Annotated in this window: 374 protein-coding genes, 8 tRNA genes, 3 rRNA genes, 3 pseudogenes and 1 riboswitch (1 of these 389 running past the window's edge); of the genes and pseudogenes, 155 read left to right on the top strand and 233 right to left on the bottom strand. The window is 47.1% G+C overall.

What is annotated here, in order from left to right; genetic code table 11:
• From tamL to rpsA, 5 genes are all read left to right on the top strand, one after another.
• Positions 1-1,265 carry the 3' portion of a translocation and assembly module lipoprotein TamL gene (gene tamL / locus C7Y71_RS02155; RefSeq protein ID WP_111898962.1) on the top strand. It extends 1,222 nt beyond the left edge of the window, so 1,265 of the gene's 2,487 nt are visible here — the last part of the coding sequence; its start codon lies off the left edge, out of view; the stop codon is at positions 1,263-1,265.
• Between the two features lie 117 nt (positions 1,266-1,382).
• Positions 1,383-2,012, top strand: coding sequence for a TetR/AcrR family transcriptional regulator (locus C7Y71_RS02160; RefSeq protein ID WP_111898883.1), 630 nt, complete (start codon positions 1,383-1,385; stop codon positions 2,010-2,012).
• A 111-nt stretch (positions 2,013-2,123) separates the two neighbouring features.
• Entirely contained in the window at positions 2,124-3,272 is a 1,149-nt protein-coding gene (locus tag C7Y71_RS02165; protein ID WP_111898884.1) for a YARHG domain-containing protein, read from the top strand.
• Positions 3,273-3,466: 194 nt separating this feature from the next.
• Positions 3,467-4,363, top strand: coding sequence for a cation diffusion facilitator family transporter (locus C7Y71_RS02170; RefSeq protein WP_111898885.1), 897 nt, complete (start codon positions 3,467-3,469; stop codon positions 4,361-4,363).
• A gap of 162 nt (positions 4,364-4,525) precedes the next feature.
• The gene (gene rpsA, locus C7Y71_RS02175) at positions 4,526-6,292 is read left to right on the top strand and encodes a 30S ribosomal protein S1 (RefSeq protein ID WP_111898886.1); all 1,767 of its coding nucleotides are present in this window, start codon (positions 4,526-4,528) and stop codon (positions 6,290-6,292) included.
• Between the two features lie 206 nt (positions 6,293-6,498).
• Here rpsA and C7Y71_RS02180 read toward each other — a convergent pair whose 3' ends face one another.
• The 13 genes from C7Y71_RS02180 to murB form a co-directional block, all read right to left on the bottom strand.
• Complete coding sequence (locus tag C7Y71_RS02180) at positions 6,499-7,650, bottom strand: RNA-directed DNA polymerase (protein WP_111898887.1); 1,152 nt, start codon at positions 7,648-7,650, stop codon at positions 6,499-6,501.
• A gap of 91 nt (positions 7,651-7,741) precedes the next feature.
• A complete protein-coding gene (locus tag C7Y71_RS02185; RefSeq protein ID WP_111898888.1) occupies positions 7,742-8,029 on the bottom strand; it encodes a hypothetical protein in 288 nt (95 codons plus the stop codon).
• Positions 8,030-8,223: 194 nt separating this feature from the next.
• Complete coding sequence (locus tag C7Y71_RS02190; protein WP_111898889.1) at positions 8,224-8,760, bottom strand: hypothetical protein; 537 nt, start codon at positions 8,758-8,760, stop codon at positions 8,224-8,226.
• Positions 8,761-8,895: 135 nt separating this feature from the next.
• Positions 8,896-9,558, bottom strand: a complete 663-nt coding sequence (locus C7Y71_RS02195) for a fibrobacter succinogenes major paralogous domain-containing protein (RefSeq protein ID WP_146739458.1) — start codon at positions 9,556-9,558, stop codon at positions 8,896-8,898.
• Between the two features lie 448 nt (positions 9,559-10,006).
• The gene (locus C7Y71_RS02200) at positions 10,007-11,785 is read right to left on the bottom strand and encodes a chloride channel protein (protein ID WP_193215943.1); all 1,779 of its coding nucleotides are present in this window, start codon (positions 11,783-11,785) and stop codon (positions 10,007-10,009) included.
• 8 nt (positions 11,786-11,793) lie between these two features.
• Positions 11,794-12,402, bottom strand: a complete 609-nt coding sequence (locus tag C7Y71_RS02205; RefSeq protein ID WP_111898891.1) for an L-threonylcarbamoyladenylate synthase — start codon at positions 12,400-12,402, stop codon at positions 11,794-11,796.
• 18 nt (positions 12,403-12,420) lie between these two features.
• On the bottom strand, positions 12,421-15,177 hold the full coding sequence (locus tag C7Y71_RS02210; protein ID WP_111898892.1) for a DNA gyrase/topoisomerase IV subunit A: 2,757 nt from the start codon (positions 15,175-15,177) through the stop codon (positions 12,421-12,423).
• Between the two features lie 15 nt (positions 15,178-15,192).
• A complete protein-coding gene (locus C7Y71_RS02215) occupies positions 15,193-16,293 on the bottom strand; it encodes an Mrp/NBP35 family ATP-binding protein (RefSeq protein WP_111898893.1) in 1,101 nt (366 codons plus the stop codon).
• A 35-nt stretch (positions 16,294-16,328) separates the two neighbouring features.
• Positions 16,329-17,654 (bottom strand): hypothetical protein, encoded by a 1,326-nt coding sequence (locus tag C7Y71_RS02220; RefSeq protein WP_146739459.1) that lies wholly within the window; start codon positions 17,652-17,654, stop codon positions 16,329-16,331.
• Positions 17,655-17,660: 6 nt separating this feature from the next.
• Positions 17,661-18,164: a DapH/DapD/GlmU-related protein gene (locus C7Y71_RS02225; protein WP_111898895.1), complete on the bottom strand. Its 504-nt coding sequence runs from the start codon at positions 18,162-18,164 to the stop codon at positions 17,661-17,663.
• 123 nt (positions 18,165-18,287) lie between these two features.
• Positions 18,288-20,108, bottom strand: coding sequence for an acyltransferase family protein (locus tag C7Y71_RS02230; protein ID WP_111898896.1), 1,821 nt, complete (start codon positions 20,106-20,108; stop codon positions 18,288-18,290).
• Positions 20,109-20,367: 259 nt separating this feature from the next.
• A complete protein-coding gene (locus C7Y71_RS02235; protein WP_111898897.1) occupies positions 20,368-21,129 on the bottom strand; it encodes an MBL fold metallo-hydrolase in 762 nt (253 codons plus the stop codon).
• Between the two features lie 7 nt (positions 21,130-21,136).
• Positions 21,137-22,162, bottom strand: coding sequence for a UDP-N-acetylmuramate dehydrogenase (gene murB, locus C7Y71_RS02240; protein ID WP_111898898.1), 1,026 nt, complete (start codon positions 22,160-22,162; stop codon positions 21,137-21,139).
• Positions 22,163-22,270: 108 nt separating this feature from the next.
• Here murB and pheS point away from each other — a divergent pair, with 108 nt between their 5' ends.
• A complete protein-coding gene (pheS, locus tag C7Y71_RS02245) occupies positions 22,271-23,290 on the top strand; it encodes a phenylalanine--tRNA ligase subunit alpha (protein ID WP_111898899.1) in 1,020 nt (339 codons plus the stop codon).
• A gap of 228 nt (positions 23,291-23,518) precedes the next feature.
• Positions 23,519-24,250: a nucleotidyltransferase family protein gene (locus C7Y71_RS02250; protein WP_111898900.1), complete on the top strand. Its 732-nt coding sequence runs from the start codon at positions 23,519-23,521 to the stop codon at positions 24,248-24,250.
• Positions 24,251-24,750: 500 nt separating this feature from the next.
• Here C7Y71_RS02250 and C7Y71_RS11955 read toward each other — a convergent pair whose 3' ends face one another.
• From C7Y71_RS11955 to C7Y71_RS02265, 4 genes and pseudogenes are all read right to left on the bottom strand, one after another.
• Positions 24,751-25,683: a discoidin domain-containing protein gene (locus C7Y71_RS11955; RefSeq protein ID WP_226943592.1), complete on the bottom strand. Its 933-nt coding sequence runs from the start codon at positions 25,681-25,683 to the stop codon at positions 24,751-24,753.
• Between the two features lie 138 nt (positions 25,684-25,821).
• Positions 25,822-26,541 (bottom strand): annotated as a pseudogene (locus tag C7Y71_RS12200) (leucine-rich repeat domain-containing protein); the annotation flags it as partial.
• A 60-nt stretch (positions 26,542-26,601) separates the two neighbouring features.
• The gene (locus C7Y71_RS02260) at positions 26,602-27,432 is read right to left on the bottom strand and encodes an SIR2 family protein (protein ID WP_193215944.1); all 831 of its coding nucleotides are present in this window, start codon (positions 27,430-27,432) and stop codon (positions 26,602-26,604) included.
• Between the two features lie 99 nt (positions 27,433-27,531).
• Positions 27,532-27,858, bottom strand: coding sequence for a hypothetical protein (locus tag C7Y71_RS02265; protein WP_111898903.1), 327 nt, complete (start codon positions 27,856-27,858; stop codon positions 27,532-27,534).
• A 1,626-nt stretch (positions 27,859-29,484) separates the two neighbouring features.
• On the opposite strand from C7Y71_RS02265, the gene C7Y71_RS02270 reads away from it, so the two are divergent.
• Positions 29,485-31,311, top strand: coding sequence for a S9 family peptidase (locus C7Y71_RS02270; protein WP_111898904.1), 1,827 nt, complete (start codon positions 29,485-29,487; stop codon positions 31,309-31,311).
• Between the two features lie 79 nt (positions 31,312-31,390).
• Here C7Y71_RS02270 and C7Y71_RS02275 read toward each other — a convergent pair whose 3' ends face one another.
• From C7Y71_RS02275 to C7Y71_RS02325, 11 genes are all read right to left on the bottom strand, one after another.
• On the bottom strand, positions 31,391-32,362 hold the full coding sequence (locus C7Y71_RS02275) for an ROK family protein (protein WP_111898905.1): 972 nt from the start codon (positions 32,360-32,362) through the stop codon (positions 31,391-31,393).
• Between the two features lie 109 nt (positions 32,363-32,471).
• Positions 32,472-33,710: an L-serine ammonia-lyase, iron-sulfur-dependent, subunit alpha gene (locus C7Y71_RS02280; protein ID WP_111898906.1), complete on the bottom strand. Its 1,239-nt coding sequence runs from the start codon at positions 33,708-33,710 to the stop codon at positions 32,472-32,474.
• 29 nt (positions 33,711-33,739) lie between these two features.
• On the bottom strand, positions 33,740-35,698 hold the full coding sequence (locus tag C7Y71_RS02285) for a fructose-1,6-bisphosphatase (RefSeq protein ID WP_111898907.1): 1,959 nt from the start codon (positions 35,696-35,698) through the stop codon (positions 33,740-33,742).
• A 25-nt stretch (positions 35,699-35,723) separates the two neighbouring features.
• Positions 35,724-36,464 carry a tetratricopeptide repeat protein gene (locus tag C7Y71_RS02290; RefSeq protein WP_111898908.1) on the bottom strand — a complete coding sequence of 247 codons (741 nt, stop codon included), beginning with the start codon at positions 36,462-36,464 and terminating at the stop codon, positions 35,724-35,726.
• Positions 36,461-38,344 (bottom strand): BatD family protein, encoded by a 1,884-nt coding sequence (locus C7Y71_RS02295; RefSeq protein ID WP_193215945.1) that lies wholly within the window; start codon positions 38,342-38,344, stop codon positions 36,461-36,463. Before C7Y71_RS02295 ends, C7Y71_RS02290 begins: the two co-directional genes overlap by 4 nt.
• Before the next feature lie 31 nt (positions 38,345-38,375).
• Positions 38,376-39,089, bottom strand: coding sequence for a tetratricopeptide repeat protein (locus tag C7Y71_RS02300; protein WP_193215946.1), 714 nt, complete (start codon positions 39,087-39,089; stop codon positions 38,376-38,378).
• 46 nt (positions 39,090-39,135) lie between these two features.
• Positions 39,136-40,149, bottom strand: coding sequence for a vWA domain-containing protein (locus C7Y71_RS02305; RefSeq protein ID WP_111898911.1), 1,014 nt, complete (start codon positions 40,147-40,149; stop codon positions 39,136-39,138).
• Positions 40,150-40,171: 22 nt separating this feature from the next.
• Positions 40,172-41,167, bottom strand: a complete 996-nt coding sequence (locus tag C7Y71_RS02310; RefSeq protein WP_111898912.1) for a vWA domain-containing protein — start codon at positions 41,165-41,167, stop codon at positions 40,172-40,174.
• A 22-nt stretch (positions 41,168-41,189) separates the two neighbouring features.
• Positions 41,190-42,263 carry a BatD family protein gene (locus tag C7Y71_RS02315; RefSeq protein WP_111898913.1) on the bottom strand — a complete coding sequence of 358 codons (1,074 nt, stop codon included), beginning with the start codon at positions 42,261-42,263 and terminating at the stop codon, positions 41,190-41,192.
• A gap of 2 nt (positions 42,264-42,265) precedes the next feature.
• Complete coding sequence (locus C7Y71_RS02320; protein ID WP_111898914.1) at positions 42,266-43,138, bottom strand: DUF58 domain-containing protein; 873 nt, start codon at positions 43,136-43,138, stop codon at positions 42,266-42,268.
• Positions 43,139-43,146: 8 nt separating this feature from the next.
• Complete coding sequence (locus tag C7Y71_RS02325) at positions 43,147-44,142, bottom strand: AAA family ATPase (protein WP_111898915.1); 996 nt, start codon at positions 44,140-44,142, stop codon at positions 43,147-43,149.
• 1,015 nt (positions 44,143-45,157) lie between these two features.
• On the opposite strand from C7Y71_RS02325, the gene C7Y71_RS02330 reads away from it, so the two are divergent.
• Both C7Y71_RS02330 and C7Y71_RS02335 read left to right on the top strand, forming a co-directional pair.
• Complete coding sequence (locus C7Y71_RS02330; protein ID WP_111898916.1) at positions 45,158-45,754, top strand: beta/alpha barrel domain-containing protein; 597 nt, start codon at positions 45,158-45,160, stop codon at positions 45,752-45,754.
• A 72-nt stretch (positions 45,755-45,826) separates the two neighbouring features.
• Entirely contained in the window at positions 45,827-46,759 is a 933-nt protein-coding gene (locus C7Y71_RS02335) for a ribose-phosphate pyrophosphokinase (RefSeq protein ID WP_111898917.1), read from the top strand.
• 251 nt (positions 46,760-47,010) lie between these two features.
• Here the strand turns inward: C7Y71_RS02335 and C7Y71_RS02340 are convergent, their stop codons facing one another.
• The 6 genes from C7Y71_RS02340 to C7Y71_RS02365 all read right to left on the bottom strand — a co-directional run bounded on the left by C7Y71_RS02340 (position 47,011) and on the right by C7Y71_RS02365 (position 53,704).
• Positions 47,011-48,183 (bottom strand): RtcB family protein, encoded by a 1,173-nt coding sequence (locus C7Y71_RS02340; protein WP_111898918.1) that lies wholly within the window; start codon positions 48,181-48,183, stop codon positions 47,011-47,013.
• A gap of 221 nt (positions 48,184-48,404) precedes the next feature.
• Positions 48,405-49,871, bottom strand: coding sequence for a DUF4270 domain-containing protein (locus C7Y71_RS02345; RefSeq protein ID WP_111898919.1), 1,467 nt, complete (start codon positions 49,869-49,871; stop codon positions 48,405-48,407).
• A 34-nt stretch (positions 49,872-49,905) separates the two neighbouring features.
• Positions 49,906-50,715: a glycogen/starch synthase gene (locus C7Y71_RS02350; protein WP_111898920.1), complete on the bottom strand. Its 810-nt coding sequence runs from the start codon at positions 50,713-50,715 to the stop codon at positions 49,906-49,908.
• A 516-nt stretch (positions 50,716-51,231) separates the two neighbouring features.
• Complete coding sequence (locus tag C7Y71_RS02355) at positions 51,232-52,338, bottom strand: hypothetical protein (protein WP_111898921.1); 1,107 nt, start codon at positions 52,336-52,338, stop codon at positions 51,232-51,234.
• Between the two features lie 15 nt (positions 52,339-52,353).
• The gene (locus C7Y71_RS02360) at positions 52,354-53,148 is read right to left on the bottom strand and encodes a hypothetical protein (protein ID WP_111898922.1); all 795 of its coding nucleotides are present in this window, start codon (positions 53,146-53,148) and stop codon (positions 52,354-52,356) included.
• Positions 53,149-53,158: 10 nt separating this feature from the next.
• A complete protein-coding gene (locus tag C7Y71_RS02365; RefSeq protein ID WP_111898923.1) occupies positions 53,159-53,704 on the bottom strand; it encodes an RNA polymerase sigma factor in 546 nt (181 codons plus the stop codon).
• A gap of 213 nt (positions 53,705-53,917) precedes the next feature.
• On the opposite strand from C7Y71_RS02365, the gene panC reads away from it, so the two are divergent.
• From panC to C7Y71_RS02385, 4 genes are read left to right on the top strand one after another with little or no spacing between them, the layout of a single operon-like run.
• Positions 53,918-54,766, top strand: a complete 849-nt coding sequence (panC, locus tag C7Y71_RS02370; protein WP_111898924.1) for a pantoate--beta-alanine ligase — start codon at positions 53,918-53,920, stop codon at positions 54,764-54,766.
• Between the two features lie 3 nt (positions 54,767-54,769).
• Positions 54,770-55,114, top strand: coding sequence for an aspartate 1-decarboxylase (panD, locus tag C7Y71_RS02375; RefSeq protein ID WP_111898925.1), 345 nt, complete (start codon positions 54,770-54,772; stop codon positions 55,112-55,114).
• A gap of 31 nt (positions 55,115-55,145) precedes the next feature.
• On the top strand, positions 55,146-56,276 hold the full coding sequence (gene hemW / locus C7Y71_RS02380; RefSeq protein ID WP_193215947.1) for a radical SAM family heme chaperone HemW: 1,131 nt from the start codon (positions 55,146-55,148) through the stop codon (positions 56,274-56,276).
• A gap of 29 nt (positions 56,277-56,305) precedes the next feature.
• Entirely contained in the window at positions 56,306-58,099 is a 1,794-nt protein-coding gene (locus tag C7Y71_RS02385) for a M6 family metalloprotease domain-containing protein (protein ID WP_111898927.1), read from the top strand.
• A 73-nt stretch (positions 58,100-58,172) separates the two neighbouring features.
• Here C7Y71_RS02385 and C7Y71_RS02390 read toward each other — a convergent pair whose 3' ends face one another.
• Positions 58,173-58,475 carry a hypothetical protein gene (locus C7Y71_RS02390; RefSeq protein WP_146739460.1) on the bottom strand — a complete coding sequence of 101 codons (303 nt, stop codon included), beginning with the start codon at positions 58,473-58,475 and terminating at the stop codon, positions 58,173-58,175.
• A 276-nt stretch (positions 58,476-58,751) separates the two neighbouring features.
• On the opposite strand from C7Y71_RS02390, the gene C7Y71_RS02395 reads away from it, so the two are divergent.
• Both C7Y71_RS02395 and C7Y71_RS02400 read left to right on the top strand, forming a co-directional pair.
• Positions 58,752-59,516, top strand: coding sequence for a M23 family metallopeptidase (locus C7Y71_RS02395; protein WP_394366610.1), 765 nt, complete (start codon positions 58,752-58,754; stop codon positions 59,514-59,516).
• A 206-nt stretch (positions 59,517-59,722) separates the two neighbouring features.
• Positions 59,723-60,985, top strand: a complete 1,263-nt coding sequence (locus C7Y71_RS02400) for an OmpA family protein (RefSeq protein WP_111898929.1) — start codon at positions 59,723-59,725, stop codon at positions 60,983-60,985.
• 74 nt (positions 60,986-61,059) lie between these two features.
• Here C7Y71_RS02400 and C7Y71_RS02405 read toward each other — a convergent pair whose 3' ends face one another.
• The 8 genes from C7Y71_RS02405 to C7Y71_RS02440 form a co-directional block, all read right to left on the bottom strand.
• Positions 61,060-61,776, bottom strand: a complete 717-nt coding sequence (locus C7Y71_RS02405) for an HAD family hydrolase (RefSeq protein ID WP_111898930.1) — start codon at positions 61,774-61,776, stop codon at positions 61,060-61,062.
• Positions 61,773-62,774, bottom strand: coding sequence for a lysylphosphatidylglycerol synthase transmembrane domain-containing protein (locus C7Y71_RS02410; protein ID WP_111898931.1), 1,002 nt, complete (start codon positions 62,772-62,774; stop codon positions 61,773-61,775). The genes C7Y71_RS02405 and C7Y71_RS02410 overlap by 4 nt, the downstream gene beginning before the upstream one ends.
• Positions 62,758-63,684 carry a CDP-alcohol phosphatidyltransferase family protein gene (locus tag C7Y71_RS02415; protein WP_111898932.1) on the bottom strand — a complete coding sequence of 309 codons (927 nt, stop codon included), beginning with the start codon at positions 63,682-63,684 and terminating at the stop codon, positions 62,758-62,760. The genes C7Y71_RS02410 and C7Y71_RS02415 overlap by 17 nt, the downstream gene beginning before the upstream one ends.
• A complete protein-coding gene (locus tag C7Y71_RS02420) occupies positions 63,681-64,511 on the bottom strand; it encodes an ATP-grasp domain-containing protein (RefSeq protein WP_111898933.1) in 831 nt (276 codons plus the stop codon). Before C7Y71_RS02420 ends, C7Y71_RS02415 begins: the two co-directional genes overlap by 4 nt.
• Complete coding sequence (locus C7Y71_RS02425) at positions 64,508-65,218, bottom strand: nucleotidyltransferase family protein (RefSeq protein WP_111898934.1); 711 nt, start codon at positions 65,216-65,218, stop codon at positions 64,508-64,510. Before C7Y71_RS02425 ends, C7Y71_RS02420 begins: the two co-directional genes overlap by 4 nt.
• The gene (pdxA, locus tag C7Y71_RS02430; protein WP_111898935.1) at positions 65,215-66,366 is read right to left on the bottom strand and encodes a 4-hydroxythreonine-4-phosphate dehydrogenase PdxA; all 1,152 of its coding nucleotides are present in this window, start codon (positions 66,364-66,366) and stop codon (positions 65,215-65,217) included. The genes C7Y71_RS02425 and pdxA overlap by 4 nt, the downstream gene beginning before the upstream one ends.
• 51 nt (positions 66,367-66,417) lie before the next feature.
• Entirely contained in the window at positions 66,418-67,485 is a 1,068-nt protein-coding gene (rlmN, locus tag C7Y71_RS02435) for a 23S rRNA (adenine(2503)-C(2))-methyltransferase RlmN (protein ID WP_111898936.1), read from the bottom strand.
• Between the two features lie 84 nt (positions 67,486-67,569).
• The gene (locus C7Y71_RS02440) at positions 67,570-68,124 is read right to left on the bottom strand and encodes an SPOR domain-containing protein (protein ID WP_111898937.1); all 555 of its coding nucleotides are present in this window, start codon (positions 68,122-68,124) and stop codon (positions 67,570-67,572) included.
• Between the two features lie 246 nt (positions 68,125-68,370).
• On the opposite strand from C7Y71_RS02440, the gene C7Y71_RS02445 reads away from it, so the two are divergent.
• The 3 genes from C7Y71_RS02445 to C7Y71_RS02455 all read left to right on the top strand — a co-directional run bounded on the left by C7Y71_RS02445 (position 68,371) and on the right by C7Y71_RS02455 (position 69,337).
• Positions 68,371-68,571: a YtxH domain-containing protein gene (locus C7Y71_RS02445; RefSeq protein WP_111898938.1), complete on the top strand. Its 201-nt coding sequence runs from the start codon at positions 68,371-68,373 to the stop codon at positions 68,569-68,571.
• 91 nt (positions 68,572-68,662) lie between these two features.
• On the top strand, positions 68,663-69,058 hold the full coding sequence (locus tag C7Y71_RS02450; protein ID WP_111898939.1) for a phage holin family protein: 396 nt from the start codon (positions 68,663-68,665) through the stop codon (positions 69,056-69,058).
• A 12-nt stretch (positions 69,059-69,070) separates the two neighbouring features.
• A complete protein-coding gene (locus C7Y71_RS02455) occupies positions 69,071-69,337 on the top strand; it encodes a hypothetical protein (RefSeq protein WP_111898940.1) in 267 nt (88 codons plus the stop codon).
• Between the two features lie 143 nt (positions 69,338-69,480).
• Here C7Y71_RS02455 and C7Y71_RS02460 read toward each other — a convergent pair whose 3' ends face one another.
• From C7Y71_RS02460 to C7Y71_RS02490, 7 genes are all read right to left on the bottom strand, one after another.
• The gene (locus C7Y71_RS02460) at positions 69,481-71,742 is read right to left on the bottom strand and encodes a hypothetical protein (RefSeq protein WP_146739461.1); all 2,262 of its coding nucleotides are present in this window, start codon (positions 71,740-71,742) and stop codon (positions 69,481-69,483) included.
• Positions 71,743-71,930: 188 nt separating this feature from the next.
• Positions 71,931-74,411 (bottom strand): zinc-dependent metalloprotease, encoded by a 2,481-nt coding sequence (locus C7Y71_RS02465; RefSeq protein WP_226943525.1) that lies wholly within the window; start codon positions 74,409-74,411, stop codon positions 71,931-71,933.
• A 50-nt stretch (positions 74,412-74,461) separates the two neighbouring features.
• Complete coding sequence (locus tag C7Y71_RS02470) at positions 74,462-75,052, bottom strand: hypothetical protein (RefSeq protein WP_111898942.1); 591 nt, start codon at positions 75,050-75,052, stop codon at positions 74,462-74,464.
• Positions 75,027-76,445 (bottom strand): 23S rRNA (uracil(1939)-C(5))-methyltransferase RlmD, encoded by a 1,419-nt coding sequence (gene rlmD, locus C7Y71_RS02475; RefSeq protein ID WP_111898943.1) that lies wholly within the window; start codon positions 76,443-76,445, stop codon positions 75,027-75,029. Before rlmD ends, C7Y71_RS02470 begins: the two co-directional genes overlap by 26 nt.
• A gap of 46 nt (positions 76,446-76,491) precedes the next feature.
• Entirely contained in the window at positions 76,492-77,559 is a 1,068-nt protein-coding gene (mutY, locus tag C7Y71_RS02480) for an A/G-specific adenine glycosylase (protein WP_111898944.1), read from the bottom strand.
• Positions 77,552-78,610, bottom strand: coding sequence for a mannose-1-phosphate guanylyltransferase (locus tag C7Y71_RS02485; RefSeq protein ID WP_226943527.1), 1,059 nt, complete (start codon positions 78,608-78,610; stop codon positions 77,552-77,554). Before C7Y71_RS02485 ends, mutY begins: the two co-directional genes overlap by 8 nt.
• A 297-nt stretch (positions 78,611-78,907) precedes the next feature.
• Positions 78,908-79,282, bottom strand: a complete 375-nt coding sequence (locus C7Y71_RS02490; RefSeq protein WP_111898945.1) for a DUF1573 domain-containing protein — start codon at positions 79,280-79,282, stop codon at positions 78,908-78,910.
• 223 nt (positions 79,283-79,505) lie between these two features.
• Between C7Y71_RS02490 and ruvC the strand changes: the two genes are divergently transcribed.
• Genes ruvC through C7Y71_RS02505 form a run of 3 tightly spaced genes read left to right on the top strand, consistent with a single transcriptional unit; the run spans position 79,506 to position 82,322 of the window.
• Complete coding sequence (gene ruvC, locus C7Y71_RS02495) at positions 79,506-80,159, top strand: crossover junction endodeoxyribonuclease RuvC (RefSeq protein WP_111898946.1); 654 nt, start codon at positions 79,506-79,508, stop codon at positions 80,157-80,159.
• 35 nt (positions 80,160-80,194) lie between these two features.
• Complete coding sequence (locus tag C7Y71_RS02500) at positions 80,195-81,694, top strand: ATP-binding cassette domain-containing protein (protein WP_111898947.1); 1,500 nt, start codon at positions 80,195-80,197, stop codon at positions 81,692-81,694.
• Complete coding sequence (locus C7Y71_RS02505; RefSeq protein WP_111898948.1) at positions 81,687-82,322, top strand: HD domain-containing protein; 636 nt, start codon at positions 81,687-81,689, stop codon at positions 82,320-82,322. Before C7Y71_RS02500 ends, C7Y71_RS02505 begins: the two co-directional genes overlap by 8 nt.
• Here the strand turns inward: C7Y71_RS02505 and C7Y71_RS02510 are convergent.
• The 7 genes from C7Y71_RS02510 to C7Y71_RS02540 all read right to left on the bottom strand — a co-directional run bounded on the left by C7Y71_RS02510 (position 82,312) and on the right by C7Y71_RS02540 (position 93,455).
• Positions 82,312-83,598: a Na+/H+ antiporter NhaC family protein gene (locus tag C7Y71_RS02510; RefSeq protein WP_111898949.1), complete on the bottom strand. Its 1,287-nt coding sequence runs from the start codon at positions 83,596-83,598 to the stop codon at positions 82,312-82,314. The genes C7Y71_RS02505 and C7Y71_RS02510 overlap by 11 nt on opposite strands.
• 1,177 nt (positions 83,599-84,775) lie before the next feature.
• The gene (locus C7Y71_RS02515; RefSeq protein WP_111898950.1) at positions 84,776-87,763 is read right to left on the bottom strand and encodes a carbohydrate-binding domain-containing protein; all 2,988 of its coding nucleotides are present in this window, start codon (positions 87,761-87,763) and stop codon (positions 84,776-84,778) included.
• The gene (locus tag C7Y71_RS02520; protein ID WP_146739462.1) at positions 87,760-88,164 is read right to left on the bottom strand and encodes a hypothetical protein; all 405 of its coding nucleotides are present in this window, start codon (positions 88,162-88,164) and stop codon (positions 87,760-87,762) included. Before C7Y71_RS02520 ends, C7Y71_RS02515 begins: the two co-directional genes overlap by 4 nt.
• Positions 88,165-88,405: 241 nt before the next feature.
• Positions 88,406-90,535, bottom strand: a complete 2,130-nt coding sequence (locus C7Y71_RS02525; protein ID WP_111898952.1) for a S46 family peptidase — start codon at positions 90,533-90,535, stop codon at positions 88,406-88,408.
• A gap of 141 nt (positions 90,536-90,676) precedes the next feature.
• A complete protein-coding gene (gene gloA2, locus C7Y71_RS02530) occupies positions 90,677-91,069 on the bottom strand; it encodes an SMU1112c/YaeR family gloxylase I-like metalloprotein (RefSeq protein ID WP_111898953.1) in 393 nt (130 codons plus the stop codon).
• A 101-nt stretch (positions 91,070-91,170) separates the two neighbouring features.
• Positions 91,171-92,037 carry a DUF3737 family protein gene (locus C7Y71_RS02535; RefSeq protein ID WP_111898954.1) on the bottom strand — a complete coding sequence of 289 codons (867 nt, stop codon included), beginning with the start codon at positions 92,035-92,037 and terminating at the stop codon, positions 91,171-91,173.
• Complete coding sequence (locus tag C7Y71_RS02540) at positions 92,034-93,455, bottom strand: MATE family efflux transporter (protein ID WP_111898955.1); 1,422 nt, start codon at positions 93,453-93,455, stop codon at positions 92,034-92,036. Before C7Y71_RS02540 ends, C7Y71_RS02535 begins: the two co-directional genes overlap by 4 nt.
• Positions 93,456-93,523: 68 nt before the next feature.
• On the opposite strand from C7Y71_RS02540, the gene C7Y71_RS02545 reads away from it, so the two are divergent.
• The 3 genes from C7Y71_RS02545 to C7Y71_RS02555 all read left to right on the top strand — a co-directional run bounded on the left by C7Y71_RS02545 (position 93,524) and on the right by C7Y71_RS02555 (position 96,982).
• Entirely contained in the window at positions 93,524-94,195 is a 672-nt protein-coding gene (locus tag C7Y71_RS02545; protein WP_111898956.1) for an RluA family pseudouridine synthase, read from the top strand.
• A gap of 28 nt (positions 94,196-94,223) precedes the next feature.
• A complete protein-coding gene (locus C7Y71_RS02550; RefSeq protein WP_111898957.1) occupies positions 94,224-95,738 on the top strand; it encodes a sulfatase-like hydrolase/transferase in 1,515 nt (504 codons plus the stop codon).
• A 125-nt stretch (positions 95,739-95,863) separates the two neighbouring features.
• Positions 95,864-96,982: an OmpA family protein gene (locus C7Y71_RS02555; protein WP_146739463.1), complete on the top strand. Its 1,119-nt coding sequence runs from the start codon at positions 95,864-95,866 to the stop codon at positions 96,980-96,982.
• A 344-nt stretch (positions 96,983-97,326) separates the two neighbouring features.
• Here the strand turns inward: C7Y71_RS02555 and C7Y71_RS11965 are convergent, their stop codons facing one another.
• The 3 genes from C7Y71_RS11965 to C7Y71_RS02565 form a co-directional block, all read right to left on the bottom strand.
• Entirely contained in the window at positions 97,327-98,055 is a 729-nt protein-coding gene (locus C7Y71_RS11965; protein ID WP_226943529.1) for an ATP-binding protein, read from the bottom strand.
• A 19-nt stretch (positions 98,056-98,074) separates the two neighbouring features.
• The gene (locus C7Y71_RS11970; protein ID WP_226943531.1) at positions 98,075-98,644 is read right to left on the bottom strand and encodes an ATP-binding protein; all 570 of its coding nucleotides are present in this window, start codon (positions 98,642-98,644) and stop codon (positions 98,075-98,077) included.
• 180 nt (positions 98,645-98,824) lie between these two features.
• On the bottom strand, positions 98,825-103,060 hold the full coding sequence (locus tag C7Y71_RS02565; protein WP_193215948.1) for an Ig-like domain-containing protein: 4,236 nt from the start codon (positions 103,058-103,060) through the stop codon (positions 98,825-98,827).
• A 209-nt stretch (positions 103,061-103,269) separates the two neighbouring features.
• Here C7Y71_RS02565 and C7Y71_RS02570 point away from each other — a divergent pair, with 209 nt between their 5' ends.
• Complete coding sequence (locus tag C7Y71_RS02570) at positions 103,270-103,944, top strand: SprT-like domain-containing protein (protein ID WP_111898960.1); 675 nt, start codon at positions 103,270-103,272, stop codon at positions 103,942-103,944.
• Positions 103,941-104,861 (top strand): DMT family transporter, encoded by a 921-nt coding sequence (locus C7Y71_RS02575; protein WP_111898961.1) that lies wholly within the window; start codon positions 103,941-103,943, stop codon positions 104,859-104,861. The genes C7Y71_RS02570 and C7Y71_RS02575 overlap by 4 nt, the downstream gene beginning before the upstream one ends.
• Positions 104,862-105,009: 148 nt before the next feature.
• On the opposite strand, the gene rrf is transcribed toward C7Y71_RS02575, so the two are convergent.
• The 5 genes from rrf to C7Y71_RS02600 form a co-directional block, all read right to left on the bottom strand.
• Positions 105,010-105,120 (bottom strand): 5S ribosomal RNA (gene rrf / locus C7Y71_RS02580).
• A 99-nt stretch (positions 105,121-105,219) separates the two neighbouring features.
• Positions 105,220-108,112, bottom strand: a 23S ribosomal RNA gene (locus tag C7Y71_RS02585).
• A gap of 188 nt (positions 108,113-108,300) precedes the next feature.
• Positions 108,301-108,374: transfer RNA gene (locus C7Y71_RS02590), tRNA-Ala, on the bottom strand.
• 30 nt (positions 108,375-108,404) lie between these two features.
• Positions 108,405-108,478: transfer RNA gene (locus tag C7Y71_RS02595), tRNA-Ile, on the bottom strand.
• Between the two features lie 216 nt (positions 108,479-108,694).
• Positions 108,695-110,227 (bottom strand): 16S ribosomal RNA (locus C7Y71_RS02600).
• Together the 16S, 23S and 5S rRNA genes with 2 tRNA genes alongside form the textbook arrangement of a ribosomal RNA operon.
• Before the next feature lie 586 nt (positions 110,228-110,813).
• Between C7Y71_RS02600 and C7Y71_RS02605 the strand changes: the two genes are divergently transcribed.
• Positions 110,814-111,245, top strand: a complete 432-nt coding sequence (locus C7Y71_RS02605; RefSeq protein WP_111897695.1) for a LexA family protein — start codon at positions 110,814-110,816, stop codon at positions 111,243-111,245.
• A 220-nt stretch (positions 111,246-111,465) separates the two neighbouring features.
• Here C7Y71_RS02605 and lptB read toward each other — a convergent pair whose 3' ends face one another.
• Positions 111,466-112,242: an LPS export ABC transporter ATP-binding protein gene (lptB, locus tag C7Y71_RS02610; protein WP_111897694.1), complete on the bottom strand. Its 777-nt coding sequence runs from the start codon at positions 112,240-112,242 to the stop codon at positions 111,466-111,468.
• 2 nt (positions 112,243-112,244) lie between these two features.
• Positions 112,245-113,960 carry an AMP-binding protein gene (locus tag C7Y71_RS02615; RefSeq protein ID WP_394366611.1) on the bottom strand — a complete coding sequence of 572 codons (1,716 nt, stop codon included), beginning with the start codon at positions 113,958-113,960 and terminating at the stop codon, positions 112,245-112,247.
• Between the two features lie 306 nt (positions 113,961-114,266).
• Here C7Y71_RS02615 and C7Y71_RS02620 point away from each other — a divergent pair.
• Positions 114,267-114,339 (top strand) — tRNA-Lys (locus tag C7Y71_RS02620).
• 251 nt (positions 114,340-114,590) lie between these two features.
• On the opposite strand, the gene truA is transcribed toward C7Y71_RS02620, so the two are convergent.
• The 8 genes from truA to C7Y71_RS02660 form a co-directional block, all read right to left on the bottom strand.
• Positions 114,591-115,319 carry a tRNA pseudouridine(38-40) synthase TruA gene (gene truA / locus C7Y71_RS02625; protein WP_111897693.1) on the bottom strand — a complete coding sequence of 243 codons (729 nt, stop codon included), beginning with the start codon at positions 115,317-115,319 and terminating at the stop codon, positions 114,591-114,593.
• A gap of 67 nt (positions 115,320-115,386) precedes the next feature.
• Positions 115,387-116,013, bottom strand: coding sequence for a 50S ribosomal protein L9 (gene rplI / locus C7Y71_RS02630; RefSeq protein WP_111897692.1), 627 nt, complete (start codon positions 116,011-116,013; stop codon positions 115,387-115,389).
• 19 nt (positions 116,014-116,032) lie between these two features.
• On the bottom strand, positions 116,033-116,296 hold the full coding sequence (rpsR, locus tag C7Y71_RS02635; RefSeq protein ID WP_111897691.1) for a 30S ribosomal protein S18: 264 nt from the start codon (positions 116,294-116,296) through the stop codon (positions 116,033-116,035).
• Positions 116,297-116,299: 3 nt separating this feature from the next.
• Positions 116,300-116,647: a 30S ribosomal protein S6 gene (gene rpsF, locus C7Y71_RS02640; protein WP_111897690.1), complete on the bottom strand. Its 348-nt coding sequence runs from the start codon at positions 116,645-116,647 to the stop codon at positions 116,300-116,302.
• A 141-nt stretch (positions 116,648-116,788) separates the two neighbouring features.
• A complete protein-coding gene (locus C7Y71_RS02645) occupies positions 116,789-117,736 on the bottom strand; it encodes an IS30 family transposase (RefSeq protein ID WP_151908877.1) in 948 nt (315 codons plus the stop codon).
• A 169-nt stretch (positions 117,737-117,905) separates the two neighbouring features.
• Complete coding sequence (locus C7Y71_RS02650) at positions 117,906-119,090, bottom strand: class I SAM-dependent rRNA methyltransferase (RefSeq protein ID WP_111899336.1); 1,185 nt, start codon at positions 119,088-119,090, stop codon at positions 117,906-117,908.
• On the bottom strand, positions 119,087-119,728 hold the full coding sequence (locus C7Y71_RS02655; protein WP_111899337.1) for a 3'-5' exonuclease: 642 nt from the start codon (positions 119,726-119,728) through the stop codon (positions 119,087-119,089). The genes C7Y71_RS02650 and C7Y71_RS02655 overlap by 4 nt, the downstream gene beginning before the upstream one ends.
• The gene (locus C7Y71_RS02660) at positions 119,725-120,249 is read right to left on the bottom strand and encodes a DUF5063 domain-containing protein (RefSeq protein WP_111899338.1); all 525 of its coding nucleotides are present in this window, start codon (positions 120,247-120,249) and stop codon (positions 119,725-119,727) included. Before C7Y71_RS02660 ends, C7Y71_RS02655 begins: the two co-directional genes overlap by 4 nt.
• 249 nt (positions 120,250-120,498) lie before the next feature.
• Between C7Y71_RS02660 and map the strand changes: the two genes are divergently transcribed.
• The 12 genes from map to C7Y71_RS02725 all read left to right on the top strand — a co-directional run bounded on the left by map (position 120,499) and on the right by C7Y71_RS02725 (position 130,437).
• Positions 120,499-121,356: a type I methionyl aminopeptidase gene (gene map, locus C7Y71_RS02665; RefSeq protein ID WP_111899339.1), complete on the top strand. Its 858-nt coding sequence runs from the start codon at positions 120,499-120,501 to the stop codon at positions 121,354-121,356.
• 43 nt (positions 121,357-121,399) lie between these two features.
• Entirely contained in the window at positions 121,400-122,419 is a 1,020-nt protein-coding gene (gene tsaD / locus C7Y71_RS02670) for a tRNA (adenosine(37)-N6)-threonylcarbamoyltransferase complex transferase subunit TsaD (RefSeq protein ID WP_111899340.1), read from the top strand.
• Between the two features lie 35 nt (positions 122,420-122,454).
• Entirely contained in the window at positions 122,455-122,982 is a 528-nt protein-coding gene (locus C7Y71_RS02675; RefSeq protein ID WP_193215949.1) for a CinA family protein, read from the top strand.
• Between the two features lie 150 nt (positions 122,983-123,132).
• The gene (rpmB, locus tag C7Y71_RS02680) at positions 123,133-123,390 is read left to right on the top strand and encodes a 50S ribosomal protein L28 (protein WP_111899371.1); all 258 of its coding nucleotides are present in this window, start codon (positions 123,133-123,135) and stop codon (positions 123,388-123,390) included.
• Positions 123,391-123,398: 8 nt separating this feature from the next.
• The gene (gene rpmG / locus C7Y71_RS02685) at positions 123,399-123,587 is read left to right on the top strand and encodes a 50S ribosomal protein L33 (protein ID WP_111899342.1); all 189 of its coding nucleotides are present in this window, start codon (positions 123,399-123,401) and stop codon (positions 123,585-123,587) included.
• Positions 123,588-123,599: 12 nt separating this feature from the next.
• Positions 123,600-123,758: a DUF4295 domain-containing protein gene (locus tag C7Y71_RS02690; protein WP_111899343.1), complete on the top strand. Its 159-nt coding sequence runs from the start codon at positions 123,600-123,602 to the stop codon at positions 123,756-123,758.
• Positions 123,759-124,146: 388 nt separating this feature from the next.
• Entirely contained in the window at positions 124,147-125,109 is a 963-nt protein-coding gene (ftsY, locus tag C7Y71_RS02700) for a signal recognition particle-docking protein FtsY (RefSeq protein WP_111899345.1), read from the top strand.
• A 26-nt stretch (positions 125,110-125,135) separates the two neighbouring features.
• Positions 125,136-126,428, top strand: a complete 1,293-nt coding sequence (rimO, locus tag C7Y71_RS02705; RefSeq protein ID WP_111899346.1) for a 30S ribosomal protein S12 methylthiotransferase RimO — start codon at positions 125,136-125,138, stop codon at positions 126,426-126,428.
• A gap of 55 nt (positions 126,429-126,483) precedes the next feature.
• Positions 126,484-126,762, top strand: coding sequence for an HU family DNA-binding protein (locus C7Y71_RS02710; RefSeq protein ID WP_111899347.1), 279 nt, complete (start codon positions 126,484-126,486; stop codon positions 126,760-126,762).
• Positions 126,763-126,852: 90 nt separating this feature from the next.
• Positions 126,853-128,004, top strand: a complete 1,152-nt coding sequence (locus C7Y71_RS02715) for an HU family DNA-binding protein (RefSeq protein WP_111899348.1) — start codon at positions 126,853-126,855, stop codon at positions 128,002-128,004.
• Between the two features lie 200 nt (positions 128,005-128,204).
• A complete protein-coding gene (locus C7Y71_RS02720) occupies positions 128,205-129,221 on the top strand; it encodes an HU domain-containing protein (protein ID WP_111899349.1) in 1,017 nt (338 codons plus the stop codon).
• Positions 129,222-129,339: 118 nt separating this feature from the next.
• Positions 129,340-130,437, top strand: coding sequence for a hypothetical protein (locus C7Y71_RS02725; RefSeq protein WP_146739502.1), 1,098 nt, complete (start codon positions 129,340-129,342; stop codon positions 130,435-130,437).
• A 180-nt stretch (positions 130,438-130,617) separates the two neighbouring features.
• Here the strand turns inward: C7Y71_RS02725 and C7Y71_RS02730 are convergent, their stop codons facing one another.
• Positions 130,618-131,361, bottom strand: a complete 744-nt coding sequence (locus C7Y71_RS02730; RefSeq protein ID WP_111899351.1) for an ABC transporter ATP-binding protein — start codon at positions 131,359-131,361, stop codon at positions 130,618-130,620.
• 30 nt (positions 131,362-131,391) lie between these two features.
• Positions 131,392-132,135, bottom strand: a complete 744-nt coding sequence (locus tag C7Y71_RS02735) for an MlaE family ABC transporter permease (RefSeq protein ID WP_111899352.1) — start codon at positions 132,133-132,135, stop codon at positions 131,392-131,394.
• A 212-nt stretch (positions 132,136-132,347) separates the two neighbouring features.
• Between C7Y71_RS02735 and C7Y71_RS02740 the strand changes: the two genes are divergently transcribed.
• From C7Y71_RS02740 to C7Y71_RS02795, 13 genes are all read left to right on the top strand, one after another.
• Positions 132,348-133,796, top strand: coding sequence for a sensor histidine kinase (locus C7Y71_RS02740; RefSeq protein WP_111899353.1), 1,449 nt, complete (start codon positions 132,348-132,350; stop codon positions 133,794-133,796).
• Between the two features lie 14 nt (positions 133,797-133,810).
• Positions 133,811-134,500 (top strand): response regulator transcription factor RprY, encoded by a 690-nt coding sequence (gene rprY, locus C7Y71_RS02745; RefSeq protein ID WP_394366613.1) that lies wholly within the window; start codon positions 133,811-133,813, stop codon positions 134,498-134,500.
• Between the two features lie 775 nt (positions 134,501-135,275).
• On the top strand, positions 135,276-135,404 hold the full coding sequence (locus C7Y71_RS12110) for a hypothetical protein (protein ID WP_262883957.1): 129 nt from the start codon (positions 135,276-135,278) through the stop codon (positions 135,402-135,404).
• A 31-nt stretch (positions 135,405-135,435) separates the two neighbouring features.
• Positions 135,436-139,758 (top strand): leucine-rich repeat domain-containing protein, encoded by a 4,323-nt coding sequence (locus tag C7Y71_RS02750; protein ID WP_111899354.1) that lies wholly within the window; start codon positions 135,436-135,438, stop codon positions 139,756-139,758.
• Between the two features lie 72 nt (positions 139,759-139,830).
• Complete coding sequence (locus tag C7Y71_RS02755; RefSeq protein ID WP_193215950.1) at positions 139,831-140,592, top strand: LamG domain-containing protein; 762 nt, start codon at positions 139,831-139,833, stop codon at positions 140,590-140,592.
• Positions 140,593-141,216: 624 nt separating this feature from the next.
• Positions 141,217-141,702 carry a YceD family protein gene (locus C7Y71_RS02760; protein WP_111899356.1) on the top strand — a complete coding sequence of 162 codons (486 nt, stop codon included), beginning with the start codon at positions 141,217-141,219 and terminating at the stop codon, positions 141,700-141,702.
• A gap of 27 nt (positions 141,703-141,729) precedes the next feature.
• Complete coding sequence (gene rpmF / locus C7Y71_RS02765) at positions 141,730-141,915, top strand: 50S ribosomal protein L32 (protein ID WP_111899357.1); 186 nt, start codon at positions 141,730-141,732, stop codon at positions 141,913-141,915.
• 59 nt (positions 141,916-141,974) lie between these two features.
• Positions 141,975-142,985: a beta-ketoacyl-ACP synthase III gene (locus C7Y71_RS02770; RefSeq protein WP_111899358.1), complete on the top strand. Its 1,011-nt coding sequence runs from the start codon at positions 141,975-141,977 to the stop codon at positions 142,983-142,985.
• Positions 142,986-143,121: 136 nt separating this feature from the next.
• Entirely contained in the window at positions 143,122-144,009 is an 888-nt protein-coding gene (era, locus tag C7Y71_RS02775; protein WP_111899359.1) for a GTPase Era, read from the top strand.
• A complete protein-coding gene (der, locus tag C7Y71_RS02780) occupies positions 144,006-145,319 on the top strand; it encodes a ribosome biogenesis GTPase Der (RefSeq protein WP_111899360.1) in 1,314 nt (437 codons plus the stop codon). The genes era and der overlap by 4 nt, the downstream gene beginning before the upstream one ends.
• Positions 145,320-145,439: 120 nt before the next feature.
• Complete coding sequence (gene ligA, locus C7Y71_RS02785) at positions 145,440-147,446, top strand: NAD-dependent DNA ligase LigA (RefSeq protein WP_111899373.1); 2,007 nt, start codon at positions 145,440-145,442, stop codon at positions 147,444-147,446.
• Positions 147,447-147,515: 69 nt separating this feature from the next.
• On the top strand, positions 147,516-148,394 hold the full coding sequence (gene dapA / locus C7Y71_RS02790) for a 4-hydroxy-tetrahydrodipicolinate synthase (protein WP_111899361.1): 879 nt from the start codon (positions 147,516-147,518) through the stop codon (positions 148,392-148,394).
• Positions 148,395-148,412: 18 nt separating this feature from the next.
• Positions 148,413-148,880: a DIP1984 family protein gene (locus C7Y71_RS02795; protein WP_111899362.1), complete on the top strand. Its 468-nt coding sequence runs from the start codon at positions 148,413-148,415 to the stop codon at positions 148,878-148,880.
• 230 nt (positions 148,881-149,110) lie between these two features.
• Here the strand turns inward: C7Y71_RS02795 and C7Y71_RS02800 are convergent, their stop codons facing one another.
• From C7Y71_RS02800 to rplM, 14 genes are all read right to left on the bottom strand, one after another.
• Entirely contained in the window at positions 149,111-149,656 is a 546-nt protein-coding gene (locus C7Y71_RS02800; protein ID WP_111899363.1) for a 5-formyltetrahydrofolate cyclo-ligase, read from the bottom strand.
• Positions 149,649-151,391, bottom strand: a complete 1,743-nt coding sequence (locus C7Y71_RS02805; protein WP_111899364.1) for a S41 family peptidase — start codon at positions 151,389-151,391, stop codon at positions 149,649-149,651. The genes C7Y71_RS02800 and C7Y71_RS02805 overlap by 8 nt, the downstream gene beginning before the upstream one ends.
• Before the next feature lie 16 nt (positions 151,392-151,407).
• Positions 151,408-151,833, bottom strand: a complete 426-nt coding sequence (locus tag C7Y71_RS02810; protein ID WP_111899365.1) for a deoxycytidylate deaminase — start codon at positions 151,831-151,833, stop codon at positions 151,408-151,410.
• Positions 151,834-151,836: 3 nt separating this feature from the next.
• Positions 151,837-153,870, bottom strand: coding sequence for a M3 family metallopeptidase (locus tag C7Y71_RS02815; protein ID WP_111899366.1), 2,034 nt, complete (start codon positions 153,868-153,870; stop codon positions 151,837-151,839).
• Positions 153,871-153,899: 29 nt separating this feature from the next.
• Positions 153,900-155,129 carry a tetratricopeptide repeat protein gene (locus tag C7Y71_RS02820; protein ID WP_111899367.1) on the bottom strand — a complete coding sequence of 410 codons (1,230 nt, stop codon included), beginning with the start codon at positions 155,127-155,129 and terminating at the stop codon, positions 153,900-153,902.
• Positions 155,130-155,227: 98 nt separating this feature from the next.
• On the bottom strand, positions 155,228-156,523 hold the full coding sequence (locus C7Y71_RS02825) for a tetratricopeptide repeat protein (protein ID WP_111899368.1): 1,296 nt from the start codon (positions 156,521-156,523) through the stop codon (positions 155,228-155,230).
• 66 nt (positions 156,524-156,589) lie between these two features.
• A complete protein-coding gene (gene gyrA / locus C7Y71_RS02830) occupies positions 156,590-159,145 on the bottom strand; it encodes a DNA gyrase subunit A (RefSeq protein ID WP_111899369.1) in 2,556 nt (851 codons plus the stop codon).
• 273 nt (positions 159,146-159,418) lie between these two features.
• Positions 159,419-160,513, bottom strand: coding sequence for a sensor histidine kinase (locus C7Y71_RS02835; protein ID WP_111899370.1), 1,095 nt, complete (start codon positions 160,511-160,513; stop codon positions 159,419-159,421).
• Between the two features lie 1,265 nt (positions 160,514-161,778).
• The gene (locus tag C7Y71_RS11775; protein WP_193215951.1) at positions 161,779-161,955 is read right to left on the bottom strand and encodes a hypothetical protein; all 177 of its coding nucleotides are present in this window, start codon (positions 161,953-161,955) and stop codon (positions 161,779-161,781) included.
• Complete coding sequence (locus tag C7Y71_RS02840) at positions 161,952-164,936, bottom strand: leucine-rich repeat domain-containing protein (protein WP_151908879.1); 2,985 nt, start codon at positions 164,934-164,936, stop codon at positions 161,952-161,954. The genes C7Y71_RS11775 and C7Y71_RS02840 overlap by 4 nt, the downstream gene beginning before the upstream one ends.
• A gap of 1,272 nt (positions 164,937-166,208) precedes the next feature.
• Positions 166,209-167,201, bottom strand: coding sequence for a translation elongation factor Ts (tsf, locus tag C7Y71_RS02845; protein ID WP_111898659.1), 993 nt, complete (start codon positions 167,199-167,201; stop codon positions 166,209-166,211).
• Between the two features lie 34 nt (positions 167,202-167,235).
• Positions 167,236-168,132: a 30S ribosomal protein S2 gene (gene rpsB, locus C7Y71_RS02850; protein ID WP_111898658.1), complete on the bottom strand. Its 897-nt coding sequence runs from the start codon at positions 168,130-168,132 to the stop codon at positions 167,236-167,238.
• Positions 168,133-168,292: 160 nt separating this feature from the next.
• Positions 168,293-168,679, bottom strand: a complete 387-nt coding sequence (gene rpsI / locus C7Y71_RS02855) for a 30S ribosomal protein S9 (protein WP_111898657.1) — start codon at positions 168,677-168,679, stop codon at positions 168,293-168,295.
• An 11-nt stretch (positions 168,680-168,690) separates the two neighbouring features.
• Positions 168,691-169,152, bottom strand: a complete 462-nt coding sequence (gene rplM / locus C7Y71_RS02860; RefSeq protein ID WP_111898656.1) for a 50S ribosomal protein L13 — start codon at positions 169,150-169,152, stop codon at positions 168,691-168,693.
• A 271-nt stretch (positions 169,153-169,423) separates the two neighbouring features.
• On the opposite strand from rplM, the gene C7Y71_RS02865 reads away from it, so the two are divergent.
• The 6 genes from C7Y71_RS02865 to C7Y71_RS02890 all read left to right on the top strand — a co-directional run bounded on the left by C7Y71_RS02865 (position 169,424) and on the right by C7Y71_RS02890 (position 176,032).
• Entirely contained in the window at positions 169,424-170,149 is a 726-nt protein-coding gene (locus C7Y71_RS02865) for a LytR/AlgR family response regulator transcription factor (RefSeq protein WP_111898655.1), read from the top strand.
• 90 nt (positions 170,150-170,239) lie between these two features.
• Entirely contained in the window at positions 170,240-170,851 is a 612-nt protein-coding gene (locus tag C7Y71_RS02870) for a DUF4468 domain-containing protein (protein WP_111898654.1), read from the top strand.
• A gap of 167 nt (positions 170,852-171,018) precedes the next feature.
• Positions 171,019-171,918, top strand: a complete 900-nt coding sequence (gene fabD, locus C7Y71_RS02875; protein WP_111898653.1) for an ACP S-malonyltransferase — start codon at positions 171,019-171,021, stop codon at positions 171,916-171,918.
• A 73-nt stretch (positions 171,919-171,991) separates the two neighbouring features.
• Entirely contained in the window at positions 171,992-173,650 is a 1,659-nt protein-coding gene (locus C7Y71_RS02880; RefSeq protein WP_111898652.1) for an alpha-amylase family glycosyl hydrolase, read from the top strand.
• 87 nt (positions 173,651-173,737) lie between these two features.
• Complete coding sequence (locus C7Y71_RS02885) at positions 173,738-175,267, top strand: amino acid ABC transporter substrate-binding protein (RefSeq protein ID WP_146739440.1); 1,530 nt, start codon at positions 173,738-173,740, stop codon at positions 175,265-175,267.
• Positions 175,268-175,312: 45 nt separating this feature from the next.
• Entirely contained in the window at positions 175,313-176,032 is a 720-nt protein-coding gene (locus tag C7Y71_RS02890; protein ID WP_111898674.1) for a porin family protein, read from the top strand.
• A gap of 71 nt (positions 176,033-176,103) precedes the next feature.
• Here C7Y71_RS02890 and folD read toward each other — a convergent pair whose 3' ends face one another.
• Positions 176,104-176,982 carry a bifunctional methylenetetrahydrofolate dehydrogenase/methenyltetrahydrofolate cyclohydrolase FolD gene (gene folD / locus C7Y71_RS02895; RefSeq protein ID WP_111898650.1) on the bottom strand — a complete coding sequence of 293 codons (879 nt, stop codon included), beginning with the start codon at positions 176,980-176,982 and terminating at the stop codon, positions 176,104-176,106.
• A gap of 194 nt (positions 176,983-177,176) precedes the next feature.
• Positions 177,177-178,547 carry a signal recognition particle protein gene (ffh, locus tag C7Y71_RS02900; RefSeq protein WP_111898649.1) on the bottom strand — a complete coding sequence of 457 codons (1,371 nt, stop codon included), beginning with the start codon at positions 178,545-178,547 and terminating at the stop codon, positions 177,177-177,179.
• 304 nt (positions 178,548-178,851) lie between these two features.
• Between ffh and C7Y71_RS02905 the strand changes: the two genes are divergently transcribed.
• On the top strand, positions 178,852-180,369 hold the full coding sequence (locus C7Y71_RS02905) for an OmpP1/FadL family transporter (RefSeq protein WP_111898648.1): 1,518 nt from the start codon (positions 178,852-178,854) through the stop codon (positions 180,367-180,369).
• Between the two features lie 272 nt (positions 180,370-180,641).
• On the opposite strand, the pseudogene C7Y71_RS02910 reads toward C7Y71_RS02905, so the two are convergent.
• Positions 180,642-180,725: pseudogene (locus C7Y71_RS02910) on the bottom strand (hypothetical protein); the annotation flags it as partial.
• Between C7Y71_RS02910 and C7Y71_RS02915 the strand changes: the two are divergent.
• From C7Y71_RS02915 to lysA, 20 genes and pseudogenes are all read left to right on the top strand, one after another.
• Positions 180,726-181,031, top strand: a pseudogene (locus C7Y71_RS02915) (Lrp/AsnC family transcriptional regulator); the annotation flags it as partial.
• A 239-nt stretch (positions 181,032-181,270) separates the two neighbouring features.
• Positions 181,271-183,640 (top strand): alpha-L-fucosidase, encoded by a 2,370-nt coding sequence (locus C7Y71_RS11975; protein WP_226943534.1) that lies wholly within the window; start codon positions 181,271-181,273, stop codon positions 183,638-183,640.
• A gap of 27 nt (positions 183,641-183,667) precedes the next feature.
• Positions 183,668-185,740, top strand: coding sequence for a GEVED domain-containing protein (locus C7Y71_RS02925; protein WP_146739439.1), 2,073 nt, complete (start codon positions 183,668-183,670; stop codon positions 185,738-185,740).
• 159 nt (positions 185,741-185,899) lie between these two features.
• Positions 185,900-186,406 (top strand): histidine phosphatase family protein, encoded by a 507-nt coding sequence (locus C7Y71_RS02930; protein ID WP_111898645.1) that lies wholly within the window; start codon positions 185,900-185,902, stop codon positions 186,404-186,406.
• 27 nt (positions 186,407-186,433) lie between these two features.
• Positions 186,434-187,186 (top strand): caspase family protein, encoded by a 753-nt coding sequence (locus C7Y71_RS02935; protein ID WP_146739438.1) that lies wholly within the window; start codon positions 186,434-186,436, stop codon positions 187,184-187,186.
• A gap of 35 nt (positions 187,187-187,221) precedes the next feature.
• Positions 187,222-187,623 (top strand): hypothetical protein, encoded by a 402-nt coding sequence (locus C7Y71_RS02940; RefSeq protein ID WP_111898643.1) that lies wholly within the window; start codon positions 187,222-187,224, stop codon positions 187,621-187,623.
• Positions 187,624-187,631: 8 nt separating this feature from the next.
• Positions 187,632-189,470 carry an ABC transporter ATP-binding protein gene (locus tag C7Y71_RS02945; protein ID WP_226943536.1) on the top strand — a complete coding sequence of 613 codons (1,839 nt, stop codon included), beginning with the start codon at positions 187,632-187,634 and terminating at the stop codon, positions 189,468-189,470.
• 110 nt (positions 189,471-189,580) lie between these two features.
• Complete coding sequence (locus C7Y71_RS02950) at positions 189,581-190,162, top strand: DUF308 domain-containing protein (protein ID WP_111898642.1); 582 nt, start codon at positions 189,581-189,583, stop codon at positions 190,160-190,162.
• Between the two features lie 437 nt (positions 190,163-190,599).
• On the top strand, positions 190,600-193,140 hold the full coding sequence (locus C7Y71_RS02955) for an ATP-dependent Clp protease ATP-binding subunit (protein WP_226943538.1): 2,541 nt from the start codon (positions 190,600-190,602) through the stop codon (positions 193,138-193,140).
• Positions 193,141-193,173: 33 nt separating this feature from the next.
• On the top strand, positions 193,174-193,722 hold the full coding sequence (rfbC, locus tag C7Y71_RS02960; protein WP_111898641.1) for a dTDP-4-dehydrorhamnose 3,5-epimerase: 549 nt from the start codon (positions 193,174-193,176) through the stop codon (positions 193,720-193,722).
• A 74-nt stretch (positions 193,723-193,796) separates the two neighbouring features.
• A complete protein-coding gene (gene lepA, locus C7Y71_RS02965; RefSeq protein WP_111898640.1) occupies positions 193,797-195,578 on the top strand; it encodes a translation elongation factor 4 in 1,782 nt (593 codons plus the stop codon).
• A 33-nt stretch (positions 195,579-195,611) separates the two neighbouring features.
• A complete protein-coding gene (gene hisH, locus C7Y71_RS02970; protein ID WP_111898639.1) occupies positions 195,612-196,217 on the top strand; it encodes an imidazole glycerol phosphate synthase subunit HisH in 606 nt (201 codons plus the stop codon).
• Between the two features lie 15 nt (positions 196,218-196,232).
• Positions 196,233-196,958 carry a 1-(5-phosphoribosyl)-5-[(5-phosphoribosylamino)methylideneamino]imidazole-4-carboxamide isomerase gene (gene hisA / locus C7Y71_RS02975; protein WP_111898638.1) on the top strand — a complete coding sequence of 242 codons (726 nt, stop codon included), beginning with the start codon at positions 196,233-196,235 and terminating at the stop codon, positions 196,956-196,958.
• A gap of 20 nt (positions 196,959-196,978) precedes the next feature.
• Positions 196,979-197,743 (top strand): imidazole glycerol phosphate synthase subunit HisF, encoded by a 765-nt coding sequence (gene hisF, locus C7Y71_RS02980; protein WP_111898637.1) that lies wholly within the window; start codon positions 196,979-196,981, stop codon positions 197,741-197,743.
• A 204-nt stretch (positions 197,744-197,947) separates the two neighbouring features.
• Positions 197,948-204,085: a WG repeat-containing protein gene (locus C7Y71_RS02985; RefSeq protein WP_111898636.1), complete on the top strand. Its 6,138-nt coding sequence runs from the start codon at positions 197,948-197,950 to the stop codon at positions 204,083-204,085.
• 158 nt (positions 204,086-204,243) lie between these two features.
• Positions 204,244-204,540, top strand: coding sequence for a DUF6804 family protein (locus C7Y71_RS02990; protein ID WP_111898635.1), 297 nt, complete (start codon positions 204,244-204,246; stop codon positions 204,538-204,540).
• Positions 204,541-204,663: 123 nt separating this feature from the next.
• Positions 204,664-205,074: a hypothetical protein gene (locus tag C7Y71_RS02995; RefSeq protein WP_111898634.1), complete on the top strand. Its 411-nt coding sequence runs from the start codon at positions 204,664-204,666 to the stop codon at positions 205,072-205,074.
• Between the two features lie 259 nt (positions 205,075-205,333).
• Positions 205,334-205,948, top strand: coding sequence for a bifunctional phosphoribosyl-AMP cyclohydrolase/phosphoribosyl-ATP diphosphatase HisIE (hisIE, locus tag C7Y71_RS03000; RefSeq protein ID WP_111898633.1), 615 nt, complete (start codon positions 205,334-205,336; stop codon positions 205,946-205,948).
• 62 nt (positions 205,949-206,010) lie between these two features.
• Entirely contained in the window at positions 206,011-207,333 is a 1,323-nt protein-coding gene (locus C7Y71_RS03005; RefSeq protein WP_111898632.1) for an aspartate kinase, read from the top strand.
• Positions 207,330-208,445 (top strand): diaminopimelate decarboxylase, encoded by a 1,116-nt coding sequence (gene lysA / locus C7Y71_RS03010; protein WP_111898631.1) that lies wholly within the window; start codon positions 207,330-207,332, stop codon positions 208,443-208,445. Before C7Y71_RS03005 ends, lysA begins: the two co-directional genes overlap by 4 nt.
• 74 nt (positions 208,446-208,519) lie before the next feature.
• On the opposite strand, the gene C7Y71_RS03015 is transcribed toward lysA, so the two are convergent.
• Genes C7Y71_RS03015 through recF form a run of 3 tightly spaced genes read right to left on the bottom strand, consistent with a single transcriptional unit; the run spans position 208,520 to position 210,315 of the window.
• A complete protein-coding gene (locus C7Y71_RS03015) occupies positions 208,520-208,879 on the bottom strand; it encodes a hypothetical protein (protein WP_111898630.1) in 360 nt (119 codons plus the stop codon).
• 36 nt (positions 208,880-208,915) lie between these two features.
• Entirely contained in the window at positions 208,916-209,206 is a 291-nt protein-coding gene (locus C7Y71_RS03020; protein ID WP_111898629.1) for a DUF721 domain-containing protein, read from the bottom strand.
• Positions 209,203-210,315: a DNA replication/repair protein RecF gene (gene recF / locus C7Y71_RS03025; RefSeq protein WP_111898628.1), complete on the bottom strand. Its 1,113-nt coding sequence runs from the start codon at positions 210,313-210,315 to the stop codon at positions 209,203-209,205. The genes C7Y71_RS03020 and recF overlap by 4 nt, the downstream gene beginning before the upstream one ends.
• Positions 210,316-210,541: 226 nt before the next feature.
• Between recF and C7Y71_RS03030 the strand changes: the two genes are divergently transcribed.
• The 3 genes from C7Y71_RS03030 to C7Y71_RS03040 all read left to right on the top strand — a co-directional run bounded on the left by C7Y71_RS03030 (position 210,542) and on the right by C7Y71_RS03040 (position 212,056).
• Entirely contained in the window at positions 210,542-211,369 is an 828-nt protein-coding gene (locus C7Y71_RS03030; protein WP_111898669.1) for a tetratricopeptide repeat protein, read from the top strand.
• Positions 211,370-211,455: 86 nt separating this feature from the next.
• On the top strand, positions 211,456-211,956 hold the full coding sequence (gene ribH, locus C7Y71_RS03035) for a 6,7-dimethyl-8-ribityllumazine synthase (RefSeq protein ID WP_111898627.1): 501 nt from the start codon (positions 211,456-211,458) through the stop codon (positions 211,954-211,956).
• A gap of 17 nt (positions 211,957-211,973) precedes the next feature.
• A tRNA-Tyr gene (locus C7Y71_RS03040) sits at positions 211,974-212,056 on the top strand.
• Positions 212,057-212,139: 83 nt separating this feature from the next.
• On the opposite strand, the gene C7Y71_RS03045 is transcribed toward C7Y71_RS03040, so the two are convergent.
• The 29 genes from C7Y71_RS03045 to htpG all read right to left on the bottom strand — a co-directional run bounded on the left by C7Y71_RS03045 (position 212,140) and on the right by htpG (position 251,195).
• A complete protein-coding gene (locus C7Y71_RS03045; RefSeq protein WP_111898626.1) occupies positions 212,140-213,249 on the bottom strand; it encodes an SGNH/GDSL hydrolase family protein in 1,110 nt (369 codons plus the stop codon).
• Positions 213,250-213,283: 34 nt separating this feature from the next.
• Positions 213,284-214,813, bottom strand: coding sequence for an MBOAT family O-acyltransferase (locus C7Y71_RS03050; RefSeq protein WP_111898625.1), 1,530 nt, complete (start codon positions 214,811-214,813; stop codon positions 213,284-213,286).
• Between the two features lie 22 nt (positions 214,814-214,835).
• Entirely contained in the window at positions 214,836-215,609 is a 774-nt protein-coding gene (locus tag C7Y71_RS03055) for an SGNH/GDSL hydrolase family protein (RefSeq protein WP_111898624.1), read from the bottom strand.
• A 126-nt stretch (positions 215,610-215,735) separates the two neighbouring features.
• Positions 215,736-216,083: a 50S ribosomal protein L20 gene (gene rplT / locus C7Y71_RS03060; protein ID WP_111898623.1), complete on the bottom strand. Its 348-nt coding sequence runs from the start codon at positions 216,081-216,083 to the stop codon at positions 215,736-215,738.
• A 129-nt stretch (positions 216,084-216,212) separates the two neighbouring features.
• Positions 216,213-216,410 carry a 50S ribosomal protein L35 gene (gene rpmI / locus C7Y71_RS03065; protein WP_111898622.1) on the bottom strand — a complete coding sequence of 66 codons (198 nt, stop codon included), beginning with the start codon at positions 216,408-216,410 and terminating at the stop codon, positions 216,213-216,215.
• Between the two features lie 82 nt (positions 216,411-216,492).
• Positions 216,493-217,134, bottom strand: coding sequence for a translation initiation factor IF-3 (gene infC / locus C7Y71_RS03070; protein WP_111898621.1), 642 nt, complete (start codon positions 217,132-217,134; stop codon positions 216,493-216,495).
• 66 nt (positions 217,135-217,200) lie between these two features.
• Positions 217,201-219,144 (bottom strand): threonine--tRNA ligase, encoded by a 1,944-nt coding sequence (gene thrS / locus C7Y71_RS03075; RefSeq protein ID WP_111898620.1) that lies wholly within the window; start codon positions 219,142-219,144, stop codon positions 217,201-217,203.
• A 371-nt stretch (positions 219,145-219,515) separates the two neighbouring features.
• A complete protein-coding gene (locus C7Y71_RS03080) occupies positions 219,516-220,070 on the bottom strand; it encodes a 30S ribosomal protein S16 (protein WP_111898619.1) in 555 nt (184 codons plus the stop codon).
• Positions 220,071-220,275: 205 nt separating this feature from the next.
• Positions 220,276-220,914 carry a hypothetical protein gene (locus tag C7Y71_RS03085; RefSeq protein WP_146739437.1) on the bottom strand — a complete coding sequence of 213 codons (639 nt, stop codon included), beginning with the start codon at positions 220,912-220,914 and terminating at the stop codon, positions 220,276-220,278.
• A gap of 258 nt (positions 220,915-221,172) precedes the next feature.
• On the bottom strand, positions 221,173-222,195 hold the full coding sequence (locus tag C7Y71_RS03090; protein WP_111898617.1) for a virulence RhuM family protein: 1,023 nt from the start codon (positions 222,193-222,195) through the stop codon (positions 221,173-221,175).
• A 166-nt stretch (positions 222,196-222,361) separates the two neighbouring features.
• On the bottom strand, positions 222,362-222,928 hold the full coding sequence (locus C7Y71_RS03095; protein WP_111898616.1) for a hypothetical protein: 567 nt from the start codon (positions 222,926-222,928) through the stop codon (positions 222,362-222,364).
• A gap of 44 nt (positions 222,929-222,972) precedes the next feature.
• Positions 222,973-223,833: a hypothetical protein gene (locus C7Y71_RS03100; protein WP_111898615.1), complete on the bottom strand. Its 861-nt coding sequence runs from the start codon at positions 223,831-223,833 to the stop codon at positions 222,973-222,975.
• Positions 223,834-223,881: 48 nt separating this feature from the next.
• The gene (locus C7Y71_RS03105) at positions 223,882-225,984 is read right to left on the bottom strand and encodes a tetratricopeptide repeat protein (RefSeq protein WP_111898614.1); all 2,103 of its coding nucleotides are present in this window, start codon (positions 225,982-225,984) and stop codon (positions 223,882-223,884) included.
• A 423-nt stretch (positions 225,985-226,407) separates the two neighbouring features.
• Positions 226,408-227,226 (bottom strand): hypothetical protein, encoded by an 819-nt coding sequence (locus C7Y71_RS03110; RefSeq protein ID WP_111898613.1) that lies wholly within the window; start codon positions 227,224-227,226, stop codon positions 226,408-226,410.
• 461 nt (positions 227,227-227,687) lie between these two features.
• On the bottom strand, positions 227,688-228,278 hold the full coding sequence (locus C7Y71_RS03115) for a hypothetical protein (protein ID WP_111898612.1): 591 nt from the start codon (positions 228,276-228,278) through the stop codon (positions 227,688-227,690).
• The gene (locus C7Y71_RS03120) at positions 228,275-228,595 is read right to left on the bottom strand and encodes a hypothetical protein (protein WP_226943541.1); all 321 of its coding nucleotides are present in this window, start codon (positions 228,593-228,595) and stop codon (positions 228,275-228,277) included. Before C7Y71_RS03120 ends, C7Y71_RS03115 begins: the two co-directional genes overlap by 4 nt.
• Positions 228,596-228,669: 74 nt before the next feature.
• On the bottom strand, positions 228,670-229,626 hold the full coding sequence (locus C7Y71_RS03125; protein ID WP_146739436.1) for an ABC transporter substrate-binding protein: 957 nt from the start codon (positions 229,624-229,626) through the stop codon (positions 228,670-228,672).
• Between the two features lie 62 nt (positions 229,627-229,688).
• The gene (locus tag C7Y71_RS03130) at positions 229,689-230,936 is read right to left on the bottom strand and encodes a phosphoglycerate kinase (protein ID WP_111898610.1); all 1,248 of its coding nucleotides are present in this window, start codon (positions 230,934-230,936) and stop codon (positions 229,689-229,691) included.
• A gap of 82 nt (positions 230,937-231,018) precedes the next feature.
• Entirely contained in the window at positions 231,019-231,675 is a 657-nt protein-coding gene (nth, locus tag C7Y71_RS03135; RefSeq protein ID WP_111898609.1) for an endonuclease III, read from the bottom strand.
• A gap of 34 nt (positions 231,676-231,709) precedes the next feature.
• Positions 231,710-232,315, bottom strand: a complete 606-nt coding sequence (locus C7Y71_RS03140) for a riboflavin synthase (protein WP_111898608.1) — start codon at positions 232,313-232,315, stop codon at positions 231,710-231,712.
• Between the two features lie 35 nt (positions 232,316-232,350).
• A complete protein-coding gene (locus C7Y71_RS03145) occupies positions 232,351-233,007 on the bottom strand; it encodes a hypothetical protein (RefSeq protein WP_111898607.1) in 657 nt (218 codons plus the stop codon).
• Positions 233,008-233,073: 66 nt separating this feature from the next.
• Positions 233,074-235,107 (bottom strand): alpha amylase C-terminal domain-containing protein, encoded by a 2,034-nt coding sequence (locus C7Y71_RS03150; RefSeq protein ID WP_111898666.1) that lies wholly within the window; start codon positions 235,105-235,107, stop codon positions 233,074-233,076.
• A 264-nt stretch (positions 235,108-235,371) separates the two neighbouring features.
• Positions 235,372-236,481: an MORN repeat-containing protein gene (locus C7Y71_RS03155; protein ID WP_111898606.1), complete on the bottom strand. Its 1,110-nt coding sequence runs from the start codon at positions 236,479-236,481 to the stop codon at positions 235,372-235,374.
• A complete protein-coding gene (kdsB, locus tag C7Y71_RS03160; protein ID WP_111898605.1) occupies positions 236,481-237,233 on the bottom strand; it encodes a 3-deoxy-manno-octulosonate cytidylyltransferase in 753 nt (250 codons plus the stop codon). The genes C7Y71_RS03155 and kdsB overlap by 1 nt, the downstream gene beginning before the upstream one ends.
• 18 nt (positions 237,234-237,251) lie before the next feature.
• The gene (locus tag C7Y71_RS03165) at positions 237,252-239,801 is read right to left on the bottom strand and encodes a transglycosylase domain-containing protein (RefSeq protein ID WP_111898604.1); all 2,550 of its coding nucleotides are present in this window, start codon (positions 239,799-239,801) and stop codon (positions 237,252-237,254) included.
• A gap of 56 nt (positions 239,802-239,857) precedes the next feature.
• A complete protein-coding gene (locus C7Y71_RS03170; RefSeq protein ID WP_111898603.1) occupies positions 239,858-240,754 on the bottom strand; it encodes an N-acetylmuramoyl-L-alanine amidase-like domain-containing protein in 897 nt (298 codons plus the stop codon).
• 509 nt (positions 240,755-241,263) lie between these two features.
• Positions 241,264-241,434, bottom strand: coding sequence for a hypothetical protein (locus C7Y71_RS11780; RefSeq protein ID WP_193215952.1), 171 nt, complete (start codon positions 241,432-241,434; stop codon positions 241,264-241,266).
• Between the two features lie 98 nt (positions 241,435-241,532).
• A complete protein-coding gene (locus C7Y71_RS03175; protein WP_111898602.1) occupies positions 241,533-248,456 on the bottom strand; it encodes a hypothetical protein in 6,924 nt (2,307 codons plus the stop codon).
• A gap of 693 nt (positions 248,457-249,149) precedes the next feature.
• A complete protein-coding gene (gene htpG / locus C7Y71_RS03180) occupies positions 249,150-251,195 on the bottom strand; it encodes a molecular chaperone HtpG (RefSeq protein ID WP_111898601.1) in 2,046 nt (681 codons plus the stop codon).
• 352 nt (positions 251,196-251,547) lie between these two features.
• Here htpG and C7Y71_RS03185 point away from each other — a divergent pair, with 352 nt between their 5' ends.
• From C7Y71_RS03185 to rfbD, 3 genes are read left to right on the top strand one after another with little or no spacing between them, the layout of a single operon-like run.
• Positions 251,548-252,243 carry a LysE family translocator gene (locus C7Y71_RS03185; RefSeq protein WP_111898600.1) on the top strand — a complete coding sequence of 232 codons (696 nt, stop codon included), beginning with the start codon at positions 251,548-251,550 and terminating at the stop codon, positions 252,241-252,243.
• A 39-nt stretch (positions 252,244-252,282) separates the two neighbouring features.
• The gene (locus tag C7Y71_RS03190) at positions 252,283-252,828 is read left to right on the top strand and encodes a DUF4924 family protein (RefSeq protein ID WP_111898599.1); all 546 of its coding nucleotides are present in this window, start codon (positions 252,283-252,285) and stop codon (positions 252,826-252,828) included.
• 2 nt (positions 252,829-252,830) lie between these two features.
• A complete protein-coding gene (rfbD, locus tag C7Y71_RS03195) occupies positions 252,831-253,688 on the top strand; it encodes a dTDP-4-dehydrorhamnose reductase (RefSeq protein ID WP_111898598.1) in 858 nt (285 codons plus the stop codon).
• Positions 253,689-253,805: 117 nt separating this feature from the next.
• Here rfbD and C7Y71_RS03200 read toward each other — a convergent pair whose 3' ends face one another.
• The 19 genes from C7Y71_RS03200 to yihA all read right to left on the bottom strand — a co-directional run bounded on the left by C7Y71_RS03200 (position 253,806) and on the right by yihA (position 268,408).
• Positions 253,806-254,084: a hypothetical protein gene (locus C7Y71_RS03200; RefSeq protein ID WP_146739435.1), complete on the bottom strand. Its 279-nt coding sequence runs from the start codon at positions 254,082-254,084 to the stop codon at positions 253,806-253,808.
• Positions 254,056-254,526 (bottom strand): hypothetical protein, encoded by a 471-nt coding sequence (locus C7Y71_RS03205; protein WP_111898596.1) that lies wholly within the window; start codon positions 254,524-254,526, stop codon positions 254,056-254,058. The genes C7Y71_RS03200 and C7Y71_RS03205 overlap by 29 nt, the downstream gene beginning before the upstream one ends.
• A 404-nt stretch (positions 254,527-254,930) precedes the next feature.
• On the bottom strand, positions 254,931-255,272 hold the full coding sequence (locus C7Y71_RS03210; RefSeq protein ID WP_111898595.1) for a helix-turn-helix transcriptional regulator: 342 nt from the start codon (positions 255,270-255,272) through the stop codon (positions 254,931-254,933).
• A 2-nt stretch (positions 255,273-255,274) separates the two neighbouring features.
• On the bottom strand, positions 255,275-255,619 hold the full coding sequence (locus C7Y71_RS03215; protein ID WP_111898594.1) for a type II toxin-antitoxin system RelE/ParE family toxin: 345 nt from the start codon (positions 255,617-255,619) through the stop codon (positions 255,275-255,277).
• 167 nt (positions 255,620-255,786) lie between these two features.
• The gene (locus C7Y71_RS03220) at positions 255,787-256,557 is read right to left on the bottom strand and encodes a zinc ribbon domain-containing protein (RefSeq protein ID WP_111898593.1); all 771 of its coding nucleotides are present in this window, start codon (positions 256,555-256,557) and stop codon (positions 255,787-255,789) included.
• Between the two features lie 277 nt (positions 256,558-256,834).
• Positions 256,835-256,922: transfer RNA gene (locus C7Y71_RS03225), tRNA-Ser, on the bottom strand.
• A gap of 71 nt (positions 256,923-256,993) precedes the next feature.
• Positions 256,994-257,656, bottom strand: a complete 663-nt coding sequence (locus C7Y71_RS03230) for a DedA family protein (RefSeq protein WP_111898592.1) — start codon at positions 257,654-257,656, stop codon at positions 256,994-256,996.
• Positions 257,657-258,075: 419 nt separating this feature from the next.
• On the bottom strand, positions 258,076-258,708 hold the full coding sequence (locus tag C7Y71_RS03235; RefSeq protein ID WP_226943543.1) for a thiamine diphosphokinase: 633 nt from the start codon (positions 258,706-258,708) through the stop codon (positions 258,076-258,078).
• Positions 258,709-258,724: 16 nt separating this feature from the next.
• Positions 258,725-259,324, bottom strand: a complete 600-nt coding sequence (pnuC, locus tag C7Y71_RS03240) for a nicotinamide riboside transporter PnuC (RefSeq protein WP_111898590.1) — start codon at positions 259,322-259,324, stop codon at positions 258,725-258,727.
• A gap of 13 nt (positions 259,325-259,337) precedes the next feature.
• Complete coding sequence (locus C7Y71_RS03245) at positions 259,338-261,590, bottom strand: TonB-dependent receptor (RefSeq protein WP_111898589.1); 2,253 nt, start codon at positions 261,588-261,590, stop codon at positions 259,338-259,340.
• Positions 261,590-261,683: riboswitch (TPP riboswitch) on the bottom strand. Its footprint overlaps the gene before it by 1 nt.
• A gap of 98 nt (positions 261,684-261,781) precedes the next feature.
• Positions 261,782-262,309 (bottom strand): hypothetical protein, encoded by a 528-nt coding sequence (locus C7Y71_RS03250; protein WP_151908881.1) that lies wholly within the window; start codon positions 262,307-262,309, stop codon positions 261,782-261,784.
• On the bottom strand, positions 262,302-262,658 hold the full coding sequence (locus C7Y71_RS03255; RefSeq protein ID WP_111898587.1) for a hypothetical protein: 357 nt from the start codon (positions 262,656-262,658) through the stop codon (positions 262,302-262,304). Before C7Y71_RS03255 ends, C7Y71_RS03250 begins: the two co-directional genes overlap by 8 nt.
• Positions 262,659-262,725: 67 nt before the next feature.
• Complete coding sequence (locus C7Y71_RS03260; protein WP_111898665.1) at positions 262,726-263,247, bottom strand: RNA polymerase sigma factor; 522 nt, start codon at positions 263,245-263,247, stop codon at positions 262,726-262,728.
• A gap of 88 nt (positions 263,248-263,335) precedes the next feature.
• Entirely contained in the window at positions 263,336-263,656 is a 321-nt protein-coding gene (locus tag C7Y71_RS03265; protein WP_111898586.1) for a T9SS type A sorting domain-containing protein, read from the bottom strand.
• A gap of 134 nt (positions 263,657-263,790) precedes the next feature.
• The gene (locus tag C7Y71_RS03270; protein WP_394366614.1) at positions 263,791-264,915 is read right to left on the bottom strand and encodes a glycoside hydrolase family 43 protein; all 1,125 of its coding nucleotides are present in this window, start codon (positions 264,913-264,915) and stop codon (positions 263,791-263,793) included.
• Between the two features lie 25 nt (positions 264,916-264,940).
• Positions 264,941-265,951, bottom strand: a complete 1,011-nt coding sequence (locus C7Y71_RS03275; protein ID WP_111898584.1) for a ComEA family DNA-binding protein — start codon at positions 265,949-265,951, stop codon at positions 264,941-264,943.
• A 10-nt stretch (positions 265,952-265,961) separates the two neighbouring features.
• Positions 265,962-266,552, bottom strand: coding sequence for a 5'-methylthioadenosine/S-adenosylhomocysteine nucleosidase family protein (locus C7Y71_RS03280; protein WP_111898583.1), 591 nt, complete (start codon positions 266,550-266,552; stop codon positions 265,962-265,964).
• 15 nt (positions 266,553-266,567) lie between these two features.
• The gene (locus C7Y71_RS03285) at positions 266,568-267,758 is read right to left on the bottom strand and encodes a sensor histidine kinase (RefSeq protein WP_111898582.1); all 1,191 of its coding nucleotides are present in this window, start codon (positions 267,756-267,758) and stop codon (positions 266,568-266,570) included.
• 50 nt (positions 267,759-267,808) lie between these two features.
• On the bottom strand, positions 267,809-268,408 hold the full coding sequence (gene yihA, locus C7Y71_RS03290; protein WP_111898581.1) for a ribosome biogenesis GTP-binding protein YihA/YsxC: 600 nt from the start codon (positions 268,406-268,408) through the stop codon (positions 267,809-267,811).
• A gap of 79 nt (positions 268,409-268,487) precedes the next feature.
• On the opposite strand from yihA, the gene recR reads away from it, so the two are divergent.
• The 4 genes from recR to C7Y71_RS03310 are packed head-to-tail and all read left to right on the top strand — an operon-like array spanning position 268,488 to position 271,318.
• Positions 268,488-269,096, top strand: a complete 609-nt coding sequence (recR, locus tag C7Y71_RS03295) for a recombination mediator RecR (RefSeq protein ID WP_193215953.1) — start codon at positions 268,488-268,490, stop codon at positions 269,094-269,096.
• A gap of 35 nt (positions 269,097-269,131) precedes the next feature.
• Positions 269,132-269,542: a hypothetical protein gene (locus C7Y71_RS03300; protein WP_111898580.1), complete on the top strand. Its 411-nt coding sequence runs from the start codon at positions 269,132-269,134 to the stop codon at positions 269,540-269,542.
• 44 nt (positions 269,543-269,586) lie between these two features.
• Positions 269,587-270,771, top strand: a complete 1,185-nt coding sequence (locus C7Y71_RS03305) for a glycosyltransferase family 2 protein (RefSeq protein WP_111898579.1) — start codon at positions 269,587-269,589, stop codon at positions 270,769-270,771.
• 28 nt (positions 270,772-270,799) lie between these two features.
• A complete protein-coding gene (locus C7Y71_RS03310; RefSeq protein ID WP_111898578.1) occupies positions 270,800-271,318 on the top strand; it encodes a GNAT family N-acetyltransferase in 519 nt (172 codons plus the stop codon).
• An 80-nt stretch (positions 271,319-271,398) separates the two neighbouring features.
• On the opposite strand, the gene C7Y71_RS03315 is transcribed toward C7Y71_RS03310, so the two are convergent.
• From C7Y71_RS03315 to C7Y71_RS03430, 23 genes are all read right to left on the bottom strand, one after another.
• Positions 271,399-271,890, bottom strand: a complete 492-nt coding sequence (locus C7Y71_RS03315) for a hypothetical protein (protein ID WP_146739433.1) — start codon at positions 271,888-271,890, stop codon at positions 271,399-271,401.
• Between the two features lie 86 nt (positions 271,891-271,976).
• On the bottom strand, positions 271,977-272,690 hold the full coding sequence (mtgA, locus tag C7Y71_RS03320) for a monofunctional biosynthetic peptidoglycan transglycosylase (protein WP_111898576.1): 714 nt from the start codon (positions 272,688-272,690) through the stop codon (positions 271,977-271,979).
• A gap of 78 nt (positions 272,691-272,768) precedes the next feature.
• Positions 272,769-273,152, bottom strand: a complete 384-nt coding sequence (locus C7Y71_RS03325; protein ID WP_111898575.1) for a DUF3127 domain-containing protein — start codon at positions 273,150-273,152, stop codon at positions 272,769-272,771.
• Positions 273,153-273,184: 32 nt separating this feature from the next.
• Positions 273,185-273,454 (bottom strand): PqqD family protein, encoded by a 270-nt coding sequence (locus C7Y71_RS03330; RefSeq protein ID WP_111898574.1) that lies wholly within the window; start codon positions 273,452-273,454, stop codon positions 273,185-273,187.
• A gap of 4 nt (positions 273,455-273,458) precedes the next feature.
• The gene (locus C7Y71_RS03335) at positions 273,459-274,004 is read right to left on the bottom strand and encodes a peptidase S41 (protein WP_111898573.1); all 546 of its coding nucleotides are present in this window, start codon (positions 274,002-274,004) and stop codon (positions 273,459-273,461) included.
• Complete coding sequence (locus C7Y71_RS03340) at positions 274,001-274,906, bottom strand: hypothetical protein (protein WP_111898572.1); 906 nt, start codon at positions 274,904-274,906, stop codon at positions 274,001-274,003. Before C7Y71_RS03340 ends, C7Y71_RS03335 begins: the two co-directional genes overlap by 4 nt.
• Entirely contained in the window at positions 274,903-275,457 is a 555-nt protein-coding gene (locus C7Y71_RS03345; protein ID WP_111898571.1) for a hypothetical protein, read from the bottom strand. The genes C7Y71_RS03340 and C7Y71_RS03345 overlap by 4 nt, the downstream gene beginning before the upstream one ends.
• Positions 275,458-275,532: 75 nt before the next feature.
• Complete coding sequence (locus C7Y71_RS03350; RefSeq protein ID WP_193215954.1) at positions 275,533-277,212, bottom strand: tetratricopeptide repeat-containing S1 family peptidase; 1,680 nt, start codon at positions 277,210-277,212, stop codon at positions 275,533-275,535.
• A 222-nt stretch (positions 277,213-277,434) separates the two neighbouring features.
• Positions 277,435-279,093, bottom strand: a complete 1,659-nt coding sequence (recN, locus tag C7Y71_RS03355; protein WP_111898569.1) for a DNA repair protein RecN — start codon at positions 279,091-279,093, stop codon at positions 277,435-277,437.
• Positions 279,094-279,123: 30 nt separating this feature from the next.
• Positions 279,124-280,038, bottom strand: a complete 915-nt coding sequence (gene porD, locus C7Y71_RS03360; protein ID WP_111898568.1) for a type IX secretion system protein PorD — start codon at positions 280,036-280,038, stop codon at positions 279,124-279,126.
• Positions 280,020-281,201 (bottom strand): bifunctional phosphopantothenoylcysteine decarboxylase/phosphopantothenate--cysteine ligase CoaBC, encoded by a 1,182-nt coding sequence (gene coaBC / locus C7Y71_RS03365; protein ID WP_111898567.1) that lies wholly within the window; start codon positions 281,199-281,201, stop codon positions 280,020-280,022. The genes porD and coaBC overlap by 19 nt, the downstream gene beginning before the upstream one ends.
• A 156-nt stretch (positions 281,202-281,357) precedes the next feature.
• Positions 281,358-282,125 (bottom strand): 3'-5' exonuclease, encoded by a 768-nt coding sequence (locus C7Y71_RS03370; protein WP_111898566.1) that lies wholly within the window; start codon positions 282,123-282,125, stop codon positions 281,358-281,360.
• Between the two features lie 308 nt (positions 282,126-282,433).
• Positions 282,434-283,558, bottom strand: a complete 1,125-nt coding sequence (gene dnaN / locus C7Y71_RS03375; RefSeq protein WP_111898565.1) for a DNA polymerase III subunit beta — start codon at positions 283,556-283,558, stop codon at positions 282,434-282,436.
• A gap of 283 nt (positions 283,559-283,841) precedes the next feature.
• Positions 283,842-285,731, bottom strand: a complete 1,890-nt coding sequence (gene mutL / locus C7Y71_RS03380; RefSeq protein ID WP_111898564.1) for a DNA mismatch repair endonuclease MutL — start codon at positions 285,729-285,731, stop codon at positions 283,842-283,844.
• Positions 285,732-286,236: 505 nt separating this feature from the next.
• A complete protein-coding gene (locus tag C7Y71_RS03385) occupies positions 286,237-288,645 on the bottom strand; it encodes an OstA-like protein (protein WP_146739432.1) in 2,409 nt (802 codons plus the stop codon).
• A 10-nt stretch (positions 288,646-288,655) separates the two neighbouring features.
• Positions 288,656-290,008: a peptidylprolyl isomerase gene (locus tag C7Y71_RS03390; protein WP_111898562.1), complete on the bottom strand. Its 1,353-nt coding sequence runs from the start codon at positions 290,006-290,008 to the stop codon at positions 288,656-288,658.
• A gap of 290 nt (positions 290,009-290,298) precedes the next feature.
• The gene (locus tag C7Y71_RS03395; protein ID WP_111898561.1) at positions 290,299-291,729 is read right to left on the bottom strand and encodes a peptidylprolyl isomerase; all 1,431 of its coding nucleotides are present in this window, start codon (positions 291,727-291,729) and stop codon (positions 290,299-290,301) included.
• A 64-nt stretch (positions 291,730-291,793) separates the two neighbouring features.
• Complete coding sequence (gene guaB / locus C7Y71_RS03400) at positions 291,794-293,275, bottom strand: IMP dehydrogenase (RefSeq protein WP_111898663.1); 1,482 nt, start codon at positions 293,273-293,275, stop codon at positions 291,794-291,796.
• A 189-nt stretch (positions 293,276-293,464) separates the two neighbouring features.
• The gene (locus C7Y71_RS03405) at positions 293,465-294,316 is read right to left on the bottom strand and encodes a M15 family metallopeptidase (protein ID WP_193215955.1); all 852 of its coding nucleotides are present in this window, start codon (positions 294,314-294,316) and stop codon (positions 293,465-293,467) included.
• A gap of 127 nt (positions 294,317-294,443) precedes the next feature.
• The gene (locus tag C7Y71_RS03410) at positions 294,444-294,629 is read right to left on the bottom strand and encodes a hypothetical protein (RefSeq protein WP_111898559.1); all 186 of its coding nucleotides are present in this window, start codon (positions 294,627-294,629) and stop codon (positions 294,444-294,446) included.
• Between the two features lie 109 nt (positions 294,630-294,738).
• On the bottom strand, positions 294,739-296,940 hold the full coding sequence (locus C7Y71_RS03415; RefSeq protein ID WP_111898558.1) for a RelA/SpoT family protein: 2,202 nt from the start codon (positions 296,938-296,940) through the stop codon (positions 294,739-294,741).
• Positions 296,941-297,276: 336 nt separating this feature from the next.
• On the bottom strand, positions 297,277-298,047 hold the full coding sequence (gene nudC / locus C7Y71_RS03425) for an NAD(+) diphosphatase (RefSeq protein ID WP_111898556.1): 771 nt from the start codon (positions 298,045-298,047) through the stop codon (positions 297,277-297,279).
• A gap of 80 nt (positions 298,048-298,127) precedes the next feature.
• Positions 298,128-299,882: a phospho-sugar mutase gene (locus C7Y71_RS03430; protein ID WP_111898555.1), complete on the bottom strand. Its 1,755-nt coding sequence runs from the start codon at positions 299,880-299,882 to the stop codon at positions 298,128-298,130.
• A 134-nt stretch (positions 299,883-300,016) separates the two neighbouring features.
• Here C7Y71_RS03430 and C7Y71_RS03435 point away from each other — a divergent pair, with 134 nt between their 5' ends.
• A complete protein-coding gene (locus tag C7Y71_RS03435; RefSeq protein WP_111898662.1) occupies positions 300,017-300,655 on the top strand; it encodes an HAD family hydrolase in 639 nt (212 codons plus the stop codon).
• 173 nt (positions 300,656-300,828) lie between these two features.
• Here C7Y71_RS03435 and C7Y71_RS03440 read toward each other — a convergent pair whose 3' ends face one another.
• The 3 genes from C7Y71_RS03440 to C7Y71_RS03450 form a co-directional block, all read right to left on the bottom strand.
• Positions 300,829-301,272: a helix-turn-helix domain-containing protein gene (locus C7Y71_RS03440; RefSeq protein ID WP_111898554.1), complete on the bottom strand. Its 444-nt coding sequence runs from the start codon at positions 301,270-301,272 to the stop codon at positions 300,829-300,831.
• 1,078 nt (positions 301,273-302,350) lie between these two features.
• Complete coding sequence (gene holA, locus C7Y71_RS03445; RefSeq protein WP_111898552.1) at positions 302,351-303,388, bottom strand: DNA polymerase III subunit delta; 1,038 nt, start codon at positions 303,386-303,388, stop codon at positions 302,351-302,353.
• 15 nt (positions 303,389-303,403) lie between these two features.
• A complete protein-coding gene (locus C7Y71_RS03450; protein ID WP_111898551.1) occupies positions 303,404-304,180 on the bottom strand; it encodes an AMP nucleosidase in 777 nt (258 codons plus the stop codon).
• A 39-nt stretch (positions 304,181-304,219) separates the two neighbouring features.
• Between C7Y71_RS03450 and C7Y71_RS03455 the strand changes: the two genes are divergently transcribed.
• The 10 genes from C7Y71_RS03455 (at position 304,220) to C7Y71_RS03500 (ending at position 315,051) form a co-directional block, all read left to right on the top strand.
• A complete protein-coding gene (locus C7Y71_RS03455) occupies positions 304,220-304,675 on the top strand; it encodes a type I restriction enzyme HsdR N-terminal domain-containing protein (protein WP_111898550.1) in 456 nt (151 codons plus the stop codon).
• Positions 304,676-304,721: 46 nt separating this feature from the next.
• On the top strand, positions 304,722-305,033 hold the full coding sequence (locus C7Y71_RS03460; RefSeq protein WP_111898549.1) for a helix-turn-helix domain-containing protein: 312 nt from the start codon (positions 304,722-304,724) through the stop codon (positions 305,031-305,033).
• A gap of 338 nt (positions 305,034-305,371) precedes the next feature.
• The gene (locus tag C7Y71_RS03465) at positions 305,372-305,698 is read left to right on the top strand and encodes a hypothetical protein (protein ID WP_111898548.1); all 327 of its coding nucleotides are present in this window, start codon (positions 305,372-305,374) and stop codon (positions 305,696-305,698) included.
• A gap of 223 nt (positions 305,699-305,921) precedes the next feature.
• Positions 305,922-306,443 (top strand): KdsC family phosphatase, encoded by a 522-nt coding sequence (locus C7Y71_RS03470; RefSeq protein WP_111898547.1) that lies wholly within the window; start codon positions 305,922-305,924, stop codon positions 306,441-306,443.
• A gap of 74 nt (positions 306,444-306,517) precedes the next feature.
• A complete protein-coding gene (locus tag C7Y71_RS03475; protein ID WP_111898546.1) occupies positions 306,518-307,099 on the top strand; it encodes a Maf family nucleotide pyrophosphatase in 582 nt (193 codons plus the stop codon).
• Between the two features lie 50 nt (positions 307,100-307,149).
• Positions 307,150-307,755 (top strand): L-threonylcarbamoyladenylate synthase, encoded by a 606-nt coding sequence (locus C7Y71_RS03480; RefSeq protein ID WP_111898545.1) that lies wholly within the window; start codon positions 307,150-307,152, stop codon positions 307,753-307,755.
• Positions 307,756-307,858: 103 nt separating this feature from the next.
• Positions 307,859-310,198 carry a T9SS type A sorting domain-containing protein gene (locus tag C7Y71_RS03485; protein WP_146739431.1) on the top strand — a complete coding sequence of 780 codons (2,340 nt, stop codon included), beginning with the start codon at positions 307,859-307,861 and terminating at the stop codon, positions 310,196-310,198.
• A gap of 32 nt (positions 310,199-310,230) precedes the next feature.
• The gene (locus C7Y71_RS03490; RefSeq protein ID WP_111898543.1) at positions 310,231-311,739 is read left to right on the top strand and encodes an arylsulfatase; all 1,509 of its coding nucleotides are present in this window, start codon (positions 310,231-310,233) and stop codon (positions 311,737-311,739) included.
• Positions 311,740-311,891: 152 nt separating this feature from the next.
• Positions 311,892-313,340, top strand: coding sequence for an NAD-dependent dihydropyrimidine dehydrogenase subunit PreA (preA, locus tag C7Y71_RS03495; protein ID WP_111898542.1), 1,449 nt, complete (start codon positions 311,892-311,894; stop codon positions 313,338-313,340).
• Positions 313,341-313,482: 142 nt separating this feature from the next.
• Positions 313,483-315,051, top strand: coding sequence for a helicase HerA-like domain-containing protein (locus C7Y71_RS03500; RefSeq protein WP_111898541.1), 1,569 nt, complete (start codon positions 313,483-313,485; stop codon positions 315,049-315,051).
• 88 nt (positions 315,052-315,139) lie between these two features.
• Here C7Y71_RS03500 and C7Y71_RS03505 read toward each other — a convergent pair whose 3' ends face one another.
• The 9 genes from C7Y71_RS03505 to C7Y71_RS03545 all read right to left on the bottom strand — a co-directional run bounded on the left by C7Y71_RS03505 (position 315,140) and on the right by C7Y71_RS03545 (position 321,313).
• A complete protein-coding gene (locus C7Y71_RS03505; RefSeq protein WP_111898540.1) occupies positions 315,140-315,568 on the bottom strand; it encodes a copper resistance protein NlpE in 429 nt (142 codons plus the stop codon).
• Positions 315,569-315,690: 122 nt separating this feature from the next.
• The gene (locus tag C7Y71_RS03510; RefSeq protein ID WP_111898539.1) at positions 315,691-316,140 is read right to left on the bottom strand and encodes a PepSY-like domain-containing protein; all 450 of its coding nucleotides are present in this window, start codon (positions 316,138-316,140) and stop codon (positions 315,691-315,693) included.
• A gap of 26 nt (positions 316,141-316,166) precedes the next feature.
• Positions 316,167-316,634 carry a PepSY-like domain-containing protein gene (locus C7Y71_RS03515; protein WP_111898538.1) on the bottom strand — a complete coding sequence of 156 codons (468 nt, stop codon included), beginning with the start codon at positions 316,632-316,634 and terminating at the stop codon, positions 316,167-316,169.
• Positions 316,635-316,843: 209 nt separating this feature from the next.
• Entirely contained in the window at positions 316,844-317,014 is a 171-nt protein-coding gene (locus C7Y71_RS03520; protein ID WP_111898537.1) for a transcriptional regulator, read from the bottom strand.
• Positions 317,015-317,228: 214 nt separating this feature from the next.
• Entirely contained in the window at positions 317,229-317,528 is a 300-nt protein-coding gene (locus tag C7Y71_RS03525) for a type II toxin-antitoxin system YafQ family toxin (RefSeq protein WP_111898536.1), read from the bottom strand.
• On the bottom strand, positions 317,525-317,749 hold the full coding sequence (locus C7Y71_RS03530; RefSeq protein WP_111898535.1) for a hypothetical protein: 225 nt from the start codon (positions 317,747-317,749) through the stop codon (positions 317,525-317,527). Before C7Y71_RS03530 ends, C7Y71_RS03525 begins: the two co-directional genes overlap by 4 nt.
• A gap of 261 nt (positions 317,750-318,010) precedes the next feature.
• The gene (locus C7Y71_RS03535; RefSeq protein WP_111898534.1) at positions 318,011-319,060 is read right to left on the bottom strand and encodes a PDDEXK nuclease domain-containing protein; all 1,050 of its coding nucleotides are present in this window, start codon (positions 319,058-319,060) and stop codon (positions 318,011-318,013) included.
• A gap of 81 nt (positions 319,061-319,141) precedes the next feature.
• Entirely contained in the window at positions 319,142-320,602 is a 1,461-nt protein-coding gene (gene rmuC, locus C7Y71_RS03540; protein ID WP_111898533.1) for a DNA recombination protein RmuC, read from the bottom strand.
• A gap of 51 nt (positions 320,603-320,653) precedes the next feature.
• Complete coding sequence (locus C7Y71_RS03545) at positions 320,654-321,313, bottom strand: BACON domain-containing protein (protein ID WP_193215956.1); 660 nt, start codon at positions 321,311-321,313, stop codon at positions 320,654-320,656.
• A gap of 322 nt (positions 321,314-321,635) precedes the next feature.
• Here C7Y71_RS03545 and dnaK point away from each other — a divergent pair, with 322 nt between their 5' ends.
• From dnaK to C7Y71_RS03585, 8 genes are all read left to right on the top strand, one after another.
• Positions 321,636-323,549, top strand: a complete 1,914-nt coding sequence (gene dnaK / locus C7Y71_RS03550) for a molecular chaperone DnaK (protein ID WP_111898531.1) — start codon at positions 321,636-321,638, stop codon at positions 323,547-323,549.
• A gap of 438 nt (positions 323,550-323,987) precedes the next feature.
• Complete coding sequence (locus C7Y71_RS03555) at positions 323,988-325,331, top strand: tellurite resistance TerB family protein (RefSeq protein WP_146739430.1); 1,344 nt, start codon at positions 323,988-323,990, stop codon at positions 325,329-325,331.
• Positions 325,318-326,136 (top strand): dual OB domain-containing protein, encoded by an 819-nt coding sequence (locus C7Y71_RS03560; RefSeq protein WP_146739429.1) that lies wholly within the window; start codon positions 325,318-325,320, stop codon positions 326,134-326,136. Before C7Y71_RS03555 ends, C7Y71_RS03560 begins: the two co-directional genes overlap by 14 nt.
• 6 nt (positions 326,137-326,142) lie before the next feature.
• A complete protein-coding gene (locus tag C7Y71_RS03565; protein WP_111898528.1) occupies positions 326,143-326,820 on the top strand; it encodes a DUF488 domain-containing protein in 678 nt (225 codons plus the stop codon).
• Positions 326,821-326,830: 10 nt separating this feature from the next.
• A complete protein-coding gene (locus C7Y71_RS03570; protein ID WP_226943548.1) occupies positions 326,831-327,310 on the top strand; it encodes a DUF488 domain-containing protein in 480 nt (159 codons plus the stop codon).
• A 12-nt stretch (positions 327,311-327,322) separates the two neighbouring features.
• The gene (locus tag C7Y71_RS03575; protein ID WP_111898527.1) at positions 327,323-328,330 is read left to right on the top strand and encodes a dual OB domain-containing protein; all 1,008 of its coding nucleotides are present in this window, start codon (positions 327,323-327,325) and stop codon (positions 328,328-328,330) included.
• 278 nt (positions 328,331-328,608) lie between these two features.
• Positions 328,609-330,204, top strand: coding sequence for an RNA-directed DNA polymerase (locus C7Y71_RS03580; protein WP_226943550.1), 1,596 nt, complete (start codon positions 328,609-328,611; stop codon positions 330,202-330,204).
• A 35-nt stretch (positions 330,205-330,239) separates the two neighbouring features.
• A complete protein-coding gene (locus C7Y71_RS03585; RefSeq protein WP_111898526.1) occupies positions 330,240-332,276 on the top strand; it encodes a phospholipase D-like domain-containing protein in 2,037 nt (678 codons plus the stop codon).
• Positions 332,277-332,858: 582 nt separating this feature from the next.
• On the opposite strand, the gene C7Y71_RS03590 is transcribed toward C7Y71_RS03585, so the two are convergent.
• Positions 332,859-333,887, bottom strand: a complete 1,029-nt coding sequence (locus tag C7Y71_RS03590) for an IS110 family RNA-guided transposase (RefSeq protein WP_151908873.1) — start codon at positions 333,885-333,887, stop codon at positions 332,859-332,861.
• A 297-nt stretch (positions 333,888-334,184) separates the two neighbouring features.
• Here C7Y71_RS03590 and C7Y71_RS03595 point away from each other — a divergent pair, with 297 nt between their 5' ends.
• Complete coding sequence (locus tag C7Y71_RS03595; protein ID WP_146739488.1) at positions 334,185-334,574, top strand: hypothetical protein; 390 nt, start codon at positions 334,185-334,187, stop codon at positions 334,572-334,574.
• 168 nt (positions 334,575-334,742) lie between these two features.
• Here the strand turns inward: C7Y71_RS03595 and C7Y71_RS03600 are convergent, their stop codons facing one another.
• The 13 genes from C7Y71_RS03600 to C7Y71_RS03660 form a co-directional block, all read right to left on the bottom strand.
• The gene (locus C7Y71_RS03600) at positions 334,743-335,048 is read right to left on the bottom strand and encodes a tellurite resistance TerB family protein (protein ID WP_111899254.1); all 306 of its coding nucleotides are present in this window, start codon (positions 335,046-335,048) and stop codon (positions 334,743-334,745) included.
• Complete coding sequence (locus C7Y71_RS03605) at positions 335,045-337,693, bottom strand: AAA family ATPase (protein WP_193215957.1); 2,649 nt, start codon at positions 337,691-337,693, stop codon at positions 335,045-335,047. The genes C7Y71_RS03600 and C7Y71_RS03605 overlap by 4 nt, the downstream gene beginning before the upstream one ends.
• A 2-nt stretch (positions 337,694-337,695) precedes the next feature.
• Entirely contained in the window at positions 337,696-338,760 is a 1,065-nt protein-coding gene (locus tag C7Y71_RS03610) for a DUF1848 domain-containing protein (RefSeq protein ID WP_111899256.1), read from the bottom strand.
• 31 nt (positions 338,761-338,791) lie between these two features.
• The gene (locus C7Y71_RS03615; protein ID WP_111899257.1) at positions 338,792-340,624 is read right to left on the bottom strand and encodes a DUF262 domain-containing protein; all 1,833 of its coding nucleotides are present in this window, start codon (positions 340,622-340,624) and stop codon (positions 338,792-338,794) included.
• 25 nt (positions 340,625-340,649) lie between these two features.
• Entirely contained in the window at positions 340,650-344,534 is a 3,885-nt protein-coding gene (locus tag C7Y71_RS03620) for a type I restriction endonuclease subunit R (RefSeq protein ID WP_111899258.1), read from the bottom strand.
• 44 nt (positions 344,535-344,578) lie between these two features.
• A complete protein-coding gene (locus C7Y71_RS03625) occupies positions 344,579-347,110 on the bottom strand; it encodes an AAA family ATPase (RefSeq protein WP_111899259.1) in 2,532 nt (843 codons plus the stop codon).
• A gap of 15 nt (positions 347,111-347,125) precedes the next feature.
• Positions 347,126-348,229, bottom strand: coding sequence for a restriction endonuclease subunit S (locus C7Y71_RS03630; RefSeq protein ID WP_111899260.1), 1,104 nt, complete (start codon positions 348,227-348,229; stop codon positions 347,126-347,128).
• A 3-nt stretch (positions 348,230-348,232) separates the two neighbouring features.
• A complete protein-coding gene (locus tag C7Y71_RS03635) occupies positions 348,233-349,381 on the bottom strand; it encodes a PDDEXK nuclease domain-containing protein (RefSeq protein WP_111899261.1) in 1,149 nt (382 codons plus the stop codon).
• Positions 349,382-349,383: 2 nt separating this feature from the next.
• Positions 349,384-351,003: an HsdM family class I SAM-dependent methyltransferase gene (locus tag C7Y71_RS03640; protein ID WP_111899262.1), complete on the bottom strand. Its 1,620-nt coding sequence runs from the start codon at positions 351,001-351,003 to the stop codon at positions 349,384-349,386.
• A gap of 4 nt (positions 351,004-351,007) precedes the next feature.
• The gene (locus C7Y71_RS03645) at positions 351,008-352,129 is read right to left on the bottom strand and encodes a hypothetical protein (RefSeq protein ID WP_111899263.1); all 1,122 of its coding nucleotides are present in this window, start codon (positions 352,127-352,129) and stop codon (positions 351,008-351,010) included.
• Positions 352,122-354,602 carry an N-6 DNA methylase gene (locus C7Y71_RS03650; RefSeq protein ID WP_193215958.1) on the bottom strand — a complete coding sequence of 827 codons (2,481 nt, stop codon included), beginning with the start codon at positions 354,600-354,602 and terminating at the stop codon, positions 352,122-352,124. Before C7Y71_RS03650 ends, C7Y71_RS03645 begins: the two co-directional genes overlap by 8 nt.
• 102 nt (positions 354,603-354,704) lie before the next feature.
• The gene (locus tag C7Y71_RS03655) at positions 354,705-355,700 is read right to left on the bottom strand and encodes a helix-turn-helix transcriptional regulator (RefSeq protein ID WP_111899265.1); all 996 of its coding nucleotides are present in this window, start codon (positions 355,698-355,700) and stop codon (positions 354,705-354,707) included.
• Positions 355,700-355,906, bottom strand: coding sequence for a helix-turn-helix transcriptional regulator (locus C7Y71_RS03660; RefSeq protein ID WP_111899266.1), 207 nt, complete (start codon positions 355,904-355,906; stop codon positions 355,700-355,702). The genes C7Y71_RS03655 and C7Y71_RS03660 overlap by 1 nt, the downstream gene beginning before the upstream one ends.
• Positions 355,907-356,194: 288 nt before the next feature.
• On the opposite strand from C7Y71_RS03660, the gene C7Y71_RS03665 reads away from it, so the two are divergent.
• The 6 genes from C7Y71_RS03665 (at position 356,195) to C7Y71_RS03690 (ending at position 362,645) form a co-directional block, all read left to right on the top strand.
• On the top strand, positions 356,195-357,946 hold the full coding sequence (locus C7Y71_RS03665) for a hypothetical protein (protein WP_111899267.1): 1,752 nt from the start codon (positions 356,195-356,197) through the stop codon (positions 357,944-357,946).
• Between the two features lie 299 nt (positions 357,947-358,245).
• Entirely contained in the window at positions 358,246-358,539 is a 294-nt protein-coding gene (locus C7Y71_RS03670; RefSeq protein WP_111899268.1) for a four helix bundle protein, read from the top strand.
• 165 nt (positions 358,540-358,704) lie between these two features.
• On the top strand, positions 358,705-358,998 hold the full coding sequence (locus C7Y71_RS03675) for a four helix bundle suffix domain-containing protein (protein ID WP_146739491.1): 294 nt from the start codon (positions 358,705-358,707) through the stop codon (positions 358,996-358,998).
• Between the two features lie 118 nt (positions 358,999-359,116).
• Complete coding sequence (locus C7Y71_RS03680) at positions 359,117-360,052, top strand: class I SAM-dependent methyltransferase (RefSeq protein ID WP_111899270.1); 936 nt, start codon at positions 359,117-359,119, stop codon at positions 360,050-360,052.
• Positions 360,053-360,555: 503 nt separating this feature from the next.
• Positions 360,556-361,929, top strand: a complete 1,374-nt coding sequence (locus tag C7Y71_RS03685) for a sodium-dependent transporter (protein WP_111899271.1) — start codon at positions 360,556-360,558, stop codon at positions 361,927-361,929.
• Positions 361,930-361,940: 11 nt separating this feature from the next.
• Positions 361,941-362,645 (top strand): SAM-dependent methyltransferase, encoded by a 705-nt coding sequence (locus C7Y71_RS03690; protein WP_111899272.1) that lies wholly within the window; start codon positions 361,941-361,943, stop codon positions 362,643-362,645.
• 90 nt (positions 362,646-362,735) lie between these two features.
• On the opposite strand, the gene C7Y71_RS11785 is transcribed toward C7Y71_RS03690, so the two are convergent.
• Positions 362,736-363,461 carry a zinc-ribbon domain-containing protein gene (locus tag C7Y71_RS11785; protein WP_193215959.1) on the bottom strand — a complete coding sequence of 242 codons (726 nt, stop codon included), beginning with the start codon at positions 363,459-363,461 and terminating at the stop codon, positions 362,736-362,738.
• Positions 363,462-364,445: 984 nt separating this feature from the next.
• Between C7Y71_RS11785 and C7Y71_RS03705 the strand changes: the two genes are divergently transcribed.
• Positions 364,446-365,135 (top strand): hypothetical protein, encoded by a 690-nt coding sequence (locus C7Y71_RS03705; protein ID WP_146739492.1) that lies wholly within the window; start codon positions 364,446-364,448, stop codon positions 365,133-365,135.
• An 86-nt stretch (positions 365,136-365,221) separates the two neighbouring features.
• Here the strand turns inward: C7Y71_RS03705 and C7Y71_RS03710 are convergent, their stop codons facing one another.
• The 11 genes from C7Y71_RS03710 to C7Y71_RS11790 all read right to left on the bottom strand — a co-directional run bounded on the left by C7Y71_RS03710 (position 365,222) and on the right by C7Y71_RS11790 (position 374,807).
• Positions 365,222-365,680: a hypothetical protein gene (locus C7Y71_RS03710; RefSeq protein ID WP_146739493.1), complete on the bottom strand. Its 459-nt coding sequence runs from the start codon at positions 365,678-365,680 to the stop codon at positions 365,222-365,224.
• A 161-nt stretch (positions 365,681-365,841) separates the two neighbouring features.
• Complete coding sequence (locus C7Y71_RS03715) at positions 365,842-366,513, bottom strand: hypothetical protein (RefSeq protein WP_111899276.1); 672 nt, start codon at positions 366,511-366,513, stop codon at positions 365,842-365,844.
• A 78-nt stretch (positions 366,514-366,591) separates the two neighbouring features.
• On the bottom strand, positions 366,592-366,804 hold the full coding sequence (locus tag C7Y71_RS03720) for a hypothetical protein (protein ID WP_111899277.1): 213 nt from the start codon (positions 366,802-366,804) through the stop codon (positions 366,592-366,594).
• A gap of 90 nt (positions 366,805-366,894) precedes the next feature.
• Entirely contained in the window at positions 366,895-367,467 is a 573-nt protein-coding gene (locus tag C7Y71_RS03725; RefSeq protein WP_111899297.1) for an N-acetylmuramoyl-L-alanine amidase, read from the bottom strand.
• Positions 367,451-367,753 (bottom strand): hypothetical protein, encoded by a 303-nt coding sequence (locus C7Y71_RS03730; protein WP_146739494.1) that lies wholly within the window; start codon positions 367,751-367,753, stop codon positions 367,451-367,453. Before C7Y71_RS03730 ends, C7Y71_RS03725 begins: the two co-directional genes overlap by 17 nt.
• 675 nt (positions 367,754-368,428) lie before the next feature.
• The gene (locus C7Y71_RS03735) at positions 368,429-370,423 is read right to left on the bottom strand and encodes a hypothetical protein (RefSeq protein WP_146739495.1); all 1,995 of its coding nucleotides are present in this window, start codon (positions 370,421-370,423) and stop codon (positions 368,429-368,431) included.
• A 541-nt stretch (positions 370,424-370,964) separates the two neighbouring features.
• Positions 370,965-371,597, bottom strand: coding sequence for a hypothetical protein (locus tag C7Y71_RS03740; RefSeq protein WP_111899280.1), 633 nt, complete (start codon positions 371,595-371,597; stop codon positions 370,965-370,967).
• Entirely contained in the window at positions 371,584-372,135 is a 552-nt protein-coding gene (locus tag C7Y71_RS03745; protein ID WP_111899281.1) for a hypothetical protein, read from the bottom strand. The genes C7Y71_RS03740 and C7Y71_RS03745 overlap by 14 nt, the downstream gene beginning before the upstream one ends.
• A gap of 103 nt (positions 372,136-372,238) precedes the next feature.
• Positions 372,239-373,735 carry a hypothetical protein gene (locus tag C7Y71_RS03750; protein ID WP_111899282.1) on the bottom strand — a complete coding sequence of 499 codons (1,497 nt, stop codon included), beginning with the start codon at positions 373,733-373,735 and terminating at the stop codon, positions 372,239-372,241.
• A 62-nt stretch (positions 373,736-373,797) separates the two neighbouring features.
• Positions 373,798-374,418 (bottom strand): collagen-like triple helix repeat-containing protein, encoded by a 621-nt coding sequence (locus C7Y71_RS03755; RefSeq protein WP_111899283.1) that lies wholly within the window; start codon positions 374,416-374,418, stop codon positions 373,798-373,800.
• Between the two features lie 224 nt (positions 374,419-374,642).
• Positions 374,643-374,807 carry a hypothetical protein gene (locus C7Y71_RS11790; protein WP_193215960.1) on the bottom strand — a complete coding sequence of 55 codons (165 nt, stop codon included), beginning with the start codon at positions 374,805-374,807 and terminating at the stop codon, positions 374,643-374,645.
• A gap of 297 nt (positions 374,808-375,104) precedes the next feature.
• Here C7Y71_RS11790 and C7Y71_RS03760 point away from each other — a divergent pair, with 297 nt between their 5' ends.
• The 3 genes from C7Y71_RS03760 to C7Y71_RS03770 all read left to right on the top strand — a co-directional run bounded on the left by C7Y71_RS03760 (position 375,105) and on the right by C7Y71_RS03770 (position 377,562).
• Positions 375,105-375,818, top strand: a complete 714-nt coding sequence (locus C7Y71_RS03760) for a hypothetical protein (RefSeq protein WP_111899284.1) — start codon at positions 375,105-375,107, stop codon at positions 375,816-375,818.
• A gap of 194 nt (positions 375,819-376,012) precedes the next feature.
• The gene (locus tag C7Y71_RS03765) at positions 376,013-376,702 is read left to right on the top strand and encodes a hypothetical protein (protein WP_111899285.1); all 690 of its coding nucleotides are present in this window, start codon (positions 376,013-376,015) and stop codon (positions 376,700-376,702) included.
• A gap of 167 nt (positions 376,703-376,869) precedes the next feature.
• On the top strand, positions 376,870-377,562 hold the full coding sequence (locus tag C7Y71_RS03770; protein WP_193215961.1) for a DUF4369 domain-containing protein: 693 nt from the start codon (positions 376,870-376,872) through the stop codon (positions 377,560-377,562).
• A gap of 664 nt (positions 377,563-378,226) precedes the next feature.
• Here the strand turns inward: C7Y71_RS03770 and C7Y71_RS03775 are convergent.
• From C7Y71_RS03775 to C7Y71_RS03785, 3 genes are all read right to left on the bottom strand, one after another.
• Positions 378,227-379,801 (bottom strand): portal protein, encoded by a 1,575-nt coding sequence (locus tag C7Y71_RS03775; RefSeq protein WP_111899287.1) that lies wholly within the window; start codon positions 379,799-379,801, stop codon positions 378,227-378,229.
• A 101-nt stretch (positions 379,802-379,902) separates the two neighbouring features.
• The gene (locus tag C7Y71_RS03780) at positions 379,903-381,957 is read right to left on the bottom strand and encodes a terminase (protein ID WP_111899288.1); all 2,055 of its coding nucleotides are present in this window, start codon (positions 381,955-381,957) and stop codon (positions 379,903-379,905) included.
• 126 nt (positions 381,958-382,083) lie between these two features.
• Entirely contained in the window at positions 382,084-382,524 is a 441-nt protein-coding gene (locus C7Y71_RS03785; RefSeq protein WP_111899289.1) for a hypothetical protein, read from the bottom strand.
• A 172-nt stretch (positions 382,525-382,696) separates the two neighbouring features.
• Here C7Y71_RS03785 and C7Y71_RS03790 point away from each other — a divergent pair, with 172 nt between their 5' ends.
• From C7Y71_RS03790 to C7Y71_RS03805, 4 genes are read left to right on the top strand one after another with little or no spacing between them, the layout of a single operon-like run.
• A complete protein-coding gene (locus tag C7Y71_RS03790) occupies positions 382,697-383,611 on the top strand; it encodes a dihydrodipicolinate synthase family protein (RefSeq protein WP_111899290.1) in 915 nt (304 codons plus the stop codon).
• Between the two features lie 52 nt (positions 383,612-383,663).
• Positions 383,664-386,300 carry a cyclically-permuted mutarotase family protein gene (locus C7Y71_RS03795; RefSeq protein ID WP_111899291.1) on the top strand — a complete coding sequence of 879 codons (2,637 nt, stop codon included), beginning with the start codon at positions 383,664-383,666 and terminating at the stop codon, positions 386,298-386,300.
• Positions 386,301-386,360: 60 nt separating this feature from the next.
• Positions 386,361-387,524 carry an AGE family epimerase/isomerase gene (locus tag C7Y71_RS03800; protein WP_111899292.1) on the top strand — a complete coding sequence of 388 codons (1,164 nt, stop codon included), beginning with the start codon at positions 386,361-386,363 and terminating at the stop codon, positions 387,522-387,524.
• 15 nt (positions 387,525-387,539) lie between these two features.
• Positions 387,540-387,986 carry a YhcH/YjgK/YiaL family protein gene (locus C7Y71_RS03805; protein WP_111899293.1) on the top strand — a complete coding sequence of 149 codons (447 nt, stop codon included), beginning with the start codon at positions 387,540-387,542 and terminating at the stop codon, positions 387,984-387,986.
• A gap of 88 nt (positions 387,987-388,074) precedes the next feature.
• Here C7Y71_RS03805 and C7Y71_RS03810 read toward each other — a convergent pair.
• The 3 genes from C7Y71_RS03810 to C7Y71_RS03820 form a co-directional block, all read right to left on the bottom strand.
• Positions 388,075-388,151, bottom strand: a tRNA-Arg gene (locus C7Y71_RS03810).
• Positions 388,152-388,189: 38 nt separating this feature from the next.
• Positions 388,190-388,263, bottom strand: a tRNA-Arg gene (locus tag C7Y71_RS03815).
• Between the two features lie 25 nt (positions 388,264-388,288).
• A tRNA-His gene (locus C7Y71_RS03820) sits at positions 388,289-388,365 on the bottom strand.
• A gap of 182 nt (positions 388,366-388,547) precedes the next feature.
• On the opposite strand from C7Y71_RS03820, the gene C7Y71_RS03825 reads away from it, so the two are divergent.
• The 5 genes from C7Y71_RS03825 to C7Y71_RS03845 all read left to right on the top strand — a co-directional run bounded on the left by C7Y71_RS03825 (position 388,548) and on the right by C7Y71_RS03845 (position 398,056).
• The gene (locus C7Y71_RS03825; protein WP_146739496.1) at positions 388,548-389,360 is read left to right on the top strand and encodes a DNA/RNA non-specific endonuclease; all 813 of its coding nucleotides are present in this window, start codon (positions 388,548-388,550) and stop codon (positions 389,358-389,360) included.
• Between the two features lie 443 nt (positions 389,361-389,803).
• Complete coding sequence (locus C7Y71_RS03830; RefSeq protein WP_111899296.1) at positions 389,804-392,971, top strand: hypothetical protein; 3,168 nt, start codon at positions 389,804-389,806, stop codon at positions 392,969-392,971.
• Positions 392,972-393,543: 572 nt separating this feature from the next.
• Positions 393,544-394,491, top strand: a complete 948-nt coding sequence (locus C7Y71_RS03835; RefSeq protein ID WP_151908877.1) for an IS30 family transposase — start codon at positions 393,544-393,546, stop codon at positions 394,489-394,491.
• A gap of 177 nt (positions 394,492-394,668) precedes the next feature.
• On the top strand, positions 394,669-397,794 hold the full coding sequence (locus C7Y71_RS03840) for a hypothetical protein (RefSeq protein ID WP_146739409.1): 3,126 nt from the start codon (positions 394,669-394,671) through the stop codon (positions 397,792-397,794).
• 79 nt (positions 397,795-397,873) lie between these two features.
• Positions 397,874-398,056, top strand: coding sequence for a hypothetical protein (locus tag C7Y71_RS03845; protein ID WP_111898405.1), 183 nt, complete (start codon positions 397,874-397,876; stop codon positions 398,054-398,056).
• A 95-nt stretch (positions 398,057-398,151) separates the two neighbouring features.
• Here C7Y71_RS03845 and C7Y71_RS03850 read toward each other — a convergent pair whose 3' ends face one another.
• The 15 genes from C7Y71_RS03850 to C7Y71_RS03925 form a co-directional block, all read right to left on the bottom strand.
• Positions 398,152-400,977: a PD-(D/E)XK nuclease family protein gene (locus C7Y71_RS03850; protein WP_111898406.1), complete on the bottom strand. Its 2,826-nt coding sequence runs from the start codon at positions 400,975-400,977 to the stop codon at positions 398,152-398,154.
• A 15-nt stretch (positions 400,978-400,992) separates the two neighbouring features.
• On the bottom strand, positions 400,993-401,628 hold the full coding sequence (locus tag C7Y71_RS03855; protein ID WP_111898407.1) for a four helix bundle suffix domain-containing protein: 636 nt from the start codon (positions 401,626-401,628) through the stop codon (positions 400,993-400,995).
• Positions 401,629-401,871: 243 nt separating this feature from the next.
• Positions 401,872-405,255, bottom strand: coding sequence for a UvrD-helicase domain-containing protein (locus C7Y71_RS03860; protein WP_111898408.1), 3,384 nt, complete (start codon positions 405,253-405,255; stop codon positions 401,872-401,874).
• A gap of 201 nt (positions 405,256-405,456) precedes the next feature.
• On the bottom strand, positions 405,457-406,008 hold the full coding sequence (locus C7Y71_RS03865; protein WP_146739410.1) for a hypothetical protein: 552 nt from the start codon (positions 406,006-406,008) through the stop codon (positions 405,457-405,459).
• A 102-nt stretch (positions 406,009-406,110) separates the two neighbouring features.
• On the bottom strand, positions 406,111-407,280 hold the full coding sequence (locus C7Y71_RS11795; protein ID WP_193215962.1) for a hypothetical protein: 1,170 nt from the start codon (positions 407,278-407,280) through the stop codon (positions 406,111-406,113).
• Between the two features lie 80 nt (positions 407,281-407,360).
• Complete coding sequence (locus C7Y71_RS03880) at positions 407,361-407,546, bottom strand: hypothetical protein (protein WP_111898412.1); 186 nt, start codon at positions 407,544-407,546, stop codon at positions 407,361-407,363.
• Positions 407,547-407,585: 39 nt separating this feature from the next.
• Positions 407,586-407,768, bottom strand: a complete 183-nt coding sequence (locus tag C7Y71_RS03885; RefSeq protein ID WP_146739411.1) for a hypothetical protein — start codon at positions 407,766-407,768, stop codon at positions 407,586-407,588.
• Positions 407,769-407,855: 87 nt separating this feature from the next.
• Entirely contained in the window at positions 407,856-411,131 is a 3,276-nt protein-coding gene (locus tag C7Y71_RS03890) for a hypothetical protein (protein ID WP_146739412.1), read from the bottom strand.
• Between the two features lie 69 nt (positions 411,132-411,200).
• Complete coding sequence (locus C7Y71_RS03895) at positions 411,201-411,446, bottom strand: hypothetical protein (protein ID WP_111898414.1); 246 nt, start codon at positions 411,444-411,446, stop codon at positions 411,201-411,203.
• 658 nt (positions 411,447-412,104) lie between these two features.
• Positions 412,105-413,739: an alkaline phosphatase PafA gene (gene pafA / locus C7Y71_RS03900; protein WP_111898510.1), complete on the bottom strand. Its 1,635-nt coding sequence runs from the start codon at positions 413,737-413,739 to the stop codon at positions 412,105-412,107.
• A gap of 185 nt (positions 413,740-413,924) precedes the next feature.
• Positions 413,925-414,380, bottom strand: coding sequence for a transposase (locus C7Y71_RS03905; RefSeq protein WP_111898415.1), 456 nt, complete (start codon positions 414,378-414,380; stop codon positions 413,925-413,927).
• 741 nt (positions 414,381-415,121) lie between these two features.
• On the bottom strand, positions 415,122-415,520 hold the full coding sequence (locus C7Y71_RS03910; RefSeq protein ID WP_111898416.1) for an RNA-binding S4 domain-containing protein: 399 nt from the start codon (positions 415,518-415,520) through the stop codon (positions 415,122-415,124).
• A gap of 7 nt (positions 415,521-415,527) precedes the next feature.
• Positions 415,528-416,091, bottom strand: coding sequence for an aminoacyl-tRNA hydrolase (gene pth, locus C7Y71_RS03915; protein ID WP_111898417.1), 564 nt, complete (start codon positions 416,089-416,091; stop codon positions 415,528-415,530).
• Positions 416,092-416,231: 140 nt separating this feature from the next.
• Positions 416,232-416,840 (bottom strand): 50S ribosomal protein L25/general stress protein Ctc, encoded by a 609-nt coding sequence (locus C7Y71_RS03920; RefSeq protein WP_111898418.1) that lies wholly within the window; start codon positions 416,838-416,840, stop codon positions 416,232-416,234.
• Between the two features lie 213 nt (positions 416,841-417,053).
• Positions 417,054-417,473, bottom strand: a complete 420-nt coding sequence (locus tag C7Y71_RS03925; protein WP_146739414.1) for a DUF3276 family protein — start codon at positions 417,471-417,473, stop codon at positions 417,054-417,056.
• Between the two features lie 242 nt (positions 417,474-417,715).
• On the opposite strand from C7Y71_RS03925, the gene nusB reads away from it, so the two are divergent.
• The 18 genes from nusB (at position 417,716) to C7Y71_RS04015 (ending at position 441,204) form a co-directional block, all read left to right on the top strand.
• On the top strand, positions 417,716-418,645 hold the full coding sequence (gene nusB, locus C7Y71_RS03930) for a transcription antitermination factor NusB (RefSeq protein WP_111898420.1): 930 nt from the start codon (positions 417,716-417,718) through the stop codon (positions 418,643-418,645).
• Positions 418,646-418,971: 326 nt separating this feature from the next.
• Positions 418,972-419,277, top strand: coding sequence for a preprotein translocase subunit YajC (gene yajC / locus C7Y71_RS03935; RefSeq protein WP_111898511.1), 306 nt, complete (start codon positions 418,972-418,974; stop codon positions 419,275-419,277).
• Positions 419,278-419,350: 73 nt separating this feature from the next.
• Positions 419,351-420,355 (top strand): YbbR-like domain-containing protein, encoded by a 1,005-nt coding sequence (locus tag C7Y71_RS03940; protein WP_111898421.1) that lies wholly within the window; start codon positions 419,351-419,353, stop codon positions 420,353-420,355.
• Between the two features lie 38 nt (positions 420,356-420,393).
• Positions 420,394-420,978 carry a dephospho-CoA kinase gene (coaE, locus tag C7Y71_RS03945; RefSeq protein WP_111898422.1) on the top strand — a complete coding sequence of 195 codons (585 nt, stop codon included), beginning with the start codon at positions 420,394-420,396 and terminating at the stop codon, positions 420,976-420,978.
• A gap of 133 nt (positions 420,979-421,111) precedes the next feature.
• Positions 421,112-421,534, top strand: a complete 423-nt coding sequence (locus C7Y71_RS03950; protein WP_111898423.1) for a DUF5606 family protein — start codon at positions 421,112-421,114, stop codon at positions 421,532-421,534.
• 535 nt (positions 421,535-422,069) lie between these two features.
• Complete coding sequence (locus C7Y71_RS03955; RefSeq protein ID WP_111898424.1) at positions 422,070-423,266, top strand: saccharopine dehydrogenase family protein; 1,197 nt, start codon at positions 422,070-422,072, stop codon at positions 423,264-423,266.
• A gap of 208 nt (positions 423,267-423,474) precedes the next feature.
• A complete protein-coding gene (locus C7Y71_RS03960) occupies positions 423,475-424,410 on the top strand; it encodes a GSCFA domain-containing protein (RefSeq protein WP_111898426.1) in 936 nt (311 codons plus the stop codon).
• Between the two features lie 260 nt (positions 424,411-424,670).
• Positions 424,671-425,126: a transposase gene (locus tag C7Y71_RS03965; protein ID WP_111898427.1), complete on the top strand. Its 456-nt coding sequence runs from the start codon at positions 424,671-424,673 to the stop codon at positions 425,124-425,126.
• 243 nt (positions 425,127-425,369) lie between these two features.
• Positions 425,370-427,841 carry a bifunctional UDP-N-acetylmuramoyl-tripeptide:D-alanyl-D-alanine ligase/alanine racemase gene (locus C7Y71_RS03970; RefSeq protein ID WP_111898428.1) on the top strand — a complete coding sequence of 824 codons (2,472 nt, stop codon included), beginning with the start codon at positions 425,370-425,372 and terminating at the stop codon, positions 427,839-427,841.
• On the top strand, positions 427,838-428,569 hold the full coding sequence (locus tag C7Y71_RS03975) for a phosphatase PAP2 family protein (RefSeq protein ID WP_111898429.1): 732 nt from the start codon (positions 427,838-427,840) through the stop codon (positions 428,567-428,569). Before C7Y71_RS03970 ends, C7Y71_RS03975 begins: the two co-directional genes overlap by 4 nt.
• An 89-nt stretch (positions 428,570-428,658) precedes the next feature.
• Positions 428,659-429,273 (top strand): DUF4738 domain-containing protein, encoded by a 615-nt coding sequence (locus tag C7Y71_RS03980; RefSeq protein WP_111898430.1) that lies wholly within the window; start codon positions 428,659-428,661, stop codon positions 429,271-429,273.
• A 120-nt stretch (positions 429,274-429,393) separates the two neighbouring features.
• Positions 429,394-431,589, top strand: a complete 2,196-nt coding sequence (locus C7Y71_RS03985; protein WP_111898431.1) for a glycoside hydrolase family 5 protein — start codon at positions 429,394-429,396, stop codon at positions 431,587-431,589.
• Positions 431,590-432,311: 722 nt separating this feature from the next.
• Positions 432,312-433,385 (top strand): glycosyltransferase family 2 protein, encoded by a 1,074-nt coding sequence (locus C7Y71_RS03990; protein WP_111898432.1) that lies wholly within the window; start codon positions 432,312-432,314, stop codon positions 433,383-433,385.
• Between the two features lie 444 nt (positions 433,386-433,829).
• A complete protein-coding gene (gene recA, locus C7Y71_RS03995) occupies positions 433,830-434,903 on the top strand; it encodes a recombinase RecA (protein ID WP_111898433.1) in 1,074 nt (357 codons plus the stop codon).
• Between the two features lie 614 nt (positions 434,904-435,517).
• Positions 435,518-435,943: a GxxExxY protein gene (locus C7Y71_RS04000; RefSeq protein ID WP_111898512.1), complete on the top strand. Its 426-nt coding sequence runs from the start codon at positions 435,518-435,520 to the stop codon at positions 435,941-435,943.
• Between the two features lie 285 nt (positions 435,944-436,228).
• Positions 436,229-437,263, top strand: a complete 1,035-nt coding sequence (locus C7Y71_RS04005) for an SEL1-like repeat protein (RefSeq protein WP_111898434.1) — start codon at positions 436,229-436,231, stop codon at positions 437,261-437,263.
• 217 nt (positions 437,264-437,480) lie between these two features.
• Positions 437,481-439,625, top strand: a complete 2,145-nt coding sequence (locus C7Y71_RS12150; RefSeq protein WP_317162429.1) for a DUF6020 family protein — start codon at positions 437,481-437,483, stop codon at positions 439,623-439,625.
• A 16-nt stretch (positions 439,626-439,641) separates the two neighbouring features.
• Complete coding sequence (locus C7Y71_RS04015) at positions 439,642-441,204, top strand: endonuclease/exonuclease/phosphatase family protein (RefSeq protein ID WP_111898435.1); 1,563 nt, start codon at positions 439,642-439,644, stop codon at positions 441,202-441,204.
• 554 nt (positions 441,205-441,758) lie between these two features.
• Here the strand turns inward: C7Y71_RS04015 and C7Y71_RS04020 are convergent.
• On the bottom strand, positions 441,759-442,421 hold the full coding sequence (locus C7Y71_RS04020) for a transposase (protein ID WP_146739415.1): 663 nt from the start codon (positions 442,419-442,421) through the stop codon (positions 441,759-441,761).
• An 11-nt stretch (positions 442,422-442,432) separates the two neighbouring features.
• Complete coding sequence (locus C7Y71_RS04025; RefSeq protein ID WP_146739416.1) at positions 442,433-443,047, bottom strand: hypothetical protein; 615 nt, start codon at positions 443,045-443,047, stop codon at positions 442,433-442,435.
• 143 nt (positions 443,048-443,190) lie between these two features.
• On the opposite strand from C7Y71_RS04025, the gene pepT reads away from it, so the two are divergent.
• The 3 genes from pepT (at position 443,191) to C7Y71_RS04040 (ending at position 448,482) form a co-directional block, all read left to right on the top strand.
• Positions 443,191-444,423, top strand: coding sequence for a peptidase T (gene pepT / locus C7Y71_RS04030; protein ID WP_111898438.1), 1,233 nt, complete (start codon positions 443,191-443,193; stop codon positions 444,421-444,423).
• Positions 444,424-444,448: 25 nt separating this feature from the next.
• Complete coding sequence (locus C7Y71_RS04035) at positions 444,449-445,714, top strand: M64 family metallopeptidase (protein WP_111898439.1); 1,266 nt, start codon at positions 444,449-444,451, stop codon at positions 445,712-445,714.
• A gap of 512 nt (positions 445,715-446,226) precedes the next feature.
• Positions 446,227-448,482 carry a cation:proton antiporter gene (locus C7Y71_RS04040; RefSeq protein ID WP_111898441.1) on the top strand — a complete coding sequence of 752 codons (2,256 nt, stop codon included), beginning with the start codon at positions 446,227-446,229 and terminating at the stop codon, positions 448,480-448,482.
• Positions 448,483-448,485: 3 nt separating this feature from the next.
• On the opposite strand, the gene C7Y71_RS04045 is transcribed toward C7Y71_RS04040, so the two are convergent.
• Positions 448,486-449,607 carry an ATP-binding protein gene (locus C7Y71_RS04045; protein ID WP_111898514.1) on the bottom strand — a complete coding sequence of 374 codons (1,122 nt, stop codon included), beginning with the start codon at positions 449,605-449,607 and terminating at the stop codon, positions 448,486-448,488.
• 828 nt (positions 449,608-450,435) lie between these two features.
• Between C7Y71_RS04045 and C7Y71_RS04050 the strand changes: the two genes are divergently transcribed.
• The 4 genes from C7Y71_RS04050 (at position 450,436) to C7Y71_RS04065 (ending at position 457,280) form a co-directional block, all read left to right on the top strand.
• Positions 450,436-454,179: an endo-beta-N-acetylglucosaminidase gene (locus C7Y71_RS04050; protein WP_111898515.1), complete on the top strand. Its 3,744-nt coding sequence runs from the start codon at positions 450,436-450,438 to the stop codon at positions 454,177-454,179.
• 406 nt (positions 454,180-454,585) lie between these two features.
• Complete coding sequence (locus C7Y71_RS04055; RefSeq protein ID WP_146739417.1) at positions 454,586-455,230, top strand: hypothetical protein; 645 nt, start codon at positions 454,586-454,588, stop codon at positions 455,228-455,230.
• Positions 455,231-455,309: 79 nt separating this feature from the next.
• Positions 455,310-456,518 (top strand): aminotransferase class V-fold PLP-dependent enzyme, encoded by a 1,209-nt coding sequence (locus C7Y71_RS04060; protein WP_111898444.1) that lies wholly within the window; start codon positions 455,310-455,312, stop codon positions 456,516-456,518.
• A gap of 102 nt (positions 456,519-456,620) precedes the next feature.
• Positions 456,621-457,280 (top strand): transposase, encoded by a 660-nt coding sequence (locus tag C7Y71_RS04065; protein ID WP_193215963.1) that lies wholly within the window; start codon positions 456,621-456,623, stop codon positions 457,278-457,280.
• A 96-nt stretch (positions 457,281-457,376) separates the two neighbouring features.
• Here C7Y71_RS04065 and C7Y71_RS04070 read toward each other — a convergent pair whose 3' ends face one another.
• From C7Y71_RS04070 to C7Y71_RS04080, 3 genes are all read right to left on the bottom strand, one after another.
• Complete coding sequence (locus tag C7Y71_RS04070; protein ID WP_111898516.1) at positions 457,377-458,264, bottom strand: OmpA/MotB family protein; 888 nt, start codon at positions 458,262-458,264, stop codon at positions 457,377-457,379.
• A 470-nt stretch (positions 458,265-458,734) separates the two neighbouring features.
• Complete coding sequence (locus C7Y71_RS04075) at positions 458,735-460,000, bottom strand: ABC transporter permease (RefSeq protein ID WP_226943551.1); 1,266 nt, start codon at positions 459,998-460,000, stop codon at positions 458,735-458,737.
• Positions 460,001-460,018: 18 nt separating this feature from the next.
• A complete protein-coding gene (locus C7Y71_RS04080; RefSeq protein WP_111898446.1) occupies positions 460,019-461,206 on the bottom strand; it encodes an ABC transporter permease in 1,188 nt (395 codons plus the stop codon).
• Positions 461,207-461,373 lie beyond the last annotated feature (167 nt).

Below are 461,373 nucleotides of genomic sequence, written 5' to 3' on the forward strand. Positions count from 1 at the left end.
CACTCGACATGTACGTCAACGCCGTGATGGACAAATTATACGACCGCTCTCTCGAAATGAATGCTACCATTAAGAGCAATTCCCAAATTGGTCCAGGCTTTTCCTACTCCCTTTCCAAACGCAATGCATTTGGTGGTGGCGAGAAAGTGGCATTCAAGATTTTTGGTTCATACGAATGGCAGACGAAAATCGGGTCCAAAGGAAGCAATTCATTGCTGAACAGTTATGAACTTGGTACCAACCTGAGTTTTGAGTTTCCCCGTTTCGTCATGCCTATTCTAAACCGTAAATTTCTCCGTTTTCCTGCTACGACCACCTTCGATTTTCAAGTTGACTGGCTCAATCGCTCTGGCTTTTATCAGATGCTGACATACAGTCTGGGAGCGAATTATGCTTGGTGGAAAAAGCGAACACTTAAACATGAATTAGATTTCCGCATGGATTTTGACAAGCGTTTGTCTTCTACCACGTCTTTCGACTCCATCCTCCAAGCCAATCCTATCCTTGACGTAAGTATGCGCGACCACTTTGTTCCGTCAATATCATATACTGCGACTTACAATGCGTCTCGCAAACACCGCAATCCGCTGTGGCTTCAATTTACCATTAAAGAGTCCGGCAATCTGATGTCGTGCGCCTATGCTGCTGCAGGTAAGAAATTTTCTGAACCAGACAAGCGGCTCTTTAACAATCCATTTGCTCAATTTGTCAAACTGACAGGCGAAGCCCACCACAGTGTCAAAATAAATAATAATCTTAAGTTGGCATCACGCTTTTTTGGAGGTGTGATATTCAACTATGGCAACACCCTGCGTGCGCCATACGCTGAACTATTCTATGTAGGAGGAGCCAACAGTGTCAGAGGTTTTGTTATAAGAAGCGTCGGGCCAGGAGGATTCAAGACTGCGGAATCCAAGTATTCGTATGTGGATCAGACAGGCGACGTCAAACTTGAAGCCAATCTGGAACTACGCTCTCATTTGTTCGGAAGTCTTCATGGTGCCGTATTCCTCGACGCTGGCAATGTTTGGCTCACACGTACAGACGAATCGCGTCCTGATTCAAAGTTCAACCTGAAGAATCTTGGCAAGATTGCAGTAGGCACAGGCGTCGGTTTGCGCTACGACCTTGAGTTCCTGATTCTCCGTCTTGATCTCGGTGTTGCACTTCATGCTCCATACAAGACGAGCAAATCGGGTTGGTTCAACATCGACAAGTTCAAGGATGCCATGACTTTACATTTCGCCATAGGCTACCCATTCTGAACCTGCCCCACAAATAAAGTTTTATTCTAAAGAGTTCAACTTGTCAAACAAAACTATTTGATTGATAAAAGTTTTTTCATATTTTTGCAACATACATAAAAAAGACTGAACGCTATCATGCCAAAATCGACTCAGCAAGACTCGCATAATAAAGAACGTATCATAGCAGAAGCCATATCCGAATTCAAAAAGAACGGCATACGTTCCACCACGATGAATCAGATTTCTCAGAATTTGAGGATTTCGAAGCGCACGTTGTATGAAATATATGACAGCAAGGAAGAACTCCTTCTCGATTGCCTGAAGGCCGCTCATAATCTGAAACTAAAAAAGATAGAAGAGATCGCAGAGCATTCCTGTAATGTGCTCGAATTCATCATTGCCTTCTATTCTGTTTCAAGGGAAGAAGCCAAAGAAAACAATCCGAACTTTGTAACTGATTTATTCCATTATCCCCGTGCATTGGATTTTTTCCGCAAGATGCGAGAGGACGTTCTTAACGAAGCAGTTTCTTTCCTGAAAAAAGGTGTGGAAGAAGGCGTGTTTGAGCTTTACTTCAATTACGAAATTTTTTATACACTACTTTCGAGGTTTCCAGAGTTTATATTACGCGAGAAAGCATTCGCTGCATTTACTCCAGACGAAACATCGATAAACACCACCCTTATATACTTACGTGGTTGTACTACGAAAAAGGGGCGTGAGATGATAGACAACTACATCAAGGGGCTTGTTGAGAAGGGATGATGTAACAAGAGAAACTTTCCCCAGGCCAGCAATCGGTTGCCTTTTCCGCCTTTTCTTTAAGATAATTTCATTATTTACGAAACAACAACAAACTTATTACATTCAAGAGTCATGAAAAGAATTTTATTTCTATTGATTTCCCTTTTGGCATTGAGTGTCTATGCCAATGACGGTGTTTTCACTACTAATGGCAGCCAATTGGTGCCAATCGAAGAGACTGATATTCAACTAAAGAAAGAGGTGCTAACCATTTCACTTCTCGACAACGGCAAGGCTGAAATTGATGTTCAGTACACACTCTACAACCCTGGACAGGCAAAGACGCTCTGTGTTGGTTTCGAGTCGGAGACAGGCTACAACATTGACGTGCGTTACGACGGTGTTAATCCCAGCATATCAAAGTTTAATGTAGTGATGAACGGCAAGAAACTGCCTTACAAGAATGCCATGACTAAACGCTACAGTGTGAACAAAGGTGAGGGGCTTCACATCGAACGCGTAAATTCAAAGATGGTTCCTAAGGATGAAGAAGATTACCTCTTTCTCAGCGACTATAGTTACACCTACTATTTCGACGCCACATTCGTGCCCGGCACGAACACCATTCACCACACCTACATTTACGACATGAGTTACTCTGTTTGCGCCAGTTATGAATTGGCATACAGTCTCACTCCTGCCAAGCGTTGGGCTGGAGGTTCGATAGGCGACTTTACGCTCATTATCAAAGCCGAGAACACAGTAAAGCATTTCCTCATGGACGAGGCTGCGTTCAGCGGTGCCCCGAGGATGACCGTAACGAGCGGAATGGGCAAATATCGCGGCAACACATTTGTTACTCCACCCGACAACGATGACCCGGAGAGCGGCAGTTCTTTTACCGAGATCTGCATTCGCAATGGTGCAATAGAATATCATAGTGCAAACTTTAAGCCCGAGGATGAACTTTTCCTTGTTTGCGACCCATGCAAAGTGTCGTACGATGAAAAATTCGAGATGAAAGACAACCTTGGCTACTTCTATGACCCCAGAGTGTACTCAATAGACTATATGTCAACTATCGAAGAGGATGAAAAGCCTGCTATATACAAAGACGTCATGCGCAACCTGCCCTTTGCTGCAAGAGGATATGTATTCAAGCGTCAGGACCTTCGCAATTATTTCTCGAAACAGTGGTGGTACATGCCAGATCCGAATTACAAGGCAGACGTCAAATCGCTCACCAAGCAGGAACGTGAACGGATAGAAGCCTATAAGTAAGTCTGACCGCTATATATAACACGCATTTATAGATAAGATAATAACGACAGCAGTTCTTCTCAGGAGGGACTGCTACTTTATTTACCCAAATCTTTATCACAATTATCTCTACCTAATTCTTTTTTCAGTCAGGCGCGATGTTTTGATATTTCGCAAAATTTGGTTTTCTTTGCATTTGAATTTTATTCAGTGAAATGGAGGAAAGGGCCAAAAACATACAACACATAACGCTATGGGGTGCAGTTTGCAACATTATGCTCACCATAGTTAAATTCGTTGCAGGTATTTTGGGCAGCAGTTCTGCTATGATTGCAGACGCTGTTCATTCTGCATCGGATCTCATCAGTGATATTGTTGTCATAGTTTTTGCCCGCATCTCAAACAAAGGCATGGACAAGTCGCATGATTATGGGCATGGTAAGTTTGAGACGTTGGCTGCCTTTTTTGTTAGCCTTATTCTTCTGTTGGTAGGTGTTGATATGTTGCAGTCTTCCTGTCGCCAGATTATCGACAGCATAAAGGGGCGTCCTAGCGCTGCTCCTGAGATGATAGCGCTATGGGCTGCCATTGTTTCGATTCTGACCAAAGAGGTGCTTTATCAATGGACAGTCCGCATAGGGAGGAAATTTTCAAGTCCTGTCGTGATTGCCAATGCCTGGCATCACCGCACGGATGCTCTTTCTTCGGTCGCATCGCTCTTGGGTATTGGTGGCGCAATTATTTTGGGTGGACAGTGGACGATTCTCGATCCTATTGCGGGCGGCATTATCAGTGTCGTTATCATTGTAGTCGCTATAAAGATGTCCATCCCTACCCTTTCCGAACTCACGGAAGCCTCGCTGCCCGAAGAGACAGAGCAGAAGATGCTTGACATTGCCCGTTCCGTGAAAGGCGTGAGGGGTGTGCACGAACTCAAATCTCGCCATAGCGGACGCTATATTATTGTAGATTTTCACATAGTTGTTGATCCAAACACAACCATTTACGATGCGCATGAAACGACAGTAGTCATTGAGCAAAAATTGCGTGAGGAGTTCGGTGAAGAAACACAAATAAACATCCATATCGAACCATCTGACGATTCGTTGTAGTCCCGCCTTTATATTCTGAGGTTTCCTGTCTGTTTACTTTTTGCTGCACTTTGTTCAGAATTTCAGTAGAAATATTTGATTGTTAGCCGAATTGTTTGTAATTTTGCGGCGTTTTAATTCACATATTGTCTAACTTTTTAACAAAAACTCATTTATTATTAAATGGAGAACTTAAAGAACATTGCTCCTCTGTCTGATTTTGACTGGGATGCATTCGAAAACGGCACCACCGAAAGCGGTGCAAATTCCACTGCTGATGAGCAGAAATATGATACCACTCTTGGCCGCGTTCAGGAGAATGAGGTAGTAGAGGGTAAAGTAGTTGCCATCAACAAGCGCGAAGTAACCGTAAGCATTCAGTCAAAGAGCGATGGCATTATCGCTGCTTCCGAATTCCGCTACAATCCTGAGCTCAAAGTTGGTGATACTGTAGAGGTATATGTAGAGAACCAGGAAGACAAAAAAGGACAGTTGGTTCTCTCCCACAAGAAGGCACGTGCTGCCAAGTCTTGGGAACGTGTAAACGCAGCATTAGAAAACAAAGAAATCGTTAAAGGCTTCATCAAGTGCCGCACTAAGGGTGGTATGATTGTCGATGTATTTGGCATCGAGGCATTCTTGCCCGGTTCACAGATTGACGTTAAGCCTATCCGCGATTACGATGTATTTGTAGAAAAGACTATGGAATTCCAGATTGTTAAAATCAATCAGGAATATCGCAACATAGTTGTATCTCACAAGGCTTTGATTGAGGCTGAACTCGAAGCCCAGAAGCAGGAGATTATGTCGAAACTTCAGAAGGGTCAGGTACTCGAAGGAACAGTCAAGAACATCACGTCTTATGGTGTCTTTATCGACCTTGGCGGTGTAGATGGCCTTATCCACATTACCGACCTGAGTTGGAGCCGCGTGAACGATCCTCATGAAATCGTTGAACTCGACCAGAAACTGAACGTAGTTATTCTCGACTTCGATGAAGAAAAGAAGCGCATCGCACTTGGTCTGAAACAACTTCAGCCGCATCCATGGGAAGCCCTTGATGCTGACCTGAAGGTAGGCGACAAGGTTCAGGGCAAAGTAGTCGTTCTGACAGATTACGGTGCATTTGTAGAAATCGCTCCCGGTGTAGAAGGCTTGATTCATGTAAGCGAGATGAGTTGGAGCCAACACCTCCGCAGTGCTCAGGACTTCCTGAAAGTAGGCGACGACGTAGAAGCCGTTATCCTTACTCTCGATCGCGAAGACCGCAAGATGTCGCTTGGCATGAAGCAACTGAAGGATGATCCCTGGAAAGAAATCGAAGCAAGATACCCCATCGGTTCGAAGCACACTGCAAAGGTTCGCAACTTCACCAATTTCGGTGTGTTTGTAGAACTTGAAGAAGGTGTTGACGGACTGGTACACATCAGCGACCTTTCTTGGACAAGAAAGATTAAGCACCCCAGCGAATTCACAAAGGTTGGCGAGCCTCTTGAAGTTATCGTTCTTGAAATCGACATCGACAACCGTCGCTTGAGCCTCGGTCACAAACAGTTGGAAGAAAATCCTTGGGATCAGTTTGAAAACGTATTTACAGAAGGTAGCGTTCATGAAGGTACCATCACCGAACTGATGGACAAGGGTGCTGTCGTACAACTTGAATACGGTGTTGAAGGCTTCGCTACTCCCAAGCATCTCGTAAAAGAAGATGGCAGCAAGGCTCAACTTGAAGAGAAACTTCCTTTCAAGGTATTGGAATTCAACAAGGACAGCAAGCGCATCATCCTCTCTCACAGCCGCACTTACGAAGAGCCTGCACGTGCTGCACGCACACGCAAGCCCGCACCAAAGAAGGATGCACCCGCAGTTCAGAACCAAACTGCCGCTCAATCTCTTGGCGACAATGATGCTTTGGCAGAATTGAAAGCGCAAATGGAAAAGGGAGAATAAAAATCCCCCATCCTATTAGTTAAAGAATTAAGGAGATAAGTTTTCTATGGGAACTTATCTCCTTTCTTTTGTGCTTGTATATGTTAATCGGCTATTCAGACTTTAAAAGGTGAATGGTTTACCTGAGTAAATAAGACTGTTGGTATTCGCTAAACCTTTTTCCTTACTTTGTCAATAGTTTTAACTTGAAAAAATGAGATTTTCAGTTAGGCTTCTTTCAACACATATTTCAACTTGCTCCGTTTTTCAACAAAGCGTCCATATTGCCATGGGGTACGCATAGGGAGGAAAAGCTTTCTTTGCAGGTGTGTGCTACTATAATGCCCCATGATGCCGAGCCAACTGTTTAGTCGTGCTTGAATGTGTTTTGGACAGGTTTCGTGCTCTACCAAAGGGAGTTTTTTCTTTATGCGATGCAAAGTTGGGTTATTTACATAGCGTCGATAGGGTTTTAGGTAGGCACCAAGAAAATCTACACCGAAAGACGCGTTATATATCCTCACTTTTCCTTCATGAAGATAAAGATTCAAATTTTGCAAGAGAAAATAGCGCACACGGGGTATCAGACTTCTCAGAAAATCTCTATCGCAAGACACCACGTAGAAGTCATCTACATAGCGACCATAATGCTTACATTTCAGTTCTCGCTTCATGTATTGGTCTAATTCATTCAGAAAAACATTACTGAAAAGTTGACTGGTAAGATTGCCAATGGGCAGTCCGCAACCAAGAGGACTACAGAAAAGGCTTTTCTCTTTGGGCAGATGTAGCCACTCTGCCCTATTACCTTTCATAATGCATCCATCCGTTGGATTGAGCAAAATAATCTCACGAGAGAGGTATTCAAGAAAGTCGAGAAGTGAACTACCAAAATTTTGGCGCAGTCTTCTTAGTTGACGAAGTGTGATATCCAATAGTCGCTGCCGATTGATGTGCATAAAGTAGCCTTTGATGTCCATCTTTAGTACATAGCAACGTTGGGAGTAGTTTTGGCTTTCGCATAGGATGTGGTGCTCCAAACGGTCTATACCAAAATGCGTGCCTCGCCCTTTTATGCACGAATAACTGTCGTAGATAAATGTACGTTCAAGCCACTCGTGTGTATAATTGTAGTAAAGATGGTGCACGATGCGGTCGCGAAAGTTGGCAGCAAAGACTTCTCGGAGTTTGGGATCGTTAATCAAGAAGCATGTGCTGGGGAGAGGTTTGTAGGTGCGGTTAATCAGTTCGTCGCAAAGTGCTTCTAAATTCTTATCCAATCTGGCGGCGAACAAGCGTTGATAGGGTTTATTGCGTTTATGGCGACTGGCATCATAGAAAGCACGGGTTAGGTCGGACAACAATTGTTCGCGATTCATAGTAGAGATTTTTATAACTTAGCAGGTCCTTTTAGTCGCTTCGCGAGAAATCTTTCAAATCTTACAAAATTTTACAAAATCTTGTTTCTATTTATGAGATTTGTATGATTTCTGCCTCGTCAGAGGCACTTATATTTTGATAGTATAAATAAAAGGGATGCACACCCTTCTTGTGAAGAGGTAAGTGCTTAGAACGCACGGGCCGTACAGTGTGTCCGTTGTTGCGGTTGTTGTTGACGTTCACATCGTCCGAGTTGAAGTTCAGGTTGTACGCGTTGTTCGGGTTGTCTGCGTTAAGCGTACGCGACCAATATTTGGCGTTAGAACCTGCGTTGTTGAGCGACGTGCCGTTGCGGTTGCCCGCAGCGGGAAGGAACAAACCTTTTCGGCAGCCATCTGGAAAGATGCAATGCGGAACTATCCTATCTTGATTTATTTATACTCAATCATTATAGGCATGAGCCGCGTTGCATCACTTAGTTTTTCTCAGAAGCTATTGAAGCCCCAAAGACAGGCTGCCTATGAACTGACCAGCTCCAATTTGCTGGGGTGCATCCTTATAAATTATTTATATCAAATCAAGCGAGCAAGATGTGCCTTGATTTCTGCAAGGAACATCATGCAGTCGATGGGCGATTTGCTCTCTACGGGAAAGGACATGATGGTGTGCATCACTTCTGAAATAGAAGAGGGAGAAATAGCTTCCGATTGTCGTGACGTTGATTTTTCTTTTTGTTGCGATGTACTGAGAGGCTGTTTCTCCACCCATTGTGCATATTCTGCACGCATGGTTTCTAATACATCATTTGTTACATCAATAGGCAAGTCGATGACCGTGTGCTTGTCCTCCACGTCTTTTGGCACACAACCATCAGGAACAAATTTCTGCAGGCTCGTCTTTGGAAAACCGATGTAAACCACAGGAGCATCGATATCCTTGAATTGACGTTTTGTAGCCTTGAACTCATGAACAAAACGACACATGAGCCATGCGCTCCAGTCGTAGGCGCGCATAAAACTTCCCTCGTGCCACAAGTGGACACGATGACATTGTGTCGCGTCCTTTGTGCGCTCTCTCTCAAATTGAACAACTTCTTTAATACTTGCCATTATTTTTTCTTTGAAGATTTGAGCCTATTCTTCTCCGTTGGGGCGCGAGGCTAAAGCCTCTGGGGTGCGCCCCACAAAGAAGAACAGTCTCAAATCTGTGTGTTGTGGGGCATTGGGAAGGATGCACTTCAGTTCTTAGAACGCACGGGCCGTACAGTGTGTCCGTAGTTGCGGTAAATGGGTGACGTACACACCGTCCGAGTAGAAGTACAGGCAGTACGCGTAGTCCGGGCTGTCTGCGTTAAGCGTACGCGACCAATAATTGGCGCCAGAACCTGCGTCGTATAGCGACGTGCCGTAGCGGTGGCCCGCAGCGGGAAGGAAGATGGAATGACCATTACGTCCTGTGAAGAGCATACCTTTCACACCATTGATTTTGGTCCATCTGTGCTTGGTGTGTTCGATGAGTTCTTCGAATTGTTCATCGGATGGTATCCGCCATTTACCGCCCCAGAGTTTACGAGCTACGTCATCTGAAAGGTCTAACTCTTCCTTATCATCTGTGAAGCCATCTTCACCATAGTCTGAATCTGTACAATATTTTGTAAGTTTATCACTGCCAAACTTATAGCTATCCCAATCGTATTTAGTTTTTCTTGATGTTTCGCCCCAAGCATAATAATAGCCATAATTCGTCCTTGTTTTCGCACCAATGTTGCAATCTGCCCATTTTGTGCCACTGGGCAAGCCGAGGTCGATATAACGGTGACCATGATCCATACCGTTTTGTGCTGAAAGCGTAAGAGGCAAGAAGGAAGTCGTTATAGCGACCATTAAGAAAAATACTATCTTTTTCATATCATTGATTTTTAATTGTTTATAATCGGAAATAGTTGATATTGTATTTGGCAAATATAGAATTTTTGTTGATATCGACCAATATTTAATGCGAGTTTTTATTTCATCCATTTTGTCCATTTATCCGCCAGGTTATTTTTTTGACCGCGAATGACGCGTAACCGAGCTCTGCTCGCTTGCTACTGCAAGAATTACGCTAATTGCGCGAAGCCTTATGGGATTTATCATCGCGTGATAAGAAATTTCGCGAATTTTATAATTGCTTCGCTCGATGGATTACGCGAACCTTTCGGCATTTTAGCTACGTCAATGTCTTCCTTTAGTCGTGCTTCGCACGAGAAATCATGCAAATCACACAAATCATCCAAATCTTTTTCTATAAATAATTATTGGTGTCCGCACAAACTTTTTGAGCATTGAAAAAATTAGCGAACACCAATAAATAGATTTATTCTTCCGAGAAGTCTTTCATCAGCTTTCTGTAGGATGCATATAGGTTGTTTTTGGAGATAAAACCTACGAAGTTGTTTTCAGCGTTCACCACAGGGAGTTTTGTTGCTCCTGTATCATCGAAGGTGTCCATCACATTTGCAACGGTGGTGTCGGTATGCAACACTGCTACGGGTTGTTCCATGAGTTGCTCTACGATATATTGACGGTAAAGCTCACTGCGATACATGAGGTGTCGCAGGTTGTTTATATTGATGATACCATGCAGTGTTCCTGCTCTGTCGGTAACGGCGAACATATATTCCGTTGAACGTGAGATGACCTGTACCATCTGCTGCATCGGCATGTCAGGTGTCAATCTGGGTGCAGTCTTGTCGATGACTGCGTCGAGCGACATCAAGGTCAGAATGGAGTTGTCCTTGTTGTGGGTAATCAGTTGTCCTTTTCTTGCCAGACGCATGGCATAAATGCTATGTGGTTCGAACGAGATGATTGTGAGATATGAGGCTACGCTGACAATCATCAGCGGTATAAAAAGTTCATAGCCTCCCGTTAGTTCAGCAATCAGGAACACGCCTGTCAGAGGTGCGTGGAACACGCCGCTCATAACGCCAGACATACCCAGCAACGCATAATAGGTTACGGGTGTCGGTGCATCGAGAATATTGTATTTATTCCAAAGACTTGCGAAAAAGAATCCTCCGATACATCCCAAGAAAAGACTTGGCGCGAAAGTACCGCCACATCCACCTCCGCCGTTCGTTGCAGTTGAGGCAAAGACTTTCAGAAGGAGAATCATCCCGAGGTAAAGCAAGAGGTATTCTGAATGTCCGTATAAAAATGAATTATTGAGCACCTTGTCTGCTTCACCTTGCAAGAGCAATCCTATTGTATTGTATCCTTCTCCATACAATGACGGAAAGAAATATATCATGACCGACAGCAAACAACCTCCGACAGCAATTCGCAGATACATATTTTTCAGTTTGGCAAATTTCTGCTCAAACCAATTCATCATCCTCGTAAAATAGAGGGAAATGAGTCCGCAGAAGATGCCGAGCAGAATAATAGACACGAGATCTATCATTTCGAAGTCAAGATGTGCCTCAAAAGTAAACATCGTGCCTGTTGTAAGACTTCCGGAGAGCGCATACGTAACGCATGTAGCGGTCAGGCATGATACCAGCAACGGCAGCAATGATGCCATAGTGAGATCGACCATGAGCACTTCAAGGGTAAAGACCAGCCCTGCTATGGGTGCTTTGAAAATGGCTGCCACAGCCCCGCTTGCTCCGCATCCCACAAGAAGCATTGTCGTCTTGTGGTCCATCTTGAACGCGCTGCCGAGGTTGCTTCCTATGGCAGATCCTGTCAGTGCTATTGGCGACTCTGCACCGACAGATCCTCCGAAACCGATAGTCAGTGCCGATGCTATCAGGCTTGACCATGTGTTGTGCCGCTTGAGATGTCCTTGCCTTCTTGAGATGGCGTGCAGGATTTTTGTTACTCCGTGGCTGATGTCATCGCGAACGATATACTTTATGAACAATGCCGAGAGTGCTATACCTATGATGGGGTAAATCAAGAATAGCCAATTAGATTTTGTTACGTCAAACTCCGAAGTCAGAAAATGCTGTATCAATTCGATGAGACTTTTCAGTGCCCACGCAGCCAAGGCAGAAAGTATGCCTGCAAAAAAGCTGAGCATCATAACGTATTGCCGTGACGACAGGTGTTTTTCGCACCACTCAGCAAATCTGTTCGAGGTTTTCTGCATTTTCTGTTCTATCTTATGATTTTTACTTCTCCACCCGATCCCAATTTGATAATGCCCGACGGCTGACATCTACGTTTTTCATTGCGACGAGACGCGCAAACATAATCTACAGCAGAAAGGATATCATCGCTTATTTCTGAAAAGCATTGAGGTGCGGGCATGCCACTGATATTCGCTGAAGTAGAGACTATAGCACGCTTCATTCTGAAACACAGTTGTTTGCTGAACAATTCTCTTGTTATCCGAAGCGCAACAGATCCATCTTCTGCAACGACATTCGGAGCCAGATTTCTTGCGCCATCAAAGATAATTGTCAATGGTTTGTCAGCCACATCGAGCAGTTCCCATGCCACTTCCGGCACTTGATTCAGATAGAATTGCAGTTTGGCGTCAGAGTCGATCAGGCAAATCAGCGACTTGGCATCACTTCTTCGCTTTATTTCAAACACCCGCTTTACCGCTTCTGCGTTTGCGGCGTCGCATCCTATGCCCCAGATGGTGTCTGTGGGATAGAGTATGACACCTCCTGCGTTCATCACTTCTACGGCCTTGGATATGTCCTCACGATAAGAAGCGAGCAATGCTTTTTCCTTGTCTGAATATATGGAACGACTCATGTTGGTGATGTCTTATTTTTAGAAATCAAAGGTACCTTGTCCGGTCAATTCGTCTTCTATTTCAGTACGGCTTCTGTTGTCTTCCAACTCAACGACTTCCTGCTCTTGTTCTTGTTCTGTTTCTTCGGGTTCTGATTCGGGATCTGGGAAACGAAGAGGTTCTAACTCTTCGACTTTGGATATTTCACATGTAGTAACACGTTTGCCCTTTGCCTTGAAGCCCTTGACAGCAATAAAACTGTCCACGTCTATTTCAAGTGGTTCACGGAAATCGTCTGCCCCACCGTAAGTTATCAAGAAACGAGGATACACTTGTTCTGAAAGTAGCAACAATCTTGACTCTTCATTCTCTCCAAGGAGGTTCTGATGGCGTGTTGCAGCCGCCTTCTCAAAACAGAAACGTTTGATATAGAGATAATTGCTCTGGGAAGCGTCGTACAATGCGGCACTGAAAACCTGAGCATCATCAAATTTTCTTATCATCAAGATGTTTTGCTCGTAATGATTGTTCGGGTCGAAATTGGTGGTATAGAAATCCCCATTTTTGAGAACGACGAGGATGAGGTCATCGCTCTGGAATTCTCCAAGATATTGTCCATGCTCATCGAAATTAAGTCGTTGCACATCATGGTCGAACCACACTTTCCTTCCTCCGAGCGTACTTCCTCCGTGTGCCTTCAACTGTATGCGATAGACGGGGTTTTTGGTCAGGAGATTTCCTCTTACTCCCCTGCCCTTTACCATCAGTTTGCTGAAATCCTGGTCGAAGAAGATTTTTCTCAGTTTTGGTTGTGGTTTTAGCGTTACCTTTATTACTTCTGCTTCGCCATTAGGATTTGCCGTGAAATAGACGATTTTACTTCCGGGCTTGCCTTGTGTGACGTCATATTCACGATCTTGGGTGATACTTGTTACGTTGAAGCGCTTCATGTAATATGGCCCGTTCTTGCCATCCTGGTACACCACATTGTAGATTGTTCGTGTGTCGGATTTCTTAAAAACGGCAATATGCAGGATTTCTGTTTTCTTCTTCTCGTTTTTTGAACGTTCTGTTTCTCCCACAAACACTTTGTCTGCCACCCTAACCACCTTGTAGGTACCATCCTTATAGAAGATAATGACATTGTCGATGCTACTGCAATTTTCTACAAATTCGTCTTTTTTGAGTCCTGTACCTATAAAACCTTCTTCTCTGTTGATATATAGTTTTTGGTTGGCTTCAATGACCTTCGTTGCTATGATGGTATCGAACGACCTTATTTCAGTGCGCCGGGGATGGTCTGCAGCATATTTTTCCTTAATCAGGCGGAACCAGTTTCCGGTTACCTCTACCATATTCTTGAGGTCCTTGTCTATGCGCGCAATTTCGTCCTTCATTCGCATGATAGCCTCTTCTGCCTTGTCTTTGTTGAAGCGCAGGATTCTTGCCATCTTAATTTCCATGAGCCGCAGGATGTCATCTTTTGTAACTTCGCGCACCATGTCCGGATAGAACGGCGTTAATCTTTCGTCCACATATTCGCATGCAGCATCCATATTCTTTGCTTCTTCGAAAGGACGGCCTTTATAGATTCGTTCTTCAATAAATATTCTTTCGAGCGATGCATAATGCAGACTTTCGATCAATTCACCTCTGCGTATCAGCAATTCTTTCCTGAGCAATTCCTTAGTCCTGTCAACACTTGCCTTCAGGACATCGCTCACAGTCATGAATTTTGGCTTCTTGTCGTCGATGACGCAGCAATTAGGCGAGATTGATATTTCGCAGTCGGTGAATGCGTAGAGGGCATCGATGGTCTTGTCAGAACTCGTTCCCGGTGCAAGTTGAATCTGTATTTCAACATCTGCCGCAGTGTTATCATCCACCTTTCTGATTTTTATCTTACCTTTCTCGTTGGCTTTCAGTATAGAGTCGATGACGGTTGTGGTTGTTTTTCCGAAAGGTATTTCATTTATAACCAATGTTTTAGCATCGAGTTTTTCGATTTTGGCACGTACTTTTACTTGCCCTCCTCGCAGTCCGTCATTATAATTTCTTACATCAATACTTCCTCCGGTCAGGAAGTCCGGGTAGATTTGAAAATCTTCTCCGTTAAGATACTGAATTGCCGCATCGCATATTTCTCCCAAATTGTGCGGCAGTATTTTTGCCGAAAGTCCTACTGCGATGCCTTCTGCTCCCTGCGCCAACAATAACGGGAACTTAACCGGCAACGTGATGGGTTCTTTATTTCTGCCGTCGTAGGAGAGTTTCCATTCTGTCGTTTTTGGGTTGAAAAGCACATCGAGTGCAAATTTTGAGAGTCGCGCTTCGATGTATCGCGGTGCTGCTGCAGAATCACCTGTCAGTATGTTTCCCCAGTTTCCCTGACAATCAACGAGCAGGTCTTTTTGTCCCATCTGAACCAGGGCATCGCCTATTGAGGCATCTCCGTGCGGATGGAACTGCATCGTATGGCCTACAATGTTTGCCACTTTATTATATCTGCCGTCGTCCAAACGCTTCATTGAGTGCATGATGCGCCTCTGAACAGGCTTGAAACCATCGCTCAGGTGTGGCACAGCGCGTTCCAGAATGACGTAGGAGGCATAGTCCAGAAACCAATCTTGATACATGCCTGTGAGTTGATGCCGCACACCATCGGCAGAATCACCCGGACGAAATGAGGGTCTGCGTTGGTTAGTATTTACCTCATCAAGGTTTTCCTGCAATTTTTCCTCTCCATTCAGGCCCTGCGCCTCTTCCAATGGTTTATCTTTATTTTCGTCGCTCATAGCAATATGACTGGATTATTGTGTTTTGACTGCAACAGTAGGTGGTTGTTGCAGATTTCTTTTTTCTATTTGTTTTACTACTTGTTCTGCCAAATTGCGGAAAGCAATGCCTGTCATTGTCTGGGGATTTGCTGCAACGGGTTCTCCGTTGTCTCCGCTATCGCAAATGCTCTGTACTATCGGAATTTGTCCTAATAGAGGTACGTTCATTTCTTCTGCCAGTTGTTTCACTCCTTCACGTCCGAAAAGGTAGTATTTATTCTGTGGCAGTTCTGCCGGTGTAAACCATGCCATGTTCTCAACAAGTCCGAGTATAGGCACATTGACCTTTTCGTTTCGGTACATGTCAATCCCTTTTCTTGCATCAGCCAGAGCAACTTGCTGAGGCGTTGAAACAATGACAGTACCTGTGATTGCAAGTGTTTGCAGAAGTGTCAGGTGTATGTCGCTCGTGCCGGGGGGCGTGTCTATGATAAAATAATCGAGTTCTCCCCATTTCACTTCCTCGATGAGTTGCTTCAAGGCATTTGATGCCATAGCACCACGCCACAGTGCAGCCGCTTCTGTCTTTATAAAGAACCCGATGCTTAACAGTTCCACACCGTATTTCAGAGCGGGAATCATCATTTGCTTTCCATCAATTTCTTCAGCGTAGATGGGCTCTCCTTCCAAGTGGAACATCTTTGGCACGCTTGGCCCGAAGATATCAGCGTCAAGGAGACCGACCTTGTAGCCAAGACCTGCGAGTGCTACTGCCAGATTGCTGGCAACGGTACTCTTACCTACTCCCCCCTTACCGCTACTAACTGCTATGATATTTTTCACGCCGGGCAGTGCTTTTTCTTCTTCTTGTACCTTTTGGGGATGCTTAATCTTCGTGTTTATCGTAACGTTGACTTCTTTGTTTATATATGCGTGAATTGCAGCCTCTGCCGCTTTTACGGTTGACTTGAGAAACGGGTCTGTACTTCTTTCGAAAATCAGTGAAAAACTGACATTCATGCCATCAATACGAATGTCGTCCTCAAGCATTTCCGACTCTATAATGCTTTTCTTGGTGCCCGGGTATCTAACCTTTGACAAAGTATCTATGATGAGTTGTGGGTATAATGTCATTTTGATATGAATGAGAAAACTATTATCAAAGTTGTTTATGAATTCAAGAATATTGCTCCGAAAATCTGCAAGGACACGAACAAAACTACCGCAATCATATTATATTGATGACGCAATTTTGAGTTCATCTGTGAATATATGGCGAATGCCAGGACATAATACAAACAATAATATCCCATGAGTCGCCTTTGCGTCATGACGGTCGATTGCATATACAGGAAGAGTACGCCTATGATGACTTGCATCTTAACCGAAAAACGGATGTCTGACTTAAAAAATGCAGATAGTTTACGATTGAATGCCAATCCGCTCAATATTACAACAGTCCAGACGTTGAAGAACGCGGAGAACACTCTTGGGAATGCCATGATGTTACGCGCTTCTGCTCCATACTTAACTGTTACCACAGGTTGCAAAACGCTCCAAAACGGAAGAGGTTGACACGCATTGTAAAAAATGGACAAGAAATTTCCTATCACGGGAATACTGTTAAGCCTGTTGACGATGCCGGAACTTGTCTCTACTTCAACAAGATACACCTCGTGGTTGGTATCGTATATTTCTTGTATCTGACTGAAATAATTAAAGAAATAGCCTACAATAAAAAGTCCCGCAAAGGCACTTATGGCAATCTGATATTTGTTTTTAAGTTTTGTGGCGAAAAGATAGACCGGTATGCACAATGCCAGGAACAATCCGGATTCCACACGGAACAATATGGTGATGACTATAGTAATTATCAATAGAATGAGCCGTATGTAATTCTGCTTCTCTGATAACGATATATTTATAGCAATAAGATACAGCAGAAGTATATGGAAGTCTCGAAGGATAATAGATGAATAATAGAAAACAATGGAGAAGAGACAAATCAGCAGTGTGTATTTCAACGCTTTTTTATGGATATTGAAGCGCTGAAACAACTTGAAAATCATGATACCCACAAAGGGGTACAGGAACAGTATTGATACCTGTATGCTGAAATATATGTCTGCGCCTACCGATTGCCCTAACATTGCCCAGGGTACTGTGTAGAGCCAATAGGCAGGTATGTCCTGACTCAGGATTTCATAGTCTGTAAAGATATCCTTGAATACCTTAGATATGCTTCCATTGGAATACCTGACGAACTCTTCCACGTATGGCACATAGTAGTTTATGGAGTCGAACGAGAAAAGCCATTTGAAACCGTTCAGTTCCATATATGTATAGCATGCCAATAAATACGCAGCGCCTGCAAAAAAGAGTACGCAGAATAATTTACGCATGTCTGCCCTGCCTTCACTTCTGAAACTTAAAAGTTCAAAGATGACAAAACCTATGACAAATGCTAAAAGTAATATTATGAGATTTCCTAACATGCTACTTCAATTTCTTTTTTTTATCACACGACATGGATTTCCTACCGCCACAGAATATTCGGGCACATCCTTAGTTACCACGGATCCTGCTCCTATGACCACTCCTCTGCCTATGGTAACACCATCAAGTACAACGCAATTTGCACCAATCCAGACATCATCTGAGATAGTGATGCCTTTGTTGGTAACGCCCTGTTGCTTTATGGGGATGTTTATGTCAGAAAAATTATGGTTGGCACCGATTATCATGCAATTTGGCGCTATTGCAACGTTGTTTCCTATGCTGAATTTGCCCCTCAGCACAGAATTCCTGTTTATTGAAACATTATTGCCTATTGTGGAGACAGAATCTGTCAGGTTCCGGACTTCTACGTTATTGTCGAGGCTAATTATCTTACCAAACTCAACATGCCCTCTGATGCTGACGTTCTTGCCAAAATGGACATGTTGATTCTTTCCAAAATGTATGATATTTTTAATATAATCGCGCAGTCTGCCTATTATGCTCATTTAATGCTTCTGTTATTCCTTTTCAGTTGTTGAAAGTACACAAAAATACATCGTACAAAGATAGTACAAAATCGCTAAATATGGTGCATAGAGAAAAACACTCTTAATTGTATTCGTAAAAACTTACTTGAAAATGGTTTTAAAGTCAATCTTTTTTGCAAAATATTTAGCGCCTCCTTCAGAAAGATGCCGAGTGTCTTGACTCATAAATTTATGGTCATCTGAGAAAACTACAACTCTACCATCATCCACAACAGACAAACTTAGTAAATCAATATATTTGTCTCCCCATTCTTTTTTCATAAGATTATTTATCAAGAAGTAAGTCGGTTTTATCTTAATGGTCTGTTTGAAATAGTCAGGACGATAACGATTCTTATACATAATACCATTGCTCTCACCAAAATTCTTTGTACCAATTCCCCACACATCAGCATTGGGCTTTATGTTGTCCCAAATATACTTAGGAACATTATGCTTCCAATCAAAGATAAAAATATAATCAGCATGACTAATGCGTGGAATATATATGCTGTCAATCTTATATATGTAAGACAAATTTATCTTATCTGCCATTTCTGATTCGAGCAAAATGTTTCCCCAATCACGAGCAAAACTGTGCCCAATAACAACGACGTTCGTCTTGCCGTTGTTTAATGGAAAATCTTTGTCATAAGCATATATACGGTCTACGTAATCTGCATGCATATTACGATGTACGTTGTTCATTTGAACATTTAATTCTGGAACATCACGAACGACTCCTGCGTGCATAAATATCGCAAAAGCAACGCCATTAATAATCGTGAATGCAAAAATGGCGATGACTCTACTTCTCTTATTTATTTTTACTTTCTTTTCCACGAAACGGTAACTGATATACGATATGACAAACACTACAACAAGGAATACGATAATAAAGAATGTTGTAAAGTCATTAGAAATAGAATATCGATAGAATGCTAATAGTGGCTGATGCCAAATGAAAATGCTATAACTCATTATACCCAACTTGCAAAAGATCTTCATATTGATTAATGAAGAAATAAGTTGACTTCTGATGTTGTTACAAATAACAAATAAGATAGTTAATAGTACTGTTGAAAGCAGGAGAATTTCCTGAGGTATTAAGCTTTTATTATTCGTTATAATTCCCATTACAGGGCTATACTCGCTTGTTTGTCCTTCAACATAAATAATGCTCACAAACATTAATAGTGCTAAAAATATAAAAATTAATGCACTCAATATTCTATTTTCATAAATAGTTCCTTTTCGCTGACGAGCAATCCAAATACCAGCTAATCCTCCAGACGCAAGTTCGTAGAAACGATAATGAAGTAAGTAGAACTTTTCGCCCACTTTAGCTGATGGATTACAATATAGTAGTAAGGAGATAAAGGACAGAATTACAATAGCGATGATGAAATATTTGTAAAAGTCAATGTGAAGTTTTTTGCACAACCATTTAATAAACAGCGCAATAAGTGGTAATGTTAAATAGAATTCAAATAGGATACCTATGTACCATGTATGCATCAGAGGTTTGTAGTCATTACTAACATCCCAATAATTTTTAGTTGTTATCGATGCAAGTATATTATTTGAAAACAAGTTGGTTCCTATAACAGATTCACTTAGATTCTCGTAATCGTCGGGCAACATGCTCCAATAACCCACAAGAAGTGATAGACCTGTGGCAAGAAGGATTAATGGGAGCAAACGCATTATTCGTTTCTCCATAAAGGAAAAGTAATGGAACTTTCCATCTGCCACATCTTTAGTAACTCTTGGCATTATAAAGAAACCATTAATCACAAAGAATGCATCAACACCAAGATAACCACTGCGGGAAATTCCCATGTGATATAAAACAACTGCAATAATAGCGATTCCCTTTAGCAAATCAAGGTCGTTCCTATGATTAAGCCTAAAACTTTCCATGACGTATTATTTCTGTAAGTTATTCAAAAAACCGAGTTAAAACCATAAAATAAAGTGAGTTCGACATAAGAAAATGTCGAGAATAAATTACAGAATTGAGATTATAATTATATCTTTATTTCTAAAAATCAAATACTAATAATCCCAACTCCCTTAACAACTGCAAATTTAGTGGAAATTTATTGTATTGTTGACAAATTCAATAAAAATTTCAATCAATCATAGGCATTTCTGGAATAATCCAGGCATTCCCTTGCACTCAGCATAAGATAGTTTGTCCGTCGTAGGCAAGAAGTATGTTTTCCGGGAGGTGGTTTGATTGGTCGGCATGCAGGCAGGCATCATGGTTGAGGTGGGTAATGTAGGCATGTTCTACACTTAGTTCTTGCGCGATTCTGACCGCTTCCTGTATGGTATGGTGCGTTGGGTGCGGTGTGAATCGCAGACCGTTGATAATGAGTGTTTTTATGCCTTGCAATAGAGCGAGATTGTCGGGCGAGATGGACTTCATGTCGGTGATGTATGCCATGGTGCCGATTCTATAGCCGAGGATGGGCAGTTTGCCGTGCATGACTTCTATGGGCAAGACTTCAACCCCTTTGATATTTAGCGGTTGCCCCGCCATAGCCCGTTTGACGGAGATATGCGGAATGCCTTGTCGCAAAGGATCTTCAAAGCAATAGGGGTACATTCTTCGGAGTGCCCCTTCGGTGGTTTTGTCGCAATAGATTTGTGTCGTTCCGAATTTATTGAACGGCCGCAGGTCGTCGATGCCTGCTATGTGGTCGTAGTGCAGGTGCGTGAGCAGGATGGCATCTATAGGCTTGAAAGGTAAAGACAGCATTTGCTCGCGAAAGTCAGGTCCGCAGTCGATAAGTATGCGTATATCCTGTTCTGTTTCGATGATGGCAGAAGAGCGCAGTCGTTTGTCATGCGGATCGGCTGAAGTGCATACAGGACATTTGCATCCTATCACGGGCACTCCTGTGCTCGTGCCTGTTCCGAGAAAAGTGAGTTTCATATACTGCCTATCCGATGAAATTGACTTCGGGGTGTATGTCTGTTCCGAAGCGTTCCTTGACGTCTTTTTGTATGGTTTGACAAAGCCGGACGATGTCTTCTCCTTTCGCTCCGCCATGATTGACAAGCACGAGTGCCTGCTTTTCATACACGCCTGCAGGTCCAAGTCGTTTTCCTTTCCATCCGCATTGCTGAATCATCCAACCTGCGGGAATTTTCACACCGTTTGGTGCAGGATAATGAGGCATTTCCGGATATTGGGACAAGAGTTCTTCGAACTTTTCCTGCGGCACGACAGGATTCATAAAAAACGATCCTGCATTGCCAAGCACTTCGGGTTCCGGGAGTTTGCCTTGTCGTATGTCGATTATGGTCTGACGAAGGGTTTGTGCATCCACATTGTCTGCAATACCCCTTTTTTCGAGTTCGTGCCGTATTGATCCATAGTCGAGATTTGGACGGAAAGATTTTGACAAACGAAAATCTACGGAATAGACCGCGAATCGCCCTTTGAGTTCGTTCTTGAAAATACTCTGCCGGTAGGCATAATGGCATTGGTCATTCGTCAGCGAAGTTTCTTCTGCCGTTTTGAGATTGACGAGGTTTACCCTGACAATAAAATCCTTTACTTCGCTGCCGTATGCGCCGATATTCTGCACTGCCGCTGCGCCCACTTCACCTGGTATGAGCGACAGATTTTCTAATCCATAATAGCCCGCTTTCGTACAATATGCCACAAAATCGTCCCAAGTGATTCCCCCTTCCGCTCTTACGATGACTTCATCGCCTTGTTCGGAAATGACATCCACTTTTTTTGCTGCGCTGTGAAGTATGCAGCCTTTGAAATCATTGACAAATAGCAAGTTACTTCCTTTGCCTATATGTAGCAACGGGAGTTCAGGATGATTATCTGCGAGCCGGCTTATGGCATCTTTGAGTTCTTGCAACGAGGCATATTCAATGAAAAGAGCAGATTTTGCTTCAATTCCGAACGTATTGTGCTTCAATAGTGATGCGTTTTCTTCAATTGTCATACCTTTATAGAAATATTTGAAGCAAAATTAAGGTTTTTTGTTGAGTGGCACGGCTATTTGGCGATATTTCTTTACCTTTGTGCGTTCAAAAAAGAACTACAGCATATTATGTTAGAAAAAATACAAGAAGTACTCAATAGTCTTTCCGACTTGAAGGCATCGAATGCACAGGAACTTGAGGCCATCCGCATCAAATACCTGAGCAAAAAGGGCATCATCAACGACCTGATGTCTGAATTCCGCAACGTGGCAGCCGACCAGAAACGCGAGGTGGGCATGAAAATCAATGAGTTGAAGACGGCTGTACAGGACAAGATCAATGGACTGAAACAGTCTGTATCGACACAAGAGGCTGACCAGAGCGACCTCGACCTGACACGCACACCCTACCCCATTCGCCTGGGCACTCGTCATCCCATCTCTTTGGTTCGCAACGAAATTATCGACATTTTCTCGCGTCTGGGTTTCTCCATAGCCGACGGTCCCGAAGTGGAAGATGACTGGCACGTCTTTTCGTCACTCAACTTTGCGCCTGACCATCCTGCCCGCGACATGCAGGACACATTCTTCGTGGAGCAACAGCCTGACATCGTTCTCCGCACACACACAAGTTCGGTGCAGAGCCGCGTGATGGAGACGACCGAGCCGCCCATCCGCGTAATCTGCCCGGGCCGCGTTTACCGCAACGAAGCCATCTCGGCACGCGCACACTGTTTCTTCCATCAGATTGAAGGCCTGTACATCGACAAGGACGTGTCTTTCACCGACCTCAAGCAGGTGCTTCTGACATTTGCGCGCGAGATGTTCGGTGCTGACACGAAAATCAGGCTTCGCCCGTCCTATTTCCCCTTCACGGAGCCAAGCGCAGAGATGGACATCAGTTGCAACATCTGCGGCGGCACAGGATGCGGTTTCTGCAAGCACACCGGTTGGGTGGAAATTCTGGGTTGCGGCATGGTGGATCCCAACGTGCTTGAAGCAAACGGCATCGACAGTAATGTTTACAAAGGCTACGCCTTCGGATTGGGCGTGGAGCGCATCACGAACCTGAAGTATCAGGTGAGCGACCTCCGCCTGTTCTCCGAAAACGACGTGCGTTTCCTCGACGAGTTCACTGCGGCACATTAGCCTCTGCTACGCTTAATACATATACGCCCAACGTAAATACACTTTGCGGGTGTGTCAAAATTAAAGAAGTCGCCTAAAGGCGAGAAATCCTGCAAATCTTTACAAATTATACAAATAAAATAATTGTCTGATAATCAATTTGTAAGATTTGATGAGATTTGTAAGATTTCTGCGCGACAGCGCACTCAATTCTTTTTGACACGCCCTCATTTTTAAAATTGACATCTTATGCAAGCCATGATATTTGCAGCGGGGCTTGGTACCCGCCTGAAACCACTTACCGACCGTATGCCGAAGGCGCTCGTACCCGTGTGCGGCAAGCCCTTGCTGGCTCATACCATTGAACGATTGAAAGGTGCCGGCGCAGACGAGATAGTGGTGAATGTTCATCATTTCTCACAGCAGATTGTGGATTATCTGGCGACACATGACTTTGGCATTCGCATAAAAATCTCGGACGAAAGCGACCGGTTGCTCGACACGGGTGGCGGCCTGCGAAAGGCTCTGCCGCTGTTCAGCCGTCAGGACAAACCTGTACTTATCCATAACGTGGACATCTTGAGCAACATACCGCTCGAGGACTTCTATGCTTCACATCAGGAGAACGATGCCACTCTGCTCGTTAGCGAACGGCAGACATCGCGCTACCTGCTCTTCGATGACAAAGACCGCCTTGTGGGGTGGACCAACATCAGCACAGGCGAAGTGAAGACGCCTTACAAAGACTTGGACGTGGCAAGTTGCCGCAGATATGCCTTTTCCGGCATTCACTGCTTCTCACCTCGCCTGGGCAGACTGATGACGGACTTACCTGACAAATTTTCCATCATCGACTTTTACCTCTCTGTATGCGACAAAGCCGTTATCAAAGGGCATTTTCAGAAAGACTTGCGGCTGCTTGACGTGGGGAAACTTGACAGTCTTGAGCAGGCGGAGGCGTTCTTGGAAGGAATAATCTAACCACAAATTACACGAACAACACGAATTTTTAGGCTTAAAACGAATTGAGTGCGCTGTCGCGCAGAAATCACACAAATCTAATCAAATCTAACAAATTGATTTTCAGATAATTATTTTTTTGTATGATTTGTAATGATTTGCAAGATTTCTCGCCTTTTAGGCGACTCCTTCATTTTTGATTCCTTTACGTAGCTATTTGGAACGCGGAGGACGCGGTAATCGAGTTTACTCGCTTGCAAAGCAAGAATTACGCCAACCTTGTCGCCGGATATTGAATTTTTGCCTTCGCTTCGCTGGGCGATGACACGAAAGTTCCGACAAAAAAATTATCCACTATCGACTGCTAACAGTTCTCCACGTATGCCCATGTAATTGCCCATGAATTTTCTTTAAAAACGAAATCGAGCAGGAGGATTTCGGTTTCCTTCTACTCGATTTTCATTAGTGTTCAGATTTTTGTCTGAAGGAGCCGTTGATTATGGGTTCGATGCTTATGTCCTTTATTTTACCCACACTTTCTTGCCATTATGTATGTATATGCCGGAGGTCTGTGGTTTTGCGATGCGTCTGCCTTGTAAATCGAACCAGACATCGACAGATGGAGTTATCTGAACACGCTCTATGTCTGTGCTTTCGTTCAGATAGCCCAGGAAAGTATTATAAGCGCTAAGGAGTGCATCGTATGTGGATTGCGTAGCGACATTCGAATAGATTTCTGAGTTCGCTGCATTGATGCAATTTTGCAGGTTTTCTACAACTTCCTTAGGCACCTGTGGTTTTTCATCGTTCCCTTGCGGGTCTGTTCCAGTTCCTTCTTGCGAGTCCGTTCCTAAATTGTATATGCGCAGTTCTCCCAAGCACCAATAGGCATGGCCGTTAATGTCATGGCCGTTACTATAACTTCCCAAAGTGCTGTTTTGCACACTGATGCGTATATAACGATATTTTCCGCCCAGGTCTATCGAAAGCAAGCCTTTACCATTACTATCATACGTTAATGTCGCCGTCGTTATTTGTTCCCAACTTCCATTAACATTGTTTGTTGCATAAATCGTTATATCTTTGGGATTAACATAACCTGAAGTGCTACCGCGTGCACCATATTTCAAAGCGATGCGTTCCACCTCCACTTGTAAGTCGATTTGCAGATAATGGTCTTCATCAGGGGCATCCCCATTACCAGATCTCCATGTCGTATGGAAGAATGTGGTTTGTTTGCCATCCAAAAGTGCTTCATACGACCCTTCATTTGTGGCTTTGGCATTAGAAGAGAGTTGCGATGCCGATGTCAGAAGCCCTGTTGGCGGAGTAGTGAATGCAGCCTTTGATAAACTATCCACGTTATTGGTTATTGTACCACCTGAAGTTGAACCGCCATTGTTTGAATTGTAAGATGTAATAAGCGAGTCGGACTTTATTCTTAATTCAAGCATATCTTTTAGAAGCGGATCTTCTGGTAAAGCAGTAAAACTGTAGAATTTCTTCCATTCACTCGCAGATTGATATGCGCTTATACTATTTTTAGGCACATAGAGTTTGCATTCCTCCTTATTTATATCTTGAAAAACATTTGAAGCGCAATTAGGGGGGAATGTTGCATAACACTCTATACGTCTTATTGCATTGCAAGAATAAAATGCTCCTGTACCTATATAGCCAACGGAGTTTCCAAAAGTTACAGATGTCAAACTTGAGCAAGCTCTAAAAGCTTGAGCTCCTATCGTCGTTACTGAGTTGGGGATTGCGATTGATGTTAAACTTTTACACCCGTAGAAAGCATGATAATCTATAGTTTTGACGGAGTTTCCTAAAGTGACAGATTTCAGATTACCGCAACTATAAAATGCATTCTCTCCTATACTCGTGACTGAGTCTCCAATGTTGGCAGATATCAAACCTGAGCAATTAGAAAAGACACTTTGACCCATGGTCGTAACAGAATTGGGTATTATAATGGAAGTAAGGCTTTTGCATAATGCGAAAGCTCTATCTCCTATACTCTTTACAGAGTTTGGAATAGTTACAGATGTTAAACCTCGGCAATCTTTGAAAGCATCAGAACGTATGCCTGTAACCTTTACAGTCTTGCTCCCTATTATAATTCCTTCGGGGATAACTACTTCACCTGAATATTCATGATATTCATCATAAGAACTTCCTCTATAAGTTACTATTAATTCTGTTTGATTATTGCTAAAATTATAGTAAATGCCATCGACTTCTATGTCGTGAGCAGAAATAGGTATGCCGCAGAGGATGGACGGCAATAGCAGTAAAAGTAATCGTTTCATAATCGTTTGATATTTGTTTATTAGTTGTTATTGATTATCTTATTTTGAGTTTTGGTTTATTTATTTGGAACTTTCAAAATCTGAGCCGTCTATTTCAGAAACTGTCTTCTCGATTATTTGGGCATTTATTCTATTGGCAAAGTTCATGAGCGTCTCGCTTGGTTTTGGATCAACAATAAATACAGGTTTATGTTCGTAATCAAAATTATCTACTATATATTTATTGATTTCTTTGTCTTTCCCTCCATAGCCTATAATTATCAGTTTCTCTGCATTTTTAAGATTACACTTGAAATTGCAAAATAACTCTTGAAAAAAGAAATCATTATATCTAATCGCCTTTGTTGTTCCTGTAAGAAAATCATAATGTCTTTCTGATTCAGAATAGATAAATTCTCCTTTATTTTCATCCTCCATATAAAGTTGAGTGATGTTTATGCCTTTATTTGATTTAAGATAAGCAATTTTACGAGATATCCCATCAACACCCTTTTTATAAAAGGGAACATAATTTACACTTCCATGAAGTTTGTATAAATTGATGGATGCCTGATTATAGTTATCAGTGGTATATGCTTGTAGTCTGCATGTATACTCAAAACCGTTACAGCAAAATACTCCATAATACTTAGATCCATACTCTTTAAAACCATCATTGACTTCTGTATTGAGTATGTTAGAGAATGACTCAAAAAGCAAGTCGTGATTCAATGTGTGTACATCGACAATGTAATCTTTAACAAGTGATGTAATAAAATCTATAAAACAGTTATAGTTTTGCTGAAATTCACAACGAACAGAATCTACGTTTTCATAATATTGCCTACCCTTCCTATCTCTAATAAGGTCCTGCACAATTTGGTTATAGATATTCAATAAATAATCTACCAAGGTTTCTTTCTCGATATTTTGATTGAGGTCTTTTTTGAGGGTGTTTGTGTATAATTCCCCATCAAAATAACAGCCTGAAGATAAATAATCGTAAAATTTCTAATAGTCAAATTTTTCTTTGCTTTTAAGATATTCATTCATCAAGGGCAATAAAAATTCAAAACATTTTTGATGGTCATCTCTATGTGACGAATTAGGATTCGCATAATGAAGAATACCATTAGTAAAAGCAATAGTCTTATTACAAATAGACTGTTGAACCTTACAACTTAGACAACTGCCCATAGGGTAACCTAAAGGTACAGAAAATCCTGCACCTAATAGCATGGATATACGCTTTCTACCTTTTATAGGTTTTTGTTTTGAGAAATCTTCAACATCAACGTCATTGATTGTTTGTACTTTATTATTTAAAAAATGTTCCATTGTCTTTGTATATTATTAGTGTATGACAAATATAGTTTTATTGGAAAAGATTAGGTACCATGGAAACAATGAAAGGTACGAATGTTGTTGTGCAGTGTATGAAATGTCATATTTTACTTTCATTTCTGTTTGTATCTCTGTTTTTACTATGATGCGATTATTCTTTGAAGGGTCTTGAAATGTACGGATACAAGAAAAGCGTGAAGATTTGTTTGTTCATTCTCTCTTGGTATCGCCAAACACCTTACCGAAATGAACTAAGTTACAACTTCCTCACGCTGTAAGTATATAATTCTTCGTAGCACGAGGATGCGCCATGAAAACATATACTACAGATGAGCGTTAATAAACTTGATCCCTCGGTTGTTGAAATTGGCGATTTCAGAGAGAGGATAAATCAAAAAACGCTTCCTTGTTCGCAGTTTTCTCCCTGCGATGTGGCAAAGTTAATAAAAAAGAACCATGAATTATTGATTATTTAACCACGAATTTCACGAATGACGCGAATTTATATGACAATTCTCCATATCTTAATGGATTAGGAAGTTTACATGAATTACCATGAATTATCATGAATTCTTACATGGGCAAGCGAGCAGAGCTCGAGTGACCATGAATTTTCTTTAATTTTGAATCTATTTTCTTTAATTTCTGCCCTTCAGGGCACTCTCTTAGTCGTGCTGCGCACGAGAAATGGCCGGAAAATTGTTTTAGAATTATTCAAAATTTTATTTTCCATTTGTCTGAATGTGAATCATATTGAGTGCGCTGTCGCGCAGAAATCTTACAAATCTGTCCAAATCTAACAAATTGAATTTCAAACGATTACCTTGTTTGTGTAATTTGTAAAGATTTGCAGGATTTCTCGCCTTTAGGCAACTCTTTCAATTTTGACACCATAAATTAATTAATAACTCAAGTTTCTCTACGTATGCAGCGAGATTAAATAAAATGCTTATATTTGCAAACAAAAGTTCCATATGCCCTAAGTAGCGATGCTTAGTGGAAGATGCGAGTGTCCCACGTGGAGGCTGGTGTTTTTTAAGAACTTTCGGGTGCGCTAAACGCACCCGTTTTCATTTATATCGGGATTTCTTTCGTAGCTTATATTGGAACGCGGAGGACACTGTAGTCGAGTTTACTCGCTTGCAAAGCAAGAATTACACGAACATTGTCGTTGAATATTGAATTTCAGCCGTCGCTTCGCTGGGCGATTACACGGATTTTTATGACAGTTATCTATGTCTTAATGTATTGGGAAGCTTACATGAATTACCATGAATTATCATGAATTCTTACATGGGCAAGCGAGCAGAGCTCGAGTGACCATGAATTTTCTTTAATTTTGAATCTATTTTCTTTAATTTCTGCCCGTCAGGGCACTCCCTTAGTGAAAGTAAATCATAATGAAATGAGTGTGCTGTCGCGCAGAAATCACACAAATCTATTCAAATCTAACAAATTGATTTTCAGATAATTATTTTTGTATGATTTATGAAGATTTGCACGATTTCTCGCCTTTAGGCGACTTCTTCATTTTTTGATTTATTTTTTCGCAATAGTATTTTGGAACGCTTAGTTTGGCAAATTATTTGCATAATGTAAGTTGATTAACCTATTACATATATGAGACAGATACCTTTAGAAGATTTTTTCAGGAACAGTGAGCGCACGGGGTTTCAACTTTCGCCTGACGGGGTGCATATTGCGTACGCAGCACCGTATAAGGACCGCATGAATATCTTTGTGGAGCGGACGGACGGTACGGGTGCGGCGTTCCGGCTTACTTCTGAGACAGAGCGCAGTGTGGGTGGCTATATGTGGGCTGACAACGAGCGCATACTTTTTGTGAAAGATGACGGTGGCGATGAGAATTTCCATTTGTATGGCGTGAACCTTGACGGCAGCGACCTGCGTTGCTATACGCCTTTCGATGGTGTGAGGGTTTTCATCGTGGATGAACTGGAGGACGTTCCTGACGAGATACTGATTCAGATGAACAAGCGTATTCCCGAGATTTTCGACGTTTACCGCCTCAACCTGCGCACTGGCGAGATTGAGATGGTGGCAGAGAACCCGGGTAACATTCAGGGCTGGATGACGGACCACGACGGGAAACTTCGCGTGGCACTCGCCATCGTTGACGGGGTGAATACGCAGTTACTCTATCGTGATACTGAGGCAGAAGGTTTCCGTCCCGTGCTTACCACGAACTTTAAGGAAAGCGTGAGTTTCCTCGGTTTTACGGCAGATAACCGTGATGTGTATGCCGCTACAAACTTAGGCAGAGATAAAACAGTTTTAGTTCTGATGAATCCTTCCACCTGTGAAGAAAAAGAAGTGCTTTATCAGAACGACCGCTACGACATCTCCAGCATGGCATATTCCCGGCGCCACAAAAAACTGCTTTCTGCCTCCTACTATGGACACGACCGTCCTTACAGACACTATTTCGACGAGAACGAACGCAAATTCCGCGAACATATCGAAAGCCATTTCCCAGGCTACCGCGTAGGTGTGGCAGGTTGCGACAAGACTGAAGAGAAGTATTTACTCTTAGTAGGTAGCGACCGAACACGCGGTACTTATTACTTTTACGATTCTCTGAAAGACGAGTTCAGGAAGATTGCCGACACTGCACCTTGGATAAAGGAAGAGGAGATGGTGGCGATGCATCCCGTGAGTTATACATCGCGCGACGGCTGGACGATAGAGGCTTACCTTTCACTACCGCATGGCTACACACTTGAAAATGCGAAGAATCTGCCAGTTGTGGTTCACCCTCACGGCGGACCTTGGACGCGCGACCATTGGGGATTCTCGTCAGAGGTACAGTTCCTTTGCAATCGTGGCTATGCCGTGTTTGAGATGAATTTCAGGAGTTCTTCGGGCTACGGACGTAAATTCATGGAAGCGGGCTATAAGCAATGGGGGCAGGACATTCAGAACGACATCACAGACGGTGTGGAATGGCTGAAGTCGGAAGGCATAGCCGACCCGAAGCGCATTGCCATATATGGCGGTAGTTTTGGCGGTTACGCAGCTTTGGCGGGTGTGACATTCACGCCTGACCTTTACTGTTGCGCGGTAGATTACGTCGGTGTTTCAAACCTGTTTACGTTTATGCAGACGATACCACCCTACTGGAAGCCCATGCTCGAGATGATGTACGAACAAGTTGGCGACCCAGTGAAGGACAAGGAGATGATGGCAGCCTATAGTCCTGCGCTCCATGCAGACAAGATTAAAGTGCCACTATTGGTGGCTCAAGGCGCTAATGATCCCCGTGTAAACAAGGCTGAAAGCGACCAGATGGTAGCCGCCTTGCGTGAGCGTGGTATAGAGGTGGAATACATGGTAAAAGACAATGAAGGACACGGCTTCTCCAATCAGGAAAACCGCTTCGACTTCTATCGTGCCATGGAACGGTTCTTCAGCAAGCACCTTGGGTAAAGGGTAAATAAAGGCTTAGAGACAGAAAAAAGTAGAGCCTAACAGACTCTACTTTTTTCGTTATAATTTTCAGTCAGGTTTATTCCCATCCGAGTGCGCTTGCACCAAGCACTCCGGCTTCACTGCCCTTGAGCGTGCTGACCAGGAGTTTTGCCTGTCCTTTGTAGATATTAAGGATGTCATCGTCATAAGCCTTTGCGATGGGATCCATAATCCAATGTCCTGCCTTTGTAAGTCCACCGAAGAACACGAAAGCCTCTGGCGCATTGAACAGAGCATAGTTAGCACAAGCTTTTCCGAGTATTGTTCCAGTATATTCAAAGATTTCCTTTGCAATTTCACAACCTTGCTCTGCAGCATTGTAAACGTCGAGAGATGTGATCTTCTCCGGGTCGATGTCGCGCAACGGGCTTGGTTTATCGCTCTTTTCGAGCATAATTCTTGCAGTTCTTGCCACACCTGTTGCAGAACAGTACGTTTCAAGACATCCTGCACGTCCGCAGCCACAAGAGCGTGCTTCTGCAGAACGGTCCACTATGGCATGTCCGAGTTCTCCTGCAAAGCCATCACTGCCGTAAACAACTTTTCCATCTACAACGATACCGCTTCCTACACCGGTGCCGAGCGTAATCATGATGAAGTTTTTCATACCTCTTGCCACGCCGTATGTCATTTCGCCGAGCGCTGCTGCATTAGCATCGTTCGTTACACGACAAGGAACGCCGAGCGCTTCTTCAAATAGTTTACCGATGGGCACTACACCTTCCCAAATCAGGTTTGCTGCATATTCGATATTGCCGGTATAATAGTTGCCGTTTGGCGCTCCGATACCCATACCTTTTATTTTGTCTATGCCGCCTACCTCTTCAATGCATGGCTGTAAAGCCTCCACTGCCGCTTTTACGTAGTCATTTACATCGGGATATGCTTTTGTTGAGATAACTGTTTGTGCCACGATGGTTCCTCTTTGGTCGACGATGCCGAAGACGGAGTTTGTTCCACCCATGTCGAGACCTATTACATAAGGCTTTTCGATAGTTTGTTGGTGCATGCTTTTTGTTTTTTATGGTTTTCGATTTATTCTTTCTTTTGAATGTTCAAAATTACACAATTCTGTTTTATTAGAGTTGATTGTCGCTAAAAAGTTTAGGAAATTTCTTTCAGAGTGTGATTTTTCCGAAATCCTTGTCGAGGATAGACATTTCTTTGGCAAGCCCTCCTTCAGATGTCTCACGATAGAGCGACGGTATGTCCTTGCCTGTATTCTTCATCACGGCTACCGTTTTGTCGAAAGAAACGCGATGCACTCCCTCTGCGAGTGTGGCATAGATATTGGCATCGAGCGCTCGCGCTGCAGCATGAGCATTTCGTTCGATGCAAGGAATCTGCACAAGTCCGCATACGGGGTCGCATGTCATGCCGAGGTGGTGTTCAAGTCCCATTTCTGCTGCATATTCCGTTGCAGCGAGCGATCCTCCGAACACATAGTTTGCTGCCGCCGCCGCCATGGCGCAAGCCACTCCCACTTCAGCCTGACATCCCGCCTCTGCACCGCTGATGCTACCGCGTGTTTTTGCTACATTACCGACGAGACCGGCTGTGGCAAGGGCGTGAATCATTCGTGCGTCCGAAAAGTTGCGACTGGTCTGTATGTGATAAAGCACTCCGGGCACTACTCCGGAACTACCGCAAGTTGGTGCCGTTACCACTTTCCCACCTGATGCGTTTTCTTCGCTTACTGCGAGTGCGTAGGCAAAGACGAGTCCCCGCGTTTGCAGGTTGGGGCTGTACCCCATGGCTTTTACATAATAGTGTGGTGCCTTTCGCTTGAGATGCAGGTCGCCAGGCAGCACCCCTTCGTGGTGAAGACCTCTGTCAACACACGACTTCATAACCTCCCACACCTCGGTAAGATAGTCCCATATTTCGGGCCCCTCGCTGTAGTTGACGTACTCCCAGTAGGACATTCCTCTTTCGTCGCACCATCTTGCTATTTCTGACATACTGTCCAGTTCATAGACATCAGGAGTCTCGACATGTTCCAGATAGTTTGTGCCTTCTTCTTGAAGTGCACCGCCTCCAACACTGTAGACTTTCCACTGGTCGTATGCTGTTCCATCGTCGCGTACCGCCTCGAAGAGCATTCCGTTGGGATGGAATTCGGGGACTATTTCCGATTTCCATACTATTGTGGTGCGTTCTTCTCCAAGCGTATCGATGATGGCTTGATCCGTTAAGTGTCCTTTTCCTGTTGCAGCGAGTGAACCATAGAGTGTAACTTGAAACCTGCTACATTCAGGGTGTTTTGAGCGGAAAATTTCCGCGGCTTTTCTGGGGCCCATGGTGTGTGAACTGCTGGGACCGTATCCTATTCTGAAGAGTTCTTTTAATGATTTCATTGTCGGTGTCCGTGTTTTGAATTGTTGGGTTATTTTCCCTTTATAATGCCCTTGCGGTAAGCATCGAGGAGTTGTTTGAGATCTTGTATCTGAAGTCTTAGTTCTGCGCCTTTATCAGTATCAGCCACCATTTTCCTGTGCCCTGTCATTTCTACAATCTGTGTGGTTGATCTGATGTCTATTCCACGTTCTATGGCATCGGCTGTTGATGAGAAAGGCTCGTGTTGTACGAGTTCGAATCCGCGGCTATGGTAAACGAGCGTGTATCCTGCGATACCTGTTGTTTCGTGGAATGGCGCGGCAAATCCGCCATCAATGACCATTAGTTTTCCGTTAGCCTTGATTGGATTTTCGCCTTGACTGACATGAACCGGAACATGCCCGTTAATGATATGCTTATGTTCGCCCACGACTCCGAAATTATCTAGGATTCTGTCGCAGACTGTTTCATCGTTCCGCAATTTGTAATAGTTTCCCTTTATTTCTTCGTGTGGTTGCTTTTCTGCTATGAAATACCTTTCGAAGGTAGCCATTTTTGATTTATCGAACAGCGGACTATCAGGTCCACACCACAGATACCAGATGTAGTCAGCACCTTTTTTTCTTTCCTGTTTAGTTGCCTGATGGTCAAAAGCCAATCTTACCATCTGTTCCACTCGCTGCATAAGCGTTTTCCCCGCAACTTTTTCTCCATCCACAACCACTTGTTTCAGCGTTCCGTCTTCGTTGAGCGGCACTGATGCATGGAAGAGCAAATTTGAATTGTAGATACCATACATTGCACCTTTTCTGAGAAGGTAACTGATGTGTTTTCTGAGTCTGTCGCTCATTTCGAAACTATGCCTCAGCCGTCGCATCATCATAGCCTCTCCGTCAGAGAGTTGGCAGGGATTATCAGGATTTACCGTTGGAAGGAAAGTGTCCGTCAGTTGATAAGAAATGCCATCGACTTCTACCGTATTGTTTTGGAAATTGATTTTCTCAAGTAGGTTTCTGTTTTGCATACCCCATTCCGGATGTGCCTTGTAGAGTTGCCCTTCAAGTTTGAAACCGATGACAGAAATAGCCTTGTGCATCTGTGAGAGAAGGCGAAGGTCCTTCTCGGAGAGTTTTCTTCCTATGGATTCAGTTCTTGGAATGAAGGCTTCGCAGGGGTCGTCTGCATAAGTTTCCATGGCGAATGTAGCCAGCGACATGAGGCTGATGCCGTATCCGTCTTCGAGTGTACGTGTGTTGGCATACCTGAGTGACAGTCGCAACACTGTGGCTATGCAAGCCAGATTTCCGGCGGCTGCACCCATCCAGAGCATATCGTGGTTTCCCCACTGTATGTCGATGTGGCGGTAGTTGGACAGGTTATCAAGAATGAGATGTGCACCCGGTCCTCTGTCAAAGATGTCGCCAAGAATGTGGAGTTGGTCGAATGCAAGTCGCTGAATGAGATAGCACATTGCTGTGATGAATTGGTCAGCACACCTTGTTTCTATGATTGTCTTGACGATACCGTTGTAATAGTGCTGTTTGTTGTGGCTATCGCTGCTTTCGTGTAGTAATTCCTCTATTATATATGCAAAATCCTCCGGCAGACTTTTTCTTACCTTTGACCTCGTATATTTCGAAGACATATCCCGACAAAGCGGTATCAGCCTGTTGAGCGTCAGTTCATAGAATTCATCAAGATTATCCTCTTTCTGCTTGATTATTTCAAGTTTTTCTTCCGGATAGTAAATAAGTGTGCAGAGTTCTTTTATCTCTTCTTCTTTCAATTCATTCTGAAAGCGTTCCTTCACCTTCCTTTTGATGTTTCCCGACGCATTTCTGAGCACATGCTGGAATGCCGCATTCGCTCCATGCAGGTCTGCCATGAAATGCTCTGTCGGTTTTGGAAGCCGCAAGATGGCCTCCAGATTGATGATTTCGCTTGTAACTGATGATATCGTAGGAAATTGACTCGCCAGGAGTCGGAGATACCTCAAATTATCTTTCATGGTTATATCAGTTGATGTTGTGAGTTCATACTTTTTCGATGGCTTCAGCGTGCAACCACCCTTCCTTTTCATCCGGGAGACGTACAAGGATAAAGCCTTCTTTGTTTTTTTCTGTCAGCAAGATGACAGTAACCCCTTCGTGAAGATTATTCTGCACCTTTGCTTGGGTTGACGGACTGTCGTACACTTTCTCATCCTTCATCAGGACAGCCTTTTGCGTATTTGAAGCCTCGTGCGCCTGCATTGCAGCGAATACGTTGAATGTCAGCAGCATTATTGTAAAGAAAATCATGGAAAAGAACGCAGTTTTTCTCCATCTGACGCTTGATAATAATCTGTAACCTGCAAAGGATATCAGCATAAGCACCAGTGCTACTATAGCCCATCCTCCCCATGCCCTGGAACTCTTTGACGAGATAACTTCAGACAGCCACGTGATAAAGAAAAGCCCCTCCGGTTCACCAAATCTGTCCTGCAATTTTGCATTGCACACCCGAAGATTGAAGTCTGCCACATCGTTTGACGCATCGACTTTCAACGCTCGCTGATAATTGAGTATGGCTTTGGGCATATTTTTGTTACGATAGTATGCATTGCCCAGATTAGTGTATGCAGCCGTAGTTGGTGCTGTTTTCAGCACTTTCTCGTAGATTTCTATTGCTTTTTCATAATTCTTTGCTGCAAGTGCGGAATCACCCGTTTCTTTGGTTTGTGCTACTGCCACAACTGCAGTTATAAACGCTAATATAGTGAGTAGTTTTTTCATTGCTTACCGTTTTTATTTGCGTTTATCAATTTGTTCATGATGTCATTCGCCTTCAGGAGCATTTCATCCTTCGTGATGTTCGAAATAACACCCGAAAAGCGCACTTGTTCACATTCATCGAGCATACCCAGCAACTCGCTTCTGAGCGCTGGTTCCACGTTGTCTTCAGTCAGAAGGTCTTCTATTTTCTGCTTACTGATTTCGCCCACGCCAATGTTGTAGTGTTCTGCAATATACACTTTGAATGCTTTGAGAATTTCAGCGCAGAAGATATCGTCTTTTTCGTTTAGTAATTGCTCGGCTTTTCTTAGTCTGACAGACGCTTTCTTCCCCGATTTCCGTCTTCTCCAGCCTTCTGCATCACTACGTATTTCCAGATTCTTGCCAAGCCATTTATAGACCCATACGAATGCTGCGATGATTGCCAGAAGAAGGAAGATGTAGAGCGGTGAGCCCCATTTTGGCAGCAGGTGCTTAGGCTCGTCCTGCGGTTCTGATATGATGTCGCTACGCATCAGTTCCAACTCCTTATCCACCTCGCTTGCCGAACGTTCTCCCTGCTTGATATTGAGCGGGATAGCCTGCAAAGCAATAGTGTGGTAGGTCTTGTCTGCGGGGTCGAAATAGACAAAGGGCGTTTCAGGTATGGTAAAATTCCCCACTTCTCTGGGCACGAACCGGTATTCAAATACCACGTTTCCTGTGCAGCCCGCATCATCTGCCTTAGAGTTGTCCGTGATGCGCGGTTCGTATGTCTCGAAGGATTTCGGGAAATTGATTTTTGGCGGTGTAATCAGTTTCAGATTGCCAACACCGGATATAGTTAACCGATAGGTGCCAAGTTCATTTGTCTTTGGGGGACCACCTACAATTTCAGCCTTTGCCTGAAGTTGTCCGACAGCCCCTCCGAAAGCAACAGGACGTTGTGGCAGGGGTTGCACATTGATTTGTATGTCCTTTACTTTTCGCTCCAGCACACTTGGTGTTGAGAAGAATGCTCCGAACGGATCTGCCGGTTGCACTTGGCATTGGAATGTGATACCCGGTATGGTTATGGTGCCTGTCTTTTGAGGGAAGATAAGTGTTCTCTTTACTATGCCTGTCTTGAATGGTCTGCCTCCGATATTTTCTTGTGTAACATCCGGGGTTTTGCTTTCATTTTCTATATCGATGGTAACCATATCCTTGAAGTCGGGCGTTTGTCCGGTACCCACACTCAGCCCCAGATTCTTTCCGCAATAGAACCGGTAAGTGAGTAACACCGCCTGCTGTTCATAAACAGTCGTTTGGCTCGCCGTTACAGTGAAATAGAGATCTCGCTCCGTCACTTCCGAACTTAAGGAAGAAGACGGTGGCATTGCCGAAGGCGGGAACATGCCCTGCTGCATAGAATGTGGTGTCTGCGCCGGACTTTGATTTGCAGCCGAGTTGTCCACTTTTATGGACAGACTTTTGGTCTGCACGAGGTGTCCCTGTATATTGAAATTTGCCGGTGGTATGTTATAGGTCCCTGCAGCAGTGGCAACGAGATAGATTATATATGACACTGAGCGACTACTACTTACATTACCATTGATGATACTCGTGCTCGATTCCTCTTGTCGGGAAGGACCACCTACGACAGTCAATCCTGCCGGCACATGCGGCGCAGAGAAACTTTCCACGTTAGCATTCCTCACCGTATAGACTATGGAAAAATCTTGATTTTTCCCCACCCTCTCCGGTGCCTGAACACTTATGGACTGGGTATATGAAGAGAGTGGTGTCAATAGAGTCAACAGGACTAAGAGAAGCCTTCTGACACTCATCGGCACAGACCGCGTTATTGCATTGCTATGCGTTTCTGCTGTAGTGTATATCGTTATCAGTTTGTTCGGCATAATCATCAGTTTGTAGTACCACCATTTCGTGTTACCAATTCTTTTCGAGCCCTGTCCTTCCGCGTGGTATTTTGTTAAGTTTGTCGCGTGTTTTCTGCTCCTCCTGCCTCGACAGGTTCATCATTTGCTGCGTTTGTGGGCTGACAGGTTGCTTTTCCGGATTATTCCTTTGTTCGTTTTGGTTTTGTTGCTGGTCCTGTTTCTGGTCTTGCTTGTCTTTATCTTGATCTTTATTTTCGTTCTTGTTTTGCTGATTTTGCTGCTCCTGTTGGTTCTGCTGATTCTGCTGTTCCTTTTTCAACTGATACTGACAAAGTGCAAGGTTATAACGTGTGTCTTCATCTGAAGGATTGTTTCTCAGCGCCTCTTTGTAATACTCTATGGCTTGTTGTAACTCTTCTTGCTTCTTGTCCTTTTCCTTTCCTGCCTGCATTTGATGGATTACCCCCAGATTGTGGTTAGCGTATGCCTTCAGAAGTTGAGTTTTTTCAGTTGAAGGCTGCTTATTGCTTTTTGCAGCATTTTGCAAATATCTTTGCGCATCCTCGGTGTTGTTTTTTGAGAAATTTACATTTCCCAGATTGTAAAGGATATATGGGTTTGCCGTATCTTTTGCGAGTGCCTGATGATATATTTTTTCCGCCTTGTCGAAATCTCCTGACCTGAAAGCCCTGTTGCCCTGTCTGACGGATTTCCAGAAAGCAGTTTGTGCAGATGCTGAAACAGACAGCAATCCAAGCACCATACAAAGACATATATTTTTGACAGCGAATTTCATTATATCTTGTGTTTTATTTCGTAAACAATCTGAATTTTCTGTAGAATGGATTTTTTGTCTCAAAGATGAGAAATTCTGCAACGATGAAGAAAAGTGCCAGAATTGCGAAGGCGATGAACTGCTCGTTGTAGGTGTCGTATGCAGTTATTGCCGTATCGTGCTGCAACTTATCTATTTCGTTTTGCAACTGTTGAAGGGCGTTGTTTGAGTTGTCCACGTGTATGTACTTTCCGTTGCCTTCCTTTGCCACTTGCTTACAGATTTCCTCGTTTAATGCCGTGACCACGACCTGTCCGTTGTTGTCGGTCATTGGGCCGTCACCTTGCGGTATGGGTGAACCTTCTGTGCTTCCTATTCCGAGGACATAGACGTTACGGTTATCGTCTGCGGCTTCCTTTGCTGCTTCTAATGCATTTTCCTCATGGTTTTCTCCATCGGTAATGACAACTATTGCTTTTCCTACTCTTTTGTTTGCAGTAAAACTATTGTTTGCCAACGATATAGCCGCAGCGAGATTCGTACCCTGTATGCTCACCATGTCTGTGGTTATGGCATCGAGGAACATCCTTGCCGAAACGAGGTCGTTCGTTATAGGCAGTTGCGGATAGGCTTCTCCTGCAAACACGATTAGTCCTACTTTGTCGTTCTGCATTCTGTCAATGATGGTTGTTGCAAGAATCTTAGCCTTTTCGAGCCTTGAAGGCTGTACATCACGCGCCAGCATTGAGTTGGAAACGTCCACCACGAAAATGGCTTCTATTCCTTTTTTTGTATCCTTTGTTGTCTGCATTCCGAACTGTGGCCTCGCCATCATGAGAACTATCATGGCTAATGCCGACGTCATGAGTGCAAACTTGGTGATGTATCTTTTTCTTGAATATTCCTCCACGAGTCCGTGCACGAGTTTGCGCTCTCCGAATCGTTTCATGCGTTTACGATAGGCGAAGAGTGTAAGCAGCCATACCACGATGAAGGCGGGTATCAGCAGGAGTGCGTAGAGGTATTCCGGATTTGCAAATCTAAACATATTATCTGTTGAGAATAGTCTGTTATGGAAGTCTTCTGAGCCACGTCAGCCTCAAGAGCATTTCGAGCGTAAAGATGATGAGTGCCACGAGCCCGAAGAGTTGATAGGCTTCGTATCGCTTGTTGTAGTTCGTTGTTGTCAGTTTCGACTTTTCCAGTTGGTCTATATCTTTATATATTTCACTCAATTCATCAGTGCTTTGAGCTGAATAATACAGTCCTCCCGTCTGTGCAGCGATTTCTTCAAGCGTGTTTGTATTGTTCACCCCATTGGCTGTTGTGTCATTGTCGAGAGGTTCTGTATTTGACTGGTTTTCGTATCCCGGCACACCTACCGAAATGACATATATTCTTATTCCGAGGTTTTTCGCCATTTCCGTAGCCGTGAGTGGTGAGATGTTGCCGGTATTGTTTTCCCCGTCGGTCAGCAGTATGACCACTTTGCTTTTCGTATGGCTTCTTTCGAGATGAGTAACGGCATTGGCTATTCCCATGCCTATTGCCGTGCCCGGCGCGATGACACCTTGGCGCTGCAGGTTGCAATTCACCCTGACGAGAAGACTGAGCAAGGCTGCATGGTCGGTGGTCAGCGGGCATTGTGTGAACGCCTCGCCTCCGAAGAGAGTCAGACCGATGTTGTCGTTTGGCCTGTTTGAGATAAATTCTGTTGCCACATTCTTTGCCGCCGTTATTCTGTCGGGCGTAAGGTCTTGGTGCAACATACTGACAGAGATGTCCATTGCCAACATAATATCAATGCCTTCCTGCTCGTTTTTCGATATAGCATTTCTCGTTTGTGGTCGTGCCAGGACTATGACGATGAGTATGAAGACAAGCATTCTCAGGAAGAAAGGCAGATGCACGAGCATGGTTTTCATCGTTACCGGAAGTTTCCTGAATGGCGCGGTTGTTGCCATTTTTATGGTCGGCTCATGCTTCCTGAGACGTGAGAAGTGCCACCACACCATAGGGATGAGGAGCAGTAACAATAACAGATATATAGGATTGGCGAGTGTCACTATTTATGCACTTTTTACGGTTTTATAACATTTCGTAGATTTCGATGCAGAGGTATATGCAGAGCACTATTGCCATGATTGAGAGGAGCGTGATGAGTGTCCACCGCAGGGTGCGCCTGCGCCTCATGGCATCTTCTTCGAGTACGATTTCCTTGACGACAGGTTTTTCAGGTTCTGGCGCCTCCGCCTTCGTGTTGTTCACATAGTCGAGTGCTTGCATGAAGTTGCGGTCTTTTTCAGAGAGCGACGTGGAGAGGTCAGCAAACTTCACGAGGTCGGCAGTGGAAAGTATTTCCCTGAGTTCTGCCAGAGCGGTCTCATCATTCACCTGTTCCATCGCCTGTATGATTTCTGAAGAAGTTTTTTCTTCCGTATCCACCCCGAAACGCTCTTTTATGTATCGGCGCAGTGTGTCGGTGAGTTTTACGTAGTATGTTTTCTCTTCTTCTTTCGTAACAAATTCCGTTTGCTTTATGGCATTGATTTCATCAATTGCCTTGCTGTGCGGTTGTTGTTTTGGCTGCACCACCACTTTTTTCCTGATGGGTTTGTTTCGCTTCGCTCTTCGCAGGAGCCAGACATCTGCCACGACGAGAAGTGGCAAAAGCAGAACTAATGCCCAAAATAGTGGCGACCATTCGAAGTCCGCATCCACCACGTCTTTCTCGGAGAAGAACTTCTGGAGATGTGTCGTGTCCACAGGTACGGATACCACTTTCAGGTTCATCGGTTTTGCAGACTGATATCGTTTTCCTGAGACTTCTACTTCAAATGGGGGTATCTGATAGTTTGCTGAATCAAAAGAAGTGAGTATGTATTCTCTTTTCAGTTTTAAGCCATTGTCCGCAGCGAGAGTGTCGATTTTTCCCACAGCCACCACTTCTATACCCGGAACTATTTGTGCGCTTTCTTCGATTTGAGGAAAATTAACAACTTGGTTATTTGGCGCTGCGATGTTTGCGGTCAGGGTTGTCTGCTGTCCGATGTGTATGAGTGCTGAATCGAGCGCGGCTTCAACTTTTACCTGTGCCTGCACTGCGATAGTAGATAGCACAGCCAGAATCAGCATCTGTATTTTTATTGCATAAGATTTCATTTTCAGATTCGTTTTGAAAACAATTTCATCAATGCCTTGACGTAATCGCCATCGGTTACTACATCGACGTTATCCACACCACTTTTGGTAAAAACTTCTGCCAATTTTTTCGAGGACTCTATCCACCATTTCCGCTGTGCTTCGCGCACTGTCTTGCTCGATGTGTCGATGTATTGTGTCTGTCCTGTTTCGCTGTCCTGCACCTTCATCAGTCCTACGTCGGGCAGTGCTATCATTCGCTTGTCGTACACCCGGAGTGCCACGACATCGTGTTTTCTGTTGGCTATGGTGAGTGGTCGGCTGAAATCGGCATCATCGATGAAGTCGCTCATGATGAACGCAATACATTTTCTCTTGATTGCTCCCATAAGGAATTCGAGAGGCACACTGATATTTGTCCGCCTGTTGGCTGTAGGGAAAGCGAGGAGTTCGCGAATAATATAGAGAATGTGCTTGCGTCCTTTTTTAGGGGGTATGAATTTTTCTATGCGGTCGCTGAAGAAAATTACTCCTATCTTGTCATTGTTTTGTGTTGCACTGAATGCCAATGTGGCAGCCATTTCTGCCACGAGTTCGCGCTGTGTCCGTCGGTGCGTGCCGAAATCGAGGCTTGAGGAGATGTCCACAAGCAGCATCACGGTAAGTTCGCGCTCTTCTTCATACACTTTGACGAAAGGCCGGTTGAAACGTGCCGTAACGTTCCAGTCTATGTCGCGCACATCGTCGCCCGGCTGATATTCCCGCACTTCTGCAAATGACATACCCCTGCCCTTGAACGCGGAATGATATTCGCCGGCAAAGATATTGTTGGTCAGCGCCTTCGTCTTGAATTCTACGCGCCTTACTTTCTTCAGGAGTTCAACGGTATCTTGCATCGTTGGTATTAAGGCACTTGTACCTTGTTGAGTATCTCTTTGATTATTGTGTCGGCTGTAATGTTTTCGGCTTCGGCTTCGTAGGTCAGGCCTATGCGGTGGCGCAGAACGTCGAATGCCACATCGCGAATGTCTTCTGGGATGACATAACCACGGTGCTTCATGTAAGCACATGTGCGCCCTGCAATGGCGAGGTTGATGCTTGCACGGGGTGAGCCACCGAAACTGATATAGTTCTTCAGCGCAGGCAGTCCGTACTTTTCAGGGTTGCGCGATGCAAAGACAATGTCGGTGATGTATTGCTCTATTCTTTCGTCCACATACACCTTCTTGACGACTTCGCGTGCTTCGAGAATTTTCCCGATGCTGATGACCGGCTGAACTTCGGGCTGTTCTGCAGCAATCTGTGAACGGATGATTTGCTTCTCTTCTTCAAGCGATGGATAGGACACCACCACCTTCATCATGAAGCGGTCCACCTGTGCTTCGGGGAGCGAATAGGTTCCTTCCTGTTCGATGGGGTTTTGTGTGGCAAGAACGAGGAAGGGTTCCGGCAGCGGGAATGTTTCTTCGCCAATCGTTACCTGACGTTCCTGCATGGCTTCGAGGAGCGCACTCTGCACCTTTGCCGGAGCGCGGTTGATTTCGTCTGCCAACAGGAAATTGGCAAAGACGGGACCTTTCTTCACGCTGAACGTCTCTTGTTTCTGACTATAGACGAGTGTGCCTATGACGTCGGCAGGGAGAAGGTCGGGTGTGAACTGAATTCTGCTGAATTTCGCATCAATCAGTTGCGCCAGAGTCTTTATTGCCAGTGTTTTTGCCAGTCCGGGCACACCTTCAAGCAGGATGTGTCCGTTGCTGATAAGTCCTATGAGGAGTGCATCGATAAGATGCTTCTGTCCTACGATGGTTCTGTGCATACCATCAGAGAGTTCTGAAAGGAATGCCGACTGGTTTTCTATTTCAGCATTCAATGCCTGAATATCTACATTTGTAGCCATATTATGAACTTGTTTTTTATTTCGTATTCTTGGATTTTCTAAAAACAAGCAAAAATAATATAAAAAATCCGAAGAGCGCCACAAATTGGTACGACTTTTTGCTTCCGTATTGTCTTATCCGTATAAGGGTGTTCACGGCGTTCACAGCGTTCACGGCGTTCACGGTGTTCAGGTGTTCACGGTGTTCACATTCCTATAGCGTGAACGCGTGAACACTTTCGCTTAAATCATCAAGTAACAAAATGAATATCAAGTATTTGTATAATACAAACTGGTGTTCACGGTATTTTCTGATATAATACAAAAATTATCAAGACTTAAAGAATTAAAGAATTATTCTCTTATTTATTGATTTTATTGATTCATATAAATTATCATTGACAGTTCAGAGTTGGCGTCAGCGATAAAGTCGGTATGTGATACTACGGTTTTAAGGATAAACTTCAACGGAGCGATACAGAATTGTGCAAATTTTGGTGATGACAATATACTGTGCCGCCCATACTGGGCTCATGAAACGTTACTTTATATAACAGGGGTTCCAGTCGCTTCGCTCCTTTCACGCCAGCCTATGTTGTTGCGTCCCTCCGGGACTGCCATAGCGGCAACTGTTGGGAAACGTCCAGACTACCGAATTTATCCGTAGAATCTATAGTTGCTGTTCGGCAGTTGTTCACGCTTCAGGTGTATTTGAACACCCAATGTTATATAAAAATAATTGATATTCAGTTTGTTAAGTATCTGTTTTTGTTCAAGTGTTCACGCGTTCACGCTATAGGAATGTGAACACCGTGAACACCTGAACACCGTGAACACCGTGAACGCTATGAACACCGTGAACGCCATGAACACCTTGAATGCCCCTTAAGTCATTTTTTTTGTAAACAGGTTGTCAAAATTGTCAGTCGGTTTTACAAATTGGGCAGTAATGTTAAAAATCATTGGTTTGTGATTTGATTTTAAAGCACTAATTCGTGATAAATCATTATCTTTGCAGTTGTAAACTTTTCTCTGTATGAAACTCATTTTAATGACGACTCCTAATTTCTTCATTGAAGAGCATCAGATTCTTACTGCGCTTTTTGATGAGGGTTTGGATATTCTTCATATTCGGAAGCCTCATACGGAGCCTGTTTATTCCGAGCGTTTGCTGTCGTTGATTCCTGAAGAGTTTCGCAAGCGCATCATGGTTCACGACCATTATTATCTTAAGAACGAATACAAACTCAAGGGCATCCACCTTAATCCTCGCAACAATCCTCCTGAAAAGTTCAAGGGCACTACGAGTTGTTCCGTTACTACGCTTGATGATGCGCGTCAGTTGCGCAAGAGTGTGGATTACATGATACTGAGTCCTGCCACTCCCGAGACAGGCACTATTCAGTCGGGTGTTGACGAAGCGCTTTTTGAGCAATATAGTAAGGAGAAGGTGGTTGACAGCAAGTTGATGTATATGGGTGGTGCTTCACTGGAGAACATTGGCGCCATAAAGAGCGCAGGTTTTGGAGGTGCCGTGCTTTATGGGTGCATCTGGAACCGTTTCGACCTGCATTCGAGCGACGATTTCAAGGACGTTACCGGCTATTTCCGCAAAATCAGAAAGAACTGCTGACACCACCCGAGCCCCATTATGGCTCGGGATTTTTAAATGTAAAAATTTATAACTAAACATAAACACAAAGCAATGAATTCCAATTTCATCGTATTTTCAGGCACTAATTCGAGGTATCTTGCCGAAAAGATCTGTAAGGAACTTGATTGTCCTATGGGCAAGATGCAGACCACTTTTTTTGCAGATGGCGAGTTTGAAGTTTGCTACGAAGAGATTGTCCGTGGTCGCGACGTGTTCCTTGTCCAGAGCACATTTGCTCCAGCCGACAATTTCATGGAACTTCTACTGATGATTGACGCTGCCAAGCGTGCTTCTGCAAAGAGTATCAATGCCGTCATTCCCTATTTCGGCTGGGCGCGTCAGGACCGCAAGGACAAGCCACGTGTATCGATTGGTGCGAAACTTGTTGCAGACATTCTGGGTGTTACGGGCATTGACCGCCTGATTACATTAGACCTCCATGCAGACCAGGAACAGGGTTTCTTCAATGTTCCCGTTGACCATCTTTACGCTTCTTCGATTTTCCTGCCCTACGTTAAATCGCTGAATTTGGAAAATCTCTGCATTGCTACGCCAGACGTTGGCGGTTCCAAGCGTGCCAACACCTACGCCAAGTATCTGGACTGCCCGCTGGTGCTCTGCAACAAACAGCGCAAGAAGGCGAACGAGGTGGCTACCATGCAGATTATTGGTGAAGTTGAGGGCATGGACGTGGTCCTTGTGGATGACATGGTGGACACCGCTGGCACGATAGCCAAGGCTGCGAACCTGATGCTGGAGAATGGTGCTAACACTGTACGTGCCATTGCCACTCACTGCATCATGTCGGGTCCTGCCGACGAACGCATTGAGAACAGCGCCCTGACCGAGATGGTATTTACAGACACTATTCCATACAAGGGTACTTGCAGCAAAGTAAAACAGATTTCATGCTCTAAACTTGTGGCAGATACCATCCGCTGCGTAATGGAAAACCGCAGTATTTCGGACCAATACCTGATATAGTAGATTTAGGTATTAAGTTCCGCAAGTTCCACTTGCTTGAAGTTAAAGAAGTTAGCGACGAAACTTTAGACCGATAAATAATAAAATACAGAAAGGCATCAGCATAAGGTAATGCCGTTAACTACGAGCGAAGCGATAACTTCGATAACTTCAATAACTTCAGAAAGTTTGGTTAAGTAGAAATAAGAATCGGTCATTAGGATTTCTCTGTTTGATTATCCTAATGACCGATTTGCTGTCATTGTGCCTTATTAGCCCTTGATCACGGCAACTGGCAGGAGTCGGGTTTTCACCTTTACCAAGTCTGCCTCGTTTGCTATGACCGTTTCGATATCCTTGTAGGCACCGGACGCTTCCTGCATATCATCCTGGTTACGAATAGCGTGCACGATACCCTTGGCTTCGAGTTGGGCGATTTCTTTGTTCATGTCAAGTTTCTGAATTGCCATCTTGCGCGACAACGCACGCCCGGCACCATGTGAACATGAACAGAAGGAATCAGGATTGCCCAGTCCTTCTACTATATATGACGCCGTGCCCTGCGAACCTGGTATGATACCAATGACCCCTTCCCTTGCCAGTGTAGCCCCCTTACGGTGTACTATGACATCACAGCCGAAGTGGTGCTCAATGGCGGCATAGTTGTGAGCGATATTGATCATGGGCTCAAATTCTATACCTTCCAGGGTGTCTGCCAATACTTCTTCTATGCGCTCCATCATGAGTTTCCGGTTGCAGAAGGCGAAGTCGATGCAATAGTTCATTTCACTCCAGTACATACCAAACTCCTTTGTTTCACGCGCGAGGAAAGGCAGTTTGAGTTCCGGAGATACCACAGAATACCATCGCTCATTCAGTTCGGCAGCGACTTTGTTGTAGTAATCTCCCACCTGCTTTCCAAGGTTGCGTGAGCCGGAGTGTATCATTATCCAAAGCGTTCCCTCTTCATCCTTCTGCAGTTCGATGAAGTGGTTGCCCCCGCCCAAGGTGCCTACTTCAAAGCGTATGGCATGCTGACGTCCCTTCACCTCTTTGAGTTTGTCGATGTCATGTCCCTGGGGCAGGTATTTTTCATCCTGTGCTTCAGCGTGGTGGTTCATTCCCAGTGGTATGCGCTCACGTATTCCCTTCATAATTTCCTTTCGCAGTACCACGGTTGGAATTTCGTCCACTTTCCAATTGGTCTTTACAGCACACATTCCACATCCGATGTCCACCCCAACGGCGTTGGGTATAACAGCGTTCTTACATGCGAGCACCCCACCGATAGGCATCCCCATGCCTGCATGCACGTCGGGCATGATGGCGAGGTGGTGGAAGAGGAAAGGTAGTGTCGTGAGGTTTTCTATCTGACGCATTGCCGACTCTTCCACTTCATCCGTCCAAATTTTGACGGGCCTGTTGTTGATTAACTTTACATTCATTTTTCCTTCTTTTTTTAGATTTCGGTGCAAAGGTAGAGAGGATGTGCGCAGTCTTTCTGCGTAGTAGAGTTTTTTTTGAGTTTTTTTAGGAAAATTTAGGTTTTTTCCGGGTTTTCCGGGTTTTCCAGAATTCTTCGGCTTAAGAGGCTGATTCTAATAAGAATTAAGGCAGGACCACTGGCCCTGCCTTTAATTCTTATACAATTCTGTACTTTTCTTTCTTACTTATTATTGAAGTTGCTGTAAACGACAGTCATTGTTGGTGCGTTAGTCAGTCCCCCTTCAATTTTCACGCTGGAGAGTCCGAGTTCGTTTCTCATTCGTGTTAGCACTTTATTTGTTTGGTAGTAGGCAGTAACTGTGGTGTATTCCGCCTTCACTGGCATCAATACCACCTTGTTCCAATCGGGATTTGCGCTTTCCCATGCCTGATATTTAGCGTTTCTCTTCGATTCCGTGTCGGTTGGTAACACGCCTGCGCCATTGTCTCGCGTCTGCTTCATGTTTTGTATGAGGCGTGCGATGTTGGTGAAACTGTATGCGTTGTTGGAGAAATCAGCATAGAATGAATTGATGTTATCAGGCAGTTTCCCTTCTTCGAAGAAGTTGTACATCTCCGCCTTTTTGAGCATGACGAGCGTTGTGGGTGGCTCTAATGAATAAAGGCTGTATGATTCGCTGTTGTAGCGGCGGAACACGAGTGTAGCATTATTGATAGTGTCGTTGTAGTGCTCTCCCGCCACGATGTCGGAGACGGGGAGTTCCACTTCGGTGTATATTCCGGCGGGCGACTTAATCATTGTGTAATCATTGTCGGGATTGACAAGTGAGAGCGGAATATCGTTGTCGATGACCGTATTCTGTATGACTTCCTCTGTTGCAGCCATACGCTGATAGCCTGCTACGAGATTTCTTTCGGCGTTATTGTTTTCATAATACCTGAAATAGATGCTCAGCGTCGTTACCGGGGAGCAGACGAGTGCCCCTACTCCACCTACTGTTTCAAAATAGAAGCCCGGGCATACGTTGTGTATGAACTGGTATGCATTTTCGAAGTATTGCGGGTTTTCATAATACTTCTCTACAATATATCTGCCATACTCCACTGGAAGTTTCACCCTGATGTTCCGATATGATGTGGAAGTGGCTTGTGTGGTATTATCTCCGAGGTCGCAAATGGCGTATGCAATGGTTTTGTCCACTGCCGGATTTTCTCCGAGGTAGTCTTGCGGTTTGAAGTCAGTATAGTAATTGCAGCCTTCTTCCATTATTTTGTTACGGTCGAGTTCTCTTATTCTCATCTTCATAGTTGAGAGCGAGTCGCCGTAGTATTGCGACATGAATATGCGTATTTCACAAGAGTCGATAATCGGCCTTCCGTTTTCATCGCAGTTCATCAGTTGCTTGTCAGGGAATCTGAAGTCCTCCTGTATGTTGAACTGCGCCATATAACTGCACTGCGTCATGGCATGTGTTTCCGGGTCGATTATTGCTCCGAGGTATGCGTTGCTGGTGTTCGCCAACACGGAGTCAGCCATTACAGAACGTGAGATGACTTGGTAGGTGGCATTAGTTGTTTCCACCTTATCGATTTCCGGCAGGACGCTGGCGCCTATGTCTTCCGTAGTATCATCGCAGGCAACGAGTCCTAATAGGACTACTGCCAACAGAAATACTTTGCTTTTCATTGTTTTTATTTGAGCGGTGAGTCTGGTATGATAATTAACCCAATGCGTTGAAGAAGTTTCCATACGATTCTCCCATGTTTTCTGCCGCAGGTTTCATGAGAATGGGCAGATTCTTTTCTTGCGCCATTTTGATGAGTTCTTCGTTTACGCCTTCTTCACCAACGATGAGTGCGTCGGCATACTCTACTGCTAATTTCCAAAGTGCATCCGGCTCATCGAGTTTTATTCCTTTTTTCTCCACATCCTTGCTTGTAGCGGTTTTGAAATTCAGGCAGTTAGGGAAATTAGGTTGTGGCTGAAGTTTGGGAAAATCTTCGTATGCAGCGAACACCACCTTAGCATTTGCAAAAGCGGGGTCGTCCTTATATGCTGTTTTGAGCAGGTAAGGTGCTATTGCAGCCATCCATCCCTGACAATAGACCACATCAGGCACCCAGCAGAGTTTTTTTGTAGTTTCTATGACACCCCTTGCGTAGAACACGGCTCTCTCAAGGTTGTCCGGACATTCCTTTCCGTCTGCTTCAGCAATCATGCCTCTTTTTCTGAAGTATTCATCGTTGTCGATGAAATACACCTGCATTCTCGCTGCAGAAATGGATGCTACTTTGATGATGAGTGGGTGATCTGTGTCGTCTATGATAATATTCATTCCACTTAGTCGTATCACCTCGTGCAACTGATTTCTTCTTTCGTTGATACATCCCCATTTTGGCATGAATGTACGTATTTCACATCCTGATTGCTGTATGGCTTGGGGTAAGTATCTACCTGTATCGGACATCAGAGACGATGGTAGATAAGGCGACATTTCCTGGTTGATGAATAAAACTTTCTTTACGTCCATCTGAAAAATTTAGTAGTTTATAGCGGGCGGATTTAGACAAATCACCTCGTACATTTTATTATTTATGGTTTATAGACGACTTCACACACTGCCTCGTGTGTTCACATACTATATTTGGAAATGCAAAGTTAATATTTTTTTTTTAAAAATTCGGAACAAATACAGAGAAAGGGATCTTTTCTTATCTTTGCAAAGTATATTTGAACCAACTATCAAAATATGCTAACCCGTTGGCGGAATTAAATCAGTGCGATGACCGTATTACAGTACATCATTTCATCAACAACAATCCCATAGGAAGAATTAAATACGCACTGATTTAATTCCGCCAATGGGTTAAGTATAAACTTCAATAAAATGTATTGTTACTGATATAAAACAAAAGCCGAGATGCCCTCACGGGTTATCTGGCTTCATTCATGTTTATTATTTATTATAACCAAATCTTATTTATTCATACCTATTGGTAAAACCTAAAAAGTGAATAGTTTATTTTACAACTAGTTCGCGCATTTGCTACTTGAATCTACCACTTCTCGCCGATTGTAATAATTTCTGAGCCAATAAAAGATAATTGCAAGCGGTTTCATTTTCATCATCACCATGAACAAGCATTGAAGCGAGCTGATTGGTTACAAATTCCATTTCATCTTTATTGAGTAGATCTGCTTCAACGGCATCTTTTATAATCGTGTATATACTTACAGGTAGTGTAGAATTGGTTTGGTAGTCTCCTTTCATCCAACTATCAGTCAAAGCATTGAAAGATTGAAAAAATTGTTTTGTTCGTTGTGCCCTACTTGCCTTGTGGTAGGGTAACAAAATAGTGGAAAGCACTTTTCCTTCTCCATTATCTACACCCATTTTTTTAGCGAAAAAAACATCTAAACTATCCAAAGGAATAGGTTTATCACCATTTAATGAAAAAATAGTTACACCACTTTCATCAATTTTCATGTCTCTAAAAAAGGGTTCTAAATATCCATATTCTTCCAAGATTTTTTTATCAAAGGAATTTTGGTCGTATGAAACTTTACCATTATATGAGACTTTACCTTCATTATTTGCTTCGGTTGGCATCTTAGCATAGAGTCGCATAAATTTACAAAAAATATCTTTTCCAAATTCATATTCATACCATTCTAAGGCATAACACGTACGATAGCCAGGATTTTTTTCGTCAATAATACAGGCGAAAATATAGTTTTTTCCCCTGTTTTCTCCTATTGTTATATATTGGGAAGCATCATCTCCATAGAGTAGATTCCATTGCCGGGGTGCGCCACGATCTCCAATATTATAGGATGCAACACGATAGCATAGGGGGTTAGTCGCTTCAGCCTGTATAGCTGCGGCAAGATCTGTAACATATTGTCTGCCATACTCTGCATATCTATAGCGGTTTTTCTTATCGGGTTTATGAATTCCGAAACTATTGATTTCACACATGGAAGTTTTACCCGTTACATCTGCGCCAGGTTTGCGATCCACTTGTATGCTCGTGTGTACGGCTATTTTTGGGTCGGAAGCAATACGTTGATAGAGTTTTTCGATATTTGTTTGTGCGTTGAGCGAGGCAATGGCTGTAATGGCACACATTGCAGTTAAGATAAACTTTTTCATAATTTTGCGTTTTGATTAAATATTAACAATAATAGGTTTTTCTTCTTGTGTTTGCTTATGTCTTGAACGTGCGGAATTTTGTAGTTGAGAAGCTATGATGTTTTCTTGCGTAATTTCTGCAGCATACAAAAGCGCTTGAAGGCGAACTTGCTCTGCGTGCCTCATAAGCTGTATTTCTTCAGGAGTGTAGCCTGGTTGCGAGCCCTTTATTTTATTTATTGAACTTTCAGATACAGAAGGGGGTGTAGCAGGACTATTCACAATGGTTTCTGCATGCACCATGAGATGCTTTTCTGCGTTTATAGTCTCTTGTGATGTAAATTCCGCAACTTGTGGTGTATCTGCCGATAAAATAACGTCTTTAACCGTTTCTGTTGTAGAATTACTTGTCCATTGCACTGCATTTTCAACGGCTCTAAGCATTTTCACTTTAGGAGCCTTTACGCTTTTGCTATTTTTTACCGACTTCATTGCTTCTGGTTGCTCGTAAGCATGCTCGCAAGCAATCTGTGAGGGTAAGGTTACATGTTGAGGCTCTTTCGTAATTAGGGCGATGCGAACTTCACCCTGTTGCTCCGTTGGGATTTTTTTTGTTGGTAAAAGAACGACAAAACAGATAGCGGCAGCGGCAGCAACCAATGAGGGTAACGCAATCCATAGCATCACATTGCGTTTCTTCTGAAATGTCTTCGTGATGTATTTTTCTTTGCGAAGTCTTTCCATGAATCGCTCAGTCATGCCTTCGGGCGGTGCGGCAAGTGTGCGGCGCAATGCCTCGGTGATATCGTTATTAAACTTATCGCGTTCCATTGTTCTAATTTTAGAGTGTTGATGCTAATTGTTTTTTTAGTCTTTGTCTGATGCGCGATAAACGCATAGCTAAAGTTGTGGAATCAGTTGAAGTGATGAAAGCAATTTCTTTCAAGGGCAGGTCATCAATATAAAACAGATGCAACAATGTTCGGTCTTTTTCAGGAAGATTTGCGATAGCTTGCATAAGTTGCTCGATTTTCAACTCAGAAACATTCACATTTTCTTCATTCTCAACACTTAATTGAAAGCCCGGCACATCATCGATCGAAATCGTATTAGGGCGTGTCCGACGCAGATGGTCAATAGCTTTGTTATAGGCTATACGCCTAATCCACGCAGCGAAACCTACTCCTTGCTGTTGATAGTGCTGTAATGTACCAAAGAGTTTAAGAAAAACATCCTGAGTTAGTTCTTCTGCATCTGCAGTATCTCCCACCATGCGGCTTATAAGCGAAAACACAATGCCACCAAACTCAGAGAAGAGTTTTCGGTAGCCCTCTTCTCTACCTGCGGCTGCAGTGTCTATGACTTTTTTCAGTTCGTTTGCGTTCATTCCGCTTAATGCTTTCTACTTATATAACGCAGAAAACTAAAAAACATAACACACCTACTCCATATTTTTTTATTCTAAAAAAGCAATTATGTCTTATTAAGTTGTCAAAACAAGCATTATACAACGCTAAAATTCAAAAAGTTAATTGATAGATTTTGCCTTTCGGGTTCAATGCATTAACTTTGCGGCAAATAGCGACTATCAAGAAAAAAGATGGAAGTTGTAACAACAGTTCGTGCGCTCCGCCGGTATATTTCCGGCGCTCGCCAGGAAGGCAAGACGATAGGTCTTGTACCAACGATGGGTGCGCTTCATGAGGGTCATGCTTCACTTGTTCGCACAAGTGTTAAAGAAAACGATTGCACGGTTGTCAGCGTGTTTGTGAACCCCACTCAATTCAACAATAAGAACGATTTGCGCACATATCCCCGTACACTTGATGCGGACTGTGCTCTTTTAGAAAGTCTTCATGCCGATTGTGTCTTTGCACCGAGTGTGGAGGAAGTATATCCCGAGCCAGACACGCGAGTATTCAGTTATCCTCCCACCGATGTGGTAATGGAGGGCAGCCGTCGTCCCGGTCATTTCAACGGTGTTTGTCAGGTAGTGAGCAAACTGTTTTATTTTGTTGAGCCTGACCGCGCCTATTTAGGTGAGAAGGACTATCAGCAGATTGCAGTGGTTCGCGCTATGGTGAACGACCTGAAATTAAATATTGAGATTCGTCCCTGCCCCATTGTGAGAGAAGCGTCCGGCCTTGCTATGAGCAGTCGTAACACATTGCTTACAGAAACTGAGCGCAAGACTGCCTGCAATATATATAAGGAGTTGCATTCAAGCCTGAGATATGCCAAGAATCACAGCGTTGACGAAACCCGCCAGCGCGTCATCGACCGCCTCAACAGCATCGAAGGACTGGAAGTGGAATACTACGAGATTGTTGACGGCGACACACTTCAAAGCATATCAGACTGGGCCGACGCTTTGCATGTGGTGGGTTGCATCACGGTGTATTGCGGCAGCATACCTGTTCGACTTATAGACAATATCAAGTACAAATGAGCCATGACCATAAAATTGCTGAAATCGAAGATTCACTGCGCCACAGTTACTGAGGCGAATTTGCAGTATATGGGCAGCATCACCATCGACAGTTTGCTGATGGAGGCTTGCGGCCTTGTGGCTCACGAGCATGTCCATGTGGTAAACAACAACAATGGGGAGCGCATAGAGACCTACGTTATCCCCGGCGATCGGGGCAGTGGTTGCATTTGCCTGAACGGTGCTGCAGCCCGGCGTTTCCAACCCGGTGATGTCGTCATCATCATGAGTTATGCCGACATGACACCCGAAGAGGCAGCGCAGTGGAAACCACGCGTAATATTCCCCGACGAAAACAACCGCGTTTAAGCGTTGATACCGGAACTACATCGCGATTGGTTTGACTGCACTATACCTCCATATCCCTTTCTGTGAGTCGCGATGCATCTATTGCGATTTCTTTTCGAGCACTCAAGGTGATGCAGTAAAAGAGCGTTTCACTACGGCACTATGCAGCGAATTGGCAGCGAGGAGTAATGAGGCTTGCGGCAACAGCATAAGCACGATATACTTTGGCGGCGGCACCCCCTCTCAACTTCCGACCCGCCAACTTCTGCGCATTTTCGACACGATACATGCCAACTACGCTGTAGAGACCGATGCCGAGATAACACTTGAAGCCAATCCGGAGGACGTGAGCACGGCCTTTGTGAAAGCATTGATGGGCATGGGGGTGAACAGGATGAGTATGGGTGTGCAGAGTTTCGATGATAAGATATTATCGTTTCTTCACCGGCGACACAACTCCGATAAAGCCAGGGCTGCTGTTCGCGAGATTTCCGACTGCGGCATAGGCAACATCAGCATCGATCTGATATATGGTCTTCCGGGTCAGAGTATTGATGGTTGGCAGAAAGACCTCAACTGCGCTTTTGGGTTACCCATTTCGCATCTTTCTGCTTATTCTCTTACATTTGAGAGGGAGACTGCACTATGGCGGATGCACGAAGAAGGGTTTGTGGAAGAAACTGACGATGAGATTTCACTCAGGATGTACGACTTGCTCTGTTCGCGATGTGAAGCAGAGGGTTTTGGGCACTATGAGATTTCCAATTTCAGCAAGCCAGGCTACCATTCACGTCATAATTCGTCGTATTGGAACGATACGCCTTACATTGGAGTTGGTCCCAGCGCTCATTCCTACGACGGCAAGGATGTTCGCCGCCGGAATGCTTCAGACCTGGAGGGATACATTGCTTCGGAAGGACTAACCGGGCACACTCTTGAGGTGCTTAACGAGAAAGATAAGTACAATGACTTCGTTTTCACGGCACTGCGCACGCGCGAGGGGCTTGACCTGAAGAGTCTGGAAGAACGCTTTGGCAGGAACAGGACACGCTTCGTGAACGAGGTTGCGAAAAGACACTTGAGGATTGGGTTAGTTGAGAAAAACGGTTCTATACTGCGCCTGACGCGACGTGCGCTCTTTACTTCCGATGACGTCATTTCCGACTACATCATTATCGATTAGAAAATAATAACTAAACTTATACATATCCGATGAAGAAATTACTCATTATCACCATCAGTATTCTCCTGACAACGGCAGGTTACTCAACTCCCCCACTCCGCCGCACATTCCAATACAGGCAGAGCGACGGCACCATGATTACTGCTACCAAGAGCGGAAACTCTGACATAGGCTTCTACGAGACAACTGATGGTATGGCTATAGGCCGCAAGGACGGCAGTTTCTACTACCTTATTAACGTTGATGGCGATGCTATCGTGTCTGACTTTCTGGCTCACGACCCTTCGAGCCGCGATGCGGCAGAAGTTGCTTTCGTCAGCCAGAATGGTTTGCGCGGATCTGACCTCATTCAGCAATCCATAGCCAAGCGCAGTCCGTCGCTCAAGTCTGCAGCCCTTAATGCAGATGGTCTTGGCACCTACGGAAAGAGCGCTCCCGGCACAGTATGCAGTCAGGGTCAGGTGGCATTTCCCGTCATTATGGTGGGATTTGCAGACAAACAGTTTCAGAAGACAACAACGCGCGAAAAGATTCAACGCCTGTATAGCGAAGAAGGCTACAACGACGAGCCTAACGCCATAGGCAGTGTTCGCGACTATTTTATTGGCCAGTCGAATGGTATGTTTGTTCCTGAATTCCAAGTGGTTGATTCCATTACTCTTTCAAGAGGCTATGCCTACTATGGTGCCAATGGCTCGGGTACGGGTAAAGACGCAAACGTGGACACTGCCGTCAGGGAGGCTATAGACAGTGCCATATCCCATGGCGTAAATTTCAGGGACTTTGTGGTGGCTCGAAGTGGTGCCACTACGGGTGTGCCATGTGTGATCATCTATTACGCCGGTCCCGGTGAACATTCTTCCTACGAAGAAGGTTGCGATGACTACCTCTGGGCACAGTGGAAAGCCTTAGGTTACTCTGCCACAAACATCCGCTTCAATTCCTACTTCATAGGTAACGAGCTGTTACAGTCGTATAAGCTTGATTCTCTGAAGAACATCATTCCCGTCAGTCAGGAAATTGACGGTATCGGTGTATGCTGCCATGAGTTGGGCCATTCTCTGGGCTTGCCCGACTTTTACAACACTAACAACCAGAATGCGAGTGTCTGCATGGACTATTGGTCTCCTATGGACTATGGGCACTACATCAACAACGGCTACTCCCCCATTGGCTACACCGCCTACGAGAAGGGCTTCTTAGGTTGGATTGCAGTAGAGAAACTCGAAGGCGATGCCCGTGTGTGCCAGTTGTATCCGACGACTTCCGGGGACGGCACTGTGGCATATAAAGTACCAAATAAGAATTCTTCCAGCAACACGACATACCCCGAATACTATCTTTTAGAAAACAGACAACCCGGCAAATGGTATCCTGAAGCGATGGGTAGCGGCATGCTTGCCATTCATGTGGACTATCTTGCAGCGTCCTGGACTGCCAATACGCTCAACAACACGACTTCTCACCTGCGCATGACCTACCTTCCTGCTGACGGCACAAAACAGGCATGGCGCAACAGTCACAATTATTCGGACTTTGCCGGCGATTTGTATGGCAATGAAGTGACAGAGATTACTAATTGGCCCGTTTATACCGGCGCCACTTTGGATGCTCCTATCTATAATATAAAAAACGAAGGCGGCATTGTTTCATTCTGCTATCTTGATGAGACCGTAGGTATCAGCGACATTAAAACGTCTTTGGGCGATGCAGAAGTCTTTACGATTGATGGCAGGAAAGTACTTAATGGCAGAAACGGCCTGACGCGTGGCATCTATATCATCAGGGAGAATGGTGTCAGAAAGCGCGTATTTGTGAGATAGGATTCTGCTCTCGTTTTTCAACACAAACAAAATCCCCAACCGGTCATTGACTGATTGGGGATTTTCTATTCTATCAATATCTTACTCTCGGACGTCCGTAATAATAACGGCGTTGTGGTCCTTGATATGCTCTGTGGCGCGGTGGCAGAGGCCTGCGATAACGTGGAGGAGGTGGAGGTGCATGCCTGCGGTAGCGCGGCGGGACAGGTCTGCGATAACGTGGCGGATAGCGACGCGGATAATAACGACGTGGCGCATAGCGGCGCGGTGGCTGCTGAACTTCTGTTGCTTCGTTTACCTCATTGGTTTCTGCCAAGACAGAAACGGGCAAACCGACCAACATCAACGCCAGAAAAGCAAAAAACAGTCTTCTCATAATTGTAATTGGTTTTTTAGGTTAGTAAATTAGGTCTAATTGCATCATTATTACATAACGATGCCACAAATATAGCAAGAAAATAAATAATTTCAGCCATTATTTCCATTTTTTTTTACAATTTCACTATAGGGGTGTTATACAGAGATTACTTTCTTTTGCATTAAATGTAAAAAAAGTTTAAAACCGTTTAAAAGATGTTAAGGTGCGCAAGGAAAAGTTGCATATAACAACAATTTGTCGTACTTTTGCAACGCGAATTAAGAAAATCAACTTATGAAGTTTAACAAAATTATTTGTACAACCCTTGCAGCCACAGCGCTGCTTTTTACAACAAGCACAACTCTTTCCGCACAAGACGAAGTATTAAAACAAACCGGTCGTGATTTCATATTGTCAGACGACGCTGAGATGGTATCTCTTGACAATTTCATGAACGACAACGGAAAGATTAAGAATCAAAAGAGCATCAACCTGAACAACGGCGTTACCGCAGAACACTTATATGCCGGCCTTTGGAACACAACATTGGCTCACCCATATAAGAATGTAGCAAAACCCGATAGTTTCCATATCGACATGACAGGTTTCCACATGCCTACTCCGAGCCGCAAAGTGACGAGTAACTTTGGTTATCGTCCCAAGTTCAAGCGTTATCACAAAGGTCTTGACATCAAGGTAAACACAGGCGACACGATTTACGCCGCTTTCGATGGCGTTGCCCGCGTGGTACGTTATGATGCCAATGGCTATGGCAATTACGTTGTATTGCGTCATGAGAATGGTCTTGAGACTATTTACGGTCACATGTCGAAGCACCTTTGCAAGACAGACGACGTGGTAAAGGCAGGCGATCCTATCGGTTTGGGCGGTAATACCGGTCGCAGTTTCGGTAGCCACCTCCACTTTGAGACACGCTTCCTTGGTGAAGCCATCGATCCTGCTTTGCTGTTTGACTTCCCCAACCAAACGAATGTCGTTGATGATTTCGTTTACAAGAAGAGCGATTCACACGACGGCATGGTTACGGCACGCAAGTAAACATACGTAAGATATACACTTTGAGAGGGCTTATATAATATATAGGTTCTCTTTTTTTCATCGCATATTGTCCTGCACTTACATGATTATTACATGATTATTACATAATTACGTAAATATTTTTTAACAAAACCTTGTAATTTTCCATTTTAGTTCTACCTTTGTATTAAATTTTGAAAATATCCAACCAAATAAATTTAAACAACATGAAAAAATTATTGATTCTTTTGGCAGTAGCAGCCTCATTCCAGACTGTATCTGCACAAACAGTTGTTGACAGCAAGACCACCGACAACTGGTACTTAGGCATTAAGTTGGGCGGTGAGGTTAAGACTCGTCACACAGCATTCTTCCAACACATCAACCCGACAGCCGGTGTTCGCGTAGGTCGCAATTTCACTCCGGTATTCGGCTTGGCAGCAGAAGGTATTGTAACCACAGGTAACCAGCCCTGGCACACAACAGGTACTTTCCTGCAGCGCCTGAACGTGAACGCTCTTGCTACAGTAAACTTCACGAACTGGATTTTGGGTTACAAAGGCAAGCCCCGTGCATTTGAAGTAATCGGTATTGCAGGTTTCGGCTGGGCACACCGCTTTGGCAACCACGCAGCAGTTAACTGGGAGAACGACATGCCTCGCTATAACGTATATGTTCCCGCAGGCGACGGCCATTGGGACGCTTTCAAGAAAGTTGACCGCGACTTCGTATCAAACAAGGTAGGTTTGGACCTTGCTTACAACTTCGGCAGCGACAAGCAGTTCCAGGTATATCTTGAGCCTGCTTACAACTGGGCACTTAACGATGGCAACGGCAAAATCAAATGGCACAACAACCATGCTTACATGTCGCTCGAAGTTGGTTTTAACTACCGCTTTGCCAACAGCAACGGCACGCACAACTTCAAACTGGCTGAAGGTCGCGACCAGAGCGAGATTGACGCCCTCAATGCACGCATCAACAGACTCCGCGCTCAACTTGACGACGAGGCACAAGCCAACAGCCGTCTGAAGGGCGAGATTTCTGTTCTCAAGGCTAAACTCGAAGACTGCCTGAACCGTGCACCGGAAATCAAGTACATCGAGAAGCCTTCTACTAACACTACAACTACAACTAAGAAGAACTCTCTGGTTAACAACGTACACTTCCGCATCGGCAAGACTGTTATTGATGCCTCTCAGGTGCCCAACGTAGAACGCGTTGCTGCATACCTGAAGAAGCACCCGAAAGCCACTGTTGAAGTATTGGGTTATGCATCAAAGGATGGTAACTACGAAAGCAATGTTAAATTGGCAGAAGGTCGTGCACAGGCTGTGAAGACTATGCTTGTAAACAAATACAACATTGCTGCCAGCCGCATCGACGCAAAGGGCAAGGGCATCAGCGAAGCATACGAAGAGCCAGAATGGAACCGCGTGAGCGAATGCACCATCATCACCGACGATGTAACTACGACTACTACTCGCTAATTAGCGACAGTAAATAGAAATTAAAACCGGAGCCCTTTTGGGGTTCCGGTTTTTAATTATAGGTGTTTTGATTATTATAGATATTTCTCTATATCCTTGAAACTGGTTATGATGGCGTTTGGTATGCTTTCGTCGTTGTTTTCAGGTTGCCATGTTTCTCCTTTGAGCCAGATGGTGTTACAGCCGAGTTGGTTTGCCGGGAGGATGTCTTTCTTGAATGCGTCTCCTATGGCTATGGTTTGTTTGGGCTGACACTGCGCGCGGACTACTCCGAGTTGCCAGATTGCTGGGTCCGGTTTTCTGACACCTACTACTGCGCTTTCTACGATGGCATCGAAGAAGTCGAGTTCGTAGGCACGGAGTACTGCGGAAATATTTCCGTAGAAATTTGTTACGAGTACGAGTTTGTATTTTTCTTTGAGATTCTGTAGTACAGGACGTGTGATTTGAAGGTTCTTGCGCACAATATCGTCGCAATACACAGCGATTTTCTCATTCAGTTCTTTTCTTTTGGTTTCTGTGGTCTGCCAATACTTGAGCCTGACGAGTTGCTGCGTCTCAATGTCTGTTTTTTTACGCAGAAGCGTCAAGAAGTCGTCGTTTGGAAGGATGATGGGTGTTTTAGCGAGTTCTCTTTCGGTAAAGACATAGGTTTCTCTGAACTGTTCTTCTGTTACGGGCACTTGTGCATGGCAGAATCCTTCGAACAGTACGTTAGCCCAATGTCGTCCGTTTGTATCGAGTGTTCCTCCATAGTCGAAAAGGAGTGCCTTTATGTCTGAGAATTTCATTTTTGTTTCAGTTTATTTCCGAACTTTACGAAAGCCACTCCGACGGCTATCCAGAAGAGTTCTCTGATTCGTGTAAAAATACTTGTATAAATACCCACTCCTCCGGATGCTTTCCCGATAATGCCGAGCACTGCGGCAAGTCCTCCTTCGCGTGCTCCGAGTTGCATCGGAAAAAAGAACAGCATATTTCCTATGAGCGAACTAAATGCCAAGACAAAAAGCCCATCCCAGAATGACACGTCCACTCCAAGTGCGAGGAGTATGAAATAGAATTCGAGTGAATTGATTACGCGCGCCAGATATTCGCTTCCGAGTGAGGAATAGAATGCTTTTGGGCGCTCATGGAGATAGGCTATGTTACGGTCGATTTGCTCCATATTCTCTTGATTCTTCTCAAAGAAGTTTCGCACGGCATTTCTCAGGAAGGGTATTTTCATGAGTAAGCGGGAGCACTTCACTATCATACCGTTCTTATAGCCTCGATAGAAGAAGTATGCCACGAGAGCTGACACAGCGAGCAGGATGGCGATGAATGCCCAGATGAGTATGGTGGTTCTTTCGAAATAGATGATTGGGAAGAGTATGGCAGCCGTAACCCATAGGCAGAAATGCGAGAAGATGTGCATCATGGAATAGAGCACTGTGCTCGACATGGCTCTGTTCATTCCTATGTAGGAACTGAGTTCCATTATACGATATGGCGCTCCTCCGGAACCGAATGGTGTGGTATAAGAGAAAGCAAATCCCGACACGGTTAGTCTGAATGCCTGCAGAAATGACAGCCTGTTGCCTTCTGCACCTGTGTTGACAATGATCTGGTAAGCCAGGGCATTAAACGCATAAACAAACACCCATACTCCTATGACTGCCAACAGGTAAAATCCACCCCTATTGAGCGCATTGACAAATCCTTCCCACGTTACGTCGAAGGAATATATCATCACCGCTATTGCGATGAGCCCGAAGAGAAAAAACAGGTTTCTATACCTTGCTTTCATATTTGTCGATATTGTCCGTGAGATGTTTGCAGAGTTTCTCGTGGCGGTTACGCATATAGATACAAAGTGCAGACATCACAGTTATTTCGAAAACCGGATAAATCCACGGTTCTCTCACGAGTATGGCGATGTAGAGCGTTATTGCCCTAACATTGAATGTCAGTATGTTTGCATATTTCATCAGTGGCAGGCTACCTTTCCGGAAATCGTCGCGGAGCGTTTGCGGCAATTCTTTTGGGAAGCGCTGTGCCAGGACCTGTTTGAACATTTGGAAAGCCGGTGTCATCGCCTCTTGTGAGCGCGTATAGTTGCCATAGAAATAGAGGTAGGTTTTCCATAGCGGGTTGTCGCTCCATTTCAGGTTGCTATACTCTTCTTCAAGTGCTTTTGAGTTGTCGAGTTCACTTCCGCTTTCTCCCTTAAGAAAGAAAAGGTGGATGTTTCGGTAGTAGTCAGCGAGTTGGCATTGTTTTGAATGGCAGATCAGTCCTGCGAGAGCACATAGGAGCCATATCCAGATGCCCCATGTGGGTGTAAGCCTCAGACACATGAAGAAATAGATGGACACGAACCACGCATCACCTGCAAATCCGTCGAGAGCACGTCCTATGCGCGACTTCTTCCCTGTCATTCGTGCGAGTTGTCCGTCGGCACTGTCGTAGAGGTTTGCCCAGATGAGCAGGAGAATTCCTACGATATTTATCAGCAGGTCGTCGAAATAGAAACACACACCTGCAGCCACTCCGAGGAAGATGGACAGGATGGTTATGACGTTGGGGTGCGTACCGAACAGATTGAAGAAGCGCGCCCAGAGGAGTCCGAGCGGGCGTGTGAAATATATGTCGAGCCATTCTTCCGTGTCTTGCGACTTGAAGGTTGACTGCAGGTCGGTTTTCGCCTTTTCTTTCATTGTTTGTTGAATATTTGCAGGATTTTCTGTGCTATGTGCGTTGCTGCCTCGTCCTTACAGGCGGAGAAACTTGGCCAGTCGTTGAAATCGATGATAACGAATGTGCCGTCAGGTCGTACGATGGCATCTCCGCCGTAGATGGCAATATTTGTCAGTGTTGCCGCTTTGTTCGCTGCTTTTTGCAGTTCGGAGCGTGAAAAGTCGTATTTTCTGAGGGGTGAATTATGCACTTCGTGTCCGAACTTCGAGAAATTGCCGTTTTCCGCTGGAAATGAGCATGAAAAGAATTCTGTTCCTTCCACTCCATAGAATTTTACGAGATCGCCCTCCTCATGTTTCACTTGCAGGATGATGTCTTGAGTATTGCCTGCTCTTAACTCTGCAATTCGTTCGCGATACGTCTCTTCATTATGCACGAAACAAACGTCATTTGCTTGCTGTGCACTTGCCGCAGACTTGAGCCAGAATGGATAAGCCATTTCCCGCCCTTTACCATTGTCGATTTTAGTTTCAGGTATCGGCACACCTGCTGCCTTGAAGATTTCTGCTTGTTGCGCTCGGTTATTATCCTGGAGCGCAGAAGGTGAATTGATAATTGGTATGCCTTCCTCTTCCATTTTCAGGAGTTTCCGGAGCAAGTTTTCCGAACGCCCCATGGAAAACACGGCATCATATCCGCTTTTTATTTCAAATGCGTCCTCTCCTATCGTTTCGACTGAGTGGTTTGCTTGTCGCAGCCGTTCCGTCACAGCGGAAAAGACAGCCCTGTCCCGTTCTACAGAATTTGGCGAGAAACGTTCCGCTCTGCTTATTCCAAGTATTTTCATAAGCGGTTAAATTCGTTGAGAAACCGTTCAGCCTTCTCAATGTCGCTGGCATGATCTACATCGAGTATTTTAGAGAAAGGTACTGCACGCAGTTGCCAGCCATCTTCTATAAGTGTCCTCTGGAAATTTCTCATTCTGCTTTTGCCTTCATCAATACAGCGACGTAGTGTGGACAAGGTGTGCGGTTTCAGGCAATAGATGCCTCCTGATATGTATTTGTCACCTTGATCTGCATCATGGAAGCCGGTGATGCCCAGTTGACTATTCGTTGCCACATACAGCGGCTTTTCGTCGTCGATAAAATCCGTAACAGCCATCATGCCATCCGCTTCTGATGCTTTGAATTGGTTGATGTAGTCCGCGAATTCATCTTCCCTGAATATGGTATCGACGGTTGTCAGGCAGAAGGGTACATCTTCGAGATATTTGCTTATCTCATAGAAACTGTGCATCGAACTTGGTGTAGATTTGACGATGAGCCGAATGTTGTTCTGCTTTTCAGCCATCATTTTCCGCACGAATGTCTCGGTCTGTGGGTGAAGTTGGTTGACTATGATGACCACCTCTTCGGCTCCGTTATCGGCGAAGATTCGTATGAGCCTCTCAAGCATAGGCTCTCCGTTGATGGTGACAAGCGGTTTGGGGAGTTGCACACCTTCTTGCGCCAACCTTGACCCTTCTCCTGCTGCAATTATTGCAAACTTCATTCTTTGCTTTCTTCGTTTTTCGGATTTTCCGGTGCTCGTCTTCTCGAAGCATCGTCCTCCCTTCTGTCGTTGAATAGTTTTGGCAAAGGGTTTGTCTTAGCGTTCTCGTCTGCCACTCTGTTCCGAGTTATGTCGATGGCTGCATATATTGCTTCTCTCATGGACTGTGGCGAAGCAAGATTCTTTCCTGCTATGTCGTATGCCGTGCCATGGTCGGGCGATGTTCGCACGATAGACAGACCTGCTGTGAAATTCACACCGTCGTCCATCGACAAAGCCTTAAAAGGCGTAAGTCCCTGGTCGTGATACATTGCCAAGATTCCATCGAAGTGTGTGTACATCGCAGCCCCGAAGAAGCCATCTGCAGGATATGGTCCGAAGCAAGGTATTCCTTTCTCTTTCATGGCCTGTACTGCAGGTTTTACGATATTTTCTTCTTCATCGCCCATCAGCCCGTTGTCTCCATTGTGGGGATTCAGGCCAAGCACTGCTATTCTTGGTGCAGGCAAGAGGAAATCAGTTCTCAGCGCGTTATAGAACAGTTGTATTTTTTTCTCCACGACTTCCTGTGTGATGTGCTTTGCCACGTCTGCGATGGAGAGATGTGTCGTGACGAGTGCCACTCGCATAAGCCGGTTCATCAAAATCATGAGCGCCTCGCCCTGCGCTTTTGATTCGAGATACTCGGTGTGTCCTGCAAAATGGAAATCATCACTTTGTATGTCCGCCTTGTTGATTGGTGCTGTGATGAGTGCGTCAACTCTGCCAGCCACACAGTCGTCCACGGCTCTCTCGAGTGCAGAGAATGCTGCTCGCCCTGCTTCCGGCGATGGATTTCCAAAGTTGATTTTCACTTCTTCATCACCACAATTCAGGAGGTTGAGACATCCCTCTTTTGCATCTGCCACATTCTTTATTTCATTGAAATTAACAGGCAGTTCGAGTGTTTTCTTGTGGAAGAGTGCTGCTTTGGGCCATCCGTACACCACCGGTATGCATATTTCGAACATGGCGTTGGTTTCGAAGGCCTTGAAGATGACTTCATACCCCACTCCATTGGTATCGCCCTGCGTTATGGCTATGATTGGTAATTTTGCAGCAGGTTTGCTTATTTGCTGCTGTATCTCAGTGTTTTGATTGTTTTCCATTTTTGCTTTGGTTTAGTTTTTATATGATGCCATGCATCGCACGGCTTTACTTCACTTTTTGTTTGCCATCTCGCCTGCCTTTTCTGTAGTCAGCAGTCCACACGCAGCAAAGATGTCCTGTCCTCGTGATGCTCTGATTGTGGTGAACACACCATGCGACGTGAGATAATCGCGAAAACGTACCATGACATTATCTGATGCGCCTTCAAGATTGGTTTCAGGTATGGTATGAAATCGGATAAGGTTGACACGGCAGTCGAGCCCACGAAGCAGATACACGAGTGCTTCTGCATGACGCAGCGTGTCGTTCACTCCCTTGAATATTATGTATTCGAATGTCAGTCGCCTCTGTTTGGGTGCGTCAGACTTGGTTTTTCTGCAGAAGTCATACTGCCTCAGGACGTCAACTACATCCTGTATAGAAAAAGCCTTTTCTGCCGGCATCAGTTCTGCCCTTTGCTGTGGCAGCGGATGATGGAGGCTTATGGCTATGTTGCACTTACTCTCGTCGAGGAAGCGTTTGAGACCTTTGCGGAGCCCCACACTCGATACTGTGATACGTTTCGGACTCCACTTAAAACCCCAGTCTGCCGTGAGCACTTCAGTCGCTCTTAATACATTGTCGAGGTTATCGAAAGGTTCTCCCTGCCCCATAAACACGACGTTAGTGAGTTTTTCTCTTTCCGGCAGTGAATAGATTTGGTTGAGAATGTCGGCTTCACTGAGCGATGCCACGAATCCCTGACGTCCTGTCATGCAGAAAGCACAATTCATCTTACACCCCACCTGGCATGACACGCAGAGTGTAGCCCGTTTGCCATCAGGAATGTAAACAGTTTCCACAAAGTGCCCTTCGTGTGTACGAAAGAGATACTTCTTCGTGCCGTCCTTTGATTCCTGTGCCATTACAGGCGGTGAGCAGCCGATGGTAAAATGCTCGTCCAGTTTGGCACGTGCAATTTTAGAAACGTTCTGCATTTGGTCGGTGGAGGTGATGCACTTGCTGTATATCCAATCAGCCATTTGCTTGCCCACAAATGCAGGTAAGCCAAGACCTTTTGCAGCAGCCTTGAGTTCATCAAGGGTAGCACCGAGTAGTGTATGTTTTCCCTCCTCCATATCATGCAGAGAAGGAGATGAGGCATTGCCATCATTCATTGGCAATAGCCTTATCTCCTTATCGTTTATTCCTTTGATATTCTATTAGCGACGGAGAATCCAAGCGCCTTTGTAGAGTCCTCTGAGTTGGTCGCGTGAACGTCCTGCAGCAGCCTTGCTGTCGGATGAAGTTGCTACGACACGATACCAGTTTGTCAGTCCGTTGATGGTTTCGTTGGTGAATACGACTCTTGAGTCATAGCCGTCTTTTTGCAGTTTGTTCTTCAGTGCTTCAGCGTTGGTTTTCGACTGGAAACTTCCTACAACTACGCTGTACATTTTAAGTGCATCACCACTTATTACGTCTATATTAGCGTCGATTGTGCGTGTTTCCACGTTAGCATACTTTGCTTCGTCTGCGTCAACAGCAGGTGTTGTCGTTGTTGTCGGCACTGTAACAGTTTGCTGTGGCTGCTGATAAGAATCGTAGTCAGCATCTACCACTTGTGTTGCAACGGTGGTCGTAGTTGTTGTTACGCCCTCTGTGTTGTTATCCTTGGCTGCAGCGTATGCCTTCTGGAAAGCAGATTCTCTTGACTTGCAACCAGTGAACACAACTGCGGCTGCCAAACCTAACACTAAAAAGAATGATTTTCTCATTTTAATATTGATTTATGATGATTTTTAGTATTTATAACGACTTATGCATGCTCCATACATAGTCTGTTTACCTTTTTCGTGTGCAAAGTTAGTATTTTATTTGAAAGTATTGTGCTAAATAACGTTAAAGGTTTTGCAAAATGCGTAAATGAATGTAAAAAAACTCTCGAAAAACAATTTGGTTTTGAAAAAAGACGTATATTTGAAGCGTGAAAATTATCATCAACCATTAAAAGAATAAAGAACATGAAGAATTACAGCGTATTAGCAGCCTTTTTGGGCGGAGCCCTGATTGGTGCTGCATCCGGTTTACTTTTTGCCCCTGAAAAGGGCGTTGACACTCGTTCACGTATTGCCGAAGCGCTTCGCAAGCGTGGCATCAAACTGAGCACAGCAGATCTCGACAGCCTTGCAGACGACATTGCAGAGGAACTGGATGACAAATGATTTCAGTTGAGAGTTGACAGTTGAGAGTTGAAAGCCATACTATTATGAATCTCTGCTGTCAACTCTCATCTCTCAAATTTATTTTTTAAAGATGTTTTCATCCGACCATAACGTAAGTTCTTTGAAAGAGTTGCTTTCCGAGACGAAAGAGTACGTAGAGTTACAAGCAGATTATGCGCGTGTCGATCTGACGGGCAGACTGACAAAATTGTTTTCTGCCATAATACTTTTCGCAGTGCTTCTTCTTTTAGCGCTCATCGTGGTGCTTGCCCTGACGTGCTGTCTTGCTTTCTGGCTGGCTCCCCACATGGGTGGTCTGACGGCTACGTTTGCAATTATTGCAGGCATTTACTTCATAGTTATGGTTTGGATTTTTGCCTGCCGCAGGAAAATCATCACGCTTCGTGTATCCCGCTTTATTGGCAAGATTTTGCTAAGCAAGGATATTAGCCTGTCTAAGAAGACATCTGACAACACGAATAAATAAATCCACCTGACGATGCCACTTATCGACTATACGCCCGAATCCATTGAAGCCAGAAAAGCCGAACTGCGCCAGCAAATCAAGGAAAAGCAGGAGGCACTGTTCAAGAAAGCCAACGGACTGACACAGTCTGAGGCAGCAGAGACTACGTCGCAGAAGTGGATAAACAACATCGGCAAAGCCATCGCCATATACGACGGCTTGATGACAGGTTACAAGATTTATCGCGGTGTACGCGCCTTCTCTTTCCTGCCCTGGAAGAAACGCAGAAAGAAAAGGTAATACTTTCTTCTTAAATTGATTTGATGCGGCGTCGTACTTTTGAAGTACGGCGTTGTTCGTTTTTGGGTATTATCACTCGTGTAGAAAAAATGTGGGCATGCCCCGAGACATGTCCACATTTTTGAAATTATTTTCTCCTTTTACTATTTGAGAAATTTCTTGCCACCTTGGATAACTATACCCTTGTAATTGGTATTAACGCGGCGACCTTGCAGGTCGTATATTTCAGACTTATCTGTTACGAAACCGGTCTGCATTGCGTCAATACCTGTCGTGAGGTCTCCTGTAGTGAAATGGATCCGGATGTGTGAGCCATTTGTGGGGAAGTGTGCACGTCCGTAATCGCCAGGATTGGTATTGAAAGAAATTACAAGTGAATATGTAGTATTACTGTCGAGACCTGCCAAGACATTGATTGGGGTGCTTGCCGTCCATGTTCCATCACCATTTGCTGTAGCATACATTTGTTTCCATTGATTCTGCCGGCCATCCAATCCATCTTCAAAGATGTCATAATCCATAAAAACTTCCGTAACGTCGCCAGTTGTTGCTGCCGTGAAACTATTAAGCACGAACGATGTTATGCCATTGAATGCATCATCATTGACTTCTTCGCCTGCATTGGGAATAGCCTGTGTTTTTGTTGTACCATTCACCGTGTAAACAGTGCTTACGCTGACTATGGCAGGATCAGAAGGCACATAAGGCTCGTCGTTCAGGTAAATGACGAATGCCGCACTGTTATTTTTCTTATAGTCGTACCATGTGCGCGCAATGTCTTCCAAATATGTATAGACAGTGAGACCTCCTGCAGTGGGTTCGACAACACCATCGCCGAGTGTAAGGTCTCCGCCCACAAAGCAGACGAGTTTTTTAATACCATAATTTTCTGCGTCTATTTGAGCAAAAAGCCCATTGGGAATGTTGTAGTCTCCTTCTGCGTTTATCGATACTTCTTTCATGGCATCGCAATAGTCCACGAACTGGTTAGGAAGGAGAGCCACATCATTAACGATGAGTTTCTTGATGTTGTTCCTTGCGAGCATTTCAAAGCCAGCCAAAGCCAATGTATAGCGACTGAAGAGCGGTTCCCAATAGTTTTCATCTACTATATCTGCCAGGGTTACGGCAGCAGGTTTGGTTGGATCAATTCTGTCGAGAGTCAGGCGGAACTTGATTCCGTCGTCTTGATATGTGTCAAGCGTGTAGCGGTAGTTGTTTGCTGCATTTGTGCCCACGAACTTGATGTAGGACGGGTCACTTCCGTTCATTTCAATAACAGGTTCATCCATCACGAAATTGGATGGCATTTCCCCTGTAGTAAACGTGATGCGGATGTGAGAGCCATCAGTGGGATAATGTGCACGGTCGCCCTTATCAGATGGGTTTGTATTAAACGCGCATTCAAACACATACGTCGTATTGCTTGCAAGACCAGCCATGAGATTAACGTTACTGTTAGCCGTCCATGTGCCATCGCCGTTCGCTGTGGCATGGATTTGAGTCCATGAGTGCTGTTCTCCACCATGACCTTCGGGATAGACGGCATAATCCATGAATACTTCCGTAACGTTGCCTGTTGTTGTAGCCGTGAAACTATTAAGCACGAAAGATGAAGCAGTGCCATATTGAGTGGTCGAAACCGAGATACCCATATTAGGGATGCTTATATTTGAGGCAGTTTCATTGATGGTGTATGTTGCATTTACTCCTGTAATGGCAGGGGCATTAGCATCATATCCGCCTTCATAGGCTTCGTTGTTGAGCAAGAGCGCAAATGCTGCATTGTTGCTCGTTTTATAGTCGTACCAGACTTGTGCTACTGCTGCTTTGGAAGTAGAGACGGTTAATCCTCCTGCATTTGCATCAACCACATTGTTGCCAAGGGTTAGAGTGCCTTCCACATTGCAAATAATCTGCTTTATGGAATAGTTTTTTGCTGTTCCTTTCGCAAAGCACCCGTCAGGTATTTCGTAATTTCCAGATGCGTTTATTTCCACATACTTCAACGCATCACAATAGCCAGCAAACTGATTGTCTAATAATGCCACACCATTCACATAAATCTGTTTGATGTTGTTCTGTGCCAACATTTCCTCTCCTGCAAGTTGCTTCGTGTATTGACGGAACATCGGTTCCCAATAGTTTTCATCGTTAAGGTCATCGAGTGTGAAATAAGCCGGAGACTTTTCGTTGATGCGGTCGAGTGTGAGTCTGAATTTAAGACCATCGTCTTGATACGTATCGAGGGTAAATCGATAGTTGTTCTCTGAATTTGTACCTACAAACTTCAGATACTGCGGCTCACTACCATTCATTTGAATTACAGGTTCATCAAGCACGATGCCTGCAAAACTAACATGGCCCAATAATAGCCAAAGCAATGGGAGTATAAATCGTTTCATAAGCAATTAGTTAAGTAATAATTTTATAATCTTTATATAAGTATGTGGGCAAAGATATATATATATCAGAATTTATGCAAATAAATCCTGTGCTTTTTTAATATAATTTGGTCATTCTGCGGAAAAAGTACAATGCCCTGAGAGAAAAATTGATTCTCAGGGCATTGTTAAGACTCTTTATGCTGTGTTTAGCGCGTTGCCGGACGGCTGGGCTGCGCTGTTGCTGCGGGAACAGAAGAACTATAGTCGAGTACACGCTCTATATAGTCAGCCAGAGATGCATAATGGTCATTGTTTGGCTGTGCTTTGAACATCTTTGAGAGTTTTCTGAGCATGCTGTAGGTTGCAGGACGCGCCTTTGACGTTACTTGCATTTGTTTGAAACTATTGCAAAGTGTTGAAACGTATGTTGACTGCAACATTCTTATGTATTCCGTGTCTTGTCCTTCCTTTTCTGTAATAAGCAGTCGTGTCATGTCGTCGAGGAAGTCTTTTGCAGGATATGCGCTGTTTAGGATTTCGAGCCTTGACATAAGGCTGTTAACCACACCATTTCCCACGTTTATTGTAAGTGTGTGGGGATTGTTCGTAAAACGGTTTACATAATCCTCTTCTATCATCCATGTGGGTTCACTGAACACTTGTTCTGCCACAAAGTTAAGCGCTGCGCGCTGCTTCTCAGCGGGCGTATTCTGGTAAACATCTCCTGATTCGTCCACTGTCTTGAAATCGTAGTAAACTCCTCCGATATTACCCATTACGTGTCCCATATATCTGTTGAACTGTGAGATAATGGTGTTGTAGACCTCTCTTGCGTTGGTATTGTAGATATCCGTTGCATCGTAACTCCATTCCGGTACATTCTTCATTTGGCGTTTCAGATTGAGTATACCATAGTGGCTGGCGAGGATGGCATCGTCGCCGAGGTCTTCTGTCTGGCACCGCGGGTCTCCTCTTCGCATTTCACCGTCTCCGAACCACAATCTGCGGTCTTTAGCGAGATTGTCCTGAACGAGTTTTTCGAGTTCTCGATGGTCGCTCTCGTCATCAAAAGCATCCCACATGGGTGAATATCCCCACTTGATAGCCCACTTATCGTAGTCGCCGATGCGCGGGAAGATACCCACACGTTCGATACCGTCTTCAGGCTGCGCCACATAGTTGAAACGCGCATAGTCCATGATGCTCGGTGTGTGTCCATGCTCTTCCACCCATGCCTTGTCGCGCAGTTTTTCCACTGGTACGGTGCTCGACGAACCGAAGTTGTGGCGCAGGCCCAGCGTATGTCCCACCTCGTGCGAAGAGACGAAACGTATGAGTTGCCCCATCAGTTCTTCGTCGAATTTCATTTTTTGTGCTGCTTCATCGAGCGTTCCAGCTTGAACCATGTACCAATCGTGCACGAGTTTCATCACGTTGTGATACCAGCAGATGTGGCTTTCAAGGATTTCTCCTGTGCGCGGATCGTGCACTTGTGGTCCGTATGCGTTAGGAATGTCGGATGCGAGGTATCGTATAACGGAATAACGTGCGTCTTCCATCGACATGGTTTTATCACTATCTGGCCATTCTTTTGCCACTATTGCATTTTTAAAGCCTGCTTGTTCAAATGCTTCTTGCCAATCTTCAACTCCTGCAATGAGATATTTACGCCACTGTTTAGGTGTTGCTGGGTCGATGTAATATACGATTTGTTTCTTTGGTTCCACGAGTTCTCCACGTTTCATGCGTTCAGCGTCTTCTTCGTTTTTCGGTTCAAGGCGCCAGCGTGTGATGAAACGTTTATTAGCCACTCTCTGTTGGTCGTCTGAATAGAGTGTAAACCCATCTGTAAAATAGCCCACGCGTGGGTCAAAAAGACGACGTTGCATAGGTTTGTCTGGCAATTGCACGAATGAGACATTGAGTCTGAATGTCAGCTTTCCTGTCATTGACGCAGATGGAGTTCGTCCGCTTGGTGCCATCCAAGTGGTAACCATTTTTACTTCCGTGTTGAGTGGGAATGTGTTAATTTCTTCTATATATGACTGTTGGGGCATGAGACTGGCGGCACCGGTGTTTGTCTTAGTATTCTTGCTAAGTGTTAGTGCTCCATTATCGCTAAGGAGGAACTGCGTTACTTTGATGCGTGATGCACCTTTGCCTGCCCCTTGTTCAATTTTAAATGAACCAATAATGGGGTTTTCATTGCTTGTTGTAACAGCCTTGTTTATTTCATCATATTTGTCTGCCATCGTTACGTAGGGGTCGGACCGTAGCGCGAGATGGTTGTTTGGTGTTTTTTCCCAATAAACTGTTTGCTGGTTGACGAGTTCTCCTCCATAAAGTTTTAGGTCGGCAGGAGTTGAAATAAATCTCACTGTGGCTAGTATGCGTTTACCGAGAATTGTATCTGGGATGTCAAAGAAATAGTCGTCGCCTTGCTTAGCAACTCCGAATAGTCCACTCTTTGCCTGCGCTGGAGGCGGTGTAGATGGCTTTGCCGCTTGCGTAGGTTGCCCTTTTTTCGGCTGTGCACTCTTCTTTTCTTTCTTCTTCTCTACTTTTTTTGCAGCTTTTGGTGCTGCTGGTGCTTCAGTTTTCTTTTCAACTGGTTTTTCGTTTTGCGCAAAAGCCGCTGTAGGCATCATTATGAGCAGCGAAAGCACCAATAGGGATAGTTTCTTCATGACTATTAAAATGATATTGATAATAATTTACTTTAATTGAACTTACGATATTATGTTACAAAGTTTATGAAATTTTCGTATGAATTTTCAACGCGATGCAATTGATATGGCTTTAATTTGAGCATAACTCTTTTTGGGACATCTTGTAGTCCGAAATAGTCTGCCACAAGTGCTGCAAGTTGGTGGGAACGCACATCGTCCTTTTGATTGAGTGCTATGCAAGCCTTTCTCGACAGGTTTCTGTCGCCTTCCACGAGGCGTAGTTGCTGAAAGATGAGGTAGCAACATGGCAGTGTAGCCGCTTTCATCATGGCGTTTATTCTCGCCTCTGGTGTATCTTCTGCCAAAAGGTTTATGAGTTTTTCTGCCTCTTCGTGCGTTTTGGCAAGTGGCAGGAAGGCTTCCAATGTTTTGCGGCGGTCGATGGCTGTCGTCGTTTCCAGTTGGGCAAAGGTTTGGAGTTCCGGTGCATCAAGACTGAGCATACCTTTCTTAAATAAGCGCTTTGCTTCAATGAGGTACATACCGAGGTAGCCCTTGCTGAATGTGGGCACCACCTTTAAGAAACTCGTCCAGAACTGTTCTGATGACGAGAATGCTCCTATGACTTTGCTACTATCTTTTTTCGAGGCGTACGACATTTTCTACATGATGTGTTTGCGGGAACATATCGACCGGTTGCACAGCCGTCACTTTGTAGTGCACGTCTAGCATTGCGAGGTCGCGTGCCTGTGTTGCCGGGTTGCAACTTACATATACGATTCGCTTTGGCCCGGCAGCAATGATAGTATTGACCACATCCGGGTGCATTCCTGCGCGGGGCGGATCAGTGATAATCACGTCGGGGTGTCCGTGCTCTTCGAGGAAGGCTTCTGTGAGGATATCCTTCATGTCGCCTGCAAAAAACGAAGTATTCGTTATACCGTTAATTTCAGAATTCACTTTTGCATCTTCTATTGCCTCTGGCACATATTCTATTCCCACAACGTGTCTTGCCTGACGGGCAACGAAATTGGCTATGGTGCCAGTGCCGGTGTATAGGTCGTACACCAACTGACTGCCATCGAGTGCTGCCAACTGGCGTGCTACCTTATAAAGTTCATAGGCTTGCTCCGTGTTGGTCTGGTAGAAACTTTTGGGTCCCACCTTAAACCGCAACCCTTCCATTTCTTCATAGATGAATGAGGAACCACTGAATGTAAGGATGTCGAGGTCGCCGATGGTGTCATTGCATTTCAGGTTGTTCACATAAAGCAACGAGGTGATTTCAGGGAAACTGTCGCGCATGAAGCAGAGCACGTCCTCTGCCTGTTTATGTTCATCTTCGGATGTGCAATGGAACTGCATGACCACCATGAGTTCGCCTGTATCGGATGAGCGAAGCATCATGTTTCTCAGCACTCCCTCCTGACGCCGCAAATCGTAGAATGATATGCTACGTTCTTTGGCAAAACTCCTTACACCATTACGGATTTTATTGTTTATTTCAGGCATGAGGAAGCACTCCTCTATGTCAAGAATTTTATCGAAGGCTCCAGGTATATGGAAACCCAGCGCGTCCATATCAGTAAACGTTTCGTTGCTGTTGATTTGTTCGAATGTAAGCCACTTCTTGTTCGAGAAGCCAAACTCGAGTTTATTACGATACGCCTGTGTATGTTTGCTGCCAAGAATAGGAGAAATTTCCGGTAGTTCCACTTTCCCTATGCGTGTCAATGCGTCTGTTACTTGCTTTTGTTTGTAGTGCAACTGCTGTTCGTAGGAGAGGCATTGCCATTTGCATCCTCCGCACACTCCAAAATGCTTGCAGAAGGGTTCTACCCGCATTGGCGAATACTCATGGAACTTCACTGCCTCTGCTTCGGCGTAACTATGTTTTTTTCTCCGCACCTGAAGGTCCACCACGTCTCCCGGGACAACGTATGGTGCAAACACCACGAGGTTGTCCACACGGGCAAGCGCCTTTCCTTCGGCAGCCACGTCTTCTATCGTAATACGCTCCAACAGCGGTAGGGGTTTCTTTTTTCTTGCCACTTCACTTATGTTTTTTACTTATCTCATCAGGTAATCTCCATACCTGTTAGTTGTTGTTTATCCGCTCGAAGATGATTTCCACGAGTCTTGAAACGGGATATTCATCGCGATTTGCTTCATCTACCCAACAGTAACCATCCGGTGTAAGTTTTGGCTCATCAATGCTGACCAAGTATGCTTCCACATTCAGGCGTTGATGTGTCAGCATGTGTGTGTATCTGCTGAGGATATTTCTGAAAACGGCTTTTTCTCCCAGCCATACAGTCCTTTTGTCGTTTGCTACGTCGTGCAGAGCAGCAGGTTGTTCATATTCCATGAGGAACGGTTCGTAGAGTCCTTGCCAAATGTCTCCCTGCTGTCTTTGTCGGAGTAGGATTTTGCCTTTACTTCTGACGTACAGATAGACAAGATGGCGGTCCTTTACCTTTGTGCGTTTCTGCTTCACCGGGAGAGTGTCAACGCATTTTGAAGCGAATGCCGCGCATTTTGCGATTAACGGGCATTTCGTGCAGTCGGGCGACTTTGGACGACACTGCAATGCTCCGAAATCCATGAGTGCCTGATTGTACAGCGCCGGTCGTTTTTTGTCGAGAAGTTGTTGCGCGAGTTGTGCGAACTGCTTTTTTCCTGCTGTGGTGTCGATGGGTGTATCGATGGCGAACACTCTTGCCAAAACACGATACACGTTCCCATCCACTGTTGCATAGGGCAATCCGTATGCGAAAGAACTGATTGCTGCTGCGGTATAGTCGCCCACTCCTTTGAGCGCCCTGATGTTCTTGTAATCCTTGGGAAATCCGCCCAGATTGACAATTTGTCTTGCTGCCTGATGCAGGTTTCTGGCACGGCTATAATAGCCTAATCCTTGCCAGAGTTGCAGCACTTCGTCCAGGTTGGCAGAAGAAAGCGTTTCTACAGTCGGAAACCGACGTATGAAACGCAGAAAATAATCGTATCCTTGTGCCACTTGGGTTTGTTGCAGTATGATTTCAGAAATCCAGATGCGATAAGGATCAGTGATGTCCCGCCAAGGCAGTTCGCGTCTGTTCTTGTCATACCACTCCTCTATGGTTTTGGCAAAGAACAGGTCGCCATTATTATGCTTCTCATTCATGGAACAAGCCTATACGCTGTTCTTCGGAAAGTTTGCAGATGAGCAGTGCGCCATCTTTCTCCACCACAACGTATCCATCGAGCCCCTGCACTACAACTTCACGCAAATGGGTTGTATGAACAACACTGTTTCTTGTTTCAAACACTCGTATGTTATCTCCTATGAGTGCATTGCCGTACACATCCTTGTCGCTGAGCATGAGGAGTGATGTCCACGTTCCGAGATCGCTCCACCCTATATCAGCGGGTCGCACGAAGATGTCCTCCGCCTTTTCCATGATGGCATAGTCCACGGATATGCTCTTGCAGTTTTCATATACTTCGTTCACCGCCTTCTGTTCTTTGGGTGTATCAAACTGCGGCATCAGTGCCTCAAAACTCTTCCACATTTGCGATTCGTACACTCTGAAAGCATTGACAATGGTGTTTACGCTCCAAACAAATATACCGGCATTCCAGAAGTATTCCGGCAATGCAATGTATTGCTTTGCCGTGTCGATATCTGGTTTTTCCTTGAAGGCATCCACTCTGTAGAGGTTTTTCATTCGTGCTGATGAAAATCCGAGGTCTGCCTTGATGTAGCCATAGCCTGTTTCCGGTCGGTTAGGTTTTATTCCGAGCGTTACTATTGCATCCGTTTCAGACGTATATTCTAAAGACTCGTTGATGGCTTCCTTGAATGCCGGCACATCGAGGATGACATGGTCGCTTGGTGTTACAACCACAACGGCTTTTGGATTGCGTTTTTTTATTTTCGTGCTGACATAGCAGATACATGGTGCGGTGTTTCTGCGACATGGTTCGAGCAGGACATTCTTTTTGGGAACATCGGGCAGTTGCTCGTAAACAAGGTCTTTATATCGTTCACCCGTAACCACCCACACATTCTCCGCCGGCACGATATCCTGGAAGCGTTGCATGGTGAGTTGTATCAGCGTTTTACCGCAACCAAGTATGTCGAGGAACTGCTTAGGTAATTCCTCGTTGCTCATGGGCCAAAAGCGGCTACCTATTCCGCCTGCCATTATTACCAGATGGTTGTTAGGATTCATTTAATTGTCGTTTTTTAATAATTACAAATGCCGCTATTATAAATCAAGCGGCTAAATAAAGGGGTATTCTATAAATCAGGGGTTATTACTTATGAATAGTCTTGATGATTATTGGCTCTTTTAGGCATCTTTCGGCTTAACTTCTTGGTACATAGTCCGCTATGCACCTGCGAACTTAAATCAAAATCCACACCCAAATAACTCAAAAATCATTCAATCCTAATTTACACCCCCCAAAAATCAATAGTGCCGCCACATGTGCGGCACTTATCAATGATGGTCTGAAAAGAGACTATATCAGTCCTTTTCGAGTATTCCCTCTACATAAATTCGCACAAGTGAATTTGATGCATTTGAGCGCACTGTTACCACCTTGCGGAATTGTCCCGGGAACTTATTCTTTCCGTCGTAAGAAACAGTTATTGTTCCTTTTTCTCCTGGTTGTATGGGAGTTTTCGTGTAATTAGCCACTGTGCATCCGCACGATGTGAATGCTTGCTGAATGATGAGCGGCTTATTACCCGTATTTGTCACTGTGAAAGTTGTTTTCTGCACTTTGCTTTCCTTGAACGTTCCGAAATTGTGGGAAGTACGGTCAAGACTTAATACTGCCTGAGCGGAAATACCGACTGTGCAGATGAATGCAACGAGGAGCAATAATATCTTTTTCATTCTACTGAGAATTTAAAATGTTTCTATTCAATGTGCCTATTAGATATCTTTTCCTTTGCAAAGTTAAAAACAACTGCGTCAACAACAAAATAAAACTGTAATTTTTGTGCTAAATTATGGTTAAATTCCCCTTTGTTTGCTATTTTTGCATTTAATCTGACAACATGAGAAGTGGGATTAGATAACACAGTTTTTTTTCATTTCTCTTGAAGTATATATCCACATGGCACAAAAGACGACTTCTGCTCAATCTCTTAAGGAGCGCATCATACTTGGCATTGACCCCGGTACAAACGTTTTGGGTTATGGTGTGCTGAAGGTTGTCGGGAACAAGGCAGAGATGGTAACGATGGGTGTGATAGACCTTCGTAAGGTGAGCGACATCTATTTGAAACTTGGCAGGATTTATGAGCGCGTGATGGGAATCATAGACAGTTACCTTCCGGACGAGATGGCTGTTGAGGCACCTTTTTTCGGCAAGAACGTTCAGAGCATGCTCAAGTTGGGGCGTGCCGAAGGTGTGGCTATCGCAGCAGCCATCAGTCGCCAGGTGCCTATTTGTGAGTATGCTCCTCTGAAGGTCAAGATGTCCATAACAGGGAAAGGCAGTTCGAGCAAGCAACAAGTGGCAGTTTTCATGCAGAAGATGCTCAATATACCCGAGAGCAGCATGCTACCCTATTTAGATGCCACAGATGCACTCGCCGTGGCATATTGTCATTTCCTTCACAGCAACCGCCCCGACCTGACAGGTTCCGGCGGTGGCACAAAATCGTGGAAGGCATACGCACAGCAACATGGAAAAAGCGTGAGCGACACCACGACCGGTCCTCAGAAAAAACTGGCACAACTGCTAAAGACCTCAAAGAAAAAGTAACAATCCCATTTTCTATAGTTTATAAGTTTATAAAGATGACATCATCCACTTCCTCATCGAGATTAGCATCACCGCTCATCAGTGTGATTAAAGCAGTGCCCCGTCATCCGGATTTTCCGGTGGCTGCACCTGTGGATTTTGAGATGAACGAAGGAGAAATAATTGCCATCTGTGGTGAAAATGGCGCGGGAAAGACTTTACTTGTCAACATCATCACCGGCGCACTCCCCCTGCGCGAAGGCAGTGTAAAATACAACATTCCGCTAAAAGACGGTGAGCATTTTTACGACCAACTGCGTGTGATGGCATTTCATGATGCATTCGGAGACCTGACACCGGAATACCACCAGCAACGCTGGAACCATGGCGACGAGAAGACCTACCCCACCGTGGGCGAAGTGCTGAATGCGGATATAGAAGGGCTGAAAAATCTTGCGGACAGAAACGATGCAAAGTCCTTTCTGAAATGGCTTTGTAATACATCGGAACTTGAGAAACCCATCAACTGGCTGTCGAGCGGTGAACTTCGCAAGTTCCAGATAGCCAAGGAGATGCGGCATGTACCCCGTGTCCTGATTATAGATTCTCCTTTCATCGGGCTTGATGCCCAGACACGCGAACAATTCTGCGAAGTACTTGCCACACTTGCCCGCACCACAGGATTGATTCTTGTCATGGCACGCGATGAAGACATTCCCGAGTTCGTAACGCACGTGGTCAGAGTGGATGGCAGGCGTGTTGGGTCAAAGGTTCGGCGCTGCGACTATATTGCAGATGTAGCGGCAAATGTGTCGCACCTTAGCGAAGCAGAGCGCAATCTTGTTCGCGACCTGGCTGCCCGCACTCCCGCGCCGGATGTTGACAGTCTTCTTAAATTTAATGACATCACCATTTCCTACTTCGGCAGAACCATTCTCAGCCACGTCAGTTGGGAAGTGCTTCGCGGTGAGCGTTGGGCGCTGAAAGGTCCCAATGGTTCGGGTAAATCCACCTTACTGTCGCTCGTATGTGCAGACAACCCTATGGCATACGCCTGCGACATTACGCTCTTTGGGCATCGTCGCGGCACGGGCGAGAGCATTTGGGACATCAAGCGTCACATCGGCTATGTGTCGCCCGAACTTTACCGCAGTTATTGCAAGCCGGAACGTGTGATTGACATCGTTGGCAGCGGTTTGCGCGACACAAATGGTTTACATCGCCTGCCCGACGACAGCGAGAAGGCCTACTGCCGCCAATGGCTTGATTTGTTCGAGTTAACTAATCTCGCCGACCGCAGTTTTCTGAAGATTTCAGAAGGTGAGCAGCGTCTGGTGCTTTTGGCACGCGCTTTCGTGAAAAGTCCTTCCTTAATAATTCTTGACGAGCCTTTCCACGGCTTGGACAGCCGTCGTCGCCAACGTGCATTGGAAATTATCGAAACCTACGTTGAGAACCGAGACAAAAGCATTATCATGGTCTCGCATTACGATGTGGATTTCCCTGAAATAATAGACAAAAATCTTACATTATCAAAACAAAAAGACTATGACTGAACAAGAAATACAAGAGAACAAGACGCGCTTTATCGCGCTTTGCCGAGAGAAAATAAGCAGGAAGGGGCTTGACGGTTTGCTCGACTACTTGGAAAAAACAGATTTCTACATTGCTCCCACTTCCACGAAATTCCACCTGAACGAGGCAGGCGGTCTTTGCAAACATTCTATCAATGTTTATGAAACGGCCGTCGCAATAAACGATTCTGTTATTAAGCCTGCCATTGAGAGCGGCGAGAGTCCATTTTCAGAAGCGCCATCGGACGAGAGCATTGCTGTTGCGGCTTTGTTTCACGATGTTTGCAAGGTAAATTTATATCATAAAGAGGAAAAATGGAAGAAAGATAGTTCAGGTCGTTGGGTGTCGTATGAAGGCTATACGAGCAATGATACTTTCCCTTTTGGCCATGGTGAGAAGTCGTGCTTTTTCATAGAGCGTTTCATACGTCTCCGACCTGAAGAACTTCTTGCTATCCGCTGGCACATGGGCATGTTCGATATGGGCGAAAATGGTACGGCCATGCGCAAAGCCTTCTATAGTGCCATGGATCTATATCCGCTCGTATCACTTTTACAATCAGCCGATACTATTGCTTCCAAATGCCGGGAGAAGACAACTATATACTAGAGTATTTTCCCGGATATCGGAATTGTATCGCCAGCATGGCGCAGACTCCCATGATAAACGGATAGAAGAGGAAAGGAATGATTTCCACCGGGCTAATGGCAGCCAATCCGGCTGCCATTAGTAGTTGTGCGCCATAAGGTATCAGGCTCTGTACAAAACATGAGAAAGTGTCGAGCACACTTGCGCTTTTGCGTTTGTCAACGCCATATTTCTCGGCTATATCACGCGATAGTTTCCCCACGGAGAGTATTGCCACGGTATTGTTTGCCGTACAGAGATTAGTGATGCTTACAAGTGCGGCGATGCTCCATTCTGCTCCTCGCCCCGTACTTACTCGTTTGGTGAGCGACCGGATGATGTAGTCAATACCTCCGTTTTGCTTGATGAGTGCGAGCAACCCTCCCGCGAGCATAGAAATCATGATGAGTTCTGCCATACCGCTGATACCAGTCTGTATTGCGGCGAACCAGCCTTCTATGTCGAACGCTCCCGTTGATATTCCGATAATTCCCGTAAACAAGTTACCGATGAGCAGCACAAGAAGCACATTCATTCCTGTCAGTGCGAGGCCTATAACCACTATGTAGGGCAACATTTTCAGCCAGTTGACTTCTCCGAGTTCCGGCGAACCGGTTTGCCCAAGTCCGAGTACGACATAGACAGCCATCGTGATGAGTGCAGCAGGGAGAACGATTCGGAAGTTTACTCTGAATTTGTCATTGAGTTTGCACCCCTGCGACTGCGTTGCAACAATGGTTGTATCGGAGATGAAAGAGAGGTTGTCGCCGAAGAAAGCCCCACCTACGGCTGATGCCGTTGCCATAGGCACTGAGATGTCCGTTTTAGCAGCGACTCCCACTGCCACTGGTACGAGTGCAACGATTGTCCCGACAGATGTACCTATTGAAAGCGAAACGAAGCATGCTGCAATGAAGATGCCAGCCAAAATCATTTCATCGGGCAACACACTGAGCGTGGCATTCACCGTTGCATCGATACATCCTGCAGTTTTTGCCGAAGCAGCAAAGGCTCCTGCCAACATAAAAATCCACACCATCATCAGCAAGTCGGGCGCGCCTGCTCCTTTCGAAAAGCATTTCAGGCGTTCCTTCAGCGGCAGTTCCCGGGTGATACAGAGCGCATAAACTGCAGTGAGAATAAACACGATGAGAAGAGGCACCTTTGAGAAGTCTCCTAACGCTGCGCTGAGCGCAAGGAAGGACAGTGCCAGGACGAAAAGCGGAGTAATGGCTATTATGCCTTTATAGTGTTTCATTTGTTGGATACTTGTATAGAAAGATGCGCAAAATTACAAAAAAACGAAAGCTGCGATGAGTCTTCGTTATAAATGTGAGAAAAACTTTTGTTTCATTATAGTTGTTTCAGCATGTCTTGAGCGATAACTGAAGTTGACTGTCAAGTTTCTGTAAATGTACCGAAAAATGATTATATTTGTATTTAACAGTGCATAATTGCAATGTTAAAAAGAAATGTATAGAGAAAGTGTAAGTATTTTGCAGAAACAACAGACATTTACTGATTAGTTTTTTAGAGACTCTGCAAGTATATTGAGTTTTTCGGCATCATTTTTCCTGATTTATCGTTAAAATTTGCCAATTAGTCTATTTTATTTGGCAAGAAAAGTCGTCTTGGTCTATCTTTGCAATGCAAAAAAAAAAAGATCTCTTCAATCTATAGTTTAAATAGTTTTTTAAGGTACCATCCCGTTAGTCGTGAGACTCGCGGGATGTGATTTTTTATAGTAAGTTGAACTTTGGAACAGAATAGTTCTATATTGCTCCGCTGGGGCTCATGCAAAAAAAACTGTAGTATCACCACTCTACTTTATCCGCTGCCCCATCATTTCACTGCTGCTTATTTTCTGACTTCGGCATTTTTTCTGTCATCAGGGGCGTTGATGAAAATCAAAAAATTGACCATAAAAATGGGTAACTCAGGGTGAGGAAAACCGAAAAGTTCCTGATTTATCGATAGAATTTGCCAATTAGTCTATTTTGTTTGGCAAGAAAAGTCGGCTTGGTCTATCTTTGCAGTGCAATAAAAAAAATAAGGATCTCTTCAATCTATAGTTTAAATAGTTTTTTTAAGGTACCATCCCGTTAGTCGTGAGACTCGCGGGATGTGATTTTTTATAGTAAGATGTTAGTTTGGAGCAGAATTGTTCTATATTGCACCGCTGGGGCTAATGCATAAAAACTGTAGTATCACCCCCCTACTTTATCCACTGGGCACCATTTCACTGCCACATATTTTTTTAGCGAACATCAATATAAATTTATTGGTGTCCGGTAAAAGTTTTAAGAGAACTGTCTTCTCCTAAAAAAGGATAACCTACGGCAGTTGCCATAGGTTATCTATTGTAAAGCGACATGAGCGTCACTTATTTTATTAAGGCGTTACATTCAAGCCTGATTTATAGAGTAGCCCAATATTTATTTGGCTTGGGCACTGAGTACAGAATTGTTGCTCTTTGCCTTGGAACTGCCGAGGTAAATGCCGTGCCATGCGGTTGTAGCATCTGTGGGTGCACTCGTGTCGTAGGTTACGGAGAAAGTCTGTCCGCTGGTCATACCTTTTGCTGTGAAGAGAGAGAGCATGCTGTTCACGCCATTCTCGAAACTATAAGTAACAAGATTGTTGCCACTTGCATCGGACAGTGTGTAGTAACGTCCGGTAGTATAACTTATGGAACTTGTGCTGAAATAGTAGCCTTGTGTTGCACCGCTGATGCTGGAACTGCTGCTACCTCCTCCTTGTGCGCCACCTGCACTAAGACCGATGCCACTGCCTGTGATGCGGATGTAGGAGTTGTTGTCGCAATCGAGACCTTCTTCAGGGCTACCTGCTGAAGTGTATGCCAGGACAGTCCCGTTGCCAATGGTAATGGCTCCTGCTGTGCCGGCATTGCTATCTACAGCGTCGTTGCCGTTAGAGTAACATACTGTTACGCCGCCATTGAAAAATATCTTGCCGGAAGAGTTGATACAGTCGTCATAACACTTGAAGTAATGATTTCCGCCTTCGATGTATACGGCTGTTTTGCTCTCCAGACCTTCTGCACCATTGGTTGAAGTGTTTACTACTGTTTGCCCACCATACAAATAGATATTTCCGAGCACCTTTATCGCCTTTGCGGAACTACCGCTGCTTTGCTGACCAGGACCGCCACCGCCGCCCCACATGCCACCGCCTCCGGTGGTAGTGCTGCTGCCGTAGCTGCTGCCAGTAGTTGTGACTGTGAGTGTAGGACCTGTTCCACCGCTTACACCTTGTGTGTATGTGCCGCTTGACTTGACACCCTTGCCGCCATTGCCGGACATTGTGATGGTTATGGTGCCGGCATTGAAGGCGATTTTTGTATCTGCTTTAATACCCTTGGCTGTATAACTGTCAGAACTTCCTGTCTGACCGCCGCTACTGCTGGTAATCTTGAGTGTACCACCATCGGTTTGTACGTTGGTTGCAGAGATACCGCGTGTTGCAGCGCCTGTGGAACTGTTGATGGTTACAGTGCCATCGGTCTGCACATAGTTTACGGTCTTGATACCTGCACAGTAGGATGCATCGCTGTTTATGACTTGCATACCACCTGTGGGTGTGAGTGTTATTGTTCCACCATTTACGGCTACTGTGGCTTTCGACTTGATGCCTTTACTCATTGTGCCGCTGTTGCTTACCTTGACAGTACCTGCTGCTATGGTTACATTGCCGTCAGCCTTAATACCCGCAGCGTTGTAGCCCGTTCCTTCGTCTTCGCTCACATCGCTCGTACCGCTGTAGGTGCTGGTAACATTGGTCAAAGAATATGTGCGCGTTGAGCCACTTGTGCTATAACTATTAGTGATGGAATAGTAAATATCCTCGCCGCTGGTTGGTGCGCTGAACGATGCACTTTGGATGGTATAGGACGTACTGCCTCCCCAAGCGCTGGTATAATTGTCGCTCTTGAAGTAGTAAGTTCCACTGGTTGCAGATCCGAAGTCGTAGTAGTAGAACGTTACCGTGCTGTATCCGTTCGACTTGCTGACCGTGCTTGTAAGTTGTTGTACGAGTGTGCCGTCGCTCTTGTAGAGATACACTGTTTTCCAGGCACTGTTGCCTTGCTGTCCGCCGCCGGGGAAGCCGCCTCCGCCCTGTCCACTGGTGGGCACACTGACATAGACGCGATAGGAAGCCGTTGTTGTACTGCCGCTACTGCTGCCTACATTTTCTGCTGTGCCACCTGCACCGTTTGCCGTGATATCTATGTTTGTAGTGGCATTACTTTCGTTAATATTGATTGCTCCATCAGCATTCAATCCACGTCCGCCATCTGCAGTACTCTTGATTGTTACGTTACCACCTGTTATATTGATATTGCCTTCACTTCTTACTGCGGCAGAATAACTGATATCATCTGTTCCTACCACAATGCTACCAGATTGTGTAACATTGACTGTTCCGCCACTGATATTCACGTCGCCCTCTGCCTTGATGCCTTTTGCTGCATCAGCGGATGTCGTAATGGTCAATGTGCCATCGGCGATAATTGCTTTTCCTGTATTTTCTTCATCGTTTTCGATGTTGCCGGCATCATCAACAGCGTAATCTACCTGTATGGCATCATCACCAGTGCCACTTATGTTCACTGTTCCGGCACGTTGTTCGAAATACTGGTCAACGTGTAAGCCGTCGCTGACAGCCCCTGCAATGATCAGTTTACCTGTAAAGGTCTTCTTGAGCAAAACATATTCGTTTCCTTTGAAAGCGTGGTCTGTCAATCCCTTAATGGTCAGTGTACCATCGCCCTTCACCTCGGTGTGTCCCTTGATGTGGAGAGTTGCTTTGTGCGTACCATTTGCAGCATCGCAAAGGGTGTTCGTGCCATTAACCACGAGGTCTATGCGTTTGCCGTCCTTGATGTGTACCGCCGGACCGCTGGTGCTTGTCAGAGTCAGGCTGTTGAGTTCAACCGTTGCTTTGTATTCTCCGGTCATTACAAACTGACCATTGCTGCTCGAGCCGCTAAGTGCGTATGTTATTTCGCCTGCTGAAGCATCCAGCAAGGAGTTCTGTATGATGTTCACACGCGCTCCGTCCATGGTTACATCGACATACTTTGCCACGTTTCCTGCCACCTTCACACTTGCAGACGTGCCATTATAAGCCACACTGACAAGGTTATCGGTTACCTCGCTGTCGTCCACATACATTTCGCTGACATCTGCAAGAGTGTAAGTTCTGTCCTGTATGGTAACTTCTGTACCACCACTAAATGTCATTTCGCCGGCCTGCGAGACAGGATACTGATAAATCACGTTGCCTATTCGCACGTTGAGTGTTGTATTATTGGACGTTGCCACATTTGCTTTTAATGTGTTTTGAGCAAAAACTGTCAACACAGAGCACACGGCTATCAGGATGGTTGCTATTCTTTTCATTTCAATGCGATTTTAACAGTTTTACCATTTGCCTTTACTATATACACTCCTTTTGGCAGGCGGTCTGCTGCATCTTTCAATGAATCGTAGCGTCCTAAGTTGCGTCCGTCTGCAGCAACGATTTCCACACTTACGGGCTGTCCCTGAGCATCGATGGTTGCAATGCCGGTTGCCGTGTCGGTGAAATACATCAGACTCATATTAGACGTTTCGAAAGAACGTGTTTCGCCCACAGAGTTTTGAGCGGTCAATACGCCTTCAGCATACGATATCTTCAGTCCTGTAGTACTGACAGTGGCTACCGAGCCATCCACAGTCTGAAAAGCCAGATAGGGATATTCATCTGCATTCGCCACAAACACATTGACAACGAATGCGAGGAATAACAAAATCTTTTTCATTGTTTTGTTCATAAAATATGTAATAAATATATTGTTTCTTTCAAAAATATATATTTTGCAGTCTTTATCTTACAATAATCAATTTCGGGCTCAAAATTATTGGTTTTTTTAAATAGGAATGCACATTGTTATATATAAAATTAAAAAAAATCGACCAATTGCCCCATTTTCCAAACGAATACAAAAACAAGCGAACCGCAAATGCAGTTCGCTTGTTTTATGGTCTGTTTTTGTTTGAATGTTAGTTCCTTATGTCGAGTTCGTCGAGTATGTATGTTGAACCTCCGAGTTTGTCGATTGCCCAGAGTACATAGCGTATATCCACACTGATGCAACGCTGGAGATTTTTGTTGTATTCGAGATCGGACGAGAGAGACTCGATGTTACCGTCGAATGCGATGCCGATGAGTTCACCTTTTGCGTTCATAACCGGCGAACCGCTGTTTCCTCCTGTGATATCGTTGTCGGTGATGAAGCAAGCGGGGAGTTTGCCGTCGGGGCGTGCATAGCGTCCATAGTCGCCTGCTTCATAAAGACGGCGCACGTCTTCGTTGATGACATAATCCGGGTCGTTGGGGTTTTCTTTCTCAAACATACCGTCGATTACGGTCTGGTAGTCGTATGTTACACCATCGCGCGGTTTGAGGTCGCACACATGTCCGTATGTCATTCTCAGTGTCATGTTAGCATCGGGTGCAGTTGAGAATCCGTTGCGTTCGAGTTGTGCGCCTACATAGACTTTGTCGTATTCTGCAAGCATTGATTCATACACCATTGTATTTGCAGCCAAAGACATCAGATAATCCTGATATTCTGTCTTGAATTTGTAAATGGGGTCTGCTTCGAGCGTCTTCATGTTTGGTTTCTTCAGGAAAGACTCAAGACGCATGCTGTCGATGAAGACAGAGTTATCGTACATATTATTTACGAAAGCATCCACATCTGTTGTTGTGCTTAGATTGCAGAATGTGGCGTCGAGCAATTTGTTGTCCACCCATGTGCGGAGTATTTTCTTCATCAGATTGCGGTCGCGCTGCATTTCGGCTGGTGTCAGGAACTTCATGCTCGACATAATACCTTCGCGTGCCGTTACGCCTGATTCGCCTTTAAGTTCCTTGTAGCCTTCCACGTATGACTTCACCATTGGTGCCGGTATTTTCACAGCCATCTGTCGCATACCGAAGTTTGCGAGATACAAATCGTGAAGAGTATCTCCATATTCTGCTGTAATTCTGTCGATGGCATCAATGGCTTCATTATATTCAGGCTTACCTTGTTCTTCTGCCCACTGACGGAAGCCCGCTTCTTTCACTCTTGTACGTTCCACAAGTTTGAGTTTGCGCACAGCGTCAATTTCTCCGCCAAAATTCTTCACTGTATTTCCTATCATGAAGTAATCGCTTGCCATGGAGAGGTTAAGTTCCTTGTCGTTGTCCATGAGGTTCTTCATGTGGTCGAGTATCACCGTGCCCATCGTATTGATGGGTTTATCGAATTTCTGCGTATGCGACTGTATTTCAGAAGCAGTCATGTATCTTGTTGTTTGTCCGGGGAATCCCATTACCATAGCAAAGTCGCCGTTCTCTATACCCTTCATTGATATGGGGAGATATTTGTCGCACTTGAGGGGCACGTTGTCCTCGCTGTATTCTGCCGGTTCGCCATTTTTGTCGGCATAGATTCTGAATACGGCGAAGTCGGCGTTATGGCGCGGCCACATCCAGTTGTCCTGATTTTCTCCGAACTGCCCGAAGTTTTGCGGTACGTTAACCACGAGCCTTACGTCGTTGTAAGCCTGCTCATAGAACACATAGAATTGGTTGCCTCCGAAGTAAGGCACCACTCTTGCGCGCATACCTTTTTTGTTAGCCCATTTGCTGTTTTTAAGGAGTTCGCTTCCGATAGGTTCGAGCACATACTCGCTCTGACGCATATATTCGTTCATACCTTCTGTCGCTTCGATTACTTGCTTCGTTACGTCTTCAATGGCGCGTACAAAGACGAAGTCGAGTTTCGGTGTGGGCAATTCCTCTGCACGCGAATGTGCATAGAAGCCTTCCTGCAGATAGTTGTTCTCCATGGTTGACATGGCATGTACGAAATCGAAGCCGCAGTGGTTGTTGGTGAGAATAAGTCCGTCCGGACTTACCACTTCGCCTGTGCATCCTGCACCGAAGATTCCTACTACATCCTTGAGCGAAGGTCCGTCCTCGCTGTATAGTTCGGAGGGGTCAATTTCAAGGCCTGCCTTTTTAAGGGAGTCGGCAAGGTGTTGCTGCTCCATGAGTTTGAGTAGCCACATGCCACCGTCTGCCTTTACTGTTCCGCTCACGCCAAAGACTAACGCGAGGGCAATTAGAAGTTTTTTCATGCTTGTTTATTTAATTGGTTTTTGTATTTCGGCTGCAAATTTACTGATATTTGGTTGATTGTAATAATTTATGACACAATCATTGTTTTCGGATGTTGTGTGCCATCTTGTAGCAACTTCAGCAATTAGAACAATCAGAGATTATAGGTGTGAATAGAGTTCTATGGGCTGTCCGTCGGGGTCGGTGAGAAAAACGAAGTCCTTTTCTGTGTATTCGTCTCTTCTAATATCTTCGTGGCAAATCCCCATTGCGTCGAGTTCGGCTACGGCTTGCTTGACATCATCCACCTCAAATGCCAGATGTCGCAATCCTATGGCTTCGGGGTGTGTGAGTCGTTTTGGCGGCGAAGGGAACGAGAAAAGTTCTACCACATATTCTCCATTCAAAGCCAAGTCGGTTTTATAAGACAGCCTTTCGGCACGATAGTGCTCTGCCACAACTTGCAGCCCCAACACGTTTGTATAGAATTCGAGTGAGCGTCTGTAGTCCGCACAGATAATGGCAATGTGGTGTACTTTTCTTAATTTGAGCATAGAGATATAGGCATGGCATTATGAATAGAATAAAAGTGCGCAAAAGTTAGCCCTAAATTAGGACTATCCGCTTAACCCAATACCGAATGACCGACTTTAGGTTAAACGCACTTTTTGTCATTTTTCACGATGACTTTGCAGTCTGCTGGTGCTTTGATGTTATTATCAATGATGATTTCTCCAACACTGTCGATGGCGATATTTCCTGTTCGTGGATTTTTTATGCTGACGATGTGTCCTTTTATATTGCCTTGCACACTACTATATTCGAGCGCGAGGTCAGCGTCTGCTCCGAAGGTGCAGTCCTCGAGGATAAGTCCATCGCAGTAGCAGAGCGGTTGTGTGCCTGTGATGTGGCAGCGAACCAATCGGAGGTTACGGGAGTTCCATGCGAGGTATTCTCCATTGATTTCGCTATCATAGACGGTGCAATTGTCCGTTTCCCAGAAAGCATCCTTCGTGTTGAGTATAGAATTACGGATGACAATGTTTTTAGAATATTGGAAAGAATAGTTGCCATTGAGCACGAGGTTGTCTATCTCGATGTCTGCACAGTGCATCATGATGTAGTCTGCATTATCAGCCGTAACATTCTCAAGACGTATGCCCTGACAGTTCCAGAGTGTTTCCTGTGCATTGGTCAACTTCACCCTGTTGAGGTGCAGGTTCTTCATGTCGCGAAACATTTTAGGAGCCTCCACGATTGTGTCGGTCATTTCAAGATTTTCAGAATACCACAATGCTGCCCTACTGCCTTCGGTAAAAAGGCAATTATGAACTTTGAAGTTAATGGTATTCCAAAGCGGATATTTCCCTTCGAATCTGCAGTTTTCACAGACTATATTGCTACACTCTTTCAGCGCGCTCTCTCCTGCGTGTATTGTAACATTATTGAGGTGGAGACCGTGCATTGCATAGAGCGGCCTTTCTCCCTCAAATTCCTTATTTTCGATATTATTCTTTGTCATTTCTTATGTATCCATTCCTTTTTGTGATTGAAGCACCAAGCGAGTCGAATGAGGAAGATCAGTCCCCTAAAAGTAAGTTCGGCACACATTGCCATCCATACACCCTGTAAGCCATATATAGGTGCGAGGAATGCAGCAAGGGTAAGTCTTACCGCCCACATACTTGCAAGATTCATGCCACTGGGGACTATTGTGTCGCCTGCACCGACAAAAACGCCATACGCTACGATAGATGCAGCGAACATCGGTTCTGCCCACGCTTCTATGCGTAAACATTCTATTCCCAAAACCTGTATTTGTTCTACTGGCGAGAGCACTTCCATCATCAGCGGTGCCGCCATGTACATCACCAATCCCATGAGAGCCATAACAACCATTCCAAGTCCTATTGTCATTATGGCAAAGCGTCGCATCAGTTCGGGCCTGCCTGCTCCGAGACTTTGTCCTACGAGTGTGGTTGCCGCATCGCTTACACCATATCCGGGCATATAGCAAAGACTTTCTGCCGTTATGGCAAAAGAGTTGGCTGCTATGGCGAATGTTCCAAGTGGTGCCACGATGACCGTCGTCAGGATTTGTGCTGAACACATCACGGCATGCTGCACCATCATGGGCGCTCCAATTTTCACGGCACGTTGCAGTGTGCGTCGTTCGGGTTTGAAGTTTCCATGTTCATGCAACAGATTGAGTTCTTTGGAACGCAGCGCAAGAAAACCAAACATTGCAACAGCACTTATAACAAAAGCCACCAACGTGCCTAATGCTGCGCCAACTACTCCCAGTCCGAATCCTGGCAACATGATGTCCAGTCCGAGAACAGTTATCGTCCGAGTAGGAAAAATAAAAAATGCATTCATTATCACGTCGAGCGTACAGGCTCCGACCCCCAACAGGCTTGGCACCAGCATATTCCCGCTACAACGCAACATTGCTGCAGAGAGGAAATAGATTTGCATGACAGGGATGCTGATGGCATATATCATAAAATAAGCCGATGCATCTGCGTGGATGCTTTCTGATCCGCCGAGCCACGTGGGTAAGGCATCGCTTATCAACACCCCCACTACAGCCACCGCAAGACTGAAAATGAAAGCGCTGACGAGGCCTTGACGTAACACAGCCCTCGCCCCCACTTCATCGTGCGCCCCTATCCTGTGCGCCACCTGCACGCTGAAACCGGCAGAGACGCCCGAACACAGTCCTCCGAAGAGCCACGTGGTAGTAGCCACAAGCCCTATGCTTGCCGACGCATTTGCACCGAGACTTCCCACCATCGCTGCATCGATATACTGCATGATGATGACCGATATCTGAGCAAGAATGGCAGGCACACTGAGCGAAACCGCCAACATGATTTGCTGCCGGAACGTGAGGTGTTTGCCTGTTCTCACCATTTTTAATAGCCCGTCTTTGGTCATAGTTTTTTGATATAGCGTGCAAAAATAAGAACTTTTGCGTAATTTTGTAGTGCAAAACATGACATTATATGGACGTACTTTACGAAGATAACCATATCATCATCGTGAACAAACAGCCTGGCGAAATCGTTCAGGGCGACAAGACTGGCGATGTTCCATTAAGCGAAACGGTGAAAGCCTACCTGAAGACGAAATACGATAAGCCTGGTAACGTGTTTCTGGGTGTTACTCATCGTTTGGACCGTCCTACGAGCGGTATTGTGCTTTTTGCCAAGACGAGCAAGGCGTTGTCCCGCCTTAATGCCATGTTTTCAAAAGGCGAGATCAGCAAGACTTACCACGCCATTGTGCCTCGTATGGCTGATACAGAAGATACAACTCTTACTCATTGGCTTACACGCAACGAGCGACAGAACAAATCGTACGCCCATGACAAAGAAACAAAGGATAGCAAGAAAGCCATTCTCACTTTTCGCACGATAAGCCATGGCGACCGCTACACGCTCGTCGAAGTACAACTCCACACAGGCCGCCACCACCAGATTCGCTGTCAACTGGCTGCTATAGGCCACGTGATAAAAGGTGACCTGAAATATGGTGCTCCTCGTTCCAATCCAGACGGAAGCATTTCGCTCCATGCACGACAGATAGCCTTTGAACATCCTGTGTCGCACGAACAAATAGATGTAAAGGCACCTTACCCTGCTGGCATTTGGGATAGTCTTGCTGGCGAAAAATGACAAAACTTAGATTGTTATCAATACCATTATGCGACCATATTTTCTCTTATCGCTTCTTCCTGCCGTTGCTACGGCGCAGGAGCGTCCTAACGTGATTGTGATACTTGCCGATGATTTGGGCTACGGCGATATGTCCTGCTATGGCGCCCAACGAGTACAGACGCCCTGTGTTGACGCACTTGCTGAAAGCGGTATCCGCTTCACCAATGCCCACGCTATAGCATCTACGAGTACTCCTTCGAGATATAGCCTTCTGACCGGCGAATATGCCTGGCGCAAACCCGGCACAGACGTTGCTGCCGGTGATGCAGGCATGATTATCCGACCAGAGCAATTTACCATGGCAGATGCGTTTAAGAGCGCAGGTTATGCCACGGGTGCCATCGGCAAATGGCATCTGGGACTCGGCGACAAGTCAGGTGAACAGGACTGGAATGCCCCCTTGAGTGCATCGCTAGGGGATTTGGGGTTCGACTATCACTATATCATGGCGGCTACTGCCGACCGTGTGCCATGCGTGTTCATAGAGAACGGCATGGTTGCCAACTATGATGCCACATCACCTATTGAGGTGAGTTATAAACGTAACTTTGAGGGAGAGCCTACAGGCGCCAAGAATCCAGAACTACTCTACAACCTGAAACACAGCCATGGTCACGACATGTCCATCGTCAACGGCATAGGTCGCATCGGTTTTATGAAAGGTGGCGGCAAGGCGCTCTGGAAAGACGAGAACATTGCTGACAGCATAGCACAACATGCCATCAACTTCATCTGCAACAACCGCGAAAAGCCCTTCTTCCTCTACCTCGCCACTAATGACATCCATGTGCCACGCTTCCCGCATGACCGCTTCCGCGGCAAGAATGCGATGGGGCTGCGCGGTGATGCTATTGCGCAATTCGATTGGACTGTAGGTCGCGTTACACGAACATTGGACAGCCTCGGTATCCGCGAGAACACACTCATCATTCTCTCGAGCGACAATGGTCCTGTGGTGGATGATGGTTACGATGACAAGGCAGAAGACCTGCTTGGCAGTCATAAACCAGCCGGACCTTATCGCGGGATGAAATACAGTGCCTTCGAAGGTGGATCTATCGTACCTTGTATTGTTAACTGGAAAGGACACGTTGAAGCAGGACAGACATCAGATGCCCTGATTTCACAAATAGACTGGCTGACTTCACTCGCTAAATTGACAGGCACACGCATTCCACGCGGTGCTGCACCAGATAGTGAAGACCATATCTCTACCCTGCTCGGCTACGACCGCGCCGACAGAGACTATGTCATAGAATTTGCAGCCAACCATACGCTTTCCATTCGCGACAAGCGCTGGAAATATATCACGCCCAACAACGGGTCGAAAATGATTACGTGGGGGCCGAAAATCGAGACCGGCAACGACCCCGAGCCCCAACTCTACGACATGACAGCCGCTTACGAAAGCGACAACCAGGCTTGCAATTATCCAGACATCGTGGAAAGGCTGAAAAAACAGTTAGAGGCAGAAAAGACAAAAACTCCTCAAGGGAAATAAAGCAAGATTGTCTGTATTTCACATTTTTTTCAAAAAAAAGCGACAATTACAGATTTTTTAAATAAGAAATTTTAACTTTGCGAAAGATTGTGAAAAGAAATAAAACAAAACCAATCATAAACGCCATGAAGATAAAATTCTATGCGGCAGCATTAGCCGCTATGTTTGGAGCAACGATTGCTTCAGCACAAGAGTATGAGCCTTATCCCTACGGATTTGTAGGTGTTCAGGGCGGCGCACAACTGACATTCACCAACTACGACCACGGTAAACTCATTACTCCTGTTGGTGCAGTGCAACTCGGTGCGATGTTTACCCCCGAAATTGGTGCACGTCTGCACGTAGGTGGCTGGATGAACAAGACCGCTGCCGGTCACAACACAGGCTACGGTACAACCAAGTTCAACTACCTTACAGCCGACGCAGACCTTCTCGTGAACCTGACAAACGTGTTCAGCAAGAAAAAAGTACATCCATTAGATGTATATCTTGTTGCAGGTATAGGTTTGAGCAAGGCATGGAATCTTGATGATATTGATGCTGTTCAAAGCAAATACATCACCAAGCCAGACGACAAGTTTGCACACAACCTGCGCATCGGTGGTATGCTGGAGTACAACTTTGCGAAACACTGGTCAGCAAACCTTGAAGTGGACCTCAACAACCTCGGCGACCGTTTCAATTCTAAACTGAACGGCCACGACGACATGCAACTGACTGCCATGTTGGGACTTACTTATAAGTTCGGCTTCAAGAAGAAGGTGCTTCCTCCACCTCCACCCAAACCTGAGCCCAAGCCTGAGCCCAAACCGGAACCAAAACCGGAACCCAAGCCCGAGCCCAAGCCGGTACCTCCTCCCCCTGCGCCCAAACCTGCTCCTAAACCTGTAGAGCCGAAGTTTGTGCCAGAGGATACACAGATTGACCTTTTCTTCAATGAATCGAAGGTTGTCATCACAGACGAGAATGACGACAAGATTCGCCAACTGGCAGACTGGGTGAAGAAGCACGACAACTGCCGCGTGAACGTAAGCGGCTATGCTGACAAGGGTACAGGTAAGGCTGCACGCAATCAGGTTCTTTCAGAACAACGCGCCGAAAACGTGAAGAAAGCACTCATTGAACAATACGGCATCAGTGCCGACAAGATTACGACCAACGCATTCGGCGACACTGTTCAGCCATACGCAGAAAACAACAAGAACAGGTTGGCTCGAATCACGGCGAAGACCTATAAGAAATAATCGTGGTCAGCACGATTGAATAAAAGGAATGCTCCGAGCGGGGCATTCCTTTTATTATTTGAGTAAATAGTACACATATTTGCAACACCTTGGATAAGGTTGGGACTTTTGGGAAAAAGTCGTATGCACAGTGGCTATTCTGACGACTGGGTGGGAACAACAAAAGCGCACTCAAATGAGTACGCTATGCGTTAAGGATTACTTGCCACTTTATTCGTACTAGCCTTCGCCGCACTTCGCGCGGCTGGCTGACTACGGGCAAGTGACGCGTAAAATGTAGCCTTTTGGTCGAGACCTTAGGCTCGATTTATGAAAGCCTGACCCGTTAGGGGAACGCTCAAGATTTATATTTTTTCAATATCAACTTCTCCTAAAAGAAATTGTATTACCCCAACATAAGTTATGCCATCATCATCTGTCCAAGGCTTACGGTTGCCATCAAGCAAAACAATTTTCCGGAAAGAATCTCCTGTATTCTTCATTGAAAAAGTCTCCTGCTCCTTCTTTTCTGGGGTATCGACATTAAGGGCTGACTGGACATATATTTTTTGCCGCGTAGTATTTATAACGAAGTCAATTTCATACTGCGAGGCTATTCTTTTCCCGTCAACCAACTTTCTGACTTCTACAATTCCCACGTCCACACTATAGCCAAGACGAAGTAGCTCTAAGAATATTAAGTTTTCCATCAGATGCGACCTTTCCTGCTGCCTGAGATTCAGTTTGGCATTTCTAAGCCCTAAGTCCATCGCATAGTATTTCTGTATGTTGTCAAAATACCGCCTGCCTTTAATGTTATACCTGCTTGCAGAGACGAATAAGAAGGCATCTTCCAAAAAGTCCAAATAGTTCTTGACCGTGTGGTTAGAAGTATTCATTCCCATAAGCGAACTTGCCGTATTAGCAAGTTTGGTTGGATTGGTCAAAGAACCGACAGCGGAAGACAATGCGTTCACCAAAGCGTCAAGCACGATGTCGTCTTTAAGATTATAACGCTCCACGATGTCTTTTAGATATACATTATTGAAAAGGCTGATAAGATATTTCCGCTTTTCCGCTTCATCCTTTTCCAAGACAGCCAGCGGCATTCCACTATACTAAAGTTATTCTTTCAGCCTTCAATTTCACCCTACCATAAAACTCCCTGAATGAAAGCGGAAACACTTTCACTTCCGAGCCACGGTCTCGGAAGTTGGTAACGATGTCCTTCGACAGCATCTTGGAGTTGGAACCTGTCACATAGATGTCCAGGTTGTCCTGCATCCGCAAATCATTTAGGACATCATAGAAAGTCGTATAAAGCAGTTCCCTGTCTTCTTCAGGCACAGAACTCTCATCCAAATCGGTGTTCTTGACTTTATACGACAACTGGATTTCGTCAATAAAGACATAATACTTCTGACTATGATCGTTCGTCTTTTCTTTGACATAGGAAGAAAGCACACGAGGATTGCGATAAGGAGAATGTTCATCCTTATCCAATGCGATTTCAATGATATTATCTTCTGAGGCACCCTCTTTCAACAGATAATTCTTATACAAGGTAGAAAGCAGGAAAGATTTACCGGACCTCCTTTTGCCGGTTATGATTTTCACCTTTCCATTCCACCGTTTACTGATGAGTTCTTTAAGCAGTTGTTTACGTTCAATTATAATAGCCATACTTTTTGCATTACTTCCATTTTAGTAGCCAAACGCCACCATTTTGGAAGTACAAAGATAAATTCGTTTATATAAAAGAAGAAAATGATACTCAAAAATCCAATAAAAAAGGAATGTCCGGTATGAACATTCCTTTTATAATCAATATGACAGACCTTTCAATTTGTACTGTCCTTGGATTTATCTCACAATCTTCTTGCCGTTGACGATGTAAACTCCTTTGGCAGGTTTGCTTACCTTGCGGCCCTGAAGGTCGTAGATGGCGTTTTTATTGCTATTCATCTGAACAATATTGACGGCAGTTGGGTCGCCTACGACTAGAGTTGCATCTGTGATGCTACCGCCATTGCCGAGAATGGTATTGCCTGCCACGGTGCTTCCTGCGGGGTCGAGACTGTTCCAGTCCACCTTGAAACGTATGCGGTAGGTGCCATCGGCTGTTGGTGCTTTGAATGACGGCGGGTTGAGCACATTGCGTGCACTGCCTGTGAGGTTTGTGCCCTCGCTGTTATAGCCGTTAGTATCGTTGCTGTCGTCAAAGCTGTAGAACGCGTATGTTTTCACATCGCCGGTAGCCGTGTGTGCTGAGGCATTTATATTCACATTGAACACACCGTCGTTGTTTTCGTCGACGAATACGTAGCCATGCATCCAAGAGCCGTTGTAGTTGAAGGTTACGGTGAGTTTTTCACCCTTCTCCACCTTTATGACATTCGAAGTGAGGTCCTGATAAGGCTTGTGGTTCGTATTTAATGTGAGTGTCGTCGTTTCACTCGTTTCGGGCTTGATGATAATGCTGTTGAGGTAGCGACTGCTGTTCGTAGGGTCGGCGTCGCGGTCGAAATTCACGTTGTATGGCGGGACAGCATCCACTGTTACCATAACAGTCTTAGTTACAGAGGGATTGGCAGCTGAGGTAGCGGTAATGACGGCAGAACCTTCTGCAATACCTGTTACCACGCCATCTGCAACCGTAGCGACAGATTCATCAGACGATTCCCATACGAGTTCTTTGTTGCTTGCATCGGCAGGAAGAACCGTTGCCGTAATCGTTACGTTTTCGCCTACATATACATTGTATTCTGTGGCATTGAACGAAATGCTTTCTGTGGGGATATTACCTACGATGACTTCAAACTGCGCCACGGCACCACCGTCGTCTGCTGCAGTAGCAGTGATGGTTACGGTCCCCTCACTTACACCCGTAATTGCCCCGTCAGCAACTGTAGCGATGCTTGGGTCGCTCGATGTCCAAACTATGCTCTTGTCGCTTGCATCGAGTGGCATTACTACATAATCCGGACGGATGGCACTTCCGGCTCCCACTCTGTAAGAGTCAGCAGAGAAGCAGATACTGTCAACAGATACGAGGTTGCCACTACCATCTATGCCGTTGAATACATAGACTGAACTGGCTGGTATTGACAGGGTGAGTTCTGTGTCGATATTGATGGCTGAACCTTCGGTGAGACCGGAAAGTCTTATTTGGTCAGCGAAAGCCTTTTTGAGCGTGATAGTGGTGTTGATGCTTTGCGGTATGTCGAGTGCTTTGCGAAGCGTTGTCTTGAAAGTCTGTCGGGTGTTGGAACCATTACGCAGTGTGAGTACAGCCTTACGACCATTCCATCCTGCCCAACCATAGATATTACATTTCGAGCCGTCCCAGGGATTGCCTCCTACCCAGTGGATATCGGGCAACACATCAGCGTTTTGACGTTGCCACTTGATACAGTCGGCAAGGTCGCTCCAAAGTTTTCCGCTGTTGATGGAGTTCATCAGGCTATAGTCGTTGTAGAGTTCCACCATACCGCTACCACATGCAAAAGCACAACGGAGTTCGCGAAGCACTGCGTCATAATCGCGTGTGCAATTTGCCGGGCTACTATATTTTGTTAAAATGAAGCCGTGTGTCATCAATGTGTTGATAGGACAGATGGGGCTGTTCTGCACAAAATTCTGATAAACGAGGCGGTCGCGATAGGTAATCCAGTTCTCACGACTAATGGAGTTGTTGCCGATTGTTCCGAAGTCGTTTTCCTGACGCCATACGGCATCTGTTATCTTGAACCAGAATGGGCTTGCCCATGTTCCTACCGTAGTGTTGAAGAAGATGTCTTCCTTGTAGTTCTTGCGGATATCTCTTTCGGCATAGATAATGGCTTCTGCATTTTCTTCGCCAGTGGTGCCAGCATCAGGTCCTACTGAAGAGAACTGTGCGCTGATGCCATCAAACTTGAAGAAACGGAAATCGTAATCCGTCAGGAGCGTCTTACATGCCTTGGTAAACACATCATAATATGCTGTATTGGAGAGTTGCATACCGCCCTTACCATTCCAGTAGCCGCGACGATAGTTACCGCTTGTGCCATAGCCGCCAACCGGACCGAGCCAAGCACCGATGCCAGAACACATTTTGCGTGTAACCTGATCCACTTCCGTGAATCCGTTGGGGAAGTTGGGGTTGAAGGTCCATGTGCCGTATTCATCCCAGCCATCGTCCCAGACGAAGGAGTTGATGCTCACACCATATTTATCGAAAAGATTTGTTTTCCACTGGTTCACTACGTCAACGCATTGGTTGATGTTCATGTTCGTGGTGTATGAAGCATCGTTGTTTCGGTCGATGTTGAGTTCATACCAACTGATGTATGCCGGCATACAACGCCATGGCACAGCACGCTCTCTTTCAGAATATGCCAAGAACGAACGGCGCTGCTGTCCTGGAGCCACAAGTCCTACGACAGCACTGACGTTCCATTCGGTACCTGCCTTGAGCGTAGTATTTCTGCTCCAAAGACCTTGGATGGACACAGTGGCTTCGCTCGGTAAGTGGATGATTTCTTCTGTTTTAAGTGTTATTGTGATATTTCCGCTTGAGGTAAGCGCTTCTGAGTTCTCAACCATGTAGCGCAGTTTGTATGTACCACTGAAAGGAATGGTCATACTATATACATTTTCGCTTTTGGCTGTGCCTGTATATCCTATATGATAATCGTATGCTACGATGTCGCCACCGCTGTCGAGAAGGTCAACACCCACGATATTGAGTCGATTGTTGCCTGACGAATAGTTGAACTCAACCTGGAACTTTCCAGAACCTTGAATTGCCAAATCCTGACTTACACCATAAACATTTGGTGCGCTATATCCTAATTCGCCCATACGTAAAGGTATTTCACTCTGTTGCAGTTGTGTCCATGACGAGGGTGTCCAACTGTCAGAAAGTGAACCGTTCTCCTCTATTGACGTTCCGGAAAGTGCCTTTAAGTCTGTTGATTTCTCTGCCTTTGGTGTTGCACTCGCGCCATCGAATACCACTACAGGTGCAATAACTTTTTCTGAATATGTAATAGTACCGCTGGATGTTACGGATTCCGTTTTTATCTCCACGAAGTAACGAACGAGATAAGTGCCCACTGCTGGAATATTGAGTGTATAAACATTGTTCGATTTCTGCCCACCTGTATAACCATAGTGATAGTCGCTTGCCACAACATTACCATCCATGTCCAGCGCATCAACGCCAACAATATTCAGACGATGGCTACCGGACGAATAGAGGAAAGTAACAGTTTGCGAGCCTGCAGTCTTAAAGGACAGGTAGCCTTGCGTTGCCACAATCTGGTCTGCGGTGTAACCCATCGATGTTATGGCTGATGGCGTTGCTGAACCCGGTGCATAATTGAAAGATGCCGAAGTCCAAGAATCGTATTGGAACTGTACGGGTATATTGTTGGACGAGCCAGATACACTATTTATGCCCATTGGTGTTTCAAGACCTGCAAAGATCTTGTCGCTCATCAAAACTGCTCCGCGCGTATTGCCCACAACTGTTGGTGTGCTTCCTGCAGCAGCCACGTCCACATCGTAAAGCAATGGAATGACGTTAAAGAGTTTCACGTCGGCAGAGCCCCTCAGTGTAATGTCCGTACGCAGATAATGGCTTCCGTCACGCAAATCTGCCTGCCAGAACACATTGACCACAGAGCCCTGATAAGTGTAAGTGAACCGAGCCTTGAGTGCTTTCCCAGAGAAATGTTCAGAACCTTTTACCGCAGTATTACTACCAGTAAGATCTATCATTTCAACACTTCGCAGGTTCATTTCAGAGGCTTTTACCTCTGTACTGCCATCGCCAAAAGCCACAGTAAAGAGTTCAGTGCCTGCCTTGAGATTCATTGCTTCGCAGCCGTCAAACTTTAATGTATTATTAGTCTTGACAAACGAAGCACTGAGCACGTTATTCGACAACGTATATATTGTTTCATTGCCTTGTGTTGACACCGTACTTTTTGCAGTACCCACTTCGTCCTGCTGCAAGGGATAGACGCGTGCCATTTCGTAAGTACTGTTCTGTGCCAAAATGGGTAACACAGCAAGAATAAGGGAGAGTAAACTCAGAAAGATTTTCTTCATCTGCATGGTTAGTTATTATTTGCAAAAATTTAACATTCAACGTTGTCTAAAAGAAAGTGGATTTGCACACATTTCTTCAAAATTACTGCAAATTTAGAAAAAACTCTGCTCCGAGTCAGACAATAAACGTTAAATTTGCATTTCAAAATGAAAATACATCTGAAAAATCGCTCTTTCCATCTTTTTTGGGAGATAATCGCAATTACTGAATGAGACCTTCACCAGAATACATAGAGCACAAGTTTAATGCATTTAACCTGCTTATTTTCAACGGAAAATTACCTCTTCCACCGATAAAGATGAGCCGCGCGCGTACGTTTATGGGGCGTCTGGAATACAAGCGGGAGAAGACATTTCTCGGAAAATACAGGTACTCAGATTTCGTGATTCGTATCAGCACATTCTACGATTTACCTGAAGAAGAAATAGAAGACACATTGATTCATGAAATGATTCATTACCACATCTGTTTCCATCAAATGCAGGACACGTCTGCCCACGGCAAACTCTTCCGCCGAATGATGAACGATATCAATAACAGTTTTGGTCGGCATATCACCATCAGTCATAAGCGCAGCGAACAAGAAATGAATCAGGATACGCGCACACGGTCGCACTTCATCTGCATAGTATGGCTAAACAGCGGGAAAGTGGGCATTGTTATCCCTACCAAGACCCGGATTTTCAATATGTGGAAAATCATCCCTCAATTTCGCGAAGTCATCAGATACAAATGGGTGCACTCTTCAGATGCTTTTTTCAACCGCTTCCCACGAGCAATGACCCCTAAATTCTACATTGTAGAAGAATGTCTGTTGGAAGAGCATCTGAAAGATGCCGTAGAACTAGAGAACACTGGTCACATTATCCGTCCGAAGAAATGAGCAACAAACAGAATATCAGCATTTTTCAGCGACCAGCATGGGTAGTGGCTTTCGCCCTTACTGCTGCATTTTTATGGGGTTGGGCATTTCCTCTTGTCAAACTCGGCTTCAGAGAGTTTGCCATAACTCCTGAAATGACAGGAAGTAAGATGCTTTTTGCCGGCATACGTTTTTTCTTTGCAGGATTGCTCATCTTACTCGTTGCAAAACAAAGCGGACGTCCTTTCAAAATTCACCGACGAAGCGACTGGTGGTTTATCATAGCGCTTGCATTAGTTGGTACAACATTACATTATGCTTTTTTCTATTTCGGTATGTCGCATGCCACGGGGTCGCGTGCTGCTATCCTTAATTCGCTTAGCGTCTTTCTTGTTGTGATTCTTGCTTGTATGTTTTTCAAGAGCGACAAGATGAGTACTAAAAAAATGTTGGGTTGTATAATCGGTTTTGCTGGTATTATGGCCCTAAACATTGGTGGGAAAGATAGCGGCTCGTTCACTTGGCTTGGCGACGGAATGATTATCATCAACACTATTTGTTCTGCTGTTGCAGCACTGATGACAAGGGGTCTAAAGAAACGCATAAATGTTATAGTAGGCACAGGTTATAGTCTTACCATAGGCGGGGTCTTTCTTATTATTGCAGGTTTTTTAGTAGATGGTACATTGCCGTGCGTTACAGGTTATGGCTTATTGATATTGCTGATGCTGACAGCAATCTCGGCAATAGGCTTTACGCTCTACAACAAACTCCTTTCATGCAATCCAATCGGGAAAGTCGGTATTTACAACTCAATTATCCCCATCGTAGGCGCTATCAGTTCATGTATTTGTTTGAATGAGCCTTTCTTGTGGAATTACCTTTTGGCAGGAATTCTTGCGGCTATAGGTATTTATATTATTAACAAAAGCCGCTAACACTTGTGCGGTTATATTGGTCATTATCACTAACTACGAGACGGCAAGCATTGCATCGCGCTTTGCTTGCCGTTTCTTGTGTGCCCGCTAAGTGAAACCCTATAACATATAGGCACAAAAAAAGGTCCGCACTTGGCGGACCAGAATAAAATGGCGGCGACCTACTTTCCCGCAGTTATGCAGTATCATCGGCGCGACCGGGCTTAACTGCTCTGTTCGGAATGGGAAGAGGTGGAACCCCGGCGCTATAACCACCGTAAATAACAGTGACATGTCAAAACCGAAAACAATCTGATAAAAAACAATTCTCAGACCAATCTTCATGTATCATACAGCGCTTAGTATCTGCGCCATAATAAACAGTAAGTTTCGGGCAATTAGTACTGCTCGGCTTTGCCGTCGCCGACTTTACACCTGCAGCCTATCAACGTCATCGTCTATGACGACCCTCATAAGGAAATCTAATCTTGGGGCCGGCTTCGCACTTAGATGCTTTCAGCGCTTATCCGATCCCGACATGGCTACCCGGCAGTGCACCTGGCGGCACAACCGGCAGACCAGAGGTCAGTCCGACACGGTCCTCTCGTACTAGTGTCAGAGCCCCGCAAATTTCCTGCGCCCACGATAGATAGAGACCGAACTGTCTCACGACGTTCTGAACCCAGCTCGCGTGCCACTTTAATGGGCGAACAGCCCAACCCTTGGGACCTTCTCCAGCCCCAGGATGTGACGAGCCGACATCGAGGTGCCAAACCACTCCGTCGATATGAGCTCTTGGGAGGGATCAGCCTGTTATCCCCGGAGTACCTTTTATCCTTTGAGCGATGGCCCTTCCATACGGAACCACCGGATCACTATGCTCTAGTTTCCTACCTGTGCGGCCTGTCGGCCTCCCAGTCAAGCGCCCTTATGCCATTACACTCTGCGGCCGGTTACCAATCGGCCTGAGGGCACCTTTAGAAGCCTCCGTTACGCTTTTGGAGGCGACCACCCCAGTCAAACTACCCACCAAACGCTGTCCGCGCAACAAGCGCGTTAGAAACCAAACAGCGGAAGGGCCGTATTTCAACGGCGGCTCCATAAATACTGGCGTACCTACTTCATAGCCTCCGGCCTATCCTACACATCCACGGCCCGGTCACAACGTTAAGCTGTAGTAAAGGTTCACGGGGTCTTTTCGTCCCATCGCGGGTAATCGGCATCTTCACCGATACTACAATTTCACTGGAATCACGGTTGAGACAGTGTCCGGATCATTACACCATTCGTGCAGGTCGGAACTTACCCGACAAGGAATTTCGCTACCTTAGGACCGTTATAGTTACGGCCGCCGTTTACTGGGGCTTCAATTCAAGGCTGCACCCGAAGGATGACCTCTCCTCTTAACCTTCCAGCACCGGGCAGGTGTCAGGCTGTATACGTCTTCTCTGTAATTTGCACAGCCCTGTGTTTTTGGTAAACAGTTGCCTGGACCTATTCTCTGCGCCTCACTAAAATGTGAGGACCCTTTTTCCCGAAGTTACAGGGTCAATTTGCCTAGTTCCTTAACCGTGAATCTTCCAAGCGCCTTAGTATATTCTACCCGACCACGTGTGTCCGTTTACGGTACGGGTGCCGCAACGGTTAAGCTTAGCGGATTTTCTAGGAAGCATGATTACCTCCACTCGCGCAGCCCGAAGGCCTTGCGTACTTTCAGAGTTCAGCTCAGGGGGTGGATTTGCCTGCCCCCATCAACACCTACATCCTTAAACGCGCTATTCCGTCAGCGCGCGGGAGTGTCACTTCTCCGTCTCCACATCGCCCGTTGCGGCAGTAACGGAATATTAACCGTTTCTGCCATCGGCCTCGCCATTCGGCTTATCCTTAGGACCCGACTAACCCCGGGACGATTAGCGTTGCCCGGGAAACCTTGGTCTTTCGGCGGGAGGGCATCTCACCCTCCTTATCGTTACTTATACCTACATTTGCTTTTCCCAACGCTCCAGCGCACATCACCATGCGCCTTCAAGGCAGAAGGGAATGCTCCCCTACCGATACACAATAAATATGCATCCCGCGGCTTCGGCAAATGGTTTAATACCCGATTATTATCCATGCACGGTCCCTCGACTAGTGAGCTGTTACGCACTCTTTGAATGAATGGCTGCTTCCAAGCCAACATCCTAGCTGTCACCGGAACCACACCTCGTTAGTCTAACTTAACCATTATTTCGGGGCCTTAGCCGGCGGTCTGGATTCTTCTCCTCTCGGGCGTGGACCTTAGCACCCGCGCCCTCACTCCCAATCTTAACCTGCACGCATTCGGAGTTTGTCCGGACTTGATAGGCGGTGAAGCCCTCGCATCCGATCAGTCGCTCTACCTCATGCAGGAAACAATCGGGGCTGCACCTAAATGCATTTCGGGGAGTACGAGCTATCTCCAAGTTTGATTGGCCTTTCACTCCTACCCTCACCTCATCCAGAAGCTTTTCAACGCTTATTGGTGCGGGCCTCCATCCCGTGTTACCGGGACTTCACCCTGGACAAGGGTAGATCACTTGGTTTCGCGTCTGCCGCACGTGACTAGCCGCCCTTTTAAGACTCGCTTTCGCTTCGGCTGCGCGCATCATTGCGCTTAACCTCGCCGCGTACGACAACTCGTAGGTTCATTATGCAAAAGGCACGCCGTCACCATAAAAAATATGGCTCCGACCGCTTGTAGGCGTACGGTTTCAGGAACTATTTCACTCCCCTGCACGGGGTGCTTTTCACCTTTCCCTCACGGTACTGGTACACTATCGGTCTCTTACGAGTATTTAGCCTTGGCGGATGGGCCCGCCGGATTCACACAGGATTTCTCGTGTCCCGCGCTACTCAGGATACAGCTATGTCACAGATAACTTCGCGTACGGGCCTGTCACCCTCTACGGACGCACTTTCCAATACGTTCCGCTCGCCATCTGATGTACAATAACGCTGTCCTACAACCCCACAAGGGCCGGAACCCCCGTGGTTTGGGCTAATCCCCGTTCGCTCGCCACTACTTGGGGAATCACTTTTGTTTTCTCTTCCTCCGGCTACTAAGATGTTTCAGTTCGCCGGGTTCGCCTCCCAAAAAAGGGATGACAGTACTTCATACTGCCGGGTTGTCCCATTCGGAAATCCGCGGGTCAAAGGCTATTTGCGCCTAACCGCGGCTTATCGCAGCTTGTCACGTCCTTCATCGCCTGTAAGAGCCTAGGCATCCACCGTACGCCCTTTCGTACTTACTTGTCTATATCACATCATACGGAAATGAAAAAAAACATTCCGTAAAACGCAAGACGCATATACTAAAAGCTGTACTTCTTTTCAGATCACCTTAATGAAATTGTTTTCTTACGATTGTTTACGGTTTGTACAACATGTCATGGATCGCTTCGGACTACCACTATCAATAAAGTGGATTTAAGTCCGGGTGTGGAGAATATCGGATTCGAACCGATGACCCCCTGCTTGCAAAGCAGGTGCTCTAGCCAGCTGAGCTAATCCCCCTTCGGCGGTGCTAATCGATATTAGCATTCGTAGTCCCAGGCAGACTTGAACTGCCGACCTCCACATTATCAGTGTGGCGCTCTAACCAACTGAGCTATAGGACTGGCAACGCCCGGGCCGCAACGGGGCGGCGGGCTTAAAGGGATGACCAATCTGCATTTCAGTATCTTCATGCGAATCTGCATCTTCATACGAAAACATGGCTCCATCCCGCCGTTATATCCAATAAATCCAATTACCGAAAGAGACAGCACAGGAAAGATGGGAAAAAACATCTCCTGAAAAAATAACTATATCAACTATATCACCAAAGCCTCCAGAAAGGAGGTGTTCCAGCCGCACCTTCCGGTACGGCTACCTTGTTACGACTTAGCCCCAATCACCAGTTTTACCCTAGGCCGATCCTTGCGGTCACAGCTTTCAGGCACCCCCAGCTTTCATGGCTTGACGGGCGGTGTGTACAAGGCCCGGGAACGTATTCACCGCGCCATGGCTGATGCGCGATTACTAGCGAATCCAGCTTCGTGGAGTCGGGTTGCAGACTCCAGTCCGAACTGAGGAGGATTTTAACGGATTAGCGTCCTGTCACCAGGTAGCAGCCCTCTGTAACCTCCATTGTAACACGTGTGTAGCCCCGGACGTAAGGGCCGTGCTGATTTGACGTCATCCCCACCTTCCTCACATCTTGCGATGGCAGTATCTGCGGAGTGCCCAGCATAACCTGATGGCAAACGCAGAAAAGGGTTGCGCTCGTTATGGCACTTAAGCCGACACCTCACGGCACGAGCTGACGACAACCATGCAGCACCTCTATGGCGGTCCCGAAGGAAATCAGGCGTCTCTGCCCAACGGCCACCACAGTTCAAGCCCGGGTAAGGTTCCTCGCGTATCATCGAATTAAACCACATGTTCCTCCGCTTGTGCGGGCCCCCGTCAATTCCTTTGAGTTTCACCGTTGCCGGCGTACTCCCCAGGTGGGATACTTAATACTTTCGCTCAGCGGCATACAGTATATCGCATACCGCGAGTATCCATCGTTTACTGTGTGGACTACCAGGGTATCTAATCCTGTTTGATACCCACACTTTCGAGCCTCAGCGTCAGTTGCGCCCCCGGCACCTGCCTTCGCGATCGGAGTTCTTCGTGATATCTAAGCATTTCACCGCTACACCACGAATTCCAGCGCCGCTGTGCGCACTCAAGATATCCAGTTTCAACTGCAGGTGCGACGTTGAGCGACGCAATTTCACAGCTGACTTAGATACCCGCCTACGCTCCCTTTAAACCCAATAAATCCGGATAACGCCCGGACCTTCCGTATTACCGCGGCTGCTGGCACGGAATTAGCCGGTCCTTATTCATGCGATACTTGCAATATGCCACACGTGGCACACTTTACCCTCGCATAAAAGCAGTTTACAACCTGTAAGGCCGTCATCCTGCACGCTACTTGGCTGGTTCAGTCTTGCGACCATTGACCAATATTCCTCACTGCTGCCTCCCGTAGGAGTTTGGACCGTGTCTCAGTTCCAATGTGGGGGACCTTCCTCTCAGAACCCCTACCCATCGTAGGTTAGGTGGGCCGTTACCCCGCCTACTGCCTAATGGGACGCATCCTCATCCTGTACCGATAAATCTTTGCTTTCTCTGTCATGCAACAAAAAAAGAACATCGGGCATTAATCCTACTTTCGCAGGGCTATTCCCGTGTGCAGGGTAGATTGGATACGCGTTACGCACCCGTGCGCCGGTCGCCATCACAGAAAGCAAGCTTCCTGCATGCTGCCCCTCGACTTGCATGTGTTAAGCCTGTAGCTAGCGTTCATCCTGAGCCAGGATCAAACTCTTCATTGTAAAAAAATATAATAAATTGTTTCCTTGGCTCGGTGACTAATTATAAAGTCTTGGATCAAATGGAGTATCGAATACTTCAATTGACGGAGATGTAAAAAAACTTTTTTACCCTTTCTCGCTCATGTACAAAATAATATGAACAATAAGCAAGAATCTCTCTTGTACTTCTCTTTTCAGTAATGGAAAAATTTCAAAGAACTATGCTCAAGACAATTATGGGATGTTCCCAAAAATTTGTCGAAAGCGGATGCAAAGATAGAAAGAGTTTTCTTAACTTCCAAAACATTTCAGAAAGTTTTTTTCAAAAAAAATCACCACATCTGATTATCAGCGCTTTATATTTTCAAAATTTCTCGTTTTTCAAAGTTGAGTTGACAAAATTGAACGAAAAGCAATCCGGTTTTGCAAATTTATTGTTGTTTTTTAGAGACTCAAAATAATACTGATTATATAAACTAAAATAAAAGGTGAGTACATTTATATTTTGTTGTATTTTTGCATGGATAAAAGGCATTTTGCTTGCAATCGGAAGGTTTTGGATATTCCAGAATATTTCTAAAACAATGATAAAAGAGATATAGAAGTTATGAAACTTGAGATATTTTCTGCTTTTTCGCAGTCGGATTTGTCGTTGCCTTACGTTGATGGCGGTGTTTATGCGGGTTTTCCTTCTCCTGCTCAGGATTTCATGGAGAATTCGATTGATTTGAACCGCGACCTTGTTTCTCATCCCGAGAGTACGTTTTACGCTCGTGTTGTGGGTGATTCGATGATTGAGGCTGACGTGAATGAGGGTGATATTCTGGTTGTTGACAAGTCGCTTGAGGTGAAGGATGGCATTATGGCTGTTTGTATTCTCAATGGTGAGTTTACGGTGAAGTACCTTCACGTTTTTGAGGATCACATAGAACTTGTCCCCGCTAATTCTTCTTATAAGACGATCAGAGTTGGCGCGGATGATGATTTCGAAGTTTGGGGGACTGTTACCTTTGTAATTAAGCGTATGTCCCGGAGTTGAGGATTTTTAGACGCTATAGACGCTATAGAAGCTATAGAAGCTATAGAAGCTATAGAAGCTATAGAAGCTATAGAAGTTATAGAAGTTATAGAAGTTATAGAAGTTATAGAAGTTATAGAAGTTATAGAAGTTATAGAAGCTATAGAAGCTATAGAAGCTATAGAGGTTATAGTTTCTACTTATATAATAATTAGGAGGGGTAAGATTGCTGTTTTTTGGCTTAGTCCATTATTTCTCTTTCCTTGCCCATCAATTGGAAGTCCTTTTTTCTTAATTTGAAACTGTTTGTAAGGTATTTGTCTCTTACGACCTGGTTTGCTGCGAGTTCTTCGGGCGTTCCCTGAAAGAGTATTTTTCCTTCGAAGAGGAGGTATGCGCGTTCTGTAATGCAGAGTGTTTCTTCTACGTTATGGTCTGTGATGAGTATGCCTATGTTTCTGTCTTTGAGTTTCCATACGATGTATTGTATGTCTTCCACGGCTATAGGGTCGACTCCTGCGAATGGTTCATCGAGCATGATGAATTTAGGGTCGATGGCGAGGCATCTTGCTATCTCCGTTCTTCTTCTTTCTCCTCCCGATAGTTGGTCGCCAAGGTTTTTTCTTACTTTCTGCAACCGGAATTCTGCTATGAGACTTTCGAGTTTTTCTTTTTGGTACTCTTTTGATTTACCTGTCATTTCGAGGACAGATGCGATGTTGTCTTCTACGGACATTTTCCTGAAGACTGATGCTTCCTGTGCGAGATAGCCTATTCCCGCCTGTGCTCTTTTATATACCGGGTAGTTGGTTATTTCTTCGTCGTTGAGGTATATATGCCCTGCATTAGGTACGACGAGTCCTGTTGTCATATAGAAGGATGTTGTTTTTCCTGCTCCGTTAGGTCCGAGCAGTCCTACTATTTCTCCTTGTTTCACATCGAAGGCCACTTGATTGACTACGGTTCTTTTCCCGTATTTTTTCACGAGTCCTTCTGTTCTAAGCACCATTTGGGTCATACTCAGTCTATCTTTGCGTCGAGATACAGATATCGTTTTATGCTCTTTTTAGGCGTTTTTTCGAATTCGTCTTTCCAGATGACTACTCCTTTTATTCTTTCGTAGGCAGGTATCTGCAGGTTGAGGTCTTCTTTGTTTTGTTCCATCTGCCTGCGTAATGCAGCAGCATCTACCCCGTCTTTTTCCGCCTCATCGAAATCGGGATGAACGAGTGCGTAGAGTTCGTTGCCTTTTTGTATGACTACACTTTCGCTGACGTATGGCAGTGTGTTGAGTTTGTCTTCTATTTCTTCCGGATAGATGTTTTGTCCGTTAGCCCCAAGCAGCATGTTTTTGCTCCTACCCCGTATGCTTAGGTTTCCGTCCTTGTCGATTACCCCGAGGTCGCCTGTGTGATACCATCCTTCGCTGTCGAGTGCTTCTTTTGTTGCATCTTCATTTTTGTAGTATCCGAGCATGACGTTTTCTCCTCTTGCGAGTATTTCTCCTACTATTCTTTGCGGGTCTTTGCTGTCGATTTTAACCTCCATTCTTGGCACCGCCTTGCCGCAAGATCCGGGCTTGAAATCTTTCCAGTCAGCATAGGTAATGATGGGTGCACATTCTGTTGCTCCATATCCTACTGTGAAATTAAATCCTATCTTTGTGAGGAATTCTTCCACTTCGCTATTGAACGCTGCTCCTCCTATTATTATTTGGTAGAAGTTTCCTCCGAATGCTTTCTGCAGTTGTTCTCTTACTCTGTCTCTTATTCTTTGATTGATGATTGGCAGAGAGAGCAAGAGTTTCATGCTTGGTGTCTGCAATTTGGGAAGAATCATCTTCTTGATGACCTTTTCTATAATAAGAGGTACACTAATGATGACATCAGGTTTGATTTCTCCAAATGCCTTGAAAATAATTTTTGGCGAGGGCACTCTTGTAAGGAAAAAGACGTGTGCACCCTTGATAAACTCGTATATGAATTCGAATGCCATACCGTACATGTGCGCCATAGGCAGTATGCTTACGATATTGCTGTTTTCCGTGATGACATGATCCATGACTTGGCATGCAAACTTATAGTTTGACCATATCGCCCTGAACGGTATGATTACTCCTTTTGACCGGCTTGTTGTACCGCTTGTATAGTTGATGAGCGCCATATCGTCAGGGTTGGCTCTTCTGTAATGCACGTGTTGCTGCCTGAAGAATTTGGGATATTTTGCTCCATACAGTGCATTGAGTGTTTCTCTTGCGTTGGTAAGCAATTCTGATCTACTGATGAGCAAGGAATAGTCGGCTATACAGACAATACCTTCGAGTCGCGGCATTTCCTGCGGGTCGATATATTTTGCCATGTGATCGCCCACGAAAAGTAATTTTGCATCGCTATGGTTAACGAGGTCGTGCACCTGCTCCGGTTTGAATTCGTGAAGAATAGGTACGGCCACTGCGCCATAGGTTAATGTAGCAAGGAATGCCACAGCCCAATGTGCACAATTTCTTCCGCATAGTGCTATTTTATCACCTTCCTTTACACCTGCATTTTCGAAGAGGATGTGAAGTTTTTCGATTTTTCTTGCCACATCCTTATATTGCAAGGTTTCTCCCTGATAGTCGGTAAGAGCGTCTCTGTTCCAATGGTTTACAATGCTTTCCTCTATATGCCCAATGAAATCTCTCTCTCCTACGATATGTTGGTTCTGGAGTTCTTCGTTCATTTTATCTGAATCCATAATGACTTTCTATTCCTTTTATGTTTACAGCATTCTTAAAAAGGCTGAATTTTTTGCACGTTTTGCAAACTTTTGCGCAAAAATACATATAAAAATCAAAATACAAACATATTGCACAAAAAAATGATTGTGTAATGCAACTTTATGGTTATTTTTCGTAGTTCTCTGCAATGTGGTGTTTGATTAAAGTAGTGTTTTTTGCAACAATTTTCGGAAAAATATAATAAGGCAAAAAAAGTTATTAAAAAAATTTGCTGTAATAAATAAAAGTTCTACCTTTGCACCGCGTTTGCAAAAAGCAGCGATGCACCGTTAGCTCAGTTGGTAGAGCAACTGACTCTTAATCAGTGGGTCCAGGGTTCGAGCCCCTGACGGTGTACAAAGAATTTTGTCAATAGTTTGATAATCAATTTGTTATCTCACTTTTGGCAATTTTTTTATGCTATTTTTGGCGATTTTTTTGGCGAAAGCATCATACAAATAAAAAAGCCAAGCATTTAACTTGGCTGGAATGAGAGCGGGTCTCTGAAGGTTAACCCATCCCTCACGCTGCAAAGGTACAAAAAAATCCTAATCTCCAAACAAAATGAAAAAAAGACAAAAAAAAAGAACAAACGAAACTAGAAATCTTTAATATTGAATGTCAGCGAGGGAGAGACCTTTTGCGGGGACTGATTCTCCGGCGGCACATCTGTCTTTTTTTTCGATGATATTGCTTACTTCTTCGGGGGTGAGCCTTCCTTTTCCTACTTGTATGAGTGTTCCGACGATTGCCCTGACCATATTCCTGAGGAAGCGGTCGGCTGATATTTCGAATCGCCAGTAGCCTGGTTCCAATTCTGTCCAGCAGGCTCGGGTTATGGTACAGATATTTGTTTTTGTATCTGTTCCTGTTTTGCTAAAACTGGTGAAGTCCTTAGTTCCGATTAGCATTTTTGCTGCCTGGTTCATTTTCCCGAAATCGAGTTGGAAATAGAGCCTTGTTGCATAATGCCGTTTGAATGGGTTCTTTACGAGCATTATGTCGTAGTGATAGGTTCGGAGTTTTGCATCGAACCTGGCATGTGCTTCGTTTTCCACTCTTTTGATGTGTTGTATTGCGATATCATGTGGCAGCAGGCGGTTCAATTTGTCGGTGAGTTGGTTTTCATCCACTTCGTTTCCGACGTCGAAATGCGCCACCATCATTTTTGCATTCACTCCGGTATCAGTTCTCCCCGCCCCCGTTGTTGCGATAGGTTGGCGCAGTATGGTAGAGAGAGCCTCGTTGAGTGTCTGCTGCACGGATGTGGCATTGGGTTGTACTTGCCATCCGTGATAGTTCGTTCCGTCGTAGGACAGTTGGATAAAATAGCGCATGTTTTATTTTGAAACAAAGAATGCCGCAGCGTTTGCCACGGCACTCTATGATAATTTCTGTTTAGAATTATTCTTCTGTTTTTTCTTCTTCAGCAGGTGCTTCTTCTGCTACGGGAGTTTCTTCTGCGGCAGGTTCTTCCACTACGGGTGCTTCTTCTGCTACAGGAGCATCTTCTACTGCGGGAGCCTCTTCTACTGCGGGAGCCTCTTCTACTGCGGGAGCCTCTTCTACTGCAGGAGCCTCGGGCTGACCTTCTGCTACAACCTTGAAGGGAACTTCAACTTCAACTTCCTTATGGAGGTGTACTTTAGCAGTGTATTCGCCAACTTCCTTTACGTCCTTTACAACGATTTTCTTGCGTTCCACTTCAATGCCTTGTGCCTTGAGTTCTTCGCAGATGTGGAGGTTGTTTACGCTTCCATAGATAACACCTGTGGCGCTAACCTTAGTCTCGATAACGATAGGTTTGATATTAGCGATTCTGTCTGCAACAGCCTGTGCGTCTGCCTTGATTTTTTCAAGTTTGTTAGCCTGCTGTTTGAGGTTTTCAGCGAGCACTTTGCGAGCAGAAGCGCTTGCTATGACAGCCTTTCCTGTGGGGATAAGGTAGTTACGGCCGTAGCCGTTTTTTACGGTAACGATATCGTTCTTATATCCCAAACCCGTAATATCTTCTTTCAGTATAATTTCCATTGCTTATCCTCCTATTTTATTATTTCAACAAGTCAGTTACGAACGGCAGCAATGCGATGTGGCGTGCGCGTTTCACGGCCTTAGCCACACGGCGCTGGTATTTGAGTGATGTTCCTGTGATTCGACGAGGAAGTATTTTTCCCTGTTCGTTGAGGAACTTCTTGAGGAAGTCTGCGTCTTTGTAGTCAATGTACTTGATACCGCTTTTCTTGAAACGGCAGTACTTTTTCTTCTTTGTGTCCACTGAGGGCGGATTCAAATATCTGATTTCTGTCTGTGCCATGGTTTAGTCCTCCTTTTTAGATGCGTATTTCTGACGACGTTTTTCAGCCCATTCCTGAGCGTACTTGTCGAGTTTAACAGTAAGGAAACGAATTATTCGCTCATCGCGACGGAAGTTTGTTTCCAGTTTGGTCACTGCCACGGGCTCTGCCTTGAATTCTATCAGCACGTAGAATCCCGATGACTTTTTCTCGATGGGGTATGCTAATTTTTTCATGCCCCAATGCTCCTCAGAGGTAATTTCTGCGCCATTTTCAGCGAGAATTCCCTTGAATTTTTCGACCGTTTCCTTCATCTGATCTTCAGACAAAACGGGAGTAAGTATGAAAACGGTCTCGTAAGTGTTGGTCATTACGTTAGTTTTTTTGTTAATAAATTGATTTATGCAAAATTGCGGGTGCAAAATTAGTATTTTTTTATACACCGGCAAAGATTTTTCGTCAAAATCGTCATTTTTTCTGTTCGATCGTAGATTCAAGTAGCAAGTGCAATATTAGTCTAAAAGTTTGTAAAATTCGTTTTTTGGGTTATTAAAGTTGAGTTTTTTTCTTGGTCTGCTGTTAATTTGCTTTTGTACTTCCATAAGATATTTGTCTGTGTATTGTTCTAAATTCGTTCCCTTAGGTATATATTGTCTGACGAGTTTGTTGTAGTTTTCTACACCTCCCTTTTCCCATGAGCTATAAGGGTGTGCAAAAAAGATTTTCGTGGAGAGTTTCTTTGCCAATTGACTATGCCTGGCGAACTCTGTTCCATTATCTGTAGTAATAGTGAGTACTTGTTTCTTGTAAGGAATCAACATTCTGTATACTGCTTCTTCCACGCCTTTTGCCTCTTTTCCATCAGGCAGCCTTTTGACCATCCCATATCCAGTACGTCTCTCGTAGAGTGTAACTAGCGCTCCTTTCCCATCCTTACCGACTATGGTGTCCATTTCCCAATCTCCGAAACGCGTGCCGTCTGCCTCTTCCGGCCTAAGGTCTATACTCACGCGGTCTTTTATGGGAATCCGTTTTCCCTTGTCTGTCTTCCGTCGCTTCTTCATTGCGTGACGGCAGAGTTTCCAAAGCATCCCTCCGCACTTCCTGTCGGTTCTGATGAATGCGTATATTGTTTCATGGGAGACGCATTCGCGCCCTTGTCTCTTTATATACCCGCATATCTGTTCGGGCGACCATTTCTTTTGCAGCAGACTTATGACTTCCCGCTTAAGGGCGTGTGTGAATCTTCGCGGTTTCTGAAGACGCGTCTTGCGGCGGTCTGCTTCGCGCTGTGCCTTTTCTGCATTATAAACCTTGGCACCGCCATTTCGATGGATTTCCCTGTAAAGGGTGCTTTCGTTCACCTCTATGAGGGCGGCGATCATCTTTTTGGTCAATCCTTGCTTTAATCCGTTCTGGATTGTGTACCTTTGCTGCGAGGTTAGCTGTTTATATTTCATATGCAACACAAAAGTAGTTAATCTCAGGGAGATGAAAATCTCCCTTTTGCTTTTATGTTGCTACTTGATGTCTCTGACTTACCTTTCAATCAGTGAATCCCACAGGACGAGTCTTGCACTTCTTATTTGAATTTAAGGATGGGCTTTATGGCGCATTTCGTCCCCTACTCTATTCCACTTGTATGACGAGTCCTTTGAGATATTCTCCTTCGGGATGGTAGATGTTTATGGGGTGATCGGCGGGTTGGTGCAACTGATGTAGTATTCTCACGTTTCTTCCCGTCCTTGCTGCAGCGGTGAATACGGCGAGTCGGAACTGGTCTTTATTTACTGCCTGCGAGCAACTGAATGTGAAGATGATGCCTCCTTTTTTTATTTTTCTTATTGCCGTTTCATTGAGCCGTGTATATCCTTTTATCGCGTTTCGCAGTGCGTCTTTATGCTTTGCGAAGGCTGGCGGGTCGAGGATGATGAGGTCGTATTCTCCTGCCATTTTTTCGAGGTACCGGAAGGCATCCTCTGCAAAGGCTTCGTGTTTGTCCGTTTCGGGGAAATTCAGTTCAACGTTTTCTCTTGTCAGGTCGATGGCCTTGGCGCTGCTGTCCACTGAATGTACGAGTTGCGCTCCTCCTCTGAGTGCATAGACGGAGAATCCTCCTGTGTAGCAGAACATGTTGAGTACTTTTCTGTCTTTCGCCATTTTTTCGAGGAGCAGACGGTTTTCCCTTTGGTCGATAAAGAATCCCGTTTTTTGCCCTTTGGTCCAGTCGATATGGAATTTCAGCCCATACTCGATTGCTACGTTAACATCGGTTCCTCCTCTTATAAATCCGTCCTGCGGGTTGAGTGCCGCCTTGTAAGGTAGCGTTCCTTCGGATTTGTAATACACATTTTTGAGTTCGCCTCCATAGATGTCGATCAGTACATCTGCGATGATTTCTCTTGCATAGTGCATTCCTACGGCGTGAGCCTGCATGACAGCCGTGTCGTTATATATATCAATAATGAGCCCCGGGAGGGTGTCGCCTTCGCCGTGTACCAACCGGTAGGTGGTGTTCTGAGCATTTTCTGCGAGTTGCAGTTTTCGCCGCACATCGAGTGCTGCTTCGAGTTTTCTTTTCCAGAATACGGTGTTAATTTCTTCGTTTTGGAAAGAAAGGATTCTGACTGCGATTGACCCAATCTGGTAGAATCCCACTGCGAGGAAATCTCCGTTTTCGTCAGTAACGCTTACGAGGTCGCCTTCTTTCAGATTATCCGGCAAGGATTGTATCGCGCCAGAGAAAATCCATGGGTGAAACCGCTTCACACTGTCGGATTTTCCTCTGCGTAGTTTTATTTCGGGATAGGTCATGGTTTTGTCTTTATATTGTCTTCTTGCGGAAGTTCTATGATTTCGTAGTCTTTTGTCTGTTGCAGTTTTTTTATTTCCTCATATAGAAGCAAGCATGCATAGGCATCTGTTGCGGCATATACCTGTTGTGCCTCTGTCAGGACATCAGCCTCCCAGTTTGAGCGCTGTTTTGCCTTTGAGATTCTCATGTGGAAGAGGTTTGCAAAGAGGCGTTGCAGTCCCTGATCCTTCACTCCTATTCTTTTTACCTCGTCCTGCAGGTCAATCCATCCTTTAGGCTCAAAGTTGTTGATTCTGTTTAATGCTGCGATGTCGTCTTTCAGAGAGAGTCCCACTTTGATGATATCCGGATCTGCCATCACCTTAATAAGACTTGGGTGTAGCGGTTTCTTGTTTATACGGAAGAGGAAACAAATATTGTGCGTTGCAACTTGCAGCAATGCCGGTTTGTTCATTGGCCCCTTTGTAAATTTTGGCCTTGTTTCGGTATCTATACCTATTATTTTCTGCCTTTCGAGCAGCCGGCATGCCCTGCTTGTTTCGTAGGGCGACAAGACGAGCACTATTCTCCCCTCGAATGTAAACCTTGGGAGGTTTTCGGGAAACGATTTTGGTGTTTGTTCGAAAAGTTGTTTCACAGATAGTCGTTGCTTTGTCCTACGTTGTATCTGACATCATGAAGTGCTCTCAGTGCGTTGAGCAGTGCCTGCCCCCACGTCAACCGAAATTCTGTGCTTGCCTCATGCAGTGCCACCTGCATGGCTTCGTCGTATCCTTCTCTGAAGATTTCCACGAGGTCGCGCAGAGACTGATAGATGTCTGCCAGATTTTCGCTGACGGTACACAGAATGGGTTGTTCTGAGAATTTAAAGTCGGCAACATGCACTTCGAGGAAGTCGTCCATTTCCTGCATTATTGCTGCCACATTGTTTCTGACGAAATTATAGTCTTCTTCTGTCACTTTGGGGTCGTTATACCCCTCTTCCTCGGGCACATCTCCGAGCATTGACATCTTGAGATATATCATCGGCAGTATATTACACATCACGTCTACAAACTCATCGCGACTGATACCCTGACTCTGCTCAAGACACCTGCAATACTCCGTAGATATAGTGATCAGGTCGATTACCTTCTGTGAATACAAATTTTCGCTCATTACGGATGAATTATTCTGAATTTCGTTGCAAAGTTACGTTTTCATGTTGAAGTTTGCAAATGTGGAACTTGGGTATCAGGAGTGCTTGCTGTGTTAAATGGTTTCATTTGAAACGAACCGCCAAGAAGTGCATTATCAGCGGTTTTACGAGATTTTGAATAGTAATAGTTCATTGTTTTGAAGGTCAAACATGTTGAAAAAGTTTCATTTCAAATAGTTTTCTCTATTTTTGCACCCAATTTGAAAAGAATGATCAGAAAAATCAAGCGTAACTGGTTTGTGCCAAAAGACCGTGAACTGACGGAATTTGACAAGCGCATTCTGAGATACCAGAATCGCGGAAAGTTGGTTCCTACCCCCCACCTTATTAAAAATAAGGAGCAAATAGAGGGTATTCGTCGTAGCGGTGTCGTAAACACAGGAGTGTTAGATCTCATTGAGGCGGAAATTCATGCCGGCATGAGTACAGCAGAGATAGACAAACTGGTTTACGACTACACGACTTCGCATGGTGCCATACCTGCCCCACTTAACTATGAGGGTTTTCCTAAGAGTGTATGTACGAGCGTGAACGAAGTGGTATGTCATGGCATCCCGAGCGAAGAAGAAATTCTCGAGGAGGGCGACATCATCAACGTTGACGTTTCAACCATACTGGATGGTTTTTTCAGCGATGCCTCGCGCATGTACATCATTGGGAAGACCAGTCCTAAGAAGGAGAAACTGGTGCGTGTGGCTAAGGAATGTCTTGAGATTGGTGCCCGTGCCATCAAGCCATGGGGCTTTATTGGTAACATCGGCAAAGCCATTCAAAAACATGCGCACAAGAATGGTTTCAGTGTGGTACGCGACTTGTGCGGTCATGGTGTAGGGCTTGAATTCCACGAAGACCCGGAAGTGGTGCACTACAATGACCACCACGATGGTATGCTCATTGTTCCCGGTATGGTATTTACCATTGAACCCATGATAAACATGGGTACCTGGGAAGTGTTCATCGATGAAGAAGACGGTTGGACTGTGGTTACTGACGACGAATTGCCGAGTGCTCAATGGGAACACACGTTCCTGGTTACTGAAAACGGCTATGAGATTTTGACGCACTGATTTCTTATTTTTCAAGTAAATATAAATCAAGATAACAGCACTTATGCACTATACAATATTAGCGATTGAATCTTCTTGCGACGACACTTCTGCCGCCGTGATGCGCGATGGCTTGCTGCTGAGCAATGTTACAGCCAGCCAGAGCATTCACGAGGCATACGGGGGTGTAGTTCCCGAACTGGCTTCGCGTGCCCACGAGCAAAACATAGTTCCAGTGGTTGACGCAGCGCTTAAGGAGGCAGACATAGCCAAGGAAGAATTGTCAGCCATTGCCGTAACATTGGGGCCGGGTCTGATGGGCTCGCTGCTCGTTGGTGTGTCGTTTGCCAAAGGCATGGCATCTGCTCTTGGCATCCCATTGATCGAGGTCAATCATCTTCAAGGCCACATAATGGCTCATTTCATCAAGGTACCGGATGAAGACAAGGCTTTACCGCCCTTTCCCTTCCTTTGCCTGATGGTCAGCGGCGGCAATTCTCAGATTGTTCGTGTTGAAGCCTACAACAAGATGGAAATCCTGGGTCAGACCATTGACGACGCCGCAGGTGAAGCGATTGACAAATGCTCTAAAGTAATGGGTTTCGGCTATCCCGGTGGTCCCATCATCGATCGCCTCGCCCGTCAGGGCAATCCGAATGCGTTTTCATTCAGCAAGCCTAACATCAAAGGGCTGGACTACAGTTTCAGCGGTCTGAAAACATCGTTTCTCTATTTTCTTCGCGACAGACTGGCGGAAGACCCGGACTTCATCGCGCACCACAAGGAAGACCTCTGTGCATCGCTTGAGAAGACCATCGTAGACATTCTGATGAAGAAACTCGTGATGGCTTCAAAAGAGACAGGCATCCGCCATGTGGCGCTCTCCGGTGGAGTGTCTGCCAACACTGCACTTCGCCGTGCCTTTGAGGAGATGGGCGAGAAAGGAAAATGGAAGATTTACATTCCTAAGTTCAGTTACACCACAGACAATGCAGCAATGATAGCCATGGTGGGACACTACAAGTTGCTCGACCGCGATTTTTGTCCGCTTGACAAGCCTGTATTTACACGCACAACAATATAAAGGAAATAACGGAATAACGATAAAAAATATAAATTATGGAGTTTGATCTCAAATTAATCAGTAAGGAAATCAACGAAAAGATGTGGAATGCTCACAAGACGCTTTCCACGGCAGAGAGTTGCACAGCCGGTCGTGTATCGAGTCTGATAACTGCCGTTCCAGGTAGTTCTAACTACTTCCGCGGTGGCTTGGTCTGCTATCAGAACGACATCAAGGAAGACCTGTTGAAAGTAAAGCCAGAAACCATAGAGAACCATACGGTTGTGAGTGAGGAAGTAGTTCGCGAGATGGTTCTCGGTGCGAATGCACTCTTCAAGACCGACTATGCGGTAGCAATTACGGGCTTTGCCGGTCCTGGCGGTGCAGACAATGCTCAGAGCAGTGTAACTATAGGTACTATCTGGGTGGCAGTCGGCAACAAGGACCGCATGGTTTGCCAGGTTCTCACAGAGGACTGCGGCAGAGAGCGCAATGTTTCGAGCGCCGTCAGCCTTGCCATGCACATGCTGCGCGACTATCTGAAGGAAGAATTTCCTGAGGTAGTGGAGGAAGAGGAAGCATAAGCGTCTGATTTCTTTAAATTTCACTCAACAAAGAAGTGCATCGTTTTATTTTTTTGAAATAAAATTTTGCGAAAAAGAAAATTAGCACTATCTTTGCACCCCGTATTGAGAAATACGCCTTTTATAGAACGTAAAAAAAAGAAGATAGAAATGTCTAAAATTTGTCAAATCACAGGAAAGAGAGCCCAGAACGGCAACAACGTTTCCCACTCTAAGCGCCGTACAAAGCGCACATTTGAAGTAAACTTGTTCACAAAGAAGTTCTACTATGTAGAAGAGGACTGCTGGATCAGCCTACGCGTCAGCGCTGCCGGTCTTCGTCTGATAAATAAGATTGGCCTTGATGCCGCTTTGCGACAGGCAGCCGAGAAGGGTTATTGCACAGAAGTAAGAATATTGGATAAATAAATAAAACGATGGCTAAGAAAGCAAAAGGAAACAGAGTTCAGGTCATTTTGGAATGCACCGAAATGAAGAACAGCGGTCTGCCCGGCGCATCACGATACATCACGACGAAGAACCGCAAGAATACACCGGAGCGTCTGGAGTTGAAGAAGTACAACCCCATCCTTCGCAAGATGACTATTCACAAAGAAATCAAATAAGATTATTGAGATATGGCAAAGAAAACAGTCGCAACACTGCAGACGGGCAAGAACGACGGTCGTTCTTACTCTAAGGTTATCAAGATGGTAAAGAGCCCCAAGACTGGTGCTTATATCTTCAATGAGGAGATGGTTCCTAACGAAGCCGTTAAGGACTTCTTTAAGAACTGATACCGCTCTCGAGGAAGAGAACCATCAAGTTTTAGACACTACAACATAGACGGACGGGCATTGTGCCTTTCCGTCTCTTTGTGCGTTCAGGGGGGCGAAGATTCATGCACTATTCAAAGAAAGGATCAATGCAACTGCTATAGAGGCTATAGAGGCTATAGAGGCTATAGAGGCTATAGAGGCTATAGAGGCTATAGAGGCTATAGAGTATATAGAAGCAAAAGACAAGAGCACTTTTCCCCTCTTTTTTTGCAGAATTTAATGTAGAGTTTTCATTTTCTGACTATTGTGGCAGGAGAGTTGCATTTATGTTTCAAAAACGTTTTTTGTGATATCTTTTCCGTCATTTTTGATTAAATTTGCACAAAATTCATGACTATTTAAGAGTATGGGCATATTCAGTTTTTTCTCCAAGAAAGAAAAGAAAGAAGTTCTTGACACTGGTCTTCAGAAAACGAAGAAGAGCGTCATAGACAAGATTACCCACGCCATAGCCGGCAAGTCGAGAGTTGACGATGAAGTTCTCGACAATGTTGAGGGTGCGTTAATCAGTTCTGACGTCGGCATAGACACTACATTGGAAATCATCAGCCGCATTGAGGCACGCGTTGCTAAGGAAAAATATGTAAACACTTCTGAATTGACATCAATTCTGAAGGAAGAAATTTCAGCCTTGTTTGCCGGAGATCCCACAGAGACCGAGGGTTTCGTATTTCCAGACGACCACAAGCCATTTGTTATCATGGTAGTAGGCGTGAACGGTGTGGGCAAGACCACGACCATCGGCAAGTTGGCTTATCAGTTCAAGCAAGCAGGATTGAAGGTAGTCCTTGGTGCTGCCGACACATTCCGCGCCGCTGCCGTTGACCAACTTTGCATCTGGGGCGAGCGCGCCGGTGTGCCAGTGATTAAGCAGCAGATGGGCAGCGACCCTGCTAGCGTTGCTTTCGACACGGTAAGCCATGCCGTAGCGAGCGGTGCCGATGTTGTCATCATCGACACAGCGGGCCGCCTGCACAACAAGGTTGGCTTGATGAACGAGTTGACAAAGATAAAGAATGTGATGAAGAAAGTAGTTGCTACTGCGCCTGACGAGATTCTGCTCGTTCTGGATGGTTCTACCGGCCAGAATGCTTTTGAGCAAGCCAAGCAGTTCATAAAGGCTACCGATGTTACGTCGCTCGCCATTACCAAACTCGACGGAACGGCCAAGGGCGGTGCTGTCATCGGCATATCCCATGAACTGAACGTTCCCGTGCGCTACATCGGCCTGGGCGAACAGATAAACGACCTGCAGCCTTTCAACAACCGCGAGTTTGTTGAGAGCCTGTTCGAAGGCATCAACCTTTAGTTTCATGTCTTGAAATACTGACGACGATGCCTACTGTGGATGTCATTACGATGGGTTGTTCAAAGAACTTGGTGGATTCCGAGCGTCTTATGAGCCTCTTTTCCCGTCATGGGTACAAAGTTTACCATGATCCCGAAACACTTCACGGCGACATTGTAGTCATCAACACCTGCGGTTTCATTCAGGATGCCAAGCAGGAGAGTATCGACATGATACTTGAACTTTGTGAAATGAAAGACGCAGGCATGTTGCGTCGTATTTTCGTGATGGGTTGCCTATCTGAGCGCTATCGCAAGGAACTGGCCGAAGAAATCCCGCAGGTTGACAAGTTTTACGGCAAGTTTGACTGGCAAGGCCTGATAGCGGATCTTCCCGGCACCACCATTCGCGAAGGCGGCGAGACGCGCCATCTGACTACTCCGGGCCATTATGCCTATCTGAAGATTTCCGAAGGTTGCGACCGCCATTGTGCCTATTGTGCCATCCCAATCATCACAGGCAGACACGTAAGCCGGCCTATGGAAGAAATACTCGATGAGGTGCGCGAACTTGTAAGTCGTGGTGTAAAGGAATTTCAGGTTATTGCCCAGGAACTCACGTACTACGGCATCGACCTCTATGGCGAACAGTGTCTTCCTGCTTTAGTGGAGGCTATGGCAAAGATTGAAGGCGTGGAATGGATTCGGCTGCACTACGCCTATCCCAACAGGTTCCCAATGGACCTTCTTCGTGTGATGCGCGAGAACGACAATGTTTGCAAATACCTTGACATTGCCCTGCAGCACGTGAGCGACAGCGTCTTGACGCGTATGCAGCGACACACCACCAAGCGCGAGACGGAGGCGTTGCTCCGCAAGATTCGTGAGGAAGTTCCGGGCATTACGCTTCGCACCACGCTGATGGTGGGTTTCTGCGGCGAAACGGAGGAAGAGTTTGAGGAACTGAAGTCGTTCGTGCGCGAACAGCGTTTTGAGCGTATGGGTGCTTTCGCCTACAGCGAAGAAGACGGTACATACGCCGCCTTGAACTACGAAGACGATGTTCCGGAAGAGGTAAAACAGTCGCGTTTAGACGAACTGATGTCCATTCAGGAAGAAATTTCCGCCTCAACAGGCGCCTCGCGTGTTGGCAGCACAGTCCGCACGATTATCGACCGCACCGAAGGTGATTATTACATTGGCAGGACCGAGTTCGACTCACCGGAAGTGGACGGAGAAGTTCTCATCAAGGCTTCGGACAAGACTTTGGAGACAGGGCAATTCTACAATGTCCGTATTACAGGGTCCGACGAGTTCGACCTCTACGGGGAAGTTAAATAAGGTGATTTCCCTTCTTTTTTTCAAGACATAAATAAGATAAGACAATACATGTACCATGAACAATAAAGAATTTTTAGAAAAGTTAAGCAATGCAACAGAATTGCCGGCAAAGGAGATGCAGCACCTCTCGGGCATGTTTTCATCTCTGATTGCAGACACGTTGGAAGACGGCGATGTGCTCACCGTTCAGAATTTCGGCAATTTCGAGGTCAAGAAAAAACTGGAACGCATCGTGGTAAACCCCTCTACCAAACAGCGCATGCTCGTCCCCCCAAAACTCGCGATGAGTTTCAAGCCTGGGGCTGCCATCAAGGAGAAATTCAAAAACAAATGATGCCTGCGCCCACCTTATTTTATTTCCATTTTAACACCTTAGAGTTAAAGGCAAATATACTTGCATCCTTACTTTTTTATCAGTTAAAGAATGAGATACACACTTAAAGACATAACCGACTTGTTCGCCAAGAAGAGCAAGTTGCCCCAGAAGAAAGCAGAGGCTTTTGCAAAGGCATTCTTCAGGACCATTGTGGAAGGTCTTGAACAGGACAACATGACGAAGGTAAAGAACTTCGGCACGTTCAAGATAGTGGCAGTGAGCGACCGCCAGAGTGTTGACGTCAACACGGGTCAGCCGGTACTTATCAGTGGGCACAACAAGGTTTCATTCACTCCCGATGAGAAGTTTAAGTCCATTGTCAATCGTCCGTTCTCTCAATTTGAAACCATCATCCTCAACGAAGAGACTGACACAGATGAGATTGAGCGTGTGAAAACACCTGTTCTGCCCGAGCCTGCAGCCAAAGAGGAGACACCAAGCCCTGATGCGCCTTCGATGCAACAAACGGAAACGGACACACACACCAAAGAAGTTTTACAGCACACTGAAGAAACAGCAGAGAAGCCAGACACCCGAGTTTCTGCAAATGAGGAGGCAATAACTGAAGAGGCACATTCTTCTCCATCAGCACCTGTAGCGTCTGAAAATGCTACACCCCGCTATGCTGCCGGCATCATGCAAGTGCAGGAAAAACCAGAAAAGGCAATAGAACCGACAGAAGAAGTTTCGGATGCCCCCCCACCTGCAGAGGAGACAGAGCAGACTATTTCAGAAAAGCCATCCCTTGATAAAGGCAAATGGAAAATTGCTGCCGCCATATTGGGGCTGCTGTTGCTTGCCGGTATCTTTTTCTGGGTTGTCAACCGTAGTGGCAATGCCACTCCCGAGTCTGACACGACCGTTGCAGCGACCGACAGCGCACAACAAGTCAAGAATGATTCACTTGCGGGTGCTGCCCAAACAGAAGTTTCAGATGGCATCACTATTGGCAAGAACGGCGAGAAACTTCAACTTTTCGGCACGAAGGACTCCCGAGACATCGTCAACAACTTTGAAATTGTCGGCGACCTTGAGGAGTACGAGTTCAAATATGGCGACATCATAGAACTCATAGCCAAGGAACGCTATGGCGACAACTTCTTCGTGACATACATCTACAAACACAACAACATGAAGCCCTACAGCCACGTTTCTGCGGGTACCAGGCTTAAACTGCCAAAGTTGAAACGCAAAGAATAGGCATATCTTCTATTTCTATGAATTTCAGCGGTTTTTCAATCAGTCTTTAAACTAAGACTACAACGAAAAGCCGCTTCTTTGTTCATTTATAACACACCTCGAAATCACTCAAGATTAACGAAGAAAAAAACTTAAAAATCAGGTGTTTTTTTTCGCTACGTTACTGCAAATTTTTAACAAGAAAATTATACTTTTGCAGTATGAATGAGATATCGAGACACCTCGTCAAATTATTGCTTGACCACAACTGCGTGATTATCCCCGACTTAGGCGGATTTATTGCCCAGTATATCCCCGCCGAGTACAGAGAAGACGACTACACATACCAACCTCCCCAGCGCATTGTCTCCTTCAATCAGGAACTGACACTTAATGATGGTTTGCTGATTCAGTCGCTCATGCAGACTTACGACACGACTTTCCCCGAGACACTCAAGATGCTCGAGGATGCCGTGATTGATATGAAGGAAGAACTGTACGAGAAAGGTGAGTTGGACCTTGTAGGTGTTGGTGTGCTGAGGCTGAACCTTGAAGGCAACTACGAGTTTGAGCCTCATCAGCATGGTATCGTGTCGCCCGAGACGTATGGTCTGACGCATGTATCGATGAAGGCATTCGCAGAGGGTGCCGTTTCATATAACCGACAGAGCGACAAATACACCTTCAGCATCAGCAAGAAGGTTGTAAACTATGCTGCCGCTGCTGTAGTATCTGCTTTCTTCTTTCTCGGTTGGGCAGTCCCCATGCAGAAGGGCGATGTCAATGTAGGGCATCAGCAGGCACAGGTTTTGGGCAGCGGCTTCAACTGGGGTAACACAGATGATCATACGCGCACTGCAAAAGTGAACGTAAAAGTTCCGGAGAAAGCAAAAAAATCAGCACAAGTTGCGGCTTCTGCACCTGTATCCTCTCCTGTTCCGGCGTCTGCTGCACCAAAGCCAGCAGTTACTGCCCAAGACACACCTACAGCGCAAGAAGCAAATGCCGAAAAAGGTGGATTCACCATCGTTGTGTCATGCGGTTTGCCACAGAAATATGCCGACCTCCTCATCAGCAACCTGCAGAAAGACGGGCTAAACGAAGCCAAGACAGAGGCTGAGGGTAAATACATGAACGTTGTTTACGGCAATTACGCAAGCCGTGCAGAAGCAGAGGCCTTCCTGAAACAAGTGGCAGGCAACAAGCGTTTCAAGCATGCACAGGTAAAGGAGCAATAGTTCATCACTCTGAATATTAGTAAACAAAAGGACTTGCCTTATTGTCAGAAGACGAACGAGCAAGTCCTTTATCATTTATAAACAGAACGATTTTCCAATTTTTATAAACAACTTCGAAATGAGAAGAATATTTTCCATCTGCGTCTTAGCCGTAATTCTGTTTTCATCGGACATAATGGCTCAAAAACTTGTAGTAAGAGACAACGAAGGTATTGGCATTCCACTGGCTTCTGTACTGACAGAGGACGGTATCCTGATCGGTACTACCGACCTAGACGGTGTGCTGCCCGATGTGAATGGTGCGAAGCGCGTGAGAATTACCCATATCGCTTACAAGCCGCAGATGGTTACTGTTGCATCGCTAAAGGATGGCATAGTGGTTATGGAAGATTATTACCGCGATGTCAAAGTGGCAATTGTCAGACCTAAGCCCTACATCTACATGGAGTATTACTTCCGCGCATTCAGTTACATTAACGATTCGCTGCGCGCTTATGCAGCAGGTATCCTGCCTATAGCCCACGATATAAAAAACAAGTACGAAGGAAAGGCTCACGGTCACTTCTGGGCATTCGGAGGCGCAGCCAACAAGGCTCTTACCTGGAACACACAGGACTTGCAGGACCGAGCACAGCGAACGGTTTCAGGTGCTTTGTCGCCAATAGAAAAAAGTTTACATGACGGAACTAAATTCAAGAACTATTATAAGACAACGGTTGAGACTGATGAGGAAAATCGATGGCTGGTACGTAACCCCGAAGGAATAGTAGGCAACATCGTTCATTCTGACGGCTATTCCTATACCACGCTCAATGGCAGCAAAATGCAAATTTATGCCAATAAGATGAATAACGAGAGTAAGATAGCAAAAATACGTGAAGAGCGCAATTACGACTATCAGTACATGCAGATCTACAAAATAGATGCCGACGGAACTATACCAAGAGAAAACTTTGTAATGGAATCCAATCATTGGGAATACAACGCAAAGGCGGGACGGAAAACAATTATTGTATATCTCTATGCCGTAGATAATGCCTATATGGACAAAGACGAGTACACCGCCCATGCAAAAGGCATCAGCAAGCCATACAGCGGCAACATGTCTCTTGAAGCATTGGCTGAATATGAAAAAAAGCATAACATCCCCGCGCTACCGCCTGAACAGATGAACACCATCATGCAACTGAAGAAGCAAACCGGCAGGAAAAACTGAAGGCACTGATTGGCGTCAGAAAAAATAAGGGACTATATAGGATTTGAGCCAATATAGCAAAAATGCAGCCATAGAAGGCTGCATTTTTGTTTGTATATCTACTTTTGCGCTTTCAGCGCGTTTTACCGAACGCTATTAAAATAAAAAATGTGTCAACTGTCCTCTATCAACTATCAACTGTCATTTGTTCCGCTTCATGAAATCGGAGGCGAAGATAAAGTCGTTGAGTCGTTGGTTTCCTGAGCCGATTACTTCGTCTTTCGTTCCCTCCCATTCCTTGTTTCCCTGGTAGATAAAGAGGATGTGCTCCCCTATTCCCATCACGCTGTTCATGTCGTGTGTATTGATGATGGTGGTAGTGCCGAGTTCTTTCGTAATGCCATGTATGAGTTCGTCGATGACGAGCGATGTCTTGGGGTCGAGTCCTGAGTTGGGTTCGTCGCAGAAAAGGTATTGCGGCTCCATGACGATGGCTCTGGCTATAGCCACGCGTTTCTGCATACCTCCGGATATTTCTCCCGGGTATTTTCCTGCTGCTTCGAGCAGGTTCACCCTGTCGAGACAAAATTCCGCACGGCGTTTCCTTTCTTTGTAAGACTTATCAGAGAACATATCGAGCGGAAACATCACGTTCTCAAGCACAGAGAGCGAGTCGAAGAGTGCAGCACTCTGGAAAATCATGCCCATCTCACGTCTGAGCATGGTGCGCTGTTTTTTGTTCATTTTGACGAAATCGCGGTTGTCGTAAAGCACTTCGCCAGCCGTGGGGTCGAAAAGTCCTACAAGGCATTTCATCAGTACGGTCTTTCCACTACCGCTCTGACCGATGATAAGACTTGTTTTGCCGTTTTCAAAACGGAAGTCGATGCCCTTGAGCACCTCCTTGTCTTCAAATTCTTTTCTTAATTGCTTTATTTCTATCACGACGTTACTGGTTCTTTTTTTGATTTTGTTTTAACTAAGCATCTGTGTTAGGAATAGGTCGCTGAAAAGTATGAGCATACTCGACGAGACAACCGCATTGGTGCTTGCCTTTCCTACTTCTACTGAACCGCCTTCCACTGTATATCCGAAGAAACTCGAAACACTTGCAATGATGAATGCGAAAAAGAGCGACTTGATTACGCCCATCCACAGGAACCACAGTTGGAAGTCGTGTTGCAGTCCCTGCGTAAGGTCGCTTGGTGTGATGATATGTCCGATGTATGCCGTTGCATAAGCACCAAGAAATCCGCTGACTGTACTGAAGGTAACGAGTAGCGGTATGACGGTTACAAGTCCCAGAATTTTAGGCAGAATAAGATAGTTGGCACTATTTACTCCCATGATTTCGAGCGCATCTATCTGCTGGCTCGTCCTCATGGTACCAAGTTCTGAGGCGATGTTCGACCCCACCTTTCCTGCAAGTATGAGACACATGATGCTGCTTGAGAATTCGAGCAACAGGATTTCGCGTGTAACGTATCCGCTCACCCACAGCGGCATCCATGCACTTTGTATATTGAGTTTAATCTGTATGCAGATGACAGCACCTATGAAGAAAGAAATGAGCAACACTATTCCTATACTGTCCACCCCAAGTTGTGCCATTTCCTTAACATACTGCTTGAAGAACATTCTCCACCGCTCCGGTTTTCCGAACGTTCTGCCCATCAGCATCAAGTATCTGCCAAATGATGTTAGAAACTTTATTATCATTTCATTATCATATTTCTAATTGTGTGCAAAATTACTAAGAAGCAGGCAAAGAGCGTGAAAGAGGAGCGCTTAATTAACAATTTACACAATTTATTTTATTTTATGCATTATATTAACGTCTTATTTGTTTATTTTTGTTAATTTTTGAAAATTTTTAATCTTTTTAAATTTATTTTCCTCATAGCAATATCAATGATATTACTTTTGCGTTGATGAAAAAGGGTACGATCATAGCGATAGCCATAGTAATGGGCTTCAGTTTCATAATCCTTCTGTTTCTGGAGGCTAACTACATCCGTGAGATGCACTCTCTGCGTGTTTCACAGGTGAACACTTGTGTAAACAAGGCACTTCGCGAGACTGTGCAGAGCATAGAGTTGGACGAGACGCGCCGTGTGCTGGAGTTCACATTGAAGAACGACAAGAGCGACTCGCTGTTCATCAGGCAGTTTCAGGCAGATTCGGCACGTATAGCAAAAAAATATCCGGCAAGGCGTCGCATCTACGAGCAGCAGTTGCTGCGCCAGCGTATTCGTGAGAGGTTCAAGAACAAAAACGAGTTGCTCGAGAAAGTGATGCACGAGATTATAGCCGAAAGCGACAACCGCGTGATAGAAGAACGCATCAACTTCAACACACTCACCGAGACTTTCGCTGAGGCACTGAAGAACAATGGTCTGAAGGGCGTTGAGTTCCATTACGTCATCACCCACAACGGCGACACTGTTTACGATTGCCACAAGAACATCGTTGACAAAGGTTCGCACAGGTTCCGCACAAGTCTGTTCAACGACGATTTGTCGCCAGAGCGTGTGGAAATGGTGGTTTTTATTCCAAACTTAAGCCATTATATCAACGACAGCCTTCAGTTCCTGATACCTGCCATAGTGTTCACGGTGGTGCTTCTCCTGATGTTCTGCTACACGGTTTACATCATCTTCCGCCAGAAACGTCTCACGGAAATCAAGAACGACTTCATCAACAACATGACACACGAGTTCAAGACACCGATATCGACTATTTCTTTGGCTTCTCAGATGCTTCAGGACACGAGTGTAACGAAGAGCGAGCACATGCTGAAGCACCTATGCAGCATCATAGCCGACGAGACGAACCGTCTGCGCTTTCAGGTGGAAAAGATTTTGCAGATTTCGATGTTTGAACGTAACGGCGGTGTTTATCAGCGTAAGGACATTGATGTGGTGCCCATCCTGGAAAAAGTGGTGAGCACATTCAGACTGAAGGTGGAAAGTGCGGGCGGCACCCTGACGACCAACATTACCGCCGACGACACGCACATTTTCGGCGACTCGATGCACATCACGAACGTACTGTTCAACCTGCTCGACAATGCCATCAAGTACAAGAGCGGCGATCGGCGTCTGCTTCTCGACATCTCCTTAGAGAACGACGACGACCGTCTGGTTATCAAGATAACAGACAACGGCATCGGCATCAAGCGCGATGACCTGAAACGTGTGTTCGACCGTTTCTACCGCGTTTCGACAGGCAACAAGCACGATGTTAAAGGTTTCGGCTTAGGACTGGCATACGTGAAAAATGTGGTAAACTTCCACAAAGGAACCATACACATTGACAGCACATTCGGTAAAGGCACAAAATTTACAATCAGCATACCAATTTTAAAACAGAAATTATGAATATCGACAAGAAAATGAAAGTTCTCCTTTGTGAGGACGACGAGAATCTGGGCATGTTGCTCCGCGAATATCTTCAGGCAAAGAACTATGACACAGTGTTATGCCCTGATGGTGAAATTGGATACAAAACGTTTATGAGCGACAGTTTCGACATTTGTGTGCTCGATGTGATGATGCCCAAGAAGGATGGTTTCTCTTTGGCAAAAGATATCCGCAGAGTGAACGAGGTGGTGCCTATCATTTTCCTTACCGCACGCACACTGAAGGAAGACATTCTGGAGGGTTTCAAGATAGGTGCCGACGACTATCTGACCAAGCCTTTCTCCATGGAGGAACTGACCTACCGCATTGAAGCCGTTTTGCGCAGGATGAATGCCAAGAACGACATGAACAAGACCGACTTCACGATAGGCAGTTTCAAGTTCGACCGCACGAAACAGACGCTTGAGCGCAATGGGGAAGTAACACGCCTGACCACTAAGGAGTGCGACCTTCTGCAGTTGCTCTGCCTCCATGCAAACGAAGTGCTTCAGCGCGATTTTGCCCTGAAGACCGTCTGGATTGACGACAACTACTTCAACGCCCGCTCGATGGACGTTTACATCACCAAACTGCGCAAAAAACTGAAGGAAGACGATTCCGTTGAGATTATCAACATCCACGGCAAGGGGTATAAACTCATTACGCCCAACCAGGACGTATAAGTGCGGAGTTGCACTGCCGCCATGAATCATAAAGGGATGTTCTATAATTTAGGAAACTATTTATAGAACACCTCATAAAGGACACCGTCGCAAAGGCGGTGTCCTTTATGCTTGGGGGGAGGTGGTATTTATCCGTGCTTTGCAGCCAAGGGTTTTGGAGCGCACAAGACGCTGATTCCGCGAAGACATTGCCGCTCTAATCTTCCATATAATTTCTGCCCTCAGGGCACTTTTCTTGATCGTGCCTTGCACGAGAAATTGTCGAAAAATTGAATCATAATTATTTGAAAAATTTACTTGTCATTTTCATCCTTATAATTATCCATGTAATTGCCGTGTAATTAATCATATAATTTTATAAGCCCAGCCAATTCATGAATAATTCATGGATAATTATACGGAAATTACATGGAGGACAACAAGCCAGGCGCAGCGAAGAGAATGCAGCACGATACATCGCTGAAAGCGATGAACATGGTCGAGAGCCTTGCTACTTCCACGTGAACAATCGCAATTTTTGATACGTTTGCGTGATTTTTTTCACAAAATTGTTTTGTTTTAATAAAAAAAACTATTTTTGCAATGCATTCCCATTTTTCCTTACGAGGCAGGAGCCTGCTGTGGGATGGTGGGACGGCAGATATACATAAAGGCGTTTACTTTGGCGCTTTGTTCTTGACGTGTAAGAATCTCGCAAATTCCAAATCTCAGTCAAGTCCAAAGCAACGGTAGATGTCCATCTGTGGTATGATACCCATTGCGCCATATTATTTTTATGGAACAGGTACATCATATCGGCGTGGGCTTCTGCGTTGCTCGTTTGACTGAGATGGGCGATGCGAGAGCCTTTACACGTGGAACGGGCAACAAGACGAGTTCCACGCTTTTTTGTATAGAGACGTGAACAACAATAACTAAACTCTATACTTAACTTTATGAAACAGAAATTACTTGCTTTGCTGATGCCGTTCATGCTCTGCGGCATCCCGGCTCTTGCCCACGACATCGAAGTCGGTGGCATTTACTATGTTTTTACCAACAATGGAACAAAATTAAGCGTGTCTTACAGAGGGAACTCTTCTTCTGATTATTCAAACGAGTATTCAGGCAATGTGGTAATTCCAGAGTCCGTTACCTATAACGGAACGACTTATCCCGTTACAAGCATAAGAGAGCGAGCTTTCTATAATTGCTCAGGCCTGACCTCCGTAACGATCCCCAACTCCGTCACGAGTATTGGAGAATATGCTTTCTATAATTGCTCTGGTCTGACCTCCGTAACGATCCCCAACTCCGTCAAGTATATAGGAAGTAATGCTTTCCGTAATTGCTCTGGCCTGACCTCCGTAACCATCCCCAGCACCGTTACGAGCATAGGAAGTTCTGCTTTCAGTGGTACAAATTTGACAGAAGTAACAATTAACTCTGATGCAATATTAGCCTCTTCAAGAAACTTGTCAGGTATATTTGGAAGTAAAGTGGGTAACCTCGTGATAGGTAATGATGTTAAATCTATTGGAGATTATGCTTTCAATGGTTGCTCGGGTCTGACCTCCGTAACCATCCCCAGCTCCGTTATGAGCATAGGGGAAGATGCTTTCTCTGGTTGCTCAAATTTGAAAGAAATAGCAATATATTCCAATGTTATTATGAGTAAAAGTTTTGATTATGAAGAAAGTTTACGAGGAAATAATTTTTCAAAAATTTTTGGAAAACAAGTTGAGAAATTGATTGTAGGTGAAAGTGTAAAATCTATCGGAAATTATGCTTTTTATCGTTGTACAAATTTGTCATCGATAATAATTCCAAATTCTGTTACAAGCATAGGAGCATATGCTTTTCATGATACAAAATGGTATGAAAATCAACCTGATGGTGTAATATATGCAGGACATGTCGCATATAATTATAAAGGTATAATGCCATCAGGAAGCAGTATCACACTAAAAGAAGGAACTGTTGGAATCTCGGCATATGCATTCCGTAGTTGCGCCGGTCTGACCTCGGTAACCATTCCCAACTCTGTTACGAGCATAGGAGAAGACGCATTCAATGGGTGCTCAAACTTGATTTCTGCAACCATCCCCAATTCCGTCACAAGCATAGAACGTAATACTTTCCAAAATTGCACTAGCTTAACCTCCGTATATATCCCCAACTCTGTTACGACAATAGGGAAAGATGCTTTCTCTGGTTGCTCTGGTCTGACATCGGTAACCATCCCCAACTCCGTCACGTACATAGGACAGTGGGCTTTCCGTAAATGCACCGGACTTACATCGGTAACCATCCCCTACTCTGTTACATGCATAGGAGTAAGTGCGTTTTATGGCTGCTCCAGCATTGAAAGTATAATTGTAGAAGAAGGTAACCCAGTTTACGATTCACGCAATTATTGCAATGCAATTATAGAAACAGCTTCAAACAAACTCGTACAAGGATGTAAGAATACCATTATTCCCAATGATATAGTAGAAATAGGTTACGAAGCATTATCAAACATAGGAACCTACGCTAATATTACAATACCAGCATCTGTTTCTGTCATAGGTTCCTATGCGTTTTATGGTTATGACAGATTGAATGTAACATTCAACCAATCTACACCGCCCACGCTTGCGGACAAGGCTTTCAGCGACCTGTCAAAGGTTTATGCAATAGTGCCAAAAGGATGTACGTCTTCTTATTCATCAATAGGCTTTAAACAGATTACAGAAAAAAACGAAGACTACCCATTGGTAACGATTAATCTTACTGATGCCGGAACGCTGCAAGAAATGGCACTGGACATTGAGGAAACAGACATACGCAATTTAAAACTTGTCGGTCCTATTAACAGTGTTGATATTAACTATCTGAGAACTTCTGCACGTTTTACGAACATCAGTTATCTTGACATGTCCGATGTCGTGTTAATTGCTGATAATAATTCATATTGTTCTTCTAAGGATTTTGGAAATTTTTATCTGTCAGATGTTAATTATTCATACGACATTGTTTATGATTCAGGATTGGGCTTTTCTTCAGTTGTAAATCAATTCTATGGAAACAGTTTTGCAGGTGTGTTTATTGGCATGAAAGTGAAAGAAGTAATCTTACCAAGCCATCTTACTCGTATTGGTGCTTATTGCTTCGCCAACTGTACGGAACTTCAAAAAATAGTAATCCCTGATGGTGTTACTACTATAGAGGAAGGTGCATTCCGCGGCTGCAATTCCTTAACAGAAATAAAACTTCCAAGCTCTGTTACAAAAATTTCTAAATACGCTTTTTATCAGTGTGTCGCTTTGCAAATCGCATCTTTGGATAATGTAACACAAATAGGCTCCAGTGCGTTTTCTCGATGTGAGTCCTTGCGATACGTAGGTAGTCTTGCTAAAGTAAAAAATATAGAAGAAGCTTCATTTGCAGACTGCAGTAGTCTTGTAGGGGAAATAGACCTTAGTGGTGTTCCTGTAATTTCTAAAAAAGCATTTGCACGATGTGCTTCTTTAAGTAATGTAATATTTTCAGAAAACTTGCAATCAATTGGAGAGTCAGCCTTTGCCAAATGTACAAACCTTCGTTCTGTTAATTTGCCGGAAAGTACTAAAGCTGTTATGCCGGAAGCTTTCTATGGTTGTACCAGGCTAAGTGTCGTCAGCTATTCAAGAAATCTATTGCAAGTTGCCAAATCAACATTCACGGACACTCCTTTCTTTGCAAGTCTGGAGTGCGTAGATGGTATAAAATATATGGGACACATCGCTATGTGCATAGAGGGGAGTCCTGTTTCTCGCATAAGTTTTCGAGAAGGAACACTAAGTGTTGCAGATGATTTCATATATTCAACTTCTAATGAGGACTATACAACGATATGTAGTGAACTCATACTGCCTAATTCTTTATTACGAATTGGAAACAGTGCCTTCACTAAAGGTTATAAAGGATTGGGAATAACCAAACTGACACTTCCTGACAACCTGCTTGAGATAGGTGATAATGCTTTCAGAAACAGCAAGTCCATTTCACAAATCACTCTCCCCGAAAGTCTGACATATATCGGAAATGCTGCTTTTTACGGTTGCGAAGGGTTGGTGCGTGTTATATATAATGCAAACTCCTTAATGTCGAATATCACATCTACTGGCTATGGAAATGGTAGCAGCGTTGATGGAATCTTTGAAGGTACAGGAATTGAGAAAGTAACAATAGGCCCTAAAGTTCGTATCCTGCCTTCTGCTGTATTTATGGAATGTGAAAAACTGATGAAAGTAGAATTTGCAGACCGCACTTCAGATGATCATCTATATGTGGGACCGTACAGTTTCTATTCTTGCAAGGCTCTTACGAATATAGTATTGCCTGAATCTACTGATAGCATAGGAATCTATGCTTTTCGGTATTGCAGAGCTCTTTCAAACGTAACACTACCAGATTCAATTCAACGTGTTGGCAAAGGTGCCTTTGAAGATTGTCCTTGGTTAGACACTTATCTAAATAATCAACCCGACGGTGTCGTGTATGTGGGTTTGGTTGCTTTTGGATATAAGGGAAATATGCCTGAGGGGACAACTATTTCTTTACGAGAAGGCACGAAAAGCATTGCTTATATGGCTTTCTATCATTGCGATGGAATGGAGCATTTAATTATTCCGAATACAGTTGAAATAATAGGAGATTATGCTTTCTCTGCTTGTAATAAACTCAAGAGTATAAAGATGGGAAATGGTATTATAAGCATTGGGAATGATGCTTTCCGTGAATGTAACGCATTGTCCAGCATTGAACTTCCTGAATATGTAAAAACAATAGGTGCCAGTGCATTTAGCACCTGTAGGAATTTGAAAACAATTACTATTGGAAGTAACGTTACAGAAATAGGGGATGTTGCTTTTTACGGATTAGAAAATATAAGCGACGTTACTGTCTTACGAGAAAATCCTGAAGACTATAATTGCAGCAATGCTGTTTTTGAATCTCATGGTGTGGGAGTAATTTATATTGGTACAACATACTATTCTCACCCTGAAAATGCAACCCTTCATGTCCCTGAGGGATGTGTTGAGGCTTATAAGAATTGTTACCCTTGGTGTCGTTTTGGCACAATCGTGGATGATGCTGTTACAAGTGTCTTGCAACCAACAATAGAAATAATGCCGTTAAATGAAAGTAGAACCTATGATAAAACATTCATCTACGACCTGCAGGGCCGCCGCGTAACTAATCCGCAGAAGGGTGGTGTGTATATCATAGGCGGGAAGAAAGTGATTAAATAGAGAAAATCATAATACATTAACTACTAACTCAATTAAAAATCAAACATGATGAAACAGTTAAGATTTTGGTCAATGGTGACTATATCTGCCATGACCTTGGGATTCTTGTTTTGCAGCGAATCGCATGCCGCAATCCCCACCGGAAACGGCGATGCCGTAGCACCTGTCAATGAGAGTGGAGAAAGGACGTGCGGCGTGGATAATAAAAATGACGTAAATGAGGACGTTACGCGCGGACTGATAGCCTACTATAATTTTGACGACTGTTCTGCCAACAATTCTGCTGGTATGCAGAACAACGGTGTTATCAATGGTAAGACCCGTTTTATCGACGATACGCCCAACGGAAGAGGCAAAGCATTGTATCTTGACCAAGAGGCGTTTGTCAATGTGGCAAGGAACCCGATAAAAGGGAAAGAGTCATATACCATAAGCATGTGGGTAAAGGACTTCGGTGCCGGCTATTTGTTTAGTACAGGAGCAAATCATTCATATTCAGTGCCCAGTATATATATCACTCCTGAAGGAAAGGTGAATTTTTCTAAATCTTTTGAATCCTTTAGCTACTATGCCGAATCACTTCAATCTTCCGGATGGCACATGATAACTCTTGTGCAGACAGGGGAAGGCTTTGAACTTTATGTTGATGGTGCATTGGTAGATAATAATAATAATCGTGAGGCAGTAGTAGGCAACAAAATGCAATTTGGAGGTCGTAATGATATTTCTTATGATGCCTGGGCAGACCCCTTCAAGGTGGACAATGTCCGCATTTATGGCGTGGCATTGACAGAGGCAGAAGTTGGTCAGCTTTATAACTACGAAAGGAAATAACAGTCTGGCAAAGAGCGATTATTGTTCATAGAATTGTTTTTATAATAATTGAAAAGGCGGTGGATGACATGCGAAATCTGCCGCTTTTTTTACGGACTGGCTTACTCTGCGTCCCGACAGTGGCAACAAGCACATAGACGGGGTATCGCCCTTGGAGTAAAGAGTGCGCTCCAATTTCACTTCTTAAATACCCAAGTCGATGCCTTGGACTATGAGCTAATTGGACTTTCAGCCCAATTTAGCGGACAGCAATAAAAAGCAGTATTCTAATGCCGTTCTACCCAACCCTTTATATGTTCATCCAGTTTTCTTTACGCTTTTGCGCCTACAGCGCGATGTTTTCACCGTTGTGTTCACCCAAGGCGTTGCCTTGGGCTATGAGCTAATTGGACTTTCAGCCCAATTTAGCGGACAGCAATAAATAATTTTTTATTCTGCAGTTGCTATTGTCATAGCGTTCTTAGCGTTCATGCGTTCACGGTTTGTCATGAATTATAGGAAAAGGAATTTATGATGATTTTGTGTTACAGGAATGACAAAAACGCTGTGTTAGATTAAAAAAATGAACAAAATAGGTGGTATAGGGTTTTCAATCCAAAAAAAAGTAATAAATTTGCAGCCGCTATGAATGTAAGTGATTCATTACGCATTGATTTACGGTCGGTGTCACAAGCGGACGACCTGCTGAAATTCCATCTTTCCAAGGACTATTTCGATGCTTTGGATGCAGAAGATATCAGCGATGGTTCTTTGGATGTTTCGCTTGCCGTTCGCCGTGCAAGCGGCGACACGTATGACCTGACTTTCGGCATCAATGGCTACGTCGTAGTAAAGTGTGACCGCTGTTTAGACGACCTGGCAGTTGCTGTTGATGTAGAAGAGAAAATCAAGGTAGCATCTTTCGACTGTATTTTTCCGAGTGATGACATCAACACAGCCGAGAGCAATGACAGTTACGACATAGCATGGGACATCTACGAGTTTGTGGAGTTATCGCTTCCCCTGAAGAAGATTCACCCCGACGGCGAATGCAATTCAGAGATGGTTCAATTGCTTGAAAGCATGAGCGTCAGCGAAATTCACGACGACAGTTCCCCAGAAGAAGAATAAAAACAACAATAAAAATAACATTCAAAAATGGCACATCCTAAAAGAAGACAATCCAAGACGAGAACCGCAAAGCGTAGGACTCACGACAAGGCAGTTGCTCCTACATTGGCTATCTGCCCCAACTGCGGCGGCTGGCACATCTACCACACCGTATGCCCCACATGCGGTCAGTATCGCGGCAAGCAGGCAATAGAGAAAGAGGTTATCGAATAATTGATCGACAGCCGATGAGCAACACTGCACATCGGCTTTTTAACTTTTTTAGAACAGCAATGGAAAAGATAAATGCAGCCATCACTGGTATTGGTGGTTTCATCCCTGAATATGTACTGACAAACGACGAGTTGTCGCGCATGGTCGATACTAACGACGAGTGGATTACCTCTCGCGTAGGCATCAAGGAGCGTCGCATTCTGAACGAAGAAGGGCTTGGTGCAAGTTATATGGCGCGCAAGGCTGTTAAGCAACTTCTTGCCCGCACAAAGACCGACCCGTCTGAAGTGGAATGTCTGATACTTTCGACAACGACTTCCGACTACACTTTCCCTAACACGGCTTCGATTGTTATCGGTCGTTTGGGTATGGTCAATGCCTACGGTTTCGACCTTTGGGGTGCTTGCAGCGGTTTCCTTTATGCCATGGATCAGGCCACGAGCATGATTCAGAGCGGCAGATACAAAAAGATTGTGGTATGCTGCGCAGAGAAACTCTCGAGCATAGTAGATTATTCCGACCGCGCCACCTGCCCACTGTTCGGCGATGGTGCCGCAGCAGTACTCGTAGAGCCTACAACCGAAGACATCGGTTGGAAAGACAGCATTCTGCGCACGGACGGCAAAGGTCTGCCTTTCCTGTGCATGAAAGCCGGTGGCTCGGTATGTCCCCCATCCCACTTCACCATCGACCACAAGATGCACTACATCCATCAGGAAGGTCGCACAGTGTTTAAGTTTGCCGTAACCTACATGAGCGACACGACTACAGCAGTGGCTGAACGGAACGGCTTGACTAAGGAAAACCTCACTTGGGTTCTTCCTCATCAGGCTAATATCCGCATCATTCAAGCCGTGGCTAATCGTCTGGAACTCCCGATGGAGAAAGTGATGATGAACATCGAGCACATGGGCAACACCTCTTGCGCTTCTATTCCTTTGGCACTATGGGAGAACGAGAAGCGCCTGAAGAAAGGCGACAACTTGCTTCTGACTGCTTTCGGCGCGGGCTTCACATACGGTGCTGCCTATCTGAAGTGGTGCTACGACGGCGACAGAGAACAAGTCTAAAAAAATAGAACGTCAAGGAAAATCTGAGTTTAGAAGTTTAGTGTCAGGGCATGGTCGTTCGCTCGCATTGCCTTCATGCACACTAAATTTCTAAACTCTCTTTATAAGAATACCATCAACAGAAAAGAATCTTCCGATGCATAAAGCAGGTTTTGTAAATATCGTCGGCAATCCTAACGTAGGGAAGTCCACACTGATGAACAGGCTTGTCGGTGAGCGGATTTCGATTGCCACCTTCAAGGCCCAGACCACGCGCCACCGCATTATGGGCATCGTGAACACCGACGAGGCTCAGATTGTGTTTTCTGACACCCCCGGTGTGCTGAAGCCCAACTACAAACTTCAGGAGAGCATGCTTGCCTTCTCTGAGTCGGCACTGCAAGACGCAGACGTGCTGATCTACGTGACGGACGTTGTGGAGAAGGCAGGAAAGAACAGCGAATTCCTTGAGAAGGTCAGCAAGATGGATATTCCTGTTCTGTTGGTTATCAATAAGATAGACCTCTCAAACCAGGAAGACGTTGTATCTCTCATCGCCCATTGGAAGGAAGTGCTCCCTCAGGCAGAGATTTTTCCTATTTCAGCCAAAGCCAATTTCGGTACAGATGGTCTGATGGAGCGCATCAAGTCGCTGCTGCCCGACAGTCCGCCCTATTTCGACAAAGACCAATGGACCGACAAGCCTGCGCGTTTCTTCGTGACTGAGATTATCCGCGAAAAGATACTACTCTACTACTCGAAGGAAGTGCCCTACTCCACCGAGGTGGTTGTAGAACAGTTCAAGGAGTCAGACAAGAGCATCCACATCAATGCCATTATCTATGTGGAACGTGAGAGTCAGAAAGGCATCATCATCGGTCATCGCGGTGTTGCGCTGAAGAAAGTAAGCACCGAGGCTCGCAAGACATTGGAGAAATTCTTTCAGAAAAATATTTACTTGGAAGTGTTCGTGAAAGTGGACAAGAATTGGCGCAATTCCGACCGTTCGCTTCGCAACTTCGGTTATAATTTAGACAAGTCATGAATTTAGTAGCAATAGTAGGCCGGCCCAATGTCGGCAAATCAACACTTTTCAATCGCCTCACCGGCACGCGTCAGGCGATAGTGAGCGACGAGGCAGGTACCACGCGCGACCGCCAGTATGGCAAGGCAGAATGGACAGGCAGGGAGTTTTCCGTGGTAGATACCGGCGGTTGGGTAGTGAACTCCGACGACATATTCGAAGAAGAAATCCGCAAGCAGGTGATGCTTGCCACCGAGGAGGCTGACGTCATTCTCTTCATGGTTGACGTGAAGACCGGCGTTACGGACCTCGACGAGCAAGTGGCTAAGATACTTCGCAGCACAAAGGTGCCTGTGATACTCTGCGCGAACAAGTGCGACGACAACGTGAGCCAGTACGAAGCCGCAGAGTTCTACAGCCTTGGACTTGGCGACCCTTACTGCATATCATCTGCCACGGGCAGCGGCACGGGCGACTTGCTTGATCTGCTTGTGTCGAAATTCAAGACGGGCGCCAAGAATGAAGAGGAAGGCGAGGATATTCCCCGCATAGCGGTTGTCGGCCGTCCCAATGCCGGCAAGAGCAGCATCATCAATGCTTTCATTGGAGAAGACCGCAACATCGTTACCGACATTGCAGGCACCACTCGCGATAGTATTCTGACACGCTACAACAAGTTTGGTTTCGACTTCTACATCGTTGACACGGCAGGCATCCGCCGTAAGAACAAGGTTACGGAAGACCTGGAGTTCTACTCCGTGATGCGCGCCATCCGCGCCATAGAGAACTCTGATGTCTGCATCCTGATGATTGATGCCACCCGCGGCATAGAGGCTCAGGACATGAACATTTTCCAGATTATCCAACGCAACAGCAAAGGTCTTGTGGTTGCCATCAACAAATGGGACATTGCCGAAGACAAGAGCCCGCAGAGTATCAAGCACTTCGAGGCGTCCATCCGTGAACGCATGGCACCTTTCAGCGACTTCCCCATCATTTTCACGTCAGCGATTACCAAGCAGCGCATCTTCAAGGTGCTTGACACGGCTAAACACGTCTATGACAACCGTCGCAGAAAAATTTCCACCCACAAACTCAACGAAGAACTGCTTCCCGTGATTGAGGCATATCCCCCACCCTCGCTCAAGGGCAAGTATATCAAGATAAAGTATTGCTCGCAGGTGCCGGACACGAAGATACCCACTTTCATCTTCTATGCCAACCTTCCTCAATACGTAAAGGAATCGTATCGCCGGTTCCTCGAAAACCAGATACGGCAGCGCTGGGACTTCTCAGGTACGCCCATCAATATCTTTATACGGCAGAAGTGAGGAGGCTTTTAGTTGCGACAGAGTCGCAACTTACTTGACGAGGGAACTGAGTTGTTTTTAGGTTGGTTTTCTGTGCACGGAATGGAAGAAATGGTTAACTTTGCTGAAAAGACCAAGAATATGAACGATACTGAACGGATATTATATTTGCGGAGCGAGTTGCACCGGCACAACTACAACTATTACGTCAAGAACAGCCCTGAGATCAGCGACATGGAATTTGACGGGCTGATGCGTGAGTTGCAGGATCTTGAAGCGGCTCATCCTGAGATGTACGACGCCAATTCTCCCTCCGTGAGAGTAGGCAGTGACATCAGCAATGACTTCAAACAGATTGTTCATGCTTACCCCATGCTTTCGCTGGGCAACACCTACGACAGAGACGAAGTCCGCGATTTCTACAACCGCGTGAAGTCAGGTCTCGACGGTGAGGATTTTGAGATTTGCTGCGAGTTGAAATTTGACGGTCTTAGCATATCGCTCATCTACGAAGACGGCCGGCTTGCCCACGCTGTTACACGCGGTGACGGCGTGAAAGGCGATGATGTTACAGCCAATGTGCGTACCATCAAGTCTATTCCCTTAGTTCTTGCCCCAGATGGCAATTATCCTTCACATTTCGAGATACGCGGCGAGGTACTCATGCCGTGGGAGAGTTTTGAAGATCTCAACCGCAAGCGCGAACTTCGCGAGGAAGCCCTTTTTGCCAACCCGCGCAATGCTGCCTCGGGCACTCTGAAGAGCAAGAATTCGAGTGTTGTTGCAGAGCGCCATTTAGACGCATATCTCTACTATCTTCTCGGCGATGACATTCCTACGGACAGTCATTACGACAACTTGCAGCGCGCCAAATCGTGGGGCTTCAAGGTATCGGACGCAACGAGTCTTGCCCGTACACTTGACGACATCTACAAATACATCGACTACTGGGACGTTGAGCGCAGAAATCTTCCTGTTGCTACCGACGGCATCGTGCTGAAGGTAAACGACATCCGTCAACAGGAGAGATTGGGTTACACAGCCAAGACACCACGCTGGGCAATAGCCTACAAGTTCAAGGCAGAGAGGGCTTGCACCCGTCTGAACGAGGTTACGTTCCAGGTGGGGCGTACTGGCGCTGTCACACCCGTTGCCAACATGGATCCGGTGCAGTTGGCAGGCACTATCGTGAAACGTGCTTCGCTCCATAATGAGGACATCATCAAGCAACTCGACCTCTACATCGGCGACATGGTTTATGTGGAAAAAGCCGGCGAGATTATTCCGCAGATAGTTGGTGTAAACTTTGATGAGCGCAGCCTGCTGCTGGGTGAGAAAGTGGAATTTATCAAGCACTGCCCCGAGTGCGGTACTCCGCTTGTGCGCTACGAAGGTGAAGCGGCGCACTATTGCCCCAACGACAGCAGTTGTCCACCACAGATTAAGGGGCGCATAGAACACTACATCAGCCGTGAGGCGATGAACATAGACTCTTTAGGACCTGAGACGGTGGATGCTTATTTCGAGCAGGGACTCTTGAAGGACGTATCGGACCTGTACAGGATAAAAATCACGGACATCTGCGGTTACGACAGGAGCAGAGAGAAATCGGCAAGAAAAATCATCAATGCCATAGAAGCCAGTAAGGAAGTGCCTTTCGACAGGGTGCTGTATGCCCTTGGCATCAGGTTCGTGGGCAGAGTGGCAGCCCGCCAGATAGCACAGCATTTCCGTTCGATGGAAAGGCTTAAGACTGCCAGCGCGGAAGATTTGCTTGAGGTGGAAGGTATTGGCGCAGTAATTGCCAACAGTATCGTTTCTTTCCTGAGCAATTCGAACAATGCGGCACTTATCGACCGTCTGGCAGAAGCCGGTGTGAAGATGGAACTGCCCGAAACGGTCAAGGCTTCCGACAAACTTGCAGGCAAAAGCATCGTTATCAGCGGCACCTTTGCCCGCCACAGTCGCGAGGAATATAAATCCATCATCGAACAGCACGGCGGCAAAAACGTGAGCAGTATCTCGAAGAAGACCTCCTTCGTCTTTGCCGGCGACAACATGGGGCCATCAAAACTCGAGAAAGCCAACAAACTCGGCATTCCCATCGTCAACGAGGAGGAGTTCCTGTCGATGATAGGCGAAGCGTAATACGTTTTGCCGATTATTCTTGCACAAAATCGGTAAAACACCTAATTTTGCAATGAAAATAGAAACGACATGAAAAAGAATATATTTCGCGGTCTTGGCATCGCCGAAATCACGCCTTTCCAGGAGAACGGCGAAGTGGATTACGAGGCACTGACTGCCCTGACACAATCGTTCATGGACTGCGTTGATTTCATTTGTGTGCTTGGCACTACAGCAGAGACACCATGCCTCACAGCAGACGAGAAACAGAAAATCATCGACACTATTCAGGCAGTTAACCAAGGTCGCCTGCCCATCCTTCTCGGTGCCGGCGGCAACAACACGCGCGAAGTGTGCAACAACGTCAAGAATTGCCCAGAAGGCATTGACGGTGTTCTGATTGTTTGTCCCTATTACAACAAACCGACCCAAGAGGGGCTTTACCAACACTTCAAGGCTGTGGCTGAGAGTACGCCGCTGCCCGTGGTGCTTTATAACGTGCCCGGACGCACGGGGGTGAACCTCTCTTCTGCGACCACACTCCGCCTGGCTAACGATGTGGAAAACATCGTGGCTATCAAGGAGGCTTCAGGCATGATAGACCAGATTGAGGAAATCATTGATAAATCTCCTGAAGGATTTGAAGTTATCAGCGGCGATGACGGCATTACTTTCGAACTGCTCACGCTTGGTGCCGTTGGTGTAATTTCAGTGCTTGGCAATGCATATCCTTCTGAATTTGGCGAGATGGTACATAGTGTGCTTAACAATGAATATGACACAGCGCTTCGCCGCCAACAACAATTCCGCCCACTTTACAAGATGCTGTTTGCCGACGGCAATCCAGCAGGTGTAAAAGCATTGCTGAACATTCAGGGAAAAGCGGAAAACGTGCTCCGTCTGCCGCTCGTTCCAGCCACAGATAAGACCGTTTCTGCACTGAAAGATTTTGACGCGCAGATGCGATAAGAAAAAAATAATAAATGTATGAAATTATCTGAGGCATTAAGCCTACGTAAAGACCTGCAGACTCGTATTACCCAGTTAGCGTCACGCTTGGATAACAATGTGGTTTCTCAAGAAGGCGATGAGCCTGCGGAGAATCCGAAAGAGTTGTTAGCAGAACTAAAAAGTTGCATAGAGCAATTCGAATATTACATCTATTGCATAAACGCCACAAATATGCAAGTGACCAACGACAAGGGCGTACCACTGACCAAATTGTTAGCCAAACGAGAAGCATTAAGCAGGCACATTCAAGTTCTGCAAGGTGTTTTCAACACTGCATCTTCAGTCGGCAGCAATAACAGATACAGTCGTACGGAGATTAAGAGCGTTGCAAATATTGACATTAAGCCGCTACGCAAACAGGTTGATGAACTATCGCAACAGTACAGGCTACTTGATATTGAGATTCAGACGATGAACTTCAAGTATGACCTTATAGAAGAGTAGATTCAGATTATCGGAGAGTGGCATACACGACAAGGTGAGTTAAAAAACTTTTTTGCTTAAGTGCCAGTTAAGGACAACTGAAATTTACGGAGCATAACGTCCACCCCGCACAAAGCATTTCGCACATCAGAATGGTGCATTCAGCATTACCTCTTAACTAATTGTTGAGTATTGCTACTCTCTTTCTATTTATTAACCCAAACCGGCATTTCCTGCCGATTTGGGTTAATCTATTGAAAAATGACTTCGTCCATTTTGAAATCGTGCGGTTCTGCGGGGACGCGTTGAACTATCTGGAACGGAAAACAACAGCCCATCTTATAGGCTTTGATATCAGGATGCGAGAGAAGCCTGTCGTAATACCCTTTTCCCCTGCCTAAACGATTGAGTTCCTGATCAAAAGCCACACCCGGGATAATAGCCAGATCTATTGAAAGGTAGTCATTGAAATCTTTTCCTTGCGGCTCTTTTATCCCAAATGCACCCGTTTTCATCAAGTTTTCTCCTTCATACACTTTCAGCACGAGTTCTTCTCCGACTACCACAGGGAGGAGAATTTTTTTTGTGTCGTGCCATCGGTTTATCAGTTTCTTTGTTTCCGGCTCATCGGGCAATGCGCTGTAGAGCAATACAGTTTTTGCAGACTTAAATCGTGGATGGTTTTCTATTCTCTTCTGCAACTGAAGGGAGAATTGCGTGCGCTGCATCTCTGACATTTGTTTTTTCAGGATGCTAATTTCTTTTCTGATGCGTTTTTTCTGCTCTGCGTCACCCATTGTTCCAATGTCTGTTTGCTGCGGAAACGAAATGCAGGGCGAGCGTCCGAGGCGCATATACCATGGGGAAAGCAATATGGCTGACTTTGGCTACCGCTTTCTTGCCCAACGCCTTTGTTTCCTGTTCAGGATACGTTTTGTTGGTCTTTATCAGTTCCAGTGCCTTCAGCACAAACTCGTCCGTCCTATTCAGGTATTCCACGGCGCCCTGTGTGTCCAACTGATCGATGAGAATGTTAGTGAGGAGATACTCCTTGAGCAGTTTTGCCGACTTTTTCAGTTGGTCGTCTTTTCTGGGCAGTTCGTTCTTTGCTGCATACTGTGCAAACTGCTCCACGATGTCGATGCTGTTGAGATAGTTCTCCAGCGCGGTTTCTGTCTTGAAATTGTCGAGTCTGGAGCGGTTATTGTCCACAAAAGAGAATGAGAACTTATTTATCAGTCCCTTAAGGATTGCATCTCTGAGATATTCCGTTGCTCCGATGGTGTCTTTCGGTATGAAAATATCGGCTGTTATTCCGCCTCCTCCATATACAGTTCTTCCGATTGATGTCCTGTATTTCTCATCCGAGTGCTTGATGCTGTCCTGCGAGAAATATTCTCCGCTCTCTGCCCTTTGCAGGAGGTCGCTTTCGTATTCTTCCTCGTCGCCCGGACTATACGGTTTTTGCAAGCAGCGCCCCGAGGGTGTGTAATATCTTGCCTTTGTGAGCCTCAGCATGCTTCCGTCAGCGAATTCTATAGGTACTTGCACGAGTCCTTTTCCGAATGTTCTTCTTCCTACAATCATTGCACGGTCGTTGTCCTGGAATGCTCCTGCCATGATTTCGCTGGCGGACGCACTGGTTTCATCCACGAGGACAACGAACGGCATTTTCTGGAAGCGCCCTTTTCCGTTACTTCTTCTCTCCTCTCTGGGCGATTTCCTGCCTTGTGTATAGACTATAAGTTTATTGTCTTCGAGGAACTCGTTGGCGATACTCACAGCCGTTTCCATATACCCTCCAAGATTTCCGCGGAGGTCGATGATGAGCGACTTCATACCTTTAGCCGAGAGGTCGTCCATAGCCATCATGAATTCGTCGTATGTGGTGCTTCCGAAGGTTGTTATCCGCACGTAAGCCGCTGTTTTGTCGAGCATATAGGCTGCATCGACGCTTGGCAGCGGCACATCGTCTCTGACGATTGTCTTCGTGAAAGGCTTCTGCCCTCTCCGGAGAAGGGTGAGACTGACAGACGTGCCTTTAGGTCCTTTGAGCAATTTCATGGTTGTGTCGTTGCTGACGACATCCTTTCCTATATATGGTTTTCCGTTGATTGCCAGAATTCTGTCCCCCGCCTTGAGGCCTACCTTGTCGGACGGTCCACCCTCTATGACCCTTACAACACAGACTGTGTCGTCATAGATGGTGAAGCGCACACCTATGCCGGAAAAACTGCCATTCAGTTCCTGCATTGATGCCTCCACGTCGGCTGCAGAGATATACTTGGAGTGTGGGTCGAGTTCTCTGAGAATGCTCGGCAGCGCCCTCTCTGTGAGGTTTTCCATGTCAACGGTGTCAACGTAATAATCATCAATCAGGTGCAGCATGTCGCTGATTTTGCTGCTTGATGAGTTGATGATGCTGACCCTCTTCCCGCCAAGATGGTTAGCGAGAAAAGAACCTATGAAAATACCAAACACCACACCTATGGCTACGAAAATCGGTGTGTATTTGGATGCTTGTTTCGCCATAAGTATTTTCGTTTCTTTATTCTTCCTCTGTGGGAATGTATTTCACTTCTATATGAGCCCTCTGGAGCAGTTCTATGCCGTCCTTGAGGCGGTATTCCTTTGCATAGACCACACGTTTTATGCCCGCCTGTATGATAAGTTTTGCACATTCTATGCAGGGCGAGTCGGTTACATAGAGCGTTGCTCCATCGGAATTGTTTCCTGAGCGCGCTATTTTAGTTATGGCATTGGCCTCTGCGTGCAGCACGTATGGCTTTGTTACGTTGTTATCGTCTTCGCAGACGTTTTCAAACCCTGAAGGCGTTCCGTTGTATCCGTCGCTGATAATCATTTTGTCCTTCACTATCAGTGCGCCAACCTGCCTTCGCTGGCAATATGAGTTTTCTGCCCATATTTTTGCCATTCTGAGGTATCGTCTGTCGAGTAGTTCCTGCTTATTCATTATTTATTCTTTAATACCATTTCGCTTGAGGAGTGCATCGATAGTCGGTTTCCTGCCACGGAAGTCTTCATAGAGTTTCATGGGGTGGCTTGTTGCACCCTTTGAGAGGATACATGTTCTGAATTTCTGTGCCGTATCCCTGTCGAAGATGCCGCTTTCCTTGAATAGTCCGAAGGCATCAGCATCCAGCACCTCTGCCCACTTGTAACTGTAATACCCTGCAGCATATCCTCCCGACATGATGTGTCCGAACTGCACTGACATGCATGCCTCGTCCACTTGTGGCAAAATCTGCACTTTGCTCCATGCCTGGTGTTCGAACGTCCTTACGTCTTCGCAGAAAGGCTCCTTTCGGTCGTAATATGCCATGTCGAGCACACCAAAGGAGAGTTGCCTCATGCAGGCATACGCCACGTTGAAGTTTCTGCTGTCGATGATTTTCTTGACGAGTTCGTCGGGCAGCGGTTCATGCGTTTCGTAATGTTCTGCAAATGTGTTTAGGAAATCCTTCTCTATGGCATAATTCTCCATAAACTGCGAGGGCAGTTCCACAAAATCCCAGTAAACATTAGTTCCGCTGAGCGTCTGCCTTTTCGTTTTTGAGAAGATGCCGTGCAGTGCATGTCCGAACTCGTGGAGGAAGGTTTCCACTTCTCCGAGTGTAAGCAGGGAGGGGCGCTCGGCTGCAGGCGGTGTAAAATTGGTTACTATAGACACGATGGGCCTGTGGTCTTTTCCCTCGTCGTCCACCCACTGCTCTGCATAGTTGGTCATCCATGCCCCACTCTGCTTTCCTTTTCTTGGGAAAAAGTCGGCATAGAACACTGCGAGGAACGTTCCGTCGGCATCGAACACTTCGTATGCCACAACATCCTTGTGATAGACTTCTATGTCGGGGTTTTCCCTGAATGTGATGCCATAGAGTCGGTTTGCGAGTTGGAAAATACCCTTCTTTACTTTTTCGAGCGGGAAATAGGGGCGCAGCATTTCGGCATCGAGGTCATATTTCTTGAGTTGGAGTTTGTGGCTGTAGTATGCGAAGTCCCAGGGCATTAGTTGAAAGTCGTTACCTTCCATCTCTTTTGCCATGGCTTCGACGGCTTCCACCTCCTTAAGTGCGGGCTGGTGATAGTTCTGCTCGAGTTGTCTGAAGAGGTTGTAAACATTCTCGGGCTTTTCTGCCATTCTTCTTTGCAACACATGCTCTGCATAGGTGTTGTGTCCGAGCAGTTGCGCAAGTTCTCTTCTGAGGTTAACTATTTTTGCAACAGTTTCGTAATTGTTGTATTCATTCCGATGAGTACATTGCGTGTTATACGCCATGTACATCTGTTTTCTCAACTCCCTGTTTTTGGCATACTGCATGAATGGCGCGTAACTGGGTGCCTTGAGCGTGAACACCCATCCTGTCATGCCTTTTTCGTTTGCACATTGAGCGGCTTGTTCGAGTTGGCTTTCCGGAAGACCATCCACATCTTTAGCATCTGTCAGATGCAGTTCGTATGCATTAGTTTCTTTTAGATGATTCTGCGAGAACTTGAGCGTTGTCTTCGAGAGTTCTTCTCTTAATTCTCTAAATCTTGCCTTGTCTTTCTCTTCGAGATTTGCGCCATTCTGTTCGAAGGCTTCGTATGTTTTTTCGAGAAGCATGGCATCTTCTTCCGACAAGTCGGGCTTTGCATCGTAAACAGCCTTTACACGCTTGAAGATTCTTTCGTTGAGTATAAAGTCGGAGTTGTGCTGGGAGATTATCGGCGTCATTTTCTGCGCGAGTTCGTCCAATTCGTCGCACGTTTCAGCACTCATCAGGTTGTACATCACTGCGAGCACTCTTGAGAGCATTTCTCCTTTTCTGTCGATGGCGAGTATGGTGTTCTCGAACGTAGGCTGTTCGGGATTATTTGCGATGTTGTCCTCTTCCTCTTTTTCTTTCTTAATACCTTCGAGTACGGCTGGCTCAAAATGCTGCATTTTGATTTTTCCGAAGGGGATGGTTTCGTGCAAAGTGTTGTATTTTTCGGAGAAAGGGTTGTTCATTTTTCTGTGTTGGATATAGTTATGGATTATTATTTCCTTGCATTATTGAGCAGAGTTTCTATTTCCCCAAATTCTCTGCCATAGTTGAGATTCAGATAGATATTGTAGAGCAATGGTGCCCATCTGTCCTGCCTGTCCGGTGCCATCTTGCGATAATGTTCAACGTATGGTTTTGCGAGGGAATAATAATTGCTTTGCTGTTTTTTCGCGTTTTTGTATTCTTTACTCTTGACGTTGGTAGGAAAATTCACTTTTGTTGCGAGGTTTGAATATGCGGCGCCTATATAGAAATAGGCTTCTATCATTGTGCTATCTATCGCCAAACATTTTTTTGCCACGTCCACTGCTTCTTCATATTTCTCCATCTTAATGAGACAGAGGCTTTTACATTCGAGATAGTAGATATTCATACTATCTTTCTGCAACAAGGATTCGGCTAATTCGTACGCGGAGTGATAGTCATTTCTTTCGTTATAATAGTCTGCCAATTCTGTGAAATAAAACGGCTGGTCAGGATTTTCGAATGCTCCTATTCTCAGGAGTTCCACATAGTGCGTGTAATCGCCTTTTGCTTCTGCCGCAAGTGTGTAATACTCCAATGCATATTTTCTCACATTTGAGTCGGCAAGTAGTGTTTCTTCGTATTGCATCATTTCATCGTACTTCTTCTGCTCATAGAGGCTGCACATATTGAAATAGATGTTGTCGAAATAGGTTTTTCTGCTTATGGTGGTTGTATCGTTACCCCAAATAGGTTTTTTGGGTATCGCCAGGTACATTTTGAAGAAGGGGTCAGCCTCCTTGTATTTCCCTTTTGAGAAATAATAACGTCCTCCCGAACTGATGTTGTTTGCGCACTTCCTCAAGAGTTCGCAATTTGATTTTCTATATTTGAATTCTTTATACAGTTTCTCTTCCGACTTAATTTTCAGTTGCTCCAACGAGTCGCAAATTAGGATATTCTCGCAGAGACTGTAGTTTGTGGTAAAGAACTGTGCCGTGTCGTATTTCTGCTTAAGATAAATGGTTTGGTTGAGCGCTTCGTATTTTTGTGTGTAAGCCGCTACTGCAAACTGATACAGTTTAGGGTCGGACATGTGTGCAGAGTCCTTCCTGAGTGTCTGGAAGGATTTAAGTGCATCGTCCGGTTTTTTGTTCTTGAGACTTGTCCTGATGGCTTTATATGCCTTCTGCGCATGGACAGGGTGATTACCCAAGACGACGGCGATGATGAGTATGAGGATTAGTTTTATTCTCAAATTGAAGTATTTGTATTATTTTTATTAAAATTTCCCTCTCCGGCTGTTTTATGGCCGGAGAGAGATTATTAAGGTCTGTTCTAAAAACAGGGGTTGGCTTACTCTTCGAGTTCGTTGATCAATCCTTGCAGTTTAGCCACTTCATCCTTTTGGTTGCAGGTCTGATACATCGTTCCGAGCAGAGAATAGATGGAGCGCAGGCGTCTGTTGGCTTCGGGTGCTTGCACGGGGTCTATCTCCTTTGCTTTGTTAAGATAATCGATGGCCTTATCAAAATCGGGACGTATGGTTGCCACTTCTTTTTTGTAGAATTCCATAGCCACTTCGTCCGGTTTGAAGTTGAGTTTGTTGATGAAGTTGAATTCATCGCTCATACGGCGCTTAACCGCATCTGAATAATAGGTTACACCGATATTGATGTATGCAATAGCGAGGTTGGGGTCTATTTCTGTTGCTTTGAGGAAATTTTCCCTTGCCACCGCATTGTTTTCCTTGATGCTGAGTTCTACGTATCCTTTCAAGTACCATGTGAGCGCATTGCCGGGATTGTTTGCCACCATATCGTTCACGAGAGCCTCTGCTTCATCAGTTTTTCCGGAACGGATATAATAGGACACAATTTCCTCGAGGAATGACACTTCGTTGAGGTCAGTAGCAGCCTCCTTGAGCACGTTTACCCACTGTGCGGTGTCTTGCATTGCGAGGTATGCGTCGCGCTTCATGTAATAGAGGTTCTTTTTTTCAAAATCATTTTTGAGCGCTTTGTCCACATTTGGAATCATGTTGTTCCAGTCCTTGAGGTTGTAGTAGAGGAACGCCACGTTGAACTGTGTTCTTACATCAGCCTCCTTATGGGCGGCGATGAGTGAATCGCGTTCTGCGGGTGTGAATGCCGGATTGTTAGACATATCAAGATACTTCTGGAAGTATTTGAGTGCGCCGAGCGTATCACCTTGATTGAGGAGGAACATGGCAGAATAGGAAGGATAAGAATAGATGGACATGAGCCTTGCCTTTGTATCTTCTTCTACCTTTGGATCCACTTTGGGCAGTTTACCCTTTTCATTGGGTGTTACAGTGAAATTGTGGCTCTTGGTGTAGAGGTCGATAGCATCGTCGATGTGCTTAACGAATGCCAGAGTATCGAAGGGTACACCCTGCCCTTGCTTATTTGCTTCTTCTTGCAGGAGGATGAGTTTGATAAGTCCTGCCTTGTTGTACATGAGTTGCAAATTCTTGGTTTTGGGACTGGCAAGTGTCAACTGCATGAGCGAGTCTGCACTATATGCCTTGTTCTTTACCATGAGTTCCTGAATCTTCTCGAGGTTTGCGTCCTGCGCAAATGAAAATGCAGAGATGGCGAGAAGCGCAAATGAAATCAGTATTTTTTTCATGATGTTGTGGTTTTTATGGGTAGCCTTTTCAGGGCATTCCCTGTAGATGGTTGTTTTTTTATTTAATTATACGTTTTCTTCGTTGATGTTTGGCTCCTGCTGTGTTTCAGTCTGTACTGCCGGCTGTGCAGATGCTTCATTTCCGGGTATTGCTTCAGTTTCCTCTTCTTCTTCGCTTCTGCTAACGGCGCATACAGAACTGATGACGTCGTTGCGTTTTGAGAGGTTGATGACGCGCACGCCCTGTGTGGCACGTCCGGTTACGCGTATGTCGTCCACGCGCATCCTGATGGTTATACCGCTCTTGTTGATGATCATGAGGTCGATATCTTCGGTTACCACTCTGAGCGAGATGACTTTGCCGGTCTTTTCCGTTACGTTGAGCGTCTTCACGCCCTTTCCGCCACGTCCTGTAACGCGGTAGTCGGCTACTTGGCTTCGTTTTCCGTATCCCTGCTCACTCACCACGAGTATGGTTTCTTTGTCTTCGTGGTTGATGGCAATCATTCCGACGATGGCGTCTTCTCCGTCGTTGTCGAGCCTCATTCCGATTACTCCGGTTGCGTTACGTCCCATAGTCCTTACCTTGCTTTCATGGAAGCGTATGGCTCGTCCGTTTCTGTTCGCCAGAACGAGTTCGTTGTCGCCGTTGGTGAGTATGACGTTCACTACCTTGTCGTCCTCGCGTGTGTTGATGGCTATTACGCCATTTGCACGCGGTCGGCTGTACTCTGTGAGGCACGTTTTCTTCACGATACCGTTTTTCGTTGCGAATACCACATAATGTGACTCGCAGAACTCCTTATCGTTTAATTTTCTGATTTGCAGACATGCATTGACAGAGTCATCGCTATCGATATTCAGCACATTCTGTATGGCGCGTCCCTTTGAGTTTTTCGCCCCTTCGGGTATGTCGTACACCTTGAGCCAGTAGCAGCGTCCCTTCTCTGTAAAGAAGAGCATAGTGTTGTGCATAGTGGCGTGGTAGAGGTGTTCTATGAAATCTGAATCGCGTGTGGTACTTCCGCGGCTTCCCACTCCTCCTCTCGACTGCTGCCTGTACTCTGTGAGGGGTGTTCGCTTGATGTATCCGAGGTGGCTTAGCGTGATAACCACTTCGTCGTCTGCATAGAAGTCTTCTGGATTGAATTCTTCGGCAGAGAGACGGATTTCTGTGCGACGTGCGTCTCCATACTTCTCCTTTACTTCCTCGAGTTCAGTTTTCATGAGTTTCTTGCACTCGCCGTCGTCGGTCAGCACGAGGTTATAGTACTCTATCTTCTTCATGAGGCCGTCGTACTCAGCGTGCAGTTTCTCCTGCTGTATGTTGGTGAGTTGTGCGAGGCGCATATCGACGATAGCCTTTGCCTGAATGTCGTCGAATCCGAATCTTTCCTTCAGTCGTTCTATGGCTTCCTGAGGTGTTTTGGACGAGCGTATGATGTGCACTACTTCGTCGATGTTGTCGCTTGCGAGGATGAGTCCTTCGAGGATGTGTGCACGTTCCTGTGCCTTCCGGAGTTCGAACTGTGTCCTTCGTATGGTTACATCGTGTCTGTGCTCCACGAAATACTTGATGCAGTCCTTGAGTGTCAGCAATTTAGGCTGTCCGTGCACGAGTGCTATACAGTTTACGGAGAAACTGCTTTGCAGCGCTGTCATCTTGAAGAGTTTGTTGAGCACTACGTTAGCATTAGCGTCGCGCTTCACATCGATGACGATGCGCATGCCTTCGCGGTCGGTTTCGTCATTGACATTTGATATGCCTTCGATTTTCTTTTCGTTGACGAGGCTGGCTATATTCTTGATGAGTTCTGCCTTGTTTACGCCGTAAGGTATTTCGTTGACGATGATCTTGTCGTGTGTGGGTGTTGTTTCTATGTCGGTTTTCGCACGTATTACCACACGTCCCTTACCTGTTTCGTAGGCGTCTCTTACTCCCTGCATACCCATGATGTAGCCCCCTGTCGGGAAGTCGGGAGCCTTGACATGCTGCATGAGTTCTTCTGTTTCGATATCAGGGTTGTCGATGTATGCCACACATCCGTCGATGACCTCTCCGAGATTGTGTGTAGGTATGTTAGTTGCCATACCTACTGCTATACCGCTTGCTCCGTTGACGAGGAGGTTTGGTATTCTGGTTGGCATGACTGTCGGCTCCTTGAGTGTATCGTCGAAGTTGTTTGTCATGTCAACAGTTTCCTTTTCGAGGTCCTGCATCATGGCTTCTCCGAGGAGCGAGAGACGTGCTTCCGTGTAACGCATTGCTGCAGCAGAGTCTCCGTCCATTGATCCGAAGTTACCTTGTCCTTCGACGAGTGTGTAGCGCATGTTCCAGTCCTGCGCCATTCTCACGAGCGCGCCATATACAGAACTGTCGCCGTGTGGGTGGTACTTACCGAGCACTTCACCTACGATACGTGCGCATTTCTTTGTTGCCTTGTCGTGTGTGTTTCCGATTTGCTGCATACCGTATAGTATGCGTCTGTGTACTGGTTTGAAGCCATCGCGCACATCGGGCAAAGCGCGTGCCACGATAACTGACATTGAGTAGTCGATATACGACGAGCGCATTTCCTGCTCAATGTTTACTTTAATGATTCTGTCGTCTAATGATGCCATTAGTGTTATTTATTTTATGTGAGCAAATTTACTTAGAAGTTGTCTATTATGGCGAAAACGAGCATTACTTTAACATCTTTTTGCGTTCGCTCTTCATTCACCGAATTACACTGCAAATTTACGAAATTTCTCTTGAAAAACAAGGTCGTTTTTAACAAAGATTCAATATTTATACATTTTCAGGCGTTCTGAGACATTTAAAGACCCATATCGACAGTCTGTCGGTATGGGTCGCGGCTCTTCTCTATAAGTAAAAATAGTATTCAAACAGACTTATTCTATTTTTATAAGATTGATGTCTATAGTCGTAGTGAATACTTTTCCGTCCTCAGAGATATTCGTCTGATAGGCGAAGTTGTCAGGATAAGACAGTTCTAATCGTCTGACCATGAGTTTGAGTCCTACACCATTAGGAGTCTTGTCGTCGCCTGTTTTTGGGAAATTGCTGTTGCTGCAAGTGATGTGCAATTTATTGTGTCGCGCTTTAATGTTAATATGTATAAAACTATCCTCCACAGAACTAATGCCATGCTTAAATGCGTTTTCGACGAGCGAAATGAGAATCATGGGCGCTATTTCCATACTGTTATCTGCGGGTACGTCCACATTAAACTTCAGGTCCACGTTTTTCGTGATTCTGATACGCATGAGATTGACATAAGTTTCGATAAACTCCATCTCATGGTTCAGCGGTATGGTGGGGGTCTCAAAATTAGAAAGGAGATACCTCATCATTTTGCTCAGTTGCACAATGGCGGCTTGCGCCTTCTCCTGATCAATGGCTACGAGAGCATATATATTGTTGAGTACATTGAGAAGGAAGTGTGGATTGATCTGGTACTTGAGATTCTTTATTTCCGCCTCTGTCATCTGCAATTTTGCTATATGCAAGTCTTGCTCCACGTCCTGCCACTTTCTTGCTACACGCGCGTATGTGGCTGCTAATGCAGAAAGGACGTACATGATGGAATCATGCATCAGTATTTTCAGCACTGACAACGTGTTGCTTTCAGTATAGGTATGGACATGCCTGCCCTCTATGGGTGGTGGCGGCGGAGAGAACAGTTCCGGAAAAGACAACTCCAAGAGCGGCTCCACCATCAGCAGGATTGAGAGCATGAGAATTGTAAAAAGCGCAAACCTGACGTATTTTTTCTTTTGGAAATAGTGGGGCACCAACCAGAAATAATTCGCATAAAATACGATGAACCAGAAGAAAGGAAGTATGAACTGTCCTGCATCATGAATCAGGTCGAAGGGCCTGTCGTTGGGCTTGAATATTACTGGCGAGAGAAAGATATAGAGCCATACAGCGACATGTATAATCGTTGTAGATCTACGGCGTAATATAAATGCAAATCCAGACATTTCTTGCTTTATTTATTGCAAAAGTACAAAAACTTTGTTTTCGTTGTACATAAATTACATTTTTTACGGCATAGAATAGACAAAATGTTCCATTGTGTGTATAAACACACAAATGTATCGTTCAAAATGGCATTTTGAATCGATAAATGACTTTTTTAGGACGGAGTAATGAGAATTATTGGTGTCCGGTAAAATTTTTAAGAAAACAGCATCAAACCCCGTTTACATCGTTGTTTTAGAACGCAAAGGACGTGGATTGCCGATGGTTTTCTACACGAATTACCATGTATTTCCATGATTTTCTAAGATTTTGAATCTATTATATTTAATTTCTGCCCGCAGGGCACTACTTGTATCCAAACGAACGGAGTGCGCTGTCGCGCAGAAATCACACAAATCTGCCCAAATCTAACAAGTTGATTTTCAAACGATTATTTTGTATGATTTGAAAAGATTTGCAGGATTTCTCGCCTTTAGGCGATTTCTTTAATGGGGTGTTCTATAATTTTGAATCTATTATATTTAATTTCTGCCCGCAGGGCACTACTTGTATGCAAACAAACGGAGTGCGCTGTCGCGCAGAAATCACACAAATCTGCCCAAATCTAACAAGTTGATTTTCAAACAATTATTTTGTATGATTTGAAAAGATTTGCAGGATTTCTCGCCTTTAGGCGATTTCTTTAATGGGGTGTTCTATAATTTTGAATCTATTATATTTAATTTCTGCCCGCAGGGCACTACTTGTATCCAAACGAACGGAGTGCGCTGTCGCGCAGAAATCACACAAATCTGCCCAAATCTAACAAGTTGATTTTCATACGATTATATTTGTATGATTTGAAAAGATTTGCAGGATTTCTCGCCTTTAGGCGATTTCTTTAATGGGGTGTTCTATAATTTTGAATCTATTATATTTAATTTCTGCCCGCAGGGCGCTACTTGTATCCAAACGAACGGAGTGCGCTGTCGCGCAGAAATCACACAGATCTGCCCAAATCTAACAAGTTGATTTTCAAACGATTATTTTGTATGATTTGAAAAGATTTGCAGGATTTCTCGCTTTTAGGCGATTTCTTTAATATCTGATTATTGGTTCTGACTGTCCGCTTTCAACTCAAAAAGAACAGCGCTTCACAGCGCCGTTCTTCCTGACGGGAATCCTCTGAATAATTCCCGGAAAAAAACATAACTCTAAAAAATATTTATATAGTAATTGTCATTTATGAGAAATACTCGTTTCCTGTGAAAGGACTTTCCTGTTGTCAGTCCCAATAGCCGAAGCGGTTGGGTGTTTCATCTTCCTCTTGCCAATCTGCTGTGTCGAGTTCTTTCTTACGACTGAAGAAGTCGCCTGTGTCAACACTGAAATTCATCAATGGTTCGCCCGGAAGTATAGGAATGATACGCATTGACGGACGTTGATATACACGTTTTTTCATCGGATTACCTCCTTTCTGCCATTATGAATGTAAATACCTTTTTCTGTGGGACGACCGTTCAGACGGACACCATTGATGGTGTACCAGCCTTCGTTATTGTTTATCACTGCGGAACGGATGCCGGTCGTCGTGTTTTCGTCGATGTCGTTAATGAATGAGAAGAGCAGACCCGGGCTATTGTTGTTTACACCCGCGTTTTCAAGTTCACCTATCGGAATGAACACACGGTGGGCAGGGATTGTCGTGCCGCTGAAGGGCCAGAAGCCTATGCGCGACTCAGTGGTATAGCCATTGTCATCACTGCCTTTGGGGCGACCGCGACCGAGAGAAAGCACACTGTATTTAGTGATGGCAGAGTCTGTGAGTACACCTCTGAGGATATTGTCCTTTGTCAAGTGGCTGCCATCCTGTGCATAGCCCAAGGCTTGCTCTATACCGCCGTGATTGTTGCGGTCGAAAGAGAAGAGACCGAATTCTGTGTCGCTCTTTACATATACCGGCGTGTAGGCAGGGATGACTACCTCTGAAGCACCTTCGCCTGCCACGAGGGGAACCAACTGCAGTTGGTCGGCTGTTACCTTCTCATGACCGCCGCCTGCCGTGCTGTAGATCAGTTCCTTATTGATGTTTATTTTCTTGGCGATGTATGCCGTGGCACCGGCAGGTACTATGGCGTCATAGTCCAGGTAGATGGTGCCGGAGTAGAAGGGTTCTTTTCCTTGCTGTGTAACCTCTTCCGAGTGGATGTCCTTGCTCAGAGGGTTCACGTACATCACGTAGGGGTAGATTGTTACCGTTACGTTATCCGTCTTCTTGCCATTGGCAAGGCTGCCGCCGAGTGTTTCATCCCAGTTATCGCCGAAGAGCGCGTATTGGTATTTCATTTGTTTGCCGTAGAAATCCACATCCGCCTTGGTCTGTGCGCCGCCGCGGGCATCGTCGCTGATGTCGTGCAGTACCAGATAGGTCTTGCCGCCGCGCTTGATGACTTTATTGCGTGTCTTGTCGAAACCACTGCCGGTCCATGTGCCGAAGTAGTTGTCCATATCGGCATTGCTGATTGTGCTATTGTCTGTTATCGCTGGTGTTACACCATTGGGCAGTTCGATGCAGACTTTGTTGCGGTCGAACACTTTTACGTCCTTTACGGCACGCTGCATATAGGCTTTCACGCCGCTGGGCGTAAGTCTTGTGCAAGTGCTCAAATTCAAGGATGTCAAGGCATTGTTCTGACATTCGAGGGTTGTAAGAGCAGTACAGCCTGTGAGATTGAGTGTGTCGAGCAGACGGACGTTGTCACCACCTTGCGCGTTGCAGAGCAATTTCTTAACGCTTGAACATCCCGACATGTCAAGATTTGTCATCTTGTTGCGCGAGAGTTGGGCTTCCTGCAAATAGGTCAGGTTTGAGCAGTCAAGCGTGGTCAGGAGATTGTTGTTGGCATAGATTTCCTTTAACTTCCTGTTATTGGTCAAATCCAATGACTTTACCTTGTTGTTCGACATACGCAGACGCCACAGGTTCGTGCTTGCGGAAAGGTCGAGCGACGGAATTTTGTTGTTCCAGCAGTAGAGTTGCTTAAGTTCGTTTGCGTAAGGCAGTTCCAGATTAGTAATGATATTTTTTGAGCAATCAAGATAATTGAGAGACCGGATATTGTTGGTGCTGTTGTACGAAAGCGACGTGAGGTTGTTATTTTGACATTCTACACGTTCTAGACGTGAATAACTCGTATTCGAGTCGAATGTCAGGGTCTCCAACATATTATCGTTACAATATAGTTCTCTAAGAAGCGAACATCCCGTAAGGTCAAGTTCTGTGAGATTGCCACTATCGCAATTTAAGACTCTCAAATTCGAACAGTTCGTTACAAGCACGGCATCCAACTCCGGACAGCCTTTCGCTTCAAGAGTCTCTAACGTACGACTGCCTGTGGCATCTATTTCCTTTAAATTCGGGTTGCCTGTGCCATTCAACAGTAAAGTTTGAACAACATTGGAATTTCTTAAATACAAATATTCCAATGATGATGGCAAAGTAGGCATTTCTGTAGGTCTAAAGTGAACATAGGTTTCTCTATAATAATTGTTATCAAATGAACCATTGATTCCTGACAAATCCAAAACCTTGAGTTTGGAAAAAGGGGTAAAATCCGGATAAAAAGAAGCAGTTCCATGATCGTTGTCTGTATAATAATAATACATCATAGCAAAATGTCTGTTGTTTGCTAATATGAGTTCTTCTAAATTCTGAAATATTTCAAGTCCGCGTATATTGCGGATACCAACGTAACTTGATGAAATTCCATATTCCTGAGGATCAAAATTGAGTGTTTTGGTGTTCAATACTTCGTCCTCAGTAAGAACAATCTTGTACAAATACCTGATTCTTTGCTGCAAAGTAACTGCATCCAGCGTACTAAAATACTCATGTTCTCTATTACGTCCGTAACTCGAAATTCTTATTCTCGAAGAACAACTGAGTGCTGTTCTCATACTACCACCGTACGTGATGCGCAGATAATTATAGCCATAAATCCTCTCTGCAAGTCTCAAGCGGAGAGCATCATTATCAAAGTTTGGTATAATTATTAATCTGTTATATAAAGGAGTCAAATTCGGGTCACCAAAATCATAAGGACCATAAGAATAACCAGTATAAGTATTAATGTCTTTTATAGTACCTGAAAGAGAAGCATACATAGTAAAAACATGTTCATCACTGCTCCAAGCATTGACGTAAGGTTCATTTTCTAAAATTACTACTTGCTCATAGTTTGAATATCTATCCCTTTTAAGGCCACACATAATGCGCACAAACTTCGTTCCTGCAGGAATACGGACGGAGTCGTTGGGGTCACTTGGGTTGTTGGGATTGATGCGGTACTGCGTGCCGTCTGAGACCTCCCATTGCACGGCTTGCACACGTTTCGGCACAAAGAATAATGCTGAAAGCATTAATAGAGTAATGATTTTTTTCATATTGCTTTATTTTTTATTTGTTAATTTCTTCTATTTTTTTTCGCGCAGTTATGGCTGTCGGAGCAGTTTGATTACTCCGAATTCCTGCAAATTATTAAGCGTTATGATGCTTTTACCACATACAAACAGCGTTCTCTAATCCCTTGCGGAACAACAGAGAACGGCGTGGCGGCAAGGGTAGCAGAGAATGCAACCTTGCAGGCGTTTTTATATCGCTGATAATCAGCGAGTTGTGTAAATTGGGGGGGGGGTAAATTTTGACCTTACCGGTTCAAAATAAACGCCGGAAACTTCAAAAGTGTCTTGATTTTGAAGCCTTTGTGCGCACAACTGTGGCGCAGCGGTCTGGTGGATGTAATTTGCGCGGGTCATAAGTATCTGCGGGGGTTGTAAGATGTCTGTTCAAGTCGTTGACGCATGGTGCAGTTTTCTAGAATGTGCAGCGGCTTCGTCTTGCAGCTCTCGTAAACCTTGTGGCTCTCGTATTTTTTTAGTTAATAATTATTCTGAATTCTCTTAAATCCTTTGATTTGTTTTACTGTTTGTTTTTTAAGTCTTTTTGTAACTATTTTGTTAAATTTTGGATTTCAAGCTGCAAAATTACAGTTACTTTTCAAAACAAACAATTTTTTTAGACATTTTTTGAAGAAACAACGAATTATACACAGGTTTTCTTGCATAACCACCAATTACACAATTTGCTTCGCGACTGGAGTTTTATAAAACCACAAATTCTTGCTTTGGCAAGCGAGCATGCTCGAGCGACACAAATTACACAAGATTGTTTTTTATTGTTGTCCGCTAAAACGGGCTGAAAGTCCGTAAAGCCCATAGCCCAGGGCAACGCCCTGGGGGATAAGGTCAATGGCAATGGCGCACTGTAAGTGCAAAAGCAGAAACGAGATTAGCATTTATTTAATAATATGGCTTTTGTCCTTTCAGGACGCAAATACTCATACGTCCATATACCCAAGGCGTTGCCTTGGGCTATGAGCAGTAAGGCTTTCAGCCTTATTCAGAGCACTAAAACGGACGCAACAAAGTCAAAGAGTAAGCCCCCATAGATTACACCACCCATAAAACACCCAAACAGAAAGGCTTATGACTATGTCCATAAAACTTTTACCGGACACCAATAATTGTTTTTTTACATCTCCACTCATTCCCATAGAATTATCCATATAATTTTCGCTGTGTTCCGGTGTAGGTGCAATAAAAAAGAGAGGACCTAAATCCTCTCTTTTGGTAGGTATGATTATTAAAATCGTTTTCTTATTCTGCGCGGAGCGTGAAACGAAGGAAGGCTGTAGCCTTACATTCTTTATCAGCCTGCTTTAGGTATTCTGCCACGGTGATGTTTCCATCCATGATGTAAGCCTGCTGGTCGAGACAGTTCTCGCGGAAGAACTTTGCCATACGTCCGTTAGCGATGTTCTGAATCATCTGCTCGGGGAGGTTGTTGGCTTTTTCTTCAGCCACACGTGCCTTGAGTTCGCGGATTTCGTCGGCTTGCTCAGCCGTGATGCTACCCTTGCGGATACCTTCTTCGAGGTGTTCTTCGCTCTCTGCGATGTAGAGGTTGAATCCTGCCTTCTTGAGTGCTGCTTCAACAGCCTTTTCAATCTGCTGATCTTTTGTCTTAGCAATTGCCTCTTTGAGTTCCTGTGCCTTAACTTCTTCTGGTACTTCTGCCTCTGTTACTGCGATAGGTTTCATGGCTGCTACCTGCATAGCCACGCTGTGTCCGTACTCTTCAGCCACCGGCATATTGAGTGCTACGATGGTGCAGAGTTGGTTCCTGCCCTGATGGTTATACATTGAGAGGCTTTCACCTGTGATGGTGAGATAGTCGTCGAGCTGCATTTTTTCTCCGGTTACACCACTTCTTGCCGTAACGAGTTCGGAAACCGTTTCGCCGTTGATAACGAGGTTTCTTACTTCTTCCACGTTAGTGCATTTTGCGGCAACTGCTGCATCGAGAATCTGCTGTGTGAGTGCCACGAAGTCAGCATTCTGTGCAACGAAGTCTGTCTCGCACTTGAGCGCTACGATAGCACCGAAGTTGCCGTCGATTTTGCAGAGCACGCATCCTTCGCTTGCTTCACGGTCGCTACGCTTAGCAGCGATGGCGAGTCCGCGTTCGCGAATAAGTTCGTTCGCCTTGTCGAAATCTCCATCAGCCTCCATGAGTGCCTTCTTGCAGTCGGAGAGTCCGGCATTGGTCAGTGCGCGCAATTTCTTGATATCTTCTATTGATACTGCCATTTGTTGTTCGTTGTTAGAATTGTTTTATAAAAGTTTATGCTTCGGCGGGTGCTTCAGTAGGTTCTGCTGCAGGTGCTTCTTCAGTTGCAGGAGCAGTTTTTTCCTCTGCTGCGGGAACTTCGGGAGCAGGAGCTGCTTCAGCCTTTTCTACTCTTGCACGTGTTGAGCGGCGGCGTGATGCGCGTGCCGGTGCTGCATCTTCTTCATTCTGAGATGCTGCAGCAGCCTCGTCAGCCTTTTCAGCCTTACGCTCTTCCTGTCCTTCCACGATTGCTGCACAGCAAGCGTCGAGTATTGTTTCAATGCTGCTGCTTGCGTCGTCGTTGGCTGGTATTACGAAGTCAACGTTGCTTGGGTTAGAGTTTGTGTCTACGATGCCGAAGACGGGTATGCCGAGACGGTTAGCCTCTTTTACTGCGATGTGCTCTTTCATCACGTCGATGACGAAGAGAGCAGCGGGGAGGCGGTTGAGGTCAGCGATAGAACCGAGGTTCTTTTCCAACTTAGCACGTTGGCGTGAAATCTGGAGAATTTCGCGCTTTGAGAGGTTGGAGAATGTTCCGTCGGCAGTCATTTTGTCGATATTGGCCATTTTCTTGACAGCCTTGCGAATAGTTGGGAAGTTGGTGAGCATACCGCCCGGCCAGCGTTCCGTAACGTAAGGCATGTTTACCGATGTAGCCTTGTCAGCAACGATTTGCTTGGCTTGTTTCTTAGTAGCAACGAAGAGGATGCGTTTTCCTGACTTAGCGATTTGCTTGAGTGCATCTGCAGCCTCGTCAATTTTCACGACTGTCTTGTGGAGGTCGATGATATGTATGCCATTGCGCTCCATGTAGATGTATGGTGCCATGGCAGGGTTCCATTTGCGTTTGAGGTGGCCGAAGTGGCAGCCTGCCTCGAGGAGTTGGTCAAAGTTTGTTCTTGACATTTGTTTGATTTTTTGTTTGTTTACTTTCTTTTTAGTTGCCGACAGTCGTTGGTTTTATTTTTCGACTGTCTCCTTTATTAGTCAACCAGCCCTTTGGTAGTCTTTCCTGTGATAGAATCCTAAGGGTTTAGATGCTAAACTCTCGTTGTTCTGCCGTGCATTAACGCTTGCTGAACTGGAAGCGGCGGCGTGCCTTTGGACGTCCCGGCTTTTTGCGTTCCACTTCGCGCGGGTCGCGTGTCATGAAACCTTCAGCGCGGAGCGCCTTTTTGTCTTCAGCATTGATTTTTACGAGTGCACGTGCAATGGCGAGGCGCAGGGCTTGTGATTGTCCTGTGTAGCCACCACCTGTGAGGTTCACCTTGATGTCATACTTTTCAGCGGCATCGAGCAGCGTAAGGGGTTGCTTTACCACATACTGCAGGATGGGTGAAGGGAAGTATTCAGCAAGGTCTCTTTTGTTTATTGTAATTTTGCCAGTACCTTCAGTTACGAAGATGCGAGCGATGGCGCTTTTGCGGCGACCTAATGCATTAATCATTTCCATTGCTGCTGCGATTATTTAAGTAGGTTGATGTCAATTGCTTTTGGGCTTTGTGCTTCGTGCTTGTGTTCGCCACCTTCATATACATAGAGGTTGGAGAGCAACTTGGCGCCGAGGCGGTTCTTGGGCAACATGCCTTTCACAACACGACGGAGGAGGATTTCTGCTCCGTTCTTCTTTGCGAGGATTTGCGCAGGTGTTGTTTCGCGCTGTCCGCCGGGATAGCCTGTATAGCTGTAATAAACTCTGTCTGTCATCTTCTTGCCGGTGATTTTGATTTTTTCGGCATTGAGGATGATAACGTTGTCGCCACAATCTACGTGCGGTGTGAAGTTTGGTTTGTACTTACCGCGGAGCAATTTGGCAACCTTTGTGCAAAGACGGCCGAGCACCTGGTCGGTAGCATCTACTACCACCCACTCTTTGTTGGCTGTCTCTTTGTTTGCAGAAATGGTCTTGTAACTTAAAGTGTCCACTTTCTTTTTACTTTTTTTTGTTTTGTTACTACTAATTAAAATACTTTTCCTGCGATTCCCAAACCACTGCAGCCGGCCAATGGCTGCCGCTATTTACACGCAGTTAAGGCGACTTTTACGGCGCCTTGATAATAATCGGCGTGCAAAATTACGACATTTTTCAAAACCTGCAAAGACATTTTGCAAAGTTTTTCTTTTTGTTTGTATTTTCAAAAGATTTTCTTATTTTTGTATGCTTTTACATTAGTTTTGAGAAAAAAGAATATGAGTTATGACTATCAGATGTGCAATAATAGACGATGAGCCTTTAGCACTTGAGTTGCTTGAGAGTTACGTATCGCGCACGCCCTTTCTTGAGTTGCGCGGGAAATATTCGAGTGCCATAGAGGCTCTGGGCGAAATAAAGGAAAGTCCTGTTGACCTGGTGTTTGTTGACATACAGATGCCCAACCTGAGTGGTCTGGAGTTTTCCAAACTACTGCCGGACGAGACGAAGATAGTGTTCACCACTGCCTTCGACAAATACGCGCTCGACGGTTATCGTGTCCAGGCTTTGGACTACCTGCTGAAGCCTATCAGTTACACTGATTTCTTAGCGGCAGCAAACAAGGCGCTGAAATGGCTTGACGGACATGGTGAAGCAGCGGTTCACGAGGAAGACAATCAGGTGGACTCCATGTTTGTGAAGAGCGACTACAAACTGGTGCGTATTTTCTTCAAGGACATAACTTATGTTGAAGGCCTGAAAGACTACGTGAAGATATATCTCGACACGAGCCGCAGTCCTATTCTGTCCCTTACTTCGATGCACACGATAGAGAGTTACCTTCCCCACCCCAAGTTTCTGCGTACTCACAGGTCGTATATAGTAAACATGGAGAAGGTCAACGTGATGGAGCGCGGCCAGATAGTGTTCGGCGACAAATATATTCCTATTTCCGATACTCATCGCGCTCAGGTACATGAATACATAGAGCAGCGCACTCTGGGTCGCTGATTCACATTTTTTAGATTTATTTGTTTCCGTATTTTCAGATAATAGTTTAACTTCGCGTTTGAAAGTAACTATAAAAATAAAGAAAAGATTATGAAAAGAGTTCTCCTTATATTAAGTATGGTGCTTCCATTGTGCCTCTTTGGCCAGAACAACGAAGCCAAATACCTGGCGGGCGCTGTGCCGGTAGAGAATGGTTTTGTAACATTCAAGAAAGACTTCACTGCAACAGGCAAGTCGAAGGCAGAGATTTTTGCAGCCATTCGCGACTACACGCTGAGCCAGATTGTTGAAGGCGACAACCACCTGCCCCAGTCGCGCTTCACGGCATTGGACGAAGAAGAAGGCATCATTGCAGCCAGCATTGAAGAGACGCTTTACTTCCGCCGCTCCGCACTTGTTACTCACAGCACCCGCTTCTTCTACCAACTGGTGTATCAGATAGCCGACGGCAAGTTCAGTGTTGAGATGCGCCGTCTGCACTACCTCTACGATGAAGCCACAGCCGCAGGCATTCCCGAACAGGAGATGCCGGCAGAAAAGTGGATTGTGGACAGCGAAGCACTGAACAAGTCAAAGACAAAACTGACCCGCATTGCAGGCAAGTTCCGCCGCTACACCATCGACCGTAAGGACGAGATATTCCTTGGTGTGGCTCAGGCTGTCGGTGCTGACAAGAAGGTAGAAATCCGCGAGAGTTACTAACAGTTAATGTTACACTTTATAACAAATTTAGATCAGGAGGACGTATGTAAATGCGTTTTCCTTTTTTTTTACCGTCGCATAAATATATTTTGACAAATTGCTTCCAATTAGTATAAAATTTGTATTTTCGCAGGCTAATTGAAAATAAAAATAATAAAAGATAATAAATGAAAGCATTCGTATTCCCTGGCCAAGGTGCCCAGTTTGTGGGCATGGGCAAAGACCTTTATGAGAAGCACCCTATTGCCCGCCAATACTTTGATTCAGCAAACGACATTCTCGGTTTCGACATCACGGACATCATGTTCGACGGCACTGACGAAGAACTCAAGCAGACAAAGGTTACCCAGCCGGCAGTGTTCCTCCACAGTGTAATTAACGCACTTTGTCTTGGCGACGATTTCACCCCCGACATGGTGGCAGGTCATTCTCTTGGTGAACTTTCTGCGCTCACGGCAGCAGGTTGCCTGAGTTTTGAGAGCGGCCTGATGTTGGTTTCTGCCCGCGCAAAGGCTATGCAGAAGGCTTGCGAGTTGCGTCCCTCGACGATGGCTGCCATCATAGCGCTCGACGACGATGTGATAGAAGGCATCTGCAGCGAGGTGAGCAACGGCGACGAGATTGTTGTTCCTGCCAACTACAACTGCCCCGGACAACTCGTTATCAGCGGCACCGTGGATGCCGTGAACACTGCCTGCACCATGCTGAAAGAAGCGGGTGCCAAGCGTGCCTTGATTTTGAACGTGAGCGGTGGTTTCCACTCACCCATGATGCAGCCTGCCAAGGAAGAACTTGAAGCCGCCATTGCTGCCACCACATTCAGTGCTCCCCGCTGTCCTGTTTATCAGAACGTTGACGGTGAGGCTCATACTGACGCAGAAGAAATCAAAGCCAACCTCATCCAGCAGTTAACTTCTCCTGTCCGCTGGACGAAAGAAGTGAATGCCATGGTTGCTGCCGGTGCCACAGATTTCATTGAATGCGGTCCGGGCAAGGCTCTTCAAGGCATGATTGCCAAGATTTGCAAAGGCAATGCCGACATCAGCATCAGAGGCATAGGCGAATAAGCACATTATTAACCAACATACGAGTGTTCGGAACGTAGTATTATCCTTCTCTGGACACTCATTTTTTATTTATATGAGCATACACGCGATATATCAGTTGCTCCCACGCCTGTTTGGCAATATAGGCGGCAAGAACACCCCTTCGGGTAGCATTGAAGACAATGGCTGCGGCAAGATGGACAGTATTACGCCGCAGGTGCTACGCCGCATCAAGTCGTTCGGCTACAGCCACGTTTGGTACACAGGTCTTCTGGAGCATGCCACAAAGACAGACTACAGCCGTTACGGCATTGCGACGGACCATCCGGCAGTGGTAAAAGGCACTGCAGGCTCTCCATACGCCATCAAGGACTACTACGACATCGACCCCGACCTTGCCACTGACCCTGCGCAGCGGATGGCAGAGTTTGAAAATCTTGTTGCACGCACACACCAAGCCGGTCTGAAAGTGATTATCGACTTCGTTCCTAACCACGTGGCACGTCAGTACCACAGCGACGCTCACCCTGCAGGTGTTGCCGATTTGGGTGCCGATGACGACATGACCCGTGCTTTCAGTGCTGACAATAATTTCTATTATATTCCAAACGAGCGTCTGCATTGCGATAATTTCTGCCCTGGCGCTGACTACATGGAGTCGCCTGCCAAGGCTACAGGCAACGACCGCTTCGATGCCTGGCCCGACCGCAACGACTGGTACGAAACCATAAAACTGAACTATGGTGTGGACTATGTTGGTGGACGTGTGCATCACTTCAACCCCATTCCCAACACATGGAAGAAGATGACCGACATCCTGCTATTCTGGTGTGGTAAGGGCATAGATGCTTTCCGCTGCGACATGGCAGAGATGGTGCCTGTTGACTTCTGGCATTATGCCACGGCTGCAGTAAAAGAGCAGTATCCGCACATCGAATTCGTGGCAGAAGTTTACGATCCCAATCAATATAGGAACTACATCCATTATGGCGGTTTCGACTATTTATATAATAAGGTAGGGCTTTACGACACTCTCCGTGCCGTAATGCGCCATGAGGCTTCAGCATCTGCCATTACCAGCGAATGGCAAAAGGTGGACGACATCCGCTCTCACATGCTCAACTTCCTTGAGAACCACGACGAGCAGCGCATTGCCTCCGACTTTTTCTCGGGCACTGCACAGGCAGGCTTTCCTGCTTTCATCGTCTGTGCCCTACTCGACCGCGCTCCGGTGATGCTCTATGCCGGCCAGGAACTCGGCGAGCGCGGCATGGACGCAGAAGGCTTCAGCGGCCGCGACGGCAGAACCACTATTTTTGACTATTGGTGTGTCGATTCACTCCGAAAGTTGTGTAAAGGGAAGAAGAGTTTCACAAAATCCGAACGCGCGCTCTATGACACCTACGAACGCATTGTCAGCATGAGCGGACGAGACATCGTGACGCAGGGCGAGAATTACGACCTGATGTATGCCAACTATGGCGACACGTGCGTTTTCGACTATCATCACCTATTTGCTTTCATCAGGCGTCATGGCAGCGAGACACTGCTTGTGGTAGTGAATTTCGACGAGAAAGAGCACCAGACGCGTCTGACGATTCCTGCCCACGCCTTCGATTTCCTGAAAATGAAGGAAGGCAAATACACGGCAAAAGATCTGCTTACTGACACAGACGTACAAATTACACTTAAGCGCTACGGGATAACAGAGATAACTGTTCCGGCGCAGAGCGGGGTTGTGTTGGAGTTTTAGTTAAATTCAATTGAAAAAGGCATTTGCCCTTTGGTGTTTCCGATAGTTTTTCTTAACTTCGCCAACGGAAAAGTTAAAGGTAATATCATGAAAAATGTTCGCACGCTACTCGGTTCCTGTCTTGTAATACTGTTCTTGGCTGTGGGGATAGTCCCTGTTCTTGCTCAGAGCGGAGTAATACAGTACAGGGTTCAGGAACACGAGACTTTATACGGCATATCCAGACAACACGGCACGACTATCGAGAAGATTATCAGCGTCAACCCGGGTCTTCAGCCTGAGAACCTGAAGGCCGGGCAGACCATCAAGATTCCCACCGAAGCGCGTAATTCTACGCAAGTGGCGAAGGAAGGCGGTCAGCATGAGGTTATGGAAGGTGAGACCATCTGGGGTATCTCTCACAAATATGGTCTTACCATCAGCGAACTTATTTCCGCCAATCCGGAAATGAATAACAGCGACTACGTTTTGCGTGCAGGCAGCACACTCAACATACCTTCCCGTAATAAATCTTCTGCTCGCCCTTCGGCTTCTTCGAAGCCCGAGCAAAAAGCCGTTGCATCGTCCCAAGGCAAATCCAAAGAGATTAAAATTGCTATCGTGATGCCTATGTCAGGCGACAAGCCCGAAGTGGGTCGTTGCGCCGAGTTCTACCGCGGTCTGTTGATGGCTGCAGAAACGATGAAACAGCGCGGCAAGACCATTACGATATATCCCTACGAAGAGAGTTCGGACGGCGACGTCCTGTCCATTTTGGGGCAGATAGAAAAGAATGGTGTGGACATCATCTACGGTCCGCTCTATCCCAGTCATTTTGCCACTATGGGTGTATTCACCAACCGGACGGGCATCAAGGCGATTGTACCCTTCTCCTCGAAGGTGGAATCGGTGAACAGTTGCAGGAACATGTACATTGTCAACACCCCTGCGAAGGTGCAGAACACCAATGCCTGCACGCTGTTCAAGAAACATTTCCCGGGCTCGCACGTTGTATTTCTGAGGACTTCGCAGACTCAGGACGACTTTGTTGCAGCCATGAAATCGAACTTGCGGCAGGACCAATACAGCGAGTTACCGATGGGTTTCTCCAACAATGACATACTGTCCATAGCATCGGGCAAGAGAGAACTGGTGCTCATTCCTACGGACAAGAGCGAAGGCACGCTGAAAGAGACACTGACGCGTCTGGAACGTCTGCGCAGCGAAATGCCTAAGATAAAGACTGTGCTCTTCGGTTATCCTGAGTGGGAGAAATTCCAGGAGACCTACGTTCACCGTCTGTGCGCTGCCGATGCCTACGTGTTCGCTTCGTTCTACTACAACCCCTACGATGCTTCCACCACCTCGAAGATGGAGGCATACAAGAAGCGCTATGGTGCCCCTATGCTGAATTTCTATCCCCGCTATGGTCTGCTCGGCTATGACGTGGGGCTTCAGACGATGTCGAACTACTTCAACTATGGCAAGTCGTTCACCACACAGGTCAGCAGCGAAGCATACTTACAGAGTCTGCTGAAGTTCCAGTCGGCGAACAAAGACGGTGGCTACGTGAACGGCAACGTCTGGTTCATGCATTTCAGGACAGACAACACAATAGAACGCATTTCTTCAAGATAGTTTTTCCGACGTATGTTCAGGCAATCGGTCAACATGTCATTATCCATGCTAAATAAAATCAAGTTTTCGGCAGTCTTCCTGTTTTTCCTGGTGTGCGTTACGGCATTTTCCCAAGTCGGGGAATACCGCAATACGTTGTCGCTCGGCGCTAATGGCGGCATGACGTTCAACACGATTTCTTTTGACCCTCACATCAAGCAGAATTCGCACATCGGCCCTACTTTCGGCGTGACGATGCGCTATACTTGCGAAAAATACTTCAAGACGCTCTGCGCCCTGCAGTTGGAGTTGAACTATACTCGCCTCGGCTGGACTGAGCATGTGCTGGACCATAATTCAGAAGAACTGCCTGACGAATACAGCCGTTATCTCGACTACATACAACTTCCCATGCTTGCTCGCTTGAGTTGGGGGCGCGAGAACAATGGTGTGATGTTCAGCATTATGGCAGGTCCGCAACTGGGTTATTGCTTTGGCGAGACATCAAAACGCAGCGAGGTCTGGACTGTAACTGCCGATGGTCTGCCCGACCGCCCCAACATGCTTTCTGTACAATACGACATGGACATTGACCACAAATTAGACTATGGCATAACAGGAGGCTTGGGCATTGACGTCAACACTAAAATCGGGCGTTTCTCGATTGAAGGGCGCTACTACTATGGTTTGGCGGACATCTTTGCCAGTGCCAAGAAGGACGTATTCTCGAAGTCGAATCACCAGACCATCAGTGCCAAGATATCCTATCTGATTGATATCAAGTAAAAAACTACGAAAAATCCCAAATCAGTCAAAGCGCCGATTTGGGATTTTTTTGTTTATCTTCCTTGTACTTCTTATGGATAGTATTTTCTCTCGCCTGCAGCGAGGGTGTTGAGCATGAGCATGCAGATGGTCATGGGCCCTACTCCACCCGGAACAGGGGTTATGGCGTTGCATATTTTTGACACTTCGTCAAACTTCACATCACCGGAGAGGCGAAATCCGCTCTTTCGTGATGCGTCGGGCACCCGCGTGGTGCCTACATCGATGACCACGGCTCCTGGCTTTACCATGTCGGCTGTTACAAATTCCGGACTGCCGATGGCTGCTATGACGATGTCGGCTTGGCGGCATTCTTCCTTGAGGTTCTGACTGTGCGAATGTAGCACTACGACCGTTGCGTCGCCGTATTGCTTTTGCATCATGAGTTGCGCCATAGGTTTGCCTACGATGTTTGAGCGTCCGAGAATGGCGCATTTTTTTCCGCTTGTTTCCACATTGTAACGGCGCAGTAGTTCAAGAATGCCTTTTGGTGTGGCAGAAATGTAGCACGGCAGACCTATTGCCATACGCCCTACGTTGATGGGATGGAAGCCGTCAACGTCTTTTTTGTAGTCGATGGCCTCGATGATTTTCTGTTCGTTGATGTGTTTTGGCAATGGCAGTTGCACGATGAATCCATCAACGTCCTTGTCGTTATTGAGTTTTTCCACACACTGGAGGAGTTCTTCCTCTGTGATGTCGTCTTCATATCTGACGAGTGTGCTTTCAAATCCGCATGCCTGGCAAGCGAGCACTTTGTTCCTGACGTATGTTTCGCTACCTCCGTCGTGCCCCACGAGCACCGCTGCAAGGTGTGGGCGCTTGCCTCCTGCAGCTACGATGTCCTTTACTCTCTGTGCTATTTCTTCCTTTATTTTTGCTGCGGTGGCTTTTCCGTCGATAATGGTCATGGTGTGGTTGGTTTTTATATTTGTCAGTTGGTCGATGAAAATTTTGTGGCACCCCTACGGGGTTCGTTTATAAATTGTCAGTTTACAGGGGTTTCATTTCGCTTCGCTCCATTTCACCCCTGCCTATACTGTTTCGTCCCTACGGGACTACCATGCAGATGGGTTAAGTCCTTTACTTCGCTTTGGGGGTTATCTTAGATTTTCGGACCGTTCTGCTGCATTTGCTGCATCTGCCTCATGGCTTTCATTTTTCCCATCATGCCTTTTTTATCCATGGCATTCATCTGCTTCATCATCTTTCTCATGTCGTCGAACTGCTTGATGAGCCGGTTTACTTCCTGAATGGTTGTTCCGCTACCTTTTGCTATTCTGATTTTTCTGCTTTGGTTGGCAAGGAGTGATGGTTCTTTGCGTTCTTTCGGCGTCATTGAGCGGATGATTGCCTCCACGCTCTTGAAAGCATTGTCGTCAATGTCCACATCCTTGACAGCCTTTCCCACCCCAGGAATCATTGATACGAGATCCTTGATGTTACCCATCTTCTTGATGGTCTGAATTTGATTGAGGAAGTCTTCGAAGTCGAATTTATTTTTTCTGAGTTTTCTCTCGAGTTCTTCTGCCTCTTTTTCGTCTATTGCTTGCTGTGCGCGTTCCACGAGGCTGACCACGTCGCCCATTCCGAGGATGCGGTCTGCCATGCGCTGCGGGTGGAACACGTTGAGTGCATCCATTTTTTCTCCTATTCCGACGAATTTGATGGGTTTGTCCACCACTGTCCTTATAGAGAGGGCTGCACCGCCACGCGTGTCGCCATCGAGTTTTGTGAGTACCACGCCATCAAAGTCAATGCGTTCATTGAATTCCTTGGCTGTGTTGACAGCGTCCTGTCCCGTCATGGCGTCTACCACAAAGAGGGTTTCCGAAGGGTTGAGCGACTTTTTGAGGTTTTCTATTTCGTCCATCATCTCCTCATCCACAGCGAGTCGTCCTGCGGTATCGACGATGACGATGTCGTTTCCTTTCGCCTTAGCGTGCTGCACCGCGTTTAGTGCTATTTCCACAGGGTTCTTGTTGCCTTCTTCGCTATAAACAGGTACTTCGAGTTGGTCTCCGAGCACTTTGAGTTGGTCGATGGCGGCAGGTCTGTACACGTCGCACGCCACGAGGAGAGGCTTATGTTGCTTCTTATCCTTTTTCAGCATATACGCCAGTTTGCCCGACATGGTGGTTTTACCCGAGCCCTGCAGACCTGACATGAGAATGATTGCCGGACGTCCTTGCAGGTTGATGGGCTGCGCTTCGCCTCCCATGAGTATGGCGAGTTCGTCGTGCACCACCTTTATCATCATTTCCTTGGGTCTGACGGCAGTGAGCACGTTCATACCCATTGCCTTCTGCTTGACGGAGTCGATGAAGGTTTTTGCCACTTTATAGTTGACGTCGGCTGCAATGAGCGCTTTTCTTACGTCCTTAAGGGCATCTGCCACGTTCACTTCCGTGATTTTTCCTTCACCCTTGAGTATTTTGAACGATCTTTCGAGTCTTTCGCTTAAACTTTCAAACATATCAATTACACCTTATTTTATAATTGGTCGCAAAATTACAAAATTTTGCTTAGAAAGGGTGTTGTGTTCGATGAGTTTTTGACCTGCGGGAGCTAAAAAACTCGATTTGGCTTATTATTTGACCAATAATACCATCAAATCGTCACTTCGACTTTGCATTATAGCCTATTAAAATAACAAAATTAACAAAGTTAAAAAAATTGCACACTTACAGAATTAAGTGTGCAAAAATAATTGTAATTTTGCGGCGTTTTAGAACTGGAAAAAGAATCAGAAAAGAAAAATTGAACAAACTCATACAATTATGAAGAAAAAACTACTTCTCTCCGCTTTGTGTGCATTTGCTACAATGACTATGAATGCCGGCGGTTTCCTGACCAACACGAATCATGGTGCGCATTTCCTTCGCTTTCCGGCTATGGAAGGTGTGATTACGGTTGAAGGTGCTTTATACAACCCCGCAGGAATTGGTTTCCTTACTCCAGGTTGGCACATTGCCGTGAATAACCAGACGGCATTACAGACCCGTACGATTCAATCGTTCTACGAACCTTTCCGCTATGGTGCAGGAAATAACGGAATGTCGCTAAAGAAATTCGAAGGCAAGTCAACTGCTCCTATCATTCCAAGTTTCGACATTGCCTACGTCAAGGATCGTTGGTTCGGCTCATTCCACTTCGGTGTGATTGGCGGTGGCGGCAAATGTGAGTTTGACAATGGGCTCGGCTCCTTCGAGAGTGTTGTTTCGATGCTTCCCGGTGTGGTTAATGCCTTGGCGCCGATGGACATTGTTTCGGGCTACTCTGCCGAGTCATTCATGCGTGGCAAGCAGTACTATTTTGGCGGTCAGATTGGTTTGGGTTACAAAGTTGACGACCATCTGTCGGTGAGTCTCGGCGGCCGTTTGATTTATGCTTCGTGTAACTATTATGGCTATGTTCGCAACATATCTCTGACCACTGCTGTTGACATGCCCACCGCAGCAGGCACCATACCTGCCGGCACGACAGTACCCGCCGCCAATTTGTTCAATGCTGTAGGCATGAATTCCATGGCGGCACTCGTGGGCGATGTCAATGTGAACTGCGACCAGAGCGGTTGGGGCTTTTCTCCGATTATCGGTGTGAACTACAACAACGGCAGATGGAACGTTGGTCTTCGCTATGAGGCAAAGGCACGTCTTCGTCTGAAGAACCGTTCCTCAACTGAAGCTTCAAGCATGATGAGCAATCTTGAAGAGTTTCAGGACGGCAAGAAGGTTGCCGGCGACATGCCCGCATTCTTCGGTATCGGTGCGCAATACAAAGCCACAGACAAATTCCGTGTAGGTTTGGGCTACCACTACTATTTTGACGACAACGCTCATCAACACAACCATAAGCAAGATAAGCTCGATGCTAATACCTGGGAGTTGCTCGGTGGTTTGGAATACGACCTCACAGACCGTCTGACAGCCAGTGTGGGCGGACAGATGACCAACTATGGTCTTGGCAAGAAAAAAGATTACATCAGCGACATGAGTTTCACAACAAGCTCCTACAGCCTTGGTGCCGGCGTAAAGGTGAAACTCTCTGAAAAGGTTGACCTCAACGTGTCATACTTCAAGACATTCTATTACAGCACTCGCAAGAATCAGGAAGACTACAATGGTGTAGGCGCTATGTACAACGGCATTGTTCAGAGAGTGGCTGCATCAGGAGCCCTCACTCCCGAGCAGATTGACAAGGTTAACACCACCTTCCAGAATGTCGATTTCTCCGGCAACGACCTGTTCGACCGTACGAACGACGTGATTGGTGTGGGTGTGAATATCAAGTTCTGATTCATAAGAAATATTACATAAAAATCTATCCGCAGTGCCGATAAAAAAGCATTGCGGATTTGTTTTTTTATAATAAGCCCACTTTAAGGATTCTCATTTACATTCTTTTTTGAACGCGCGCTCGAGCTCTGCTCGCTTGCTACTGCAAGAATTACGCTAATTGCGCGAAGCTTTGCAGGACGCTACACTCGAAAAATTCGCAAATTATGCCAACGCTTCGCGCGGCGATTTCGCTAAGGCTTGCAGGACGCTACAAACTCACGTTATTTTTCTTAAATTTTCTCTAATGCTTGGGTAAGGTCATCAATAATGTCATCTATATGTTCGGTGCCTATTGATAAGCGTATAGTTGATGGTATGTTGCGGTGTTAGATCCAGAGAAGTTGAATCAAAAACTCCTGGTGTTTTGTAATGTAAAACTCAAGCAAATAAACCGAGAGATAGCAGAGGCATTCGTGCGCCAAATCAACTTCTTTCCAGAGGTCATTGAGTGCTACAACACGAGTGGCACATACGACTATCTATTAAAAATCGGTGTTCGCGACATGAAGCAATATCAAGAATTCATACTTACCAAATTGGGCAACATCGACTCTGTAAGTTCCATTGAGAGCACTTTCGTTATGAACGAAGTGAAGAACAAACATGGCATCAATTTCTAATTAACGTGAGCTCGGATTGTTAATTATCCCACATAAAAACGCACTTTATTGAAGTTTTTTTTCTTCAATTGAACTTTTTTTTTTTTTTTGCAGTTTGTACATTGACTCCTTGTCAATAGTTATTCAGTGCGCAAAAAGCTATACAATACATCAACCACATTAACAACAAGTCTATAGGCAGAGTAAAAATACGCACTGGTTTTATTCTGCAAATGGGCTATTAAACTTAGAATGTAAGAATGATGAAGAAAACCCTTACTCTTCTCGTCCTGCTGTGCATAAGCACGGTGGGTTGGGCACAGACCGCCAGCGCTTTGGAGGGCTATGGCGAGCCACTTACTTTGGAACAGTTCAAGGCGCTGGCAGGCACTGGCAAGCGTTTCGGCTTTGTTGCCACGAGCAACACGGCTACCGACACACAGCCTCGATGCGACCATTGGATGAGGTTCACTACTGTTCATAACGGCACTCTTGACGAAACGGCGCTGTTCTATCTTGAAGAAAGCACCACAGAGGGCTGCTACAAAGTGAAGCGTGCCAGTGACGGCCTTTACGTCAGCACATCAGCGGAGAGCACCTCATTTGAAAGTGAAGGTTCGGACTTCCGCCTTGTAAATCGCGACCCCAATGACCCGACGAAGATTGTCACGGGCGCACAGAGCATCAGCTTCGAGGATCCGACAGACTCCACACTTCACTATAATGCCAACGCAGTGAAGTACAACGGGGGAGCTGGTTCATGGACAACCTACGCCATTTACGGTGCCATCTACAAGGTTACCTTGAACTGCGTAGATACGAATAGCGAAAGCCTAAATTCTCAAACCTACTACGTCATTGACGGAACGACAATCGAAGCCCCGACAATCGCAGGAAAGACTCCACAGGGTGCCTCGAGCGTCACCGTGAACGGAGCGGATGCCGAACTCACTGTGGTTTATGCTGAAAGCACCTACGATTATTCACTCGTCGTAAACGGTGTTGTACCAGGCATGACAATGACCATTAAAGGCGAAAGCATCGAAGAAGGCTCAAGCAACGTAAGCTGCTCGAGCACAGTGACAGCAGAGGACGTCATCGTCACGTTCCCCGATGAGTATAGCTACATGACCTACTTTGTAAGCGTAAACAACTCCACCATTACAGTGGACTGCTACGATTCTCGTGTGGATGACATTTTCGTGCCCGTTACCGATGCTTACAACAGCGCCGACAACGAGCCCGCACCTGTACATCCCGTTCCGAGCCAACGTCAGTTGCTCTGGCAGGAGACGGAGTTCTACGCATTCTTCCACTTCGGCATGAACACCTTCACAAACTCTGAGTGGGGAAATGGCGGAGAGGCCGAATCTCAGTTTGCTCCTAAAAAGTTGCCCAACCCCAAGCAGTGGCTCACTGCTGTTAAGGCAGCAGGAATGAAGGGCGGTATCGCCGTAGTGAAACACCACGACGGCTTCTGCCTCTGGCCAACGGCAACGACGACGCACAGTGTTGTGAATGCTGGAAACGAAAACGGACGCAACACGAACATCCCAGAAGCTTTTGCTTCTGCCGCTCGCGAACTTGGCATGAAGTATGGCTTCTACGTATCGCCGTGGGACCTCAATAGCAAATACTGGGGCGATGGCACGAGCGACTACGTAAACAAGGTATTCCTCCCACAGTGCCTTGAGTTGGCACAATACGGTAGCGACCAATTTGAGATGTGGTTCGACGGTGCTACAGGTGGTGACCACGCAGGTTACTACGGCGGCGCCAACAAAACACGCACCATCCCCAATGCTGCTACATACTACGACATCCCTAACCTGCGCGACACCGTGCACGCCATCGCACCAAACTGCGTGATGTGGGGTGTGGGCGACGAAGCTCGCTGGATTGGCAATGAAGCTGGATGGGCAGGAGAAACGAACTGGTCTATGGGCTCAGGCGAGAGTGGAAACATGAACGCTTGGAAATGGAAGGCTGGCGAGAGCGATGCCAAAGCCACTGACAAGGGATGGTTCTGGCATAGCGGTGAGAGTCCAAAGACGGCAAATACCCTCTTCAAGATTTACCTTGAGACAGTAGGCCGCAACGCCACCCTCATCCTCAACTTCCCACCAGACCAAAACGGCGAATTGCCCTCTGCCGACGTGACAGTTCTTCAACAACTCGGCACACTCATCAACAACCGTCTAACGAACGACAAAGCCAAGACTGCCAAGAGCATCACGGCATCGACCACACGTACTGCAGGAGCATCGCGCAATTACAGCATTGACAACGTAACGGACGACAACAAAGACACCTACTGGGCAACGGACGACAACACCCTCTCAGCCAGCATCACGCTGGAATGGGATGAGGAACAGTCACTGTACTATGTCATGCTGATGGAATACATCAAATTAGGTCAGCGCGTGAAAAGCTTCACCATAGAGACAAGCCTCGACGGCGACACATGGACAAAGCGCGCCTCTGGATCGACAACGACCATCGGCTACAAGCGCATCGTTCCACTTGGCGGAAGCACATCTTCTTATACGGCTGTGAAGGCAAAATACCTCCGCATCACCATCAACGATGCAAGAGGTTGCCCGACGCTTCATACACTCTCTGTTTTCTAACCCCACAAACATAATATTTTCTGAATTATGAAATTAACAAAATATATAGCTATGGCAGCCCTTGCCGTTGCGCTGCCTGCCTCAGCACAGACCATAGACTTTGAGACGGCGAAAGGATATAGCAGTCTTGGGGTTTACGATACATGGGAGCAATCGCCATTCCGTACAGGAGCAATAGCATCCCCTGAGCGTTATGTAGGCGTTACGAAAAACCCTGACGCATCCGTCAACGAGGAGTTTGGCATACAAATCAATCCCAGCGCGAAGGTGCTTGCCGTGCAGCGTTCTCGCTTCGGTAGCAACACGTTCGGTGCACGCATTGACCTTGCCGACACACTGCACATGGGCAAAGCCACACGCTACGTCCACGTCATGGCGCTGAAACCACAAGGCGAAACATCAAACATCATGGTAATAGGTCTCGGCAAACGTCGCGACTGGGAAGGACAAAGCCCCGAAACGGAGCAGTTTTGGGTTACGTCCTCCATATCTCTCAAAGAAGGTACATGGACAGACCTCGTGTTCCCCATCAGCACTAATGAATACGTGGATATTCACAGCCTCGTCCTCGTTCCCGACCTCGCTTCACCACACCTACGGACAAGCGACTTCATAGCATACTTCGACGACATTGAGGTCAATGACAACCCCAAAGCCCGTGTCATGACATCGTTCTACCCTGTGAACTTCGATGTTGACCAGAAACCCACACGCTCAGACCGCTCACTCAATAGCGCAAGCTTCACCGTCTCAGGCGAATCAGCGCAGAACGTCAGCGTTAACAAGACGAAGGTATATAACAACCAAACAGAAACGGCTACCATCACGGCACGTCCTGGCAGTACCGTCAGTGTCAAGATGTCGTACACGGGAGGTTGGATGAGTGGCTATGCCTACGTCGATTGGGACAACGATGGACAGTTCAAGCCCGTCATCGAAGACCACAAGCCCGCTGCAGGTAGCGAGTTGGTAAGCTACACCTACCTCGAAGGCTACAACAGTCTCGGACAGAGTCAGGCAAACGGCAACAGCGTATCGGGCGGCTACATCACATGCCCCACATTCACGATTCCCGAAGACACGCCATTCGGCATCTACCGTATGCGTCTGAAGGTGGACTGGAATAGCGATGATTCAGGCGGCAATGCTGATCCCAACAACCTGATTGTAAACAATGGCGGAGCAATACTTGACGTTCTCCTCAACGTACATGCCGATGAAGTGGACATCTCTGCCAACCAACTTAACGGCGACGTTCTTGCCGATGACGGCACCGTGCTCAGCGAAAAGCGCATCCCATTCGGACAGACATTCAAGATAAAGATGGAGCCTGCTCCTGACTTTACCTACACGGGTGCAGTCATTACTCATGGCTACAACCTCGACGGCCCCGAATATGTGCACGAAAACCGCCAGTACAAGTCTATTACTGTTCCCGCCTCAGCTTTCGACAGCGAAACGCATGAGTACACCATCCCTGCCTCATACATCGATGGCGAAGTACGAATCGAAGGCCTTTTTACCCCTGGTGAAACCCCTAACCCAGACACCACGACTACAACATATACAGTTACCTACAAGAAGGATGTCGAAGGTACGTTTTACCAAAATGGGAGCGAAGTAGGAACTGGATCAGGATGGGCAGCTTCAGAGTGGGTATCCGCTGCGGAGCCTGTCGTGACCATTAAAGCCGACCACAACAATGGATTTAACACCTCCAACTTCAACTTGGGGCGCGACTTCAAATTCACCATCAGCGTGGAAGGTGACTACGCTATCACTGGCTACAAAATTTCAACATCTAACGGATGGGGTACGACGGTTGTTACGGAAGGCAACCAATCGGAAGTGCTCAGCGGTGTTATGGAATTGACCGTTGCCGACTTGAATACAACTTCCACATGGTTCACAACAGCTGATGCCAACCTGAATGCCCCCGTAATTGACGTTTACCTCGTGGATGCCACTCCTACAGGTTTGACCAACGCCACCATCAACGATGCCAACGACGGTTATATTTACTCCCTCGACGGACGCCGTGTAAAGAATCCGTCAAAGGGTATATATATCGTAAACGGCAAAAAACTGATAATAAAATAGGGCAACTCTGAAACCGCTTATAGCGGTGTAGGTAACGCAAATTATTACATCATAGACATAACGAACTACTGGATTTGCTGGTAGTTCGTTTTGCGTTAATGATGATGGTCTGCCCATTTTATGCTACATTTTGTCTATCTTTGCAAAAAATAGGTACTCATGACGACATTATACCTATCGCGGCATGGCGAGACAGAAGAAAATCTCGCCCGTATATTTCAGGGTTGCCTGCCAGGGCGGCTCACTGAAAGGGGACGCGAGCAAGCCATCGAGATGGGGAAGTCACTTCTTGGCGTGCCTATTGACTGCATTGTGAGCAGTGACTTGCAACGCGCCACAGACACTGTGGATTTAATAAACAACACTCTTCATCTGCCTGTTTTCACTACTCCCCTACTTCGCGAGCGCGATTGGGGAGAGATAACAGGGCTTAAGATAGGCAGTGTCAATGTGGACGATTATGAGAGTGTTGAAACAGTGGCGGCCATGACGCAGCGCGCAGCCGAAGCACTCCACTTCTTTCGCACTGAATTTGCAGGCAAGCGAGTGCTTGTGGTCAGTCATGGTCTATTCATGCGCTGTTTGCGCGGTGTGGCAGAAGGCAAAAGCATTCAGGAAGTGGAACGATGGCAGAATTGCCAGGTTGTGCGGTTAGACTTATGCTGAGTGATATACATCAAGTGGTATCAAATAATGACGATTAAAAGAATTATCTTTGCGTTGCTTGCTGCTTTCATTTGCCTATTGGTTCATGGCAGAACTTACGTGGTCTGTATTGGCATTTCAGACTATCCGGGCTATCGCAACGACTTGACCTACAGCGACCATGATGCGCGTGCCATGAACGCCCTTTTCAAGAAGGGTGGCGCGAACACAGTTTTGCTGACGAATGGCAATGCCACCGTTGAGCACGTGATGCGCGCTATGCATATATTCCGTGAGGCGGAGGCAGACGATGCCATATTGTTCTATTTCAGCGGTCACGGGTTGCCTGGTCTGTTCTGCTGCTACGATGGCAGTCTTCATTACAACATCATCTACGAAGCCATGCACCGCAGCAAGGCTTCCAAGAAGATGATTATAGCAGATGCCTGCCATTCGGGACAGATACGCCGCAACAGTGAGCGTGCCGCCGACAGTACGCAAACGAGTGTGATGTTTTTCCTCTCCTCGCGCAGCAATGAGCGTTCGATTGAGCCCATGAGTTACGGCAGGAATGCCTACGAGTGGCGGAACAGCCTTTTCACCACCTTCGTGCTTCAGGCTCTCCGCGGACGTGCCGACATGGATGCTGACGGCTTTGTCTCCGCCATAGAACTGTTCGAATATGTCCATTCTAACGTCTCAGCCATTTCACGCGGTATGCAACACCCTGTGATGTGGGGTAAATTCGACAGAGACATGCCAATTTCAATGGTCAGCGCCTCGCAACACCAAGCGCCATAATTATTGACACCTACGACAAAAAACCATACACAATCATGTCTAAAAAACATACCATTAAGTGCAGCAACTGTCAAAGGGAACTAAAAATCCCCAACGACCCCGACCATATAATATTCAACCTGAAATGTCCTGCCTGCGGTGAGATAATGGATATGGATTATGAACATCAGGATGACACTCACCCAACCCATCGCCCCATAAAGAAGAAAATCAAGATTCTTCTCACAGTGTGTCTGCTGGCTATAGGTGCGTTTGCCTGTCTCTATATCCTGAACAATTTCATTTTCTCAACAGGTTTCAAAAAGGAAAAGGACCGTCTGAACAGGGACACAGAAACCATCGTAGAAACAAAAGTCCCCACACCCGACACCACTGCTTCTGCAGGCGGACAAAAACCTGCGATGTCGGATGACGACAAAGCGATTTCGTCTCATTGACGGATGCCATGAAAACAGAGAAGATGAACATATTCGGTCTGCTGAAGAACCTTTGGCCCTTCGTAAAGCCTTACAGGTTGCTCATTGCGTGTACCATTACGCTGACTTTCATCGGGTCGCTGATGGCGCAGGTCAATGCCATAGTGCTGGACAAGGCGGTGGATGCCATCAATGCTTTGATACAGAACGTAAGTTTTGACTGGAGCAAGGCCACCAAGATATTGCTGATTATCAGTATCGTCCTTCTGGGCAAGGAACTCATTGCAGCCTTCATCACCTTCTTCCAACGCTATTTCGGACAGAAACTTCGCATTTTCGTGAGCCGCGACCTTTCACTGCAAGTGATTGACAGAATTCTGACATTCCGCATGTCTTTTTTCTCTGCCGAAGACAATGACACGGGTAAATTGCAGTCGCGCATAGACCGTGGCGTGATGAGCCTGAGCAATACGGTAAACAACTTTTTCATCGATATTCTCCCCCTCTTCACCAGTGCCATTCTTGCTCTGATACTGATGTTTGCCGCTAACTTCTACGTCGGTTTGGTGGCTTTGTGCATTGTACCCGTGTATTTCTACATCACATACAGACAGGCAAAGCGCATGAAGGGTGGCAGGAGGAGCATCTTCAGCAGTCATCAGGCAGTAAGTCAGGGCATCCTGAACATATTGGAAAGCATCAGCGTCATCAAGTCGTTCAACCGCGAGCAGGTGGAGGCAGAGAAGCAACAGGCTGTGCAACAAACCATGACAGACCGGCAGATGAGTACCCGGCGCTGGAGTTACCTCTATGACGGTCTGAAGAGTTTCTTTGAACAGATTGGCACGGTACTGATTATCATTCTCACTGCCTATCTGGTATTGACAGACTATCCGGGCATGAGCATCGGAAAGATTATGTACCACGTCATGCTGTTCAGCAACGTGAGTGCCCCCATCCGGCAGTTGCACCGCATCTACGACGACATGAACGATGCACTGATTTATGCTGAAGGCTTCTTTGGCATCCTGCATGCTCACGACGAGGTGGAGGATACAGGTGAGTACCATCCCGACACTGTGAGAGGCGAGTTCGAACTAAACGGAGTGGACTTCACTTACGGAAACGGCACAAAGGCATTGACGGACGTGAGCATGCGCATCCAACGTGGAAAGATTACCGCCTTGGTGGGTCTGAGCGGCGCGGGCAAGACGACTATCGTCAACCTCCTGGACAAATTCTATCATCCCGACTCGGGGAGCATCAAACTCGATAGCACAGAACTGCGGGATTGGGACACGCGCTGGCTACGTGAAAACATAGGATTGGTGTTGCAGAAGAACCATATCTTCAACGGTACCATCGAGGAGAACATCAGGTATGGCAACCCGAAAGCCACTCACGAAGACGTGGTGGAGGCAGCCCGGCAGGCTTATATCTACGACCAGATTATGCAGTTGCCCAAACAATTTGATGCACCAGCCCTACAACTTAGCGGTGGACAGCAACAGCGCATTGCTATAGCCCGCATGTTTATCAAGAACCCTCCCATCATATTCCTTGACGAGCCAACAGCCAGCCTCGATGCCGTGGCAACAGAACAGATCAAGTCGAGCATTGATGCCATCAAGGCGGGGCGAACGGTCATCATCATATCTCACAACATCGGTCAGATCGTTGATGCTGACCAGATTTATGTCCTTCAGAAAGGACGTGTCGTACAGAGCGGTACACCGGACGAGGTATATCGTCAAGGCGGTCTCTACAAGGAAATCTTCGACGCGAGCGCCCGCAGCATGAATGTGGATAAGATTGCTGACAGAGTTAAGGGAGTTGAGAGAGTTGCGACTCAGTCGCAACTTACTTGACAAAACTTACTTGACAAAACTTACTTGACGAAACTTACTTGACGAAACTTACTTGACAAAACTTACTTGACAAATAAAAGAGTTTTCACTGATTAATAATAAGCATTTCTATGAAAAAATTTCTTCAAAGCGCCCTGCAGCGTAGTTTGTTCCTATTGGCTCTGGGTGTGCTCATCGTTTTGGTGTCGCACGATGCCACGCGCTGGCTTGTCATCGGCAGTGGTATTCTTTTCGTACTCATAGGCGGTCTGACCATTATCAGCAACTTTCGCGAAGAAACGCCATCAGAACTGGCACCCATCGCCAGCGGTGGCAGCATACTGTTCGGTGTGCTACTGATCTGCAAATCCGAGATGTTCATCCAAATTATGATGTACGTGCTTGCCGGACTTCTCATATTAGTCAGTCTGACACAGTTCAACACACTGTTCACTGCCCACAAGCGCGGTGTGAAGATACATACAGGCTTGTACATCCTTCCTGCCGTACTGTTCACGTTCGGTGTGCTGTGCATGTTTTTCTGGCACGAAGCGCTCGCGCTCATCGTTACGCTCATCGGTTGCGGCTTCATTGTCTATGCGCTGTTGGAACTCTGCATTATCTTTTTCGTGCACCGTCTCGACAAGAAATCAGTAAAGGAGGATAAAGCGAAAGAAGATGTGGTTGAGATTAAGGCAGAAGAAGTGGAATAGGAATAAATTCACGTTTTTCGAGTGCATTATCAAAAATTTTCACAGTCGAGTTTACAAATAACTTGCTTAATCATAAAAAAATCCAAACAAACCGATGTTTTTTCCGGAAAAACTTGCAACATGTCGGTTAGCCCTGTACTTTTGCAATGTTTTTCATGGTATTAGATTAAGGTTAGTGAAAAGTTGGTTGTCGTGAGACAATCAATTTTTTTTGTTTATAGCCCATTTCTGCATTGTTTCCGTTTTTTTTAGTATCTTCGCAGAATAAATAGGTCATTTCTGGGGCAGGCGACGTAATTCGGCACAAATTTTGCTGAAATATACAGGAAAACGCTTCATTCAACAATGACGATATATATAGGAATCATTATTCTATAATAAATAGTTGATTGGGGATATATTAAAATGAATTACAAAAACTGAAAAGAGAAAGGATTATGGAATTAGGTATGGAATTTGGGTTACCAACGACTTTGACCCGCATATTACAATATAGTCGCGACGAGGCTCACCGCTTGCATTGTGAAGCGGTGGAACCTCAGCACCTGCTATTGGGCATCATTCGCGACAGCGACAACTCCGCCACACTTGCCCTGACGAGTTCTGGCGTGAACCTTGATGAACTGCGTACTCGTCTGGAGGCATTGAAACAGGGCAGTGTTGTATTTTTTGAAAATCTGACAGAAACCATCATCCTGAACGATGCCAGCAAGCGGATTTTCAAATTGGCTATTCTGGAAACACGTTTCTCTCACGATAAATCGACCGATGCTCACCATTTGCTGCTTGCCATGCTGCGCGACAAGGATAATGAGGCTAAGCACGTCCTGAACGGATTTGGCGTAACTTACGAGAGTATTTCCAAGATTCTCAATCCCACACAGCCTAACGTGAGCAATGCTTATGGTTTTCCTGCGGGCGAAGACACAGAAGAATACCCTCAGGGCGATGACAATTCCGGTGCTTCGGGCACTACAAGGGTGAGCGACGCAAGTCAGTCGGACACCCCCATCATCGACCAGTATGGCATCGACCTCACGCAATCCGCACGCGACGATAAACTGGACCCCGTTGTGGGTCGTACCAAAGAGATAGAGCGCATTGCCCAGATTTTGTCACGCCGCAAGAAGAACAATCCTATCATCATCGGCGACCCTGGTGTGGGCAAGAGTGCCATTGTGGAAGGTCTGGCTCAACTGATAGCAAAGAATCAGGCCGCTCCTTCGCTGAAGGACAAGCGCATTGTTTCTCTCAATATGGCAAACATCGTTGCCGGCACACAGTATCGTGGTCAGTTTGAGGAGCGTTTGCGTCGCCTGATCATGGAGTTGTCAACACACAAGGAGATAATTCTCTTCATCGATGAAATTCACACCATCATAGGTGCCGGTTCTGCGCCTGGCAGCCTCGATGCGGCAAACATTCTCAAGCCAGCCTTGGCTCGCGGCGAGGTGCAGTGTATCGGTGCTACGACCATAGATGAATATCGCAAGACGATAGAAAAGGACGGTGCCCTCGAGCGTCGTTTCCAGAAAGTGATGGTGAATGCCACGACCAAGGAAGAGACACTTCAGATACTGCATAACATCAAGGACCGCTACGAGCAGCACCACAACGTTACTTATAGCGACGATGCTCTCGATGCTTGCGTTCGTCTGACCGACCGCTACATCAGCGACCGCTCTCTGCCCGACAAGGCCATCGACGCCATGGACGAGGCTGGTAGCCGCACCCATCTTGTCAACGTCAGCGTACCGGGCGACATCGTTGCACTGGAGAAAGAGATTTCCGACCTGCGTGAACAGAAGATGCAAGCAGCCCGCGAACAGCAATATGAACTTGCTGCCAACCTGCGGGACGAGGCTCAGCAGAAGCAGAAAGAACTCGATGTGCGCAACAAGGAATGGCAGGAATCACTGAAATCGGAGAAATTGCTTGTGGACACAGAAGACATAGCCAGCGTGGTATCGATGATGAGCGGTGTTCCGGTACACCAGATGGCAAGCACGGAGAATGTCCGCCTGAAAGGCATGAAGGAAGCGCTGTCGGCGAAGGTCATTGCCCAGGATGAAGCCATCAGCCAGGTAACGCGCTCCATCACCCGCAACAGGATAGGTCTGAAAGACCCCAATCGCCCTATTGGCACCTTCATGTTCATAGGTCCTACAGGTGTGGGTAAGACTTACCTTGTCCAGACACTGGCAGAATTCATGTTCGGCAGTAAAGATGCGCTCATCCGCATCGATATGTCAGAATTTCATGACAGATACACCGTGAGTCGGCTTGTGGGTTCCACTCCCGGATATGTAGGCTACGAAGAGGGCGGTCAACTCACGGAACGCGTTCGCCGTAAGCCCTACTCTATCATTCTTTTCGACGAGATAGAAAAGGCGCATCCCGATGTGTTCAACACGCTCCTGCAGGTGATGGATGAAGGTCGTCTGACAGACGGCAGTGGCAAGACTGTTGATTTCAAGAACACAGTGATTATCATGACTTCAAACAGCGGCACACGCCAACTGAAGGACTTCGGCAGCGGCATAGGTTTTGAAAAGACGGGTCTGGCTGGCAACAGCAAGAATGCAGAACGCATTGTCCGCAAGGCATTGTCTAAGCAATTTGCCCCGGAATTCCTCAACCGCCTTGATGACATCATCATGTTCCAGCCGCTCAATGAAGAAAGCGGGCGCAAGATAGCCCTGCTTGAGATAGATGCTCTTCGCAAGCGCATGCAAGGCATTGGTTGTGAACTGACGCTTACAGATGCAGCAGTTGACTTCATCGTGAAGAAAGGTTTCGACCCACTTTACGGTGCACGTTCGCTGAAGCGGGCAATACAGCAGTACATAGAAGACGTGATATGTGAAGACATCATGGATAATTCGGAGAACAAGACGTTCTTGATGGACGTGTCCGATGACGACTCACTCAAAGTGGTCAAGGAATCCTCCCTACCCTCCGAAAGCACTACCGAATAGGACATTTATCAGTATCATACAACAAATTATAATATGAACTTCATCAAGACCGACATCAATGATGTATGGATATTAGAGCCGCGGGTGTTCGAGGATGCCCGAGGCTATTTTATGGAAACATGGCGTGAATCGGACTTTAATGCCGGCATTGGCAAGGCTGTCCACTTTGTTCAGGACAACGAGTCGAAGTCGAGCAAAGGCGTGCTCCGCGGCCTGCACTATCAGAAAGGTGAGTTTTCGCAAGCGAAACTTGTCAGGGTGCTTCAAGGCAGAGTGGTTGACGTTGCTGTTGACCTGCGCCAGGACTCGTCCACTTACGGCAAGTATGTGGCAGTGGAACTGAGCGATGAAAACAAGCGCCAACTGTTCATACCCCGCGGTTTTGCCCACGGTTTCCAGGTACTTTCCGACACGGCAGTGTTTACATATAAGGTGGACAACGTGTATGCTCCGCAGGCAGAATGCAGCATTCGCTACGACGACCCCACCATCGGTATCGACTGGCCGCTGAAGGAAGGCGTGCTGCTTTCGGAAAAAGACCTCAATCACGCTGTAAGTTTTGACATTGCAGAGAAGTTCTGATTATATATTATATAGTCTAATCCTTCTCCTGCTGCTATCATTGAGCCAACAATAACCCATACATCCACACCGACTTGAAAAAAATACGCAATTTCTGCATCATAGCCCATATTGACCACGGCAAGAGCACCCTTGCCGACCGCTTGCTTGAGCGCACGGGCACCATCCAGATTACCGAAGGTCAGATGCTCGACGACATGGACTTGGAAAAAGAGCGCGGTATCACCATCAAGAGCCACGCCATCCAGATGGAGTATCAGCACGGCGGCGAGACCTACACACTCAACCTTATAGACACCCCGGGTCACGTAGACTTCTCCTATGAGGTATCGCGATCCATTGCAGCCTGCGAAGGTTGTCTTTTGGTGGTCGATGCCACCCAAGGTGTTCAGGCACAGACCATTTCAAACCTCTACATGGCCATCGAGCACGACCTTGAGATAATCCCCGTACTGAACAAGTGCGACATGATCAATGCCATGCCCGAGGAAGTGGAGGACGAAATTGTTGAACTCTTAGGCTGCGACCATTCCGACATACTCCGCGCTTCTGCCAAGACCGGCGAGGGCGTGGACGAGATATTGGAAGCCATCGTTGAGCGCATTCCCTGTCCTACGGGCGACGAGGACGCGCCGCTGCAGGCACTCATCTTCGACAGTGTGTTCAACCCCTTCCGCGGCATTATCGCCTATTTCAAGATTGTGAATGGACACATCAGCACCAACGAGCAGGTGCTCTTCGTCAACACCAAAAAGCAATATCAGGCAGACGAGATAGGCGTGCTGAAGATGGACCTGTCGCCCCGCAAGGAGTTGCATTGCGGTGATGTGGGCTACATCGTGAGCGGTATCAAGACAGCCACAGAGGTAAAAGTTGGTGATACGATTACTTCCGTTTCAAATCAGTGTAAGGAAGCCATTTCCGGTTTTGAGGAAGTCAAGCCAATGGTTTTTGCCGGAGTCTATCCTATTGAGACAGAAGATTTCGAACAACTCAGGGCAAGTCTTGAGAAATTGCAGTTGAACGATGCTTCGCTGACGTTCTCGCCCGAATCGAGTGTGGCACTCGGTTTTGGTTTCCGCTGCGGTTTTCTTGGTCTGCTCCACATGGAAATCATTCAGGAGCGACTGGACCGCGAATTCAACATGAATGTCATCACTACGGTGCCAAACGTGAGTTACCACATCTTCAACAAGCACGGCGAGATGGCAGAAGTACACAACCCTGCGGGGATGCCCGACGCCATCGAGATAGAGCACATCGAAGAACCTTATATCCGTGCTTCTATCATTACTCAGACGGACTATATCGGTGCCATCATGAAGTTGTGCCTCTCCAAACGAGGCGAACTCGTAAAACAGGAATATGTCAGCGGCAATCGTGTTGAACTCCACTATGACATGCCTTTGGCAGAGATTGTCATCGACTTCTATGACAAGTTGAAGAGTATATCGAAGGGTTATGCCAGTTTCGACTACCACCCTATCGGTTTCCGCCCCTCAAAACTGATAAAACTTGACATATTGCTCAACGGAGAACCTGTTGACGCCCTTTCCACACTGACGCACGTTGACAATTCCGTCTATTTTGGCAGGCGCATGTGTGAGCGTTTGAAAGAACTGCTACCCCGCCAACAGTTCGACATAGCCATCCAAGCCGCCATAGGCGCGAAGATTATTGCACGCGAAACTGTGAAGCAAGTACGCAAGGACGTAACGGCGAAATGCTACGGCGGCGACATCTCCCGCAAACGCAAGTTGCTCGAAAAGCAGAAACGCGGAAAGAAGCGCATGAAGGAGATTGGCAACGTTCAGGTGCCACAAAAGGCGTTCTTAGCCGTTCTGAAACTCGACTGACATTCATACCCCACCCTTCATTTACTTCTGACGATGAAAGTAGTAATAGTGAAATACGACGCGGGCAACATCTACTCCGTGGTTCATGCGCTACGGCGCATCGGTGTAGAACCGCTTCTGACGGACAATGAAGAAGACATCCGCAGTGCCGACCGCATTGTGTTCCCCGGTCAGGGTGAAGCCGCTACAACGATGAACAGTCTGAAATCAAGCGGACTGGACCGTCTCATTCCTTCGCTCAAACAGCCTGTTCTTGGAATTTGCATTGGCATGCAACTCATGTGTTCTCACAGCGAAGAAGGCGATACAGACTGTCTTGGTATTTTTGAAGGTTCTGTCGTTAAGCGGTTTGTTCCACAGACAAAAGAAGACAAGATACCCCACATTGGCTGGAATACCGCCAACATGGCAGACAATCCGCTATTCAAAGGTATCAGCAACAACGACTTCTTCTATTTCATCCACAGTTTCTACGTACCCGTTCACGATAGGTTTACCATAGCCAGCACCGACTATTGTGGCACGGCTTTTTCGGCAGCGATGAGGAAGGACAATTTCTTCGCCACACAGTTTCATCCCGAAAAGAGTGGAAAAAATGGCGAGACATTGCTGCGAAACTTTCTTGAAATAGACCTTTAACCCATATACACATCTATGATTCTCCCCATTCCCGCGATAGATTTAATTGACGGCAAGTGCGTTCGCTTGACCAAAGGTGATTATGCCACAGAGAAGGTATATAATGAAGATCCTCTTGAGGTGGCAAAGGCTTTTGAGGACTTGGGCTTTCCCCGTCTTCACCTTGTTGATCTGGACGGTGCGCGTTCGAAGCACGTCGTAAATCACGTCGTATTGGAGCGCATTGCCAATCAGACAAGTCTGACTATCGATTTTGGCGGCGGTATCAAGCAAGACGAAGACCTGCGGAAGGCGTTTGACCATGGCGCGGCTATGGTTACTCTCGGTAGTATTGCTGCCACATCGAAAGAGACTGTTTTGGATTGGGCTGCGCAATATGGTGCAGAGCGTTTCATTATCGGTGCCGATGTGCAGGACGAAAAAATCCGCATCAACGGCTGGCAGGAAGAAGTGGAACTGACGCTCATGGACTTCATCGCCGGTTACGGCGAGAAGGGGCTGAAGAAGGTGCTGTGCACTGACATCAGCCACGACGGTACGCTGGCGGGACCTTCAACTGCACTGTATCAGAAGGTGATGCGGACTTTTCCCGACTGTGGCTTAATAGCATCTGGCGGCGTGAGCGGCATTGACGACCTTCAGACGCTAAATGAAATTGGTGTTCCTGAAGTGGTATTCGGTAAAGCCATCTATGAAGGGAAAATCGACCTGCGGGAAGTGTCAAAACAATACATTCAATAAGACCGTAAATACACTATAATATGCTTGCCAAACGTATCATACCCTGTCTTGACGTGAAAGACGGCGAAACCGTTAAAGGTACGAATTTTGTCAACCTACGCAGTGCCGGCGACCCTGTTGAACTGGGACGTCTGTATAGCGAACAAGGGGCAGACGAACTCGTTTTTCTCGATATCACAGCCAGCCACGAAGGCAGAAAGACTTTCACCGACATGGTGTCGCGTGTGGCAGCCACGCTCAACATTCCGTTCACCGTGGGCGGTGGCATCAACGAACTGGGCGACGTGGAACGTCTGCTCTCAGCAGGTGCCGACAAGGTGAGCATCAACTCCGCCGCACTGCGCCATCCTGTGCTGGTGAACGACATCACGCGCCGTTTCGGCTCGCAGGTATGTGTTGTAGCGATTGATGCCAAGCAGGAGGCTGACGGCAAGTGGCGGTGCTACCTTAATGGCGGGCGCGTGCCTACCGACCGTACACTCTTCGACTGGGCGCAGGAAGTGGAAGACCGCGGTGCAGGTGAGATTCTCTTTACGAGTATGGACCACGACGGTGTGAAGGAAGGTTTTGCGCTAGATGCCCTATCGAAACTCCACGATTTACTCTCCATACCCGTCATTGCCTCCGGCGGTGCGGGCAAGATGAATCATTTTGCAGATGCTTTCACCATAGGTCATGCTGATGCAGCCCTCGCTGCAAGTGTATTCCACTTTGGCGAAATCGGCATAAACGACCTCAAACACCACCTCTCCACTCAAGGCATCAACGTGAGAATGACATCTTAAAAAGCAAGTGCTTTTGAACAGACCATTGTGTGTTAATTGAGTTGGACATATAATGTTGTAATACAACCATTTTTTTGAAGCATTTCAAAAGTATAAATAATATACATTAAGCATACTATAGAAAAACCGAGAAGAAGCATACGTATGTCAAGAACAAGGTAATCATAGCGAATTTCGAAATAAAAAACTAATGATAGCAAGATTATGACAAATATTGAAGATAAATATGACTTTGTTGGAGAATACCATCAAGGCGTAGCTATAGTAGTAAAAGATGGCATGTATGGTGCAATACTAAGGGGTGGCCAGGAAATATTTGAGCCTCGTTATGATTATATATCTGCATTTAAAGATGGATATGCCCAAGCTATCAGGAAGGGAGAATGTAGAATCCTAAACCTTTCTGGCAATGAATGTAAGAAATATGAAGGGAATTTTATCTCAATTTCTGCGAAATATGATTCTGTTAGAGAATTTAAAAATGGACATGCATGTGTTCAATTAAATGATAAATGGGGGGTTATTGATACAGAAGGAAAAGAAATATTTGAACCTCAATTCTATTTTATATCTGATTTTGTAGGAGGAACTGCAAAATATAAAAATCATAGCATTGGTTCTTGGGGATTTGTTAATGTTGACGGCTTTTGTTCTGAATGTAATCTAAATGAGCCAGAAATTGAGCCGAATGGTAATCTTATTCTCAATGAATCTGGAAATAGATTTCGAATTAATAACAAAGGACATATTTTACTGAATGATGGAAGTACTATTATATCTTTACCTAAAGTTTACATTGTAGCTAAAGAGTTCAAAGATGGTTATGCAATAGTTAAAGATAATACTGGTTACTGGGGTGTAATCAATAAAAAATGTGAAGTTGTAGTTCCTTTACAATATAATGAGATACATGATTTCAGTGAAAATAAGGCTTTTGCATTAAATAAAAACGATAAATTATGCCTAATTTCAATAAATGGAAATATTATAAAAGTATTTGACACATATACCGATGGTAAACCTTTTCAGGATGGTTTTGCCATAGTTAGTGAAAACTGGAAACATGGAGTGATTAACGAAAAAGGAGAAGAGTTGCTAGCTCCACTTAGTGGATATATTGATAGAACAGACAATCCCTATGTGTTCAAAATTAGTTTAGATGGTAAAAAAGGACTATTTAATGCTTCAACTGGGTTACTAATAAAACCGAGATATAAAAGGATTATAGAAGTAAGAAAAGATTGTGTTTCGGTAGAAGTGAATGGTATAAGTGAGAGCTTAGTGGATTTATCTGGACGCGCTTTCATTACCCCTCAAGGAGTTAATCAGAGGATTTATTTGCCAGAGTGGTGTATCGCTGGTAAGAATATCAACAACCTTGTGTTTTCAGGTGTGTCCGATGAAGGTAAATGGGGATTGATAGATAGTGCCGGAAATACATTACTTAACCCTGAATATGATAATATAGGCGAGATTAATGGTGATATAATTCCTCTTGAGAAAAAAGAGAATTACAGAGGAACGAAGTATGGCTGTTATAATATAAAAAGTAAGCGCATTATTTCTGTTATATTTGATAAATGTCCAGAATACACTAATGACTTTTATAAGGTCACTTACAATGGATTATTAGGCGTTATAAACGGAAAAGGAAATGTTATAATCAAAGCATCATGGAATCAAATAAGCTTATATAATGAACATTTCCTTATTAGCAAAAAGAAAAAGGATTATTATGATGATGATTATATAGAATTTGGAGTTGCAAACAAGAAAGGTGAAATTCTCTTTAAAACCGAATGCGATGACTTTGTTATCCTGCAAAGCGGATTGTACAAAATTAGTAATCATTCTTATAGGTATAGCTATAACAATAAAGTTTGGTATATTTACAATAATGTTGGGAAGTTGACCGAAGAATCTTTTGATGAAATCAACATAGAAGGCAATTATATTGCTGTTTCTAAAGATGGTCGAAAAGGTCTTTTAAATGAGTCTGCAGAGAAAATAATTAAAACAGACGATGGCAATTATATAAAGTTGCCATCAAAATTCACATGGGGATACAACTTTAAGGATGGTATAGCAAAAGTAATCATCAATGGATTTGAGAATTATGTAGATGAATCATTTAACTTTGTTATAATTAATGACACAAGCATTATTCATTTACCTAAATCTATAGATTATCTGACAACAAAAGATTCTTTAGGAAATTACATATTCGTATCAAATGAAAAATATGGTATTGTCAACAACAAAGGCAAAATAATAATAGCAGCTAAATACGAAAATTTGGAATCCTTTGTACAAAATCTATACATAGCCAAAATTGCTAATAAAAACGATAATAGCCGAGAGTTATATGGTGTTATTGATATCAAAGAAAAAACAGTAATACCTTTTGATTATTTCTCGATAGAACCATACAAAGGGTATGTTCCATCTTATGATCGGCCAAGAAATGAAGAAGTAGAAATAACTAACGAAATACAATATTGGCTTATTTGTAAAGATGGATATGGTTTAATTGACAGCAATGGAAAGATTTGTATACCTCCAATATATCAGGACATTGAACAAGTAGAAAATAAATTTATTGTAAAGTTAGATGAAAAAAAGGGACTAATTAATCATGATTTCAATACTTTAATTGAGCCTAATTACAATAAAATAACACCAATTGGTAATGGTTTTTGGAAGGTTGAAATAAAAGAACTTTCTTATAAAGATTACTATAATGAAGAGCACTATACTTATAAGTTCGGCATTATAAACTCACTAGGCGAGGTGTGCTTGGAACCTATATATAATTTTATTGGCGACGTAAACGACACTGAAATTGTCAAGGGACGTGCTTTTATAAAAAATGGAAGAGTTGGTTTAGTTGATGAATGTTATCGCATCCTTGCACAACCCGAATATAATATTATATCTAATTTTGAAAATGGCAAAGCAACTGTTAGTAAATATGTTTTTAATCAAGATGAAAATAGAGATATTCTAATAAAAGGCGAATTAGATATAAATGGCAATTTCACTGAAGAAGAAAAAGAAATAAAGATTGTAGAAACATTGAAAAATGGATTTAAGGTTATTCAAGAAGTTAATCCAAGTCAATATAATAATTATTGCGCAGTGGTCGATAATAATAACAGTTTTATTTTGCCATATAAATACCATAAAATTGAAGAATTGGAGAACGGATTGTTTCGTGTTAAGCTTAAAGGTGACTATGGACTGCTAGACCAAGATTTTAATGAGTTAATTGAGCCCAAATACTCATATTTGCGACAAATTCAAAACATTTATAATGCTTCTAAATATGACTTTGGTCATCATGGCTTGATAGATTCCCAAGAGAATGTAATTCTCGAATTTGAATATGATAATATCGAATCTGCTACTCCTGGATTAATATGGATTTATTCAAATCATAAAATTGGTTTGGCTACAACAACAGGACAAGTGCTATTTACACCTCAATTTGGAAAAAAAGAATCATTACAAAATGGTTATATAAAAGTGAACGATGGGCACTGGTATGAATATGACGAAACAGACGATGAATGGCGTCATAAAGAAACTAAATGGGGATATTCTGAAGGAAAGTGGGGAATAATTAATACTGATGGGTGTCTTATTTTACCTACTATTTATGATTCTATTGAAATCTGGGGAAGAGACCACTTCGTTGTAACAAAAACAATTTCAAATATAAGAGTTAAAGGTATTGTAAATAATAAAGGTGAACAGTTAGTGAAACTTTACAATGGCAACTACATTCTCGCGTCAAAAAAATACGATTGGCAAGATGATTTCAATTCACAAGACCGTTCAAGAGTTTATCATAATGGCCATATTGGTTTTGTGAATAAAGAATTCCAACAAATTGTAACATATAAACATAAACAAAAAGAATCTGAATTTATTCTCCATGAAGATTATGATTGGGGATATAATTCAACGACTGAATTAATTATTATAGAAAAGGATAATAAAAAAGGATTTATTAATTCTGAGGGTCTATTGATTATTAGTCCTAAATTCGATATAATAGATGAACTTAATTACGAAAATATTCATATATATATATGCTGTACCCAAGATAAAAACTACCCAGAAGATATATCTAAAAGCACATGGTCTATATTGAATAGCGAAGGTGAAATAATAACAGAATCTCTCATCGAGGAACCAATTTATATAGGTTACTCATTAATTGCCATAAAGTCAATTGACAACAAGTATCATATAATTGATATTTATGGTAAACCCACAACTGATACTTATTTCGACTCCGTAAGAGAGTTTAATGACTTTGAGATTTCATTATTCACACCAACAACGAATAGCAAGAACATTACCAATAAAAAAAAGGAACTAGACTTTGCAATCGTAGAAGTAGGAGGCAAATATGGAATTATTAACAATTTAGGAAATCTTATTATTCCACCTAAATTCTCATCATTGATAAAAACAGAAGGAAATCTGTTCTTAGCTGATGGAGTTTTAATTAATAGTAGCGAGCAGAGTGTTAGTTTCAAAGATAATCTAAACTTAATAAAAACGGATGCTTATGAAACTATTGAAATTTTAGATAACGGCCTAATCATTGTTTCAAAGAACAATTTATTTGGTTGCATAAACCAAGTTGGAACGACAATCATACCATTGAAGTATCGTTCATTGGAATATAAAAACAATTTGCTGATTGCTACAATTTATGATAAAACTGATGATAGCTATAAAGATGGCGTAATTAATTTTCAAGAAAAACAAATAGTTCCATTTAGTAAGCAGATTTACGATATACAAATAGAATCTGATATGATACTATACAGACAAGACGGCCGTTGGGGTGCATATTCCCTTCAAGGACAATCTATATGCAAACCAATATACGATCATATAAAACTGATTGCAGACAACCTTATCAAGGTCGCTAATAATTATAATTCTCAAGAAAAATGGGGCTTGATTGATAATTCTGGCCATGAATTACTGCCACTGGAATATAGTGAGATTGGTGATGACATATATAATGGACTATTAAGAATATATGAAGGTATCAATAATGATTATAAAGGATTTGTTGATATCACTGGACATATTTTACTTGAACCAACCTATTCTTATATAAATAGTTTTGTCGATGGATATGCTATTGTTCAAATAAAAAAACATGATCGAAATGATAATTACTTTTATCTACATGGCGTTATTAATAGTCAAATGATTGAGGTAATCCCTTGTGTATTTTTTGAAGAAATAAAATATGAGAAAGAAACGGGACGTTTCCATACAGGAGATAATTATATAACTACTGACGGAAGATTTATTATAGAGGTTGATGGAAAAGAACTTTATGTTGATAATAAATATGCGTTTTGTGAGCCATTTAATGATAAATGTGCCATAGCTGTTCAAGCCTCAGATAATCAATGGGATAGAACTGATTTTAAATATGGTCTTATAGATAAAAAATCTAATGATATCCTTCCCCCTATTTTTTCTAAATTGGAATTATTGGACAATGGATTGTATAAATTCTGTATAAACAATTTATGGGGATTGGTTAATTCTGATGGTAATATTATTATACCTAATAAATACAATGATATAAAAAAAATTGAAGAGAATCTAATTCGTATTCAAATAAACAAACCTAATAAAGATAGAAAAGATGAAAATCGTATTTATGGGTTAGTAGACTATCAAGGTAATGAGATTCTTTCACCCAATTATGAATTTATAGGGAAGGTACATAACAATATCTCTGTCGTGAGGAAGAATAATGTTTGGGAACTATTTAATATTTTGAGGAAACAAATAATTAGTATCCCAAATGCAGCCTACTTAGGGCCATGTATAAGTAATTTATGTAGAATTAATATAGGGGGAACTTATGATAAGAAACGTTATCGCACGGATGGTGGTCTTTGGGGCTATACCTCTACTGATGGACAAGTCGTAATTGAACCTATTTACGAGGAAGCAAAGTCTTTCTCAGGTAGGATAGCAGCAACTAAATTAAACGGCAAATGGGGAATTATCAATACAAATGGTGAAAATATTGTCCCTTACGAATATAACGATTATGAACTTTTTGAATATGACGAAGATGATCCAGATGCTAATAAAGGAAAGTGCCAATTGGTTAAAGATGGAAAAATTTTCGTCTTTGACGAGAATGGAACTCTAATTGAGTCTTATGATAAAGAAGATGACTATGATTACTATAGTTATGAAGAACCTGTGCGTAACCCATATGATAGTCCCTATTATAACGACAATTTAGATATGGATCAACAATCTCAAGAATTCTGGGACAGCTTGTAAATTCCTTATCATATATAGAAATGATAGGAAACGATTTCAAAATAAATTTAATAGATTTTTTAAGATATAAATATAAGCTATACACAATGATTCTCTTTTGAATAGCAAGGTATTCCTATCTCAAATATAGTAAAAACATATATAATTATTTGATAAAGATGAAAGCACTCCTAAAACTTGCTATCGCAGTACTTCTGTTGGTGTGTCTGGCAGACCTGCCCTACGGTTTCTACGAAATTGTGAGGTTTGCCGCGTGTGCAGCCTTCGCCTACCTCAGTTACGACTATTTCAAACAAAGGCGCGACTTTTGGGGCATTGTGTTTGCAGCCCTTGCCCTGCTCTTCCAACCATTCTTCAAGATTTCTTTGGGCAGAACGCTATGGAATGCCGTTGACATCATCGTGGCACTTGCGCTGTTTTATCTCATTATCAGGGCCATAGGCAAAAGAAAATGACAGAATATTGATTTGCTGATGAATTATAAGAGAGACTATAGCAGTTCCGGAGGTTTTGGTTGTTCGGGGTGCTTTGAAAAAGTTTTTTTTGTTCTCTTTTTTTGTGTTCTTCTCTCCGAATGTATGAACAGATGTGGCTGCACTAATGATAGTAAAACAAATTCTCCTGCTGCAGACTCCGTTCCTGTCTACACAGACGAAGACTTCAATGCCTATCTGGACTCTATAATTGCTGCGCAAGACACAACCGCAACCGACACTTCGCAAGCAACACAGACAAAGGAAAAACCGTTAAAAATCGCCCCAAATACAACTACAACGAACAGACATTCTGCCGCATACGAGGAAGGTCGCCGAAAGGGATACAACATGGGCGAGGAAGACGCCATAGCACGAGGAGGATGGCAGGCAGGATATGACGACACCAACAGTTACGAAGGCGAGGAGCATGACGACTACGTACGCGGCTACAACGATGGCTATGAGGACGGCTATAATGACAACTACGAAGAGGAACAGGACGGAGAGGATTGAGAGCGGCAGTGGTCTGGGACTTTGCGGGTTGCGACACAATCGCAACAAACTGGACGAGGAAGTAGATTCTTAGTGCAGGATTCACTTTCATTATAGAACGACATTCTTAATTTTTGAACATCCTTTTTATTATCGTATACGCATTTTTCAGGCTAAACCTGCCGTTTAGTTTGCATTTTCATCAATTTATTGACATTCCGCTGTCTAAGCCATTATTTTTTCTTAATTTTGCGCGTTAAAATTTGGAAATTACTTCACGATGACAATAGATTTTGAAAAATGTGGCGGTTTGGTACCAGCGATTGTTCAGGATGCAGTGACGAAAAATGTGCTTATGCTGGGCTATATGAATGCCGAGGCGTATGCAAAAACACAGGAGACAGGTCGTGTTACTTTCTTCAGTCGTTCGCGTCAGAAACTGTGGACAAAAGGCGAGGAAAGCGGCAATTATCTTGAGTTGGTCAGTATTAAGGTGGACTGCGACAATGACACCCTGCTCGTTCAGGCACATCCACACGGTCCTACCTGCCATACGGGTAACGACACCTGCTGGGGCGAGGAGAATTCTCAAAATCCTTTACTTTTTTTGACCGAATTGCAGGATTTCATTGAGAAGCGTCATGAAGAGATGCCCGAAGGCTCCTATACCACATCACTTTTCAAGGACGGCATCAACCGCATGGCACAGAAGGTGGGCGAAGAAGCGCTCGAGGCGGTGATAGAAGCCGTTAACGGTACAAACGAACGCCTTGTTTATGAAGGTTCGGACATGCTCTACCATCTCATTGTGCTACTCACGGAGAAGGGATTGCGCATAGAAGACCTTGCAGAAGAACTGCTGAAGCGACATAAGCCAGGTTGGAAAAAGCATTAAAAGCATTAAAAGAAATACTACAACAATTAACGCAACATAAGATGATCTCTAAGTACAGGCAAATGAGAGTAATGAAATTCGGCGGCACGAGCGTTGGCAGTCCGCAGAGAATGAAAGACGTAGAAAAACTTATTACAGACGGCAAACGCAAGGTGGTGGTACTGAGTGCGATGTCGGGCACTACAAATTCGCTCGTTGAGATTTCAGACTACATGAAGAAGCGCAATTTCGAGAGTGCGAACGCCATGATTAACCGCCTGCGTATCAAGTATCTGCAGCATGTGGAAGAACTCTACTCCACCGACGAGATGAAGGCTAAGACTCGCAAGTTTCTGGAAGACGAATTCATGTATCTCCATTCTTTCTCAAGCAGCAACTACGACGACACTGTAGAGAAAGCCATTCTGGCTCAGGGCGAGATTATCAGCACCAACATGGTAACGAACTACCTGTTGGAATGCGGTGTAAAGGTGGTGCTTGTTCCAGCCCTTGACTACATGCTCATCGACGAAGACAAAGAGCCCCAGATGAAGCCCATTAAGGACTATTGGACGGCACTGCTCGATCGCGACCCTGACACGGAGATTTTCCTGACACAGGGTTTCATCTGCCGCAACACCAACGGCGAGATAGACAACTTGCAGCGCGGTGGTTCGGACTACACAGCCAGCCTTATCGGTGCTGCCATGCGCATGGAAGAAATCCAGATCTGGACAGACATCGACGGCATGCACAACAACGACCCACGCTTTGTGGAAGGCACTACACCTGTTCGCCAGTTAAACTTTGAAGAAGCCGCCGAGTTGGCCTATTTCGGCGCCAAGATTCTCCACCCGACCTGCATTCAGCCTGCCCGCTACGCCGGCGTACCAGTACGCCTGCTCAACACCATGGATCCGTCGGCTCCCGGCACACTCATCAACAACAAGATGGTGAAGGGTCAGATTAAGGCGATTGCAGCAAAAGACAATATTACATGTATCAAAATTGTATCGTCGCGTATGCTTCTGGCTACGGGTTTTCTTCGTAATGTGTTTGAGATATTTGAGAAATATAAAACAAGCATTGACATGGTTGCCACTTCGGAGGTGGGTGTATCGATGTCGATTGACAATGTGAGCCGCCTCACTCCCATCGTTGAGGAACTGAAGAAATGCGGCACTGTAGTGGTTGACCGCAACCTGTGCATCATCTGCGTTGTCGGCGACTTGAAGGGCGACAACAAGGGCTTCGAATCCACCATTACATCAGCATTCGAGAATGTGCCTATCCGCATGATTTCCTACGGCGGCAGCGAACACAACATATCGTTCCTGATTGACCAAAAGAACAAAGAAGAGGCTCTGAAAGCACTGTCAGCAAAACTATTCAGCAAAACTAAATGAAAACACCCTATTACCACTACGACTTGAAACTGTTGGGCGCCACGCTCGATGCTATGGGACAAGCAGTTCGTGAGGACGATCCTTTCGTTGTGCATTATGCCATTAAAGCCTGCTACAACGATGCAGTATGCCGCATGATAGCCTCTCGCGGCTATGGTGCCGACTGTGTGAGCGAAGGCGAGATTAAGCATTGCTTGGAAGTCGGCTTCAAGCCTGAGAACATTGTTTTTGCCGGTGTCGGCAAGACTGACGAGGGCATCGACTATGCCATCAGTCAGGGCATCGGTTGCTTCAACGTGGAAAATGTGCCGGAACTTGAAGTCATCAACGAACGCGCAGGACTATTGGGCAAGACTGTCAATGTGGCGCTACGCATAAACCCCGACGTTGACGCCCACACGCATGAGAAGATAACGACAGGGCTGAACGAGAACAAGTTCGGCATTGCTATGGAGGACATGGTGAGTGCCATTCGTAAAGCCGAGAAGTTGGAACACGTCAACTACATCGGCCTTCACTTCCACATTGGTTCGCAGGTGCTTGACGTAAGCCTCTTTGCCCCACTTTGCGAGCGCATCAACGAACTACAGGACATGCTCGATGGCGAAGGTATCAAAACTACCTATATCAACGTCGGCGGCGGTTTAGGCATCGACTATGAAGACCCTAACGGTCATCCCATACCCGATTTTGAAGGCTATTTCAGCGTATTCCGCAACGGTTTGAAACTGCGTGCAGGTCAGAAGGTGCATTTCGAATTGGGTCGCGCCGTTGTGGGACAATGCGGCACACTGTATTCCAAGGTGCTCTATGTGAAGCAAGGACACGAGAAGAAATTCGTAATTCTCGATGCCGGTTTCACAGATTTGGTAAGAGTGGCGATGTATGGTTCTTACCATTACATTGAGAACACCACTCCACACAGCACCACGCTTGAGCCATACGACGTGGTAGGTCCGATCTGTGAGAGCAGCGATGTTTTTGCTGAAGGCAGGATGCTTCCTGCTACTGAACGCGGCGACATCTATGCCATCCGCTCTGCCGGTGCCTACGGTCACGTGATGGCTTCTACCTATAATTATCGCGACTTGCCCGGGGAAGTGGCTGAATGAACTGAAAGTTGAGATTGACAACGATGGGGCTGCAACGATGTTGCAGCATAGTTGACGGTTGAGAGTTCGGGGGCTTACTTTTTCGCATTTCGCAGAGCATTTTCTGCGCGTCGGATGTATGACTTTGCGTTAGAACGTGCATTGTCAGCACGGCGCTTGCTGTCGTCGGCACGTTCTATTGCGCTGTGTGCCTTGCGAAGTGAGTTTTGTGCCTGATCGTATCTTTTCTGGCGCTGATAGTATTCCGCATCTCTGAGGTGGTTAGCCGCCTCGCGCATATAATTTTCTGCATCCCTGTCATATCCTTGCGCCTGCCTCACATAATACGCTGCATCATTCTGGTTCGACGTTGCCTGACGTGCATAATAGTCGGTTTGTGCGTTCAGGACGAGGCAAAAAATCGCGAAAGATACTATGAACAGAATTCGTTTCATCTTGATATTCCTGTATTTTTTTGCAGTAAACCTGGGTTAGTGAAATTCGATGTCGTATATGACTTTTGCTCCTACTTCTTCGTTGAGTTTGTTGACGAGTTCCTGGCGGCGCATCATGAGGTCACTTCTGAGTGCCGGTGATTTCAGACGCACGATGAGTTTCTGGTTATGAATACGCAGTCCGTCGGTGTATCGCTGCACGACTTTCCCTGCCACTTTCTCCCATGAGTTGATGAGCCTGTACTCGTTGAGCGGTGTTTCGAGTTGCGATTCTCGAAGGAAGAGTTGCAGGAGTTCCTTTATGTCTGTTTCGTTTCTGCGTTTCATTGTTCTGTAATTATTCCGTTCGCTACGTTGAAAAGTTTGTAGTCGGTTTTTGAACTTGAAGCGAGGAGTGCATCGATGTGCTCGCGGTTGGTGTCGCTGATGAAGATTTGCCCGAAAGCATTGTTGCCCGACACATAATCAACTATCTTCGCCACCCTGTCTGCATCGAGTTTGTCGAAGATGTCGTCGAGCAGCAGTATGGGTTGCCTTTTGTCGCCCTTGTCTCTGAGGTAGAGGTATTGCGCGAGTTTCATGGAGAGGAAGTACGTTTTCTGCTGTCCTTGCGATGCTTCGCGCTTTATGGGGAAGTCGTTGACAAAGAGTTCGAGGTCGTCCTTGTGCGGTCCGTGCAAGGTATAGCCTACGATTCTTTCCTTTTGCCGTCCTTCTTTCAGTAGCGGTTTGAGCGGTCCCCTTTCGGCATGCGACTTGAGACTTATGTTTACCGTTTCCTTGCCGTCGGCAGAAAGCGCGTTATAGAGTTCCTGGAAAATAGGTACAAAAGTTTCCGCAAAGGCTTTCCTTTCGGCATAAATGGTTTCGGCATCTTTGCTCATCATGTCCTCGAGCACTTCCACTATGCTCCAGTCGGGTTCTTCGTCGGCTCTGAGGATGGCATTCCGCTGCTTGAGCATTCTGTCGTAGTGCATTGCCGCCGCGAGGTATGCGGGCGAATACTGCGCTATGACCTGGTTCATGAATCGCCTTCTCTCTTCGCTGCCGCCAGTGATGAGCAGCGAATCGATTGGTGAAATCATCACGAGAGGTATCTTGCCTACATGTTCGGCGATGCGTTTATACTCTTTTCCATTGATCTTCAGATGCTTGCGTTGTCCCCTTTTCATGCCGCAGGTTACACGCCCTGCCGTGCCGTTGTCGTCGAGGAAATCCGCTTGCAGCATCGCGAAGTCGGCATCATGCCTGATATTCAGGCTGTCGGTGGTTCCTCCGGTGGCACTTTTACAGAAACTCATATAATACACTGCGTCGAGGAGGTTCGTTTTGCCCTGTCCGTTCTTTCCGACAAAGCAATTTATGTTTTGCGAGAAGGCGAGGTCAGCCTCCTCAATGTTTTTGTAGTTTATTATTGATATGTTTTGTAGTAGCATGGTGTTTTTTAGGAAATTTTAGGAGAATCCAAGATATTCCGGGTCTTATGTTCTTTTTATTATTCCATTATTTATTGACTGGTTTGAGGTTCAAAATTACGTTTTTCAATCGAGAAGAGTAATGAAAAAATAAAAAAAAGGATATTTCCTTTTATCAATTCATTGGAAAGTGGTATTTTTGCGTGCAATTTTCACAAACAGCAAAAAAGAAATACAAAAAATAGTTATGGCTAACAAAAACAAGGCTGTAAAGCCTTCTGCTCGAGTTGAACAAAACGACACTCTTGCAACGACAACAGCATTCTTCACGAAGTATAAGAAACTGATTATTGGCATCCTTGCTGCCCTCGTGGTGGTTGTGGGCGGTTGGTTGGCATTCAAGTACCTCTACCTTGCTCCTCAGGAGGACAAGGCTCAGAGTTACCTTTCACAGGGCATCCAGTATGTTCTTCAGGGCGATCAACTGATGCAGCAGGTTGCTCAGGGTGAAGAACAAATGGCCAACGACACCACAGGTGCCGACAGCACAGTGAAGAAGCAGGTGGCAGACATGAAGAAGCAAGCCACAGACATGTACAACAAAGCACTCAAGGGCGAAGCCAAGTTTCCTGGCTACATCAAGGTTGCAAACAACTATTCCATGACAGATGCTTCCAACCTTGCGAAGGGTCAGGTGGGCATCATCTACCACAAGATGGGCAACTACAAGGAAGCCATCAAGTGGCTTGAGGACTTCACTCCTCAGAGCGACAAGACTATTTCGCCTGCCATAGTGGCTGCTTTGGGTCATGCTTACGCCGGCAACAATCAGGTGGACAAGGCTGTAGAAACGCTCAAGAAGGCAGCAGAATTGGCAAATGAAGACGTGGCAAGCGCACAATATCTCGTTGACGCCGGTAAACTTCTGGAAAGCCAGAACAACAAGAAGGGTGCTCTTGAAATCTACACTCAGGTGAAGAAAGACTATCCCAAATCAACCTACTGCCAGCCACAGAACATGAACGGCACCTTTACGGAGCCCATCATCGATGGTCTGATTGAGTTGGTAAAATAATAAGGAAAACAATATAGAAAGTGAAAGACTGGTTGGTTCGCGCCAAACTGTTTTTCACTTTTTTTATTAAATAACTTTTGGAGATTATGTCAGCAAAGGACTTCAAATTTACAGCAAATCAGGTAAATACCATTCCCGATGCTTCAGAAATGCAATTTGGCATCGTGGTTAGCGAGTGGAATAACGACATCACGGACAACCTCTTGGAGAATGCCGTTAACACACTGAAAAGATATGGTGCCAAGGAGGAGAACATCCTCGTGAAGCATGTACCGGGCTCTTTCGAACTGGTATATGGCGCTGCATGCATGAAGGATAGTACTATGGCGGATGCCATTATCGCCATAGGTTGTGTCATTCGGGGCGACACCCCCCACTTCGACTATATCTGCTCGGGAGTTACTCAAGGGTTGGCAGAGTTGAACACAGAGTCGGACGTGCCGGTGATTTATGGTGTTCTGACCGTCAACGACCACCAACAGGCTCTTGACCGCTGCGGAGGTTCGGCAGGAAACAAGGGCGAAGAATTTGCGCTCACTGCAATAAAAATGGTGGATTTTGTTTGGAGTTTGGAAAATTTGGAGTAATTTTGCAGTCGCAATAAGGGCAAATACCAGAGTGGACAAATGGGGCAGACTGTAAATCTGCTGGCTTTCGCCTTCGGTGGTTCGAATCCATCTTTGCCCACAAAAAAGAACGTCAGGCTTTGACGTTCTTTTTTGGTATAATATCTACACTTGGACTTTCTGTCCTTTTTTGCATAAGAGTGTTCACTCCCAATTCATAATATTTCTCAGGAAGGGAACGAGTTCTTTTGCCATTTGCTGGTGCTGTCGGGCTGACGGGTGTTTGTACTGTCCGTATCCGAGGGAGCCGTCTGCAGGTGTGAAATCGAGGCGATAGATTTCGTTGTCGCCACGTTGGTTTGCCCATTCTATTGCACGCTTTTGTGCGGTTTTCATGTCGGCGAGGCGCTGCCCTACTCTCATCGTTCCTGTAAGGAGGACGATTTTTGCATTTGGGTAGTTGCCTCGTATGGTCTTGAGGAAATTGTCGTAGCCTTTAGCGAGGAGATCAACAGAATATGAGGGATTGGAGGTGTCGTTCGTTCCGAGGTTTATGCAAACCACGTCGGGGGTGAAGCGACTGAAGTCCCATCTGTCTCCACCAAGTTGGAAGTGAGTGTATGGGTAATATGCGGGTAATACATCTTTGTCGCCAGCGGGTTTCCCGCCGCTATTTCGATATACACCAATGCCTGAACGCGCCACGACGAAGCATTGCGCATTGAGTTCTCGGCATGCTATGGCTTCATAGGAATAGTACTGGTTTTCGTTGGCAAATGATGATTTCGGATTTCCCGGTTCGGGATATTCTATACCGAGCGAGCAGGTGATGCTGTTGCCGATGAATTCTATCTTACGTTCCGGCAGTTGTGGCAGTTGTTCTGCGAGTCGTCCTTCTCTTTCGAGCAGTAAGCCGTAGAACACAGGTTTCAGCGTCAAGCCTTCCACGACGTAGGTCAGTGTCAGTCTATGCTGTCCTTTGTCGAGATTTTTCGCGACGAGTGTTTCAGCCAGATTCAGTCCGGTGCCACTGCCCTCTCCCACTTTAATCTTATAGGGCTCGCGGTCATCGATTTCCACCATAAAGTCGCCACACTTCGCCTTTGTCCTTATGCTGACCGTGGACGTTCCTTCTACTACTGCATGTATCTGCACTCCGGGATATGACCATGTGTATGCACTTGGATTTGCTGTACATACGCGCCCCACATATACGAGTTTGTCGTTATCGGGCGTGATTAGGGTTTGTGCCTTGCAGAACGACGCTAAGGAAAAAAGCATCGCCAGAATTGCTATTCTTGAAATTTTTGCCATAATTATCAGATTTATCTTTATTGTTCTAAGTTTTTCAGAATTCAGCGTACAGGAGCGGTGCCACGCTGCCTTGCTGAAGTTGCAGCATGATTTGTACGATGATGAGGAAGAGAATCGACTTGACGGGCCATGGCATGAGGATAAATCTTGCTGCCAGCCTGTCCATAGTTTTTCTCCTTACCGCGAATAGTAGGAACGACAATACAATCAGGATGAAGCAGAGTGTTCTTTTCTCTACGAACGGCGGGAGGTATGCCCAGTCGAAATCTGTAAAAATCTTTGTGAAGACTGCGGAAGCATCTTGCAGGTTCGCGGCTCTGAAGAACACCCATGCCACCATGACATAGAGCATGGTGATGGTCCATGCAGTAAACTTTGTCCAAACATTCTTGGGCAATTTGTCGAGTCCATGTTTCTTGCAGAATTTATGAACTACGAGTCCTAATCCGTGGAGCGCTCCCCAGATGACGAACATCCACGAAGCACCATGCCACACGCCTGCGAGGAGCATAGTCAGGAAGCAGTTGAGATAGGTCCGCGCATTGCCCTTTCTGTTTCCGCCGAGTGGGATGTAGAAATAGTCTCTGAACCATGTGGAGAGCGATATGTGCCATCTGCGCCAGAATTCGGTGAGGTTGAGCGACTGATAAGGCATATTGAAGTTGTCCCTGAGTCTTATGCCGAGTACTGCCGCAATGCCTATGCTCAGGTCGCTGTATCCACTGAAGTCGAAATAGATTTGTACGGTATATCCGAGCACAGCCATCATGTTTTCAAATCCTGAATATGTGGCAGGCATATCGAACACAAGGTTGTTGTATGTGGCGAGATAGTCTGCCACTACACCTTTCTTAATCAGTCCGAGGATAATCAGGAAGATGCCATAACAGGCCGTCGTTTCGCTGATGCGCGTGGTCCGTTTCAGTTGTGGGAAGAGTGTGCCGGCACGGGTGATGGGTCCTGCAAGCAACAGCGGGAAGAACGAGAGATAAAAGAGATAACTGAGGAAAGAAACCCGTTCCGTGAATTTTCCGCGATAGACATCCACTGCATAACTGATGCCCTGGAAGGTATAGAAACTGATGCCTATGGGCAGTGCTATGTCGAGCGGATTGAAATTGGTCTGTACAAGTTGCGCGAAATTTACTAAAAGGAAATTTGCGTACTTGAAATAGAGCAGTGGCAGGAGGTTGAGTATGACATTTAGCGCGAGAAGCCATTTTTTTGCGTTCCTACTTTCTATGGTTTCCATCCAACGGGTGACTGTCCATGTGGCGAGAGCCGTAACTGGTAAAAGCACCATTACCCAGCCGTTTGCCTTCCAGAAGAAGAAGAGGCTGAAGGCTATGACGTATGCTAACCGCCAGTTTTGGGTTTTCGCCCAGAAAGGAGTAATGTCAGTGGTTTGCCCTTCACGCAGACTCTTCTGCAACGACTTCGCCTCGCGCCAGTAGATGAATGCATAAACGATGAGGAATAGCACGAACATCAGCCAGAACTGTACGGTGCAGAACTGTACGATTTCGTTTGGTGTTGTCAGAAAATGGATAAGACTTTGTAACATCTTCTATTTTGGAATAATACTTTCAACTCTTTGGCGGAGAGAGGTGTGTCACAGCACCAGGCTTATATTCTTTCTCGGGTTTCTCCATTCGTATGGGATAGGCGCATTGCGGGCTTGCCAACCATTTTGTGAGCGTATCCACCCACATAATGCCGCCTTTTACCGTCGGGTGTGCTCCATCAGAGATTCTCGGCAGCACAAGTTCCCTGCTGTCGAAGAAACGACTCGCTCCTACGTTTTTAAGAATCAGGTCAGTGATACCCTTGTCTTTCTTCCAGTTTGGTGGACTTACCCATATAAATGGCAGGTTCTGACGATTCATCTTGTCGATGATGGTCTTGATGTCCTTGTCGCGTTCATCGAGGTCGCGGCGGAAGAGTTCGTTTGAGCAGAGGCAAATCATGAGATAGTCCGGCTTGTAGAGATTGATGAAATGCTCCAGGGTGTCAGTCTTTGCCCAATGCCTGGAACCGGAACTGTACCACACTGCAGAGAAGAGCGTATCTCCATTCTGTGAACAATAGTTACTGAAATGCTTGCGAAGCACTCCTACCATAGAATCTCCAAAGAGCAGGATGCGCTTTTTAGTGGTATCCACTTGGAAAACATCTGCGGTATCAGCAGGTGTTGATGCCACCATAGAGTCTTCCATCAAGACGGTCTCTTCGTCATCGAAGAGTTTTACCTTTTGTATCTTTTCGCCAAAGAACTCCACATCGTCGGGCATCGCCATGAAGGCGATGAATGCAGCGATGGGTAGCGCAAGTGTGAGTATTACTTTCAGATAGGGTTTCATTCAAATAGAAAAAAGGGGCACAACCATGATAAACAAGGCCATGTCCCTATCTTTATGTAAATCTTATAGGGATGTTATAAGTTTATCCCTTTTTTTATCCTCTGCATCGCAGAGTCGTTATTATTTTTATTTTTTTACTTTGTCAATGATGGCCTTGAAAGCCGCAGGGTTGTTTACAGCGAGGTCTGCGAGGACTTTACGGCTGATTTCCACTCCTGCTTTGTGGAGGGCACCCATGAGTTGTGAATATGACATACCTTCGAGGCGTGCAGCCGCATTGATACGCTGTATCCACAGTGCACGGAAATTGCGCTTTTTATTTCTACGATCGCGGTATGCATAAGTGAGACCTTTTTCCCATGTGTTTTTAGCAACGGTCCAAACATTCTTACGTGCGCCATAATAACCGCGCGTGAGTTTCAGAATTCTTTTTCTTTTTGCTCTTGAAGCAACGTGATTTACTGATCTTGGCATAATTTTGTTTTTTACGAATGTCAGCGCCGGCGGTTCGTTTTTTTACCGGACTTTCTGGCTGTGCATTCAGATTAAAAGTTTGTTTTGATTAAAATCCAGTTCTCTTTTTACAGTCTTTTCCCGTTTGGATTAACGCAGGCAAAGGAGTTCGCGTACCTGACGCTTGTTCGTTGAGTCAACGAGGTCTGCGTGGTCTAGGTTACGTTTTTGCTTCTTTGTCTTCTTTGTCAGGATGTGACTGTGGTAAGCGTGTTGTCTTTTAATCTTACCTGTTCCTGTGAGCGTGAAACGTTTCTTTGCTCCGGAATTTGTTTTAACTTTTGGCATTTTCTTTTTATTTATTAATTGTTATTATTACAGGCGGTTGCGTGAGATACCGGACGCAACGCGCGCATTTCTATTTATTCAGTCAGAAGTCTTCGCCTTCAACTTTAGGTCCGGTGTATTCCTTTTTGGCCTTCTGTTTTGGAGCCGCCTTGGCTACTCTTTCTTCGACAGGTCTCTGCACTAGCGCATCTTTCTTTGCCTGAATTTTCTTTGGCGAGATGAAGATGGTCATGCGTTTGCCTTCGAGTTTAGGCATTTGCTCCACCTTTCCGTATTCTTCGAGGTCGTTGGCAAAACGCAGTAGCAGCACTTCTCCTTGTTCCTTGAAGAGGATGCTCCTTCCGCGGAAGAATACGTACGCTTTTACTTTGTCGCCTTCGGAGAGGAATCCTTTTGCATGCTTGAGTTTGAAGTTGTAGTCGTGGTCGTCGGTTTGCGGTCCGAATCTGATTTCCTTGACATCCACCTTGACCTGCTTTGCCTTCATTTCCTTCTGACGCTTTTTTTGCTGATAGAGGAACTTCGAATAGTCGATGATGCGACATACGGGTGGGTCGGCATTAGGTGAGATTTCCACGAGGTCGAGGCCTTTCTGCTCTGCGAGTTGTATAGCCTGCTCTGTTGTCATCACTGTTGATGCTATGTCGTCACCTACGATTCGCACTTCGCGTGCTCTGATTTGCCCGTTGACGTTGTAGCGTAACTTCGTTTTGTCGTTCTTCATTCTCTGTGTCGTAGAATTGCTTTTTTGCGTGCAGAATTATTTTTGAATTTATTTGCGGCTGCAAAATTAGTAGTTTTTTGTCATTTCCGCAACCAAATCGTTGATTTTCTTGGCAAAATCTTCCACTTTCATGCTTCCCTGGTCTCCTTCGCCTTGTTTTCTGACAGAAATGGTATTGTTTTCCACTTCTTTTTCGCCGACGATGAGCAGGTATGGTATGTGTTTGATTTCGTTGTCGCGGATTTTTCGTCCTATTTTTTCGCTTCTGTCATCAACGGCTGCACGAACGCCGAGGTCTTCGAGTTGCCGGCGCACTTGCTGTGCATAGTCGTTGAATTTGTCGGAGATGGGCAGTACGACAGCCTGGTCGGGCATGAGCCAGAGCGGGAACTTGCCTGCGGTGTGCTCAATGAGTACAGCCACGAAGCGCTCCATAGAACCGAAAGGTGCACGGTGTATCATAACGGGACGATGCTTCTGGTTGTCCGTTCCTGTATATTCGAGTTGGAAGCGCTCTGGGAGGTTGTAGTCCACCTGTATGGTACCAAGTTGCCAACGGCGTCCGAGTGCGTCCTTGACCATGAAGTCGAGTTTTGGTCCGTAGAATGCGGCTTCTCCGTATTCTATTTTTGCAGGCAGTCCTTTTTCTTCGCAAGCCTCGATGATGGCACGTTCTGCCTTTTCCCAGTTTTCGTCCGTTCCGATGTATTTCTCGCGGTTCTCACGGTCGCGGAGTGAGATTTGCGCCTCATAGTTCTGGAAGTTGAGTGCCCGGAAGATAATCATGATGATATCCATCACACGAAGGAACTCGCCCTTCACCTGTTCGGGGCGGCAGAAGATGTGTGCGTCGTCCTGCGTAAATCCGCGCACACGGGTCAGTCCGTGGAGTTCGCCGCTCTGCTCGTAGCGATATACCGTGCCGAACTCAGCGAGGCGCAGTGGCAGGTCCTTGTACGAACGTGGTTTCGAGGCATAGATGGCGCAGTGGTGGGGGCAGTTCATCGGTTTGAGCATGTACTCCTCCCCTTCTTCGGGTGTATGTATAGGCTGGAACGAATCCTTGCCATACTTGGCATAGTGTCCGCTGGTAACGTAGAGGTTCTTCGAGCCGATATGTGGTGTCATGACCTGCTGATAGCCGAAGCGTTTCTGTATTTTCTTGAGGAAATCCTCGAGGAGCAGGCGCAGTGTGGTGCCTTTCGGCAGCCACATGGGGAGTCCCTTCCCTACGAGTTCGGAGAACATGAAGAGTTCCATTTCCTTACCTATCTTTCGGTGGTCGCGACGCTTGGCTTCCTCTATCATCTGCAGGTATTCGTCGAGCATTTTCTTCTTGGGGAAGGTAATGCCATAGACGCGCGTCATCTGCGGGCGCTTTTCGTCGCCACGCCAATAGGCTGACGAGCATGCGGTTACCTTGATAGCCTTGATGGGTGCCGTTGTCATGAGGTGCGGACCACGGCAGAGGTCAGTGAAACTGCCCTGCGTGTAGGTGGTGATGGTACCGTCTTCGAGGTCGGCTATGAGTTCGTTCTTGTAGTGCTGTCCTCTCTGGTCGAAGAACTTGATGGCGTCAGTCTTTGAGATATCCTCCCTGACGAGTGCTTCCTTCTTCTGCTGGAGTTCCTGCATCTTCTTCTCTATTTTTGGGAAGTCCTCCTCCTTGATGGTTACACCTTCGGGGGGCATCACGTCGTAGTAGAAGCCGTTTTCGATGGCGGGTCCTATGCCGAACTGTGTGCCTGGCCAGAGTTCCTGCATGGCTTCTGCCATGAGGTGCGAGCTGGTGTGCCAGAAGGCGTGCTTTCCTTCGGGGTCATCCCATTTGTAGAGGTTGATTGTAGCGTCCTCATTGATGGGGCGGTTGAGTTCTCTCGTTTCGCCGTTCACACCACATGCGAGCACATCCTGTGCCAGTCTGGGCGAGATGCTCTCGGCTATCTGCAAACCGGTTACGCCGCTTTCGTATTCGCGCACGTTGCCGTCGGGGAATGTTATTTTAATCATAATGTATTATTTATTCTGTTTTATGTTGTCTATCTATTTTTTCAAAATATCTCGCAAAAGTACGTAATTTTTGTCAATAAATCAAGTTTCGCAAGTTTCACTTGCTTGAAGTTGACGATATTGCCTCTTTCTCTTTGAAGTTAACGAAGTTAGTGAAGTTATTCGCTTCGCTCGAAGTTAACGACGTTAGCTTTTTCTTCTGCTTCTTGTTCCTTCTTCTTTCTTCTGTTATTTTGGTCCAACACTATCGTCGTTAACTTCTTTAACTTCGATAACTTCGACAACTTCAGAAAGTTGAATCAACAACAGAAAAAGTAAGGAGAAAACCCTGCTCGGGCTCTCTCCTTTTGGAATTTTGAAAGCAAGCGGGTTTATGCTTCTGCAGGGGCTTCTGTTGTTTCCTCTGCGGGAGCTTCTGCTGTTTCGGCTGCTTCGGCTGCTTCGGCTTCTGCTTCTGCTGCGTGCTCAGCGGCTTTCTTTTCAGCCACTTTCTTTGCGATTTCTTCGTTCACTTTCTTTTCGGCAGCGAGGCGTGCGTCGGCATCTGCTTTCTTTTCAGCGGCTACCTTGCCCTTTGCTGCAGCATTTTTCTCGTCGCGTTCCTTCTTCCATGCGTCGAACTTAGCCTGTGCGGCTGCTTCGTCGAATGCGCCCTTCTTCACGCCACCCTTGAGGTGCTTCATGAGGAGTACGCCTTCCTTGGAGAGGATGTTGCGAACGGTGTCAGTGGGCTGCGCGCCGGCCTCGAGCCAATAAAGTGCGCGTTCAAAATTCAAATCTACTGTGGCGGGATCGGTGTTAGGGTTGTAAGTACCGATCTTTTCAGTAAATTTACCATCACGTGGTGCTCTTGCGTCGGCGATAACGATGCTGTAGAAAGCATATCCTTTGTGTCCGCGACGCTGCAATCTGATTTTAGTTGCCATTTGTTTTTTGTTGTTTTAATAGGTTTGAATTAACCGCTATCTCGTAACGGCGGCGCAAAGGTAGTGATTTTTTTGGAATTGGGAAAAGGGTTGGAGAAATTTTCTTACGCGCACAACATTTTAGGTCGTCCCTTGAAAACCGATTTAGTAAATCAATTTAAGGATTAAAGAGAAAAACTGATAGCAGATAATTATACTTCTTAATTTACATTCCATCTTTTTGAAGCCAATTCTCTGGCCAAGGATACTGGTATTTCTCCCAAAGCAACTCACAATATTTTTTCGCACTTTTCTTGTCAGAGAACACGACACTTTTTGACAAAGGTGAATCATTACCTTTTTTAATATCCATTTCACGTCTATATATTACCCTTTCTGCATGTTTGACATAATTTGTTTTTACTCCGAGATTAAGAGATTCGTATTTACTACCACCAAAATCGTCATCAACATACCGGCCTTGAGCTAAGTCTAACTTGTCAGATAAAAACGTCAAGAATTCCTTCTCGTTTCTGGCATTATAATAGTCCAAGTCAACGACAGCTTTCATGGCTTTTATGGAATACTTGCGAAACTCGTTTTCCTTTTTATTTTTGCAATTGTTCTCGCTTAAATCAAGTCCAACCTGATTAAGCAATTCCTTTTTAGTATCGGCTTTACCAAACAACAATCCGCATATCACTATGATTGCTATCATTAATATAAATGTTGCCATATCAAATAAGATTACAATCCTTTTATCTATATAAATCACGAATAATTCATTTGCATCATCTTCTTCTGCATATCCATAGCCATAACAGCCATCATTTCGTCCTGATCCATATCGTCTGGGAAAGTCCATTCTAGTTGGAAAGAAGGAACAACTGGGTTGTCCTTCACTTCATACTGAATGATGACCTTGTTGCCCGTAGATTGTTGGATATGGAAAAGGGTCGTACCACCATAAAAGCATAACGCTTCGTATGTTTTAATGGGTAAGACCCAATATCAATTGCAAATTTATTTACTTACTAACTTTCAATATGCAAAATCATAAGATTTTTTTTTGATATTTTCTTAAGTTGTCAGACTCGATTACTTTAAGATGGGTTTTGAGTATTTACTCTTCGATGTACGGCAATTCGCTCAAGAACTTGTCGAAATCGCTTTGGAAGAGGCGGTCTTGGATTATTCGGTATTTTTCGAATTCAGTTTCGGCATGTTCTTTTGCTTGTTCGGCAGTTATGTTTCCTGCGTTTTGCAGGATGTCATTGCCTCCGGCAGCCAAGATGGTGTCTATCTGCTTTGCCCAGTCCTCCATTGTCATGGGAACATGCCGCTTAGCCATGCGCTCTGCGAGTTCGAGCACACCGTTCACGAGTTGTCCCATGTCAGACAGTTCCGCCTGTTTCAAGTAGTTTTTGGCAATTGAGACATCTGTCTTTACTATTTTTCCGTCCGGTGCGTTCTCCCACGTGGTCAGCCCCATGTGCTCTTGCTCTGCATCTGCCCGCTCTACAATCAGTTCTGCTGCCGTATGCCCATGAACGGCATAATGCATCTTGTTCTGCATCACCTTGAAGAACTGCCGTGTTGTGGGTGCATCGCGATTATAGTCTATGGCTGTAGCATAAATATCGGTCAGTTTCTGATAGAAGCGACGCTCGGAGAGACGTATTTCCCTGATTTCTGCCAAGAGGTGCTCGAAATAGTCTTCATCGAGAAATGTGCCGTTCTCCATCCGCTTTCGGTCGATGACATATCCCCGAATGGCATAATCTCGCAGAACGCTCGTTGCCCACTGGCGGAACTGTGTTGCTCGTATTGAATTGACGCGATAGCCTACGCTTATTACTGCATCGAGATTGTAGAATTGAAGCGTACGATTAACATTTCTGTTTCCTTCTTGTCGAACTACCGAAATTTTCTCGGTAGTTGCCTCCTTGCTCAGTTCTTGTGTTTCGTAGATATTCTGTAAATGCACACCCACATTGTCCGTAGAACAGTCGAAAAGTATGCTCATGGCTTTCTGTGTACACCATACGGTTTTGTCCTTATAATATACTTCTATGCCTTGCTGCTTTCCTTCTATCTGGAAGATAAGGAACTCTGCTGTGCTATTTCTTATTTCTCTTCTTTCCATTCTAAAACACTACTTATTATTTTCGCTGCGCGTTTATAGTTTATGTAATTACCACTAATCTGTCATTTGATAAAAATGAACCACGAATTACACAAATCACACGGATTATTGCCACGTAAGTCCAAGCGGCAGGATTTTATTTTCTGCGGCGCGACACTTGTAATTATTACTTGCGATGCTGTTTTGGGTGTAGTTTTATGTCGAACTTGAAGTTTGTCATTAGTTCCTTGAGTGTTGACTTTGAGAGGTATGCCCTGCCTTGGCGTTTGCCTTCCGGGAAGATGAACTGCAGACGTTTGCCTCCTATCGGTTTCCTTACCACCGTGCATGAGGCCGTGACGGGGTCGCCGAGGCGGAAGCCGCTGGTGGCGGCTCGTCCGGGGAATTCTACTGTGGTACCGAGGTCTTTGTCGTAGAGTTCGAGGATGGCTTCGATGGTGGCGAGTGCTTCGTTGGTTGTAGCACCAAGACGTATGGTTACCTCGTGCAGGTTCTTCACCTCCATACCGAGAATTTCGTCTGCCCCGAGGAAGTCGGTGATGCGCCCCAGACTGAGGTAGTAGCCGAAGGTGCCGACATCTTCGCTGTCTTGATATGTAAAGATGCTGTACTCGCCGTGGTCGGTCTCTGCCTCTGCCACTTCCACGCGCATCCCTGCTGGCAGGTTTTTCTGCGCGTATATTGTGCTGAGCGTCATTGTGCCGAGTAACAGCACGCTTAATAGTTTCTTCATCGTTTTGCTGTTCTTTTTTCAGACTGTTTTTTGCTGTCCGCTTACTAACGGTTTATCCTGTTCATCCTTATTTTGCTTGAGGCTTGAGTGGCTCTTGGTAGTTCGTGCGATTCAAACTTAATTTCGAGAGACCTGCCGGCCTTTTTGGCTTTGTAGATATATTTTACTCCGAGATCAGCCTTTCTGTAGTCTTCGAATGCTGCGCCTTTCATTTGGTCGCTGAGTTCGCTCTCTGCAAAGATGCTCTTCTTGATGTTGTCCTTCTGTGCTTCGAGAATACTGAAATCCACTTTGGTGTCGTCCACTTCGTAGGTCATCACAACATAGCCCTCCTGAAGTTCGCAGTCCACCATTTGCGTCATTTCATCCACTTTTTCAGGCAGACGTGCCTTGGTGTTGCTGATTTGTGCTTTCACCGCCTTGAGAGCCATTTCTTCGGGTGTGGCATTGGCGTATTCCAGTTTTGCCTTCCTGAGTTGTTCGTTGCTTATCTCTATTATTACCTTGTCGGCATCATTGTCTTCACCTGCATATTGCAATCTGAGTCCACAACCTGCGTTGAGTATTTGATCAACGACTCTTGCCGTAGATTTGTTTTCCTTCGCTTGCGACACAAAACTCATTGCCATCATCTCGGTACTTTCCTCCTTGCTTCTCGACTTCCATCCGTCTTTTACGAGTTCGAAGTTTTCTTGTATGAATTTGTATTTGAAGATGACCATATTTTCTTTGAGTTCTCCTCCGAGGAATGTGCCCATGCCTTCCATTCTCTGCGGACATTCTTTGTTCATTTCTGCAATGGCTTTTTCGAGGTTATTTCTGTTGAATCGCTCGCAGGAAAAGGTCAGGGTGAGCAACAGCGTCAGTGCAAGGAGTTTTGCAATATTTTTTCTGATTGTATTCATGGTTTTGTTGTTTTTTGGTTATATAATTTCTGTGCTATTTGACTCTTTTTATGTCATGAGGGCATCCGTCATTAGCGCGATGTCGAGGTCTGATTTTCCGTATGACCTAAAGAGTTCGACATCGGCAGCGAAGGGGTCTGAGACGGAGGGGCTGAGTTTGAGGTATTGCCTGTAATGCCTCACGGCATCGGGCATGTTGTCGCTGAGCCATTCTGCGTGTGCTGCATTGAGGAAATCCTCGGGCAAGGGTTTGTCTTCGAGTATGCGGTTATAGTTTTTCAGTGCCACGTCAAGCCTTTTGGCTTTGAGTGCCGTCCACGCAAGCGCGCGCGTCGTTTTTCCAGGCTTTTCTGCGAGGTAATCTGCCTTGTAGAGCAGTTCGAGTGCTTTGTCGTAGTCAGCGAGATGCATATAACATTCTCCTGCGCGTAGCAAGCGGTCGATGTCATCAGGCTTTTCCTGAAGCATTTCGAGGGTATATCTGAGTGCTTTGTCGTATTGCTGCATCGCACGATAGCATGCCGCGAGTTGCCTGACGGTCCACGGCGAGGCTTTTTCTTCGAGAAGGAGTGAGCGCTCGTAGGCCTCAGCAGCCTTTTCGTAGTTATTGAGGCGCTGGTGGCAATAGCCCGTTTTTTGCCATGCTACTGCATTTGCCTCTTTCTGCTGCAAGAGTTCTTCGAATAGCGTACAGGCTATGCCATAGTTTTTCTCTTCGAAGGCGAAGTCTGCCACCTGTCGCATCATATCGGGTTCGTGCAGTGCGTCTTTCAATAGCGCATAGTCGGTCAGCAGGAGGTTGTTTGCGAAAGGGTTGGGCAACCCTGCCCTGCGCCTGTAGAGACAGAAGAAGCGGTAGAGGTCCTGCAGATAGACACGTATGGCGACATTCATATCCGCCTGCCCATCGTCTCCGAAATCAAGTTCCAGGTCTTTCCCTTCAATCATGCCTTCTATCTGCCCCTTCAGCATTTCGATGTTCTGTGCGGGCATCTCGGCGAGAACGAGGCAGAAGGAGTACTTGTCGGAACTGCACAACGCCACGGAGTTGGTGAGCAACCTTGTAAAGTCGCGCATCGGGGCAGAGATGTGCAGGTCGGGGTGGTTTTCGTCGTAGGGGCAGAACCAGTTCGCTACCACATCAAAGAAGGGGAAGCGCTGCTTGAGCATGGAGAAGGAACTCATATATACGTCGGCACCTTTCTGCTGCCATTCTATGATGCTTTTTATTTTCTTGCCGAGTTCCTTGTTGTTAGCATCATTTTCCCATTCGGGGTTCAGTCCGAGGTCGGTCATTTCCGCATTGAACTGCTCAATGTCGATATTGCCATTTTCGGAATACTTTCGGGCATTCTTCATCATCTCGGGCAAGATGTCCTCTTGCAGGCTCTTTGCTATGTTTTTGGTTTCGAGACTCAGGAGGAGTTGCAGTTGCAGCGCGAGGACATCGTTTCTGGCACCCTGACGGTCGAGGAACAATGACCACTGTGCTGCGAGTTCGGGATAGAGCATTGCCTGCTCTTCATGCTCGATGAACACCATAACGAATCCCACGAGTGCCCTTGCCCGGATTTGCACATCAGCATGTTCGCAAAGGTTCAGCATGATTTTCATCTTTGCCACATCGAAACACGACAGTGCAGACATCATCATCGCACTGATTATCAAGCATTTTGCTGTCCGCCCAACCTCTTTGCTTTCAAGTGCATCCGCCACTATGCGTTCCTGCTCTGTCGTGAGTTGAGCCGACGTCCATATCAAGTCGAAAATGTTTCGGTAAGACGTGGCAGGGTCGGTTATGTCGCTGAAAGTGATTGTTCTGGAGAGGTTGTCGAGTGTGCGCCTTGCTGCTGCCTGAGCATTGTCGGCATACTGGAAATAGTTTTTGAAATATGTGGCGTTTCTTATTTCGTAGGCTTTTCTGTAGAACGACTTGTACATCTGCTCGCGCTGCGGGTCTTCTATGCCCTGCCTCATGTATTCGAGCATCATGGCATACGCCTGCCTGAGGTCTTTCAGTTTCTGCGAGTTGTCCCAGTCGGCAGCGAGTGCCACCAGTCCGTCTAGGGCATCAAGGGCTTTGAGAAGCCGGTTGCTTTCGAGGCACTGCGTGGCATCGTCGTAGAGAACTTGAAAAGTGTTTTGGTCCATATATTGTCAAGTATATTGAGTGTTCAAATTTAGCAATAATATATGGTATTACAAAAAGTGCGCCAAAAGAGATTTTGAAAGACTGACATTCAATAAAGCATCGCCGGAAGCGATACCTACTGAGAAATGCGGACTCAAACATTTAGTTTGGAAAAAGTTGTGTTTTTGACCTTACTTTTGGATAAAAACGCCTGTTTTTTGCCCCTACTTTTGGTTTTGGGTTTACTTTTGGATATTTTTCATGTATTTTTGCCCCAACTTTTGGATATTTTTTACAACTTTGCTTCAGAAAAGGAAAATAAGAATAGTATTATATTTTGGCGTTTTGTCTGTCAATCACTCTTACAATAGCACGCTACGCCTTTGAGTGCGTGACAGACAAAACGCCAAAACTTATACAGTAAACCTAATGACCAATTTGGCTTAATATAGATTGAAACTAACTTTCACTCCGTTCCATATTCTGGCTGTGCCGCTGTATGAACCTCCTGTATAGCGTCCCCGGTAGGTAGCTATGCGCTTGCCATTATAGTAGGACTGCACGACGAGATTGCCGGCACTGTCGTTAGAGACAAGCCTTAATTGCATATACTGATAACGACCGTCAGCAGTAAAACTAACGGAACCGCTGCGCCCGTTCATCTGCATCGATGCGTCGTAGGCATCGCCTATAACTCCTGATAAACTGAAATACACAGGAATTACTTCTTTTTGAGGTTTTGGTGTTTCTTCTGTTGTTGCGGCACCCTCTGCAACCTCACTTGCGTTCACTTCTTCGAGTCTTATGCTTCGCACGTCGCCTAATATATCTTCCCAGAAATCTACATCAGCCGTTGTGCTACTAAACATAAACTCCTCAACAGCCCCTTGTGCGCACTCGCTAATCCATTTTTCAAAGCGCTGACGCTCCTCTAAATCCATTGTAAGCGACAAGTCGAGTTTTTTTCCTTCTTCGCCCATCAGCGCAACCTTTACGGGCGATGTCATTTGGGGATTCTTCATCTCACTTTTGTTGGCTTGAAGCAGTATTTTCATCTGAATCAAGCCTTTATCTTCATCACTGCTACTGACACAGGAAATATTGTATTTTCCTTTGGGTACAGCGATAAGTTTGGGCGTATTGCCTGTTACTGTAATATCTTCGGATGAGAGCACGTCTATTTCCGCTTCTTTTTTCCCTCCACATGCGGCTACAAGAAAACAGAGTGCCGCAGCTGCTATTATTTGAAATGGTTTCAGCATGTTGTAATAGTATTATGGAAAGTTATTCAGACATTGTTTGTGGTAAACCACAGATTTTGTCTGTAAAGTTAGGTTTTTCTTGACAAAAGTATATAAAAACAAGAGATTTAATGTATGTTAAGTTATTCTATCTTAAAAACGCCTTCTATTATCCGTCCCGCCAAAAAGGAAACCTATTACAGAAATAATACTGAATATCCAATAAAAAATATTGTAAGCCGTCGTATATATTTCTGCTTTATAAAGAGCATCAGTAAACCAACTTCTAATAAGATTAATTACAAAGAACAATCCGTGCCAAATGCCAGAATACCAAGTATACTCTGTATCTGGGTCTATATTGCAGAACAACCAGCCCAATAAACAATACAAAAGTATAGTTATTATTATTCGTAACATGTTTTTTAATATTATAAGTGTTTCAATTATTATCGTAAAAATTTCACTTTTAGTAAAATCAATTATTTCCTAAAATATTTGTTTGATTCGTATTCTAATTCAGAATCTTCTGCCCATTCTTCACACCAATCACAGAAAGAATAGGTCTCATCTATTTGAAAACCTTGTTTCCTTATCAAGTTACCTGTTTCATCTGCAATTTCACAATCATTATCAAAATCCAAATGATATACTTTTGCAGATTCGTCAACTAGGAAAGAATTGCATTGAAAATCATAGTGTTTTCTATAAAGATTGCTTACATAAATAGCACAAATTCCTAACACGATGAGTATTATACCCCATGCAATAGTAAAGTTATAAGTCTTTGGTTTTGAAGATGATTTCTTTTCCCAAGCATACGTATTATTATCTTCAACTTCCACTTCTTTATCTAATAATATTATGATAGCCCCTATATATAAAGCAAATAATATAGAATTACCTATAAACAGATGCAACAAACTTCTAATAAATTCCCAGTAAAAGAGCAAAGAAAAAACAAACACAATCGTTATGACACAAGAGCCTATTACTACAATAATTTTTGAAAAGCTTTTGAAATCATCATACAGTTCTCCGCCTATGATTTTTGATAGGAAAGATTGTTTCATTGATTGATTTTTCTCTTTAAATTACCTTTTATTAAGTAAGCTCCAGCAATTGCCATTAACCCTAAATATAAGGGCATATTTGAGGATTTATATACTGCTGAATAATATTCATATACAACTACTGTATCTATATCCCCATACCAAAATAAAGAAGGATCTACATTCATTTCGTTAAAGATAAAGCAAATTACCCCATATATCGGCGGAATCAAAAAAAGAATCCCTATTTTTGCTTCCCAATTCAAGTGATATAAGTCTTTTGCTAATCTAACAATCTTATTTTTACAACGAATAAATAAATTATTTTTATTCTTCATTATACTATCAATTTAGGATTTTATATTCCGTACTTTCTTTACTCTTAAGTAAACTATTATAGCCGATATCTATTTCACTGCTTAAGAAACCGCTCATCGCATGTTTCGTAGAGTCCGAAGGTGCGCTTTATGGCATTTATTTCGTAGAGCATGTTGCTGACATCGGTGAATGTAGGGTCGATGGGCAGGCGGGCGTGTTCGTACTTTGGGAGGACAACTTTCGGAAGAGCCTTCGCTGGTACGTTGTAATGCTTTATGAGCAGTGAGTCGCAGGCTTTGCGACCTTTTCTGTTGATGATGTCTGCGGCGCGGTTGTAGCCCTTGACGAAGAGTTCCACCTGTTTTGCTTTCCTCTTGTCTGTCAGGGCAGTCTTTTTGAAGGCTATGCAACCGAGGTTATTATCCGCTCCCTCGTATGCCATGAGCACCTTGTGTCCTTTCTCCGTTGCACGCGCGAGGAAGGGCTGCGGCAGGACTGCTGTCTCCACCTGATTATTATTAAGCATATTCAGCCGTACTTCGAGGCTGTTGACCTGCACTCTCAGGGCATCGTCGTATTTCATATTGTTTTGCTTGAGTGCCTGTGCTGCGAGGAAATCGGAGGCGGAATATCTGGATATAGACACTATCCGGTCCGTGAGTTGGTCCACCTTTGTGAAGCGCTGGTTCTTGTTTGCCACGAGCGCCCATTTCCCGTTTGTTGCCATGACTACTGTCCACTCCTTGCCCTTGCTCTTGTTGTACTGCACGCGTGCCACATCGGTGAAGATGCCGTCTGTGGTCTTTACGTCCATCTGTGCGTCAAGGTCGAAGAGTGAGAGTTTGTCGGTGATTGACAGTTCGAGCCCCAGCGAGTCGTAGATGCCTGTCTGCTCTGCATAATACACCGGCAGACAGTCGATTACGGGCATCAGCGCGACATTCAGCGCTTTGGGATTGGTTTTCTTTTCGGGCGCCGAGGTTTTCGTCTCTTCGGAGTTGCAGGCAGCCAAAGTGAGTGCAAGCGATAAAAACAGCAGTATTTTTTTCATTTTGAAACAAAAATTGAGAGCAAGGCTATTTTGCGATGCTCCCAATTATTATTGTACTTATATTAGCCTTTTATTGCTGCAATACCAGGCAGTTCTTTTCCTTCGATGGCTTCGAGAAGTGCTCCACCGCCGGTAGAGATGTAACTTACCTTGTCTGCCATGCCGAACTTGTTGATACAAGCCACGGAGTCGCCACCACCAATGAGTGAGAATGCGCCGTTTTCTGTTGCTTCAGCAATGGCTTCAGCAATAGCCCTGCTACCTGCGGCGAAGTTGTCGAACTCAAACACACCTGCAGGACCATTCCAAAGGATAGTCTTTGCAGACTTGATGACATCTGCAAATCTTTCGCGTGTTTCAGGTCCGGCATCGAGACCTTCCCAACCGTCGGGAATGTCTTTGGCGGGACATACTTGTGTGTTGCAGTCGTTCTTGAAGTCGTCGCCTGCCACGCAGTCCACGCCAAGCACGAGATTTACACCTTTTTCCTTAGCCTGCTTGATGATGTCAAGAGCGAGATCGAGTTTATCATCTTCACAGATAGAGTTACCAATTTTGCCACCCAATGCTTTTGCAAAAGTGTAGGTCATACCGCCGCAGAGGATGAGGTTATCCACCTTACCGAGCAGGTTCTCAATGATACCAATCTTTGTAGAAACTTTCGAGCCTCCCATGATGGCTGTGAACGGACGCTGGATGTTTGAAAGCACATTGTCAACAGCATTCACTTCTTTCTCCATGAGATAGCCGTGCATCTTGTGGTCCTCGTCGAAATAGTCTGCCACTACGGCTGTTGAAGCATGGCTGCGGTGCGCTGTACCGAAAGCGTCCATGATGTAGCAGTCAGCGTAAGAAGCGAGAGTTTTGGCAAACTCCTTCTGCCTTTCTTTCATTTCTTTCTTTGCCTCGTCAAATTCGGGGGTACCCTTTTCAACACCTACCGGCTTACCTTCCTCTTCCGGATAGAAGCGGAGGTTTTCGAGCAGGAGCACTTCGCCTGGTTTGAGCGCTGCAGCCTGGTCGGCAGCCTTTGCGCAGTCGGGAGCGAACTGTACGGGCACTCCGAGCGCCTCGCTCACTGCGTCAGTAATCTGGCTGAGAGAGAACTTGGGGTTCACTTTGCCTTTTGGCTTACCCATGTGCGACATGATGATGAGCGCACCACCGTCGGCAAGCACTTTCTTTAATGTGGGCAGTGCGCCGCGGATACGAGTATCGTCGGTAATTTTACCATTTTCGTCGAGTGGCACATTGAAGTCCACGCGTACGATGACCTTCTGGTCTTTGAAATTACAAGTGTCGATTGTCATGTTATTATAATTTTAAGTTTGTTTGTTGCAGTGCCAAAATTAGCAAAAAGATTGCACATTATGCGGATAAATATGAAAAAACTCACAGTTCTGCCGATGCATGGTTCTTCTCAAACCAGCGGCATGCCTCCTTGAGTTCGCATTTTGAACATTTTGGTTTTCTTGCCGTACAGGTGTAGCGTCCTTGCAGGAGAATCCAACTGTGCGCGAGCGATATTTTCCCTGACGGTATGTTTTTGAGCAGTTCTTTCTCTACGGCATAAGGCGTGGTGCATTTCTGCGGCACAAGTCCTATGCGCCGGCTCACTCTGAAGACGTGCGTATCTACAGCGAGTGCCTGCTTTCCGAAGGCGAAGGCAGAAACCACATTTGCCGTCTTCCTGCCCACTCCCGGCAACTGCGTGAGTTCTTCCATGGTTTGCGGCACTTCGCCTGCGAAGCGCTCAGTCAGTGCCTTACCTATGCCGACGAGGTACTTTGCCTTACTGTTTGGATAACTCACGGAGCGGATATACTCAAAGATGACGTCGGGCTCGGCAAGTGCCATTGCCTCAGGTGTGGGATAGTCGCGAAAGAGGCTTGGCGTGACCATGTTGACGCGCTTGTCGGTGCATTGCGCTGACAGCACTGTGGCAATGAGCAATTCGAAAGGACTCGTGTAGGAGAGTTCGGTGTCCATCACGCCGAACTTCTTTTCGAGTGTAGAGATGACAAAGTCGTATCTTTCCTTTTTCCTCATACTCTTCGCATTGCTGCCTCTATCGCCTGCCCCGTCATTCTTCGAAATGTCGCAACCGAGCGATGTATTTGCCGAGTATGTCGAATTCTATGTTGACGATCGTACCGGGCTTGATATGCTTGAAGTTGGTATTTTCGAGCGTGTAGGGTATGATGTTCACCTGGAAGGAGTTGTCTGTCGGGTTGCACACCGTCAGACTTGTGCCGTTGACTGTTACGCTGCCTTTATCCACAGTGAAATAACCCCTTCGTGCCATTTCCTTGTCCGCTTCGTATTCGAATGTGAAAATGGCGCTGCCGTTAGCATCCTCCACTGCGGTGCACTTTGCCGTCTGGTCCACATGTCCCTGCACGATGTGCCCGTCGAGCCGTCCGTTCATCTGCATGGAGCGCTCCACGTTCACTTCGTCGCCCACCTTGAGCAATCCGAGGTTGGAGCGCAGGAGCGTTTCGCGCATGGCGGTGGTGGTGTATGTCTTGCCGTTGAGTTTCGTTATGGTGAGGCATACGCCGTTGTGCGCCACACTCTGGTCGATGTGGAGTTCTTCGGCGAAGGGACATTCGAGGGTGAAGTGTATGTTATCCTGCTCTTTTTCTATTGCCACGACCTTAGCCATGGCTTCCACTATTCCTGAAAACATATTAAATAAAAAAATCAATCATTATAGGCTTTTGTTTACGGAGTATATGTTTTAATTTGATTAGCATCATGGTCATAGATTTTATTATTAAACCAACTACAATACTCAACATCATTCGAATTTGTAGCAAAATACATCGTATCATATTCTTTACAAATATTACTAATTACAGATTTAATTTGCTCTTCTGACAATTTACTTTCTGTATACACTCTAACAGCGCCAGTTCCTTTGGTTTCGAGTTTGCAATCAATACCAGAGATCTTTCTTGTAAATGTTTGCAATTCTTCTTTCTTCATCGTGCCATGAAAGAATTGTTGCTCACCTGTTAGAACATCCTCTATAGTAAGTTGCCCATACGACCAATTATTAATATCTTCCCAATCACCTCCTTTATACTGTATATATATTCTATATGCGTATTCTAAACCATAACTCTCAAATTTCTGTATAACTTTAAAACGATTTTTAACCATAGTTTCTTCTCCTACATAATCAAAACCATCAAAGTCACAAGTTCCAATTTGCTCTTCTACGATTTTTTGAGCTATTATACTTGCTTTCCTTAATTTTTCATCATTATCAGATTCTTCGAAACTTTTTTCTTGGTAAGCACATGATGATATTAACAATAAAACTGCGTATAACAATATTGTTAAATGAATATTGATTTTATTTTCTAAAAAAACCATTTTCTTAAAGCATTTTAGAAGTTTATAGTAATTATATCATTGACAATTAAAAGACTTCTTTATAATCTATCTATTTATTCTTTTCCGGAGCACCACTGCACTTCGTGCCGGTATGTAGAGTTTGAGCCAGCCCTTTCCGTCCTTCTTCAGGAGCGGGTCAAAATTGGTGAGGTGTTCCACAGAGTCGTCTGCAAATCCGTTTCCGCCGAATTTCTTGGCATCGGTATTGAGCACCACGTCGTAGGAGCCTTCGGGAAGCATGAAACCATAGTCGGTGTAACTCCTTGTTGGGCTGAAGTTGAACACAAACAGCAGGTCTCCTCGTGTATATGCCAGGATTTGGTCGCCGTCGTTGTGCCAGATTTCCACGACAGGCGTTTTTTGGAAATTTTTCTCGCTCTTGATGACTTCGAGCATTTCCTTGTCGAAATCGCCGAGCCAGTGGTAGCACAGTTCCTTGTTGTCGACGAGGTTCCATTGACGCCGTGCGTACTTATAACTCCATCCGTTTCCTTCGCGCGGGAAGTCTATCCATTCCGGGTGTCCGAATTCATTTCCCATGAAGTTGAGGTATCCTCCGTTTATGGTTGATGCTGTAACGAGGCGAATCATTTTGTGCAAGGCTATACCTCGTCTTGCCATTTCGTTTTCGTCGCCTTTCTTGAAGTGCCAGTACATGTCGGCATCAATAAGTCGGAAGATGATGGTCTTGTCGCCCACGAGTGCCTGGTCGTGGCTTTCGCAGTATGACACGTTCATCTCCCCTGCCCTGCGGTTGGTCAGTTCCCAGAATATGCTGCTTGGTTTCCAGTTTTCGTCTGCCTGTTCCTTAATAGTCTTGATCCAATAGTCGGGCACATTCATGGCGAGTCGGTAGTTGAAGTCCATTCCTCCATATTTAAAAGGCATAGCCAATCCGGGCATACCCGACACCTCCTCTGCTATGGTTATTGCCTTTGGCTTCACCTCGTGTATGAGCAAGTTGGCGAGTGTGAGGTATGTGATGGCATTGTCGTCCTGTGCGCCGTTATAGTAGTCGCCGTAGCCTCCGAAGGCTTCGCCCAGTCCGTGGCTGTAGTAGAGCATGGATGTTACGCCGTCGAAGCGGAATCCGTCGAAGTTGAACTCTGTGAGCCAGTATTTGCAGTTGGACAGCAGGAAGTGTATCACTTCGTTCTTGCCATAGTCGAAACAGAGGCTGTCCCACGCGGGATGTTCATGCCGGTCGCCCGGGTAGAAATACTGGTTGGGGTCGCCTGCAAGGTTTCCAAGTCCTTCTATTTCATTTTTCACGGCATGGCTCTGCACGAGGTCCATGATGACTGCTATTCCGTTCTGATGTGCCTCGTCGATGAGTTGTTTCAGTTCGTCGGGCGTACCGAAGCGTGAACTTGGTGCGAAGAAACTGCTGACGTGATAACCGAAACTGCCGTAGTAGGGGTGTTCCTGAATTGCCATGAGTTGTATGCAGTTGTAGCCGTCTTCTATCACTCGCGGCAGTACGTTTTCCCGGAATTCGTTGTACGTCCCCACTTTTTCGGCATTCTGCCCCATACCGATATGGCATTCATATATAAGGAGTGGATTGACATCGGGCTTGAATGACTTTTTCTTGAATTCATAGGGTTTCTCCGGGCTCCACACCTGTGCGCTGAAAATCTTCGTTGCATCGTCCTGCACTACCCTGTTTGCCCATGCCGGTATGCGTTCTCCACATCCGCCATTCCAGTGGACTTTCATCTTGTAGAGGTCGCCATGTTTCAGTGCCTTTGCGGGCAGTTTTATTTCCCAATTGTTTGTGCCTTTTACACGTTGGAAGGCATATTCTTCGCTTTCAGTCCAGTTGTTGAAATCGCCAATGAGATATATTGCCGTAGCATTTGGTGCCCATTCCCTGAGCACCCATTGCCGCGCTGTGCGATGCAAACCGAAGTAGAGGTGTCCGTCGGCAAAGTCAGCCAGTGGCATTTTGTCGCGTGTGAGTTCGTATTTTTTCTCGAGTACACGATTGTGCCTTCCCTGAATCGCCTCTTCGAAAGGTTCGAGCCATGGGTCGTCCTTAACAATTTTCAGACGTTGTGGTTTTGCAGTCTTTTTCATTGTCGTGTGGTATGTTTGGTTGATACTTTTTCTTAATTTAAGTTCCGCAAGTTCCACTTGCTTGAAGTTAAAGAAGTTAACGACGTATGTTTTGTACGACAGTTGTTCATTTACATCCCGCATGGTAGTATCGTCGATAACTTCGTTAACTCCGATAACTCCGAGTGTAGCGACAACTTCAGAAAGTTGAGTTTCTTAATTTTTACTCAAAGGGTGCTCTATATCGCAGAAGATTGATAGAGCACCCTTTGTTATGTCGTTGTTTTATCTTACGAGCCTGCCATTCACATAGTTCTTTCGGTCGATAATGTTTCCGCGGCTGTCGCGCGTGATGAATGTTCCGTTTTCAACACCATTTGAATAGTGGCCATAAAGTTTTGTTCCGTCCTTTCTTATTTGTACGAAGTTGCCGTCTATGGCATTTGCAACAAAAGTACCTCTTATTTCAGTTCCGTCGCTTTTTTTGAGTATGCCTTCGCCTTCCATCATATTGGCACGCCATCCTCCTTCGTAGGACGCTCCGGACCGCTCCCTGTAAACGCCATATCCGTCGCGCTTGCCGTTTTTCCATTGTCCCACGTATGTGCTTCCGTCCCGATAGCGTTGCTCGCCCTGTCCGGACTGTATGCCATTCTGGAATTGTCCTTTATAAACGCCTCCCGCCTTCATTTTGTAAACACCGAAGCCTTGTCGGTTGCCGGCATAATACTCACCTTCATACACATCGCCGTTCTTATAGAAGTATTTTCCTGTACCCCACGGCACGTCCTGTCTCCATTCGCCTTCATAAACTTCTCCGTCGGAGAATGTGTTTTTTCCTTTTCCTGAACGTTTGTCGTCCACCCAATGACCTTTATATCTCGTTCCGTCGGGCCATTCGAAGATGCCTTCTCCGTTTTTCTTGTCGTTTGCCCAGTCGCCAGTATAAACCACTCCAGACTTATAGGTATATTTTCCTTTTCCGCTTCTGACATCCTTTTCCCAATGGCCTTCATATACATCGCCATTGTAATACTTCATCAGACCTTGCCCCTCCTTCTTATTTCTATACCATTCGCCTACGTAGTGGTTGTTGTTCTTATAATAGTATGTGCCCGGTCCGTGCATTTCGCCTTTGAACCACTTGCCTTCATACCTCTCTCCATTTGGTTTGGTGAAAGTGCCATAACCGTTTCTCAAGCCTTTAGTGAAGTCTCCCTCGTACGTGGAATTGTCGGGATATTCAGCCTTTCCCTTTCCTTCGGGTTTATCCTTCAAAAGCGGACCTGTGTACATAGCGCCGTCCCTAAGTCGCTTGCTTCCAGACCTGAGCGCCTGTGCTGAGGCGGTGAGGCAGATTATGATTGCGGAGAAAATGAGAATGATTTTCTTCATTAACGGTTTGTCTTTAATAATTCTACTGCTTTTTCTAAATCCTTTGGCGTATCAATGCCTATAGTTGCTTTTTGGGTAGTACCCACCTTTATCGTGCATCCTGCTTGCAGCCATCTGAGTTGTTCGAGCGATTCTGCCACCTCGAGAGGGCTTTGCGGCAGTTTTGTTATTTTCCGGAGCGTATCAGCCTTATATGCATATAGCCCGATGTGTTTGAAGAACTGTTGATTCTTTGTCCAGTCCTCTTTCTCTATGCCACGCAGGAACGGTATGACTGAGCGGCTGAAATAGAGTGCATAGCCATCGTCTGAGACAACCACTTTGGGGCTGTTCGGGTTCGACAGTGTTTCCCACGTGTCGTCCGGGCTGAAAGGCTGTACGAGTGTGGCTATGTTTGCTGCTTCATCTTCAAGACAGGCTTTCACCGTTTCGAGTTGCGACTGCTCAATGAAAGGTTCGTCGCCTTGCACATTGACCACAGCATCAAAGTCGCCTCCCATTTTCTCAAGCGCTTCGGCACATCTGTCTGTTCCGCTGCGGTGGTTGCTCGATGTCATCACTGCCACTCCGCCGAACTGCTCCACGCATTGACGTATTCTTTCATCGTCGGTGGCTACGCAGAGGTGGTCAAAACTCTGCGCCGTGCGTTCATACACCCACTGTATGATGGGTCGGTCGCCGAGTATGGCAAGAGGTTTGCCCGGGAAACGCGTGCTGGCATATCTGGCGGGTATGACTGCGAGAAACTTCATTATTGGCTTTGCTGATTATTATTCTGCCTTTGGTGCAGCAGGAGCAGGTGCCGGTGCAGCAGGGTGATGCTCTACCGGTGCTGCCGGATGTGGTTCTGCAGGTGCTGCCGGTGCACTCTCTGCCGGTGCTGCTGCGGGTTCCGCACTTTGCACTGGTGCAGCGGGGCGATTAGGTGCTGTTGCCGGTCTTGGTCTGGGTCTGGTTGGCGCTCCCGTCTGTTGCATCTTCAGCGGGTCGAGTCGCGGCGAGTCGCCACTCTTCACTGTGAGTTGGTTCTGCGCATTGACGGGTATGACATCCGGTATCTCGAAGTGTTCGCTTGCGGAATAACCCAACGATGCGTCTGACACCACTTTCTGCATGTATTTACCCCACACGGGGAGTGCAGCCTTCGCACCTTGTCCGTATGCCATATTGTCGAAGTGGATGGCACGGTCTTCACCGCCTACCCATACTGCTGTTACGAGGCGTGGTACTACACCGACGAACCATGCGTCGCCGTGTTCGTTCGTCGTACCTGTCTTTGCGCCGAACTGTCCGTGATACCATGCGTGTGCTCCGCGTCCTGTACCTGCGTTGGCTACTTTCTGCAGCATTTTGAGCATATTGTAGGACGTACCTTCGCTGATGACCTCATTGGGTCGCGGTCCGAAGGTGGCTATGACGTTTCCTTCACTGTCCTCTATTCTTGTTACGAATATGGGCGGGCAACGCAAGCCCTTGTTCACGAAGCAGGTATAGGCACTGGCGAGTTCGGCTGCCGTGATTTCGCTCGGACCGAGACAGAGACCAATACTTGGCTTAATCTTGTTGTTGCGTATGCCCAGGTTATGCAGGAAGTTAATGAGGCGTATTCCTGTGGGATCGACGTCGTTCATGATGGATGCCGTTACCCAGTTGTTGGATGTCTGCAATCCCCACCACATGGGCATCATCGAGCCGTAGGCAGCCTTGCTGCCATTCTTTGGCGACCAGAATGTAGGTCCTACGCGATAGGAAATTCTCTTGTTCAAGAACTTGTCGTCGATGCTGTGTCCGTCCTCCACTGCGAGTGCATAGACGATGGGTTTCATGGTTGAACCTATCTGCCTGCGTCCGTGCATTGCCATATCGAACTTGAAGTGCTTATAGTCCAGTCCGCCTACGTATGCCTTGACATATCCTGTCTGCGGATCCATGGAGAAGAGCGCTGAACGGAGATACTTCTTGCTGTGGAGGATGGAGTCTCTGGGCGACATGGTGGTGTCCTTATCGCCGTTGTAAGTAAACACCTTCATCTTCACGGGCTTGTTGTAGTATTCCTTCATGATTTCATCGTCAGAGAGTCCTTGCTTTTTCAAGCCATTATAGCGGTCGGTTCCGCGGAAGTTTCTTTTGAGGATTCTTTCGCGTTGTTCCGCAGTTACATCACTGCTGTAAGGATAGTTTCTTTGTCCACTCTTCTGCTTGACGAATGCTGGCTGAAGATATTTTCCTACGTGCTCCACGACAGCGTCTTCTGCATACTTCTGCATACGGAGGTCGATGGTGGTATAAACTTTCAGTCCGTCGTTGTAGATATTGTAGTTAGTGCCGTCTGCCTTGTAGTTTTTCTTGCACCATCCGTAGAGCGGGTCTGTTTCCCATGCTATGGAGTCCTCGTAGAACTGATTTTCCTGCCATGAAGCATAGTTCGTTCTGTCGGGCTTGCCTGCCATCATGGTTTTTCTGAGGTATTCAAGCATATACACCTGCTTTCCCTCCTTGTAGTCTATGGTGTGGAAACGCGTGGTAATGGGCTGCACGCTGACGCTGTCGTATTGCGCCATCGTGATTTTTCCTTTCTTTACCATCTGCTGCAGCACCACGTTTCGTCTGTCGAGCATACGCTGGTCGAGTTCTTTCTTGCGCGGGTTCGACTTGTAGTGCATAGGATTGTAATAAGATGGGTTCTTACACATACCGACGAGTGTAGCCGATTCATTGAGTGTAAGGTCCTTTGGATGCTTATTGAAATACACCTTTGCTGCGGTGCGTATGCCCACTGCGTTGTGCAGGAAATCGAAATAGTTGAGATAGAGCGTCATGATTTCCTGCTTGGTATAGTTCTTTTCGAGTTCCACGGCGATGACCCATTCCACAGGTTTCTGGAAGAGTCGTTCCATGGTGCTGTGCGCCTTTTCTGAGTAGAGTTGCTTGGCAAGTTGCTGTGTGATGGTACTGCCACCACCTGCACTTTCCTGTCCGAAGAATCCACGCTTGATTACGGCGCGGCCCACTGAGCGCGCGTCCACTCCGCTGTGTTCCATGAAGCGTTCGTCTTCAGTAGATACGAGTGCGTCGATGACATGATGCGAGATGCTGTCGTACGACACGAAAATGCGGTTGTTGCCTTCCGACCATGTGCCCATCAGTGTGCCATCCGAAGCATATACACGGCTTGCGAACTGGTTGATAGGGCTTTGTATTTCTTTGATGTCGGGCATATAGCCAATCCATCCTTTGTCCATGCCATAGATAATAAATCCGCCCAGCAGGACAAATATGATGAAAATCACCCAAAGAAATCCTACAATTTTCTTCTCCATTGCAATGAGTTATTGTTTAATGCGCGAAGATACGCAAAAAAAACAAAAAAAAATCGTTATTGCTCAATATTTACTTTAAGTATTCTCACGCCGAGTCGTTTTTGCCGTTGCAGATATTGCTGCAAAGTCGCGGGGTCTTCCACCACCTTCTTTGCTAATGAAGAGGCATTGAGGAGGTGCATTTTTCCGTCCTTTCCCCATGCCACGAATCCGAGATGGCTGATGTCGATACCACCCGACATTTTCACTATGCCCACCACATCGCCGTCGTTCACCATCGTGAGTCTGGAATGCGGCAGACCGGTGTTCGCCGTAGGCAGGAAGTAGCCGTCCGGCCCGTTCTGTTCCTTCTCCATTCTCGTTATTTCGGGCAGGAACTCCGGGTTGGCCTTGATGATGCGATAGGCATCGGGGTGCTTGGTCATATAGTCGTTTGCCACAACCATTTTTCCTGTGAAATAGGTGGCGTCCTGCACGTCTGTCAATATGCCTTTTTCGATATTGTCGTGCATCCACCATGTCCAGTAGTGCAGGCGTGAAAGGTAGCCTTTGCGCTCCCCTCCCCTATACCTTATTTTTTCGAGGTTCCGGCAGTAGTCGGTGAAGCGTGTTTTTCCTTCCTGCTTCGTCATGACGAGGGCGAGGACCGTCTCAACGTAGGTGGTGCAGTCGAGCCCACGGAGATTGACGACGAGGTATTCCGGGTCGTGTATTTCAAGGGTATGCGCCACGTATGGCTTTCCGATGAATTGTCTGGCATAAAAAAGCACGGGGTTGCCGACGGGTGTCTGCCGGAGCATTTTTTCCACAAGAATGGAGTCCTCCTTTTGATACACCACTTCACTGAGAAACTGCTTGTCGTCCTGTGTAGCATCAGACATATCCTGTGTGCCATTCTGCGCATTTGATGTGCAGGAGGCGAGCACAAAGAGTGCCACAAATAACTTTTTCATTTCCTTTTTTTCCTTTTACAAGTGCAAAATTACGAAAGAATATGGATATTCGTGGCAAATGGTTGTTTTTTTGAGTCAGCGGATAATTCCAGATGATGATAGTAAGGTTTCAGATAGTTCCCGCCACAAAAGTCCCGGAGGGACGTAACAGCATAGGCAGGGGTGAAAGGAGCGAAGCGACTGAAACCCCTGTTATGTGCATTAGAGTTCCGTGAGCCCAGTATGGGCGGCACAGAAAATAGTTATCATCACGTGCATATTTCTGTATCGCTCCGCTGGAGCTCCAAATGACAATTTCAACATAACAGGGGTTTCATTCACTACGCTTCGCTCCGTTCATTCCACCCCTGCCTATGCTGTATCGCTCCGCTGGAGCTTATTCGTCGCAAACTGGCTTTATTCGCTGAGCCGTTTTTTGTACTCACTGGCACACAAAATATCACAAAGAGGTACGACTTGTTTGCCGTACCTCTTTGTAGTATTGTTTTACTTTTCTTTAGCGATGTTGCCTACTGCCAGTCGAACTTGCCCCAATATCCTTCTTTTGTTCCTTCATCCTCTTCGAAGTCTGCTTTAGGGGAGAGGGTGCCGAAAGAGATTGTTTCCGGTCCGTCGTCTTCGCCGCAGAAATCGCTAAAGCTGATAGATTTGTATTCCGGTTTTATGTAGGTTTTCTTCATGTCTTGAGATTTTAGCTTTTTTCTTTTATTTGGCTATAAGTTTGGCGATTGGGATGGCGGCAGGCATTTTGCTTTGCCGCCATCCTTGTTCGCTTCAATTATCTGAAATAAATTTTTCTTTGGTTTTGGATGTAGATATGTCCCTTAATCGGGTTGGTTACCCTACGTCCCTGCAAATCGTACAACGGAGCATTCTTATCGTATTCACCGATTGTAACATTGCCTTCTGCGTCGATAGTGCCGATGTTGGTAATGTTGCCAAACTCGTCTTCAAGTTCGAGCGCAATCGTAAAGTCTTTACTTCCATAGAAGTCTTCACTGTTAGGGATATAGGGCTTGTTCTTAGGCAGGAACACATGGTCTTCATCCAATTTCGTGTAGTTGCTGTTCGTGTATCCCTCAGAGCCAATCAGGCAGCAGCGTACGATGTCTTCATCGTTGACGTAGTCGATGACGAAGCCGCTGTTTTTGGTCAACTTGAAGCCTGGCTTGCCTTCAATGGTATCCTTCTCTACATTACTATCCGGCGAAACGAGGAGACTGTTGTATTTCGTTGTTGCCTTACATGGCAGTAAAGGGAATTTCACGTCTTTCGGTCCACGGAAGAGGATACCCGTTCCGGCAGTAATGAACGGACGGTCATTCGAGGCTGCTTCCGGCACAATCTTTTGTCCACGTATCACTTCGTGATGACGCCATGTCATACGCCATGCTGAGAGACCGTGTCTATATGGCCATGTGAAGTCCTTATCGGGATCTACGGCAGATGAATAAACCAACTGCGTGGAGCTGTGTGCTGTTTCGGGCAGTGCGAGGTGAATCGTGTCGAGCGCGAAGCCTTTTATCATCCAGCGTGCATTGCGTTCTGAGTCACCGAGGTCGTAGTCTGTTGTGAAGACACCATTTCCTGTACTGCTGAGGAGGTAGCCTTTTGAGCTGCCCGTTATTTCTGCTCCTTCAGGCTTGATGACGAACTCTGCCCAGTTGTGCATCCTTCTCATGTCATTCACGAAGTCGATGTTCGTTCCGATGCCAGAGTCATCGCCGTATGAAGAACGCTGGTCATAGTCTTCCGGCTCAAGAGAGATTGAACCGTCAGACCCTATTTTCAGGTTCGCACTGCGATAGATGTTGTGCAATTTGTAGTACTTGTTGTTTACACTACTGTTGTCTGCAATTGCCTTATCACCTACTTCGATGAATTTCCAGAGTACGCCGGGTGTGGTTGCTTCCTCAGCATCCGACACATCTGTGAGGGTAAGAGGACCATCATTGTTGTCGCCTTTGACAGCGAGCCAACGTCCGGTTTTCTCGTTTCTTAATTTATATCCCAACCTTACGTCGTACTTCACACCATACTGATAGAGGTTTTCAAGGAAGATGTCGTACATTGCCAACGAGTCGTCTTTTGCCTGTTGCAAAGCCACTTTGTATTCAGACAATGTCGTGTAATCTTCAGGATTCACCGGACCGATAGTCTTGAGGTTCGCTTGAAGCAGGTTGTAGTTCAGTTCCACACTGTCCGCATGTGTGTGCATGCCAAGATAGCCTATGTGATCGTGGAAGAACTCTTTGTTGAATGCACGGGCGTAAATCGCTGTCAGGTCAGGGAATGTCATGGTGCGTGCAAAGTAGGAACCACCGTTGTGATAGATGGAAGGTTCGTAAGATGCAGCCTGATTGGTTTGACCATTTGTCCATTCCTCTGTACCGAGTACGTTTTTGATATACGCACCATTTGGTTGGTAGCGGGCGTGCCAATAGCAATTCCATCCAACTGTATTGTTATTTGGTGGAGGATTATAAGCGTCGAAACTGAAGGTGGTATATCTATCGACCAGCATATAATAACCACTTTGTGAGTGCTGCGTTACCTGGATGAGATGCTTGGAATAGAGTTTCTCTTGTTCAGTATTGTCGTTTGGTAACCACTTGATATTTCTCTCGCCTGCGGTGCAGATGTGGTCTGCGTTCTTACTACCCATGTATCTACCGGCACCTTCAGCCTTGTTGTAAACGAGGTAACCGTTGATGCTGTCGCCGACGAAACAGAAGAGGAATCTGTCGCAGAACGGCGTATTGACATCTGCCATACTGACGTAGCGGAAGAAGTTCTGACTCATAATGTATGGGTTTTCTTTCTTTCCGTCACACGCTCTGACGGTTATGGCATACCAACGTGTGTTTTCGGCGAATGTCCAGTCCCCATCATCGTTCTGGTATGGAGGATTAGAACCTATGATAGGATAGTCGTTGAGTTCATAGCCGGTATATCGAATAATCCTGTCGCTGTGCTTGGTTTCGGTAATACCATTTTCATAGTGGTAGCCAATGAGTTCCGGACGATGGAACGTGATGTGCGAATAGGACTGACTCATGGGATTGTAGGGCAACCAAAGGTTTTTCGGCAGTTCGTAGCCCTGAATAGAGTCGCGGCTGTCGCCTGGTGCATAATCAGTGTTCTTGTAGCCAAGACCGTAGCACTTAAAACCATAGGCACTGATAATACCTTGTTCGTATGCATCTTCGCGTCTGATTTTTCTCACAGGAGTGAAGGTGAAGTATGAACCGGGATCAGTTGCATTATTATGGAATCCCATGTTATAATCAATACCTCCATGATTGGAGAAGTACCAATTGGTTGGTGTGGCAATAGTATCGTTTGCTGCAACCAAGTTGTATGCGTTTGCCACCCCACTTACTGCGACAGGTATGATAGCCCAAAGGGTTGCATTTTCGCGATTTGAAACGGTGTCTGTAACCTGTTTCTTGCCTTCTTCAAATCTTTCAGCTTTCCAATACTTGCCATTGATGTTCTTAATCCATGCTCCTCCAATGCCGTTAGGTTCCAAGAACCAAACCTGTGTGGAGTCGTTTCGGTACTGCACGTTTTGTTCAATGTCGCTCAACCAATAATAGTTGCGATAATGTTTCAAACCCTGTGGGTTTATGTAGTACTGTTCACGGTCGGAGAGACTATAGCCTGCTCCACCATTCATGGTCAGTGTGACAGGACCTCCTGATTCTTCAGCACGTCCCGGCATTTCGATGCGGTAAGTGCTGTTGTTGAGTTCCGAGTTGAACACATCATAGACTGGGCTGATGGGTATGAGGCTGAAATTCGCTCCTATACCCGGATTTTTGGTAAAACCGATATGCTTTGACATACCACCTGGGCTGGCGAGATAGCTGGTTGAGTTGTTCACCGTGGTTTTGAATCTATAGACATATTCGTCTTGATTGCCGTTGAGCCTTTCGAAAGCGAACTTCAGGGCATCATCAACCTCAAGCACCTGATAGAACTTGACAGGAGAGTTCGGAACGCTCGGATTTCCGTTCCCATCTTTCCAGAAACAAGGCACAGTTGCATCGCCGTTTTTCTTGTCGAAATAAGTGAATGTAGTAGGATCCGCAGGATCTATGTATGTTTTCAGCCTGAAAATGCTGTCGTTCATGTGCTCAATGACGATGGGTGCAGCCTCGCTGATGTCTGTCGTTACGGTAACATCACCAGTCGTTGTGCTTGTTGGTTTCTTGATGTAGGCAGGTGTGTTGCCTGCTGTTGAGGTACGCATCAAGTAGAACGAGGAGTCTGTTGCCGTAACCAGAGTGTAGTAATTATCTGCAGACAAAGTTGAGGTTGCTGCGTTGTCACCGTTGAAATACCAATCGTTCCGGTTCCAACGGAGGGCAAATGTGCTTCCTGCAACAAGTCTGGCGGGAGATTTTACTGTCTGGATTTTTACAGAAGCGGAAGGATTGCTTAAAGAAGTAGACAAACTGCTTACGATTGCCTCTGCAAAGGTGTTGCCTGTAGCATCTTCCTTGTTGCTCAGATAACCTACTTCGTTTGCAGTATAGAACATTATGCTGTCGTTGTCACTCTTTTCTACATACCAGTGTTGCTTTCCGTTAGCAATGAAAGCATTGGACCCCATCGTTTCATCCGACTTGTGTACCTGTGTGAGGTAGTAGTTCCCATGTCCGGTGAACTGGATACGGTAGAGCTTGTTGCTCTCCACTAAATCGCCATTTACGTCGAAGAGGTCGTCAATGGCGTATGGTGAAGTGTTTTGTCTCTTTTGGATGATGATAGTGGCATCACCCGACAGATTCGCAATGGCGCTCGAAAGGTTTTCTGCCTGAATTTTGGTACTGCCTATGAAGTATCTGTATTGTGCGTCATTGTAAGCGATTGCGCTTTCTCCGGCAGCAGCCGTGATGTTAAGGCTAGAGATGCCCTTGCCTTGTTCCACATACACACCGCGCATGGCAGTCTTGTCAAATGTTAAACCATTGTATGTGATGGACGGATTAGCGTATTCATTTCCGTTTTCATCTTTCACGATGAATGAAAGTTTGTTAGCAGGTACGAACTGTATCTTTTCGCCCACGTCTGTGGTAACAACTTGAGTGTTGAGACCGGCTGTGTTCGCACTGTTCACTACATCGGAAGTGTATTGGTAGATGCTTCCGGTGGAATTGGAAGTTGTGAGGTGATATCTGCGGAGTATGTTGTCGCAGGGCCATGCCGAGAACGGTGTGGCATTTGCGAGTGTTGCATCGAAAGCGAAGGATGTGCCGTAGCCTATGCCCGAAGTGGGATAGTTGTTCACTTTCAAGTAGGTGTCATCGCTGCTGCGGAGCACGATGGTCTGGAGACTACCGTAGGGGCGCCATACCTGTGTGGAGTCGCCGTTCCATGCGAGCGGTGCAATTTGTCCTGAAGCATTTTTGGTTTGGTATGCCACGTTGGCGTCGATTTCTGCATCAGTAGTGCCATTGACGTTTTGGCGCATCTTGAGGAAGTAGCGCTTGCCTGAAACTATTGCTTGGTCAAACTTGTCGTTGAGGGTCGTCTGCGCACCAGGTCTGTTATAATCAATATTACTGTTTTTTACCTTGATTAATAAGCTGGAAGTTATTTTCGATATAGTTTGGTAGAAGCCAGAGAAGTCGTAGTCTATACCATTGATGTTGAATAAGAGTTCTTCCAGCGTGTTGAGACTCATGCCGGGGAAAGTACCACTGCCAAACGTGTAGTAACCTCCGTCTGGCAGAACGAATTCGCCGGAGGCGGATGTTATGTCATTGATGGTAACAGTTATGGGGAGACCATTTTCGTCCACGAAATTTACATCATATGCAGGCACGAACTGGAACACGCTACCAAAGTCAGTGGAGACGTTGTATAATCCCATGTTAGAAAATGTGTAGCCCCCATGGTTACTCAAATAGTTGCTTGTCGAGTTACTTGTGGTAGTTTCCAGTAAATAGCCATTGATGGAGTTGCCTTCAACCGTGATAGTCCGTGGCGTGGGGAACCAGACTTCAGCACGTTCCTCTGTGGCGGCTGTCAGGAATTCCTTGTCGTGACCGTTAGCCCATGATGTGCTTGCTTCATTATTATTTTTTTCGGTGAATTTGAAACTTGCTGCGTAATTGCCATTTTCTTCCGATTTCAGCACCAATCCTCCAGGGGCAAAACTCAACGTCCACTTCATCGAGTTGTCGAGTGAGGCACTTTTGTGTACAATATAACTGCTGCCTGTCGAACCGGTGAGATATACATTGTATCCTACCTGTGTGGCGCGACCGGGCATTCTGATGGCATACTTGCCTCCATCCTGTACAGGATTACCCAATACGTCGAGTGGAATACTTGTGGTTGCAGTGAGCGAAGCTTCTTCTCCTGCAGCATATATCCATATTCGCTGATTCGGTCTGTTATCGCCATATTGAAATTGAACTATTTGACTAAGTCCATATTCACCTTTATTGTTTACTCCAAAGTCCCCATTTTTCAAATAGAAGTATCCGCCATTGTTATAAATGAGTTCGTAATCGGCAGCGGTGCCCAAGATAATGCTCTCAGAATTCGATCCGGATAATGCAGGGAAGTAGTATCCATCTTCACCCATAATCTGAACAATCTTCTTGTTTCCGTCAGTTTCAGCTTTTGTTATGGTGAAGATGTATCTTTCTGTGTCATATCTCAGAGAATCTCTCTTACCTAATGAATGGTTATACCCCCAAAAGAGATATCCCCCATTACCATTAGTATTGTGTATTTTCATGACAATTTTCTGTCCTGCTTGAATCTGGGAGATATCGGTGATTTCGGTGAGCGACAGTTCTCGTGTAATTTTATTAAAAGTACGAATTTCCTCTTGCTGACCGAGCGTTACGGTAACCACATTGCCTGTTTCATTAGGCACGAAACGAAGTGCGCTACCCGCAGTAGCCGTGTTTGTTCCGTCTGAGGCAGTAGTGATTTGATAGCCCTGATAGGCATTTGGTACTAAGTAGGTATATTCTTTTCCAATGGAAACGTTGGTCTCTGTTTTTGTAAAAAGCGTAATGCCATCCTTTACGAAATTGATGGTGATGACGGTTTTCTGTTCCACTGCCTGATAGAAGGCGAAAGGATAGCAGAAACCTGCATAGTTAACAATTGCGTTGTCAGGACTGACCTTCAATCCTGCCTGTTCTTCGGTCGTGACGATGCCGAAAACATTCGCATTCGTAAAGTCGCCTGTTGCGCAGTTGATGCAGGATTGACCGTCGTCGGAAACAGATGACTCGCCTTCTCCCATCGTGTTGATGCCCGATGGCAGATTTTGGTAGTCATATAACTTGACTGACGCTTCTTCAGAACTCAGCCGGCTTGATGTGTTGCTACTGATGTACCTGCCGGTACTTGCGTTTTTGAAAGTTACTGTTGAACCTTCTTTAGCGGTCAACGTCCAAATTTCAGCGGCAGAGGGCGTATAATCCTTGGGAAGTTTGCCCGGCTTGTTCATCTTGAAAGCACTTCCAGTGTCGCAGATGTAGCCGGCATAAGCAAGGCCCGAAGTGTTGGTGCCGGAGATTGCCGTACTGAAAATTGCGTAGTTGTTACCTACTGTGAGGTCGGAGAGCGATACTCTCGTGCCAGTGGTCATTCTGTACGTTTGTGCACCAACCGGCAATGCCAACCAAGAGAGCAGGATAACGAACAATTGCGTAATTTTTGTTCTCATTATAATACTATATTTTATATGTTATTTTCAGATCAAATTCCAACCTTAGCGTCCTTATGCTGAAAGAAACTTTAGATTGATTTTGAGTTTAAATAGTTATGTCCTTACAAAAATACATGTTACAATTATGTTACAATATAATAATAATGTATAAAAATGCGTTTTTAGCAATTTTTAAATGATTTTTACCTTATTTTGCAAAGACGAGTTTGCAAATAAAATTATTGGTGTCCGGTAAAAGTTTTATGGACATAGTCATAAGCCTTTCTGTTTGGGTGTTTTATGGGTGGTGTAATCTATGGGGGCTTACTCTTTGACTTTGTTGCGTCCGTTTTAGTGCTCTGAATTAGGCTGAAAGCCTTACTGCTCATAGCCCAAGGCAACGCCTTGGGTATATGGACGTATGAGTATTTGCGTCCTGAAAGGACAAAAGCCATATTATTAAATAAATGCTAATCTCGTTTCTGCTTTTGCACTTACAGTGCGCCATTGCCATTGACCTTATCCCCCAGGGCGTTGCCCTGGGCTATGGGCTTTACGGACTTTCAGCCCGTTTTAGCGGACAACAATAAAATAAAATAAAATAAAATGTAAACATCTCGTTAATTTTGAGAGATAAGGAGGGGATATTTAGCAAAAAAGCGGATGCCTTAGGTTTGGGCATCCGCTGTATGGTGGTTTATATGTATTTACTTATTTCACGAAGTCCACACTTCTGCGCAGGAAGCGGTCGAGCGCCTCGCCTTTGAGCAATCCGTTTTGTAGGAGAGCGAGGTCGATGAGGTGCGCTATGGCGGGTTTTGAGGCGGCATATTCCTTGAGTGCCTCTGTGCGCTTGGTGCGCTGTGCCTCGATGGCTTCATCGCATTCCTTATTCGTGTTCTTCTCCTCTTCGGTGAGGTCTTCGGGCTTTTTGTCCTTTTGCTCTTGCTCGATGACCTGTTTACGAGCATTCAGTCCCTTGAGTTCTGCCTCGATGGGGTTGAGTGTCTCGATGGGCAGTTCATCAACAATGCGTTTCACCGCCGGATGGTCGGCATTGAGTACGAAGGAATACATATCCGGCATTTCGCCATAGAATCCCATTCCAGCCTGTATGGCACTCATCTCCTTCATACGGCGCATGTATTCACTCTGAGTGAGAACGACGGGCATTGCTGCTTCGCCCATGGGTTCCACCATGACGTGGAATTCTTTTTTCTCCACAACGGGTATTGCAGCCTTGAAGGCATCAGCCAGTTGTGCAGACTCAGTGGCAGAGAACTTCACTTCCTGTCCGTCGGTCTTGGGTATGAGGCGCTCGATGGTGTCGCCATCTACACGACTGAAGCGCGACTTCTCGAATTTGCTCTCGAGCATGCTGACCAATGGGCTGTCGAGTTGTCCGTCGAGCAGGAGAACGCTGTAGCCCTTGTCCTTTGCGGCTTGTATGTAGGAGTATTGTTCTTCCTTGTCTGATGTGTAAAGATAGACGAGCGTACCGTCTTTGTCGGTCTGTTCTGCCTTGATGAGGTCCCTGTACTCATCGTAGGTGAAGTATTTGCCTTCAACATCCTTGAAGAGGGCAAACTTGGCAGCCTTGTCGTAGAAGTCGGGTTCGCTGAGCAGTCCGTAGTGGATAAAGAGTTTCAGCCCATCCCATTTTTCCTCGAAATCCTTGCGGTCGTCCTTGAAGATTTCGTTGAGACGGTCGCTCACCTTCTTCATTATATAGGTGGAGATTTTCTTCACGTTGGCATCGCTCTGCAGATAACTTCGACTCACGTTGAGGGGTATGTCGGGACTGTCGATGACACCATGTAGGAGTGTCAGGAAGTCGGGCACGATGTTTTCCACGTGGTCGGTTACGAACACCTGGTTGCAATAGAGTTGTATCCTGTCGCGGTGCACGTCGAGGTTGCTCTTGATTTGCGGGAAATAGAGCACACCGGTGAGATTGAACGGGAAATCCACGTTGAGGTGTATCCAGAAGAGCGGCTCGTCTGCCATGGGATAGAGTTCGCGATAGAACTTCTTGTAATCCTCGTCCTTAAGTGTCGAAGGCGCCTTGGTCCAGAGCGGTTCTGTGTCGTTCACCACATTTGGCTCGTCGGTTTCAACTTCCTTGCCTTCCTCCCACTTTGTCTTCTTTCCCACAGCGATGGGTACCGGCAGGAAGCGGCAGTATTTGCGCAGGAGTTCGAGAATCTTGTTTTTCTGTGCAAACTCCTTGCAGTCGTCAGCAAGGTGGAGCACGATCGATGTACCCCTGTCGGCCTTATCACATTCTTCCATTGTGAATTCGGGACTGCCGTCGCAGGTCCAGTGCACAGCCTTGGCACCTTCCTGATGGCTGAGGGAGAAGATTTCCACCTGACTTGCCACCATGAATGCGCTGTAGAAGCCAAGTCCGAAGTGGCCGATGATGGCATTGGCGTCGTCCTTGTATTTCTCGAGGAAGTCGTTGGCGCCGGAGAAGGCTATCTGGTTGATGTACTTGTCGAGTTCTTCCTGTGTCATGCCGATACCGCGGTCGGTAATGGTCAGTGTGCCAGCCGTTTCGTCCATGGCGATTTGAATGGTCAGGTCGCCCAGTTCGCCCTTGAATTCGCCTTTCGATGCGAGAGTCCTGAGTTTCTGTGTGGCATCCACTGCGTTCGAAACGAGTTCGCGGAGGAAGATTTCGTGGTCGCTGTAAAGAAATTTCTTGATTACCGGAAAGATGTTTTCGGTGGTTATTCCAATATTACCTTTCATGATTTTTATGTTTTTTGTTTCATTTTTTCGGTGATATTACTTTGCAATTTTTATGCCAAAGGTTTTTAGAGCAGCAAAGGACATGGAAAGTACTGCCATCATAACCAAAAGTGACTGGAAAAATGACATCGAAAGTGCAAAAGTCGTTGGAAAAATGACATTAAAAGTTGTATTAGCCGCTGATACTTAGACATTTCGACGCATCCTGTATTTCATGCCTTTATAAATTCGTTAATTTACATTTGAAACAATACTTTTACGCAGTTTAACATTTTTTTGTATTTTTGCACTCATATAGTGCTACAGGGTGCTTTATTAAAAGCAAGCAAGCTCTGACAACTTATTGATAATCAATATGCTTCATATTTTTCTGCAAATAGCAGACTTTTGGAACACATTCATCGGCAGTACCATTGAGATTGTCCTCAAGGGTATGCTTATCGGTATCCTTGCTTCGGCTCCGATGGGTCCCGTGGGTATTTTGATTATCAACCGCACGATGCAAAAGGGTCGCCGATACGGACTTGCCACAGGAGCGGGTGCCGCGTTGAGCGACTTTTTCTATGCGCTGATGACAGGTATGGGTATGTCGTTCATGCTATATTTCATTGAAGATGAAGACATACTTTTCATTCTGAAACTGGTGGGTAGCGGCATGCTGATGTTCTTCGGCATCTGGATGTTCCGCTCCGACCCGTCGAAGGGTTTCCGCCCTTCGCACAACAAAAAGAAGGGCACCCTGTTCCACAACTTCATCACGGGCTTCTTCCTGACACTGTCGAACCCACTGATTATCTTCCTTTTCACGGCAGTTTATGCCCTGCTGACGTTTGTCATACCGAACCACTGGTATGAAATGGCAGTGGGTTACCTGTCGATTATCGGTGGCGCCATGCTCTGGTGGTTAGGACTGACCTGGCTCGTGAATCGTCTGAAGGCAAACATTACGATACGGGGCATGAAGACGATGAACCATATCATCGGCGGCATCGTCATCACCGTTTCGGTAATCTATGCCATCATGACATTCCTCCACATGTCGATTTATTGAAAAACCTTTTAGCGAAACACGCTCCAATAGCATCAGATTGTGATTATAGCCAACAAACTTCGAACGACAAACCGTGCAGAGTACATTCTGTATATGTGGCAGGTGGAGGACATCGTGCGTGCCGCTCACTGCGACATCGACCGCCTGAAGGAAGGCTATCTCAACAGTTTTGAACTGGACACGGCAACACGGCAGGACACCGAGCAATGGTATGCCGACATCTGCGAGATGATGCGCTCGGAGGGTGTGATGGAGGCTGGGCACCTGCAGATTGTGAAGAATGCGGTGGCTTCGCTCGACGAATTGCACAACCGCCTGCTCGCTTCGGAAAAATTTCCGTACTACAGGAGCATGTACCACCGCGTGCTGCCACACATCGTGGAACTGCGCCGCAAAAAAGGTGCCGACAAGGACAGTTCGGAGATTGAGACGTGTCTGGAATGCCTCTACGGGGTGCTGCTGCTCAAACTGCAGAAACGCGAGATTTCGGAAGAGACAGCCGGTGCCGTGAAGGAAATTTCCACGATGCTCGGACAACTGTCCGACTATTACATAAAAGACAAAGAAAAACCAATAGAGTTTTAAGTATGAACATTCTCATTACGGGTTGCAACGGGCAGTTGGGCAACGAACTGCGCCTTATAGAAGACAGATTCGGCGAGGAGTACACGTTTTTCCACACCGACATAGAAGAACTCGACATCACCGACCGCGAGGCGGTGAATGCCTATATTCAGGACAATGCCATCGACCTCATCATCAACTGCGCTGCCTTTACAGCCGTTGACAGGGCGGAAGAAGCGCAGGAGTTGTGCGAGAAACTGAACAGCGCCGCACCGGGCTATCTCGCTGCCGCGGTGGAGGAACGCGGAGGCAACATCATCCACGTCTCGACCGACTACGTGTTCAGCGGCGAAGGGTGCGTGCCCTACCGCGAGGACTCCCCTACTGCCCCACAGAGCGTTTATGGTACGACAAAACTGGCAGGCGAGGAACGCGTCATACGCAGTTGCGCAGGAGCCGTCATTATACGAACGGCATGGCTCTATTCGCCCTTCGGCAACAACTTCGTAAAGACGATGATAAGGCTTGGCAAAGAACGCGAAGAACTGGGTGTGGTAGCCGACCAGATAGGTTCTCCTACCTACGCACACGACCTTGCGATGGCTATCTGCCAGATGGTGCGCCATGGTCTCGTACCGGGCGTTTACCACTTTACCGACGAAGGCACCACGTCATGGTACGACTTCACACGCGTCATACACCGCGAGGCAGGCATCAGAAACTGCCGCGTGCGTCCGCTCCACACAGAGGACTACCCCACCCCCGCCAAGCGACCGCACTACTCCGTGCTCGACAAGACAAAAATCAAAGACACCTACGGCATCGACATCCCATGGTGGGAAGACGCCCTGAAGGACTGCATCGAGCGGCTGAAGGATTAACGGCACTTTGCAATCGTTTGATAAATAAACATTTAGCGCATCGTAACTTTCTACGGTGCGCTAAATGTATGGATTTTGCTATAAAAACATCTTAACAATGATTACACGACAAAAATATCATTTTGCATTCAATTGCTGAAGAACACTATCGAGAGTTTCGCAGTTAATAATTGGCAGATTGCCGGCTGTGTGTTGCCGTGGAAGAAAGCGGCCTTTTGTTACCGCTGACAACATTTTCTCAACGAAAGGTTCTAAATTCATTACATCCACATGGATTGCACCATGCGTTAAGTTATAAAGTTCATCCGCTGCAGAACGGGAAATCTGCTTAATCCCCTCCATATCCAGCAAATAAGAGTCTTCCGGATTAAGCGAAGCGGCAAGTCGTTCTATCAACTGGCGCGTGTGAAGTTCCTCGCCATAGCGTTCCTGCATTTTTATAATATGTTTCATTCTCAACTTGTGTACTTATATATTCATAATATCCGCCTTCATCAGAGTACTCATCTTCAATCCATTTACCTTTTTTGTACCATTTATAAGTATCCTCATTATATTTAGCCTTATGCTCCGTCTCGCCCCAGGCATAATAATTGCCGTATGCTGTAGGTTTCGATGCGCCAACGTTGCAGCAAGCCCATTTTTTGCCGCTGGGCAGACCGAGGTCGATGGCGTGGGGGTGGTTGTTGTCGGGACAGGTTTTTATCGTCGTGACTGGACGAGGCGCTACGCGCTGGGTGGTGCGAACCGGTTTTCTGCCCTTGCTGTAACGGCCTCTTTGCGCTGAAACGGAAAGACCAAGTGCAAGCGCCATAAGAATGATCACAAATCTTTTCATGGTAGTTGTTTTTAGGTTCTATTATGTTATGTTTGGCAAATATAAAGGTTCGGGCGGTAAATTCAAAATTTTCAGCCTGCAAAATGACCTAAAAACATGGGGGCGGATTGGCGCAAGGAGGTTGACGCTTAGAATACAGAGTTGCAGAAAGTTGATAAGGTGCATTAGAACTAATGACCGATTCAGACTAAAAGACTGTATTTGACAATCAATAAAGAGGGCGTGTCAAAAAGAATTGAGTGCGCTGTCGCGCAGAAATCTTACAAATCTCATCAAATCTTACAAATTGATTATCAGACAATTATTTTATTTGTATAATTTGTAAAGATTTGCAGGATTTCTCGCCTTTAGGCGACTTCTTTAATTTTGACACACCCGCTTTTGTTGCCTGTGTAGAGTATATTTTACCACAAAGGTATTTTCCCTAAAGCACCGCCAAGTTCCAATGATGCTGTAGTAAAGCCTAAAGCCTTGAAAACACGTCTCATTGTTGGGATAGTGATGCTATATCCACGCTCTATCCGTGAGATTTGTGCCTTTTGTACCCCGACGCGCTCTCCGAGTTGTTCCTGTGTGAGATTCTGCTCTAACCGCGCCCTCTTGATAGCTTCACCTATGTGGTAGGCATGTACGGCATCTGCCACACGCCTTTCGTGTTCGTCGCGTTCTGGTGTACCTATTGCGCCAAAGTGTTTGTCAAGCGCTTCGTCCATGCTGTATAATTTGTATTTCCCTACCTGTTTCATTTCTATCTTCGTTTTTCGTTGAAATATTCTTTTCTTATTTTCTCTGCCTTAGTTATTTCTTTAGATGGTGTCTTCCGTGTCTTCTTAACGATGCCATGAGTAGCAACAATCAGAGTGTCCGCCTCCGTGTCCCAAAAAGCAAACAGCCTATATTGTTTGCCACTGTGTAATGTACGAAATTCCCAGATTTCTGTGCCAATCAGTTTTTTGAAAATCTTTACATTCCGTTCGCCTTGCTCTATTCTGTGAACATTTTCATAAATCTTATCTCCCACAGACTTCGGTTGCGCCTCAATAAACCTTAAGGCTTCCTCCATAAACACCACATTTAGCCTGTTCGCTGTCATGCCATTACTTTTATGCTACAAAGATAGTGTAAGTTTCTGAAATGCGAAACATTATTATAAAAAAATTAGGCATAAGACTATATTTATTGTTTACAGACAACAAATTTTCGTGTCCTGCAAAACGGGCAGAAATTCTTAAGAGCCCTTAACCCATGTAACGTCCAGAGTTAGTTCTCGCCCTCATACTCCGTTGAGAAATACACGTTGGCTCTGTCGTTGCTGGCATTATCTATGCCTTCACCATACAAGTCGTGCGCATGACTGTCAACACGGAATTTCATGGTTACCTTTTGGCCATTCCTCCTGCCTACGAAGCGCAGCACACCATCCCTGATGTATCCTTTCAGGACAATGCGGTTATTATAGGTCAGATTAGTATATACACAATTACGCAAACGGCCGTTTCGCTTCTCAAACTTCAGGCGGCAAGGGTGGGAAGAATAGTAGTCCGAGTTCCATGTGCCATAGTACTCATATTTCCCGTCTTCGAGGATATAATCGAGGCTTCCGTCGGAATCCAGGACAGGCTTAGGCTTCTCTACGACAGGCTTGCTTGCCTCATTTGCTTTTTTTATGGAATCTTCTGCTTGTTTGGTCTCAAGTTCTTTGACTTTTGCATCGAGGGCTTTGATGGTGCTGTCCTTATTCTCCTTTTCTTCTTCCACCTTCGTCGTGTCATTATCTGCCAATGCCACGGTTTCGGGCGAATTACCTTTCAGGTAGAGATAGGCACCTCCGGCGAGTAGCGTGAGCAGCAACACGATTCCCAGCACTGTGCCCAGAACCATCAAGGTCGTGTTCTTTTTCCTGGGAGTCTGTTCGAGCCCTGCGAATTTGTCAGACTGAGCATCTTCATTTACCGGATGCCCACACTTAGGACAGGCTGCCGCCTTGTCGGATACCATATTACCGCATCTTGAACATTTGAATAAAGCCATAATATAGTTAGGTTATGTTATAAAAAACAATGTTATCTGCCGTATGGCATAGCAAAGATAGGTAATTTCCTGACTACTTGCAAGTAAGTAAAACAAAAAAACAGACACTCAAGTAAACTTGGTGTCTGCCTTTATTTTCTTTACTTGCGGAGAGAGAGGACTGATTGTATCCATCCCTACGCTCCTGCGAGGCTCCTTGCAAGCCTCGCTAAAATGAATAAAACCCAAATGTCAAGATTTCTTGAACATTTGGGTTTCATTTATTTTCGCAAAATTGCGGAGAGAGGGGGATTCGAACCCCCGAACCAGTTTTGCCGGTTACACGCTTTCCAGGCGTGCCTCTTCAGCCACTCGAGCACCTCTCCTTAGGCTGAATTCGTGTTGTTTTTTCAAATTCGGGTGCAAAGATAATGTTTCGCACCCGAAAGAGCAAGTTTTATTTTGTTTTTTCTGCGCCGTTGCGCTTTTTGAGCATTTTCTTTACGATGAAATAGCCTGCTACGATGACGACGATGGCAAGTATGGCGTAGCCTATTTCGTGGCTGTATGTTTTGGCGAGCTCGCTGACCTGTTCGGGATCCTGATAGTCGGGGAAACTCTTGAATATAGCATAACCGATGACGGCGAGGATGGTGTTCCAAAAACCTGCGCCAAGTGTGGTATAGAGCAGGAATGGCCCCATCTTCATCTTTGCCAGTCCGGCAGGGATGGAGATGAGTTGTCGCACGGCGGGGACGAGGCGGCCGAAGAAAGTGCTCGACTTGCCATGCTGGCGGAAATATTCTTCTGCGTGCTTCACTTTTTCTTCGTTGATAAGGCACAGGTGGCCGAACTTGCTGTTGGCGAACTTATAAACCACGGGGCGACCCAGCCAGCGTGCGAGCCAGTAGTTGACAAGAGCACCGATGTCGGCACCGATGGTAGCGAAGACCACTACGAGGAAGATGTTCATCGTGGAAGATTCGCCCATAGCAAGCCATGCTGCCGGCGGCACAATGACTTCCGAGGGGAAGGGAATGAACGAACTCTCTATCGCCATGAAGAGGAGTACAACCCAATAGTTGAGGTGGCTCAGCACCCATAAGATTATTCCTGACATAGATATATTGCTTATTCTGTCGGTTTGTTATCTGAAAACTGTTCAGCGAAACGGTAAAATCTTCCGCAAAATCAAATCGGCGGCAAAGTTACGATTATTTTTTATGATTTCCCCTATAGTATTTCCAATCGCTTATTTTCGGACTAAATGTTTGCTTTGACTATTTTCTCTAAATTGCCTATCAAGATTCTGTTTCGGAGGATGTTTTAACTATTTTTTATCACATTTCTTAGGATGATTATTGAAAAATCATACCTATTTCTGGGGATGATTTCTTAAAAAACACACCTATTTCGGAGGATAACAGGCTGTTTTTTGACATATTTCGGAGGATAATTTCTTTTTGCTGTGACGAATTGCACCTGTCTTTGCACCTACAGCGCGCACTTGCCAGACACGAACATAAACGGCTCACCCCGTCAGTAGTTGAGAAAAACGAGGTAGTTGCCTTCGGCTTGTATTCCGAAGTGGTCGCTGAGGGCTTCGTTGAGTGTGCCTTGCCAGTATTTTTTGAAGTCGTAGATGGGCCATTTCAGCCCCGTGCTTTTCAGGTTTCTGGCATCGTGTGCGAAGATGGACACTTGCTGCCCTTTGTAGGATGCTATGACGGTTTTTCCTGAGTGTGGAATAAACTGCCCGTGGTCGGTCATCATGATTATTGTCGCCTGAAGTTTCTGATTCTCGAGGAGGTCGTAATAGTCCATCAGTAGTGCCACGTTGGCTATGGTGTGGTCTTCTCGCTTACCCGTAGCACCTACGATATAAAAATGGAGTTCCTGTTCGTTCCTGAATCGTTGTAATACAAAGTTGAACGTCTTGGTTAGGTCGTTTTCGTCCTGATCTTCTATCCTCACGAATTTGTCTGCCCATTCCTGCCGCAGCGCCGGACTGATGGAGTCGGCATCACCTACGATGACGTCGGGCACAATGCCATGTGCTTTACAGGCATTGGCAGCACCGTCGCAGCAGGCGATGTAATCTGCTTCGGCTATTGCACTGAGCGGTGCGGGGTGTGTAGGGAAATCTCCGTTTGCTATTATTGTAATTTTCACAATATTCGAGTCGTTTTCAGTGGCTCTTGCCGATTTTCTTTACCCAGTTGATATAGCCGAAAACTGACACGATGGCATAAAATGCAAAGAGAGCCGAAGAGAGGGGCTTATCCATAATAAAGAGCATGGTTGCAGCCAACACGTCCACTACAATCCAGAGCAACCAGTGCTCCACATATTTTTTTGCTATCATCCACATGCCTACGATATTACATGCCGCCGTTGCTGCATCCATCCACAGATTTCCGTTAGTCCCGAGTTGTTTGAGCACTTGCGCCAGAACGAATGTAAGCAATGCGATGGAAACGATAATGACCACTACAAGCGGCAGGTTGACATGCTTGAGCAGTCCTTCTTCCTTATCTTCCTTGCCGGCATTTCTCCGCCACACCCACAGTCCATAGATGGCTGCAAGGAAATAATAGACATAGACACCAGTCATGGCATAGTAGCCTTCGCCCAGATAGATGGCGAAATAGAAGCACGACATGACGAGCGACGCTATCCATAGGCGCACATCGACGTGGTACTGATACCAGATGTAGAACAGGCCGGCTATCGTGCCACAGACATCGAGCCAGTTTTCAGTGAGATATGTGGTGAGTTGTTCCATCATTGCTTTTATATTTTTAGAATTTGAACGAGATGTGCGCCAGGAAGTTGGTAGGCGCCTGTGCGGAATAGGTGGACCATGCCCAGAAGTCGTAGTTGCCGAAGGCACTGATAGCACCGTTGTTGTTTCTGAAGTACATGCCGCAACTGCCGTTCGACTCGTACTTTTCGTTGAACAGATTATAGACGGTTACGCCGGCTGTAATGCCTTTCAAGCCTTTGAGTTTGAAGGTATATGAAAGATAGAGGTCGGATGTGAAATAACTGTCAAGCATGGCGCTGATTCTGTTTCCGTCGATGTCGGTATAGGCGCGGAAGTTTGAATTGGTCATATACTGCTCCGAAACGTATTTCGTCATCAGCGCAGCAAAGAAGCCTTTGTACTGATATGACAGGATGTTGTTGAAGATGAAATTGGGTGAGAACGAGAGGTGTGTGGTTCCTACGTTGACATAACTTTCGTTCCAGTTTTCATCCACCACCTTGAGGTGCATGTTCTTTGCCCTGTTTTTGCTCCATGTGGCATTGGCTTGCCACACAAATCCATCGAACGGATACCACACCGCCTGTAGTTCGAGCCCTGTCCTATAGGAGTTCTTGATGTTTGCAGCCACCATTTCTCCGTTGGCATCCTGTGCGCCCGTGAGTACGAACTGGTTGTCATAGTCCATGTAATAGAAATTTGCAGCAAACAAGAAACGCTTTTTGGCGAACTGATACCCCACTTCGAGGTCGTTGAGGCGCTCTGCTTTGGGTTGTATGGGTTGTGAGGTGCTGACTTCGTTTTCAAAGTCGTTTCGTGTGGGCTCTTTGTGACTTATACCGTATGAGGCATACACGGTGTTGGCCGGATTGATTTTGTAGAGCATTCCGAACTTTGGATTGAAGAAGTCGTAGTTTTTCTTGATGTCGAATGGCACTTGCACCCCATTGCTGAACTCTTGCGACGAGCCTTTCATCTTCAGGTCCACATGTCGGTATTGCAGGTCGAGATAGGCATTGAGTCCTGTGATGATTTCGTAGTTGGCTTTGGCATACACGTTTCCGTCGGTCTTTCGTGCGTTGTTGTCGTAATACCTTTGGTTCGGGTTGAGATTGTTGATGCTATTGCGCACCCAAATGACATTTCCGAAGTGGTCGCCATCGTAGATGTTCCATGCGCCGCCTATGTTTGCAGAGAGTCTTTTCTTGTCGTTAAAGTTGAGTGATGCCACGATGCCGCTGAAGTCGTTTTCCATTTTCTTTTGGCGCACAAGGTCGCTCTTCTCGCCAGACTCTGTTTCGATATGGTATTTATAGAGTTTTTGGTCTGTTTTATATTGCTCGTAATAGCCATCGCCCTTGGTATAGTGCAGGGCTGCATTGAGGTTGAGCATCGGATTGAGTCTTTGCGTCCAGTGGAGTTGATAGTGTTGCTGGTGGTAGTTGTCTGTCTGGTTGTTGTAGAATGCTGTTTCTCCTTCGGTCGTTGTGTATTTTCCGCTGGGGTTGTAGGTCCTTCCATACTTTTCCATATCGGCTTTCGAAGTGTAATCCCATGCCATGTATGTCTTTTCCGTACCATTGAAGGTAATGAATTTTACGATGGTGTTATCGCCGACGTACCCACCTTGCAGGAAGTAGGAATTGAGATTTCCAGATGCCCTGTCGATATATCCGTCTGTGCCGATGTGTCCGAGTCTGCCGTCGAAAGCCCAATGCCCCCCGAGCAATCCCGACCCGAATGAAAATGTCTCCTTATGCGTTCCGAAACTTCCTCCGGATATGTCGAGTGTGGCGAAAGGCGTTGTAGACAGTGCGTTGGTCTGCATGTTGAGGGTAGCCCCGAAAGCGCCTGCCCCATTCGTTGATGTTCCCACACCGCGCTGCAACTGCACGTTCTGCACATTAGAGGCAAAATCGCCGATATTTACCCAATATAGCATACTGCTTTCCGCGTCGTTCATTGGTATGCCGTTGCTCGTCACGTTGATGCGTGTGGCATCAGTTCCTCTCACTCGCAGACCTGTATAACCTATTCCTGTACCTGTATCGCTCGTAGCCAGTGCACTTGGTGTGAAATTCAGCAAAAATGGCATGTCTAACCCGAAATTCATCTTCTGGATATGTGTTTTGCTGATGTTGGTGAATGCTACCGGGGTTTTGTTGTTGGCACGAATGTCAATGACTTGCGCCCTTTCGAGTTCGGAGATATTCGACGTGTCACGAACTGTCTGCGCACTCGCCATGACGGATGCGAGAAGGCATCCTGCAAGAAAAAGATGTTTCATTTTAACTTTAAATTAATTCACTACGCCGGAATTGTCCGGATCAGTTTCGAGGGGTATATTCTCAGCCAATGTTGGGCACCCCCATAATTCAAAGGCAAAAATAGCGTAAAGTTGGTAAACGAGAAAAGAAAAGTCCCGCTTTTTAGCGAGACTTAAATATGAAGTCAGATGGTATCTTGTTTTTGCTTTGTTCAGTTATCCTTTTTTTCAGGATTATCCTGTTCGTTCTTTTCATCACTCAAAGCCATCTTCTTGAACGTGGCCTTTTTGAACTTGTTGTCGGCAGCAATGACCATCAGGATTTTCCTTGCCGAGATGCCCTTGCTTTGCAGTTCGTCGTAGAGTTGGCGATTGAGTTTTGCTATACCATCGCGGCATTGCTTGATTTGCTCAAGTATTTTTTCGCAATCCTTGTCAGAAATGTCCGGCTCGCGCTCCACACGCCTTGTCATGCCTCGCATGTCGTGGCGAAGTTGGCGCTTTTCGCTCTTCACCTGAAAGAGAATGGGAAGAATCACTTCCTGCTCTTCGGGTGTGAGGCGTGCTTCCTTCACGATAAAATCCTTGTTGAGTTGTTCCATCTTGTCTGGATTAAACTCTTTGAGATTAAGTCCAGGTGGTGGCGGTGGCGGTAAAAGATGAGCATTATCGCATGCAGTCAGTGCTACTGCGCATACGATGATACTCATTGCCGATATTTTCATTAAAATTTTATTCATCCACATAATCTGATACACTCTGATCGTCCAACATCATATAGTTATAGATGGCGTCAAACTCCGACTGTTGGTTGTTGGTTTGTGCCACTACGGACTCATACTGCAGGCTATCCTTGTCCGGCACCTGCTTCTTTATGGCATGCGATGCCACAGCCACGATGGCAATGACGGCTGCCACGCCTATATATGGCTTCACCCTATTCCAAAAAGGGACGTTGACCACTTTCGTGGTCTGCACGTCGTCTTCCGGAATGCGAGCCATCACCTGCTTCGTAAATTCCTCGAAATAGTTTTCGGGAACCTTGAAGGGGTCCTTGGCAGGTCGGTTTATATCGAAAGTAGTGCTCATAGTCTTTCTTAAAATAACTGATTCTTTTTACTCTTGCACTGATAAGACTTGTAAAGGCATGAAAGGTTTAATCCGTTTCATTAAAATATGCCTCAATTTTTTTCACGGCTATGTGGTAGGATGCTTTGAGGGCTCCCACACTGGTGTCGAGAATTTCGCTCATCTCCTCATATTTCATCTCTTCAAAATATTTGAGGTTGAACACAGCGCGCTGCTTGTCGGGCAGTGTGGCAATGGCTCGTTGCAGTTTCAGTGCTGCTTCATCACCATCGAAATAGGTATCGCTTTCGAGTGTTCGCACCATGTCGGCATCTTCGAGCGAGATCTTCGCTTTCTGGCGTGCGAGGAAGGAGAGGCTTTCGTTTGTGGCTATGCGGTAGAGCCACGTGGAGATTTTCGCATCGCCCCGGAAAGAGTCGAGTGCTGTCCACGCTTTCATAAAGGTGTCCTGCATCACGTCGTTTGCATCGTCGTGATACTGCACCATCCGCCTGATCTGCCTGTATATTTGCGGTGAGTAGGTGCGAACCATTTCTTCAAATGCCTCGCGCCTCGTAGATTTGTCGATAAGTCTTTCGTTTAACGTCATCACCGCACTGTTGTCGTTTGTTTTTTCATAAAAAACGAGACGCTGTTTCACATCTCGCTCTTAATTCTAATGTGTCAAAACACATTCGCTATACCAAATTCACCTTGCGTACGAAGTCGCCGATTTTCACGATGTAGCAACCTCTTGGCACATTGAACGTAACCGTTTCGTCGCCTGCCGTGATTTTTACAGCCTTTATTCTTGCTCCCGTCACGCTGTATAATTCCAGCGTCTGCCCCTGTGCGTTCAGCACGCGGATAGAATTTCTGCTGACAGAAATTTCCACAGAAGCCGCAACACTCTCAACGTTGCTTTCAGCAGGCTCTGCTGGCGCTTCTGCAGCGGAAACGGAAACCGGCAAAGCAAGAAGAATCAGTGCGAATGATATTTTAAGTATAGTCTTTATCATACTAAGTATATTTTTTTACAACTGCAAAAATAATATCGTTTCTTGAATTCTGCAAATATTTTTCAGGAAATTTTCAGAAAAAAAAACAATAAAACTTCATTTTTTCAGTTGCAGGGCGGCTATATCACCACTTTTTATTCCTCAAGCCTCCACTGGTCATGCCACCTTAGAACGGGCATACCACTCTCCCACTCTATTGGCAGCCACACATAGCGTCCGTCGATGGGGTTACTGGGCATCCAGCGGTCTGCCATGAAGATAAATTTTCCATTAGGCAGTGGGAGTATGTATGTACTTTGCGAATTGAAGGTTTTGTCGGCGCCTTTTCCTCGGCACGGGTTATCATGGCGTGTCCAGGGGCCCATGATGTTGTCGGCAGTGAGCAGGCGTGCGGCATTGGGTGCCCAACCCGTGCAGCCAGAGGTAATCATAAAATATTTGCCGTCCTTCTTGAAGAGTGCGGGTGCTTCGTTATGCCCTGCGGGATCTATACGGATATATTTTCCTGTATAGTCGAGGTAGTCGTCGGTGAGTTCGGCTATCTGGATGGTAAGGTTGTCCTCCGACGAGTAGATGTGGTATGCCTTACCATCGTCATCCACGAAGAGTTGCATATCGCGCGACATTTGTCCACCTTCAAGGTCGCGTTGTACCATCATACCCTCTGCCACGTCTTGTCGCCACTCATCGCTCCATCCTTTGTGGTTCTTATCAAACTGCTTATTCTTGAATGTTTTATCAAGATTTTGCGGCCATTTACCAGGATTTACTCTGCCATTTTTGAGGAATGTGTAGGGTCCTTCTGGTTTGTCTGCCACTGCCACGCCAACATTAGCGCGGTTGTAGCCCTGCCCTTTGAGTTCGAGGTGGAAGAACATCACAAACTTACCTGTTTTCTTATTATAGATGACCTTCGGGCGTTCGAGGGTACATCCCCTCTCCACTGGGCTGCCCGGTTCATCGCTCACACTGAATGCCACGCCCAGATTCTTCCAGTTGTAGAGATCGGTCGAAGCATAACAAGTTACCCCCACGAGGGCTGCATTGGAATGTTCGCCTTTGTGTTCGCCAAACCAATAGTAGGTGCCTTCGTGTAGCAGAAGTCCGCCACCATGAGCATTGATGATTTGCCCGTCGGTGTCGAACCACAGTTTCCCTGGATAGAACCTGTCGTACTTCTCTGTGCCGAGCATTTGGGCATAGAGGCTATTGAAGGCGAATGTCAAGAGCACTGTGCATAGAAGGAGCGTTTTTTTCATGACTGTCATATACTTTCAAAATGTGTCAAAACGTGAAATATGGTTCGAGGCGGTGGAAGTCGTCGGGTGTGAAATAGGGGCTTATCCTGAGGTCGTTCCACGACTGCAGGGGGCCGTATTTGCGGATGTAATTCGTTATTTCCCTGACCTGTTCATACGTGAGGTACGGATGGTGCACCAGTTCTTTGAAGGACGCCTTGTTTACATTGATTTTTCTCACGTTAGAATGCTGTGCGGTGCTAAACCACTTTTCTATCCCTTCGGGCAGGTCGGCTATTTCTGATAGTTGCTGGGTGGAGACATATCCGCCGAGTTCGTCGCGGTATTTGCATATTTTTCTGGCATAGTAACTTCCTATGCCGGGTATGCGTTTGAGTTCTGCCGTATCGCAGGTGTTGAGGTCGAGCACAGTCTCGCCTTCCTGGTATTTCTTGGGATAGACGGGTCGGGCGGGTTGTGCATCCTCCTGTGCAAGAGCCGGTGTTCCGCCGCCTGTTGCCGCGTGCGAGGCGGCATAGTGGCTGGCGGGGCGGTCTGAATAGGTCTTTTTCCGATGCCTTTCGTCAATGACGATATAGGGTTTCAGCCTGTTGTAGTCGCCCTCGCTGAGTCCATAGAGGCGGGCGAAATCGTCGGGCGAATGCCAGATGCCACCTTTGCGGCGATACTTCATGGCATTGGACGCCATCCATGACGGCAGTCCTAAGCGCACAAACGTAGCCGAATCACAAGTGTTGGGGTTGAAAGGAAACGTCTCCACCACGCGCCGCTGCCTGCTGTCATAATGTTTCTTCGGTGCGCGGCGTGCATTCTGTTGGTAGAAAGCGTTGGTGTATTCTGCATAATTCTCTTCGCGCGCAATGGAGTCCTGCCGCACTATTTGCCGGAAAGCCTCGAGTTCCTTTGCTTCTTCGTCCGACGGCGGCGAAGTTGGTGCCGGCTTGTCTGCGCGATAGAGGAAGAAATAACACCCCAATGCCACCGCAGCCAAGACTACAGCCAAAATGGTAAAACCTCTCGCATCGGACTTCGACATTTCTGTTTATTTATTTGAATTGATCTTTCAGCACATCGGCATATTTTTCGAAAAAAGCCGTCAGTCCTTTCCGAGCCTCTGCAAGTTTTTCTTCCCACTGCTTCACGCTGTTTTGTCCGAGGATATCCGTTACATACTTCACACTGAGCAATGGTATATGTAGTTCGCGGCATGCCCAGGCCTGTGCGTAGCCTTCCATATCCACTATGTCGCCTTCTATTTCATCGCCTGTTGTAACGAAGTCATCACCGGTATTGACCACGAATCTGTCAAACCTTTCCTCACCACCAATAACAGATGGCAGTTTGTTTGTGCCGAAGGTGTCGGAGATTTGCCAATCCATGTGTAATGCTCCCAGTTTCTGGTAATTGCGGTCCACATAGTCCTGACTGACTATGATGTCGCCCACATTATGATTGAGGGTGCCTGCCGTGCCTATGTTGAGCACATAGTCAGGCTTATATTCGTAGAGTTTTTTCATGAGGTTACCCACTGCCGCAATTTTCCCAATATCGGTAAGGGCAGTATGCACTTCGGCATTCGGGATTTTCAACTCAATAATTTCTTCTTTTACGGCAAAAGTAGTGAGAATCGTCGTCATAAATATGTCATTTTATTATTGTTCTATATTGAGGTCGATGGCAAAGGTGGTGCCCTTCCCTATCTGACTGTCTTTCACGTAGATGGCACCCTTGTGGTATTCTTCCACGATGCGTTTGGCGAGCGAGAGCCCTAAGCCCCACCCTCGCTGCTTCGTGGTGAAACCCGGTTTGAACACGTTCTTAAAATTTTTCTTATTGATTCCCTTTCCTGTGTCTTGAACGAGGATGCGTATCTTTCTTTCCTTCCTGACGATGGAGATGTTGATTTCGCCTCGTCCGTCGGGCATGGCATCCATGGCATTCTTGCAGAGGTTTTCAAGCACCCACTGGAAGAGGGGCGCACTGAGGCGAACTTCGGGAACTTCTTCTTCGGGTGGCGTGAAGTTTACCCGCACGTGCTCCGGTGCGCGGCGGCGCATGTAGTCCACCGTGGCTTGCACGATGATGAGGAGGTCGCATAGTTTGAGTTCGGGTTTGCTGCCTATCTTCGAGAATCGCTCTGCGATGAGTTGCAGCCGCTTCACGTCGGTTTCCATCTCGGGCAGTAGCGTGTCGTCGGGGTATTGCTCTTGCAGGATTTGGTTCCATGCCATGAGCGAACTGATGGGCGTGCCGAGTTGATGCGCCGTTTCGCGCGAGAGTCCTACCCACACCCTGTTCTGTTCCGCACGCTTGAGCGACAACAGAGCGAAAATGGCTACAGCCATGAAAAGCCCCACCACGCCCAACTGCACGAAGGGATAACTCGACAAGCGTCCGAGCATCAACGACTCTCCGTAACAAACTGTGATATATTCGGGCGAGAGACCTTCCACACCTTGTTGTGTCAGATTCATTCTCAACGTGTTGCCCGATGACTGCATATTCCGGGCGATTTCCTTAATCTTTGCGATAGAGTCTTCCTGCGAGGAATTGCGTCCGACGTCCACGTTTCTGCAGTCCATCACGTTGCCTGAAGGGTCTATTACGATGACGGGTATGGTATGGTTGCTCTCAATCACACTGAATACCATACTGAGATCCGTTTTCTCATTCGCCTCCTGCAGGGTCTGCATGGCTTTCGCCCATATTTCCATTTTTCTATGCTCTTCCGCCTTGAGGTCGCGGATGAGATAGAACGATGCCACGAGCGACATGGCAGCAATGAGCACTGCTGCCACCACGAGGGCTATCTTCACATGTCGTGTGCGTTCTGTCCAGAGCATAGTGTTTAGTGTCTGAAATTTCAGTATTTAGAACCTTGATCTGAGGGCGTTCAATGGAGGCTTTCGTTGATTTTCTCGATATAGTTGAGCACATCTTCGCGCCCCATCCCCGTCTCGCTGCTCGTTACGAAATACGGCGGTAGTTCTTCCCAGTCCTCACGGAGGCGGTTGAGAAAACGCTCCACGTTGCCTTTGATTTGTGCACGCTTCACCTTATCCGCCTTGGTAAAGATAATGCCGAACGGCACACCCATCTCGCCCAGATTGGCTATGAATTCGAGGTCGATTCTTTGCGGTTCCAGCCTACTGTCTATCAGCACGAAAAGCGATGTTAGTTGTTCTCTCTGCGATATGTAGTAAGATATGATTTTGCTAAGTTTTTCCTGTTCTTTCTTGCTTCGCTTAGCATAGCCATAGCCCGGGAGGTCAACAAGGTACCAGTCGCCGTTGATGAGGAAATGGTTGATGAGGAGGGTCTTTCCTGGAGTAGAGGATGTCATGGCGAGTGCCTTACGCTCCACAAGGCAGTTGATGAGGCTGCTCTTCCCCACATTGCTACGCCCGATGAATGCATATTCGGGCATATCGTGAATGGGGCAAAGGTCTGCCCTTGAGTTACTGATGACGAATTCTGCCGACTTTATCTTCATTGAACATTCTTTTTGTAACGGCAAAAATACGCTTTTTCGCCGACTTTATTTTAATTTTGCTCCAAATTAGCATAAAAAAGTGATTGATACATACCCTTCAAGACTGTTGGAACGCGCTGTGGCTGAGGTGTCGAAACTACCCGGCATAGGGCGCAAGACTGCCCTGCGCCTCGTGCTCCACCTGCTGCGACAGGAAAAAAAAGACATACACGACCTGAGCGACAGCCTCATCAATCTGGCGGACAACGTGAAATACTGCACCGTGTGCCACAACCTTAGCGACACCGAGGTGTGCGACATCTGCAGCAACCCACGCCGCGACAATACAACCATCTGCGTGGTGGAGAACATCAGCAACGTGATGTCGGTTGAGAACACGGGGCAATACCGCGGACTCTACCATGTGCTGGGCGGTGTCATCTCACCTATCGACGGCATAGGTCCTGCCGACCTGGAAATCGACTCATTAGTGGCAAGGGTGGCTGAAGGCGGCATCAAAGAGGTAATTTTCGCCCTGAACCCTACGATGGACGGCGACACCACAAATTTCTACATCTCGCGCAAACTGAAGGAATACGACGTGCTACTCACTACATTGGCGCGTGGCATCAGTGTGGGCGATGAACTGGAATATACTGACGAAGTAACGCTCGGACGCGCACTCTCCAACCGCATACGACTGGAATAGCCACTGGCTGTGCGCACCACAAAATAAAAACGAAAATGGCAAAAAAACAACAAATCACCTTCTGCCTGATTATCTTCATCGGCATCATATATTATATACTGACGCATTGCGAAGTGCTGCCGGAAGCATTCCTGTCGAATGGTATAAGGACACAATACTTCCTCGACCTGGCGAGCATCGCGCTGGGCATTGGCGGCACATTCCTTGCCGCATCGCTCTACCACTTCAAGGGAGTGAGGACAGACATCGCCAAAAACGGCGAGACTGCGTATTACAAATGGGGCTGGATGAGGCTCGCTCTGACCGCCGCAGCCGTGCTCGGTACGCTGTTCATCTATCTGGCATCAACACACAGCGACACCGCACAGTACTCCTTCCTCATAGCACTCATCGGCGCACTGTTCTGCTGGCCATATACCTATAAAAATGACACGGACGACAAATAAAACGCATCATCATCCGTTATAAGAAGAAAAGAGAGTACGCTCAGATGAAACTAAGCATCATCATCGTCAATTATAATGTGGCATACTTCGCAGAACAATGCATCCGTTCTGTGCTGGCTGCCATCCGAAACATCGACGCTGAGGTGTTCGTGGTGGACAACAATTCGAAGGACGGCTCAACAGAATATCTCGAGCGACAGTTCCCACCAACGGAGCACCCTATGCTCCACATCATTGCCCACACTCGCAATGTAGGTTTCGGGCGCGCCAACAACAATGCCGCCTCACACGCCACGGGCGACTACCTACTCTTCCTCAATCCCGACACACTGATTGCAGAGGACACCCTCGAAGAAGCACTCGCCTTTGCCGACGACCACCCGGACATGGGGGCGCTCGGTGTGCGTATGCTCGTGGACGACGGACGATTTGCACCCGAATCGAAACGCGGACTGCCCACTCCATGGTGCGCTTTCTGCAAAATGAGCGGACTGGCTACGCTCTTTCCCAAGTCGAAAATCTTCGGACAATACTACATGGGCTACCTGCCCGATACCGAACCGCAAAAGATAGAAGTGGTGTCGGGAGCATTCATGATGGTGAGGAACGACAGAAGAGAAGAATGGTTCGACAAGGATTTCTTCATGTACGGCGAGGACATTGACCTTTCCTACCGCCTGATGAAGGACGATGGCAAACAGAACTACTACCTGCCCACACGCATCATACACTACAAGGGTGAAAGCACGAACAAATCGACACTGAGGTATGCACACGTGTTCTACGAGGCGATGCTCATCTTCCTGCGCAAGCATTTCCCCGTCTATGCACTCCTTTTCTATATACCCATACAGTTCGCCATACTGCTTAAAGCCCTCCTCTCCTCGCTCAAAAGTCTCTGGGCGAACATACGCAACTATCTGCACCCCTCACTCATGACGGACAACGACCGATTTATCTACATTGGCAACCATGCAGACAACGTGAAGAAAATTGCTGAAATAGACGGCATCGACGTGGACCGCCACGAGGCAGACGAAACAACAATGCCTGAAGGACATCTTGCTCTCGACTACGAGAAATACACATACGTGATTTACGACCTCGGGGCTTTCAGTCGGAAGAAAGTGCTCGAACTCATGGAAAAAACGGCAGGCAAAATAAAACTCGCCACCTACGACCCACGAAACGAAAAAATCATCTATCACTGGCACAACCGCCGCGGATAAGGCACAAAAGACAAACAACTACGCTAATATGGACATCACCCTGCGAGAACTTGAACCCGAAGACCTCGACTTTCTCTACCGCATGGAGAACGACGAGTCGCTCTGGCTATTCGGCACGTGCAACCACCCCACATCGCGCTACGCCTTGAGGCAATATCTGGCAGGACAGCCTTCCGACATCTTTTCGTCAGGACAGATGCGCCTTATGGTCGTTATCAACGAGGGCGAAAAAGAAGAACCCGTAGGCCTCGTTGACCTCACCTCGCACTCCCCCACCGACTGCCGGGCTGAAGTGGGCATCGCCATTCTTGCAAAACACCGCGGCAAGGGCTACGGACTGCAAACACTCATAAAACTGGAAGAGTTCGCCACGTCGCAACTCAGAATACACCTGCTCTATGCCTACGTATCAGTAAAACACAATCCCGTCAGCCGAAAACTTTTCGAGCGGGCGGGATATAACGTCTCTGCCATTGTGCCGGACTGGCATTTTTGCAATGGCACGTACGAAGATGCCGTGCTCTACACCAAAGTTTTTAAAGACTGAAAAAGGACATTCCGGAGAAGCCCGGAATATCCCTGAAATGCTTGGAAAGGCCTGTTTAAGTTCAGTCTTTCCTGTTTTTTTTACCTTCTATTTCTACCGCTTCCACTACGATACTTCTTGGGAGCGTTGGTAGCATAGCGGCCATAGCCGGCGAGGTCGATCATCCACCAGCCGTCCTTGAGGATGGGTTCTCCTACTACATAATTTCTGCCCGGTCCTCTGCTAAAATTGTTAGGGGTCTTGTCAAGACCGTTGTAGAAACGCATGGCATCGTAACGATCCTTGAAATAGATGAAAGCCGCAAAAGGACTGTAACTCTTCACTTTGAGGTAAACGGCACGGTCGGACTGGGAGTGGAAGTTCTTGCCTTTCACACGTACGTCGATGCCGTAATGGTATTCGTTACCGTTGCGCACCCCCATGTAGATGAGACCGGAGCGATTGATGGTGCTTTGAGAGGCCTGACCTCTTTCTGCCACAATTTGTTGCACAGCACTGGGGCTGATACGTTGTGCTGATGCTGCGCTGAAGGATAGCAGGGCTACCATCAGAGCGAGAAAGATTCTTTTCATGATTTTATCAGTTTTTAGGGTTTTTATTTTCTTTTAGAGCGCAGATGCCTCTGAAGGGTTTAAAGGCGGAACCTTAACGCTTAGTTTTATCTGTGGCGCTTCAGGTCAAGACCATCACGGCGCACATTGTTCATCTGCACTTCTATCTGCTGCACCCGCCGACTGACGTATCGGCTCGGGTTCTTCGAGGAGAACTTCAGCGGGTTGGGCAATGTGGCTGCGATGAGTGCCGACTGACGTTTCGTGAGTTTCGCCGCTGTGGTATTGAAATGGGACTTTGCCACTGCTTCCGCACCATATATGCCGTTGCCCATCTCTATGGAGTTGAGATACACCTCCATGATGCGTTCTTTTGACCAGAAGAGTTCGATGAGGAACGTGAAATACGCCTCAAAGCCTTTTCTGAGCCACGACGACTGCGGCCAGAGGAACACATTCTTTGCCGTTTGCTGCGAGATGGTACTTCCCCCGCGCTTGCGCCTGCCTTCGGCATATTCCTTTGCTGCCTGTTCGATGGCAGTGATGTCGAAACCACTATGGCGCGTAAAATTCTGGTCCTCCGACGCAATGACCGCTGTAACGAGGTTGGGAGAAATCTCCTCCATTGGCACCCAGTCGTGCTCCATCACCACAGGCTTGCCCGCCATCTTCTGCTCTGCACTGCGGATAAGCATCAGCGGCGTGAGCGGCACCGGTACGAACCGATACACCAACACCATGCCTATACTGCTCGTAAAGAACAGAATAGCCACCCATTTCAGGGTTTTGACCATTATTTTCGATGCGGTGATGCTTGCCATGTGGTCAGTGTGATGCTTTGCGGCACTGTCTGCCTACGTTATTACCGCCGCGTCCGTTCGCCTGCGCGCTGTTCGGAATCAGAAGGGCAGGTCGTCCGAATCTTCCTCCATTGGGGCTTCCGTCGGTGCCGGAATGGGTTCGGGTTGAGGAGCAGGAGCGGCTGCCTGTGCCTGTTGAGCCGGTTGCTGACCTTCCCTCTGCACACGCCATGCGCGGATGTCGGTGTACCAGCGGCCATTATACTCGCGGGCGTCGATATCGAACGAAACGGTGAGTATTTCACCCACTTTGATGTTCATCTCACGCAGTCTGTCTTCGCCAAAAACGTTGAAAAACAATTTGCGAGGATACTGCTCCAGAGTTTCAAGAACGAACTCTTGCATTTTCCATGGGTTTCCTGTTTTCTGTGATGTGCCACTTTTTGGTTCAAGGGCATGAATAATTTTTCCTGTCAGTTCCATTTATTCTTATTTTTTAATTTTAATGTTATCTGTTATTCCATAAGTCCTTCTTCTTTCCAAGCCTCGAGCAATTCCTCGATGTCCTTGCGGGCGGATGCGCTGTCGATTTCGTATTCGTTCATTACGGCTGTGGTGAGTTTGTCAACGTCGATTTCTTCGCCCGGTTCGATGAGTTCCCAGATAAAACATGCCGTCTCATTGAGGCTGACCATCTTACTGAAATCGATGTTCTCCAAGCCATAAGCCACGAGGACTTTCTCACCGGCGATGTCGCGCACCTGAAATCCTGTTTTCTTTTTCATTTTATTATTGTTTTTGATTATTATTCTTTTCTTTTTTGTACTTCACGGGGAAGACCTTCAGCCAAACGCGCCTGTAGAATGCGAGCAGATACCTGCGCATGAACGTGAGTTTGAGCCAGATGTAGGAATAGGTCCTCCACTTGCGTCCCGTCACGAGATCGGGCGTTTTGCGCCCTTTGCGGTAGAATCCGCGCACCTTGCCCACCACGTCGCTTGTGCAGCATGTTTCCACACCAAAGAGGTTGCCGTCGCCCTTGAGCACGAGGTCGTCGCCGTCGCGCTTGATGAGCCGGTGAAGCACGTACTTCCTCACTTCTTCCCCATTCCTAATGATAGGGCGACCGTCGCGACCTATGAAACGTGCCCTTGCCAGGATGACATCGCCTGTTTCAAGGTGGTCAGCCGGTTCGAGCAACACCTTGTCGCGATCATGTTCCACAAAGACACGCATGCTGTAGCCGCGCACGGTGAACGTAACGGTTTTCCCCTCGTCAATGAGACGCTTTATCTCGGGAATGAATATATCGTTGTCAACGAGAACGCTTTTCATTTCGTTACGGCTGCATGACACACCTGTGCCGCTTCTTCGTCAGGTCTGCAACGCAGGAAGAATGAGGGGCGTTTGGAGATGATTTCTGTTACGGTGTCACATATCTTGTCGTAAGTGAGTTTGTCCCATATCATAGTGGAACATGAAGAGAGCACTGTGGCAAAAGATACCACAGAGGTCTCTTTCTCAATGATATTCTCCGGATCTTGCTTCAGACGCACGAAAGCGCCTACAGGGAAGCCCAGATTGCGGTAGCACGGTGTCTTACCGCTCCAGGGTGTGCCATACACCATGACTGTGCCGTCGTCGAGGATACGCACCACGGGGTTATCGTCATTCAGGCGATGTGTGCCGGGTATGTATTTCAGCCACTGCTCAGTGTGTGTGCTCTTACCCGTGCCGCTCTTGCCGAGGAAGAGATAGCCGCGGTCGTCGCAGACGGTAACGGAAGCATGCATGAGCACCATCTTATGGAAACTGCCGGCATAGGCATAGGATATCATCAGCGCATTGTTCAGGCCGAAACCTTGCAAGGCTGCCGAACCACGCAACGACACCTTCACTTCTCTGAAGTCGGGAGTGGGCTGCATGGCGCAAAACACGTTTTGCTGATCTTTTAACTGTTCGTCAGGAAAATGCGTAACCATGAGGAACTTATAGGTACCGTCGGCCAACTGATATACCACATTGTTGAAGTTGCCGGCGTCGAAATCGCCCAAGAGTTTGCCTTCACGTTCCATGCTGACAAGGTCATTATCTACCATTACGGTGAACATGATGTCGCCTTCAGGCTTTTCCTTGAGCCAGAAGGGACCGAACGATGGCAGCATACGCGGCACGTTGACTTTCTCCTTAAAGTTGACGCAGAAGTTTGCTCCTGCTACATTGAAATATACGTTCATTTCTTTCTTTTCTTTTCTTTCTTCAATTCTGTTGGCAGTGGTGTCGCTGCATCCTCTTTGGCTGCACCCGCCTGTTCGTTCAGCCTGTTCTTGTCGCTTTCGTTGTTGTAGATGTCGTTCGACTGTTCCAGCGACTTCTTGATGAGGTCGAGCGGGATGGGTTGGAACTCAAACTGTGCAAGGGGAAGTTCTTCCACATGAAGCCCTTTCTCCTTGTTCATGCGCTTCCTGAGCGATGCGTACAACCGCTGTGCCTTTTTCAGCGACTTAGCATAGTAAATGACGGGCGTTTGGTAGGTCGCACCGTATTTTTCTGCCAAATGCTTGCCGATTTGCTCTGAATAGAGGCTGGAATACATCACAAAGCCCGATCCCCTCTCCACGGGGACATTGCCCACGGGGTGAACAGGCAGGAGGTATGCCACAGTATCCTTAAAACTCCTCGACGAGCCAAACATGTAGAGGTTGTCCACCTTATAACTCTGCGCCCCTGCTGCCGTTGCAAAAGCCAGAGTGCAAGCCATAAGTGCTGATTTCAGTGAAATTTTCATTTCGTTGCGTTTTGAGGTACAAAATTAGTTCATTTTGCTGACTTAGGAGCAAAGTCACGTCAGAAATTGGACGTACTACATGTATTTCTGCATCAAGCCGTCGGCGGTGTCGTCACCCAGTTGTTTGGCGCGGTTGAAGTTTTCCTTTGCCTTCGTCTTGTTGCCCTTCTCACCGTAACAGATGCCCATGAAGCGATAGCAGTCCGCACTCTCAGGCAGGTTTTTGAGTATGTCCTCGCAGAGGCTGATGGCTTTGTCGTACTCGCCTATGTTCACATAGAGTGCGGCAATCTCAAGGTCGTAGAAGTCGCGGCTCGAAGCGTTAAAGCCGCGTGCGGTTTCGAGGTCTTCGAGTGCCTGCTGGTACATCTTGGCTTTCTCTGCCACCTTGCCGCGCTGGTAGTAGAATTCGTCGGTCAAACGCCTCGGACCAACGGTCTGTTCATAGTCCTTGAGGTCGGCATACGCCTTGCGGTATTCGCCTGCCTGGTCGAGGCGCCGCGCTCTCTCGAAGAGGTATTGGGCAGCGGTGAGGTCGTAAGGCTTCGTGCAGTGTGCCACCACGCTGTCCATCAGTGCGAGCACCTCCTGCTGCGAAGCACCGCAGCGTTCAGCAGAGAGCACCTCGTAATAGAAGGTCTCGTTTGTGCCATAGTGGCCAGCATTCACCTGTCTGAACTTCTCGCGCGCGGCAGCATAGTCCTTTTTGGCGAAGAGACAGCAGCCTTGCTGAACGAGGTATTGCGAGAGCGGGTTAGCATCGTATGCCATGACTGCCTCGTCGTATGATTTGTCAAAAGTCCACGTTCCTGCCTGACCGTCCTTCTCGTCGAGACACCTGTTGTAGATGGCGCGGCTGTAGGCATAGTGTATGGCATCGGCACGGAAATTGTCGTTCGCCAGCGACAGCGCCTTGGCATAGTCGGCATCGGCTTGGGCATAGTCCTTGTTCGCCACACTGGCATCCGCCCTCATCACATAGCCCTCCGGATTGTTGGGCCAGGCAGAGATAAAGTCGCTCAGTGCAGCGCCATACTGCGGGTCGTTGAGGTTGCCCATCAGATAGACGTAGGAATACGCGTCCTTTTCATCAGCCGGCAACACCTTGGGTATCAATATCTTGCGAAGGTCGGCATTAAGGGCACTCTGCGCATTGACGGTGAGGTCGTTGGCAAGGTGCACATCGATGGCGTATGCATTTGCCGCACCCTTACTCAGGTTTTCCTTTACCACTGCCACCACATTGCCTTGTGCATCAACAATGGGACAACCGAAATTAGTTGCCTGGTTTGCCACCGTTACATCGAAGAAAAAATACTCCTCATATTCTTCTGTCTTGAGCACACTGGCTCTGCTTACCACCTCACGCTTGCCGTCGGGCGAAGAAACGAGGTAGAGCGTCGTACCGGCTTTCTGGTTCTTGCCGCTGCCTTCCAGCAAGGGCAAGGGAGCGCCTTTGCCGTCGATGGAGAATTTTACGAGGTCGTAGTCGTTGCTGGCGCCGAGAATGCGCACCACATTGTATGTCGTACCCTTCAGGTCCACAGCCACAGCCCGTGCAGCACCGTTGAAGGCGTCGAAAGAGGCTACGGCGGTGGACGCATCGCCACAAACGAAGGCATTGACCGTCTTGACCACTTTGCCTGCCTCATCGTAGGTGGTCAGTTTGAGCAAGGCTCTGCCGACATTCTTGGGTTGCGCCATGGCAAACACTGCTGAAAGGGACAATACTGCCAATGTAAAAAGTCTGTTCATGATGGTTTTGTATTGCATTTTTTATAATTATCTGTTTCAAGTTCCGCAACCTCCACTTGCTTGAAGTTAGCGAAGTTAAAGAAGTTAACGACGTATGTTTTTTACGACAGAAAGTCATTTACATCCCGAACGGTGGTATCGTCGATAACTTCGTTAACTCCGATAACTTCGAGCATAGCGATAACTTCAGAAAGTTGAATTATCTGTTTTTGTGTGCGGCAATCAGTCCACATTCAGGAGTGCCTTTGCATTGTTCACGGCTGCCTCCGTTACCATTTCGCCGCTGAGCATATTGGCTATTTCCGTGATGCGTTCTTCGGGCGAGAGTGGCACGATGTGCGACGTGGTGCCTACCTCGTCCTCCTGTTTGTACACACGCAGATGATGGGCACCGCGGGCTGCTATCTGCGGCAGATGGGTGATACAGATGACCTGACACCGGTCCGCCATGCTGCGCATAACGAGCGCCATACGTTCTGCCAGCGTGCCCGACACACCAGTGTCTATCTCGTCGAAGATGACGGTGGGCAGTTGCTTGCACTTCGACACGACGCTCTTCAGGGCGAGCATAAGGCGCGATATTTCACCGCCCGAAGCAATGTCGGCTGCATTCTGCATCGGAACGTTACGGTTGGCACTGAAGAGGAACACAACATGGTCGGTACCCGAAGCATCGGGCTTTTTCTCTTCAAAACGGAACGTCATCTGTGCATTGGGCATACCCATTTCTGCCACGAGTGTGAGCATTTCGCCTTCGATGGCACGCGCCGATTGCCGCCTCTTTTCAGACAGTGTTCGGGCGGCTTGCATCATGGCATCGTAGCGCACGTTGAGTTCTTGCTCCATGCGCTCTATGTCCTCGTCGGCATGGGTTATCCTTGCCAGTTGATCCTTGATGCGGGCGGCGATGTCAAGCAGGTCAGCGATGGTGTTCACGTGGTGCTTCTTCTGCAAGGTGTAAATCACGTTGAGCCGCTCTTCCACGTGCATCAGGCGCTCGGGGTCGAACTCGAGCGACTCAAAATGGCGGTCGGCTTCTGATGCGATATCATCGAGTTCGAGAATCGCGCTTTGTAAACGGTTCTCAAGGTCTTCCGCTTGTGGAAATACACGTGTTACTGCTTCGAGCGAGCGCTGGCTGTTGCGCAGTCGGGAGAGCACATTATCGCCTTCGCCCGTCAGTTGCGACACCACATCGTACATCGCCTGCTTGATTTCCTCCACATGGTTGAGCCGCTCCGACTCCTCCTCCAGTTCTTCCTGCTCGCCATCGGTGAGGGCGGCGTCCTCGAACTGTTTGTACTGGAAGAGCAAGAACTCTTCTTCTGCCGTGTCGCGATCGGTCTGCGCCTTAAGCGCCTTTAGTTCGGCTGCAAGGTTGCGCCAGGCTTCGTAGGCTGCCTTGTACGCTTCCGCCGCAACATGGTCGGAAGAAAAGCCGTCGAGGGTGTCGAGCAGGAAGTCCTCTCGCGCCACGAGCAGATTCTGGTGCTGCGAATGGATGTCGGCGAGGTAGTTGCTGAGGGTTTTCAGCGTGGTGAGTTGCACGGGGGTGTCGTTCACGAAGGCACGGCTCTTTCCTGTGGCTGTTACCTCGCGACGCACGATGCACTCTTCGCCGTCGAAATCGATGTCGTTCTCCTGAAAAAAAGCGTGAAGATGCTCGTCCTCCACACTGAATGCCGCCTCCACCACACACTTCGTGGCATCAGCCTTCACCGCCTTCGAGTCGGCGCGCTTACCCATAATCAGACCGAGAGCGCCGAGAAGGATGCTCTTACCGGCTCCCGTCTCACCTGTAATGACAGAGAAACCGCCACAGAAATCGATGTCGAGCCGGGAAATGAGGGCGTAGTTGGAAATATGTAGTCGGGTAAGCACGGTGTATCGTTTTTTGAGAGGACGGGACTGTTATTCTTGAATTTTGCGCCAATAGGTGTTCATAGAGGCGTTGATGGAGGAGAGGGTATTGAACACTTCATCCTTCTCTGTACCATTGGCTTTGCCTTGATAGATGCCTACTATCTCGTCGCGCTTATACTCCGTGAAGAGTTGCGGCACGAGACTGAGCGGTTTATCGGCATGCACCTGTTTGAGTTTGTCCATGGCTTCTGTAATGGAAGCACGGGCACGGTCGGAGTTTTCTGCCATCACGTCGAGGCCCTCCCTGTGGTACTGATACATCATCCGTCGCATGGGCTCCATGCCACCGTCCATGTAGTCGTTGATGATGGCATAACGGTTCTTCTTGTCGGAGAAGGGCTTCCACCCTTTCTGCGAATTTGTGAGGCTCTGCGCGTTGTTGGCGATATTGAGACATGTCTCGAGGTATTCCGTTCCACCCAGCGGCGAATAGGAATCCATATCCATGCCGATGATGAGATAGACGTAGTAACCGATGAGTGCCGTCAGGTCGTTGTCTATCACTTCGGTGCGGAAATCGAGTTTGTCGTATTCCTTGTATTCGAAGTTGAAATTGTCGTCAGTGGTACTGAAGACCACTGTGGTATAGGAGGAGTTGAACACAGGGCGCGTAGCGGTAACGAGGAGTTGGCACTCGAAATTGTGCCCACCGACATCGTATTTGTTCACTACGATGTTGAACGTACACGAAATGCGTTCGTTGCGCTTGAACTGCAGGTTGGTCCACTGCCGTTCGTTGATGAACTCAGTGAGGGCTTCCTGCAGGTTGTCGTACACGGAGTTGTCCGTGCCGCTGATTTTGGAATGGTTGATGTTGACACGCGCGTCGAGTTCCTGCGCCTGTATGCCTGCCGGGGTAAGGCTGCACAGCAGGCAGATGACAATCAGTTGAATTTTTCGCATAAAGTCTGCACAATATCTTTTGCTACCTCGCGCTTAGGCTTGAGCGGATATGCCCTTTCCGCATCAGGCGTGAGGATGGTGATTTTGTTCGTATCTACAGCAAAGCCGGCGCCTTTGTCGCGCAGTGAATTGAGGACGATGAAGTCGAAGTTCTTCCGCTGCATCTTGTCGCGGGCATTGGCGGCTTCGTTCTGAGTCTCGAGGGCAAAACCCACGACTACCTGCCCTGCCCTCTTGCGGCGTCCCAGTTCGGCAGCGATGTCGCGTGTGGGCACGAGTGTGAGTTGCAACCCGTCATTGCCACGCTTGATTTTCTCGCCGGCTTGCTGCGCCACGGTAAAGTCTGCCACGGCAGCGCAGAGTATGGCAGCATCTGCTGTACTGAAGGCTTCGCAGGCAGCATCGTACATCTCGGCAGCCGTCTGCACGTCAACGCGCCTTACGCCATTTGGCGTGGGCAATGTTACGGGACCTGCCACGAGGATTACGTCGGCTCCTCGCGCAGCACATTCCTCTGCCAGGGCAAAGCCCATCTTGCCGCTCGAGTGGTTTCCTATATAACGCACGGGGTCTATCTTCTCGTATGTAGGACCTGCCGTAATTAACACTTTTTTGCCCTTAAGCGGTTTGTTCTGCGCCAGATGTGCCATAACGGCATCCATGATGCGCTCGGGTTCCTCCATGCGTCCCTTGCCCACGAGGTGGCTCGCCAGTTCGCCGCACGTGGGTTCGATGATGACGTTCCCCACCTGACGAAGACGGTCGAGGTTGCGCTGCGTGGAGGGATGGGCATACATATCGAGGTCCATTGCCGGTGCCACGAACACGGGGGCTTTCATCGAGAGATAGGTCGTTACGAGCATGTTGTCTGCCACACCGTTTGCCATCTTGCCGATGGTGGAGGCTGTGGCAGGGGCTACAATCATGGCGTCTGCCCACTGCCCGAGGTCCACATGGCTGTGCCACGTGCCGTCGCGCTGCGCAAAGAAGTCGCTGATCACGGGCTTCGAGGTGAGCGCAGAGAGTGTGACGGGAGTGATAAATTCCTTTCCGGCAGGGGTGATGACCACTTGCACCTCATGCCCTGCCTTGACGAGCAGGCGGATGAGGGTACATGCTTTGTAGGCTGCTATACTGCCGGTGATGCCGAGTACGAAGTTCATATTCTTTTATTTAAGTTCCACTTGCTTGAAGTTAACGACATTACCTTATGCGGATGCCATTCTTCTTACTTTGATTATTTATCGTTCCAACGTATCGTCATTAACTTCGTCAACTTCTTTAACTTCGATAACTTCTTAATTATCCTTATGCTGATATTATTGGTCCTTATATTTGAGGCGCAGACGGAGGAAGGCACGCTTCGTGTCCTGCGGGAAGTCGCCCTGCTGCACCCATGCGAAGAAGGCGGGGTCGCGCTTGACGAGTTCGCGGATGGTCTTGCCCTTGTGCTTGCCGAAGTTGACCACTTCCTCACCCGCATCATTCAGCACAATGCGGCATGCAAGGTCCACATTCTTGCCCCTGCTTGAGAAGTCGGAAAGAAATGCCACATCATTCTGCAAGTCGCTGTAGCGGTCGAGTTGTGCCATCAGCACCTCGTAGGTGGCTTTCGTATCCGCCTCGGCGGTGTGTGCGCCCTCAAGTCTCTTGTCGCAGTAGAACTTATAGGCGGCTTCGAGGGTGCGCTGTTCCATCTTGTGGAAGATGGTCTGCACATCGATGAGCCGATGACGTTCGGGACGGAAGTCGATACCGGCACGTAGCAGTTCCTCTGCCAGAAGGGGGATGTCGTAGTGGTTGGAATTGAAGCCCGCAAGGTCGCAGCCCTCGATGAATGCCATCACGTCGTGCGCCTTCTCCTTGAAAGTGGGGCAATCCGCCACGTCCTCGTCCTTTATACCGTTCACGGCAGATGCCTCGGCACTGATGGGGATAGTGGGGTTGAAACGCTGGGTGCGCACGTCCTCTGTACCGTCGGGCATGACTTTCACCATTGAGAGTTCCACGATGCGGTCGGCAGTAACGCTCAGACCAGTGGATTCGATGTCGAGGAAGACTAGGGGGCGTTGGAGATTCAGTTTCACTGTTAAAAATACTATTTCAGAACTGTCAGAACCTTGTTATTTTACGCATTTAGAAGTTTGGCACCAAGCGACATAGCGTCTGTAGCCAAACTTCTAATTCTATTGCTGTTTTGTGCCTGCTATCCCAAATCAATCATTAGACTTATTGTCAGAAAAGTATGGATTTTGAGTGGTTTGGCTGTTTGGCACTCGAAGGCGTAGCGGGCTGCGTCAAGAGGGACTGATAGACAAAACGCCAAAATATATACTGTTATGACATAAGAGACATTTTTAACACTTCTGTCGGTCTAATGACCGATTGGGGATTATCAGTCGTTGAGCATCATCGGCATGAGAAGCATCAGCACACTGGCGCCATCGGTCTGCTTGGTAGGCACGATGATACCGGCGCGGGTGGCATCTGCAAGGCGGATAACGATTTCGTCGCCCTCCATATTGTTGAGCAGGTCCATGAGGTAGGTGCCCTTGAAACCGATGCTCATAGGTGTGCCGGAATAGTCGCACATGAGCGATTCTGTGGCAGACATGGAGAAATCGATGTCCTGCGTGGATATGGTGATGCGGCTGGGCTCGAAGTTGAGTTTTACCAGCGAACTGTTGACATTGGAGAATATCAACATACGGCGCAGCGCACTCAGAATGCCGGCGCGATTTACCGTCGCCTCGTTGGGGTTGTTGTTCGGGATAACGCTCTTGTAGTTAGGATAATGTCCCTCGATGAGGCGGCAGATGAGTTTGGAGTTCTCTGTCGTGAACACAGCATTGCGCATATTGAATTCCACACCCACTTCAGCCTTCTCGTTGCCGAAGAGTGCCTTGACAAGCGATGCGGGCTTCTTGGGCAGAATGAACGAACCGTCCTCACTGGCTCCTACGTTCTCCACCTCACCGCAAGCCAGTTTGTGGCCGTCGCTCGCCACCATGGCAAGTTTGTTCTCCTTGATGTCGAAAAACACACCGTTCATCACGGGGCGCAGCGTGTCGTCGGCAGTAGCGAAGAGGGCACGGCCTATGCCCGAAATCAGTTGCTCGGAATCTATCCTGAATGTGGTGGTCTCCCCTTCAAGAGCAGGCGGAACGGGGTATTCCTCTGCCGACTGACCCATAAACTTGTACTGACCGTTCTGATAGTCAACAGTAACCTCAAAGGTGGTCTCGTTTACGAAAATCTCAAGCGGCTGATCGGGAATTTCCTTCATCGACTCCTGAACCGTCTTGGCATTCACGGCGAAACGGATTTCACCGTCATGCTCATTGAGGTCAAGACTGGAAACCAGCGTGTTCTCGTTGTCGGAAGCCATAATGGTGAGCTTACCGTCCTTCACATCGAACACGAAGCACTCAAGGATGGCTACAGAGTTCTTCGATACTATCACACGACCCATGTCGAGCAGACGGGACGAAAATGCTTTACTTGAAATATTAAATTTCATTTTTTATGTATTGTTTTATATTATTTTTTTCTGAAGTTCTCTAAACCTCTCGTTTTCAAAGACTTTAAGACCGCGAAACGGGGTGCTTTTCATCGCATATCCCAATAACGCCCGCTCAATGCCTATCAAATTGCAAAGATAATCATTTTTCGCGGAAATACTTCTTATTCTTGCTAAAAACTTGCACTTCTTATTTGAATTTAAGTACGAGTTTATCAAATTTATCGGAATACTCTGAACACTCAGAGTTTTCCGAACACTCAGAATTTTCCGAAGCCCCCCCTTAATCAAAATACCGCTCTATCCGGTCGTCGGGGAGGATGACGAGGACCGGTTTTCCGTCGGGTGTGAGTTTGGGTTGTGTTCCGGCGAAGAGTTGCTGCATGAGGCCTGCCATTTCGTCGTGTGTGAGGTGTTGTCCTTCGGGTATGGCTGCGCGGCGTGCGAGGGAGAGGCTGATACGCTCTGCCACGGCATTTGTGGCTGTTTCGTTGCCATCTGCCGCCTCTTCTATGATGGAGCGGAGGAGGTTCTCGGGGTCGAGGCCTTCTGCACCTGCCGGTATGCCGCAGAGGAGGGCTTTGCCGCCGTCGTCTGCGCGAAACTCGAAGCCTACGGAGGTGAGTGTGTCTTTCATCGTCTCGAAGAGTACTTTCTGCGCTGGCGAGAGCGTTACATCCACTGGGAAGAGCAGTCCGTGGCTCGTGGCTTTGCGGCTCGATACCTGACTGAGGTAGCGGTCGTAGAGCACGCGGATATGGGCGCGGTGCTGGTCGATAAACATAAGACCGGACTGCACCGCCGTTACGATGAAGCGGCCGCGATACTGGAAGTAGTCGGCAGAAGTGTCCTCCCACCCTTTTTTGTCGTCCTCCGGCAGATTGTCGTAGAGGTTGGGTACCTGACCGTCCTGACTGTCTGCGCTGTCGGCAGGGGTGTCGAGCGCGTTGCGATAGATGGTGTCCCAATCGCTGCCCGCAGCACCGCGCGACGGCGCGGCATACGAGGGCATCTCGCCTGTGTTGCCCGGACCGGACGATGTACTGCCCTTTGGTCCGTCGCTGGGCAGGAAGGGATTATAGGCAGGGTCGGTATCTATCGTGGGTACACCTACTCCCGTACTACCGTTGAAGAGTGGCAGGTCGGGGCGGTTCTCCGTGTCGAAGTCTATGGTCGGTACAGCATTGAACTTGCCCAATGCCTCGCGGCACGCCGCGAGCAGGATTTGCCAGATGGCCTGTTCGTCCTCGAACTTAATCTCCGTCTTGGCAGGATGGATATTCACGTCGATACGCGTGGGGTCCACATCCATCTTGAGGAAGAAAGGCACCTGCACACCTTCTGCCACCAGGCGGTCGTATGCCGTGGCCACAGCCTTGGCGAAATACGGGTGGCGCATGTAGCGGTCGTTGGCGAAGAAGAACTGCTGAGCACCCTTCTTGCGCGCACTCTCGGGCATACCGATGTAGCCGGAGATGTTCACGAGCGATGTCTCCACGTTCACTGGCACTATCTGGCTGTCCATGCGCTTGCCGAAGAGTGCACAGACGCGCTGACGGAAATTGCCCACGGGAAGGTCGAGCATGAGGACACCGTCCTTATAGAGTTTGAAGGCGATTTGCGGATTCGCCAGTGCGATGCGTTCAAACGCCTGAAGAATGTTGCTCATCTCCGTGGTGTTCGACTTGAGGAACTTCCTGCGTGCCGGGATATTGAAGAAGAGGTTGCGCACGGAAAAGTTTGACCCCACAGGCGATGATGCCACACTCTGCTCCACCACTTTGCCACCCTCTATGCGCAGCAGCGTGCCGAGGTCTTCGCCAGCCATGCGTGTACGGAGTTCCACCTGTGCCACAGCAGCGATGGAGGGCAGTGCCTCGCCGCGGAAACCCATCGTGGTAAGTCCGAAGAGGTCTTCTGCCTTGCGTATCTTCGATGTGGCATGGCGTTCGAAAGCCAGGCGCGCATCAGTATTGCTCATGCCGCTACCATTGTCCACCACCTGTATGCACGTCTTTCCGGCATCGGTCACGAAGACCTGAATCATCGTGGCACCGGCATCCACGGCATTCTCCACCAATTCCTTGATAACAGAAGCAGGTCGCTGAATGACCTCGCCTGCCGCTATCTGGTTGGCTACGGTGTCGGGGAGTAGTTGTATGATATCTGACATTTTGGGATACGCTTTAATCTGTTCGTGTGTATTTCTTTCTGTACCACCCCTTCGGGGTTCATTGGCAAACCTTCTGTTTTACAGGGGTTCCAGTCGCCTTGCTCCTTTCACCCCTGTCTATGCTGTTACGTCCCTACGGGACTATCCTCAGACGTGCTGGTTATTCAGAATGTTTTTATGGTTATTTATTATTTCCTGCGACAGTCATCGTTCTGTTGCCTATAAGCCCCGAAGGGGTGACACAACATAGGCAGGGGTGTAAGGAGCGAAGCGACTGAAACCCCTGTTACACCGTTCCCGCACACCGAGCCCCGGAGGGGCGACACAGCATAGGCAGGGGTGTAAGGAGCGAAGCGACTGAAACCCCTGTTACACCGTTCCCGCACACCGAGCCCCGAAGGGGCGACACAACATAGGCAGGGGTGTAAGGAGCGAAGCGACTGAAACCCCTGTTACACCGTTCCCGCATACCGAGCCCCGGAGGGGCGACACAGCACATTCACCGTCAGTCGGTCAGTTTCTGCAACGGCGCCACACGGCGTTTACGGGCTTTGAGTTCCATGCCCCGCTTTCCGCGCCAAAGAAGCAGGTCGTTCTGGTCCACAGGTCTTATGTCGCTGAACCATGCGAAATTTTCGAGGTAGGTTCTGTCACGCGGTGCGAGCCCGAGCGGATAGAGGCAACCCGTGGATGCCGGTGCCCAGATGCGCTGCAACTTCTTTTTCTCGAGCGTCATGCGCAATGCTGCCGTCTCAGTGTAGTTCTGATAGAGGATAACGCTGTCCTTCTCCAACGGATAGTTCACGATGCACACGTTCCCCTTGCAGGTGTTCATATAGATTTCGCCATCGCGGAAATAACTCCTCATCTGCTGTGCTGCCACCTGGTTGAAGTGGAGGGTATCGCCGCGCAGCACCTGTTCGCAGACGAGTGCCTGACTGTTAACGTGGATGCTGTCGAGTTTCATGCCGTTCTCTTCTTTCCTGTTGCCGGCTGCAGTGTTTTTCGGCTTTTTCTCGTCCTCACTGAGATAAACAATGATTTCCTCGCCCAGAATCTGCCTGTTTTCGTTCCACACGATGGGGTCGCGCAGCATGGTAACGACGCGGTTCTTCTCATGGTAAATCAGCGTGTCGCATACTGCCTGCACGTCCTTGCTCCACGAGCGCACCTTACCTTCGCCGCGCAGCACACGATAGAGGGAGTCCTGCACGTAGCCCTTCGGCAACTTTCGGTCCTTTACGTATTCGTAGGGTTCATCGGTGGAGCGATAGTAAGAAAACACCTTTATGGTGTCGGCATGAAAATACATTTCCTGCCCCTTGCGCGAGAGGTCGGCGGCTATGGCACTGTCGGTAGCCAGACCAAGTCCCCAGCGATCGTTGTAGTCAACGAAATGCCCCTGGAAGTCGTATTTGCGCTTATAGTCATGGAACACCACATCGTTGCGTGCCTGCAACCAGCCTGTACTGTCGTTGTAGTGCACGTGTTCCGCCACCATGTCCTGATTGTTGATGCTGTCGTGCGCATGAACGAGTCTGCCCGCGTCGCAGTAGGCATCAAACTGCTTGGTGAAGCCGTTGTAGTCGGCGCGGTCGGCTGTTGCCATGCGGCGGTTGCGGATGTCGTGGAACCACACGTTGTCGTAGGCGTTGAGTATCTTCGTGTTTTCGTTGAAGTCGCCACGGTCGCACTTCACACGTCGCTGGTTACGGCGGTCGTAATAGTTCACGCGCCCCATCGCCTTGGTGAGTTTCTGCTTGCCGTGGTGTTCGCCGCGGTCGCACGTGGTGCGGGTATCGTGCTTGCGGTCTGTTACCACCACGTGGCCGTTACCGTAGAAAATGCTGTCGCGCTCGTGGTATTCACCCTGGTCGCACGTCATGCGCACGGAGTCCTTGTAGGCATCGAACACCACGTTGCGCTCACCCGTGAAGACGCGCGACGCCTCATTGTAGTTGCCTTTGTCGGTGGTGATGCGGCGGTTGTTCTTGTGGTCGGTAAAGACCATCTGTTCATCGCCGTAGAAAGTGCGGCCATTCTCATCATAACGTCCGCCGATGCTCTCCACGGTGCGGTTATTGTTCTTGTCGTCGTAGCGCACGCGCCCCGAGAAAATGGCTTCCTTCGTGTCGCTGCGGTAGTGTAATCTGTCGGCTGCCATCTCGCGGTTGCCGGGTTTGTAGAGCACATTGCGTTGAAGCAGGCGCGCTTCACCCGTAGCCTCATTGTAATAGGCGTTCTCGGTGTAGATATTATTGTTCTTGCGGATGATGTTCGATGGTCCCATCACGTGTGCCCACTTGGTCTTCATGTTGTAGCCCATGTCGTTGGTGGTGATGGTGCCGCGGGCACTGGTGAGTTTCACGTTGTTGTCGAAGTGGGCGCTGTCGGTGCGCATGAAGCACTTGCCATGCTCGGCAGTTAAGGTAACGTCGCCGCGTGTGAGTTTGCCGCCCTTGAAGAATTCAGCCACTTCCTGCTGCACGTTATAGAGCACGCTGTCGCTTACCAATGTGCCGCGCGTGTGTTTGAGCGTCACATCGTGCCCCGTCATGTAAGCCACCTGTGCCTGACCGTCGTAGCGCAGGTAGTTGCCGCGTATATCAACCGTGTCGCCTTGCACGAAACGCACATTGCCGAAGGCTTCGAACTTGGCTGTGCGGTCGTTATAGACTGCGCTGTCGCTGTAGAGTTGCTTCACACCCTGACGGAAATGCACACGTCCCTTGGCACGTTGTGCACCGTCAAACTGCGTGCGGTCGTACATCAGTTTGTCGGCATGAACGAGGTAGATGCGCTCAAAACTCTTCTGCTTTGTGGTTTGTGCAAAGACTGTCAGACCACAAAGCAGAAATATGATGAGCGCTAATGTGCGCAGGATGTGTGTACGTATGATTTGCAAGGTCGTCAAGCGTGTGTCGTTAGTTGTCCTTCACCCAGCCCGGGTACTTGAAGTTGCGGTGTTTCCACTCGGGGTCTATCTTGATGTAGGTGGTCTTTTGCTTCTCGCGTATCCACTCGTCTATTTTCTCATCGCAGCGATGAGCAAACACCACATCCTTGAGTTCCTGAAAGTCCTCCGTCATGTTGGCGCGGTGTTCCGGAATGCGGTTTTTGAGGCAGACGATAGCACACACCGTCTTACCCTTGCCGTTGTCCATCATGAAGGAGTTCGACACCTCTCCCACTTTGAGCGTATCCACCACCCGCGCGAGTTCGGCAGGCAGTTCGCTCATCTTGAAGCGCGAGGTCAGTGTGTTGCGCTGTGCTTTGTTCACCATCAGACCGTTGTTGTTGCGCGTATCCTCATCGTCGGATAGTGCCAGCGCTGCTGCGTCGAAGGTGAATTTACCGTCGCGGATGTCGTTGCCTATGGAGTCGAGGCGCAGCAGGAGGCGGTTGTACTCACTGTTTTCTATCTGCGGCTTGAGCAGGATGTGGCGCACGTTGACCCTGTCGCCACGACGCTCAAGGAACTGTATGATATGGAAGCCGAATTCGGTTTTCACCACGCGCGACACCTTGTTGGGCTCGTTCATGCTGAATGCCACTTTCGAGAACTCCGGCACCCACTGTCCGCGCCCCGTAAAACCAAGTTCACCGCCATTCTTCGCACTGCCGTCCTGAGAATAGGCGCGTGCCTGAGCGGAAAATGAGGTCTCGCCGGCATTCACACGGCGCGCTATGTCGCGCAACTGTTCCTGCACACGCTCCACCTCTTCCGGTGTGGGTTGCGGCTCCTGGGTGAGAATCTGCAACTCCACCTGAGTGGGTATCATCGGCAGGCTGTCCTGCGGTATGTCGCGGAAGAATTCGCGCACCTCAGCAGGGGTAACCTTGATGCCCTTCGTCAGGTTGCGCTGGGCACCCTGCACGAGATTTTCCTCGCGTAAGCGCTTGGTGAGGTCTTCACGGAGTTGGGAGATGGACTTACCGGCATACATCTCCACATTCTGGCGGGAACCGAATTCCTCTATGTAGGTATTGATACGCTCGTTCACATCCGCTGAAATCTCAGAGTCGTTCACTTCCACACTGTCGAGCAGTGCCTGATGGATGAAGAGTTTCTGTATGGCTATCTGTTCGGGTATGGCACTGTAGGGGTTGTCGATGATAACACCGCGCTTTTCATAACTGATGCGCGACTCCTCAACGTCGGAGAGGAGGATGGGTTCATCGCCCACTATCATAATCACCTTGTCCACTATGCGGCTCTGCCCGCTTGCAGCAAGGGCTATGGGAAAGAGCAGCGACAATATCTTCAGAATACGCATATATATGGTATGACACGGCTTGTTAGCCGCCGTTTTTTAATGATTCAAGTTTCGCAAGTTCCATTTGCTCGAAGTTAACGACGTAACCTCTTTTTTTCTTTGAAGTTAGCGAAGTTATCGCTTCGCTCGAAGTTAACGACGTTACCTCTTTCTCTTTGAACTTCTTTCTTTTGTTTTTTATCGTTCTAAAGTATCGTCGTTAACTTCGTTAACTTCGCTATCTTCTTTAACTTCTTTTATTTCGTTAACTTCTTTTATTTCGTTAACTTCGATAACTCCAGGAAGTTGAATTAATGGTTGTTCACTGTGCTGAGCACGTCCTTGTTTATGGTGTAGGGATAACGGGCACGAAGACGCTCCACCCATTCTTTCTCAAGGGTTTCCTGATAGTCGGCCTGCACGGCTTCTTTCACGTCGAGATAGGAAGAGGGGGCTTTGAGTTTCCTGCCCACGGCTGTGGTGAAGGGGAAGTCGGGCGTCTCGGGAGCAGTGCCTTGCTTGAAGAAGTACTGGTCAACGTATTTGTTGGCACCAGCCTTCACCACGAGTTTGCGGCTAACCTTCGCCACGAGGTTTTCCTTATTGAATTCTTCCTTCACGAGGTTGGTGAGGTCGGTGCCGTCGGGATTGGTCTTAGCATACTTCTTGACGTACTTCTTCAGGGCGTTGAAGGTCTTTTTGTCCTTTGCCTGAATGACATAGCCTTTGAAGCGGGGCTCCTTCCAGGCGTAGTTTGCCTTGTGGCTGTTGTAGTAGTTGGTAAGGGCGGCTTCGTCTTCGCGGGCAGGTGTCCACACCTCGCGCTGACTCAGTTCGTAGAGCAGCAGACCGTCGTGGTATTCCGCGATGAGGTATTTCAGGTCATTGTCGGTGCCCACATGTGCGTGCATCACACTGTCGAGTACGGCTTCGCGAGTGAGCGTACCGCCGGACTGTGCCACAATTTTCTGTATCCTGTTATCAGCACTGGCTTCTTCTATGCCTTGCTGTTTGAGATAAGTTACTATAGCGTCTTTTTCCTGACTGTAAGGTGGCAGAGGGGCACGATTAAGCATCTTCACCACGTGATAGCCGTCCGGTGTTTCGATGGGTTTGGATATTTCGTCCTTCTGCAGTTTATAAACGGCTGTCTCGAAGTCTTTGGGCAGCATGCCCGGACCAACAGGCGCCAGGCGGCCGCCGTAGCGTGCTGTGTTGCGGTTCTCCGACACTTTCTGTGCCAATGCGTCGAAGTCGGCTCCTGCCTGAAGGGCGTTGTAGATGGAGTCGGCACGGCTAAGGGCAGCATCCTTCACGTCCTGTGTGCCGTTGGAGGGCACGAGGATTTGTATGTGCTGCATGGTGAGGATGTCCTGACCATTGAGTTGTTTCGCCTGACGGTCGTAGATGGCGCGTGCCACAGAGTCGATGAACTCCTCGTCCACAAGGTAAGGCGTGAGTTGGATGTCGCGGTAAGAGAGAAATTCCTTCTTCATCGACGACACAGTGTCGAGATTGGCATCTTCGGCGGCAGCCACCTTGAGTTTGTAGTTCAGATACATCTCTGCATATTCCTCCACCGATTTCTGCTCCACGGCGCCTTCCACGTCGCGGTTCTTATTGTAGGAATATTCAAATTCGGAACGGGTCACGTCCTTGCCGTTTACAGTCATCACGACAGGGTCCTGGGCAAAAGCGCCCAGCGACACGGCGGCAAAGAGAAAAATAAGTTGCTTTTTCATTATTCTATTCTTTTCTTTCGGGATCTTTTTTCTTGCTATGCTGAAAGGGATAAAATTACCCTCATTAGTATTCGTTTCGGCTGTAGTTGGGTGCCTCGCTCGTGATGGTGATGTCGTGCGGGTGGCTCTCGTTCACTCCGGCATTCGTGATGCGCGTGAACTTGGCGTTGTGCAGGTCGTCGATGGTGGCTGCACCGCAGTAGCCCATACCGGAGCGCAGACCGCCCACGAGTTGGTATATCACTTCCTGAACTGTGCCTTTGTAGGGCACACGACCTGCTATGCCTTCCGGCACGAGTTTCTTCGTCTCCTTCACACCAGCCTGGAAGTAGCGGTCCTTGGAGCCGTTCTCCATGGCTTCGAGCGAGCCCATGCCGCGGTAACTCTTGAACTTCCTGCCGTTAAAGATGATGGTTTCGCCCGGCGATTCTTCCGTGCCTGCCACGAGGGAGCCTATCATCACACTCGTGCCACCTGCCGCGAGGGCTTTCACGATGTCGCCGGAATAGCGCAGGCCACCGTCGGCTATGAGGGGTACACCAGTGTCTTTCAGGGCACAAGCCACATCGTAAACGGCTGAAAGTTGCGGCACACCCACGCCTGCCACGACACGTGTGGTACAGATGCTGCCGGGACCGATACCCACCTTCACACAGTCGGCTCCTGCCTCCACAAGCATACGTGCGGCTTCGCCTGTGGCTACGTTGCCCACTACAATATCTACACCTGCAAAACTTGCCTTTGCTTCGCGGAGTTTCTCGATAACGTTGCGGCTGTGACCGTGGGCAGTGTCGATGATGATGGCATCAACGCCGGCATTGACGAGGGCTTGCATACGGTCGAGCGTGTCAAACGTAACACCCACACCTGCTGCCACACGAAGCCTGCCTTTCTCGTCCTTGCACGCCATAGGCTTGTCCTTCGCCTTGGTGATGTCCTTGTAGGTAATCAGTCCCACGAGGTGGTTGTCGCGGTCAACTACGGGGAGTTTCTCGATCTTGTTTTCTTGCAGAATGCGTGCAGCACCGGCGAGGTCGGTCTGCTGTGTGGTAGTCACGAGGTGGTCCTTCGTCATTACCATGTCAATGGTCTTGTTGTGGTCCAGTTCGAAACGCAGGTCGCGGTTCGTTACGATGCCCACCAGGCGATTCTCTTCGTCAACTACAGGTATGCCGCCGATGTGGTACTCCGACATGATGGCGAGCGCATCGCCCACCGTCTTGCCGCGCTGAATGGTAACAGGGTCGTAAATCATGCCGTTCTCGGCACGTTTCACGATGGCAACCTGACGAGCCTGTTCTTCTATCGACATGTTCTTGTGAATCACACCTATGCCGCCCTCGCGGGCAATGGCTATCGCCATAGGCGCCTCCGTAACGGTGTCCATCGCTGCCGTAACGAAGGGGATGTGCAACTGTATGTTACGCGAAAACCAGGTGTCCAGTTTCACAGTGTTTGGAAGCACTTCTGAATAAGCGGGAACCAACAGAACGTCGTCGAATGTCAGACCGTCCATCACAATCTTGTCTGCAATAAAATTCGAAATCATAAAAAACCTATTCTATATTACTTTTTATTGCGCGCAAAATTACTCATTTCTCAAGGAACAAAGAAAGGTTTTAACGTTTTTTTAGACATAGATTTAAGGGATAATCGGAATATTCAGGGTTTTAGGAATAATCAGAATACTCCGAACACTCAGACTATTCCGATTATTCCGATTACGCCTACCCCATCAGGGATTATTCATGAGAATTTCCGGGCGGTATTCAAAGTGCATGGTGTCATAGTGATACCAGCGTCCGCCCCAGATAAATCCATGCTTCTCAAAGATTTCTACAATCTCAAGAGGCATCTTGTTCTCATACACGATGTTCCGGTCGGTTTCCTTAGCACCGGGCTTCTTCCACAGCCAATACGTCTTGAAGTTACCGCCAATGTCGATGGTCATGCCGTAGGAATGGGCACTCAGGCGCTTGGCACCACGCACAGGACGCCAATAGAACGTGCCTTCCGACTTGAAATACTTGCTCAGTTCCGGATGCTGTGCCAGTTCGGCTGCAACGGCTCTCAGACGGTCTGCCGCGCCATTCACCTTCGTAAAGAGCACTTTCTGACCAAACCAAGGCACACTGATCAGATTTCTGCGAACAGCGGCTTCAGTGGATCCGTACATCTTCTTGAACAATGCCTCGCAACGGCTGCGACCGGCATCCTGCAAGTATTCCGGTATGCGCGTCTTACGATTGTACGTGAAGGCAAACATGTCCTCAGGGTCGGCATCGTCCAGTTTCTCCACGAACGACTTCTCGCGCCCGTCGTCATAGACCAGCGTCGTGCCGTCGCTCATCAGGAGTTTGCCGTCCTTATAGCCCTTGATGAAGTCGGGATAGCACTTCATCAGGATAGCCGCACCCTCGGGCACGTCCCTGTCCGGCTCCGCCTGCCCTTCTGCCGGCTTGGCAGCCGCTGCTTTCTCAGCCTCCGGTGCATTCTGAGCCACCGAATTGCAGGAAAGGAAGACCATACCGGCAATCAAGGCTATAAAAACTCTGTTAACCATACTTGGAGAGGTTGTTGATGTCATAATATTCATGTCTTAATTAAAGAATTATAAATAACCATTTCGAGCATGTTTACACTTTTCCAAGGTGAATTCATGCGAAATTTTACACTTTTCCAAGATTTTCCCGGAAAAATCCTTTTTTGGCTGTCTATTTCAGTGCCGCATGGAATTCGCGCAGCATTTCCGCCTGCTGTTCTTCGGAGAGGTCTGTCTTTTCGAGGAGTTCGCGCAGTTTTTCCATGGCACGCGTACGCATGGTGGCACGCCCAGCCCGCACACCGCTCTGATAGTCGCGGTAGGGAAGGAGATTTCGATTGTAATTGCCGTCGGACATTGTTAGTTGAGAATTGAGAGTCGTTGAAAGTTGAAAGTCGTCGGAATTTTCGGATTATTCAGATTATTCAGAATTTTCCGAAAACCTCCGGCCTCCTCTGACAAAGAAATCACACCCGCTCCACCCCGACGACACCTTTGACTCCTTTGATTTTCTTGACGAGTTTTCCGATGGTGTCGGTATCATCAACAAGTACGGTGAGCACACCGGAGAAGAGGCCGGCATTGCTGTCGATGCGTATACTGCGGAGCATGATTTTTTCTTCGCGGGCAATGATGGAAGTGATATTGTTGACGATGCCGAGGTCGTCGTTGCCCACCACGCGCAGTGTGACGGGGTATTTCTCGCCGCCTTTTCCTGCCCACCGTGCCTTTACGATGCGATAGCCGAAACGTTCGCGCAAGGCGGGGGCATTGGGGCAGTCGGTGCAGTGGATTTTTATGCCGCCACTCACGGTAACGAAGCCAAACACGTCGTCGCCATAGACGGGGTTGCAGCAGCGTGCCATCTGGAAGTCGAGGCCCTTGAGGTTGCGGTCGATAACGAGTACGTCGCCACCATGCCCCACGGCACCGGCATTGGCGCTGTCCTGCTCGAAGTTGTATTCCTCGGCACTTCGCACAGGCTCCGCTGATGTGTTCGCGCCATGCTCGCGATGGTAGAGTTCAGTATAACGGTCGATGACTTCCATCACGTCAAGACGACCGTTGGAGATGTCTTTGAAAAAGTCGTTCGCCTCCTTGTAACTAAACTTGTGAACGAGGCGGTTGATGACGGTTTCGTCCCATTCCACCTTGCGGTTCTTGAGCCGTCGTTCCACCTGTTCACGCGCCAGGGCAGCCTCGCGGGCAGAGAGTTCCTTAACGGCAGCACGTATCTTGGAACGTGCATGCCCCGACACCACGATTTGCTGCCAGTCCGCCTTGGGCGTCTGGTTGTTGGAGGTCTGTACCTCCACCGTGTCGCCACTATGCAGCACATGCCGCAGCGATACGTTTCTGCCGCCAATCTTTGCCCCTGTGCAGCGGTTGCCCACACCGGTGTGGATCATATAGGCAAAATCGAGCACCGTGGCACCGGCTGGCAGGCTGAACAGGTCGCCCTTGGGAGTGAAGACATAAGTGTTCTGCTCGGGGCGCGACGATGCCATGCTGTCGGAAAGGAGTTTCTCGTCGCCTGTCTCAAGGGCATTGCGGATGTCCGCCAGCCAACTCTCCACATTGCCGCCGCTACTCTTCACGCCCTTATAGCGCCAGTGAGCTGCAAGACCGTGTTCCGCTATCTCGTCCATGCGTTCTGTGCGAATCTGCACCTCCACCCACTTGTCCTGCGGACCGCGAACGGTGATGTGAAGGCTCTCGTAGCCGTTGCTCTTGGGCACGGTGAGCCAGTCGCGCAAACGCTTGAGGTTCGACTCGTAGCGCGCCGTAATCAGACTGAACACCTTCCAACATTGCTCTTTCTCTTTCTTGAGAGGCACATTGAGAATGATGCGAATGGCAAAGAGGTCGTAAACGCCCTCGAACTCGCATTTCTGCTTCTTCATCTTCTGCCAGATGGAGTGGATGCTCTTGGTGCGCGCCTTGATGTGATAGTCCATGCCCTCGCCATCGAGCATTTCGCGGATAGGGGCGATGAAATGCTCCACGTATTCGTCGCGCGCACGCTTTGTGGCATTGAGTTTGTCCTTGATGTGATAGTAGGCGTCGTGTTCAAGGTATTTGAGCGACAGGTCCTCCAGTTCGCTCTTGAGGGCATAAAGACCGAGTTTGTGGGCGAGGGGGGCGTAGAGATAGGCGGCTTCGTACGACTCCCTGCGCTGCGCATCCTTCTGCTTCGTGTCGCGAATCTTTCGCATCACGTTTACACTGCGGGCGATAAGCAGAAGCACCACGCGGATGTCATTGGCCTGTGCGATGAGCAGGTTGCGAAAGTTTTCGGACTTCATCGCCTCTACCTTGCTGCACAAGGTGCTGATACGGCTGAATGCCGTCAGGGCATCATACACGTCATTGCCAAACGCAGCCTTGGCACGCAGGCGTCCTTCCTCGTCGTCGATTACGGCATCTGCCACGGCAGCCACAAGCACATTGCCGCGGATACCCGTTTCGTCGGCTGCCAACAGCACCGTTTCGAGGGCTGTCTGTACGCGGTTGAAGCCGAAGTCGTCTGCTTGCCGCGCACCGAGAGACAATTCAGACACCACGAAGTCGCGCACACGGCGCATCACTTCGCCAAACGGCTTGACCAACTTCTCGCGATGCGCCAGGCAATATATTAAACGAAATATGGACTTACTTCCCTTTGTCATCTTTACTGTTCTTAAGTTTCGCAAGTTTCACTTGATTGAAGTTAACGAAGTTATTGAAGTTAGCGCTGCGCTCGAAGTTAACGACGATACCTCTTTTCTCTTTGGAGTTAGCGAAGTTATTGAAGTTATCGCTTCGCTTGAAGTTAACGACATTACCTTTTTCTCTTTGGAGTTAGCGAAGTTATTGAAGTTATCGCTGCGCTTGAAGTTAACGACGGTACTAATGCTGATGTTATCTTCTATTTTTTTCTTCTTTTGTTATTTATCGTTCCAAGGTATCGTCGATAACTTCGTTAACTTCAATAACTTCGTTAACTTCGAAAATCTTCGATAACTTCAGAAAATTGAATGCCGTTCCAGAAAGTCGTCGATAAGCATACGCGCCATCGACACCTTACCGGGTATTTCGGGCAGACGGTCCTTGTCGAACCAGCCGCCCTTGCGCAGTTCTGAGCGCTGTAAATGGAGTTCCCCACCGGCATAGTCTGCCGTAAAGCCCACCATCAGTCCACTGGGATAGGGCCAGGGCTGACTGCCGAAATAGCGTATATTATCCACATGGAGGTGCGTCTCTTCCCACACCTCGCGCTGCACACACGCTTCGAGTGTTTCGCCCGTCTCCACGAAGCCAGCCACAAGTCCCATGAAGTCGCCGCGGAAGTTGCGGCTCTGCACAAGGAGCATTTCGTTGCCGCGCGTAACAAGTACGATAATGGCGATGGCAAGCGAGGGCCATACTTCCTTGCCGCAGTTCGTACAGCGCTTGGAGATGTCGGTGTGGAGTTTCATCGGACCACCACAAACACCGCAAAACTTCGTGTTCTGGTCCCAATAGAGAATTTCGCGTCCCTTGCCCGCCATGTCGTACAACGGACGAGGCAGAATGTCGTACGAGGCGCGTAGCCCCACCATGCGGAACCCCTCTGCCACAACAGGAGCATCCAACGCCACACAGCGGCATGGCACACCGTCAAGGTCGGGCAGACGATGCACGGTATGCCAACGCTCAAGCGCAACGGGTGGGGCATCGCCGTCGGGTATGCCCCACCCTTTTTCTTCATTGCCTGAAAGCAGGATATTGTCCTGACAGAAGAGGAACCAGTACATTAGTTGAAAGTTGAGAGTTGAGAGTTGTCCGGAATCTCCGGAAAATCCGGAATGTCCGGATACTCCGGAATTTCCTATTATCAGATCTCCAGCGATGCCATGACCGCCTCCACTTTCTTCATAGCCACTTCGCGCGCAGCGTCGTAGTCAGAGGCTGTCTGCATCTTGCCCTTTACTTCAACGTAGAACTTAATCTTCGGCTCCGTACCGCTCGGGCGCACACTCACCTTCGTGCCGTCGGCGGTGTACCATTGAAGCACGTTGCTTTTGGCAGGCATGTCGAGATCTGCGACATTGCCTTCGCCATCGGTAACCTTGAGGGTCTGATAGTCCTTCACACATACCACCTTCGATGCAGCCAGTTCTGTAGGCGGTGTTTCGCGGAAGCGCTGCATCATGGCTTTGATTTCGTCAGCACCGCTCTTGCCTGGTTTCACTACGTTGATGGTCTTGTTGAGTGTGAGGCCATATTCCTGATAGATGTCCATGAGCACATCGAAGAGTGTCTTGCCCTGATCCTTTGCCCAGGCGCAGATTTCTGCGAGCAATGAACAAGCACTTACTGCATCCTTGTCGCGCACGAAGTCCTCTGCCATGAAGCCATAACTTTCTTCGCCACCACCGATGTATTGCAGCGGACCATTGTCTTCGTGGATGGCTATCTCGCGGGCAATCCACTTGAAGCCGGTGTAGCAGTCGAACATCTTGATGTTGTTCTTGTCGGCTATGGCTTTGATGAGTTCTGTCGTTACGATGGTCTTCACAATGAACTCATTGCCCTGCATCTTACCCTGAGCCTTGCGGTTCATGATGATGTAGTAGAGGAAGATCATACAGGTCTGGTTGCCGTCAACGAGCACCCATTCGCCCTTGCTGTTCTTGCATGCCATACCCACACGGTCGGCATCGGGGTCGCTCGCCATAACGATGTCGGCATCAATTTTCTTTGCCAATTCGAGCGCCATAGTGAGGGCTTCGGCATTCTCGGGATTAGGACTGACCACAGTGGGGAAGTCGCCCGACTTGACCATCTGCTCCGGCACACAGTGTACGTTCTCGAAGCCCCAGAGTCTGAGCGACTGCGGGATGAGCATCATACCCGTGCCGTGAAGCGGTGTATAGACTATCTTGAGGTCTTTCTGACGCTTAATGCATTCGGGATCAATGCTGATGGAATGTACCTTGTCGAGGTAGATATCGTCTATTTCCTTGCCTATGATTTCGATAAGTGCAGGATTGCCTTCAAACTTGATGTCGGCCACGTCCACCTTGTTCACTTCGTCGATGATGCCTGTGTCGTGAGGACCGGTCACCTGCGCGCCGTCGTCCCAATAGGCTTTGTAGCCGTTGTATTCCTTTGGATTATGGCTGGCGGTGAGGATAATACCGCTCTGGCAGCCGAAATGGCGGATAGCGAACGACATTTCGGGCGTGGGGCGCATATCTTCAAAGAGGTAAACCTTGATGCCGTTAGCGGAGAAGATATTGGCTGACGTCTCGGCAAACAGACGGCTGTTGTTGCGGCAGTCGTGACCCACAACCACGGAAATCTGGTCGAGTTTGCCGGCAAACTGTTTGTTCAGGTAGTTCGACAAGCCCTGAGTGGCAGCACCCACGGTGTAGATATTCATACGGTTGGTGCCGGGACCCATGATGCCGCGAAGACCACCCGTACCGAATTCCAAGGTCTGATAAAAACACTCAACGAGTTCTGTCTTGTCCTCATTGTCCAACATGGCCTGAACGCTCTTGCGCGTTGCTTCGTCGTAGAGCGGACTCTCAGCCCATACCTTTGCCACTTCTGAGCATTTGGCTAACAATTCTTGATTTTCCATAATTTTTATATGTTTTTTTGATGTTTAAATTGCAAAAACTTATCTGTCGCTATTGTCTTGCAAAGATAAAGAATGGTTTTGAAAAATGCAATAACGACAAAAAAATAAATAATGACTACTTTTGCAAAAAAAACATGATCAACCCTACCACATACATCTTCGACCTCGACGGCACACTGCTTGATACGCTCCAGGACCTCAAAGCCAGCACGAACCACGCGCTGCGTTCCCACGGACTTCCGGAACGTACGACAGAGGAAGTGCGACAGTTCGTGGGCAACGGCGTAAGAAAACTCATCGAAAGGGCTGTACCCGAAAACACACCGCAAGAAGTTCTCGAAGCGGTATTCGCCGATTTCCGGAAACACTATATGGACCACTGCCTCGACGCGACAGCGCCCTATCCCGGCATCATCGACATGCTCCGACGGATCAAGGCGCAGGGCAAGCGCATGGCTATCGTAAGCAACAAACTCGACCCCGCCGTGAAGGAACTCAACGAACGGTTCTTCAAGGAATATATCGACCTGGCAGTGGGAGAGAGCGACACCGTGCGACGCAAACCGGCACCCGACATGGTGAACACCATACTGCAAACGCTCGGCATCACGAAAGAAGAAATGGTCTATGTGGGCGACTCGGAAGTGGACTTACAGACGGCACGCAACGCAGGAGTAGGGTGCATCAGCGTCCTCTGGGGCTTCCGCGACAAGGAAATCCTCATAGCCAACGGCGCCACCACCTTCGCCAAAACACCCGAAGAAATAAAATAAGAGGAACAACCACCGACAACCACCGACAACTTCCGACAACTTCCGACAACCACCGACCCTTCCCCCAAAGCCAAAAAAAATCCGCGATAGGAAAGATGCTTCTTCTCGCGGACAAACTAAAAAAGGAATTAGAAAAAGGTAAAATTTCGGGAGTTTCACATAACTGCCCTTATTTATCTTGCAGCCTTCAAGGTCTCGTAAGTTCCGTCATCGTAATACACGATAATTTCCTTAACCCGGCGCTGCTGTTTGTCAATTTTTTTCGCTTTACCCCGCTGCACCTCATGATCAGTTGTTACGGGTGCTGCCAGCACCGTTGGCTGCTGAGGTTGGTCGAAGAGATTCGGCTGAGTGTCTGTTGCATCTGCCACCTCTGGTTGCGAACCAGCTTCTCTGACCACCGCTCCGGTTCCAAACATTTCTCCCTCTCCAAACATCAGCCAATTCACATTCACTTCAGGTAGTGCTGCATGAATTGCCATCACGTGATTGTGAGTGGGGTTGGAACGACCAGCGAGTATGTTGGAAATCGAGGCGGAGGAAACTCGTATCTTTTTTGAAAACTCCTGCTGGTTCAAATTTAATTGTTCCATCAGTTGACGAATTCTTTCCTTCATTTTTTGCCTCTGAAATTTTCGTTTTTAAGATCCAACATTTTTGCAGGGGTCCTGCCACTGTCTTTTTTAACATCTTGCATCATGACCCTGACACCTATTATTATATGCACATACACAATTAACGATGCCTCAGGGGCAAAAATGCCCTTTGTCAGTTAGACTTTGCAAAAGTAAACATAAATTTTAATAATCCAAAGAAAAATTAAAAAAAATTAACAGCAAATTTAAGTTTTATTAATATGTAAATTTTATAAATCAAAACGTAAATTTACATTATTGTCTTCATGTTTATAAATATAAATTAACAGTCGTAAATATCAATTTGTAATTCACAATTACAAAAACGTGTAACTCATTGGTTCTAAGCAGCTATTTTTGATTTTTAGCCATAAAATCGCGGTTTTATGGGCATTTTTGGAGCAAAACCCGCCATTTATCTGATTTTCCACTTTCTTAGAAACGTGTAATTTGCTGATAACGAAATACATAAATCATTAAAATCAATTTACAAGCATATCGCTTTATAAATGTAAATCAACTTATTTTATTTCAAAACATAAAGATTTAAGTTATAAAATCTTATTATAATTTATATTTTTAATTTGTAAATTCACTTTAATTTTACATTCTAAAACCCCTCGTTTTTATGTATTTATATTTTGAAATGTAAATTACAAGGACATAATTCAGGCAAAATGGCGAAAAAAGCAAAAAAAACTCCTCTCGCCGGGCAACGATGCGGATTTTTCCGGGAAACGCCGTCTCAAACGCTTTAATTTCAAGTAACAATTTGGTAATCAGTTGATAGGAGCGAATAATTCTTGTCTGTGATTTTCTGTCTGAAAAATGGCTACCCCACTCCATTTTTCACTTTTCAAGCAAAAAAAAGGGATTTTCTTGACAGAAAACCCCTACTCTAACGCCATAATTTTTGAGAATTTATGTTTTAAGCAGGATTTTTGAATGAAATAGGAAGCCAAAAAACTACCGGAATTTTCTATAAACGACTGGAACTTCCCGGATGTCCTGAAGACGTCTGGAGTTTCCTGATTTTTCCAATCGCCCCCCCAGAGATCCGTCAGTTAAGAATGAAAAAGAGAAGTTCCCTCATCAGGTCGCCATCCGAGGTGAATGGGTTCCCTACCCCCTTCGACCTGGCATCAGTCCGGCGGATGGCAGCGATGATGTTCAGCACCTTCATCGGCTTGTAATTCGCCATGCCGGGCAGGATGTTTTTCCGGACAGGATAGGTGGAATTCAGGTCGAGCCAGGCTGCCAGTCCCCTCTCCGATTTGTCGGGAGAATAGTATGCCAGCATCAGTTGACGGAACAACCTGAATAGTATGGCAAGCAGCATCTGGATGGGATATGCCTTCTTGTTATTGTCAAAAAATTTCGCTATTTGAAAAACCTTCAGCGCGTTCTTTGTTACGATGGCGTCCGTGAATTCGAAATTATTGAACTCCTTGGAGATGCCCACATTTTCCATCACCATGTCCATCGTAACCATTTTCTCCCCTTCGGGCAGAGCGATGGAGAGTTTGTCGAGTTCCGTAACGACACGGCTCAGGTCTGTGCCCACATGGTCTGCCATGAGTTGTGCAGCATTGCCGTCGATGGACAGTCCCTTGCGGCGCAGGTAGTTCACGATGAACGCAGGCACCTTGTTTTCAAAAACCTTCTCCGTCTCGTAGAGCACCCCAACCTTCCCTATCAGTGTGCTCACCTTGAGCCGCTTGTCGAGTTTCTTGTGGCGGTAAGTCATGATGAGCACCGTGGTGGGCTGCGGCTTTTTCAGGTAGAACTCCAGGCGGTCGAAATCTTCAAGGTTCTGCGCCTCCTTCACGAGCACCACGAGCCGCTCGGCACCCATAGGGAAACCACGCGCCGTCATCATCACGGTGTCGATGTCCGTCTCGGCACCGAAGAGCGTAATCATATTGAAGTCGCGCTCCTCGGGCTTCACGAACGCATTCACCAAATCGTTCTCAAGTTGGTCGATATAGAAATCCTCCTCGCCCATCAGGAAATAGATGGGCGCCACCTTTCCAGCCTTCACGTCTTGCATGATGCTGTCGGGTGTAGGTGCCGTAGATTTCTTTGAAGAGTATGCCATGAGTCAATAATGTAGTTACCAGTCGTATTTCAGGTGTCGGACAGTCTTACGCTGACCGATGATGAGTTTCATCGCCTCTATGCCGATGCGCACGTGTGTCTGCGCAAAGTTTTCCGTAACGTGGCGGTCGCTCGCCTCCGTTTTGATGCCTTCGGGCACCATCGGGTTGTCGCTAACCAACAGCAGTGCACCCGTGGGGATATGGTTGTAGAAGCCGCAGGAGAACAGTGTGGCGGTCTCCATATCTACAGCCATCGCCCGCGTCTGGAGCAGATACTCCTTAAACTTCTCGTCGTGCTCCCAGACGCGGCGGTTGGTGGTATATACCGTGCCTGTCCAGTAGTCCTGGCCGTTATCGCGAAGTGCCGTACTCACAGCACGTTGCAGCATAAAGGCTGGCAGAGCAGGCACCTCCGTAGGCAGGTAGTCGTTCGACGTACCCTCACCCCTGATGCCGGCGAGCGGCAGGATGTAGTCGCCAAGGTGCGTTTTCTCCGATATGCCGCCCGTCTTGCCCAGAAACAGGCATGCCTTGGGTTTCACGGCACTCAGCAGGTCCATAATCAGCGCGGCATTCGGACTGCCGATGCCGAAATTGATCATCGTGATGCCATCTGCAGTCACGGCGCGCATGTTCGAAGTATAGCCAGCCACTTCTGTTCCTGTCAGTTCGCAGAAGATGTCCACATACTTGTTGAAGTTTGTCAGCAATATATGCTCGCCAAACTCTGAAAGTTGCATGCCAGTATAGCGCTGCAACCAATTCTCTACTATTTCTTGCCGGTTTCTCATAATTGAGTAATTTTGTATCCTGACTGCAAAATTAAAAAAATGATTCCAATCAACCTGCCACCCTACCCCATAAAAACGACCACAAAAGATGGGCGTCGCATGATTTTCGACTTTCTGCGCCGCCGGTATGTGGCTCTGACGCCCGAAGAATGGGTCCGCCAGCACTTCGTCCACTACCTCACCGACCATCTCGGCTACCCCGCTGCACTCATGGGCAACGAAGTAACCGTCAACGTGGGTGGCGTGGCACGACGCTGCGACACAGTCATCTACAACAAGCAGGGCGGCACACCGCGTGTCATTGTGGAGTACAAGGCACCCGAAATAAAAATTACACAGCAAGTCTTCACACAAATCAACGCCTACAACAGTGTCCTCCGAGCAGGCTACCTCTTCGTCAGCAACGGACTGACACACATCTGCTGCAAAATCGACTACGAAAACGGCACCTACAAATTCCTGCCGGAAGTGCCGCCATACGAAACACTGAAATAGTGCCCTGCTCCTATTGGTATTTGTAACAAAGAAAGTAAAAGAAATTATGAACAAGGAAAAACAAAAGGCTATTTTGGCTGCAAAAAACTTTAGCGAACTGCTCGATGTCAAATATGGTAAAAGAGGCGAGCCGGAACGTGAGCGCTTCGAAGTTGATGCTATTGCTTTCTACATAGCTGAGGTTTTGAAGGCTGAACGTGAGGAGGCGGGTCTTACACAGCAACAACTGGCTGACAAAATTGGAACGAAGAAATCCTATATTTCCAAAGTAGAAAATGGTGATACAGACGTCCATCTTTCCATATTGTCCAAAATCTTTGCCGGCTTGGGCAAAAGAGTTTCTTTGACAATAACTTAGTCTTGTCTTTTGGGCATCTCCCTAACGGGTAAGGCTTTCGTTGCCGCAACATTACTTCGACATCAAGCACCAAGCCAGTAACTTGTTCGATTTCGAGGGTGTTTCAAAATGAATTGAGTGCGCTGTCGCGCAGAAATCCTACAAATCTAACCAAATCTAACAAATTGATTTTCTGTCGATTATATTTTGTATGTTTTGTAATAATTCTCGCCTTTAGGCGACTTAATCAATTTTGACACATCCTCCTTTAAGGTGCTACTTCCATAAGAAAGATGACACGGTTGCCCTATTTTTTTCTTTTTATTTGTACTTTTGCATAAATCAATAAAATACATATTATGGAAACGTTAATAGTTATATTGTACATTGTATGGGGCATTCTCTGCCTTATTTTGTTCTTTAAGATTTGGGGTGCAACTAATGACATTGCAGAAATGAAAGATATGATGCAACAATATTTGAATCCGAAGAACAATAATTCCCAAGGAAAAGGCGTGACTTCATTTGATAATATTAAAGTAGAAGTCGGAGATACTATTGTTAGAGTCAAAGATGGCAAAGAATACGAGGTAGTGGGAGTGCGTGATGATAGTATTGTCATAGATTTAGGTGGATTTAGCGGTTTGCGGACACTTCAACCAGAAGATTTTATCTTGAAAAAATAATTCTTTGCACTTCCAAACAAGTGGCGTTTGGCTATTAAAATGGAAGTAAAACAAAAGGTCTTGCCCTTAAATAGACTTTTCTGCATCATTTTTCTATAATTTGATGCAGAAAATCCTATATCAAGAATGTCTATTTTTTGATGCGGTTACCGTGCTTTTTTTCTTCTTTGCGACAAAATACCGCATTTTTTCATTATATTTGCACCTTATATAATAGGAAACCATCATGCAACACATCCTTGAGAACATAAAAGGCATGGCTTTCGATGTGGACGGCGTGCTGAGCGCAAACACCATCGTGCTGCCAGAAGTGCAAGCCGACCCTGTGCGAACGGTGAACATCAAGGACGGCTATGCACTGCAACTCGCCGTGAAGCGCGGCATGCACGTGGCCATCATTTCCGGAGCCAGGGGCGAAGCCGTCCTGAAGCGTTATCAGGGGCTTGGCGTGCAAAACGTGTTCCAAGGTGTGGCGATGAAACTACCATGCTACGAACAGTGGCTCGAAACATGCGGACTGCGCCCCGAAGAGACCCTTTTCATGGGCGACGACATACCCGACTACGAAGTGATGCGCGCCTGCGGACTGCCGTGCTGCCCTATCGATGCGGCTGAAGAGATCAGAGCCATAGCAAAATACGTCAGTCCCCGCCAAGGTGGCTACGGCTGTGTGCGCGACATCGTGGAGCAAGTCCTCAAGGCACAAGGCACATGGATGAGCGACAAGACAGCATTCGGCTGGTAAAAGGAAAACAATAGTATCTATAGCATCTATAGTTTCTATAATTTCTATAGTTTCTATAAAAAAACAGAAAGCCAATGACCCCGATAGAATACAACATCATCCTCGCCAGCAACTCACCACGCAGGAAGCAACTCCTCGAACAACTGGGGCTGAAGTTCAGCGTGCGCGTGCTGCCCGACATCGACGAGACATGGCCCGACCACCTGCGCGGCGAGGATATCGTGCGCCACATCAGCACAAAAAAGGCTGAAGCCTACCGCCCCACGCTCGCTGCCGGCGACCTCGTCATCACTGCCGACACGTCCGTCATGCTTCGCGGAAAAGTGCTCGGCAAGCCCGCCGACAAGGCAGAAGCCAAGCGTATGCTTGCATTCCTCGCCGGAAAGACCCACAAAGTGATGACAGGCGTAACCGTCATGACACGTGAACACACCGAGACCATCGTCGTAACCACGAAAGTAACCTTCGCACCACTCTCCGAACACGAAATCGACTACTACGTGGAGCGTTTCAACCCCATCGACAAGGCGGGCGCATACGGCATTCAGGAATGGATTGGCATGGTGGCTGTGGAACGCATCGAAGGCAGTTACTGGAACGTCATAGGCCTACCCGTGCAGCAACTCTACCGCCTGCTCAAGAAATTCGGAATATAAGGACACCTATCACCGACAACCACCGACAACCACCGACAACCACCGACCCAATGAAGCTATACCCTAAAAACAACGACCCTCAGCAACTCCAGCGCATCGCCGACCTGCTCAACGACGGCGGCGTAATTATATATCCCACGGGAACGACATACGCCCTGGGCTGCCACGCACTCAAGGAGCGCGCCGTGGAGCGCATCTGCCGCATCAAGGGTGTGGAGCCGGAGAAGCAACTCCTCTCCATCGTGTGCTACGACATCAGTAGCATCAGCGAGTTTGCAAAGATAGAAACACCCGTCTTCAAACTCATGAAGCGCCACCTGCCAGGACCTTTCACGTTTATCCTGCCGGGCACAAGGGCACTGCCGAAAGTATTCAGCAAACGTGGCGAAGTGGGTATTCGCATGCCCGACAGCGCCATCGTGAGCGAAATACTCGCCCACCTCGAAGCACCGCTCCTCACGGCATCACTCCCCGCTGAAGACGAAGACGACGCACAGGACCTCCTCAATCCTGAACTCGTGGAAGAACGCTTCGGCAACCAGATTGACCTCATGGTGGAAACCGGACAAGGCAAACCCGGACAGACCACCATCGTGTCGTGCACCACAGGCGAACCGGAAGTGGTGCGCCAGGGCGACGGATGGCTCGATATCTGAGCGAGCGATAAAGCATCGTCGCAACTTGACAGAAAAGAATCGTCAAGCCCATACCAACAACATTATCCGAAACAAAACAACTATAAATACCATAAAAAAACTTATGAAAAAATTTACTTTCTTATTTGCCCTATCTATGCTCGTGCCAACGGTTTCAGCCCTTGCGCAGACAGCACCGAAAGCCGGCAAGAACTATTACGTCATCTCGAAGAAGACCGGCGAGTGCATCAGCGAGTCGGACGGCTTCCTCGTGCCGGGTACAAAAAGCAAAGTGCTCGAACAAATGTGGACCATCGAAACAGCCGATGCAAGCATTCCGGCATACTATGTCAAGAACCTCAAGACAGGCAATTACATGCAGTCGTGCAATGCCAGTCTCGACGACAAGATCCAGTCTGGTGCAAGTCCGATACCTTATTATTTAGGACTATCAACATCGGGCGACAATAGTGGCTACTACTGGCTGTCGTCCACCGACTGCAACAACTATTCCGACAATTCGCTCTCACCGCGCGGACTCAACCGCTCGGGAGCAGTCGATTTTGTCATCGCATGGCATGCCGGACTGACCAATGGCGGTTCCTACTGGTCGTTTGAAGAGATTGACCAGACCATTGTCGATTCGCTCCTCGCACTCGAACCACAAACCCCCATCGAGGAGCCCGAAGACACCATCAAGTCCGACGGAAAAACCTATTTCCTCATTTCAAAACAGTTCGGAGACTACGTGGCAGACCAAAACGGAAAGTTGGTTACCACAAGCCTCGACCAGTCGCAGCCCATCTATTGGGAAATCATCGACACCAACACCGACATACCCACCTACTACATCCGGAACAAGGTAACAGGTAAGTACATACAAAGTTGTAACCTGACCAAGGAGACACAGGTGAGCACAGGCACGAAGCCGGTTGACTACTACATCGGCACTTCCGCCTCGGGCAACAATGCCGGATACAAGTGGTTGAGTTCTGTTGACTGCGACAACTACAGGGACAACACCCAGTCGCCTTTAGGCCTCAACCGTCACGGATCGAAGCAAATCGTCATCACATGGGACGCCGGACTGACCAACAACGGATCCTACTGGACATTGCAGGAAACGCCCTTCAACTACGAAATCAAGCCCTTCACACCATCGGCAGCAGTAGGTAGCCCCACTGCGGTTTACAACATGCAGACACCCAAAGGCAACTACATGAACGGCGACGGCACACTCTCCGAGAAGGCTGATGGCGACAATGCCACATGGTACTTCGTGGGCAGCAACTCCGGCGGTGGATACAATGTGGTGAACCTCGCCACAGGCACGCCGCAGCCCACCGCATCAGGCGCCGACAAATGGATTGTGGTGGAGAACAAGACGAACGGCATGACATACTACTCGTTCGTGGCGTCCGACAACACCACCGACACACTCACCATCGGCGGCGAGAACCGCATCTTCTTCAAACTTGCGCGCTCCGTCTTCGCCCGCCACGCACAAATCTACGAACTGCCATGCGGAACGACAAGCGGTCAATACTTCACCAAGGTGTCGCTCAAAGGCGAAGGCGCACCAAAAAATCTGACCTACCCCATTCGTACACAGAGCGGCACAGACAAGGCATCCACACAGCAGAACGTAGTACCCTCGAAAGCCTACTCTATTAACGCGCTCGACAAGGCAAAAGTCATTGCCGGCAAGGAAATCCAAATCGACATGACGCTCTTCAAGGCGGTCAGCAAGAGCGACGCCCTCGAAGTATTCGTTTATTTCGACTGGGACCGCGACGGTGTGTTTGAGACCGTAGAGCAAGTCATTGCAGAAAAGACCATGCAGTTGCTCCACACTGTGCCCGCCACAGCCAAGGACGGACGCACACGCATGCGCCTCAGGGCAACCGATAATGGCCTCAGCGACGCAGAAGACGAAGTACACGGACAGGTGCTCGACTTCGAAGTTGAAGTAACTCATGACGATGCCGAATTCACTGTAACAGCACGCAGCAACGACCCCACACGCGGAAGTGCTGTCATTGAAGGAGATGTTGCAGTAGCAACGCCTTACAACGGCGCCACATTCGTATGCTGGAAAGAAGGCAAGCGCATCGTAGCCACAAGAAACACATACACCTTCAAGCGCGACAACAACGTGGAACTCACAGCCATCTTCGCTGCCGACCCCAACGACCCGTTCGGAGAAAACGTGCTCACTGGCATCAGGAAACCATCCACCATCAACGACCAGAACGTGCTTGTCAATGTAGAAGTGGGTCATAAGAAAATCGTAGCAAAGACTGCTGCAAAGATTCTCAAAGTGAACCTCTATTCCGCCACAGGAGCACTCGTAAGACAAGCCTCGGGCAACACCATCTCAACCGAAGGACTGCCACAGGGTGCATACATCCTCAAAGTCTTCACCGACAAAAAAGACAAATCGGCAAAAGTGCTCGTAAAATAAACAGATAATAACAACAATAACATATAACAACAATGAAACTATCAAAATTGGCTTTATTGGGCACAGGAGCATTGGCTGCAACAGCATACGCCCAGGAAAAACCGAACATACTCTATATCATGTGCGACGACTTAGGCTATGCCGACATAGGTTGCTACGGACAGCAGTACATCGCCACACCAAACCTCGACCGACTCGCTTCGCAGGGCATGCGCTTCACACAGGCATACTGCGGAAGCCCCGTGTCAGCACCTTCGAGAGCATCCTTCATGACAGGACAGCACACCGGACACACCCACGTCAGAGGCAACAAAGAGTACTGGAGCGCCAACAACATGGTGAACATCGGCTCGTGCAGGGACTACGCCCGGGTGGGACAGGAACCCTACGACACGGCACACGTCATCATACCCGAAATCATGAAGGACAACGGCTATGCCACAGGTATGTTCGGAAAATGGGCAGGTGGCTACGAAGGCTCCATCTCCACACCGAAGACACGCGGCATCGACGAGTACTACGGCTACATCTGCCAGTTCCAGGCACACCTCTACTATCCCAACTTCCTTAACCGCTACAGCAAGAAAGCCGGCGACACCGACGTCAGGAGAATAGAACTCACGCAGAACACACAACACGCCATGTACGGTGCCGACTACCTCAACCGCACACAGTACTCCAGCGACCTCATACATCAGGAAGCACTTAAATGGCTCGACGACCGCAAGGCTGGCGAACCCTTCATCGGCATCTTCACCTACACGCTGCCACACGCAGAACTCCTGCAGCCCGAAGACTCCATCCTGTTGGCATACAAGGGTCATTTCTGCCAGGAAAAGTCGTTCGGCGGCGACCAAGGCTCACGCTATAATCCCACCGACATAGCACACGCACAGTTCGCAGCCATGGTCACACGACTTGACGCACAAGTGGGACAAATCATGGACAAACTCGACGAAAAAGGCCTCGCCGACAACACACTCGTCATCTTCACAAGCGACAACGGTCCTCACGCCGAAGGCGGTGCCGACCAGAGTTTCTTCAACACCGAGCAACTCCTGCAGGGCCTCAAGCGAAACACACACGAAGGCGGCATACGCATACCGTTCATCGCACGATGGCCAGGAAAAATCAAGCCGGGAACAGTGAGCGACCTCATGTTCGCCTTCTACGACCTCATGCCCACATTCTGCGACGTGGCAGGCATCAAGAACTACGAAGAAAAATACCGTAACCCACGGCTTGAGAACGACTACTTCGACGGCATATCCATCTACCCCACACTCACCGGCGAAGGAGAACAGGTGATGCACGACCACCTCTATTGGGAATTCCATGAAACCAACATGATTGGCGTGAGAAAAGGCAACTGGAAACTCGTCGTGAAGAACGGCAACTGCCAACTCTTCGACCTCGCCACCGACCTCCACGAAGACCACGACCTCTCGGCATCCTATCCTGAAGTGGTAAAAGAACTCAAAAACATCATCAAGCAAGAACACACCGAAAGCAACCTCTTCAAGGTAACACTGCCAAACTGACAGTTGACAGTTGAGAGTTATCGGAGTATTCAGGATATTCAGAGTATTCAGAACATTCAGAGTATTCAGAACATTCAGAAAACTCCGATAATTCCCTAAAAAACGGATAACTGAATAATCATAGTTAATAGAACATACATAGTATAAGGAGTATGCTACACATCAACGAAGAAGCGAAACGGTGCCTGCTGTGCGAGGATGCACCCTGCACAAAAGCATGCACGACGGGCGACCCCGCACGCGCCATTCGTGCCATACGGTTTGACAACGCCCGTTTAGCCAGCCAATGGGTGGTGAACTGTACAGACAAGGACCTGGAAGCAGCCGAAAAGGCCTGCATACACTACGACCGGCCCATCCGCATCAAGGAACTGATACAGGCAAACAAGAAAGTGGAACCTGCCACAGAAAAGACGGCACCATCGCTCACCATCGACTTCTGTGGCATACACTGCGAGAACCCCTTCTTCCTCGCCTCGTCGGCTGTATGCACCAACTACGACATGGTGGCACGCGCCTTCGACATGGGATGGGCGGGTGTGTTCTACAAAACCATCTGCAAACAGGACATACGCGAGGTATCACCGCGTTTCGATGCTGTGAAAGACAATACATCCTTCGCCGGATTCCGAAACATGGAGCAACTGAGCGAGAACCCGCACGAAGTGGACTTCGACATCCTCCGACGACTGAAGCAGAACTACCCCTCGAAGATTGTCATAGCATCCATCATGGGAGCATTTGAGGAAGAATGGATAGAACTGGCGAAAATGGCAGAGGAAGCAGGATGCGATGCTGTGGAACTGAACTTCTCTTGTCCGCAGATGCGACTCACGGGCATGGGCAGCGACGTAGGACAGAATGCCGAACTCGTAACCTTCTACACCGCTTTCGTAAAACGAAACGTCAAGATACCCGTCATTCCGAAAATGACACCCAACATCACACAGATGAACCAACCCGCCATGGGAGCCTATTTTGCAGGTGCCGATGCCATATCAGCCATCAACACCATAAAGAGTGTTACCATGTCTGCCCAAGCGGAAGTCAGCGGAAGACAAACCGTGTCGGGCTATTCGGGACGCGCCGTGAAACCCATCGCGCTGCGCTTCATTCTCGAAATGGCGAAAAACCCCATCATGAAGAAAATACAGTTCAGCGGTATAGGCGGCATAGAGACATGGCGCGATGCACTCGAGTTCATACAGTTGGGCTGCCACAACGTGCAGGTATGCACCGCCGTGATGCAATACGGCTATCGCATCATCGACGACCTCGTGCTCGGACTGCAAACCTACATGGCTGAAAGAAACATTGACAGCCTGGAAGAACTTGTGGGCGAACAGTTGCCCAACTTCGTGCAACCATCACAGTTGGACCGCGAAACGATGGTATATCCTGTAATCGACCGCCAGAAGTGCATCGGCTGCGGACGCTGCTACATCTCCTGCCACGACGGCGGACATCAGGCGATCACCTTCGACACCGACACCCGCCAGCCGCGCATAGTAGGCACAAAATGCGTAGGCTGCCACCTCTGCCGCCTCGTATGCCCCACAGGCGCCATAGGCGTGTCCAAGAGAATCAATAAGAAGAACTGACGACTATCGGGGTATATTTTTCTTTCAGAATTCTCCAAACACTCAGAATACTCTGAATACTCCGAAAAAATATCCAACATCAAGGAAAATATGCATTTTCATGCGTAAATTTGCTTTTTGAAACTAACAAAACTATTATATCATGCTTGACAAAGAACGTGGCTTATACATTGCCCATTCATCGCAGGGCGCACTGAGTATTATAGGAAAGATGGCAAACCGGCACGGACTGATTGCCGGTGCAACAGGTACGGGTAAGACCGTGAGTCTGCAAGTGATGGCAGAGACATTCTGCCAGGCAGGAGTGCCGTGCTTCATGGCAGACATGAAGGGCGACCTCTCGGGCATCAGTCAGACAGGCAGACTGAGCGGTTTCATAGAAAAGCGCATGCCGGAGTTTGGCATCGAGAATCCCGAGTTCCAATCGTGCCCGGTACGGCTCTACGACGTGTATGGCGAGCAGGGGCACCCCATGCGTGCCACCATATCCCAGATGGGGCCCGACCTCTTGGCGCGACTCCTCCAACTCAACGAGATACAGAGCGGTGTGCTCAACATCATTTTCCGTGTGGCAGACGAGCGCGGACTGTTGCTCGACGACATGAAGGACCTGCGCGCCATGACAGACTATGTGGGACAACATGCCGCAGAATTCACCACGAAATACGGCACAATTGCCAAGGCAAGCATTGGTTCCATACAGCGTGCGCTCCTCGCGCTCGAAGGGCAAGGGGCTGACAAGTTCTTTGGCAAACCCGAGTTCAACATCATGGACCTCCTGAGCCAGCAAGGCGGCAAAGGCGTGATGAGTGTGCTCGCTGCCGACCGCCTGATGCTGCAGCCCAAACTCTATTCCACATTCCTGCTGTGGCTCATGTCGGAACTCTACACCACACTGCCCGAAGTGGGCGACCTGGAATACCCCAAACTCATCTTCTTCTTCGACGAAGCGCACATGCTCTTCGACGGCACGAGCAAGGCGATGGTGGACAAGATAGAACAGGTCATCCGACTGATTCGTTCTAAAGGCGTGGGTATCTACTTCGTAACACAAAGCCCGAGCGACCTGCCCGACACCATTCTCGGACAACTCGGCAACCGCATACAGCATGCCCTGCGCGCCTACACACCGAAGGACCAGAAGGCAGTACGCGCTGCAGCAGAAACCTTCCGAGCCAATCCCGGCTTCAGCACAGAAGAAGCAATCATGCAACTCGAGACAGGCGAAGCACTCGTTTCCTTCCTCGACGAAAAGGGAGCGCCGTCAATGGTGGAACGTGCCAAGATTCTCTTCCCCCTCAGCCAGATCGGCGCCATAACCGAAGGACAGCGCATGGACCTCATCAAGCAGTCGCCCATCTACGGCAAATACGACACGGCGCAAGAGCGAGACAGTGCATTCGAACTCCTGCTCGCCGAAAGCGAAAAGGAAGCCAAAGCACAGGAAGAAGAAAAGGCTGAAAAGGAAGAAAAAGAAGAAAAGGACGGCGGAAAGAAAAAGAAAGGCTTCTTCAGCAAAGTGTTCAAAGCCATCATGACGGCCATCACAGCCACACTCGCCACAATCGTCGGCACATTCGTGTCAGACAAGGTAACAGGCAAGAAGTCAAGGAAATCCTCCACATCAGCCACAGGACGCGTCGTGAAGAACGCCACAAGTGCTGCCACACGCCAAATCACTCGTGACATCTTGGGCAACCTCATTAAGTAGGAAAGTACTCGGCATAAACAGAATTTTCGGAGTATTCAGAATAATCTGAATGCTCCGAAAACTATCAAGGGGTTTATAGAAAGCCCCATCAGTCCTTCTTCAGGACATAATGCTCTGCCATTTCGCCGGTAACTTCTTTTTTATCTTTGTCCAACTGGCGTAATTGTTTTTCCTCCACTTTATAATAGGACTGCTCGCCGCCTTCATCCTGAAGCGTCAGAACGTTTTCACTGACAGTATAAGTCCCCTTTTCGTCCGACGAGTCGTTTCTCTCAACATATACAGAATGGAGCGTAAATGTCTTGTCTGCATTTAGTGTCAGGGTCGTTTCGATACCCGGGCAGTCGGCTGCGGGCAGGGTGCCTTTGTAAGTGCCCTCGCAATTCATCTCAGCACCTTGCGTGTCAGCCACTTCAGTGGTAACGCTGTCCTTTTCGCCACTCTTGTTTGTTTTCGCACCGTTGTTGCAAGCCGCCATAAGCGCGCATGAACATACTAAAAGAAATACCTTCTTCATTCTTTTTTTTGTTTTTTAGTTTGTTAATAAAAAATAGTTTGTAATCAAAAAATAAACTGTGTTTTACTACTTTTATTGTAGTCTAACACAGTTTTTATTTTCCAATCTTATAAAAATTGTTCTTATGGAATGAGTTCTCCGCCTGGGGTGAGTTTAATGTAAATGTCTTTGGCTCCCGGCTTTTCTAATTCAAGCAGGTAGTAATCAGCTGTCGGGGTTTCAATACGGTCGGCATCGTCAATGATGCGGTCGGGGTAATTGGTGGCTACATAGTTCTTCACTGCTTCTGGCAAATTTTGGGGGAAAATATCCGTCTGTGTCATCACCCATTCGCCATTAGCTTTGAACCAAACATCCACCTCTCCGCTTTCATTATAGAATTCAGCCTTGTAAAGACCTTTTCCTTTTTCCCATTTAGGAGTGGCAGAAGGGTATCTTTCAGCAAGGGCTGCAGTAACCTCTGCAGGCACTTGCGTAGGCATGATATCTTCATCATCATCGTTGCATGAAGTGAGCAACGGCATTTGCAGGGCTACTAACAGACCCAACAGTAAATACAATTTTCTTTTCATCTTTTTTTGTTTTAGTAAATTATTAATTAATCGTCAATATCTATAACTTGAAAATTCTTATTGAATTCAATTTCAAGACCATTGGAGAGGTCCACATCATATCCCCTTCGGTCGCGATCTATCTGAGTAATCTGACAATTCGGGAATTTTTTCTTCACGAATGTGAGAATCTGCTGCGGAACGAGTGCATCAGGCACAGCACCTTGCAGACAATCAATCTCGGTCCATTGTCCGTTGCTGTCGAACTCGATTTTGCTGCCGTCAACAAAAATAACATCGTAATAACGGCGTGTCCATTCGCGATCCTGCTTGATAAGTAAGATTTCCTTACCGGCAAAGTGTTTATTCAACACGGCTTGTGCCGCTTGTGGGAGTTTCACAGGGTTGGTGTTAGTTGTGAATGAGCCGTCTGTACAACTTTCACAACTTGTCGTAACTGGGCAACATAAAACCAGAGCCATTGTTACGATACTTAATAGATAAATCCTCTTCATATTCTTATTTGTTTAGAAGTTAAAAAATGAATTGTAATGTCATTATTGACCGTACAAATGTATGTAGTTGATTATAATCGCAAAAAAAAATGATGTTACAAAAACGTTACAATTAAAAAGCGTAGCATATAAAACTATGCTACGCTTTTTTTATGGGCTCTCAGACATCAAGAGCCGAAGCGTAAAAGTTACACTTCTGAAATTGTGCATCAGGCGGGTTGCCACTTGCAGCGCACAGGCGACACAATAGCGCCCTCCTTCTTCAACGCCGTAAACGCCTTGTCCACTTCCTTACGGTCAGCACCAAGTGCCTTTGTCACTTCACCAGCCGAAACAGGCTTACCTGCCTCACGCATTGCTTTCAATACTTGTTCTTTCATTATTGCTTTTTTTATTTATAATTCGAACACCTCTAAATTTTTCGATTTTGTGTAGCAAAACAACACTTTTCCGAACTTTCCAATGCAAAAATAACAAATCCTAACAAAAACTGCAAGAATTATATCGCAAGAAAAACACAAAAGGAAGAAAGGCAAAAAAACAAGGGCGGAAAACAGTGTCAAAAATAGACATCGTTTTTCCACCCCTTATTCCTCATTTCCTGCGCTTCTTGCTAAACAGGTCCGAGTGGGAGCCTGTGTTAAGCAAGACGAGGATAAGTTCATGGTCTCTGATTTCCCAAATGAGCAACCAGTCCGGTTGGATATGGCACTCCCACTGCCCTTTACGGTCACCCGTCAGGATATGCGCATGATACTTTTCTTCGAGTTGTTCACCATTGAGTAGTTTTCCAACAACAGTCCACAACTCATCCATCGGCATACCACGACGTTTGCAAAGCTTCATGTTATGCTTACACTCGCCCGTAATACGCAGTCTGTACTTCGCACTCATTCCTCTATCTCCTTGATAAGGTCGTCCAGGCTCTCGTATTCGTACACCCGTCCTTCTTCGAGGTCGCGCAATGAACGCTCATAGGACGTCATCGAATGGCGGTTACGCTTCACAGTCCACCCCATCTTCTTGGCAAGTGCCCTAAGGAAAGCGGTGTCGCCTTTAGGCAGTTCCAGCGTAAACGAATCAAGCGATATTTGTGGTGTTGATGTTCCAATCATAGTCTCTATTGCTTTGTTCTACAAATGCAAAAATAGCAATTTCCAATAAAAACTGCAAGAATTATGTCGCAAGAAAAAACACAAAAGGAAGAAAGGCACAAAAAATAAGGCGGGAAACAGTGTCAAAATCGACTACATAAAGAAATAACGTCATAACGAAATAACGAAAAAAGCCTCAACTCTCAACTCCCAAAACCTTCCCCTCAAGCCCCTTGATCTGGTTGGCTGTAGTGATGATGCTGCGGCCCGTGGGGGCGAGTTTTATGGATCCTGCTTCGTAGGTGTTGTGTTTCTTGCCAACCGTTTTACCTCATTGATTTCCTTTATTAACTGTTCCTGCGTTGGCAGGTAGAGTTGATATTCACTTGCCAGGATTGTTTTGTTGTCCTCGGGCAATGTCATACGTACTACAGTATCATTCTTAGCAGTACACAGCAGAATGCCGATGGTGGCACTCTCGTCGGGCAATTTTACGTTGCGGTCATAATAATTAACGTACATTTGTAGTTGTCCTAAGTCCTGATGAGTCAGTTCTTCCGTCTTTAACTCTATGACTACATGACAGCGCAACAGCCGATTGTAAAACACAAGGTCGGCAAAGAATTCGTCATCTTCGAGCAGGATACGCTTCTGCCGAGCCACAAATGAAAAGCCTTTCCCCATTTCAAGCAGGAAGTCCGTCAGGTGGGTTATGATGGCACTCTCAAGATCTTTTTCATAATAACTTGCTTCGCGGTGAAGCCCCAGAAATTCCAGCACCATGGGGTCTTTGATGACTTCCGCAGGTTTTTCGGGTATGCGTTGTTGACGTGCCACCGCAAGTACGCTCTCCTTGTCGTTGCTCAGCAACAGGCGTTCGTAGAGCATTGAGTTGATTTGTCGCTCCGTTTCACGCGCCGTCCAGGCATTGTTCACCGATTCCAGTTCGTAATACTCACGCTTGTCGGGGTCATCTATCTGAATGAGCCTACGGTATTGGCTCCAGTTTAATTGGGAACGCAGTGTGTTCCTAATTGGATAAGTACGGTAAAACTGGCGGCAGAATTTCAATTGCCGATAACCGAATCCACTTCCGTACTCTGGTTCTAATCGCTTTGAGAGATTTTGAAGCAGATACGTTCCATAGTCGGCACGCGCCTTGCCTTGTTGTTCTTCTTCAAAGATACGCTGCCCCAAGTGCCAGTACATCTGTACACGGCAGAAGTCCACACTGCGCACAGCATTGTTCCGTGCTGTTTCAATGATGACACGGACATCGTCGTATAACGCCTCTAACTGTTCGTTCGTTATTAGGTCTTTATTTTCTTTCATAAAATAGAGTTCCTGGGGCTTGATTTATAAATCTGCGCTATGATTTAGTGATGCCGGAATGCGTAATTATTTTCCTGTGCCCTACGTGTCTTGTATGGGTTTCAGTTCTGTAAATTCTTCTGAAGCAGATGTTGTCTCGGGGAGTTTCGCAGGCGCTACCACCTTCCCCTCAAGCCCCTTGATCTGGTTGGCTGTAGTGATGATGCTGCGGCCCGTGGGGGCGAGTTTCTTTGCGCCGTCTTCGTAAACGCCGTGGAGTTTGTTGAGTTGTTCGCCGATTTTGTCGTATTGTGTCTGGAAGGCCTCGACGCGCTTCACCATTTCGTTGGCGAGGCGGAACACTTCTTCATAGTTCTTCTGACGCGCTATCTGTCGCCACGTCAGGTCGATGACGCGCAGCACGGCGCTGAGCGTCTGTTCGTCGGCGATATAGACGTTTTCTTTCATCGCCTGATGCCACAGTTTGGGTTCGCGCTTCAGGGCGAGCCACAGTGCCCCCGTATTTGGCACGAACATGATGACGAAGTCCATCGTGCTCTTGGGCGGCTGTATATAGGCGGCATAGTCCTTGCGCGAGAGTTCCTTCACATGGTCGCGCAGGCTCTTTATGTGCAGTTGGAGTGCCATTTCGCGCTGCTCGTCGTTCGTGGCATTGGCATAGTCCATGTAGGCGGACAGCGACACTTTCGCATCGATGATGAGTTCGCGGTTGTCGCCCATGTGCAGAATGACGTCGGGCCTCATGCGTGCCTCGTTGTCGTTTCGTATCACGCGCCCCTTGGCATCGCGCAGGGTGGGCTGTGTGTCGAACTGCACACCGTCGCTCAGGTTCATGCTCTCAAGCAGGTCCTTGAGAATCATCTCGCCCCAGTCGCCCTGCACCTTCGAGTTGTGACGCATGGCTTGTGTGAGGCGGTCGGCACTCTCCTTGGCTGCCTCGCTCTTGGCGGCAATCGCCTTCATGTGGTCCTCTATCACGGTCTTTATCTCCGTCTGCTTCTCCTTGTTCTCCTCGAACACCGCCTTCATGCCTTCGATGGATGCCTTCAGTGGATTGACCAGACCGTCCAGACTGCTCTTGCTGCTTGCGGCAAACTCCTCCTGCCGCTGTCTGAGGATGTCCTCCGTGGCGGACTTCACCTCTGCCTTGAGTTTTTCGGCTGTCTCTTTGAAGGCATCACCTTGCCGTCGTAAGTCCATGGCATGGTCCTGCCGCAACAGGTCTTTCTCTTCGTCGAAAGTCTTTTTCTGTTCTGCAAGGCGTTTCTCATAGTCCTTTGCCAGTCCGTCGAGACGCCCCTCATAGTTTTTGGTCAAATCGTCGAGGCGCTCTTCAAAGTCTGCCTTCTGCGCAGCGAGGTCTTTAGCAAGTCGTTCCTGTGCAGCAGCCAACTGTTCTGCCAGATGTCCCGCCTGTGCTTCTGCCTTGGCACATGCCACACCGAGTTGCGTCTCTTTCCTTGCTGCAAACAATTTCATCAGCACGCAGCCGGCGGCGAGGCCTGCTACGATGCTGATGATGATATAAATCCACGTTTCCATATATTAGTATCGGTTAATCGTTTAATAATCAAGCATTTGCTGCACCGCCAACTATTCTGCCTCCACGTAGGCGCGCTGGCGGATGCTGATTGGCGTGCTCACACCGTTGCTCGTCAGCGTGATGATGGCGGTGCGGTCCTCCGTCGTAGTATTCGGCTCCAGCGTGTAGTCCACCTGGTGCGTGCCCTTGTCGTATGTCTCGTTGCTCACCGTGAGCCATGCGCTGTTGCTCGTCAGTGTGGCACCGTCGGCATAGTTGGTAAAGATGACCTGTCCTGTCGTAGCGGTATCTGCCTTGATGTCGAGGCAGGTGAACGTATCCTCATCCTCGCTCACATTAGTGATATAGGGATACGACACGTTGAGGAACGGGTGCTGATACACCGTAATTCCGGCAGGCTGGTTGCTCGTTATGAAGATTTGGCCATAGCGCACCTTACCCGTCGTGTTGGGCGTAGTGGTAATGTCGATGCGTGACCACATGATGTAATCCTGAGGTATGGTGGCAGATGTAGGACTGATATCAAACCAGTCGACATTCTTCTGCGCGGTCCAGTTGTCGGAGGTTTGCAAGTGAAGCGAATCCACCACCTGGTCGGCATACATCACAGCTGCTTTCTCGTAAAAGCGCGTAACGTGAAAATCTTCGTCATTGCCGCACGACACAAGCATCAGCGCCAGACACGGCACAAAAAACAGTAGTCTTTTCATGATAATAGTGTTTTTATACATCTTTTCAAGTTTATTGACGAGGCAAATTTACAACTTTTCAAAATTATTGAAACACAAAATATACAACTTTTCAAGTTTATTGGAGAAAAACAAACAACCTATCCGCGGTGCTGTTTGCTGCGTGGATAGGTTTTTATTCTTTGCTGCGCGGAATGTCGTAGAGTCGGTTTATGGCAATGAGTTTATTTACGACTCTCCAAATTTCCGACTTTGGCACAGACTTTGCAAATAGATATAGTGCAAGCGGAAAAGCCGCAAACAAACAAAACGAATAATAATAACAATTAAAAAATAAACAAAAATGGGAAAGATTATCGGAATCGACTTAGGAACCACGAACTCGTGTGTATCCGTATTTGAAGGCAACGAACCCGTTGTCATCGCCAATAGCGAAGGCAAGCGCACAACGCCTTCTGTAGTGGCATTCGTCGAAGGCGGTGAACGCAAGGTGGGCGACCCCGCAAAGCGTCAGGCCGTGACGAACCCAAAGAAAACTATCTACTCTATCAAGCGCTTCATGGGCGAAACCTACGACCAGGTGAACAAGGAAATCAGCCGTGTACCCTTCACGGTGGTACGTGGCGACAACAACACACCGCGTGTGGACATCGACGGCCGTCAGTACACACCGCAGGAAATCAGCGCCATGGTGCTGCAGAAAATGAAGAAAACCGCTGAGGACTATCTTGGACAGGAAGTAACGGAAGCCGTCATCACCGTGCCCGCCTACTTCAGCGACTCACAGCGTCAGGCTACAAAAGAAGCCGGACAGATTGCAGGACTCGACGTAAAGCGTATCGTCAACGAACCAACTGCCGCAGCACTGGCATACGGCCTGAACAAGAGCGACAAGGACATGAACATCGCAGTGTTCGACCTCGGTGGCGGTACGTTCGACATCTCCATCCTCGAACTCGGTGGCGGTGTGTTCGAAGTGAAGTCCACAAATGGTAACACCCACCTCGGTGGCGACGACTTCGACCAGGTCATCATCGACTGGCTCGTACAGGAATTCAAGAACGACGAAGGAGCCGACCTCTCGCAGGATCCCATGGCAATGCAACGCCTCAAGGAAGCCGCAGAAAAGGCTAAGATAGAACTCTCTTCGAGCACCACGACAGAAATCAACCTGCCCTACATCATGCCCGTAGGCGGTGTGCCCAAGCACCTCGTCAAGACGCTCACACGCGCCAAGTTCGAAGCACTGAGCCACGAACTCATCCAGGCCTGCAAGACACCTTGCGAACAGGCACTCCGCGATGCCAAGATGAGCACGTCCGACATCGACGAAGTCATCCTCGTAGGTGGCTCCAGCCGTATCCCCGCCGTGCAGCAACTCGTGGAAGAATTCTTCGGAAAAGCACCTTCCAAAGGCGTTAACCCCGACGAAGTAGTGGCTGTAGGTGCCAGCATACAGGGCGCTATCCTCAACAAGGAAAGCGGTGTGGGCGACATCGTATTGCTCGACGTAACCCCGCTCAGCCTCGGTATTGAAACACTCGGTGGTGTGATGACCAAACTTATCGACGCCAACACCTCAATTCCTACACGCAAGAGCGAAACATTCTCCACAGCCGAAGACAACCAGCCCGAAGTAACCATCCACGTACTGCAGGGCGAACGCCCCATGGCTGCGCAGAACAAGAGCATCGGACGCTTCAACCTCGCCGGCATAGCACCTGCACGCCGCGGTGTGCCACAAATCGAGGTTACCTTCGATATCGACGCCAACGGCATACTCAACGTCACCGCCAAGGACAAGGCCACAGGCAAGGAACAAGCCATCCGCATCGAAGCATCGTCAGGCCTCAGCAAGGACGAAATCGACCGCATGAAGGCAGAAGCACAAGCCAATGCAGAGTCCGACCAGAAAGAAAAGGAACGTGTGGACAAACTCAATCAGGCTGACTCCATGATCTTCCAGACGGAAAACCAACTCAAGGAACTTGCCGACAACATCCCCGCCGACAAGAAACCAGCCATCGAAACCGCACTCCAGAAACTCAAGGACGCACACAAGGCACAGGACCTCGCTGCCATCGACACAGCCCTCGCAGAACTGCAAGGCGCATGGCAAGCCGCCAGCGCACAGATGTACCAGCAGGGCGCACAGCAGCCAGGTGCAGGAGCCGGCTTTGGCGGCGCACAGCAAGCCGGACCAGCCAGCGATAACAAAGACAATGTGCAAGACGCCGACTTCGAGGAGGTGAAGTAAAAAAAGAATAATAATACAGGAAGCGTGTAGTCTATCAGGACTACACGCTTTTTGATTTTTTTGAATCTATCTATCATAGACAACTTTATCCGCTGACCCACTTTATTTCTTTCGTTGATTATATGTCATGCAGTGCAGAAACCTACACTTCTCTTGGTGGCTCCAATGGTTGTGCAGATCAGCTCACCAATTGGGACGGAACGAAGAAACTTGGTTTGGGGACTGTAACGAAGAAGAAAGGTAAGTCTTATTGAGGCAAACATAGCAAATAAGTTGGAGCGATTTGCAGCAAATTGAGTCTGTAAGTCGCTCTCAACTGTTAAAATGCAACAAAAAAGCAAAGAATTATAGGAGTGTTTGATGGTATTCCGATATTTATTTTTATCTTTATATCCAAAATCTGACAATTCATAATTAAAACATTCAAATTTTAGAGTTATGACCAAGAAACAACGGACGGCGATAGCTCGGATTATCAGTGAGATGATAAAGGCTGATAATATCATCGAGGAGAGCGAGATTAAAGACATGAAACACCTCATGTCCGAGTACTCCATCGCTCATCAAGAGATGAGTGATGCCCGGAAAATTCGTTTCTCGGATGCAGTCAACACGTTGAAAGAATTGTCTATTAAAGAGCGTAAGGCTTTCTTCGACCACATTTATAGTATTGCCTTAAGCGACAATATCTGTGTACCACGTGAGGCACTGCTACTCATTGCTTTACAATACAGTCTGATTGAGAACGACAGGAAGGCAGAAGATGGTAAACCCTTCCCCAAGCCTTATCTTATCTCCTGTCCCACTGGCGAGGCCAGTTTCAACGACCAGTATATGGTCTATCTGGAAAGTTCTTATGATGAAGAACGCAATGGAGAATTGAATCAGCACTTCCGTTTGTTGGTTACGATTACACGTCTCTGTGGCTTCAACTTCATATATATTCCCAAAATGGTGGAAGAGTTTCGAAGCATGAACGAGCAATACGTTAAGGATGTCATCAGCTATATGGCTCCTAACCTCGAAGATGCTTTCATACAGCAGGTCTATGACCGCCTTTGTAATATGACCACAGTTGACTTCTTCCGCAATGTGCTGTATGAACGCTTGCAGGTGAAGGCACTCCACAACACGCCACCTTCTCTTCTTATAAATATTGGAACATCCGTCGTGCCCTATTGCAGTGCTGGCGGTTCGATACAATACTATACGGAGTTCCTCTGTATTCCCATCTCGTCAAGTATTCTAACATTGGTCGATGACATTCTGGGATTCTATCAGAGCAAGGTCAGCATCCGCCAGTCGATAACCATCAGCGACAGCAAGGGTCAGTTCAAGTATTTCGGCTTCTATAAAGCCCTCTTCGATTTCCTCGTTGCTCCTCCGCCAGTTGCACCAGACTTGGTGTTCTTGGGACAAAACATGAAGACTGGCAGGTATCAAGTAGCCTTTAAGTTTGATGATGGTAACGAGAAAAGGTTGACGTTCACTCCCAGAGAATACGACATCTATTTCCAAGTTACTATAAAGTCCTACAAGTCGCGCACCAAGGGTTTGCCCGTCATTTACGATAAACATATCAAGCCGACCATTGCCCATCTGAAGAGCAAGATTAGTAGTGAGATTCCCGATTTGACTTATTCCAACCAGTACAAGCCGGAAAGAGAGGGCAATGCCTACATCTTGCGATTGGACAAATCGAAAGTCTTTGTTAGAGTCAGTAAGTCCAACTGCGATTGTGAATGTGAAGATATTCCCATTGTCAAATATGTCAAGAAGTGATTTCCATACCCCTCGACAACGTTGCAGCGATTTCAACGCCATTTTGCCATCTTTGCATGGCAATGTTGCAGTTTTGATGTGCAATGCAGATATTCTCCTCATCTTTGCACCAGAAAACAATCTAAAAGCAAAGAGTATGGAAAAACAAATCATCTGTATGGGCAACTCCTACAAAAACGGCGGCAGATGTCTCGCTGGTATTGAAATTCAGAATACAGCATCTGGCATTTCAATTGTAAGAAATCAAAATGGTATTCCCAATTGGATAAGACCTGTGATGTCGAATGGTGATAATGGCCTGCCCGAATATCTCGTAGGCTCATTCAACTTGCTTGATATACTTGTTGTAGATGTAACAGATGCAGTCCCAACTGGAGCGCATTGTGAAAATGTACATTTTAACTCTATTAGAAAAGTAGGAAGACTTGGACAGAACAGTCAAAACCTCACCCCCCTTTGTGACACATGGCACTCCTTGATTTTTGGTAACAGGGGGAAGGCCGTTCCTAATGAAGTATTTGAGAATGGTAACTATTCGCTTATGTTTATCATGCCTGAAAGTCCAGTCATCATTATGCAGTACGACGATTATGGTCATGAGAAATTTCGCATACAATTTTCTTACAACGGCACACAGTATGATTTCCCATTGACTGATACTAGATACATTAACGCACTTCGTTCTAGAACTAAGAATTGTGGACAGAGGAATACAGGCGATTTGTATCTCACATTGTCGCTTGGGGTTAACCATTACGATTGGCACTATAAATTGGTTGCCGGAGTTATTGATTTAACAGCTTAATAAACTATGATTAAAAGACAGTTGTTTTCAGTCGGACATTCCAACCAAAGTATAGAAGAATTCTATCAACTTTTAGAATCACAAAGAATAGACTGTATTCTTGATGTGAGGAGTATGCCCTATAGTAAATACACGCCACAATTCAATGAGGAAGTCCTCAGATCGTGGCTTAAAAAACAAGGTGTATTGTATGTCCCATTTGGCAAGCACTTTGGGGCAAGACGTTCCGATTGCTTAAAAGAAACAACATTTGTCAAGAAAGGTGTCAAAGAAACAAAACCACAGGTCAATTTCGAACTGGGTGTAACAACTCCCGCTTTCTTAAACGGCGTAGAAAGACTGAATAAAGCACTGAATCAAAACAGAAGAGTATCGTTGATGTGCTCAGAAGCAGATCCATTAGGCTGTCATCGCTTTTCTTTCATCTCAAGATATTTCTATGACTTAGGATGGGATGTTCTGCACATCATGCGCGATGAAGATTCTGGCGACCCCATTACCCGCTCACATCAGATATTGGAGGAGGCAATGATACTTGACTATGTGAAACGGAATAAACTCAAATCAGTGGGAGGTCAGATGACAGATTCACTATTCGCAGATTTTGGCGATGGGTATGATGAACAGCAACAACGTGTTGACGCTTACCGGTTAAAGAATCATGAAATAGGATGGGTTCCTTAGTATGACAACAATGAAACAACAGATGAATATTAAAAACAACAGAGATATGATTACACTATTTACAATTGGATTCACGAAGAAAAGTGCAGAGCTGTTCTTTGAACTTCTAAAGAAAAATAAGGTTAAGCAGCTCGTTGACATTCGAATTAGCAATAGTAGCCAACTTTCAGGTTTCGCAAAAGGGAAAGACCTTAAATATTTTGTTAAGCAAATCTGTGGCATAGATTATAAGCATATTACTGATTTTGCACCAACAAAAGATTTATTGAACAGATGGCATAAGGAAATGATTACATGGCCAGAATACATCGAGGAATTTACGAAAACTCTCAAACAACGTGATATTATAAAGAAGTATGGAATAAAACAGTTCGATGGATCTTGCTTCCTTTGTAGTGAAGAAGATCCAGAAATGTGCCATCGACGTCTTCTTGCCGAATATATGAAGAAGCATTCCATTGAAGAAGTTAAAATAGTACATTTAGTATAACAACTCCAATATATGGATAAGTACTTCATTTGCTTAGCAAACTCATACAAACGTGGAGGACGTTGCATTGCTGGGATAGAAATCGCTTTCAATGCAAATGGCGAATTCAGTCCAATTCGTAATAATGACGGCAGACCTCGATGGATTCGGCCAATAGCAAAAACCACACATGGGGAGATTCCAAATTACATGGCAGAAGACATAAAGATGTTTTCTATAATCAAACTCTCAAATGTAGTTCCATGTCCCAATAAGGCTCATAGAGAAAATGTGTATTATTCAAAACTAGAACAATATGAATGTAACTTATCCTTTGATGATAACATTATTAAACAATTCATTGACAACAAACATCAATCAATTTTCTATAACAGAGGACGCGCAGTATTAGCAGAGCAACTAATGGAGATTAATTACTCTTTAATGCTAATACATGCTGAAAATGCATATGCTTATATTGATGAAAACAGAGAGAAGTCCAAAAACAGAATAAAGTTTTCATATTATGGTTCAGAATATGACTTTCCGATTACAGATCCAGCCTTTATGGAAAAGCTGAAAAGGGCTCCTGAAAAGTATATGCACATAAATGATGTTTATCTAACGCTTTCATTAGGATTGGAATTTGAAGGTTGGCATCATAAGTTAGTGGCAGGTGTAATAGATACACATATTCCATGCAACTCTAATCAGAAAACGAACACACAAGCATCATGCCAACAAGACCAACTAATTTGGTTTGACAAATACGAAAATGAACTAATAAGTCTTCTTGACAAGAAGAACGAAATAGAAGAAAAGATTAACGATGTCCGTGCAAAGATACTACAAGGAATGGAGTCTCATGGCCTGGACAAAATACATTCTAAACAAATCTCCGTTAATTATACGCCACCAAAGACTATTATGCAATTTGATAGTCGAGCATTCCGAACAGAGAATGAAGAACTTTATAGCAACTATTGCAAACCTAAACAACGAGAAGCATCAATTGTAGTAAGAAGGAATGTAAAAGACTAAATTGGTGTTTGTAATGGGTATTATGCGTCAAAAACAGACAGTCTGACTTAGAATTGCAACGTTGCAGCCACAACTATACTATTTTACTATCTTTTCATGGCAACGTTGCTAAAACGAATAATAACGCAATTTTAGCCTTTATCTTCGCTGTATGAAACATAAAAAACAATGAACTAATGAAGGGGAAAACCAAGAAAAACAGTAATTCTAATTGTAACATGGAAAGGATGTCAAAAAACATCTTATCACTAACCTCCTATGAAGCTTTTGATTTCTTTATGAAATCAGAACAGTTTCATAGTTTTGAACTGCCCGAATATTTTGACTTCAACAGAGTTCTCTCATGGGTAAAGGAAAATATTGGAGATAAGAAATATGAAGACTGCCTCAATGATGTAAAACCAGACGAACTTCCAAATGTCAATCTTGACATTCTCTTAAACAAGGATGGGCATTACGCAGTTCGTCCTTTGATTCTCGCCAATCCATTTCTCTATTACTTCTTAGCAAGAGAAGTGTGTTGTCCTTCTGGGTGGGAAGCAATCCTGCAATGTTTCAAGGCATACACCGTGCCAAACCTCACCTCTTGCGCCTTGCCTGTCATACCAGAAAAAGTTGAGCCATTCCACAAGTCAGCAACCATCTTTAATTGGTGGAATGCAATGGAACAGCGCTCGATAGAACTGTCATTAGAATATCGATACATGTTTGTTACCGATATTACTAATTGTTATGGTTGTATCATTCCCCAATCCATAGAATGGGCCTTAGCATGTAAAAACACAAAGCATGAGAATGATAAAAACCGCCAGTTGGCAGCGAACATTCAAAAATATCTACGTGCCCTTCAGCATGGTCATAACATCGGTATTCCTCAGGGAAGTGCATTGTTCGACTTCGTTGGTGAAATAGTACTTGGTTATTCTGACCTGCTCTTGCATGAGGCATTACAGAGAAAGAAAATTAAAGATTACGAAATTATCCGCTATCGTGATGATTATAGGGTATTCTGCAATGATAAAGACACATTGGAACAGATTTCCTATATCCTGCAATCCGTTCTTGAAAGTCTGAACTTCAGGATGAATTCGCAGAAAACAAAAATCAGCGATACTATCGTCATTGATTCTATCAAACCTGATAAACTGTTCTACATATACAACACCCCCATCTTCAACAAAAAAGGCGTTGATTTCGATAGTTTTGAGAAGCACTTGATATATATCTTGATGTATGGTCGCCAATTCCCAAATGGAGGTCAACTAAAAAACCTGCTTTCTGATCTTGACAAACGCATAGAGAATAGACTACAATCTAAAGAAAGCCAGTCAAAAAACAGAGAGAACTGGGAAGATGTTGATTTGGGTGAAGCCGAAAATACATCAAAAAAAGAAAACGTCTTCTCTAATCTGAAAAAATACAATAGTTCAGAATTCATACCAGGTGGAAGCATCCGTGCCATGTCAGCCGTTGCCACACAAATAGCATTGGAAAATGTTACCGTGAGCCACTACGCGCTGCGCGTCATCAGCCGTATGGTAGATTCGCTGAAAGACATGAAAGAGAAACGAGACATCATCAGCAAAGTTTACGACAAACTCTGCAAACAACACAACTCTGACTACAACCAACTCTGGCTTCAGAACATCACCTACACACAAGACAAGAAGCGCAAGAAATCACCATACACACTTCGTCTCTGTAAATTAGTAATGGGAAATATTGATGATCCACTATGGAACAACGAGTGGATAAAGCCAGAACTTTCTGACGACTTGCCCTGCCAATCCATTGTCAACAAGGAAACCTTGAAGAAGGTTACACCGATAATAGTGTTTAGAGAAACGAGAGCATATAAAGAACATATTTTTTAATATAGATTATAAACAAATTCAAAAATAATATCATTATGAATAAGAATGACAAAAAGATATGTAGAATTTTAAACTACATACCTCGCGAAAGAACTTTTGAAGTCGAGGATTTGACGTCAAAAACGAAAGGAGTAGTTGTTTTCGTCAACAACTATCAGGACATTCCAATTTTGAAAGAGGCCTACAAAAATGGGAAGAACATACCTCTCTATTTTGATAGATATGAAGGTGGAAACGCTTTGTTCTCTTATAAAGAAATTATATCTAAAGTTGTTGAGGAAAAGCCTCAGGTAGAGATAAAAGCTTTATTTTCTGGAAATGACAATGAGTTTAACACTAATCTATTTGATGCTCTATTATGTTCAATAGGAGAGACTATTGATACAGAAGAAAAGTACAATCTTGCAAAACAACTTCTGCAAGCAAATAAAGAACTGAAAGTAAGAGGAGGGTTGGCCAAAGACTTCTTCAGAATGTCTTCACCATTATATCAGAAGAAATTTTGGGAAGAGGGAATATTACCATATTTTTCAAACTTTGGAATAAGAAAGATATGGTCAAAAGCAGATGAAGATGAGAAAGATTTGATTGTACAAAGACTCGGAATTGCAATTCAACCACAAAACAAAACAAGTGTGGAATGCCACTTTGAACAAATAGGGGAAGAAGTTGTTAAAAATATTAGATCTGCCAAGAAGTCTATTAAAATAGCAATGGCTTGGTTTACTAATTATAATATTTTCAGAGTTATTAAACAAAAGCTTGAAAAGAGTGATGTAGACATTACACTTGTAACTAATAACGACCTAATCAATAATGGTGGTTATTGTCTAAATTTAAACAAACTTATTGACGCTGGATTGAAAATATACCTATATGAGTATCCCGACATGCTTCATCACAAGTTCTGTATTATAGATGAAGAATTGGTGATGACAGGCTCATATAACTGGACTTTCTTCTCCGAAGCAATTAACCGTGAGAATATGATTGTCATAAAGAATAACGAAAAAGTAATTGAATCTTTTCTCAAAGAGTTTAATTATATCATTAGTGGGCGCTTAGCAATAGATAAAATGCCAGAAGCAGTTCCTGAGCGTCCCGAATATGATAGAAGTTCTTTCAAACAGTACATTAGTGAAGAACTTATTTTAAGAACTATAAGACGAATTGGGAATGCCCGAGAAAATATAAGTCGTGCGAAAAAACTATCTCCATCATATGCTTCTGTGACAAGAGCTATTCAAGATTTGAATATAACTCCTGACAACAATAGTGTATCAACACAGGCCTTAGAATCAGCAGCTGCCACTACTGCTATAGAAGAAAGAAGAGTACAAATAGCCTCTGATCAACAACAATTACAGGAATTAGGAACTCAAAGAGATAAAATACAAACACAACAACGGGTGATAAATCAGCGACAGCAAGAAGTTCAAGCCCAAGCACAGCAAATTGCAGAAAATGAAGAAATTTCAGAAGAGGAAAAAAACGATTTGCAGGAAAATGTCCGCCTACAAGAAGAACAACTACACAAAGAGGAAGAACAACTTAATAATACCTTGAATGAAGTAGATCAAGTAACTATGAGGTTGCAGCAGGCTGTGCAAGAAGCTCAAGAAGAAATCAGTACAATACAGGGAACATCTCAAATTGAAACTCAAGGTGGAAGAGGAACATTGAAAATTAATTTGAAGTGGAACACCACTGACGACTTAGATTTACATGTTTTCGATCCTGACAATTTTGAAATATACTATGCAAAGAAGGAGCATGTATGTAATGGTGTAAAAGGGCTACTTGATATTGATGCAAATGCAAGTAATCCTTATACGAAATCTCCACAAGAAAATATATATTGGGAAGAGGGGAAAAATGCCCCCATAGGAAAATACAAAGTTCAAGTTGTTTTATACAAAAAACGCGATAATGTGGAAAATATACCATTTACAGTTACAGTCTTCCCTGACAAAGGAGAAACAAAAACTTTCATGGGGAAAATTAATGTTGAAAATTCCCCCAAAGATATCGTTAACTTTGAGTATTCTGAAAATGGAATAACGTATTTATAATTCTTGCTGTCTAGTAAAACGTTTTGGTCAGAATAATAAATTATTGGTGTCCGCTAAACTTTAAAAATGATAGAATCACCTATCCGCAGTGCCGATAAATAGGCATTGCGGATTTATTTTTTAAAAAGTAAGCCCCCTTACACACATGATTGGGCTATATCCATTGGCTGTCCGCTAAAACGAGCCATAAAAGGTCAAAAAGATATCTTCCATCTATCCTTGGATACTTATTAACAGCTGGCGATGGAAGAATGTCGTTCAATTAAAAGGCTTTATTTCGCCATTTTATTAGGCTGTACGCTAAAAAAAGAAGGACAGTAAGAACAAAGAGGCTTACTTCTGAAAAAACAGACCAGCAATCGCTTATAATCACGGTTCGCATGTCGTTTAAGTCGCACTAAAAAATTTTAGCTTCCTAAGATATTGTGCAAGTATTTTGATGAAATTTTTCGTCAGAAAGTGCAACATTATTGAATTTGGTACATAAATTATCTTATCTGCCGTGTAGATGCCTGTCTGTGAACTTCCCATTTGGCTTGGGCACCCTATTGTATTTTTTTCATAGTTGATGATTAAACGTCTTCAAACGGCATCTTCATTGAACATGTATTCTGTTTGATAATCCTGATTGCTTTTTACCAACGCATAAGCGATGTGGATTAGTTTGTTTTTGACATTGTTAATGGCTACACCGTACAGTTTTCCTTGATCTATCTTCCGTTGATAGTATCGTTGTATGGCATCATTGTGCTGGATGGCACTTCTGGCAGCCATAGAGAGCAGGCCTTTGAGTCTGCGATTGCTTAGGTGTCTCACATCCTGTCTTGAGTTGATAGTTGTGCCAGAGGTGTTGCGGAAAGAGGCGACCCCACAGTATGTGGCCATCTTGTTGGCTGTCGGGATGTTTTGAAAATTTCCTGAGAAAACCATCAGGGCGACAGTGACCACCAGTCCGAAGCCTTTGATGGATTTCACATGTTCATAATTTCTTTCTAGTTGTTCGTCTGAACGAATTACCTCCATCATGGCGTTTTCGCACTCAGCAATGCTGCGTTCTAGCCGCTTTATTTCGTTATTGGTGTCGCGGCAGATGAACTTGGCTGCTTTGCTGACGGCATCGCCTTGGCTTTTCATGGCTTTTTGGCGGTTCTTGACACCTTTTAGCTTATCCACAAGGTTCTGGCGATACATGAACAGGTCTTTCAGCGCGGCCAGTTCCTTGTTTGGTATTTTGAAAAAGTTGATTTTATCGGGATGTCTGCGAGCATAGTCGGCTATGGCCATAGAGTCCGCCTTGTCATTCTTGCCTCGACGAATGCCCAAACTCTGTTTGATTTGGAGTGCGCTCTCTCGCCAAACGTGCATCTCATTCTCAACCAACCAGTGGCACATCTGCTTGTCATATGCGCCCGTGGTCTCGCAGCAGAACAGCCATTGCCCAGTATTGGTGTCACGAAGAGCATGTTTCAGGTCGCGGACCATTGAGCGGTAGCCTTTCTTGCTGTTCGGGTACTGTGCCAGATACTTCGGTTGCTGCTGGAAATCCGACTCTACAAAACTCACGTCAATAGTTTCTTTAGAAACATCAATGCCGATAAAAATCTTTTTCATACCTTTGTCGTACTTGAATTTTACATTTGATTGACCGTAATTAGTTGGGAATTACCACCCTAAATAGGTTTCAAACCTAACTTCCTAATTGACTTTCAACTAATAAAATCCAGGGAGGCCAACAACTAAAAATAGGCTCAAAACCTAGCGGACACCATTGACTATCTCCCTGGCGGTCAATCGTTACCTTACTACGACAAAGGTAATGAAAGCCGTGCAGCGATGAATAGTTTGATTAAAAACTTTCATCGCTGCAAAGTTAGGGCGGACAACAATAAAAACAAAAAAGGTATTATTATGGCAAATAAAAACTACCTAGTAAGACCGGAAAGCAGCCCAAAGGCTGCACCGGTCAGGAAGAAGGACGTTACGGAAGTCCTTCTGGAAGTTAACGAACTGGCAGAGAAGCTGCTTGAACAGATGGCTGAACTCAACACAAAGTACAAGGTCCTGCATAAGGACGGACTTCCGTTGAGGATGGAGGGACGCTCCAGAGAATTGTTTGAAACACTTTTTGCCCGAATGAAAGAGTTGCCCGCCCAAGTGGACAAGGCAGCAGCTGAAGGCATGGAAAAAACCATCAAACGACTTGATGATGAAATCACAAAGGTCAGGAACTACTGCATCATTGGAACTATAGTCATCAATGTGTTGTTTGCTCTTTTGGCATTTACGCTATTTGTATAACATTATCAAAAATGTCTTCGTTATCTATGGGGTAACGAAGGCATTTCAATAAAGTGGATAGCAACGTGAATAAATCAAAAATACGGGGGATAAACATCTTTTGTGGTACTGTTATAGAATCCATCCCCAAAGACCATATACCAGTCTTAATCTTTGCTAATCTTATTGTCAAACAAAAAATTGGTTTATGATTTCCGTTTCCTTGGGATGTAAAAAGCCATCCGCTTTTGCCATACCAACGAATAATGCCTGAGCTTTATTCTTATTCTCATCTGACATCCCGCTAATAACAAGTTTTGTTTGTATATCATCAATATTTGAAATGTCTTCTAAATCATTGATTGTTATGCAGAAATCTCTATATGTTTTATCCATATACTCTTCCTCTTTGGGATGAATAACGCCATCAGCTTTCATGATGTGTGAGAGAACCTTTATGATAGCGTATTTCTCTATTGTTGTGAAATTATTCATAATGTTTGATTATAGAAAAAGTTGTGGTAGGTGTCATTACCGATGTTAATTATATACATATTCTCCCTTGCACGAGTTATCGCCGTATATATCGTTTGTGGCGACATGGAGCGAAATGTCGTGCTATGTAGAGCAAAGTCGCTTTCAAGAATGACTATTACGGAAGGAGACTCCCATCCTTTGAAACTTTGTATGGTAGAGATTTTCAGGCAACGCTTGTCCGTAGTAAACAATTGTTTTCTTGTTCGCTCAAGCGCCTCAAAATCCCTATTAAATTTCCAATTGGCAGTCTTTTCATCAGTAACGTGATGTATTTGCTTTAACCTTTCAAGAGCTTCAGTTGAAATAAAGGTTATTTCTGTTTGTTCATTTGTTCTTTGACGATAAAGGGTGTCAATATTACGCAATAATTTTGTTGATGAAGCAAGCACAACAAAGTCTCTTGCTTCGTTGTTGTCATTGGAAATTATACTTATTATATTAGTTACAAGAGCATCGACAGCATTATTTTGCCTCATGTCATTATACGTTAATATTTGGAAATTGAATGTATTTGACATGGCGTTCTCTGCAGCTATATTATCAGTAGGTAAATTTGCCATGAATTGTGTTTGAAATGCTGTAGCAAGATTTGCAAGGCGCGGATTTGTAAATCTTCGACTGGTCATTAATTGCCGATTCCATTGTCCGCCAATAACGCCTAAGCGAATGTCACCATTTGTGTCTAAAGGTCGTTGATATACATTTTGTTTGGGATCTCCAAACACAACCAGTTCACCATTAGGATCCAAGAGAAAATTCTGCATGACTATGCGAAGCCATTCTGTAGTATAGTCTTGCACTTCATCAACGAAGATGGCTGAATATTTCTTATGACCTCTTGAGTTAGCAAAGAAGGCTTCGTCTTGATATGAGCCAAAATCAACATGTAACTGACATTCGGCAGCACGTATTCTAAAGAACTGATGATAAGGGTATATATCAATTTTCTCCCATGAGAAATCCTCTCTAATTTCAGAAAGCCTGAATTTCAGGTAGTTTGCTAAAGTAATGTTATAGGTCAACACTAAAACATCACCTCCTGTGCGTTTCATGGCATTCACAGCCCTGAAAGCAAGTACCTGGGTCTTTCCAGACCCTGCAACTCCACTAATTTTTTGTTGTGTTATACTACTTTCCGATAGTCTCCTTTGTGCTCCAATAGGCCGCATGTCTATACGCCCTTCCTGATAGGAATGCCATGATGGAGAAATTATCTTAGCCAGATTCCTTCTCACAACCTCGTCAAAAGCATTATTGTTGTATAAGAAACCTATTGTAGTATATAAATTTTGCGAAACTTCTCTACTATCAATAAACTCCTTTCCGAAAATAGATGTGAAGTTAACAATGTTATTTTCTAATCCAAAGAATTTCTTAATCTCGGTAATTGTGTTTTCTGAGAACACAACCGTCTTTTTGATAAGACTAAAATTCCGACTATTCTCAATCGTGCTCATCAAAAGTTCTTCTATGCCATCCTTAATGCTAGATTGGCAAAGACTGATCAAATCAATGGGCGATTGATATTTATGGCTATTTATAAATATTTCTTTTTTATCTTCTGAAATTACACAATTGTTAAGGTCTTCATTGAACACGTTTAGAAGAAGGACACCTTTATTAGGTCTGACAATAATAAAGTCAACAGCTACTTCATTTACGACAGCATCAATATACATTACATCATCCACGGATAGGATATTCTCCAGCCTCCAGGCCACTCTTGCTTTTTGAGGTGATAGAACATGGTTTTGTATTTGCAATCGTAAATCGTATTCATTATATATTGCCTCATGACTTTCACTCACCAAAGTTAATCTATTAAGGTCAATTGTTGCACCATTATACTCAAAACATCTTGTCATGCATGTATATGGATGAGCTGTCCTTTTCGTTCGTGCATAACGTACACTGTCAATCTGGCTGAAATAGCGTTGTTCTCCAAAAACAGAACAGAACTTCTCAATTCTATATGCAGCACTATTTTTAGGACCGATACATAAGACGAAATGTCTTCCATGTGCAGATGCTACCATCCTTGCGACTGCCCCTAGGTCGATAGTCGTTACATCCAAAATATTAGAAAAAACATGGATGACATTATTATATCTATATCCAACAGGGTTAAGAGTTTTTTCTTCGTCTATGCCGTTTGCTGGAAGGAAAAGGTTCTTAACGTCTATTTCAACTGCACCATGCGTAACGGTACGGACATTAATGTTTGCACGTTCAATGGCACTACGAGATGGCTCAATAAGCGTTACTTTCCGTAGCCATTGCAGCAAATTATGCTGTCTTAACACTTCAATTATAGTGACAGAGCCTATACCTTGACCGCATCCCCAGTCAACAATTTCTATACTTCCCTGAATTTCATTAAAAGGGAAATTCATCATTGCAGCCCGGCACTTGGTTACATGCATATCTCCGTATGCAGACATATAACAGTTTAGAGCCACATCGCTTGCTAATAGGTCTATGCCATGATTCAGTTCTGGATGTGTCCATGGTCTTCCCTTATATTCTGTTGGCAAAGCATTGTGGCAATAATCTATAATATCGTCAATGCTATTACAAAGCCTTATATCTTCTTCGTATGGCATAATTACTTTCCCGTTATGGTATCTGAGAATTTGTTTTGTTGATGACATTTCCAATTATCAATTGCCAGTTGTTTGGTCGTATTAGCATAGCAATACTCGCAAAGGTGAGGGCAGGTGTTGTATTCACCGATATCCTTTGAGGCCATGCATTCACAGAATGGTCGCTGCCCCTTGTCTTTCTTGTGTTTACTGATAAAGTAATGGTTATGAGGCAGGAGAATTGCTCCTTCAGGCAACTCGGGGTCGCCAAATAGTGAGGGGGCCGGTATATCTTCAATCTTAACATTCATGAAATCCATCAGTTCTTTATCATCCCAAGCAAGGCGTGTAATGAGGTCGCCATCTATGCAGCGATTATGCTTGATTCCATATTTTTCTATGTCTATCTTCTCACCGCATGTAGCAAGTTGGAAGTTCCATCCACGTTCACGATTCATAGAAGATAGCTTGTCTGCAAACTCTTCCATCTGCTCGATTTCCCACTCATGGTATGGGATGCCGTTGACTTCAAGATTATGCTTCACCTTTCTGTACATGGCAATATCAGCATAGCTGAAAACCAACTTCTCTGTATATTTTTTTAGTTGGTCGCCAATATTCTGCACTTTCCTCAACAAGTCATCCACCGATATGTCATCAGTCAATATCATAGGGTCAAAGCGCCAAATGATCGCACCCTTACCAAGTTGTTCAACAAGCAACTTGAATGATTCTATACGATTAGCCAAAGAAGGTACTTTTTCAAGTTTCTCTTGTTCATAGTCATTCAAAGTGTATTGAACGTAGCATTTGATGTTACGTTCCTTCAATATATGCAGATATGTCAACAACGGACGTGGATTCTTAGACCAAAACACGATGAAGCGAGTGTTCTCATAAGATACATATGATTTCACCCCATTAAAAGGATTCGTCCATGCCGAATACCCTTTTTCTAATCGGTCAAAGAACCAGTCCGCATAGAAAGCAGGAATGTCTGTACTTCTACTTGCAGATATGATGATGGGAGCCTGTGCTTTCACAGACTGCCCATCTATCATTATTTCAGTATGTTTCCATGTTGCCATCTTGTTTGTTCTTTATAAATAATCTTAAAGGTTACAGCTCCCATATATTATTTGCAATCTGAGAGTACAAAACACATCTTTGCTCTATAGCTGATTTGTCAAAATGAGCATAAGACTTGAAGTCAAGATGCTTTGAACTTACAAAGGAGGTAAAGTTCGGATTATTCTGATATGCCTGAGGACAAAGGGATTTTGCCAGCAGGTTTTCCTTCACATAGTGTGTAATCTTTTCGTCCTCTTTCATATCATTGTACGATTGATTCGTGCCATTGGGAAGTAACACCAGATTACCAATTTTATTTCGGAAACGCATGAATTCTTCTGGATGCTCAAACTCATCAGTATGCCGGTCAAAATGATCACTCCAAATATGTTCTATCTCAAAAGGCTTGCATTCTGGATTTGTCATATAGCGCTTGAAGTTGTTGCCCATGCCACTTTGTTCCTCAATATAGGCAGTAATGCGACATAGGAAATACTTTATGAATGGGCCGTTCTGCCCGTGCAGACGAAGGTCTTTCATACCTGTATCAATATCTAAGTCTTCAACACGCTCTCTTAAAACTTCCAACATTTCGTCATAAGTTTTATTGCGCAATGACTTGATGATATTGAACATAGTGTAGGCAATCGAAGATGCAGTATAGGAACGGAAGTTAATTTGTCGTCTAACAACGAAACCGTCAAGGAAACGAGCAACAAGATTCATCTTCCGCTTGCATTCATCATCGCTGTCGCTTAATTTTAACCCCGCTAGCATCATGGGAGAAGCCAAATAAGGAGAAATACCTCTGAACTGGTTATAATAAACCCATTCAAGTCCAGGAATAACATCTTTCATTGCTTCCTGCAATAAAATATATTTATTGAAGAAGAAGCGATAGTTGGTATCAAGGAAGTTCTCCATACTTCCGTTAATAGCCTCTTTAAGTCTTCCTTTCTCATAGTTGTCCCTAAACCAACTATGGAAACGTACACCTATATGTTCAAAGTCCTCGTCAACAGAACCAGCTTTGCTCTGGCGTTTTGTTTCTGCAAACTGTGAACGCATCCATACTCGGAAGAAAGCATTATCGTAATCTTTACCGTATGAAAGCAACTGATGCATATCTCTCTTCCACTGGTCGTTGATGGCTGTCCTCTTGGTATCATCTTGGAACTTAGAAAGAATGAATCCCTTTAGCATATCACTATTGGTGAGATTGAGTCCTCTATCATTCATCGTCTCGAAGATTGTATATGCATTTTCCTCTGAGTAAGCCTCAATCTTTACAATTACGATATTATTGATAACCCAATACATAAAGCTTTCAAGGGACTGCCCTTGAAGGTCTTCAGGAAAGTTTTCTTTGATATCATTATATCGATCGGCCATACAACGTACACTATCTTCATCTGTTTCTTTGGGGGTGTACTCATTGTTATTATAAAGCCCATCAAGGCAATCTTTGCGTTCTGGGACTTGGATATTGAATGACTTCTCCCCATAGCTGTCACTGAAAATCATATTTTGCAAAATTGCACCTTTGGCGACACCCATTGCATGGTACAGATAAATCAGTAAAAGGGTTAAGGAAGTCACACGTTGCTGGCCATCAATAATACTCATTGTAGCATCATCTTTTGCGATTACAATAATGGATCCCATGAAATATGTAGCATAATTTGCAACATCCTTTGTTGAATGCTCTGGCCTATAGTCAGCACGAAAAGCATTATACAAATCGTCAATTAACTGGTCTATGTTTTCTTTCTGCCATCGATACTCTCTTTGGAAATAGTCGATGGAATACTTATTGTTGCTCAGAATGTCCTTCAAAGGATATTCTTTGGCCACTATCTTTTTATTCTGTATTGTACTCATTACCACCTTGCTTTAAACATTTGTATTACGGTTCTATAAACACTGGCATACCTTTTTCGTTTACTGGGTTTATCTTTATTAGCTTCTCTATTAGACCATGATTTGTCAAAAGACTTAAATCTATGTCTAATGGTTCTATAGAGAAAGTCATGTAACTCTTACGCGGATTCTTATTCGGATAGTTCATCGCTTTTAGTTCTTCCCTGCCCATCTCCTTATGCCCTGTAATAGTATAGGCTGACAGCTTATCAGGTTTACCGAATTCATAAAGGATTAAAAGGGAAGCTCTTCCGAACATCTCTCTATGCTCTTCCATAGAACCCTTGGTCTTACCTAGCCTTACATTATATATACTATGCGCGAGAATCCATTCTTTCTGTTTCTTGTCCTTGGCACACCCCACAATGATGGTTTTATCACCCCCAAAGAAATCTATGATGTTCTGATCAAAGCGATTCCATTTATAGCACTCAAATGGCTCTGCTGCCATCATCATCTCGCTTTCTTCAATAGGAGCGTACATGGAAATCACAGGTATAGAAGTAGTCTTTACATCATTATAATCCACATCCTCGTTTTCCTTGAAATTCTCCACCTGCTCCATTACTTCGCGGAACACTTCTGGAGTGTACTGAGGTGGATAGCCATTCTTGACAAGGCAAATCTTGATGTCTTGTTTCAACTGGTCGCGAACTCGCTGATTATTGAGCCAATCAGCAAAGGACGATTTTGCATCAATGATATCTCGAATCTTGCATGCAAGACTCTTACACTTATCGTTGATAAAAATACCATCCACCTCCTTGTCTTCTCCATATTCGAAGTTGTTTTTATCTCTTAAATGAATCAAAATATCATAAAATGCCTTCTCCTCAAAAGTAAGTCCTAATTTGCGGAAACTCTCTCTATCGGCTTGCATACCTTTGAGAATGTTAAGAGCCTGCTCAGTGGCATTCTTGATGATACTTTCTGCCGTTGCTTCCTGAGTTGCGCCAGCTTCTTGCTCCGATAGGAATTTGCGCCTGTCATGGTACTCCTGAATGGTAGCCTCCAACATATCCTGAAATTTTTTCGAGGCAATCTGATTTGTCTTCCCGTATTCTGTAATTTGTTTTCGAAGAAGTTTTATTAGAGTTTCCAACTTTGATGCTGGCATCTTAATTTCATCAAGCCTTTCTGTGAACTCTGGTCCAAAGATGTCCATTTCTTCACCTTCTTCAAGAATGCTCTCCACATTATTGTACTTCAAAGCTTCTTCCACCATCTTTGCTACTCGCCTATTCATAGTGTCGGTATCTGGAGCATCAGTTCCATTCATCTTATAGACCATACCTGCAATAGCCATGAAACATTGTGCCAGAGCAGATTCCTCTTCACCAAGTTCTCCAGAAGGCTGACAAAGGTCGTAAGCCTTGCGCATTCTCTTTACATTTTGAAGAAAATAAGTCTTGAATGAAACTTTTTTTGTTTTCTTTCCATCCTTGTTGATAGTGTTAAAACTTTCATTTGACGAAAAAACATACTCCGCAGCTCTTGCCAACAGTGTATATCTTATTATAGGGCCTGTCTCCGGATTCAGGAATGGGGTCAGATCATAATTTCTGAACAAAGCCTTCAAAATCTCCATGTACTCACGGAAGATGAGAGTAGCCTGTTCTATGTCATCTTCGGTTAATGCAACAGAATTGTCGCCACCATACATTTTTCTGGCTTCCAACATCTGGTCACGAATGCCGATATAGTCAACTATCAAGCCATACTCCTTGCCTGGGTATTTTCGGTTAGCACGGCTGATGGTCTGTATCAATGAATGTTTCTGCAACGGCTTATCGTTATACATGTAGGTAAGACATTCCACATCGAAACCCGTTATCCACATATCCACAACAATGACAATTCGGAAATTGGAATGTACCTGTTTGAAAGCAGCATCCAAGTCTTCCGACCGTTGGTCGTTCTTCACTCCTCCAAGATAATTGTACATATCTTTTTCGTCATTACTTCCAACACTGGCTACCATCGCTATAGTCGGCATTTCCTTCAGTTCTTTAAGCTCTTCTGGCGAAACATTGACATCTTCAGGTGTTTTCCTCTCATCAAACCATTCAGGATAATGAGCCTTAAATTTCAACAGCAAGTCGTAAGCAATCTTCCTATTTGAGCATACTATCATTGCTTTCTGTACTCTGTCTGGGTCGTTGGCAACAGAAGACACGTAATGGTCATGTATGTCAACGGCAAGTTTTTCGAGTCGGTCGGGTTCGCCAAGTATCATCTCTAACGAGCTCATGGCCTTCTTGCTCTTTGCAATATCCTCTTTTGTTGAACCTTCGTCTGCGCACTTGGCGTAATAAGCCTCAATCTCTTTGGCTTTCTCCTGATTCAGCAGTACTTTGGCTATGCGTGGATGATACTTGATAGGCACAGTTATCTTGTCCGCAACAGCCTGATCCATCGTATAGCGGTCTATCTCGTCACCGAAAGTCTGGTAGGTTTCAGCGATGGGTGTTCCTGTAAAGCCTACGAATGTTGCATTTGGCAAGGCTTCGCGCAGAACCTTGGCGTATGGCTTTGATATCATGGCCCGCATATTCTCGTCTGCATCCTCACTGAACTGAATACGCTTTGAGCCTTCTATCTGTGTACGATGTGCTTCATCGCTGAAGCAGATGATGTTGCTTCGTTCATTGACAAGTCCAATCGGGTCATCCTTCCTGTCGCAGAACTTCTGGATAGTGCAGATGAAGAAACCTCCGCTATCTCTCAGACTAAGTTCTTCACGCAGCTTTTTGCGGCTTGGCACAACTGAAACCTCGCCCAAGCCCAGAAACTCAGTACTCTTGGTAAAGAGTTTTGCTCCTTGCTTTTGAAGGTCTTCACGGTCAACAATCATCAAGATAGTTGGCGAGCCTATCTCTGCTGCACAACGCAATGAGAGCTGACGGGCAAGGAATGCCATTGTATAGGTCTTTCCGCAGCCTGTCGCACCAAAATAAGTTCCACCCTTACCGCTTTTTGTCTTCACCGATTTGATGACACTCTCCCTGAGAAGTCGCGTGGCAAAAAACTGCGGATAGCGGCATACAATTTCCTTTTCGTCACTGTCAAAGTTCTCATCTTGGAAATACACATAGTCCCTGAATATCTCCAAAAACCTTTCTGGGCGATAAACACCTCTCACCATTGTCTCCAACTCGTCGAAAGGCATGGTGCTTACTTTATCGCCATTCTCTACGCGCCGCCAAGCATAGAAATGTTCGTAAGGTGTACGGACTGTTCCCAATCGAGTCTTTACTCCATCGCTGATACAAGCCAACGGACAATAGTGCAGAAGTCCTGGAATATCTCGCCAATAGCGGATATTGATTTGTTCCCAGGCATCTTCAATCGTGGCATTGGCATCAGCAGGATTCTTCAGTTCTATTACGCAGACGGGTATTCCGTTTACATACAGCAGCACATCAGGACGGCGATTCTTTACTGCACCATTATTGATGTATTCCACCGTGAACTGGTTGACAACGCGGAAGATATTTGTGTTTTTTTGCTGCGGATGATCTAAGCAGGAAAAGTCTATCAAGTTGACAGTCGTTGGCCTTCCGTCCTTATCAACGGCAGGCACACCATTTACCATCCACTTATAGACTTTATGCAATGTGGCAAAATCCGTGTCTGCACCTACCAGCCTGACGTTATCTGCTATTCTTTGCAGTTCCTCGTCCTTCACGTTCTTATTGTTATCCTTCAAGAACTGAAGTAGGTCATCCATATAAAGCACTTCTTTTCTGTTGGCTCGTGATATAGAGTCACCAAACAGATACTGCCATCCCTCTCTTTCAAGGAAAGCAATGAGAGCATTCTCATAATCGCTCTCCACAAAGTGACCATTGATATTCTTTAATTTTGCCATAATATAAATCGATATTATCTCATCATTCAATCCTATCAAGGATGTCATGCATTAAAGACTCCTTTTATTTTTGTCAATTCATTAGATAATTCCTTTAGCTTATCAACCGTTATTGGATTCTCTGAACTTGTCGTTCCATCGTGAATTTCTTCAGATACCGTGTCATGAATAATCTTAAGTTTGTCTATAAGGTCTGGTTTAGAATTAATCGATTTAATAACATCCCATTGTATTCTGCTAGTCTTATTACTAACTTTAGGTGGTAATTGATTTTTATAAACATCTTCATCAATTATCTTCTCAACAGATCGTCTTATTAAAGCTGAAACCTTTATGTATTCCTCAAAAGGTTTTTTATTCAATTCTTTATTGATTTCTCTAATCAAAGCGCTTGAATTATCGCCTTTATAATTAGAAAGTATACCTTTATCGTTGCCAATACCTTCAACTTTATATATCCTAATATGTTTTCCTTTGTGATTGTTACATGCCGAATCTATTGTTTTACATACATGATTATCCTTTGATGTTTCAAATCCATCAAGAAACAATTTATTATGGCAAAACACGATAACTTGTTTATTAAAATCAAGAAGTCTTTTAGCCAACATTCCCGCAATTTCATGATCTAAACTTGTTACCGGATCGTCCAGAATTATAGGATAATTCTCATCTCGGATTTCCGCAAAAAACATTGCCAAGGCAACAGCTTTTTGTTCACCTTCACTAAGAATCTCTAGGACGGAATTATTGCCTGTCAATTTCAATTGAGTGTTACACTTCCCTTTACTACCATTAATGACCTCAAGTTCAACATTCAGTTTTTGACGTCCCAAAGCTTTTAATTCTTTCTCAAAGTTGGTTTTCAACGTGTTAGTCAATAGAGTTTTCTGGGCTTGATTTGCCAAGGAAGTTATCTGATTAGTCTTCGTTTCTGACTTTTTTTTCTCAATTGCTTTAATTTTGTCATGGATAGAGAAGTAATTCTCGATATCTGTTTTCTGCTTGGAAATAGCATTATTTTCTTTTAATCTTGCTATTTCTTTTTGCAATTCTTCAATTTTCTTCTCTTTCTCAGCCTTTGACGCATTAAGTTTCTCTATGGCGTCTACATGCTCATTTTGCTTATTTTCTATAATCTCTAATTCAGCAGAGAAATTCATTGTTGGCATCTGAATTTCCTCTGTGCTTTTTACAAATTGTAATAATGTCTTATACGCTGATAGTTGCTCGATTTTCTTTTGTAATTCAATAGAATCTGTTATTACACTCTTCACTTCATCGGTTAGCGTTACTGCAACATCAAGTTTATCAATTTTACTCCTAATAGCAGAGAGTTTTTTTGAAGCATTATTTAATTCTTTTTCTGATGTATCACTCAGAAAATCAGCATATGCATCAATAATACGAATAGCTTCGTCTGTTCTTAATTCTTGATGGCAATATGGACATCTTTTTGGTCTTTCTTGATTACATAGTGCAGAATAATTATGCCCCGCTTGAATAAAGGATTTCCACTCCTGTGTATCAGACTTTGGCAAACATTTCAAAACTTCTGAACGTTTACGAGCAGATTCATTTTTATTCTTGGCAGATTCAAAAGCCATCAAAGCCTTAGCAAGTTCTTCTTCATAGGACTTCAAATCTCGAATTACAGAATTAAGCTTATCTACAAAAGAAGAAAGTTCTTTATTCTGCTTTGATCTGAGATTTATCGAGTCTTGAAAATTGTTTTGCTGTAACTGCCTTAATTCATTCTCTTTTTCAGTTAGGCTATTATTCTCAATATCTGAAAAGTTAAACTTTTCGGTTAGAACCTTACGCTCACTTACACTAAAATCCTCATGACTAATAAATTTACTTCTAACGCTATCGCTCAATTCTTCTGTTTGAATAACAGGAATACCTGTTTTCGTTAATTCAATTTGTTCATTAAGTTTAGATGTATAATTGTCTAATATTTGGGCAATATAGCCAAACAAATGCAATCCTAAAGGATAAATGATTGTTTCATCAGGTTTTTTTGTTTGCAATAGCCCATTAAGATATGAAGAATCAAAAACTTTTACCCCTTGAAAATCAAAGTGTTTAGCATGAGAATCATTCCAACTATAATGTATTGACGTATTACAAAGTCTATACTTTATGGAAACATTTATGTTCTTTCTGTTCCCTTCATTCGCATAGATATTGGGTATTATTTCCTTGTAAACCCCACCAGAGATATTGTTTAGTATTCTAAAATAGCCACTTTTCCCTGAACCATTTAATCCATACAAAACAGTAACATCTGGCGAAAACTTTATTGTTTGGTTTTCGCATAATGCATTTACACCACTTATATGTGTAAGGGATTCAAACAACAGTTTCTGGGATGACTGTTGGGCTGATGACAGATTGTAAGTTTGTACCTGTAATGGGGTACCATTTAATAGATTATCAAAAATCTCATTTATACGCGATTCTTCAATAGCTCCATTTGTTTCAATGGCATCTTTTATCAAAGCCTTTAACCATCCTGGTTTTTTATTTGCAAACTCCGATAGATAATCTTTCGCATGATTCTTATTATTCATAATTGCTTTCTATTGTTACTCTGTTAAACTTCCCCTAATCAGCACAGGGCATATATTTTTAAGTTGTTCTTTGAGTGCTTCTGCTATACGCTGACGCTCTTTATAGACATTATAGATGGAGGCTATGGCTTTTTGTATTTCAATTGATGGAATCGGAATTTGGACATCTTCCATGTCTTCATATTCAAAAAATTCATGTGCGCTTCCTTTTGACATATATCTTGCATACCTGTCAAATTCAGAACGCTTGAACCACATCATAAGATACTCTGGATATAATTTATCATTAGCCGATATTTCAAAAATTTGATATGCAGAAGAAACAACACAGTCATCGCCCGTTCTATAGGCAATGGAAATCTTTTCGCCATTTCTTGTGGTTGCTCTATTGTATGCAAATTGTCCTTTACGAACTATTTTGGCACTTGTTTCCGCATCAGCAACTTGTTTTGGGTTAGCAAATTCTTTATCATTAGTGATTCCTTGCGCCAAATTAATTTTGAGATCAGAATTTCGTTCATCACGAGGTCTGATATATGGACCTATCTTTTCGCATTTCATCCTTCTTCTTAAATCCTCAATATACCCATCGCAGACAAGTTTCAATTCTTCCACTTTGCTTTGATAGGCAGCGAGATTGTTTTGGAGAGCCAAATAAACATCAACGTATTTACGCTGTTGCTCGATGGAAGGGAGCGGTAATTCAATATCACTTAAATCATTGAAATTAAATTCAGGTCTTTGGCTACCAAAATTTCTGAAAGTAACTTCTCTTCTGAATTCATTACGACGCAAATAAATAAATAGCCAAATAGGATCTATTTTTTCTTTCCCCTTCTCATTCAAATGGAATATTTGATAGAGATGAGACACAATACACAAGCCCTCCGTTCTATAAGCAATGGAGCCTAAATCAAATCGTGAGGGATTATAAACAAAATCACCATTATTCACGATTTTGTATGGTTTCAAATCAACTCCTTGAACATTGCCTTTCGGAAGAGAGAAAACTCCATCACTTGTAACGCCAACTATCAAATCTTCCTTATATTTCAAGGAACGATTATTGGCTGTGGAACGCTCAATGTATTCTCCCAATTTATATTTCTTCAGTCCCATAGGCTATTTCTCCTCTTCTCCATTATTTTGCAAACGGAAAATTTCTTTCTGCTGCTCTATCTCACGAGCCAATACCTCTTTTGAAGGCATATAGGTGAGATACTTTGAGGCATACATCTGTTTGTTGCTGGCAAGCGTCGAGAAACGTGCTACGTCGGCATTGGTTTCCGAGCAAAGTATGATTCCAATCGTCGGGTTGTCGCCTTCGGTACGCTTGTAGGTGTCGAAAAGTTTTAAGTACATATCCATCTGCCCAACATCCTCATACGACACTTTGGTGGTCTTGAGGTCAACCAAGACAAAGCATTTCAGCAGATAGTTGTAAAACACCAAGTCTATGTAATAATCATCGTCCTCAGTATGAATATGCATCTGACGATTAACGAGAGCATACCCCTTGCCCATCTCCATGAGGAAATGTTCCAAATGATCAAGTATGGCTTGTTCGAGCTTGCTTTCCGTGAAAGCTTCCCGGTGACTGAGTCCAAGAAACTCTACAAGCATGGGATTCTTAACAAACGTTGATTTCTCTTTCTCGTAGTCGGCTGTCAAACGGTGCATCTCATCTACCACCTCTTGCCGCTTTATCTCGGGCGTCTGAGTCAGACGATAATAATATTGAGAATCTATGTTACGCTTCAAAGTGCGATAGTCCCATTGTTGTGTGGCAGCCTCCTGCATATACCACATACGGGCTTCTGGGTCGGCAACACGTATCAGCCTTTCGTAATGACTCCAAGATAATTGGACGGGTAACACGATTCCATTAGAAACAGATTCAGCAGGCATTGTCTGCTGAATTGATGCAAGCTTCGACCTAAATTCAGCAGGCGTTGTCTGCTGAATTAGTAAATTGCTGAAAGCCAAATAGAACTTGCGATAATTTCTCACTTGAGTTTCGGAAAAGCCTCGGCCGAACTCTTCCGTTAACGATTGGGAGGCCAGCTCTATGACATGCTTACCATAGTCTGCGCGAGCCTTTCCCTGCTGCTCTTGCAGAACAATACGTCTGCCAATTAGCCAGTTTTGCACTACCTGCATCATATTGGCCATGCGATAACTGGTATCTCTGGCGGCAGATACTATTGTTCGAAGGTCGCTAATGAAACTCTTCTCTTCACTTTTGTTGTTATACTGTATCGTACTTGCCATAATCACTCTCCCTCTTTAATACTATATCCAATTCCCCCGAATGCTTCTTCAAGCATCTTTTGTGATTCCTTTTCTCGTTGCATCAGTTGTTTCATTTCCTGCTGAATGCGAGCCATCTCCTTGGGATAGTCTATTTCAAGGTCGTGGTCGACGAACTCGATGTACTTGCTTGGCACCAGTGTCCAATTGCTCTGTTCAATCTCATCAATGCCCACGCTGCGATATAGTTCTGGTACAGCAAAGTTGTTGCCGTCTGTTCCCTCAGACTGCCACTGATGATAGATATCTGCCACATATTGAATTTGTTCCGCAATGAGACGCACCTTCTTCTTCTGTTCGCCCTTGACAGGATTCTCATTCCATTGGCGCAAGTCCATAAAGAGTATTTCATGCTCCCGGTTCCTGAGTTGACGACCATGATATTTCCCACCCTTCTTATTCTGGTTGAGAATCCAGAAGGTGACGCTGATATCTGTCGTGATAAACAATTCCCTCGGCAGAATGATGATGGCTTCCACCTTGTCGTTCTTGATCAGTTCCTTGCGGATTTCAAGAGCATCAGTGTCACCCAAAGCGCCATTAGCCAACAAGAAACCAGCCACACCTGAAAGAGGTTTCAGGTGAGAAAGCATGTGAAGAATCCATGCATAGTTGGCGTTGCTCTCTGGAGGTGTAGCATAGTCTGTCCAGCGAGAGTCGTTCTTCAGATTATCATTATACCAGCCTTTCAAGTTGAAAGGTGGATTGGCCATAATATAGTCGAAGTAAAGGCCTTTATGCAGGTCTTTGGTGAAAGTGGAATCGCTTTCCGGACCCAGATTATGACTGATACCACGCAAAGCGAGGTTCATCTTTGCCAGACGATAAGTAGCTGCCTCTTTCTCCTGTCCATACACATTGATACGGCTGATGTCGCCTTGTTTGGCTTTCACCAAGTCAGTACTCTGTATGAACATACCACCAGAACCACAGCAAGGATCGTAAAGAGTACCATCGAATGGTTCGATAACAGTTGCGATGAGCTGAACAACATCATGTGGTGTATAGAACTCGCCCTCCTCCTTCGTGGCGTTAACGGCAAACTCTTTCAGGAAATACTCATATACGCGGCCTATCAGGTCTTTCTCCTCACCAAAAGTCTTATGGCTAATCTTGTTGACCTCATCCACAATCTTCTTCATGTCGTTTGCACCAAGATTGCGCTGAGTGAATGTACCTTCCACAAAACAACCTTTCAGCGTAGGATTCGTTTCACCAATACTGCGAAGAGCGGTATCAAGAGCCACATTCAGTTGGGGTGCAGCCGTATTGATGATGGTTGACCAACGAGCCTCTACCGGCAAGTCAAATGTACCATCAGCAAAGGTTGCGTCATCAAAGAAAGCTTTGATGATTTCCTCATCGTCTGGGTCTAACCCTTCCTCAATGAGTCGCTGACGAAGCGAAGCCACGCCATCCTCGTATTTCTCGCCCATAAAGCGGAGGAACACGAGAGTAAGCATCATATCACGCTTCTCAAAGAACGATCCTGAGTTCTTTGCTTGCCTCAATATATCTCGACACTTGAACAATATATTATCAAGGTTCAGTGTTTCTTCTTTTTTACTTACTTTCTTTGCCATATATTTAAACTATGACGTATTTTTTTACTATGAATTTATACATTCTCTTTGTTCTCTCATCTTGGTTTTCGTCTTTTGAGGCAACTCCAATTCGTTTTCCGATAAGAGACTCTGCTGTAGGTATATTTTTTGTGTCAAGAACATAAGGCCCACAATGAATTGTGCCTATGTCGTCTTTCTCTACTTCTCCTTCAAAATAGTAGACCTTGAATTTATTATTCTTCGCACATTCTCGACTATCTAGAAATCTTTTTGCTACGGCATCCTCTGACATATCTAGTGATGCACACCAATGAAGAACCGTCAATAATTCGTTAAATGCTTGGGTGTTCAAGAATGGAGCTGTCCCATTTTGGATAGCAGCCCTGATAATTGTTTCATAATGAGAACCAGGATTTGCATAGTCAACTAAGCTATGAAAAGCACGTTGAATATAGGAAGGCACTAATCCTCCGTTTTTTCCAATAAACTGGCTACATTTGTTAATGTCAGAACCCTTTACATCAAAGAAGATTATTCCGGCTTTATATAAGTGTCCTGATGCCATTTCAAGCATGTTCCTCACTTTGTGGGGGATATTCACATCTCCAGAGAATTTCGATATATTTTCATAATCAACCATTAATTCAATGATATCATTTTGAGAATAGAAATCGCATATTTGGGGATATTTAGATTTCATTTTGTAAAGGTCAGAATTAGCAATGACTTCCTCTATTTTGTCAAGCATGATCTCCATTTCAGCTGGTTTTGAATAATATGGTTTATCGTCATACGACCTTTCATAGCCATTGACGATAACTGCAATGGAGCTTTCTCCTTCAAAATCACCAGCAGAATACACAAACCATGGTAGATTAATATGTTTCTCTGTAATACGCATTAGTGCATAACTCAAAGCATTGACCGTTGTATTGGCTTTCTTTTCCTCCTCAGAACCGGGCTTATGCTTGACGCAGTTAGCATCTAGAATGATAGCATCATAACTTACTGATGGATTCAGCAGTTCTTCAATTCCTGCATCCACATATTCTTTTGCTACAACATTCATCTTCTTCTTGTTATAAGCACGATTTATGAGGGAGTTCGACGGGTTATCGTCAATCCAAAGTATGTTTTTAATCATTGTTAATGTCATTTGTTAAAGGTAAAACAATCTCAAAATCACAAACAAAACCATCAGCTTCATTTCCCATTTCTGTGTAGTTAACAGTACCACCGAAATGTTCAATAATATTCTTAACTTGGTTACATCCAATCCCATCACCATGGCCTTCACCCCAAGCAAATATTTTATTTACATCAAAATGCTTAGACGCAGGAATGCCATTGTTCCTAATATGGATAATGGCCTTTAGTCCGTCTTCTGAGGAAGAAACTGTTATTTTGACCTTGTAGTCATATCGTTTTTTGTCAATAAAACCGTATTTCTCAGCATTATTGATTAGATTGTCAAAAACTTGGTGTAAATCCTCTTCGGAGATATTGATAATCAACTCTCCCTCATCCAAATACTCCAATACCACCTCGTAGTTCTTTGCTATTTTCTTTTGAATGTAGGCATTTATCGATTTCTCTACATTCAATGGTGTAGGAGAATGGAACTTTTCGACATCTGTAAAATGCTGAACCATTTTAGTTACTTTTTCCACATTCGCTACAATTTTCAGGACGTACTCTTCAAGGGAATCACCTTGTCGCGTAACTATAGAATCCTTACTAACAGAATCATTTAGTTGAATGAAGTCACTAACATCTAAAATCGCTGGATATATGTCACCCAACACATGTCCCACAGCATGCTTTCGTTCACGCTGAGTGATTTCAAAGTCCTTCAGACGCTTCTCATTAAGTTCGTTGAGATGAACGCCCATCTCTTGAAGCAACTGTTCTTTATAACGAATGACAGCAGCCTTTTGCTCGTCTAATGAAGGGAGAAGCATCTTTGCTGTCATGAAAAGTACACTTACACCTCGACTAACAATAGTCCCAGTTCCATCTACGATTTGCTTTGCCATATAAGGTTGGCGCAATTGAATTACAAGATATTCAGGTAATACAATAGAAGTATCAACTTTGAAGGCACGATAATATGGCATATAATATGCTGGTGAACCATCCAATTTGACATAAACAGACCGAGGCTGTCTGCGTGTATCAACTATTATACAATCCTCATCTATTTGGTATGCCGGTACATGGGTATTCACATCCTTTGGGGGGATGTCGCTGGACTTTATAGAAAGTTGCAGCTCTGGGAATGGGAAAATGACAATGGGATGTTGCCCTTCCTTCAACTCTATTTCCTTCCTGGAACAAGGTTGAAGAATATGTTCGAGAGCGATAGTTCTTTCTCCGTCTTTTGCTTCTAATAGCATTCTCGCAATATACCTTTCGGGAATGAAAGAACAACCATTGGAGAAAAAGATACTCTTATCTACGATTGTAGAATGATTGGAATCTTCACTTTGAAGCAGTGAGATTACCATTTTTTCATCCAACAAATTATTGATGCCTTGCCTTATGAAGCACTCAGAAGCATCAACAAATCTCACCTTCCCTTTATGCTCTTTTTCTCGATTCAAAATGACAACATAGGTAGCAATGTTAGTCCCAAAGAATAGATTATTGGGCAATCTAATTACAGACTCCACCAGATCCTTTTCAATGAGGGTTTTCCTTATAGAAAATGAGAGTCCACCTGTAGCGGCACAAAACCACCCCGACACTATAGCGGCGACCTTCTTCTTTGCTTGGTTATAGGCCTTAGTAAAGAAGTCTGCCTCCATCGTATCGTGTTTGGCATCGCTTATACGAGCATGGAATGGTGGTGTTGCAACAATATAATCAAAAGATTGTCCAAGCCACTCTGACACAGAATCACCCTGCACGCAATGGCTATCATCCTTTCCATGAAGGAGGAGGTTTAATCGCGCAATAAGATACATCTGTGACATCTCTTGTGCGTGATAATCGATCTTATCGTTAAGGAACATGCCATAAGAAGCCAACCCTGCATATGGATTGTAAACAGAACCTTCTGTTGCCCCAAGCAGGCGTGTCATTAGGCGGGTGACTTGAATTGGTTGAAAGAACATCCCCCCAGCCTTACCTTCGTTACGGGCAATAAACGAGAGCACTTCTTCTGTAAATATACCAACTCCTGACTGGAACCAATCATCTGGAAGGGTACACAATATGTGTATAATCTCCATTAAGTCAAGAGGCTCCATCTGCTTTATGGCAAAGAATTTGTTTTGACTTTGCCCTCTTTCTGAGAACGCATTATCAATTTCTGAGAATAGTTTCTTAATCTCAGCAGTCGTTCGTCCGACAGCATATTGTGCCTTAACACCTTTTTCTTTCCAATCCTGTAGCGTCTTTTCCGTGCCACCAGTAACCGCGAGTATGGAGGTGTCAACTACACAGAGAATGAAGTCGTCGGCTTCAATCTCGTTATTACAAATAACAAGCTCTCCTCGCTTAGCCAGCAAAAGGACTTCGAGAAGCCAAAACTTGTTCCTTGGATTCATTCCAAAGAACAAATTGAGAATTCGCTTTAGCTTGTTCTCAATGTTCATGTTGTTTGCTACTTCCATCTTGTTTGTCTCTTGCATCTTTACCATGTTGCTCTCAGTTTTGGGTTTCACATTTGATTTCTGGGCGCAAAGGTAAGTATTACACGTTCAATTTAACTGAACCTATTGATACTTTTCCATATTTTTTTTAATTCTGTCTGCAATTTTATCTCTCAGTGAAGATGGAGCCAATACTTCAAAGCGTTCTCCAAAAGAAAGAAGAAGTTGCTCCAACTCGAAGTTCGGTATCACCTTGATGGCAACTATAGCGCCACCATCTTCTTTCTCCTCAATCACTGTTTGAGATTTATGCAGAGGTTTTGATAGGGTGTAAGGCAGTTGCTCTTTATCAACCCATATCTTCACGGTCTGGGGTACTTCATCCGACTTAACGCTAACTCCAACTATATTGTCGAAATAGTGCGAGAAGTCAATTTCTGTATTCGGGATGAACTTAGCAGAAGTTTTTCCCATTGCTTCAACTCGGTCAAGCGCATAGATTGATATGTTCTTGTACTCATCATTGAGTGCAAATAGGAACCATCTTTGATTGTACTCTTTCAAATAGTAGGGATGAATGACCCCCTCAATAATCTTATTACTCCTATAGGTGTAGTACTTAATCTTGATGGCTTTCTTTTCTGAAACGGCCTTGAACAATGGCGTAAAGAAAGACATGCCTTTCAGTTCCTTGTTCTCATCAAAACCAATAACAGGCTCTGGACGGGCACTGACTGTTTCTTGAAGATGGGCACTCATCTCTTCAACCCATTCAAATCCAGGCATCCCCTCAAAACGGCGAAGCATGGACACAGATTGAGTTAGTTGGGCTATCTCTTCTTCATTCAACGGCGTGTTAAAAATAGAGAAGTGCGGGTCTTCATAGCGATACCTGATTTCACGCCCACTTCGAATCTGTTCCACCACAATATGCCAACGGTTCTCAATGGATAAGATATCGTTACGAATGGTGTTCAGAGCACTGATGGGTAATTCACCACGACGTTCCAAAGCATCATTGCATCTATCAAATATCTCCTGAGTGGAATAGCCCCTTCTACTTTGGAGACATCTGTCAATAATACTTTCCCTGAATGATCCGTTTTTTACGTTAGCCATTATTCTAAAGGACGTACTAATTCGTTTACATTAACTTCCAGCACTTTTGCTATTTGCAACAGCATCTCCAAATTAGGTTGCGTTGTATTCGTCACCCACTTGGAGATGGTAGCTTGGTCTTTGCCTAATTGTTCAGCCAGCCACTTGTTAGTTTTTTCTTTCTCGGCTAAAGCGACTTTAATTCGGTTGAGATGCTTGCTATCCATATTATAATAATGTATAATCCGAGTACAAAGATACATGTTTTTTGCCAAATTTATTCTTTTTGGAGATAAAAATGAGTGAAAATCGCAAAATATTTGAAGAAAACGCCAAATTGTCAGTAATACTGTGACATGACTGATATACTTTTCCCTTATTATTACCATATGGCCACCATTTGGTTGGTTGGCATCTATTTTGCACTTCTTTTCAATAAAAAGCTTATAATGGCATACACAGTAAATTCATGTTTCGAAGATTTCATGAGGAATTCCTGACATCAATTAATTAGAATGGAGTTGATAGTGCAAAAAATACTAGAGTTCCACGACTTATTCCCAAAAGAAAAAGAGTTGGATGTGCGAACAATACTGAAGAAATATAGTCGCGAGTATATTGTTCGTTGCTGTCATGTACTGTGCAATAATTACAGCAATGCTGCCTTTATTCCAGACAATAATAATACTTTTTTCTCAGAGGCAAGCAAGAAACATATTCCAAGTCTAAATGAAAGGATATCTAATTATCTTAATTCAACAGGGCAGGATAGAGTTTGCTATTGTACCGTAAAAACAGCATTAGAGTTGATGCGAGTGGCCTTTTCTATTCCGGTACAAGAGTATAAGAATAAAGGACAAAAAGAAGATTTTGAATATGATATGTTTCGTTCAATACTGATGCTTAATGAACACTTGATGGCTTATACCCATGCTGATAATTTGGATTTAGCATCGCTGTTGTTTGCAAACAACTATGTACAGAATGATATCATTAATCAAAATCAGAGTGATACCTTTGTTCGTCAGGTTACACACTATAAGAAACTTGTGGGTTTCATAGAGAATTATCCTAAATGCGCTAATGCACATGAACTATTCTTGCAAAAGATGGGGATTAACTCAATGGATGAGTATTCCAAAACTTGGGGGGCATTAGTGACACTATCAATGGATTATTTGAAGAGTGGTGTAAAAGCATGTCCTGTCTTTGACTATAATCAGTTGAAAGATGAACATCATCTTATAAGTAAGCCGGTGCTGGATAATCTCTGTATTGACATAACGGCTACTATACCATATGATGCAGAAGATGCAGAATCTAGAGATAATAATGTAGATTATAGAAATTTCCGCTCACACCCTCTGGTGAGGGTTGATGATGGTAAATATTTGATTTATAGTCTACACTTGCTATTGGAGAGACTATATAGCAGTCTATTCTTCGATATAAAGGATGGGGTCAAGAATGCTTTTGGTTTTTATAATAAAGAATTTGTTGAGCGACGGTTGTTTCAACCCGCTGTCCTTGCTGCTCTTTCAAAGTATACGTCATTCTATTTGCCTTCTAAACACGATGTAGAAGAATTGAATTCTCCAGCAGAGAAAGACGGACAACCAGATTTCTATATTAGAGAAGATTATAATATAATACTTTTTGAGTGTAAAGCAATAAGAATAAAAGGTGAGATAAAAGACAAATCTGACATTTCGGAACTACTAGATTTATTGAAACAAAAGCTATATCAGTCAACCCATAACACAGACAAAACACGCAAGGAGAAAAAAAAGCCAGAGGACTTGGGTGTAAAACAGCTTGTTAACCTAATGACTAGAATAGATGAAGATACTTTTGAATTTGATGATAATATCCCAGATGAAGTGGCGTATTATCCTGTTTTAGTATTAGAAGATACTCATCTTGTAATCCCAGGCATATCAAGCATTATAAATTCATGGTATAAAGAATTAATCCATAAAGAACTACCAAATCAAATGTGTCATCCGGTTGTTGTAATGTCCATAAACACGCTAATATGGCATAAACAAGCCTTTGCCAGATTTGGTTTCCATACCATATTTAATAATTATTACAGTAAAGCGGCAAAATATGAGGAAGATGGCATTCTTTGGTCTTTTAATCCTCTTGCAGATTTTGATACTTTTATGAATGAGCACTATAGAATTTCAAAATCAGAGAGACAGAAAATGTTTAATGAGTCATTAAGTGCATTAGGACTAAAAAAGGAAACCACTAGTGTCAATTGATAAAGACGCGAACATCATAGAGCATCTGCTAGAGTTAGAAGAAAAGGTGCTTGGCAAGAAACACAAATAGCGATTTGTGGATTTCTATTTTTGCTTGGCACTACAGCTTCTTTTATATTCTCTTATCGTTCACGTGTATTTGTAAATATCTGATACACAATAGCGTTTAGATTAGAGGAGGTGAAGTAAAAAAGAGAAATATTCAGAAAGCGTGCGGCCCCTCGGGCTGCACGCTTTGATCTTAAAATGAAATTTCGTTATGACGTAATAACGAAATAACGAAAAAAATCAACAAAAAAATGGCAATGCAAATCACGCGCTTCGGATATTATTGGTTAGACACGTGGGTGCTCGCTAATGTCATCCAGTTGGCAACACAGGATTTCTGTTCGCGTTTCCTGAATAACTCGAACGACCCGGGCGGACGACAGTATGACCAGATGACGCAGGCGGCACGCTCTGCCCCTGCAAATATAGCCGAAGGCAATTCGCGCCATGCCACTTCAAAAGAGACGGAGATGAAACTGACGGACGTGGCGCGCGCAACGCTATCCGAACTGGCGAACGACTATCTTAACTGGCTCCTGCGATAGGAGATCATTCCATGGTCAATCCATTCTTCTGAATACAATACCGTCAGTAATATCCGGCTCGACCGACCGGGTTATCAAGATGACGTGCTGCATGAAAGCAGTATTCACATCCTTGCCCAGAAACATAAGTTTGACCGGTGGCTGAAGAGTGATGATTCGATCGTCGTGGCGAACTGTCTGTTAGTGCTCACGGGGCGTTTGGTGATGATGATAAGCCGGCAGATAGAACGCCAGCTTGAGGATTTCAAGGCAGAAGGAGGCTTCACCGAGGGCTTGACGGCAGAACGCCTCGAATACCGCAAACAGCAAAGCGCCCATGCCGATGCTCCGCCGTGTCCGCAATGCGGCAAGCCAATGATCAGGCGCGTGGCAAAAAAAAGGCGTCAACGCAGGCAAAGAATTCTGGAGTTGCAGCGACTATCCCAGGTGCATGGGAACAATGTCGATATAACGATATAACGTCATAACGTCATTACGCAATAACGCCATAACGTTTAAATATTTTCGGCCCGGTCTGGCAGTGCTTCACAAAAAATTTTCATAATTTTGCTCTTTAAAAGCAAAAAGGAAAAGAATTATGACGCAAGAGACTCAGAATAAGCAGACAAACACCGACGGGCAGCCGAAGTTCCATCTTGACACCTGCCCCCTCTGCGGCAGCACGGAATTCGCCAAGGAGCGCACGTGCACGGACTTCTATGCGAGCGGTGAACAGTTCGATGTTTGCCGTTGCAGCAAGTGCGGCTTCATTTTCACACAGGACGCGCCGGACGAGAGTGTGGTGGGGCCCTACTACGAAACGAAAGACTACATCTCGCTGAGCGACACGAACGAAGGCGTGATGAACAAGGTGTACCACGCCGTGCGCAACCACATGCTCAAGCGCAAGAGCCGACTCGTGCAGCAGGCGGCAGGTATGGAGAAAGGCACCATCCTCGACATCGGCACAGGCACGGGCTATTTCCTCCACACCATGCAGCAGGCAGGGTGGAAGGTGGAAGGCATCGAGAAGAGTGCTGAAGGAAGAAAATTCTCAAAGGAGCATTTCGGCCTCGACATCCACGACAACGACTACCTCTCTCAGACCGACACCGCCTCGAAGGACGTCATAACGCTCTGGCACGTGATGGAGCACCTGCAGCAACTCAACGAGTCGTGGCAGCACATAGCACGCACACTCAAGCCGGGCGGCACACTCGTAGTGGCTGTGCCCAACTGCGGCAGCGCCGATGCCGACCACTATCAGGACTACTGGGCAGCATACGACACACCGCGCCACCTCTGGCACTTCCAGCCCGACACGATGAAGGCATTCGGCGAAAAGCACGGTTTCGAACTGCAGAAGATACACCCCATGCCCTTCGATGCGTTCTATGTGTCGATGCTCAGCGAGAAATACCGCGGCAAGAGCGCCACATTCCTCCGCGGTGCATGGCAAGGCCTGATTTGCTATTTCAAGGCACTCGGCAAACCACAGCGAAGCAGTTCGGTGATTTATGTCTTTAGGAAGTAAACTCTTTGAGCGAAGTTTTAAAGAAGATAAAGAATTTCGAAGTTAAGAAGTTAGCGAAGTTAATGAAGTTAACGACGATACTTTAGACCAACAAATAACAGAAAGGAGTTAAAGAATTTCGAAGTTAACGAAGTTAGCGAAGTTAATGAAGTTAACAACGATACTTTAGACCGACAAATAACAGAAAGGAGAATATGTAATAATAATTAGCATTAGGTAACGTCGTTAACTTCGAGCGAAGCGATAACTTCAATAACTTCGTTAACTTCAAAGATAAAGAGGTAACGTCGTTAACTTCGAGCGAAGCGATAACTTCAATAACTTCGTTAACTTCAAAGATAAAGAGGTAACGTCGTTAACTTCGAGCGAAGCGATAACTTCAATAACTTCGATAACTTCAAAGATAAAGAGGTAACGTCGTTAACTTCGAGCGAAGCGATAACTTCAATAACTTCGATAACTTCAAGAAAAAAGAACTACTTCAAGAAAATAAAGAACAACCCATGTCAAGAAGCAATTTCTCCGGAAAATTAGGACTTATCCTCGCCTCGGCAGGGTCCGCTGTAGGGCTCGGCAATCTATGGCGTTTCCCCACCGAAACGGGCGAGAACGGCGGTAGCGCATTCCTCATCATCTATCTGGCTTGCGTCATCGTTTTCGGTTTGCCCGTCATGATTTCAGAGTTCATGATAGGCCGCAGCAGCCGCGTCAGTGTGGGAAGGTCGTACAGTGTACTCGCACCGGGAAGCCTCTGGAAATGGCTCGGACCGCTGCAAGTGCTCACACCCTTCCTTATCCTGTGCTACTACAACGTGGTGGCAGGGTGGACACTATGGTACGCCGGCGAAGCGGCTGTGAACGGCTTCAGCACCATGGCGCAGAGTAGTGAATCGGCAGCGGTGTTTTCCGACTTCTTCGCCGAATTCGTGGGCTCATGGTGGAAACAGATCCTCTGCCTCATCGTCTTCATGGGCATCACCCACTATGTCATCGTGCAGGGTGTAACGAAAGGCATCGAGCGCTCGTCGAAGGTGCTCATGCCGGGACTCTTCATCCTCCTGCTCCTCCTCGTGGGTTGTGCCCTCACCATGCCCGGCGCAAAGGAAGGACTCAACTTTCTCTTCAAGCCCGACTTCTCGAAGATAACAACCTCCACAGTGCTCTCCGCCATGGGACAGGCGTTCTTCTCCCTCAGCCTCGGTATGGGCATACTCACCACCTACGCCTCCTATTTTAAGGACGACGCCAACCTCGGCAAGTCGGCGCTGTCCATCGGCGCCATCGACACATTCGTGGCAATACTCGCCGGTGTGTTCATCTTCCCCGCAGTATTCACGGCAGGCATAGAACCGTCGAAAGGCCCGTCGCTGCTCTTCGAAGCGCTGCCCAACGTGTTCCAGAGCGCATTCGGAGGACTGCCATGGCTGTCGTACATCGTCAGCCTCGCGTTCTATCTCCTGCTCATCCTTGCCACACTCACCAGCGCCATATCCATACACGAAGCCGTTACGTCCTACCTCGCCGAAGCGCTCCACTGGAGCCGCAGGAAGGCTGCAACATTAGTAAGCCTCTCGACGGCTGCAATAGGCGTGCTCTGCGCACTGTCGCTCGGAGCGCTCAAAGGCGAACTCACCTTCTTCGACATGGCGCTCTTCGACATCTTCGACTATGTCACGGCGAAATGGCTGCTGCCCATAGGCGGTATGCTCATCACGATTTTTGCAGGGTGGCGACTCTCGAAGCGGGTGTGGTGGAAACAGATGACCAACAGCGGGACAAAGCGTTTCCCCATATTCCCCATTTTCGTATTCATGATACGCTTCGTATGCCCCATCGGCATTCTCCTTATCTTCCTTAACGAACTCAAAGTGTTCTAAATCACACACACATGACACCTGCACTCTACCTCATACCCTGCCCCATCGGCGCTACACCGACGGAGCAGGTGCTTCCGGCATACAACAAGGAAGTGATCCTCTCCATACGCCACTTCATTGTGGAAGAAATCCGGACAGCGCGCCGCTTCCTCAAAAGCGTGGACCGCAGCATCGACATCGATGCCCTCACCTTCCACGCCATGGGCAAACACGCCGACCAAGCGCTCTTTGCCTCCTATCTCGAACCACTGCGACGCGGCGAGTCAGTAGGCATCATCAGCGAAGCAGGCTGCCCCGCCGTGGCTGACCCGGGCGCCGACATCGTGGCGATAGCACAGCGCGAAGGCATGCGCGTCATACCGCTCGTGGGACCGTCATCCATACTCATGGCACTCATGGCAAGCGGACTCAACGGACAGAGTTTCGCCTTCAACGGCTACCTGCCCATCGACCCCACACAGCGCACACGACGCATCAAGCAACTCGAAGCGCGCGCCCAGACAGAACACCAACCGCAAATCTTCATAGAAACACCCTACCGCAACCACAAAATGCTCAGCGACATTATCGCTGCCTGCCGACCCGGCACACGCCTGTGCATAGCAGCAGCCATATCCACAGAGCAGGAATACATCCGCACACAAACCATAGCCGACTGGAAAAAACACCCCGCACCCAACCTCGCAAAACTACCAACCATTTTTATAGTAGGATAGCGGAGGGTTGAGAGTATTCAGAGTATTCAGAGTATTCAGAGTATTCAGAGTATTCCGAACATTCCGAATACTCCAAAACCTCTGTCTTCTCTAAAGCGAAACGCGGTAGGAATAGCCTTTTCCGCTCTTGTGGCGCGCACGGCCCGAATAGTTGCCGCGGCCGTCGCCTGTAGCAGAGAAGGTCCAGTAGATGCCGTATTCCGTCGTTTTCAGGTGCATGCGACGGGAGTTGAGTGTGCCGGTAACAGCCCACGAAACACCCTGCGTATAATTATTGAACGTGCCATAGTAATTATCGCCATAGTTGCACGACACGTCGAACGACACATTGTCGCCGTTGAGCACACCCGACAGGCTGGCATACGAAGGTATGGAAATGTCGTTCGCCTGTGGCGCTTGCGCGGCCTGTGCCTGGGCTTTGGCTTTTTCGGCAGCGGCTGTGGCCTGGTTAGCCTGCTCCTGTGCCTTCTTGGCATTCTGTTCTGCCTCGTCTGCCAGTTTCTTAGCCTGGTCGGCCTCCTGCTGCGCCTGTTCGGCCTTCTGACGCTCCACCTCGGCTTGCCGGCGCTCCTCTTTGGCGTTCTGGCTGTGAATATACAAGAAGATGCCGCCTAAGATAAGTATCAGTGCCACCAAGCCCGTGATGATGCCTATCAGCCAGGTCTTAGTGCTGTTGTTCGCATTACCCGGCTGCTGACCATAATAACTATTGCCTGCTACAGGGCGTTGTGCATAGCCTGTGGCATTGCCGCAAAGAGGGCAGAAAGCTGCCGATTCGGGAATGGCATTCCCGCAGTGTGGACATTGAATGGACATGGTATTTCAGTTTTTGTTCTGTTTTACCCCACAAAAATAAGAAAATATCTGCTATTGTCAAACTGTGTGCAGAAAATATTTCAAGTTTTGCAAGTTCCGCTTGCTTGAAGTTAACAACGGTACCTTTTTCGCTTTGAAGTTAACGGAGTTATTGAAGTTATCGCTTCGCTCGAAGTTAACGACGGTACTTCTTTCTCTTTGAAGTTAACGGAGTTATTGAAGTTATCGCTTCGCTCGAAGTTAACGACGGTACTTCTTTCGCTTTGAAGTTAACGGAGTTATTGAAGTTATCGCTTCGCTCGAAGTTAACGACGGTACTTCTTTCGCTTTGAAGTTAACGGAGTTATTGAAGTTATCGCTTCGCTCGAAGTTAACGACGGTACTTCTTTCTCTTTGAAGTTAACGGAGTTATTGAAGTTATCGCTTCGCTCGAAGTTAACGACGGTACTTCTTTCTCTTTGAAGTTAACGGAGTTATTGAAGTTATCGCTTCGCTCGAAGTTAACGACGGTACTTCTTTCTCTTTGAAGTTAACGGAGTTATTGAAGTTATCGCTTCGCTCGAAGTTAACGACATTAGCTTATGCTGATGTTCTCTTTGAAGTTAATGAAGTTATTGAAGTTATCGCTTCGCTCGAAGTTAACGACATTACCTCTTTATCTTTGAAGTTAACGAAGTTATTGAAGTTATCGCTTCGCTCGAAGTTAACGACATTACCTAATGCTGATGACTTTCTTTCTTCTTTCTTTTGTTATTTATCGGTCTAAGGTATCGTCGCTAACTTCGTTAACTTCGATAACTTCGATAACTTCAAAATTAAACTTCGTTATCAGTCCAACGTATCGTCGCTAACTTCGTTAACTTCGATAACTCCGAGCGTAGCGATAACTTCAGAAAGTTGCAAAATAATTTTTCAGCCGTTTTTTTGCAAATGTAGCGGCAAGGCTGTATATTTGCATGAAAATTGGAAAAAATCTACGACATTATGGATTTACAACTCACGCTCATACAACTCATACTCTTCGCCATCGGTGCATCACTCGTGGTGTGCTTCCTCACCTTCGTCGTGGCTAACATCTGCTATGGCAGACAGCCGCTCTGGCGATTCTCGAAACTCATGCTGCGCACGATAGTCTTCGGGCTGCTCATAGCCGGTGTACTCATCTATGTAGGCTATAAGCACCTGCCGCGAAACATCGAGATCTACGACGGCGGAGAAACCGTAACGCGCTACGGCATCAACATACAGTCGTACCAGCACCGCAACCGCGTGCTCCTCACCAACAAGACAGCGCAGGAAGAACTCTTCTACATACAGACGGGCGAAGGACAGAACGGCAAGGAAGCCACCTTCGAAGTCATCAGCAAAGACATACCGCTCGAAGTGTACGGCGTACCCAAGGCATACCTCGTGAAGGCTGCCGACGCCAAGGCGCAGAACCTCATGCCCATCGTCGTCACAGAAGCCGAAGCAAAGACATATTTCGGCGGAGCAGCCGACTGGCGCACCGTGAGAAACATCTACTACCGCACCGAAATGCAAGAGAAGGAAATAGAAGACATCATCAGGCAGAAAACCGAAGAAGCCAAGCGCAAGGACACCATCGCAGCAAAACTCAAGACCAGCATCCACCCGGAAGTAGTGGTAGATAGCGCATTGAAGATGAAACCATAAGACCATTCTGAATAATCGGAATAATCTGATTTTTCTGAAAACTCCGACTATTCCGATTACTCCGAATTACTCCGACAAAGCAACCCCTACCGCCTCACTTGCGACAGCAAGAGGCTGCGTAGGGTTTTTCGTGCGGTCTCCGCATACGCGGCGAAGCGGTCGGCTTGCTCCGGCATTGCTATGGCGGTCCATGTGGCGAGCAACCGGCGCACGGCATAGCGCACGATGGCTGTGGGCAGTGCTGCGGCATGTGCCGACGGCAGCGTTTCAGGCACCGCGACATTCAGCACGAAGTCGGCGGCGAGGTCTATGCCGTGAGGCAGGGGCGGCAGTTCCGCATCGGTAATGTAAGGCGCCAAGATTCGCGCCACGTCGGTCAGCACGTCCTGCCAGGCACTTTCGAGCACCTCGCGGTCCTCATCCTGGATAGCTATCCGCGGATAGGCACTGCCATCAGCCGAACCGTCCGCCTGTTTGGCAGCCACATACGCCGCCAGTTTCTGTACCTCGGCAAACACCGAGGATTTTGAAATTCTTATTTGCATTTTTCGTTAGTATTAGGTTATCAGGAATAATTCTCAATTGTCACAGCATCTCCCCTGACGAGTGGCGCAGGGCTAAAGCCCTTGCGTCACGCCACTCGCCAGCGGAGCCCGCAAAAGCCTGGCTTGGGTTGGCATCATGGGAAAGGATGCATTTTCAGTTCTTAGGGACGCACGGGCCGCACAGTGCGACCGGTCGTGCGGCTGTTGAAGTCGTCGACGAACACTTCGCCCGAGCCGATGCTCAGGCCGTACGCGCTGCCCGGACAGCCCGAGACGAGCGAACTCGACCAGAAGAAGCCGGCGTACGCGCAGTAGAGCTGCGTGTCGTCGCGTTCGCCCCCAGCGGGAAGGAAAATACTTTTTCCGTTAGTAGCCGTAAGGAGAGAACCATTCACACCAGTACCTTTATAGTTTTCTATCCACTTTTCTTTCGTATTATTGCAAAGTTCTTCCATTTGTTCTTTTGTAGGCATACGCCACTGTCCTCCCCATTTCACATGGGCAACATCGTCCTCTGGATCAAGGACAGTCTTATTATCTGTATGCCAATTTTCACCAAAATCGGGGTTATCACAATACTTCGTAAGTTCAATAATTTCTCCCCACTTGTACGTACTCCAATCATAATTGGTTTTAGTGGCTATCTCGCCCCATGCATAATAATCGCCGTATGCCGTAGGTCTTGAAGCACCTACGTTGCAGCATGCCCATTTCGTGCCGCTCGGCAAACCGAGGTCGATGGCATGGGGGTGGTTGCTGTCGGGACAAGTTTGTTGCGCAGAGATAGGCAGACCTACCGCAAGCGCCATAAGAATAATCACAAATCTTTTCATGGTAGTTGTTTTTTTGGTTGGATTATGTTTTGCAAATATAACAATTACGCCGCTAAAAGCAAAAATATTCCCGCCTTTTTATCTTTCTATTTGTTTAGGAGTATCCGGAAAACGGGCTGAAAGTCCGTCAAGCCCATAGCCCAGGGCAACGCCCTGGGTGAATTGGTGTTTAGTCGTTTCGCCCTGTAGGGGCAAAAGCCATATAATCTGAATATCTGCCGCTTTTGCGCTTACAGCGCGCCATTGTCGTTGATTATCTTCACCCGGGGCGTTGACCTGGGCTATGAGCATATTTGGCTTTCAGCCAATTTTACCGGACAACAAGAACAGTCTTTTCATTGTTTCTATAGCTTCTATGGCCTCTATAGCATCTATAGCCTTCTACAGGCTCTCAATATACTTCATAATGCCCTCCACATGCAGGCGCACGACGGCTGCCTTGCCGGCTTCGGAGAGGAGGAACGCCACGTCTTCGCGGTTGTCCTGGAAGAAGTTCTCGGTCAGTACGGCGGGACAGACGGTGTGCTTGAGGATGTAGAAACCGGCTGTCCAGTATTTCTGCGAGCGGCTCGGTGTGCGCACCTGCAGCCCCTGTGCCTTGGTGGCATCGTATAGGCAGCCGGCGAGGCGTTTCGCGCGTTCGCTGCACTGCCTGTACACCCACCCGCTCCAGCCGCGCGCATTCATCCATTGTCCGTGCCCGGCGGCATTGCAGTGTATGCTCACGAGGATGGTGCTGCCTGCCGGGTGGCGGTTCACGCGGCGGCAACGCTCAGCGAGCGACACGTCCCACATTTCTTTTACTATCCTTTCGGCATCCACACCGCGCCGATGCAGTTCTTTCTCCACGCGCTCGGCTATCTCGCGCACGTAGGCATACTCGCGCAGACGCCCGTCGGGGCTGCGCTTACCGGCTGTGTCGGAGCCGTGGCCGTTGTCAATCAGTACTTTCAGTTTTTTCATAGTCTTGTTCGTTTTCACGTTCGTTTTCAGGTTGTTCATTAGTATTGTTTTCAGGGTTTAAGCCGCTGCGCCTGAATTCCTTGGTAAAGGCGCTGAAGCGACGGTCCACATAGATGCCCACGCCGAAGATGGATCCGGCATAGATGAGGCATTGCGAAAAGAGCCATAGCACACTGTCGCTGATCTCGCCCGGAGGCGGAGTAATAAACCCTGCCACGGCGAAGGCAAGACCGGCAACGAGCATGCCTACGGCGGTGATGGTCTGTGTGTTTTTCATGGTTGTGTTAGTATTTTTCTGTAGTATCATAGAAGTTAGCGAAGTTAAAGAAGTTAACGAAGTTAAAGACGATACTTTAGACCGACAAATAACAGAAAGGAGTTAAAGAATTTCGAAGTTAACGAAGTTAGCGAAGTTAATGAAGTTAACGACGATACTTTAGACCGACAAATAACAGAAAGGAGTTAAAGAATTTCGAAGTTAACGAAGTTAGCGAAGTTAATGAAGTTAACGACGATACTTTAGACCGACAAATAACAGAAAGAAGAATATGTAATAAAAATTAGCATTAGATAACGTCGTTAACTTCGAGCGAAGCGATAACTTCAATAACTTCATTAACTTCAAAGAAAACATCAGCATAAGCTAATGTCGTTAACTTCGAGCGAAGCGATAACTTCAATAACGTCATTAACTTCAAAGAAAACATCAGCATAAGCTAATGTCGTTAACTTCGAGCGAAGCGATAACTTCAATAACTTCGTTAACTTCAAAGAAAACATCAGCATAAGCTAATGTCGTTAACTTCGAGCGAAGCGATAACTTCAATAACTTCGTTAACTTCAAAGAAAACATCAGCATAAGCTAATGTCGTTAACTTCGAGCGAAGCGATAACTTCAATAACTTCGTTAACTTCAAAGATAAAGAGGTAACGTCGTTAACTTCGAAAACTTCTATACCCTCTCCACATTCCCCGCATAGTCCGTACCATTCCCCGTTGAGATGCAGCCGATGGCGTGCGTGCCTGTGGCGAGGGTCGTTCGGATGCCTATGCTGTTGGCTGTGGCGTAGCAGGCGTGGCAGAGCATGGCTGTTTCTGCGCCCGAGGGTGCCGCGCCCTGTGCCGAGAAACCCGTGCCTTCGCGCGACGAGCCTGTCCAGGCGTGGGTCGGCAGGTTCTTGCGCGCCATAGTGCCGTAGTAGGCTGCCCGTCCGCCGCTCGCCGGTGTGCACCCGCTGCCGTTGTATTCATACAGTCCGCCGCGCGAGGTTACGGTGCAATGCTCGTGGCAACTCTCGCCGTCGTCGCAGTTGTCGTGCCCCCAGCAGTTCTCGAGCACGATGTCCGAAGGACTGTCGGCTGTGCCGTGTCCGTTGAAACCGTCGTTGGAGCAGCCGTATGCCTCGCAGCGGCACATGAGGAAGTCCGTCGTGCCGTCGTAGCGTATGGCACCGGCGGCATTCACCATGCCCACACTCACGTTCTCCAACAGTCCGTGCATACCGGTGAGCAGAAGCGGCGCATAGAGAAATGCCACGTTCCGCACCGCTGTCGTACCGCCGACGGTGCCGCTTATCGTGCGGCGTGGTATGACGACGGGGTGCGTGGCGAGGTCTGTGCCTTCTGCCTTCGAGAAATAGAGCGTCGTACCGCTGACGTACCATTTCAGCACGTCCGTGCTCGCTTCAATCTCGGCTATCGACGACGCTGGATAGATGCGCGTGGAGGGCAGGCGGTGCGTGGTGCCTTCCTGTGCAGGATGCACCTCCGACGGCAGTATCGCAGTGGCGGCATCTGCCACATCGTGCTGCCAGAGGTAGGTGCCGCGCGTAGGCGGCTTGTCTATTGTAGCGCACAGCACACGCGTATAGCCAGCCGCCGTCTCCGCTGCCGTCACGCGATAGCAACTGATGCAGCGCACGCGCCCTGCTCCCGTCAGTCTGCCGTAGTTGGAGAGGTCAATCGGCAGGTTCAGGTAGTCGCCGGAGAGCATCACGAGTTCGCCGTCGGGCGCAAGCAACGTGTTCGCACGGCGCAGGGAAAGCACGGGAGAGTCGGCTGAAAGTCCGTCGTTCAGGTCGCTGCCTTGGGGCGAGAGATAGATGCGGCGCGCAAAGGGTTTGGCGGACACGATGTCGGCGTGGCACAACGTTTTGTCGGTCTGCACCACGAAGGTGCGCAGGGCGTTGAACACTGCCGCCTCAGCCCCCGCCGGCGGTGTGAGTTCGTAACTGCCCTCACCTGCCGTACAGTCCACGTGTCCCACCACGCCGCCCCCTGCGCCCAGCCACACCACGATGGGGAAAAACGTGGTGGCTGTCTCGCTCACCAGTTTGTTGTAGAGCAGGAAACGCTCCACACCTTCCACCGCGAGGGGCGCCGTGTGGAGGTAGGCACTGCTCGTGCTCACACTCCCGTCCGCACGCATCAGCCCCGTCTCGGTGAACACATCGTCGGCAAAGTAGCGGTAGATGCGGCGGCGGTGGCTCTGTTCGAGGGCATCAACACGCGCGGTGAGACCTGTCACGTCGCTCATATCTACCGCTTCGCCCTGTGTCCACGCACCTGCCGTGGCGCAGCGATAGACGTAGGTGGTGCCGTCCTCTGTCACGTAAGCCCAGTCGCCCGGCTCTGGCGATGCACACGCTGCCACGAGTGCTGCCAGACCGTCATAGAAACCCTTGAAGGCTGTGCGCAAGCCGCTGTAGCGGAGCGTGCCGCCCACGGTGAGGTCGCCGCTCACGAGGCAGTCGCCATTCACGGTGGTGAGTTGCCGCCCGTGGCTCTCCTCGTCGCCCGTGCTCCAGCGCACCTTGTAGCGGTCCCAGAACACGTCCTCGCCGCCAACGGTAGCGTAGTCGCCCTCGCGACCGCCCTCAGGATAACGCGCCCAGAGCGCGTCCATACTAGGGAAGTCGCCCAAGTTGTTCAGTCGTTGGTAATTCATGGTTGTTTCTTTTTTATAGAAGTTCAACTTTCTGAAGTTATCGCTACGCTCGAAGTTATCGAAGTTAATGAAGTTAACGACGAAACTTAGGACCGACAGATAACATCAGCATAAGGATAATAAAGAAGTTAAACGAAGTTAGAGAAGTTAACGAAGTTAGCGACGATACCTTAGACCGATAAATAATATCAGCATAAGGATAATAAAGAAGTTAAACGAAGTTAGAGAAGTTAACGAAGTTAGCGACGATACCTTAGACCGATAAATAACAAAAGAAAGAAGAAAGAAAGTCATCAGTATTAGGTAATGTCGTTAACTTCGAGCGAAGCGATAACTTCAATAACTCCGTTAACTTCAAAGAGAAAGAAGTACCGTCGTTAACTTCGAGCGAAGCGATAACTTCAATAACTCCGTTAACTTCAAAGAGAAAGAAGTACCGTCGTTAACTTCGAGCGAAGCGATAACTTCGTTAACTTCAATAACTTCAAAGAAAACATTAACTTCGATAACTTCGAGCAAAGCGTTAACTTCTTCAAAATCTTCAGTTCATCATCAGTGCCCGGCTCTGCTCTTCCAACCTCTGTGCAAGGTCGGCTTGTCCGAGGGTGCCTGCCACAAGCGATGCCAGGCGGCAGAGGAAGGCGGATAGGAGCCGTTCCGGCACATCCACTTCCGTATCGCGCTGAAAATCATACTGTGGCAAGGGAAAATACCGCGCCTGGCGCACCGAGACGGAAGGTCCCGAGTTGCAGCAGTAGAATTCGAGCACGCGCCCCACGTCGCCCTGCACGATGGCGACCACCGGATTCTGCGGTGTGCCGCGCAGTCCGCTCCAGCGGCTTTGCTGCCGCAAGTAGAGCGGATTGTCGGACGCGATGGTTTCAGTTACCGCCACCTGCCAGTCGGACATGCGGAAGGTGATGAGTCGGAAGAAGTCGTCGGGCAGCACCACATATCCTGCGCCGTAGCCCACACGGCTCTCCCACCCCACGGTGTCGGCAAATGCCTTGCCATTGCCCAGCATCGTTACGGGTGCCTGACTTGCCACGAGGCGCAGGGCGTTGTTGATGCGCGAAGTGATCAGTTGTTCGGGCGTTACACCCGTTGCCCCCTCTTCGCTCGGCTCAAGGTTCAGCAGCAGGAGGGTCTCTGAAATGATGTTATCCGGTGTCATCTTGCTTGAATTTTAAGGGGTTAGCATTTTCTCCTATCAAAAATCGCAGGTTCTTCCGCTTGGCAGCATCCATCAGGTCGTATGGCGTGAGTATCGACGCACGGTCTATGCCGTAATGCGTCGCAAGGTAGTCCTTGGCATCTTCGGCACACGCCACGTGCACATCGCGCATCGTCAGCGGGTCGAGGTGGGGTTTCGCCGGTGGCGGGGCGGGGGTTAAGGGGGGAGCGGGTTTCTCGGGCTTTCCGGAAGATCCGGGTTTTCCGGAGGGTCCGGAATTTCCGGAAGGTCTGGAATTTCCGGAATGTCCGGGAGGTCCGGGTTCGGGGCTTTCCTTAGCGAGGCGTATTTCTCCGCGTCTGAAGTATGTACTGCCTTCGAGTATGGCTATGGCGGCGGGGTTGTCGGTGGTGAATGTGGCAGGTGAACTGCCGTGGGCTGATGTCCATCCGCCACGGAAATGGAACATCACGCGCGCCTTGCCGCACGGCACGGCGAGCAGCCACTCTTGCATTTCTGGTGCGTAATAGGTTTTCATGGTGTGTGTGTTTTCTTTTTGGAATCGGAATACTCTGAATAATCAGAACATTCAGAGTACTCCGACCACTGTAAACTATAAACTGTCAACCATCAACTGTCAACTAAAAAAGGTCTCCCTCGAAGATTGTCCAGCCACTGCCGTCGTACTGCCAGAGCGTACCGGCGGGTGCTGTGAGTCCTGTGCCGAGGGTGGTGCGTTGCATCATGTAATAGACCATGCCACTGATGAGGTCGCTGCCCTCAGGTGCAGCACCTGACGCACTGGTCCATGTGGTGAGGTTCGTCATGCCCGCTTCCACCGTACCGTCCGACTCGCCGTCGATCCAGATGTGGCAGGAGCCTTTGAGCGCCAGGGCATCCCACGAGAGGATACCCGTGCGGGTGGCTTCTTCGCCCTCCACACGCTCACTGTAACTGTGTTCTGCCACACGCTGATAGTGCACGAGGCGATTCTCGCCGAGCAGCGCACCACTGTTGCTCCAGCCGAGGCGGTCGAGGGTGGGCTCACGCTTGATCTCGATGTCGCCGAACACGGTGTGGAAGTTCGTGACGAGCCAGCCGGCGGTGTTGGTCTTGGCGGTTACCTGCACTTCGGGGTGCTGCGAATAGTCCACACACTGTATCGATTCGAGCAGGTTCTTTCCGGCGAGCAGAATAGCCGTCTTAGGCACGTCTTCGCCCGTGAAGAACATCTTGGCAAGGGCGATGATCTTCTCCACCGTCCACTTCTGCGGTGCAGCGAGTTTGCGTCTGAACTGCCAGCGTATGCCTTCGGTGGAGTAGATGGTCTGCATACCAATCTTGGTCTGCACGCTGAACTTACCCTTCCTGCCTGCCCAGAGGCTGCGGTTGGCGCGCACCTTGTAGTTCTGTATCGCCTGCTCTGCCAGGATGGCCTTGGAGAAGGGTATCTGCTTGCGCTGGCTGTCGAAGTAGTCGCTCACCACCTGGTTCATGCCGCGTTTCTGCAGATAGATGGTGGTGGGTTGCGGCAGGAAGAGGTCGGGCTCCACTTCTTTCTGCGTCTCATAGAGGGCATTGGAGAGGATGACCATCGTCGTGCCGGCGGGTATGGCAGGTATGGTGCACACCTCGTCGGTAGGGTTCGCCTTCGGACCGTTCACGGCGCGCACTACGGGCAGCCCTGTGGTGGTGTCCTGCCCTGTAACGAAGAGCATCAGCGGCTTACCTGCCACAACGGCAGCACCCGTATCGTCGTAACCGTCAACACCCTGCACAAGGAGCGTGGTATAGGCGCGCAGCATATTCTGGTCGTTCGCTGCCAGAGGCAGTGTGGTCTGTTGTGCACTGCTCTCGGCTATGGCTTCAGTGGTCGTTACGCTGTGGCGCTGGTCGTCTGCCACGTAGTGCACCACTTCCGGACTCTTCACCATCACCTTCTTGGCGCGGAGCATGAGGTTCATCAGCGGTGTGTCGTCGGGATTGAAACGAAGCAGTTCTTCGTCAACGTCGGGCTCCACGAAGTGGCCCGCATCGATGCCGCCATCAGCGGCAGCAAGTTCGGAAACAAGGGCAGATACGCCCGGTAACTGGGTTTGGAGACCGGTCGTGCCGGTCGTAGGAGTTTGGTTTGACATAGTGTTTTTTGGTTTTAAAAAGGTTTGTGTTTTTTCTAAAGAACTTTAAGGACATTAAACGCTCAACTCTCTTTAGCCTGTCGTGCGAGGGAGAAGATGCTCACGGGTTTGAAATCGGCGGCAGGGATGTTGGCAGAAGGTGTAACAGGTATGCCGTCGGAGCGGTTGAGGCGTTTCAGGGCGATATCTACAGCGGCATTTCGCCCTCGCAATTCACCTTCTTCCGCAGCGCGTGCCACGTCCTTGTCGTAGCGGGCGGCGCGGGTGAGCAGCGGCAGCAGGTCTGCCCACCTGCCATGCTCTATCATCGCCGACACATCACTCGCCACAGGCTCCAGCAGGGCGGCATCCTCTTCAGAGAGACCTGCCTGGGCGATGCAGGCTTGCAGTGGAGAATCAGCAGGGGCTAAGGGTTCTCCGGTATTTCCGGAGGTTCCGGACGCTCCGGACATTCCAGGTTCTCCGGACGCTCCGGACATTCCGGAATTTCCGGGCTTTCCGTTCTCTCCGGGTTCTCCGGGTGCTTCGGCGTCTTCGGGTTCGTTGGTCTCTTCTGCCATATCGCCGAGGGCGGCAATGCGGGCAGCAAAGATGGCATTGACTTCTTCTGACAGGGCTTCGCGCACGGCTGTCTTCAGGGCGTCAGCCATCAGATTAAACTGAGAGCGGGTCATTCTTTTCATAGCATTAAATAAATTAGTTCAACAATAATAAGTGGTTTTGATGGTGCAAAGATAAAAGCACCAAAACAAACCGCCAAGACTTTTTGCTACCTGCCGTGCACGCCTGTAAATAAAGGGTTTCTGCGTTTTTAGGGTACTTTTTTCAAGCGGCAGGGAAAAGGCATAAAAAAAAACCGTCGCAGAATTTACTGCGGCGGCCGTTTTTTTGAAATAAGATAACCCGATTAGTTGTTTGTCCAATCGTTTTCCTGTTTCGGAGCAAACTCGTAACCATCCTTGTTGTCGTCATCAATAGGATTTGTGTCATCCTTAGGAATGGTTGTAGCGATAATGTTCTCATGACGCATTTCAAACGCCATTGTGACCGGAGTGTTATAAATCTTTTTCATTATTTTATATGTTTTTTTATATTTATTTGCGCATTTACACTTTTACGGCTGCAAAGTTAGCATAAAATCATTCATAGCCAACAATTTTAGGCTTTTTTTTATCACTTACCGCAAATTTATTTGCGTTTTTTGTAGTTTTCGGTTGACAAAATGGCAATAACACAGGTCGGAGAGGACAAAAAACGGAATAAAATCAGGAGTTGTTTCTCCGGCGGACAAATTCTAAAACTTTGTTAAAAACCTTGATAAGCGCATAGGTTTTAGTAATTTTGCACCAAACGAATAAGATTTTTAAGCATGAAAAGACCCCTCATTCTCGCATTGCTGCTCGCCATGACGACAACGTTCGCCACCGCGCAGAACGACAACGCCAAAGCACCGAAAGCACCTAAGACAGCAGTAGTCAACGAGATAAAACCAACCACACCCGACTATGTGTTCACCATGAAGGAGGTGCTCGACAAACTCACTACAGCGGACATCTACAAGATAGGCCCCTTCCTCAAGATGCGCGGCTTCAAGTATGAGGGCAGAAAAGGCGAAGTGAACGACCCAAGAGGCTACTACTATTGCTACAGCCTCAATGTGGAACTGCCCGACGGCGGACTCGACTCGCTCAAAATCACTGAAGGCGACCGTGTGCAACTCACACCCGTGGGACCGCACCCCTGCTTCGTAACCTACGGCTACTTCATGCACAGACAAACCCGTAAATGGTACAACCAGGCGTGCATCTGGTTCCCTGCCGACAGGGAAAACTATACCCGCTTCGTCAAAGGCAAAAACGAACTGCGCTTCAGGCAGGTAACACCGCAACAGGACGGCAATATACGCCCGGGCTACGAAAGCCCGCAGTACGGCAACATCTTCGTCGCACTCTACCCCGTGGACGAGGACGTGCTCTACTTCGACGGCGACAACGAAACAACAGTGCACGTGGGCAGCGACTTCGACCTGCACAACGCCATACAGATATGGATAGGGCTGCCCAAGCAGGATCCGCTACCATAAACAAAGACTATAACGAAGTGGAAAAATTGAAGAAGTTAACGCTCCGCTCGAAGTTAACGAAGTTAGTGAAGTTAACGACGATAGCGTTGAACCGATAAATAACAAAAGAAAGAAGAAATTACCATTAAGTAACGTCGTTAACTCCGAGCGAAGCGATAACTTCAATAACTTCGTTAACTTCAAGAAAAAAAACCATGCTCCGCAAGCCCCTGACCATAGCCCTCGCAGCCTGCCTCCTCGCAGCCTGCAACAAAAAGGATGGAAAACTGACGCGTGGCACAGCGGAGCCATTAAAAGAAGTGCCTGACGCGAGCGTAATAAAAACAGACACGACAGCGGCAGAAACAACGGTGGCAGACACTGCGGAGGAAAACTATTTCTACTACAAATCAAAACGTTTTCGACTCCCCGAAATAAAGCCGCTCGATTCTAAAGCGCTCGACATATCCCCCGTAAGCAAACTCAACACCAAAGCCATCAAGGACAACCAGAACCAGCAGAAAGAGCGCGAGAGGCTCATGGGAGAACTCAACAAAATGCAGTCGCAACTCAACGAGCACCAGAAGGCGGCATCAACGGCAGTACAGAACTTTCAGCAGCCCACAGAAGCACAGATAGACCACCAACTCGACAATTTCAAATACCTCATCTCGTCGGTCAGAAATTTTTCCGACATCGGCATACCACCCACACACAGCCACGCAGCAAAATTCAACGAAAACTACAACGACGTGCGCAAAAAGGTCCAGTCCACCTACCCTTTCATGAACAAGACACAAAAAGACCGTTATAACAAAACAAAAAAAGAACTGGATGCCGCCATGGACGAATGGATAAAAAAGACAATCTACGCCGGCAATCAGGAAACAGGCAGGAAAGAATAGGACAAATCTGCCCTACCCTCAATGCCTAAATATTCTAAAAAAAGACAGATAACTACTAAAAAATATTAAAATTGCCCCGCTGACACGACAGCACACTTCGCAATGTGCGGCAGAGGTGGTAATTTTGCAGAAAGAAAACGAATTTCAGCGGATAGACCGTAATGCCTATGACGAGATTCTACGCTCCGATACTCCTTATTATAACAGTCTGCCTCACGATGACGTCATGCGCCAGTACGTGCGAGATTTTCGGCAGCAACAGCAACCCGTCGTTCGAAGACAAGAAGGTGGCGCTGGTGCCGGAAAACAACGGCGACTTCGACGGGTCGGAAGAGACCATCACACACGGCACATTCATCATGACCTGCACAGGAGGTGCACCGCAACTCTGCCGAATCACGGTGGGTGGCGACCCCGTGGGATTTATGGTGGTGGAGAACGGCAAACTCGACATGGACCTCGACAAAAAAGGCAATGCCACAGTGTCGGGCACCAACCTGAACAATAAACTGGCACGCTACCTCTCGAAGATGAACGCCATAGAGTTCGAACTGGCACGCCAAGACCTTTTTTACACAAGCGCCACTCTCTTCGACGGCGACCCGGACGGCATACTGCACCGAGAGTTCCAGGCACGCTGCCGGAATTTGCTTGACAGCCGCAGAGAACTGCAGACCGAATTCATTACAAGCAATTTCGACAACGTGCTCGGAAAAGACTTCTTCTTACAACTGCTCAATGAACCGCCCACACCCGAAAGAAAAGCACAGGTGGAGCAAATCCTCAAGAAAGCACCCAAGAATTTCAAAAAGGATGAAGACATCAGGCGCTTCGTCACTCAGACAGGATATAAGCTTTAGAAGTTAACTCTTTTGAAGTTAACGAAGTTAATGTTTTCTTTGAAGTTAATGAAGTTAATGAAGTTATCGCTTCGCTCGAAGTTAACGACATTACCTCATACTCTTTAAAGTTATCGAAGTTAACGACGTTACCTCTTTATCTTTGAAGTTAACGAAGTTATTGAAGTTATCGCTTCGCTCGAAGTTAACGACATTACCTCATACTCTTTGAAGTTATCGAAGTTAACGACGTTACCTCTTTATCTTTGAAGTTAACGAAGTTATTGAAGTTATCGCTTCGCTCGGAGTTAACGACGTTACCTAATGCTAATTATTATTACATATTCTCCTTTCTGTTATTTGTCGGTCTAAAGTATCGTCGTTAACTTCATTAACTTCGCTAACTTCGTTAACTTCGAAATTCTTTAACTCCTTTCTGTTATTTGTCGGTCTAAAGTATCGTCGTTAACTTCATTAACTTCGCTAACTTCGTTAACTTCGAAATTCTTTAACTCCTTTCTGTTATTGGTCGGTCTAAAGTATCGTCGTTAACTTCATTAACTTCGCTAACTTCGTTAACTTCGAAATTCTTTAACTCCTTTCTGTTATTGGTCGGTCTAAAGTATCGTCGTTAACTTCGATAACTTCGTTAACTTCGAGCGAAGCGATAACTTCTTCAACTTCTTCAACTCTCCACTCTAAGGTCCATCTCCACGTCCCTCATGCGCAGGGGGTCGTAGATGATGCGGCGCAGTGTGTCGGGCTGATGGCCCGCTATGTTGAACACGCGCGGCTCGTCGTAGTACTGCACGATGTTCTTCAGGTCCTTATACGCGGCTTCGGTGGTGAAGTTGCGGAACGAGTCGAGCATGTCGAGCAGCGATAGTTTGGCGTTCTGTGTCTGCTGGTTGTAGAGTTGCGCACTGGTGCCGGCAAAAGCCACCTTGCCCTGCAAGGCATCGCTCACCCCACTGATATCCTCAAAGAAACCGAGTTGCATGTTGAGCAGTTCGGCTATGCCTGTGTTTGCCGTGCTGGCATTCACCTGCTGCGGCATAACGGTGTTGTTCTTGGTTTTCAGGAAGATAACACCGTTGTAGCGTGCCCATTCATCGGCTATGTCCTGCGCCGAGGCATATTCGGGCAGACACTCTTCGGGAAAGAGGAGCACCCCCTTGGCGGAGGAGCGTATCATCCAGTCCTGCAGGGTGATGAGGCGGTTCACGTAGCGCTGCTGGTCGATGACATCGCTCACGAAGGAGTGCACCTCGCCGTCGATGAAAGGATAAGCGAGGAACACGTAGGGATGGCTGTGGTGGGCGTAGGGTGTCTCGCCCTCTTCTATGACGTGCCCTGTGGGTGAGAGCAGAGCATAGCGCCACAGGTTGTCGATGAACCATTCCGTAGTGATCTCGGGGTCGCCGTTCTTCTTTCTCACAGCATTTTCGGCTTCTATGGCGGCAAGGTCGCCGAGTTCCGTCTTGTAGGCATTGCCGTTGCGCCGGTCGTGGCAGCGCAGTCGCGGACGCCGGTCCTTGTACCATAGTTCCACCACGCGGCAGGCACCCTGTCGCGAGGGCAGGAAGAAACTGGCGGGGAAGTCGCCCTGTCCGCCAAAGTCGTGCCACGTGGCTGCGAGGCTGTCGTTGTCGGCGGCCTCGGCGTAGATGTCGCGCAGGCGTTTATAGTCGGCTGTGGTGTGTGCAAAGCGCGCACAGAGTTCGCCGAACGACAGGTCGTGGAGTTCACCCACATACTGCGCGTCCCAGCCGCGGAAGTCGTGCATGTCGCTATCCACGAAGAAGGCTGTGGGCGACACGTAGTCCGTCCAGCAGTCCACGCGGTCGTTCCTCCAGCCGAAACTCTTGCGGTGTGCCACAAGACCGCCGATGAGGAGTTCTTCGAGCGTGCGGGCATAAACTTCATCCATGCGGTTGAGTTGCATGTTGCATTGCAGCACATTGGTCATCACGTCTGCCAGCGGCTGTTCGTCGGGGTCGCGTGCCACACACCTGTGCTGCTCCGCCTGCGAGCGGTAAACACCGATAACATTTCTCACGAGGCGGCGGATAAGGTTGTTCTTCAGCGGCACACTGCCCTGCCGGCGGATGTACTCGGCTTCGGACATGGTTTCGCCGTCGATGGTGACGGGGTCGTCCCACTGACGGCCGTAGGTGTAACGCTTGCAGCGCTCGCGCTCCTGGCGATATGCTGCCATCTTTGCCCAGCATTCCTGGGCGATTCTCAGTTTTTCTTTCATGGTTTTTGTGTGTTTTTGGGTTTTGGTCGGTGGTTGTCAGAAGATGCTGAATAATCTGAATATTCTGAATATTCTGAATACTCTGAAAACTCAACTCTCAACTAAAAGAAAGCCTCCCCAAGCATGAGTTGTGTGGCTTGCCGGTGGCGGTTGCTGCCCACGATTTGCGGCTGCGGCATGTCGTGATAGCAGATGTGCAGGCCTATGGCGCGTGTCATGAGCAGGTCGTCGTGGTGACCCGCGATGGCACCGTATGAGCCGTTCTGGCGGCGTTCGTAGGTGAGGAGTTCGTCGGTGCAGCGCACGTCGCGCTCGGTGTAGAGCCCTTCGCGCACACAGCGCACGAGGGTGGAGATGACCATGGGCTTTGTGGCGATGTTGGTATGGAAACCGTATTTGCGCGGTGCGCCCTGGCGTATCTCCTCCTCCGACTGCCGGCGGGCATAGAGGTTGGGATAGGCGTCGCGTATCTGGTTGAGGATGAAGGGTGCCTGGTCGCCTTCCACGATGCGGTCGCGGTCGCGTGTCTCGAGCGTGTTGCTCTCCACCACGAGCAGCGCGTTGTTGTAGAATGCAGCGATTTGTGCGGCTTTCCAGGCGAGGCGGTCCATGTCGGTATGTCCGTACCACTGTGCCACGACACTGGGGTTTCCGCCGGAGGTCATCCACAGCCTGTCGAAGACGCACACCACGCTCCAGTCGGCCTTGGCACTGCGCCCGCCTATGTCCACCACGGCGAGGTAGCGGTTCGCCACACGCCGTTTGTCGCTGTCGGCTTCAGGCAGTGCCCACACCTCGAGTGCACCCTGGCTGTCGTCGGCAAAGCGCAGGTCGCGGAGGGCATCGGGACCTTCGTCGGCATGGGCGGCTATCTCACCGCGCAGGCGTGGCGGGCGGCACGTCTTACGCAACTGCTGCACCTTGTAGTAGTCGAACACACGTGCCCCGCTGTGCACGAATGCCTCCACGTCGTCGGAGGGGTATTCAGCAGCCATGTCGCCATGGTCGGCATAGGCGCGGCGCTGTGTGCGATACCAGTTGATGGCTTCGAGTGTGGCACCCGCTTCCCAGAGGTGCCAGAGGTAGCGTGGCGGTTCTTCGCGTGCCGAGTCAGCCTGTTCGCTCTCGCGATTTGCACTGAGCCATTCGGCAAAGGCGCTGCGCTCGGCGTCGGAGGCAAAATCCAACTGATACGTCTCTATCTGCCACCACGCCACGAAGACGGGCAGGAAGATGCTCGTGCCGCGTTTGGCGGCTTCGTATTCGCGCTGGAAGAAGTTGCCCACACCGTTCGCCGTGCTCTCATACACGATCATCGTCATGGGGCGAGGCAGTGTGCCGGAGCAGGCGGATCGCACAATCTGCTCGGGCGACTTGCCCTCTGTCTTTTCCCAGAACGCCACTTCGGTACAATGGACGAGTGTGGCATCACCGCCGCGCGCACTGTCGGGCATCTTGGCAGACCCCACCTTGATTTTGCAGCCGCGCTGCGGTATGGTGCGTATGTTGCGCGTCAGGGCATTGGCAAGCATCTTCTTCTCCTTGTGGCGCTGCTTGCTGCCGGGGTCGTAGAGCAGTTCGTCGGGGTAGGCGTCGATGAGTTTCTCGAACATGCCGCACACCTCGGCTGCGGCGTCCTTCTGATGCCCTACGATGAGGCTGTTCATGCCGCGGCGGTGGATGAGTTGCAGCCATGCCATGTAAATCTGTGTAGCCGTTGATCCGCCCCACTGCCGCGCCTTGAGCAGGATGACGCGGATGGGCTTTTCTTCGCGCCGCATGGCTTCGAAGGTCTCTATGAGCCTGCGCTGCGGCATATTGGGACAGAAAGGGACGTCGCTGCCCTCGCCCTTGGGCTTGATCATCACGTTGCAGTGCGCCCAGTAGTAGAAGTCGTGGCGGAAGCGCAGGCGCCGGAAGCGGTCGATGAACTTATGTAGGTGCATACCGCGGCGCACCACGTAAGCCTTAACATTTCTTAACTGCATCAGTTCCTGTATGGCAGCATCTTCCTTCATCGCCTCAGGCAGATACTGCACAGGGAGTTCATAGTCGTCCAGTTCGAGCCGAAACCGCTTGCCGGGCGCACCTTCACCTGTAAGGGGATTAAAGGGCAGGCGCAGTGCCTCCCTACGTTTTTCATTAGTCTGTAGCATAATAAAAAAAAGATTTAAGATTTATTATGCAAAGATAATAAATATTTTTTAAATGACAAAATCTGCTATAGATGAAATATAAGAAACATAACAACTATAGCAGCTATATAAGAAGAAAAAAAATGCTCAGTTCTTGCTCAGTTCTTCCCAGAAGGCGTTGAGGTCATCGTCGAGGTCGGCGAGCAGGTCGCTGTCGATGACGATGGTGTCGTCGTCCACGAGGTAGAGGTCCTCCACCGTTTCGCGCTCGTCGTCCTGCAACACGAAAGAATAGGGTTTGAGCACATTGAAGTTTTCCGTCAGTTCCTTAAGGTTAATCAGGCTCAGCCGCAGCACGGGTACCACATTCTCGTAGAAGTCCTCGTCCAGATTGCCGATCCACTCTTCCACCACACACCGCGTTATCTCGCAGTCGTCGTCGTCGAAGATCAACAATTCGCCGCTCTCCTGCTTCACCTGCAGGAAGATGTCCGTCAGCGGTGTGTTTTCGCCGGCGTCCTGAAACTTGCTGTGCGCCTTACGAAGCGCACGCTCAATCTGTTGATAAGTCTGTTCTGATGCTAACATGATAACCTCCTGATTTTCCGCCTAAAAATTTTCGTACAGCCGAGGGGCTGCCCTTCAATCCACAAAATTACACATTTTTTTGCATTTTAGCACAAACGACAACTTTTTTTTGCATATCTTTGCCGAATATAGAGAAAATTAAATCAATCAAAAATTCAAAAAACATAAAACCATGGAAAAGATTAAAGGACTTATCGACGCGCCGTTTACGCCGTTCGATAGCAAAGGTGAAGTGAACTATGACATCATCCCCGAATATGCAGCCCTCTTGGCTCGCAACGGCTTGAAAGGTGTGTTCATCAACGGCTCCTCCGGCGAAGGCTATATGCTCACGGAAGAAGAGCGCATGCGCCTGGCTGAAGCATGGATTGCAGCCGTACCGGAAGACTTCAAGGTCATCGTTCACGTGGGCAGCACCTGCGTCAAGAGCAGCCGCCGCCTGGCAGAACACGCACAGAAGTGCGGCGCATGGGGCATCGGCGCTATGGCACCTCCGTTCCCGAAAGTGGGACGCATAGAAGAACTCGTGAAGTACTGCGAAGAAATAGCCTGTGGTGCACCCAACCTACCCTTCTATTTCTACCACATTCCTGCCTTCAACGGCGCATTCCTCTCGATGTACGACTTCCTCTGCGCTGTAGATGGTCGCATACTCAACTTCGCCGGCATCAAGTACACCTTCGAGAGCCTCTACGAATACAACCGCTGCCGCAGATACAAGGACGGAAAGTTCGACATGCTCCACGGACAGGACGAAACCATTCTCCCCTGCCTCGCCATGGGTGGCGCACAGGGCGGCATCGGCGGTACGACCAACTACAACGGACGCTGCCTCGTGGGCATACAGCAAGCATGGGAAGCAGGCGACCTTGAGAAGGCGCGCGAACTGCAGAACTATGCACAAGACGTGATTGACGTGATTTGCCACTTCCGCGGCAACATCGTGGGTGGTAAGCGCATCATGAAACTCATCGGCCTCGACCTCGGACCAAACCGCACACCGTTCCAGAACGTAACGGACGAAGAAGAGAAACAACTCCGCGCAGAACTCGAAGCCATCGATTTCTTCAACAAATGCAACAAATAACGTCATAACGAAATTACGTCATAACGTCATAACGAAAAAATCAAGAAAAAAAGTGAAAAAATTCCTGATAACCGCGCTCGCCCTGCTCCTACCCTTGCAGTTCGTAGCGCAAGACGCGACTGACAAAGCGGCAGAACACCGCTACAACAGCGTAAACTTCACATCCCTCGCCAAGTTCGACCTCAACGGCGGCATGGGCGTTTCGGCACCCTTCGCAGGCATGGTGGGCGACGAACTCCTCGTGGCTGGTGGCTGCAACTTCACTGGCAATTCCGCTGTGGATGGCACAAAGACATTCTACAAGGATGTGTATGCCCTCGCCAATCCGCTCGACAAGAACGCCAAATGGCGCAAGGTGGGAGAACTGGCGGAACCACTGGCGTATGGTGTGAGCATCGCAACAGACGACGGACTGCTTTGCATCGGTGGTACAGCCGATGGCAAAACGAGTTCGAAAAAGGCTGTTCTCCTCAGTCTGAAAGGTGGCAAACTGCAACAAGAAGCCTTGCCCGACCTGCCCGCAGGCATTGATCAGGCAGCAGGTGCTTTCGGCGATGGCTTCGTTTATGTGGCTGCTGGTCAGACCGATGGCAAAGCCTCGAAAAAGGCTTGGCGACTCGACATGAGCAAAAAGAAGGCTTGGGAAGCCCTGCCCGACCTGCCTGGCGATGCCAGAGTGCAGCCAGTGGCTGTGTGGCAAAGTGCTAACGTGGGTGCACGCTTCTACATCTTCGGCGGTTTCGATCCCGAAAAGAAAGCAACTGTTACCGACGGACTGGCATACAACCCCATCGACAAAACATGGAAAGCCACTGCTCGCATCGCCACATCCGACAGTGTGCAGCGTGCCCTTGTGGGTGCAGCAGCGGTGAGCAGCGGTGCAGCGCATGTCATCTTCTTCGGTGGTGTGAACAAAGACGTGTTTGAACAAGCCATCAACCAACCTGCCGACGACTACCTCACCCACCCTGCCGAGTGGTATAAGTTCAACGACAAACTCCTCGTCTATCACACCGTAACCGACACATGGGTAGAGACCTTCGACAGCCCACTGACCGCCCGCGCTGGTAGCGGTGTGGTAGCGTTGAAGGACAAGACGGGAAAGGTAACGTGGATTGTCGTAGGCGGCGAAGAAAAGCCTGGTGTGCGTTCAGCTGACGTTACAGCCACAGAGATGACCTACACCGCCCACTTCGGTTGGCTCAACTGGTGTGTGCTCATACTCTACCTCCTCGGTATGGTATATCTGGGCTACTACTTCATGAAGCGCGCCAACAACTCGAGCGACGACTTCTTCAAGGGTGGCGGACGCATCCCATGGTGGGCTGCCGGCATCAGCATCTTTGCCACGATGCTCAGCGCCATCACCTACATGTCCATCCCTGCAAAGGCGTATGCCACCGACTGGACATACTACCCCATGCAGATCTGCATCCTCATCGTGTCATTCCCTGTCATTAAGTACTACCTGCCGTTCTTCATCCGTCTGAACGTAACAACGGCATACGAATACTTGGAACGCCGATTCAACTATCTGACACGTCTCATGGCGAGTGTGCTGTTCATCGTCTTTATGGTGGCACGTACCGCCCTCGTCATCTTCTTGCCTTCGCTCGCTATGACAGCCGTAACGGGCATCAACATCTACCTCTGCATCGTGCTTATGGCGCTCATTACCATTCTCTACTGTACAATGGGCGGTGTGGAAGCCGTTGTGTGGGGCGACGTGATTCAGGGCATCATCCTCGTGGGAGGTGCCATCCTCGCTGCACTCTACCTCATCTTCAACACGGGTGAGAACGGTGCATCCGACTTCTGGCAAATCGCCACCGACGAGAATAAATTCCAAATGTTCGTCTGGAGTTTCGACTGGAAGAGTGCCACATTCTGGGTAGTGATACTCGGCGGATTGGCAAACAACCTCATCTCCTACACGAGCGACCAGACCGTCATACAGCGCTATCTTACCACGAGCGATGAAAAGAGTGCTGCACGAGGCATCCTGACCAACGGTTTGATGAGCGTAGTGGTTACCATCGCGTTCTTCACCATCGGTACAGGTCTCTACACTTTCTTCAAGACGCATCCTGCAGAACTCGACATGACGATGGCGAAGGGCGATGCCATCTTCCCCTTCTTCATGATGAGCCAACTGCCAGCAGGTGTGGCAGGTCTGCTCATTGCTGCTGTGTTCGCAGCCACAATGAGTACCATCGCTTCGAACATCAACTCCATCTCGACAGCCTTCACCGTTGACCTCTGGAGCCGCTTCCGCAACACGACCGACAAGGGCAAAGTGAAGACCGCACGCTATGCTGGTGTGTGCGCAGGACTTATCGGTATGTTCATTGCCATACTCATGGCGATGGTCGATATTCAGTCGCTGCTCGACTACTTCAACACCATTCTCGGTCTCCTCTCAGGAGCCATCGGTGGTCTCTTCATCATGGGTATCTTCTTGCCGCGCATCGGTGCACGAGCAGCCCTCATCGGTTTCCTCTGCGGCACAGCAACCGTGTTCTACATGAACTACGGCATGGACGACAACGTGAAGCCCAACTTCCTCATTTATGGCTTCGTGAGCATGGCTGTGGCAGTCATCGTAGCACTCTTGCTCAGTTTCGTACTGCCTAAGGAAAAGGACAACAAAGGCCTCACATGGCAAACACTCGATAAAGAAAAGAAATAATAATCAAAAACTATCTATTAGGAACTATAGTCCCTATAGGAACTAAAAAAACTCAAACGCATGGATTTCAAAAAACTGGCAGAACAATACAAGAGCGAACTCCTCGACAAAGTGATGCCCTTCTGGATTGAAAAATCGCAGGACAAAGAGTTTGGCGGCTACTTCACCTGCCTCAACCGCGACGGTTCGGTTTACGACACCGACAAATTCATCTGGCTGCAAGGCCGCGAAGTATGGATGCTCTCAAAACTCTACAACGAAGTAGAGAAACGCCCCGAATGGCTCGAAGCAGCTATACAAGGTGCGGAATTTCTTAAGAAGCACGGCCACGATGGCAACCTCAATTGGTACTTCGCACTCGACCGCGAAGGACACCCACTCGTGGAGCCTTACAACATCTTCTCCTATACCTTCGCTACCATAGCCTTTGGACAACTCTCCATAGCCACTGGCAACGCTGAGTATGCTGACATCGCAAAACGCACCTTCGACATCGTGCTTTCGAAGGTAGATAACCCGAAAGGAAAATGGAACAAGGCGGCACCAGGTGCCAGAAGCCTCAAGACATTCGACCTGCCCATGATTCTCTGCAACGTGGCACTCGAAATTGAGCCGCTCCTCGAACCCGACTTCCTGCAACAGACCATCGACACCGTGCTACACGAGGTGCTCGACGTATTCTATCGCCCCGAACTCGGACTCATCGTAGAAGCACTCGGCAAGGACGGACAACTCGTGGACTGCTTCGACGGCAGAAAACTCAACCCGGGACACGCCATAGAATCATGCTGGTTCATCATGGACCTCGGAAAACGACTCGGTAGGCAGGACCTCATCGAGAAGGCAGTAGAAATCTGCCTCAAAGAGGTGGAATACGGATGGGACAAAGAGTACGACGGCATCTTCTACTTCATGGACCGTCTCGGACACCCACGCCACGAACTCGAATGGGACCAGAAACTCTGGTGGGTGCACCTCGAAACTCTCATCTCCCTCATCAAGGGCTACCAACTCACACGCAACCCCAAGTGCCTCGAATGGTTCGAGCGCGTGCACAACTACACCTGGACTCACTTCACCGATCCAGAATACCCAGAATGGTACGGCTATCTGAACCGTCAGGGCGAAGTGCTCCTCCCCCTCAAGGGCGGAAAATGGAAAGGATGTTTCCATGTGCCCCGCGCACTGTTTAATGTGTGGAGAATCCTCGAAACGTTGGAATAATTAAAACACACCATTATGATACACGCTAATATTAAAGACAGCCAGCGCTACGAAGCCCTGCACCCTGCCCTCAAAACGCTCTTCGACTATGTGCGGAACAACGACCTCCTTGCCGCACCGGCAGGACGCATCACCATCGACGGCGACAACCTCTTCATCAACGTGAGCGATGCCACACTGAAAACAAAAGACGCGCAGAAACTCGAAGTGCACCAAAAATACATCGACGTGCACTTCCCCCTCTCGCAGCCCGAAATCATCGGCATACGCCACATCGACACGCTCACCGAACCCGATGAGCCGTTCAACGTAGCCGACGACTTCGCCGTATATACAGCACCGGCAGACAACTACCTCGTCGTCCACCCGGGAGAGTTCTGCCTCGTCTTCCCCGAAGATGCACACGCACCCATCATAGGCACGGGAAAACTCCGCAAACTCATCGCAAAAGTGCGCCTCTGAAAACACCACGAGTACGCCGATCTCGGCGTACTCGTCCCTCCCCCCTATAAAACGAAAAAGCGAAGCAAAATCCTGCTTCGTTTTTTTGTGGTGACTCGTATAGGATTCAAACCTATAACCTTCTGATCCGTAGTCAGATGCTCTATTCAGTTGAGCTAACGAGCCATCGTCACTATTAACCCTAAAAAACTATTACGGAAAAGTGACTCGTATAGGATTCAAACCTATAACCTTCTGATCCGTAGTCAGATGCTCTATTCAGTTGAGCTAACGAGCCAAAAATCCTCAAAAATTATGAAAAGTGGGGTGCCTGAAGGGACTCGAACCCTCGACATTCAGAACCACAATCTGACGCTCTAACCAACTGAACTACAGGCACCATGTGGCGGTCAGCCCAAAGGGCTTCCCTCAAAAAGCGGTGCAAAGGTAATACATATTTTTTATCTGGCAAGGTTTTTTGGGAGTTTTTTTCTTCCGCCGGACTTTCCGGACCCTCCGGACCCTCCGGAAAAACCGGATTTTCCGGAGAAATGCCTATCTTTGCCCGAAAAGAAGAAAAAAATGAGAAAAATCGCCCTGAGCACATACATCATAGCCGTCCTCGCAGCCACCGTCATCACCGCCTGCGACGACAAGCCCAAGCAGACCGAAAAGAAAACCAAGAGCACCTTCATGCAGCAAGGCGACAACGCTGAAACGAGCGGAATAATCGAGATGCCGCGCACGCGCCGGGGCGCGAAGGAGCAGATTCTGAAAAGAAAGGGCTATGCCGTGTCGTACAACCCCGACTGGCTGATAGCCAACTGGGTGGCATACGAAATCACGGCAGACGAAGCGTATGCACGCGGTGAACGCGGCAGTGGTTTCGAAGCCGATCCCGACATCAGGGGGCGCAAGGCATTGCCGCGCGACTATGTGCGATCGGGCTACGACCGCGGACACCTCGCTCCGGCGGGCGACATGAAGTGGAACTACCGCGCCATGCAGGAGACGTTCTACCTCACCAACATCTGCCCGCAGAACCACGAACTCAACAGCGGACTGTGGAACGACCTCGAACAGGCTGTACGCCGCTGGGCACGCCGCGAAGGGCCGATATGGGTCTGCACAGGACCCATGGTGGGCAAAAATGCAAGGCGCGTGGGCTACAACGGTGTGGCAGTGCCCGACAAGTTCTTCAAAGCAGTATGCCGACGCCGAAACGGCCACTACCAGGCGATAGCCTACATCTTCGACAACCGGCCGCTCCCGGGCAATTTCCAGGACTACGCCATCAGTGTGGACAGCCTCGAAGCCATCACGGGCCACGACTTCTTCCCTGCCCTGCCCGACGAAGAGGAAAACCGAATGGAGCGACGCACGCAGAGTTTTTAAGCAAAGAAACAGCCACAACGTCTATAGTCTCTATAACTTGGAGAAGACAATACTTTGTATTCGGGAAAAAAAAAGATGCTCACCCCACGCGGCTGCAAACATCTGATGATGCCCAGGCTGTACAAAGGGATGCACATCTTTCGGGATCAAAGGTAGAAATAAATTCTGAAAACAGAGAAGAAATTGACCAAAATCTTTCTTCCTTGGCTGAAAAAGTTGCTGAGAGCCAGTTACCTGCAGAAGAATTTCTTGCAGAATTGCGTAAGTCTATGAAGACCGAGAGTGAAGACCATAGTGGATACATCTATAACTTCTATAACATCTATATCATCTATAACTTCTATCAAAAAAAAATCCAAAAATTCTCCTTATTTAAAGAATTTTCATAAATTTGCCCCGATAACTCAATGCATATAATTTTCAATTTCTAAATTTTTATAAGTATGAGAAAAATTACTAATTTGTTAACGCTCCTCCTGCTCGCTATGTGCAGCATCGGAGCAAGTGCGGAAACGGCAACCCTCACTTATGGCAACATTGAAGTCTATAAGAGCGGGTCAAAGGTAACGCCGACTTCCAGTAACTCCTTCAACCATCAGGTAAGGAGCACTACCACACCGCTCATCACCATCACCATCGGTACGGGCGACGTGGTGTACAACACGAGCAAGTTCTGTTTCGGTAACAACAACAGAACCTACACACTCGCCATCGATGGCGGCTACGTCATCACTGGCTTCACCATCAACTACACCAGAGGTTCCGGCGTAAAGTTCACCAGCAACGGTGTAACGAGTGAAGATGACGGTATCCTTGCTGTTACGGGAATCAGTACAGCAAGCACCACGTTTAATGTAAGTGGTACTTCTGGTGCATGGCAGAACTATTCTGTTGAGAGCATCGTAGTGGAATACGAACAGCCCAACACCGTATGGAACTACACCTACACGCAGTACGACGGCACCACCTTCGCTTCATTAGGCACAGGCAATGGCTCTGTAACCGCCACATCCGCAGGCTACATCGTAACACCACCAAGCGTGGCAGGCTATGCTTTCCTCGGCGCAGCCGACGTGGACACACACAATGAACTCGACATTACCAAACCCATCACTGCCACAAACATTGCGTTCATCTATGCGCCCATCCTGCAGAACATCGCAAGCGCAAGCAGCTCGAAGGCATACACCATCACCGCACCACGCGGATTCATACACGCCACATCGGCTGACGCCACACAGTTTGGCGTAACATCACTATCAGCCGGCAATGCCGACATGCAAAACCCGCTACACCAGTGGACATTCGTAACGCTTGATGGCAACACCTACCTCTACAACGTGGGCACAAAGAAATTGGCAAGTTTCAATGCCATCAGAGGACGCGACCTCGTTACCTCCGCGCCAGCAACAGTGGCAGGCACAGCCAGCACATACATGGATGGATACCCCGTGGTACTCTCATTCACCAAAGGCAGCACCACATACATCATGAACATCACAGGTGTGCCAGCAGTGCAAATCGACGGGTGGACACAACACGATGAAGGCAACGTGCTACAAATCGTGGAAGTGCCCGTACTCCCAGTCACTCCAGAAGTGTACAACGTTACATTCACCTGCTCAGGCGGCGGACTGACCTCAGTATATGTTGACGGCGCAGAACTCGCGCTCGGCACACCCATCGTCCTCACATCGGGCGCAACAGTATCAAGCAGCGCAACAGTAAATGCTATCGCAACATACAACGGTTTCGCTACACTCGCAGAAGCACTCGCCGACGCTTCGTTCAGCGGCACAGTTGACGTAGCACTCGTACAGAACCTTACCGACATTACGCTCAACGTAACACGCGGCACGAAAGTGATAAAGACTGTTACTGTTACAGGCGTTCCCGAAGGCACAAAAGTCAACGTGGCTGAAGCTGTTGGTTCTCCTGCATACGTATCAGACATCACTCCCGCAGAAGTTGTCGGTACAGACGTAGATCAAACTGTAACAGTTACTTACACATCTACTCTGCCTTTCGAACTCTCTGCAGATCCAACAGATCCTGCTACCTCTACAGCATACCTCATGACTCTGCGCAAATACTATGCTCACGGTAACGTTCTTACATCAACATCCACATACGACCTCGAAGACGACACTTACTACTGGACATTCGGTGGTAACGAATGGGATGGTATCACTGTTTACAACAGAGGCAATGGCTACATGAGTGTTGAAAACGCAGAAAACAGCATTGCTGTATTCGGCACAACTCCTGTTGCATACACTATATCGGCTAACTCTAACGAAACTAACGGTTTCAACCTCCGCTTACCAGGTACAAATGCTTACATTAACGACAATGCAGGTGCCCGCAAAGTCAGCACTTGGAATAGTTCATGGGCTGCTTCTGATGGTGGTTCTTGCCTCAAGGTTTACAGCATCGACGATGCAGTGGCTGGTCTCGTAAGCACCCTCGAACCTTACTTCACATACGCAGGTTGTGCAAATGCTCTCACCAAAGCAGCAGCAGCAAACCTCCAGAGTTCTTATGAAGCACTCGTTGCTGCACCTTCCTATAGCGATTACCTCGCTCTCAAGGCAACTATCGAAGCATCATTAGTACCTGTAACAGAAGGCTACTACTTCGTAGTAAGTGCTATGGATGCATTTATGACTCAGCAAAGTGTAAGCAAGTCGATGTACTACGACACATCAACAAACACAATTCGTTGGAACACTCTCGGTGCAACTGCTGCTGAAGTTCTCAAACTCGTTGCTGGTTCTGAAGCATCGAAATACAACCTCTACGTTCCACTCATTGACTCCTACCTTGCAAGTAAGACTGGTACAATAGGCAAAACTGCTTTGGATTTCGAAGTTTTGGCAGCTAAACCAGGTGCTGTAGTTCTCGCTTACAATCCTGAAGGCAATACCGATGCAGCCATCCACTGTCTTGGTCATGCCAGCGGTGCAGGTGTATCTGGAGCACTTACCAACTGGACAACAGGTGCAGACGCTTCTATGTGGCGCCTCATCCCAGTTGACATCGCTGAAATCACACTCATCAGTCCGGAAGGCGTAGCCGACGGCGAAGAAGTGGTTCAGGCGTTTGCTAATCCTGATAATGCTCAACTCCCGCTCAATATCGGTGTTTACACCATCAGCGAAGAACTTGCAACAGGTGCTCACCTCGACACCATCGCAACCAGCCAGATTGCAGGTGGCGAAGGCTACATCATCAAAGGCGTGAAGGGCGCAACAGTGCCTCTCCTCCCCGTTAATGGAACAGTTGACGCACCCGCAGGCAACCTCCTCGTAGCAGGAACTGGCAACGCAGTAAACGGTGGCTTCATGCTCGCATACAAGAAGGGCGAAAATGTGGCTAAGTTCTGGCCCATCACGACTCTGACAGTTCCCACCAACCGTTCTTACCTCCCCGAAGGCACACCAACACGTGGTCTTGAAAACATCTTCGGCGGTATCGGCGAAGACGTAACAGGCATCAACGGCATCACAACCGGTGCTCAGAACGGCGCTATCTACGACCTCCAGGGTCGCCGCGTGAACAACGCTACCAAGGGTGTTTACATCATCAACGGTAAGAAAGTGATTAAATAATTCACTTAGAAATCTCTTAAAATAAGGTGCGCCAAAAAGCGCACCTTATTTTATATCCGGAAAAACCGGAAAAACCGGAAAACCCGCCCCCCCCAAAAAAAATATTGGTGTCCGATAAAAGTTTTATGGACATAGTCATAAGCCTTTCTGTTTGGGTGTTTTATGGGTGGTGTAATCTATGGGGGCTTACGCTTTGACTTTGTTGCGTCCGTTTTAGTACTCTGAATTAGGCTGAAAGCCTTACTGCTCATAGCCCAAGGCAACGCCTTGGGTATATGGACGTATGAGTATTTGCGTCCTGAAAGGACAAAAGCCATATTATTAAATAAATGCTAATCTCGTTTCTGCTTTTGCACTTACAGTGCGCCATTGCCATTGACCTTATCCCCCAGGGCGTTGCCCTGGGCTATGGGCTTTACGGACTTTCAGCCCGTTCTTAAATTCAAATAAGAAGTGCAAGACTCGTCCTGTGGGATTCACTGATTGAAAGGTAAGTCAGAGACATCAAGTAGCAACATAAAAGCAAAAGGGAGATTTTCATCTCCCTGAGATTAACTACTTTTGTGTTGCATATGAAATATAAACAGCTAACCTCGCAGCAAAGGTACACAATCCAGAACGGATTAAAGCAAGGATTGACCAAAAAGATGATCGCCGCCCTCATAGAGGTGAACGAAAGCACCCTTTACAGGGAAATCCATCGAAATGGCGGTGCCAAGGTTTATAATGCAGAAAAGGCACAGCGCGAAGCAGACCGCCGCAAGACGCGTCTTCAGAAACCGCGAAGATTCACACACGCCCTTAAGCGGGAAGTCATAAGTCTGCTGCAAAAGAAATGGTCGCCCGAACAGATATGCGGGTATATAAAGAGACAAGGGCGCGAATGCGTCTCCCATGAAACAATATACGCATTCATCAGAACCGACAGGAAGTGCGGAGGGATGCTTTGGAAACTCTGCCGTCACGCAATGAAGAAGCGACGGAAGACAGACAAGGGAAAACGGATTCCCATAAAAGACCGCGTGAGTATAGACCTTAGGCCGGAAGAGGCAGACGGCACGCGTTTCGGAGATTGGGAAATGGACACCATAGTCGGTAAGGATGGGAAAGGAGCGCTAGTTACACTCTACGAGAGACGTACTGGATATGGGATGGTCAAAAGGCTGCCTGATGGAAAAGAGGCAAAAGGCGTGGAAGAAGCAGTATACAGAATGTTGATTCCTTACAAGAAACAAGTACTCACTATTACTACAGATAATGGAACAGAGTTCGCCAGGCATAGTCAATTGGCAAAGAAACTCTCCACGAAAATCTTTTTTGCACACCCTTATAGCTCATGGGAAAAGGGAGGTGTAGAAAACTACAACAAACTCGTCAGACAATATATACCTAAGGGAACGAATTTAGAACAATACACAGACAAATATCTTATGGAAGTACAAAAGCAAATTAACAGCAGACCAAGAAAAAAACTCAACTTTAATAACCCAAAAAACGAATTTTACAAACTTTTAGACTAATATTGCACTTGCTACTTGAATCTACGGTTTTAGCGGACAACAATAAAAAAAACCAAAAAAAAACCATCTAATAACATTTTTTTATATATTTGCCGATTATATACCCATAAACGAATATAACATCAAATAATTTATATTAGAGACAATCAAATCAAGTTTAACAGAACTCAATTCATTATGAAAAAAATTACCACTCTCTTGATGCTACTGATCATAGCTATCAGTGGATCAGCAAAATCTACGGCATACGCTCCGGATGCTCGTGTAGGGGCTGGTGAGTTGTTGACAGGTAGAAACTACATGATCTTCAACACTGCCTACACACCAGGTACTGGTTACACCAATCGTTGGGGAGCCATCTACTACAACTCAACGAAATCGGCTATAAACACCTACGGAGGCGCCGTTCCTGAAAACTTCATTACTGAAAATCAGAACTACTTGTTCCAATTGGCACTCAATGAGCCAAACGTACTTTATTGTACTGGAAACACAAAACTCATTGGCAGTAACTTCACGTTCACACCTTGGGAAGAAGCAACCAGCGGTAAGGGCGGCGCACAGTCGCGCAACGATGACGGCACATTCACAGCAAATGCCGACATCAGCGCAGCCAACAAAGTGTGGCTCATTCACAATGGTTCACAATACTGGAATGGTAACAACTGGAGCAATGTAGGCGATAACTGCTTTGCTACATGGACCGACGGACACCCCTATGCCATCTATACAGTAAAAGAAGTTGTCACTGTTACTGTTACTTACAAATACTGTGAAGAAGACGGCTTTGAGCTATGGGAAGAAGATGTGGAACAGGCTGCAAACAGTCCGGTGAACGTACCTGCTTCTATGCAAGGTGGCAACATGTACAGCATCAGCACTGAAGGCACCATCGGCACAGAAGACTGCGAAATCTACGTTAAACGTACACCTAATTTCACTTTCGACGCATCAGTCAATTTCGGAAACCTCAAAGTAAAGAACGATGCCACCACCACTGAGACATCCGCCATTACCGAAGGTCAATGGTACATGCTCACACAGGTGCGTGGCTCTGAAACTCCTGTTTACGACACAGGTTCAGGCAACACACTGAAACGTAATCCAAGCGCTGTTTCTATCACACAAGGTACAGACCCCGATACCATTACTCAATATCTCGTACGCTTCTTCAATACTGGCACAGGCGATGCTAAATACATCCAGTTTGCTACGGGTAACTTCTGGAATGATATGAAATCAAGCGCTTCAAACGCTACAATGTTCCTCGTTTATCCTGCAAGAAACACTTCTGCAAACTATGACGGCTGGGCTATGAACAAAACCACCGATGGTACAACCTACGGAGACATCGTTGACAACAACGGCGCAGGAAACACCCTTGCTTACTGGGAGAAAGGACAAGTTAGTACTGGTGGCAACAACGTATGGAAACTCTATCCCGTTGAACTCATCGACCCATCAGCAACAAGCACAGTTGAACTCGACTACGTCATATTCGATGAAAGCGGACACCAACTCGCTCGCCTCGCTAATAAACTGACTGGTTACGTAGGCGAAAAAGTGCCCGAACTGCCCGCAGCATATCAGAACGACTTCGTTACCTACACTTACAGCCCAAGCGTAGTGCCACCAAATAATAGAATAGTAGGCGTTACGGCGCACTACAACCTGCCTTTCGAACTCAGCGAAGACCCAACCAGTTACGATAACGCTAAATGGTATCTGCTCACACTAAGAGAGAAATTCTGCACACCATACAACGCGGAGGATGACGAACCCATCTTAGGCCATATCGGCTATTACTTCTCATTCGGAGGAAACCCCGTAACGGGTATTTCGGTCTACAGCAAATTCGAGGAAAAATACCTCGAAGTAGGCTCATCAACCGACAACTACCAAGCCGACTACTCTAGCGAACCGACCTACTTTAGCATCAAGAAGAACGACAATCAAACCAACGGCTTCAACCTCAACATACCAGGCACAAACGCCTACATCAACCTGCGCGAGGGCCACATCAGCACATGGCTCAGCGCAGCAGCCAACGGCGAAGTGGGCTCATGCCTCGTGGCAATGACAGACGCGGACTATATGAGGATGAAAGTGCAAAAACTTGAACCCTACTTCCATAACTATGGCATGGTAGGCACATTGCCTTTTAACTCTCAAATCAATAGCAGTCTCTATCAAATGTACATGTTACTACTCCCAAACCCCACCCTCGAAGGATACGAAGAGTTAAAGGCTGCTATACACAGAAACACCATAAAACTCGAAAGGGACAAGTACTACATCATACGCAGCGCATACTCTGCCTTCGAAGCGCAGCAAGGTGAAACAAAGACCATGCGCTACAACCCGGCAACTGGCACCATCATATGGGGCACAGAAGGCGACGCACCCGAATACGAAGTGTTCCAAGTGAGGAGCAACGGCTCAGGCAACGTACTCTACAACCCCATGGGCGGAGTATATCTGAACAATGTCAATGGCAGCGTAACATCCTACAGCCTCGGTGCCGAAACATTCAGCAGAGATTCTGTTGGCATCGGACAATTCAACATCTTCCTCGCACGCTGGGCAGCACCGCTCCACGCTCACGGACACCGCAGCGGTGCAGGCGTAAGCGGATCGCTGACCAACTGGGCAGGCGGTGCAAACACAGCCTCCGCATGGTACATCATTCCGCAGGACATCACAGAAATAGAAATGATTACCCCTGAAGGAGTGGCAGACGGAGAAGAAGTGGTGCAAAGCTTCGCACACACAGAAGACGGACAATTACCACCCAGCGCAGGACTCTTCACCATCAGCGAAGAATTGAGCAAAGGCGCACGCCTCGACACGGTTGCCTCACGCAGAATAGCAGAAAGAGTGGGCTACATCGTCAGCGGAAAGAAGGGCGAAAGAATTCCTATCCTCCCCATCCTTCGAACACCAACCACATCTGTAGAAGTACCCGCAGGCAACCTCCTCGTAGCCGGCGACAGCACAGAACAAACTGGCGGCTTTATCGTTGCCTACAAGAAGGGCGACCGACTCGCCAAGTTCTGGAAGATGAACCGCCTCACCGTGCCACGCAACCGCGCATACCTGCCAGCAGGATCACCCACACGCGGACTGGAACGCATCTTCGGCGGACTCGGCGACATTGAGGACGTAACAGCCATTAAGGACGTAAACGCTGGCAGCGAAAACGAAAACGCTAACGCACCCATCTACGACCTGCAAGGTCGCCGAGTAACCAAGGCGCAGAAAGGCGGTGTTTACATCATCAACGGCAAGAAGGTGATTAAGTAATTTTAACCGGAATATCCGGATAATCCGGATAATCCGGAATATCTGAAAAAAAAATCAAGAAACCAAAAATAATAACCTTATGAAGAAAACGTATCAAAGCCCCGCTACGGCGGTATTCGAAATGCGCCATGAGAACGTCATCGCCACAACCATCCCAAAGGATAACAGCGGCGAAGGCATCGGCGACACCAACCAGGGCGGTTTCGACTTCGCACCGAAGGACGAAAACAGTTGGACCGACGGCAGTTGGACAAAGCCCTGAGGCTCCGCCCGCTTATAATAAAAGCCACCGATATCGGTGGCTTTTTTCTTTGGTGCTGCGGTGGCTTTTTTCTTTGGTGCTGCGGTGGCTGCTGCCTATGCCTGCCTCTCTCCTTCGCCGAGGTAGCACAGCGGTCGGAAGGGGCATCGCTCGCAGTGGGCGTCCTGTTGTTTCTTCGTCGGAGCGGCGAAGGGGCGTCGCTCGTCGAAGATTTCCTCCACGAGGGCAGTGAGCCGTTCGCGGAAGCGCTGGGCTGTGCCGTCTTTGGCAAATTGGTCTGCCACAAGATAGCCGTGCTCCATTTTCGCGTTGTTTTTTCCTGCCTCGCGCGTGTAGTAGAGAGCGGGCACTATGCCGCGCCCGTTGAGCGGACGGATGTCGGCTGTGGCGGCATCGTTGCTCGCTGCCATCTCTTCCACGGCGAGTCCGTAGATGAACGTCTGGAACACGTCGAGCGGCTGACTGTTGCCCTTCTCCGAGTCGAACAGGTCTTCCACCGCCGCAGCATCGTCCTTGGGATTGTACGCCCGCATGGTGCCCGTCTTGTAGTCCACCACGCGCACCACTTCCCGGCCTTTGTGCACGAGGGTGTCCAAGCGGTCTATCACACCGCCTATCTTCACCTGCCGCGTATTTCCGCCGGCACTGACCGTGAGCGTAACGTAACTCTTCTCGCGCTCTAAGGCGATGATGCGCAGCGGCGCTATCTCCGCGTCGTTATTGAGCATCTTCTTAAGGTATTCCCTGATGATGCCCGCCACGAGGTCGGTATATACCACTTCCTTCTCGTTGTGCTTGCGGTTGTCCTCCGCCACGGCGTCGAAGCCCCGGCAGATGTAGTCGTTCAGGCGATTGTCGTCGCGGCTCAGACTGATGAGGTCTTCCTGCGTAACCTGTCTGCCGTTGAAGTCTTTGTAGATGAGTTCTGCCGCACTGTGGAACACACTGCCGAACTGGTTCGCACTGATAATCCCCTCGTCCTGCTGCGGTTCGGGCAGCCGGAGGATATACTTGAAGTGGAACATGCGCTGGCACTTGAAGTAGGTCTTCAGCGCGGTGGGCGACATCTTATCGAACCGATCTGCCATGCCCTTTGGTTTCTCGATGTCGGACGGCAGGGCGGTGGGCACACTGGGTGCCGACTTGATGGTGTAGTGGCGCGGACGCAGGTGGCGTGCCTCCACGAGCATCTGCGAGATGAAGCGCGAAGGCTCTTTCTTGCGTGTGCCGTCCGTGGCGTTGTTATAGACCAGCCGCACCTTCCTGGCACGGCTCAGCAGGCGGTAGAAATAGTAGGCGAAGATGGCGGTCTGGTGCTGCGGCGTGGTCAGCCCGTATGCCACACGCAGGAAGTGCGGTATGAATGAGTTGTCCTGCGCCACACGCGGCATGTCGCCCTCGTTCACGGAGAGCATCACGACATGCTCAAAGTCGAGGTTGCGCGTCTCCAGCACACCCATCACCTGCACACCCTCCGCCGGCTCGCCGTGGAAGGGCACCGTAGTGAGTTTCAGCACGGCTTTCACGAGCCGACGCAGCGTGGTGTCCTCCACATTGAGGTAGCCCTCTGTAACGAGGCGCTGGAAGCGTACCACGGTCTTGTACGTCTGGAAGAGGGCTTCGCTGTGCAGTGTGCGGAAGATGTCTTCGCGCGATGCGTCAGTGGTTTCCGCAGGTTTGTCGAAGAGGGCTTCCGTGAGGTCCTCCGCCACGCGCTGCAACACGTCGGCATGGTCGCTCTTGCCCGTCTTCACGTCTTCGCGCAGCAGTTCGCCGAGCCGCTTATCTACAAAGGCAAACGCCTCCGTATGGCTCAGCGGATAGCCCTTCGTCACGTTCACCGCCTTTACTGTCTCGGGCAGCGAGTGGAGCACGGGTTGCAGCAGCATTTCGTTGCAGAGCACCACGGCGGTGCGTTTCTCGTCGTCGGCATCGAGGTTGTCGCTGTCGCGCAGCCATTCCGCCACGGAGCGCGCCTGTGCGTTGTCAGAGGGCGAAGCGACGAGTTCAATGTCTTTCTCTTCACTATCCTCGGGTATGAAGTTGTGGAAGGCACGCTCGTCGGTCAGTGCGTTGGGAAATTCTGCGAGGTTCTTGCGCAGGAAGATGCCTGCCTCGTGGTTCGCCACACAGCCCTCCCCTGCCCTGTCGCCGCCGATATAGTACGCGTCGTAGTCCCAGTAGAAGAGCGCGCGCCCGTCCTTCTTCAGGCGGCGGAAGAGCGCGAGTTCCACCTCGTTGAGCACGTTGAAGCCCACGAAGACGAAGGTCTCAGCCTGCTGCAGGCGGTGCATCACGGTTTCGTCGCCTGCCATGAGGCGTTCTGCCACGTGGCGCAGTATCTGACCCTCCGTGCCGAGTCCGTTATCAGCGAGTTCCTTGCGGAAAGCGGCATAGATGTCGTACATCTTCTCCCAGAGGGCAAGGAATGCGCGGCGCAGGGCATCCATGTCGTCGGGGGCTACGCCGAAGAAGTGCTCCACGGCACTGCGCTGCTCGTCGGTGAGGAAGTCGTTGCTCTCGAGTTGCGTCAGGTCGTGCACGTTCGAGAAAAGTTGGCGCGCGTCAGCGAGGTGTTTGTCCACATCGTCGAAATCCGCCACCATGCGCTCGCCCCAGCCGTAGAAGAGGTCGAGCGTGTCGTCCTTGCCGTCCTCGCGCCCCGTCGCGCTGCAGAAGATGCGGTAGAGGCGGCACACGGCTTCTATCTTATCGACAGGCCGCAGGTCGCTCATGCGGAGGAAGAGATCGGCGATGCTCGAGTACTGCGGTGCCCACAGCGTCTCGCCACTGCCCTCCACGAGGTATTCGTTCATAAACAGGCTGGCACGGCGGTTCGGGAAAACCACCATCAGCCGCGAAAGGTCGTTGCCATAACGCTGCTTCAGGTCTTCGGCTACGTATTTCAGAAATGGTTTCATTTTTTTTTTTATTCTCTAATACTCTATACCGTTTTCGTCGAGAAGAGCTTTCAGACGTTTCACCTCCTCGCGCAGTTGTTTCAATTCTTCGTCAATTTCCTGCCGATAGCCCGTACGGGCGGCGTACATACGCTCATTCACCCCTCCCTCCGTCACGAAGCGGTCCTGCTGAGCATCCAACAGGTTCTTGAGCATATAGATGGCTTGATGGCAGAGTGTGATGCAGAGGTTGGCGAGTTCTTCGTCGTTCATCTTTTCAGCCTGCATGGCATATTGCTCCATGAAAAGTTTACTCTTCACCCATTCGCGCAACTTTACATATCGTGGGTGCTCGTTGTCCCAATGCATCAGAGAGCGTGTGCGCAGATAGTCTTCGTAATCCGTCAACAACTCCTCAATGCTTGCTTTTGCCACCCCCGTGAGTTTTATCTCCATTTTTGCCGACGTCTGTGCCGCCCGATTGCCCTCGGCTATGTTCTGCTTCCCGCTACGCGCCGCCTGCACCATCTGATCAACAGTACGGTCGCCGTATGACGACAAGAAACGATTGCAGAACGTATAAGTCAGGTCATAGAGCGCTGTGGCTACCTTATATACTCGTAGGTTCTTGTAGTGGCCGTGACTGGTGAGAAAAGTTCTCTTTTCGCTCATTGTTTTTATTTTTTTTATTGTTCTTTTTAGTTTTTTTTGTTGGTGATTGTCGGTTTTTTGTCGGTGAATGTCGGTGGTTGTCCGTGGTTGTCGGTTATTGTCGGTTATTGTCGGTTATTGTCCGTGGTTGTCGGAATTTTCAGACCCCTCCGACCTCCTCCGACAACCTCCGACAACCTCCGACCTCCTCCGACAACCTCCGACAACCTCCGACAACCACCGACCCCTTCCGACCCGCTCCGATTATTCAACTTCAAGCACCTCCCCCTTATAGACATACCACAGGTATCCCTGCACGTCGCGGTGCCCGAGGCTGCGGAGGAGGTCCATGTATTCTTTCACCTGGTTTTCGTATTCCAGGCGCTGCTTGCCGAATTTGAAATCGACCACTACGGTGCGCCCCTGCTTTGTCATCACGCGGTCGGGGCGTCGCTGCCGGAGCGTACTGCCGTCGGTGCGCTGCAGGATGGCGCTCTCGTTGAAGATGGTCCATGTGCCGTCGAACCATTCCGCGGGCTGTCCCTCGCTGATGCGTTTTCCGACGAAGGCGGCTATCTCGTCGGCATCCTTCTTCGAAGCGATGAGGCCCTCGCGGCGGAGTGCATCGACTGATGCTGCCACGTCGGCTGCGGTGTAGATACCGGCGAAGACGGCGTGGAGCAGTTTGCCGCGGTCGATGTAGCCGTCCTGAATGGCTCCTGCGGCATCCTCGCCATCGCTCAGGAAGCGCTGCGACTCGTTCGACTGCCTGAAACTCATGCGCGCATCGATGGTCTCGAACGCCACGGCGAGTGGTTCTTCCCGGAAGTCGAGCGGGTTCTGCGGACCGGCTTTCTCTTCTTTTTCCGCCTTTTCGCCCGGTATGACCGGCTTACCCATCACCATCTGTCCCTCGCTGAAACGCGCTGTGCTGCTTATCATCGCGAAGAGGTCGCAGTAGTACTTCTTCTCGTCGTCCGGTTTCTTCTTCTCCTCATCGAACTGCAGTTTTCCGCTGTCTTTGACGAACTGCGCGATGTACTTATTGATGCTCTTATCCTTGCTCCTGGGGTTCTGGAGGCTCCAGACGAAGAGGTTGTGGCGGGCGCGCGTAACAGCCACGTAGAACGTGTTGAGGGCATCCACGCGTGCCTGGAAGTTCTCTTCGCGGTAGGCATTGCAGAACACGGAGTTGTCGAGTTCCATCGCCGCTTTCACGGGGAGCAGCGGGAAGGTGCTGAACGGCGCGGGCAGGTCCTTGGTGTCGATCCAGAGGGTGTCCTTGTCGTTCACTGTAACGGGCCAGTTGCAGTAAGGCAGGAACACGGTGTCGAAGGCGAGACCCTTCGACTTGTGTATCGTCATAATCTCTATGCCGTCGCCCGTGCCGGAGGAGATGGACTTGCCCTCGATGGTATCGTCGAGGTACGTGAGGTAGGCGTAGAGGTCGCCGCCGGTGTCGCTCATGTAGGCGATGACGTCGTCGAGGAAGGCGTAGATGTAGGGTGCCTGTCCGTCCATCTCGTTGATGCGGAAGAGGCTGATGAGGCGTTCGCAGCATTCGTAGAGGGGGATGTGGCGCAGCATGTCGAGGCTGTCGAGGTAGCCCTCGGGCAGGTAGTCCTTCAGCGCGCGTATGCCGTCGGTCTTTATGTTCTGGAGCACCGCTTCGTCGAAGTCGGTCTTGTGGTACTTCCTGCTGTACTGCTCTGCCACGTAGGAGCACGCCACACTGTTCCGCTCCTCGCAGAGCAGGCGGAGGAGCGCACGCAGCAGTTCCACGGCGGGCGAGGCGGCGAGGGTGTAGGCTTCGTTCGAGATCATCTTCACGTCGCTGTGGTGCGCGGCGAAGTATTTCAGCACCGCCTGCCCCTGCTTGTTGGTACGCACGAGCACTGCCATGCCCTTGTAGCGATGCCCCTGAACATGGAGCGTCCTGATCTGCCGCGCCATGTCTTCGAGCATCTCTTCCTCGGCATTGCTGCCCATGCCGTCGGGGCTGTCGGGTTTTTCTGTGCCGAAATGCCAGCAGTCCTTGTCATCGGTTACTGCCACACTGACGTAGCCGCCCTTCTTGGGCTTGCACTCCTGCTCCACTTCGTGATACACTTTGTCGCTGATTGCGCCCGGGTGTGCACCTTCGTCGAGTTTGTCGAACTGCTTGGCGAGGTACTCCGACATGACGTAGTTGAAGCGCACGATGTTGTCGCGGCTGCGGAAGTTGGTTTTCAGCGTTTCGGGAACTACTTGTATGTTCCGGCAGACCTCGCCTTTTATGTTCGCCAGTATGCCCCAGTCGCCGTTGCGCCAGCGGTAGATGCTCTGCTTCACGTCGCCCACGAGGAGGCTGTCCTTGTCGTTGCTCGCACTCTCGATGAGAAGTTTCTTGAAGTTCTCCCACTGCAGGCGCGAAGTGTCCTGAAACTCGTCTATCATCACGTGGTCGTAGCGCACGCCCGCCTTCTCGAAGACGAACGATGCCTCGCTGCCGGCATGGAGACGGTCGAAGAGGAGCGGTGTGCGGCTGAGCATGATGCGGTTGTTCTCGCGGTTGATGGCTTCCACGTTGGCATTGATGGCGTTGAGCAGTCCGAGTGCCTTGAGGTGGCGCAGCACAGCGTTGGCACTGTTGTATGCCACGACATTCGCCTGATACACGTTGTACACGTTCCGCAGCACCTCGTGCACGCTCATGGCGAGTGTTACCATTTCGTCATTGTTCAGGTCGCCCTTCTTCAGCAGCACCTGCGGCACATCGTCGCCCGTTGCCTCTGCGCATTTCCTGAACGAGTCGGAAAATGCCGTCTTGATATTGCCATCAGGGTTCTCCGCCAGGTTGCGGCAGCGTGCAAAGTAGTTTCTCTGTCCGTTTGACATCTTGGCGATGTCCGCCTCGCGTGCCACAGCCGCGTCTGCCGCGTCTTTTATGGCTTTCTTGGCGCCATCACGCATCTTTCGCAGCACATCTTCCAGGCGGTGCCCCTTCTGCCGGCGTTTGTCGTCCTCGATGGCTTTGGTGATGTCGTCGCTGTAGCGCATATACACCTCCTTGCTGAGGTTTCGGGCGAAGTCGTTGAGGTCGCGCGTTACGTTCCAGTCCTTGTTGTCCGCCATCTTCTCGCGCATCATCTCCTCCACGGCGGTCTTCACATCTTTTTCCGCCATTCCGTCGTTGATGCCCTGCAGGAGGTCGTCCACCGCCTGCGCTATGACGCGCTTGTCGTCGATATCTACGGCATAGTTGGCGGTCTGCCCCAGTTCGCGCGCCACGTATTGCAGCGTACTCTGCAGGAAGGCGTCGATGGTCTGCACAGAGAAGCGCTCGTAGTTGTGGAGGATGTAGCCCAGTGCGGCGCGCGCCCTCTGGCGCAGTTTGTCGTCGGACACGTTGCCGCCCGTAAGTTTCTTCACCTTGTCGAAGAACGACTGCCTGTCCTTGTCGGCAGGGTCGTTGATATAGCCTATATCGTAGAGGTGTTGCAGGATACGCGTTTTCATCTCTGCGGTGGCTTTGTTGGTGAACGTTACCGCGAGGATATGGTTGGCGGCATCGGGGTCGCCGCTTATCAGTTTGCTGATGTATTCTGCCGAGAGCGTGAAAGTCTTTCCGCTTCCCGCTGAGGCGCTGTAAACTGTCAGTTTGGACATTTGTTTTTCTTTTTTTCATTTGTTGGCAGGTAAAAGTCTCTGCTCGGTTTTCGCAAGTGATTATTTATCAAGTTATCAAGAATTTGAGAATTACTTTTCTCTTTACAACCAACTTCTTCTGTCCATACCGTTTCAGATAATTAGTAGTGAAATAATTCTTTAATTCTATAATTCTTGAAAATTAAACAATCTTAAAGTTCCTTAGCGTCTTCTGTGTCTTCTGCGTCTTCTTGGTAATAGTTTTCGCAAATATAGGTTTTTTCTTTCAGAAATTCGACATCTGCGGCGTTTTTCTTCTTTTCGGAGTTCATTTTCCTGCCGGAGTTCTTCTATAGAGAGCCGTTTTTCTTCGTCGCTTGTTACTCTGCAGAAGACGACGGACGTTCTGTCGGCTGATCTCAGGTGGGCAGCGCAGGCGGGGAAGAGGGGGCAGACGTCGTGGCACCTGTGGTAGGCCCGCAGGGAACAGATGTCGCAGGGCGAGTTTGCAGTGGAGAGTTGACTGTTGATCGTGGAGAGGTGAGAGTTGGGGCCTGTCGTATTGGCGCTCATGATGTCTGCCATGGCTTCGGTGGCTTCTCTTACGAGGAATGGACCGACGGGTGTGTAGGCGATGCAGCCGGTGGGTGTGTGGGTGAGTATGCGGTTCATCTCTTCTGCCGGTGGCAGGTTTCTGCCGCTGCGCAGGTCTCTCACGCTGAATGTCATGATGACGATGGCGGCTGGATTGGGGTTGTAGTTTTGGTTTTTCATTGGTTTTTGGTTTTTTCAGATTGCTTTTTTATAGCTGTTATAGAAGTTATAGAAGTTATAGTTTCTATAGTTTCGTATTTTCTATAGCTTCTATAGTTTCTATCATTCCGTTTCTTCTCTCTCTTCCGGCGGCAGCAGGAGTTGCTGTGCCTCCTTGTCGCCGGCTTGTGCGCGTGCCCTGAGTTGCCGGTAGTCTTCGTAGGTTACATAGTGCTTTTTGGCTTCTTCGGCGGCCTCCTGCTGTTTTTTCCGTCGATCTTCCTCGAGGTCTTTTCCCCATACGAGCATTTTGGGTTGTTCGTGCTGGTTGTCGTAATAGCCTTCGAGCACCTTGACGAAGTTGTCGCGGTAGAGGAGCCAGTCGAAGCCGAGGTGGCGGCCGAATTTGTTCTTGTCGTTGATAAAGTCGCTTTTAGCCGCTTTCTCGAGCACCTGACAGATGATGGGCTTGCCGAACTGACGTGCTATGAGGCAGAGTTTGTCGTAGCGCGGTCCGCTGATGGCCTGTATGGTGTATGCGCGGTGGTGGCGCGCCTGTATGGCGTTGAAGTAGATTCTGAACTTCTCTGCATCCACGTCCTCATGATTCGCTCCTGACAGGACTTCTGCATGACTGCCCGATATGACCTCAGCATTACAGCCCGATATGACCTCAGCCTGACCTGCCGACAGCGCCTCAGCATGACAACGAGATATGTCTTCAGCATATCCTCCTGAAAAAATTTCAACATTTCCGCCTCCGCCTCCGCTATGCGGTGCACCGTCACCGCATTCTTCGTTCTGTGCCCGTTCTGCTGTTGAGGCGGCGGAGTTTAGAGGTGGTGGAGCCTTTTCTTTATCTTTATCTTTTTCTTTATCTTTTTCTTTGTCTTTTTCTTTTATTATTCTTTTTTTCTTTTGCTTCTTTTCTTTTTTTCTTTTCTTTTCTTTTTCGCTTTCGTTTTCTTTTTCTGTTTCTTTTTCGTTTTCTTTTGTGGGAGTGGGCAGATTTTCCGGGGTTTCCGGGGTTCCCAGGGTTTCCGGGTTGTCCGGATTTTCAGGAAGGTCCGGAGTTTCCGGGAGAGCCGGATCGGTGTTTCCTTTGTTTTTCTGGCGGTCGATGTCGAGCATGATGCCGCAGAGTGCGAGGTTCATCATTTTGCTCGCGGGGCGTTTGCCGCTGACGATGTAGTCGCGCAGGGCGAGGATGGCGCGCTGGCGCATATCGGCTGACATGGCTTCGAAGTAGCAGAACCATTCTGTTCTGAAGGTAAATGCAGGGAAATTGTTCATAGTTGTAGATTTTTTGTGAATAATATGTATTAAATCTTTGGCCTTGTTTGATATTTCGCTGCAAAAATAACTATTATTTTTTAATTAGCAAATTTTTCAGCAAATATTTTTTTTCGGGGCGCAAAAAAAAGCCACAAAAGCGGGCAAATAAAGAAAAAAAGAAAAAGCCACCGTAGCACCAAAAAAAAAGCCACCTCGGCACCAAAGAAAAAAGCCACCGCAGCACCAAAGAAAAAAGCCACCTCGGCACCAAAGAAAAAAGCCACCGATATCGGTGGCTTTTATTTCAGAAAGCGGGCGGAGCCTCAGGGCTTTGTCCAACTGCCGTCGGTCCAACTGTTGTCATCTTTCGGTGCGAAGTCGAAACCGCCTTGGTTGGTGTCGCCGATGCCTTCGCCGCTGTTATCCTTTGGGATGGTTGTTGCGATGACGTTCTCGTGGCGCATTTCGAAAATCGCCGTGGCGGGGGTGATATAAGCCTTTTTCATTGTGTTTGTTGTTTTTTTTGTGGAATTTTCCGGAGGTTCCGGAAGTTTCCGGGGGTTTCCCGAAACTTCCGGACATTCCGGTTAATTTTACTTAATCACTTTCTTGCCGTTGATGATGTAAACACCCTTGGTTGCGTTGTTCACGCGGCGTCCCTGGAGGTCGTAAACGGTTCCGTTTTCAGCACCTGTTGTGATGCCGTTGATGCCGGTTACGTCTTCGCCGATACCACCGAAGATGTTTTCAAGACCACGTGTAGGAGTGCCTGCGGGGAGGTATGAGCGGTTAGCCGGTACTGTCAGACCGTTGATAGACCAGAACTTGGCTTCTGCTTCGCCCTTCTTGTAAGCGAGGATATAACCACCGCTTACTACGGAGGAGCCGTCGCCTGCTACGAGGAGGTTGCCTGCGGGTACGTCAACTGTTCCATTAACAGGGAGGAGAGGCACTGTTGCGCCCTTCACGCCGCTGATGATATAGCCCTGATCTGCTGCGATCTGGCTTGTAGCGATAGTGTCGAGGCGAGCACCTGCGCCGAGGTCTTCTGTGATGGTGAACACACCAACGTTGAGCGGCAGCTGTGCATCGTATCCGTTAGCAAAGCCCTGCATTACTTCTTCGCCGTCGGCTACGCCTGCCGGACTGATGAGTGTGATTTCTTCGATTTCAACGGGGATGAGATGCCACATTGAAGCATCGCCGTCTGCGGTCCATCCTGTGAGTGAGCCGGAAGCACCTGCACCGCTGTTGTGACCTGCTGCGTGGAGTGCTGCGTCAGTACCGCCGTTTGCGTTGTAAACGAGCGCAACCTTAGAAGGCTTCTTAGCCACTACTTCGAATGCGATACCGCTTGCTTCGTCTTCGGTTGTTACACCGGCCTTAGTCTGGAGGTATGTGCCGGCGAGAGGAACATAGAGACGGAAGGTTGTAGTGCCTTCTACTGCCTTCAGTTTCATGATTTGTGCTGCACTTACATCAACATTACCCCATGCCACATTCTTTGAAGATGTGTTGTAAAGCATAGCCTTGTCAACGCCTTGCTTAGTCCGGAATGCGTCGAGACCGCTCAGAATCAGATAGTAGCCTTCAGTTGCCTCTACCATCTGGTAGCCTTCAACCTTAGCCTTGAATGTGAGGTAGTCGTTATAGTTGGGCGCAGCCTTGAGGGCACTGTATTCTTCCGCGAGGTTCGATGCATCTGTAACCTGAAGCGCATTTACGCAACCTGCGTACTCGAAGTAAGGATCGATGTCGCTGGCGATGAGGTTCAGGACGAGGTCGTTGATGGTGAAAACCTTGAGGCATGAACCTGCATCAGAAGCAGCCGCAGAATGTAGCCATGTACTGATCTTGTTGCCGCGGTCGTTGATGTAGGAATTTGTACCGGGAACGTAGAGGTTGAAACCGTCTGTCTGGTTGTTGTTAGGAGAAATAGCGAAAGCGAACGGCGTTGTGTCGAACGTTGCTACGCTGTTGTCTGTTGTACCTACTCTCATGTAGCCGTGTGTTCTGTTGTAAACCGTGATGCCGTCGAATTCGTTACCACCGAATGTCCAGTAGTATTCATCGTTGGCGAGGTCGTAAGAAGAACTTGAAGTGACGTTGTTGCCGTATGCATACTTGGAACGGAGGATGAAGAAGTAAGGCGTAGATACTGTTGCATCTGTTGGGTCTGCCGACAGTTCGAAAGGCAGTGAAGAGTCGTAAGTAACTGTTACAGTCTGGTCAACATCAGTACTTGTAACTGTTGTCGGAGAGATGTTGCTTACATAATTAGGTGTGCCACCCAATGCACTTACCACGTTAATTTCTGTGTTTTCGGGCACGTTTTCGATAGTAACCGTCTTAACAACTCTGTTGTCGCGCGTTACGTTGAGCGTAACGGTAGTCACTGTTGCGGGCAGCGCTACGTCAACAGTACCTGCGAAGTTAGCGTCAGCAAGTGCTTCTGCGAGTGTAGCGAAACCGTTGTAGGATTCGATAGCATTTACTGCAGCACTGCTTGATACTGTTGCGCCTGATGTGAGGACTACGTCTGTGCCGAGGGCCACTTCTGTGCCGTCAACGTAAACAGATGTAAGACCGCCACCAGTGCAAGTGAAGTTGGCAACATAGGCTTCAGGAACAACTGTTACAGAAGGCACCTGAAGAATCTGCTGTACGTTACCTTCGTCGTGAGTAGTCCAACTGTCAATCATAACACCACCAGCACTCATGTTCAACGTTGCTGTTGGTTGATCTGTATTTGCGTCATTGGTGAACTTCAGAACGATAGGATAACCAGTCTTGTATGTGCTTGCGTCACCAGTAACATAAGCAGGAGCAGATGTTACGAGGTGGTGACTCTTGTTAGTGGTGTAACTTGCGAACTTCTTTGCACCTACGTTGTAGAGGTATGTTTTTCCGCCTAAAGTTACGAATGTCCACTGGTGGAGAGGATTAGTCATATCGGCTGTGCCGTTGGATACCATAGTTCTTGAGAACTCTGTTGCATCAGCAGACTCTGCGTGTATGAAAGCACGCGGTGTTGTAAGGGTGTAAGCCTTTGTTGCGTCTGCACTTGCCAAATCGGAGAGAATTGGCGAATAGAGAAGTACGATGCTGGTAGCAGTGATAGTGCCGGAAAGATCCAATGGCTGAAATGTTGTTCCATCTACAGCGCTAAGGAACGCATAACCATTAACGCTTGGAGCAGTGAAGGTATAGCCTTCAGCATAACCCATCAGTGAGTTGCTGCCGGTGCCCAATTCATTGTGGGAGGCATCGTACATGGTATAACTGTAGTTGTATTCTATGTCAGCTGCTTCGTATGTTACGTTAAACACCGGAACAAAGCAACCCTGGTTTGCACCTACTGTCAAAGCGATGTCAACATATTGTGCCTTGAGGTCTGTTACTGTAAGAGTTGCTGCTGCTGAAGCACTTGTACTTGTTGCAGTAGCAGAAACGCCATTACAACTCAATGTAACCGGATAACTTGCATTTGCATTGTAGAACTGCATTTCAATACCATTGATGCGATAACCATTAGCAATGGCTAATCTATAATACAATGTATTACCGTTTACCAAGCCACTATTACCTCTGTACATGGCAAACCCGTTAGCATTGTAACTATTCATGTTACCCCAGGTACCATCTCTTACTTCAAGAGTAATCTGGGGAGTAGAGCCGGTGTTTACCCAACTGCAACACCACGTAGAACCTGATTGCGCATCACCTGCACCCTGAGAATACTTTCCACCTCTGTAGAAAGTACCGCCAGTGGTGGATGTACCGTTCAGCGACACAGTGGTCTGCGCGCTTGCTCCGATGCCGCACATAGCAAGCAGTAGGAGCATCAAGAAATTTGTAATTCTTTTCATGTAATTTGGAAAAGTTGAATTAATAAAAAATTGAATTAAAATGTGAATTATTGATTTTCTTTATTTTGATTAATCCTTAGTTCTTGCCGTGCTTTCACATCGGCAGTTTATAAGTTCTGTTATATCCAGTTCTGTTATATTCAGTTTCGTTATGTTATATTTCGTTATGTATAAGCGTAATTCTTTTTTCTCATCGGCGCGCAAAATTACAGCAAAGATTTTGATTGTTGCAACTTTTTTTCTGTTTTTTTCTTTTTCGGGCGCAAAACATGTCCGCCCCGGCTCTTTTTCAGGCGTTATGGTATCAAATTGCATTAGTTTTGGAATGCGTGGCAATTCATGCTGTTTTGGAACACGAAGGGCATGAAGGCTTCGCTGCGGCCATTTTCATTTTTACGTGAATTATCATGAATTTCCATGAATTATCTTATCTGAATTATTCCTGTCAGGATTTATGGCAATTCATGTTGTTTTCGCTTGTGCCGGTTTCTCTCTTTGGCTCACAAAAATAATAAAATATCTGGATTTTCCGGGCTTTTCCAGAAAAATCCAGATATTGTGGTGATTACTTTTCTGTGCCCCCGGACCGGGCTCACGATACTGTGCCGCCCGGACCGGGCTCACGATACTCTCACTGCATATAACAGGGGTTTCAGTCGCTTCGCTCCTTTCACCCCTGCCTATGCTGTATCGCCCTTATAGGGCTCACTGTGCTACTCCAAACATAACAGGGGTTTCAGTCGCTTCGCTCCTTGCACCCCTGCCTAAGCTGTATCGCCCTTATAGGGCTCACTGTGCTACTCCAAACATAACAGGGGTTTCAGTCGCTTCGCTCCTTGCACCCCTGCCTATGCTGTATCGCTCCTCCGGAGCTCATACGTAAATTGCACTCTCAACTGTCAACTCTCCTCTCTCAACTGTCAACTCTCCTCTCTCAACTGTCAACTCTCAACTGTCAACTCTCAACTGTCAACTACCTGAACTCAATGGGTTGTCCTGTGCAGCCGTTTGGCATTTGTATGGAGAGGAGGTTGCAGATGGTTGGTGCTATGTCGGTCATGTGTACTTCGCGGGAGGATTTTCCTTTTGGTATGTGCCATCCCATGAAGAGGCATGGTATGTGTGCGTCGTAGGGGTTCCATACGCCGTGTGTGGTGCCTTTTACGAGTTTTTGCTCTGCATCTCCGTAGATGGCGGGTTGTGGTATGGTTGCTATGTCGCCACTGCGTAGGCGGTTGTAGCCGTTGATGGCGCGTTCGCGGACGGGTTGCGGCACTGTTGCTGTGCTGATTTTTTCGAGTTCTGCGACGTATGCGAAGCGTGTGTCTTTTTTGAGGTAGTCTATGGCGAGTTGTGTGAGTTCTTCGGGTTTGATGCCGAGTTCTTCGATGACGTCGCGTTGGAGTATGATTTGGCAGTTGGCGTCTCCGAAGATGAGTTTTCTGTCGGTGCCGTAGTGCTGCTGTAGGTATTTATTGAGCGCGCGTGTGGTTTTTCCCATGTCCCATGGTTGGGATGGTATGCGGTGGTCTTGGTTGAATGAGATGTTGTGTGCTGCGCCGTGGTCTGCAGTGAGGAAGACGATGTAGTTGCCTTCGCCTACGTGTTTGTCGAGCGTTGTGAGGAAGTCGGCGAGGTCGCGGTCGAGGCGTAGGTAGCAGTCTTCGGTTTCTGCTGCGTTGATGCCGACGTGGTGTCCTATTCCGTCGGTGGTTGATATGCTGACGGTGAGTATGTCGCATTCGCTGCCTTTTCCGAGTTGTTCTCCTTCGAGTGCTGCCTTAGCGATGTCGAAGGTGATGGTTGCTCCAGCTGGCACGTATTTCATGAGTCCGTATCCCCATGATTTTTTGGCTTCGGGCACGTCGATGGGGAACACGGTGGGTTGTCCCTTGACGTATGTGCCTTCGTATGGTGCGTCGTCGGCTGTGCTTTGGGTGTAGGTTTCTATGGGGTAGAGGGGTTCCCATTTTTGCGAGAGGTATTTGTCGGCGAGTTTACGTTCGTTGAATTTGTTCACCCAGTCGGGGAGTTTGTCGGTGTAGAATGTGCTGCTGATGAAGTTTCCTGTCTCGTTGTCATACCAGTATGCGCCGTTTGCGGTGTGTCCTGCGGGGAGTATGGCTCCGCGGTCCTTTATGCTGACGCCTATTGTTTTCGAGCGGAAGTTTGTGGCAAGCCGGAGTTCGTCGGCGAAGGTGGTGGTCATCATGTTCCTGGGCGACACTTTTCCTTGCTTTCCTGTGGTGCCTACGCCGATGACTGTGGTGTCTTCCACGCATCCCACCCACTTATAGCCTATCCGGAATGAGTTGCCCACTATGCCGTGTACGGAGGGGAATGTTCCGGTATATACCGAGGCGTGTCCTGCTGCTGTGACGGTGGGTATGTAGTTGATCATGCAGTTGTCGCAACTGAATCCTTCGCGCATGAGGCGTTTGAATCCGCCTTCGCAATAGCGGTTCTGATAGCGCATGAGGTAGTCCCATCGCATTTGGTCGATGACTATGCCTACTACGAGTTTCGGGCGTTCGGGTTGTGCGCTGACGGGGCGGGCGCAGAGTGCCGTGAGGGCAAGGATGATGAGGAGTTTGAAGAGGGTTTTCATGATGGTTTGTTTTTTTTCAAGATTGTAAAACATGCAGCCCTGTAAGGGCTATACAGCTTAGGCAGGGGTGCAAGGAGCGAAGCGACTGGAACCCCTGTTGTATTCAGAACAGAATTGTGAGCCCCATAGGGGCGATACAAAAATAGTAAAAAAAATTAAAACAAAAAACACCACGCAAATATGTATCAGTCGCAAAAGGCATAGCGTTCTTCGTATTCTATCTCATATTCCTGCAAAAACAATTTATATTCTTCTTGAAATGTTCGTTTCGTATGATGCTTTTCTTGATTTTTGATGTAACTCACCGTTTTATCCTTTAGGGAAGGACTGACAGAAAAGGCACCATAACCACTTTGCCAACTAAAATCCATATACATAGGGGCAAGCGTTTTAATCCATCTACTACTTTCTGCTTTCAAAGTCTTTACGAACTCCGAAATGCTTATTGTTTTTGGCAAAACAGTAAGGATGTGTATATGGTCTCGCATTCCGCCTACTTCAACATAATCAGCACCAATATTTCGTGCCGTTGTGGCGATATATGCGAAAAGCCTATTCAAATCTTGCTTTTGTACTGCAACGCTTGTTGTTTTAACATGAAAGATGCAGTGAACATAAAGTTTTAGATATGTATTTGCCATTGTTTAGATGAGATTTTTCTGTATCTATATGATATTTTCTGTATCGCCCCGATGGGGCTCAATATACTGTTGCTAACATAACAGGGGTCCAGACGCTTCGCTCCTTGCACCCCAGCCTAAGCTGTATCGCCCTTATAGGGCTCACTGTGCTACTCCAAACATAACAGGGGTTTCAGTCGCTTCGCTCCTTGCACCCCAGCCTAAGCTGTATCGCCCTTACAGGGCTCACGGTGCTACTCCAAACATAACAGGGGTCCAGACGCTTCGCTCTTTGCACCCCTGCCTAAACTGTATCGCCCTTATAGGGCTCACTGTGCTACTCCAATACATAACAGGGGTTTCAGTCGCTTCGCTCCTTGCACCCCTGCCTAAGCTGTATCGCCCTTATAGGGCTCACGGTGCTACTCCAAACATAACAGGGGTTCCAGTCGCTTCGCTCTTTGCACCCCTGCCTAAGCTGGATCGCCCTTATAGGGCTCACTGTGCTACTCCAAACATAACAGGGGTTTCAGTCGCTTCGATCTTTGCACCCCTGCCTAAGCTGTATCGCCCCGATGGGGCTCAATATACTGTTGCTAACATAACAGGGGTTCCAGTCGCTTCGCTCCTTGCACCCCTGCCTAAGCTGTTGCGTCCCTATGGGACTACCATGCGGATTGGTTTATGGTTGAAATTCCTCGAGATTCTATTATATTCTCGAGATTCTATTATATTCTAAAAATCCTATAACTCCTATAGATTTTATAGTTCTTCGTCATCGTCGAAGAAGATGGGTTGTGTGAATTCTTCGAGGGCACGTCGGTCCTTCTTGGTAGGTCTTCCTGTGCCTTTTGCTCTGTTGACGAATCCGCTGATGCGGCTCATTTCGAGTATTTCGTACTGTTCGGGGTCGGTGATGTTTTCTATGATGTCGGGCAGGAGTTTCGCCCCTACCCTTTTCTCTATGGCTTGGAGTACGCGGAAGGTGTAGGTGACGGGTGGTTTTCGCACGCTCACTTCGTCGCCTTCCTTCACTGTGCGGGCGGGTTTTGCGAGTGCGCCGTTGATGCTCACCCTTCCGTTCTTACAGGCGTCGGCTGCGATGCTTCGTGTCTTGAAGATGCGTACAGCCCATAGCCATTTGTCGAGTCGTGCTTCCATGTGTTGCTTATTTTCCGTTGTACTGGTTCATTGTGGCGTCGATGCCTTGCAGTGCGTAACTTTTCACGGCTTCTGCGGCACGTGCTATTCTTTCTTCGAGGGTTTGCTGCTCTTCGGGCATGAAGTCGCTGAGCACGAAGTCCACTTGTCCTCCCCTGCGGAATTCGCTGCCTATTCCGAAGCGCAGGCGGGCGTAGGCTTGTGTGGAGATTTGCTGTGCTATGGATCGCAGTCCGTTGTGTCCGCCTTCGCTGCCTGATGCCTTGAGGCGTATGGCACCGAGTGGCAGTGCGAGGTCGTCCACCACGACGAGGAGTCTTTCCACGGGTATGTTCTTCTTGTTGAGCCAATAGCGCACGGCATTGCCTGAGAGGTTCATGTATGTGGTGGGTTTGAGGAGGATGAGCGTCTGGTTTTTTACGCGCACCTCAGCCACGTAGCCGTATCGTCGGTCTTCAAATTCTACTCCTGCTTCGCGTGCTATGTGGTCCACAATCATGTAGCCTATGTTGTGGCGTGTTGCTGCGTATTCGTCTCCGGGGTTTCCCAAGCCGGCTATGAGGTGGTTCATTTTTTTTAGTTTTTTGGGGAGGGGCGGATTTTCCGGATTTTCCGGAGGATTCCGGATTTTCCGGCAATTCTCCTAAAAGAATTAACCCAAATCGGTTTTTCAGGACCGATTTGGGTTTTATTGTTTTTGTTTATGCTTTGTTATTCAGCGTTTTCAGCGGCTGCTTGGTCGGCTGCGCTTCGTGCAGCACGTGTCATGCGGATGGTGCATACGATGACCTCTTTCGGTGTTACGAGTTCGAGGTTGTCGTAACTGAGTTCACCCACCTTGATGGACTTACCGAGTTCGAGCGCAGAAACGTCGATGTCGAGTTTTTCGGGAATGTCTTTGTAGAGACCGCGTACGTTGAGTTTGCGGAGCATGCTTGAGAGGCGACCACCGGCGCGTACACCGGGAGCGTGTCCTACCATTTGGATAGGAATACCGATGACGATGGGGTTGTCGGGTGTGATTTCGTAGAAGTCAACGTGTAGCACGTTGTCCTTGACGGGGTGGAACTGTGTTTCCTTCACGATTGCCTGATGTGCTTCTCCGTCGAGGTCGATGTTTACGATGTACACATCGGGTGTGTAGATGAGTTTCTTGATTTCCTTTTCTGACACTGCGAAGGGAGTTGCCTCAGGCAGTTTGTCTTCGCCTCTTTTCAGTCCGTAGAGCACGCAGGGTACGTTGCCCGTTGCTCTCAATGCCTTAGCGGCTTTTTTACCGCCTGCGACACGTGCTGTGCCGCTGATAGAGATTTGTTTCATTTGTTTGTTTGTTTTGTGTTACTCTAAATTAAGTATTTCTTAATTCGCCATCACACATTGAGGGCTTTCTGCCCTCGCTGCTGAGCAAATCGGCTGCAAAGGTAGTCAATTTTCTCTTGGCGGCAAAAGTTTTGCGGGGTATTTTTTTCAGAAATATAGAAACTATAGAGGCTATAGAGGCTATAGAGGCCATAGAGACTGTTCTGAGATTTCTCAGAACTCTATGTCGATTTTGAATTCGTCTTCTTCCGGAGTTTCTTCTGTTGCTTCGGGTTCGCTTACTTCAGCAGGTTCTGCCGGTTCTTCTGCCGGTTCTTCTGCCGGTTCTTCTGCTGTTTCGCTTTGCTCTTCCTGATTTTTCCACGCTACTCTTTCGGTAAGTCCTGCGTTCTGCCTGATGTAGTCCATGGCTTCCTGGAAGGCGTCGTTGAACTTCAGGAGGTCTTCGCGATAGAGGAAGATTTTGTGCTTCTCGAACACGGGCTTCTCAAGTTCCGTACCGTCCTTCACCCTCTTGCTTTCCGTAACAGAGAGGTAATACTCATCATTTTTGTCCTGCTTGACGTCGATATAGTACATGCGGCGCCCTGCCTTCATAGTGCGTGAGAACAGGATTTCGTTTATTTCGGTCATAATTTTGATTGTTATGCTTATTGGTTCAGATTTGTACAATAGTTTATTTTCATCTGCAAAAGTCGTTATTTTTTCGGAACTATGACACAAAAGACATGATAAATTTTTCCATTTGTCAAAAAAAGTTCATTTTATGTCAGCAAAAGCATTTTTTATCGTATCTTTGCATTAGAATTCTCACTATGGCTCATTCCGGCGGCATACGTTTTGCTGTCCTGAGTCTTTAACTTTTCGGAGGAAAAATGATAAACAGAGAACTGATACGTCTGAAGGTGGTGCAGTTGCTTTACGCCTACTACCAGAACGAAGGAAAGCCGCTCGACGTGGCTTTGAAGGAATTGGATTTCAGCCTTCTGAAGGCTCACGATTTGTACTGTTACCTGCTGTCGCTCCTTGTAGAAGTGCGCAAGACGGCAGAGCGGCACGCCGAGGTGGCAGAAACACGCAACAAGCGCATGAAGGTCAGCATTGACGGCGAACTGCCCGAGCGTATGCTGGCGAACAACAAATTCCTGCTGCAACTTGAGGAAAACACAACCCTTACCGCCTACCGCGAGAAGAAGAAAGAACTCGCCGGCGAGGAGAACCTGATAAAGAAACTCTATACGGCGTTCATGGAGAGCGAAGTGTTCGACATGTTCGTCAAGATGGAGGACCGCTCGTACGACGCGGACCGCGAACTGGTGCGCAAACTCTACAAGACACACATTGACGGCAACGACATGTTCGACACTGTGATAGAAGAAGGCAGCCTCTACTGGAACGACGACAAGCACGTGCTCGACTCGTTCGTGATGAAGACCATCAAGCGCTTCAAGCCCGAGAACGGTGCCGATCAGGAACTTCTGCCACCTTATAGCAATGAGGAGGACCACGCGTTTGCGCAAGAACTCTTTCAGGCAGCCATCACACGCAGCGAGGAGATACGCACACTTATCCGCAAGAACTGCAAGAACTGGGAGTTTTCACGCCTGGCGCTGATGGACGTCGTCATCATGCAACTGGCGCTGGCAGAGTTGTTCACCTTCGCCCACATCCCCATCAGCGTGACGCTGAACGAATACCTCAACCTGGCGAAGGTGTACAGCACACCGCGCAGCCCGGGCTACATCAACGGCCTGCTCGACAACGTAATCAAAAAACTCAAGAAACAAGGCGCCATCATGAAATGAGCGTCACGACAGCAACAGACTAATAACTCAACTTTCTGAAGTAAACGCTTCGCTCGAAGTTAGCGAAGTTGAAGAAATAGAAGAAGTTATCGCTTCGCTCGAAGTTAACGAAGTTATCGAAGTTAACGACGATAGTGTTGAACCGATAATAACAAAAGAAAAAAGAAGAAATTACCATTAAGTAACGTCGCTAACTTCAAGCGAAGCGATAACTTCAATAACTTCGTTAACTTCAAAGAAAAAAAGAGGTAACGTCGTTAACTTCAAGCAAGTGGAACTTGCGAAACTTGAATAATAATAACAAAAAACAATAACACACTACTATGATTTCTATGACATTTGCACTATTGCAAGCAGAAGGTGGTGCCATGGGCGGTTACGGCGGCATCATCATGATTGTGGCACTGTTTGCCATCATGTATTTCTTCATGATTCGTCCTCAGAACAAGAAAGCGAAGAAAGAGCGCGAATTCCGCAACTCGCTCAAAGAAGGCGACGACGTGATGACCATCGGCGGTCTGCACGGCAGGGTACACCGCGTGGAAGACACCACCGTGACACTCGAAGTGGCTACAGGCGTGAAACTCAAGTTTGAGAAGAGTGCCATCCTTCAGAAGAGCGCGCAGCAATAAGCACAAGGGAATTCCCTGAATTTCCGGAATTTCCGGAGAATCCGGATTTTCCGGCAACACACACACTAACACCGTGAAGAAACTCTGGATCAACATAACGAAGATAGCCAGGAACTGCTTTTCCTACATCTGGAACAGGCAGTTCCTCACATTCCTGTCCTTCTTTATGCTGTCGTTCATCTTCTGGGTTTTCTTCACGCTGAACGAGACTTACGAGCAGGATTTCTCCATACCGCTGGAACTGAAGAACAAGCCTGACAACGTGAAGATCACGATGGACCCGCCGAAGGAAATCGTGGTAACCATCCGCGACAAGGGTTCAAAACTTCTGCAATACGCCTACGGTTCGGGGTTCGCTCCGGTACAGATCAACTTCAAGGACTATGCCAACAAGCAGGGTCAGGTGAAGGTATCGGTGAGCGATGTGCGGCGCCAGATAGAGTCGCAACTCAGCCGCAGGTCCACCCTCGTGCGCCTGCGCCCCGAGACCATAGAATATATGTACAACCTCGGCAACAACAAGGTGGTGCCCATCATCTTCGACGACGTACAGGCAATGCCGGCAAAAGGCTATATCATCACGAGCCGCACCGCCAGCACGAACCGCGCACGCATCTACGCGCAGCAGAGCATGCTCGACACCATCACAGCCGTATATGCCCGTACGTCGTTCTTCAACGACGTGAAGGGACGGCAGCGGTTCAGCATAGAACTTGCGCCCATACGCGGTGTGAAGATGGAGCCCGACACCGTGTTCTACACCGTTACGTCCGACATCGTGAACGAAAAGACGGTGCAGGTGAAAGTGCAGGGCGTGAACTTCCCTGCCACAAAGACATTGCGCACCTTCCCCGGCACGGTGGATGTCACGTTCAAGGTGCCGGCTGCCCAATACAACAGCATCACGGCTGACGACTTCGTGCTCGTGCTCGACTATGAATCGCTGCTCAATGCCAAGTCGAACAAGGTGCGCCTGAACCTTAAGTCGCTGCCCAAGGGTGTATCGAGCGCCGCAATCCACCCGCAGGACGTGCAGTTCCTCATCGAGCAGTTGCCCGAGAGCAATGACGGCGAGTGAGGCACGCCCGGAGTTCCTATTCTTTTTACCCCCCTGACATGAAGACATCATACGGTATCACCGGCGGCATAGCGAGCGGCAAGAGTGCTGTTTGCCGGCTTTTGCACGCTATGGGGCATCCCGTGTTCTACTGCGACGACGAAGCCAAGCGCATCATCCGCACCGACCCTGACGTGCGGCGCGAACTGACGGCAGTGGTGGGCGAAGGCGTTTACGATGACGAGGGGCGGCTGGTGAAGTCCGTACTGGCAGCATACATCTGTCGCGGCGGGGATTGTTCGGAGCGTGTGGATGCCATCGTACACCCGCGCGTGCGCGAGGCATATAAGGCATGGCACGCCCGCCAGACGGCAGAAACGACGTTCATGGAATGTGCCCTGCTCTTCGAGTCGGGCTTCGACAGGCTCGTTGACCGCACCGTCCTCGTCCATACCCGCGATGAAGTGCGCCTCGCCCGCCTCATGGCACGCGACGGCATCTCACGCGCCCAGGCTCGCAAATGGATGGCGCTGCAGATGACAGAAGCAGAAAAACTCGCCCGTGCCGACATCGTCATCAGCAACGACGGCACACCGGAGGCACTGGAGCGCGAAGTGCGCCAATGGCTGGAAGCAAGGAGGTAAGACACAGGAAAGCATAGGAAGCCCTTAAAAGCCAGAAAATCCTGTAAAGCAACACCTGATTCCAAAAAAAGTTGTACTTTCGCAAAGTAAAACAGAATTTTCAAAACCTATACAGAAAGAAACGCATAGACAAATGAAAGAAACCATTCTCTCCATTTCCGGTCGCCCGGGGCTGTTCCGCCTCGTATCGAGCGGCCGCGGCAACCTCATCGTAGAGACTATTGACGACGCTAAGAAACGCCTGCCGGCTGGTGCCCGCGACCGTGTAACATCGCTCAACGACGTGTCGATGTACACCGACGATGACGATGCACCACTGATGGACGTGTTCCAGAACATAGCCAACGCCAACGACGGCAAGGCAGTGGACATCAACGTGAAGACAGCGAGCAGCAAGGAACTGGCAGACTTCATGGCGACAGCCCTGCCCAACTACGACCGCGACCGCGTACATCAGAGCGACATCAAGAAACTCATCCAGTGGTATAACATCCTGGTCAACAACGGCTACACCGACTTTGCCGAGAGCGAAGCTGAAGAGGAAGAAGAAGCATGATTATTGAAGTTAACGAAGTTAGCGAAGTTAACGAAGTTAGCGACGATAGTGTTGAACCGATAATAACAGAAAGAAGATAAAGAATTTCGAAGTTAACGAAGTTAGCGAAGTTAATGAAGTTAACGACGATAGTGTTGAACCGATAATAACAGAAAGAAGATAAAGAATTTCGAAGTTAACGAAGTTAGCGAAGTTAACGAAGTTAACGACGATAGTGTTGAACCGATAATAACAGAAAGAAGATAAAGAATTTCGAAGTTAACGAAGTTAGCGAAGCGATAACTTCAATAACTTCGTTAACTTCAAAGATAAAGAGGTAACATCGTTAACTTCGAGCGAAGCGATAACTTCAATAACTTCGTTAACTTCAAAGATAAAGAGGTAACGTCGTTAACTTCGGGCGAAGCGATAACTTCAATAACTTCGTTAACTTCAAAGATAAAGAGGTAACGTCGTTAACTTCGAGCGAAGCGATAACTTCGATAACTTCAATAACTTCTCGAAGATACAAAAACTTTCAACTATCAACTGCAAAATGGGAAAAGTCATCATCATAGGTGCCGGCGGTGTAGCCACCGTTGCGGCACACAAAGTAGCAAAGAACGCTGATGTGTTCAGCGAAATCATGATAGCGAGCCGCACGAAGTCGAAGTGCGACGCCATAGTTAAAGCCATCGGCAATCCTGCCATCAAGACCGCACAGGTTGATGCCGACAATGTGGACGAACTCACTGCCCTCTTCGATGCGTTCAAACCCGACCTCGTGATGAACCTCGCCCTGCCCTATCAGGACCTCACCATCATGGAGGCTTGTCTCAAGAGCGGTGTGAGTTACCTCGACACAGCCAACTATGAACCACGCGATGTGGCACACTTCGAATATAGTTGGCAATGGGCTTTCAAAGAACGCTTCGAACAAGCAGGACTGACCGCCATTCTGGGTTGCGGCTTCGACCCGGGCGTAACGAGCATCTACACCGCCTACGCCGCGAAGCACCACTTCAAGGAGATACAGTACCTCGACATCGTAGATTGCAACGCCGGCAACCACCACAAAGCCTTCGCCACGAACTTCAACCCCGAAATAAACATCCGCGAAATCACGCAGAAGGGGCAGTACTGGGAAGACGGCAAATGGGTGGAGACCGAACCGCTTGAAATCCACAAAACCCTGACCTACCCCAACGTGGGTCCGCGCGAGAGTTACCTGCTGCACCACGAGGAGATAGAGAGTCTTGTAAAGAACTATCCCACCATCCGCCGCGCCCGCTTCTGGATGACGTTCGGCGAGGAATACCTCACCCATCTGCGTGTGATTCAGAACATCGGTATGGCGGGCATCGAACCCATCAACTATGAAGGCCACCAAATCGTACCACTGCAATTCCTCAAAGCCGTGCTGCCCAATCCGCAGGACCTCGGCGCCAACTACGACGGCGAGACGAGCATCGGCTGCCGCATACGAGGCATCGGCAAGGATGGCAAGGAACACACCTACTACGTTTACAACAACTGTTCACACCAAGCCGCCTACGAAGAAACCGGCATGCAGGGTGTGAGTTACACCACGGGGGTGCCTGCCACCATCGGTGCGCGCTTGTTCATGCTCGGACTGTGGAAGCGCCCGGGCGTATGGAACGTGGAAGAATTCGACCCGGATCCATTCATGGACGAACTCAACAAACAGGGTCTGCCCTGGCACGAACTGCACGACTGCGACCTCGAACTCTGATGTCCGGAACAGAACAGTTTTATCAAGACAAAGCGGGAATTTCTTCAGGAGATTCCTGCTTTTTTCTGTTATTCAGAGAACACAGAGGTTTTAGAACGCGTTCTAAAACAAACCCCTTCAAAAAAATCCTGCGCGAGGAAAGGGCATATATCCGCAGAAATTACTATTTTTGCTATTTGATACAAACCATAAAAGACCATCTCCGCCGATGAAATTCCGCACGACAACAGAATTGCCTTCCGAAAGGCTGGTGTTGCAGCCCCAGTCGCGTTTGTTGCTACTGGGATCCTGCTTTGCCGAGCACATCGGGCAGAAAATGCTCGACGGACACATGCGCGCCGTGGTGAATCCTATGGGTGTGCTTTACAATCCCGAGAGCATACGGCGCTGCATAGAAGTGCTGACGAATGGCACATACGATGAGCGTTATCTGTTTGAAGACGCGTTCGGCATGTGGCACTCGTGGCTGCACAGCGGCAAGTTCGATGCGGTTTCACGCGAAGAAGCCCTGACAGGCATCAAGGCTTCGCTCGACGAGGGGCATAAAAGGCTTCAGGAGGCTGACGTGCTCTTCGTTACGTTCGGCACCAATCACGTCTATCGGCACAAGGCGTCAGACATGGTAGTAGCGAACTGCCACCGCGAGCCGTCTGCCACTTTCGCTGAGGAAGTGCTGAGTGTGGAAGAAATCGTGTCTTCGTGGCAGGCGTTGCTCAGCCGTTTGCCCGAGCGCATGAAGGTGGTTTTCACGGTCAGTCCGTACCGCTATGCGAAATATGGCATGCACGGCAACCGGCTGAGCAAAGCCACGCTGCTGCTTGCAGTGGATGCGCTGTGCCGTGCCGACGATCGCTGCCTGTACTTCCCTGCCTACGAGATCGTGCTCGATGAGTTGCGCGACTATCGCTTCTATGCGCCCGACATGCTCCACGTGAGCGAACAGGCTGTGGAATATGTGTGGGAGCGCTTCAGGGCGTGGGCTTTTACGGAAGAAATGACTACCTTTGCGCAGGAATGGGCAGAGATTTCCAAGGCACTCGCCCATCGCCCGCTTCACCCCGACAGTGAGGCGTTCCGACGGTTCGAGGCTGCCACAGAGGAGCGCCTGCGCCAGTTTGAGGCGAAATTTGGCAGAAAAAAATAAAAAAAGAGAACCCCGAAGGGGTGGCATAAGCATAGGCAGGGGTGCAAACCCCTGTATATAGCGGATAGATAAAACAGAACCCCGATAGGGGTGGCATAAGCATAGGCAGGGGTGCAAACCCCTGTATATAGCGAAAAGATAAACAGAACCCCGATAGGGGTGGCATAAGCATAGGCAGGGGTGCAAACCCCTGTATATAGCGGATAGATAAAACAGAACCCCGATAGGGGTGGCATAGATAAAAACGAAACAACACAATCATGGCGAATACATATACAAAATTGTACGTCCACTGCATGTTCCACGTTAAAACAACAAGCATTGCTATAAGAAAACAAGACATCAGCAACCTATTTGCCTATATTGCCACATCAGCACGCAACATTGGCAGTACGTTTGTAGAGGTGGGAGGAATGCAAGACCATATTCACATTTTGGCAACTTTACCAAAGACAACAACTCTTTCTGACTTCATTAGGACATTGAAAGCGGGGAGTAGTGGTTGGTTAAAGAAAATTGCTCCTATCTATAAGGATTTCAGTTGGCAAAGTGGCTATGGTGCGTTTTCGGTTAGTCCTTCGCTCAAAGAAAAGACGATTAATTATATAAAGTTCCAAGAGAAACATCATTCAAAACGCTCGTTTCAAGAAGAATACAAATTGTTTTTGCATGGATATGGTATTGAATATGACGAAACTCATGCGTTTTGCGACTAATTGCTATGTCACCCCTACGGGGTTCAACATTAACTGGTCAGATAACAGGGGTTGCACCCCTGCCTATGCTATAACACCCCTTACGGGGTTCAACATTAACCGGTCAGATAACAGGGGTTGCACCCCTGCCTATGCTATGACACCCCTTACGGGGTTCAACATTAACCGATCAGATAACAGGGATTGCAAACCCCTGTGTATGGAACAAGCACATAGACATTTGCTAAAAAGATATATATCATCATGCACTATTCGCTATCAAAAATTGCTTCCCTCATCGGGGCGCGTCGCTATGGTAAGGACGATGCCATCATAGATTGGCTCCTGACCGATAGCCGTTCGCTGGCATTTCCCGAGACCACACTTTTCTTTGCGCTCCGCACGCAGCACAACGACGGTCAGCGCTACATACCCGACCTCTACCGGCGCGGTGTGCGCAGTTTCGTGGTGGGCTCGCTGCCCGAGGACCACGAAAAGTTTTTCCCGGGTGCAAACTTCCTCCTTGTGGTGAGTCCGCTAAAGGCATTGCAGCGTCTTGCCGAGCGCCATCGCGAAGAGTTCAACCTGCCCGTGATAGGCATTACCGGCTCGAACGGCAAGACGGTGGTGAAGGAATGGCTCTACCAGATTCTCCTGCCCGACATGAGCGTAACACGTTCGCCGCGCTCCTACAATTCTCAGGTGGGAGTGCCGCTCTCCGTGTGTCTCCTGAACGAAGGCAGCGAGATAGGCATCTTCGAAGCCGGCATTTCGCAGCCCGGCGAAATGCAGGCGCTTGCCGGCATGATACAGCCCACGATAGGCATCATGACGCACCTGGGCGAAGCGCATCAGGAGAATTTCTCCACACCCGAAGAGAAGTGCATCGAGAAACTGGCGCTCTTCAAGGACTGCCAACTCATCATCTTCAACGGCGACGACAAGACCATCACCGACTGCATGAGCATGGCGCTCATCAGGGGCAACCAACTCGCCTGGTCGCGCAAGGACGAAGACTGCACGCTCTTCATCCGCGCCGTGGAAAAATACAAGGACAACACGGTGGTGAAGTATTCCTACTTCCGCGAAGACGGGCAGTACACCCTGCCCTTCATCGACGACGCTTCGATAGAAAACTCCATCCACTGCCTCGCCGCCTGTCTCTACCTTCAACTGCCGAAGGAAGTCATCGGCGAGCGCATGGCACACCTTGAACCTGTGGCAATGCGCCTGGAAGTGAAGGAAGGTGCGCGCGACTGCATCATCATCAACGACAGTTACAACAACGACATCACGTCGCTCGACATCGCGCTCGACTTCATGAACCGCCGCCCCAACCCGAGCAACCGCTGCCACACACTCATCCTGAGCGACATCATGCAGAGCGGCATGAGCAGCGAAGAACTCTACGGCAGGGTGGCAGCCATGGTGAACCACCGCAACGTGCAGAAACTCATCGGCATAGGTCCCGACATATCAGCACAGGGGCACCTCTTCCACACCGACAAGCACTTCTTCCCAGACACCGAAGCCCTCCTCGCCAGCGGTATGCTGCAAGGGCTGCACGACGAGGTCATCCTCATCAAGGGCTCGCGAAAATACAACTTTGAACAGATCAGCGACCTCCTCTCGCTCAAGGTGCACGAAACGATACTCGAAGTGAACCTCGAAGCCCTCGTGGAGAACCTGAACTTCTACCGCTCTTTCATGAAGCCCGAGACGAAGATGGTCTGCATGGTTAAGGCGTCGGCGTATGGTGCAGGGAGCATAGAGATAGCCAAGACGCTTCAGGACCGCGGCGTGAACTACCTCGCCGTGGCTGTGGCAGACGAAGGCGCCGACCTGCGCAAGGCGGGCATCACGCGCAACGTCATCATCATGAACCCCGAGATGTCGTCGTTCAACACACTGTTTGAGCATCGCCTCGAACCAGAAATCTACAACTTCACCCTCCTCGAAGCACTCATCCATGCTGCAAAGAAAGAGGGTATCACCAACTTCCCCGTACACATCAAACTCGACACCGGCATGAGCCGTCTGGGCTTCAATCCCAAGACCGACATGGAGCGGCTCATCGACCGCCTGAAGCGTCAGAAGGCACTCATTCCCGTCTCGGTGTTCTCCCACTTTGTGGGCAGCGACAGCCCCGACTTCGACGCTTTCTCTGCAGAGCAGTTCGCCCTGTTCGACGAGGCATCGCGGAGGCTTCAGGACGCCTTCCCGCACAGCATACTGCGCCACATCTGCAACAGTGCCGGCATACAGCGCTTCCCCGAACGCCACCTCGACATGGTGCGCCTCGGGCTCGGGCTCTACGGCGTGAACCCCATCAACAACCAGATCATCCACAACGTGAGCACGCTGAAAACCACCATTCTTCAGGTGCGCGACGTGGCAGCCACCACCACGGTGGGCTACAGCCGCAAGGGGCGCCTGAAACGTGCCTCGCGCATCGCCGTGCTGCCCATAGGCTATGCCGACGGCCTGAACCGCCACTTGGGCAACGGCAACTGCTACTGCCTCGTGAACGGCCAGAAGGCATACTATGTGGGTAACATCTGCATGGACATCTGCATGATCGACGTAACCGACGTACCCTGCAAGGAAGGCGACACGGTGGAAATCTTCGGCGACCACCTGCCCGTAACCGTGCTGAGCGACACGCTCGGCACCATTCCCTATGAAGTGCTGACTTCGGTGAGTTCACGCGTAAAGAAAGTCTATTTCCAAGGATGAGAAACGCTGCTCTCGCACTGACAGTCTGCCTTTTGCTGCCTGCTGCCCATCTCTTTGCACAGCAGGACAGCACACGCGCTGCCGCCCCCTCTGCCGAGCATTTCAGCGCGAAGCAAGCGGTGGTACCGGCGCTGCTCATAACCGCCGGTATGGCAGGCATCAATGGCGAGTGGATGCCGGAAATCAACGAATGGGGCAGCCACTGGGCTTTCAGCGCCGACGACTATCTGCGCTTCGTGCCGGCGGCAGGCTTCTTAGGACTGGAATATCTCGGTGCGAAGGCTAAGCATCCGCTGCGCGAGCGGTTGGCTGCAGGCGTTACGGCATTCGCCGTGATGAGTGTTGCCACCTACGGCCTGAAGGGCATCGTTTCGGAACAACGTCCCGACGGCGAGAACCACAGCTCCTTCCCTTCCGGGCACACGTCATTTGCCTTTCTCGGTGCAGAACTCGTGCGTTCGGAATACGGCGGAGCATACGGCTGGGCGGCATACGGCATAGCCACAGGCACTGCCCTGCTCCGCATGGCTAACAACAAACACTGGGTGAACGACGTGCTTGCCAGTGCCGGCATAGGCATCCTGAGCGCAAAGGTGGGTATGTGGCTGCTGCCGTGGGAGCGCCGGCTTTTGGGCTGGAACAAGAACAAGCAAGGCAACGTGGCTGTCGTGCCGTTCTATGAGCCTACGACGAAAGGCTTCGGCGGCGCACTCGCCATCACGCTATAAAGGGCATAGATACTATAGAAGCTATAGAAGTTATAGAAGTTATAGAAGTTATAGAAAGCAAACAGAGAAAACAAAAAAACGACCTATATATGAAAAAAATCATCATCGCAGCAGTAGCCTTTGGCGTACTTTTCATCTCTACTGCCACGCTCAGCGGCTGCAAGGACAAAAAAGAAGGTTCACAGGATTCCATCACGGGAAAAGTGGTAAACATAGACAAGGGCGCCGAGCGCGAGGACAAGAACCTGACCGACACCTTCGCCAGCGGCGGCCACACCTTCGGCATCGCCATCCACCGCTATTCCGACACTGCGGGCAAGGAATACAAGGACGAATATGGCGACGCTTTCTTCGACAACATCGTGGATATCCGCGCCACGCGCGACGGAGAGGAACTCTTCAGCAAAAACTTCACGAAGAGCAGTTTCCGCAGCCATATTGATGCCGACACCGCAAGTTACATCCTGCAAGGCATAGGCTTCGACAAAGCAAAGTCGGACGCCAACAACCTGACCTTCGGTGTGCAACTGGGCGACCCGGGCAGCGAGGAAGGCAAATTCTTCCTGCTGCTGACCATCGCACCCACCGGCGAAATCGATATCCGTAAAGACAGCGCACCCGACACCACAGCCGACGACGGCGGCATAGAACTCAAACAGCAAAAGGCCACGGAGCCTGCCGACGAACCCGACGAGCAGATTTAAGCCAAACTGTTTGGGTTTGAGCGGACTTTACAGGCTATTCAGGCAGCCACAGAATTTCCTGATTTTTGTATTTCAGAAAAAATCACTATATTTGCAACATAATCAAAAAGTTATTTCTCGATGAAGCTTAGAACACTCCTCATTTGCACAGTTGCCTTTATTGCGCAGACGTTCAGTGCTCAAACTTTTGAAACCGCCACGGAGGCTGTGGCGAATATGGGTATAGGCTGGAACCTTGGTAATTCGCTCGATTCGCATAAAGCGGATGTAACCGACGTTCTGAAGACAGAAATCCTGCGTGGGCAGATCCCTACAAAGCCCGAACTGATGACGATGCTCAAAGATGCGGGTTTCGGTGCTGTGCGCGTACCCGTAACGTGGTATCCGCACATGGCAAACGACGGCACGGTGGATGCCGCCTGGATGGCGCGTGTGAAGGAAGTGGTGGACTATGTGCTGGACGCAGGCATGTACTGCATCATCAACGTGCACCACGACGGCAATAATAAGGAATATGGCAGTTTCCCCGGACACCCATGGATGCAAGCCTCTCCTGCCAACGCTGTCAACAACAGAAGTCGTTTCAAATACCTCTGGACACAGATAGCCAACACCTTCAAGGACTACGACCAACGGCTTATCTTTGAAGGCTACAACGAATTGCTCGACCAGTATAATTCGTGGAACTATGCTTCCTACAACTGCGAAAATAACTACAATGCGGTTGCGGCTTCCGAAGCATATTCTGCCATCAACAGTTACGCGCAATATTTCGTTGATGCCGTGCGCGCCACGGGAGGCAACAATGCTCAGCGCAACCTTGTGGTGAACACCTACGCCGCTGCCTGTGCGCGTGGTTCATGGAGCAAGCGACTCACAGAGCCGCTCAAAGAGATGCAACTGCCTACCGACGAAAGCCCGAACCATATCATATTCGGCGTGCATTCCTATCCGCGCATAGCCAACACCGACAGTTTGGGTGTCCGTTCAGAGCGTTCATGGGCAGAAATAGATGCAGAACTCACCACACAGTTCCACAACCTTACAGACACCCTCGCAGCAAAGGGGGCGCCGGTGATAATCAGCGAATGGGGCTCGTCGAATGTGGACGCAGCCGTAACCGACTACGATGCCTTGCGCAACCATTTCCTATACTTTGCGGACGACTTTGTGAAGCGCGCCAAGGCGGCAGGCATTCCCCTGTTCTACTGGATGGGCGTTACCGACCGTGCCGACCGCTCGCTGCCTGTCTTCACACAGCCCGACCTCGCAGAAACCATGCTGAAAGCCCACCACGGCGAGAACTACAACCCCAGCACACCTTCAAAGGACGATTATACCGACAAAGTGTATAACGCCACATATCTTGCGCAATGGGGCGAAGTGTTGCTGGCGAGTTTTGAAGACGGACAGGGCGACTATACAAAGTTAACCGTAGAATTCGCTCAAAAAACCACACGAAGCCGCTTACAGTTGCGCGTTTACTATGCAAACGACTATGATTACAAATCAATACAAAGCGTGACAAGCGTTCAGCAAGCATTCAGGACAAATGGCGATAAAGTTATACGCGTGGTACTTTGTTATATTAATGCAGACCTGAGTTTCAAGCCTGCCATAAAAAGGGTATATCTCACCAAGAGCGACGGCACGACAGTGGATCTGGTGCCAAAAAACTACAACAACAGTTACATAGAACTCGCCGGTACGCCGCTCTTCAATAACATTGCCGTGAGTGATGCGCTCTATACCTCGCTCTACTATAGCGATAGGAATTTCATCGTGCCGGTGGGCACCACAGCGAGGGCTTACAAGGTGGAAGACGAACAATTAGTCCGCGTGAAGACCTACGAGGCGGGCGACGTGATACCTATGGCGACGGGTGTGGTGATAGGTGCTGATGCGGCATGCACGTACATGTTCCGCCATACGACTGAAGCGGGCGAAGCACCGGTGGGCAGCATGCTGCGCGGTTCTGACACGGAAGAAACCACTACGGGCGGCGACACCTACTACATGCTCTCGCTCAACAGCAATTTTGACATCAATTCTGCCGGTTTTTATTACAAATATGATAATGGCGCACCGTTTCTGAACGATGCCCACAAGGCGTACCTTGCCGTGCCGGCAGGACAGAGCCTCGCGCCGCGCTATATCTTCAGCGAAAAGGAAGACGCTGTTGCAACAGGGATAAACAACGCTGTAAAAACACCTGAAAAAGACTCCTGGTACACCATTGACGGGCGCAAACTCAACGCCGCCCCCACCTCTTCCGGCATCTACATCCGCAACGGGAAGAAGATTATCATAAAATAAAGGGGCGCGCTATAAATTGAGTGCGCTGTCGCGAAGAAATCCTACAAATCTGTTCAACTCTGACAAATTGTTTTTTTGTGTGATTTGTAAAGAGATGTGTTAATACAGGATGTGGCGAGTTCAGAACTCGAACCAATATGTATTCACATAAGGGATGTTCAATAAATTAGATTTTTAAGTTATAGAACGCCCCTTTAATCATATTCACCCGGACCGTTGTCCCGGGCTATGCGCTTTTAGGGCTTTCAGCCCGTTTACCTGACACCCCTGATATCATCAGTTTTTATGCGGTTGCCATAAGGTTTTCCCGATTTTTGGCACATTCTGAAATTATTGTTGTCCGCTAAAACGGGCTGAAAGTCCGTAAAGCCCATAGCCCAGGGCAACGCCCTGGGGGATAAGGTCAATGGCAATGGCGCACTGTAAGTGCAAAAGCAGAAACGAGATTAGCATTTATTTAATAATATGGCTTTTGTCCTTTCAGGACGCAAATACTCATACGTCCATATACCCAAGGCGTTGCCTTGGGCTATGAGCAGTAAGGCTTTCAGCCTAATTCAGAGCACTAAAACGGACGCAACAAATCAAAGAGTAAGCCCCCATAGATTACACCACCCATAAAACACCCAAACAGAAAGGCTTATGACTATGTCCATAAAACTTTTACCGGACACCAATATTCTGAAATATAAATATTATCTTTGTACTTCAAAGATAAATGAATGACGGAAAGCAAGAACAGCCATACTGACAGCCGCATTGCCGTAGTGATTCTGAACTGGAACGGTGTGGATATGCTTCGCCGTTTCCTGCCTTCGGTGGTGAAGGGTTGCGCGCGTGAGGCTGAGGTGATTGTGGCTGACAACGGCTCGACTGATGCCTCGTGCGAGGTGGTGGAGCGCGAATTTCCTGGTGTGCGCCTTATCCGCCTGCCGGAGAACTACGGTTTTGCCGACGGTTACAACAAGGCGCTGGCGCAGGTGGACGCCGACTATTTTGTGTTGCTGAACAGCGATGTGGAAGTGGCAGAAGGCTGGATAACACCATTGCGCGACTATATGGACGCACATCCCGAGGTGGGTGCCTGCCAGCCCAAGTTGCTCTCGCAGCGCGAGCCCGAATACTTTGAATATGCCGGTGCCTGTGGCGGCTACATCGACCGCTATGGTTATCCTTTCTGCCGCGGCAGGCTGTTTGAGACGGTGGAGCGCGACGAAGGGCAGTACGACGATGTCTGCCCTGTGTTCTGGGCAACGGGTGCTGCACTGATGATACGTCGTACGGACTGGGAGAGCATCGGCGGGCTGGACGGCAGTTTCTTTGCCCACATGGAAGAGATAGACCTATGCTGGCGACTCCGCTCGCGCGGCAGGGGCATCGTGTGCATCCCTGCGAGCCGGGCGTACCACGTGGGTGGCGCGACACTCAAGAAGAGCAATCCGCGCAAGACGTTCCTCAACTTCCGCAACAACCTCATCATGCTCTATAAGAACATGCCCGACGGCGACTTGCAGCGTGCCCTGCGCGTGCGGCGCGTGCTCGACTATGTTGCCGCCCTGAAGTTCCTCCTCACGGGCGATGTCGCGGACTGCAAGGCAGTGTTCCGCGCGCGGCGGGAATTCAGGCAGGTGCGCAGCAACTACGATGCCGCCCGCGAAGAAAACCGGCGGCTCACCACGTTACACCCCATCCCCGAAATGCTACAAGGCAGCCTGCTCTGGCGCTACTATGCACGAGGCGCAAAGACGTTCTCGCGTCTGAAAGCATTCGGAGAGAGAATGAATAAAGAATCTTGAAGTTAACGGAGTTATTGAAGTTAATGAAGTTAACGACGATACTCTTGACCGATAAATAACAGAAAGAAAAAGAAGAAGAAAGAAGTATTTCGAAGTTAATGAAGTTAACGACGATACTCTTGACCGACAAAAACAAAGTAAATGAAGCCTGACACCTTAGGTATCGTCGCTAACTTCGAGCGAAGCGATAACTTCGATAACTTCGTTAACTTCAAGAGTTTCAAGAACTTCAAGTAACGTCGCTAACTTCGAGCGAAGCGATAACTTCGATAACTTCAATAACTTCAGAAATTTGGACTAAAAATTTAACAAATAAAATACGACAAGTGTCAATTTTTGACGCTATGCACCCATAATTTTGCAGCATCAAAGGTGGTCAGGACGACACCTGCGAGAGGCTGAACAAATGAATAAGCAAACAAAAAACGAAAAAAATACAGCAATATGGCAAAGAAAGAACAAGACTCCTCAACAGACAAGTTGAAGGCACTGGAAGCCGCAATGGCAAAGATTGAAAAGGACTTCGGTCGCGGTTCTATCATGAAGATGGGCGACGACCATGTGGAAGACGTGGAAGTAATTCCTACGGGCAGCATCGGTCTGAACGCCGCACTGGGTGTGGGCGGTTATCCTCGCGGCAGAATCATTGAGATTTACGGTCCGGAGAGTTCGGGTAAGACCACCCTCGCCATCCACGCCATAGCCGAGGCTCAGAAGCAGGGCGGTATAGCAGCGTTCATCGACGCCGAGCATGCCTTCGACCGCTTCTATGCCAAGCAACTGGGTGTGAACCTCAACGAACTGCTCATCTCGCAGCCCGACAATGGCGAGCAGGCATTGGACATTGCCGACCAACTGATTCGTTCGAGCGCCATCGACATCATCGTCATCGACTCCGTGGCCGCCCTCACGCCGAAGAACGAGATACAGGGCGAGATGGGCGAGAACAAAGTGGGCTTGCAGGCACGCCTGATGAGTCAGGCACTCCGCAAACTGACGGCATCCATCAGCCGCACGAAGACCACGTGTATCTTCATCAACCAGTTGCGCGAGAAGATTGGTGTGCTCTTCGGCAACCCCGAAACCACAACTGGCGGTAATGCACTGAAATTCTATGCCAGTGTGCGCCTCGACATCCGCCGCATCACAGCCATCAAGGACGGCGACCGCCAGATAGGCAACCAGGTGCGTGTGAAGGTGGCAAAGAACAAGTTGGCACCACCCTTCCGCAAGGCAGAATTTGAAATCACCTTCGGTGAAGGCATCAACAAAGAGGCTGAAATATGCGACCTCGCTACCGAACTGGGCATCGTCCGCAAGAGCGGTTCGTGGTTCAGTTATGGCGACGGCAAACTGGCGCAGGGACGCGAGAGCGTGAAGACACTGCTCAAGGACAACCCCGAACTCTGCGACGAGATAGAAGCCAAGATTTTCGCTGCGCTCCGGGGCGAAGACCCTGACAAAACGAGCGACACCCCCGACACGGACTCAGACGCAGATTTCCCAGAAGAAGCGTAGAAGCGACTAAAAGTTAGTGCCGCATACGCGGCAGAAATATAACAAATCACACAAATCTAACAAATAAAAAATGATTTTGAGAGATTTGTAAGATTTTGAAAGATTTCTCGCGAAGCGACTAAAGAAGAAGTGCCTCTGACGAGGCAGTCTTTCGGCGCAAGGCGAGTGCAGAGAAACTTGTTTCTATGCTGAGCCGAAGCCCGAAAGTCTGTAAAGAAATCATACAAATCACACAAATCTAACAAATAAAAAATGATTTTGAGAGATTTGTAAGATTTTGAAAGATTTCTCGCGAAGCGACTAAAAGACAAGGTAAGTGCCTCTGGCGAGGCAGAAATCGTACAAATCACACAAATCTAACAAATAAAAGAAGATTCTGAAAGATTTTGGAAGATTTGAAAGATTTCTCGCGAAGCGACTAAAAGAAAGGTGAGTGCCGCTACGCGGCAGAAATATAACAAATCACACAAATCTAACAAATAAGAAATATTCTGGAAGATTTTGGAAGATTTGAAAGATTTCTCGCGAAGCGACTAAAAGAAAGGTGAGTGCCGCTACGCGGCAGAAATATAACAAATCACACAAATCTAACAAATAAGAAAAAAAATATCGTAATGGACTTAATAAAAGAATACAATAAGCAGTACGATTTTTTTCGCGAGATAACAGGAGAAGCTATGCGCGTACATAGCAAATTTCGTGGAGGTTTGTTAGAGTCCGCTTACGAGGCAGCACTGAAGTACCTTTTGGAACAAAGAGGCTACATGGTAACGCGTCAGGAATTCGTACCTATCTATTGGGACAATGTGCGTCTTGACCAAGACTATCGCCTTGATTTGCTTGTGAATGGTAACATTATCCTTGAGTTAAAGGCAATAAAGCACATTGACACTGTGCATCGTCGCCAATTGTGGAGTTACATGCGAATTACGCACCTACCCTATGGTATGCTTATAAATTTTAGTCCAAATGGTCTCTACTCGGAATGGTATCACTATCATGAGGATACAGATATCATTGACAGGATAAAGCTGATGTAAAGAAATCAAATAAATCACATAAATAGAAAAAAAGATTTTGATAAATTTGTATGATTTTGAAAGATTTCTCGCGAAGCGACTAAGAAAAAGAAGTGCCTCTGGCGAGGCAGAAATCGTACAAATCATACAAATCTCACAAATAAAACAAAGTAGAAAAAAGATTCTGAAAGATTTGTAAGATTTTGAAAGATTTCTCGCGAAGCACGACTAAAGGGAAATGAGTGCCGCAGACGAGGCAGAAATATGCAAATTGCACAAATAAAACAAATAATAAAACATAGAACCATGAAGAAGTTTTTTATCCTACTGGCCTTCGGTCTCCTTTCGTTAGGGGCTTTTGCGCAGAATGATGGCCTCAGCCGATTAGATTCGCTCTATACGTGTGCTGATAAGGGATATGTAGATGCCATCGTGGAACTTGGGAAGATGTATTCCAATGGCGAGGGTGTACCAAAAGACGATAAGAAAGCATTTGAGTTCTTCTCCAAAGCGGCTCCAGCATCGAAAGAAGCGACTTATCATTTGGGAAGATGTTATTATGATGGCGAAGGTGTAGATAAAGACACTATAAAGGGCCTATCACTATTTGAAGAAGCACTGCCGTGGGTAAAAGCAGAAGCAGAGAAAGGAAATGCTGATGCGCAACGTTATTATGGAAATTATTTTTCTAATGGTTGGATAGTACAGAAAGATGCCGCACGCGCGGTAATATGGTATAATCGTGCTGCACAGCAAGGGGATGCAAAAGCACAATGCTACCTCGGGAACTGCTATTACAATGGCGAGGGCGTGGTTGAAGACAAAGCAGAAGCCGTGAAATGGTACAAAAAGGCGGCGGAGCAAGGAAATGCAAAAGCACAATGCAACCTCGGGTACTGCTATTTCATGGGCGAGGGCGTTGAACAGAACTATACCGAAGCCGTGAAATGGTACAGAAAGGCGGCGGAGCAAGGATATGCAGATGCACAATGCAACCTTGGAGTCTGCTACGACATTGGCGAAGGTGTGACTGAAAACAAAGCCGAAGCCGTGAAATGGTACAAAAAGGCAGCGGAGCAAGGGGATGCAGGAGCACAATGCAACCTCGGGGACTGCTATGAGAATGGCGAAGGCGTGACAAAAAACAAAGCCGAAGCCGTGAAATGGTACAAAAAGGCAGCGGAGCAAGGAGATGCACAAGCACAATACAACCTCGGTGTCAGCTATGAGAATGGCGAAGGCGTGACAAAAAACAAAGCCGAAGCTGTGAAATGGTACAAAAAGGCAGCGGAGCAAGGATTTGAAGATGCTAAAAATGCGCTTGAAGAATTGGGGTATTAAAGAGAGGTCGGAGTGCTCGGAGAACTCAGGGAACTCAATCTAACAAATAAAAAATGATTTTGAGAGATTTGAAAGATTTGATAGATTTCTTTTCAGACTTTCGGGCTTCGGCTCAGCATAGAAACATGTTTCTCTGCATTTCGCCTTGCTCCGAAAGACTCGTGCGAAGCGACTAAAAAGACAACTTGCTTTAACAGAATAAGTCTGATAGAAGAAAGTGAACTTCCTGAAAAAATACCGTCATAACAAGCGCCAGTGGATATGGCGCGTCACCCTGCTACTTTTCCTCTGCAGGGTGCCTTTTTTGGTGGAGTTTTATCCGGGCAATTTCTTCTACGACACGTCGAGCAGCGTCGAGCAGTTCTTCGGCTATAAGGACACGCACATCGCATACGCCACGTCCGACCCCACCATTGTGCGCTCGAACCATCACCCCGTGATCTACACAGTGCTCTTCGGCGGCACGATAGCGCTGGGCAATGCCATAGGCAGTCAGAACGTGGCGATGTTCCTCTTCCTGCTGTTGCAAGCCGGACTCACGGCATGGGTAGTGGCAAGGCTGCTGTGGCTGGCTCGCTGCCGCACACGCATACCGACGGGTGTGATGGTGGGCATCTACGCACTCTACCCCGTATTCGGTTTTTGGAGCACGATGATGCTCAAAGATCCTTTCTTCGCTATGGCGACACTGTGGCTGATGATCCCCCTCGCCGCCATCGGCATCACGCGCGGACGCATAGCACGCCGACCACGTTTCCTGCTATCATTCTTCCTCTTGCTGCTGCTCTTTGAACTCTCTAAGAATCAGGGTGTTTACATCGCGTCACTCATTTTTCTTTATTGCCTCGTGGTGTATTGGCGACAGTGGCGCTTGCCTACGGTGGTGCTTTCGGCAGTACTGGTCTTTCAGGTGTTCTTGCGTGTCGTTCTGCCTGCCTGCCATGTGGCGCAAGGTGGGAAGCAGGAACTCTATGGCTTCATGTTTCAGCAAGTGGCACTCTACGCCCGCGAGCACCCCGAAGATGCCACACCGGAGGAGCGTGCCGACATCAGCCGCGTACTGCCGTTCGACACGGTGGGCGCGCACTATGTGGCTACGCTGCAGGACTCCGTGAAGTTCCGCTACAATGTGGATGCCGCGAGCGATGACTATGCCCGCTTCTTCTCCGCCTATTTCTCCCTGATGAAGAAGCACCCCGAGACCTATCTCAAGGCGACATGGGCGAACTGCGACGCCTATTTCCACCCCACAGGCAAGTACGTCATTGCGGGCGACGAATTTGCCACGAACATAGAAAACCCCGACAGCATCATTCGCCTGAAGCGCTGGCTCGACAAGCCGTTCATCGGGTCGGAGAAAATCCTCCATGTACCCATCATCGGGCTATTCTTCGACATGGGTTTCCTCGTACCCCTCGCCCTCATGCTCTGCCTCTACCTCACCGTGCGCCGACGCTGGCACGTACTGCTCATGGCGCTGCCTGCCTTCCTCTCCATTGGCGTGCTTGTCCTCTCGCCTCAGAACGGCTGCTACCGCTACACGATGCCCATTGTCTGGGCACTGCCGATGCTTCTGGCTGCCGCGCTGCCAAGGCACAGACAAGTGGCTGCGAGAGCCGGGAAAATGCCGCTGATAAAAGAAAGCGAGGATAAATTCGAGGCGCAGACGCTCTCCGTCATCATACCCTCGTACAACGAGGCGACGACACTGCCCACACTGCTCGAACGGCTCATCGCCGTGACGCTGCCCGATGGTTTTGAGAAGGACATCATCATCGTGGACGACGGCTCAACGGACGACACGCCTGCCGCTGCAGAAGCCTTCATTAAAGCCCACCCCGACGAGCGCATACGCTATGTGCGACAGCCGGAAAACGGCGGTAAAGGCACTGCCATACGCACCGGTATCACGCACATCGCCGGGCGCTATGTCGTCATACAGGATGCCGATCTGGAATACGACCCGTCGGACCTCGCCACGATGCTCCGCGAGATGACAGAGCGCGACCTGCCCGTGCTCTACGGCTCGCGCTTCCTCAAGAGCGACAACAAACACAGTTCGCAAGCCTTCTACTACGGCGGGCGCCTCGTCTCCGCCACAGCCAACCTGCTCTACGGCACCTGTCTGACCGACGAGCCGACGTGCTACAAGATGTTCCGCAGCGAACTGCTCACCGCCCTGCCCCTTCGCTGCAAGGGCTTTGAGTTCTGCCCCGAAGTGACGGCACGCACAGCCCGACGCGGCATCGTCATAGCCGAGATACCCATCAGTTATACCCCGCGGTCGTTCGCCGAAGGCAAGAAAATCAGTTGGCGCGACGGCATGGAAGCAATTTGGACACTCACACGATACCGCATCTGAAAAGAAGCCCTAAATTATGAAAAAAGCATTTACATTTATCCTGTTGTTTGCCTTGATGACAACCGGCAGTTCCTTTGCAGGAGATGTCATCACCATCTGCGGTCAGAACGTACAGAATTTCTTTTACTCGACCGACCGTACAAGGACACAGGGCAACTATGTAACCATCAGCAACTACAGCACCATTGCAGGCCGTCAGGCAAAGGCAAATGCCATTATCAAAGCGCTGTCTCCCTACAAGGCAGACATCTACGCCTTCAACGAGGTTGAGGCAATGGCGGAGGGTGCCGATGCTGAAGCCCTGGATATTCTGGCAACAATGATGAGCGATGCTACCGGTTTTACATATAAAGTAGTGAAAGACGGCATGACTTACGACTTGTCGGAGGATGAAACAGGCACCATCAAATCGGGCTTCATCTATCGTGCAGATAAGGTTGAGCCTGTAGGCGAAAGTGTTTCAACAGCATACGGCTACACCCTCACATATCCATTTTTGATGCGTCTGCAAACTTTCAGGTCCATTTCATCAGGAGAACAGTTTTCTCTGAGCATGAATCATTTCAAGGCAAGTACGAGCGGCGACATGACAGCAGACATGGAGAAGCGCGAGCAAAATTCAATAGCCCTTCTGAAAGGTCTGAACCAAGTTGCTGACCCCGACATTTTACTGATGGGCGACCTGAACAGCGAAATGGACGAACAATGTCTGAGAAATTTAGTTGATGCAGGTTTTGAGGAGCAGATTCTTAAACGCGACAAGACTGCATTTTCCTACTACTACAATCACGGAGAACTGATAGACCACGTCTTTGCCAACAGCACAATGGCGGCTCAGATTACAGATGCCAGGATATTGTATATTGCCAATCCCCATTCCACAGGCAGCCGCTACAAAGCCTATTCTGACCACGACCCCTATCTGGTAACGCTAAACCTGGAGGCGCAACCTGCTGCTGAATACAAATACACCAAGGTTACGGAAATTTCTGCAGGAGCCCCCTATCTGATAGCGGCACCCATCAAAGGTCTGAACGTTCCCAAACCCGTTGCCATCAACAAGACCTATGAATACCAATATACGAACACCGTGACGGAGGAAAACGGCACCATCAGGATGAGCGACCCGAAATCTGCCGTCATCTTTGAGGATGCGGGAGACGGCAATTACTATATCAAAGATTATTACGGCCGCTATTATTACAGCAACTATTTCACGAGTTCCGGCAGTTACGGCCATAACACGAACGTCGGCATAAAGTCGTCCGCCCACACGTTCAGCATCAACAAGGAAGGCAACAACTTCAAGATAACCAACAACACTTCCGGTTATTACCTGATAGGACTAACTTTTAACGGTTCACCGGAGTTTGCATGGTATAACTATGCTTCACTCAATTCAACACAGCATCTTCCCCTGTTGTATGAGTATTCATCTGCCACTGTCCCCACAGACATTTCAATTCCGGAAAGAGAGACGCCAACTAACTCCCCCCGCAAGATATTGCAGCACGGGCGCATCATCATCGTACGCCAGGACGGACGGCGCTACAGTCTGCAAGGCATAGAATTGAAGTAATAGCGTGTAGCCCCACTGTGAACATGAATATAAGTGCTGAAGGCGCTGTTTCATAGAGCGCGAGTCCTTCGGAATGTATGGGCATTTATTGGTGTCCGGTAAAAGTTTTATGGACATAGTCATAAGCCTTTCTGTTTGGGTGTTTTATGGGTGGTGTAATCTATGGGGGCTTACGCTTTGACTTTGTTGCGTCCGTTTTAGTGCTCTGAATTAGGCTGAAAGCCTTACTGCTCATAGCCCAAGGCAACGCCTTGGGTATATGGACGTATGAGTATTTGCGTCCTGAAAGGACAAAAGCCATATTATTAAATAAATGCTAATCTCGTTTCTGCTTTTGCACTTACAGTGCGCCATTGCCATTGACCTTATCCCCCAGGGCGTTGCCCTGGGCTATGGGCTTTACGGACTTTCAGCCCGTTTTAGCGGACAACAATAAGTTTACCGGACAGCAATAATGGGCATTATACCATAAAACAGGGGTTCCGCTCCATGAACTGCGTTCATTCGGCTTCACCCCTGCCTGTTGTCTGGCGCACTTTCGGTGCTTCGCGCGCTTATTTCATCATTTTCCTGAGTCGTTCGTTGAGGCGTGCTTTTTGTCGTTTCAGTTTTTCCACCTTTTCTTTCAGCCGCTCTATTTCGGTGTCCCAAAGACTGGCAGCCTTGCTGGAGTCGTCGTGGTCGGCGGCACCGAGGAGAGTTGTCGCGTCAAGGGCCTTGAGCGCACCGATAGTTTCGCTTGCTACCGGGAAATCCACCTTTCTTGCCCTTTCGCCGCTGGTGGAGTCTTCGGCGGCTATGAGCAGCCAAGCCTCTTCGGTGAACGACCGGCAGTATTCGAAGAAAGCGTGGAGCAAAGGATGCTCGTCTGTGCGGAAGTCGGAGATACTGTGCTGTGCGGGGTTGACACCGCGGAGCATGTACATCAGTTCCACGTTTCGCTTCACCTCCGTGGCGAGCGCGTGCGAACTGGCGATGCCGTTGAGCCAACCATAGACCCATATCTTCAGCAGTGCGGCAAATGGTATGGCAGGTCGCCCGCGGTGGCTGTTCCCTTTCGAATAGAGTGCCTCCACGTCGGGCGACATGGCAAACCTGTCGATGATGACATCGATGACGCGCGCCTTGTTGTCGCGGTCGAGCAGTCCTTCAAAGTTCACCGACTGCAACAACACACCGCTAACAGGCTGCAAATCCTGTAAGTCTGTCAGATTCAATGCGTTCTTGCCTACTTGCTGAATTTACGTCCGTTCCAGCGGAGCGTCTTTTCTTTCGTTCCGCTTTCGTACCAAATCTTCTGAACGATGTTTTTGCCTGCGCGTGGCAGACTGTAACTCACCAATGCACCGTCGTCTGTGCCGTAGACTTCTTTGAATCCGGGTGCGTCGCAATACTTCATCGTTTTCGTGGCATTGTCGTAGCGATAGAAGGTAAGTCCGTCGAACTGCCCGGGGCTGTATTTGCCATTTCTGAAGTACCTCACGTTGTAGGCGAAGAGTTTGTGGCGTCCGTCGGATTCGTTCCAGTAGCACATCTCCACCAGAAGCATGTCATTATCGTCATAACTCTCGAGGGAAATAAAACCGTTAGCCTTATCCACGGTGAGTTTTTCGGTTGCTTCCAGACGCTCCCCTTTGAGGTGCTGCATCCACACGCTCTTCATGTAACTGCGCGATTCATCGAGGACATCTTCGTTTTCGTCGTAAACGTAGGCTTTAAGGTAGGCTGTGGCGAAGTCGCTGATGGTGGGCTTCGCGCCCTGATAATTCACCTTGATGCTGTTCTGAGCCACCAATGCGGAGGCGATAAAAGCAAAAACGGATACTAAAAAAATTCTTTTCATGGTAATTTTGGTATTAATTTTCGGCAAATATAGGCATTTTTTTCTTCATACACATAAAAAGACAGAATAACTACGAAAAGTTTTAGTTGAAAAAGATTATATTTGCAGGGAAAACTAAAAATATCTAAAACATCTCAATAACAATGAAAACCATCACAGAGAGATTTCTTCACTACACCACCTTCGACACGCAGTCTGCCGAAGACCGGAACCAGACACCGAGTACCGACAAACAACTCATCTTCGCACGCTATCTGAAGGGCGAACTCGAGGCAGAGGGTCTGGAGGACGTGGAAATGGACGCTGAGGGCTATATCTATGCCACTCTGCCAGCCAACACCGACGCCCCCATTCCAACCATAGGCTTCATCAGCCACTACGACACGTCTCCCGACTGCTCCGGTGCCAACATCCGTCCGCGCATCGTGGAGAACTACGACGGCAGCGACATCGTGCTGGATGCTGAGGCCGGCATCGTAACCGACGTCAAGACCTTCCCCGAACTGCTCGCCCATGTGGGTGAAGACATCATCGTAACCGACGGCCACACGCTGCTCGGCGCCGACGACAAAGCCGGCATAGCCGAAATCGTGCAGGCGATGGTATGGCTCAGGCAGCATCCCGAAGTGAAGCACGGGAAAATCCGCGTAGGCTTCAATCCTGATGAGGAGATAGGTCTTGGCGCACAGAAATTCGATGTAGAGAAATTCGGCTGCGAATGGGCATACACCATGGACGGCGGTGAAGTGGGCGAACTGGAATACGAATGCTTCAATGCTGCCGCAGCGAAGTACGACATCAAGGGCGTGAGCGTGCACACAGGCTATGCCAAGGGCAAGATGATTAACGCCGCACGCATAGCCGCCGAACTCGTCAGCATGATTCCCGAGACCGACCTGCCCGAAACCACTGAAGGCTACGAAGGCTTCTACCACCTGCTCTCATCGTCAGGCTCGTGCGAACAGGCATCGCTCACCTTCATCATCCGCGACCACGACCGCGAGAAGTTCCAGGAGCGCAAGGCTTTCATGGAGCAACTTGCCGACCGCCTCAACGCAAAATACGGCGAGGGTGTGGTCAGCGTGTCGTTGCGCGACCAGTACTTCAACATGCGCGAAAAGGTGGAACCCGTGCGCCACGTGGTTGACATCGCCCTGAAAGCCATCGAGAACGTAGGCGTAACACCCCTCGTGCGTGCCATACGCGGCGGCACCGACGGCGCACAACTCAGTTTCCGCGGACTCCCCTGCCCCAACATCTTCGCCGGCGGTCTCAACTTCCACGGTCCCCACGAATTCCTGCCCATACCGAGCCTCGAAAAGGCGATGAAGGTGGTCATCGAAATCTGCAAACTCACCGCCGAACGCGGAAAATAGGCAACCTGACAAATCATAGACTGAAATGAAGATACGACTCATCCTTGCGGCACTTTTGCTGCCCCTTACGGCTTTTGCTACGGTGGACTTCGACTATTGGTTCGCCGATGCCACCCTGCGCCTCGACTATATCTTCGCAGGCAGCAACACCAAACAGGAAATATCGCTCTCCGAGATGTCGACCACCGAAGGCTGGGCAGGGCGCCGCGTCAACATGGATGCCCTCCTCCTCGAGGGCAACGGACAGATTACTGTGACAGACCACCAAACGGACAAGGTGCTCTATCGAAACTCGTTTTCCACCCTCTTTCAGGAGTGGCAGCACACGGAAGAGGCGGTAAAGGTGCGCCGCGCATTCGAGAACACACTACTCGTGCCTATGCCTATAAAACCTGTGGACATAACGATAACCCTCGTTGACAACCACCGCAAGATAACAGCGCAGATGACCCATCTCGTAAATCCCAAAGACAAGAACATCCGCAAAGGAAAAGTGCGCTATCCCGACTATGTGCGCCAGATTTTCAGTAATGGCGAACCGAGCGAGAAAATAGACATCGTCTTTGTGGCAGAAGGCTACACGAAGGAACAGATGGGGCAGTTCTTCAAGGATGTGGAAACAGCCCGACGCTCACTCTTCAGCCACGCGCCGTTCGACCAGTATGAGAACCGCTTCAACGCCATAGCCGTTGCCATACCTTCGGAAAAGACCGACGTGAGTGTGCCGCAAGACGGACAGTGGCACGACACCCCGTGCAAGAGCCACTTCAACACACTCTACAGCGCACGCTACCTCATGACAGAGCGCGTGTTCCAACTGCACGACCTCCTCGAAGGCCTGCCCTACGAGCACATCATCATCCTTGCCAACACGCACACCTACGGCGGTGGCGGCATCTACAACATGTATATGCTCACCACTGCGCGCCACTATGAGTTCCGCCCTGTCGTGGTGCACGAGTTCGGACACAGTTTTGCAGGTCTGGCAGACGAATACTTCTACGACGACATGTACGAGACCTATTATCCCGCCGACACTGAACCATGGGAGCCCAACCTGACGACCCTCGTCAACTTCGACGCCAAATGGCGCAACATGGTGAAGGACGTTTCCAAGCGCGACACGGGCGATGTGGGCATATACGAAGGCGGTGGCTACCAGTCGAAAGGTGTCTATCGCGGTTCGTACGACTGCCGCATGAAGACCAATTCCTACCCCGTGTTCTGCCCCGTGTGTCAGGACGCCATCAAGCGTGTCATAGAGTACAACACCGTGGAGCAGACGCAATAACAAACAGCAATATTCAACTTTCTGAAGTTTACGAAGTTGAAGAAATAGAAGAAGTTAACGCTTCGCTCGAAGTTAACGAAGTTATCGAAGTTAACGACGATAGTGTTGAACAGATAAATAACAAAAGAAGAAGAAGAAGAAAAGAGAATTCGGAGTTAACGAAGTTAATGAAGTTAGCGGAGTTAACGACGATACTTTGGAACGATAAATAACAAAAGAAGAAGAAAAAGAAGAAAAGAGAATTCGGAGTTAACGAAGTTAATGAAGTTAGCGGAGTTAACGACGATACTTTGGAACGATAAATAACAAAAGAAGAAGAAAAGAGATAGAAAAAAGAAAACATCAGCATTAGTATCGTCGCTAACTTCGAGCGAAGCGATAACTCCGTTAACTTCGTTAACTTCAAAGAGAAAAGAGGTAACGTCGTTAACTTCGAGCGAAGCGATAACTTCAATAACTTCGTTAACTTCAATACCTATCAATAATTAACAACAGCCCCCCCCGACAGAACCATGCCGTCACTCATCACCGACCTCGCCCTCATCCTCATCGTAGCAGGTATAGTAACCATCCTGTTCAAGCGCCTCAAACAGCCCCTCGTATTAGGCTATATCGTGGCGGGCTTCCTCGTGGGTCCCAACATGACTTATATGCCCACCATCACGGACGCTGCAACAGTGAAGGTATGGTCCGACATCGGTGTTATCTTCCTCATGTTCTCGCTCGGGCTGGAGTTCTCGTTCAAGAAAATCCTGAAGATGGGATCTGCCCCCATCATTGCCGCCACATCGGTGATGCTCTGCATGTTCGGTGTGGGTAATGCCGTGGGCAGGCTCTTCGGTTGGGCAGAGATGGACGCCATGTTCCTCGGCGGTATGCTTGCCATGTCGTCCACCACCATCATCTACAAGGCGCTCGACGACCTCGGCATGCGGAGCAAGAAATTTGCCGGCGAAGTGCTCAGCGTGCTCATACTTGAGGACATTCTGGGCATCCTCCTCATGGTGTTGCTGTCTGCCATGGCAGTGAGCCGTGAGTTTCAGGGTGGCGAACTCGTAGCGAGTATGCTGAAACTCGCTTTCTTCCTCATCCTGTGGTTCATCGTGGGCATTTTCATCGTGCCCCTCGTGCTGAAACGCGCACAGAAATGGATTACCAACGAGATGCTCCTCATCGTGAGCATAGGGCTCTGCTTCCTCATGGTGGTGCTTGCCGATCAGGCGGGCTACAGCGAAGCATTCGGGGCGTTCATGATGGGTAGCATACTCGCAGAGACCATCGAAGCCGAGAAAATAGAGAAAGTCGTTACCCCCCTCAAGGACCTCTTCGGCGCCATCTTCTTCGTGTCGGTGGGCATGATGGTAGAACCGGCGGTGCTGGTGGAATACTGGTTGCCCATACTCTGCCTCGTGATAGCCGTCGTGGTGGGACAAGCCATATTCGGCACGACGAGTTTCCTCATCAGCGGGCAGTCGCTGAAAATATCCATGCAGTGCGGCTTCTCGTTAGCACAGATTGGTGAATTTGCCTTTATCATCGCCTCGCTCGGCGTGAGCCTTGGCGTGACGGGCAAATTCCTCTATCCGGTGGTCGTGGCGGTGAGTATCATCACCACGTTCTTCACGCCGTATATGATTAAGGCAGCCGAACCCGCATACGGTTTCCTCGAGCGCGTGCTGCCCGACAAGGTCATCTCCCGCTTCAGCGAAAGGGATTCAAGGAAAACGGGCGGTCAGGCGGGCGACGGAACAGAAGGAAACGTGCGGAGCCATTGGCGCGCACACCTTATCAATGTGGCAGTGCAGGTGGCGATTTATGCCGTGCTGTGCTTTGCAGCCATAGGAATCGGCTTGAATGCCCTCCTCCCCATCTGCCGCAACACGTTCACCCACTGGCCCGGCAATGCTATCTGCGGGCTGACCATATTCTTCGTCGTGGCACCCTTCCTGCGCGCCATCGTCATGCGAAGCACGAAGACACCGCACACACGCTTCATACACCGGCAGAAAGGCATACACCCCTGGCTGCTACTGCTGCTGTTCATAGCGAGGAGCGCCCTGGCAGTCTATTTCATCTACTACATCATCAACTACCTCTCGCCATACGCGTCGTGGCTGCATGTGCTGATTGCCATAGCGCTACTTGTGGGCATCGTCATTTCCCGTCGTGTGAAACTCATGAGCATACGCCTCGAAAGGACCTTCATCAACAACCTGCGCATGCGCGACTTCAAGAGTGCACAGGCGCGTCCGGCATACGCACGCCGACTCTACGCGCACGATGTCTATACGGTGGTGATGGAGGTGCCGCAGAATTCCAAATGGGCAGGCAAGACGCTTCGCGACCTTAACTTCAGTCGCGTGGACGGTGTGATGATAGCCGCCATCGTGCGTGGCAACACGAAGCAGAATGTGCCCGATGCCGACGCCATGATTTTCCCCGGCGACCGCCTCACCGTCATCAGCGACGACAGCGGCATACAGCGCTTCAAGGAACGCCTCGAAGCGGAAGTAACGGAACAAGACACCATATTCAGCAACGAACAGATGATCTACGGCCGTCTCAACATCAAGGACCACCCCGAATTCATAGGAAAGACCGTGGGCGAAAGCGGCATACGCGAGAATTACCAATGCCTCATCGTGGGCTTCCTCACCCCCAACGGCAGCCTCGACATCCCCTTTGCCGGCCGCGTGATGCAACCCACCGACACCATCTGGCTCGTGGGAGAGCCCAAAGACCTCAAGGCGCTTGGGGCGAAGCGGTAGAGGTTACGAGAGGAAATCCCAGAATGTATCTCTTCCGACTGTATTGAAAGAATGGTTGGGATACATTTCGGCAAAGGTCTTAGGAACTTTCGTTTTCTTTCTGTTATTCCACTTGAATTCGAATGCTGTCAACCGACCGTCAGATTCCTCAATCAGGTCGATTTCTTTCTGGTCGTGTGTGCGCCAGAAAAAGAGTTGTGCATAACTTCCACAGTAGGCATTCCGCTTGATGCGCTCACTGATCATCAGATTCTCCCACAGAGCACCCGTATCACTTCGCATCTCTAACGGAGCGAAATTGGAAAGTACTGCATTGCGGATGCCGTTGTCATAAAAATACACCTTCTTCCCTTTCTTGATTTCGTTGCGTACATTTCTGCTGAAAGAGTTGAGGCGGAATACAATAAAGCATTTCTCCAGCAAGTTGATATAATTCTCCACCGTAATCTTGTCTATTCCGATAAGGCTTGACAATTCGTTATACGACACCTCACTACCTATCTGCAGTGCCAAGGCGCGCACTAAGTTTATTATAATCTCAGGTTTCCTGATACCACGGAATGTCAGTAAGTCTTTATACAGATAGTTGTTCGTAAGATTTATCAATGTCTCCCGCGCCACTTCCGGCTCGTTCACCACTTCAGGGTAAAGCCCGTAAATCATCCGGCGTTCCAAAAGCCGCTGTTCATCTAAGCGAGAAGTGGCAGCCGCCAATTCAGGCAGCGAGAATGGGAATAGGTTATAGTTGAGCAAACGCCCGGTGGCGGGTTCGTTGATTTCATCTGCAAGGTCAAAGGACGAAGAACCCGTTACTATAACCTGTGTCTGCAACTTCAAATCTCCTATCATCTTTAGCGTAAGACCTATGTTCTTTACGCGCTGCGCTTCGTCAATGAGGAAGAAATCGTATGGTGAAACCAACTGACGTAATTCTGTTGATGTTCGCCCTTGCAACAGCAGCCTTTCATCCTCGTTGTCACAATTCAGGTTTCTCACATTTTGTTTCCCCGCTGAGAGAGCATCGAGTAAAGTACTCTTGCCTACCTGACGGGGACCAAGCACTACTATCACCTTCTTACGTCGATAGGCATTGGTAAGCCTTTGTTGAAGTAATCTTTCTATCATATCTGTTGCTTCAGGATTTTCGGTAGCAAAATTAGTTAATTTATATCTATTCACCAAATTTATACCAAATTTAGTGATTATAATCCCCAAATTTATGATAAATTTAGTGATTAGGGGGCTTTTTTTGCGATTCCATATTTTCTTTGCACTTTCTAATCTTGTATTATTTTTTTTTATTTTCTGCTGTACGTCGTCATCATTTATTTTGATGACGATATTACGGATATCTTGTTGGTTCATAAAAAAATGGTTTACTTATATCGCAAAGTAAACCAATGTTTATTTTCAAAAAAAAGACAGAATTTCACATTCCCCATCTTCTATGATCTGTTTCTACAAACCAAAGATATATACGTTTTAATACCCCCGGTTTTTTATATATCTTGCGACTTTCTTCCTGTTCCAATATCCTTTGATATTCGCCAGTATAGATGGCAATTATCAAAGAGAAAAGCCAAGCTATAGATGCTAAGACCACAAAAATGATTCCTATGATAACAAGTACGTCTCCCATGCCACAAATATAGCGACAATATTTGAAACAGCAAAATTATTCTTCCAAATTATCAAACAATCCGACAAAAGCATCTCCGACGTTTTTTTCTAATTGCTATAGATTCTATTTCTGCCGCCAACCCCGGACTCTTCCCGCTTCTTCAGGACATTTCAAGGTCTTTCTTGTTTTTTGGGAAAAATTCTTGCATTTATCCAAGGGTTTGTGCTAATTTTGCAGCAGATAGACTTTTGTCTGCAAAACAATGGTGCAAGGGCTCCGCCATGGCTCGCAGGCAAAGAAAACCGAAATTTGAGCCCGACATAGATTTCATTATGAATTTCAAAAAACTACTCCTTTGCGGATTTGCGCTCATGGCTGTTTCCGCCTCTGCGCAGGAACTCAAGGACGGGTACATCAGTTGGGGACCGGGCAGTTCCGATTTCCCCTCGACGCTGAATACCTGGACACCGGGTTCGCAAGTGACGGAAGACGACAATTTCTTCATCTCGCGCGTAAAGCCACGCGAACGCTTCCGCAACCAGAAGACACAGGTGAACACATCGCTCACCGCTGCCAACGACAAGAAACTGCTCGCATGGCTGCCTGTGAACTCCAGCAGCAAGAACGGACTGCCCGACGGCGTGTTCGACTCTGAGGTGTTCACCATGTGGCCCTACGTAACACACTGGGGCAACTGGACGGCACCCGTGGGACGCATACCGGGCGCATTCCTCGACGTGGCACACAAGAACGGTGTGGCCGTTTCGGGTGTGGCAAGCATTCCTTGGGGAAACATCAATACACAGCCGAACTGGATGAATTTCCTCAACACCCTGCCCAACTATACCGAAAAGGCGGCACAGTTCTTCAAGTACTACGGCATCGACGGCATCGGCTACAACTCTGAGTTCACCGGTGGTTACAGCTACATGTCGAAAATCAGGAACTTCCACGCCAACCTCGTGAAGGAAATGCGCAAGGTGAACCCGCTCTTCGAGAACCTCTGGTACGACGGTACGAACGACAACGGAACCATACAGTTCGACAACGGACTCTATACGCACAACGACGACAACTTCGGCAACGGCGACAACGTGCGCACCAGCCTCTTCTTCAACTACAACTGGAACAGCGACGCACTCCTGAGTTCTTCTGCCACATACGCACGCACCATCAACCGCGACCCGCTCGACCTCTATGCAGGCGTGAACATGCAGGGCGGCCAACCTGGCAGCGACAGTTGGCCCGTACTCAAGAACTATCCCATCTCCATCGGACTTTGGGGTGCTCACAGCACCAACATGTTCTGGGAGAGCCGCGGAGAATTGGGCAGTGCGCCTGAACAGAACCAGAGGGCATACATGCTCCGCACGGAAAGTTGGTTCACCGGCGGCACACGCAACCCCGCCAACTGCCCGGAAGTCATCAGCTCGATGAAATATACGGCGTACAACACCAACTTCCACGGCATGTCCACATTCATGTCTGCACGCAGTTCGCTCAAATGGGACCTCAATGAAGAACCGTTCATCAGTTACTTCAATATCGGTAACGGTAAGTTCTTCAACTGGAAAGGCAAGCAGGAGAACGACCGCGAATGGTACAACGTAGGTGTGCAGGACTATCTGCCGACATGGCGCTGGTGGTTCAGCAACGGACTGCTCACCACCTCCGTGCCCTCAAGCGGACTCGATGCTGAATTCGTATGGGACGATGCCTACGTAGGCGGTTCCACGGCACGCATCTACGGCTCCGCAGCCGACGAATACCTCCACCTCTTCAAGACCGACTTCGCACTCCAGACCGGCGACGTCATCACCTTCCGCTACAAGGTGATGAAAGGCAGCGCCGACATCAACCTCGTGCTCACCACTGTCAACAGCGAAAGAGTGGCTGTCGATGAAAGCGCAATGTCGCTCCTCACAACCAGTCAGGATACAGACGAGGACGTATGGGTGGAAAAAACGTTCACTGTCGGTTCAAGCCTCAGCGGAAAGGAACTCGCCCTCGTGGCGCTCCACTTCCAGAACGCAAGCGACCTCAACCTCTACCTCGGAGAATTCTCCATCGTGCGCGGCACGGCAGCCACACCGGCAAAACCAGTCGTTACCAAGACACAGGTGCTCTCCTACACCAGGAAGGGATACGACGGAAAAATCATCTTCGAGATGCCTAACGACAAAGCCACCGGCGAACCTTGCTACAACCTCGATGTGAAGACCAGTTTCTTCAAACTCTGGGCACAGCAGGAAGGCTGCGAACCCGTATTCATGGGTATCACCACTTCATGGGCAGGTATGTACTATTCTGCTCCGCTCAACCTGAAGGCAGCCAGCCACAACATACGCTTCGGTGTGAGCGCCACATCGCTCGACCACAAGAGCGACAGCGAAATCGCATGGGGCGATTACCTCAACCCGGGCACATACGTGTTCAACGATGACGTACAGATTGACAAAACCACCATCAAGCCCAATGAGGAATTCACCATGTCGTTCGTTGACCCTGCTCACGAAGACGCTTCATGGGTACTGCTCGACGCAGCAGGCAACACCGTATTCTCCGCTACGGGCCACACCGTAACCTGCCCGGGTCTGCCCGAAATCGGCAGTTACAACCTCCGTGTGAGAGGTCCGCACTACAACTCTGCCGGCACATCGCGTCTCAACACATCGCGCACATTCGCAAGTTTCGTACAGATCACGAGCGAAGGCGTAGGTGCACTGCCACAAATCTACACACTTACGGGTAACGGCGAAGAAGCCGACATCACCGTGGAGGCAGGCGACGAAGTGGCTATGGCATACACCGGAAGAAAGGCCGATGGTGCCGGTTCGCAGGGTGTCAACATGAACGAACAGCGCTTCGGTGCATCGTGCGCAAACCTCGGCATAGCCAACAAGCAACCGTTCACCGTGGCATTCTGGCTCAAACTCAACAAGGTGCAGGACGGCACACAGTTCTTCTCCGTAGCCAACAAGAACGACGGCTGGCCACTCACCGACTGGGGATGGGTATGGAGCACCATCGGCGGATCGGGCAACCTCGGCTGGATCACCTTCCGTAACAGTATACAAGCCGAAAACCCACCGTCAGTAGTCTATAAGTACGACAACACCAAACTGCCTGTAGGCAACTGGGTACACCTTGCCCTCGCAGTAGATTTCAACAGTTCAGGACAGATGCACTTCGAACTCTACATCAACGGCGAAAAAGAGACACCTTCGGGCGGACGCGTGAACGGTACGGACACCAGCGGCGACCCGGGCTATCAGAACTTCACCTACGTCATCGATGAGTATGACGTGCTCGCCATCGGTGGTACGGCTCACGGACGTGTAGGTATCGACGGTGTGATAGACAACTTCCAGGTATGGAAGAAGGCCATTACCGCCGATGAGGCAAAACTCTCCATGGGCGACCTCAACCCGAGCAGCCTGCCTTCAGGATTAACCTACTTCTGGGACCTCGAAACAGCAGCAGAGGGCACCAAGTTCATGTCGAAGGGCAGCGGTGCCAGCATACCATGCGGTGTGCACACCTACACCGCTTCCGGCGGCGAAGGACAGGGTATCATCACCTGGCAGACACCGGAATACACCTCCGGATGCCCCTTCATCAGCGGTACGGCATTCCCCGTTGAAACCAAACCCGAATGGAAAGCCAAGAAGGCTACTATCGTAGAATCTGAAGGTACCGACCAGGCAGGTAGCGCAAAACTGACGTATGCCAAGGGCGGCGACTACAGCGTAACGCTCACACTCGCCAACTCACTCGGTAGCGACAGCAAGACCTTCAGCGTCATCAAGGTAGATGCCACCGACGCTATCGGCAGTGTGGCTGAAACAGAAATGAAGGCTTACACCGTGGGCGAAGACGTATTCGTTGACTTTGCCGAGACAGGCAACTACGGCGTGGCACTCTACACCATCGACGGCCGCTGCATCGTACAGAAGAGCGTAACAGTAGGCGGCAAGGAGAAAGTACGCATCCACGCACCACAGCAGGGTGTATATATCCTCCGTGTGGAGAAAGACGGGAAAACCGTTCGCAGCGCTAAACTCCTGAGGAAATAACGCTCATTTCCCAAAGCAAACACTTAGAAACATCGGGTCGGTGCCATTTCGCACCGGCCCGATGTGCTTAAGGACATGGCAGGATTTCGGATTTTCCAGAATCTCCGGAATATCCAGGATCTCCGGATTTTCCGGAACTTCCGTAATTTTCGGAAGACGCTGAAAACCCCGACACCCTCCGACCTTGACTTTAAATTTTCAAGAATTTCTTGCAGATTGACTTTTCAACTTTAAATTTGCAAGGATTTCTTGCAGATTTAAAGTTTAAGAAAAGCCTGAAGACTACGCAGGGCGACTTGCTGTCATGGAAAGGCGAATTGTAGCTAAATCGCAAGATTTGCCTACATCTTCAAAAATATGTACATTTGCCTGTAAAAGAAGTAATACGTCTAAATTTCAAAATGATATGAAAACTATAAAATTATTCTTTGCTCTTCTTGTAGTCGGAGCATTTTGCACGTTGAATGTCAGTGCGAAAAAGGTAAAATTAACGATTGACGGCACAGTGTCGCCGTCGCAGACCACGTTGTATCTTATTGTCAACGAGGACAAGGAAAACGCAATGCTTGTGCCGATACAGGATGCGAAATTCTCTGTAACGCTCAAGGTGGAGAGTAACGCCTTTATACGTCTGTCCGACAATAAAAACTGGCCGGAACGCAGTGTCTTTGTACTGATTCCAGACAGCAAGCACATCACTATAAACTGGCGCACAGGTAGCATAGAAGGCTCACCGATGTCCAACAAACTGCAAATGGCAATGAAGGAAATAAGAGAAGCCTTTCCTGAAGGATTCCATATTGATGTTTTCTCAGACAATCCCGACGATTGGAAAATAGCCCGCGAACGGGAAGCCTCCATGCGGGCACAAATGCAGATGCGTCAGCACGAAGCGATTATGAGGATAATTGTAGAAAATTCTGACAATAACATCCCGGCTTGGATTTACTATTGCTATAAGCCGACTATTGCCATGAAAGCGGAAAACATAGGTCCCAAGGACTCCAAATGGCTCAATCATGCCATCGTTCGTGGTTTAGAAGATAAATAGAAATGTTATAATCATCGTTCTTACAATAACGTAGAATCATCGATATAGCAGTCAAAAAAAACTCACATTTTTTAATATCATGAAAAAAAGATTTTTCTTCTTAGCAACGCTGTTTTCAGTGTCGTTAGCGCTTCTGGCACAAAGTTCTGGTTTCAAAGAATTAGACGAATGGGCTAAGCAAACCAAAGAGGAACAGAAAACCTTCTTTGGCTATCCTGCCAACGAACAATCCCCTTTGCAAGGTTTCTATGAGTGGTACGTGTCATCGGGCATGTGTGAGGTGAACATGAACAATGCAGGCGACCCCATGACCGACCATCCTAACAGTATGTCGTCGCAACGCTTCGAACGCGAAGTCATCGAATTTTTTGCACCGCTCTACGACTTTAAGAAGGACAATGTTTGGGGCATCGTGACGCATAGCGGTACCGACGGCAATAACCACGGCATCTACTTCGGTGCAAAATACCTGTATAACACAACTGGATTGAAGCCCATCGTTTATGTCTCCGATGAGGCACACTATTCCAACCTGCGACTCTGCGACTTGCAAAACCTTGATGTACGCATCGTGAAGAGCGACGACATGGGACGCATGATTCCTGAAGAACTCGAAAACGTGCTCGACCCATCGCGCCCAGCACTCATGATATATGCCATGGGCTCCACATTCAAAGGTGCCATCGACGACCAAGAAGCCCTTAACGCCGTGCTCGATAAATATCCACAGATGAAAGTGTATCGACACATCGATGCAGCACTCTTCGGTGGCTATCTGCCCTTTACAAAGTATCGCGACATGGTGAGTTGCAAGAAGATGCGCTATCAGTCCATAGCCATCAGCGGACATAAATTCTTCGGCATTGATAGTCCTTCTGGACTCTTCCTTTGCACACGCGAAACCTACGACAACCAGAATAATTTCAACGTCACTTATCTCAACGGCAATATGCGCATGATCAACTGCTCGCGCGATGCTGTACAACCCATCAAGTTCTGGTGGCTCATCAAGACCATTGGACGCGACAACTGGTCGAAACAAGCCACGCAAATGCTCGACTGCGCCGATTATCTCAAAGCACAACTCGACAAAATGAATTATCCGTGCTGGAAGAACACATACAGCAACACCGTTTTCTTCCGCCGTCCATCGCCAGAAATCGTGAAACACTTCAATCTCGCTCATGGCTACGATGAACGCTTCGGAGGCGAACTGGCACACATCGTGGTGATGCAGCACGTAACAAAAGAAAAAATAGACCTCTTTATAGAAGCACTAAAAAAATAGAATCAATAGAAAAAAACAGGAGATTTAGGAGACATCATCATCTCTAAAATCTCCTGATTTTCATTCTAAAGTGCTATCTTTGCCCCACCAAATACCATGAATATGACTGAATTACAAGAAATGCAGCCAGTGAGTGGTGTGCTGTCGCAGACGGTGAATTTCGAAGGACTTCTCGACCGCGACAACAAGGCGCGCGTCATCGATGTGATGGTCGATAAGTTTGCTGATGCCCCCGATGTGGAGGCACTTTACACCAAAGGTGGCAACCATCGCGGACGCCCTGCCACACCCCTTGCTGCCCTGCTCAAGATATGGGTGTATGGATGGATTAACGGCATCGAAACTTCTCGAGCTCTTGCTATTGAGGTGAAGCGGAATGTGGAACTGATGTTCATGCTCCGCAGCGTCAATCCTGCACAACACAGCATTTCCGATTTTCGCAGAGACGAACACGCTGTGATTCACGCTTTCTTTGAATATGTGCGCTCTTTTAGCGAAGAGGCATGGCTCATCATCGCTGCAGAAGATTCTGCTCTTGGCGAGAGGGCGAGGCGCGTGGAGTTTAGCACTGTGGTTGAAGTAATCAATGCCCTCAAAGCACTCGACGAAAATGCACTACTCGGCGCAGAGGACCGCGACACATCCAGCCAGATAGCCAACCTTTGGGATATGGAAATAGAACGCCTAAACGAAAAGGTTGAAAAACTCAAACGACAAAAAGCACGCCTCAACGAGCGACTCAAAAAATTGACGCAGAAATAGGTTGTCACAACATTTAAATTAAAAAAAGCCCCCATCGCTGGGGGCTCACTCATTACTCAACTAAAAAACTATTTTTGATTCTATTCCTTTTTCGGCTTATTCTGGTGCCTGCTCGATGAGGTCCATGAATTGGTCGAGCTTCGGTGTGATGATGATCTGTGTGCGGCGGTTGCGCTGCTTGCCGTTCTCTGTGTCGTTAGTAGCGATAGGGTTATATTCGCCACGTCCGGCTGCTGAGAGTCGCTTGGGATCTACGCCGTACTTGTTCTGGAGTTCCTGTACCACACTCGATGCGCGCAGTGCTGAGAGGTCCCAGTTGTTGCGGATGTTCTCGCGGCTGATGGGCACATTGTCGGTGTTACCTTCCACGAGCACTTCGTAGTCCTTATAGTCGGTGATAATCTTGGCAATCTTCATCAGTGTTTCGCCAGCACGTTCACCAATTTCGTACGAACCACTCTTGTAGAGCATGTTGTCAGCCAAAGAGATGTAAACCACACCCTTGAGCACTTGCACATTCACATCGAGCATCTCTTCGCGTGTGAGCGAACGTGTCAATTTGTTCGTCAGGGCTTGGTTCAGAGAGTCACTTTTGGTCTTAGCGTCAACCAGTTTGCGTATGTACTGGTTGGAGGCGTTGATTTCGTTCACGAGTTTTTCGATGTTCACACTACCCTGCTTGAGGTTCGTGTCGTAGGACCCCATGAGTGCAGCATACTGCTCCTTGAGTTCCTTGTTGCGTGCCTGTTCGTCTGCCAGTCGTTCTTCGAGGCTCTTGTTCTGTGTGCGTGCCTCGGCGAGTGCCACTTTTGCATCGTTATAGTCGCTCTGCAGGCTGTTGTAGTCGCCTCGGAGCGTACCGTAGCGTGTGCGCAGACTGTCGTAATTGTTCTGCAGCCCCACGTATTGTTTCTTGGTAACACAACTGGTGCTCATCAGCATCAGTACGGCTGCAATGGCAAATGTAAAAAGATTACGTTTCATAATGTCTTTTCGTTTATGTCTTGTTTTTATTCCTTTTTTAGTTTGCATTTGTGGCAGCGAAGTTACGCACATCTGCGCGGCGGCTGAAACTTTTTAAAATTTATTAGCAATTTTAAGTTTTGTTAGCATTATTCTGCCGTAAACAGCCAAACGCAACGCGCAATCTGCCTCGTCGTGTCTTTTAGAGAGTTTTTGGCGCAGGAGGTTTAAATCTGTTTTAACGGATTTGAATCAGAATTTACCTAAAGCAGAAACTCTGTATAGTTTTCCGGAGTAATTACAAAGGTCTGAGATACGGGATAGGCTTCCATAAATGACTTCGGGAAAGAGACTATTCCAAAAAAAGCAATACTTTTTTGGATTATAATCCGAAAATGTCGCGACTTTTTTGGATTATATTCCAAAAATGTCAAAAAAAACACTTCTTGTTCTAACTATTCTGAATAATCTGATTAGAAAACCGCCAACTATCAACTCTCAACTTTCCTCCTCACCCTGTAGTCCTTATAGGTGCGTATGCGGGCGGCGAGTATTTTGTAGCGGTAAGAGAGGCAGCAGGTGAAGAAGTAGAAGGCTGCCTGCAGCCACAGGGCGTCCCATTCCTTGCGCACATCGAGCAGTGAGGCACCCATGTTGTTGATGTGTACGTAGCCGTTGATGGCGAAAGTGGAGGGGAAGATATAGGAGAAGAGTTTCCAATAGCCCGGTATGGCAGCCGATGGCCAGGAAAGTCCGCTGATGAAGATGAGTATCACACTGGTGAACACGAAAATGAGCACGCCATTTTCGCGCTCTCGTACGACTGCACTGACGGTCATACCGAAGAAGATAACGGCGAGCAGGAACGGGAGGAAGAAGAACACCAATGTGACGGGGTTGCCTATCTGCGGCAGCGAGAAGATGCGCGGCACCACACCGAAGCAGAACACCGACTGCACGACATAAATCGTCAGATAGACGGACGTTTTCGCCAACACTATGCGGAGCAGACCATGGTTGTGGCGCCCTACTGGTATGAGTTCGTGGAGTCTGTTGCGCTCGCGCGACGTTCCTGCCATCATGGCTATGCCGAGCAGCAATGTCTGTTGGATAATCAGCACGAGCACACCCGGGAGGAGAAAACTTGCAATGCCCGCCTGCGGGTTATAGAGGTTGATGTCTTCCGACGCAATGGGCTTTATAGTTACTTCGTCCTGCCGGTTCGTGGTATTCTGTGCGAGTTGTTTCTTGATGTCGGCGTTTATATTGAGCGACACGTTCGTATTCGCCATAAGCATCGCCTTATAGTAAAGGAGTCCGCTCATGTCGCAGAAGATGTTTACGTGTGTCTGTTTGCCCTGCGCTATGTCTTTGACGAAATTGCGTGGTATGTAGATAATGCCGTATGCTTCGCGTTGTCGCATGATTTCCCTTGCTTCCTGCATATTGGCACAGTAGGAAATGATGTGCAGTTCTGCTGTGGCATCCACCTTGCGGATGTATTCACGGCTCAGTGCCGAACGGCTGTCGTCCACCACTACCGCAGGCACTTCGCGTATGGTTTCCGAAGTGTAGATCATCGAATAAACGATGGGATAGAAGATAGGCACCACGAGGAAAAACAGCATCACACCTTCGTCCTTGAACACCATCCCCATCTCGCGACGCAGCAAGAACCACCAGTCGCGGAACGCTTCTTGCCAATAGAGCAGATACTTATTGGCTGTGCGCTTTTTATTTTTCTCAGTCTTGGGCATGGTTGGTGGGTTTAGGTTTTATGGTGCGTAGTCGTAGGTCAGCACATTATGCTTAAGTCGCGGCATGAGCAGCATGGGCAACATGGCAAAAGCGAGCAGGCAAATTACGTTTGTCCAGGCATACTGTATAGGGTAGCCATTCAGAGCCGAATTGACGTAGATCAGAAAATAGTGGCGTAGCGGGAAGAGCCACGTCAGCCCCTGTATGGCAGGGTGCATTCCCATCACGGGGAACGACATGCCGCATACACTGAACGAAAGTACGCCCCAGAGTGCAGCCATACTCATCGACATACGCAACGAGGGGAAGATGGCGAAGAAGAACAGTCCGAGCCCCTGCCCTGCCAGTACGAGCAACAGCATGGCGAGCAGCATGGTGGGTATGCCACAATGACAAGGGAAACGGAGGTAGCCATAGAGCAATAGAATGAGTATGGCGCCCACGAGGGCAAACACGATGAACTGCGGCACGAACTTTACGAATACGGCGCGTTTTATGCTGTCGTTGGCTGTGCTGAGCCATTCGCGGGCAGTGCCGTCCTTGATTTCTGTTCCTATGCCGTATGCGGTCAACAGCGACACGCAGAGTATGAGAATACCCGGCAGCAGCGTGTTGCAGAGATAAACATTGTAGTTGAGCCAAGGGTTGTTGATGGCATGGGTATCGACAACGATGGGCTGCAGGAATGCCATCGCCTGGCTCTCTGTGGCACCTTTCGCCAGAAGCACCTTCCGCGCTGCAGCACCCGATGCGAGTTCTGACATCATGCGCATGTCGCGATAGGTGAGCGAGCCGGCGATGAGGTAACTATAGTTGACATAGAGCGAGATGGTGGGTTGCTCCTGCCGGTTCGCCTTGTGCGTGGTGCCTTGGGGAATGTAGAAGAAGGCATATATCTCACCGCGCTGCATGGCACGCCGAGCATCTGTTACGTTGGCATATTTCGCCGTGATTTTTGTCTGCTGGAAAGCATCAAGATTGCGCACGATACTGCGCGAAGTGGTTGTGTTGTCCAAGTCCACAAGCCCCACAGGCAAGTCTTCGGGCAGACCTTCGCCCATCAGTGTGAGGAAAAAGAAAAATGTGAAAAGCGGAGCGAAGACCATGACGAACCAATAGACGGGCCTGCTCGCCATGCGCTTGAACTCACGCACGAAGAGCCGCAGGTACGACATGATGGCAGATGATTTCTTCTTCTCCGACATATATTTTTTTCAGGTTTCGCAAGTTTCACATGCTTGAAGTTAACGATGATACTTCTTTTTCTTTGAAGTTAGCGAAGTTATTGAAGTTAGCGCTTCGCTCGAAGTTAACGACATTACCTCTTTCTCTTTGAAGTTATCGAAGTTAACGGAGTTAGCGCTTCGCTCGA

Source organism: Pseudoprevotella muciniphila (assembly GCF_003265305.2).
Classification (GTDB): Bacteria; Bacteroidota; Bacteroidia; order Bacteroidales; family Bacteroidaceae; genus Alloprevotella; species Alloprevotella muciniphila.

What these genes read in the sequence shown, in the direction of transcription:
- C7Y71_RS02160 (WP_111898883.1), top strand. Translation starts at nt 1,383, where the DNA reads ATGCCAAAATCGACTCAGCAAGACTCGCATAATAAAGAACGTATCATA.
- C7Y71_RS02165 (WP_111898884.1), top strand. Translation starts at nt 2,124, where the DNA reads ATGAAAAGAATTTTATTTCTATTGATTTCCCTTTTGGCATTGAGTGTC.
- C7Y71_RS02170 (WP_111898885.1), top strand. Translation starts at nt 3,467, where the DNA reads ATGGAGGAAAGGGCCAAAAACATACAACACATAACGCTATGGGGTGCA.
- rpsA (WP_111898886.1), top strand. Translation starts at nt 4,526, where the DNA reads ATGGAGAACTTAAAGAACATTGCTCCTCTGTCTGATTTTGACTGGGAT.
- C7Y71_RS02180 (WP_111898887.1), bottom strand. Translation starts at nt 7,650, where the DNA reads ATGAATCGCGAACAATTGTTGTCCGACCTAACCCGTGCTTTCTATGAT.
- C7Y71_RS02190 (WP_111898889.1), bottom strand. Translation starts at nt 8,760, where the DNA reads ATGGCAAGTATTAAAGAAGTTGTTCAATTTGAGAGAGAGCGCACAAAG.
- C7Y71_RS02195 (WP_146739458.1), bottom strand. Translation starts at nt 9,558, where the DNA reads ATGAAAAAGATAGTATTTTTCTTAATGGTCGCTATAACGACTTCCTTC.
- C7Y71_RS02200 (WP_193215943.1), bottom strand. Translation starts at nt 11,785, where the DNA reads ATGCAGAAAACCTCGAACAGATTTGCTGAGTGGTGCGAAAAACACCTG.
- C7Y71_RS02205 (WP_111898891.1), bottom strand. Translation starts at nt 12,402, where the DNA reads ATGAGTCGTTCCATATATTCAGACAAGGAAAAAGCATTGCTCGCTTCT.
- C7Y71_RS02210 (WP_111898892.1), bottom strand. Translation starts at nt 15,177, where the DNA reads ATGAGCGACGAAAATAAAGATAAACCATTGGAAGAGGCGCAGGGCCTG.
- C7Y71_RS02215 (WP_111898893.1), bottom strand. Translation starts at nt 16,293, where the DNA reads ATGACATTATACCCACAACTCATCATAGATACTTTGTCAAAGGTTAGA.
- C7Y71_RS02220 (WP_146739459.1), bottom strand. Translation starts at nt 17,654, where the DNA reads ATGTTAGGAAATCTCATAATATTACTTTTAGCATTTGTCATAGGTTTT.
- C7Y71_RS02225 (WP_111898895.1), bottom strand. Translation starts at nt 18,164, where the DNA reads ATGAGCATAATAGGCAGACTGCGCGATTATATTAAAAATATCATACAT.
- C7Y71_RS02230 (WP_111898896.1), bottom strand. Translation starts at nt 20,108, where the DNA reads ATGGAAAGTTTTAGGCTTAATCATAGGAACGACCTTGATTTGCTAAAG.
- C7Y71_RS02235 (WP_111898897.1), bottom strand. Translation starts at nt 21,129, where the DNA reads ATGAAACTCACTTTTCTCGGAACAGGCACGAGCACAGGAGTGCCCGTG.
- murB (WP_111898898.1), bottom strand. Translation starts at nt 22,162, where the DNA reads ATGACAATTGAAGAAAACGCATCACTATTGAAGCACAATACGTTCGGA.
- pheS (WP_111898899.1), top strand. Translation starts at nt 22,271, where the DNA reads ATGTTAGAAAAAATACAAGAAGTACTCAATAGTCTTTCCGACTTGAAG.
- C7Y71_RS02250 (WP_111898900.1), top strand. Translation starts at nt 23,519, where the DNA reads ATGCAAGCCATGATATTTGCAGCGGGGCTTGGTACCCGCCTGAAACCA.
- C7Y71_RS11955 (WP_226943592.1), bottom strand. Translation starts at nt 25,683, where the DNA reads ATGCTTGAATTAAGAATAAAGTCCGACTCGCTTATTACATCTTACAAT.
- C7Y71_RS02265 (WP_111898903.1), bottom strand. Translation starts at nt 27,858, where the DNA reads ATGGAACATTTTTTAAATAATAAAGTACAAACAATCAATGACGTTGAT.
- C7Y71_RS02270 (WP_111898904.1), top strand. Translation starts at nt 29,485, where the DNA reads ATGAGACAGATACCTTTAGAAGATTTTTTCAGGAACAGTGAGCGCACG.
- C7Y71_RS02275 (WP_111898905.1), bottom strand. Translation starts at nt 32,362, where the DNA reads ATGCACCAACAAACTATCGAAAAGCCTTATGTAATAGGTCTCGACATG.
- C7Y71_RS02280 (WP_111898906.1), bottom strand. Translation starts at nt 33,710, where the DNA reads ATGAAATCATTAAAAGAACTCTTCAGAATAGGATACGGTCCCAGCAGT.
- C7Y71_RS02285 (WP_111898907.1), bottom strand. Translation starts at nt 35,698, where the DNA reads ATGAAAGATAATTTGAGGTATCTCCGACTCCTGGCGAGTCAATTTCCT.
- C7Y71_RS02290 (WP_111898908.1), bottom strand. Translation starts at nt 36,464, where the DNA reads ATGAAAAAACTACTCACTATATTAGCGTTTATAACTGCAGTTGTGGCA.
- C7Y71_RS02295 (WP_193215945.1), bottom strand. Translation starts at nt 38,344, where the DNA reads ATGCCGAACAAACTGATAACGATATACACTACAGCAGAAACGCATAGC.
- C7Y71_RS02300 (WP_193215946.1), bottom strand. Translation starts at nt 39,089, where the DNA reads ATGGTGCTTGGATTGCTGTCTGTTTCAGCATCTGCACAAACTGCTTTC.
- C7Y71_RS02305 (WP_111898911.1), bottom strand. Translation starts at nt 40,149, where the DNA reads ATGTTTAGATTTGCAAATCCGGAATACCTCTACGCACTCCTGCTGATA.
- C7Y71_RS02315 (WP_111898913.1), bottom strand. Translation starts at nt 42,263, where the DNA reads ATGAAATCTTATGCAATAAAAATACAGATGCTGATTCTGGCTGTGCTA.
- C7Y71_RS02320 (WP_111898914.1), bottom strand. Translation starts at nt 43,138, where the DNA reads ATGCAAGATACCGTTGAACTCCTGAAGAAAGTAAGGCGCGTAGAATTC.
- C7Y71_RS02325 (WP_111898915.1), bottom strand. Translation starts at nt 44,142, where the DNA reads ATGGCTACAAATGTAGATATTCAGGCATTGAATGCTGAAATAGAAAAC.
- C7Y71_RS02330 (WP_111898916.1), top strand. Translation starts at nt 45,158, where the DNA reads ATGAAACTCATTTTAATGACGACTCCTAATTTCTTCATTGAAGAGCAT.
- C7Y71_RS02335 (WP_111898917.1), top strand. Translation starts at nt 45,827, where the DNA reads ATGAATTCCAATTTCATCGTATTTTCAGGCACTAATTCGAGGTATCTT.
- C7Y71_RS02340 (WP_111898918.1), bottom strand. Translation starts at nt 48,183, where the DNA reads ATGAATGTAAAGTTAATCAACAACAGGCCCGTCAAAATTTGGACGGAT.
- C7Y71_RS02345 (WP_111898919.1), bottom strand. Translation starts at nt 49,871, where the DNA reads ATGAAAAGCAAAGTATTTCTGTTGGCAGTAGTCCTATTAGGACTCGTT.
- C7Y71_RS02350 (WP_111898920.1), bottom strand. Translation starts at nt 50,715, where the DNA reads ATGGACGTAAAGAAAGTTTTATTCATCAACCAGGAAATGTCGCCTTAT.
- C7Y71_RS02355 (WP_111898921.1), bottom strand. Translation starts at nt 52,338, where the DNA reads ATGAAAAAGTTTATCTTAACTGCAATGTGTGCCATTACAGCCATTGCC.
- C7Y71_RS02360 (WP_111898922.1), bottom strand. Translation starts at nt 53,148, where the DNA reads ATGGAACGCGATAAGTTTAATAACGATATCACCGAGGCATTGCGCCGC.
- C7Y71_RS02365 (WP_111898923.1), bottom strand. Translation starts at nt 53,704, where the DNA reads ATGAACGCAAACGAACTGAAAAAAGTCATAGACACTGCAGCCGCAGGT.
- panC (WP_111898924.1), top strand. Translation starts at nt 53,918, where the DNA reads ATGGAAGTTGTAACAACAGTTCGTGCGCTCCGCCGGTATATTTCCGGC.
- panD (WP_111898925.1), top strand. Translation starts at nt 54,770, where the DNA reads ATGACCATAAAATTGCTGAAATCGAAGATTCACTGCGCCACAGTTACT.
- C7Y71_RS02385 (WP_111898927.1), top strand. Translation starts at nt 56,306, where the DNA reads ATGAAGAAATTACTCATTATCACCATCAGTATTCTCCTGACAACGGCA.
- C7Y71_RS02390 (WP_146739460.1), bottom strand. Translation starts at nt 58,475, where the DNA reads ATGAGAAGACTGTTTTTTGCTTTTCTGGCGTTGATGTTGGTCGGTTTG.
- C7Y71_RS02395 (WP_394366610.1), top strand. Translation starts at nt 58,752, where the DNA reads ATGAAGTTTAACAAAATTATTTGTACAACCCTTGCAGCCACAGCGCTG.
- C7Y71_RS02400 (WP_111898929.1), top strand. Translation starts at nt 59,723, where the DNA reads ATGAAAAAATTATTGATTCTTTTGGCAGTAGCAGCCTCATTCCAGACT.
- C7Y71_RS02405 (WP_111898930.1), bottom strand. Translation starts at nt 61,776, where the DNA reads ATGAAATTCTCAGACATAAAGGCACTCCTTTTCGACTATGGAGGAACA.
- C7Y71_RS02410 (WP_111898931.1), bottom strand. Translation starts at nt 62,774, where the DNA reads ATGAAAGCAAGGTATAGAAACCTGTTTTTTCTCTTCGGGCTCATCGCA.
- C7Y71_RS02415 (WP_111898932.1), bottom strand. Translation starts at nt 63,684, where the DNA reads ATGAAAGAAAAGGCGAAAACCGACCTGCAGTCAACCTTCAAGTCGCAA.
- C7Y71_RS02420 (WP_111898933.1), bottom strand. Translation starts at nt 64,511, where the DNA reads ATGAAAATACTTGGAATAAGCAGAGCGGAACGTTTCTCGCCAAATTCT.
- C7Y71_RS02425 (WP_111898934.1), bottom strand. Translation starts at nt 65,218, where the DNA reads ATGAAGTTTGCAATAATTGCAGCAGGAGAAGGGTCAAGGTTGGCGCAA.
- pdxA (WP_111898935.1), bottom strand. Translation starts at nt 66,366, where the DNA reads ATGGAAAACAATCAAAACACTGAGATACAGCAGCAAATAAGCAAACCT.
- rlmN (WP_111898936.1), bottom strand. Translation starts at nt 67,485, where the DNA reads ATGGAGGAGGGAAAACATACACTACTCGGTGCTACCCTTGATGAACTC.
- C7Y71_RS02440 (WP_111898937.1), bottom strand. Translation starts at nt 68,124, where the DNA reads ATGAGAAAATCATTCTTTTTAGTGTTAGGTTTGGCAGCCGCAGTTGTG.
- C7Y71_RS02445 (WP_111898938.1), top strand. Translation starts at nt 68,371, where the DNA reads ATGAAGAATTACAGCGTATTAGCAGCCTTTTTGGGCGGAGCCCTGATT.
- C7Y71_RS02450 (WP_111898939.1), top strand. Translation starts at nt 68,663, where the DNA reads ATGTTTTCATCCGACCATAACGTAAGTTCTTTGAAAGAGTTGCTTTCC.
- C7Y71_RS02455 (WP_111898940.1), top strand. Translation starts at nt 69,071, where the DNA reads ATGCCACTTATCGACTATACGCCCGAATCCATTGAAGCCAGAAAAGCC.
- C7Y71_RS02460 (WP_146739461.1), bottom strand. Translation starts at nt 71,742, where the DNA reads ATGAAACGATTTATACTCCCATTGCTTTGGCTATTATTGGGCCATGTT.
- C7Y71_RS02465 (WP_226943525.1), bottom strand. Translation starts at nt 74,411, where the DNA reads ATGAAGAAACTATCCCTATTGGTGCTTTCGCTGCTCATAATGATGCCT.
- C7Y71_RS02470 (WP_111898942.1), bottom strand. Translation starts at nt 75,052, where the DNA reads ATGTCGTACGCCTCGAAAAAAGATAGTAGCAAAGTCATAGGAGCATTC.
- mutY (WP_111898944.1), bottom strand. Translation starts at nt 77,559, where the DNA reads ATGAATGAGAAGCATAATAATGGCGACCTGTTCTTTGCCAAAACCATA.
- C7Y71_RS02485 (WP_226943527.1), bottom strand. Translation starts at nt 78,610, where the DNA reads ATGAATCCTAACAACCATCTGGTAATAATGGCAGGCGGAATAGGTAGC.
- C7Y71_RS02490 (WP_111898945.1), bottom strand. Translation starts at nt 79,282, where the DNA reads ATGAAAAAGATATTATTGCTCCTCGTTGCATTCATCTGCACAGTCGGT.
- ruvC (WP_111898946.1), top strand. Translation starts at nt 79,506, where the DNA reads ATGGCACAAAAGACGACTTCTGCTCAATCTCTTAAGGAGCGCATCATA.
- C7Y71_RS02500 (WP_111898947.1), top strand. Translation starts at nt 80,195, where the DNA reads ATGACATCATCCACTTCCTCATCGAGATTAGCATCACCGCTCATCAGT.
- C7Y71_RS02505 (WP_111898948.1), top strand. Translation starts at nt 81,687, where the DNA reads ATGACTGAACAAGAAATACAAGAGAACAAGACGCGCTTTATCGCGCTT.
- C7Y71_RS02510 (WP_111898949.1), bottom strand. Translation starts at nt 83,598, where the DNA reads ATGAAACACTATAAAGGCATAATAGCCATTACTCCGCTTTTCGTCCTG.
- C7Y71_RS02515 (WP_111898950.1), bottom strand. Translation starts at nt 87,763, where the DNA reads ATGAAAAGAATAGCAACCATCCTGATAGCCGTGTGCTCTGTGTTGACA.
- C7Y71_RS02520 (WP_146739462.1), bottom strand. Translation starts at nt 88,164, where the DNA reads ATGAAAAAGATTTTGTTATTCCTCGCATTCGTTGTCAATGTGTTTGTG.
- C7Y71_RS02525 (WP_111898952.1), bottom strand. Translation starts at nt 90,535, where the DNA reads ATGAAAAAACTTCTAATTGCCCTCGCGTTAGTCTTTGGCGTGAGCGGA.
- gloA2 (WP_111898953.1), bottom strand. Translation starts at nt 91,069, where the DNA reads ATGCTCAAATTAAGAAAAGTACACCACATTGCCATTATCTGTGCGGAC.
- C7Y71_RS02535 (WP_111898954.1), bottom strand. Translation starts at nt 92,037, where the DNA reads ATGACAAAGAATAATATCGAAAATAAGGAATTTGAGGGAGAAAGGCCG.
- C7Y71_RS02540 (WP_111898955.1), bottom strand. Translation starts at nt 93,455, where the DNA reads ATGACCAAAGACGGGCTATTAAAAATGGTGAGAACAGGCAAACACCTC.
- C7Y71_RS02545 (WP_111898956.1), top strand. Translation starts at nt 93,524, where the DNA reads ATGGACGTACTTTACGAAGATAACCATATCATCATCGTGAACAAACAG.
- C7Y71_RS02550 (WP_111898957.1), top strand. Translation starts at nt 94,224, where the DNA reads ATGCGACCATATTTTCTCTTATCGCTTCTTCCTGCCGTTGCTACGGCG.
- C7Y71_RS02555 (WP_146739463.1), top strand. Translation starts at nt 95,864, where the DNA reads ATGAAGATAAAATTCTATGCGGCAGCATTAGCCGCTATGTTTGGAGCA.
- C7Y71_RS11970 (WP_226943531.1), bottom strand. Translation starts at nt 98,644, where the DNA reads ATGGCTATTATAATTGAACGTAAACAACTGCTTAAAGAACTCATCAGT.
- C7Y71_RS02565 (WP_193215948.1), bottom strand. Translation starts at nt 103,060, where the DNA reads ATGAAGAAAATCTTTCTGAGTTTACTCTCCCTTATTCTTGCTGTGTTA.
- C7Y71_RS02570 (WP_111898960.1), top strand. Translation starts at nt 103,270, where the DNA reads ATGAGACCTTCACCAGAATACATAGAGCACAAGTTTAATGCATTTAAC.
- C7Y71_RS02575 (WP_111898961.1), top strand. Translation starts at nt 103,941, where the DNA reads ATGAGCAACAAACAGAATATCAGCATTTTTCAGCGACCAGCATGGGTA.
- C7Y71_RS02605 (WP_111897695.1), top strand. Translation starts at nt 110,814, where the DNA reads ATGAAACTTGAGATATTTTCTGCTTTTTCGCAGTCGGATTTGTCGTTG.
- lptB (WP_111897694.1), bottom strand. Translation starts at nt 112,242, where the DNA reads ATGACCCAAATGGTGCTTAGAACAGAAGGACTCGTGAAAAAATACGGG.
- C7Y71_RS02615 (WP_394366611.1), bottom strand. Translation starts at nt 113,960, where the DNA reads ATGGATTCAGATAAAATGAACGAAGAACTCCAGAACCAACATATCGTA.
- truA (WP_111897693.1), bottom strand. Translation starts at nt 115,319, where the DNA reads ATGCGCTATTTTATCCAACTGTCCTACGACGGAACGAACTATCACGGA.
- rplI (WP_111897692.1), bottom strand. Translation starts at nt 116,013, where the DNA reads ATGGAAATTATACTGAAAGAAGATATTACGGGTTTGGGATATAAGAAC.
- rpsR (WP_111897691.1), bottom strand. Translation starts at nt 116,296, where the DNA reads ATGGCACAGACAGAAATCAGATATTTGAATCCGCCCTCAGTGGACACA.
- rpsF (WP_111897690.1), bottom strand. Translation starts at nt 116,647, where the DNA reads ATGACCAACACTTACGAGACCGTTTTCATACTTACTCCCGTTTTGTCT.
- C7Y71_RS02645 (WP_151908877.1), bottom strand. Translation starts at nt 117,736, where the DNA reads ATGAAATATAAACAGCTAACCTCGCAGCAAAGGTACACAATCCAGAAC.
- C7Y71_RS02650 (WP_111899336.1), bottom strand. Translation starts at nt 119,090, where the DNA reads ATGACCTATCCCGAAATAAAACTACGCAGAGGAAAATCCGACAGTGTG.
- C7Y71_RS02660 (WP_111899338.1), bottom strand. Translation starts at nt 120,249, where the DNA reads ATGAGCGAAAATTTGTATTCACAGAAGGTAATCGACCTGATCACTATA.
- map (WP_111899339.1), top strand. Translation starts at nt 120,499, where the DNA reads ATGATCAGAAAAATCAAGCGTAACTGGTTTGTGCCAAAAGACCGTGAA.
- tsaD (WP_111899340.1), top strand. Translation starts at nt 121,400, where the DNA reads ATGCACTATACAATATTAGCGATTGAATCTTCTTGCGACGACACTTCT.
- C7Y71_RS02675 (WP_193215949.1), top strand. Translation starts at nt 122,455, where the DNA reads ATGGAGTTTGATCTCAAATTAATCAGTAAGGAAATCAACGAAAAGATG.
- rpmB (WP_111899371.1), top strand. Translation starts at nt 123,133, where the DNA reads ATGTCTAAAATTTGTCAAATCACAGGAAAGAGAGCCCAGAACGGCAAC.
- rpmG (WP_111899342.1), top strand. Translation starts at nt 123,399, where the DNA reads ATGGCTAAGAAAGCAAAAGGAAACAGAGTTCAGGTCATTTTGGAATGC.
- C7Y71_RS02690 (WP_111899343.1), top strand. Translation starts at nt 123,600, where the DNA reads ATGGCAAAGAAAACAGTCGCAACACTGCAGACGGGCAAGAACGACGGT.
- ftsY (WP_111899345.1), top strand. Translation starts at nt 124,147, where the DNA reads ATGGGCATATTCAGTTTTTTCTCCAAGAAAGAAAAGAAAGAAGTTCTT.
- rimO (WP_111899346.1), top strand. Translation starts at nt 125,136, where the DNA reads ATGCCTACTGTGGATGTCATTACGATGGGTTGTTCAAAGAACTTGGTG.
- C7Y71_RS02710 (WP_111899347.1), top strand. Translation starts at nt 126,484, where the DNA reads ATGAACAATAAAGAATTTTTAGAAAAGTTAAGCAATGCAACAGAATTG.
- C7Y71_RS02715 (WP_111899348.1), top strand. Translation starts at nt 126,853, where the DNA reads ATGAGATACACACTTAAAGACATAACCGACTTGTTCGCCAAGAAGAGC.
- C7Y71_RS02720 (WP_111899349.1), top strand. Translation starts at nt 128,205, where the DNA reads ATGAATGAGATATCGAGACACCTCGTCAAATTATTGCTTGACCACAAC.
- C7Y71_RS02725 (WP_146739502.1), top strand. Translation starts at nt 129,340, where the DNA reads ATGAGAAGAATATTTTCCATCTGCGTCTTAGCCGTAATTCTGTTTTCA.
- C7Y71_RS02735 (WP_111899352.1), bottom strand. Translation starts at nt 132,135, where the DNA reads ATGATAATAAAGTTTCTAACATCATTTGGCAGATACTTGATGCTGATG.
- C7Y71_RS02740 (WP_111899353.1), top strand. Translation starts at nt 132,348, where the DNA reads ATGAAAAAGGGTACGATCATAGCGATAGCCATAGTAATGGGCTTCAGT.
- rprY (WP_394366613.1), top strand. Translation starts at nt 133,811, where the DNA reads ATGAAAGTTCTCCTTTGTGAGGACGACGAGAATCTGGGCATGTTGCTC.
- C7Y71_RS12110 (WP_262883957.1), top strand. Translation starts at nt 135,276, where the DNA reads ATGGAACAGGTACATCATATCGGCGTGGGCTTCTGCGTTGCTCGTTTG.
- C7Y71_RS02750 (WP_111899354.1), top strand. Translation starts at nt 135,436, where the DNA reads ATGAAACAGAAATTACTTGCTTTGCTGATGCCGTTCATGCTCTGCGGC.
- C7Y71_RS02755 (WP_193215950.1), top strand. Translation starts at nt 139,831, where the DNA reads ATGGTGACTATATCTGCCATGACCTTGGGATTCTTGTTTTGCAGCGAA.
- C7Y71_RS02760 (WP_111899356.1), top strand. Translation starts at nt 141,217, where the DNA reads ATGAATGTAAGTGATTCATTACGCATTGATTTACGGTCGGTGTCACAA.
- rpmF (WP_111899357.1), top strand. Translation starts at nt 141,730, where the DNA reads ATGGCACATCCTAAAAGAAGACAATCCAAGACGAGAACCGCAAAGCGT.
- C7Y71_RS02770 (WP_111899358.1), top strand. Translation starts at nt 141,975, where the DNA reads ATGGAAAAGATAAATGCAGCCATCACTGGTATTGGTGGTTTCATCCCT.
- era (WP_111899359.1), top strand. Translation starts at nt 143,122, where the DNA reads ATGCATAAAGCAGGTTTTGTAAATATCGTCGGCAATCCTAACGTAGGG.
- der (WP_111899360.1), top strand. Translation starts at nt 144,006, where the DNA reads ATGAATTTAGTAGCAATAGTAGGCCGGCCCAATGTCGGCAAATCAACA.
- ligA (WP_111899373.1), top strand. Translation starts at nt 145,440, where the DNA reads ATGAACGATACTGAACGGATATTATATTTGCGGAGCGAGTTGCACCGG.
- dapA (WP_111899361.1), top strand. Translation starts at nt 147,516, where the DNA reads ATGAAAAAGAATATATTTCGCGGTCTTGGCATCGCCGAAATCACGCCT.
- C7Y71_RS02795 (WP_111899362.1), top strand. Translation starts at nt 148,413, where the DNA reads ATGAAATTATCTGAGGCATTAAGCCTACGTAAAGACCTGCAGACTCGT.
- C7Y71_RS02800 (WP_111899363.1), bottom strand. Translation starts at nt 149,656, where the DNA reads ATGGGTGACGCAGAGCAGAAAAAACGCATCAGAAAAGAAATTAGCATC.
- C7Y71_RS02805 (WP_111899364.1), bottom strand. Translation starts at nt 151,391, where the DNA reads ATGGCGAAACAAGCATCCAAATACACACCGATTTTCGTAGCCATAGGT.
- C7Y71_RS02810 (WP_111899365.1), bottom strand. Translation starts at nt 151,833, where the DNA reads ATGAATAAGCAGGAACTACTCGACAGACGATACCTCAGAATGGCAAAA.
- C7Y71_RS02815 (WP_111899366.1), bottom strand. Translation starts at nt 153,870, where the DNA reads ATGAACAACCCTTTCTCCGAAAAATACAACACTTTGCACGAAACCATC.
- C7Y71_RS02825 (WP_111899368.1), bottom strand. Translation starts at nt 156,523, where the DNA reads ATGAAAAAAATACTGATTTCATTTGCGCTTCTCGCCATCTCTGCATTT.
- gyrA (WP_111899369.1), bottom strand. Translation starts at nt 159,145, where the DNA reads ATGGCATCATTAGACGACAGAATCATTAAAGTAAACATTGAGCAGGAA.
- C7Y71_RS02835 (WP_111899370.1), bottom strand. Translation starts at nt 160,513, where the DNA reads ATGTCTGGATTTGCATTTATATTACGCCGTAGATCTACAACGATTATA.
- C7Y71_RS11775 (WP_193215951.1), bottom strand. Translation starts at nt 161,955, where the DNA reads ATGAAAAAACGTGTATATCAACGTCCGTCAATGCGTATCATTCCTATA.
- C7Y71_RS02840 (WP_151908879.1), bottom strand. Translation starts at nt 164,936, where the DNA reads ATGAAAAAAATCATTACTCTATTAATGCTTTCAGCATTATTCTTTGTG.
- tsf (WP_111898659.1), bottom strand. Translation starts at nt 167,201, where the DNA reads ATGGCAGTATCAATAGAAGATATCAAGAAATTGCGCGCACTGACCAAT.
- rpsB (WP_111898658.1), bottom strand. Translation starts at nt 168,132, where the DNA reads ATGTCAAGAACAAACTTTGACCAACTCCTCGAGGCAGGCTGCCACTTC.
- rpsI (WP_111898657.1), bottom strand. Translation starts at nt 168,679, where the DNA reads ATGGAAATGATTAATGCATTAGGTCGCCGCAAAAGCGCCATCGCTCGC.
- C7Y71_RS02865 (WP_111898655.1), top strand. Translation starts at nt 169,424, where the DNA reads ATGACTATCAGATGTGCAATAATAGACGATGAGCCTTTAGCACTTGAG.
- C7Y71_RS02870 (WP_111898654.1), top strand. Translation starts at nt 170,240, where the DNA reads ATGAAAAGAGTTCTCCTTATATTAAGTATGGTGCTTCCATTGTGCCTC.
- fabD (WP_111898653.1), top strand. Translation starts at nt 171,019, where the DNA reads ATGAAAGCATTCGTATTCCCTGGCCAAGGTGCCCAGTTTGTGGGCATG.
- C7Y71_RS02880 (WP_111898652.1), top strand. Translation starts at nt 171,992, where the DNA reads ATGAGCATACACGCGATATATCAGTTGCTCCCACGCCTGTTTGGCAAT.
- C7Y71_RS02885 (WP_146739440.1), top strand. Translation starts at nt 173,738, where the DNA reads ATGAAAAATGTTCGCACGCTACTCGGTTCCTGTCTTGTAATACTGTTC.
- C7Y71_RS02890 (WP_111898674.1), top strand. Translation starts at nt 175,313, where the DNA reads ATGCTAAATAAAATCAAGTTTTCGGCAGTCTTCCTGTTTTTCCTGGTG.
- folD (WP_111898650.1), bottom strand. Translation starts at nt 176,982, where the DNA reads ATGACCATTATCGACGGAAAAGCCACCGCAGCAAAAATAAAGGAAGAA.
- ffh (WP_111898649.1), bottom strand. Translation starts at nt 178,547, where the DNA reads ATGTTTGAAAGTTTAAGCGAAAGACTCGAAAGATCGTTCAAAATACTC.
- C7Y71_RS02905 (WP_111898648.1), top strand. Translation starts at nt 178,852, where the DNA reads ATGAAGAAAAAACTACTTCTCTCCGCTTTGTGTGCATTTGCTACAATG.
- C7Y71_RS11975 (WP_226943534.1), top strand. Translation starts at nt 181,271, where the DNA reads ATGATGAAGAAAACCCTTACTCTTCTCGTCCTGCTGTGCATAAGCACG.
- C7Y71_RS02925 (WP_146739439.1), top strand. Translation starts at nt 183,668, where the DNA reads ATGAAATTAACAAAATATATAGCTATGGCAGCCCTTGCCGTTGCGCTG.
- C7Y71_RS02930 (WP_111898645.1), top strand. Translation starts at nt 185,900, where the DNA reads ATGACGACATTATACCTATCGCGGCATGGCGAGACAGAAGAAAATCTC.
- C7Y71_RS02935 (WP_146739438.1), top strand. Translation starts at nt 186,434, where the DNA reads ATGACGATTAAAAGAATTATCTTTGCGTTGCTTGCTGCTTTCATTTGC.
- C7Y71_RS02940 (WP_111898643.1), top strand. Translation starts at nt 187,222, where the DNA reads ATGTCTAAAAAACATACCATTAAGTGCAGCAACTGTCAAAGGGAACTA.
- C7Y71_RS02945 (WP_226943536.1), top strand. Translation starts at nt 187,632, where the DNA reads ATGAAAACAGAGAAGATGAACATATTCGGTCTGCTGAAGAACCTTTGG.
- C7Y71_RS02950 (WP_111898642.1), top strand. Translation starts at nt 189,581, where the DNA reads ATGAAAAAATTTCTTCAAAGCGCCCTGCAGCGTAGTTTGTTCCTATTG.
- C7Y71_RS02955 (WP_226943538.1), top strand. Translation starts at nt 190,600, where the DNA reads ATGGAATTAGGTATGGAATTTGGGTTACCAACGACTTTGACCCGCATA.
- rfbC (WP_111898641.1), top strand. Translation starts at nt 193,174, where the DNA reads ATGAACTTCATCAAGACCGACATCAATGATGTATGGATATTAGAGCCG.
- hisH (WP_111898639.1), top strand. Translation starts at nt 195,612, where the DNA reads ATGAAAGTAGTAATAGTGAAATACGACGCGGGCAACATCTACTCCGTG.
- hisA (WP_111898638.1), top strand. Translation starts at nt 196,233, where the DNA reads ATGATTCTCCCCATTCCCGCGATAGATTTAATTGACGGCAAGTGCGTT.
- hisF (WP_111898637.1), top strand. Translation starts at nt 196,979, where the DNA reads ATGCTTGCCAAACGTATCATACCCTGTCTTGACGTGAAAGACGGCGAA.
- C7Y71_RS02985 (WP_111898636.1), top strand. Translation starts at nt 197,948, where the DNA reads ATGACAAATATTGAAGATAAATATGACTTTGTTGGAGAATACCATCAA.
- C7Y71_RS02990 (WP_111898635.1), top strand. Translation starts at nt 204,244, where the DNA reads ATGAAAGCACTCCTAAAACTTGCTATCGCAGTACTTCTGTTGGTGTGT.
- C7Y71_RS02995 (WP_111898634.1), top strand. Translation starts at nt 204,664, where the DNA reads ATGAACAGATGTGGCTGCACTAATGATAGTAAAACAAATTCTCCTGCT.
- hisIE (WP_111898633.1), top strand. Translation starts at nt 205,334, where the DNA reads ATGACAATAGATTTTGAAAAATGTGGCGGTTTGGTACCAGCGATTGTT.
- C7Y71_RS03005 (WP_111898632.1), top strand. Translation starts at nt 206,011, where the DNA reads ATGAGAGTAATGAAATTCGGCGGCACGAGCGTTGGCAGTCCGCAGAGA.
- lysA (WP_111898631.1), top strand. Translation starts at nt 207,330, where the DNA reads ATGAAAACACCCTATTACCACTACGACTTGAAACTGTTGGGCGCCACG.
- C7Y71_RS03015 (WP_111898630.1), bottom strand. Translation starts at nt 208,879, where the DNA reads ATGAAACGAATTCTGTTCATAGTATCTTTCGCGATTTTTTGCCTCGTC.
- C7Y71_RS03020 (WP_111898629.1), bottom strand. Translation starts at nt 209,206, where the DNA reads ATGAAACGCAGAAACGAAACAGACATAAAGGAACTCCTGCAACTCTTC.
- recF (WP_111898628.1), bottom strand. Translation starts at nt 210,315, where the DNA reads ATGCTACTACAAAACATATCAATAATAAACTACAAAAACATTGAGGAG.
- C7Y71_RS03030 (WP_111898669.1), top strand. Translation starts at nt 210,542, where the DNA reads ATGGCTAACAAAAACAAGGCTGTAAAGCCTTCTGCTCGAGTTGAACAA.
- ribH (WP_111898627.1), top strand. Translation starts at nt 211,456, where the DNA reads ATGTCAGCAAAGGACTTCAAATTTACAGCAAATCAGGTAAATACCATT.
- C7Y71_RS03045 (WP_111898626.1), bottom strand. Translation starts at nt 213,249, where the DNA reads ATGGCAAAAATTTCAAGAATAGCAATTCTGGCGATGCTTTTTTCCTTA.
- C7Y71_RS03050 (WP_111898625.1), bottom strand. Translation starts at nt 214,813, where the DNA reads ATGTTACAAAGTCTTATCCATTTTCTGACAACACCAAACGAAATCGTA.
- C7Y71_RS03055 (WP_111898624.1), bottom strand. Translation starts at nt 215,609, where the DNA reads ATGAAACCCTATCTGAAAGTAATACTCACACTTGCGCTACCCATCGCT.
- rplT (WP_111898623.1), bottom strand. Translation starts at nt 216,083, where the DNA reads ATGCCAAGATCAGTAAATCACGTTGCTTCAAGAGCAAAAAGAAAAAGA.
- rpmI (WP_111898622.1), bottom strand. Translation starts at nt 216,410, where the DNA reads ATGCCAAAAGTTAAAACAAATTCCGGAGCAAAGAAACGTTTCACGCTC.
- infC (WP_111898621.1), bottom strand. Translation starts at nt 217,134, where the DNA reads ATGAAGAACGACAAAACGAAGTTACGCTACAACGTCAACGGGCAAATC.
- thrS (WP_111898620.1), bottom strand. Translation starts at nt 219,144, where the DNA reads ATGATTAAAATAACATTCCCCGACGGCAACGTGCGCGAATACGAAAGC.
- C7Y71_RS03080 (WP_111898619.1), bottom strand. Translation starts at nt 220,070, where the DNA reads ATGGCAACTAAAATCAGATTGCAGCGTCGCGGACACAAAGGATATGCT.
- C7Y71_RS03085 (WP_146739437.1), bottom strand. Translation starts at nt 220,914, where the DNA reads ATGGACTTTCCCAGACGATATGGATCAGGACGAAATGATGGCTGTTAT.
- C7Y71_RS03090 (WP_111898617.1), bottom strand. Translation starts at nt 222,195, where the DNA reads ATGGAAAGAAGAGAAATAAGAAATAGCACAGCAGAGTTCCTTATCTTC.
- C7Y71_RS03095 (WP_111898616.1), bottom strand. Translation starts at nt 222,928, where the DNA reads ATGAAGAAACTATTAAGCGTGCTGTTACTCGGCACAATGACGCTCAGC.
- C7Y71_RS03100 (WP_111898615.1), bottom strand. Translation starts at nt 223,833, where the DNA reads ATGAATACAATCAGAAAAAATATTGCAAAACTCCTTGCACTGACGCTG.
- C7Y71_RS03105 (WP_111898614.1), bottom strand. Translation starts at nt 225,984, where the DNA reads ATGGACCAAAACACTTTTCAAGTTCTCTACGACGATGCCACGCAGTGC.
- C7Y71_RS03110 (WP_111898613.1), bottom strand. Translation starts at nt 227,226, where the DNA reads ATGCTGAAACCATTTCAAATAATAGCAGCTGCGGCACTCTGTTTTCTT.
- C7Y71_RS03115 (WP_111898612.1), bottom strand. Translation starts at nt 228,278, where the DNA reads ATGAAACAATCTTTCCTATCAAAAATCATAGGCGGAGAACTGTATGAT.
- C7Y71_RS03120 (WP_226943541.1), bottom strand. Translation starts at nt 228,595, where the DNA reads ATGAAGAATAAAAATAATTTATTTATTCGTTGTAAAAATAAGATTGTT.
- C7Y71_RS03125 (WP_146739436.1), bottom strand. Translation starts at nt 229,626, where the DNA reads ATGAAAAAAATACTGCTGTTTTTATCGCTTGCACTCACTTTGGCTGCC.
- C7Y71_RS03130 (WP_111898610.1), bottom strand. Translation starts at nt 230,936, where the DNA reads ATGACAATCGACACTTGTAATTTCAAAGACCAGAAGGTCATCGTACGC.
- nth (WP_111898609.1), bottom strand. Translation starts at nt 231,675, where the DNA reads ATGAGGAAAAAGGAAAGATACGACTTTGTCATCTCTACACTCGAAAAG.
- C7Y71_RS03140 (WP_111898608.1), bottom strand. Translation starts at nt 232,315, where the DNA reads ATGTTTTCAGGAATAGTGGAAGCCATGGCTAAGGTCGTGGCAATAGAA.
- C7Y71_RS03145 (WP_111898607.1), bottom strand. Translation starts at nt 233,007, where the DNA reads ATGGTTTTTTTAGAAAATAAAATCAATATTCATTTAACAATATTGTTA.
- C7Y71_RS03150 (WP_111898666.1), bottom strand. Translation starts at nt 235,107, where the DNA reads ATGAAAAAGACTGCAAAACCACAACGTCTGAAAATTGTTAAGGACGAC.
- C7Y71_RS03155 (WP_111898606.1), bottom strand. Translation starts at nt 236,481, where the DNA reads ATGAAGAAAATCATTCTCATTTTCTCCGCAATCATAATCTGCCTCACC.
- kdsB (WP_111898605.1), bottom strand. Translation starts at nt 237,233, where the DNA reads ATGAAGTTTCTCGCAGTCATACCCGCCAGATATGCCAGCACGCGTTTC.
- C7Y71_RS03165 (WP_111898604.1), bottom strand. Translation starts at nt 239,801, where the DNA reads ATGGAGAAGAAAATTGTAGGATTTCTTTGGGTGATTTTCATCATATTT.
- C7Y71_RS03170 (WP_111898603.1), bottom strand. Translation starts at nt 240,754, where the DNA reads ATGAAAAAGTTATTTGTGGCACTCTTTGTGCTCGCCTCCTGCACATCA.
- C7Y71_RS11780 (WP_193215952.1), bottom strand. Translation starts at nt 241,434, where the DNA reads ATGAAGAAAACCTACATAAAACCGGAATACAAATCTATCAGCTTTAGC.
- C7Y71_RS03175 (WP_111898602.1), bottom strand. Translation starts at nt 248,456, where the DNA reads ATGAGAACAAAAATTACGCAATTGTTCGTTATCCTGCTCTCTTGGTTG.
- C7Y71_RS03185 (WP_111898600.1), top strand. Translation starts at nt 251,548, where the DNA reads ATGCTTCATATTTTTCTGCAAATAGCAGACTTTTGGAACACATTCATC.
- rfbD (WP_111898598.1), top strand. Translation starts at nt 252,831, where the DNA reads ATGAACATTCTCATTACGGGTTGCAACGGGCAGTTGGGCAACGAACTG.
- C7Y71_RS03205 (WP_111898596.1), bottom strand. Translation starts at nt 254,526, where the DNA reads ATGAAAAGATTTGTGATCATTCTTATGGCGCTTGCACTTGGTCTTTCC.
- C7Y71_RS03210 (WP_111898595.1), bottom strand. Translation starts at nt 255,272, where the DNA reads ATGAAACAGGTAGGGAAATACAAATTATACAGCATGGACGAAGCGCTT.
- C7Y71_RS03215 (WP_111898594.1), bottom strand. Translation starts at nt 255,619, where the DNA reads ATGACAGCGAACAGGCTAAATGTGGTGTTTATGGAGGAAGCCTTAAGG.
- C7Y71_RS03220 (WP_111898593.1), bottom strand. Translation starts at nt 256,557, where the DNA reads ATGGCTTTATTCAAATGTTCAAGATGCGGTAATATGGTATCCGACAAG.
- C7Y71_RS03230 (WP_111898592.1), bottom strand. Translation starts at nt 257,656, where the DNA reads ATGTCAGGAATAATCTTATGGGTGCTGAGCCACCTCAACTATTGGGTT.
- pnuC (WP_111898590.1), bottom strand. Translation starts at nt 259,324, where the DNA reads ATGATGGAACAACTCACCACATATCTCACTGAAAACTGGCTCGATGTC.
- C7Y71_RS03245 (WP_111898589.1), bottom strand. Translation starts at nt 261,590, where the DNA reads ATGAAACATCTTTTTCTTGCAGGATGCCTTCTCGCATCCGTCATGGCG.
- C7Y71_RS03250 (WP_151908881.1), bottom strand. Translation starts at nt 262,309, where the DNA reads ATGAATAAAATTTTAATGAAAATATCGGCAATGAGTATCATCGTATGC.
- C7Y71_RS03255 (WP_111898587.1), bottom strand. Translation starts at nt 262,658, where the DNA reads ATGAGCACTACTTTCGATATAAACCGACCTGCCAAGGACCCCTTCAAG.
- C7Y71_RS03260 (WP_111898665.1), bottom strand. Translation starts at nt 263,247, where the DNA reads ATGACGTTAAACGAAAGACTTATCGACAAATCTACGAGGCGCGAGGCA.
- C7Y71_RS03265 (WP_111898586.1), bottom strand. Translation starts at nt 263,656, where the DNA reads ATGATAAAGACTATACTTAAAATATCATTCGCACTGATTCTTCTTGCT.
- C7Y71_RS03270 (WP_394366614.1), bottom strand. Translation starts at nt 264,915, where the DNA reads ATGAAAAAAACGCTCCTTCTATGCACAGTGCTCTTGACATTCGCCTTC.
- C7Y71_RS03275 (WP_111898584.1), bottom strand. Translation starts at nt 265,951, where the DNA reads ATGTCGAAGTCCGATGCGAGAGGTTTTACCATTTTGGCTGTAGTCTTG.
- C7Y71_RS03280 (WP_111898583.1), bottom strand. Translation starts at nt 266,552, where the DNA reads ATGACGACGATTCTCACTACTTTTGCCGTAAAAGAAGAAATTATTGAG.
- C7Y71_RS03285 (WP_111898582.1), bottom strand. Translation starts at nt 267,758, where the DNA reads ATGCTCTGGACAGAACGCACACGACATGTGAAGATAGCCCTCGTGGTG.
- yihA (WP_111898581.1), bottom strand. Translation starts at nt 268,408, where the DNA reads ATGAAGATAAAGTCGGCAGAATTCGTCATCAGTAACTCAAGGGCAGAC.
- C7Y71_RS03300 (WP_111898580.1), top strand. Translation starts at nt 269,132, where the DNA reads ATGGCAAAAAAACAACAAATCACCTTCTGCCTGATTATCTTCATCGGC.
- C7Y71_RS03305 (WP_111898579.1), top strand. Translation starts at nt 269,587, where the DNA reads ATGAAACTAAGCATCATCATCGTCAATTATAATGTGGCATACTTCGCA.
- C7Y71_RS03310 (WP_111898578.1), top strand. Translation starts at nt 270,800, where the DNA reads ATGGACATCACCCTGCGAGAACTTGAACCCGAAGACCTCGACTTTCTC.
- C7Y71_RS03315 (WP_146739433.1), bottom strand. Translation starts at nt 271,890, where the DNA reads ATGAAAAGAATCTTTCTCGCTCTGATGGTAGCCCTGCTATCCTTCAGC.
- mtgA (WP_111898576.1), bottom strand. Translation starts at nt 272,690, where the DNA reads ATGGCAAGCATCACCGCATCGAAAATAATGGTCAAAACCCTGAAATGG.
- C7Y71_RS03325 (WP_111898575.1), bottom strand. Translation starts at nt 273,152, where the DNA reads ATGGAACTGACAGGAAAAATTATTCATGCCCTTGAACCAAAAAGTGGC.
- C7Y71_RS03330 (WP_111898574.1), bottom strand. Translation starts at nt 273,454, where the DNA reads ATGAAAAAGAAAACAGGATTTCAGGTGCGCGACATCGCCGGTGAGAAA.
- C7Y71_RS03335 (WP_111898573.1), bottom strand. Translation starts at nt 274,004, where the DNA reads ATGAAAAGCGTTCTCGTTGACAACGATATATTCATTCCCGAGATAAAG.
- C7Y71_RS03340 (WP_111898572.1), bottom strand. Translation starts at nt 274,906, where the DNA reads ATGAACGTATATTTCAATGTAGCAGGAGCAAACTTCTGCGTCAACTTT.
- C7Y71_RS03345 (WP_111898571.1), bottom strand. Translation starts at nt 275,457, where the DNA reads ATGAAAATTTCACTGAAATCAGCACTTATGGCTTGCACTCTGGCTTTT.
- C7Y71_RS03350 (WP_193215954.1), bottom strand. Translation starts at nt 277,212, where the DNA reads ATGAACAGACTTTTTACATTGGCAGTATTGTCCCTTTCAGCAGTGTTT.
- porD (WP_111898568.1), bottom strand. Translation starts at nt 280,038, where the DNA reads ATGCGAAAAATTCAACTGATTGTCATCTGCCTGCTGTGCAGCCTTACC.
- coaBC (WP_111898567.1), bottom strand. Translation starts at nt 281,201, where the DNA reads ATGAACTTCGTACTCGGCATCACCGGCAGTATAGCAGCCTACAAAGCA.
- dnaN (WP_111898565.1), bottom strand. Translation starts at nt 283,558, where the DNA reads ATGAAATTTAATATTTCAAGTAAAGCATTTTCGTCCCGTCTGCTCGAC.
- mutL (WP_111898564.1), bottom strand. Translation starts at nt 285,731, where the DNA reads ATGTCAGATATCATACAACTACTCCCCGACACCGTAGCCAACCAGATA.
- C7Y71_RS03390 (WP_111898562.1), bottom strand. Translation starts at nt 290,008, where the DNA reads ATGCGTATTCTGAAGATATTGTCGCTGCTCTTTCCCATAGCCCTTGCT.
- C7Y71_RS03395 (WP_111898561.1), bottom strand. Translation starts at nt 291,729, where the DNA reads ATGAAAAAGCAACTTATTTTTCTCTTTGCCGCCGTGTCGCTGGGCGCT.
- C7Y71_RS03405 (WP_193215955.1), bottom strand. Translation starts at nt 294,316, where the DNA reads ATGACATCAACAACCTCTCCAAGTATGGTTAACAGAGTTTTTATAGCC.
- C7Y71_RS03410 (WP_111898559.1), bottom strand. Translation starts at nt 294,629, where the DNA reads ATGTCCGACGGCAATTACAATCGAAATCTCCTTCCCTACCGCGACTAT.
- C7Y71_RS03415 (WP_111898558.1), bottom strand. Translation starts at nt 296,940, where the DNA reads ATGACAAAGGGAAGTAAGTCCATATTTCGTTTAATATATTGCCTGGCG.
- nudC (WP_111898556.1), bottom strand. Translation starts at nt 298,047, where the DNA reads ATGTACTGGTTCCTCTTCTGTCAGGACAATATCCTGCTTTCAGGCAAT.
- C7Y71_RS03430 (WP_111898555.1), bottom strand. Translation starts at nt 299,882, where the DNA reads ATGGAAAATCAAGAATTGTTAGCCAAATGCTCAGAAGTGGCAAAGGTA.
- C7Y71_RS03435 (WP_111898662.1), top strand. Translation starts at nt 300,017, where the DNA reads ATGATCAACCCTACCACATACATCTTCGACCTCGACGGCACACTGCTT.
- C7Y71_RS03440 (WP_111898554.1), bottom strand. Translation starts at nt 301,272, where the DNA reads ATGAAGGAAAGAATTCGTCAACTGATGGAACAATTAAATTTGAACCAG.
- holA (WP_111898552.1), bottom strand. Translation starts at nt 303,388, where the DNA reads ATGGCATACTCTTCAAAGAAATCTACGGCACCTACACCCGACAGCATC.
- C7Y71_RS03450 (WP_111898551.1), bottom strand. Translation starts at nt 304,180, where the DNA reads ATGAGAAACCGGCAAGAAATAGTAGAGAATTGGTTGCAGCGCTATACT.
- C7Y71_RS03455 (WP_111898550.1), top strand. Translation starts at nt 304,220, where the DNA reads ATGATTCCAATCAACCTGCCACCCTACCCCATAAAAACGACCACAAAA.
- C7Y71_RS03460 (WP_111898549.1), top strand. Translation starts at nt 304,722, where the DNA reads ATGAACAAGGAAAAACAAAAGGCTATTTTGGCTGCAAAAAACTTTAGC.
- C7Y71_RS03465 (WP_111898548.1), top strand. Translation starts at nt 305,372, where the DNA reads ATGGAAACGTTAATAGTTATATTGTACATTGTATGGGGCATTCTCTGC.
- C7Y71_RS03475 (WP_111898546.1), top strand. Translation starts at nt 306,518, where the DNA reads ATGACCCCGATAGAATACAACATCATCCTCGCCAGCAACTCACCACGC.
- C7Y71_RS03480 (WP_111898545.1), top strand. Translation starts at nt 307,150, where the DNA reads ATGAAGCTATACCCTAAAAACAACGACCCTCAGCAACTCCAGCGCATC.
- C7Y71_RS03485 (WP_146739431.1), top strand. Translation starts at nt 307,859, where the DNA reads ATGAAAAAATTTACTTTCTTATTTGCCCTATCTATGCTCGTGCCAACG.
- C7Y71_RS03490 (WP_111898543.1), top strand. Translation starts at nt 310,231, where the DNA reads ATGAAACTATCAAAATTGGCTTTATTGGGCACAGGAGCATTGGCTGCA.
- preA (WP_111898542.1), top strand. Translation starts at nt 311,892, where the DNA reads ATGCTACACATCAACGAAGAAGCGAAACGGTGCCTGCTGTGCGAGGAT.
- C7Y71_RS03500 (WP_111898541.1), top strand. Translation starts at nt 313,483, where the DNA reads ATGCTTGACAAAGAACGTGGCTTATACATTGCCCATTCATCGCAGGGC.
- C7Y71_RS03505 (WP_111898540.1), bottom strand. Translation starts at nt 315,568, where the DNA reads ATGAAGAAGGTATTTCTTTTAGTATGTTCATGCGCGCTTATGGCGGCT.
- C7Y71_RS03510 (WP_111898539.1), bottom strand. Translation starts at nt 316,140, where the DNA reads ATGAAAAGAAAATTGTATTTACTGTTGGGTCTGTTAGTAGCCCTGCAA.
- C7Y71_RS03515 (WP_111898538.1), bottom strand. Translation starts at nt 316,634, where the DNA reads ATGAAGAGGATTTATCTATTAAGTATCGTAACAATGGCTCTGGTTTTA.
- C7Y71_RS03520 (WP_111898537.1), bottom strand. Translation starts at nt 317,014, where the DNA reads ATGAAAGAACAAGTATTGAAAGCAATGCGTGAGGCAGGTAAGCCTGTT.
- C7Y71_RS03525 (WP_111898536.1), bottom strand. Translation starts at nt 317,528, where the DNA reads ATGAGTGCGAAGTACAGACTGCGTATTACGGGCGAGTGTAAGCATAAC.
- C7Y71_RS03530 (WP_111898535.1), bottom strand. Translation starts at nt 317,749, where the DNA reads ATGATTGGAACATCAACACCACAAATATCGCTTGATTCGTTTACGCTG.
- C7Y71_RS03535 (WP_111898534.1), bottom strand. Translation starts at nt 319,060, where the DNA reads ATGAAAGAAAATAAAGACCTAATAACGAACGAACAGTTAGAGGCGTTA.
- rmuC (WP_111898533.1), bottom strand. Translation starts at nt 320,602, where the DNA reads ATGGAAACGTGGATTTATATCATCATCAGCATCGTAGCAGGCCTCGCC.
- C7Y71_RS03545 (WP_193215956.1), bottom strand. Translation starts at nt 321,313, where the DNA reads ATGAAAAGACTACTGTTTTTTGTGCCGTGTCTGGCGCTGATGCTTGTG.
- dnaK (WP_111898531.1), top strand. Translation starts at nt 321,636, where the DNA reads ATGGGAAAGATTATCGGAATCGACTTAGGAACCACGAACTCGTGTGTA.
- C7Y71_RS03555 (WP_146739430.1), top strand. Translation starts at nt 323,988, where the DNA reads ATGACCAAGAAACAACGGACGGCGATAGCTCGGATTATCAGTGAGATG.
- C7Y71_RS03560 (WP_146739429.1), top strand. Translation starts at nt 325,318, where the DNA reads ATGTCAAGAAGTGATTTCCATACCCCTCGACAACGTTGCAGCGATTTC.
- C7Y71_RS03565 (WP_111898528.1), top strand. Translation starts at nt 326,143, where the DNA reads ATGATTAAAAGACAGTTGTTTTCAGTCGGACATTCCAACCAAAGTATA.
- C7Y71_RS03570 (WP_226943548.1), top strand. Translation starts at nt 326,831, where the DNA reads ATGAAACAACAGATGAATATTAAAAACAACAGAGATATGATTACACTA.
- C7Y71_RS03575 (WP_111898527.1), top strand. Translation starts at nt 327,323, where the DNA reads ATGGATAAGTACTTCATTTGCTTAGCAAACTCATACAAACGTGGAGGA.
- C7Y71_RS03580 (WP_226943550.1), top strand. Translation starts at nt 328,609, where the DNA reads ATGAAATCAGAACAGTTTCATAGTTTTGAACTGCCCGAATATTTTGAC.
- C7Y71_RS03585 (WP_111898526.1), top strand. Translation starts at nt 330,240, where the DNA reads ATGAATAAGAATGACAAAAAGATATGTAGAATTTTAAACTACATACCT.
- C7Y71_RS03590 (WP_151908873.1), bottom strand. Translation starts at nt 333,887, where the DNA reads ATGAAAAAGATTTTTATCGGCATTGATGTTTCTAAAGAAACTATTGAC.
- C7Y71_RS03595 (WP_146739488.1), top strand. Translation starts at nt 334,185, where the DNA reads ATGGCAAATAAAAACTACCTAGTAAGACCGGAAAGCAGCCCAAAGGCT.
- C7Y71_RS03600 (WP_111899254.1), bottom strand. Translation starts at nt 335,048, where the DNA reads ATGAATAATTTCACAACAATAGAGAAATACGCTATCATAAAGGTTCTC.
- C7Y71_RS03605 (WP_193215957.1), bottom strand. Translation starts at nt 337,693, where the DNA reads ATGCCATACGAAGAAGATATAAGGCTTTGTAATAGCATTGACGATATT.
- C7Y71_RS03610 (WP_111899256.1), bottom strand. Translation starts at nt 338,760, where the DNA reads ATGGCAACATGGAAACATACTGAAATAATGATAGATGGGCAGTCTGTG.
- C7Y71_RS03615 (WP_111899257.1), bottom strand. Translation starts at nt 340,624, where the DNA reads ATGAGTACAATACAGAATAAAAAGATAGTGGCCAAAGAATATCCTTTG.
- C7Y71_RS03620 (WP_111899258.1), bottom strand. Translation starts at nt 344,534, where the DNA reads ATGGCAAAATTAAAGAATATCAATGGTCACTTTGTGGAGAGCGATTAT.
- C7Y71_RS03625 (WP_111899259.1), bottom strand. Translation starts at nt 347,110, where the DNA reads ATGAATAATAAGAATCATGCGAAAGATTATCTATCGGAGTTTGCAAAT.
- C7Y71_RS03630 (WP_111899260.1), bottom strand. Translation starts at nt 348,229, where the DNA reads ATGGGACTGAAGAAATATAAATTGGGAGAATACATTGAGCGTTCCACA.
- C7Y71_RS03635 (WP_111899261.1), bottom strand. Translation starts at nt 349,381, where the DNA reads ATGGCAAGTACGATACAGTATAACAACAAAAGTGAAGAGAAGAGTTTC.
- C7Y71_RS03640 (WP_111899262.1), bottom strand. Translation starts at nt 351,003, where the DNA reads ATGGCAAAGAAAGTAAGTAAAAAAGAAGAAACACTGAACCTTGATAAT.
- C7Y71_RS03645 (WP_111899263.1), bottom strand. Translation starts at nt 352,129, where the DNA reads ATGATTAAAAACATACTTTGGATTGACGATAACCCGTCGAACTCCCTC.
- C7Y71_RS03650 (WP_193215958.1), bottom strand. Translation starts at nt 354,602, where the DNA reads ATGGAAGTAGCAAACAACATGAACATTGAGAACAAGCTAAAGCGAATT.
- C7Y71_RS03655 (WP_111899265.1), bottom strand. Translation starts at nt 355,700, where the DNA reads ATGGCTAACGTAAAAAACGGATCATTCAGGGAAAGTATTATTGACAGA.
- C7Y71_RS03660 (WP_111899266.1), bottom strand. Translation starts at nt 355,906, where the DNA reads ATGGATAGCAAGCATCTCAACCGAATTAAAGTCGCTTTAGCCGAGAAA.
- C7Y71_RS03665 (WP_111899267.1), top strand. Translation starts at nt 356,195, where the DNA reads ATGGAGTTGATAGTGCAAAAAATACTAGAGTTCCACGACTTATTCCCA.
- C7Y71_RS03670 (WP_111899268.1), top strand. Translation starts at nt 358,246, where the DNA reads ATGGCAATGCAAATCACGCGCTTCGGATATTATTGGTTAGACACGTGG.
- C7Y71_RS03680 (WP_111899270.1), top strand. Translation starts at nt 359,117, where the DNA reads ATGACGCAAGAGACTCAGAATAAGCAGACAAACACCGACGGGCAGCCG.
- C7Y71_RS03685 (WP_111899271.1), top strand. Translation starts at nt 360,556, where the DNA reads ATGTCAAGAAGCAATTTCTCCGGAAAATTAGGACTTATCCTCGCCTCG.
- C7Y71_RS03690 (WP_111899272.1), top strand. Translation starts at nt 361,941, where the DNA reads ATGACACCTGCACTCTACCTCATACCCTGCCCCATCGGCGCTACACCG.
- C7Y71_RS11785 (WP_193215959.1), bottom strand. Translation starts at nt 363,461, where the DNA reads ATGTCCATTCAATGTCCACACTGCGGGAATGCCATTCCCGAATCGGCA.
- C7Y71_RS03705 (WP_146739492.1), top strand. Translation starts at nt 364,446, where the DNA reads ATGGATTTACAACTCACGCTCATACAACTCATACTCTTCGCCATCGGT.
- C7Y71_RS03710 (WP_146739493.1), bottom strand. Translation starts at nt 365,680, where the DNA reads ATGCAAATAAGAATTTCAAAATCCTCGGTGTTTGCCGAGGTACAGAAA.
- C7Y71_RS03715 (WP_111899276.1), bottom strand. Translation starts at nt 366,513, where the DNA reads ATGAAAAGATTTGTGATTATTCTTATGGCGCTTGCGGTAGGTCTGCCT.
- C7Y71_RS03720 (WP_111899277.1), bottom strand. Translation starts at nt 366,804, where the DNA reads ATGCTCATAGCCCAGGTCAACGCCCCGGGTGAAGATAATCAACGACAA.
- C7Y71_RS03730 (WP_146739494.1), bottom strand. Translation starts at nt 367,753, where the DNA reads ATGAAAAACACACAGACCATCACCGCCGTAGGCATGCTCGTTGCCGGT.
- C7Y71_RS03735 (WP_146739495.1), bottom strand. Translation starts at nt 370,423, where the DNA reads ATGAATTACCAACGACTGAACAACTTGGGCGACTTCCCTAGTATGGAC.
- C7Y71_RS03740 (WP_111899280.1), bottom strand. Translation starts at nt 371,597, where the DNA reads ATGACACCGGATAACATCATTTCAGAGACCCTCCTGCTGCTGAACCTT.
- C7Y71_RS03745 (WP_111899281.1), bottom strand. Translation starts at nt 372,135, where the DNA reads ATGAAAACCTATTACGCACCAGAAATGCAAGAGTGGCTGCTCGCCGTG.
- C7Y71_RS03750 (WP_111899282.1), bottom strand. Translation starts at nt 373,735, where the DNA reads ATGTCAAACCAAACTCCTACGACCGGCACGACCGGTCTCCAAACCCAG.
- C7Y71_RS03755 (WP_111899283.1), bottom strand. Translation starts at nt 374,418, where the DNA reads ATGAAAAGAATGACCCGCTCTCAGTTTAATCTGATGGCTGACGCCCTG.
- C7Y71_RS11790 (WP_193215960.1), bottom strand. Translation starts at nt 374,807, where the DNA reads ATGAAAAAGATTTATAACACTCCGGTCACAATGGCGTTTGAAATGCGT.
- C7Y71_RS03760 (WP_111899284.1), top strand. Translation starts at nt 375,105, where the DNA reads ATGAAAAGACCCCTCATTCTCGCATTGCTGCTCGCCATGACGACAACG.
- C7Y71_RS03765 (WP_111899285.1), top strand. Translation starts at nt 376,013, where the DNA reads ATGCTCCGCAAGCCCCTGACCATAGCCCTCGCAGCCTGCCTCCTCGCA.
- C7Y71_RS03770 (WP_193215961.1), top strand. Translation starts at nt 376,870, where the DNA reads ATGACGAGATTCTACGCTCCGATACTCCTTATTATAACAGTCTGCCTC.
- C7Y71_RS03775 (WP_111899287.1), bottom strand. Translation starts at nt 379,801, where the DNA reads ATGAAAGAAAAACTGAGAATCGCCCAGGAATGCTGGGCAAAGATGGCA.
- C7Y71_RS03780 (WP_111899288.1), bottom strand. Translation starts at nt 381,957, where the DNA reads ATGCTACAGACTAATGAAAAACGTAGGGAGGCACTGCGCCTGCCCTTT.
- C7Y71_RS03785 (WP_111899289.1), bottom strand. Translation starts at nt 382,524, where the DNA reads ATGTTAGCATCAGAACAGACTTATCAACAGATTGAGCGTGCGCTTCGT.
- C7Y71_RS03790 (WP_111899290.1), top strand. Translation starts at nt 382,697, where the DNA reads ATGGAAAAGATTAAAGGACTTATCGACGCGCCGTTTACGCCGTTCGAT.
- C7Y71_RS03800 (WP_111899292.1), top strand. Translation starts at nt 386,361, where the DNA reads ATGGATTTCAAAAAACTGGCAGAACAATACAAGAGCGAACTCCTCGAC.
- C7Y71_RS03805 (WP_111899293.1), top strand. Translation starts at nt 387,540, where the DNA reads ATGATACACGCTAATATTAAAGACAGCCAGCGCTACGAAGCCCTGCAC.
- C7Y71_RS03825 (WP_146739496.1), top strand. Translation starts at nt 388,548, where the DNA reads ATGAGAAAAATCGCCCTGAGCACATACATCATAGCCGTCCTCGCAGCC.
- C7Y71_RS03830 (WP_111899296.1), top strand. Translation starts at nt 389,804, where the DNA reads ATGAGAAAAATTACTAATTTGTTAACGCTCCTCCTGCTCGCTATGTGC.
- C7Y71_RS03835 (WP_151908877.1), top strand. Translation starts at nt 393,544, where the DNA reads ATGAAATATAAACAGCTAACCTCGCAGCAAAGGTACACAATCCAGAAC.
- C7Y71_RS03840 (WP_146739409.1), top strand. Translation starts at nt 394,669, where the DNA reads ATGAAAAAAATTACCACTCTCTTGATGCTACTGATCATAGCTATCAGT.
- C7Y71_RS03845 (WP_111898405.1), top strand. Translation starts at nt 397,874, where the DNA reads ATGAAGAAAACGTATCAAAGCCCCGCTACGGCGGTATTCGAAATGCGC.
- C7Y71_RS03850 (WP_111898406.1), bottom strand. Translation starts at nt 400,977, where the DNA reads ATGAAACCATTTCTGAAATACGTAGCCGAAGACCTGAAGCAGCGTTAT.
- C7Y71_RS03855 (WP_111898407.1), bottom strand. Translation starts at nt 401,628, where the DNA reads ATGAGCGAAAAGAGAACTTTTCTCACCAGTCACGGCCACTACAAGAAC.
- C7Y71_RS03860 (WP_111898408.1), bottom strand. Translation starts at nt 405,255, where the DNA reads ATGTCCAAACTGACAGTTTACAGCGCCTCAGCGGGAAGCGGAAAGACT.
- C7Y71_RS03865 (WP_146739410.1), bottom strand. Translation starts at nt 406,008, where the DNA reads ATGAAAAACCAAAACTACAACCCCAATCCAGCCGCCATCGTCATCATG.
- C7Y71_RS11795 (WP_193215962.1), bottom strand. Translation starts at nt 407,280, where the DNA reads ATGAACAATTTCCCTGCATTTACCTTCAGAACAGAATGGTTCTGCTAC.
- C7Y71_RS03885 (WP_146739411.1), bottom strand. Translation starts at nt 407,768, where the DNA reads ATGAAAAAGGCTTATATCACCCCCGCCACGGCGATTTTCGAAATGCGC.
- C7Y71_RS03890 (WP_146739412.1), bottom strand. Translation starts at nt 411,131, where the DNA reads ATGAAAAGAATTACAAATTTCTTGATGCTCCTACTGCTTGCTATGTGC.
- C7Y71_RS03895 (WP_111898414.1), bottom strand. Translation starts at nt 411,446, where the DNA reads ATGCAATTTGATACCATAACGCCTGAAAAAGAGCCGGGGCGGACATGT.
- pafA (WP_111898510.1), bottom strand. Translation starts at nt 413,739, where the DNA reads ATGAAAACCCTCTTCAAACTCCTCATCATCCTTGCCCTCACGGCACTC.
- C7Y71_RS03905 (WP_111898415.1), bottom strand. Translation starts at nt 414,380, where the DNA reads ATGGCAAATACATATCTAAAACTTTATGTTCACTGCATCTTTCATGTT.
- C7Y71_RS03910 (WP_111898416.1), bottom strand. Translation starts at nt 415,520, where the DNA reads ATGGAAGCACGACTCGACAAATGGCTATGGGCTGTACGCATCTTCAAG.
- pth (WP_111898417.1), bottom strand. Translation starts at nt 416,091, where the DNA reads ATGAACCACCTCATAGCCGGCTTGGGAAACCCCGGAGACGAATACGCA.
- C7Y71_RS03920 (WP_111898418.1), bottom strand. Translation starts at nt 416,840, where the DNA reads ATGAAACAAATCTCTATCAGCGGCACAGCACGTGTCGCAGGCGGTAAA.
- C7Y71_RS03925 (WP_146739414.1), bottom strand. Translation starts at nt 417,473, where the DNA reads ATGACCGAAATAAACGAAATCCTGTTCTCACGCACTATGAAGGCAGGG.
- nusB (WP_111898420.1), top strand. Translation starts at nt 417,716, where the DNA reads ATGATAAACAGAGAACTGATACGTCTGAAGGTGGTGCAGTTGCTTTAC.
- coaE (WP_111898422.1), top strand. Translation starts at nt 420,394, where the DNA reads ATGAAGACATCATACGGTATCACCGGCGGCATAGCGAGCGGCAAGAGT.
- C7Y71_RS03950 (WP_111898423.1), top strand. Translation starts at nt 421,112, where the DNA reads ATGAAAGAAACCATTCTCTCCATTTCCGGTCGCCCGGGGCTGTTCCGC.
- C7Y71_RS03955 (WP_111898424.1), top strand. Translation starts at nt 422,070, where the DNA reads ATGGGAAAAGTCATCATCATAGGTGCCGGCGGTGTAGCCACCGTTGCG.
- C7Y71_RS03960 (WP_111898426.1), top strand. Translation starts at nt 423,475, where the DNA reads ATGAAATTCCGCACGACAACAGAATTGCCTTCCGAAAGGCTGGTGTTG.
- C7Y71_RS03965 (WP_111898427.1), top strand. Translation starts at nt 424,671, where the DNA reads ATGGCGAATACATATACAAAATTGTACGTCCACTGCATGTTCCACGTT.
- C7Y71_RS03970 (WP_111898428.1), top strand. Translation starts at nt 425,370, where the DNA reads ATGCACTATTCGCTATCAAAAATTGCTTCCCTCATCGGGGCGCGTCGC.
- C7Y71_RS03975 (WP_111898429.1), top strand. Translation starts at nt 427,838, where the DNA reads ATGAGAAACGCTGCTCTCGCACTGACAGTCTGCCTTTTGCTGCCTGCT.
- C7Y71_RS03980 (WP_111898430.1), top strand. Translation starts at nt 428,659, where the DNA reads ATGAAAAAAATCATCATCGCAGCAGTAGCCTTTGGCGTACTTTTCATC.
- C7Y71_RS03985 (WP_111898431.1), top strand. Translation starts at nt 429,394, where the DNA reads ATGAAGCTTAGAACACTCCTCATTTGCACAGTTGCCTTTATTGCGCAG.
- C7Y71_RS03990 (WP_111898432.1), top strand. Translation starts at nt 432,312, where the DNA reads ATGACGGAAAGCAAGAACAGCCATACTGACAGCCGCATTGCCGTAGTG.
- recA (WP_111898433.1), top strand. Translation starts at nt 433,830, where the DNA reads ATGGCAAAGAAAGAACAAGACTCCTCAACAGACAAGTTGAAGGCACTG.
- C7Y71_RS04000 (WP_111898512.1), top strand. Translation starts at nt 435,518, where the DNA reads ATGGACTTAATAAAAGAATACAATAAGCAGTACGATTTTTTTCGCGAG.
- C7Y71_RS04005 (WP_111898434.1), top strand. Translation starts at nt 436,229, where the DNA reads ATGAAGAAGTTTTTTATCCTACTGGCCTTCGGTCTCCTTTCGTTAGGG.
- C7Y71_RS04015 (WP_111898435.1), top strand. Translation starts at nt 439,642, where the DNA reads ATGAAAAAAGCATTTACATTTATCCTGTTGTTTGCCTTGATGACAACC.
- C7Y71_RS04025 (WP_146739416.1), bottom strand. Translation starts at nt 443,047, where the DNA reads ATGAAAAGAATTTTTTTAGTATCCGTTTTTGCTTTTATCGCCTCCGCA.
- pepT (WP_111898438.1), top strand. Translation starts at nt 443,191, where the DNA reads ATGAAAACCATCACAGAGAGATTTCTTCACTACACCACCTTCGACACG.
- C7Y71_RS04035 (WP_111898439.1), top strand. Translation starts at nt 444,449, where the DNA reads ATGAAGATACGACTCATCCTTGCGGCACTTTTGCTGCCCCTTACGGCT.
- C7Y71_RS04040 (WP_111898441.1), top strand. Translation starts at nt 446,227, where the DNA reads ATGCCGTCACTCATCACCGACCTCGCCCTCATCCTCATCGTAGCAGGT.
- C7Y71_RS04045 (WP_111898514.1), bottom strand. Translation starts at nt 449,607, where the DNA reads ATGATAGAAAGATTACTTCAACAAAGGCTTACCAATGCCTATCGACGT.
- C7Y71_RS04050 (WP_111898515.1), top strand. Translation starts at nt 450,436, where the DNA reads ATGAATTTCAAAAAACTACTCCTTTGCGGATTTGCGCTCATGGCTGTT.
- C7Y71_RS04055 (WP_146739417.1), top strand. Translation starts at nt 454,586, where the DNA reads ATGAAAACTATAAAATTATTCTTTGCTCTTCTTGTAGTCGGAGCATTT.
- C7Y71_RS04060 (WP_111898444.1), top strand. Translation starts at nt 455,310, where the DNA reads ATGAAAAAAAGATTTTTCTTCTTAGCAACGCTGTTTTCAGTGTCGTTA.
- C7Y71_RS04065 (WP_193215963.1), top strand. Translation starts at nt 456,621, where the DNA reads ATGACTGAATTACAAGAAATGCAGCCAGTGAGTGGTGTGCTGTCGCAG.
- C7Y71_RS04070 (WP_111898516.1), bottom strand. Translation starts at nt 458,264, where the DNA reads ATGAAACGTAATCTTTTTACATTTGCCATTGCAGCCGTACTGATGCTG.
- C7Y71_RS04075 (WP_226943551.1), bottom strand. Translation starts at nt 460,000, where the DNA reads ATGCCCAAGACTGAGAAAAATAAAAAGCGCACAGCCAATAAGTATCTG.
- C7Y71_RS04080 (WP_111898446.1), bottom strand. Translation starts at nt 461,206, where the DNA reads ATGTCGGAGAAGAAGAAATCATCTGCCATCATGTCGTACCTGCGGCTC.